We start from the raw sequence: 461,373 nt of genomic DNA on the forward strand, positions 1-461,373 counted from the left end.
CGCATCCTAGCATGGAAACTCAGTGGGATTTCATGACAGAAATGCAAAAACCCCGGAGGGGGCCGGGGTGCATCAACCTAGCGAGGCGGTGCCATCCGGTAGCCGCCCCAACGCCTCAAGTCGCGGAATGGGAATGGGTATAAAGCACGGGATAATCCGTGTACCCGTGTTCCCCGCCACCATAGAACGTACTGGAATCCGGCACGTTCCATGGCGCGTCCTGCTCGATACGGGCCACCAGATCCGGGTTGGCGATCATCGGCTTGCCGAACGCGACCGCATCGGCATGTCCCTCGGTGACGACCTTTTCTGCTGAAGACTGATCGTAGCCGTAATTGACCATCAGCTTGCCGGACCACAAGGGGCGCAGGCTATTGAGATCGAAGGCGGGGCCGGCCGCCCCGGGCTGATCGACGCCCATGCCGGCAATGTGCAGGTAGGCCAGCGGATAGGCATTCACCTGTTCCACGACATAGCTGAACGTGGCCTTCGGGTTGCTATCGCTCATGCCGTTCGCCGGCTGCAGTGGGGAAATTCGCAGTCCGGTGCGCTCAGCCCCCACTGCCGCCGTCACGGCGTCGACCACTTCCATCAGCAGACGCGCACGGTTCTCCAGGCTACCACCGTACTGATCGGTGCGCTTATTGCTGCCGTCGCGCAGAAACTGATCCAGCAGGTAGCCGTTCGCACCGTGGATTTCAACACCGTCGAAACCGGCCGCCATGGCGTTCTTCGCCCCTTGGACATAAGCGGCGACGATACCGGGAATTTCTGCAGTTTCGAGAGCACGTGGCGTCTCGTAGGGCTTTTTCGCCCCAGAGGGGGTATACCCCTCGCCCGGGATGGCCATGGCGGACGGCGCAACGGGCAGGGCCTGGTTGGGCTGGAACTCGGAATGGGACACGCGACCGACGTGCCAGAGCTGCAGCACCATCTTGCCGCCGGCCTGATGGACTGCGTCGGTGATCTTGCGCCAACCGGCAATCTGTTCGTCCGAATGGATGCCGGGCGTGCTGGGATACCCCTGCCCTTCCGGCATGATTTGCGAGGCCTCGCTGATGATCAGCCCGACCGAAGCCCGCTGACGGTAGTATTCGACCATAAGGTCGGTAGGCACGTTGCCCGCCCCGGCCCGGCATCGTGTGAGCGGCGCCATGACAACCCGGTTTGCCACCGGTATGGCGCCAAAGGAAGTCGGTTGCAGCAGAATGGAATCGGCACTCATGAGTTGCTCCTGATCTCGGTGAATCGACATAGGGAAGGATTTGGCCGAACGAATAAAGATTTGACCAAACCAGTTCGGCGAATAAATTAATAGCCTACTATTGGATCATTTGCCGCGACTGTCAATGTTCTTGCCGATAGCCTGCACCAATTGAGTAGCCTGGCAAGTCCCGGATCGGGGATCACTGGATCTGGCGCGCCTGAGCCAATACCCAGGGATGGACAACCACCGCCCAGATGGGGGTATGACCTTCCGCCCAGGTTCCGGCGGTCTTCGTGTCCAACAGGCCGAATTGTGCCTTTTGCATCCACGATTCGACGAGGGACTTGTTATCATCGGCAACCGCAACGGCCACATCGACGAGGTCGAGTGCCGGATCGACGAGCACGACCTGCCCCCGGGCAAACAGGGGCGCCAGTTCCCGCCACTCGATCCGGGCGGTCTGCCCGGCAAACAAGGACCAGCGCTCTTCGGGCGTCAGGTCATCGGGAGAAAGATCGTCGGGGAATAGTTCGTTTGTCATGGCTGATACTTACGAAATTGGCACGTGTCGGCGCAGTCGTCACGAAGGAACGTTCGCCGGGTTGTCCCGACGAATGAATGAAATTCACCTGGAAAATGCACCTGGAAAATGTACCAGGAAAATGCACCAGGAAAATCAACCAGGAACCGCACCACCCGTGGCTGAAAGAAAACGCACCAAGACTCGCTCGATGCCGGACCGGCAATCCTACCTCAATCATCGCATGGAAGCCGAGACAATCGATCATGGAAACGGAATCATCGAACGTTGTCTGATGGTTCCCGAACGACATGCCATCACGCATTGCCGATTGACCGAACTCGTCATCGAGCCGGACCGCATCGCGAACTGGCCGGAGGGGGCGACCGACAGCGAAAGAATCTGGCACGTGATCGATGGTGCAGGCCTGATGACTCGTGACACGGATCAGTTCGCGATTGTCCCCGGGGACGTCATTCACATCGCACGGGGCATCGCGCATCAAGTCCACAGTAGGGGGCAGCGGCCATTACAGCTATTATGTGTGACCTGCCCGACCGGCGATCAACCTGCCGCTCCATCTGCGTCATCCCCAAACTAACTTTCGGACTCCTATGCGCATACAACGATCCACCTACGAATTCCTGCTTGTCAGCGCCATTCTCGGCAGCATCGTGCTCTTCACGGCCTTTCTCGGCTATGGGGCCGGCGTGTTGGCAATCCTGTTCTGGATCACGTTCCTGCTGATCCGCCTGAAGCGCGGGAACCGGAACAAGCCCGCCGAGAGCCGCGTATCCGACTCAGAGACCTGACAGAACGTACTGCGTCAGATCGGTATAGGGCGTCCGCTTGTGCAGGTAATTGCCCAACCAGTCCTTGCCGGCCACACACTGATCCTTCCGTGGATACTTGGCCTCGACCTGATTGAGTTGATCGTAGATATCCGTCCATTCAGGAATCCGCTCACGCAGCGGCGCGCGGCGCACCGAACTGAATCCGTCGAGCATCTTGTCCGAGCCGTAATGAGGCGCGATATAGGCGATAACCCAATAATTATCCCCGTTTTTCGCCCGGTTGTTGACGTAGCCGTAGAATTCCCGCTCGGCCTTGATGGTTTCCCACATCACGTAGTAGATCGTCCGCGGTATCTGAGGATGACGCAACAGCGAATGCGGCGCACCGACCAGTTCCTCGCGACTGTAGCCTGAAACTTCGGTCAACGTGCGGTTGACGAAAGTAATCACGCCACGCAGGTCCGTCCGGGATTGAATCGTTTGCGTTGGACGCAACACGTATTCGTTGCCAGAAAGAAACCGATCCATCCTCATAGAGTTACCTCACAATCGCCATGGGTGTCGTCCATCAACCCGCAGCACGTACCAAAGGCACGATGGGCAGGGTATATCGAACAGGGGAAACAACAGGCATCGTCCGTCTGCCGGCACGGCTGACGGGCTCAGCGTCAGGGCGGGGCCGCTTCACCTGCGTGGGCCAGAATGGAACGCACGCGTTCCAGATCTGCCGGGGTGTCCACGCCCGCATGGGGAATCTGCTCGGCAACCGCAATGGCGATACGCTCCCCCATGGACAGGGCACGCAGTTGCTCCAGCTTTTCCAGCGACTCCAGACGGCTCATCGGGCAGCGTGTAAACCGGCGCAGGAACCCCGCCCGATAGGCATACAGGCCAAGATGCCGGTAACCCAGCACCGTCCCTGTTTCAATCTGTGCATCCCGATCATGGGGAATCGGTGCCCGGGAAAAGTACAGTGCCTCACCCGCATCGTTCGCCACCACCTTGACGGCAGAGGGATCGAGAAACTCCTCGCGCACAGTGATCGGAACCATCAGGGTCGAGAGCGCGGCATTCGGATGCTCCGCCAGCAGGCGAGCCACCTGACGCAGCAGCTCCGGCGCCATCAAGGGCTCGTCCCCCTGAAGATTCACGACGATGGTGTCATCCGGAATGCCCAACTGATCCACGACCTCCGCCAGACGGTCGGTTCCGGATTGATGATGATCGCCTGTCAATACCGCCCGAGCACCGAAGCCTTCGGCGGCGGTCCTCAACTGCTCGTCATCCGTGGCAATCACGATCTCATCCGAGCCGCAAGCCAGCGCACAATCGTGAACCCACGCCAACATCGGTCGACCATGGATATCTGCCAGGGGTTTTCCGGGCAGACGAGTCGAACTCATCCGGGCCGGGATGATGACGCAGAACGGCGGGTGACTCATGAGGTGGCGGTATCCGCCGGATGTGCAGCCCGCAAGGTTTCGTATTCGTCATTCGACAAGGTACGTGCATCGGATTCGAGCATGACCGGAATATCGTCGCGAATCGGGTAGGCCAGGCGGGCGGACAGGGAAATCAGTTCCTGCTTTTCCTTGTCGTAGATCAACGGCCCTTTGGTGACGGGGCAAACCAAGATTTCAAGCAAACGCTTGTCCATACCTAAACTCCAGTCTGATTGATCGGTGGCTGACAGCCAGAAGATACAGCATATCTGCCGGGCCGACGCGCCAATCAAAACCCTGTCACCATCAGGGTATATTAGCATTTGCTGAAGAATAGCAAATCGGCCTGAGCGGTTAAATCTTTTTTTCCCGGACAGCGCCCGGCGTAATCCGAACGGCTTCAAGACGCGACATAATTGCCTCGATCAACCCCTCACCGAGCAGCATGGATCCCGACACAGCAAACACCTGTCCCGGTTGGTTATGCCATGCGGGCTTGTTCTGTCGCCATTTCACAGCATCCTTATCCGTCATGACCACCGGCATTCCCGAACGACGCAGGTAGCTCAGTAATCCGGGCGGCGTTGGCTGGTGATCATCCAGTGGGAATCGCTTGATCCGCGCGCCATGGCTCTGCAAGGCTTCAAAAAAACGCTCGGGATGCCCGATACCCGCCAGGGCCTGCAATGTATCTCCCTGATGCGCATTCAGAAAATCCGCCAGGGGGTACTCCTGTCCGTCGTACAAATCCTGAACCGAGGTCAGCACGAATCGTACGGACCATTGACCCGGTTCGAAGGTCTCGCCGTTCACGACCACGAAGTCCATGTCGGACAGGGCCGAGAGTGGCTCACGCAACGGTCCGGCGGGCAGGCAGAAACCATTGCCGAAACGACGGTCGCCATCGATAACGGCCATCTGGATCGCCCTGCCCAACCGATGATGCTGAAGCCCATCGTCACTCAGGATCAACTCAACCTCGGGATATCGCGCCCGCAATTGCTGCGCGGCACGCACCCGATCGGGATGCACCATCACCGGCAAGCCCGTTCTTTCATGAATCAACCAGGGTTCGTCGCCCACATCGGCAGCACCCTGGGCTTCCGTCACGTCGCGGGGTTCCACGCCGATCTGGACGCCGTAACCGCGGCTAATCACCCCTACCCGGTAACCCCGTTCCGTCAGAAGACGCGCCAAGGCGATGAGAATCGGCGTTTTTCCGGTACCACCCACCGTCAGATTACCGATGACGAATACCGGTCGGTCAACGCAAAAGACACCCCGCCTGCGCCCGGCTCGGGCACGCCGCCGGCGGGCAATCCAGCAGACCAGCAGGGCGAACGGCAACAGGAAAAAGCTTCGAATCGCCTTTCGCTGCCAGAACTCGGGGTAGCGCATCTAGTGGACGACCTCGGTTTCCGAGGAGGCGCCGAATTGGAGTCGATGCAATGCCGCGTAGGGACCATTGGCGGCGAGCAGGGCCGCATGCTGTCCGGTCTCGACGATTCGCCCCTGATCGAGCACCACGATCAAATCCGCATGCTCGATCGTCGACAGACGATGCGCAATCACGAGTGTTGTCCGCCCGCGGCTCAGATTATCGAGAGCGGCCTGGATGTACCGTTCCGATTCGGTATCCAGCGCCGAAGTCGCTTCATCGAGAATGAGGATCGGCGCATTGCGATATAGGGCTCGGGCAATGGCCAAACGTTGACGCTGACCGCCGGAAAGCAGGACGCCGTTTTCGCCCACCGGCGTATCGAAACCCTGCGGCAGTTTCTCGATGAATTCGAGTGCGTAGGCTGCCTCCGCCGCTGCACGGATGCGCGTCATGTCGCCACGGCCGCCATCGCTGTAGGCGATGTTGTCGGCAACGGAGGCGTTGAACAGAACGGTGTCCTGACTGACATAGGCAAATTGACGTCGCAAATCCTTCCGCGTCATTTGAGCGATGGACCGGTCGTCGAGTCGTATCTCGCCCTGTTCGATCTCCACGAACCGGGGCAGACTGGCAATCAGACTCGACTTCCCCGCACCGCTGCGTCCCACGAGAGCGACCGTATGTCCGGCAGGGATATCGAGGCTGATATCTCGAAGTACCCAGGGCGCTGTTTCTTCGGGCTGATAGCGCAGACCGACTTGATCGAAGGCAATTCGGCCGCTGACCCGCGCAACGGGCTGAAGATCCGGGGCATCGGTCTCCCGCGGCTCATCAAGCAGACCAAACAGGCTCTCCCCGGCAGCAATCCCCCGTTGCAGCACGGCATTGACGCCAATGAGCCGCTTCATGGGCGAGAGCATCAGGCTCAGCGCCGTGATGAAGGAAACGAAGGTACCGACGCTAATTGTCTCCATACGCGAACCGGTCGTCGCAAACCAGACAATCCCCGCGATGCCCAGGGCCAGGATGAACTGGGTCACCGGTGCGGAGATGGAGGACATCGCCTGCATTTTCATGAACTCACGAAAGTTGCGGGCATTGATGCGCTCGAAACGGGCGGACTCGAACTCCTCGCCCCCATACAGTTTCACCACACGATGTCCGTTGATCACTTCCTCGGCGACATGGGTCACCTGCCCCATCGAATCCTGAATCCGGCGGGCGTAGCGACGAAATGCGCGGGAAATCCCCCCCACCAGCACGACCAGCACCGGCGCCAGCACGACGATGAACAGCGCCAGCTGCCAACTGAGAATCAGCAGCCAGATCAGCAGCCCCGCCACCGTAATGCTGTCGCGAATCAGGGTGGTCAATGCGCGGGATGCCGCCTCGGAAACCTGTTCGCTCTGATAGTTCAGGCGGGTGAGCACTTCACCGCCCGCCACCCGATCGAAGAACCGGACCGGCAGGTGCAGCACCTGATCGAAGACATCGCGCTTCAGATCGCGAATCACCGAACGACCCACCCAGGCCATACCGTAGCCGGACATGAACTCCGCCACGACGCGCAGGGCAAAAACGCCCAACAGCAGCAAGGGCATGGCATGGATGGTGGCCGGATCGCGATTGACGAAGCTGCCATCGAGCAAGGGCTTCATCAGGGCTGCGAAAGCAACTTCAGTGAACGCCGCCCCGATCATCCCGATAATGGCCAGACCCAGGAGACGGGCATACTGCTGCGTATAGCGTAGAAGTCGACGATAGGTCTGCCAGCCTGAAGCCGGCGTCGCAGCCGTTGCACCCGGCGAACCTTGGGATGGAGAAGAATGCATCGAACGCGTCACTTGACCGGAGTTGTCCCGAGGCCAACCTTGGTGATGCCCGCCTCGCGGGCAAGATCCAGCACACTGATGACCTTCTGATTCACCACGTCGGCATCGGCCCATACCACGACAGGACGTTGGTCGGCTGCAATGCTTCGGAGGACGGGGCGGATGGCGTCGCTGTCGTAGATCTTGCCATCGATGGCAATACGTCCGTCCCGGGCAATCTCGATCACATGATCTTTGACCGGTGCTCGTTTCTCGGTGCCCTGACTGGAGACGGGAAGCGTCACGTTGAGTGTCCGATCATGAACGAACGTCGTCGTCAGCATGAAGAAAATCAACAACATGAAAATGACATCGATCAGCGGAATCAGGTTCAGTTCCAGTTCTTCCCGCGGTCTTTGACGAAATTGCATGACGACACCCTCAGCGTTTGCGCGCATCGACCGGATGGATCAGATCCACCAGACGGATCGCCTCGCGTTCCATCTCGATGATGCGCTCATCCACCAGTCCCCGGAAATACCGGTGGAAGATGTAGGCGGGCACGGCCACGATGATACCGCCAGCCGTGGTAACCAATGCCTTGGCGATGCCCCCCGCCAGCAATTCCGGATTGATGGCCGAAGCGCCGCCGCTGGCCGTGATCGACTGAAACACATCGATGATCCCAACCACCGTACCGAGCAGGCCCAACAACGGGGAAATCACCGCGATCGTACCCAGGGTATTGAGATAGCGTTCCATCTGATGCGCGACATGGCGCCCGGCATCTTCGATACGACTGCGCATGCCTTCCGGCGAGTCGTGACTCTGGAGACCGGCGGCAAGCACCATGCCCAGGGGGGACATCCGGGCCAATTCGGACACCTTGAGGGACGAAATCTGACCGCTGGCCATCCAGCTTTCCACCGTACCCACCGGGTCCCCGCCCATCAGGCGGTTGTAGCGCAGGGACCATAACCGCTCGAGAATGATCGTGAGCGCAATCACCGAAGCCAGGATGATAGGGATCATCATCCCGCCGCCGGCCATCACCAAATCCATCATATGCAGTTGCTCCTTAATCGTCCTTGAAGTGAAACATCAGAAACCATAGAGACGCTTGTCCGCCGGCCAGCGCAGGCGGAAGCCAAAATTGATCGTGATCTTCTGCCCGGGCTTGATCTGATTCGACCAGGCCCATACGCCATCCTGACCGTCATACTGCTTGTTCCCCGGAGGGGTATTGTCCGCCAAAGGATCGACGGCCAGATTCGCATCTTCAGACACCGGCAGGTTCATGAGCACCGTCACCGGAACCGGTTGTTCGTGTTGACTCTGCACCGTGACCACCCGTCGGCGAACCAGTTGCTGCGCCTTACCGATCAAACCGTTCTCGTCGCGCTGATCCGCTGGGCTATCAACCGTAACCACGATGCGTTGGTCGACGCCGAAACCAAGCGACAGGGCTTTCTTCGGGGCCAATGCCGACTGATGCACACGACCGATCTGAGCCCCATTCAGGAACAGTTGCCATTCACCGGCCGGCAGGGGCGTCGCGTTATCCAGCGTGAATCGTGCCGTCAGTATCGCCAGGGGCGAGATCTCGGGCGTAATCAGATCCATCGCATCGGCCGGATAATTGCGGTGGAGGAGCGGGATGACCGTGGCGGCCGATCCGCTGGGAACGCTGACGGGCGAAGCACTGCGGAACTCCGCATTGAAACCGGTTTCGTCCACGGCCCCGAATGACGCAGCAGACTTACGGGCCATTTCAGCATCCTGTCGCAGCAGCGCCGCGCCGGCTATGGGCGACGGCTTGCTCGTTGGCGAAAAACCGATGGTCCAACGCTTGAGGGTCGGCACGGGATAATAGCGACGCGTGTCCAGCATCGACAAGGTCACGGGCACGCGCGACCAATCCTCGCCAGTGCTCTGGTGCACTTCTGCGACCAGAGACCAGTGGATCGTCGACGAGACTTTCGCTGTTTCTTCGGCCGCCGGTGCTGTCGGGGTCGTGGCGGACTTTTCCGACGGACGCGCCGCTATCGTATCGAGATCAGCGCGGTACACGGGTTGCCAGCGAGCGTCATGCACGCGGTAGCGGATGGTGATCATCCTGCCGGTTGCCGGTTTCTGGCTACCATCCACCATCAGGGGTAGGCTCAGGGCCAGACCCGGGCCCTTCTGACGCAACGCTGCCTGCGCGCGGTCGACCGCCTGCATCTGCTTCATCAGCTGATCCACCGCATCCTGGGCCTGTCGATGCTCCGCGAGAATGCCATCGAGCAGGCGATCGAATTGGGCCCGTGCCCTGGCATCCGAAAGAAAAGCGCCAATCGCGGCACCGTGTTTCTTGTCCGATGGCGCCTGCGCCATCTGCGCCTTGAAGATGGACATTCGCGTCTGTGCCGCCAACAGATCGTCGTTCGCCTTGGCCAGCCGCTTGTTCAAGGTTTCACGCTCTAGATCCAGCTTACGGTAGGCCTCGGTCTCCGCCACCGGCATTTCGCGCCATTGCATCGGAGCGCTCAACGTCAAGCCGGGACTATGAAGCTGGACACTATCCTGGTCGATCGAGCGCGGGAGATCGACCACCTGAACGGATCGTCTGCCCGAAGTCGGCCAGTCGATCGACAACTGACGGGTCACCCAGGCACCATCGGGCAACACCGTCACACCGATGATTTTCCCAGCCATTGAGACGATGTCGGCATCCTCGACAGACTTTGCTGCGAACGGACTCTTGACTGCGGCCGACTTGGTCGAAGGCGAATCGATGCCGGCTATCGCGACTTCTTGCGCAGAGGCGGCCGGCAGAACGGCAAAGAAAACGATTCCGAGCATCGCAGCGGGAACGACCGACAGAAAAGACCGCAGCAGGGCGCAAGACTGTGGCTCACGATGGCTGAAGAAATGATTCATGCGATCCGGTCCCCGATGGATTCATGTTTGATCAAGCGCCGATCACGCGTCCGTGTTTTCACAGTGGCTGGCGCCGCTCGACTCGGGCAGTACCCCGCCACCGGCGCGACGAACGCGCACGGCCTCGGCCAGACGCTCGATGAGCCCGACGCTGTCCTCCCAGCCGATGCAGGCATCGGTGATGCTCTGTCCATACACGAGTGGGCGATCGGGATGGACATCCTGGCGTCCACCCACCAGATGGCTCTCCACCATGGCGCCGACGATCCCCGCATTGCCGGCGGCAATCTGGGCGGCAACGTCATCGGCCACGACGATTTGCCGCGCGTGCTGCTTCTGGCTGTTCGCATGGGAGAAATCGATCATCAGTGCCTCGTTCAATTCGGCACCGCGCAACTGCTCCAGCGCATCATTGACGCTGTTGGCATCGTAATTCGGCTTCTTGCCGCCCCGCAGGATGATGTGGCAATCCGTATTGCCCGACGTGGAAAAAATGGCCGATTGCCCGGCCTTGGTGACCGACAGGAAATGATGCGGCCGCGCCGCGGCCCGGATTGCATCGATGGCCACCTGCAACCCGCCATCGGTGCCGTTCTTGAACCCAACCGGGCAGGAAAGCCCGGAGGCCAGCTCCCGGTGGACCTGCGATTCGGTCGTCCGGGCACCGATCGCGCCCCAGGAAACCGCATCGGAAACATACTGCGGGCTGATCAGGTCGAGATACTCGGTTGCCGAGGGGACGCCCATATCCGCCAGATCCACCAGCAGGTGCCGCGCAATGCCGAGACCCTTGTTGATTTCGTAACTGCCATCGAGATTGGGATCGTTGATCAACCCTTTCCAGCCCACGGTCGTCCGCGGTTTCTCGAAATAGACTCTCATCACGAGCAGAATCTCATCCGCCACGGTATCGGCAAGGGTTTTGAGACGCGTCGCATAATCGCGTGCCGCCTGGACGTCATGGATCGAACAGGGTCCCATCACCACGATCAACCGATCGTCATCCCGGTTCAGAATCGAACGTATCGCCCGACGTGTTTGCACCACAGTGGTCGCCCCGCGCTCGGTCAGGGGAAACTGGGCACGAATCTGCTCGGGCGAAAGAAGATTATGAATATCGAGAATACGTAAGTCGTCGGTTTGATGGGTCGTCATCATGGGGGCCTGTTGCTAAATCCCTAACTATTATACGGAAGACCACGCACTATCTCGCAGTTCGTCCGTCACAATCGGCCCATGTTACTTGGCTTGCCGTCCGACGTCATCCCGCAGCACGCCCCGAATGCCGCCTAGAGCACGCCCGACTTTACAATCGCCGAAGCTCGAGCACAGGAAACTGACTGCGCACATGGCGTTGCGTCTGGTGATCGATCTCCGCGGTAATCAGCGTATCGGCAACCGTATTGGCGTTAGCAAGAATTTGTCCCCAGGGATCGACGACCATGCTGTGTCCGTAGGTCTGACGTCCGCTGGCATGGCGACCAACCTGCGCCGAGGCCACCATGTAGATCTGGTTCTCGATGGCGCGCGCCCGGATCAGGGGTTCCCAGTGCGCACGCCCCGTTGCCTCGGTGAACGCGGCGGGTAAACATACCCAGGTCGCCCCCAGGTCGACCAGGCGACGGAACAGTTCGGGGAAGCGCAGATCGAAACAGATGGCCATGCCCAAAGGACCAACCGGGGTATCGACCACGACAGGTACATCGCCAGCCACAAACAGATCCGATTCCCGATAAGATTCCTGCCGGGATTCGCTCAGCGCCGGTACGGTGACATCGAAGAGATGAATCTTGTCGTAATGGGCACGAATCGCACCCGAATCATCGATCACGAAACTGCGCGCATGCAGTTTTCCCGAACCGAGGCCATCGGTTGCCGCAACCCGGATAGGCATCGTTCCGGCCACGAGCCAGACGCCATGACGGCGCGCGAGCTGTTGCAGCCAAGCCATCGGCTCGTCCCCGGCATCGAACCCCATCGACAGCAATGCACCCGGATCGGCTGGCATGGCGTACAAATTCTCCGGCATGACCACCACCTGAGCACCGAGCATCGCGGCATCCCGGACGAGCCGTTCGATCTGTGGCTTGTTGCGCGACCACTGGGCCTGCCCGTTGATCTGCAACGCGGCAATTTTGGAAAACGTACTCATGAATTATGGCTCGGGTTTGATGTTGACGGCCTTGATGTCCGGATGGGCAATCGTACCGGTAATTCGATAGATGAAGGCCGGATCCGGGTGCTTGTCCGCGGACTTGATCGCCTGCTGAATCGCCAACAGGGCACCGCCGACCAGCGGTCCACCGGCCACCGTACCGATGATCGGCAACAGCATGCCCACGTCGGCATACACCTTGACGGTGTAATCGAGGGTATTGTCCGTCAACTGGGTGCGCCCTTGCGCCACCGCGGTGATCGAGGCGTTCTTGAGCGTCAGCGGGTCGACGTGGAGATCGCCTTGGGTCAGTCGCCACTTGGCATTCAGGGTGTCGAATCCCAGCCCGTGATCGACCAGGTCGCTGAAGTCCAGGCGCAATCGGCGTGTGAGGGCACCGATGCTCAGAAGCCCGGCCAGACGGCCGGCTCCCGGGTCGACATCGTTCAACTGACCGTGCACGAGATTAAGCGAACCCTGGCCGTTCAACCGAGCCAAAGCGAATGAGGTGGGCGCACCAGGCCAATCCAGAACGAACGTGCCGGAGTCGATATCCCCCTGCTCAATGGGCGAGCTGCCCGTCACCGTGCGAATAGCCGATCCGAGATTCTTTCCGACTGCGGTGAAGTCGAGATGGGTCTTTTGCTGTGATCCCGTGCCCGTGACGCGGCCTGTGCCGATCAGGGAGACGGTTCGGCTCGGTCGCCAGTCGATGCTGGTCAGATCCATCGACGGCTGCGGTCCGGCGGTCGATGGCCGCATGTCCAGGAACAGGCGGCCCAATCGGTTATCGTCATATCGAAGATCGTCGACGCGCAGCGTCATGCTGGGCATTTTCGACAGATCCCAGGCTTCAGGCGGCGGGAGCACAATCTTCGCTGTGCTATCGCCTTCCCCTTTGAGATGCAGACGACTGAGCTGCACGGACAGTCTGCCCGCGCCGCCCTCTGGCCAGTCGAGACTCAATTGCCCGGCAAGCGCGGGGCCCTTGGCCTGCAATTCGTAGCGACCGGCGGCATAGTGCAGATCGAGACGCGTGTTCGGAAAGGATTGTCCGGCCGTCAGAACCTGATCCGCATCCAGATGGACATCGAACGTGGGAATTTCCGACTGATCGGATGATGGACCGGTGCTCGACAGCAAAATCGGACGCCAACGGTCCCAATCGAAGACCGGTGTATGCAGGGACAATTCGAGTACGGATGAAGTCGGCTGGAACGCCGCATCGTTCCGTACTCGTCCCCCGGACAGACCACCCGACTGATTGAAGGTCAGATTGGCATCCCAGGCGGGTTGCCCCTTCGATTCCAGTGCCAGCGAACGCAATACGCCATCCTTCAGACTGAGTGCGGCATTGATCGGCCAGGGCTTGTCCACGGGCTTCATCAACGGTTCGGGCAAGGTGCTCTGCACACCGACCAGATCGCTCGACGCCTGTACCGAAAACGTACTGCCGCGATGCGGAATGGTCAGTCGCACTTCGGTGGGCGCCTTCCCGGAAACCCGAGAGAGCAAGGCCTGAAAGAAACCATTGCTCTGCCCCCGAAGGGCGAACAGGGGATCCAGCGTCGTCTGAGCAATGATCGTACTGTCATCCCCGTTCTTTGGTGTTCGTACCTGAAGAGTGACGGGATTGTCGTCGAATCGAGCGCTGAGGCGGGTGGCGTTGAAATCGCTGTTGACGAATTTCAGCGGACCGCGAATGCTGTCCAGGGTCAGTAACCGCTTGCCGACAATCAGACGGTTGTTGTCGAACGTGACTGTGCCCTCCGCCACCGGCGGTCCACCCTTGGAGTACAGGCTGAAACGCACGCCCAAATCCAATGCGGCCGAACCGTTGACGTTAAAATTCTGGAGCGCATTGGCGGGCAACAGGGGCGTCTGTTGGATGAACCCCAGCATGTCGGCCAGGGGCGCGCGGGTCTGAACCGCCATGTCCAGCACAGGCTTGCCGATATCGAACAGACTGACCCGTGCACCGTTCAGCGGTAGCCCGCCGATGGTGCCGCCGGTAATCGCCGTGTGCATCTGTTGATCGACGAAGGCGAGATAGCCCTGAGCATCCCGGATCGCCGGCCAGTCCGGGCGATAATCGAGATCGAGGTGTTTGAAATCCAGCACCGCCGAAAACCACCCACCGCCGTGCCGGAAAGGGAATCGGGTCGGATCGCCATTGAAGACGAAATGGGCACCGTTGATCTCACCTGTCTGATCCTTGCTGCCCAGATGGGTATCCAGCCAGCTCAGCAGATCCCGTTCCAGAAGATTCCGTGGCAGATAGGCCGGTACCCGGGCAACCTTGAGTGCATCGACACGCATGTCGATTTGCAGGTCGGGGGGCGTATCGGTCGGGCCCTGTTGCGCTCCGGCCTGATAGCGGAAAACCGAAAAACTGGAAAAGTCCCCGTTGCTCAGCGTCAAGCCGTCACTGTAAATCAGGGGAGCGGCGGAATCATGCCAGTACAGATCTCCCTTGAGATTGTCGATGGTGATCGGTTCGCGGAGCAGCCCCGGCACGGCCAACACGAGATTCTGCTGATTGACGCTCGCCAACCAGCCGTCCGGCTGCTTGTAGAGCACGAGATTCAACCCCCCGGCTCCGCTCTCCTGACCAATGACGGGCCAGAGTCTCTGGCCATGCGAATTGCCGAAATTGTTGAGCTGAAGATACCCGGACTCCAGGTGATCCCCGACAAAATGCAGGCGAATATCGTGCGCCTGACCGCGCACCGTATTTCCCCCAAGAAATTTCAACAGCGAGCGTGGCAACGGTGCCGTCGAGAGCCAGACCGAGAGCTGGTTGAGATCGGCGAAATCCGAAGCGTAATCCGTCTCGCGCCCATGATGGATGATGTGCACCGACTGGGTGGGGAGCTGTTCATCCGCATCCGTGACGAAGGTGACTCGATCGACGTCCAGACGCCAGCCATCGGGGGTTTTCAACCATGCGAGCTGACCGCTGAGCCTGTTCAGACTGGCCTGAGACTGGAGCTCGGTGATCGCGCCGTACCCGGCGATTCGCGCCATGCGACTGACCCGAAGACGGTCGGAATCGAACTGTGCATGGACCGATTGCATCCCCTGTGGCGTGAACCGAAGCCACAACTCACCGCTCAGTACGCCCGAACCGACCAGCGGCATGCCCTCGGAACAATCCAGCCCGACAACCTGTTCACCGCAACCACCCAGCTGGGCCCGGACAGCCCCGTGGGTGAAATCGCGTATGGCCTGCTGGATCGCCGGCAAATCCCAGTGCCGCGTACTGATATAAACCTCGGTCAGGGGATCGCTGCCCAAACGCCCCTGCGCGCGCAACAGCACAGGTTGCGGACCGAAGTCCGGTGCCGACAGCTCCCCCGACATCGCCCAGCCATGCGCCGCCAGTCGTGCGCTGACGTCCAAACGGGTCGACAGGGTTCGCGCCGGCTGATGCGTCTCGGAATCCGCCGATCGCCGCCAGTCGATGCGTGCGTCCCGGATCGAGACATTCCCCAGATCCGGCAGCCGATCCAGCCATTGCGCCCAGGAAGTCTCCTGCCCCCTGCCCGTTCCGGACGGCGCCCCCTGAAGTCCCCAATGGCCCTGGTCATCCAGAACGAGCCGGAGACTGGGCTGTTCGATCACGATCTTCCCGGCGACCAGATGACCCTGCATCAAGCTTCGCGCCATGGCCAGGGAAATACTGAGACGCTTGATCTTCGGGCCGTCGGGCCCGAGATGAAGATCGGTCAGCACCAGTTGCGGCCGGTAGCCGACCAGGGTCACATCCATGGCATCGAAGGTGACCGGCGCCCCCCACTTGTCGGAAAGCAGCTTGCCGAGTGCCTGGTGGTACTGGGGGACTTGCGGCAGGACGAGCCGCAGCCCGGTGAACAGGAGGGCGACGATGACGAGCCCTGCCGAGATCAAAACCAACAGCCACCGCAGGAGACGACGCAGCGGTCGCGAGGAGATGTGGATGGCTACTGGTTGTTTGAACTCGTGCACAGCGTGACATTTACCTTGTCAAATCATACCCACTCGGCAACAGACCATGTCCCCTGGCCTGTCCGTAACTACGGCAACGGAACGCCCTGCCCCGGTGATGGCTACATCAGCACGATATCGTATTGCTCGGGGAGGTAATGCACATCCGCCTGGAGCTTCAACGGTACGCCAATGAATTCCTGCAGTTCGGCCAGCGAGGTTGAATCTTCCTCCCGCAGGCGATCCACAACCGCCGAGGCGGCAATCACGAGCATCTGCTTCGCATTGTACTGCCGTGCCTCGCGCGTGACCTCACGAAATATTTCGTAGCAGATGGTTTCCGCCGTTTTCACGGTGCCGCGACCGCCACAGGTCGGGCACACCTCGCAGAGAATGTGTTCCAGCGATTCTCGCGTCCGCTTGCGGGTCATCTCCACGAGCCCCAGACCGGATACCTCGCAGACCTTGGTCCGGGCGTGATCGTTCTCCAGTGCCCGTTTCAGGGTTTCATGCACGATCTGCCGGTGCTCCGGCTCGATCATATCGATGAAATCGATGATGATGATGCCGCCGAGATTGCGCAACCGCAGTTGACGGGCGATCGCGCTCGCCGCCTCCAGGTTGGTCTTGAAGATGGTTTCCTCAAGGTTCTTCGAACCCACGTAACCGCCCGTATTGATGTCGATGGTCGTCATCGCCTCGGTCTGATCGATGATGATGTAGCCACCGGACTTCAGGGGAACGCGTCGGTCGAGCGCGCTGGCGATTTCCTGTTCGATGCTGTGCAGGTCGAACAACGGTCGCTCGCCGGGGTAATGCTCGATCATCGGCAGAATGTCGGGCACCATTTCCTGCGCGAACTGCATCGCGCGGTGGTAAGTTTCCCGAGAGTCGATCCGGATCTTTTCCACGGAGCCGCCCAGCACGTCCCGGAGCGCGCGCAGCGCGATCGGCAGGTCTTCCAGAATCAATCCGACGCCGGATTCGTCCAGTTGGCGGTCCTGCACGCCACGCCACAGTCGCCGCAGGAAATCGAAGTCCTGGCGCAGGGATTTGGCATCGGCCCCTTCGGCTGCCGTCCGCAGAATGAATCCGCCGATTTCGGCATCGGACTCGTCACTGCGGGATTCGGCCATGAACTCGTTCATGATGCCCTTCAGACGTTCTCGCTCGGCGACATCCTCGATCCGGCTGGACACCCCGATATTCCGCCCGTTCGGCACATACACGAGATATCGCGAGGGGATCGTGATTTCCGTGGTGAGTCGCGCGCCCTTCGAACCCAGCGGATCCTTGATGACCTGGACCATCAGGTTCTGACCACTACGCAGCAGGTCGTAGATCATCCGCGGCCGGGACTCGACGCCGGTTTCCTTCTCCTCGGGCTTCAGCTCGATGTCCGAGACATGCAGGAACGCGGCACGTTCAAGGCCAATGTCGACGAAGGCCGCCTCCATCCCCGGCAGGACGCGGCTTACCCGGCCCTGATAGATATTGCCGACCATGCCGCGCGAACGGGCACGTTCGATGTTGATTTCCTGCAGCACCCCGTTTTCGATATAGGCGATTCGCGTCTCCTGGGGCGTGACGTTGATCAGAATCTCTTCACTCATACCGTTATCGGCTCCGCTCGATTGAAATTTGTTCCGTGCGCCATCGTGGCAGAAGCCCGAATTCACCGAGCATGGCAGCCGCCTCGTGTTGGGGCAGACCGACGACCGCCCCCCAGGAGCCCTCGATCCGTACGACGAACTGCGCGGCAAGGCCCTGCAGCGCATAGGCCCCGGCCTTGTCGAGCGGTTCGCCCGAGGCGACGTAATCGGCAATCGTTTCCGCGCTCAGGGGCATCAGTTCCACCGTTGTCCGAACCGTTTGGACGGCACAATGCGCTCGATCCGCCACGGCAATGGCGGTGAGCACGTGATGGGTAGTCCCACTCAGATCGACCAGCATTCGACAGGCATCCGTCGCGTCCCGCGGCTTGCCCAGGATGCGGCCCGCGTGGGTGACGACGGTGTCGCCGGAAAGTACGACCGCCTGGGGCGGACACATCGGCCAGCTCAAGGCGCGTTCGGCCTTTGCGCGGGCCAGCCGCGCCACATGGGCGCCGGGGGTCTCGTCCATGAACGGCGTTTCGTCGACGCTACTGGCGGAGGATGGAAGGACGGAAAAATCGAACCCCATCGCCTCGAGCAATTGTGCCCGACGCGGCGAACTGGACGCCAGAAACAGATTCGGCATGGCCGGGCTCATGTCTGCAGGACTCCTTGGCGCATCCCGGCGCAGCAGTGCGGATTCATTCGCGATGATAAGGATGATTGTTCAGCAGGGACCAGGCGCGATACAGCTGTTCGGCCAACAGAACACGCACCAGGGGATGAGGCAAGGTCAACTCGGAGAGTTGCCAGAGTCGATCCGCACTCCGCCGCAACTCGTCGGTCAAGCCATCCGCACCGCCCACCACGATCGCGACATCACGTCCCGACTGCATCCATTCGGCCAATTGCGACGACAGGGCTGCCGTCGACCACGACTTTCCCCGCTCGTCGCAAACGATACGCCAGGCATTCTTGGGAATCTGCGCCTCGATCCGAGCGCACTCCTCGGCCTTCGCCCGCTCCGTCGCCGTCGACTTGCTGCGCGGCACGGCGGCAACCTCGTGCAACTGAACCGGACAGGCCGGGGGCATCCGTTTCAGATACTCGTTGGTACCCGATTCGGCCCAGTTCGGCAGCCGTGTTCCGACGCTGACGAGGTGGATCTTCACGACCGGCGATCAGACGCGGTGGGGGGTGTCCGTATCCACGACGTCATCGCCGTCGTCATCGGCAAAATCCGAGTCTTCCCACGCATCATCGTCGATATCGGCATCCCAGTCGGTTTCGAGAAATTCGCGCGCACGCTCCGCATCCGTCTCGTCGGCCACCACGTCGCCGCCCCGGATTTTCTCCAGCGCACTGGCATAGGCAGACGAACCGGCAGCGGCAACCTTGGCACCCGAGCTGCTGTGGGCGGACCACAGTTTCTCCAGCTGATAGTGGTCCCGTGTTTCAGGCAGCATGATGTGCACCACCACGTCGACCAGATCGACCAGCACCCATTCGGTATTGGGCGTCTGATCTCCCTCGACCCCCATGGGCCGGACGCCTCGCGCCTTGACAGCCTCGACCACGTTGTTGGCCTGGGATTTCAGATGGCGATCGGATGTCCCCGAAGAAAAGACCATGAAGTCGGCAAAGTTGCACTGCCCACGCACATCCAGAAGACGAATGTCCACGCCCTTCATGTCTTCAAGTGCAGCAACCGCCACCTGGGCGAGGGCTTCTGCAGACAGGGGCTCAGAGGACGGGGAGTTGGCGTGTGCCGGGGCGTTTTGTTCGGAATTCATGCGATAACTTTTTTCGGTTGATCCAAGGGCGATTGGTACATTGGGCTTGAAGGGTCGACGCCCCTGCCTTCAGGACGTCATTTATCGGGGTTTCTTGTATTGGGATTTCTTGGGGGCAGAATAATGCCGATTCAGGGGATTTAGCAAACATTCAGGCACGAGATAGCGCACGGAGCGCCCGGCATCCAGAGCTGCGCGGATCGCCGTTGCGGATATATCCAGACGCGTGATTTCGATCCGGATGATCCCGCCCCCCCGCTGCCTGCGGAACTGTTCCAAGGGCAAGGCGTGGTCATCCAGGAGTTGCGCGGCCGCATCGGCCAGTGGGGCACCGGGCCGGGTCGCCACGGCAATGTGCGCCCATTCCAGCAATTCCGACCAGCGATGCCACTGCTTCAGGCCATTGAAGGCATCCATGCCCAGGATCAGTACCCGGTGATGGTCGGGATGCGTGGCATGAAAATCCTGGAGCGTATCGATGGTGTAGGAAGCACCCTGACGCCGCAGTTCTCGATCGTCCAGCACGAACTGCGGATTTTCCGCGACGGCGGCCCGCACGAGCTCAAGGCGCACTTCGGCGGACAGCGCGGGCTGGGGACGATGCGGCGGCACGGCAGCAGGCACGAAATGCACCCGATCGAGGGACAGGGCCTCCCGGACTTCTTCGGCCAAACGCAGATGCCCCAGATGAATCGGGTCGAAGGTCCCGCCCAGAATGCCGAGCAGCGGGCGCGGCGCCGTCCCTTCGTGGGACTCAGGCACGGATATGGCCGTCACCCAACACGATGAATTTCTGACTGGTCAGACCCAGCAACCCCACGGGACCGCGGGCGTGGATCTTGTCCGTGGAAATACCGATCTCGGCACCCAGACCATATTCGAAGCCATCGGCAAACCGGGTGGAGGCATTCACCATGACCGAGGCCGAATCGACTTCACGCAGGAAACGGCGCGCCGTGCCCAGATTCTCTGTAACGATGCTGTCCGTATGGTGCGAACCATGCGTCTCGATATGCTCGATGGCCGCGTCGAGATCGTCGACGACCCGCACGGCAAGAATCGGCGCGAGGAACTCGGCAAACCAGTCGGCTTCCGTCGCGGCCACAACCTGTCCGCCAAGAATCTGCTGCGTGCGTGCGCAACCGCGCAGTTCGACGCCGGCGGCCTGGTAGGCGGGCGCGGCGGCGGTCAGGAAGGCTTCCGCCACAGACGCATGAACGAGCAAGGTCTCCATGGCATTGCAGACGCCATACCGATGGGTCTTGGCATTCACGGCCACCGCCACGGCCTTGGTCAGATCCGCCTCGGCATCGACATAAACGTGGCAGACACCGTCCAGATGCTTGATCACCGGCATGCGTGCCTGCTCCGTGACCAGCGACACGAGGCCCTTGCCACCGCGTGGAATGATGACGTCGATGTATTGATGGAGTCCGAGCATGACGGAAACGGCGGCACGATCGGTCGTCGGCACGATCTGCACGGCATCCGCCGGCAACCCGCCCGTCTCAAGACCGCGGCGAATGCAGGTCGCCAATGCCTGATTCGTGGCGGCCACTTCCGATCCGCCCCGGAGAATCGTGGCATTGCCGGACTTGAGGCACAGGGCCGCGGCATCGATGGTCACGTTGGGACGGGATTCGTAAATGATCCCGATCACGCCGAGTGGCACGCGCATCTGGCCGACCTGAATACCACTGGGGCGGTAGACCATGTTGGTGATTTCGCCAACCGGATCCGGCAGGGCGACGATCTGCCGGACGCCTTCGGCCATCTGCGCGACACCTTTGGGCGTCAGGATCAGGCGGTCGATCATCGCCGCATCCAGGCCTCGCTCGCGGGCCTCGGCAACGTCACGGGCATTGGCGGCCAGCAGCTCGGGTTCAGCGGCGAGCAGTGCATCGGCAATCGCGCTCAACGCACGGTTCTTGTCGGCAGTCGTCACGCCGGAGAGACGACGGGCAGCACGACGCGCATCGCGCCCCATCTGCGTCATCAACGGTTCGATCTTGTCTTGCTCAATCATGGACAAATCCAGGGAAAATCAATTTGTTGAATTATATACTTAAAATCGGGAAATCATTAGCGAGCCGGCGAAGCCACACAGCCCGCCAGTACCACGCGATCCAGCATCTGCCAGGGGTCGCCCGGTCCCACGCCCTTGATGGACCGATCGATCTCCGCGCACCGACCCAGCAACCGCATCCAGAAATCGGGGCCCCGCCGACGGGCGGCTCGTGCGTAGGCCGGCTGACGATTGCGCGGGACGCGCAAGCGCTCGACGGCGGCGGGATCCTCGCTGCAGCTGATCAGCAGACGCAACTCCCGCGTCAGTACCCAGAGCACCAGAATGGCATCCACGCCTTCCGCGCGCAAACGTTGCAGCAGGTGGACCGCCCGCCCACGATCGCCGGCCAGCAGCGCATCGCCGAGATCGAAGGTGTTGAATCGCGACTGATCGGCCACGGTTTCCATCAGATAGTCCGGCGTGATGACGCCTTCAGGCTTCAACAGTGCCAACTTGTCGAGCTCCTGCCGCGCCGCCAGCAGATTCCCCTCGACGCGCTCCGCGATCAGTTGCGCGGCATCAGCATCGACCTGCAAGCCGAGTTTGCGGCCCCGTTGCGCAATCCAGCCCGGCAGGTCGCGCAGGCCGATCGGCCAGAAGGTAATTGTCGTCCCGGCGGCAGAGAGCCGTGAAAACCAGGCCGTCTTCTGGGTAGCAAGATCCAGCTTGGGCAGACTGATCATCCAGATATCGTCCGAACCTTCTGCCACCTGATCGGCGAGTTTGCGCAGGAACTCCCCACCCTCCTTGCCCGGCTTCCCCGTGGGCAGCCGAAGATCGATCAGCCGACGCTCGGCGAACAGGGAGCGGCTGGCTCCGAGATGCTGGAGGGCGTTCCAATCGTAACGGGCTTCCGCCTCGACACGGATTCGCTCATCGACGCCGGCACGACGGGTAGCCGCACGAATCGCATCACGTGCCTCGTCCACCTGCAGCCAATCGTCGCCCACCAGAACGTACAACGCGTCTAGACGCTTGTTCAAAGCGGATTCGAGCTGTTCAGGACGTACGTTCATCGACGGGGCTTGTCACCCGGTTCGATCAGGGAGGAAACAGGTACAGGCGCGTTCAGACGATAGAACAGCAAACGCGCCAGGGTGTTCGCCAACTCCTGACGAATCTGCGCCTCGTTGCTGGTGGAAGCCAGTACGCCGGTGGGATCGTAGTTGTAGTTGCGCGCCTGGCTGATATGCCGTTCCGGCGTTTCGCTGCCGTCGGCATAGACGATGTGGTAGTCGATTCGCTGGTAGAGTTCGTATTGCTGCACCGTCGCCTGTGGCGTCACGACAGCCACGCGTTGCTCCACATCATTGCCGTCGATCACCAAGGTCGCCGTGGCGCCGATCGGATTTTCGACCAGCGCGCTATGCGTATTCAGAAACAGTTGACGCAATTCCCGATAGACGGGATCGTCGGTGGACATGCCCTGCACGTACACCTTGGCGTAGGCCGGATCGAGTTCGGTCACACCCCGGAGGTGATAGCCGCAACCCGCCGATGCGCCGAGGAACGTAACAAGGATCGACAGAATGATCCCTTTCCGAAATACCGCCCGCAACCCAATGAAATAATTCACATCATTACCCAGCCACGATATTGACCAGTCGACCCGGCACGACGATGACCTTGCGCAGCGACTGCCCCTCCAGGAACCGCTGTACGTCCGGGTTCGCCAGTGCCGCCGCCTCGAGCGTGGCCTTGTCTGCGGAAGCCGGCACCGTGATTCGGCCGCGCAATTTACCGTTGACCTGCACCACGAGTTCGATTTCGTCACGGACCAGGGCCGCCTCGTCGACGGCTGGCCACGGCGCGTCGATCACGAGACCCGCACCGCCGACCTGCGGCCACAGAGCATGGCAGATATGCGGCACGATCGGCGACAACATGCGCACCATGCCCTGCAAAGACTCGGCCACGACCGCAGAATCCGCTGAAACAGCCGACTCGAACCGACTGACTTCATTGAACAATTCCATATTCGCCGCCACCACCGTATTGAAGGTCTGTCGCTTCTCGATATCGTCCGTTACCCGGGCGATCGTCTCGTGCAGCTTGCGGCGCAATGCCTTGCCCGCATCGCTCAGGGCCGCCGCATCGAGCGGAGCCCGGAAATCGAGGCCGGCTTCCTGGCGCTCATAGACCTGCTTCCACAAGCGCTTAAGGAAACGATGCGCGCCGTCGACACCGGCATCGGACCATTCCAGGCCCTGATCCGGCGGGGCGGCGAACATCATGAACAGGCGTACCGTATCGGCACCGTATTCCTCGATCAAGGGTTGCGGATCGACCGTGTTGCCCTTGGACTTGGACATCTTGCTGCCGTCCTTGTTGACCATGCCCTGGGTCAGCAAGCGGGTGAACGGCTCGGCCATGTCCTTGGGCAACAGGCCCTCGTCGCGCATCAACTTATGGAAGAAGCGCGCGTACAGCAGGTGGAGCACCGCGTGCTCGACCCCGCCCACGTATTGGTCGACCGGCAGCCAGTAGGCGGCGCGCTCGTCGAGCATCGCCTCGCCGGCATCGGCACTGGCGTAGCGCGCGTAATACCAGCTCGATTCGAAGAAGGTATCGAAGGTGTCGGTTTCCCGCTCGGCCGGCCCGCCGCACTCGGGGCAGGTCGTGTCGATGAATGCACGCATCTGCTTGATGGGCGACTGCGGCCCATTCATCACGACATCCGTCGGCAATTCGACCGGCAGTTGTTCGTCCGGCACGGGCACCGCGCCGCAATGCGGGCAGTTGATGATCGGAATCGGACAGCCCCAGTAACGCTGACGGGAAACGCCCCAGTCCCGCAGACGGTAGTTGATCTGCACCTGTCCCCTGCCCTGCGCGGCGAGATCCTCGGCCATGCGATCGAAGGCCGCCTCGCTGGAAAGGCCCGTATAGGCGCCGGAATCGACCAGCGTGCCCTTGGCGGTCATGGCCGATGCCGCATAGTCATGATCGGCCACATCCCCCTGAATGACCGGGTTGATCGGCAGGCCGTATTGCAGGGCGAAGGCGTGATCCCGTTCGTCATGTGCGGGTACGGCCATCACGGCGCCGGTACCGTATTCCATCAGCACGAAATTGGCCGACCAGACGGGAATCTGGGTACCGGTCAACGGATGCGTGACGGTGATGCCCAACGGCACGCCTTCCTTCTCCATGGTCGCCATTTCCGCCTCGGCCACCTTGTGATGGCGGCAGCGTTCGATATAGGCGGCGATCTCGGGATTGGATTCGGCAGCCTGCTTGGCCAGGGGATGCTCGGCCGCCACGGCAAGATACGACACGCCGAACAGCGTGTCCGGGCGCGTGGTGAATACGGTCAGGGCCGAACCGTCGGCCAGGGCGAAGTCCACCTGGAGCCCGCGCGAGCGGCCGATCCAATTGGTCTGCATGGTACGCACCTGCTCCGGCCAGCCTTCCAGCTGGGCCAGATCGTCAATCAACTGATCGGCATAGTCGGTGATGCGAATGAACCACTGGGGAATCTCCCGGCGTTCCACCAACGCGCCGGAGCGCCAGCCGCGGCCGTCGATGACCTGCTCGTTGGCCAGCACGGTCATGTCCACCGGATCCCAGTTCACGGTCGAGGTCTTCTTATAAGCAAGCCCTTTGCGCACCAGACGCGTGAACAGCCACTGCTCCCAGCGATAGTATTGGGGCGTGCAGGTCGCCAACTCGCGCTGCCAGTCGTAACCGAACCCGAGCCGCTGCAACTGGCCGCGCATGTAATCGATATTGTCGAAAGTCCAGCGGGCCGGTGCCTCGCCGTTCTTCAGCGCCGCATTTTCCGCCGGCAGACCGAACGCATCCCAGCCCATGGGTTGCAGCACGTTCTTGCCCCGCATCCGCTGGTAGCGGGCGATCACGTCACCGATCGTGTAATTGCGCACATGGCCCATGTGCAGACGGCCGGAGGGGTACGGAAACATCGACAGGCAATAGAACTTTTCCCGGGTCGGGTCTTCCACGGCGCGGAACACGCCCTCCGCTGCCCACAGGCTCTGGGCTTGGTCTTCGATCTGGGCCGGTTGATATTGCTCGTGCATGATGTCGCTTTCGGATTCGGGTTCTATAGTTCAAAGGGCCGTTAAGAATACCCGAAGCCGGCAATTAATGCGCCCCGCTCCCCACAAAAACCAGGCCACGGTGTATGCTGTCGGCCACTTGTTCACGTCGGAGAAAGCAGATCAATGAACACCGAACAGAAGACCACAGAGCACGGCAACCTGCGCGACGCCTACTACCAGTGGCTGGCCAAGATCTACAGCCATCTGCTGGACGACGACGCTCGGTCGACCGATGCGATCATCGACGAAACCCCCCACGAACTGGCGCCGCACGAATACCATCCGGATCTCGTCGACAATTTGCGCATCGACATTGCCGCCGCACGAACCACCCTGCGTCAGGATCGGGAGGAATTCACCCGAGAATGGCGCAAGATCGAACAGGATCTGGCCGTCAAGCTGCTTTCCATCGCCGACAAGACCGATGTCGAACTGGCCGCCATGCGCGAGGAAACCGCGGATCGACATCACAAGTAAGAATTCGCCCTGAGTCCATAACGAAAAAGCCCCGCAACTGCGGGGCTTTTTGATTGCACGAGTCGTGTCTGTTCGATGTCCCTTGTTTTGTTCGTGTGTGATGCAGGTCACCGAGAAACCTACGGAGGGCTGCACAATGACAACGAGTTACTTGAAGCCCCTGTGCATCAACGTCTCGTCAACCCAGGCGCGGTCATTAGTTGCGTTGGGGCCAAACAGTAACATCAGAGATTGTTCTGTTCAGCCCAGTCTTTGAGTTGTTCGAGCACCCTCAGGGTAGAACGTCCGAAGTCGGTTATCCCATAGGCAACGGCAATTGGCCGCGTACTCAGTACCTTGCGTTCTATCAAGCCGATATCCTCCATTTCTTTCAGCCGCTGGTTCACCATCTTCTTGCTCGCTCCGCCAAGCTGTCGTGCTAGATCGTTAAAACGCACCGGTCCCTCCTGCAAGTGCCAGAGGATGGAACCCTTCCACTTGCCACCGATGACTCGCATCCCACGTTCTATGGGGCATGGTTCTGTACAAGTATTGATGACGGTCTTGCGTCCACTGTCCTGCACAGTAATTTTGGGCTTTTCATGAATCATGGTTACTAAAAGTATACTGATTGACTATGGTTCCCTAGCCTAACACCATATCCAACGGTTTACCGTTACTAGGGGAGCACAACCATGTCCAATTTCTTGATCATCAATGCTCATGAGTATTACCCCTTCGCCGAAGGCCGCCTTAACCAAACGCTGGTAGAGCTTGCTATCGAGCATCTGATCTCGAAGGGACACAGCATCAAAACCACGACCATGAAGGATGGTTATGAGATTGAAGCCGAACTCGAAAAGCATCAGTGGGCAGATGTGATTATCTTGCAGTCACCGGTCAACTGGATGGGCGTCCCCTGGCCCTTCAAAAAATACATGGACGAGATCTACACCGCAGGAATGGCGGGGCAGTTATGCAACGGAGATGGCCGCACGAGTGAGGCACCAAAGAAAAACTACGGCGCTGGCGGCACGCTGCAGGGTAAGCGTTACATGTTGTCACTGACTTTCAATGCACCAGCCGAGGCTTTCAATGATCCAAACGAGTATTTGTTTCAGGGCAAGTCGGTGGATGATTTGTTTTTCCCAATGCATATGAATTTTCGGTTCTTCGGGATGGAGTCCCTAACCACTTTCGCCTGCTATGACGTGATGAAGAATCCGACCATCAAAGCGGACTTAGAACGCTTCCTTGAACATCTTCATCGCCACTTCTGATATAGGGGCTTACAATGACCAACAGCTATCAGGTTCACTGCGATTGTGGCGCGGTGAAAATGGAAATGACGGGCATGCCGAACGTCCAAGCCTATTGCCATTGTGAAGACTGTCGCATGTTGCTGGATGTTCCCTATCACTCCATTACGGCCTGGGACAGGGATCAAGTTGTGATCAAGGCGGGCGAAGACATGTTGGTGGAATATAAGCGTCCGGACCGCGAAATGACGCGTGTGTTTTGCCGCCTCTGTGGTGAGACGCTCTACAACACCAATGTGATGGGTTGGCGCTTGGTTTCGCAACTATTGATCCGCAAGTGCAACGAGTTTGTCGTTCCGGAGGAACTCCGCCCAACCGCGCACTTTTACTACAACGAACGCGTCATGAATATCGACGACGCCCTACCGAAGAAGTGAATAGCTCACTAGGCAGCATGAAACCTTTGGTAATGATGAGTTTATAAAATCACATAGGAAACTGATATAAAAGGATTTATTTAACAACACCGAATGTCCACGAATAGGAAAGCCCCGCTTACTAATTGCGGGGCTTTCGCATTCGTCACTTCCGTCCCGAGAACGGGACGAATGTCAGGATTACTTGGCGTCGGCGTAGCGCTGCGCGACGGCATCCCAGCTGATGACGTCCCAGATCGCCTTGAGGTAATCCGGACGGCGGTTCTGGTAACGCAGGTAGTAGGCGTGTTCCCACACGTCGATGCCCAGGATCGGAGTGCCCTTCACTTCCGCGATATCCATGACCGGGTTGTCCTGGTTCGGGGTGGAGCAGACGGCCAACTTGCCTTCCGGGGTCACGACGAGCCAGGCCCAACCGGAACCGAAGCGGGTAGCGCCGGCGGTATTCACCTGATCGCGGAATGCGGAGAAGGAACCGAAGGTGCTCGCGATGTCATCCGCCAGCGCGCCCGTCGGCTCGCCACCGCCGTTGGGCGACAGGATGGACCAGAACAGGGTGTGGTTGAAGTGACCGCCGCCGTTGTTGCGGACGGCAGGCGTCAGCTTGGAGACGTTGGCCATGATGTCCTCGATGGGCTTGTCGTCCCATTCGGTACCGGCAATGGCGTTGTTGCAGTTGGTCACATAAGCGCCATGGTGCTTCGAGTAGTGAATCTCCATGGTCTGCGCATCGATGGATTTATCCAGTGCGCCATAGTCGTAGCTCAGTTCCGGCAGTTGGAAAGCCATATCTCGTACTCCTTGAATTCGGGTTTTCGGGGGATCAAAACAACGTTTGAACACGTCGGCTGAATTTATAGCACATCCCTGCTTCCCTTTCAGAAGCGATACGAAGGGCAACACTGCACTTGCCCGCTTTACCGGGCAGGGTTTCGGTGTATATTCGCGGAGTTTCCCTTCTTGTCAAACGTTCAAGAAACCCGGGGGTTCCATATGGTTATCGACACCTTCCGCATCGCCCGCAAATCCGATGCCGACGTGCTGGCAAACCTCGTCAACGGGGCCTACCGGCCTCAAACCGGCGAAGCGGGCTGGACCCACGAAGCCCATCTGGTGACCGGAAAACGCACGCATATCGGCCATATCACGCAGTTGCTGAACCGCCCGGACGCCGTGATCCTCGTCGGTCTTGCCAGCTCGGAAATCGTAGCCTGTGCCCTGGTGGAGAAGACCGGAGCATCCAGTCACATCGGCATGCTGGCCGTCCATCCGAAGCGTCAGGGCTTGGGCTTGGGCAAACAGATGCTGGCTCACGCCGAAAAATACGCGCACACCTTCTTCGGCGCCGAAACGTACGTCTTGCAGGTGATTTCGGCTCGGCCCGAACTGATCGCCTTCTACCAGCGGCAGGGCTATGCCCCCACCGGGGAGACCCGGGCCTTTCCCCATTCGGCCGATGTGGGCGAACCGATCGCGCCGGATCTCGGCATCCTGATCATGGAAAAATCCGCCTCGACTCCCTCCAAATCATCAGGCGCCCAAACCACCGCCCACCAGGACATGAGCGCGATTACCTGACACAGACCAACCGCCCGATCTCACCCCACAGACCGAAAACCCAACCACGACCAAAGATATTTACTCATGCAAATCAATAGCATGAGAAATATATTCCCACACATAAATACTGGTATTGATCGGCCAACGATGTTAGAAAGTAGACGTCGGTCAGGAATTCGGACAACAAGATACTCAGGGATTTCCCGGTTGTTTACGCGTGTTGCAACCACCTGCCGCGCACTGTGCAGACAGACAAAAACAAGACAATAACGAAACAACATAGGAACCGATCCCACGGGCATAACCAGGCCCGAAACGAACAGGAGCAAGCAATGGGACTATTCGACAGCATCGCGAACCAAGCCGCCAACGCGCTTTCCGGACAGGGAAACGCCGGCACAACCACCATGTTCGACACGATCACCGCCCTGCTCGCCAATCCGGAGATCGGCGGTATTTCGGGACTGGTGGACGCGTTTCAGCAGCATGGACTCGGCAACATCATCGCATCCTGGGTTGGCGACGGGGAGAATCTTCCGATCTCCGGCTGCCAGCTGCTTTCCGTACTCGGCAACGCTCAAATGCAGCGTGTTGCCCGCAAGTTGGGCCTATCGGTCGACGAGGCATCCGACGCGGTTGCCGGTGCACTCCCCCAGGTGGTCGACAAGCTCAGTCCGAACGGTCAAATGCCCGATAGCGACATGCTCGCTCAGGGTCTTGCTCTGTTGGGTCGCCTAGGCCGCTAACCACGCCGCATGCCCTGTCGCGGGCCCGCGCAAGCGCAAGGAAGATATTCGCTGCACATCAAGGATCAGCCCATGAATACGCCGCCCCGTCACCTGCCCTTCCCGATCTGGGTCATCCTGCTCGATTTCCTTGGCACGGGATTATTCGCTCTGGGTGCCTACCTCCTCTACCACCCCGAAACGACAGTCGTTCCTGCAAATTTTCGGTTCGCGTTCGATGGGCCGGCCTGGATGGCCATCGGATTTCTTCTGACACTGCCCTTGATCCTGCAGATCGTCCGAATTGCCAAGACGGCCAATCAGCGTCAGGATGCCGACAAACACGAACGCTCAGAACCAACCGTTCAATGAAGCCCTTGAATGAAGCCCTTGAATGAATCCCTTGAATGAACCCCTTGGCGGCTGTCAGAGGCAACGGTGACCATGTCCATGACTGAACTGACCACCTTTCTGGGGTGGTGCACCTTGATCAACACGGTCTTGCTGTTCGTGGCGTTTCTCATGTTGTCGTTGGCCAGAAAAAGGATCATGACCATCCATGCCCGAATTTTCCAGGTTCCCGAGGAAGCACTACCGGGTATCTACCTCGGTTTTCTTGGCAAGTACAAGCTCTTGATCGTCGTATTCAATCTCGTCCCCTATCTTGCTTTGCGGCTGATGGGGCACTGATCAGATCCGTATGACCAACCAACCGATCTCTGGGAGGCCGTTCATGCTTACCGGCAAAACTCATCCGCCTGCGCGAATATTCGCCCTGGTCATGGCCGCACTTGCGGTACTGCTCATCAACCCGGCCCAGGCCGAACAGAAATTCCCCGATGTGGTATCCGTGCAGACCCACGAGCGCGGTAACGACCGCTTCGATTTCGATGTCACGATTTCCTCGCCGTACGACACCCCGGCACGTTATGCCGACGGCATCCGTGCACTCGACGAACACGGCACGGTACTTGGGACACGAAAACTCTGGCACGACCATGCCGACGAGCAACCCTTCACGCGGGACATGTTCGGCGTACACATTCCCCCGGACATACACCGGGTGATCATTCAGGCCCGTGATCAACGGTACGGCTATGGTGGCAGAACGGTGACCGTGACGCTGCCGCGCCGATGACTCCACAACCACTGCGCACTGATCACAGGTCGCCGCAATAACCTTTTTCAGCCTCCGGATTTGATGTCGCTTAATAGTGAATCGGAGCACTCGATTGGTGCGATTGCCCCCACGGTCGAATCGATTGAACCACCCGACGCAAACCTCTCTCCCTTCCCGATCAAGACATTGCACAAAACCACAATAGCTGGCGCGCTTTTTGCTGCATTACAGATGCATGTTTAATGCTTATTAATAAAGCACGTCATTAACGTCTGAAGAGGGAAAGTCCATGGCATATCTAGCGCCGTCAGAATTCGTCACCAAGATGGTGGACGCAGGGGAATCCAAAGTATTCATGTCGACCCGCGACACCTTGATCCGGGCCTACATGGCCGGCGCCATTCTCGCGCTGGCGGCCGCTTTCGCGGTTACGGTTGCCGTACAGACCGGTTCGGCGATCCTCGGGGCGGTCCTGTTCCCCGTTGGCTTCTCGATACTCTACCTGATGGGTTTCGACCTCCTGACCGGGGTATTCGTCCTCACGCCCCTGGCCCTGATCGACAAACGCCCCGGCGTGACCATCGGGGGGGTACTGCGTAACTGGGGGCTCGTGTTCGTCGGCAACTTCGCCGGCGCCCTCACGGTGGCGCTGATGATGGCCATCGTGTTCACCTACGGCTTCTCGACCCCGCCCAATGCCGTCGGGGCGAAACTTGCCGGCATCGGGGAAGCCCGGACACTGGGTTACGAGGCACACGGCGCCAATGGCTGGCTCACCATCTTCGTTCGGGGCATGCTCTGCAACTGGATGGTTTCCCTGGGCGTCGTCGGCGCCATGATCTCCACCTCCGTGAGCGGCAAGGTCATCGCCATGTGGATGCCGATCATGCTGTTCTTCGCGATGGGCTTCGAACACTCCGTGGTCAACATGTTCCTGTTCCCGACCGCGCTGATCATGGGCGGCCACTTCACCGTCATGGACTACCTGCTGTGGAACGAACTGCCGACCGCACTGGGCAACCTGATCGGCGGTCTCGCCCTGACCGGCCTGACCCTGTACTCCACCCACGTGCTGACCCTGCCCAAGCGCAACATCTGATTCCGACGCAGCTTTCCGCACCCTAGGATAACGCTAGGATACCCACGGCCTGACGCGCATCAGGCCGTGGCTTTTTCCGGAACCTCCGATTAATGTTGTCCCGAACGGATCGTTTCGACAGGGACAATATCAATCGAAGATCCCCGAATGGCCGCAAAAATAGACGAGGGATATGTCGAACACACTGAAAATATCGGCCGGACAGTACAGCGACAAGGGCCGCAAGGACATCAACCAGGACTTTCACGGTCTCGTTGTCCCCAAGGAACCGCTGCTCGGTGCCAAGGGCATCGCCCTGGCGCTGGCAGACGGCATCAGCAGCAGTCAGGTCAGCCAAATCGCCAGTCAGGCTGCTGTCCGCGGCTTTCTGGCCGATTACTACAGCACGTCCGAAGCCTGGTCGGTCAAAACCTCGGCCGAGCGCGTACTGATCGCCACCAACGCCTGGCTGCATGCTCAGACGCAACAAAGCCCGCACCGCTACGACAAGGACCGAGGCTATGTCTGCACGCTGAGCGCACTCATCCTCAAGTCCACGACAGCGCACCTCTTCCACATCGGCGATACGCGCATCTATCGCATCAACGGCGATAACCTCGAACAGCTCACGCAAGACCATCGCATCCAGATCTCTGCGGAGAAAAGCTATCTGAGTCAGGCCATGGGTGTCGATCCGCAGCTCAAATTCGACTATCTGTCGCTGCCGGCCGAGGTGGGTGACGTGTTCGTGCTGGCAACCGATGGCGTGTACGAGCATCTCGACGCCAGAACGATCGTCCAGACCATCCGGCAGGCGGTCGACTCATCGCACGAACAGAGGACCGGCGAGCCGGATGGGAACCTGGACACGGTCGCTCAGAACCTTGTCGAACAGGCGCTGGCCCATGGCAGCACGGACAACCTCACCCTGCAAATCGTGCGGATCGACGCCCTTCCCCCGCCGGAAGCAAACGAGTTCTTCCAGAAGCTGGTTCAGCTGCCGCTACCGCCGAAACTGGAGCCCCGGACCGTCTTCGACGGTTACCAGATCGTCCGGGCACTGCACAACAGTCATCGCAGCCATGTGTATCTCGCCGTGGATACCGAAACGGACGAACGGGTCGTGATCAAGACCCCGGCTGTGGATCTACGGGAAGACCAGGCCTATCTCGAAAGCTTCCTGATGGCCGAATGGGTGGCCCGACGCATCGACAATGCCCATGTACTCAAGCCGGCCGCGCACCATCGCCCGCGCAGCGCTCTGTACGTCGTCACCGAATACATCGAGGGCCAGACGCTGGCGCAGTGGCTGATCGACCACCCCAAACCAAATCTGGACAGCGTCCGCGACATCGTCGAACAAATCGCCAAAGGGCTTCAGGCTTTCCACCGGCTGGAAATGGTCCATCGCGATCTCAAGCCCGGGAACTTCATAATCGATGGCACCGGCACCGTGAAAATCATCGATTTCGGCACCACCAGCGTGGCCGGTCTTCAGGAGATCGCCTCCCCCATTGCCCATTCGCACCTACAGGGTGAGGTGCAATATGCCGCCCCGGAATACCTGCTGGGAGAACCCGGCACGGCCCGCTCGGATATCTTCTCCCTCGGCGTCATCGCCTACGAAATGCTTTCCGGCGGCAAGCTACCCTATGGCGCCCAAGCCGCACGTGCCAATACGCGCGGGGCACAGCGGCGACTCAAATATCGGTCGCTACGAATCGATACGCCGGCCGTACCGCTCTGGATCGACGAAGCCATCCGCAAGGCCGTGCACCCCAACCCGCTCGAACGCTATGAAGTGCTGTCCGAATTCATGCACGATCTACGCACCCCCAACCGCAATTTCCTGATCCGGACCCGCCCCCCACTCATGGAGCGGAATCCGGTCCTGTTCTGGAAAGGCGTCTCCTTGATCCTGGCCGCACTCGTGGCCATTCTGCTCATCAAATATGTCGTCTGACTAACCAATATCCCGTTAATCATAAACAGGCATTTAAAATGCATATATCCATAATTTCTCTTGGATAACAAAGAATTAATTTTATTGTCGACTCATGGACAGACGAATACCCCTGTGCCATGCTCAGTTTTCGTGCGGTGCCAGATCGCCCAGTGCTCTGCCGAAACGGCAACCTATCTTGAGCGATCCACCGATCGCTCAACACAGGTCATCCCGACCCCGCAGCATGAAAGGAGTCTTTTATGGAAACGAACAAAAAGTTCAACCGGATGTTAATCAGAATGGACAGCAACAACACGGTCATCGCCCATGTCGAAGGATCCCGTCAGGGCATCATTCTGCATGACCTGGAAGTCATCAAGGGCAAACGACCCAACTCCGAGTTGGTTGTGGGAAAGACCTTCAAGGACACCACGACATTGCGTCAGGCGGTCATCAATCAGATGGCGCGCCACACAATGAGCCGAACTTAGTCCAAGACACCAGGCAGCCATCCGGCCACTGCCACCGAGTCGCCCCCATGCCGAGGTCTGGGCGACCCGGTTCACCCACGGCACTGCGATCTCCGGATACCGAGCCCATAGCGCCATCCGGTGCCCGACATAACGCCAACACACGCAATCCCAGCATTTGGCAACGTCCGATCCCTCCCATATGCGATGACTTCCCCCGCATGTCCCTGGCGACAAGCCCGATGCACATCCATGGAACGGATCTATTTCACTATTTGCTGATATTCAAAAATAAGACGGCCTGATATGCGCCATGGAAATTCGAATTTCTCAGGTTGTGGTAATTAGCTAACTATGTGCGCCGCTATTTAGTCACCAAGGAGCATTTCATGAAACGTCGTACTTTCCTCGCCAGCCTGATCGGGTTGGGCACCATCGCTGCCACCACATCCGCACAGGCCACTATCAAGGGGCATCATCTGAAACACGTGGTCTATGAAATCGACGAGAAGGATCTCGATCGTGAAAAGGCGGTCTTGCGCAATGTGCGCAACAACCTCAACGCCAGTGGCCCCAAGAACATGCATCTGGAGGTCGTGATCCACGGCGGCGGCATTCATCTGCTGGAACGCGCGCGGACCGATCAGGATCTGCAGGCCACCATCGACACACTGAAACTGGACGGCGTCCTGTTCCGCGTCTGCCACAACACGCTGGTTTCCAACAAGCTCGACTACAAGAAGGATCTGTACGACGTGCATGCCAAGGACATCGTACCCTCCGGCGTCGCCTATCTCGTCGATCGGCAACTTCAGGGCTGGGCGTACATGCATCCCTGATCGACGGCAAAGCACCGCAGTTCAATCGAGCGACTTGGCTTTTACCAGCTACTCGGGTGACACTCATGGAACGAGACCGACTCGGCAGGATGCCCCGACGACAGTCTTGAAGACAGCAGGCCGAAAGGCCCGTCCAGACCAGGCTAGAACGCCAGATCTGCCTCGACGGCACTGAGGCCCGCCTTGGCACAGATGTCATCATTTTCACCACCCGGTGCGCCCGATACGCCGATCGCGCCGACCATCTGACCCGATGCGTCGATGGGCAGCCCCCCTCCGATCATGACGACACCCGGTATCGACAGGATGCCCTTCTCCGGCGCATCCGCTTTGGTGACGCGTGCGGCAACGGCACGGGTCGGTTGACGCCAGCTGGCGGCTGTACGTGCCTTGCCGGTCGCCTCGTCAACGGTATGCCACCCGGCATAACGACTCCGTAACAGCACGATTGGCAATCCGGAGAGATCCGTCGCCAAGACGCTCACCGGCCAACCGCGCTGCTCGCACTCGGTCTTGGCAGCTTCGGCAGCCTTGAGGGCGACCGCGTCACCGATCACCTTCTGGGACCAGGTTGCCGGTGCTTCCTCGGCACGCACGGCGGATACGCCGATAAATGCCGCGGCCAATACGGCCCTGTTCATCTTGATGTTCATCGGGTTTCTCCTCGACAGGCAGTTGCCCAACTACGCAGTTCAGATCAATCCGCCCCCCACGGTGCCATGAAGGCCGCCCGGCCCCTATACTGGGCGGACAAAATTCAGTCCTCTCCCTATCCGAGGGCTTCTCACCTAGGCTGTACCGATGAAATCCTGGAAAAGACTCGCCACCACCACCCTCGTCCACGACCGTTGGCTGCATCTGACTGCCGATCGCTGCGAACCGCCCTCGGGGCATGTCGTCGAACCGTTCTACGTGATGCACCAGCCGGATTTCGTACATATATTTGCGGAAAATGCGGCCGGTGAAATCCTCGTGGTGCGCCAGTACCGCTATGCCGTGGCCGACGTCTGCGTAGAGCTGCCCGGCGGCATCATCGATTCGGGCGAAGAACCGCTGGTGGCCGCCCGCCGCGAACTGCTCGAAGAAACCGGCCACGTCGCGGACGACTGGACCTATGTCGGCTGGATGTATGCGAGCCCACTTAGACAGACGAGCCGGATCCATCTATTCCGCGCCCGGGAACTCGCGGTACAGCAGGCGCAATCCCTGGACGAATCGGAGGACATCGAATTTCACTTCATGTCCCCAACGGAAATCGAACGGGCCATGCACAGCGGACAATTCACCCATGTGCACCACGTCGCCTCGTACTATCGGGCCCGGGCACATCGCGAGTCGCCATCGACCGCAGGCTGATCGGACGTGCATCATCCCCTAGCCGATCGCTTGAAACGCACTGCCCTGTCCCCATCAAGAAGTTAGATCGGTTCTCGGCCAACCGCCGTAGCGATCAGGGACCGGGATAACGGGACCGATGACTCCACCCACCACCATTCATACTGAAGCGCGCATTACCCAATTGATCAATGCCCGTAGCCAGGAGGAAGGAATATGCGTGAACGTTTCGGCCGGGAACCCAATATCAATCGTCAGGCGCTCGCCCTATGGATGCCGCTGAGCCTGGCCGTCGCGGCACTACTGCTCTGGCTCGGGATGCAGACCCCACCGCCCGATGGCGCTGCCAGCGTACAGTCCATCCCGACCTCCTCCGAGATCGGCGCCCTGGCCTACACCTACCTGCTGTCCTGGGCGGCCTTTGGCTATGCCGCATCGATCTCCACGCCCCACGACACCATGACGCGCAACCTCTTCGCGCTGACCCTGGTGCTTCCGGTTTCAGCCACGGCGGCACTGAATCACGACCTGCCAATCACCGCACTGCTGGCTGCCCTCGGTTGGCTGATCGTTCTGGCAGTCACCGCACTGCGGCTCGGGAAGCGGGAACCCCTGGCCGGCCTGATGCTTCTGCCCCTGATCGGCAGCGCCGGAGCCGGCATTCTGCTGCCGGTAATCTACTGGGCCATCCGCTGATCTCCGACCGATCGTCAGGCGCCAGCAATGCCCGCTCATGGCCCAGAAATCGGGGCAACCATTCGGCGAAGACGCCAGCAATTACCAAAAACAATCAGGCCGTTAGAGAGATTCAATTGGCTTGCACCCCGGTTGAGGGGCTATACCTGTATGGCCCGCGAAGAGGCACGCCCGGATAACCGTGAGGAGTAACGTCATGTCTGAAAGCAAATGCCCGTTCCATCACACCGCCGGCGGCGGCACGTCCAATCAGGACTGGTGGCCCAATCGGCTCAACCTGGACATCCTGCGCCAGCATTCGTCCAAATCCGACCCCATGGGAACGGACTTCGACTATGCAGCAGCATTCAAGAGCCTCGATCTCGCGGCGGTGAAGAAGGACCTGCGGGAACTGATGACCGATTCGCAGGACTGGTGGCCCGCCGATTACGGCCACTACGGTCCGTTCTTCATCCGCATGGCCTGGCACAGCGCGGGCACCTACCGCACCGGCGACGGTCGCGGCGGCGCCGGTCACGGCAACCAGCGATTCGCGCCGCTCAACAGCTGGCCGGACAACGTGAATCTCGACAAGGCACGGCGCCTGCTCTGGCCCATCAAGCAGAAATACGGCCGGAAGATCAGTTGGGCCGATCTGATCGTCCTCACCGGAAACGTCGCCCTCGAATCCATGGGCTTCAAGACCTTCGGTTTCGCCGGGGGACGCGAAGACATCTGGGAACCGGAGAAGGACGTCTACTGGGGCAACGAGGACGAATGGCTCGCAACCAGCGACACACCGAAAAGCCGGTACAGCGGCGAACGCGACCTCGAAGATCCCCTGGCCGCCGTGCAGATGGGCCTGATCTACGTGAACCCGGAAGGCCCGGACGGCAAGCCCGACCCGATCGCCTCCGGTCGCGACGTCCGCGAAACCTTCGCGCGGATGGCGATGAACGATTACGAAACGGTCGCCCTCACCGCCGGCGGCCACACCTTCGGCAAATGCCATGGCGCGGGCGACGCGGCGCTGGTCGGGCCGGAACCCGAAGCCGCCCCCATCGCGCAACAGGGTCTGGGCTGGTTGAGCAGCTACAAGAGCGGCAAGGGCGGCGACCAGATCGGCAGCGGGCTCGAAGGCGCCTGGACGCCCACGCCGACGCAGTGGGACATGACGTATCTGGAAATGCTGTTCGACAATGAGTGGGAACTGACGAAAAGCCCCGCCGGCGCCTGGCAGTGGACGCCGAAGGAAACCACCGACGGCAATCAGGCGCCCGCGGCGGAAGATCCGTCGCAGAAACGCCCCATCATCATGACCACGGCCGACATGTCGATGCGGATGGACCCGATCTACGGTCCGATCGCCCAGCATTTCCGAGAGAACCCCGAAGAATTCGCCGATGCCTTCGCCCGGGCATGGTTCAAGCTGACCCACCGCGACATGGGGCCGAAATCCCGTTATCTCGGCCCCGAAGTGCCGCAGGAGGATCTGCTCTGGCAGGATCCCATTCCGGCCGTCGATCACCCGCTCGTCAACGATGGCGACATCGCCGCTCTCAAGGCCAGGATCCTCGGAGCCGGACTGAGCGTCTCGGAACTCGTCGCCACGGCCTGGGCCTCGGCATCGACCTTCCGGGGCTCCGACAAGCGCGGCGGCGCCAACGGCGCACGCATTCGCCTCGCGCCGCAGAAGGATTGGCCGGCCAATCAACCGGAACGACTGGCCCGGGTACTCGCCACGCTCGAAGCCATCCAGCGCGACTTCAACGACGGCGGCCAGCGCGTATCGCTGGCCGACCTCATCGTGCTAGCCGGCTGCGCCGGCGTCGAGGAAGCCGCCCGCAAGGCCGGACACGCCATCCGAGTGCCCTTCGAACCGGGACGCATGGACGCCACGCAGGAACAGACCGACGTGGCGGCCTTCGACGTGCTGGAACCGATCGCCGACGGCTTCCGCAACTTCCAGAAAGCGAAATACAGCGTCTCCGCCGAGGAACTGCTGATCGACAAGGCACAGCTCCTGACCCTCACGCCGCCGGAAATGACGGTGCTCGTCGGCGGCCTGCGCGCCTTGAACGCCAACACCGGCCAAACCCGCCACGGCGTCTTCACCGATCGTCCCGAAGCACTGACCAACGACTTCTTCGTGAACCTGCTGGACATGCGCACGGTCTGGAACGCGACCTCATCCGACGAGGATCTTTTCGAGGGTCGCGACCGCGTCACGGGACAGGCGAAATGGACGGCCACGCGGGTCGATCTCGTGTTCGGCTCGAACAGCGAACTGCGCGCGCTGGCCGAGGTCTATGCGACGGCGGACGCCGAGACGAAATTCGTCCAGGACTTCGTCGCCGCCTGGACCAAGGTGATGAATCTGGACCGGTTCGATCTCAACTGATTGGTGGCGGCGTCTCACGCGTTCACGAACGCCACGAGATCGGTAAGGGTTTTCCCGCTTCCGTCGGGCAAAGCCCCAAGTTTCTCGGCAGGAAGGCCAAGACGGTTGACCCAATAGGTCGGGTACCCGAACGATTTGGCCCCTGCCGCATCCCATCCGGCAAAGGCAACGAACAGGATTGCCTCGCGCGGTAACTTGAAGGCGTCCATCGCCATCTGATAAGCACGCGGATCAGGCTTGAAGGAGCGAATGGCATCCGTGCTCAGCACCTTATCGAAAACCCCCATCAATCCCGCATTGTTGATCCCCGCATCGAGTATTTTGGGCGTGGCATTGGATAAGAGTGCCAGCTTAAATCCCATGCGTTTCAGTTCTCTCAAGGCCGGGGGTGCATCGGACCAGGCATTCAGTTCCAGATAGGCATTCATCAGCTTGCTGCGTTTCTCCGGCGTCAGGTCAAGATTCAGTAGTTCTGCCGCAAAAACCAAAGCGTCATCCGTGGCTTGCCAGAAATTTACATAACGCCCGTAGATGACACGCAACCACTGGTATTCGAATTGTCGAGTACGCCAGGCATTACTCAATGCAGCGCCCTTGCCCGGAAAAAGCTGTTCCGCCAGCGCAAACACGGGACGGGGATCAAAAACGGGGAAGGCATCGAAGGCTATAGCCTTGATTCTGGCGTTTGCTCCGGCCTGCGCCAGCGGCATGGCGGTTAAAACGCCCGACGCAATACCTGCAGCGGCCAGACTGAGAAACGCGCGACGATCGAATGGCAGCATGACTGACTCCTTATAGAAATAGTGAACCGGGCCGTGCAAAGAATCGACAGGCGCATGTCCGCACCTGTACGACAAAGACGACATATGGCATAAAAATATTCCTTCATTACATTAAGTTATCGACGGATAAGCGCGATCAAGCCGCTCCTCGAACCAAAGCCAAAACCGGCATGGGGAAATCGAGCCGCAAACACCCTTGACCCTAATGTCTACTTTAAGGTTTACACTCGACCCACGATGGGTAAACCCCGATCCGGTTCGATCCGGAATCACCGGGGCATGGGAGCGACGATGGACGTGCATATCGGAATCGGGGCACTGGCGCGCCGGGCAGGCGTGGCCACGGAAACCCTGCGTTATTACGAACGGCTGGGCCTGATCGCGCCCAAACGGCGCACGACGGCGAACTACCGCATCTACGATCCGGCCACGGTGAAGAAGGTCGGTTTCATCCGCCAAGCGCAATCACTCGGTTTCTCACTGACCGAAATCAGCGAACTACTCTCCCTGCATAACCGCCCCACGGCGGACATGGCCGACGTCAAGCAGTTGGCCGAAGGCAAGATCGCGGATATCGATGAAAAAATCGCCGGTTTGCAGCGGATGAAATCCGGCCTGCTGGCACTCAGCACGCTATGCCCGGGCCATGGCCCGACTGCAGAATGCCCGATTCTCAATGCACTGGGCCAGGGGGATGAACCCAATGACACTCATGCCGGCGAAGATGGGGCCGGCACGGAGGGATCATGAATAGCACGACACCCGTTTCTGAACTGGCTATCGGTATCGAGGGCATGACCTGCGCCTCGTGCAGCACACGGGTCGAGCAGGCGCTGAATCGATTGCCCGGCGCGATGAGCGCAACCGTGAACCTCGCCACAGAACGCGCCGAGATACGCTATGACCCGGCACAGCTGAATGCCGAACGCATCGCCGAAGCCATCCGGGAGACCGGTTACACCCCGATGGTCGACGAAGCCGATCTCGCCGTGGTAGGCATGACCTGCGCATCCTGCGTCGGACGCGTCGAACGCGCGCTGCAACAAGCGCCCGGCGTGCTCGCGGCCACCGTGAATCTAGCGACCGAGCAGGCACATGTCCGCTTCGTTCCGGGCATGGTGAAACCGGATGAATTGGCAGCGGCAGTCGGCGCAGCGGGCTATACCGCCCACCCGTTGGGAAACGCGCGAGGCGATGTCAGTGACGCATCGTCCGCTGAGACAGACAAACGGCAGGCGCAACATCGCGCGATGAGACGCGACGTAATGCTCGCCGCAGCCCTTGCGCTTGTCATCATGGCCTTGGCCATGGGGCCGGACCTGATTCCGGCTTGGCAGCACACGCTTGAGGCAATCAGTCCGTTCACGCGCTTCTGGGACTGGGTACAGCTGCTGCTGGCCTCGATCGTCCTGTTCGGTCCGGGTGTGCGCTTTTTTCGTCCAGGATGGATTGCCTACCGGCATCTGTCGCCGGACATGAACTCGTTGGTGGCAACCGGCACCGGGTCGGCCTGGGCCTATAGCGCACTCGTGTTACTGGCCCCCGCCCTGTTCCCGCCCGAAGCGCGTCATGTCTATTTCGACTCGGCAGCCGTGGTCATTGCAGCCGTACTGGGCGGCAAGTATCTCGAAGCGATCGCCAAGGGACGTACCTCATCGGCCATTCGCAAACTGGTCGGCCTGCAGGCGAAAACGGCCCATCGTCTGGATGAAGCGGGTGTCGAGCAGGATGCACCGGTCACGCAAATCCGCGTGGGCGACCATCTGGTGGTCCGGCCCGGGGAGCGATTGCCGGTCGATGGGCGTATCGTCGACGGACAGGGGCACATCGATCAATCCATGCTGACGGGCGAACCACTCCCGGTCAGCAAGACTGCAAATGACGATGTGGTAGGCGGCACGGTCAACCTGGATGGGAAACTGACGATCGAAGCGACCTCCGTCGGGCGCGACACGGTGCTTGGCCAGATCATCCGGCTGGTCGAAAGTGCCCAGACGGGAAAGCTGCCCATACAGCGTCTGGCCGACCGCGTGGTCCGCATTTTCACCCCGGCGGTGCTCGTCATTGCCGCCGTGACCTTCATTGCCTGGCTGTTCCTTTCCGGCAATGTCAGCCTCGCGCTCGTGGCGGCAGTCTCCGTGTTGGTGGTGGCCTGTCCCTGCGCCATGGGGCTGGCGACGCCGGCGGCCATCATGGTCGGCACCGGCCGGGCGGCCGAACTCGGTGTGCTTTTCCGCAAAGGCGAAGCATTGGAGACCCTGTCGCATGTGGATACGGTGCTATTCGACAAGACCGGTACCCTCACCGAAGGCCGCCCCGTCCTCGCCAACCTGGGCGGATCAAACCCCGATGAGGCGCTCCGACTGGCTGCGGCGCTCGAAAGCGCCTCCGAGCACCCGCTGGGACGTGCCATCCTGGCGGCGGCAACGGAACGCGGCAAAACGATCCCGACGGTCTCCGATTTCCGGGCCATCCCGGGTCATGGCATCGAAGGCCGGGTGGAAGGCCGACTGATCCGAGTCGGCTCACGCCGTTTCATGGAACAACAAGGCGTCATTAGGGACATCGACCGGGACAACGTCGAGCGGGCGATCGGACGCGAAGAAAGCGGTCACACCGTAGTGTTCGCGGCTGTCGAGGACACGCTGCTCGGTTGGCTGGCCATCGCCGATCGCATCAAGCCACAAGCCCGGTCCGTCATACACGCGCTGCATGAACGCGGTCTGCGCGTGGTGATGGTGACCGGAGACGCGCACGGCACGGCAACGGCCGTGGCCACAGAACTCGGAATCGATGCGGTTCATGCCGAGGTGTTGCCGCAGGAAAAAAGTCAGGTGGTCACCGCGCTCCAGGAAAAAGGACAGCACGTCGCATTTGTCGGCGACGGTATCAACGACGCACCGGCACTGGCGCAGGCCGACGTCGGCATCGCGCTTGCTTCGGGTACGGACATCGCCATCGAAGCGGCGGACGTTACGCTCACGCATGGCGAACTGACGGGCGTGATCACTGCCCTGGATGCCGCTCGACGGACGCTCGGAAACATTCGCGGCAACCTGTTCTGGGCCTTTTTTTACAACATTCTGCTCATCCCCGTTGCGGCCGGCGTGGCCATTCCGCTCGGTATCCATCTCAACCCGATGGTGGCCGGCGTGGCCATGGGCCTGTCGTCGGTGTTCGTACTCGGCAACAGTCTGCGACTCAAGCGACTCGAATCGTTCGTCGGCGCGTCGACGGCGAACAGCCATACCGAGACCGGAGATCGAATCACCGCCGCGCGCCACCGGGATGACGCGCAGCCTGAACCCGATCAAACGGAAACCGTGTCCCCAAAAACAATGGCGCCAAAAACAATCGCGCCTGCGGAGCCAGCGCCCTCGGACAAGCGGCACATGCCCCATATGCACACCCTGCAAATTTCGGGCATGACCTGCGGGCACTGCGTGCGTGCGGCCACCCAGGCCCTGGAAAAGGTCCCCGGCGTCGAAAAGGCCGAAGTCTCGCTGACGCCCGGTACAGCAGTTGTGCGGGGCGATGCCGATCCGCAGGCGCTCGTCAACGCCATACGGGCAGCAGGCTACGAGGCGCAAATCGAGGATGACGTGCCGGCCCAAAAATCAAACGAAACGCCCGAAGACCGCGATCCGGTCTTGTTGTACACGAGTCCCGGCTGTCCGGATTGCGCCGCCGTCCGTCGCTACCTCGACACCCGTCACATTCCCTACGAAACGAAGGACATCACATCGGCGGGCGTTGCCGATGAAGTGAAATCGCGCTACGGGGTGCGTGTCGCGCCCGTGACCGTTATCGACGGCAAGGCGATCTGGGGGACGTTCGCCGAACAAAAACCACAGCTGGACGCCAGAATCACTCGTGATTAGCCGTGTGCCCCGGGCCCGCCGCGCGGCGGGAGCAAAGCGGCCACGGCCAGGCCAGCATGTCGTTTATCGGTAAATAACAGTGACTTAATTAGAAAACAACAATCTATATCATCGAAAAAACGGTGTACGCTTCGCGGGACAAGTTTGGACTTTCGGACCACAGCCCTCAGCCCCTACAGGAGCAAGAAGATGACTGCAACCAAACCCATCCCAGACGGCCAACATACCATCACGCCCTATTTGAGCATTCGTGGGGCCGATGCGGCCATCCGATTTTATCAACGAATATTCGGCGCAACCGAGATCGGGCGCTTGCTGATGCCCGGTGGCGATATCGGGCATGCGGAATTGCAAATAGGGGACACCCGATTCATGTTGGCCGAAGAAAACCCCGATTGGGGTAACAAAAGCCCGACAACCCTGGGAGGAACCCCCGTCACTATCGCGATCTATGTGGACGATGTCGATACCACCTACCAACGCGCACTCGACGCCGGTGCCACGGGCATCATGCCCGTCAAGGATGAGTTTTACGGTTCGCGCGTAGGCGTATTTTCCGATCCCTTCGGTCACAAATGGCATGTCATGACGCCCCTTGAAGTCGTGTCATTTGACGAGATGCAACGGCGAATTGATGCGATGTTTACGTAAACCGTATAGCGAACGAGGAAGACGCCGATGAACGACCGTTTCTCAAAATTACCCCCCTCCTGGCGAACCAGCGGCAAACCGCATTGGCACCTGCAACATCCAAATGATCAAGACGTAGAATTAGCTCGATAAGCGTTCAGAGAGCGGATAATTCACGGCCGCTAACGCTCGACGGCCACACAACACGTACGGAATAGCCACGATCTGCCCGGATCGGTGCGCCACATCCTGCTAAAATCCCCAGACTCGGGACGCCGATCCCACCGCGTTCACCCCCTCGTAATCACTCAACTCATATTCAATTTAAGGATCGACACGCATGTGCGGAATCTGTGGCTGGCTGGCAGCACCGGGACAACGACCTGACCTCGGTGCGGTACGGCGCATGATGGATCGGCTGGAACGACGCGGCCCCGACCATGAAGGCAGCTTTTCCGACGGACCGATGGCGCTGGGGCATCGCCGCCTGTCCATTCTGGATCTGAGCTTCCACGGCCATCAGCCGATGATCGACCGCGAACACGGCCTGGCGCTGGCCTTCAACGGCACCATCTACAACCATCCGGAACTGCGTGCCGAACTGCGCGGCCTCGGCCACCGCTTCGATTCGACCGGCGACACCGAAGTCATCCTCAAGGCCTATGCCCAATGGGGCGCGGACTGCGTGCGTCATCTGCACGGCATGTTCGCTTTCGCCCTGTGGAACCTGAAGACCGGCAGCCTGATCCTGGCCCGCGACCGGCTGGGCATCAAGCCCTTGTACTACACCGAAGACCCAGCCAACCCGCAGGCGCCGCTGCGCTTTGCCTCGTCGATCCCGGCCCTGCTCGCGGGCGGGACGGTGAATACCGAATTCGATCCCGTCGCCCTGCACCATCAGTTCACCCTGCACGGCGTGGTGCCCGCCCCGCACACGATCTTCCGCGGCGTGCGCAAGCTCGCGCCGGGCCACACCCTGCAGATCGAGGCCGACGGCCAGCGCAAGCTCACCCGCTACTGGCAGGTCGACACCGCCGAAGGCCCCGCGCACAGTGAGGCCGAATGGCAGGAACGGATCCACGACGGTCTGCTGCGCGCCGTCAAACGCCGCCTGGACATCAGCGACGTCCCGGTCGGCGTGTTGCTCTCGGGCGGACTGGACTCCTCGCTGATCCTCGCCCTGGCCGCCGAAGCGGGCATCACGCCGCAAACCTTCACCATCGGTTTCGAGGATCAGCCCGAGGAAAAGGGCAGCGAATTCGAATTCTCCGATCCGGTCGCCGAACGCTACGGGACGAAACACCATCGCTTCCACATCCCCAACAGCCAGGTGCTCGAACGCCTGCCGGAAGCCGTGCAGCAGATGAGCGAACCGATGTTCGGCCAGGATGCCGTGGCGTTCTACCTGCTCTCGGAACAGGTCGCCCGCGAGGTCAAGGTGGTGTTGAGTGGCCAGGGCGCCGACGAAGTCTTCGGCGGGTATTTCTGGTATCCGCAGATGGCCGCCGCCGACCGCGCCCATCCCGGCGACGACGTGGGGAATTTCGCCCCCTACTACTTCGACCGGGACCACGAGGAATTCCTGCAGATGGTCACGGCACCCTTCCGCGGCCCGGACCATACCCGCGAGCGGATTCGCCGGGAATTCGCCGGTCTGGGCGGCCAGAGCTACCTCAACCGCGTGCTGGGTCTCGATACCAGCACGCTGATCGTCGACGATCCGGTCAAGCGGGTCGACAACATGACCATGGCCTGGGGGCTGGAGGCACGCGTGCCTTTCCTCGATCACGAACTGGTCGAACTCGCCATGAAGATGCCCGCCGAATACAAGCTGGATCACGACGGCAAGGGCATGCTGAAGCGCATCGCGCGCGGGCGCATCCCGGATGCCGTCATCGACCGGCCCAAGGGCTATTTCCCGGTACCGGCGCTCAAGTACGTGCGCGGCCCGTTCTTCGAATTCATGCGCGACATCCTGTCCACGTCGACGGCGCAGCAGCGCGGCCTGTTCGAACCGGCTTACGTGAACCGCCTGCTGGCCGAACCGGACAAGCACTTCACCCGCCTGCAGGGCGCCAAGCTCTGGCATCTGGCGGTGTTCGAACTCTGGTTGCAGCAGCAGGGTGTCTGACCCACGCCCCATCCTCGACAGCTCGGCTTCGGGGCAGCCCGAAGCCCCCTCGCGCACCGGGAGACGCCCCAGCCGGTTCGGCACCCTGGGTCTGATCGCCGTCCTCGGCGGCCTGCTGGGCGCACTCGCCATCCTGATCGACAGCGGCCCTCCCCGCCCCTACGACGAACAGCTCATCCATATCCAGGCCGAACGGACGCTCGCACCGATCGATCCCCGGGTGATGAACGAACCCACTGATCTCCAGGCCCTGCTGCTCGCCTACGGCAGCACGGGCGACCGGGTGCTGCAACTCAAGGCCTGGATCGCCCTCGACACCTACCCCGGCATGACGCCGGAAATCCTCGACCGCTATGGCACCGCGCCCGAATTCCAGGCCATCCTGCGCCGCTACGGCGAGGCGATCATCCCCGTGATCCACTACTTCAGAGTCAACGACGTATTCGCCATTCAGGCCCAACGGGCCATCGGCAACACGATCCAGAGCACGACGGAATCCGCCCGCAAGCTCTGGGATAGTTTGTCGGGCCAGCCACAAAATACGGCCCCGCCAGCGGCCGCAGCGGCCGACACACCGGACAACCGGGGCTGGTACGCCATCCGGCAGATCGCCGCCGACGGCCACGACCTGCTCGGCCAGTTCGTGATCGACCGCAACGGCCAGGTCAGCCGCATCCAGACCAAGCGCGTCGCCCAGGACATCGGCGATTTCCTCACCGGCGGGATCGCCAATCTGGAACGGAAATCCGACACCGGCGCCACGCTTACCGCCGGCGATTACGTGGATGCCGCCACCGATGCCGTGTTCTTTGCCGCCGCCTTCAAGCTCTTGCGGGCCGGGCGAACCGTCGCAACGGCGGAAAAGGAAACGGCCGCCGCCGGGAAAGGCGCCCAGGCAGTCAATCAGGCGACGCTTCGTACCTCGGCAGCAGGCGGTACCGCACGGATGAGCCTCCTGCAGCGCACCCGGATTTTCGGCGCGGCACTGCTGCCCCGCTCGTCCTTCCTCGCCCGCCTGGGCACCTGGGGCGCCGTGATCGCCACGGGCTACGTGATCCTGCGTCACCCCTCGCTCATCAACAGCCTGCTGGCCGGGCTCGCACACACCCTCGGCGTCGCACCCGGAATCGTCCAGTTCGTCGGCTGGTTTCTCATCCTCGCTCTGCTGCTGTTCCTGGTGAGTGGGCTGCTGAATTTCTTCTGGCGGCCCGTCCGGCTAGGGCTGCATCTTGCCCGGGGCACGCGCCGCGTGCTGGTCGCCGTTTTCGTCCGGCTGCGCCGCCGGGGCTCCGCCACCGAGACACCGACCGGCAACCGGCCCCAATAATCGACTCGAAACATCTACCCGAATTGTCGGATCAAGCGGATGACACAACCGCCCCATTGACAAGTGCCGCGCGCTGATTTTGAATAACGCACAATATTCAAAATACCGTGTGGAACTGCAATCATGGCGAAACGCCCGCCCCAGTCCGAACCAATTGACACCGAAGCTCGGGAAATACCCGCCAAATCCCATGGCGGCGCCCGTCGCGGCGCCGGCCGCCCCAAGGGTCAGGGGCGTTTCCGGGAGCCAACCCGCCCCATCCGCGTGCCGGAAAGCCTGCTCGATACCGTCACGGACTGGCTGGCGCAGCAAGCCCAAACACAGTTCCCAACACAGGGCCGGAGCACGGAATCCGCGATCGCATCGAACGACGCCGATCACGGCCTGCCACCCCACCTTGTTTCCGATAAGGTCCTCCCGTTCCGCCGCCCGAATCGCCTGGCCGAACTCGACGACTTCCGCCGCCCCGTCGCCGATCCACATCCCTTGCCGTTGCCCCTCTACGGCAGCCGGGTCTCGGCCGGCTTTCCCTCCCCGGCGGACGACTACCTCGAAGACACCCTCGATCTGAACGAACACCTGATCGCCCACCCGGCGGCCACCTTCATGGTGCGCGTCTCCGGCGACTCGATGCTGGGTGCCGGCATCCATCCCGGCGACGTGCTGGTGGTGGATCGCGCGCTGGAAGCCACGGACGGACGGATCGTGATCGCCGTGCTCGACGGCGAACTCACCGTGAAACGGCTGTCGCTCAAGGGCACGACCGTGCGCCTGTTGCCGGAGAATCCCGACTACGCGCCGATCGTCGTCCGCGAGGCCCAGGACTTCCAGATCTGGGGCGTCGTCACCAGCGTGATCCACAAGCTGTGAAACCCGTCTTTGCCTTGGCCGACTGCAACAACTTCTATGCCTCCTGCGAACGGGTCTTCAACCCGAAGCTGGTGGGGCGGCCGGTGGTCGTGCTGTCGAACAACGATGGCTGCGTGATCGCCCGCTCGAACGAGGCCAAGGCGCTGGGCATTCCCATGGGCGCGCCCTACTTCCAGGTGAAAGCGCAGCTGGCCCAGGCCGGGGCCGCCGTGTTTTCCTCCAACTACACCCTGTATGGCGACCTCTCGCGGCGGGTGATGCAGACCCTCGCGCAGTTCTCCCCGGACATCGAGGTCTATTCCATCGACGAATGCTTTCTGGGACTCACCGGCTTCGCCGACCGCGATCTCACCGATTACGCCCAAACCATCCGGCGTACCGTCGGCCAATGGACCGGCATCCCCATCTCCATCGGTATCGCCCACAGCAAGACCCTGAGCAAGCTGGCCAATCACTTCGCCAAGAAGAACCCGCACCTGACCGACGGCGTCTGCGATCTGCGCGCGCCGGATCGTCTGGAGCGGGTGCTGGGCGTCACCGAGGTCGGCGACGTCTGGGGCATCGGCCGACGGCTATCCCGCCGGCTTCAGGCCGAGGGTATCGCCACCGCCCGTCAGCTGCGCGATGCGCCGCCCGAACTGATCCGCCGACGCTACAGCCTCTCCGTCGAACGGGTGGTCCGCGAACTGCGCGGCGAGTCCTGTATCGCCGTGGAAGAATTAGCGCCGCCCCGCCAGCAGATCATCGCCTCGCGCTCCTTCGGCCGCCGACAGACCGCCTTCACGGCGATCCGCGAGGCCGTGAGCAGTCACGTCAGCCGGGCCGCCGAAACGCTCCGGCAGGAGGGTTCGATCACCGGTGCCATCACGGTATTCCTGAACACCAGCCCCTTCGAGGACACCGGCGCCACCCCCTACTACAACAGCTTCACCGTCAACCTCCATCAGGCCACGGACGACACCGCCCAACTGCTGCGCTGCGCCCATGCCGCCCTGAAGCAGATCTACCGCCCCGGCCTGCGCTACCAGAAATGCGGCGTCATCCTGTTCGACCTCGGCCCGCTGCAAGGCAGCCAGGGCAGCCTGTTCAGCACGCAGACCGCGGACGACCGCACCCGCCGTCAGGCGCTGATGACCGCCATCGACCGGATCAACCTCAAGATGGGCCGCCGTCAGGTCCGTTTCGCCGCCGAAGGCTTCGAACACCGCTGGCAGATGCAACAGAGCCGGCGCACCCCGTCCTACACCACCCGCTGGGACCAACTCCCCGTCGTGGGATAACATCCCACACATCTGGTAAGCTGCCTTCGAGGTTCACGCGAGCAAGCTGCCGACGAATACCTTTGAAGCACGGATGCCGGACAAATCCGACCATGTCATGGATGGGGCGACACCTGCGCCATTTTGATCGAAATCCGATAGACTTGGCTGATATCTAACGTGAACGGTTGTATGGCTGCTCACGCAATAAAACAACTTATTTTTGATACTCAGGTACTTGCATTGTCTAAACGCAGCTCGAAGCCATCACACACCGAAACACTGGCTATCGTGGGCATGGCGTTCCGCCTGCCGGGCGATCTCGCCACACCCGATTCGCTTTGGGCGGCACTCAAGGAAGGCCGAGACCTGATCACCGAAGTCCCCGCCGAACGCTGGGCCACGGACACCCTGCAGCACCCGCGCCGCAACGAACCGGGCAAGAGTGTCACTTTCTCCGCCGGCGTACTGAGCGACATGGGTCAATTCGACCCCGCTTTCTTCGGCATCTCGCCGCGCGAAGCGAACAAGCTCGACCCGCAGCAGCGGCTCCTGCTGGAACTGACCTGGCGAACCTTCGAGGACGCCGGTGTGCCCGCCGAACGCATGGCCGGGAGCGATTGCGCCGTCTTCGTCGGCATCTCCGGCCTCGACTATGGCATGCGCATCCTCGACGACCTGTCGGGCATGGATGCCTACACCATGACCGGCAACACGCTCAGCATCGCGGCCAACCGGATTTCCTACACCTTCGACCTGCACGGCCCGAGCATGGCCGTGGACACCGCCTGCTCATCCTCGCTGGTCGCCCTGCACATGGCCTGCGAAGCCCTGCGGCGCGGCGAAGCGGGGGCGGCACTGGTCGGTGGCGTGAACATGCTGATGCACCCCTACCCCTTCGTCGGCTTTTCCAAGGCCTCGATGCTCTCCGGCAAGGGCCGATGCCGCACCTTCGCCGCCGGCGGCGACGGCTACGTCCGTTCGGAAGGTGGCGCCGTGCTACTCATCAAGACCCTGGAGCAGGCACAACGCGATGGCGACCGCATCCATGCACTGATCCGCGGCACCGGCACCAACGCCGACGGCGCCCGCAAGACCGGCCTGACCATACCCAGTCCCGATGGCCAGATGGAACTGATTCGCAGCGTGCTCGAACGCACCGGGCTCACCCCTGAGGACATCGACTATATCGAAGCCCACGGCACGGGCACTTCGGTGGGGGACCCCATCGAGACCCGCGCGCTCGGTCAGGCGCTCGGCCAATTCCGCCCCAAGGATGCCCCGCTGCCGGTTGGCTCCATCAAGAGCAATCTCGGCCACATGGAACCCGCTTCCGGCATGGCCGGCATGGTCAAGGCCATCCTGACGCTCAAGAACCGCGAGGTTCCCCCGTCGATCCACGCAGCGACCCTCAATCCCGACATCGATTTCGCCGGCCTGAACCTGAAAGTCGCCACCGAATCGATTCCCCTCACCGGCCGGGATCGACCGCTGCGCGTCGGCATCAACTCCTTCGGTTTCGGCGGTGCGAACGCCCACACCATTCTCGAGGAAGCCCCTGCGCAAGCCGCAGCGCAAGCCGCAGCGCCACGCGATCGCATGCCGCCGCTGGTGTTCTCCGCCCGCGCGGAAGAAGCGCTCGCCGAATACGCCCGCCAATACGAGACGCTGTTGAGCGAGCCCGATGCCGATTTCCCCGCCATCGCCCATAACGCGGCGCTGCGACGCGACTGGCTGGATCAGCGCTGCGCCGTGTTCGGCGACAGCGTCGAGGAAATTCGCGACCGGCTGTCGGCCCTGGCAGCGGGAGAATCGCCGCGTGGTGTCGTCCGCGAATCGGCGCTCGACAAGGTAAAGAACGACGACGGTTCGATCGCAGAGAACAAGGTCGCCTTCGTCTATTCCGGCAACGGCGCCCAGTGGCTGGGCATGGCACTCACCCTACGCAAGCAATCGCCCCGCTTCGCGCGGACGCTCGACGCCCTCGACAAGCAAATCAAACCGCACGCCGGCTTCTCGATCATCGAGGAGCTGGAAGCCACGGCCGAGCACAGCCGAATGAGCGACACCGCCGTCGCCCAGCCCCTGCTCTTCGCCATCCAGGTTGGCATCACCGAACTCCTGCGCGACGACGGCATCGAGGCCGATGCGGCCATCGGCCATAGCGTTGGGGAAGTTGCCGCCGCCTGGGTCACCGGCATCTACACGCTCGAACAGGCGATCGACGTCGTCTGCAAGCGTAGCCATGCTCAGGCGAAAACCCACGGCAACGGCAAGATGATGGCTGTCGGACTTTCGGCCGACGCCATCCCCGAGCTGATCGCCGAAGCGGGACTGAAGGACGACTGGATCGAAATCGCCGCAATGAACGACCCGGCCTCCGTTACCCTGGCGGGCGATCCGGACGTGCTGGTCCGATTCAGCGACTGGCTGGACGACCGGGGCGTCTTCAATCGCGTGCTGGATCTCGAATACGCCTTCCACAGTCGCGCCATGGACCCGATCCAGGCCGAAATCCTGGAAACCATGGCGGATTTGAAACCGGCAGCGGGCAATGGCCGATTCGTGTCCACCGTCACCGGAGACTGGTGCCCCGGCACGCAACTGACCGCGCAATACTGGTGGCACAACGTTCGCGACGCCGTGCACTTCACCCAGGCCACGGAAAAACTCATCGACGCCGGTTGCCGCATCTTCGTCGAAATCGGCCCGAACGCGATTCTGCAACGCTACCTGACCCAATGCGCCGGCAAATCCAACACGTCGGTCCGCATTTTGCCGACCCAGCGCAAGGATGCCGACCAGTGGATCGACCTCAATGAAGCCATTCATCGAATCCACCTGCTGCGCGGCCCATCGTCGCTCCGGACCCGCCTGCCCGCAACGGCGCCGCTACTCGATCTGCCGAGCTATCCCTGGCAGCGTCAGCATTACTGGATCGAACAGACGCCCGAAGGCTACGATCTGATCCGGCGCAACCGCATCCACCCATTGCTCGGCTACCCGCTCAAGGAACTGGAGGCTGGCTGGGAAAACACCCTCGATCCCGAAACCCTGCCCTATCTGGCCGATCACGCCGTCGGCGGCGCCGTCGTCATGCCGGGCGCCGGCTATGCCGAAATGGCCCTCACGGCTGCCAAGCTGCACTTTGCGATCGATGCCATCGATATCGAAGAACTGGAAATCGTGCAGCCGCTGGTGTTCGAGGCTAATCAGGCCCGACTCGTCCGTCTGGTGCTGACCCCGCGCGACGGCAGCTTCCAGATTCTCAGCCGCCCCCGCGTGTCCTCGGACGACTGGAGTCTGCATGCCGCCGGTCGTGTACTCGGTGCGCCGCTCACGGAACTGACCGAAACCCTGCGCCCGCTCGATGCGAATACGGCACCGAACGCGGACGTCGTCAGCGGCACTGAACACTATGAAATCGCCGAACGCATCGGCCTGAACTACGGCCCGGCGTTCCAGGGGCTCTCCGAAGTCCGCGTCCTGGGCGACGCGCTCGAAGGCACCATCACCCTCCCGGAATCCCTGAGCCACGCGCCCGACCACCTGTTGCACCCGGCCGTACTCGATCTCTGCTTTCAGGCCCTGATCAGTCACCAGCGTGCGGAAATCCGCTCCGGGCATGGCGTCACCCTGCTGCCGGTCAAGATCGGCCGCCTGCAATGGCAGGACACCGGACGCCCGATTACCAGCCTGCGCGGAGCCCTGCGACGCCACAGCCCGCATTCCGCGCTGGCGGATTTCGAACTCTTCGACGACTGCGGCGCCCTGGTCGTCCGTGCTCACCAGTGCCGCTTCCGGGCCTCGACGATTCAGCAATCCGAAACCGCCGCACCGCCGCGCTGGCAGATCGACGCGATCCCCAAGCCCCATCAGGAAAATCGCACGTCGGCACTCATCCGCACGCCGGACGAATGGGCCGCGCTGGCCTCCCAGGTCCCCCTGTCTGCCGCAACTGCCACGGCGCGCCAGACCTATCACCAGGAAATCAGTCCCCTGCTGGACGCGCTGGTTTCCGCCTACGTCTATGAAACCTACGCCGATCTCGCCGCTAGCGGCTGGATTGCGTCCCATGCCGATCAGGGCCTCATCACCCCGGCCTCCCGAGCCATGCTGGACTGGATGCGCGACGTCCTCACCCGTCAGGGCTGGCTCCAGACGGACGATGCCGGCAACGAAACGCTGGACACAACCGAAGCGCCACCCGAATCGGCGCTGATCTGGACGACGCTCATGAGCGAATATCCGGCCTGCGCGCCGGAAATCACACTGATCGGGCGTGTTGGGCGGGCCCTGCCGGAACTGATCCGCGGCGAGCGCGATGCAGGAGTCTGGGCGGCGGAAATCACCTCGGGCGCCCAATATGACCAGGTCGGCGAATCGGGCATCAGCCTGGCGGGCACGCGAATCCTGCTGAACCAGACCTGGCGGGCCATCCTCGCCGACACGCCCCAGGAGGCACCGCTGCGCATCCTCGTGATCGGCTCGGCACAAACCGGCCTGATCGACGAACTCATACCGCAGACCACGCACCGGCCGATCGAACTCGTCATCACACATCCCGACGCGGAGCAACGCAACGATCTGCGCAGCCTGTACGATCGAACCGCCGCACTCGTCGTGGCGGACCTGGATGCACAGACCGGACAACTCAGCGCCACGCATGCCCTGCCGGCCCATTTCGATCTGATGCTGTTCCCGGAAGGCGTACACACGCTGGAGCACCATCCGGCGCTGCTGCGGCAACTGCGTCAGAAGCTCGCCCAGGGCGGCCTACTGCTGCTTGCCGAACAGGCCCCTTCCCTCTTCTCGGAATTCATTCATCTGACGGACGACCGCTGGTGGCAACAGCAGACGGCCACGCGCCGCAGTCCGCTTCGCCCGGCCAGCCATTGGCGAACCGCCCTGTCCGGATGGGGCTACGAAGGGCTGCACGTCCGTCACGAATCCGATGACGAACTGCAGAGCGGCGGTTATCTCGTTATCGCCGCACCGACAACCACCGCCCCGGCACCCATCGCCACGGAAACCCCGGAAACAGAGGTTTCCGGTTGGCTGCTGTTGAGCGGCAAGGACGATCAGGCCACGGCCTGGGGCCACCGGCTGGCGGCACTGCTCGATCAGAATGGGCAGCGCGTCGCCCTGTTCGCCGAACTCGATACCCTGACGGCCGAAGACATGTCGGCACTGCTGGAACAGACCGATCAGCAGATTGGCCCACTGAACCACGTTGTCGATCTCGCCGCACTGGCCGGCCCCGGCCCGATGCCGGGCGAGACCGGCCAGGCCCTCTGCCTGCGCGCCCTCGACCTGCTGCACACGCTGGAAGAATACAACGGCACCCCGCCCCGACTGTGGTGGTTCGCCCCGGGCGGCGCCCTCGTCGGATCGCCCCGGCCGGACGCCAATCCCGCATCGGCGGCACTCTGGGGCATGGCGCGCGTCGCGATGAACGAATATCCAGGGCTGGACATCACCCTGATCGACATTCCCGCAATCGGCACCGACCCCGCGACGACGGACGTGCCCCCCGCGGACGATCCGCTACTCGTCACCGTCCTGCGCGAATTGACCGGGACCGACCCGGAACGCGAAGTCATCCTCACGGATCAGGGTCGTTTCGTGCCGCGCATGCGTCCCGCGGACACCACCGATACCGCAACATCGGTTCCGGCCGATCGATACCACCTGCAGTTCGATACGCCGGGCCAGCTGCGCAACCTCAAGTGGCGCGCCTTCCCTGAGCGTGCCCTGTCTGCCAACGAGATCGAAGTCCAGGTCAAGGCGGTCGGTCTCAACTTCCGCGACGTGATGTACGCCATGGGCCTGCTGAGCGACGAAGCCGTCGAAAACGGTTTCTCCGGCCCGAGCCTGGGCCTGGAGTTTTCGGGCGTCGTCTCACGCATCGGCGCGGGCGTCACCCACGTCAAACCGGGCGACGACGTTCTCGGATTTGGCCCGCAATGCTTCGCCAGCCACGTCATCACTCATGCCGGTGCCGTCGCGCGCAAACCCGAGAACTGGAGTTTTGCCGAGGCGGCCACCGTGCCGACCGTGTTCTTCACTGTCTACTACGCGCTGGCGCATCTCGCACAACTCAGCGAAGGCGAGCGCGTACTGATCCATGGTGCTGCCGGCGGTGTCGGCATCGCTGCCATCGAAGTCGCCCGACATCTGAAGGCGGAAATTCACGCCACGGCCGGCAGCGACGAAAAGCGGGATTTCGTCGCCCTGATGGGTGTCGATCACCGGTACAGCTCGCGCGATCTGGCCTTCGCGGATCAGATCATGAGCGCCACCGGCGGCCAAGGCATCGACGTGGTCCTGAACTCCCTGGCCGGCGAAGCCATCAATCGCAACCTGCACATCCTCCGACCGTTCGGGCGCTTCCTGGAACTCGGCAAGCGCGACTTCTACGAAAATACCCACATCGGCCTGCGTCCGTTCAAGGACAACCTGAGCTACTTCGGCATCGATGCCGACCAACTCATGGCGGCACGTCCCGAATTGGCGGCCAAACTCTTCAGCGAAGTCATGGCCCTGTTCCACGACGGGGTACTGCACCCGCTCCCTCATCGCATCTTCCCGGCCGAGCAGGTCGTCGATGCCTTCCGCTACATGCAGCAGGCCAAGCAGATCGGCAAGGTCGTCGTCACCCTGGAAACACCGCCGCCGATCATTGAACCTGCCCGAGCATCACGGGGAACGTCCGAAACGAACGAACCGTTGCTCTGCCAGGCGGACGGCAGCTATCTCGTCAGCGGCGGCCTGACCGGCTTCGGCTTCGAAACCGCACGCTGGCTACTGCAACGCGGTGCCGGTCAGGTCGTTCTCCTGGGCCGGCGCGGCCTGGACACCCCGGGCATCGCCGACCGACTGGATGAACTCGGCGCGGACGGCAGCCGTGTGCGCGTCGTGGCCTGCGACGTCACGGACGCGGAATCGGTCACGAACGTCATTCAGGAAATTGCCCAGAATGGCCCCGCGCTTCGGGGTGTGATTCACGCCGCCATGGTGCTTGACGATGCATTGGTGCACAATCTTGATGCGGAGCGGTTCCAAAAAGCCTTTGCGCCCAAAGTACAGGGTGCCTGGAACCTGCACACCGCAACCCAAAACAGTTTGCTGGACTTTTTCGTTGTGTATTCATCCGCTACGACCTTCATCGGAAACCCTGGTCAGGCTAATTATGTGGCAGCAAATGGGTTCCTTGAGACACTGATGCACCAGCGTCGCGCGCAACATTTGCCAGGTACTGCACTCTGCTGGGGCCCGCTGGGTGATGTGGGTTACCTTGTGGACAACCAGAACGTTCAGGAAGGTTTGGAAGCCCGTATCGGCGGCAAGGCCGTAACAGCGAGCGAAGCCCTTGATGCACTTGAGGAATCGCTCACGCATGACTTGCCCACTCGCGCCGTGATGCGCCTGGACTGGCATGCCCTGGAACGCGCCCTGCCCGCTGCCTCCGCCATGACCTTCGAACCGCTCCGGCGCACGGCCGGCCGGGCCGCCCAGATCCAGACCGGCGATATTCGCGCCCTGCTGAAGGACTGTACGCCAGAGGAAGCGCTCAAGCAGATCGCGGAAATGCTCGCCGATGAAGTGGCTCAGGTGCTCGGTCTCTCGGTCGAACGCATCGATCGCAAGAAATCGCTGTTCGACATGGGGCTCGACTCACTCATGGGCGTGGAACTTGCATTGGGAATCGAGAAGCGATTCAGCGTGCACATGCCCGCAATGGTTCTGAACGAAGGACCGACCATCGACCGACTCGCCGAACGGGTGTACCACCACCTCTTCGAAAACCAGAGCACGAAGACGGAAACGCAGCGCATGGAAGACATCGTTCGACATATGGCGGTCATCCATTCCGCCGATGCCGACGAAACCGAAATCGCAGAAATGGCCGATATGGCCCGGAGCATGAAAGACACGGTGAAAACATCATGAAACCCCCGCTGAACACTGACTTGGAGCACCCCGAAGTCGCCACGCGCTCGACCGCCGATAGTCGGACGGCGGCGGGTATGCATCAAGACAAGTCAACCGACAAGCTCAGCGGTGACAGCAAGCAGAATCTGATTCGTCGTTTCTTCGGCGCATCGCGCAATGCCGGTGACACGGCTTCCACCTCCACCGACGCTGCCGCTGGCTGCAGCCATGTCGCCGAGGAACTCACCCGCTTCGACGCCTTTCCGGGTTATCAGCAGGTCTTGATTCCCCAGGCGGCCGCGCGCCGCATCGGCCTGGACAATCCGTTCTTCCGTGCTCATGAAGGCGTCGCCGGTGCCACCACGCGCATCGCCGACCGCGAGTGCATCAACTTCGCGAACTACAACTACCTAGGGCTTTCGGGCGATCCGCGCGTCAACGCTGCCGCACAAAAGGCAATCGAGCAATACGGCACCTCAGTCTCCGCCAGTCGGGTCGTCTCCGGCGAGCGTCCCATCCACCAGGCGCTGGAACAGGCCATCGCCAAAGCCTACGGGGTGGATGACACCCTCGCCTTCGTCAGCGGCCACGCCACCAATGTCTCTGCGATCGGCCATCTGTTCGGCCCGAAGGATCTCGTCCTGCACGATTCCCTGATCCACAACAGCGTGATGATGGGCATTCAGCTGGGCGGCGCCCAACGCCGGGCATTCCCGCACAACGACTGGGCCACCCTGGAACAAATCCTCGCCGACATGCGCGACCGCTATCAGCGCGTGCTCATCGTCATCGAGGGTCTTTACAGCATGGATGGGGATATCCCCGACCTGCCCCGCTTCATCGATATCAAGCGACGCTACCAATCCTTCCTGATGGTGGACGAGGCGCACTCCTTCGGCGTGCTCGGCGCCCGCGGCATGGGCATTGCCGAACACTTCGGGATTGCGGGCAAGGATGTGGACATCTGGATGGGCACATTCAGCAAGAGTCTGGCCGGCTGTGGCGGCTACATTGCCGGCGAGAAAGCACTGGTCGAGCACCTGCGCTATGCCGCGCCCGGGTTCGTCTACAGCGTCGGCATGGCCCCGCCGCTTGCCGCCGCCTCCCTGGAAGCCCTGCACATCATCCAGGCAGAACCGGAGCGGGTCGCCCGACTTCAGGAACGTGGCCATTATTTCCTGCAAAAGGCAGGCGAACTCGGCATGAACACAGGCCTGAGCCAAGGCTATTGTGTCGTACCCATTGTCATTGGTCAGTCACTGAAGGCCGTTAAGTTGTCAAACCAGCTTCTGACCCAAGGCATCAACGTACAGCCCATCATTCACCCAGCCGTCGAAGAAAAAGCCGCAAGACTCCGGTTTTTCATCTCCAGCGAACATACAAAAACACAAATCGATTACACATTGAATACGTTAAAGACCATCATCTAAGTACGGAATAAACATGACAAACGCTCTCTTCCCAGTAATTTTGTGTGGTGGCGCGGGTTCGCGCCTTTGGCCCCTATCTCGAGAGCTGCATCCCAAACCCTTCATTCGCCTACCGGATGGGCAGAGCCTGCTTCAGAAAGCCTTTTTGCGTGCAGCGGGTTTAACTGGCACCCGGCAGGTCATCACTGTGACCAATCGAGATCTGGTCTTCAAAATCGAAGACGAACTCAATGAGGTCAATCAGGACAATCTGGCCATCTCCTTGATTCTTGAGCCATCCGCTCGCAACACGGCTGCCGCCATCGCCTCTGCGGCACTGATGGTTGCCCGGAAGGATCCCCAGGCTTTGTTGCTCGTGCTGGCAGCAGACCACCTGATCGAAAACAAGGTAGCCTTCGAGGAAGCCGTCAATCAGGCCAAGCAGTTGGCCGAAAAAGGGCGCCTCGTCACCTTTGGTATCAAGCCGAACCAGCCGGAAACCGGTTATGGTTACATCGAATATCAGGAGAATCAGGTCATCCGCTTTGTCGAAAAACCGGACCTGCCTACGGCCATCGAGTTTGTCGCCAGCGAGCGCTTTCTGTGGAACTCCGGCATGTTCTGCTTCAAGGCCCAAACGGTACTCGACGAGCTGGACAAATATGCACCGGAAATCCTCGACGCTGTCCGTGAAACCATTAGTCATTCCAAAATCTCGCAGGGCGTGACCAACAACAACGACTTCTTCCACTGCGAGCTGAACGCCGACGATTTCACCCGCGTCCCGGAAGAGTCCTTCGACTACGCGGTCATGGAACGCACCGAGAATGCAGCCGTAGTCCCGAGCGACATCGGCTGGAGCGACATCGGTTCTTGGCAGGCGCTGGGTGCCATCGGCCAAACGGATGGATCCGGCAACCGTCTGGATGGCGAAGTCATCATGCACGACGTGCACGACTGTTACATTCGCAGCGACAACCGTCTGGTCGGCGCCGTGGGCGTGGAAAACCTCGTCATCATCGACACGCCCGATGCCCTGCTGGTGGCGCACAAGGAGCGTAGCCAGGAAGTCAAACACCTGTTCAAGCAACTGAAGACTGCCGGCCACGAAGCCCATCGCCTGCATCGCACGGTACACCGCCCCTGGGGCACCTACACCGTGCTCGAGGAACGGCCGGACTTCAAGATCAAGCGCATCGTCGTAAAACCGGGCGCAACCCTCTCCCTGCAAATGCACCATCACCGCAGCGAACACTGGGTGGTCGTGAGCGGTATGGCCAAGGTAGTGAACGGAAACAAGGAAATCCTGCTGGCAGCCAACGAGTCCACCTACATCCCGGCCGGTCAGAATCATCGGCTGGCCAACCCCGGCATGATTGACGTCGTCCTCATCGAAGTCCAGACCGGTCAATACCTGGGCGAAGACGATATCGTCCGCATCGAAGACGTATACGGTCGCGCACCAATAGAAACAACCAACAAATAACAAAATGAAAAAAAAATTAACAAATTTATTCATATTCAAAAACAAGCTATTCACAACAGTAGTAGCAGTACCAACATTGATATCGGTTTTATATTTCGGATTTATTGCATCAGATGTATATGTTTCAGTGTCAACACTTGTAATTAGGACCCCGGAACATTCAACACCATCAGTACTCGGTCAATTTTTACAAGGAGTAGGTTTTAACACATCACAAAACGACTCTTTTACAGTAAAGGATTACCTGACATCCAGAGACGCAATGAACTCATTAATCAGCAAAATGAATCTGCGTCAAGAATTCGAGAACAAAAACATAGACCCATTCAATAGATTTGGAGGTCTAATATACTGGGAAAACAATCTAGAAAACTTCTATAAATACTATGAAAAAAAAGTCAGCACCAAAATTGATCCATTATCAAGCATTCTTACATTAACGACACGCGCTTACACAGCAAAAGATGCATATCAAATGAATTCGCTGCTACTGAAACAAGCAGAAGGCCTGGTAAATAAATTGAATGATCGCGCCCAGCGCGACATGATAGGATTCGCAGAAGAAAATCTCACAAAGGCAGAAAACAAAGCAAAAGCCGCTTCATTAGCGATGGGGAAATATCGAAATCAATTCGGAGTAATTAACCCTGAAAAGCAGTCAGCAATACCATTGCAGCAGATCGCTAGGCTTCAAGACCAATTGCTAGCAACAAAAGTACAGATAATACAAATACAAACACTAACCAAAAACAACCCTCAACTACCAACACTCAAAGAACGTGCAGAATTACTAAAAAATGAAATAGCCCAAGAAACAGCCAAAGTAGCAGGATCAAGCGACAAATCACTCGCAAGCAAAGCAATAGAATATGAACGCTTATCACTCGATAACGAATATGCAGAGAGAGAGCTGATGAGCGCCATGGCATCTCTACAACAAGCAAGAACCCAAGCACAACGACAACACATATATATAGAAAGAATCAGCGAGCCAAATACGCCCGACTCACCAACTGAACCCAAGAGAGCACAAGGCATACTGGCAACATTACTACTATCGCTAATTGTATGGGGTATTTTAAGCATCCTTAATGCAGGCGTACGTGAGCATTATGACAGATAACACAGCCCCAAAATTCATAGACCAGTTAAGAATACAACTCAGAGTAATATGGGCACTTACTCTGCGCGAAATGATAACGAGATACGGCAGGGAAGGTATAGGGATTATTTGGATCATTGCAGAACCTGCGATGTTTATCGTAGGCGTAATGATTATTTTTTCAGCTGCAGGTCACTCAGAGTTCACTGGGACTACGGTAGCAGAGTATCTAGCAGTCAGTTACCCTACTCTGCTTTTATGGAGGAATGGAACGGGGCGAGTAGTAAAAGCAGTTGACATAAATCGAGCTCTACTCCATCACAGGCCAGTGCGCCCTACAGATATTATTTATTCAAGAATTCTTCTAGAGTTCTCAAGTGCCACCGCATCCTTTTTAATATTATATTTGATTTTTGTAGCAATAGGAATTTGCGAGTGGCCAGCAAATCTACTTACAATGATAACTGGATACATAATGGTGGTCTGGTTTTCATTTTCATTTGTACTATTCATGGCGGCACTATCCGAGCTTAGCGAGGCGATTGAAAGAGTATCTCACATTATTCTATACCTAAATCTACCATTTTCAGGTGTTTTCATAACAGCAGCAGCCGTTCCAGAACCATACAGAGATTATCTTTTACTATTCCCGCTAGTAAACTGTGTTGAGTGGTTCCACGATGGCTACTATGGGGATCGACTTCCAACATATTACAATCCTGAATACACGATAATCATGCTTTTATTAACAACACTCATTAGCTACGCTTTAACAAATATTGCGAACAGACGCGTACAAAGCACCTGAAAGAAAACCATGCTAACACTCGAAAATATAAGCAAAAGGTATCCAATCCATCACGGCAAGTCCGAAAGGACCGTTCTTGACGGGATAAGCATCAGAATCAAACCAGGGGAAAAATGGGGGATTTTAGGAAGAAATGGCGCAGGGAAATCGACGCTTATTAGAATAATAAGCGGTGCAGAAATCCCTACTTCGGGGTCAGTAAAAAGAGACATGTCAATATCCTGGCCATTAGCATTTGGCGGTGCTTTCCAAGGAAGTTTAACAGGAAGAGACAATGTCAAACTAATATCCAGAATCTACAATGTAGACTTTGAAAAAACAATAAAGCTAGTTGAGGACTTTGCAGAACTAGGGCCTTACCTAAACGAGCCAGTAAAAAACTACTCATCGGGGATGAGCTCACGACTGGCTTTCGCAATTTCAATGTCAATAGAATTTGACTGCTTCTTAATTGATGAAGGGATGTCAGTTGGGGACCATAGATTTCACCAAAAGTGCAACGTCGAACTCTTTGATAAAAGAGGAGATCGCGCGATGATTATCGTCGCCCACCAAACGGATCTAATTGCCAACCATTGCACAAACGCCGCGATTTTAGATGGCGGTAAATTAATCGAACACAGCTCTGTGAGTGAAGCCATAGAGCACTATCACTCTTTATAACCCAAATCAATAATAATTTTACGGACACAATAGAACCATGCACAGAACAAATAACACAACCGAAATTGATAATCTACTCCTAAGCCCACCCAACGAATTCATTGAAAAGGCTTACCTGGTCATTTTAGGCAGACACCCTGATAAGCAGGGATTAATTCACTACGCCTTCAAGCTGCAAAGTGGCTTCAACAGAATTCAAATAATTGGAGATATGCTTTGCTCCAAAGAGGCTAACAATGCTGAGCTAATTGGTAACGCTAAAACATTTATAAAAAAATATAAAATAATCAAGAAACTCCCAAAAGGAACGCTTAAATGGCGGCTAATCAGCAATTTTTCATTTTCAGATGACGAAAAATTTGATTGGAGCAACTGGCTGGGCAGCATATTAATTCAGAAAAAAACGATAGCAAGTTCTAGCGAGAAGGTTATACGAACCTTTTTTGGACATGAGGAACTAGAAACCCTAAACGAAATTAACTCTCACATTAATAGCGAAGACCTCAACGAGGTTCTCATTAGTTTCCTGCGAATTACTGAAAAAAAACTAAACAGCACCACCAAATCCCTAGCAACCCCTCTACCATCTGCGCCGCCAATTCATTTCCTTAATCACTCACAAGCACATCTAAAGCACGTCACAGACACACTTGAGTATCGCCCCAAAATATCGGCAGTAATTCCAAGTTATAATGACTACGAAGTATTAGAAAATTGCATTAATTCCATACTTAAATACAGCAATAATTTAATATCAGAAATAGTCATTAGCGATGACTGCAGCACAAACCAATTACACAAAGATTATTTAGAAACCATTGCCTCTAAAGACATGGGAATTCCAATAACAATTATCAGGTCGAAGATAAATAAGGGTTTTTCTGCAAACGTTAACAGAGGATTGCGTGCAGCTAAATCTGGATCTGACATCTTACTATTAAATAGCGATACAGAGCTTACAGAGTTTTCAATAAGTTCTCTGTGTGCTGTTGCCAGAATGAACGGCGGTGTAGCAGGCGCACGACTATTGTACCCGAACAACAAAATCCAGCACGCAGGTGGTTTTAGAAATTTTAATGCACCAGATTGGTTTGAACACAGAAATAGAATGCAAGATCGATATCACCCACCTGCCTTAATGAACTATAACGCATTATACTGCACAGCAGCGGCCTTATACATAACCAACGAAACATTGAAAGCAGTCGGCCATTTTGATGAAAATTTTGAAATGGGTTTCGAGGATGTTGACTATTGCCTCAGAGTATGGAATGAAAATCTACCTGTGACTTATGTAGGCGCCTCTGAAATATATCATCACGAATCAATTACCAGAGGCAAAAACCCTGGAAAAAGAGAAATAAACTCTCAAAATTTTTTTTGGGAGAAACAGGGGAAATTCTTCAAAAGAAAAGTAACTAACAGTCAAAAGAAAGTAAGCATTATATTTGTAACTAAAGATACCGGCGTAGGAGGCGGACATAGAGTAATTTTTAGATTTGCTGACTTTCTCGCCGGCCAATCAGACAGATACTCTGTACAAATCTGGTCACTCGCTTCGAAGCCGGATTGGTTTCAATTTAATAATGATGTGAAATTTTCTCAATTCAACAATTTCGCAGAGCTTCAACAAGAGCTATATCCGCTAAACTCTATAAAAATAGCAACTTGGTGGGAAACAGCGGAACATGTATGGCGCAGCTCTATACTGAGAGGGATTCCAGTATGGCTATCACTAGATATTGAAACATCTTATTACAAGGGCAGAGACACATTTAATGAATTAAGAGCCTGGTCTTCGTATGCACCAGATTTTACCTATATATCCTGCTATAAATGGCTTTCAGAAGCACTCGCAACAGATTTCTACTACCACTCGAAATATGTGGGACTTGGTGTTGATAAAGATATCTTCTATAGAACAAAATCCAAGAAAATAAACAATTCAGTCCTTGTTTGCGCCAGAGGCGAACCCTTAAAGGGCTACCCTCTATCTAAAAGCATTATTCAAAACTTAGCAGACCAAGGGTACAAAATTACAGCATACGGTGTGGACCCCACTCTAGTGCCCGAACACATAAATATCCATTTTAAACACAAACCGGGCAACGAGGAATTGCGAGAGCTTTACAATACTCATCAGTTTTTCCTACAGACTTCAATTCATGAGGGACTCAGTTTGCCTCCCCTTGAGGCTATGGCATGCGGATGTATTGCAGTAATTACAGATGCTTTTGGAAATCGAGAATACATCAAGGACAGAGAAAACTGTATACTCATCCAAAGATCAATTGAAGATGCTGTGAGCACTATACGGAGCATAGACTATGAGACAACATATTCAAAGCTTAAACCAGGCATCGAGAACACCTTGAGACATTACGACTGGGAAGCGTGTTATAAGCGACTTGATGATTTAATCCTAAACATCTCTGAAGAACCAACCTTCGGAATAACGAAATATTAAGTTTATTGCCTACCCATCAATACCGCCATGACAAAAAACACAAAATATTTATATGAGCAAACCACAGCCACATTCACAGCGTAACTCTTATGAAACAATTAAACCCGGACTCAACATCAAACAAAGCAACATCAAAAAATCAATTTTGTTTGATTTAAGGCCAGCATTAGGAGGATATTTTGGCATCCCTCAAGTAACCAGGTTATTATATCTCGCATTAACAAAACATTCAGGTTTTGATATATCCGGTCTAATTCAAGGCTCAACATCTGACATTGGGCCCGGCCTGCCTGTATCAACCGCGCAAAATCTTACTCAAGATAAGAAATTACATTTGCTATCCTCTACAGCCATTTCGATTACAGAAGATAAAAACAAGTGGCGCCGCAAGTCTGTACTATCCCTAACCAAATACTTATTTGCACAACTGCTCGCAAGAGTATATGGCTGGACTAAAATCCATTCAGTTCAGTTAAAGCGATTTGAAACCGAGTATTTCTCGGACTTCATCTGGAATGCACTTTTCTCCAAAACACTAAATCCATCGGACAAGCTGAAAGCATTAAAACCTGAGTGTTTCATTCTACCGTTATCACGATCAACAATGCACAGCATTGGACTTGACTCACTTATTTTATTCAAAACCCCCAGATATCCTTTAATAAATACCAGCGACTTTGATGTTTTAATTGCACAAATGCCATTTCCCGGCAAAGTTGCCAAGAATACAAAGCTAGTCATTCACTACCATGACTCCATACCTATGACTATGCCGCACACTATTTCAGACAAGAGGAGGCATGAGTCTACCCATTACAATGCATTAGCTGAAAACATAAAATCTGGTGCTTACTTCGTTTGCGGATCAGAGACTGTAAGACAAGAACTAATTCAGTTTTTTCCAGAAGTAGAAAAAAATGCAACAACAATTTACAGTTTCACCTCCTCAGAGTTTCACCCCGATATCACCAACACGCTAGACTTAAAGTCAATATTAAATAGATACTGCTACAACTACCCGGACCTTTTCGAAACTGTCAAGAGAAATAAAGCAATCGATAATTCATACAAATTATCTATAAATCCAACATACCAGGCACTAGACGAAGTATTTTCCACAAACAAACAACATAAATTTATTTTAATGGTCGCGACGTTGGAGCCTAGAAAAAATCATGAACTCTTAATTTCCGCTTGGGAAAAAGCCAGGAGCACATGCGATAGAGATTTACTTTTAGTTCTTGTTGGTAGCATAGGTTGGGATTATGATAATATATTAAGATCCGCCGCACCGGGCATTAATGATGGACGGCTATTTGTTCTCCACGATGTACCAATTGATGTATTGCGACAGCTATACAGCAATGCTGCAGCCACCGTTTGCCCCAGCAGAGGTGAAGGGTTTGACTTGACAGGACTAGAAGCCATGTGTTGCAGTGGAGCTGTAATCGCTTCGGATATTCCAGTCCATAAAGAAATATATGGTGATGGTGCTTTGTATTTTGACCCTTATGACCACAACTCCTTATATAATCAAATAAAATACATCATCTACAACAGTGATTTTGAAACTATACAATCCACTCTACGCACAAAAGGTCTGAACCAATCCAAAAAATACAACATAGATTCAATTGCCTCCCAATGGAACTCATTTATAACCACCATATGCTCAACATAGCGCTAGGATTTTTCCACACAGAGATTATTTGCCATTCCACAACACCAATTTTATTATTTTCTTAATGATCGCCCTCAGTAAAACATCTTAAAAATGCAAATAAAAGCCATCCCCGATCACGTTTATCAAAATTTCATATTGCGTAACGACACGTTATCAGCGGATGATGTCGAGAAAATTGACTCGCACATAACCGAGCTTAAATTCAAGCCACTTTTCTCTATCCTTTTATTCCCAGATGAATCCAATTTCTTTCTAATAGATGCTATCAACTCAGTTCTGGCGCAACGGTATCGGAACCTAGAACTGATAATAGCCGTCAATCCATTTACTAACGCCGACACACTTAATAAAATAAATGAATATGCGCATCTTGATTCACGCATCAAGCCACTTTATCACAAAGAGACTTTTTCATTTATCAGATCATTCAATAGCGCACTTAAAATAGTTAGCGGAGATTACATAATTCAATTAAGCGGCGATGATTTCATGGCTGCGCAAGCACTTTATCATTTTGCTGTCGAGGCAAACAGATTCGATAGCGCGCACATTATTTATTCAGATGAAGATCAAATTAAAAAAAACTATTTTCGTCTTAATCCACATTTCAAACCAGATTGGAATCTTGAGTATTTCCTCTCGCACAACTACATTGGAAAATCTTTCGCACTCAAATCTTTGTTTGTTCGAAGCTTAAAAGGTATAAAATATGAAAACCACAGCCTCGCCTTTTTTGATCTGATAATGAGAATGCTCAACCATATATCTGCGAAACAAATTAGACATATTCCTAGAGTTCTTTTGCATACGCGAAATTCCGATCAGGATTCATCTACATGCCCACACGACGTTCAATATTTAAGGAAGCGCGCACGTATAGCAAATAAGCATCTTGCACCCATGAATGGAAAAACTAAAATAAATTCATCAACCAACAGCCTTAATATCGAATTCCAATATGACCTACGCAAGCACTTCGTTTCAATAATTATTCCAACTCGAAACGAACTCCAAAAACTTTATGACTGCATCAGCAGCATCTCTACAAACACTAAAAAAATCAAATATGAAATAATTATTGTGAATAATCAGTCTTCACACCCAGAGAAGATTTTTGCAATAGCCAGTCAATTCCCTCATTTGGCAATAAACATTATCGATTTCGATTCACCATTCAACTTTTCCACCATAAACAATCTCGCAGCAAAGCATTCTAAAGGCGATATCATCTGCCTGCTCAATAATGACACTGTAATTCTTAAAAACAACTGGCTTATTGATTTGGTTAGTCATGCCGCACGCCCAGATATTGGTGCTGTCGGCCCTAAGCTTCTGTACCCAACCGGTCAAATTCAACATGCTGGAGTAATTTTAGGAATCGGTGGCGTGGCTGCTCATGCATATAGGCTTGAATCCAGCGATTCTTCAGGCTACTTGAATCGTCTAAACTGTCTACAAGAAGTATCTGCCGTCACTGGCGCCTGCTTAGCAGTAAAAAAGTCTATTTTTTTTCTAGTAGGAGGGCTAGATGAATCACTGTCCGTTGCATTTAATGATGTAGACTTCTGCCTTAAAGTTAACAATGCTGGATTTAGAAATCTTTTCATCCCTTATATTTCCCTCCAGCACTTTGAGTCACTAACCAGGAACGCACCCGACCAACAGCATCTCGCTTCTTTTTTCGAGCATGAAGTAGACTTCATGAAAAAAAAATGGGGAAAAGTCCTTACAAGTGACCCCTTTTACAATCCAAACTTAACATTATCAGCTTCTGATTTTTCACTTTCCACATCCCAGGTTGAATCCCCTCACCATGGCTACCCTCTTGTAATTTGATTCACAATGCGTATATTTTCAGATAACCACAATTTCATCCCATTTCAGCAGAAAAAAATCAACCTTGTTTTTTTTCCTTCACTGCCATGGTTTTTTGCAATACCAACATAGGAGATTTTTCATGAATACTGCAATCATTACCGGTATTACTGGCCAGGATGGCGCTTACCTAACCGAGCTACTTCTAAACAAAGGTTATACCGTCTACGGAACCTATCGCAGAACCAGTTCAGTCAATTTCTGGCGACTTGAGGAGTTGGGAGTCGACAAGCATCCCAACCTGCATCTCGTCGAATACGATCTCACAGACGTTACTTCGGCGATTCGTCTGCTTGAAACCAGTGATGCGACAGAGGTATACAACCTCGCGGCACAAAGTTTCGTAGGCGTTTCCTTTGACCAGCCGATTACCACGGCCGAGATCACCGGCGTCGGTCCGTTGAATCTGCTGGAAGCCATCCGGATCGTGAATCCCAAGATTCGCTTCTATCAGGCGTCCACGTCGGAAATGTTCGGCAAGGTACAGGCCATTCCGCAGAAGGAAGATACGCCCTTCTATCCGCGCAGTCCGTATGGCGTAGCCAAACTGTATGCGCACTGGATGACGATCAACTACCGTGAAAGCTACGACATTTTCGGTTCCAGCGGCATTTTGTTCAATCACGAATCCCCGCTTCGCGGCCGTGAGTTCGTGACGCGCAAGATCACCGACACGATCGCAAAAATCAAACTCGGCAAGCACGATGTACTCGAGCTGGGCAACATGGATGCCAAGCGCGACTGGGGTTTCGCCAAGGAATATGTGGAAGGCATGTACCTGATGCTACAGGCCGACAAGCCGGATACTTATGTACTCGCCACTAACCGGACGGAAACGGTTCGCGATTTCGTCACCATGGCCTGCAAGGCTGCGGACATCAACGTTGAGTGGACGGGTTCCAACGAGCAGGAACGCGGTATTGATGCGGCCACCGGAAAAACGATCGTCGCCGTCAATCCGAAATTCTATCGTCCGGCCGAAGTGGATCTGCTCATCGGCAATCCGGAGAAGGCTAAGCAGGATCTGGGCTGGGAACCGAAGACCTCTCTCGAAGATCTGTGCCGCATGATGGTGGAAGCCGATTTGCGTCGCAATCAGTCTGGTTTCTCGTTCTAATTCATCTGAAAACAGGTAATTTGCTTTGAAAGCACTGATTACAGGTGTTCAGGGGTTCACTGGTCGCTATCTGGCGGCCGAATTGAGTCAGGCCGGCTATGAAGTGCATGGCCTGGCACAATCCCCAAGCGGCCGGGCCATTCCGGGCGTACACGCCGTCCATGCAGGCGACCTTGCCGATCTTGCGGCTTTGACGCACATCATGGAAACGGTACGCCCGGACATCGTGGTTCACTTGGCAGCCATTGCCTTTGTCGCCCACGGTGATGTTTCGGCCATTTATTCAACAAATCTCATGGGCTCGCGAAACGTGCTCGACGCACTAGTTCGGGCCAAGGTTACGCCTCGTGCCGTACTGATAGCCAGTAGTGCGAATGTCTATGGGAATGCCACCGGCGGAATGCTAAGCGAGGCAACCTTGCCTGCACCCGCCAACGATTACGCAGTGAGCAAGCTGGCCATGGAGTTCATGGCCAACCTGTTCCAGGACAAGTTGCCGCTGATTGTCACCCGGCCGTTCAACTACACGGGTGTCGGTCAGACGGAAAACTTCCTTTTACCCAAGATCGTCGCCCACGTCCGCAAGAAGGCACCGGTTATCGAGTTGGGCAATCTGGATGTCGCCCGGGACTTCTCCGACGTCCGCACCGTCGTGCAATGCTACCGTCGGCTGCTCGAGAAGCCGGAGGCCATCGGCGGAACCTTCAATGTCTGCTCCGGCAAGGCATTCACCCTTCAGGAAGTACTGGACATGGTCCGCAGCATTTCCGGTCACGACTTCGAGGTAAGGGTAAACCCGGCCTTCGTTCGTGCCAATGAAGTGAAGATGCTGCTTGGCGATCGCGCCAAACTGGTATCCATGATTGGCCCTGTCGACGATATTCCGTTAGCGGACACGTTGCGCTGGATGATCGAGTCCCCCGAACAATGAAAGTTGTTCTCGCTGTCGATGCACTGACGCCACCTCTGTCTGGTATCGGTCGTTATACCTGGGAATTGGCAAGCCGTTTGGCTCTTGAGTCCAGCATTGATCAACTCCATTTTTATCGAAATGGTTACTGGATACGCAACCCAGCTGCACTCCTGGATCCCAGTCTTTCTGCCGCAGGTCCGCACGCATACAAAGACCTAGCTCCACGATGGAATTCAGTCAAGTCATTACGCTGGATCGGGGGTGTAATTCGATGCAAGGGGGCTATTTTCCATGGCCCGAACTATTTCCTGCCGCCTTGCACTGACCGAGGAGTGATCACCATCCATGATCTCTCAATCTTCAAGTTTCCAGAAACACACCCAGTTGAACGTATCCGCCAGTTTGAAAAGCATTTTTCACTTTCTATACAGCGCGCTGATCAGTTAATTACGGATACTCAGACAACAAGAGAAGAAGTCATTAAATTTCTCGGATGGCCGGAAGATCGCGTCACAGCTGTTCATTTAGGGGTATCTGAACGCTTCAGACCTCATAAATTTTGCCAGACGGAGCCTATCCTCGCTCGTTATGAACTCCAATATGATGGATACGCTCTGTGTGTTTCTACGCTCGAACCGCGCAAACGCATTGACAGGCTACTTGATGCTTATTCCCTGCTACCCGCACAAATACGTGATCGATACCCACTCATCCTGATTGGTCCAAGGGGCTGGCTGAACGAAGACCTTCACCTGAAAATTACGGCTGGCACCCGCGCTGGTTGGTTAAAATACCTGGGTTTCGTTCCTGAAGAGGATTTGCCAATCATTTTCGCAGGCGCCAGATTGTTTATATACCCCTCGATTTACGAAGGCTTTGGGTTACCCGTAGCGGAGGCCATGTCCTCGGGTGTGCCAGTGGTCACATCGAAGTTTTCTTGTCTTCCTGAAGTTACCCAGGGTGCGGCAATGCTGATCGACCCGGATGACATTGAAGATTTTAGTACGATCATCCACCGAGGTCTCGACGATGATGAATGGAGAGCAAAAGCCAACTCAGCAGGGTTAAACATTGCAGAAAGTTATCGATGGTCACGCTGCATTGAAGACACCGTGCTTGTTTATCGGAAAATCAGGCATGGGCAAGTAGGCCCAAAAAAAACCTTCAACACGAATGGCAAGTTATCGGAAGATTAAAAATGCTCAGCCACCGACACTCCTAAATCAACATAACCATATATTTTTATTTATTTTTTAAACCATTTTCATAGGTTCATATCATGATTCTCGTTACAGGCGCAGCAGGCTTTATCGGTTCTAACTTCGTACTCGACTGGCTTGCGATCAACGATGAGCCGGTCATTAACCTCGACAAGCTGACCTATGCGGGCAACCTGGACAATCTGTCCAGCCTCAAGGATGACTCTCGGCATATCTTTGTTCAGGGGGACATCGGGGATCGCGCCCTCGTGGATAAACTGCTTACGAACCACAAACCGCGCGCAGTCATCAATTTCGCGGCCGAGTCGCATGTGGATCGCTCGATCCACGGCCCTGAGGATTTTATCCAGACCAATATGCTGGGCACCTTCCATCTGCTCGAATCCGTACGCGGTTACTGGAGTAATCTGGCCGATGCGGAAAAGAGCCAATTCCGTTTTCTGCATGTTTCTACGGACGAAGTGTATGGTTCACTGAGCCCCAGCGACCCCGCCTTTACTGAAACCAAGCGCTACGAGCCAAACAGCCCCTACTCCGCCTCGAAGGCGGCATCCGATCATCTGGTACGCGCCTACCACCATACCTATGGCCTGCCGGTTCTCACCACCAACTGCTCGAACAACTACGGCCCTTATCATTTCCCGGAGAAGCTGATCCCACTGATGATCGTCAATGCACTGGCCGGCAAGCCCCTGCCCGTGTACGGCGACGGCATGCAGATCCGGGACTGGCTGTTCGTCAAGGATCATTGCAGCGCCATTCGTCGAGTGCTCGAAGCCGGCACGCTCGGCGAGGTGTACAACGTGGGCGGCTGGAACGAGATGCCGAACATCGAGATCGTGAAGATCGTCTGCGGCCTGCTGGACGAGATGCGTCCCCGTGCCGACGGCAAGCCGTATATCGAGCAGATGACCTTCGTGACCGACCGACCGGGCCATGACCGACGCTACGCCATCGATGCCACCAAGATCGAGCGCGAACTGGGCTGGCGCCCTGCGGAAACCTTCGAGACCGGTATCCGCAAAACGGTAGCCTGGTATCTCGAGAATGAGGAATGGGTGAAGACGGTCCAATCCGGTGCCTATCGCAACTGGCTGGAAACCAACTACAGTGGCCGGAGCTAAGCCATGAAAATCCTGTTGCTGGGAAAAAACGGACAGGTCGGCTGGGAGCTTCAGCGCAGCCTCGCGCCAGTGGGCGAGTTGATCGCGTTGGATTCACGCAGTACGGACTATTGCGGGGATCTGGCCAATCTATCCGGTCTTTTGGAAATGGTTGATCGGATTCGGCCGGACGTGATTGTCAATGCCGCTGCCTATACCGCCGTGGACAAGGCCGAAAGCGAGGTGGATCAGGCTCGTCTCGTGAATGCCACCGCCCCGGGCGTGCTCGCAGAAGCCGCCAAACGCCATGACGCACTCCTGGTGCATTACTCGACCGATTACGTGTTCGACGGCAGCGGCTCGGCACCGCGTCAGGAGACGGATCCGGTCGCTCCGCCAAACATGTATGGACAGACCAAGCTCGAAGGCGAACAGTTGATTGCCGCACAGGCAGGCAAACATCTCATCTTCCGAACCAGCTGGGTGTACGCCGCCAGGGGCAATAACTTCGCAAAGACCATGCTGCGCCTGGCCAAAGAAAGGGATTCCCTCAACATCATCAATGATCAGCATGGCGCCCCGACCGGGGCGGAACTGATCGCGGATGTGACGGCCCATGCCATTCGCCGCACCGTCATGAATCCGGAATTGTCCGGCTTGTATCATCTCGTGGCTACCGGCGAAACCACCTGGTTCGACTATGCGCGATTCGTGATCGAACACGCGCGGGCAGCTGGTATGCCCATCAAGGTCAATACGGACGATATCGCCCCTGTACCAACGAGCGCTTTCCCGACGCCCGCCAAGCGTCCTTTGAACTCTCGTCTGAGCACCATCCGACTACAGAACACTTTCGATCTGGTACTGCCGCCATGGGAGCGCGGAGTCGAACGTATGCTGACTGAAATTCTATAAGCCAACAATCCAAGAGTAGAGCCATCCATCATGACAAATCGCAAAGGAATCATTCTCGCTGGTGGTTCAGGTACACGACTGCACCCTGCAACCCTGGCCATCAGCAAGCAGCTCTTACCGGTATACGACAAGCCAATGATTTACTACCCGCTGAGCACGTTGATGCTGGCGGGCATCCGAGACATTCTGATCATTTCCACGCCGCAGGACACGCCTCGCTTCGAGCAGCTACTGGGCAGCGGGGCCCAATGGGGTCTGAACCTCAACTATGCCATTCAGGACTCGCCGGATGGTCTGGCCCAGGCCTTCCTGATCGGGGCACCCTTCATCGGCAACGACCCGAGCGCCCTGGTGCTGGGTGACAACCTGTTTTATGGTCACGATTTTCACAAATTGCTGGCCAATGCCCATCAGCGTACGCAGGGTGCCAGCGTCTTTGCCTATCACGTGCACGATCCCGAACGATATGGCGTGGCCGAATTCGATGAGTCAGGGAAGGTGCTATCCCTGGAGGAAAAACCGCCACAACCCAAATCGAACTACGCGGTCACCGGCCTGTACTTCTACGACGATCAGGTCGTGGATTTCGCCAAAGGTCTGAAACCCTCACCGCGCGGTGAGCTGGAGATCACGGATCTCAATCGGTTGTATCTCGATCAGGGCGAGCTGAATGTCGAGATCATGGGCCGGGGATTCGCCTGGCTGGATACCGGTACCCACGACTCACTGCTGGAAGCCGGCCAGTTCATCGCCACCATCGAGTCTCGTCAGGGTCTGAAAGTGGCCTGTCCCGAGGAAATTGCCTGGCGCCAGGACTGGATCAATGACGAACAACTGGAAAAACTCGCCAAACCGCTGCTTAAGAACGGATATGGCAAGTACCTGCACCGTATCCTGAAAGACGACATCCGCTAATCACTACCTGGTAGCCTGAACATGCAAGCAACACCTTTGGCCATACCTGACGTGATCCTGTTCGAACCCCGAGTATTCGGTGATGAAAGAGGCTTCTTCTTCGAAAGTTACAACCAGCGCCATTTTGAAGCCGCAATCGGTTACTCGGTCGATTTCGTCCAGGACAACCATTCGCGTTCGGCAAAGAATGTATTACGGGGTCTGCACTATCAGATCAAGCAGGCCCAGGGGAAGCTGGTGCGCGTAGTGCACGGTGAAGTGTTCGATGTTGCCGTCGACATACGGAAAGGCTCGCCGACCTTTGGTCAATGGGTGGGAGAAGTTCTCTCGGCGGAAAACAAGAAGCAACTCTGGATACCCGCAGGCTTCGCTCATGGCTTTGTCACCCTGTCAGACAATGCCGAGTTCCTGTATAAAACGACGGACTACTACGCGCCAACATTCGAGCGTTGCATTGCTTGGAATGATCCGTCAATCGGTATCAATTGGCACAGCGAAGGTCCCTTCAGTTTGTCCGCAAAGGATCAACAAGGTGTTCTGCTTTCAGAAGCTGAAGTTTTTGAATAACCCACCGATCTCATAACCTTTGCCCCTCCACGTCTTATTGGGCAAACTTTACTGGATACATTGAATTGAACCAGAAACTCTCAGCAATCATTCAGGAATCAGAAGTCGCATTCGGCACCTCCGGTGCCCGCGGCCTCGTGACCAGGATGACCGATCAGGTTTGCTTTGCCTACACGGCGGGCTTTCTCAATTACATGCGCTCAATCGGCCTGTTCGAGCCCGGTATGGCCGTGGCACTGGCGGGCGACCTCCGCCCAAGTTCACCCCGAATCCTGCGTGCTTGCGCTGCCGCCATCGAATCCGTGGGCGGCAAGCCGCTGTTCTGCGGTTATATCCCCTCCCCGGCGCTCGCGCTGCTGGGGCTGGAGCGAAAAATCCCGGCGCTGATGGTGACGGGTAGCCATATTCCCGATGATCGGAACGGCATCAAGTTCAACCGGCCCGATGGCGAACTGCTGAAGTCCGACGAGGCGGGCGTGCTCGGCCAACCGGTGACGATGCCGATGGACCTGTTCGACGAGGCAGGCATGCTGCGCGCAGCTGTGGATCTCGGTGCGCCCGTGGATGCCGTCACGACCTATATCCGACGTTACGTGGACTTCTACGGACCTGCGGCGCTGTCTGGCCTGAAGATTGGCGTATACCAGCATTCCGCGGTTGGTCGGGACATCATGGTGGACATCCTGCGTGAACTGGGCGCCGAAACTCTCTCATTGGGTCGCTCCGAGGTTTTCGTGCCCGTGGATACCGAGGCCATCCGCCCCGAGGACGTGCAGCTGGCCGCCGACTGGGCCCGGGAGCAGCACTTTGACGCAATCGTCTCGATGGATGGCGACTCGGATCGTCCGCTGCTGTCCGACGAACATGGCCAGTGGTTGCGGGGCGACATCCTCGGCATTCTGACCGCTCAATCTCTGGCTGCCGAGGCCGTGGTCACGCCGGTCAGCAGCAACACGTCCCTGGAAAAGTGCGGCAGTTTCCCTCAGGTGGTCCGCACGCGGATCGGTTCACCCTATGTGGTCGCAGCCATGACCGCTGCCATAGAGAGTGGCGCCACGCGCGTCTGCGGTTTCGAGGCCAATGGCGGATTCCTGCTGGCGACGGATTTCACGGACGGATCGAAAACATTGCCCGCACTGCCCACCCGCGATGCCGTACTGCCGATTCTGGCCGTTCTGGTGGCGAGCAAGCGCCAGAGCAAACCCGTTTCCGCCCTGGTCGCCGCTCTGCCGCAGCGTTTCACCTTCAGCGATCGGCTCAAGGAATTCCCGACCGCATTGACCTCGGCTCGAATTGCTGGCTTCATGCCGGACAGTGGCGATCCGCGGGGCGCCTTCGATGCGGCCTTCGGCTCGGCAACGGAATCCCCGGCGAGGGAGCTGGACTGGACGGACGGCGTGCGGGTCGTGCTGTCGAACGACGAGGTCGTGCATCTTCGTCCATCGGGAAATGCACCCGAGCTGCGCTGTTATACGGAAGCGGCAACCCGGGAGCGTGCGGTGGCATTGTGCGCGCGGGTAATGGCCGTTCTGGAGACCTGGCGGTCATGATCGCCGAAGGCCGATCCGCCAACCTGGTGTGACAAGCAGGATTCGCATCTGTGCCACCAACCGGATAGCCGCCTCTGTGGGAAAAATTGACACAGGCAGGCGGGAAAAAATTACACTGACGCCGGTGCCAGAAGGCCCGGTGCAATGACAATGAGGCTGACAACTTGAAAATTTCGAAGGTCTGCGCCATCGGACTCATCGTGGTCCCACTGCTTGGCGTACAGGGCTGTGCGACCACTTCCGCATGGCTGCCTGCCAGCGGCCCGAGTGCCGGCGATATCACCGACGCGGGCAAGCAGCCCAATTCGGCGATCAAGGTCGTGTACGTGGACGACACCGTGATCCAGACTCTGGCAGAGGAACGCAAGCACACCTACTTCTCCCAGCAGTTTCCCGCCAAGCTTGGCGCGACCTATCTGGTCGGACCGGGAGACGTACTGGCAATTTCCCTGTGGGAAGCGCCACCCAGTACGCTGTTCACGTCAGCCCCTCTGGACGGCATGGGCGGTGCGACGACCCGCATGGTCTCCTTCCCCGAACAGATGGTTTCCGCCAACGGCACCATCGACATTCCCTTTGCCGGCATGATCCATGTCGCCGGGCGCTCGCCGCAACAGATCCAGACCATGATCGAAAAAAAGCTGAGCGGCAAGGCGCATGACCCGCAGGTCCTGGTGCGCATGGCCCAGAACACGACGGCAACGGTCACCATCGTGGGCGACGTCGGCCGCAGTCTCCAGATGCCGCTGACCGCCAAGGGCGACCGGCTGCTGGATGCACTGGCTGCCGCAGGCGGTGTTCGCCAATCCGTGGGCAAGGAGACCATCCAGCTCGCGCGCGATGGCCATGTGGTATCCATGCCGCTGAAACACGTGATTCAGGATCCGAGCCAGAACGTGCCGCTGGCTCCCGGCGACGTGATCACCGTCACGCCCAAGCCGCTGAGCCTCATCGTGCTGGGCGCCACGGTCAAGAACGAAGAAATGTATTTCGAATCGCAGGGCATCTCGCTCGCCCAGGCGCTGGGCCGGGCCGGCGGTCTGCAGGACGCCCGGGCCGATGCGCGCGGCGTATTCGTGTTCCGGATGGCCGACGAAACCGACCTCGGCACGACAGCCGCCAAGCCCGAATCAAAGTCGGCCACGAAAGACGGGAAAGTACCCGTCGTCTACGTGCTGGACATGCGCAACCCCGGTTCCCTGCTCCTCGCCCAGGGGTTCAAGATGCACGACAACGATGTGCTGTACGTATCCAACGCGCCGGCAGCGGAACTGCAGAAGTTCCTGAACATCGTGACCTCGTCGGTGTACTCGATCACGTCGCTGAAAGCCATCGGGAACTAAGCTCTTGACGAACGTCATCATCGACATCACCCGACTCGTCGACCGGGCCATGCAAGGCCGGTTGCCGACCGGGGTCGATCGCGTGAGTCTGGCCTATGTTCGTCATGTGCGAAAACACGCCGATGCCCTCGTCCGTTATTCGGGACGCTGGATCATTCTGCAGGGCAAGGATGCGCGCACACTTTTTTCCATCCTGCTGCGCTCACCTTCGTCCTTTTCCGCCATCACACGGTGGATCGTGGGCAAGGGGCTGGTCTTCAACCACCAGGCCATTCAACGGGGCAGCATCCTCCTGAATACCGGACATTCAGGCCTCGACGACCCGGATTACACGCGGCGCATCGCCAAGGCCGGACTCAAGGCCGTCTACTTTCTGCACGATCTGATTCCCTTGACGCATCCGGAGTTCTGTCGCCCCGGCGAATCAATCCGCCACGCAGAGCGGCTTCGTACGATGCTCTCTTCCGGCGCGGGGCTGTTGATGAATTCCAAGGACACCCGCCTGAGACTGCTGGAATATGCCGCCAAGCAGGGCGTGACGCTGCCGCCGCACGCCGTTGCCATGCTCGGCCCGGCACGGATGCCGCCACCGGAGGCAGCACGTCCGCTGCTCGAACCCTATTTCGTGGTGCTCGGGACCATCGAACCGAGAAAGAACCACCTCCTGCTCCTGCATCTGTGGCGCGATCTCGTCGCGGAGTTCGGCGAGGATCGCGTACCGCGACTCGTGGTCATCGGCCAACGCGGCTGGGAATGCGAACAGGTCATCGACCTACTGGATCGTTCGCCGGCGTTGAAACGGGCCGTCATCGAATTGCCGCACTGCCTGGATGACGAACTGACCACCTGGCTGGCCCATGCCCAGGCCCTGCTGTTTCCCGCGTTCGTCGAGGGCTACGGCATGCCGCTGATCGAGGCCTTTACAGCCGGATGCCCGGTCATCGCCAGCAACTTGCGGGTATTCCGCGAATTGGCTGCCGACATACCCGATTACATCCATCCGCTGGATGGAAAAGCTTGGCGGGAAGCCATCCTGGACTATTCAGTGCGGCCGAACTCGGACCGTCGATCCAATCAGCTGAAACGAATTCGTACGTTCAAGACCCCGACCTGGAAGGATCATTTCATCGTCGTGGATCGACTGATCGAGTCTCTGACGCATCATGAGTAACCCCGCCCCTGCAACCTGGCATCCGGCGCAAGTCACCGGCGCGGTGTGGGCACATGGCTTTTCCCGGTGGAAACAGGCGGCGGTGCGCCTTTGCTTCGCCAATGCCCAGGTCCACTTCATCGACCGGTGGCCGGTGCTCCCCAAGGCAGCCACCGTCGTGGTCTGGGGTCTGGCGGAACTCCCGGCGAACGCGGGAACGGATCAATGGCAGGTCATTCGCATCGAGGATGGCTTCCTGCGCTCGGTCGGACTGGGTGCGGATCTGATCCGTCCCGTCTCCTGGGTCGTCGACCCGGTCGGTATCTACTACGATGCACGCACGCCCTCCCGCCTCGAAACCCTGCTCCAGTCGGGAATCGAGGACGAGGAAAGCCTGAGACGAGCGCGCCAGCTGCAGGAAACCGTACGATCATCAGGGTTGACCAAATATAATGTCGGTACGTCGGAATGGCGACCGCCGCAAGGGGTCCGTCGCATCGTACTGGCCGTGGGCCAGGTGGAATCCGATGCCTCACTGGCCGCCGGGGGCGGAGACATTCGCACCAACTGGTCCCTCTTGCAGGCGGTGCGTGCCGAATGCGCACCCGGCGATTATCTGATCTACAAGCCCCATCCCGATGTGGTGGCCCGTCTGCGGGCCGAAGGGGTCGAGGAACATCGGGCGGACACGCTGGCCGACGAGGTGATCGTCGATCTGGACATGTCCCGGTTGCTCGACCTGGTCGATGAGGTGCATGTCATGACATCGCTGGCCGGTTTTGAGGCATTATTGCGCGGCCGAAAGGTCGTGTGTCACGGCAAGCCGTTCTTCAGTGGCTGGGGACTGACGGAGGATCGCTGTGCCCTGCCGCGCCGCAGCCGCACCTTGTCGCTGGAGGCGCTGATCGCAGGGACATTGATTCTCTACCCGGTCTATTTCGACTGGACCAGGAACACATTGACGACGCCGGAAACGGCCACGGAACATCTACTGGCGGAAAAAAAACGAATGGGCGGCAAGCTGCCCTGGTGGCGACGGGGAATGCGGGTGATTTTGCGATTAGTGGTGGGCGTACGGTGACGCGACGACATTTTCTCTTTCTTCAGGGACCGGCGACGCCGTTCTTTCCGCGCCTAGCCGAACGCATCGAAACGCTGGGCCATCGCATCAGCAAGGTCAATTTCAACGGCGGCGACATGGCGTACTGGCGGCGCGGCGGCGCCCGACGCTTCCAGGGCAAGCTGGAGGAACTGCCGGCGTGGAGCGAAAAGCTGCTCGAAGACACGGCCGTCACCGACATCATCCTGTTCGGCGATCGGCGACCCGTGCATCGACCGTTCATCGAAGCCGCCGCACAGCGCGAGATCCGCGTCCATGTCTTCGAGGAGGGCTATTTCCGGCCCCACTGGATCACGCTGGAACGCGGCGGCGTCAACGGACACACCCAATTGCCCGCCGATCCCCAGTGGTATCTCGGCGCCGTCAAGCACGTTTCCGTGATTCCGGCCCGCCTGCCCTTCCGCGTCCCGTTTTCCCAGCGGGCGCTTCACGACGTGCTGTACCACCTGGCCGGTCTGCTGAATCCCTTCGTATTCCCGAACTACCGCACGCACGCGTTGTATACCGCGCCGGTCGAGTACATCGGTTACGGCTGGCGAATGATGCGTCTGCGCCGCCGCCAAGCCCAGGACCTGAAGCGCCTCTCGCGAATGCTGCAGACCGGGCAACCATTTTTCTTCCTGCCCCTGCAGCTCGATGGCGACGCCCAGATCCGCGACCATTCCTCATTCGATGGGGTCGGGGGCGTCATGCGCGCCGTGATGACCTCCTTCGCCGAACACGCGCCCGCGGACACGCTGCTGGTGATCAAGAACCATCCCCTGGATCCGGGCCTGGTTTCGCACGAGCGGGTGTGCAGCGATCTGGCGCGCGAGCTGGGTATCGCCCATCGCGTATGGTTCTTCGAGGGGGGCGATCTGGAGACGATGGTCCGCTGTGCGCAGGGCGTCGTCGTCGCCAACAGTACCGTCGGCACCCTGGCGCTCGAACGCGGCACGCCCGTTGCGGCCCTGGCCCCATCGATCTACGCCATGAAGGGACTGACCACCGATTGCCCGCTGGATCGGTTCTGGCACGAGCCCTGCCCGCCGGACAAGCGCCTGTTCATGGCCTTCCGATCCGTGGCACTCGCCACGACTCAGATCAATGGTGGCTTCTATTGCCCGACCGGGATGAAGATGGCCATCGATGGGGCACTCCCGAGGTTGCTGGCGGATCAATCCCCCCTGGAGGTGATGCTGAATGAGCCGTCCTGAACCGCGGACGATCCTGATCACCGGTGCCACCGGTGCCATCGGCGGCGCGTTGGCGCGAAACTACGCCGAACCCGGCGTCGTACTCGTCCTCCACGGACGCAATCCGCTCGAACTCGAACAGATCCGCCTCGCCTGCACGGATCGCGGCGCGGAAGTCATCACCCATCAGGGCGACCTGACGGAGGTCGCGGCGGCACGGACCTGGCTGGAACAGCTCTGCACCGAACGCCCGCTGGATCTCGTCGTGCTCAACGCCGGCATGAACATTCATACCGGCCCGAACGGGGAACCGGAAGATTGGTCGGACGCCCAGCGACTGATCACCCTGAACCTGATGAGCGTGATGGCGCTGGCCGACGTCGCCATCCGCCACATGCAGCCCCGCGGCACCGGCCAGATCGCACTCGTCAGCTCTCTTGCCGGCTATTTCGGCCTGCCTGTCACGCCCGCCTATTGCGCCAGCAAGGCGGGCCTCAAGGCGTATGGCGAAGCCTTGCGCGGTTGGCTGGGACCGATGGGCATTCAGGTAAATGTCATCATGCCGGGTTATGTTTCCTCCCCGATGTGCGCAGAAATGCCCGGACCCAAACCGTTCGAGATCGATCCCGATAGCGCCGCCCGGCGCATCCGGCAGGGTTTGCGTCACAATCGGGCCCGAATCAGCTTCCCCTTCCCGCTGAATCTCGGCACCTGGTTTCTGGCCGCACTGCCGGCCGGCCTTTCCGGCTGGATCGTTCAACGCATGGGTTATCGCTGAGTTCTAACATGACTTCCATCGTATTGGCGGCCCTGGCGGGTCTACTGGTTTCCTTTGCCCTCGAAGGGGTGCTCCAACCTCGTCCCGTCGCCCCGACCCGGCGAAAACCCAGCGATCTGGCGCTGCATGTGGGCATCTGGCTCGCGGCATACTGCCTCCTCACGCTGATTCTGGGACGCCCCTGGTTCGCCATGACCGTGGTCAGTGCCGGGCTGCTGACCCTGATCATGGTGAACAACGCGAAATATCTGGCCTTGCGCGAGCCGTTCGTGTTCCAGGACTACGATTACTTCATCGATGCGATCCGCCACCCGCGGCTGTACATCCCCTTTCTCGGCTGGGGTCGGGCCATAGCCGCCGCGCTGGGAATCGCGGCCGCGATCGGTCTGGGTTTCTGGGCGGAAGACCGGCTGCAGATCACCCCGCAGACCCTCGGGGCCTATTCCGGCATGGGGGCACTCGCAGCGGGGCTGATTCTGTTCGGGCACCGGTGGCGATCGATCATGACCTTCGAGCCGGTGACCGACCTGACGGCGCATGGCCTGCTCAGTGCCCTGTGGCACTACGGCCATGCGTATTTCAGTCCCGTGCCCAGCTGGCGATCTCCGTTGCTGGCCGCAGAAAAGAACCCGGACGATTCGGCAGAAACCCTGCCCCATATCGTGGCGGTCCAGAGCGAATCCTTCTTCGACCCGCGGACACTCTGGCCGGACATCGCGCCGTCGGTGACGGCGGGGCTCGATCGACTCGGTGCGGAAGCCGTGGCGGCAGGTACCTGCCGCGTACCGGCCTGGGGTGCGAACACGGTACGCAGCGAATTCGCCTTCCTGAGCGGTTTCGATGCCGATAACCTCGGCGTTCACCGGTTCAACCCCTACCGCGCCTTCAAGAGCGACGAACACGGCAGCCTCGCCCGCGCACTGAAAAATCTGGGCTATCGTACCCTGTGCATTCACCCCTACCCCATCAGCTTCTACGACCGTCAGCGGGTTTATCCGCTCCTGGGTTTCGACGAATTCATCGATCTCGCTGCTTTCACGCCGGCGGATAAATTCGGGCCATACACCGCGGATCAGGCCATCGCGGAACGGATTCGAACACTGCTTGCCGAGGCAGAGGTACCGACCTTCATCTTCGTGATCACGATGGAGAATCATGGCCCGTTGCATCTGGAAAAAGTAGCACCGGACGATATCGCGACGCTCTACACTGCCCCGCCACCGGCAGGAACGGATGACCTCACGATTTACCTCCGGCACCTGCGCAACGCCAGTCGCATGGCCGAACATATTGCCGAGACGCTGACGGATAACGTCCGACCCGGCTGGCTATGCTGGTATGGCGACCATGTCCCGATCATGAGCACGGTCTACGAAAAGTTGGGCATGCCGGATGGCCGGACACCCTATTTTATCTGGCATACGGATGTATCGGAGGCATCAGGCCCCGGCACCCACCGCAACGCGTCGGAACTGGCGCAGATCCTTCTGAAGCAGGCGGGATTCCTGCGTAACGCCCCGCCCTCACACTGACGACCACCCGCAGCACGCCCCGTTCCTCGTGGCGGGTGCGCCCTGACGCTACACCCTAAGATCACCGGAATGGCGACCAGCGCACCGTTGCCAGGCAACGCGGTCACCAGATCGCACCTGGATTTTTCCCGTCAATCGCACCGTATAAAATCGTCAAATAGCCGATGATTTTGCGTGGTCAACACTTAAAATGCATGCTAAATTATTAGCAGACTATCCATTTCATCCTTGCCGCGGAAAATCAAAACATCATGCCAGCCTCCCCTGCGTTTCCGGCCCCGACCTTCGGGAAGCGATTGACTGCAAGACACCTCATCGGGGTGTCTTTGTTGTGTGGACTCACCACGCTGGCCCTGCCGGCCCTGGCCAAGGAGGCGAAGGAGCAACCCGGCGGACACAAGATGCCGCCGCCCGTCGTTCCCGTGCTCACCGTTCAGCCGCAGCCCGTGACGGTATATGAAACCTTTACCGGCAGCACGGCGGCCAACCGCAGCGTGGACGTGCGCGCGCAGATCGGCGGGATCCTCGACTCCCGGGACTACACCGAAGGGCAGCTGATCAAGAAAGATGCCTCTCTGTTCAAGATCGACGACAAGCCTTACGTCGCCACGCTCCATGAGGCCCAGGCAGCCGTGAGCTCGGCACAGGCCGCCCTTAATGCAGCGCAACGCGACTGGAACCGGATCAGCACCCTGTTCGCCAAGGGCGTGGTCAGCGTCAAGGATCGGGACGATGCGCAATCCGCCCTGGAAATTGCCAAGGCCGGCCTGCAGGTTGCGAACGCCAAGGTCAGCGCTGCACAGATCAACGTGAACTACACCAAGGTGACCGCACCCATCACCGGTATCGCCGGTCTGCGCGCGGTCGCGGTGGGCAACCTGATCAAGCCGGGCGATGAACTCGTCCAGATCAACGATATCGATCCCATCCAGGTGCTGCTGACCTACTCGGCCGACAACCCGTATGCGTCCACCCGGGCTCTGAACCCGACGCCGGCCCATCCGACTACCGCACTGCTGATGAACGCCGGCAAGCCGATCAAGGGGAGCGTCAACTACCGCTCGATCAACGTCGACCCGCAAACCAACACGGTCAAGATGCGGGCCCTGTTCCCGAACCCGGCCGGCGACATCAAACCCAACGCCTTCGTGCGCGTGAAAATCCAGGTAGCCCAGTTCGACAATGCGCTGGTCATCCCGCAAACCGCGCTGACCAGCGGCATTCGACCCGGCAGCTATGCGGTCTATACCGTGTCGAAGGACAACGAGGTCCATCTGTCACCCGTGGAACTGGGGCCGGACAGCGACAAGGGGCAGATCATCGAATCCGGTCTCTCAGCGGGTGAACGGGTCGTGACCGATGGCCTGATCAAGCTGCGCCCGGGCATCCAGATCGAACCGCTCGCCGACAAGAAATGATCCCAGGAAATGATCCCAGGAAATGATCCGTGGCGATCGCGAGCACCCCTGATAACCAAGCTTCACAGGTTCGGCGACATTCTATGATTTCAAGCTATTTCATCCAGCGGCCCATCTTCGCCTCCGTGTTGGCGATCGTCATTACGCTTGCCGGGGCCGCCGCCTTTACCGGCCTGCCGGTCGAACAGTACCCGCAGATCGTGCCGCCCGACGTTCAGGTGAGCGCCGTCTATAACGGTGCGGACGCCGCCACCATCGCCGAATCCGTCGCGGCCCCTCTGGAGCAACGCATCAACGGCGTGGAGAACATGCTCTACATGACCTCCACCAGTTCCGACGACGGAACGATGACCCTCACGGCGACCTTCGCGAACGGCACCGATCCCGATCAGGCCACGATCGACGTCAACAACCGCGTGCAGCAGGCGCTTTCCCAGCTGCCGCAGGAAGTCCGAGACCAGGGCATCACGGTCCAGAAGAAGAGCAGCGACATCCTGATGGTCATCACACTGATGTCCAAGAACGGGGAATTCAGCACGCGCTACGTATCCAACTATGCCCTGCTCAACATCATCGACGAACTCAAGCGCATCCCCGGTGTCGGCGACACCAAACTCTTCGGCGCCCAGGACTACTCGATCCGCATCTGGCTGGACCCAGCCAAACTCGCGCATTTCGGTCTGACCCCGACGGACGTATCCAATGCCATCAAGGCGCAGAGCGCCCAATTTGCTGCCGGCAAGTTCAACGATGCGCCGAACGACAAATCCGAGAGCTTCACCTACACCATCAAGGCAGACGGCCGCTTCCGGGACGTGAAGCAGTTCAAGAACATCATCCTCAAGTCCAACAAGCTGGGCGGCACCCTGAAACTGGCGGACGTGGCGCGCATCGATCTCGGCTCAAAGACCTACGGGTTCAATGCGACCTATAACGGGAAGCCGACCGTACCGATCGGGATCTTCCTCTCGCCGGGCGCAAACGCGCTGAACGTGGTGGCCGCCATCCGGGCCAAGATGAAGGAGCTGAACAAGGCGTTTCCGGGCGATCTGACCTACACCATCCCGCTCGACACGACCGATTTCGTGCGGATTTCCATCCATGAGGTCCTGAAGACCCTGTTCGAAGCGATGATGCTGGTCGTCCTCGTGATCTTCGTCTTCCTGCAGAAAGCCCGCGCAACGGTCGTGCCCCTGCTGGCGATCCCGGTAGCGCTGATCGGCGCTTTGGCAGGACTCTATCTTGCCGGCATGTCCATCAACCTGCTGACCCTGTTCGGCTTCGTACTCGCCATCGGTATCGTGGTGGACGACGCCATCATCGTGATCGAGAACGTCGAGCGCCTGATGCACGAACAGCATCTGCATGCCAAGGAAGCCGCCATCAAGGCCATGCAGCAGGTGTCCGGGCCGATCATCGCCACTACCATGGTACTGCTCGCCGTGTTCGTCCCGGTCGCCTTCATGCCCGGACTGGCCGGTGTCATGTACCGCCAGTTCGCCGTGGCCATCTCGATCTCCGTGGTACTGTCGGCGATCGTTGCACTCACGCTGACGCCGGCCATGACGGCCCTGCTTCTGGGCAAGCATGAGAACGACGAACCCGCGCTGCCGTTCCGCATTTTCAACCGGGGTTTCGTCAAGATCACTCAGGCCTACATGGGGCTGGTCCGTCTGTTCATGAAGGCTTGGCCCATCGGCTTGCTGCTGTTTGCCGGCGTGATCGCAGCGGCCGTGATCCTGTTCAAGCACTCGCCGACCGGACTCGTCCCCGACGAGGATCAGGGCTACTTCATCTCCGTGATCAAGATGGCGCCGGGCGCCAGTCTCGATCGGACCGCACACCTGCGCGACGAATTCTCCGCGATCGCCCAGAAGAACCCCGAAGTGAACGCCTGCATTGCGTTTGCCGGCTTCGACCTGCTGTCCGGTACCTCGCGTTCCAATATGGGGGTCGCCTTTACCCGCCTGAAGAATTGGGATCAGCGGCCGCTGCCGTCGCAGAGCGTGAAGGCACTGGTCGGCAGGACCATGGGTGAGGCCCATCGCATTCCCGAAGGTGTCGTGTTCTCCTTCGTGCCCCCGCCGATCCGCGGCATCTCGACCACGGGCGGTTTCGAGTTCTACCTGCAGAACCGGGGTAACGGCGGCCTTGCCAGCCTGAACGCGGCCGTAAACACCCTGGTAGCCGCTGCGAACAAGCGCCCCGAACTGCAGGGCGTCCGCTCGACCTTCGTCTACGACATGCCGCAGTACCATCTCGAGGTCAACCGCGACAAGGCGTATGCCCTGGGCGTACCGGTCAAGGATATCTTCACGGCCATGCAATCCACCTTTGGCGCAGGCTATGTGAACGATTTCACCCTCTTCGGCCGCAATTTCCAGGTCAACATGGCGGCCGACAAGGATTACCGGGCTTCGGCGCAGGATCTGGAGCAGGTCTATGTGCGCAGCAATGCGGGAAAACTGATTCCGCTGAGTTCGCTGGTGACCCTGACCCGCGTCACCGGCCCCGATGTCGTGGATCGATTCAATATCTTCCCGGCTGCCAAGATCATGGGTAACCCGGCACCCGGGTATTCCTCCGGTCAGGCGTTGAAAGCCATGCAGGAAGTCGCTGCCAGCAATCTGTCCCATAGCTTCAGCCTCGGCTGGACGGGCGCGGCCTACCAGGAATTGGCCGCGGGCAGTTCCGGTGCAATTGCCTTCGGACTGGGCATCATCATGATCTTCCTGATTCTGTCTGCGCTCTATGAACGCTGGAGCCTGCCCCTTGCCGTCATTACCGCCGTGCCCTTTGCGGTACTCGGGGCCCTCCTGGCGAACTGGATGCGGGGGCTGGCCATCGACGTCTACTTCCAGGTAGGTCTGCTGGTGCTGATCGCCATGTCCGCCAAGAACGCGATTCTGATCGTCGAATTCGCTGCGAAACTCCGCGCGCAGGGTCATTCGATTCGCGACGCCGCCATCGAGGCCGCACGGATCCGCTTCCGTCCGGTGGTGATGACCTCGATGGCCTTCATTCTCGGCGTTATTCCGCTGGCCATGGCAACCGGTGCCGGCGAGGGCGCACGACATTCCCTGGGTACGGGCATCGTGGGCGGCATGATTCTCGCCACCTATGTCGCGATCCTGTTCGTACCGATGTTTTTCGTATTGCTGCAAACGCTGAGTGAGAAGCTCCGTCGCAAGCCGAAACCTGCACAGGATTGAGCGCCGGAACACGACCGATGCACGCTTCGTGGATCGGTCATTGTCGATACGGTAGTCCGTTGGCCGATGACACCTGGGAGGACACCTGGACGGTAGGGAAAATACGTGAAATCAGGAATACTATGACCAGCCAACGAGTTGTATTAGTATTTACTTATCATGTAATCAATATTTTCATGACCAGGGTACGCCACAAAAAGGAACCCGAATCAGTCAGAATCATCTAAAATAGATGATCGCCTCGTCAGACATTCAGGCGTTTGTATCCGTGAATTAAAACCAACCTAGGGGTAACCATGAAAAAGATCGTTTTGGCATCTGCCATTGCTGCACTGATGATCGGCACCGCGCACGCGGCTAACAAAGCTGAAGTCATCGTTGATTCCAACCAGCAATTTCTCGAGCATATGATTCCGGTAAACAACTCCGGCATTACCGGCACCATCACGGTTATCCCCGTCGCCGCCGACAAGACCAAGCTGGTCGCCACGATCAAGGGCAAGAACGTTGCCGGTCCGATGCCGTTCAGCATCAACCTGGGCCGTTGCGACAACTCCGCCGCCAAGGTCAAGTATCCGCTGACCGACGTGGTTCACGGCAAATCCGAGACCGTCATCAATGCAGCCACTGGCTCCCTGTTCCAGCCCGACTCACTATCTTTCAGCCTGGCAGAAAGCAAGAGCACCCCGAACAAAACGGTAGCCTGCGGCGATATCCAGTAATCACACAGACACTGTGTGATCAGAAAAGCCCCGCATTGCGGGGCTTTTTCTTTGTCGCGTCCGAATCGGCAGCCGAACGGGGGACAGACGGCGACGACAACGAAGCGCCACTTTGGGTGGATGCACACGCCTCGATGGTTAGGTGCAAGGTAGCCGGCTGGCCAACGAACCGATCAGTTCGTGCTGGCGATCACCAAAACCTGGCCGGGCTGCAAAGGTTCGGAGGACTTGAGTCCATTCACGGATAGCAACTCATGCACTGTCGTCGAAAACCGCTGGGCAACATTCCACAGCGTATCGCCCTTCTTCACGGTATAACGATGTTTCTGACGCACGGCGGATGTCGCCACCTTAGACACTTTCTCGTGGTCACGATGCGCTGCAGCCGCCGGGACATCCCGTTCGAAACCGACGATCAGCTTCTCCCCCGGACGGATAACGCTGTCCTTTTTCAAGCCGTTCATGTGCTGGATATCGGCCACGTCGACGTTGAATTTTCGAGAGAGGCCCCAAAGAGAATCCCCATCCCGCACCGTATAGAGTCGATCATGCACACCGGCAAGATGACTCTTGCGATCCAAGGGGACAATGATGGTTTCCCCGGGATGGGCATAGGTCGAACTCAGGCGATTCACCTTGATGAGCTCGTCGACATCGCAACCGAAGCGATAGGCAACCTTGTGGAAGCTGTCGCCCCGACGCAGCGTATAACGCCCCCAGTCTCGTGCCGATTTTTCGGCTTCTTCCAATGCTTTTGGCGTGAACTGATCGGCAATGCTCTTGGGCACGAGCAAATGCCCCGTCTGCGGTCCGGTGATCAACCGGTCGAAGCCCGGATTCAATCGGTACAACTCGTCGTGTGATATTCCAGTGATCTGGGCCAGTTTGCCCAGGTTGATGGACTTGTCGAGCTTGATTTCGGTCAGAACCGGCGCGTTGGGAATCGGGTATGGCGTGAATCCGTACTTCTTCGGATGGCTGAATATCTCGACCAAGGCATAGAGACGCGCCGGGTAGTCGGCCGTCTCACGGCTGATCTGCGTCAGGTCCCAGAAATCGGTCGGACGACCGCGCGCGGCATTGTAGGCGATCGCATTCTGCAGCGTGCCCTCACCGCCATTATAAGAAGCGATGATAACGGGCCAGTCATCGTTGAACATGGTACGCAGTCGGGTGAAGTAGCTCATGGCTGCATCCGTGGATGCCTTGATGTCGCGACGACCGTCGTACCACGTCGTTCGGGCGAGACCGAAATGGGTACCCGTACTGGGCACGAACTGCCAGATACCTGCAGCGTTGCTGCTGGATACGGCATCAGGACGATAGGCACTCTCGACGATCGGCAGCAGGGCCAGTTCAAGAGGCAAATTGTTCTTTTGCAGATCCGACACGATCATGTGCAGATAGGGTTGCGCCCGCTCCGTCACACGCTGGAGATAATCGATGTGACTGGCGTAGAAGTTCAATTGCGCCTGAACCCGGGGATTATCGGGGATGGGCAATGTAAATTGCGCTGCGATGTAATGCCAGAGATTGCCGTCATGCGCCCAGGAGGCCGGATGCCCATTGGCGGTGGTAACTCCGCCCATGGCCGGCAGAATGCTGTAGTCAACGGAGTTGCTCAGATCGGACGAGTCCCCGAGCGACATTGCCGAACTCGATGTCGAATGAGTATCGACCGCATTCGGTAACTGGGCACAGCCTGCGAGTATCGCCATGAAGGGCGCCCAAAGAAGTGCTTTCGGCAGGCGAGGCTTCACTGGCGTGGACACCCCCGGCGTTGCGCCGGCAGATAGATGGACTGGATACTTCATTACGGTACAAACATCCCTTTACAAAGGCTTCAAACCATCAAAATCATCTTTCCAGCGACGTACCGTGGCAAAAGCCGCCGCGTCGGTCATCGATGCCGCACCGGCATGACGACAAATCGCATCGCGCAAATCCTGCGCACGCACGCGCAGGAAGGGGTTCGTCCTTTTTTCGAGCGCCAGACTGGTTGGCACTGTCGGTTTGCCGGTACGACGAAGTTCTTCAACTTCTGCATCCCGCGCCTGGATGGCCGGATTGTCCGGTTCGGCATGTCGGGCAAAACGCAGATTGTCGGCCGTGTACTCATGGCCGCAGTAAATCAGGGTGTCATCGGGCAGCGCGGCAATTCGATCCAGGGAATGCTGCATCTGTTCGGGCGTTCCCTCAAACAGACGACCACAACCCACACTGAAAAGCGTATCGCCGGTAAACGCGGCCCCCTCGGTCGTGAATACGAGGTGACCGCGCGTATGACCCGGCGTCGCGATCACCTGGAATGTCCCGACTTCGGGAATCGAAAAGGTATCGCCATCATTCTGGGGCTCGGTCACCCAGGACTGGGCCTCGATGGTCGGGCCGTATACCGGCACTGCAAAACGTGACAGGAAATCTGCAAGACCCGCCGTATGATCCCAGTGATGGTGGGTCAGCAATACGGCTCGCGGTGTCAGGCCACGCGCCTCGACGGCCGCGATGACGGGCGCAGCAGCGCCCATATCCACGATCGCACACTGCCGATTGCACCCCTCGATGAGCCAGACGTAATTATCATCGAGAACGGGAATAGCATAAATCTGCATGACGCAGGTCACCTCTGTCCAGGCAAGCCGCCGACCGTCGAGTTCGGACCGAGCCCGGTTCATCCAGCCTTGCAAAATAAGGGAGACAGTGTACGAATATGTCGGCAGAGGTCAAACGGTTTGCGGCCCGCCCTCGGATGGATCATTCGCGACACATGATTGCGCACGCCATCCTCACCGCATACTGCCCGTTGACGCCGTTTTACGGCTGCCGCAACAACCGCTTACCTCAGGCGCACCAAGGGCGTGCGCCCGGGGCCGCACCAAGGGGAACTTGCACCGACGTCAAAGCGAGCCTACGATAGAGTCAGTCTTCTGAGGCGTGCGTCAGGTTCCTCTCAATCCCTTGAGCCTTAATCTGCGACTTTGGGGGGCGCACCAAGTCGGTCGTGTGCAGGTCCGTCGCGAACGGAAAGCCTTACACCCTCTGCGCGCCCCCCAGCTTGAACCTCTGGTTCAAGGTCGAAGAGCAACCAACGGCGTTTTGGAAGACACCCAACATCGGCTCGAACAATGACCCCTTCCGCGGACAAATCCTCACTGCGTCGCCAACTTAGAGCTCTTCGCCGTGGCGTCGGCGGCTATCAGCGTCGCCTGAATCAGCAGCGCATTGTTCGCGCCCTCAACACTCTCCCCGCCCTTCGTAATGCCCGTCGTATCGCTGGCTACATCGCATTTGACGGCGAGCCCGATATCCGGGATTTCCTGCGTCGCTGGCCGGGCACGGTCTGGCTCCCCCGGGTCAATCGGGATCTCAGCCTGCATTTTCGTCCCACCTTCGATCTGAATGCGCGTCACCCCAGACCCGCGGGCGCACGGCGAAATCAGTTCGGTATCCTCGAATCGCATCGCCATCCCCTGCTGCGGGCTGCAGACATGGATGCCCTGCTGATCCCGCTCGTGGGTTACGATGCGCTTGGCAACCGACTGGGCATGGGCGCCGGTTACTATGACCGGAGTCTGGCCAATCTACGGCATCCGAAACCCCTACTGATCGGTATCGCCTTCAGTTGTCAGTATGTGGCTCGGCTTCCAGCAGACCCGTGGGATATTCCGCTTGACTATATCGTCACGGAAAAAATGATCCTCAAACCCCCATTCAAACCAAGGAACAGAACATGAATTACTGGCTGATGAAGTGCGAGCCGGACGTTTTCTCGATTGACGATCTGGCTCGCCAGAAAGTCGAGGGCTGGTATGGCATTCGCAATTACCAGGCGCGCAACATGATGCGCGATGCCATGCGGATCGGCGATCAGGTATTTTTTTACCATTCGAACGTCAAGGTTCCGGGCATCGTTGGCCTCATGGAGGTCATCAGCAAGCCCTACCCGGACCCCACCCAGTTCGACCCCGACCACCGCTACTTCGACCCGAAGGCGACGCCGGAACAACCACGCTGGGTCCAGGTGGATGTCCAGTACATCCGCCACACCCGACGACTGATCTCATTGGAAGAATTGAAAAAGGACGATTCGCTCGGTGAGTTACCGCTTCTTCGTCGCGGCAACCGACTTTCAATCATGCCTGTTGGAAAAAGTGATTGGCAACGCATCCTGGAACTCGAGGCGGCGAACTGACATTTTTCGCCGCCCCAGCACAAGATTTGCAAACTTCCGCCTGAATTTATCCACAAACTGTACAGGTACAGTGCCGAGCAGACACATGCGCTACCAGATCACTCACGGGCCTGCAAGGATAGCGCAACAAAAAAACGTCAACCATTAGTTTCTATAGATTACAGTCACTTACAACAGATTAAAATGACCCCGCCGCTACCTGGCGTTTTTTTGATCAAATAAGCAAGCTCTTGATACGAAAACAGCCCCGCACGATCACCGGCGATTGCACACAATCTTATCCACAGGTTCTGGGGATAACCAAGTACGCAGATAAGGGGTAATGACGAGCGCGTGAACTGAAGTGGCGCGCACCGCCAGAATGCTCGATCGCCGGAATGAGTCTTTTGGGTGCATCCGTTCAGATGGCAAAGGAGAAGCACCCGATCCTGCATTCAAATCGTTCGGTTTCTCAACGCATCATGCACCATGGTGTCAGCGTGCAATTTCTCCCCTGCAGAATGGAACCGATACAAACCCAGAGATTACGCCGGAGGAGGACGAATTCATCATGAATTCGGGGACTTGACGCCCAATCATTAAATTCTGTTATCCACACTATCATTGAACCGTCATAGGGCATCACCAATCAGCTATCATGCTGCCGACCAATCTGCAACATTCCGTAACCCCCACCACCAGCATCTTGTTTATTCTTTTATATATCAAACTGTTAAATAACAGCACGCCATGACACCCAATGAGTTGGCTATTTTGTCACCATCGGTGCTAAGTCCTTGACACACTGCGCCGGGCAGGGGATTCCAGACAGTCATCCACGGGGTTATCCACAGGAATTGTGTGTAACTTTTTGCGAGAAGCTACGTGCATCAGGTTGGGGGCTTTGGATCGATCACGGTGCATTGCGCCCCCCGGGAACTAGGTCAGCTCAGGCCAAAAATAGCGAATAGACGGGATTGTCGCTCTCTGCCCAATAGGGGTATCCCAGACGGGTCAAATAGTCGGTCAGCGCCACAGTTTCGGCCTCTGGCACCTGGACACCGACGAGAACTCGACCGTAATCCGCACCATGATTCCGATAGTGGAACAAACTGATGTTCCAACGGGCGCCCAGATGGGTCAGAAATTTCAGCAGCGCCCCGGGACGCTCCGGAAACTCGAATCGAAACAGCCGCTCGTCCCGAATATTCCGAGCGTGCCCGCCGACCATGTGTCTGGCATGGAGTTTGGCAAGCTCGTTATCGGTGAGATCCAGGACCGGATACTCGGCCATTGCCAGCCTGTTGTAGACGGCCGCGCGATCGCCCGGCGCATCGAGACGAATCCCCACGAAGATGTGGGCACGATCGTCATCCGCATACCGGTAGTTGAATTCGGTGATCTGCCGCCGTCCCAACAGTTCGCAAAACGCTTTGAAGCTCCCTGGCCGTTCGGGGATCGTCACCGCATACAAGGCTTCGCGCTGCTCGCCGATGTCCGCGCGCTCGGCCACGAAGCGCAGCCGATCGAAATTCATGTTCGCCCCCGAGGCGATCGCGATCAGGGTTTTTCCCTGCAGGTCGTGCATCTTCACATAGCGCTTCAGACCGGCCAGGGCCAAGGCACCCGCCGCCTCGTTGATCTGGCGGGTGTCGTCGAACATGTCCTTGATCGCCGCCGTCATCGCATCGGTGTCCACCGTGATGACCTCATCCACGGCCTCGCGCGCGACGGCGAAGGGATACTCGCCCACCTGGCGTACGGCCACGCCTTCGGCGAACAGGCCAACATGATCCAGCATCACCCGTTCGCCGGCCTTCAGTGCGGCAGACAAACAGGCGGCATCCTCGGGCTCGACTCCGATGATCCGTATATCCGGGCGCAGCATCTTCACATAGGCCGCGACACCGGCAACCAGTCCGCCGCCACCCACTGGCACGAAGATCGCGTGAATCGGATCGGGGTGATGACGCAGAATCTCCGCGCCGATGGTGCCCTGCCCGGCGATGACATCCGGGTCATCGAAGGGCGGGATATATACGAGCCCCTCGGTCGCTTCGAGCTGTCTGGCATGTGCATAGGCCTCCTCGAAGGTATCCCCGAACAGGACGGCTTCGGCACCGCGCCGGCGTACGGCATCGACTTTGATCCCCGGCGTAGTCTGAGGCATCACGATGACGGCTCGCAGGCCCAGTTTCTGCGCCGCCATGGCGACGCCCTGCGCATGATTGCCAGCCGACGCGGTGATCACACCGGCCTCAAGCAGGCCGTCTTGCCAGAGTCGATGAATCTTGTTGTAGGCGCCGCGCAACTTGAAGGAGAAAACGGGCTGGGTATCCTCACGCTTCAGCAGGACCCGATTCTTCAACCGCTCGGAAATCAGCGTCGCCGGTTCCAGGGGGGTGTCCACCGCCACGTCGTAAACCCGGGCCGTCAGAATGCGGTGCAGATAATCTTGAAGTAGTGCGGACAAAACCGGCTCCTCAGCACATGAATATTTTCGAAAACGCGGCCCGCGAGAGGTGCATCAAATCACCTATCATGCCAGAATGTTGCCCGTTTAGCCGCCCGGCGATCGTCGTCGGCCGCTTCGTCGAACCTTGAAGGAACAATCCATGACCCCGCAAGATCAATTAAAGCAACAGGCCGCCCAGGCGGCTCTCGAATACGTTCCTGCCGGCAGCATCGTCGGCGTGGGTACCGGCTCGACCGTCAACTTCTTCATTGATGCACTTGCGGGAATCAAGAACCAGATCGAAGGCGCCGTTTCCAGTTCGGAAGCCAGTACCAAGCGCCTGCGCGCCCACGGAATCGAAGTGCTCGACCTGAATGCCGTCAGCGATGTGCCGGTCTACGTCGATGGCGCCGATGAAACCAACGCCCATCTACAGTTGATCAAGGGGGGCGGCGGTGCGCTGACCCGCGAGAAGATCATCGCCCAGCTGGCCAAGAAATTCGTCTGTGTGGCCGACGAATCCAAGATGGTCCAGCGGCTCGGCAAGTTCCCCCTGCCGATCGAGGTCATTCCGATGGCCCGCAGCATGATCGCCCGGGAACTCGTCAAGCTGGGCGGTCAACCCGTCTATCGCGATGGCTTCGTGACGGACAACGGCAACCAGATCCTCGACGTACACAACCTCGAGATCATGGAGCCAGCCAAGCTGGAAGCCGAACTCAACAACCTGCCGGGCATCGTGACCGTGGGCCTGTTCGCCATCCGTCCTGCCGACGTGCTGATCCTCGGTACCGCCAACGGAATACGCACCCTGACCATTTGATGGCCGTCAGTCCGAAGAAATATGGGGTCATCGGCAACCCCATCGGTCACAGCAAGTCCCCGTTGATCCACCAGGCATTCGCCCGGCAGACGGGGATCGAATTAAGTTATGCGGCAATTCTTGCCCCGCTGGACGAATTCGTCGCCACCGTGACGCAATTTCGACAGGAAGGGGGGCGTGGGTTGAACGTCACCGTTCCCTTCAAGCATGAAGCTTATGCCTACTGTGCCGAACTCAGTGATCGTGCCAGACAGGCCGGTGCCGTCAACACCCTGATTTTTCCCGATAACGACGAGGCGCCGGTTCGTGGCGACAACACCGATGGCGTGGGACTGATGCGGGACCTGTCCTACCACGACATCCCAGTCAAAGGTCGGCGGGTCCTGCTGATCGGTGCCGGAGGTGCCGCACGCGGGGTGTTGGGCCCCCTATGTGCCGCAGAACCGGCCGAAATACGGGTTGCCAATCGCCGGGGCGAGACGGCAGTACAACTGATTCGGGATTATGCCGAACACGAGCAAGTACAAACATCTGTCATGTTGCGTGCCTGCGCCCTGGACCAGTTCCCAGAAGACGAACTGTCGTTTGATCTGATCATCAACGCCACGTCAGCCAGTCTCGGCGGTCAACGCCCAGCAGTGCCGGATACGGTGTTCAGTCCTCACACGATTGCCTATGACATGGCCTACGGGTCGGAACCCACCGTGTTCATGACGTGGGCCGAATCGCTCGGCGCGCGGGCATTGGATGGCTTGGGGATGCTGGTGGAACAGGCCGCAGAAAGCTTTTACCAGTGGCACGGCGTACAGCCGAAGACCGACGAAGTGCGCGCCCTGCTTCGCCATACGTTGGTCAATCGCTGAGACTTCGGCGATTTGGGCACTCAACTGCGAAAGGCTCAACTGGGGTTGTTGATCCTCAGGAGCAACTGAGCTTCGCTTTCGGACAACCCGAAATCATCGACCAATTCCTGCATCGTCACACGGCCCTGGGCACTCAGACGAAGCGCATGGGCGAAGCTTCGATCGCCATCGTCCTGGGCGACCAAACTCGCAAAGCGGGTTTCCGTATGCTCGATCCGCTTCGAAAGCTGGACGAGCTTCTGATCAAAGCCGTCCATATGCCGCCCCAGCCCAGCCAATGCGGACTCGATGGAGCCCTGTTCGTTTTCGATACGCTCCAGTTGACCCTGGAGCCAACGCACATTGGCCTGACTCGACTTGAATTTAGCCGAGACACGCGCCGCGAATAGCAAGGATAGCAGCGCGACGATCATGGCGGCTCCGGAAAAGCCGATTAACCAGGAAGCGTTCATTTCGTGGAAAGATCGGACAATCCCTTCAGATCGACAAGAATAATCAGCTTGTCATTACCTTTGTCGCTACTCTGCGGGACGACGCCGAGAATATGCTCGGATCCCTCGTCGTTACTCGTGCGTTTGGCATCGTTCACATCGTCCTCGTCCAGCGTGATGACTTCAGCCACGCTATCGACGACGATCCCGGCCACTTCTCCGGTGCGCAACTCGACGACCATGATCCGACTGTCGTCGTCGAAGGGTTTTTCAGGTAGCGAGAAGAACACTCGGGCATCCAGGATGGTCACCACATTGCCGCGCAGATTGATGATGCCCCGAATCGCCGGATGGGCGCCGGGAATCGGCGTGATCTCGGCAGCCCGGAGCACTTCCTGAACATCGAGCACATTCAGGGCGTACACCTCGTCCGCTACCGTAAACGTTACCCAACGGGTCAGAACGACCGGCGTCTGCTCCATGCCCATGTCATCGAGCGCTTCTGGATTTCTAATGTTGTATTCGGTTTGGCTCATCAGAATGCTTCCTGTGTTATTCGACCTGCGAAATTGCTACCGGCTGGACTTCAAGGCGGCCCGCAATGCGGGTACTGTGAGGAACGCCACGCCGGCCGACCGGTTGACGCCGGCAAGCCAGGGCCGAGCCCCTGCCCGCTCGTCATCGGAACGCCATTGCGTCATCGACTCGTCCCACGGCAGATCCATCAATTCGTGACCGACCTCGACGCCCCACAGACCATCGGCTCCCAGCAGAATGACATGCGGCGTCGCGACAACCGCGCCGGGGAACCAACTGGCCAATGACAGCACCATGCGCCGACGCCCCTGATGCAACACGGTGCCGGCCACGTGCGCAGGTGCCCCTTTCAGCGGTTCGATCGACGGCGACGTCAATACATCGTAAATCTCACTGATCGGGAGACCGACTTTGACGCCGCCAATCGCAAAAATCCGCCAGGGTTTCGTCGCCGGAACGATTTCCGGACCGACCGGCTCGCTGGATCCAGGCGCGACCGAGACGGGTTCCTGAATCGATAAGACGGACTCATCCTCAGCAAACGCGATCGGCATCGTCGTCACAGGCTCACTATCCGCAACCACCGGCGCTTCGGCGTGCGGGGCATCCGACTGAAGCGCTTCCACCGAGGATTGGGGCTCGGCATTCAGCATCGGCAGATCCGTCGCCTCTTCGTCGGCGTCTTCGGGCAGATCCAGATTCAACGTATCTACCGGAGCGTCGAATCGATCAGTAGACCTTGGCTCTTGGTGCTCGGACAGGATGGCGGCACCGGTTCGCTCGACATCATCAACCGACGAACGGGTCACGATAGCAAGGCCGACCGGATTGGTTTTTCGAAGGAATGGATCCACCGCGGAGGGTGTGGCCGTCATTGCGGTATCGCCGAGATCATTCAGCAATCCGGCCAGGTAGTCGTCAATGGCCGCGTCCTGCTCTACCAGAAAGTGCAGGGACTCCTCTCCGGAAGCATGGTGAAAGGATTTCATCGCAGAATCTCCTCAACGACTCGGGAGCGGGTACTGCCGAGCACCTGGCTATCAGCATGGTCATCCAGTTCCTGACCGCCCGCAGCAGGCTTGGACATGTTTTCGCTCTGGCGCTGATGCGGAAGCAGCCAGTCCAGCAACGCGGCATAGGCGTGACTGCCCCGGCTTTCCGGCTGAAGGAACGACAGCGGCTTACCAAGGCGACTCGCTTCGCGAAACAAAGTGTCGATTGGGATGACATCGGTCCATACCGTGCCGAAATACTGATCTCTCAGCGTTTGCAGGGTATCGCGGGAGGCACGCGTCCGCTGATCGTACATGGTCGGCACAATCAGATACTCGAGGCGGAACTTCCGCGAGCGCTGCACCATGGTCAGGGTGCGCAACATCCGCTCCAGCCCCTTGAGGGCGAGGAATTCTGTCTGAACCGGAATCAACAGAAAGTGCGCCGCGGCGAGCGCATTGACCATGGTGACGCCCAGAATCGGCGGGCAGTCGATAATGACGGCATCGAACTGGTCGGTCAGGGTTGACAGGGCTCGCTTCAATACAAGCCCCATACCGTCCTGCTTGCCCAACTGCCGATCGAGCGTCGCCAGCGCCGTTGAGGCGGGCATCAGGCTGATGGATTCAAACGCCGTCGGATGAATGATCCGCATCGGGTTCAGAACCCGCCCCTCGGAGGCCGCCTTGAACAGGGAATACACGCTGGCCCCGGGCGCATCCGGTTCCATACCGAAATAGGTGGTCATGGAACCATGGGGATCGATGTCGATGAGCAGCACGCGCTGTCCACGCTGCGCGAGATGCCCCGCCAGGGTCACGCTGGTCGTGGTCTTCCCCACGCCCCCTTTCTGATTGGCTACTGCCCAAATGTTCATCGTACACACCTCGCAATCGCTGGACCGATATTCTGCAAGGGAAGGACCGCCTCGACGAGTCCTGCCTTTGCCACAGCCGCCGGCATTCCGTAAATCACACTCGTGGCTTGATCCTGAGCCCAGATATGACCGCCCGCACCGCGAACTTCCTGAGCACCGATCATGCCATCATCTCCCATGCCCGTCAGAATCACCCCAAGCATATCGCCACCCAGCGTTCGAACCAGCGACTGCAGCATGATGTTCACGCTTGGGCGAAAATGCTCGCTGGGCTGCGGCTCGCGCAGCACGAAGAACAACGCCGGACCCCGTTGGACAACCTCCCCGTGCTTTCCCCCAGGGATAATGTACGCGGTCCCCGGTTCAAGCTTGACCCCATCGCCCGCCTCCACGACGGTGATCGCCACATTCTCGTTCAATCGGCTCGCAAACGGTTGCGTAAAGGCTGCCGGCATGTGCTGAGCCACCATGATCGGCACCGGGAAGTCGGCGGGAATTCCCTGGAGCACGACCTGCAGGGCCGCCGGTCCCCCGGTGGAGGACCCGATGGCGACAATCCCCCGCCGACTGACGATACCGCGTTCCGCACCACCGGAAACCGGCACGAGACTGGCATCCGGAACAAACCGTGTCGCCGGGAGGGTCGTATGGACCCGGCACTTCGCACGCGCAGCCAACATGCGCAAACGCGCTGGCAACAGGAACCGCCCGCCTTCACCGAATGCCTCCTTCATATCCGCCGAACTCTTCGCAAAGAAGTCCATCGCCCCGGCATCAAGCGCTTCAAGCGTCGCTTCGGCACCGGCGCGGGTAAGCGAGGAAAGCATCATGATTGCCGTCGGGCAGCGCTTCATGATCTCCCGTACCGCCGAAATACCATCCATGACCGGCATCTCGACATCCATCGTGATCAGATCGGGTTTCAGCTGGCAGGCCTTGAGAATGGCATCACGCCCATTCACTGCCTCGCCAATAATTGAAAAACGATCGTCTTTTCCTATCAGATCCCTCAAAGCACGCCGAAAAAATACCGAGTCATCGACGATCAACACTCCAATCGTCATGATCTAGGCAACGACCTTTAGTTTGGGTTTATAACGTTGACTGATGTTGCGACGCATCAGTCCGGGCAAATCGAGAATCAGCGCGATATGGCCATCGCCGGTGATCGTGGCGCCGGCAAAGCCACCGACGTTGTGCAGCAACTCGCCCAGCGGCTTGATCACGACCTCTTCCTGACCGATGACCGAATCCACGACAAGCGCAATCAGTTGCGCGCCGACCTGAACCATGACGACCAGGTCGCTGGTTGCCCGGGACGTGACTGTTTCGCCCGGCAGAGCCAACCAGTGATTCAGGCGATACAACGGCAAGGCACGATCGCGCACGATGATCGTGGCCTGTCCGTCCACCACGTTGATCTCCTTGTCCGCCATTTCGAAGATCTCGCTGACGATACCCAGCGGAATCGCATACTTGCGGCCACTGACGACGACCATGAGCGTCGGCAAGATGGCCAGTGTCAATGGCACCTTGATATTGATGGTGGTACCGACACCGAGCACGGAGTCGATACTGATCAGACCGGATAGCCGAGTAATGGCCGTTTTCACCACATCCATTCCGACGCCGCGGCCGGAGATATCGGAAATCTGCTCCTTCGTCGAGAAGCCCGGCAAGAGAATGAGCTCGAAGCACTCCTGTTCGGTCAAACGAGATGCAGCATCTTCTGTCAGCAACCCCTTCTCGATTGATTTTCGACGCAGTACCTCCGCATCCATACCGGCACCGTCATCACTGATCGAGAGACGGATGTGATCCCCCTCCTGAGCGGCTGACAGGATCACCGTTCCCTGAGCAGGCTTACCGCTTGCAATGCGCACATCAGGCATTTCGATCCCGTGATCGACCGAGTTACGCACCAGGTGGATCAGCGGATCAGCCAATGCTTCCACCAGATTTTTGTCCAGATCGGTTTCCTCACCTTCCAGGACAAGCTCGACCTCCTTGCCCAACATCCGCGCCGTGTCGCGGACAACGCGCGGGAAACGACCGAATACTTTCTTGACCGGCTGCATGCGCGTTTTCATCACCGCACCCTGCAGGTCGGAAGTCACCATATCCAGGGTTGCGATGACCTGGGTGACCTCCTCGTTCTCGAAACTCAGCTTGAGCGTATTCATGCGGTTGCGCACCAGCACGAGCTCACCAACCAGATTCATGATGAAATCCAGTCGTTCGGTGTCGACCCGAACGGTAGTCTCGCCCTTGGCACTCTCGCCTGCAGCCACGGCTGCGGTCTTCGGCTTATCCATGGCTGGCGGCACGGCCTGATTGGTCTCAGCCGGTTTTGCGGCGGGCTTCTCTACTGTTTCAGCCGCCGGTTTGACCGGTTTCGCTACCGGTGTTGCCTCTGGCGGCGCAGACTGAGCTTTGGGCGGAGCCGCTGTCGGGCCCTGGCCCTTGCCATACAAGGCGTCAAGCACCCGCTCGAACTCTTCGTCGGTAATGTCTTCGCTGGCGCCTTGGGCAATATCGGCCGGGATCTGGGGCTCTGGGGCCGCCGTGGCAATTTGTGGCTTGAACGTTCCCTTGCCATGCAACTGGTCCAGCAGGCTCTCGAACTCCTCATCCGTGATGAGATCGCTGGTCTCTGATGAGGCATCGCTCGATGATGCAGCAGGCGCCTGCGCCTTCTCGGCCGCATCAAGGTCGCTCAGCATCTTTTCGAATTCATCATCGACCGAGTTTTCCGCGACGGGCGCGGCAGGTTCGGGTGCCGGAGCTTCCGGTGCGGCGGGGGCTGATGCAGGCGCTGCGGATTGGGATGTAGCGAGCAACTCGATTTCCTTGAGAAACTCGGGCCCGACGGACGGCGGAAGCTGGCCGGCACGCAATGAGTCGAACATGCCTTTGAGTGCATCCAGCACCCGCAACATGACATCCATCAATGCTGGCGTGACCGTCAATTCGCCATTGCGCAGCAGATTGAAGGTGTCCTCTGCCCGGTGGCAGACTTCGACGAGTGGCAACACCTCGAGAAAGCCCGCCCCGCCCTTGATGGTATGAAAGGCACGGAAAATGGCATTCAGCAGGTTCTTGTCCGAAGGCGCCTGCTCCAAACCGATCAGCTGGGTATCGAGCGCATCCAGCAGCTCACCGGCTTCAATCAAAAAATCCTGCAGCAATTCGTTATCGGGTTCAAATGCCATGTTGTTATCCTCTTTTTTCAACCGCGCAGATCAAAACCCCAAACTGGCCAGCAGATCGTCCACATCGTCTTGCGATTTGGCGACATCGGACCCACCGCCCGGCATCTGTGGTCCTACCCCCTGTTTAAGATCCTCTTGCGTGGTTGTATCTTTGGCGCGCGTCTCCGGTACACCTGTCACACGCAGCAATCCCACCAGTTTTTTCTCAAGCTGTTCCAACAGATCGATCACGCGCATCAGCATCTGACCGGACAGATCCTGGAACTCCTGAGCCATCATCACTTCATTCAGCTGGGTCTTCAGAATCTCGCCATTCTTGAGAATGGACTCCAGATACTCAGACACGGTGCTGACAACAGTAACCAGTCGTGTGTTATCGGCTTCATCGCCTGCAACTTGAGCCAGCTGTTTGCGAAGCCGCAGCGAACGCTCCGTCAGGCGATCCGCAATCGGCTGCGCCGCCTCGACCACTGTGAGGGTACGATTTGCTGCCTGCTCCGTCAGGGTGATCACGTAACGGAGCCGATCCCGCGCGTCGGGCATGTCTGCCTTGGTGAGATCGTTCAGACGCTCGTCTTCCGCAAAGGTCATGAGCGCCTCATGGACTTCGCGGGTCATTCGTCCGACTTCCTCGAACACGGTGCTTCGTTGATTCGCGGCCAACGCGGCAATGCAACGGCTGATTTCCGATTCGTCGTCAGCCTCCAGGGCAGCTACCAGCGCCTGGGCATTGGCTAGATTGGCGGCTCTTTGTGCGTTGTCCATTCAATTCGGTCCTGATTTCTTGATTGTTCTGGAGGTTACTGTGCCAATTATTTCTGGCTTTCGTTTGGCAGACGCTTTGCCCGAAATGAGGCAGACGGACAAGAGCGAGCAAATACGCCGCTAGGCGCTCGTCCGCTCGAAGATCTTGTCGATCTTTTCCTTGAGCGTCGGTCCGTTGAACGGCTTGACGACGTAGCCGTTCACGCCGGCCTGGGCCGCCATGATGATCTGCTCCCGCTTGGCTTCGGCAGTCACCATCAAAACCGGAAGGTGGGCTAACGCGGGATCGGCACGCACCGCCTTCAGCAGGTCGATACCAGTCATGCCGGGCATGTTCCAATCGGTCACGAGGAAATCGAAATTGCCCTGCTTGAGCATTGGCAATGCCGTTGCGCCATCATCGGCTTCCTCAATGTTTGTGAAGCCCAACTCCTTGAGGAGATTTTTGACGATCCGCCGCATGGTGGAGAAGTCGTCGACCACAAGGATTTTCATGTTCCGATCCATCTTTTTGCCTCTAATAATCGGTAATTAGCATGCTGCCCCGCAGCGGTTTAAAGTTGATTATCGGCCATCTGGGCCAATTGTTTAATTATATTGGTTAAGCCGTCGATCAACGCCAATCCTTCAATGAGGCTTTCAGACGAAGAATTGCCTTGTTCTGGATTTGGCAAACCCGTGATTCGGACACACCAATCACCGCACCGATCTCCTTCTGATTCATTTCTTCAACGTAATACAGCGACATGACGAGTCGCTCCCGTTCCGGCAAGGCCGCAATGTGCTCGGCCAGCGCCTCGTGAAAACGCTCATTGGTCAAATGGGTGTCGGGTTGATCCGAATGGTCCGGTACATCCAGCGTTTCATCCTGCTCGTCGCCCATGTGATCGAGGGGGGTCAGGCGTACCTGTATCGAATCGTTCAACGCGGAAAAATACTCGTCGAGGGTAATACCCAGAAGATCGCAGACCTCCTGGTCCTTGGCCTCTCGCCCTGTACTGGATTCGATTTCGTGAATGGCCGAAGCGATTTCCCGGTGGCGGCGATGTACCGAACGCGGTGCCCAGTCATTGCGTCGCACCTCATCGAGCATCGCCCCCCGAATCCGGATTCCGGCATAGGTTTCGAACGAGGCGCCCTGGCTTGCGTCGTAGAGACGGGCCGCCTCCAGCAAACCGATCATGCCTGCCTGGATCAGGTCCTCTGCCTGGATATGATCCGGCAGACGATTCATGAGGTGAAATGCGATGCGTTTGACCAGTTGCGCATGTTCCGCCACTACGGACTCGGCCCCGCCGGTGCGAACGTGGGTATACATGGCGCGAACGTTCATTTACAACACTTCCATATCGGGTTCGGATTGCTGGACCAGTCGCTCGATGAAGAACTGCAGATGCCCCGCTACGCCCTTGGGAGCAGGCCAGCGGCCGATCTGGTCGGCAATCTCGAAGAAGGCGCGGGACGAACGGGAACTGCTGAAGGTCTGAACGACGGTTTTCTGGCGCTGGATCGCGCGACGCAGATAGTCGTCGAACGGCACCGAGCCCAAATGGATCAAGGTGACGTCCAGGAACCGGCCGGCAGCCATATTCAGTTTTTCGAACAATCTTCGTCCTTCGCCCGCGTCCCGGACCATATTCGCCACCACCTGAAAACGCTGAACGCCATGATCGCGCGAAAGAACCTTGATCATGGCGTAGGCATCCGTGATGGAAGCTGGCTCATCGCAGACCACGACGATCACGTCGCTGGCGGCCTGCGAGAAACGAACCACAGAATCGGCAATGCCCGCCGCCGTGTCAACCACCATCACGTCCACCGGGCGCTGGAGGGCGCCGAAGGCGTGGATCAGGCCGGTGTTTTCGGCCGCGCTCAATTCCGCCATATGCTTGATGCCGCTCGCGGCAGGCAGGACACCAACGCCCTCGGGACCTTCAATCAGGATGTCGTCGAGACTGGCCTCGCCCGCCAGCACGTGGCTGAGGTTCTTGTGCGATTTCAGCCCCAGAAGGACATCGACGTTGCCAAGGCCAAGATCCGCATCCATCATGAGGACGCGCGCACCCCGCCGGGCGAGTGCGACGGACAGATTGACCGAAACATTGGTCTTGCCGACGCCGCCCTTGCCACTGGTTACCGCGATGACCCGGACTGGATTGTTCTGCATGACGCTAATTCTGCCTGAAGTTGACCATCTTTAACACGACGTGGCACCCGAGTTCGCGGCTGGCGATCCTGCAATCACGCCCTCATCTGCCGTACCGGGGCAAACTCAGGCTCTTCATCCTCGGCCTCGTTCTGCCCGAGCTCGATCGCCTGCGTAATCAGATCCGCGCCCGTGGGATACCAGAGGTCCTCTGGAACGCGCTGTCCGGTACCGGTGCAACATAAGGGCAATCCACTCTGAACCAACGCCGCCAGCGCACTGCCGAGAGAAAGCGTTTCATCGAGTTTAGTCAAAATCATGCCGGCCAGCGGTACCGCCTTGAACCGGGTGATCGCATCCTGCATGGCGCTATATTGCGCCTGGGCCGAAAGCACCAGCAGGAGCTTCAGTCGGCGATCGATGGCCGGCATCTTCTTGAGCAGGTCCATCATCTGGAAATCCCGAGGCGACATGCCTGCCGTATCGATCAGCACGAGATGTCGATCAGCGACCGCCGGAAGCAGTTCTGCCAGGTGCTGCTCGTCCCGCGCAACATGCAGCGGAATGTTCAGGATACGGGCATAGTTGCGCAATTGCTCCTGGGCCCCGATCCGAAAGCGATCCGTGGTGATCAGAGCAATCGAATCGCGGCCGTGAGCCAGTACCGCCTGGGCGGCCAACTTGGCCAGCGTCGTCGTCTTGCCGACGCCGGTCGGGCCGACGAACGCATAGATGCCGCCGCTCTGCACAAGATCGCTATTCGGAATGCTGATCTGCTCGCCGATCGCCCGTAGTGCGGCCGTGAGCGGACGATCCGGTTCGCTGCGCACGGCACTTTCGGCAAAAGCCCGCGCCAACTTCTGCGGCAAACCGAGGCTATGGAGGCGCTCCCGCGTTTCCAGCTCGAGTGGATGGGCCGCGCTATACCGATGCCACTCCATGACGGAAAGCTGGCGTTCGAATAACTCGCGAAGCTGACCGATCTCCTGATGCAACTCCCCCAGCGCATCCCCGTCGATCGAACGATCCATCCAGGACTGTGTCGTCGACGCCCGAGGCACTGCGACACGGGGCTTCGCTTCCGGCTTGATCGGACGACGTTGCTGAACCGGTTCCGCGTTCAGTTCGGCCAAAGCCTCGGCAAAAGCGGACCGATGACCTTGCGCCAGCCCGGGAACCTCCTGCGCCAGCCCGGAAATCTGGTGAGACCGGTTCTCGGTATTCTCGGCGACACCTGACATTGTGCTCGCGTTAGCCGGGATGCTGGCAGCGGCCCTCTGTTCATGGGTCAGGTGTTCACGCGCCGCCTGCTCGCGGGCAGCGAGCATCTCCGCTGTGGTCTGGAAGGGGGAATGGCCTGCGCCGCCCGTCTCATCCAAAGCCGTCTTGGGCACGGAGGCAGGCGCATCAGCCGGCGTCCGGCCTGGTTCCTGGTGTTTCGAATCGGACAGGCCGGCCACACGATGCGGCGACTGGCGACCGGCCGTCAGACGAACCGCCTGCTCGTCAAAATCGATGGCCGCCACCAATTCGACGCCCTCGGGACAGGCCCGGTTGGAGAGAATCACCGCCTCGTCGCCAAATAATTGGCGAACCTGGCTCATCGCTTCCCGCATATCGCTCGCAATAATTCGCTTGATCTTCATACCCTGCCCTCGTCATCCGAAGCACATGCTGTCTTTGTCTCTGACCGCGACACGGCTCACGCCATGCTGCGTTGATTGCCGACACTGGCAACCACCTTGATATCCTTGTTGTCCGGTACTTCGTTGTAGCTCAATACATGCAGCTGGCGAATCGAGTACCGAACCATCCGAGCCAACCAGCTGCGGATTTGCGGGGCTACCAGCAGGATGGCGGGCAGCCCGGCCTGCTCCTGCTTTTCGGCGGCGTCCCGCAAGGACTGATGCAACCGCTCGGCCAACCCCGGCTCGATGCCCGGTGTCGACTGGCCGGCTTCCGCCCCGCGCTGGGTAGAACCAAGCAAGAGTTGTTCCAACTGTGGATCCAGCGTAATGACCGGCAGGCTGGGGGTCAGCCCGTTGATGTGCTGAACGATCATTCGACCCAGGGCGATACGGACGACCTCGGTCAGCTGGTTCACATCCTGGGTATGCTGACCGTGCCGCGCGAGCGTCTCGGCAATCGTGCGGATATCCCGGATCGGGAGGCGCTCCTCAAGCAGATTGCGCAGAACCTGGACAATAACGCTCATGGCGAGCGTCTTGGGCACCAGATCCTCGACCAGTTTCGGCGCCCCTTCCTTCAGGGTATCGAGTAGCTGCTGCGCCTCTTCGTAACCGAACAGGTCCGCCGCGTTCTCCGTGAGAATCTGCGAGAGATGCGTGGCGATGACCGTGGCGGGATCCACCACGGTATACCCCAGGGCCTGCGCGTGTTCGCGGGTATTGCGCTCGATCCAGTATGCTTCGAGCCCGAAAGCGGGATCTTTCGTCTTGACGCCCTGCAACGGTCCGGAAACCTGGCCGGGGTTGATGGCCATGTCCCGGTCCGCAAAAATATCGGCCATCCCCATGGGGACGCCATTCAGGCTGATCCGGTACTCGCCCGGCTTGAGATCCAGGTTGTCCCGGATATGCACGGGAGAGACCAGAAACCCGAGATCCTGGGAAATTTTCTTGCGGACGCCCTTGATGCGCGGCATGAGTTGCCCCCCCTGGTTCCGATCCACCAAGGGAATCAGGCCATAACCGACCTCCAGCCCGATGACATCGACCGGCGGAACATCGTCCCAGGTCAGTTCCTTCAGTTCGGGTTTCTTGTCCGCCGGCGCCTGTTCGGCCTGCTCGGCGGCCTGGACCTGCTCCTGATTCTTGCGGGCGATGAGATAAGCACCGGCCCCCGCGAGTGCGGCAAGCGTCAAAAAGGCGACGTTCGGCATGCCGGGCACCACACCCAGACCCGCCATCAGACCGGCGGCGACCCCCAGTACGCGAGGATCGGAAAACATCTGGGTCTGGACCTGCTTGCCCATGTCCTGGGATGAGGCGACCCGAGTGACGATGATCGCTGTCGCCGTGGAGATCAGCAGGGAGGGAATGGTCGCGACCAGTCCGTCACCGATGGTCAGCAGTACGTAGGTCTGGGCCGCCTGACCGAACGGCAGACCGTGCTGCAGCACCCCGATCAACAGACCGCCCAGCACGTTGATCAGCACGATCAGAATGCCGGCAACCGCATCGCCGCGCACGAACTTGCTGGCACCGTCCATGGACCCGTAGAAGTCCGCTTCGGCGGCCACTTCCTCGCGCCGCAGCTTCGCCTGCTCCTGATTGATGATGCCGGCGTTCAAGTCGGCGTCGATGGCCATCTGTTTGCCGGGCAAGGCATCCAGGGTAAAACGGGCGGAGACTTCCGACACCCGGCCGGCACCCTTGGTGACCACCACGAAGTTGATCAGCATGAGGATCATGAACACCACGATACCGACCGCATAATTGCCGCCGATCACGAACTCGCCGAAGGAATTGATCACATGACCGGCAGCGCCCGGCCCCTCCTGACCGTGCAGCAGCACAACCCGGGTCGAGGCCACGTTCAAGGCCAGGCGCAGCAGGGTCGCCATCAGGATCACGGTGGGGAACACCGCGAAATCCAGCGGGCGCATCACGTAGATCGTCACCATGAGAATCACGAGCGACAGCGTGATGTTGAAGGTGAACAAGACATCGAGGGCCAGCGGCGGCAAGGGCACGATCACCATCGCGAGCAACATCACGATGATCAGCGGCGGCCCGATGCCCTGCCCCCGGTAGGCACGGACGCCTTTGCCGATGCCGCGCCAATCCAATGTATCGAGGAAAGCCTTCATATTTTAAGAGTCCTTGTTTTTCACGGGCCTGCCGTCGCTACCGACCTGCAGGTCTGCGGGCACGTCGGGCGAAGGACGCTCGACGCCACCGGGGTTGGCGCTCAGCTGGAAGATATAGGCCAGCACTTGAGCCACCGCCGTGTACAACCCCGTGGGGATCGGTTGTTCCAGCTCGGCATGTGCAAACAAGGATCGTGCCAATGGTGGTGCTTCGAACAGCGGGACACGATGGGCCTTGGCGATTTTGCGGATGGTCAGTGCCAGCTCGTCCGCCCCTTTGGCGACCACGATCGGCGCATCGCTGACGGCGGGATCGTATTTCAGCGCCACGGAGAAGTGGGTCGGGTTGGTGATGACCACATCGGCGGTCGGCACCGCTTCCATCATGCGCCGCCGGGCCATCTGATGCTGCATCTGACGGATCTTCTGCTTGACCTCGGGCTTGCCTTCCGTCTCCTTGAATTCATCACGAACTTCCTGACGCGTCATACGCAAGTTCTTGTTATGTTCGTAAATCTGGAAAGGTACATCGATCAGGGCCACGATCAGCAGCCCCATCGACAGGCCCAGAAAAGCCCAGGCCAGCAGACTGCCCGCCCGCGCGACGGCCGGATGAAGACTCATCATCCCGAGACCGACAAAATCATGCTCCAAGGCCAGGAAAAGACCGATTCCGATGGCCCCGATCAGAACGAACTTGGCCAGCGTCTTGAGCAGTTCGACCAGGGACTTGAGGGAAAACATGCGTTTGAACCCGGGTAAGGGATTCAGCCGATTGAATTGCGGCGCCAGCGCCTGTGTGGAGAAATTCCAACCGCCCACGGCCAAGGTGGCCAGCACGGCGAGTACGACCGTAGCCACGAACAACGGCAAAAAGGACAGAAAAGCCTGACTGAACGCCACCCCAAGATGCCGGAACATCGTTGCGGGATCCAGAATCTCGACACGCGTCATGACAAAGGATTGACGCATCATCCCCGCCATCCCCGAAAACATCTGCCCCCCCAGGACGAGAAAGATGATCGCCGACCCGGCCGTGAGGATTAGGGAGTTCAACTCGCGGGATCGCGCGACCTGGCCCTTCTCGCGGGATTCCCGGAGTCGTTTCTCGGAGGGTTCTTCGGTTTTTTCCTGTCCGTTCTCGTTCTCAGCCACGCCCGTGTCTCAACAGATCGCCAATGAATAGCAAGGTCTGTTGCAGGAAGTGTTCCAGATTGGGCAACCAGGTCGGACTGGTGACCAGCAGGAGAAAGAAACCGATCAGGAGCGTCGCGGGAAAACCGATGGAAAAAATGTTGAGCTGGGGCGCCGCGCGCGTGATGACACCCATGGCCATGTTCACCATCAGCAGGCTGGTGATGACCGGCAGGCCGATCAGCAGCGCATTCACGAACATGGCCTGCCCGAAACCGACGATACGCCAGAAATCCAGTGCCGTCAGGCCCACCGGGGCAACCGGCAACCAGGCGAACGAATCAGCCAACATTTTGACGATCATGGCGGGCCCATCCAGGGCAATGAACAGCAAGGTCGCCACGATCGTCAGGAATTGCGAGATCAGCGGAACACTGACACCGTTCTGCGGATCCACCGTCTGAGCGAACCCGAGTCCCATCCCCATGGCTATGGTCTCGCCTGCCATGACGAACGAACTGATCACCATGCCCAGCAGGAAGCCCATCGCCACGCCGATGAGAATCTGTTGCCCCACCAGCAGAACCCCCGGCACGGATAAAGGATCGACGGCGGGCATCGCAGGCAAGGTCGGCGCGATCACCAGACTGATGACCATGGCGGCGAGGGCACGCCAGCGTCGCGGCACGCCCCGGGCACCGAACAGCGGCGCCACCATCAGCATGGCCGCCACACGGATCAGCACCCAGAAATACGCGCCGACCCATCCCATGATTTGAGCGAGGGAGAGCGTCATGCGTCGCGATGTCAGCCGATCAGGCCGGGTATTCGATGAAAGAGACTCGTCGTGAAATCCACCAGGGTGTGCAGCATCCAGGGGCCCGCGATCAGGATGGCCACCACGACGGCAAACAGCTTCGGAATGAAGCTCAGCGTCATTTCGTTGATTTGGGTCGCCGCCTGGAACATGCCCACCAACAGACCCACCACCAGTGCCGTCAGCAGAATCGGCATCGCGAGAAGCAGGATGACGATCATCGCCTGGCGGGTCAGTTCAAGTACCGTATCTGCGGTCATGATCAACCTCCGCCCACCGGTGCGCCCATGTAGAAACTGGAGGCCAGTGTCCCCATCAACAGGGTCCAGCCGTCGACCAGCACGAACAGCATGATCTTGAACGGCAACGACACGATCATGGGCGACAGCATCATCATACCCATGGACATCAGGACGGAAGCGACCACGAGGTCGATGATGAGAAAGGGAATGAAGATCAGAAAACCGATCTGGAAGGCCGTTTTCAGTTCGGAGGTGACAAAGGCCGCCATCAATACCGGGTAGGGCACGTCGTCCGGCGAATTGAAGGCAGGGTAATGGCCGATGTTCTGGAACAGCGCAATATCGCTCTGCCGAGTCTGGTTCATCATGAAGGTCCGCAGCGGTGCTGCCGCCTTCTGGATCGCAACCTGAGCGGAAATCTGCTGGTCCATGTAAGGCTTGATGCCGTCGTCATACGATTTCTGGAATACGGGCGCCATGATGAACAGGGTCAGAAACAGTGCCAGACCGAGCATGATCTGGTTGGATGGCGTCTGCACGGTCCCCAGGGCCTGCCGGAGCAGCGCAAGCACGATGATGATCCGGGTGAACGAGGTCATCATCAACAGCAACGACGGCAGCAGAGTCAGCACCGTCATGAGCGCCAGGATCTGCAAGGTGAGGCTGTATTCGGTGCCCTGGTTGCCCGTGGTCACGGTCAACGCCGGAAGACCGGGCAATCCCGGCTGGGTGGCCGCCTCGACCAGATGGGCGGGAAACAGCACAGCGATCAGCAGGAGCAGGACCAACCGCCCCCAGCGATACGGCACGCATCCTTGGCGGAACGCGGGCGCGGTCAAGATCGCGGCTCCGAAGACGGGACCGGTTTTTCGTTCTGCGCGGCGGGCGTCGGATCGATCACCGGATCTGCCGGCTGTCGCCGGTTTCCGACCTGGTTCTGCAGCAGGCGGGCAAAGGGGTGGTCAGCCCCCCCCGAGGACGAGAATGATTGGCGCTCCTCCGGCGCGATCGGCGGATCGACCCAGCCAAGCGCTTCGATCTGACCATTGGTGACGCCCAGCAGCATCTGCCGATCCCCCACGGCCACGAGCAGCACGCGCTCGCGCGTTCCGACGCTCAGCTGCGTGAGTACCCGGAGCGGATAGTTTCCTGCGCGTCCGGCAAACCGGCCGGTCCGCTTCATGAGCCAGACCACCACGAACATCAGTACCAGCACCAGAAACAGGCTCAGCATCATCTTGAACAGATAGGAGGTACTGAGCGGATCGAACGCCACGGGGGCGGGCACGGCTTCCGGATGCCCCGGCGTGCCCGCAATCACCGGCGCACACGCCCAGATCCCGTATAGAAACAAGATTCGGCCAAGGATAGTTCGGCCCTGAAAAATCATGCGGCTTAATCCCTAGCGAAGTTTCTTGAGACGTTCGGCAGGACTGATCACGTCGGTCAAGCGGATGCCGAACTTCTCATTGACGACCACGACCTCGCCCCGAGCGATCAGGGTGCCATTCACCAGTACGTCAAGCGGCTCGCCCGCAAGCCGGTCCAATTCCACGATCGAGCCCTGATTCAATTGCAACAGGCTGCGGATATTGATGCTGGTTCGACCGATCTCCATCGAAATGGCGACCGGCACATCCATCAGGACTTCCAGGTTGATAGGATTTTCCTTGCCTTCCTGATTGGTCCGGGTATCGAACGTATCCATCTTGACGGCCTGAGCGGCGGATTCCGCATCGCCCTGCTCCGCCATGGCCTCTGCCCAGGCATCCATGCCATCCGTTTCATCTGTATTGCTATCTGCCATCGCTATGCCTTTTTACGATCAATGGTTCATCGACTCGTCCGTATCCTTCGCCTTGGCGCTCGCATTCGCACGAAGGATATCGTTCGGGTGTATCGCCCGCTCCAGACGCTCCTTAACCGGGGAATCGATCTGAATCGCCTTGTTGCCACGATGCACGCCCAGTTTGCCCTGGTACAGCGGCAGGCCCTCGGCACTCAAAGTAATCTTTTCCGGCATCTCGAAGGGGATGATCTGTCCGACTTCCATGTGCGCGATGTCGGAGAGCATCATGCGCGCCTCTCCAAGGGTCGCGGACAGTTCGATCTCGGCCAGCCCCAGTTCCCGCTTCAGCGCACTGGTCCATCGTTCATCCACTTCGAGCCGATCGCCGTGCATGCCGCCATCGAGCAGATCGCGGATCGGCTCAATCATTGCGTAAGGCAGGACGAGATCGAATTTGCCACCGCCCCCTTCTACCTCGATGTGGAAGCTATTGACGACGACCACTTCGGTACCGGACACGATATTCGCCAGCTGCGGGTTCATTTCGTGGCTGACGGTCTGGAAACTCACCGGGTACACCGGCGCCCAGGAGCGTTGGACTTCGTCTACCGCCTGCTCCAGAACCCGTGTAATGACACGCAGTTCGGTCGGCGTGAAGTCCCGCCCCTCGATCTTGGCATGCATGCCGAAGCCACCGAAGAAATTGTCCACCAGCTTGAAGACGAGCTGGGACTCCATCATGAACATGCCCACCCCCTTGAGCGGACGGACATGAACGAGGGTCAACGAGGTTGGTACATACAGGGCATGGGAGTACTCGGCGTACTTGACCATCCGAACGCCTTCGATGGAAATATCCACCGTTCGACGCAGCATGGAGACAAGTCGGATCCGCAGATTCCGCGCAAAGCGCTCGTTCAGCATCTCCAGCGTCGGCAGGCGACCACGAACGATGCGCTCCTGCGTCGTCAGATCGTAGGCCCGGGCCTGAGCTTTGTCGCCCACCCCCTGTTCGGTTGCGACATCCCCTTCCTCGACGCCATTCAGCAGGGCATCGATTTCATCCTGGGAGAGAATATCCGCAGTACTCACATCCGCACCCCTACTGCATCAGCAGCTTGGTGAAGTAGACATCGTCGAGGGCATTCTTCTTCCCGGTCCGCTTCTCGAGGATCTTGTTGATCTCGTCCTTGATCTGCTTCTGCAAGGCTTCCTTGCCTTCGCGTGTCCGAAGCTTGGCCGCGTTGACATCGCTGAGAATCAACATGATGTCGTTGATGATCTCGGCGCGGTTGGCCTTGACCTCCGGTTCCAGCTTCGCATCGTAGGTAATCAGATCCAACTGAACCTGAAGAAGCTTGGCGTCATTGGGTTCGGAAAGGTTGACAGTGATCGGTTGATCGAGCGTGATCGTGATCGGCGGCCCCTTGTGCTCGCCCGCGGACTTGTCGCCATGATCATCCTTGTTGTCGTGCCCTTCCGTCTGATGGGTCTCGGCAGCCCCCGCCGCGTGGGGATCCGCCGCCGGTTTTTTGAGAAGCAGGAAGGCACCGATGCCGACGACCGCCAGCAACAGGACGATGATAACGATCATCAGAATTATCAAGAGTTTGCCACCGCCCTTCTTTGCGGGCGACTCTGTCGCTTCAGCGGGTGCTTCTGCCTTTGCCATACCTACGCTCCATCAATGGTTCAGTAATATTGCCAATTCTGCGTACGGAAGTTTAATCGGGTGACCGCTCAACACAAACCCCAACGTGACGGGTCCGACGCTTCAAACGGCAAGCTTAACCGGTGGCCGCGCGATTCACCATGTCCAGCGCACCTGGCGTTCAAATAGGAAACACCAAAGCCGCCTGGCTTAAACCGCCAGCAGCTTTTTCCCCCTTTTGGCCTGGTAGAGGGCCTGATCGGCTCTGCGGAACCAGTCCTGCTCCTGTTCGTTGCTGCTGGTTTCCGCCATACCGCAAGAGGTACGAATGAGTACCTGTTCCCCGGAAGGAAGGACAAGCGGATGGGCAGCCAACCACTCGGTGAGTCGATTCGCCATTTTTTTGGCACCGTAGAGGTTCGTCGCCGGCAGAATGGCCGCAAATTCGTCACCGCCAAAACGATAGGCATGATCCGTTTCCCGCAGCATCTGTTGCAAGCCGGTGGCGAAGAGCGAGAGCAACCGATCCCCGATATCATGTCCCCAGGTATCGTTGATGGCCTTGAACCCATTAAGGTCGAAAATCACCAGACTCGACTTAATGCCGTAGCGAACGAACCGGGCTTGTTCCCGCGCCAGTTCGCTATCGAAAGCCCGCCGATTCTTGAGACAGGTCAATGGATCCTGCTGCGCCTCCAGCAAGGCCCGCTGATACAGACAGGTATTACGCAACGGATAGGCGATGGTCGATGCAAGGTGATTCAGCCAATCGAGTTCCGCCGACTCCATGGACCGACTGGCCGCAACGATCAGACGCCCCAGACGAACGTCGCCCTGGCACAGATCAATGACCTGGGGGGACGTACCCGCCGAACCGACCTCGGGAAACTCGGCCGTACGTATCTCCTCGTGATCCTGACGCCAGGCAAAACCGGAGACAGGCAGAAGATCACGAACGCGATCGAGCAACTCGTTGAGGAGGCTCAGGGGATCCATGCAACGCTGGGCGACCAGCATCAGTTCATGGGCCAATCCGGCATCCTCCGGCAGATGCGCCAATACCTGCGGCACTGTGGACAGCGGCAGTCGATATCCGTGCGGATCACTGAACAAATCGAGGACAGCGGTTCTGTAAGCAGCCATGGCTTAATCTCTCAACTACGTTGACGTGCAAGTGTCAAAGCAGGAGTCGTGCCAAAATGAAACAGAACTGCGCCGAAGCCCGGACAGACACAAGGAAAAATCCAGATAAATCCTGTAAAATCAACGATTAAGGCAATTAGGCATATTCGCACCCCCAGGTCCAGACAGGGGTGTTTTCTTGCCCAGGGACACAATTGGACACAAAGCGTCAAAAAAAAGGCGGAGATGGACACTCCGCCTTTACGGTCGTTTTGACGTTGATTCCGGGGGACGATCGAGCCGCCCGGCACGCAGCCGCCTAACCGGACAAAGACTCCACACGCAGACGAACCACCGGCGAACGCACCGATTCGAGCACCTCCAGGGCATCGATGGCCGCATTCATCGTCGCTTCCCGCAAGGGGTGCGTCAGCAACACAATAGGCAGATGCGCCGTCTCCGCACTCACCTCCTTCTGGATCATCGCTTCGATGTTGATGCCGTGATTCGCCAGAATGCGCGCGATATTCGCCAGCACGCCCGGTTGATCCTCGACGGTCAGGCGGAGGTAATACCCCGTTTCGACGGCTTCCATCGGCAGAATGGGCAGATCCGTCACCTGATCGGGCACGACGGCCAGATGCGGCACCCGGTGATTCGGATCGGCGGTCAGCGTGCGCACGACATCGACGAGATCGGCCACGACCGCTGAAGCTGTCGGCTCGGCGCCGGCACCGGCTCCGTAATAAAGGGTCGGGCCGACGGCATCGCCCCACACCAGTACCGCATTCTTGACGCCATCGACATTGGCCAGCAGGCGACGCTCCGGAATCAGGGTCGGATGCACGCGCAACTCGACGCCGGTCGCATGACGGCGCGCCACGCCGAGATGCTTGATCTGATACCCAAGCTCGCGCGCATAACGGACATCCTCGGTCTGCAACTGACTGATACCCTCGGTATACACCGCATCGAACTTGAGCGGCATGCCGAATGCGATCGAGGCCAGAATGGTCAATTTGTGGGCGGCATCGATCCCTTCGACGTCGAACGTCGGGTCAGACTCGGCATACCCCAGGATCTGCGCTTCGCTCAATACGTCTGCGAAAGTCCGTCCTTCATCCCGCATGGCGGTCAGAATGAAATTGCCGGTCCCGTTAATGATGCCGGCCAACCACTCGATCCGATTCCCAGCCAATCCTTCCCGAATCGCCTTGATGATCGGAATCCCACCCGCCACGGCCGCCTCGAAGGCAACCACGGTGCCCTGCGACTGGGCCAGCTCGAACAGCTCGTTGCCCTCGTGGGCAATCAGTGCCTTGTTGGCAGTGATCACCGGCTTGCCGAGTTCCAACGCCCGGCGGATGAGCTGACTGGCCGGCGACATGCCGCCCATCAGTTCAACGACCACGTCCACGTCGGGGTTTTCGACGACTTCCATCGGGTTCGTCGTCAGCAGCAGACCATCCAGGGAGCAGATGCGCGGCGCAGACAGATTGCGCGCCGAGGCATGGATCACCTCGATCCGACGCCCGGCACGACGGGCCAGATCCTCGGCATTTCTGGACAGCACGTTGACCACGCCACCGCCCACGGTACCGAGTCCCAACAAGCCCACGCGCACCGGCGGCAGGGCATTATCCACTACCTGAGTCATGCCTGCGCCTCCGGTCGTGCGTTGCCGCCCATGCGCTTCAGCTCCTCCTTGCGGAACATCGCCTTGATGCCGCGGATCGCCTGACGCGTCCGGTGTTCGTTCTCGATCAACGAGAAACGGACATAGTCATCGCCGTACTCGCCGAAGCCCACCCCGGGGGAGACGGCGACCTTGGCCTCGGCCAGCAGCAGCTTGGTGAACTCCAGGGACTTGAGGTGTGCAAACGGTTCGGGAATCTTGGCCCAGACGAACATGGTGGCCTTGGGCGGCTCGACCGGCCAACCGGCGGAATTCAAACCCTCGCAGAGCACGTCCCGACGCTTCTCGTACATGTCGCAGATTTCCTGCACGCAGGTCTGATCGCCCTCCAGGGCCAGAATCGCGGCGACCTGGATCGGCGTGAACGTACCGTAATCGAAATACGACTTGATACGCGCCAGGGCGTTGACCAGGGTGGGATTACCCACCATGAAACCAACGCGCCAGCCCGGCATGTTGTAGCTCTTGGACAGGGTGAAGAATTCGACGGCGATGTCCTTCGCACCCGGCACCTGCATGATCGACGGCGCCTTGTACCCATCGAACACGATGTCGGCGTACGCGAGATCATGAACGATCCAGATCCCGGCTTCCTTACAGATGGCCACGACTTTTTCGAAGAAATCCAGCTCCACACATTGCGTCGTCGGATTGGCCGGGAAATTGAGAATCAGCATCTTTGGCTTCGGCCAGGTCTCCTTGATGGCGCGATCCAGCTCCTCGAAAAAATCCACTTCCGGCGTCAGACGCACGTGGCGGATATCGGCGTCCGCAATCACACTGCCATAAGGATGGATCGGATAGGCCGGGTTCGGTACCAGCACGGTATCGCCCGCCGACATGGTGGCCATCGCCAGATGCCCGAGACCTTCCTTGGAGCCGATCGTCACGATCGCCTCCTTTTCCGGATCGATCGTCACGTCGTAGCGGGTCTTGTACCAATGCGCGATGGCCCGACGCAGGCGCGGAATCCCCTTGGATTGGGAATAACGGTGCGTATCGCCGCGCCGCGCCGCTTCGACGAGCTTTTCCACGATATGCGGCGGCGTCGGCTGATCGGGGTTACCCATGCCGAAATCGATGATGTCCTCACCGTCCGCTCGCGCCTTCGCCTTCAATTCACCAATGATGTTAAATACGTACGGCGGCAAGCGCTTGATGCGGGCAAATTGGTCGTTCACGATGTTCCTGCAAGTCTACTGAGGCTAAAAGAGCGTATGGGTGATTCGGGCCGCCGGACCGGCGCCCGATTGAACCGGATACAATAAATAGCCGCCCACCCAGTGTCAATTAACGCACGCTCAATCGGGGGGCGGACAACCAAAGACCGAGGAAAGATGGGGCGACGGATGATTTCAATTGGGTAAAAACCTGTCTCCGGGTAGGCATGGTATTCCGCTGTGTCGCCCATTTAGCGTTCGTGCAAGCTTTCTCATGAGTGCTGCAGTAGAGGGGCCAGGAAATACTCGATCACCCGGCGCTGACCGGTCTGAGAAATTGGGGACATAGGAAATAGGGAGACAGACCACGATTTAAATCCGATCTGGGATCATTGACCCCAATTATTCAGGATCTAAGAAAGGTTCCGTTCCTCTGACCGCCAAGGTGAATTCGCCTGTAACACCACCGGAGACATCTAGACGTTCAAATAGCGTCGCAGATAGACCAGTCAGTGTATTGGGCTGATGATCAACCACTCGCCATTGCGTGACAAATTCGGCGGCTTGGGTCGGGGAGAATCCTTTCGCAATTAGAGCAGCTCGCACCTTATCAAGATCGAAGGATCCATCTGCTTTCTTGGCAGCTTGTAAATTGGCATAACTGGTTTCAGATACTGAAGAACTCAAAAACAGGTCACTAACTTCCATTTCACTTACTCCCAAACTCTTTAATAGATCCAAGGTATCCGTTAAATTTAATTTGCTGAGACTGATCACTGCTTTCACATGAATCAATTTTCAACCAGAACTTATAATCCCTAAAATCTCTAATACCCGTTTCAATGCTGCCAATATCCGTATCGAAATTCACATATTTGACTAACACTTCGCCTGTTCTAATATCTACAATGCGATTTTCCGTCTCACGAATATGCAGCAGGCGGTACCTCGTTGTGATATCCCAGACAAAACGCTGATTCAACACATATCTCCGTGTATTTCCCTGCTCAATAGCCATTAGGCTTTTGTCTGGAACCAATGTTTTCAAAACACCAGGATTTTCAGCCTTCCATTCTTCCAACGTCTTGTACTGAGTAAAACCACCTTGCGTGGCGCAGTAGTAACACTGCAAAACCACAGTCGGGACAAAGTCCCAAAACACGGGCAAATACACCAGCAATCCAGCGATCAATCCCCAGAGTTTGGGATTGTGGCCAGATCTTCTCGCCAGATGCGCACCAAAGCGTGCGGCCAGTACAATCAGAAAGGTGTAGCCAGCAAGAAAACCGAGATAGAGTAAGCCGATCACGTCGTTAACCCATGCCTAGGTGAGTTTCGTGGCCCCGAGTAATCACACACATTTAGCGCCGTCTTGAAGTAGGCAGAATCAGGACAATTTCGGTCAGGACTATTGTGACAATTGACAATTGCGGTCAGAGTAAAATTAATCATAACTTCAACTCCCTGGGCTTCCGCCCTCGCTGTTTTGTTCAGTCCGTTGCCCTGTCAATCGGGCGACTTCTTCTTTGTAGCGGTAATTTCACTCTGACCCCAATTATTAAGCACACCGACCTCCTTGGGTTTCTGCCATGAAATTGGGGACCAGCCGCGGTTTAATTCGATCCCCCATGGACAATTGCGGTCAGAGTAAAATTAATCATAACTTCATCTCCCTGGGCTTCCGCCCTCGCTGTTTTGTTCAGTCCGTTGCCCTGTCAATCGTGCCACTTCTTCTTTGTAGCGGTAATTTTACTCTGACCCCAATTATTCATACTGCCCTTTATTGAAACCCGACACGGGGTCATCGGTTAAGCGCCGAAACAAGGTACCGGAATATCCGGTACCGGTATTTGGTAGATGACCGCCGGAAACCACTTCCCAATTCGTAGTAAATTCGGTGGCTTGGGATTCACTGAAACCAGTTTTCCCCAAAGCCTTAATTACATCATCCTTTCCAATTATAACTTGGGATTTATCTGCGTCCCATAGATTTGCATAACTCGCTTCAGCCAGTTCAGCCAATTCAAAAAACTTTGAGGTATTCATTCTTCCAAACTCCCCTTCAATGAGTTTTTAAAACCAAGCATCAAACTTTCATTCATATCCCCTCCCGCGCAATGCGGGCTATACAACCAAAACTTCCATCCCTGCCACGACCCAGTCGGCCGAATCTGCGAACTAGCGAAATCAACATATTTCGCCAGAACCTCACCGGTTTTTACATCGACAAACTTCTGCTCTTCTCGCCACAAATTAAGTGGATGAGGGCCAGAATTTTTCACCACCCACCGAAAACGGTCATTCGTAAAAAATACGAAGGTATAGTTACCGCTATCAGTACTCCCTTCAAAAGTGTGAGGAGCATTCTTTGGGGAAACCAAAGTCTCCAATACCCCGGGATTTTCCTTTTCCCACTGCTCTGGAGTTTTATAAACCCAGAAGCCCCCTTCGGTGTTGCAGGCGTACTGGTGCATGGCAACCGTGGGTATCCAGTCCCAGAATACGAGGTTGTACATCATCAATGCGGCGACCCAACCCCATACCCAGCCGCGACCACCGTATTTTTTGGCGGTTTTCCGCGCCAACTGCACCACAATCAGGCTGATGATCAGATAGCCGATCATGATCGCAAGTATGACTAGACCCGCCATTTAATGCGTGCTCCGGTTTGAAGAATAAAAAGAACAAGTGGATTCAGCGCAAAATGAAGCACTTTTCCCCTCCTTGGGTTACCGACATGCATTAGGGACAATTGGGGTCAGAGTAAAATTAATCATAACTTCATCTCACTGGCCTTCCGCCCTCGCCGTTTAGTCACCATCCGGAACTCGGACAATCTTGCTAATGCCGAAACTCCTCCCAAGAAAGGCTTGTAAAACTCAGAAGTCGGTAATTTTACTCTGACTCAAATTATTTCAGAAGTCGGTAATTTTACTCTGACCCAAATTATTTTTGGATCATTGACTCTGACCCCATCGATTTTTATCTGCGTCCCATAGATTTGCATAACTCGCTTCAGCCAGCTCAGCCAATTCAAAAAACTTTGAGGTATTCATTCTTCCAAACTCCCTTTCAATGAGTTTTTAAAACCACGCATCAAACTTTTATTCATATCCCCTCCCGCGCAATGCGGGCTATACAACCAAAACTTCCATCCCTGCCACGACCCAGTCGGCCGAATCTGCGAACTAGCGAAATCAACATATTTCGCCAGAACCTCACCGGTTTTTACATCGACAAACTTCTGCTCTTCTCGCCACAAATTAAGTGGATGAGGGCCAGATCGCTTGACAACCCATCTAAACCTTTGATTTGTTATATAAGTATCTGTATAATTGCCACTATCTGTACTCCCTTCAAAAGTATTGCGCGCACCTTTTGGGGAAACTAGCGTCTCAAATACCCCCGGGTTCTCCTTAATCCACTCTTCCCGCGATTTGTAAACCCAGAACCCCGCCTCGGTCGTACAGTAGTATTTATGCATGACGACCGTAGGGATCCAGTCCCAGAATACGAGGTTGTACATCACCAATGCGGCGACCCAACCCCATACCCAGCCGCGACCACCGTACTTTTTGGCGGTTTTCCGTGCCAGCTGAACCACAATCAGGCTGATGATCAGATAGACGATCATGATCGCAAGTATGACTAGACCCGCCATTTAATGCGTGCTCCGGTTTGAAGAATAAAAAGAACAATTGGATTCAGCGCAAAATGACGCACATTCCCCCTCCTTGGGTTACCGACATGCATTAGGGACAATTGGGGTCAGAGTAAAATAAAGCATAACTTCATCTCCCTGGCCTTCCGCCCTCGCCGTTTAGTCACCATCCGGAACTCGGACAATCTTGCTAATGCCGAAACTCCTCCCAAGAAAGGCTTGCAAAACTCAGAAGTCGGTAATTTTACTCTGACCCAAATTATTTTTGGATCATTGACTCTGACCCCATCGATTTCTCTGACCCCATCGATTTCCTTTACTGAAATCTGCATATGCCGCCTCAGAAAGCATTGCTGACTCAAGCAGTGTGAATGTACTCATTTTTCAAACTCCTTTTGATATTGGAATAGATATTTTTGTCGATAAAAAACTCTTTCTCCTCGAAAACCACAAGAACCGCACGAGCCAATATTCAACCAGAACTTGTAGTCTCGAAAATCTCTAATACCAGTTTCAACACTGCCGACATCCGTATCGAAATTCACATATTGGGCCATCAACTCGCCTGTTTTAATATCTATAATGCGATCTTCTCGCTCGCGAATATGCAGTAGGCGGTAAGATGTTGTGACATCCCAGACGAATCGTTGATTCAGCATGTAGCGTCGTATATTTGGTTTTAGTAAAGTTGCCGCACTCTGGCTAGGAACCAACGTTTCCGAAACACCAGGATTTTCCCGTTTCCATTTGTCCAACGTCTTGTACTGAGTAAAACCACCTTGCGTGGCGCAGTAGTAACACTGCAAAACCACAGTCGGGACAAAATCCCAAAAAACGGGCAAATACACCAGCAATCCAGCGATCAATCCCCAGAGTTTGGGATTGTGGCCAGATCTTCTCGCCAGATGCGCGCCAAAGCGTGCGGCCAGCACAATCAGAAAGATGTAGCCAGCAAGAAAACCGAGATAGAGTAAGCCGATCACATCGTTAACCCATGCCTAAGTGAGTTTCGTGGCCCCGAATAATCACGCACATTTAGCGCCGTCTTGAAGTAGGCAAAATAGGTTCGAGATAAGACAATTGCGGTCAGAGTAAAATTAATCATAACTTCATTTCCCTGGGCTTCCGCCCTCGCTGTTTTGTTCAGTCCGTTGCCCTGTCAATCGGGCGACTTCTTCCTTGAAGCGATCATCCCCCAAGGCCATGTCGGTTGATTGCCGAACGCATGACGTCTGTTTGGGATCAACGTGCGCCTGGAACAGGCTATGGTAAGCCCCCAATCTTTCTTTCCAAACTGGGGACAGAGCACGATTTATTTACCCCACCTTTCGACAGTCGCCCGTATCACAAGGAACCACTTCGTACGAACAACCCTGTCTCGTAAAATGATGGTCCACGCATAAATTATCCCCAGATAATTCCCTATTTCGGTTATACCCTAGCGAACCATTTTCGATGCCCCAAGTCTTTTCACGTTGCAACGCTAACAATACAGGTGCTATCAAATCAACAAGATAGAAACAAAAGCCCGAAATAACACGATAAAACATGGGTTTATTCTGGATACAAGGCGATTAACCCAGTTAACTACCAGGGCATTGCATCACCAATATGACAATTAGGTGACGGCACCAATGGGCGAATCAGGGGCGGTGAATACAGGATGCGTCACGGATGGGCGAGTGGCAGAAAGGGCAATTCTCCCTCAAACCACAATCATCGTGCTGCCCCGGCAGCGGATTCGATCTTTACACACCGCCAATTAGTCCTGGAGAAGCGGGCTAAATTTTTGAACGGCTGCACCGCCATGAATCAGCAGTGACTCGATATCGGCCAGCAGGCCGGCCCAGGAGTAATTGCCGATGCCGCTTTGCTTTTATCGTCAAAGCGCCTGCCTCCATCCAGATCCTGCGCCGCTGCAGTCGGAATCTGGATTTCCCGAATCTTCATTTTTCCCCGTTGGATTTCAGTTCGGCCAAAGAAATGAAGGCTGCCTGACCGGATGCAATTTTTTCCCGCCGAGCTTGCAGAATCTCATCGTGCCAAACCGGCGAGACAGGTTCATGTGCCGCGTGCGTGCATCCCACAGGGCTTCCATCGTCTGCAACTGCTCTTGCGCGGTCATCTTTTCAATATCGATCGTATTCGCGGTGACTCCTGATCGGGGTTGTCCACGCGTTCTGCTCGATCCCATGCCGCTTACTTCGCTCAATCCAATACCTGCCCCAAACGAGACCAGCGCACCCCGCCCTCTCCCCAGGAAAACCAGATTTGTCTTGCTTTGCCGACGACGTCGCGCAGGGGAACGGTGCCGAACGTACGGGAATCCGTGGCCGCGCTCCGGTTATCGCCCAGAACATAGACCTGCCCCGGCGGCACGGTGGTATCGATGTCGGTTGCCGGACTCGCATCTTGCCACTCGACCTGCCAGTGTCGCTGGCCTTCGGCTTCGGTCACCCGGGTCATCTGTTGTTCGGTTTGCGTGCGTACCGTCAACGGCTGCCCATTGACCGTAACGGCCTGGCCCTTGATCTGCACACGATCGCCCGGAAGCCCGATAATGCGCTTGATGTAATAGCGTGTCCGGTTGTTAGGATAGACGAAGACCGCAATGTCGCCGCGTTGTACGGCGGTGTGGCAGCCGGGGCAGTTATAGCGTTTGTCGGCGAAAATGAAATCGTGCGGTTCGATGGTCGGCATCATGCTGGCGCTGGGCACGGTGAATGCCTCGACCTGATGGGCGCGAACGTAGCCGGTGAGTAACGGCACCGCCAAAATGTCGCACAGAATGAAGACCAGGACATAGACGCTGCTCACCTGCCAGGGCGCCCGAACATAGGTCGAGCGCGCGCGGGCGCCCCGCCAGGCATCCCAAAGCCCGTACACCCAGACGCTCAGCGTCAGGATCAGGCCCAGGACAAGCATGGGCATCATCCACGCCGAAGGCAGGTACAGCGCAATCAACACCACGCCAGGAATGCTGAGCAATGAAAAGGCGAGAAACAGCCAGATGGCCTTGTTGACCTCGCCGTTGTAGAGCTGGCCGAAGCCGGGCAGGATCAGCGACATCAGAACCGCATATAAGGGTCGACGGGGTGCATTGTTCATCAAGGGGTACTCCTTAAATTCATCATTCATTCACGGAATTCGGCGAAAAAGCCGGCAAAGAATCCGGTCATCGCTGCCTATCAATTGGCGCTGGTCGCCATCCAGATGCCGAAGACGAACCCGAGCAATTGCAACAGGCCCACGGCCGCGCCACCGGCCAGGGCCAATCCGGCCAGCCAGTGCGTCGCTTTGGGCGATGGCCGCGCAGGAACCCGCGCGGCCGGGTCGGGCAGTTCGCGAATCCGGGCCATGACGGTGCGCTCGAAGTCATCCGGCACATTCAGAAGATCGCGTGCCAACAGCCGATCCAATTCATCATTCATCGTTGTTCTCCAGAAATTCCACGCCCAGTAATTCACGCAGTTTTTGTCGTGCCCGATGCAATCGGGTCTTGATGGCACCGGTAGAAACCCCTTCAATCCGGCCGATCGCGGACAAATCCAGGTCTTCGATATACGCCAGCGCCAGAACGCTCCGATCGGCCAAGGGCAATTGGCGTAGCGCCGCTTGGAGCAACTGGTGTTGCTCGTGTATCAACCATTGGTTCAGAGGGACGGGCTGAGTGCTTGGGTGATCGGGGAGATCATCCCCCATCAGGATTTCGTGACGCGCGGCGGGGCGATTCAGTTCGTTCAGCGCCCGATTTCGGGCCAGGGTGAATAACCAGGTGGAAAAGGCCGCCCGTTGCGGATCGTAATCACCGAGTTTTTGCCATGCCCGCAAGAAGGTTTCCTGCGCCAGATCTTCAGCCTGGGCTTGAGAAAAGCCCATCCGCCCCAGAAAACCGAACAGGGGTCGCTGGAAGTGGCGCAGCACGACGGCAAATGCGTCGTGATCACCGGAGATGCTTCGCTCGACCAGGCCGTTGATGTCCACAGATGCTTCCGATAGGTGGGTTCGTCTTTTATACAGGCCGAACGGGAAAAGGTTACCTATCGGATAGATCGGCAGGAGATACCGGGCGGCAAACCATCGCCGTGGCGGCAATCGGCCCGGCTATAAGCGCGGCCCGCCCCGACGATGTTTGATCCGTTTCAGCAAGGTCAGGCTATCCACGCTCAGAATATGCGCGCGCGTGAAAATCTGTTCGCGCACGAATTCATGCAGACGCTCGTAGGTATCGGTCAGCGCATGGACGTGCAGACTCTTCATGTCGCTCATGATGTAGAGACTGGCGATTTCCGGCTGATCCGCCAGCTCGTCGGCGATTTGCTCGATCCCCTGCGGCGCGACTTTGATGTCCAGGAAGGTCGACACGGTTTTGCCCATCTTTTCCGGATTGATGACTGCGGTGAACTGTTCGATCACGCCCTCGTCCTGAAGCGCCTGGACGCGATCGCGCACATGCGCGCGGGTGACGCCCAGCCGACGGGCGATTTCGGCAAAGGACATTCGCCCGTTCTTGATGAGCAGACTGACGATTTCGGTATCCAATCGATTCATGATGCCCTCCATTTTATGCGCCATAATGGTGCAAATGTTCGATCATGGCGCGTTTTCATACAAACAAGGTGATCGGACGCACCTCAAGCATGCTTTCGAACGAGTTTAGCAAGGCATGACTTTACAAACGAACGGAATTTCGAAATCCAGCTGACAAACGAACGTTAACCACTCTCGACCCGCCGAAAAAATGAATCGGATCGAGTGCACTCCTGTAAATAGCCCCCAGGAATACCTTCCTGTTTTATCATTTAGTTTCATGATGTTAGATAGCTTCATCCAAATTGGCACGACCATTGCTGTAGAAACATCACATCCGAACGGTTGTAAACCCAGATTAATTCTGTAGTGCACTTAACTCACGATGGAGTACCAAGATGAGCAACAAACGGCGTGATTTTCTGAAAACCAGCGGCGCTCTTGCCGGTGGCATGTTGATGGCCCCCGCCATTGCCAAGGCGGATTCCAGCAAGACCTTTACCCTGAAGATGACCAGCGCCTATCCGGCCGGTTCTCCGTTTTACAGCGTCGGCCCAGGCAGTGCGACCGACTTTTGCCAACGCGTCGAAGCCATGTCCGGCGGGCGCCTGAAGATCAAGTTCTATGCCGCTGGCGAACTGATCCCTGCCCTGGCCGGTTTCGATGCCGTTCGTGAAGGCACCGTGGACATGAACTGGGGCAACGCCTACTTCTGGGCAGGCAAATCCTTTGCGGCACAGTTCTTCACCAACGTGCCCTTCGGCATGGACCCGCTGGCCACCAATGCCTGGCTCTATGACGGCGACGGTCAGAAACTCTGGGACGAAGTCTACAAGCCGTTCGGCGTCAAGGCGTTCGCTGCAGGCAATACCGGCATGCAGATGACGGGCTGGTTCCGCAAGCCGATCGAATCCATCGAGGATTTCAAGGGACTGCGCATGCGTATCCCGGGCCTCGCCGGCAAGGTTTACGAACAGCTCGGCGTCAGCGTCAAACTGCTGCCCGGCGGGGAAATCTTCCCGGCACTGCAGCGGGGCGTCATCGATGCGGCCGAGTTCGTGGGGCCGTACCTGGATCGCAAGCTCGGCCTGATGAACGGCGCCAAGTACTACTACACCCCGGGTTGGCACGAGCCGAACAACGTGACCGAACTGCTGATCGGTCAGAAAGTCTGGGACTCACTGCCGAAGGATCTGCAGGCCGTTATCGAGAATGCTGCCGCTGCGTGCAATCAGATCAGCTTTGCCTGGTGTAACGCGAACAATGCCGAAGCGCTCAAGGATCTCGTGGACAACCACGGTGTTCAGGTCAAGACGCTCAAGCCCGAGATCATCAAGAAGCTGCGCGAGGTCACCTTCGATACGCTGGATACGCTGACGGCCAAGCAACCGGAAGCCAAGAAGGTGTACGAGAACTATTTCGCCTTCAAGAAGCGGGCAGACAGCTGGCTGAACATCAGCGAGCAGGTCGTGCTCACGGAAAATCTGTGAGTGCCCTACGGTAGATTGTCATGACGCATCCTGAAACTTCGCTGCCCCCGGCCCAGGCTCCGGGCAGCGCGACCTCGGATCCATCCGGCGCCCCGCGCTGGATCAATGGCGCGGCCCGCTGGGGCCGACGCCTGGACCGGGTCATCGAACTCATCGGCCAGACAACCGCCTGGCTGACCCTATTACTGGTTCTGCTGGTCGCCTTCGACGTCGGCGCACGCTATCTCTTTCACGTGAGTTGGGTGCCCGAACAGGAATTCGAATGGCACGTGCTGGCAGTCATCGCCCTGATCGCCGCTTCGTTCACCCTGCAACAGGGGGAGCATGTGCGCGTCGACGTGTTCTATCAGCACTACAGCGAACATGTAAAACGCTGGCTCGACGTCCTGTTACCCATCGTCATCGTGGTACCGGTCGGCCTCTTCATCGCCTACATGTCGCTGCATTTCGTTGAAATGTCCTACGCCATCAACGAAGGCTCCCCGGATCCCGGCGGTTTGCCGGACCGCTGGCTGCTCAAGGCGTTCGTACCCATTGGGTTTGCCCTGGTGGCCCTTCAAGGGGTTGCCATGTTCCTCCTGGCCCTGGTCAACCTGTACACACACCCACAACAGGAGCACTGATCATGGGTCTGGAAATTCTTGCCATCATCATGGTGGTCTCCTTGTTTGCGCTGATTCTGGCCGGCATACCCGTGCCGTTCGCCCTGGCGGTCAGCGGCATCCTGTTCGGACTGGTGGGCTTCGGCACGGATCTGTTCAACCTGATCCCGATGCGCATTTATGGCGTCGCCACCAACTACACGATGCTGGCGATTCCCCTGTTCATTTTCATGGGGGTGCTCCTCGAAAAATCCCGGCTGGCCGAACGGATGCTCGACGTCATCGGACACATGTCCGGCAAGCGCTCCGGCGGCATGGCGATCGCGATCATTCTGGTCGGCGTGCTCATGGGCGCCTCCACCGGCATCGTGGCCGCCACCGTCGTCACGGTCGGTCTCATCAGCCTGCCGACCCTGCTGCGTCGCAACTACGACAAGCGTTTGGCGTGCGGCACCATCTGCGCGGCCGGCACCCTCGGACAGATCATTCCGCCAAGCCTGGTGCTGATCATCCTGTCGGATATTTCCGGCACCTCGATCGGTTCGCTGTTCGCGGCGGCACTGATCCCGGGACTCATGCTGGCCGGACTCTATCTGCTGTACATCTGGGTCATGGCTCGGCTCCGGCCGCAAACCATGCCGCCCATTCCCCAGGATGAACGGGACGCCATGCCGACGAGCCAAGTCTGGCTCGATCTGCTGAAAGTCGTGCTTCCGCCGATCGCCCTCGTCTTCGCCGTACTCGGATCGATCATCGGCGGCATCGCGGCACCGACCGAGGCCGCATCGATGGGTGCTCTGGGCGCGCTGCTGCTCGTCGTACTCTCAGGCCGGTACAGCTTCTCCGTGCTTCGAGAAACGGTGATCTCCACGTTCAAGATCACCGGCATGACGCTCTTCGTGATGATGATGGCGCAGATCTTCAGCCTCAGTTTCCGAGGCCTTGGCGGCGACGATCTGATCGACTCGCTGTTCGCCTTCCTGCCGGGCGGCGTCTGGGGTGCCCTCATCTTCATGATGGTGCTGCTGTTCTTCCTCGGCTTCTTCCTGGACTGGATCGAGATCTCCTACATCGTCCTGCCCCTGATGCTGCCGTTCTTCCAGCATGCCGGCGTGGATATCGTCTGGCTCTCCATCCTGGTGGCGATGAACCTGCAGATGTCCTTCCTGACACCACCTTTCGGCTGGTCCCTGTTCTACCTCAAGGGTGTGGCGCCCAAGGAAGTGAAAACCCAGGACATCTACCTCGGCGTGCTGCCCTTCATCGGCATCCAGGCCCTGGCACTGACCCTGGTGATCGTGTTCCCGAAAATTGCCACCTGGCTCCCGGGCGTGGTGGGCTGGTAATGTCCGCCGCCACATTCGGAACAAGAAGGAAAACCTCATGTTGAAATCGACACTGGCCAATCGAGGCATGGTGGTCGCACCCCACCATCTCGCGGCACAGGCCGGACTTTCCGTTCTCCGCGACGGCGGCAACGCTCTGGAAGCCGCCGTCGCCACGGCCGCCGCATTGGCCGTGGTCTACCCGCACATGACCGGTATCGGCGGTGATGCCTTCTGGCTGTTCAAGTCGCCCGGCAGTGCACCGGTCAGCATCGATGGTGCCGGACGACTGGCGATGGAGCTCGATGCCTGCTTCTACAACGAACATGGCTACGATGCGATTCCGACGCGGGGCCCGCTGGCTGCCAACAGCGTGGCCGGCGCGGTCTCCGCCTGGGACAAGGCACTGGATTACAGTACCCGACTCTGGCAAGGACGGATGCCTCTGTCCCGAATTCTTGCCGATGCGATCACCTACGCCGAAACGGGCTACCCGGTCACCGAGTCCCAGGCACGGACAACAAGCGAGCGCACGCAGGAGCTCCGCGAGATACCGGGTTTCGCAGCCGTATTCCTCGATCAGGGCCTGTCACGACCGATCGGCGCGACCGAACGCAATCCGGCGCTGGCTGAAACCTTGAGACAGATCGCGCGTCACGGATCGGGCACGTTCTATCGCGGGGAACTGGCCACCATCATCAGCGACGAGCTCTGGCGCATCGGCAGCCCGGTACGCAAACGGGATCTCTACCCGCACCAGGCGGATTTCGTCACGCCACTGACCACCAATTTTGCCGGGGGTCAGATCTACAACACGGCCCCGCCGTCGCAAGGTCTGGCATCCCTGATGATCCTGGCGCTGTTCGAGCGGGCGGGCGGATTGGAGACAGAGCCGGACAGCCCCGAATACATCCACCTGCTGGTCGAGGCGACCAAGCTTACCTTCCAGACCCGGGATCGGTACGTGAGCGATCCGCAGGACATGTCGATTCCCGCCAGCGAGTTGCTCAGCGACGAGCGACTCGATGCCCTCGCGGCCAAGATTCGTCCGGACAGCACCCTGCCCTGGCGCGGCCCCGGCGACCCCGGAGATACCACCTGGTTCGGCGTGGTCGACAGCGAAGGGCGTGCCGTCTCGGCCATCCAGAGCCTCTATCACGAATACGGCAGCGGCGTGGTCCTCCAGGACACAGGTATCGTCTGGCAGAACCGGGGCATCAGTTTCTCCCTGCAACCGGATACGCCCCGCAGCATCGCACCGGCGCGCAAACCGTTTCACACCCTCAACCCGGCCCTGGCCGAACTGAAGGATGGTCGAACCCTGGTGTACGGCAGCATGGGCGGCGATGGCCAACCGCAAACCCAGGCCGCCCTGCTCAGCCGCATTGCCGGATTCGATGTCGGCCCGCAGGACGCGATCACGCGGCCGCGCTGGCTGCTGGGCAGAACCTGGGGCAACCCCTCCACCTCCCTGAAGCTGGAGAACCGGTTCCCGCAGGCCACCGTCGAGGCCCTGGCCCGACTGGGCCATGACGTCGAGCCCGTCGGCGCCTTCGATGAAATGGTCGGCCATGCAGGCGCCATCAGCCGGAGGACGGACGGACTGCTCGAAGGCGGATTCGATCCGCGCAGCGACGGTTGTGTCGCGGCCTATTGACCAACCTGAAACCCATCGATCAACCCAACCAAGCGCCAAGGTCCCTCAACGTGGATAGCAACCTGATCATTCTCATTCCACTTCTGCTCGTCGCCGGTGCCGTCGGCGGGCTGCTCGCCGGACTGCTGGGCGTCGGCGGCGGCATCGTGCTCGTGCCGATTCTCTATCACATCTACACCGGGCTCGGCATGAGCGCCGAACTGGCCATGCCGCTCTCCGTCGGCACGTCCCTCTCAACCATCATCTTCACGTCCCTGATGTCGGCGAGAAGTCATTATCGACGGGGCAACATCGATCTCGAACTCATCCGGCGCTGGGCACTCTGGATCATCGTCGGGGTCATGCTCGGCACCACCCTGGGCTCGATCGTCCCCGGTGCGACCCTGAAAACCCTGTTCGGCGGTCTGTTGACCATCGTCGCCCTGCACATGTTCTGGACCGTTCTACGCAAACCGCGACTGGCCGACCAACTACCCAGTCACCCGATCCAGTCGGCCATCGCCACCGGCGTCGGCAGTCTTGCCTCCATGTTGGGTATCGGCGGCGGAACCCTGGTGGTCCCCATCCTGAACCTGTTCGACTACCCGATCCATCGGGCTGTCGGGTCCGCCTCGCTCGTCGGTTTCATCATCAGCGTTCCTGCCACCCTGGGTTATATCTATTCGGGCTGGCACGTGCCGAACCTGCCGGTCGGATCAACGGGGTACGTGAACTGGCTGGCCTTTGCCCTGCTGGTACCGGCCACCATGAGTTTCGCGCCACTGGGCGCGCGGCTCTGCCATCGGCTGGATGTCCCGAGACTCAAGCAGGTCTTTTCCGTCTTCCTGCTGCTCATCGGCTTGAAGATGTTGGGTCTGCTTCCCGGCCTATCAGGATAAATCTGCCAACGCACCGTCATCAGCGAGGTTGCGACCAACAATAAATCACTTCGCAATAGGTAAACCGTGCAAAATCAATAATCTGCTTATTGTTAAGGCACCTAGACGATCTCTTCGTACGGTCACCAGAAATTGCGTATGATCGTTTTGCCTCACAATCAAACAGGAGAGATCGATGGCCACACCTATTCAAGAATTGCGTGGAATCACGGATGCGATGGTTGCAGGATTCAAGAAAGCGGGAATCAATAATTCGGATACTTTGATCGACGCGATTGCCCTGCCGGCCGGCCGCAAGCAATGGGCCGAAAAGCTGGGCGTCACGACTGCCGAAGTGCTGGAACTGGCCAACCGGGCCGACCTGGCACGCATCAAGGGCATTGGTGGCGTATTCGGTGATTTGCTCGAGATGTCCGGCGTGGATACGGTCAAGGAACTGGCTCACCGCCGTCCTGACAACCTCCAGGCGAAGATGGTCGAAATCAATACCGAGAAAAAGCTCTCCGGTCGCAACCCCTCCTTGAAGGATTGTGAATCCTGGGTCAGCCAAGCCAAGGAACTGGGCGGCAAGATCACCTATTGATCGTTGACCAGGCGATTCCGACGAGGGCGTCGCGAGAAACAAAAAAAGCACCGAAAGGTGCTTTTTTTTGGGTTCACGAATTCTGCTTACATGAAGCCGAGAATCGCACCACGCACGGAATCCAGATTGGCATCGATCGTCAGCATACGTGCCTTTTCGACGCCCTCGGCCTCGCCCTGACATTGGGCGATGGCCGTATCCGGATCCTTGAGGCCGTTGCCGGTCAGGGTCAGCACGACGGTCGCGCCCTCCTCGATCTTGCCCGCCTGGATATCCTTGATCAGGCCCGCCAGCGAAGCTGCCGATGCCGGTTCGCAGAAGATGCCTTCATATTGGGTCAACATGCGCTGCGCCGCGAGAATCTCCAGGTCGGTCACTTCGGCGAACCAGCCGCCCGACTCGGACATGACCTTCCAGGCACGATCCCAGCTCTGGGGATGACCGATGCGGATGGCCGTGGCCACGGTCTCGGGATGATCGACCATCGCCCCGCGGATGAACGGCGCCGAACCGGCCGCCTGATAACCAATCATCTTCGGCCGATGCTGGCAGAGCATACCCTGAGCATATTGGCAGGCACCCTCGCAGAAGGCGCAGCTATCGGTGACGTGGCCGCCCGGCGCCGTGCAGGATTCGCTGTAGCCAATCCAGTGTGCCGTGATGTTGCCGGCGTTGCCGACGGGCAGGCAGTGGTAGTCCGGGGCACGGCCCAGTTCGTCGATGATCTCGAAAGCCGCGGTTTTCTGGCCTTGCAGGCGGAAAGGGTTGATCGAGTTGACGATGGTGACCGGCGCATGATCGGCCACTTCCTTGACGAGGCGCATACCGTCGTCGAAGTTGCCACGGATCTGCAGGGTCGTGGCGCCGTACATCATGGCCTGGGCCAGCTTACCCATGGCGATCTTGCCGTCGGGGATCAGCACGAACGCGGTGATGCCGGCACGGGCCGCATAGGCCGCAGCGGCGGCGGACGTATTGCCCGTCGACGCACAGATCACGGCCTTGGAACCCGCTTCGACGGCCTTGGTCACCGCCATGGTCATCCCGCGGTCCTTGAACGAACCCGTCGGGTTCAGACCCTCGTACTTGACGTAGATGTCGACGGAGCGGCCCAGTTTGGCCGGAATGTTCTGCAATCGGATCAGCGGGGTATTGCCCTCGCCCAGACTGATGACAGGGGTCGTGTCGGTGACCGGGAGACGATCACGGTAACGGTCGATCAGACCGGTGTAACGGTTGGCTTGCGACATGGTGGCAACGGTTCCCAAAATGAAAAGACGGAGAGAAATTGAAGACGGAAATGCGGCACATTTTACGCATGTCGCCCGAGGATTGCAGCGAATTGTTCGGAACGGCGTGCCCGGATGGGTGCCGAGCGCAGCGACTCAGAGCCTGAGCGTCATCCCGGTCCGGTATCGCGACTAGATGTGATACTGCAGCATGCGAACGATCAAACGACGAACATCTTGCATGGCAATGCCCAGGGTACGATTGATCTCGTCCATGTCGACCCGGCCATCACCCTGAAGACCGGCAGCCCAGTTGGCCACCACGTTCAGGCTCGCGTACCGCAGATCGCTCTCCCGAGCCAGCACGGCCTCGGGCATGCCGGTCATCCCCACGACGTCGCATCCGTCCCGGGAAAGACGCCGGATTTCCGCAGCGGTTTCGAACCGCGGCCCCTGAGTCGCTGCATAGGTGCCACCGTCGATCATCGGAATGGACAGTGCTGCCCCCGCTTCGAGGAACGCTGCACGCAGCTCGGGATCGTAGGGATGGGTGAAATCCACATGGGTCACGGATTCGAGATCGCCCTCGAAAAAGGTGGACGGCCGCCCCCAGGTGTAATCGATCAGTTGGTCCGGCACGCAGAGACTGCCGGGTTTCATCGCCGCACTGATGCCCCCGACCGCCGACACAGCCAGAATCCGGGCCGCACCCATCTCACGTAGCGCCCAGATATTCGCCCGATAGTTGATTTCGTGCGGTGCGATCCGGTGGTTGTAGCCATGGCGGGGCAGAAACAGGATTTCGTGCCCCCCCATGCGCCCGATGGTCACGGGCCCCGAAGGTTCGCCGTAGGGCGTGGAAACCACCTGATGACGGATCTCCGTCATGCCTTCGAGCTGGCTCAAGCCCGTTCCGCCGATAATGGCCAGATTCATGTCGCGCCCCGCTCAGTGCGATTCCGGCAGGGCATAGATGCCCGCCACGTTCCGGAAAAAACCGTGATAATCCATGCCTTCGCCGAAGATGTACCGGTCGGGCACCGACAGGCCCACGAAGTCCGCCTTCATGTTGGGCACCTTGCGATCATGCAGCTTGTCCGTCGCCACGGCGATCCATACCTTGCGCGCACCAGCCGCCTCGCACCAGTCGCGAACCGCTTTCAGGGTATGACCCTCATCCAGGATATCGTCGAGGATGAGAACATCCCGCCCGGTAAGGAGCATGTCCGGCTGTGCCAGCCACTTCAATGCCCCACCGGAAGTCGAACCCCGATAGCGCGTGGCATGCAGGTAGCTCACCTCCAGGGGAAAACGCAACCGACTGAGCAACTGACCACTCACGATCAGCCCCCCATTCATCACGGCCAGCACGATGGGCAGACGCTCAGACAGGGATTGGGTGATTTCCTGAGCCATCCGGTCATAGATCGCCTGCATTTCCGCTTCCGTCACCAGCACATCGCAGCTGGCCAGCAGTGCATTCAACTCCGTGACACGCTCGATGGTGCGTCGATCCGCTTCGAGCTCGTTGCTCATAGATTCCTCCCACTCACTCTTCATTCAAAAACCAGCCCGTTTCGGTATTCGCATCATACAGACGTTCGACCCAGGTCCGCGCTTCGGCGAAGCGCGGGTCCTTCTCCAGTTGTTCCACCGTCGGCGGGTGCGCGTGACCATGGGCCAGCAGATGCGCCAGACGTGCCTCGCGGACCGGATCGGCCGGATATTCCCGACAGGCCAACACCCGATCCACCCAGTCCGGATGATTGCAGATCAACGCCATGTCGCATCCTGCGGCCAGAGCGGCATCGACCCGATCTTCGATTTCCCCGCCCGCCTCGGCGGCCGCCATGGTCAGATCGTCCGTGAACACGGCACCCTGATAGCGCCATTGCTCACGTAACATGCGCGAGATCCAGACCGATGAAAACCCGGCCGGCAGACTATCGACCGCCGGATAGATCACGTGGGCCGCCATCAGGGCAGGCACGTATCGCTCGATCAGTGCCAGGAAGGGTCGCAAATCCTCACGCTCGATGGTTTCGAGCGTACGGCGATCGACCGGATGGGCAATATGAGAGTCCTCCGCGATCGAGCCATGACCGGGGAAGTGCTTGCCCACCGCCGCCATGCCCGCGTCCTTCATGCCGCCGATCCAGGCGATCGCCAAGGCGGCGACCGCGGCGGGTTCGCGCGCGAACGCCCGATCGCCGATCACACCGCTGACGCCGCGATTGAGATCCAACACCGGCGCAAAGCTGAGATCCACACCGACCTGCCGTAATTGGACGGCCATCAACCAGCCCAGGGATCGCGCCGCCTCCAGACCGGCCTGTCGATCCTTGGCGAATACCTCGCCCAGGCGCCCCATCGGCGGCAGATGGATGAAGCCCTGGTCGCGAAAACGCTGCACCCGGCCACCCTCCTGATCGACGGCGATGAGCAGGTGCGGATGGCGCAGCGCCCGGATTTCGGCCGTCAGTGCCGCCAGTTGCTCGGGCGACTCATAATTACGGGCAAACAGGATCACGCCACCCACGGAAGGATGACGCAAACGACTCCGTTCGCCTTCCGTCAGGGCCAACCCGGCCACATCCACCATCAAGGGCCCCAAAGCCGTCATTTCCGCTCACCCTGCATCGCCAAACCGCGCTCCAAAACAAGAAAATCCAAGATAAAAATAACAAGAAAAAAAGGCACCCGAAACGGGTGCCCAACAATAACAGGAGGAGTCAGACGCTGCCATGCTGAAGCGGCCCAGCTGCACCGGGGTATTGATGCATCGTGACACGCTGGCGTGGCAAACAATGTATTGCGACAACCGTGCCAACACGGGAACAACAGCATCCACATGAATAGTTTTGTTATAAAACAGCACCTTGTGAAATTAGAAAAAGCGAGGAGCAGAAAACTGACCAAACACGTCATGCCTCGTTTTATGGCAAACGCCCGCCCTTGAGCACCATCACTGCGCAGAACGTACCGGAAAACCCTGCCAGGCCGAGCTTTCACCAGCCTTGCGATGAACATCGTCCGGCCGCAGACATCGCGCATTGTTGGCGTCACTCACGCGGCAAAAAGCCAGAACGTCGCCCCCCTTCAACCCTGGCAGGCTTTGGGCAATTCTGACGAGGATCCAGGGTCTTAGGTTCGACCACGGCGTATCCGCGGAATCTATGTACCGTATTTCAATAATTCGTCACAGGAAATGCTCAAAATTGGGGTTTGGCTGCGTTAGAATGCCCCTTCTTTTGGTGTACCCGTGGCGATTCGCCGCACCCGTTTTCACAGACACCAGCATAGGAAACCTCATATGTTGTTCCGTTTCCCCATCGTCATCATCGACGAAGATTTCCGTTCAGAAAATGCATCCGGCCTCGGCGTTCGCGCGCTGGCCGATGCCATCCGTGCCGAGGGTGAAGAAGTACTGGGGGTCACGAGCTATATCGACCTCGCCTCCTTCGCCCAGCAACAGAGCCGGGTTTCTGCGTTCATCGTGTCGATCGACGACGAGGAATTCCACACCATGGGGGAAAACGACGTCGATGAAGAGCTGCCGGTCATCGTGCAGCTCCAGAAGTTCATTCGGGAGATCCGTTTCCGCAACGCGGACATCCCGATCTTCCTGTACGGGGAAACGCGCACCAGTCGCCATCTGCCGAATTCCGTCCTCAAGGAACTGCACGGCTTCATCCACATGTTCGAGGACACGCCGGAATTCGTCGCGCGACATGTGATCCGCGAGGCGCGTGCCTACCTCAGTTCGCTGGCGCCGCCGTTCTTCAGCGCCCTCACCGGCTATGCGGCGGACGGCTCCTATTCCTGGCATTGCCCGGGCCACTCGGGCGGCGTGGCCTTCCTGAAAAGCCCGGTCGGCCAGATGTTCCACCAGTTCTTCGGGGAAAACCTGCTGCGCGCCGACGTCTGCAACGCCGTGGACGAACTGGGCCAGCTGCTCGACCACACCGGTCCCGTGGCCGCCTCCGAGCGCAATGCCGCCCGTATTTTCAACGCCGACCACCTGTTCTTCGTGACCAACGGCACCTCCACCTCCAACCGCATGGTGTGGAACTCGAACGTCGCACCGGGCGATATCGTGGTGGTCGACCGCAACTGCCACAAGTCGATCCTGCACTCGATCATCCTCACCGGGGCGATCCCGGTGTTCCTGATGCCCACCCGCAACCACTACGGCATCATCGGCCCGATTCCGCAAAGCGAGTTCAGCATCGAGAACATCCACGCGAAGATTGAGGCGCATCCTTTCGCATCGCAGGCCGAGAACAAGAACCCGCGCATCCTCACGATCACCCAATCCACCTATGACGGGGTCATCTACAACGTCGAGGAAATCAAGCACCAGCTCGACGGCCACGTGGATAACCTGCATTTCGACGAAGCCTGGCTGCCGCACGCGGCATTCCACGATTTCTACGGCGACTACCACGCCATCGGCGCCGACCGCCCGCGTTGCAGCCAGTCCGTGATCTATTCCACGCAATCGACCCACAAGATGCTGGCCGGTCTCTCCCAGGCCTCGCAGGTGCTCGTTCAGGACAGCAAGGCCAACCTGTTCGACCGCGACGTATTCAATGAAGCCTATCTGATGCACTCCTCCACCTCGCCGCAGTACGCGATCATCGCCTCCTGCGACGTGGCCGCCGCCATGATGGAGCCGCCGGGCGGCACCGCCTTGGTCGAGGAATCGATTTTCGAGGCGCTCGATTTCCGCCGCGCCATGCGCAAGGTCGACGAGGAATACGGCGACGACTGGTGGTTCAAGGTCTGGGGCCCGGACACCCTGGCCGAGGAAGGCATCGGTTCCCAGGAAGACTGGATGATCTGCGCCAAGGACACCTGGCACGGTTTCGACAACATGACCGATCGGTTCAACATGCTCGATCCGATCAAGGCCACGGTCATCACCCCCGGCCTGAACATCAACGGCGACTTCGACGAAACCGGCATCCCCGCCGCCATCGTCACCAAGTACCTGGCCGAGCATGGCGTCGTGGTCGAAAAGACCGGGCTCTACAGCTTCTTCATCATGTTCACCATCGGCATCACCAAGGGCCGCTGGAACACCCTGCTGGCCGCCCTGCAACAGTTCAAGGACGAATACACCAAGAACCAGCCGCTGTGGCGCATCCTGCCGGATTTCGTCGCCAAGCATCCGCGCTATGAGCGGATGGGCCTGCGCGATCTCTGCGACCAGCTGCACAACCTCTACAAGCAGAGCGACGTCGCCCGCCTGACCACCGAGATGTACCTCTCCACCATGGAACCGGCCATGCGCCCGGCGGACGCCTGGGCGAAAATGGCCCGCAAGCAGATCGACCGCGTGCCCATCGACGAACTGGAAGGCCGCATCACCGCCTCCCTGGTCACGCCCTACCCGCCCGGCATCCCTTTGCTGATTCCCGGCGAACGCTTCAACAAGGTCATCGTCAACTACCTGAAGTTCGCCCGGGATTTCAACCGGCAGCTGCCTGGCTTCGAGACCGATGTCCATGGCCTCATCGCCGAAGACACCGAATTCGGCAAGCGCTACTTCGTGGATTGCGTCCGGGACGACTAAGCGCCATCCCGCGCCCAAAACACCAAACCCCGGCATCGACCGGGGTTTGTTTTTCCTTGAGGGTGTCTCTGCATCACGACATGGCTGGGACGTACTCGCTCCCGATGATCATTGCGTACTCAGGCCACTCAGTAGCTGAGCCCCTCCCTACCGAAGCCCCGCAAACTTCGATACAATGCGCCGCCTGCCCGGATGGTGAAACTGGTAGACACAAGAGACTTAAAATCTCTCGATCGAAAGATCGTGCCGGTTCGATTCCGGCTCCGGGCACCAATTAATTCAACATGTTATCTAATCACTGGCGATCATTCGCAATCAGCAACAATCCCTTATCGCCACAAGAAACTGTGGGGGAATTGTGGCAAGTCCTTCCCATCTAAGCTTCCTATATACACAGGCATCGAAAGCCAATGACTCTTCCTAGACATGGAGGGTGATTAGGACTCAGGTCAGGCTGACTGGCATCACAGGTGCATTCCGGGGGTTGGCGGTACTTGCCGGGGGCGTCAGTATTGTTTTTCTGCCAACGGCTGGTGTAAACCGAGAAGAAATGAAGCAGTGGCTGAATCAGTTCCAATGGAACGATGAACAGGACAAGTCCAGCGAGTGTGGAATTAAGCCGGATACAGTATGGCAAAGCTTGATATCCAATGAACTACCTCCTTCAGTTTTATGGACACCCGCAAATAACCATGCCGAAAAAAATTGGCGAATAGTTATCGACTTCGCAGCGAATCATGGACTCACCCCAGATCAAGTGGTTGTAATGCTTAGAAACGCACTTATTCAAACCAAAAATTCAGGAACAGTTACAGAGCTTGGCGATACTGCAACTGATCCATCGGCGACCCTCTACGAATACTAAACGTGCTGCAAGCTTGCGGTAATCGGAACCTGAATAAAACCCGCTATTATCCACCGCACTATCACGACTTGAGCGCTTCCCATGGTCTATTTGTTGAATGCCCCGGTTCTCACCGCCTACGGCACCTACCAGTTTCTGGGACCCATTTCCTCCTTTGAAGCCCGTAAACGTCTGGATGGTCAAGTTGTGTCGTCAGCTATTGGTCATGAAGGAACCGCCAGTTTGCTGAGCAAAATTCTAGAGCGATCTGTTCAAATGAAACGCATCAGTGTTCAACTTCACCCGGGGGATAGCGCACTGGTATTTCGTCTGCTCGAACGACTGCCCGAGGGGGTCATATTAAGTACCGAGGAACTCGAAACCATCCCCTATGAGCTCGGATGGCTGCAACTGATCTCTCAGGGGAATCGGTCGCCCCATAATAATTTTGAAGATATGCCCAGGAGGGGTTTGAAATGAACGACATTCATATCAAGAAACGCATTCTGCTCTGCGTAACGGGCATGTCCCCCCAGGTAATGACGGAAACCCTGTATGCGCTGGCAGTAAACCCGGAGGCGGGTCAAGGAGCCTGGATACCCAACGAGGTACACATCATCACGACCGCGAGTGGCGCAGATCAGGCCCGCCTGAATCTGCTATCGCAGGACACGGGCTGGTTTAAGAAACTCTGCGATGATTACAGCCTACCGCCCATCGCTTTCGGTTCGTCGCACATCCACTGCATCACGGACGAGGCGGGCCAGGTCCTAGATGACATCCGCACACCCGCCGACAACGAGGCGGCGGCCAACAGCATTGCCGAACTCGTGCGGGATCTCACCCATGACCCGAACAGCGCACTACATGTCTCCCTCGCCGGTGGAAGAAAGACCATGGGCTATTACACCGGCTATGCCCTATCCCTGTACGGACGGCCGCAGGACCAGCTCTCGCACATTCTCGTGAGTGCTCCCTACGAGAGCCACCCGGAGTTCTACTACCCGACGCCCTACCCCCGGATCATCCAGAGCCGTGAACCCAAACCCCGTGCGTTCAACTGCGCCGACGCCACGATCCAACTGGCTCATATCCCCTTCGTCCGGTTGCGTGAAGGCATGCCGCATCGCCTGCTGGACGGGAAGGCCAACTTCACCGAAACGGTCAAGCTGGCCAATCTCGCCCATGAGCCAGCCACCCTCCGAATCAACCAGTCCCGGGAGGCCCGGGGCATACGCGTCAATGGCATTCCCGTCCCACTCACCGACACCCCCTTCGCCCTCCTGTACTGGCTGGCAAGGCGGGCGAACAGCGAGAACCCGGAAGTCGACTGGATAGAACATGCCGAGTTCCTGGAGCACGTCACCAAGCTGTACGGGAAGGACAGCCACATTTACGAGGAAGTCGAGCGTGCGCTCAGATCCTGCCGGGGCGACGAAGAACAGATCAAGAAATACTTCCAACCCATCAAGTCGCGCATGAACACCATTCTCAAGGAGGAACTCGGCGCCACGCTCGCGGCGCGATGCCAAAGTCCCAAATCCAGTCGAGGGGGTGGAAATCGGCTCCCGGAAGATCTGACGATCATTTTCGACAACAACTGACGGGAGCAATCCGAAGTGCCCACAACATTACTGACGCTGCTCGGCAAAGGTCGGGACAACCCCCAAACCGGCTACCGGGATGCCACCTATGATTTTCCGGATGGGCAGGCGCGCAAGACGCCCTACTTCGGGCTGGCCCTCGCGGACTATCTGGGCCCCGAGCACGTCGTCATCCTCGGCACCGCCGGCAGCATGTGGGGCGCCCTGCTTGAACACCACACCGCCCAGGATGCCGATGAGCACCTGCGCCTTGAACTCATGGAAGCCGAGGCAGAAGGCCGGGTCACCCAGACATTGCTGGATCAGGTTGCCCCATTGTTCCGAGCGGCACTGGGCCATCAGATAAACCCCCGCCTGGTACCTGCGGGCAGCAGCCCCGAAGAGCAGATCGAGATTCTCAGCACCATCGCCGAGCAACTGGGGAAACAGCAGCACAGCATCCATTTCGATCTCACCCACGGCTTTCGCCATCTCGGCATGATCGGCTTTCTTTCCGCCTTCATGATCGAGCGCCTGCGCCAACAGATACAGGTCGAAGGGCTCTGGTACGGCGCGCTGGACATGACCCGGAACGGCATCACGCCGGTGCTTCGCCTGGATGGACTCAACGCCGTGCAGCAGTGGGTGAGTGCGCTGGACAAATTTGACGTTAGCGGCGATTACGGCGTGTTTACCCCGTTGCTACAGGCCGATGGCCTCCCCGAAGGGGCGGCTCAGTGCCTGATCAAGGCAGCCCATTTTGAGCGCATCAGCAATATTTCCAATGCCGCGAGCCAACTTCGCACGGTCATCCAGGCCCTCAAGGAGCCCCTTGGCGGCGCTAGCTCGCTTTTTCAGGAAACCCTGCACAAGCGACTGTCCTGGGCAAGCAAGGATAACCTCGCCGAACAACAACGCCTGCTTGCCCAACGAGCGCTGGACCGGGGGGACGCCCTGCGCGCCGCCATCCTGGGACTAGAGGCACTAATCACCCACCTGTGCCTGGAACAAAACTACGATCCCCTGAATTATCAGGACCGCGAAAACATCGGTGCCGAGTTTCAGGGGCAAATCCGGGCCGGTGAGCATCCGCAATGGCTGAAAAAAGCCTACTGGACCCTGAATGATCTGCGTAACTCCATGGCACATGGCACCCGGCCGAAACATCCCGACAACCAGAAACTCATGCAGAATCCCGAACGCTTGATCAGTGGATTGCAAAGCATTCTCAGCACCCTGACCAACCACATGCGCTGAGAAGTCGGCCATGGGAAAATCGGTGGTTCATCCGGGGCCATCGCAGCGGCGCCTCCGGCGCACCCGGATCGGGGCAAGCGGAAACTCGCTTGCCCCGGTCGAGGGGCCGCACACTGCGACCGACCACAGCAGATCGAGGAAGGTACGGACGAATGAACCAACAATCCGGTCATATCACCCCAGCCGGCGGAAACATATTCGAGGATCTGGGCTTTGACACCGCCGCCGCCCTGCAGACCGAGTCGCGGCGCCTTGTGGCCCAACAGCAGGCCATTCGGGACAGCCTCATGGCCGCACTGCTCACAGGGATCGACGCGCAGGGGCTCACGCCTGGCGAAACGGCCTCCCTGCTGGGACTCGGCCGCACCCGGCTCACCGAGCTGAGGCAATGCAGAACTGACAGATTCACCATCGACGAGCTGGTCCGCCTCCTGCTGCGAACCGGGCTGAGGGTGCATTTCGAGGTCTCCCTCCCCACGGAAGCCGCAAAACATGAAACCGGGTGACGGGTACCGTTCATGCCGGTGTAACGATACTATCCGGGCCTCACCGATCAAGGGTATTCAAGCGGTGGGCATGGCCCTCGCCCGCCGGCAGAATGGTCGGTTCACCAAGACGAACGCTGCGCCATGAACCTCGCACCCAAGCCGAATGGCAGGGGCCGAGGGATACCGGGATCGCCAGAATGGTTAAGGCCGGCGCAGGTGCTTTACCGCCCACTGGCGCAGCGGTTTTCGATACCTGCTTGCGAAGTGCACGGCCATGGCCAGCCCCAGGCCGACCAGAGAGACGACGATCACCGCTTCGTGGTTAATGTGCATGGCACGGACTCCCGCCTGGATTGAGGATGCTCGGAATGGACACCCCTTCCACATTACCTGAAGTTCACGAGATGCCGAGAAAAAACCCGGGACCATGATTTGGCGGCATCCCGCCCGGAGCGGGTACGGAGCCTCCCCACCGGCCCCTGCTCAAAGGGATTTAGATGCCTCATGTCAGGCACTTGGCATCGAATAATCATGCATCTGCTGACTGCGCTCCTGCAGAAAATTGTGCACAGCGCTGACGCTGGAACAGGTCACAGGGAGTCGAAATACTCAATTGGCAGAGGAAGCGCAGCAGTTGCATGCCTTGAAACCAATCTTTTGCAAGAGCTCGTCTCCGAATTCCAGGTCCGGGTTGAATCTGACCATGAAATAGGTCTTGAGATCTGTTTTGAGCTGTTCCTTCAGGTTGTGCCATTGATCAACGATTCGCCGTGCCCCTTCATCATCGATGTGCACCGCTCCATCCTTGACCTTGTGAGTGCAGTTTCCATAAGCGCAAACAATCGCGATATTTTCCCGTCTGAAGTCCAGCATTTCCCGAATTTTGGTGTCGATGGCCTTCTTTATTTCGGAAATACGGGGGTTTTGCTCTACGGTTATACCCGAGTTCGATGCCGAGAGTTCCTCGGTTGGGCTGGCGTTCCGTAGGCGGAATCTAATCGACATCCGAACCACAAATTGATGAGGGTCTGATTGAAGCAGATCTATGTTGTCCCTGAACCATGCACGGAAATCATCCATAGCCTTCGGTCCCCTTGCAATAATCTCCACGGGAATCCTGTAATTCAGGTAGTTTGCCCGAAGTTTCGGGCATGCGTAATCCTGATGGTAGGCAGGATTTCTTCCCGGAAATACCAGAAAGCTATTGGTGCGCCGATTCGTGGCGACATGCTTGTAGAAGTAATCTATGAAGAACTCCGGGTTCTCGTAGAAAGAACGCGCGGCAGCTAGCCAGCGTTGTTCCTGTATGGACAGCATCCAGAGCGACATGTCGTAAAGATTCCCCAGATACAGTTTATGCAGCTTGGCTCGATCGATGCCCGGTACAAGCCTTTTAGCATTAAATTGTGTGATGTACACCAGCACGATGAAACCCCAATTAATAGGTTGAGGCTTATCGTAATCGCGTACAGGTCATGGGTAATGGGCCGCAAGCTTGCGGCGCGCAAGGGCGTGGATCTTGGAATGGATTGGGATGTTGTGGCGGTTGTCACAAGGACGGATGTATACATCGATGGCGCATCATTGGATCCCGGAGATTCCCCGCGTACGAAATACATCCCTGGCATGGCCGATCACGGGAAGGTTGGTCGGAAAAGACTCGCTTACCATACCCATCATTCTCACCTGAGGCGGAATCCGATCGACTTCGGCCTCACCCGACATGAATTTCTATAATCGTAAAGCCCCTTGAATGTCTTTCAGAAGATTCCTTAGTGACCCTGGGTACATCCAGACCATGCCCATCAGCAGGTAGAGGAAGGATGAGGCAAACGCGTTGGCCGGACGCATGAACAAGGCTTCGGGATTGACCATGGACCAGTACAGCCAGTAACAGCCAGTAACAGCCGTCAATGCTAAACCAGGCGAAGAACAGTGCCAATGGGATCATCTTCCAATTCAGCCGACGGATTACATGAATAAACCAAGGGGCCGTCAGGTAAGTCAAGATTGCCATGGTGAAGCTAACACCAACATCCCAATCGGGCGCAGGCATGACCACAGACCCAATCAGAAGAAGGGCGATCCCCACAGCCAGGGAGCCCAACTTCCATGGACGTAAAAATTCCCTTGACCAATGGATGCTCGTATTACCTTTGCCATATGAAGCAATCATGTAGCCCCCCATGGTGATCTGTTCCGCCCATCCAAGGTAAAAGAGTAAATCGATTCCTATAAGCCCAAGCCGCCAACTATAAGGAGCTTTTGCAAGTTATATCGAAGGCACGGTTTCGCATCAGATCACGGGATAATTGGCGTCACCCAATTTTCGTCCGGATAAGCCATCATCATGTGTCTTAATCCCTTTAAGCAGGGAGGGTCGGTTCGGACATTCGAATCAATGGCGAGTGGTACAATGCTTCTGGTCTTAATCCCTTTAAGCAGGGAGGGTCGGTTCGGACCCAATTCATCGGCGCCAAAGAGGCATGGGGATGTCTTAATCCCTTTAAGCAGGGAGGGTCGGTTCGGACGCGCAGCGCGCCGACGAGGGCCGATAGAATGACGTCTCAATCCCTTTAAGCAGGGAGGGTCGGTTCGGACCGATCGATGTTCGCGGAGCAAGCCTGACATGCCGTGTCTTAATCCCTTTAAGCAGGGAGGGTCGGTTCGGACTGTAGCGGTTCAACCGTCCCAACAGGACACAACCGTCTTAATCCCTTTAAGCAGGGAGGGTCGGTTCGGACAGAGACCATTCCGGTCAATGGTTCGGTTGAAAAGGTCTTAATCCCTTTAAGCAGGGAGGGTCGGTTCGGACGGATTCCTGTTTAACAACCGTCCATTTAGGACATGTCTTAATCCCTTTAAGCAGGGAGGGTCGGTTCGGACCGAGACAGGAGATACGAACATGAGCAGCGTCATGTGTCTTAATCCCTTTAAGCAGGGAGGGTCGGTTCGGACTGCTGTCATATTTCCAAATGATTTCGAATCAATGGCTTGGCGCGGATTTTTTCCGCACCAAAATGAGGCAAAAAAGTTAGCTTTTTTGAGCCGTCGTTCTTGCTGGATTTTGAAAGATTCCGAACCGGTTGCGCATCCGAACCGTCCCCTAACTCTACCCGCCGCCCTGCCCCTCGGCAAGCGGTTCGTTCCCGGCCCGATAGACCGATCGGGGTAACCCGCCCCTTGCTCGCCAGCGTCTCGCCAATCGCCGCCCCGCTTGCGGCCCAACGTCCCGCACGCTCCTGACGGTTCGCCCCAGCCGCAACGGGCACTCACGTCATCAATCACGTCATCAATCACGTCATCAATCACGTCATCAATCACGTCATCAATCACGTCATCAATCACGTCATCAATCACGTCATCAATCACGCCATCAATCACGCCATCAATCACGCCATCAATCACGCCATCAATCACGCCGGACCGGCTCGGTGGGCCAACCGGGCTTGCAAGCTTGCCCCACGGGATCCCCCGGGCGCATCCGGGAACAATGCCTTTCATCAGGAACGCGGCCGGCGCTTCCGCTTCGCCGGAACCATGCCGGCCAGGGCAATGGATCGGTCGATATTCACCCGCCCCGCCACGGACCCGCCAATACACGAAAGGTAGTACACCACCATGCACAGTTCACGAATTGACAGGCACACGACCAACCCGCTCCCACACGCCCCGGTGTTCCGTGCGCTGCCGGTCCTGCTGGTCACCCTGGCCCTGGGCGGCTGTGCCACGCCCGAGGGATACCGGCCCCACCCGGGATTCCGCTGGCAGCCGGTGGGCATCAACGCCGAGGGCTGCACCCTCTACACCAAGGTCGCCACCCGCCCCGGCACGGTGGTGGATGCCGCCTTGTGGGTCCGCACGCCCGACGGGGCCCATGTGCTCGACCCGACTGCCTGCCACGGGGCAACCGGGGAGCGCCCGAACAACGGCCGACACGACCAGTAACCACCGACACACCGACCAGGAGTCCCGACAATGAACGCGAAGAATCTGCTGACCCTTGCCCTCCTTGCCACGACCGCCGCCACCCTCGCCGGCTGCGGTGGTGGTTCCTCCACGCCGCCGGACACCGGGAGCTATGTCCCCAATCCGGCACCGACTCCGGCGCCGACCTACCCGACCAACAGCGGGCGGGTGACGGTCACAAGCGATTATGCCGGTGCGCCGGCTCAAAGCGTGACCGTGGCCGTTCTGGACTCCGGCATCAACAGCCAGCACCAGGAATTCACCGACAACGGCGGCAAGAACGGCGTCGGTGGCGCGATTGTCAGCGGCGGGATCAACACGGTCAACGCTTATGACAATGCCTATCCGACACTGCCCCAGACCAGCGGCAATCTGGACACGACCAACTACCAGTGGAATTCCAGCCAGTACAGCAACGAGTCCTACCACGGCAACTTCGTCGCCTCGATCATCGCCGGGGCACATACCGGCTATTCCGGGGATGCCAGCCTGTATATCGAGAAAATCACCGGCTACGGCACGGCAAGCGCCAATGTGATCGACTTTGGCTTCTCGGACGCCGCCAACAACGGGGCTCAGTTCGCAAACCTCTCGTTTGGGTACGACCCGATCAGCGAATATCAGCAGACAGCGAACTACGAAAATTCCGTCAACGGGTATCAAGGAACCGTCCGCAATGCGACCGATGCCGACTGGGTTTCGTGGCAGAACACGATCAGCCATGGCCTCGGCATGGTGGTGAGCGCGGGGAACAATTCCTTGAACTTTTCGACCTCTCACGCCACGGCGGCTGGCTGGAATGTCAACAATCCGCTGTACAAGCAAGTCCTGATCGTTGGCGCTTTGTCCTCGGACAACAGCACCCTGGCCTCCTACTCGAACTACGCCGGGGATGATCCGAACGTCCAGGCTCGCTTCATCACGGCAGTCGGCACCAACACCGGTGCCGACCCGAGCACCAACACAAAGTATGGGCAGTTCATGGGGACCTCCTCGGCGGCCCCCATCGTCACCGCCGCAGCCGCCACGCTGAAGTCCTACTGGTCGTTCATGACCCCGGCCCAGGTAGAACAGCGTTTGCTGGACACCGCCGACAAGAACTTCAACAGCCTGTGGAACCAGAACAACTGCGGCACCTCTGGCGCCCTGAACTGCGGCAGCTACTACTACGGTTCGGGGCGGCTTGATCTGAACGCGGCCATGCAGCCGGCTGGCGTGGTCGTGACCACGACCGCCGCCTCGGTGCCGACCAGCGCCTCCGCACAGTCTGCCCCGGCAGCCGCAACCGGTATATCCGTCCCGGCCTCTCTGGCCCCGGTTGCCGCCTCGGTCAAGGCCGCCTCGGTGGGTGTCCAGGGATTCGACGCCATCGGTCGCAACTACACCCTGAACCTCGCGCCCTCGGTGAGCACCTTTGCCGACCCGACGCAGACGGTGAGCTACAAGATGACCGGCTTCGCGGCGAAGTTCATGCAGTCGGGTCAACCGTTCAAGACGCTGGACCAGTAAGCGCCCAGCGCGCAGTAGCCCGGCTCTGCCGGGCAGGATGGGCGAAACAGAGGACAAGAGACATGGCAGCCATCATTCACCAGATGATCGACTACAACAGCGCAGGACAACCCGCGATGGCCTATGTCGAGGCCGTGGCCGCCCGCCCCGAAGTGGGCAGCAGCTTCGCCGCTTTCCACTTCACCAAGGGCCGCGCCCTGCCGGGCGAGCCGGGGACCGACCTGCCCGTGGCCCTGGTGACGTTCAACGGGGCCGGCCCACTGGCCGGGATCGTTCAGAACGCCGATGGGGTGTCCTCGACGATGCGCAGCGGCCCGGTGTTCGTCAAGAATACGGCCTGGTCCGGCAACGCCGGGCGCGCCGACCTGACCGGCAACGACACGGTGATGCAGTTCGGTTCGGCCATTGGCGTGGATTTCACCGACACCGTGCAAGTTCGGGCCGAGCAGGTCCGGGCCACGGAAAGCCGCGGCTTTCTCGGTGCCATCGGCACCGGGGGGTTCAGCACCTCTGGCGGGGCCACCCTGCAACTCACCGGGCTGTCTCTGCGCCTGCACGGCACCACCCGTTTCGGTCGTCTGGGGCTGTTCGCCACCTACCGGCAGGGCACGGCCCGGTCGGCTTACGCCAACTCGCTGCTCTCGCGGATCGACGCGAAGCTCACGCAGGCAGCCAGCGGGGTCTGGTGGCAGGACGGTCGCAACGCCGCCGCACTCGTCGTCAGCCAACCGCTGGGCATCACCGGGGGCGACATGAGCCTGAAGCTCGCCTCCGGCCGCACGGACGCCGGGGCGGTCACGTACAACACCCCGACCGTGAACCTGACCGGCATCCGTCAGGTGAACGTCGAAGCCGGGTTCACCCACTACATTAACAATCAGGTGAAAGTGGGCCTGAACCTGATCTACGTGCAGCACCCGAGCAACCAGCCTGGGTTGAATCACGACGCCGGGGCCATGCTGCTGATGGGGGCAAGACTGTGAATGACCTCTCCGCCATCTGCTACGCCAACCTCGTGGGGCTCATGCTGATCCCGCTGGCTTGGTGGCAATTCGCCCACGCCCGCGACAAGCGTGCGTTCCTGGCGCTCAATGTCGGCACCTGTCTGGTCGTGGCAGCTTCCTTCGCCCTGGTCGGGCAACAGACCGCGGCAGCGGTTTCCCTGGCCGCCGCCACCACCAGCCTGGGGCAGTATGTGTTGGCCGAACGCTCGCCCTTCCTTCGCGCAGGGGTGGCGCTGGCCTCCATTTCCGGTGCGCTGACACTTGCCTTCCCGCACGATCTGTTCGCCTGGCTGGCTGCCTTCGGCTATGCCTGGGTGCGGGTGGCGGAAGCCAGTCGAGAGTCCCTGATGCGCACCATGTACGTCCTCTCCCCGGCTCTCTGGGCGCTGCTCTCGCTGCATGCGCAAAGCTACACCCTGGCCACGGTAGATCTGGTCGGGCTCTTTCTGTCCATCCGCTGGGTGGTCACCCGCCTGGAGCGCCTGGAGCGCCGGTTAGACACACAGGCCGGCGAACCGCACGCCCCGCATCCGACCCGCACCAAGGCGGATGCCCCAGCCGTACCGCCAACCCGCCGGCAGACGGCATGACTCCGGAGACCCGCCCATGATCATCCCCAGGGACCGAACCTATTTCCACCACCAGTTGTTGATGGGCCGCCTGCGCCTGCTCAGAAATCAGCGACAATTCCTCTGGCTCGGGACCCTTACCCTGATCTGGCTTGCGGCCGTCGCCGTCTATTCCCGTTTCCAGTCTGCCCCGCCCCCCGGAACGCTCGAGTTCGTCAGCCTCGTTCTGTTTCTGACGCTCGTCGACATGTATCTCTATGGGCAATTGCACACACAGTGGCGTCGCCGCAGCGAACTCCGGCAACGGATTGACGAAATTCGGGCACTCGTTCACCCGGTGGGCGATGCCGATACACCGATCCGGGATAGGGGATCCTGGTGTCGGGCTGGTGATCGGACAAACCGTAGCGGGACGACCAAACCGTTCGGCTGGCCGCGGAAATCCACCGGGCACTCGGTGACGAAGGCGAAGCTGCTCGCCCTGCGCGCGCGACTCCCGGTATTCGGCCTGGCCAGCGCGCTCGCCCCGGACACCCTGAAACCGGTGCCGTCCACGTACCTGGATGCCGAAGGCCGAAACTGGACCCGCCTCGATCACGAACCGACCGGCCCGTTCGGCCCCCTGCTGGCCGCCCTGGAAATGCGCGACATGGCGCTGTACGCGGAAGACCGGCGCCGGGCAGGCCGGCACCTTGGCGCGGCGATACGGGGGGTGCCGCTGGCCGTGCTGCGCGCCCTGGGTCAGCCGGATCGTCTGGTGAACGCCCTGGTCGGTGCGCCGGGCATCGAGGGAAGCTGGACGTTCAGCACCGAGGCAGGCAAGACCTGCCGGATTCCCGTCGGGCGTATCGGCGGCGCGCACCTGGTGTTCGTCCGCCATGTACAGGAAACTGACACCCGGGGCGCCTCGCGCCTGATTATTGAACAGGTGATCACGGATCGTCGGCTGGTCATCCTGGATGTAGCGCGCTTCGAGGTGTTCACCCGCGCCACATCGCTGCCCCTGTATTTTCGCGATACCCGGGTGGCGATTCCGCCGGATGCCCCCGTCCTGATACCCCAGTCGCAACCCGATCGCCCCATCGTCGCACTGGGGGAGGCTGCCCTGGCGTACGAGATCGAATTCTGAACGGTTTCGCCGGGCCACGCCCCGCGCGGACGCCTGCGATCCGGCGACGGTTCTGATACCTTCACGCCTGGCGATGTCGTGGACAATGCGCCCCGCCTGCAAACCCGGAGACAACGATGGAACACAAGATCCCGACCTACCTCGTCATCACGATACTTTTGCTCCTCTTGGCTTGGTTGACCGCCTGGGCGATCCCGCGCATCCCCCGCTTGCCCCGGGCACGATGGCTACGAATGATGCAGGCCATGAGCAATCGGATCATCTTCGCCGGGTTGGCCGTCATGCTGGCCCCGTGGCTGTTCGGGGTGCTTCGGACGACCCCGTTCAATCTGCCCACGGCACTCGGCGGCATCGGTCTGATCGTGCTTGGCCTGCTGCTTTCCGCCTGGACATCACGGCAGACCTCCGGACATCAGCCCGAAGGAGCAGGAAAGGAATGCGACTGATGCACCGACTCTCATGCCACGGGTAGGCTGGCTGCCCAGGGTTGTTGCCCTGGCTGCTGCCCTGGCTGCTGCCCTGGCTTGCTGGCCCGTCGACGAGGACGAGAGGGTGGCAGAGACCCTGGAACGGAAAAAAGGCATAACGCGATGAGCGGATTGATCCTGGAAGTGCTGATTCTGCTTGTCCTGGTCGTCGCATCGGCCCTGGGGCTGAGTTACGTCGTGACGCTCAATGAAAAGCGGGTAAAGCAACAGCTCGATGAACAGCGCCGGGCGCGCATTCAGGCGGAGTCTGGCCCGGCCAATGACGCAGTCGCTCCGAACCCTCGGCCTCATGGTTCACGGCCTCATGGTTCACGGCTTCATGGCTCACGGCTTCATGACCGGGGGCCTCATGACCCGGGGCATCAAGGCTGAACATCGAATACCAGCGAGCAACGGACGGCGGATAAAATCCCCGGACTTCAGGAGCATGATCATGGGCCGGCAAAAGGCCCCGGTCAGTCACTTGCGGCCTGAACAGTCCGACCCATCAATCCGGACAGGTACTCGGCAACGACTAAATCCCTTTAAGCAGGGAGGGTCGGTTCGGACAGCTCCGGCTGCGCCAGCGTTTCACCTGTCCAGTCTTAATCCCTTTAAGCAGGGAGGGTCGGTTCGGACACACCTCACAAACCTCTTCGGTAACGTACAGTATGTCTTAATCCCTTTAAGCAGGGAGGGTCGGTTCGGACCGACTGCGAAGGGGGATCTGTGAGCCTGCCTTACGTCTTAATCCCTTTAAGCAGGGAGGGTCGGTTCGGACAAGTGCCGGGCGCGCATATCGAACAAACAGAGAAGTCTTAATCCCTTTAAGCAGGGAGGGTCGGTTCGGACCCGCAACGGCTGTCAAGTACAGCGCAAACGAACTGTCTTAATCCCTTTAAGCAGGGAGGGTCGGTTCGGACTGCTGTCATATTTCCAAACGATTTCGAATCAATGGCTTGGCGCGGATTTTTTCCGCACCAAAATGAGGCGAAAAAGTTAGCTTTTTTGAGCCGTCGTTCTTGCTGGATTTTGAAAGATTCCGAACCGGTTGCGCATCCGAACCGTCCCCTACTGTACCTGCCGCCCTGCCCTACCGCAAGCGGGTGGCCGCCGATACCGAGAACGGTATCGGGGCGTTATTCCTCCCCTCGAAGCACCCGGATGGCTTCCTGAATCTGCTGCTTGCGTTCCTTTTTCCCCGGCGTGCCCCATTGCCGGGTCAGGGTCTCGGCCAGCAGGTCGCCGGCCGCCCGGCGGCTGCGCGGATCCGTCCACGCCAGCACGCGCTCCATGAAGGCCAGCCGCTCGCGCTCGAAATTGCCGCCTGGCTGATAGGGACGCTGGCGTGCTTCCGCGAACCCTGCACGGAAGGCCTCGACCTCGGTCAGGTCCTGCTCATGCGCCTTGTCTTCCGGGGAAAGCGTCGCCTTGCGTGCCGTTTCGGCCCGTTCACTGGCCCTCCGGGTCCGCTCCGCCTCCAGACGCGCCTCGGACTCGACATCGCGGTACAGTGCGCCATACCCGGTGGCGGTCTTGCCGCCGGCGCCGGACTCCGTCAGGGCACGGGTCAGGGCATCGGCGACGTCTGCCAGATCGATGCCGGTCGCTGCCCCGGTCGCGCCCGGGCGCAAACAGAACCCGAACTGCAGTTCGATATCCCGGGCAGCCAGAAAGGGCACGGGCACGGGCTGGTGCCAGTCGGCCGGCACCGCATCGGGTCCGGGGACCTTGTCGCCCCGGGCATACCATTGCCCCATGTGGGGGGTCATGACATCGACACTGAGGGTGACGGGCCTGACAGGCAGCGCGTCGAAGAACACCAGCGCCCCGCGCTGGGTGGCTTCCTGCGCATCAGGGACCTTGTTGGGGTCCTTGTCGGCACTGCCGAACCACTGGCGCAACAGACCGCGAAGTTCCGCCCCTTCCGCATCCAGATGCGTTTCAATGTAGCTGCGCAGCAGGCCCTTGACCGCCGCGCCGCTGAGGTAAGGCACACCAAGCGTGGGATGCCAGGCAAAGCCGTTCTCCACCGGATGGGGATTGCCCATGCCGGTCACGAGATGCCCGCCCGAGTGGAAGCGCAGCACCTGCCCTCCCAGGCCACCGACCAGTTCCGCCAGGGCGGCATTGTGCCGCTCCAGCGCCGGGGCACTGCCGGCCTCCCTGCCATGGAACTCGCTCAGAAGCCAGTGGGTGTTACCCTGTTTGTCCTGATTGCCCCGAGGCTTGAGTACGGCCCAGGTGGCGGAATCGTACTGGTCGTAAAAGCGCTCGAACCAAAGACCTCGATGCGCCTCGTCCGGGCAGGACCCGGGCAGGTCGCCCTGACCGTAAATCGGCGCAGTCATGCACCACCTCCGGGTTGGGTCGTCTCCCCTTCATTCATGAAAGCCTTGGCGAATTTCTTGACCCAGTCCATCAGGGCCAGGGCCTCTGCCTGGGCCAGCCGGTAGGCATGCATGTCTCTGGAGATGACGCCATCGAGAAGATCCTTACAGCCGGCGTAAGGCTGGCCGGCCATACAGAGCCACTCTGAAAGCAGATCGTAAAGCTCACCATGCGGGTCGCCTTTGGCCCCTTTGGACTTGAAGAAGGCAGCCGCCTGCCCCAATCCATTCATGTGAATCATCGCAGGCAGACTGGCCGCGTAACTCTTGTATTCCTTCTGGCTGACCTTGCGCGACAGTGCCTGCTGTACCTGCGCCAGCGCGTACTTGGCGCGTTGCTGCTGAATGGTCTGCATCGCTTATTCACTCCCCTGGGTCTTGACGGCACACCAGCCCATGCCGACGGTCTCGTTGCCACCCATCTGGAGCCAGGGCTTTTCGTCGAACAGGCCGATGACGGCACCCAGAATATCCTGCGCACTCATGGCAGCCTCCCCGGCACGCGCCTTGTTCGCGCTCAGGCCCGCATAGAGCAAGGTTTCCGGCGGCAACGTCTCCTCGTACCACAGCGCTCCGCCCCGCACGGTGCCGGTGGCGGAATCAATCGCGATATGGGCATTGACCGGCGTGGCGTGTTGCGCCAGGTGGGCAAACATGTCGTTGCTCACGACCACCAGTTGCCGTTCCAGGTCCTCCCTGATCTGGTCGCGGCTCATCAGGCCAGCCAGGGTATCGATCAGGCCATCAAGGTCCCGGGCCGTGGCACTGAATCGATACTCTTCGAGAAACAGCGCGGTATCCGGGGTCTGCTGCGGCACAATCGCGGCATCCTGCTGGATATCGGGCAGATCGAAAGCGGGCACGGTGACGCCGAATCGGGCCGCATCGCTGCGATAACGCTGGAGAGCCGCCGGGCAGGTCACCCACTTGAACTGGGATGTCAGCGATCGGATGGGCAGGAGCAACAGGCGGGCATCGCTTACCAGCAAGGCCCCGGCATGATCGCTGGCGTGGTTGGTGTCGGGACCGAACACGAACCGGACGCTGTCGTTATCCTCACCGTATTGCGACTCGGCACGGGCGCGCAGCGCGCCCTTGAGGGAGGAACCGAAAACGCAGGGCCATCCGTTGTGGCCCTCCCGCTGGATCGGCAGATCAATGACGCCGGTGGTTGCGCCGATCCCGGCATGCAGGGAAGTTTGCGCGAACAGCCCGAAAATGACGTTTGCCTGTTGCATGAGGTTTTCCTTGAATCGTGAATGGGTTTTCGTGTTCGGGGTTACTGGTCCTGCCAAGGGCCAACCGCGAGGTGCCCGTAGCCGTATTCGGTTTGTACACCAATTTGTCGGTCGTGCAGGGCCTCACAGGCGGCCTGGACATCGCCTTCGACCGTGCAGAAAAACACGCTCCCCGCCGGGACAAAGCTCGTGACCGGGCGAGGAAGCTGATTGGTCATGTCCCAGCCTCCGCTTCTCAGGGCCTTGCCCGTGACGGCACCGTGGAGCGTCAGCGCGATGCCGTTCAGGGTGCCGGTCCAGACGGTAGGCGTGCCTGCTTCCCCCGATTCCTGCCGGGCAAAGCCCAGCCAGGCGCCCCCCGGCATGAGCAGCGGCGTGAGCAGGTACAGGGCGATCCCCTGGCCGGAGCCTGCCCCGGGCGCGGGGAGATCGACCGCTTTCTGCAGGACGCTCAGACGTGCGGCACGGCCCTCCCCGCCCAGACGGACCAGCGACTCGTTGGGCAGGCTGTCCGGCAACCCCGAAGCATCCACCTCGATACTCAGTGCCGGTTGGGGCCGGATATGGCGGGTCTGGTAGAGCATGCCTTCGATAACGGTACGCCTGCGGTTATCCCGGGCAATGCCGACGCGGGACTCTCGGAAAAAAAGTTGGTCGGCGGTCCGGAGCTGCGCCGGGTCCGGGAGGTGCCCCGCCAGCACCCGGGCCAGTCCCTCGCGGGTCAGCCAGGTGTCTTCCATCGGTCTGGCCCCTCGGGCGTGCCTGTCCTCGGGTAGTGCCGGCAGGCGAACCCGTCTGCCCAGGTCACACCAGACCGGCGACTTGTCCAGGTGCAACGGGTAGATGCGTGCCGCCTCACCGGGCAGGTGCAGGGGCGCCGGCTTCCTGAGCAGGTGCAGGGGCGCCGGATACAGGCGCTCGCCATTCAGGGCCAGCCAGACACCCCGGAAACTCAGGCTTCCGAGTTCCTCGTCGTAGCCGATGATCTGACGCAGGGAATGAGCGGGCTCCGCCCGATATGCCTGCCAATCCACCGCTGCCGATTCCCCGATCAGCGTCCGCACGGCCCCCGCAAGCGTGCGCATCGGTGGCGGAAAGACGCTCTGCAGTTCACCCATGGCTTCCATCGGGCGGGATTCCCGGAAGAACAGCGTGTCTGCGGCATCGAAGGCCAGCGTGGCCCGCCCCGCCTTCAGCCCTAACTGGACAGGCGATGGCGGCCTGACCGCTTCGCCCGATGCGGCGCGGGCCATCCCGGTCCGAGGTTCCGGATTCTGTACCGCATTGTGCGCACCGGTTCCCGCAGGCTTTTTTTTGTCGTAGCGGATCGGTTTGTGCTTTTTATGCCCGGCCATTACGCCACTCCCTTATGCGCCAAGAAACGAACGAGCAAGGCGGCATCCGCCTCGCGGACCATTCTGCCCCACCGTTCGGGTTTCGGTTCGTCCGGATCCCGGATGACCGGAGTACATTGTTCCAGCAGTGGTTGGATGAACTGGCGGGCCTCCCCACGGGTGGTGAGGCGGGATTTGCCCGAGTTCAGATACTCCATCGCCAGCACATCAGTGAGCACGGACCGGGCGTCGTCATCGCCGCCCTCGGTGGGCGCGAGGTCGGCAAGGCGCTCGACGATCTTGTAAATGAACTTGCCGGAAAACTGCGTGGATTCCTCACCCTCCAGGCGCAACTGCCCGGCAATTTCCTCGAGATACGTCTTGTTGCTCTCCGGATTGAGGGCAATGCTCCAGGGCTGGGCCCATTCGATTTTCGAGCCCCCCGGTTTCCAGACACGAATGGCGAGGGCATCGCGCCCCCGCCCATCCTTGGCGAGCTCGTCCAGCAGGGGGTGGGCATCGCCCAGCACCTTGCCCAGCGGCATCCGAATGTGGGCAAACTCGATACCCCCCGACAGCGTGGTCGGTATGCCGGTGTCCCTGAAACAACCCAGATAGTGCGAGCGCAGCTCGGTCGCACACGGAATGGCGTCTTCCAGCGGCAATACCGCCAGTACGTCATCGCCTCCGGCATAAATCAGAAAGCCATTCCAGCGGTCCACGATATCCGGTGCCTGCCGTGTGAATTTTCGCAATCCATCCGCAATAGCTCGCTGCTTGCCGATATCGCTCATGTGAGACCCGAGCGAATCGCCATCCATCAACAGGATGGCGTAGAACGGCGAAACGGGATCGAGGCCGGCGCTTACTTCAACCCGTTTCAGCGCCTTCTGGGCCTTCTCGGCCAGAGCCCGGTCGGGAAAGAGATTCCGGTTTTCGAGCTGGCTGCTGTAGAACACATTGCCATCCAGAGACAGCAGGTGCTTGAAGTCACCGGCCCGGGGCTGCGCCCGCAAGCAACGAATAGTGGTCAGCCATTCCCCGTACTCGCCGCCGGTCAGTTCAGCGGCCGCCGCATGGAATGCGCGCAGATCGTCGGCGTCGGCCTTTTCCAGAACATTTTTCAGCCAGGGCACGGCAGCCATGTACGCCACCGATGGGACACCGCTCGGCACCTCCCAGCCTTTCAGCTTCCAGCCCGACGGAAGCTGCGCGTCGAGGTGATGAAAATGCCGGCTGAAGCGGCGCTTCACGAAGGCAATTGCGCACAAGGCCTCGTTTTCCGCGAGATCACTGGTCATGCCGTTTTGGCCTTGCTCGCGCACGGCATCCCAGAACGCATTCATCTCCCGGCGATTGGGGGCAACCTGGCCGGAAAGCTCCTGCCAGCCTTCCATCATGGAACATTTGACGCCAGGTTCATCCGGCGGGGTGTGGGTACGCCAGTTCTTTCGTTTGTCGAGCGCCGCGCCATCCCCCTCATCGGGTGTAATGACCCAGCTCATATCCCAGAATCGCCCGATTTGACGATCCCATACCGCCCGCTGGACCGGACCGGCCACCTCGGACAGATCATGGGTCCATACGGTATCGGCCAACGCCTGCCAAGCCGCCTGCACCGCCCCGACGACCACGTCCGGATCAAAAGTCGCGGGATCGACAGCCGCCACGACCCCCTTGAACCGGTTGGGAATGCTGCCCTGCCGAGGCTGCCTGCCGGAACCCTTCCCCACCAGCCAGTTCATGTAATGGCCATCAGGCTCGGGGAAGGCCACATCGCCCCCCTGTCGACCGACCGCCTCGATGGCAACCGCCGACAACCAGGAAAGGATGAAGGAACCCGCCCAGAAATCACGGGTACGACGGGCCTGGGCCACAAAGCCCTGAACCGGCCCGAGGGTGAAGTGAAAGTAATGGGAAGTGCTCATGCAAAGACCGCCGCTGGCAACTGTTCGAGGAATGCTTCCGCGAGCGGGAACTCGACTGCGTTCAACTCGGGATCGAAATGGAATTCGGCGGGCAGGTACAGGACAGCGGCGGTGAACCGGTCCCCGATCGGATGTACATGAAACAGCAGGGGGCTTGCGCGTCGGTTGCTCCCTGCCTTTTCTTCCAGCGGTGACTTTTTTGCTCTCTTTGACTTTCTAAAGTCAATCGGGATACCGAAAACCCGCTTCCGGGCGCCACGAACCGGGCTATCCTTGGATCCACGATAGGTTTTGAATGCCTGGGCCAGCTCATTGTGAGCCTTGCGCGCCGATGAGGCAGGTTCACCGCTGATACCGAAGCGGGCCGCCGAGCTGAACGCCGTGAATGGCGGTAGCGCATGGGCCGATGTCGAACAATCCGGCCAAAGACGCCGCACCGCCTCCTGATAGGTGGCCACGTCATTGAAGCAGAGGGCGTGATGATCCAGCGACTCGATCGCCACGGCGCCAAAACCGCGCCGCGCGCGACTGCCCAATCCACCGAACAACCCCCATGCAGTAAGGCTATCCCGCAACTGCTGAAGAGCCGCCTCGCTAAGCCCCGGCAAAGCCAGCAACTCGACGGTAAACACCTGATTCTCCCTGATGTACTCACGAGGAGGCTGATAATTGCCTTTGTCCACCTGACCACTCCCCCAAAGCCCCAGGCCGACATAGCTACTGCAATACTCGCTGCAGGGATTCTTGAGGGATACCTTCGGCCAATCGGCCGCTCGACTCAGTTCGTGCGGGTCGGAATGGACCCGCAAAGTGAACCGGGCTGCCTGCCCATTTTCTGCCGCCGAGCCGAATAGCGCGGCTTCCTCAAGATGGAGTTGGTGGAGAGCAGCGGTATCTGAAGGTTCTGCGGATCGAAACCGGCTCCAGTTCAATGCCCGCCACCAGAAACGCAGCGCGCCCTTGACGGAAAGCGGGGAAATGGCCGATGCCTTCTGTTGGGCATCCCCGAGGAACATGGGCACCACGATGCGATAAGTCGCGGTAATCGAAGGGCAATCCTTGAACTTGAGCGGCATGCTTCGGGTTCCTCAATGTAAACAATGCTAGGGATTATGCAGGAAACCACCCAGGAACGGCGCCCCAGCAAGCTTGCGAGCCCGATCGGTCGATCAGGGTAAACTGGCCGAGACCCTGCGTGACGGATTTGCCCACCTGCGTCCACTGCCCGATATAGAGCCAGGGCCACAACTCCCGCAGGCCGGGGCCGGACAGGTTGAACGAACCGACCAGCCCATCGAGCGGAATGCGTTGCGCCTGCCGGGCCGAATACCGTGCCCCTGTCTGCCAGCGCAGTTGCTCGGCGGATGAGGTCACCTCGTCGATGGCAGGCAGGGGCACGGGTGGCAAGGCGGCAGTGCCGTAACTCCAGTGCAGCAGCGTGATGCGCCGCAGGAGTGCACGCAGGAATTCGGCGGCGGAAAAATCCTCCACAGACATCACTCGCCCCTTGACCTGCAACCGCAGAGGGCTGAGCAACCGCACCTCCACGGCGTGCCCCCCAAACGGCGGCAAATCCGGCAGGGCATCGGCGGATAACCCATCCGGCAGACATGAAGCTGCCGCCGGGAAAATTCGGGCATGCGCCGAACGCAAACGATAGGCATGGCGAACCTTGCCGATACCGTTTCCGGCCGCCTGTTCCAGCACCGAAAGCATCAAGGGGGAATCGGCCACGGCCGGGGCGCCGAACACGCTGAACTCAAGCACGCCTGCCTCGACGGATGGCGCGTAAAACGCGAAGGGCATCGGGGGCGAGTCCGAAACGCCCAGCGGGGCGGGCTCAACTGGCGCCGCTGGTTCGAACCAGCGCGGATAGGCACAGCGCGGCTGTAACAGGCATGACGCACAGCTTGGCTGACCGGTCACGCATACCCTGTCCCGCAGTGTTTTCCCGAACACCGAACGCCACAGTGCTGCAGGAATGGGCGGCGTCTCATTGCCCTCGAACTCAAGACGCCAGCGCACGAAGGGCAAGGACCCGGGCAATTCCCCGATAGTGAGCGACGATTGCCGGCCCGGCCCGGTCACACCCAATTCTCTATGCCCCATCATGTACCCACGTCAATGCCCGTCTCTGGCAAGAATATGAAAACCGGAGAACGAATAAACAGGTCGATGCTGACCATCATGACCGCACGACCGCCGGATTTGGCGCGCGGCCGATCCTGCAGCACGCCCCGCGTCTCGATCAGAATCCCCAGCACAAACTGCCATCCTCGCTTATCCATCGATCAATTCCATACACCCCGGACAATCCGACTCAACGGGCAGCATGTCCTTCCTCGATTCCGACCACGGCAAATCACCCGGCGTCGGGCAGTGCCCGGCGAAAATGAGCGACCAACAGCCGACATGCCGCAGCCAGTGATACGCCCGCAGCGGGATTATCGACGTCCTGAAGCCCCACATCGGCGTCTACTACGGGTTGCCCTTGCCCGAGCACAACATGGATCATGCCATAGGCCGAACCGGAAGCGACCTGCCAACGCCGGTAAAATTGACTTCGTGCCGCCTTGCTCAAACGGCACCCATCCTGATCGGACACGCTGAAGTCGCCCGGCGAGAAATCGGATAACAAGCCCAATACGAACACATCCACCAAGGCCCGCAATGGTTCAACAAGGTCCAGCGACAGAGCGGCCCGATTCGGCGCGGGCGCATGAAGAAACCCCAGGGCGGGATCCAGACCTTGGGCAATCACCTCATTGGCCATCGTTGCGGTCGCCAGGGTATAACCCAGGGACAGCAGCGCATTAACGGGATCCCTCGGTGGGCGGCGGTTGCGTCCGCTGAATCCCCAAATGGGGTCGATCGCCTTTCCTAGGGCGGAATACCAGGCGGCGGCTGCCGCACCCTCGATCCCGCGCATGGAATCAACCTCCCGAGCTTCCGCAAGCTGAATCAACGCCTGAGACTGTGCGGCATGCGCTCTTCCCGAGTGCTCGGCTGGCAGCATCGTGGCCGCTGCCGCACACACCGACAGCTTCATGTGCAATAACGCACGGACCATTTGCCTCTGCGCGTGCGCATCAAAGTACGCCGCATACTGCCGCAATCGCCAACCCACAAAATTCGTCAGGCCAGCACCGGCGAATGCGGGTGCCTGATGGCCTCTGCCAGCCAGCAGTACCGCCCCAATCCCTCGTTCCGCCAGAGCACGATACACATCGGACGCCACCGGTACAGTGCCTTGCACAACGACCTGGGAAAGCAGATTGAGGGGAACGCGCCGGAATCCGCCCTCGGCCAGCGTCACGCGAACGCTCTCCCCCTCTAGTGAAAGAGCGACGGCCTTGCGGTCAACGACAAGCAACATCGCTGATCGATCCTGCCAAGGTGAACCCGGTCCATTGGGGCAATCCACCAAGCAGATCGCCCCCCCGATCATCCAGTAGCATGGAGGCCAACTCATCCTGCCCGCTGCCCGCGGCTACCGGCAATTCACGGGACGATCGTATCTCAATCGGATCGGGAACCGGATAGCACCGTAGATCGTCCTCCCAGGCCAAACGTGAGCGGAGGCTAGCCAACAAGACGGAAAGTGATAGGTCATCCCCCCAAAAGAGATATACCGAACGCTGCACGGCCAGCGCCTGACGGGACACGACCCGATGGACCCGGTTCAGCCGCCGCGCATTCGAAATGTCGTAACACAAAAGATACCAGCGACGCGTGGTGGAATCGGACATATCAACTTCCCGGGAGAAACTCATGCGATCTCGATGACCTCGTCCGACAACAGGGTCGCCTGAGCCGATCCGACACAGTCCGGACGGGCTTTCGGACGAATCCAGGTCATCAGCACATGATCCGTTCGCGGATCGATCAGTGCACACAGCTCAGAAAAAAGCTGTTGTGCCTCCCGGTGCGTGAGCCGGCATTCATGCACGGATTTCTGCCCATCGACTCGCCACCCCAGCAGCAACCGCAATGCCCGTCGTCGGATGGCGGCATCCCGAATGTCGTAACAAATCAGAGCGGGTCTACGCTTCATTCGGACAACTCCTCATTCCTGCCACAAAGCAGCATCCTCCCACCTCGGAAGACAACACGCCCGGATGGCAAGCTTGCGGGAAATCGCGCTTGCAGAACCGGATGCGGTTGGTTAGATTTAGGGTTCGGAACTCGGACGGAGTACGATAAAGGTTCTTTGAAAATCGATGTTTGCGCTGGTTTTGCCACCGCACGATCGCTACCGGTTCGGTACTCGGGTGGCCTATCGAAAAGGCTAATTTTTTTGCCTCATTTTGGTGCGGAAAAATTCCTCGCCAATCCATTGATTCAAAAATAGTTTGAAATATGACAGCAGTCCGAACCGACCCTCCCTGCTTAAAGGGATTAAGACTAACTGTTCCATCATCGTTTCGATCCGACGTTCGTCCGAACCGACCCTCCCTGCTTAAAGGGATTAAGACGCGTGGTTGTGCTTCATTTGGGATTCGGTGGGGGTCCGAACCGACCCTCCCTGGTTAAAGGGATCAAGATATGTGCAGGATACGTAGCGAGTCATTGAGCCTTACCTTGCCTGCCGGACCATGGATCGGTGGATAGTTTGGAAAATTGGGCTGCCGGCCCCGCGCGATACCTGCCCTCGAAGCGATGGAGGCGATGATGTACCCCATTGAGCATGCACCCCTGATCGCCCTCGGCGGGTTGCTGGTTCTGGCCGTAATCGCCCATATCCTGCTCAGGGCGCTGAACCATCTGGCACGCCACCTGCGCAAGCCAGATTAAGTGGCCGCCAGGGGCCAGAACATGGGCGCGGCGCCATCACGAGTCCGGAGTAACCGATGATCGGGCATGCCATTGGCCGGATTGACCCCGCCGAACGAAACAGCCTCGAGGAGGTCATCATCAAAACTGTTTCTTGATGATCTCGCGCTCGTTTGAGAGCGTTTCTGTTTCTAGAACTTCTGGTTGTGTTGATGTACGGTCAATTCTTGGCCTCTCATCTTTCTCGCGACCTCGGTCATTAAAAAACTTCTTACGCCTGCTCTTTTTCCCGGGAATGCTCCTAAACATGTAGGGTCTCTATCCTCCTCGACATCATTGGTTGCGAAAGGGACCATTACCTGCGAATATTGAACTTAATGGTTTTAAATGGAATCACTAAACTAATGAGCATACGGCTTCCCCCTCCCCCTCCAGATCAGATGCCGACGCATTTCATGACCGATGAAGAAATTCTAAAAGCCATGGGCGAGCGGATCACTCGGCACAGGCTAGCGCAAAATATCACCCAAGAGGACTTAGCAGTCCACGCCGGGGTATCTCGGTCAAGCGTCCGGGCCATCGAGCGGGGTGATGCTGTGAACATGGCCATTATCGTAAAGGTTCTTCGCAGCCTTCGACTTCTGCACCACTTCTTTGCATCAATTCCTGAAATAGAGGTGGACATGCATTGGTTCATCAAGAACCAACCACCTGAACGCAAGCGTGCTAGAAAGGAAAAATCATAAATACGGTCATTTGCGTACAGCTATGGGCGCAAGAGGTCGGTACAATCGTTCGAACAGACAAATACACACCCCCAAAACGGATTCATGCAGTACTTGGGATTTCCTTGTATTTGACCCCATGGAGGTTGCTCATGTCTAGGCGTTATCGGAAGAACTGCTCAACCCCACCTTGGTGGGGTTTCTTGTTTAAAAGAAGCTAGAGACCAAACATGATTGAAGCAATATTGGGTGGATAAAGTTAAGGTGTTCTAGTCCGCTACCAACAAAAGGGATTAATCATGGCCGTTGTTGAAAATCGCGAGCGTTCCTTTCAATGCCCAGAAATAAAAAGGGAAGTTTTATGCTCTGAATATTTGGTCGAAATAGCAGAAAATCAAACAGGTCATGGGACAAAAACCCTGCGACTCTGGAGGGCAGATGATTGCTCAGGAAAATATTACTGTAACAAGTTCAATTCGGACAGTTGCCCACTTTCAAAACCCCGATCTTCATAAGATACGGCATTACCCAACCCACGCCTCACTCAACGCCTCCGCCTGCTTGAGCACCAGTGTCACCGCTTCTTCCTGCTTGTCTGGTGGGTACTTGTACTTACGCAGAATCCGCTTGACCATGAGCCTGAGACTGGCGCGAACGCTCTCGCGCACCGACCAGTCGATCGAAACATTTTTCCGCAGACTCTCGGTCAATTCGTGCGCGATCTTCTTCAGGGTTTCGTCATTAAGCTCCCGAACGGCTGATTCGTTATCCGCCAAGGCGTCGTAAAAGCGAATTTCATCCTCGGTCAGGCCAAGCACTTCACCCCGATTCGCCGCCTCCTTGAACTTGTGTGCCATCGCGATCAGCTCTTCGATCACCTGCGCGGTCTCGATAGCACGATTCTGGTAGCGCGCAATCACATTGGTGAGCATCTCGGAGAACTTGCGGTCTTGAACCACATTGCCGGCAAAACGGGATTTGATCTCGCCCTCCAGCAGCCGCTCCAGCAATTCGACCGCGAGGTTCTTTTCCGGGAGGTTTCGAACTTCTGCGAGGAATGCCTCGTCGAGAATCCCGATATTGGGTTTATCAAGCCCTACGGCCGCGAAGACGTCGACCACCTCCCCGGACACCACGGCTGAATCGATAATTTGGCGTATCGCCATATCGCGTTCCGCATCGCTGCGCTTCTTGTCGGTGATATCCCGCTTGGTCAGGATGACCCGCACGGCCTGCATGAAAGCCACCTCTTCACGCAGTGCCTGGGCCTCGTCGAGCGTCCCGCACAAGGAGAATGCCTTGGTCATGGCCAGAGACGTGTCGGCAAAACGCTTCTTGCCATCCTTGAGGCCGAGGACATGGTTGGCAGCTCCGGCCAGGCGCTTGTGGCTTGCGGTCAGGAAATCGCTGTAGTCGTAGCCGTGCAGCAGACTTCGGAGTACATCGAGCTTCTCTTCAAGCAGCGCATAGGCCTCATGAACATCGACTGTCGGCCGCCCCCGCCCGTGACTGGCGGTGTACTCCTTGAGCGCACTCTTCAGCTCGTTGCCGATCCCGATGTAATCGACCACGAGGCCGCCCTGCTTGTCCTTGAAGACTCGATTGACCCGGGCTATGGCCTGCATCAGGTTGTGGCCCTTCATCGGCTTGTCGACATACAGGGTGTGCACACAGGGAGCATCGAAACCGGTCAGCCACATATCCCGCACAATGACCATCCGCAAGGGGTCGTTTTCATCCTTGAATCGCTTTTCAAGCCGCTTTTTGTTCTGGTGGCTGTAGATGTGAGGACGGAGCAATGCCTTGTCGCTGGCCGAACCGGTCATGACGATCTTGATCGCCCCCTGTTCTGGGTCGTCACTGTGCCAGTCGGGGCGAAGCTTGATGATCTCGTTGTAGAGGTGAACACAGATTTCGCGGCTCATGGCCACCACCATGGCCTTTCCGCTTTGCGCCTGATTGCGTTCATCGAAGTGAATCGCCACCAGATTGCTAGCCACCTTTCAGCCATCCAGAATGGTTATCAGAGAGGTACTCATGAGCAGCAAGCGTTATCCCGAAGAATTCAAACGTGAAGCGGTCCGGCAGGTAACGGATCGTGGTCACAGCGTGGCCCAGGTTGCCGATCGATTGGGCGTCACGACCCACAGCCTGTATGCCTGGATCAAGAAGTACGGCCCACGGTCCGATGAGTATCAGGTCAAGGCCGATGACCAAGCTGAAATCCGCCGCCTGCAAAAGGAACTCAAGCGAGTCACGGAGGAGCGCGACATCCTAAAAAAGGCAGCGGCGTACTTCGCCAAGGAATCCGGGTGAGGTACGCCTTTATTGCGGAACATCGTAAGCAGTGGGCTGTGCGACGGCTATGCGCCTTACTGGATGTGCATCCGAGCGGGTTCTACGCCTGGATGCGCGCACCACGGTCTGCACGAAGTCGCGAGGATGACCGCTTATCGGGGCTGATCAAACAGTTCTGGCTAGAGTCGGGGGCCGTCTATGGCTATCGCAAGATTCACAGCGATCTACGTGAGGTTGGCGAGACATGCGGTCCCAACCGCGTGCATCGCCTCATGCGCGGAGCAGGTATACGGGCACAGGTGGGTTATCGAAAACCACGACACAGGGCCGGCACTGTCCACCAGGTCACCCCAAATCGTCTGCAGCGTCAGTTCAACCCGGAGGCACCGAACGAGGGCTGGGTGACTGACATCACGCATATCCGTACCCACGAGGGCTGGTTGTATCTGGCGGTGGTACTGGATTTGTTCTCGCGCCGGGTCATCGGTTGGTCCATGCAATCACGGATTACCCGAGATTTGGTGCTGGATGCGTTGTTGATGGCCGTATGGCGGCGCAAACCCACCGGCAAGGTGGTGGTGCATTCGGATCAAGGCAGCCAATACACCAGTCACGACTGGAGTGCGTTTCTGAGAGCCCACGGGCTGGAGGGCAGCATGAGCCGGCGCGGCAATTGCCACGACAATGCGGTCGCGGAAAGCTTCTTTCAGCTACTGAAACGTGAGCGGGTAAAACGGAAAATCTACAACACACGAGACGAAGCCCGGGCTGACATCTTCGATTACATCGAGATGTTCTATAACACCCGACGTCGTCATGGTTCTAACGAATTGATGTCGCCTGTAGACTACGAGCGGCGTCACCACGAACGGTTGGAATGTGTCTAGGGAATTGGTGGCGATTCAGTATGAAGCGATGGATGAGAATTGTTAACCGCATCCACTCGGGGAATGACGCCACGCAATGTGGATTCGTCACACCAGTATCGATGCGGCGACCGGTGCAATCCGCCATACTGGACCGATCATCCTCAGGAGCATTGCATGGAAAAACAGACCGAAGAGATCCTCGAACGCATCCGCGTCCTCCAGGAAGAACTCGAAACCGAATACCGAAAATCCATGGACGCCTTCGAGCAACGCCGCGCGGAACTGGCCGACGAGTTCCTCCTGCAGCAACGCCGATACAAGACCGGACTGCTGCGCTTTCTGAGCCGGGCGAATCCCCTGGTGGTTCTGACCGCCCCCATCATCTACCTGGGCTGGATTCCCTTCCTGCTGATGGATCTGTTCGTCACCCTCTATCAAGCCATCTGCTTCCCGGTGTACCGCATTCCCAAGGTACGCCGAGCCGATTACGTCGTATTTGGCCGGGAGCATCTGCCCTATCTGAACTTCATCGAGAAATTCAACTGCCTGTACTGCTCCTACGGCAACGGCGTAGCCGCCTATACGCGCGAGGTCGCCAGCCGCACGGAACAATACTGGTGCCCGATCAAGTACGACCGCCGGGTTCGTCTACCGCGCGATCGCTACCCGAATTACTTCGATTACGGCGATGCGGAGGCCTACCGGCAGGGACTGGCACGTTTACGTCGCCAGTACGGCAGTGACGACGACCTGCATCCCGATCACGCCCCCAGCCCCCGTACGCAGGCTGCGGACACGGACTCAGAGGACAAATCCTGAAAGGGATACCGCTGGTGTTTCGATGAACGGACCGACCGATACCGGGGAACTATCCCTGCCCGATCGCCCACCAAGCAGGCATGGCGCCATCTCGCCGCCCAAGTCATCCAAACCGCGTTAGAATTCGGACCCGTTCGCCAGGCACAGACAACCAGGCACAGACAACCAGGCATACCTGGCACGAGTCGACCAGACAAGAGGTACTTCATGATCGTTCACCGTCCCTTTCCGGCGCACCGCCCCCGCCGCATGCGCCACGATGCGTTCAGCCGTCGCCTGATGCAGGAGCACACCCTGTCCGTCAATGACCTGATCCTGCCGGTCTTCGTCCTTGAGGGGCAAGGCCAGAAGGAGGCGGTCGCTTCCCTGCCCGGCGTCTATCGGCAAAGCATCGATCATCTGTTGGAAACCGCCGACCGCGCCCGCAGCCTCGGCATTCCCGCGCTGGCCCTGTTTCCCGTCACCCCGGCCGAGGCAAAATCGCCGGCCGCGGAAGCCGCGTATGATCCGGACGGACTCGTTCAGCGCACGGTGCGCGAACTCAAGCACACCTTTCCGGACCTGGGGATCATGACGGACGTGGCGCTGGATCCGTACACCAGTCACGGACAGGATGGCCTGACCGATTCGAACGGTTATGTGCTGAACGACGAAACGGTCGAAGTGCTGGTCAAGCAAGCGCTGTCCCACGCCGAGGCCGGTGCCGACATCGTGGCGCCCTCCGACATGATGGATGGCCGCATCGGCGCCATTCGCGCGGCATTGGAGTCCAAGCGGCACATCCACACCCGCATCATGGCCTACAGCGCCAAGTACGCATCCAGCTTCTACGGACCGTTCCGCGACGCGGTCGGTTCCGCCGGCAACCTGGGCAAGGCCGACAAGACGACCTACCAGATGGACCCGGCCAATTCCGACGAGGCACTGCATGAAGTCGCCATGGATCTGCAGGAAGGCGCGGACATGGTGATGGTCAAGCCCGGCATGCCCTATCTCGACATCATTCACCGGGTCAAGACGGAGCTCAAGGTACCGACCTTCGCCTACCATGTGTCGGGCGAATACGCGATGCTGCGCGCGGCCGCGGACAACGGCTGGCTCGACTGGCGCAAGTGCCTGCTGGAAACCATGATGGGCTTCCGCCGTGCCGGCGCCGATGGGGTGCTGACCTACGCCGCGATGGACATTGCCGAGTATCTGGCCGTCGGCGACATCGGTTAACCGACTTCGATTCCGCAACCCAAAGCGAAAAAGAGCCCCGATTATTGTCGGGGCTCTTTCGTTTGCCGGGGAAACCCAGCGCCGACCCCGAATGGGGTCCGGACACTCGCGAATATCAGAGGCGGAACTGCCCGATCTTGCTCTGCAGACTTTCGGCCAGTCGCGCCAGCTCCTCGGAGGCGATCCGGGTCTGGCTCGCGCCTTGGGCGGACTGTTCGCTGATGGAGGAGATTTTCTGCACGTTGCGGTTCATCTCCTCGGTCACGGCGCTCTGTTCCTCGGCAGCGCTCGCGATCTGGAAGTTCAGATCGTTGATGGTCTGGACCGAGTCGGTGATCATCTGCAAGGACTGCTCGGTCTCGTGCATCGCCTCGATGCTGACGCCCACCTGGGTCTTGCCCTGCTCCATCGCCGTCACGGCGGCCACCGAACCGGTCTGAAGCCGTTCGATCATCTGGCGGATTTCCTCCGTCGAACCCTGGGTCCGCGATGCGAGCGAGCGCACCTCTTCCGCCACCACGGCGAAGCCGCGGCCATGCTCCCCGGCTCGCGCCGCCTCGATCGCCGCGTTCAATGCCAGCAGATTGGTCTGTTCGGCGATCGCCCGGATCACGTCCAGCACCTTGCCGATCTCGCGGGACTCGCCTTCCAGCTTGGTGATGGCCGCGGCGACGTCATCCACGTTGCGCGCGAGCTGATTGATCGTGGCCACGGAGCGGGTCACCACGGTCTGGCCGGTACCCGCCGCGTTGTTGGCCGCCGTGGCCGCACCGGAGGCATCCGCCGCGTTGCGGGCGATATCCTGCACGGTGGCGCTCATCTCGTTCATCGCCGTGGCGACCATCTCGATTTCCTGCTGTTGCTGACGAACGCCGGTATCGGTCTGCAGGGATACCGCCGAGGTTTCTTCCGCCGCCGCCGCCAGTTGGGTCGAGGCACCGCCGATGGATTTGAGCGTCTGCCGCAGGGCCTCCCGGGCGTTGTTCATGTGCACCAGGATATCGGCAATCTCGTCCTTGGTATTGATTGTGATCGGCCGATCCAGCTCACCCTTGGTAAAGGCGATCGCCATCTGATCGGCAGCACGGAGCCCCTTGCCGATCTCCCGGATGACCCAGCCGCCAATACCCGCCATCATGATAATCGCGAGAATCATGACGCCGATATAGATGATCTTGTCCCGTTCGACTTCATCATGGGTTCGCTTTGTTTCGTTGCGCAGATTGTTGGCCAAGCGATTCTGATAAGAAGTGGCTGTCTGGGAAAACTCGGGCATCTTCGCCACGACATTCTCTGCCAATGTATCGTTGGCATGATCGTAATCGCCGTTCTTCAGTTGCTCGATCAACGGTACGATCCCCGTTTCGATCAACGCCTTTTCGGCGTTCAACAAAGCCATGCGCTCGTCATTCGACTCTTTGGTTCGATGCTGGATCTCAGCAAGTTCCTTGTTGATCGCCTCCAGCTTCGCCAGATCGGCGTTCATGACCTCAACGTGGTAACTCACCGGATGGGTCAGGTGCGTATGAGCTGCCGCAGACTTGGGATCGTGCTGGAGTGCCAGCATAGACTGGATGATGATCCGGTTGACCAAACGTACCGAGTTCCCCGTCAGCAAGGCGGGCGTGACGCGCATCACATCATTCTTCTCGGCCCGGACCTGTGCCGCATGCTCGTTGTACATGCCGAAGGCACCGATCCCAAGCATCATCACAATCGCCACGACGGCCAGAAGCATCAACTTCAGTTTAATTGTCATCTTAACTCCCTAAGAAACAGCACTTTTATTATCCAACACGCCGAAAACCAGACGCTCTATCAGGGTTATCGACCACCGAGCAGGAAACTTGACCGCCGGTTCACAGGGCGTCGCCCCGTCAGACCGATGGTAACGCCTAGCACGAAAGATACCGCACATAATTTACCTACTATACCCAGGGGTAAGACGAGCAGCCACATCCGTGCTGTTTGGATCGTGGCGACAAGGTCTCCAGAAATCCCCCCCGATACATCACGATCTAAAGAAGGTGACATTTCTCGACGGACAAAAAAATCCCGATATAAATCGGGATTTTTTTGATCCAACCGGAACCCACGCATGCACTGCCAGGGTATATACGGCACGCTTACAATCGGAACTTTCCGATTTTGGCCTGAAGGCTTTCGGCCAGTCGTGCCAGTTCTTCGGAGGCAATCCGGGTCTGACTTGCACCTTCGGCGGACTGATGACTGATATTGGAAATCTTCTGCACATTGCGGTTGATTTCCTCCGTCACGGCGCTCTGTTCCTCGGCAGCGCTCGCGATCTGGAAGTTCAGATCGTTGATGGTCTGGACCGAAGTCGTGATCATCTGCAGGGACTGCTCGGTCTCGTGCATCGCCTCGATACTCACGCCCACCTGGGTCTTGCCCTGCTCCATCGCCGTCACCGCCGCCACCGAACCGGCCTGCAGCCGCTCGATCATCTGGCGGATTTCTTCCGTCGACCCCTGGGTCCGCGAAGCGAGCGAACGCACTTCTTCCGCCACCACGGCAAAGCCGCGACCATGCTCCCCGGCTCGCGCCGCCTCGATCGCCGCGTTCAATGCCAGCAGATTGGTCTGTTCGGCAATCGCCCGGATCACGTCCAGCACCTTGCCGATTTCGCGGGACTCGCCTTCCAGCTTGGTAATGGCGGTGGCCACGTCATCCACATTGCGCGCCAATTGGTTGATCGTGGCCACGGAGCGGGTCACCACGGTCTGGCCGGTACCCGCCGCGTTGTTGGCCGCCGTGGCCGCACCGGAGGCATCCGCCGCGTTGCGGGCGATATCCTGCACGGTGGCGCTCATCTCGTTCATCGCCGTGGCGACCATCTCGACTTCCTGCTGCTGCTGACGAACGCCGGTATCGGTCTGCAGGGACACCGCCGAGGTTTCCTCCGCCGCGGCCGCCAGCTGGGTCGAGGCACTGCCGATGGCCTTGAGCGTCTGCCGCAGGGCCTCCCGGGCGTTGTTCATGTGCGCCAGAATGTCCGCAATCTCGTCCTTGGTGTCCGTCATGACGGCACGGTCCAACTCCCCCTTGCTGAACGCGATCGCCACTTGGTCCGCGGCACGCAGGCCCAGCGCGATCTCGCGAATCACCCAGTACCCGAAGCCGACGAACAGAGCGACGGAAAAGATCATCAAACCGACGATGATGAAGATATCGGTCTTGACCGTTTCCTCCGTTGCAACGACTTCCTTGGAAAGATTCGTGGACAAGCGATCCTGATAGGCACTCGCCATCTTGGTGAACTCATCCATTCGCGCAAGCACCTGGGAATCCAACGTCGTCTTGGCCTGTTCGAAGTCCTTGTTTTTCAATTGTTCGAGCATCGGCTTGATCCCTTCCTCGATCATCGCCGATTCGACTTTCAACAATGTCTCGCGCTGAACGTTGGCGGACTCGGTACGATGATGCACCCTGGCCAGAGCCGCGTTTTTTTCCTCCAGAAGTTCCAGGAACTTTCCTAATTTATCAATGTGATAACTCAGTGGGTGAGGCAGATTCGGATAGGTGGCAGAAATGCGGGGATCGTGCTGCAGTGCCATCAGCGACTGGACGATAATCCGCGTCATGGCCCGGGTTGACTCCGCGGTCAGCAGCGCGGGCTTGACGCGTAGGGTGTCGTTCTTCTGGGCACGTGCCAATGCGGAGGTCTCGTTGTGGATGCCATAACCGCCCACAGCGAGCAACAGCACGATGGCCACTGCCGACAACAATATCAATTTGGTTTTGATTTTCATTTCTACCCCTTTACACGCAAGATGCCAACCATTTGGTTTTTAATTATTATTTCGCCATTATCGGCGTGCGATGAATTTACTTGAGCGATGCAAGAGGGCCCTCGAGGATCAACACTCGTGAAGCCGCAGCGACAAGCGACAAGCGACCAGCCCTCACCGATCTACGCTCAGCGATATGCACTTTCCGGTTCGGCATCAAAAAAACCCCGCTGAGCGGGGCCTTCATCCAATGCCGCGTTTTCACACGCGGCGCAACCATGGGTTCGAATCAGGAATTATTCGGACTTGGAACGGAAGCTGTCGTGACACTGCTTGCAGGAACCGGCCGTTTCCTTGAATTTCGGCCCGATGGCGCTCATATCGCCAGTCTTGGCTGCGACAACCAGTGCCTCGGATGCCTTCTGGAAGTCCGCAATATCCTTCTTGAATTCTTCTGGCTTGCTCCAGATCTCTGCCTTGGCGTGGGTAGGACCTGCCAATTCATCGGAACCTTTCGGGAAACCATCGGCGGTCAACGTGCTCATGTAATGGACGGTTTCGGCCATTTTCAGGAATTCCGCCTTGTCGAAAGGCATTTCCTTCTTGACCATCGCAGCCATCTTCTTGAAGTTGTATCCGGTCACTTCCATCATGGACTCGCGGTATTTGATGGCATCGGTCATAGCATCCGCATACGCCACGCTGCCGGCTGCCACGGACAAACCAATCACCGCCGCAATTACTGATTTCGTCAAACGCATCATGTCTCTCCTTCATTCCAAAAACCGGTTGAACGGAACAGAGCGGCGGATTGCCGCACCCGCCAAAAGTATAGGGAATCGGTTGGGAATGCAAAGCATCTTGAAGCGCCTGGGTCGACAACGCCCCATTCACCCCTCGCAACCGACTGAAACCCCGCTTTTCCAAACCGATTTTCCTACCTAGAATAGGCGGCAAATCAACCGCCCGAAGGGAAAATGCATGGCTTGCGAATGTGCCCAGGTTTCCGTACAAACTCAACAGGAGCGCCAGACATTACGTGTCGCGCTGGCACTCAACGCCATGATGTTCGTCGTGGGACTCGCTGCCGGCCTTTGGGCCGAATCGACCGGCCTGCTCGCCGATGCCCTGGACATGCTGGCCGATGCTTCCGCCTACACGCTGGCGCTCCTGGCCGTTTCCCGCGGCCTCGCCTTCAAGAAAAATGCCGCCCGCTGGAGCGGTGTGCTTCTGCTGATTCTCGGCGCGGGTATCGTGTTCGACGTATTCCGGCGCGGTGTCTTCGGCAGTGAGCCGGAAGGGATGATCATGATAGTGTTTTCAGCGATTTCCCTGGTCGTCAACGTCACCGTGCTCAAACTGCTGGGGAAGTTTCGCGACGGCGAGGTCCATCTGCGCGCCACCTGGGTCTTTACCCGAATGGACGTGCTCGCGAATCTCGGGGTGTTCGCCTCCGGGGTGATCGTCATGCTCACCCATCTGCGCTACGCCGACCTTGCGATCGGCCTGATCATCGGTCTGTATGTCATGAAGGAAGCACGCGATATCCTGCGCGACGCGTCCGCCACGGAAACGCCAACCTGTTCCAGCAATGGCTCAGTGCCCTCCTGAATCGAAGGCATACCCCAGGACCAGCGCGATCATCACCAGAGCGCCGAAGACGTTGTTTCGCTTGAAGGCCTGCACGCTATCGTTCAACGTTCGTGATCGGGCCCCCGCAAGAATCCAGATGGCGGCCAACGCAGCCAGGACAAGCCCCCCGGCATAAGCGAGCCCCAGGTTCAGCCAGATGCCCAGCGCCGCGAGCAGACCCAGGGTCAACACATAAAGGAAACCCACCGCCAGAAGATCGTATCGACCGAACAGGATGGCCGTCGACTTGACGCCGATCTGCTCGTCGTAGGGCCGGTCCGCGATCGCGTACAGGGTATCGTAGGCCACGGTCCAGGCCATGTTCGCCGCAAAGAGCAGCCAGGCCTCCGGTGGTAACGAGCCCGCCTGGGCGGCAAAGGCCATGGGAATGCTCCAGCCAAACGCCAGGCCGAGCTGCACCTGCGGCAGATGATGGAATCGCTTGCCCAGCGGATAGGTGGCCGCCAACACGACAGCGACGAGCGAGAGGGCAATCGTCATCCGGTTCAACTGCAGGACCAGCACCAGCGCCACCAGCAGCAGGACGAAAAACGCCGCGATCGCTTCGCGCGGCCGGAGCGCGCCGGTCGCCAGCGGACGGTTCTGCGTCCGGGCCACATGGCCATCGACATGACGGTCCGCATAATCGTTGATCGCACAACCGGCCGAACGCATCACGATCACGCCCAGGGTGAATATTCCCATCAGAAACAGACTCGGTGCCCCCTTCCCCGCCACCCACAGTGCCCAGTAGGTCGGCCAGAGCAACAGGAAGATGCCAATGGGGCGGTTCAGACGGGTCAGGGCCAGATAGGCGGATAGTTTCTGCTGCCAGGCTGCCAAAATTGCGCTCACTCGGGTTTATTTGGTCGTGCGGGGTTCCGATCGGCTAAACTTCGCTTTTTAGCGATCAGATCGTTGAGGAAGTGGATGATACGAAATTTCGCACAGAAATCCCCGATTCTCGGAGCCGACGTCTGGATCGACGACACGGCATTGGTCATCGGAGACGTGATTCTGGCCGAAGGCGTTTCAGTCTGGCCCATGAGCGTCCTGCGCGGCGACGTGAACCAGATACAGATCGGCCAGGATACGAACCTGCAGGATGGCGTGATCGTCCACGTAAACCAGCCCAGCGCGCGTCATCCCGACGGATCGCGCTGCGTCGTCGGCGACGCAGTCACCGTGGGCCATCGGGCCACCCTGCATGCCTGCACCATCGGCAACCTCGTCCTGGTCGGCATGGGTGCCATCGTGCTGGATGATGTCGTCGTCGAGGACGAAGTCATCATCGGTGCAGGCAGCGTGGTATCACCGGGAAAGACCCTGGAAAGCGGCTTTCTCTACCTCGGCACCCCCGCCCGAAAGGTGCGTCCCCTGACCGAAGAGGAACGGGCCTATCTGCCGGAATCGGCACGGATGTACCGACAACTGGCCCGGGCTCATGTCGATTCAAAGCCGATGGACGCAACGGCCCGATGACCCGGAACGGCACGCCGATAACCTGCGGCACCCGGGCCCCGAGTCCCATACCGGCAACCTTCACAGATGGCTGAACGCATCATGACCAGCACCGCCTACGAGGATTATCTGAAGGCCATCTTCAAACTGGCGGAACAGACGCCCGATCAGCCTGCGAGCACCTCGGCCATTGCCGAACGGCTGGGCATTGCCCAGGCTTCCGTCACGGCGATGCTCAAACGCCTCGGCAACGATGGCCTGATCGACTACGAGCGCTATCAGGGGGCCCGCCTGACGCCGGCGGGCCGCGCCATCGCGGTGGACATGATCCGCCGGCACCGTGTCATCGAGACCTTTCTGGTGAACAATCTCGACGTGCCGCTGGCCGAAGTCGATGCCGAGGCGGAAATTCTGGAGCATGCGTTCTCCAGCGCGCTGATCGACCGCCTATGGCGCCATCTCGGCAAGCCCGAGTTCGACCCGCACGGCGCCCCGATTCCGGCGGTGGCCGAAGCCCCGATCGAGCGTCGCGATCTCGTCGCGCTGAGCGATCTCGCCCCCGGGGAACCGGCGACGATCGTCCGCCTGTCCGCCCAAAATGCCGGGCAACTTCAGGTGCTGACCCACCTGGGCCTGGTACCGGGTCAACCGATCAAACGCACCCCCACCTCGCCCGGCTCCACCGATGTCCTGCTCCTCCTCGGACGCCAGCAATGCGCCGTGGGCCAGGAACTGGCGGAAACCGTCTGGGTGCTCAGAGCGAAAAAGACGACCTGATTCTGCTTGACAGACCTGCGCCTTAGCGGGACAGAACGATCTGGGCCCCCAATTCCACCACCATGTTGGGTGGAATATTGAAATAACTCACCACGCTACCCGCATTTCTGAACATACCGATGAACAGTTGCTGTCGCCAGCGGGACATAGGCGCATGTCGGCCTGGAATGAGCGTTTCCCGACCCACGAAATAGGAGGTCGTCATGGGAGAAGCCGGCAGGCCGTACTGCGCTGCCGCCTGAGCCAATGCCTGAGGGATATCCGGCGTATCCTTGAACCCGTAGCTGACGACCAGTCGGTGGAAGCCGTTCGGCAATTCCTGATACGCCAATCGCGCAGTCTCCGGGAGCGAAGGCACATCCAGAAAACGGACGCAAAGCACGACGACATGCTCATGGCAGATCTTGTTGTGTTTGAGGTTATGCAGCAGGGCGTGCGGAACCCCATCCGGATTGCTGGTCAAAAAGACCCCTGTTCCGGCCACGCGCGTAATCTGCTCATGGCCCAAAGCGGCTGCGAAATCGCACACACTCAATGCATCCTGCTGCAACTTCAGCCGCAGCCAGTCTCGTCCCTGCTTCCAGGTCGTCATCAATACGAACAGGGTGACTGCCGTCGACAGCGGTAACCACCCGCCTTCTTCGACCTTGACAAGATTGGCGGCAAAAAATGCCAGGTCGACCACAATGAACATCAGTACGAGCAATATGGCCTTGACCCAACCGAGATGCCACAAACGGCTGACCACGATCAACGCCAGTGCGGACGTAATGACCATCGTCCCCGTCACCGCGATGCCATAGGCCGTTGCCAGATTCGACGAACTTTGGAAACCCAGTACCAGAACGATGACAGCCAGCAGGAGAATCCAGTTGATGACCGGAATGAATATCTGTCCCTGCTGATCGTGCGATGTCTGCAGGATATTCAGTCTGGGAATATACCCGAGCTGCATTCCCTGTCGCGTGATGGAAAAGGCCCCGGAAATCACGGCCTGGGATGCGATCACGGTCGCAGCCGTCGACAGTCCGACCAGAGCGAACAGCGCCCAGGCAGGCGCCAACTGGAAAAACGGGTTCGTCATCTCACCCGCATGAGTCAGCATCAGGGCCCCCTGACCAAAATAATTGAGGACCAATGCAGGCAGTACCAGCACGAACCAGGCCAGCTGAATGGGGAACCGGCCGAAGTGCCCCATATCCGCATACAAGGCTTCGGCCCCGGTCACGGCGAGCACGACGCCCCCAAGGGACAGAAATCCCGCCCATGGGGATTCCTCGATGAATGCAGCAGCATAAATGGGATTCAATGCAGACAATATGCCGGGCGCGCGCGCGATTCCGATCACGCCCAGTGCGGCGAGTGTCAGAAACCAGAGCACCATGATCGGGCCGAACCAACGGCCGATACCCGCCGTTCCCCGACGCTGGAAAGCGAACAGGAACCAGAGAATGACCAAGGTAGCAGGCACGACGAAAGGTTTGAGATCCTGATGGACGACCTCCAGCCCTTCCACGGCCGAAAGCACCGAAATTGCCGGTGTAATCGCACTGTCCGCATAGAACAGAGCGGCACCGAGTATACCCAAGGTCAGCACACCGCCCCCAAGACGCGAGTGCGATTGCAGGGAGCGCTGTGCCAGCGCCATCAAGGCCATGATCCCACCCTCCCCCTGATTGTCTGCGCGCATGACGAACACCACGTACTTGATCGAAACGACGATCATCAGCGACCAGAAAATCAGGGAAAGAACGCCCAGGATATGGGCAGGATCGGTAGCGATCGGGTGACCACCCTCATTGAAAACCGCGTTCAGGGTATACAGGGGACTTGTTCCGATATCCCCATAAACGACACCCGTTGCAAGAACGGCCAAGCGTCCCCGGCCGGCAATCACAGAAACGACACGCATAGAACCTCACGCGCCAAGAAGGGATAGTGAAAACCGAACAGGAATTTTAAGCCAATATATCAGCTCTTTGCCTGACCGTCCCGCGCGGCGAGGAAGCTCTGGGTGGACAGATCCGTCCACGGCCGGACATCCGCCAGGAAGGCCATGACCGAGGCATAGACTTTCTGGGCGGTGGCATCCTTCGCGGCCAGTTCTTCCATGACTGTTTTCGTCGTGGATTTCAGCGCAGAAAGAATTTCCGGTGAGAAATAACGCAGCTGAACCCCATGGTCGTTGATCAGGGTCTTCAGGGATTCGTTGTTGCGCGCCGTCAACTCGGAAAGCATGTCGGCATTGGCCATGCGGCAAGCCGCTTTCACGATATGCTGCAGATCGGTCGGCAACGCCTCGTAAGCCTTCTTGTTGATGATCGCTTCCATGGTCGAACCGGGTTCCTGCCAGCCCGGGGCATAGTAGTACTTGGCGGCACGATAGAAGCCGAACGCGAGATCGTTGTACGGACCGACCCATTCGGCGGCATCGATCGTGCCGTCGTTCAGCGCCTGGAACAGTTCGCCGCCGGGCGTGTTGACCACGGTGACGCCCAGACGACGCAGCACCTCGCCGCCGATGCCCGGCATCCGCATTTTCAAGCCCTTGAAGTCCGCCAGCGTCTCGATGGGCTTGCGGAACCAGCCGCCCATCTGCACGCCGGTATTCCCGGCCGGCTGGGGAATCACGCCAAACGGCGCATAGGTCTCTTCCCAGAGCTTCAGGCCGTCGCCGTAATACAGCCAGCTGTTCATTTCATCGGCGGTCAGACCGAAGGGGATGGAGGTAAAAAACGGCGCAGCGGGAATCTTGCCCTGCCAGTAGTAGGCACCGCCGTGCCCCATCTGGGCCGTACCGGCGCGAACGGCATCGAACACCTCCAGCGCGGGCACGATCTCGCCGGCACCATAGACCTCGATCTTGAGCCGGCCGTTGGACAGTTCTTCCGCATAACGGGCGATGTTGTTCGCGCCGGTGCCCAGACCGGGAAAATTCTTCGGCCAGGTCGTGACCATCTTCCACTGGATGGTCTCTGCCGGCTTGGCCGCCGCAGCAGAGGCGGCAGGGGTCGAATCGCCGCTCTGCTTGTTCTGATTGCAACCGGTCAGAGTCATGCCGGCGGCCAGTGCGCCGGCACTGCCGATGGTAAGAAATTCGCGACGCTTCATGTGCTGAGTCCTTGTTATTGATGAATTTATGAATAATTGAACGAAAATGGGGTGACGGCGACGACGATCAGATCGCCGTCAGATTGGCATAGCTGAGAATCAGCCATTTGCTGCCTTCGATGCCGAAATTTACCAGCACGCGCGTGCTGGCTCCACTGCCCTCGTGGTCGATGATGGTTCCCTCGCCAAACTTGGCGTGACGCACGGCCTGACCGATCGACCAGCCGCCCTCCTCCGTCGTCGTCGGTCGGGGCGGCAGACCGGACGGTGCCTGACGGGTCTGAAAGCTCTGGCTGGCACGCGGACGGATTTCATGGATGAGATCCGGCGGCAGTTCGCCGAGAAATCGCGAGGGCACGGGAAACATCTGCCGGCCATGCAGGCGCCGGGACTCGGCCGAAGTCAACGTGAGGGTCTTCTGCGCGCGGGTGATGCCCACGTAACACAGCCGACGCTCCTCTTCGAGGCGTCCCGGCTCGTCGAGGGCCATCTGGTGGGGAAACAGCCCCTCCTCCATGCCGACGAGAAAGACATGGGGGAATTCCAGCCCCTTGGCCGCATGCAGCGTCATCAACTTCACGCAATCCTCCCACTCGGCGCCCTGGGCATCGCCGGCATCCAGGCTCGTCTGGCTCAGGAAGGCATCGAGCTCGCTCATGCCCGCCGCCGTCTCGGGATCGAAATCGAAACTCCGGGCGGCGCTGACCAGTTCGTCCAGGTTCTCAAGGCGGGCCTCGCCCCGTTCGCGATCCCGATCCTTCTGCTGCAGGTCACGCAACCCGCTCGCCTCGATGACCCGCGCCACCCGGTCCGCCAGAGTCTCGTTCGCCGTCTCGACCGACAGGCCCTCGATCAATTGCATGAACTTGGTCAGCGATCCGGATGCCCGGGGGGCGAGTTGACCTTGGGCCACGGCGTACTGCGCCGCCTGCCACAGCGGTTCCTGTCGCGCCCGGGCAAGTTCGCGCAACTGCATGATCGTCTTGTCGCCCAGGCCGCGGGCGGGCGTGTTGACCACCCGCTCGAAGGCGGCATCGTCCCCCCGGTTGGCCATCAGTCGCAGATACCCCAGAGCATCGCGGATCTCGGCCCGGTCGAAGAACCGCAGACCGCCATAGATACGGTACGGCAGTCCGGCACGGATCAGGGCCTCTTCGAATACCCGCGACAAGGCGTTGGCCCGATAGAGAATGGCGCAGTCGCTGCGTGCCAGACCATCGCGGACCAACTGCTCGATCTGGCGCGCGACGAAATCGGCCTCGTCCAGCTCGTTGAAGGCCAGGTAGTACTGGATCGGCGCCCCGCGCTCCCCCTCGGTCCAGAGGTTCTTGCCCAGCCGCCCCTGATTGCGCGCGATGATCGCATTGGCCGCATCGAGGATATGGCCTGTCGAGCGATAATTCTGCTCCAGCCGCACCAGATGCGTGTTGGAAAAATCCCGCGAAAAATTCTGGATGTGCTCGATCCGTGCGCCCCGCCAACCGTAAATGGACTGGTCGTCGTCGCCCACGGCGAAAATGCCGTTCTCCGGCCCGATCAACAAACGCGCCCAGGCGTATTGCAGGCCGTTGGTATCCTGGAATTCGTCGATCAGTACCTGCTTGAAGCGGCGCTGGTAGTGCGCACGCAAGACATCGTGATCGCGCAGCAACTCGGTGGCCCTCAGCAGCAGCTCGGTGAAATCGACAAGTCCGCCGCGCTGACAGACGTCCTCGTAGGACCGATACAACTGGATGACCTGATCCCGCAATGGATCGCCACTCGCCTCCAGATGCTGGGACCGCAGCCCCTCCTCCTTCCAGCCGTTGATCAGCCCCGCCACCATTTTCGGCGGCCAACGCGTATCGTCCAGATTCGCCTCGCGCAACAATCGCTTGATCAGCCGCAGTTGATCGTCCGAATCGATGATCTGGAAGGTCTGCGGTAGCTTTGCCTCCTGGAAGTGCTGGCGCAGCAGGCGGTGAGACAGTCCGTGGAAGGTCCCGACCCACAGGCCGTTGACGCGCACGCCCGAGGCCGGATCGCCGGTCGGATTCAACAACGTGGACAGGCGGCTGCGCATCTCGCCGGCGGCCTTGTTGGTAAAAGTCACCGCCAGCAGGCTGTGCGGCGACAGCCCCTGCTCCTCGCACAACCAGGCCATGCGATGGGTGAGCACGCGCGTCTTGCCGGAACCGGCACCGGCCAAAATCAAGGTCGCCAGGGATGGACTGGTGACTGCTTCCCGTTGGGCGACGTTCAGGGGATCGAGAATTCTGTTAGCCATCATGGCCGACATTGTACGGGCGAAACGTTCGATCGGCAGGCTCGGTTCATGAAAAATTCCCCACAGGCCCTAAAAATCCCGGCATGAAAAAACCCGCCACGAAGGCGGGTTTCGCAGATCGCCGTCGGCGAAGGATCAGGCGATGGCGCGATTCGGAATCAGCAACTCACGCGTGACTTCCTCCTGCTTCTCGGCCGTGATGGTGCGATACAGGTTGTACACCATCAGCACCGTACCGCTGAAGAAGAAAATGCCGCCCAGCAAACGCACGATATACGGGATATGCAGGAAGGCCACCGTTTCAACGAAGGTGTAGGCTAGGTTGCCGTACTGGTCGAAGGCACGCAGCATCAAACCCTGCCCGATACCGGACACCCACATCGCAACGATGTACAACACGATGCCGATCGTTGCCAGCCAGAAATGGACGAACACGAGCTTGGTCGAGTACAGCTTCGTGCCCCAGAGGCGCGGCACCATGTGGTAGAACGAGCCGAAGGTCACCATGGCCACCCAGCCCAGGGCCCCGGAATGCACGTGGCCGATGGTCCAGTCCGTGTAGTGGGACAGCGCATTCACGGATTCCAGTGCCAGCATCGGGCCTTCGAACGTGGCCATGCCATAGAAGGCCAGCGCCGTAATCAGGAACAGGATGACCGGATCGGTCCGCAGTTTGTCCCAGGCCCCGGAGAGCGTCATGATGCCGTTGATCATCCCGCCCCAGGATGGCAGCAGCAACAGGATCGAGAAGGTCACCGACAGCGAGTTCACCCAGTCGGGCAACGCGGTCCATTCCAGATGGTGACCGCCGACCCACATGTACAGGAACGACAGCGCCCAGAAGTGCACGATGGACAGACGGTACGAGTAGATCGGGCGCCCGGCCTGCTTGGGTACGAAGTAGTACATCATGCCGAGGAAGCCGACCGTCAGCACGAACCCGACGAGGTTGTGACCGTACCACCACTGGGTCATGGCATCCTGAACGCCGCTGAAGATCGAGTAGGACTGCCAAAAACTGTACGGAACCTGGATGTTGTTGAAGAAATGCAGGATCGCGGTAGCCAGAATGAATGCCGAGAAGAACCAGTTGGCCACGTAAATGTGCGGTTGCGTGCGCTTGCGCAAGGTCATGAAGAAGATGAGCGCATACATGACGAGTCCGATCATCATCAGGATGTTGTCCGCCAGCGGAAATTCCGCGTACTCGCGCGACTGGCTATGGCCCGCCATCACCGCCCAGGCGCCGATCAGCACCACAGCTTGCCAGGCCCAGAACACCGTGTTCGACAGCACCTTGCCGCCCCACAAGCGGGTCTGACAGGTCCGCTGCACGATGTAAAACGAGGTGGCAATCAGCGCATTGCCCCCGAAACCCCAGATCACGAGATTGGTATGCACAGGACGCAATCGACCAAAAGTGATTTCGGGAATATCCAAGTTCATCACCGGCCAGGCCAGTTCACTTGCAATATAGATCCCAGCGGCCATACCCGCGATTGCCCAGAGCATCGAGGCAATCGTGAACATCTTGATGATGTCGTAGTCGTAGATAGCACCGCTGGGCAGCGTCATGGATGATGATTGACTCATCGTAATAAACCTCCCAGATCAAAAGAACACGGTCGACAGGCGAGATGTCAACCGCCCAAATCCCTCGGCATGACGCGTGATGGGGGCTCCCACACCGAAGGCGGCTTCCTGATAGCATTCCTTGATCGCGCCTCGGCATGCCGGGCGCCTGTAGATTTATTTCTGGCTGCGATAAACAAGTGCATCGTGACGCCGACGGGCAAACCCGAGCGCAAACGATTAGCCTGAGCATTTATCAGCAAAGGATTATATTGAAGAGCGGACCGACCCAATAAAACATTTTTTTTATCCGCCGATCAGTTTTCGGCACATAAGAAAAAAGCCGCCCAACAGGCGGCCTTTCGGATATGCGACCTCGGGGACGAGCCCCGCGTACCCTCGATCAACCGAAGGTGATGACACTCAGGAACGACAGCCACGAAAAGATAATCAGGCCGACGATGAAGGTCAGGGGAAAATTTTCAAAACTGAACATGGACTTCATTATCTGGGTCACCTCTGCAAGTAAGTCTCGCCATCTTAATTCGGGGCAAAGGAAATGTCACGCACATGTCGTCCTGATGCGCCAAGCACAATCTGGCACGCGGGAATCTACATCTGTCTGAAATGAACAAGACCCCGTGAAGGCTTGGCAGTATACTTTCCTAAGGGATCTATCCGGGAAACGCCATGGCGCTCAGGGCCGGGCTTCGCCACGCCATCACGGGGATCCAACGGACAGAAACGCCCGGGCAGAAACGCCGGGAAAACGCCAAGATAAGGAAATACGACCGCATGAATGCACTTCCCCTCGACACCGACTATCCACGGCAGGAGACCATCGCTCAGCAGATCAACTGGCAACTGGCGGCCGCCTCGCTCGAAGCGGTGCTGGCCGATCATAGCGTCCGACGGTCGACACGACTTGCCGACCTGATCGAACAGACGACCACGCTGCTGGAGGCGGCACGCCGCAATCGACTGCCGCAACTGGCCAGCGTACTTGACCGGCTGATTCACGCCATCGAGCGGGAGCAAATCACCCCCTCGGAGGATTTCAGCCGCCTGATCCGCCTGATCCGGCACATCGAGCGCATCATCCAGAACAGCACCATCCTCGACATTAACGGCAACAATCCGCTTGCCCTGATTCTCAGCGATACTGAGCCCTCCGAAACATTACGCGATGCCTTGCACCGCGCCGGATACGCCACGCAAACAATTAACCCGAAAACGCAACCGGCCCTCCAAATCAGGACCCTCTGCGAAGAAGCGTCACTCATGATCTTCGTGACAACGCAAAGCGAGTCCGCTCAGGAAATCATGGCGCCCGTCGCGCCGTTCGAGACCCTGATCAAATCCCGGACCACCCTGATGATTGCCGCCAACGACTCCTTTGCCAGCCGTGCCGCCGCAGTGAAGACCGGCGTCACGCATTTTCTGACCGAACCGCTGGATGTATCGCGCCTGAACACCCTCCTGCAGTCGGCCCGCATGACGGATGAGGAAAACCGTCCGCTGCGCGTACTGATGGTGGATGACATGGCGACGGCAGGGGTCTATTGGGGCAAGCATTTCCAGCGCCACAACATCGTCTACCGCTTCGAAACCTCGCCGGAAAAGGCCTACCGCAGCGCGATCGAGATGGAGCCCGACATCATTCTGCTCGATCTCTACATGCCGGATATCGACGGGATCGATCTCGCACGCATTTTTCGGGAACATCCGCGCCTGCAGGACGTACCGATCCTGTTCATGTCCACCGAGGAAAACGACCGTCGTCGCATGGAAGCGAAAATCCAGGGCGGAGACGACTTCCTCAACAAGACGATTCCCATCGACGACCTGCTGAAGATGGTCCGCTACCGCGCCCTGAGATACCGCCAGTCCAATGCGGAAAAACGGAGCGATTCCCTGACGGGCCTGCTCAACCACAATGCAATCAAGGATCTGATCGAAAGCGAACTGGACCGAGCCAACCGGCAGAACCTGACCCTGACGGTCGCCCTGATCGACATCGATCATTTCAAGAAGGTGAACGACACCCACGGGCACCAGATCGGCGACAACGTAATTCGCAAGCTGTCGAATCTGCTGAATACCCGACTGCGCCGTTACGACGGTGTCGGTCGTTACGGTGGGGAGGAATTTCTGGTCGCACTGCCCAATACGGACGAAACGACGGCAGCCCACCTGATCAACCGGCTGCGCATCCAATTTGGCCAAACGCCCTTCCAGGTCGACGGAAACAACCAGATGTACTGCACGTTCAGTGCCGGCATCGCCAGTTTCCCGCAGAATCTGGATCTGACCAGTCTCATCGACGAAGCGGATCGAAACCTCTATCTGGCGAAGACCAACGGCCGCAATCGGGTAGTCTGCGACCAGTTTGCGCGAACTCAGCCCAGAACCGGCGAAACCGGCATTCTGGGTCGCTAGACCACCACCCTGATCCAGCGCAGCGGTTCGGACCAGCCGGCTCCATCAGCCCGAGGCTTGGCGCGTGACGGCTCATCTCGGCACGCGGCTGAAGGTTACTGAGGCAAGCAAACGGGAAACGGTCTACAATCGACCAACAATCCCGTTCCAACTTATGAGGTATCCGACTCATGGACGCACTTGAGCGCATCGACCAATTTGTCAAAACCAACCCGGTTCTGATTTTCATGAAAGGCACACCGCAATTTCCGAGCTGCGGCTTTTCCAGTCGTACTGCGGAAGCGCTCAAGGCGTGCAATGTGCCGTTTGGCTACGTGAACGTACTGGCCGATCCCGAGATTTTCGAGAATCTGCCCCGCTACCGCGATTGGCCGACTTTCCCGCAGGTCTACGTGGACGGTGAACTGATCGGTGGCTGCGACATCACCCTGGAGTTGCTTGAGCGCGGCGAACTGCAACCGATGGTTGAGCAGGCCGTCCAGAAAAAAGCCGAAAACTCCGGTACGGCTTCCTGAGCCAAAGGCCGCCCCGAATCCGCATAGCGGCGAGGGCGGCCTCCACGAAAACGCCCGAAACGCCCCGCCCCTTCCTACCCGCCACCAGCCTCAACGGTCAAATTGACGCACCCGGCGCGCCGGCAAGCACACGGATCGCTAGGCAGGCACCACCTGGACAAGCTCACGCAATACGGCCGTCGCATAACTGCCCGACGCCAGGGTAAAACTCAACCTTAGCGAAACCTCCCCTTCGGAGCCCTCTTCGAACGAGGCAACCGGCTCCATGAGCGGTGCCATCAACGCGCGTCGGTCATGATCAACCCGCCAGGCGGACAGATGATTCGACCAGATCGTCGTATCGCCCTCCGCGGAAAACTGACGAAGCACTTCGTCGGCAAGCGCCGTTTCCAGGGATCGAACCGCAGCTTCGGTTGGCACGGTACCCGCCCCCCACAGGGGACCCGTCAATCGGATATCCCGCTGGTGGATGCGAGCCTGGGCATGATCGACCTCATCCGCCGTCACCAGGAATCGGCTGTTCGAACCGGCAAGCTGGGCGAGATCGCCCTCCTGCGCGGCGGCGACGGTATCCGCCTGAATCCGCCGGGACAGCACTTCGTTGAATATGAGCGCCCGTAGGGTGGATATCCCCCAATTGCGATCGGAACGCCCCACCCGCCCCGATTCGATCGTGGCGCCGAGTCTTGCCAACAAGTCGAGGTTCCGAGCGTCCGTGCCAAACCGCTGTTCGGCGAAATAATTGGCGAAACCGGTCGTCGCCAACCGTTCTAGACGCGACGAAAAATCCGGGTCCTCGCCCGAAATCCCCCGAAGCGTGATCGTGAAGCGATTGCCCCGATGGATACCCCGTCGCAGTTTCTTGGGGTGTCGGGCCCAATCGAGCACGCGGACGCCTTCCGGCAATGCATCAAACCAATCCGGTTCGTTCGTCCCGAGGGGCAGACTGATCCATTGCCGTGTCACGGCATGCTTGTCCTTGAGCCCACAGAAGCCGATATCCCGTTCAGCGACCCGGGCAAGACGCGAAATCCTGCCGATCATCTGGGGCGTGGTCGTGCCGATCTTCTCGATCCAGAAAAGGCCGTGACTTCCGGAGCCCTCGGGCGAGAACCCCAGCACCTCCTCCACGCAGAAATCGTCAGGCGTGGATTTCAACACGCCGCTCAGACGCGGTTCGGGCAAGCATCGCGCCAGATGGGACAACGGAGCGGTCACAGACGGATCGCTTGCCAGTTCAGTACCTCCCCGGCCCGCAGGGGAATCAGTCGTTCCGCATCACCGACGTCGTAATACTCGGGTACCGGCTGCGCACGACGAATCAGGCGGATACGATGCTCATTGAGCGGCAACCGGTAGAAATTCGGGCCGTGGACGCTCGTGAATGCCTCGAGCCGATCCAACTTCCCGACCTGATCGAAGGCTTCGGCATACAGTTCCAATGCCGCGTAGGCGGTAAATGCCCCCGCGCAACCACAGGCGGATTCCTTGGCGTGCTGGGTATGCGGTGCGGAATCCGTCCCCATGAAGAATCGCGGATCGCCGGACGTCGCAGCGGCAACCAGTGCCTCGCGATGGCGCTCGCGCTTCAGAACCGGCAGGCAGTAGTAGTGCGGACGGATACCGCCCACCAGCATGGCATTGCGGTTGTACAGCAGATGATGGGCCGTGATGGTTGCGCCGACCTGACCGTCCTGCGCCTGCACGAAGGTCGCGGCATCCTCCGTCGTGATGTGCTCCATCACGATGCGCAACGTGGGGAACCGCTCACGAATCGGCGTCAGGACCCGTTCGATGAAACGTGCTTCCCGGTCGAAAATATCCACCTTCGGATCCACCACCTCGCCATGCACCAGCAGGGGCAGTCCGGACCGCGCCAGTTCGGCAAGGAGGTGATCGATGGCCAGGGGATCGCGCACGCCCCGGTCCGAATTCGTCGTCGCACCGGCAGGATAGAGCTTGACTGCGTGGATGAAGGGGTTCTCGGCCGCGCGAGCCAACTCGTCGACCGTCGTCTGTTCGGTCAGGTAGAGGGTCATCAGCGGTTCGAAACCGGTATCGGCCGGGACGGCCGCAAGAATTCGATCCCGGTAGGCCAGCGCCTCGTCGACCCGTGCCACCGGCGGCACGAGATTGGGCATGACGATGGCACGGGCGCACTGACGAGCCGTGAATGGCGCGGCGACCGCAAGCATGTCGCCGTCGCGCAAATGGACGTGCCAGTCATCGGGCTGGCGGATGATCAATTCATTCATAGACGTATTTGGCAAATCCAGAAAGAACCAGGCGGCAAACAGGACATCTGTGCCGCCTGGCGAGATAGGGCTCACGACGCACCGCAGCCCCTACATGAATCGGTGTGACGCCCAGCTTACCACGCAATGTACGCGTAGCCCTGCTCCTGATACTCCATCAGAGCCGCGGCGCCTACCTGCCGAATCTTGGCGAACGAGCGCATGTCCGAATCGCTGTAGCCAACGGTGCGCATCGTGTTGCCACAGGCATTCCATTTCACACCGTAATTTTCAGAGAAGCCCTGGACGCGTTCGTAAATCAACTTGTTGACGTTCCGCTTCGGCTCCTTTGCCAGCAGGTGAATGCCGCCCGCGAACGCCACGACGGCAATCTGCACGTCCCCGCCGAATTCGGTGATCATGGCACTCATGGAGTTGAGGATGTGCGTCTGATATTCCACATCGTCATGGTTCAACTGATACACCACATGATGCTTGGGCTTATCACCGGGGAACCGCAGATCATCCGCGGCCTCGGCCGTTTTGATTCCCAGCGCCGCACCGCCGGCGCCCGCCACGGCCGTCATGAAATTCCGGCGGTTTTTCAAAAAATCAGACATGATCAATCACTCCCCTGACAGAAATATTTGTTAAAACGAGTCTAGCGCATGCGCAACAGGACCACACCGCCCTGAGAAAACAGAACCTGGGCATCCAGCTCGTCTGCATACACCGCCCTAGTCAGCACCAGATCTCCGGATTCCGGCGCGTGCCTTGCCAGAATCTTGCCCGCATAGACACCGAAACTCGGCGTATTCATCCGGTACATGACGGCCGTCCCGGGCAAGTCGCGCGCCATCAGCCCCGCCGCCTTGATGGGCCCCTGCTGCAAAGCGTCCACGATCGGCAGCAATCGCCCATTCATCACGAGGGAAAAGGACAGCGCCACCGGCACCAGGATGACCGGCAGCGGCCAGGATCGCCGAAAAGCGGCGATGACCGACAATCCAAGAATGGTGCCCAGCAGCAGATACCAGCCTGGACCGAAATACAGGTTCCGATCCGCCAGCATCGCCTGCACATAGGCAGGCCGGATGCGATCGATAAACAGATCAAGCGCCCCGGGCAAGGCGAGCAGAATCAACAGCATGCCCCAGAAGGGCAACAGATACAGCCACCGGTTCCGGATCGCGGGAAAGTACGTCGCCATCACCAGAATCAATCCAACCAGACCATAGTTCAGGTAGTGCGGCAATTTGGTGCCCGAAAAGGAAAACAGCAGCAGCACGAAACCGAACCAGAGCCAGCCAAATCGTTTGAGTGCCGCTTCCGCCGACAGTTCCGTCGCGGGCCTCAGAGACCAAGCGCCGTGGCGAACATCCTGGACGAGGCCCCCGATCGCCCGAACGACCAGCCCCGTGAACGGCAACAGGGCGATAAAGGTCACGACCGGGTAGAACCAGAATCCTGCGGAATGCCCTTCCATGGGCGCGCTGAAGCGTCCGACATTGTTCTTGAGGAAAAACCCGTCGATGAATGCCTGTCCCTCGCGGACGTATTCCAGGACATACCAGGGCAGCGCCAAAGCGAGAAACAGCAGAATGCCCCGCCAATCCAGGACCGCACGCCACCACGAGCCAAAGCGGCCGGTCGACAGATAGAACAACAGGCTGACCACTGCCGGAATCACCACCGCGACCGGCCCCTTGGTAAGAAAACCGAGCGCCATGGCCACGAAGGCCCAGCGGATATAGGTGGCACGCCCCGTCTGCCAGTGGCGAAAAATGGCAAACATTGCCAGGGTCATGAAAAGCATCAATACGGCATCGGCAATAGCCGCCTTGCCGACGACGGTCGTCATCAGACTGGTGGCGGCGATCAGGGCCGCATAGAAGGCACGTTCGCGATCAAGTACCTGTTGTCCGAATCGGTATATCGACCAGACCCAGAACGTCGAGGCCAGGGCCGAAGGCAGGCGAAAAGCCCATTCATTAAAGCCGAATACCATGGCCGAGGCCGCTTGCAACCAGTAGATCAGAATGGGTTTGTCGAAACGCGGCACGGTATTGAGATACGGCGTCACGAAATCGTGTCGCAGGAACATCTCGCGGGTCGCCGAGGTAAAAGCGCCCTCATCCAGATCGAATAGCGGGATACTGCCGATTTGCCAGTAAAAGCCGATGAACACGGCGACAGCGAGGATGAAATAGTGGATTGATCGAGTATGAGACATATTGGCTAGGTGTCAGTGGGAAGCAACGAAATCCCGTGGGCCGGGCGCCCGGTGAACTGGCGCAGACTGGCGGCCGGAAAGGCGATTGGGAGAAACGCCCCTGTATGACCGGCAGACACTCAAATGGTTGCAGTCGGGGTGTCCTTTCCCAGTGCGCCGGCAAGATAGGCCTCGATCTTCGCACGCGTCTGCCCCTTGTCCATCGGGCTGAACTGCACGCCAATCCCTGCGGTTTTCCCGCCCTGGGCCCCCTCCGGAGTTTGCCAGACCACCTTGACGGCCAACGCAATCCGCTCGGGATTGCCCATCATGGTCAGCGTCAGGAAAAGCTCCTTGCCGATGTCATGATGCAGATGTCCGGGAATGAACAGACCGCCGTTCTTGATGAACGGCATGTACGAACGGTACAACGTTTCCTTGTCCGGAATGTTGTGATGAATCATGCCGCCGCCGAGTGCCATCCTGCTTCCCTCTTCCTGTTGGTGTTGCGTTTCGCGTTATTCTAGCAGCATGTCGACGCATCGCGTTTTTGCATTTCATGGACACACGAACACTTCGCGCATGATCTCCCAACTCATCCAAAACACCCTCCCGATGCCGATCCTGCAGCGGCGGAATCGATCGTCATCCTGCGATATAATGAAAATTGAACTATAACTAGGGCCAAGCTGTTGAAATCCATCATGGATCATGGAGCGATCATGACCACAAAGACGCATTCCACACCATGAGCAGTCGACTCGTGCAATGGCCCGGTGTTTTCTACCGGCTGTTGTTGACCTTGCCCCTGCTCATGCTGGTGGGCTGGGCCAGCTGGAATGAATCCACGCAATATCAACTCGCTGTCGAGCAAATCGATCGAGAAGCCGATCATGCGGGCCGGTTTTATGCCAACCGGATCGAAAATAGGCTGAACAGTGCCTACAAGGAACTGGAACTGATCGCGCCGTTGATCGCTGAAGCACCGAATCGGGACACGCCGACACCGCAAATCCAGCATATTCTCCAGCACCTCCAGCAACTGCATCCGGAAATCTATGCGATCGGCGTGGATGCGGGCAACGGGAAGACGCGCCTCTGGTCCACACCGGTCCAGCACCTGTTCCCCTACGAACCGGATGAACGCTTCACATCCCTGAAAGCCAACCCACAATGGCTGCTGGGCCCGGGACAGATCGTCAATCGCACGCCGTTGATCGCCCTGCGATACCGACCGTCCGCGCCGGACGGAGGTTCGGAGATCTCCGTCAACCTGATCTATCGCTTGGGATATCTACTCGATTACCCCCCGGAGGAAAAGGCCTGGCAGTTCACCGTCGTCGACACCCGCAACAATCGGATACTCGGCATATGTCGCAACGGCACGCTGGATTTTCAGAAATCCCAATCACCGGAAGGAAAGGACACGGTCCCGATCCACGGATACCCCATGATCGTGCGGACCACCGGCACGGAGGCACTGGCCAAGCAGATCTACCGCCAAAGCGCCAAGAAACGCCTGGATCTCTACATCGGCATGTTCGTGCTGCTGGGGATTGCGGCATGGGGTATCTATACCCTCCTTCGTCAGCGGGAACGCGATGCCGATCATCTGAAACGGCTCGCGGATATCAATGCGCTGCTGGCCCAGGTCAACCAGATCATCGCGGTGAGCCGTGACGAGACAGGGTTCATGGAGGAAATCTGCGCGCTTGCAGTCAAATATGGCGGGTTTCGCCTGGCTTTCATTGCGAAACCCGATAAAACCGGACAGTTCCAGATTCTGGCCGCCGCAGATTCAACCGGCTATACCCGGAACCTCCAGATCGTGACGGATCCGGAACTGCCGGAAGGTCAGGGTCCGGTCGGTACCGCCTGGCGAACGCAGCAACCGGTCTATGCCCAGGATCTGCGCAAGACGCCGGGATTCAATCCCTGGCTGCAGAAAGCCGAACAGTTCGGCATCCGGTCCAGCGCCACGATTCCCATTCGGAAAAACGGGGCAAGATGGGCGATTCTTGCCGCATACCATGCAGAAAATCAGGTATTCACGGGCGAACTGGAGCATCTGCTGGAGGATCTGGCCCAGGACATCACGCGGGGACTGAACTGGATCGAGACGCAACGGCGCGAAGCCGTGCTGCAAGCCACCCAACGCGCCCTGCTCGACAATACGCTGGCGGGTATCGCCATGGTGCGCGACCGCCACCTGATTCAGGTGACCGCCCGGCTCGTCATCATGCTGGGCTACGTCCACGCCGACGAATTGCTGGGACAGTCGACCCGCGTCATGTATGCCACCGACGCCGACTACGATCGGGTCGGCCAAGGGTACGAAAAGCTGCTCATCGACGGGAAGATCATGATCCCGGATGTCCGATTCGCCCGGAAGGACGGATCCACCATCATCTGCGATCTCTCGGCGAGCATGATCCAGGACGACGAACTCACCACGTCGGTCTGGACCATCCAGGACATTACGAAGCGCCACAATCTACAGAAAGAACTCGCCAAAACCCTGGCCTATCAGCGCACGCTGTTCGACAACAACGCCGCAGCCTTGCTGACAGTGGATACCGAAGGAAACATCACGGACGCCAACCCGGCACTCTGCCTGCTGACCGGGTATAGCCACGGGGAACTGGTGGGACACACCGCCGACATGCTGCAGGATGTCGCGGAGGCGCCGCAGTCCCTGACCATGCAGTTCAAGGCGCTCGCAGACGGCCCGGCTCACTCAGCACGCCAGGAGGGAACGATTCGTCACCGGGACGGGACCATCCTGAACGTGGAGACCCTCGGCGCCAGCCTGACCCTGCCCGATGGACGGTCCGGCGCCATCTGGAGCCTGATCGACGTCACGGCGTTGCATCAGGCGAAACAGGAGATTGCCTACCAGGCCCTCCACGATACGCTGACGGGACTGCCTAACCGGCGCGCCCTCGAACAGCACCTGCCCCGCGCCATCGCCCGCGCGCAACGTCATGGCACGGTCGTCGCCGTCGGCATGCTCGATCTGGACGATTTCAAACCCGTCAACGACAACTTCGGCCACGAAAGCGGAGACACGCTACTGCGGGAACTGGCACAGCGGTTGAAAGCGCGATTGCGCAAGCAGGATCTGCTGGCTCGATTGGGCGGCGACGAGTTCGTCATCGTGCTCGAGGATCTCGAACAGGACCAGCTGCTGGTACAACTCGAAACGGCCCTGGACCGCCTTCATCAGTCGGTCGAGACGCCCTTTGACGTTTCAAAGGGCAAGCAGGCGAAGATCGGCATGAGTCTGGGACTGGCCCTCTACCCGATCGACGGTGATCAGGGCGACAGCCTGTTGCGCCTCGCCGACGCCGCCCTCTATGCCTCCAAGACCAACAAATCGACGCGCACGCAGTGGTGGCGAATCATCCATGACACGCCGCCTGCCGACAGTACCCGGACAGAGGCCAGGGAATCGTATTTCGATGCCTATTCCCCGGAGAGCCAGGCATTGATGCATCAGTGCGCCGCCTATCTCGACGAACATGCCGAACGGTTCGTTCGCCAATTTTACGCAGCGCTCAGGAGTAACCCGGGCGCACAGAAAATCCTCGAGACAATCGCGCCGACGGGGCTTCCCAGACTGGTCACGATCCAGGTCGAGCATCTCCGCTTCCTCCTGAATCCCGAAACGACCCGCGCACAACTCGTTGCACGCGCCAAGCGCATCGGGACCGTCCATGCGCTGGTCGGCGTGGGTAGCCCGCTACTCATGCAGTCGATGAATCTGTATGGGAAACTGCTCAATGACTACCTGAATCAGGCGCCGTTGAACAGCCGCGAACGACACCAGATCATGATCGCCAGCGAGGCACGAATCCAGGACGATATCCTCGAGCAACTCCAGGCCGGCGGCGCCACCATTCAGGAACACTTCGATCTGTTGACGCACCCACTCCCTCCGGCGGAAAGCCTGTGGGTCGAGGTCAAGACGCAGGAAATCGAACGGCTTGGCCAACTGCCGGGCATCCAAGCCATCCTGCTGATGCGCCCGGATGCCGATGGCGTGTTCACGATCGAGGGTAGTGGCGGTCATCACGGAGCAACGCTGGCATCCCTGCTGAACGATCGCGAACGACGGGCCAATATCGATCCGGAATCCCCCCGGGGGAAAAGTCTCGCCGCCGAGGCATGGCGAACGCTGGATATCCAGAGCAGCCCCAACCTCCATCTGGACCCGCACTATGCCGAATGGCACGGCATCGCCACGCAACTCGAGGTCACTGCCGCAATATCCCTGCCGATCATGGACAGTAACAGACGGGTTATCGCCGTTCTGATGCTGTACGGCCGCTACCCGAATCAGTTCGAATCGGTGTGGATGCAGCAGTTCACCCGCAATCTGCAGTTGCGCCTCAGCCAGGTCTGGCTGCTGTGCAACAATCCCGGACCGGTCATCAGTCAGCAACTGGCTCAGCACTACCGACGGGAACTCTTTTCCGGCGGACTGCGCGTGCACATGCAACCGATCCTGGATCTGCGCGATGGCTCATTGATCAAGGTCGAAGCCCTTGCCCGACTGGCCCGTCCAGATGGCACGATCGTACCCCCAGGCGATTTTCTGCCCCTGCTGGGCGACAGCGAACTCGACCGTCTGTTCTGTCTGGTCATGGAGACTGCGCTGCCGTGGCTGCGACGCTGGGATCGGGACGGCATCACCGTCGATCTGTCGATCAATCTGTCACCAGGCACCCTGATCGATCCGGAATGCAGTCACTGGATCGAGGATGCGCTGAAACGGACGGGCATTCCTGCCCAGCGCCTGACCCTGGAAATCCTCGAAACCCAGGGGTTGGACGAGCCTGCCCAGGACGCGGCCATCCGGAAACTGGTCGATATGGGTATTCCGCTGGCCATGGACGACCTCGGTTCCGGCTACAGCAGTCTGTATCGGCTGGCTACCCTCCCCTTCAACATCATCAAGATCGATCAGAGTCTGGTCACGCAATTGCGGGCGAATCCCGTGCAGACGATGAGCCTGATCTCCGCAATCATCCAGATGGGCAACGATTTCGACCAGACGGTCATCGTCGAGGGACTCGAGGAACGCGGGTTCATCGAGGTCGTCACCATCCTTGGCGCACAGTACGGCCAGGGGTATGGCTTGGCGCGTCCCATGCCCCCGGAGGAAATTCTCCCCTGGCTCGACGGACTGCCGCCACACCAGCCGACGCCCGGCTTCGATACCTATCTCGGCGCACTGGCCTACCACTGGTGGCTGATGCATACCGGCCGACGAATTCACCCCGAGGACATGGTCAAATGCCCGCTCAACCGATTCCTGATCGACAAGGGGCATGGCGACAGCGAAGCCGCGACCTGGCACCGGGAAACCCACGCGGCTCAGGAAAACCGGACCGCGAGTCGGAACCTGCTTGTCTGGTTGGCCGAACACGTGCAAGCCGAGAGTCGTACCGAAAGCCCATTCGTCTGACCTCGACATCCCACGAAACGCACGACTTCCCCTGAACCTGACAGCCCATCAGGGATGGCCGACGAATCATCCCTGGCCCAGGAATCATCGGGCGATAAAACTTCTGCCCGCAAAATCGGTCACAACGTCAAAGGTTGATGGGGAAATTATTTATTTCACATACAATAGCGACTGCGCGAAAGACTGATTTCCCCCAGTCAACACCCGGTTCCACCAAAACGAAGACATCCGTCACACCATGACAACCCCCATCGCCTCTGGCAAGTTTCTCGCCGGCAACGATTTTGCCGTGCTGGTGTTTTCCGGTCTTCGAAGCACCCATCTCGAACTTCAACCGCTACTCAAAGTCTTGCACGACGCCGGCTTTACGGTGGATGCCCCCCAACTCGACGGTTACGGCTTCGCCACCGATCCTGCCGTCGGCAACTGGCGTCATTGGCTCGACCAGGCGCTCGAACGCTTCGACCAGCTCGCCGCACGCTATCCCCAGGTAGCCGTCTGCGGCCTGAGTATGGGGGCCACATTGGCATTGGCCGTCGCCGCCGAACGCGGCGAGCGGGTGTCGGCCGTCATTCCGCTCTCGACCACCCTGCATTACGACGGCTGGAACACGCCCTGGTACCGATTCCTGAGCCCGCTGGGGTATTTCACGCCACTGCGCCATCGCATGGTCATCCGCGAAACGCCGCCCTTCGGCCTGAAAAACGAGCGCCTGCGCGCCTGGATCGAACGTCAGGTAGCCGCCGAGCCCATCACGGCGGTCGGTGCGTCGGCGCTCTCGTTGCCGGCACTGCACGAAGCAGCACGACTGATGCGCTTTACCCGACGGAATCTGAAACGGATCGTGGCCCCCACGCTGATCGTTCATGCGCTGGAAGACGACATCGCCCATATCCGGAGTGCCTATGAAGTCCAGCGCAAGGTGGCCAGCCACCAGGTACAGCTCGTCAAGCTGGCGAACAGCTACCACATGGTCACGCTGGACTTCGAGCGGGATGCCGTCGCCCAACAAGTCACCCATTTCCTGCGGTTCTTCCAGAATCCGCCGGTCACCGCTTCTATTACCGCACCGATTCCGCTCGAAGGAGCACTGTCATGAACGATATCGAAGAACGACTCTATGCCCTGCTGATCCAGGAGATTCCCGTCTCGCGGGAAGGACTGACCCGGGACACCACCCTCGAGGAAATCGGCCTGGATTCCCTGGCGACCATCGAGTTCATGTTCCAGATCGAGGATCAGCTCGGCATCCGCTTCGATCAGACCGGCACGCCACCCAAGACCCTGGGCGACGTCTTCGACGAAGTGCACGCCAAGCTGGCTGAGGCCTGATCGTTCATGAGCGCCGCCCATCGCGTGGTGATCACCGGCATCGGGGTCGTTTCCGCGCTGGGCACCTGGCCCGGCCCATTCTTCGACCGGGTCTGCGCGGCAGAAAGCGGCGTCCGTCCGCTTCCCCCCATGGATACGACGCCGCCGATCAGCATCGCCGCGTGGGTCGACGAAGGCATCGACAACGATCCGAAAACCGCCGTGCACGACCGGGTCACCCAACTCGCCCTCAGTGCGGGACGGCGCGCCCTCGAAACCGCCAATCTGCTTGACCAACCAGACCTGCTGCGGGATACCGGCATCTACCTGGGGACGGGCGCGGGTCCGAGCCACACGATGGATCAGTCCTACCATCGGCTCTATGCGGAACAGAAAGATCGCGTTTCGCCCATGACTCTCCCCCGGGGGATCCACAATGCGCCGGCCTCGGAGCTGGCCATCCGCTTCGGCCTGGGCGGCACGAACAACACCTATGCCATCGCCTGCGCCTCGTCCGCCACCGCGATCGGCGAGGCAATGCGGGCGATTCGTCATGGTTACAGCGCGCGGCTACTCGCCGGTGGCAGCGAAGCGCTACTCACCTATGGCGTGCTGCACGCCTGGCATGCCCTGCGGGCCGTCGCGCCGCCGGCCGATCCCGTCGCTGCTTCCTGCCGACCCTTCTCGGCCGATCGCAACGGCCTCGTCATGGGCGAGGGCAGTGGGTTTCTGATGCTGGAAAGCCTTGAATCCGCCGTGGCGCGCGGCGCACCGATTCTGGCGGAACTCGTCGGCTACGGTGCCAGCTGCGATGCCGAACATATCACGCACCCCGCCACCCGGGGCCAGCAGGTCGCGGTGGCAGGGGCCCTTGCGGATGCCGGCCTGAACGCCGAAGCCATCGACTACATCAATGCCCATGGCACCGCCACCGTTGCCGGGGATGCGGTGGAAGCGGAAACCTTGCGTGCCGTGTTCGGCGATCGCATTCGCGCGATTCCCGTGAGCGCCACCAAGGCCGTGCATGGTCACCTGATGGGTGCCGGCGGCGCCGTGGAGCTGGCCATTGCCGTATTGGCCATCCAGCACAACCGCATCCCCCCCACCGCCAACTGCCGCGAACCGGACGCGTCGTTGTGCATCGACATGGTGCCCGAAGGCGCCCGTTCCCGACCGGTCGACACGGTGCTGTCCAGCTCGTTCGCCTTCGGCGGCAGCAATGCCGTGCTGATCGCCCGACGGTACTGACACGCGATCATGTCCCGCTGCACCCCCTTGTCCGGCTATGATCAGATGGAAGATCCCCAGCTCCCCATCGACTGGTATTTCGATCCGGTCATTCATCAACGCGAACTCGACCGGCTGTTCGCCCTGGGACCCGGTTATGTCGGACATGCGCTGATGACGCCCGCCCCGGGGGACTACCGGGTCCTGGAGCGTTTCGACGACGCCCGGATGCTGGTCAATGCGGACGGCCGGATCCATCTGCTCGGCAATGTCTGCCGGCATCGGCAGGCACTGATGCTCGAAGGCGCAGGAACGCTGCCCAGGAACCGGATCATCTGCCCCCTGCATCGCTGGACCTACGACAACCAGGGGCACCTGATCGCCGCCCCGAAATTCGCTGAAAAGCCTTGTCTCGACCTGGAACGGACGGGCCTTCAGAACTGGCAGGGCCTGCTCTTTGCCGGCCCGAGGGATGTCACGACAGATCTCGCGGGCATGGCCGCCGCCCGAGCGCTGGATTTTTCGGGCTACCGGCTGGATCGGATCGAGTCGACCGTCTACCCGATCAACTGGAAAACCTTCATCGAGGTGTATCTGGAGGATTACCACGTCGCGCCGGCTCATCCGGGCCTGCGCCAATTCGTGCGCTGCGAGGATCTGCACTGGGAGTACGGCGACTGGTGGTCGGTGCAGACCGTGAGCCTAAACCCGCTCGACCAGAACGCAAAGACCGGCTCTGCACCCTATCAGGCCTGGCAAAAAGCCCTGAATGCCCGGACACCCGATCAGGTCAGCTACCCTTACGGCGCCATCTGGTTCACCTATTACCCCGGTCTGATGATCGAGTGGTATCCGGAAGTGCTGGTGATCTCATCGCTCGAACCGCAGGGCATCGAGTCGACCCGGAACATCGTTGAGTTCTACTACCCGGCAGACATCGTCGCCCACCAACGCGGGCTCATCGAGGCGCAACAGGCCGCCTACCACGAGACAGCCGTCGAGGATGAGATCATCTGCGTGAAGATGCAGCAGGGACGGAAAGCGCTTTACGAAGCCGGCAAGGATGAGCACGGCCCCTACCAGCTTCCGCTGGAGGAAGGCATGCGCCACTTTCACCAGTTCCTGCGGCGCACCCTCTCGGATACGCCCCCGCCGGCCGCCTGACGGCTCAGTCCACCAGGACGGTCTGCGCCGCCACCCGTTCCGCCAGATAGGCCAGTGCCGCGTCGACCTGATCGATCAGGATCAGGCAGACATCCCCGGTTTGCAGTAGTGCCAACGCCCGATCGATGGCCGCGAACTCGCCGTAGATCTCCTCGACGTAACCGGTACGTTGCGCGCCGGAGAGTCCTTCACGCAATAAACCGATCACCTCGCCGTCCGCCCGGCCACGCTGGCAGGCATCCTGATAGAGCAGCACCTGATCGAAGACGTCCCCAAGAATCCGGGTCTGCTGACGAATATCCTCATCGCGCCGGTCGCCGGCACCGCTGATCACCACGAGACGCTGGCGCGCCGGCAGGCTCTGTACCGCCTGACACAGCGCCTGGATCGCATCGCTGTTGTGACCGTAATCCGCAATGACGGTCGCACCCCGATATTCGAACAGATTGAAGCGGCCCGGCGCCATGGTGGCGTCTGAAGAAAAGCCGGCCAGACCGCGCGCGATGATCGACCAATCCAGATTCAGCCCCCAGGCCGCACCGATGGCTGCCATGACGTTCTCCACCTGGAAATCGATCCGGCCACCGAAGGTCAGCGGGATATCCGCCATGGAAATGCGCCATTGGAATGCGCCCTGCTCCGCCACGATCTGCGCACCATCCACGTAGATCACCCGGTCCCCGCGCTCCCGCCGCGACACCAGCAGAGGCAGCAGCTTGTCCCGCGCGAAGAATGTCACGGCACTCGGGCAAGTATTCCCCATCCGGGCGACGATCGGATCGGCAGCGTTCAGAACCGCCATGCCCTGCGGCGACACGTTGTCGACCACAACCTGCTTGACCACTGCCAGATCCTCCACCGAATGGATATCCGCCATGCCCAGATGATCGCCCAGCCCGATATTCGTCACCACGGCCACGTCACAGCGATCGAAAGCCAGGCCCTGGCGCAGAATTCCCCCCCGAGCCGTTTCGAACACCGCCGCATCCACATGGGGATGGAGCAGAACGTTGCGGGCACTGATCGGCCCGGCGCAATCGTCCGCATCGATCCGTTCGCCGTCGATGTAGACCCCGTCGGTCGTGGTGATGCCGACCCGCTGCCCGGCCTTCGCCAACAGATGCCCGATCAACCGGGTCGTGGTCGTCTTGCCGTTGGTGCCCGTCACCGCCACGATGGGAATCCGGCCGTCCTCGCCCGCGGGATACAGTTCCGCGATGATCGCCTCGCCCACGGCACGGGGCTTGCCGTAGGACGGCTGCAGATGCATGCGCAATCCGGGGGCCGCATTCAATTCGACGATGCCGCCGTGCTGATCCTCAAGGGACTGATTCACGTTCTCGCAGACGAGATCCACGCCGCAGACGTCCAACCCGACCATGCGCGCCGCGTCCACGGCCCGCGCCGCCAGATCCGGGTGCAGATCATCCGTGACATCCGTCGCACTGCCGCCCGTCGAGAGATTGCCGTTATTGCGCAGAATGACCGGCATGCCCTTTTCCGGCACGAAATCCAAGTGATATCCCTGGGCTTCCAGGGTCACGATCGCGATATCGTCGAGGCGAATGCGCGTCAACGCATTGGCATGCCCATCCCCTCGGCGCGGGTCGGCATTCACTTGGTCCACCAGCTGGCGAACCGACTGAACCCCATCCCCGATCACCATCGGCGGATCGCGACGGGCCGCCGCCACCACCTGATTGCCGACGACCAGCACCCGGAAGTCGTACCCCGGCATGAAGCGTTCGACCATCACGTCCCGGCTTTCCTCGCGTGCGCTGGCATACGCCCGATACAGCTGATCCTCGGTGGTGATATTGACCGCGACGCCGCGGCCCTGATTGCCGTCGCGCGGCTTCACCACGACAGGCAGCCCGATATCCTGCGCCGCCGACCAGGCATCCGCCGCACTGGATACCACGCGGCCCGCCGGAACGGGAATGCCGGCTGCCCGAAGTAGCGCCTTGGTCAACTGCTTGTCCTGCGCGATCGACTCGCCGATGGCACTGGTCCGATCGATTTCCGCTGCCTGAATCCGGTGCTGCTTCCGCCCCCAGCCCAGCTGTACGAGACTGCCCCGGGTCAGTCGACGATAGGGAATTCCGCGCGCGATCGCCGCCTGCACGATGGCCCCGGTGCTCGGCCCCAGTCGCTCGTCCTCGTCCAGACTCTGCAGATCCGCCAGTGCCGACGAAAGATCGAAATCCGTATTGTGCAGGCTGGCGCTGATCAGCGATTCCGCCAACTCGAGTGCCAGGCGCCCCACGGCCTCCTCGGTGTATTCGACGACAACCTGAAATAACCCTTTTTCCCGACTCGGCACCGTGCGGCTGAATGTGACCGGACAGCCCGCCTGGGCCTGCAGGGCGAGGCAGCTGTGTTCCAGAACCTGTGCCAGGGAGATGGATTGCTGCTGGCCGATCGCCTGAAGATTGCCGACCTGCGGGAATCGCGCGCGCAGCCGCATTTCGAATTCGGGCAGCTCGTTGATATCGCACTCGCCCGGCAGGCAAGACACACTGGCCTGCAGCGAGGTGTGGCGCGACCAGAGATTGGGGCCGCGCAGCGCGCGTACACGCGTAATTTCCATGTTCGATTACCTAGGATTCATGATTCGGAACGACGAGACCGGGCATTCAGGCTCGGGGCGCGGGCAATGCGACATCGGACAGGGTGTCGAGCCCGGCACGCATCAGGTCGATGGTCAGATCGACGGCCCAACCCGTTGCCAGGGCCGCCAGCAATGCCGGAACCGGCCAGGCAGTGGCCGGCAGCGCCAATTGCCCGATCGTCGCATCGCCCTGGACGAACAGACACGTGTCGCCATCCAGAATGACCGCCCGTCCGCCCGTCGTCCGATGGGCGGCGACCACCGGGGACACCGGGTTCTGCGTGAAGTACAACACGGCCCCGTCGCAGAGTTCGGCCATGTCGACGATCATGGCCTCGTCGGCATTCAGCACGCCTACCCCCGTGGGCAAGACCACGTCGATCTGGGTGCGGAACACGCTGAACACCTTCTCGGGCGTATCGATATGGAAAGGACCGATGTGACGGGCCACGTCGATCGAGGTGACCACGCCCACCGAGCAGCGATCGTAGGCCAAGCCTTCGCTCAGGATGACGCGACTGTCGTTTTCGATGATGGCCACTTCGACGTTGTGATTGATCAGCAACCGGTTCGCCGCGACGCGGTTGGCCTGGTCGCCGGCAGCCACGCAACGATTCTTCACGAACATGCCCTGACTTGAGGCCATGCCCACCGTGCGCCCCACCAGGCGCAGGAAATGATTGAGCAGATGCGCGGTTGCCGTCTTGTGCACGCTACCCGTGATGCCCACGATGGGAATCCGCCCCGTCTCTTCCGGCCCGAACAGATGCTCAATGATCGCGTGACCCACGGGCGCCGGCTCGCCGCTGGCCGGTTTCAGATGCATGAGCAATCCCGGGCCGGCATTCACCTCGATCACCGCGCCGCCCACATCGCGCAGGGGCTGACCGATGTCCGGCGTGACGAGGTCGATACCGGCGATGTCCAGCCCCACCACACGTGCCGCCAACACGCAATGCGCCGCCACGGAAGGATGCACCAGCGCCGTACAGTCATGGGCCACGTTGCCGTGACGGGAAATCAGCACCCGCTGGCCTTCGGTCAGTACCGACTCGCCGGTCAGTCCCAGACGGGCCAGTTCCAGACGGGCGGCCGAATCGAGGCGGACCGGATTCAGCGGATGATTTTCCGTCGTTCCCCGACGCGGATCGCTGTTGAGTTGCGATTCGATCAACGCGAGGACCGAGGAACGTCCGTCGCCGACCACGAACGCCTCTTCGCCCCGGGCCGCCGCCGCCACCCGATCGCCCACGACGAGCACCCGGTGTTCCACGCCCGGGATGAACCGCTCGATGAGTACGCCGCTACCTTCGTCCACCGCGACGGCATAGGCATTCTCGATCTCGGCCTGTGTCGTGAGGTTGGTGAACACCCCACGGCCATGATTGCCGTCCTCGGGCTTGATCACCACCGGTACGCCCAGATCGCAGGCCGCTTCCCAGGCGTCGGCCGCACTGTCGACGGTTCGTCCTGTCGGCACGGGAATCCCGCAGGATTGGAGCAGGGTCTTGGTCAGATCCTTGTCGCGGGAAATGCCTTCGGCGATGGCGCTCGTCCGATCCGTTTCCGCCGTCCAGATCATGCGTCGCGCAGCACCGTAGCCCAATTGGACAAGGCTGCCGCTGCTCAGGCGAATCGACGGAATCTTGCGAATCATGGCGGCATCGACAATGCTCGCCGTGCTGGGGCCGAGATAACGCTCGTCCTTGATTTCATGCAGGGCGGCCAGTGCGGCATCCAGATCGAAGGGGCGATCCTCGATCGCAGCCAGCAGGAGATCGCGCGCCACATCCAGCGCCTGCCGGGTCACGTCCTCATCCCAGGCGCTCACCACCACCTTGTACACACCCCGAATCGGCGTTTCACGCGCCTTGCCGAATCCGCCCGGCAACCCGATCAGGGTCAGCAGCTCGAGAGTGATGTGCTCCATGATGTGGGCCGGCCAGGTGCCTTCCGCCAGTCGACGTAGAAAACCACCCCGCTCGCCATAGCTGCAACGGTGCTCCACCAGCCCCGGCAGCAGCGCGACCAGGCGGTCGTAGAGCCCGGGCACCGTGTTCGAGGGGCACTCTTCCAGATCGCCGATATCGACCCACACCTCCAGAACGGGGTAATAGGTCCAGATGCTTGGTCCGCGAAGGGACAGGAAATTCAGGAACTCGATCTTTTTCGCCACACATTCACCCAAACAAGCCGATTGTCCGAAATTCGCGTCGCCAAACATAAACAGGGTGGCCGCAAGACGAACTGCAACCACCCTGATCTATTTGATTCGGACCGGGGTCAACTGCCCCGAAATTTCAGTGTGACAAACGGCCAACACTGACGATGAATGCCCTGTAGCGAACGTTGCCGACTACATACAATCCACTCACCGACGTATAAGATATTCCTTTCTTCATTTACTCGTCAAAATAAGTCTGATGCGGCTCGACCAGGCAACACCCATGGCGCGCAAACCCGATGAAATGACTGGGATTTTTCAGGAACACGAAAATTGAGCGACGCGCCTGATACCGCCACCCCTGCGCCGATTCTGGCCAGCCTGCCACTGGACCTTTCGGCCGATCTGCATTTCCTGCCGCAGGAACTGCGTCTTACCCCGCACGCGCTGCTTCTGCACATCAGCGATCAAGCGCCGGAAACCGTCTGGCCCATCGATGACCCGGACCTCGAACTGCGCCTGACCGATCATGCCGGCATCGGCCACCTGCAACTCGTCGACCGAACGCGAACCCGTGCCCAGTGGCACTTCACTCTCTCGCGCATGCCAGCTGCACAGGCGCTGGTTACCCGGTTCGATGCCCTGCGGCATCCCCGCATCGACCATCCGGACACGAACATTGACGAAAAGCCCCTCGCCGCCGAATGGCCCGAGGAAGGCTCCGATGCCCTGACGCCCCCCTCGACCTGGACGCTCTTCCGACTCTGGCGTTTCGCCCGACCCTACCGCGCCCAATTGCTGCTCGGTTTCATCCTGACCCTGGCCGCGACCGCCGCCACGCTGGTACCCCCCTATCTCACCATGCCGCTGATGGACGACGTGCTCATTCCCTATCAGAACGGGGTGCCGATCCAGGCCACCACGGTCATGAAATATCTGGGGGGATTGCTGGGCGCAGCCCTCGTCGCCTGGAGCCTGGGCTGGGCGCGCACCTACATTCTCGCGCGCGTCAGCGAACGGATCGGCGCCGACATCCGCACGACCACCTACAACCACCTGCTGAGCCTGTCCCTCGACTACTTCGGCAGCAAACGGACCGGCGATCTCATGGCCCGCATCGGCTCGGAAACCGACCGCATCAACATCTTCCTGTCCCTGCACCTGCTCGATTTCGCCACGGATGTGCTGATGATCACCATGACCGTGATCATCCTGTTTTCCATCAATCCCTGGCTGGCCCTGGTCACCCTGCTGCCGCTGCCGCTGATCGCCTGGATGATTCACCTCGTGCGCGACCGACTGCGCACGGGCTTCGAGCGCGTGGATCGCATGTGGTCCCAGGTCACGAACATCCTCTCGGACACCATCCCCGGTATCCGCGTGGTCAAGGCCTTTTCCCAGGAGGGACGCGAGGCGGATCGCTTCCATCAGGCCAACCAGCAGAACCTGCGGATCAACGATCGCGTCAACCGCGTCTGGTCCCTGTTCGCACCCTCGGTCACCGCCCTGACGGAACTGGGGCTATTGATCGTCTGGGCCTTCGGCATCTGGCAGGTTTCTCAGGGGGCCATCACCGTCGGCGTGCTGACGGCGTTTCTGGCCTACATCGGCCGCTTCTACGCCCGCATGGACTCCATGAGCCGCATCGTTTCCGTCACGCAGAAGACGGCGGCCGGCGCCAAGCGCATCTTCGACATCCTCGATCACAGCGCCAGCGTCCCCGACCCGCAGCACCCCCAGCCCCTCGATGGTCGCCCCACGGCGATTCGCCTGCGTCAGGTCGGTTTCCGCCACGGCAATCGCGGGATCCTGCACGACATCGACCTGGACATCGAACCCGGATCGATGATCGGGCTGGTCGGGCACAGCGGCTCGGGCAAGACGACCCTCGTCAATCTCATCGCCCGTTTCTACGACGTCTCCAGCGGCAGCATCCAGCTGGACGGCACGGATATCCGCCAGTTCTCGGTTGCCGATTACCGCCGGCAGATCGGCCTCGTGCTGCAGGAGCCCTTCCTGTTCTTCGGCACCGTGGCCGAGAACATCGCCTACGGCAACCCGAACGCCGATCGCGCGGCTATCATCCAGGCCGCCCGTGCCGCCCATGCCCACGAATTCATCCTGAAACTGCCCCAGGGCTACGACTCCCTCGTCGGCGAACGGGGTCAGGCCCTATCCGGCGGCGAACGCCAACGGATATCCATCGCCCGTGCCCTGCTGATCGACCCGCGCATGCTGATCCTCGACGAAGCCACGGCCTCGGTGGATACGGAAACGGAACGGGAAATCCAGCAGGCACTGGACAATCTCGTACAGGGCCGAACCACCATCGCCATCGCCCACCGGCTGTCCACCCTGCGCCAGGCGGACAAGCTCGTGGTGCTCGATCAGGGGCGCATCGTCGAAACGGGCCGTCACGACGAACTGCTGGCCCGGCAGGGTCATTACTACCGCCTGTACCAGGCGCAACTCAAACTGAACGAAACATCCGGCCTGCCGGACACGTCGACGGAGGGCACTTCCCATGTCGCCGCATGAACCGATTCTCTCCATCGACCCGTTCGGCACACTCCAGCTCCATCGCGACGCTGGAAACGCCGTCATCGACGTGGTTCCGGTCCGTGCCTTCCCGCTGAGCGCGCCGACTCGGTTCATCGCGCTTGTCGATGGACAAGGCCACGAACACTGCTGGATCGACGACCTCGCCACCCTGCCCCCCGAAACGGCCAGCCGTATCGAGACCGTGCTGGTCCAACGGGAGCTCACGCCCCGGATTCAGCGAATTCGCAAGGTTTCCAGCTACGCCACCCCCAGCCGCTGGACACTGGATACGGACCGCGGTCCGGCCGAACTGTTGCTGAAAACCGAGGACGATATCCGCCACCTGCCGGACGGCGCCCTGCTCATCAGCGACAAATTCGGCCTAAACTACCTGATAACCCGGCAATCGGAACTGGATCAACACAGCCAGCGATTGCTGGCCCGCTTTCTCTGATCGGGTACCGGGCAGCCCGATCGACGCCCCGGAGCTCACTCCGGATCGCGTGATACTAAAAGCCTGACCAACGTTCGACCATACACAATCAAACAACATCGAGAACACGAGGAAATGCCATGAACCACCCGTACAAAAAACTCGCCCGCGCCCTGATCCTGACCGCGGCATGTGGTCTGGGCGCCACCACCGTCCAGGCCGCCGACGAGCCGCCGGTCATCAACATCAAGCGCCTGTCGATGGAAATGGCGCTCAAGGCCGCCGAAACCGCCATTCATACCTGCCGCGGTAAGGGCATCCAGATCGGCGTGACCGTCGTGGATCGGGGCGGGAACCCGCAGGTGGTATTGCGCGACGTATTGGCACCGGACCTGACGCTGACCATCTCGCGCCTGAAGGCCTACACGGCCGTATCGTTCACAGCGGCCACCTCCTCCCTGGAAAGCCGAGGTGAAGGCGCGCTGGGTCGCGTCCCCGGCCTCTTCTTCGGCGCGGGCGGCGTGCCGATCCAGGCAGGCGGTCAGACATACGGAGCCATCGGCGTTTCCGGCGCCCCCTCGGGCAAGACGGACGAGGAATGCGCCAGCGCCGGCGCCAAGGCCATCGAAGCCGATCTGGAACTGATGTAATCCCGCCAGATCGCAGCGTTGGCGTCCTGGCTGAGGCCCGAGGCAAAAATATCGAATTCAGCCTTGACGCCACCGATCTGGATCATTAATATGCCGCTCCACGTTGCAAGACGTATTCCCTGATAGCTCAGTTGGTAGAGCAAATGACTGTTAATCATTGGGTCGCAGGTTCGAGTCCTGCTCAGGGAGCCAAGCGCCCGTAGCTCAGTTGGATAGAGTATCTGGCTACGAACCAGAGGGTCGGAGGTTCGAATCCTTCCGGGCGCACCATGTCCCCATCGTCTAGAGGCCTAGGACATCGCCCTTTCACGGCGGTAACCGGGGTTCGAATCCCCGTGGGGACGCCAAACATCCGATTGACTGGATCAACGATCCGATTGATCACCGGACCAATTAGGTTCACCATAGAACGACGTCGAGTCGCAAGACTTGAAATGCCTCATTGTCCCCATCGTCTAGAGGCCTAGGACATCGCCCTTTCACGGCGGTAACCGGGGTTCGAATCCCCGTGGGGACGCCAAATCCTTTAAAATCAAGCACTTGAGCTGATTTTAACTGGTTTTTTCAGCAAGAAAAGCCTACAAAATCTAAGCCCTAGAGAGTATCTCCGGGGCTTTTTTACCATTGCCCTAAAACTTGTCTGTTATGAATCTAAGCTGAGGAAACCAAATGGTGACCTCTGACACGCCCATCTTGCGACGTACACTCTCAACGGTCGAGCAGGTTTGGACCAGCAAAGCGCGGATCATCTATGTTCTGCTTTCAACTTTGAGACGAGGCCGGAGGTCAAGTACTTTGGCGACAAGCCGCAAGGAACCGCCCAATTCTTCAACAATCCTCGCAGCCTCTTCTTCGAGCATCGCCTGTAGCCTAGGTATGTCCAATGTCTTCTTGGTGTCGGGATGTTTCCAGTTGCGGTTGCTGGTGACGGTCACGAGCAAGCAACCAGAGCGGCTGTTTTCTGCGGCCATATATTTCTTGACGAGTTGATCTTTGATTGTGTCGCGCAGGACACGGCCTGACCATTTTTCACCAATCTTGAGTTCGATGATTGCTTGTTGCCCCGATTCAGCGACTCGCAGCCGGATGTCTGTTTCTTTTTCGTCAGCCGTTACCGTCTCCTGCTCGACCGTATAGAGTCCTTTTGCAGCATTGCTCAGTGTGCGCGCAATTTCTCTGCGCATCGTTTTCTCTTCCCAAATCAAAGCCCAAGCGTCACGAGGCGAATCATCCCGAAGCAGCAGATCATCGAGATCATCTAAACGATCAACCAGCAGCATGAACATATCATCTCGGGTCGTCGGTGGTGCTTCACCATATCTATGGAATGCAGCTACTTCGGACTCCGTGAGGACAGCTTCATCCGCTTCTTCGGCCTCCTTCTCGCGGGCAACGAGGAAGAGTCTATCTTTGATATGCGTAAACAGTGGGTCGTCCATCATCTCAAGTTTGGTCGCCCATGCCTCTGCCCCCTTGGTATCAAGCAGTGCGCTAAGTAACGCATTCCGTCCCTCCTGCGCTACATTTCGGGGCCCAAGAAAAGTGCTGCTAGGATGGTCGTCAGAGGGACGTACATATCGATAAGTCAACCGGACGAGACGCAGAAGCAGCGTCGGGGAATATTCCGATCGCCTGAGTCCAATAGATAAATGGCCGTGATTACTACCGAACAGGTAGCCAATGGCATTGACGGCGGCGCCCGCCGCCTCAGGTTCGAGTGGGCCCAATAATTTTTCGAGTGCATCTATTCCCGCCGCCGGGTCGAGACGCATCAGTACTTTGATCCAAATTTGTATGACAGTGCTTTTTCCAGCGGCATTCAAATAACCCTCAGCCATGGCTTTGATGTGGTTCTGTGTTTCTGCATCCCCATGCTCGATCAGGATTAGCAACACACGTTCAAGTCGGCCCCGTGCTACCGAATCGAATTTTTCGGCATGGTAATGCTGTGTAAAAGCGTCAAGCCAGGTGCGCAAATACGGCAGAAACAACTTAATGATGGTATCTGATGCATAAAACAGACTCTGAAATAAAAAGCCGGGGGCACTTGTGGTATTAATCTCGTCCAGAGTTGCGGCCAATTCAGGTTCCAGGGTGCGTTCGACCGAAACCGGGTGCACATCCACGAGTGCATTGAGCCATTCCGGAAGTCCATTCATATCGATCAACGCATATCGAACTGCCAACTCAGCTTCAGCGGCGGATAGTTTGCGCGCCCAATCAGGATCCTCGGCCTCGGCTACGATTGCGGCCAATCCTAGGTACCAACGAGTAAAGGTCACTCCTCTCGCTTCTATGGGGCGCTCGTGGGGCAGTGTCGGCCGATCATTGCGCCATATCGGCATCATGCAGGCGCGCAGCCGGTCGGTGGTTTCTTTGCCGAAATACTGCTCCATAAAGGAGCGATTCCAACCCGAAGAGCGGCTTGCATTACCCGCATGCTGCATGGCATGCCAAAGACTCCAGACGGTTTTGTTTTCATTATCGGGATGAAAGGCTTCTTCAGGGCTCTCTGCCACTTGTCGCCAAAATGCAACCCAATCTGCACGGTGTTTATCTCGTTCTTGTTCGGCAGCTATTTGTTGCTGCTCTAGCTTGGCTCTGCGCTCGGCGGTTTCAGGATCAATTTCCCGTGGCGCAAGAAACCAATCAATTTGTCTGATCAACTCGGGGGCGTCGGAGACATATCGCTTGAGGCCATTAATGTAATCATGCGGATTACCCACACCATTCCAGAAGTCGTAGGTCATGACTTCGAGCATCATTCTCCGCTCCGGGAGCGGTCGGTTGGGATTTTCAAGAGTCCGGCGCACCCATTCCCCATCTTGCGCATTATTGAGGGTGAGCGGGCCATCGTTCCTTGCTTCGAACAATCTGCGGGATGGCTCTGGTTGGGGATGCAAGCTTTCGTTGAACGCATCGTAAAGCCAAAATATCTCCTCTCGCTGAGGCTGCGCGAACGCTGCAATTGCATTACGGAGCTTTATGCCGAATTGATCACCCCTATGGTTTTGAGATTGAAGACGCAGTGTCACTACCAATGATCGTAAAGTACTGGCATCAGTCTCCCCAGCGTGAATGAGTCTGAGGCAGATGGCAGCAATAATCGGAATAATTTGCGTGTAGTTGCTAACGAAATGAGGCCACTTATCCACCCAACGAAGATCATCAGCAATCAAATCAGTCAGACATGTGCTTACCGCACGCAGGTAACCTGGGGTAAATGGCAATTTAGCAATTTGAATCGGCAGCAAAGAGAACCGATCTGTTATCCGCTCAGAATTACTGACTCGCTTGACAGCTTCACAGAACCGTTCGGGAGATAGGTGATTCGGTAACAAGCCGTAGATTGCGTCCCGTATCAGTTGGTCCGGCCATGGATCCGATTCGCTCACCATGAACCTGGCGAGTTCATCAATTCGCGGATCATCCAGGCGAACCAATGCACTGATTGCATCAAGACGCTCTCCCACGGTAGCTGTCGCATCCAACGCAACTCCATAGGCAAGGTCGGCACAGGCGGGCATCGGCCCTGCGCCAATCAGTTCAAGTAAAAGCTCGCGTACTTCGGGGTTCTCAATACCCGCCTGCCACATACCCAATACGTGATCCGACAAGTCGGGTGAAGCGAAGCGGTGCACCTGTATTTGTTGAACGCGCATGCCGCACATCGCACCTTGTCCGAATGCCCGCACGTAGGCTTGCAAAGCATCAATACGCTGAGGCAGAGAAAGCTCTTGTGGGTCCGCATGATCTAGGAGCACGTTTGGCTCCCGGTCGCGCACTTCTGAAAAAATACTGAGTTGCCACGCTGCAAGCCAAGCTGCGACTGGCCGCATGGTCGGACGAACCACCTTGATCCCTTGAGGTGTCTCCGCAAACAACAGCCTCTTGACTGCCTTGATCCCTCCCGCTTGATTCAACCGCTCATTGAGCCGTTGCGCTGCGAGGAACTCAATCACAGATCGATGGTGAAACCGGACACGTCCGTAGCTTGCAAAGCCAAACAAGGCCCTCTGAAGCAAGGTCTCGCGTTCTTTTGGTGCCCAGTCATACAAGATGACCTCGGGGTCGAGGGCCGTTCCAGGTTCGCCCGCCCGATCCGCTTCCACACTATGCCGAATAGTCAGCTTACGGGTAAGCAGCGCGGCGAGTGCCAGTCGGCGTGCCCCGTCGAGTGCTCTTTCCGCTGATAACTGTGCAGGTTCATTTAGGTCGGCTCGCGGCTTGAGTTTGACGCGAATATCGTGAGCCACCTGCTCGGCGTGTGTGCGGATGCGGCGATGTTCGCGCCAGTCCGAGCATAGCTCAATCAGGTCCTGCGGACGCCGAGCGAAAATTTCTGCGTTGCGTGCGTGAATATCGGCCAGCAATGCCTCGGGGGTATCAATACCCCGGATGGCAGCCATCTGAAGTATCTGTTCATCGGACAAAGGCATTAAAGCGACATTGCGCCACGCCGGCGCAGCTTCATCCTCATTTTGTTGAGGTATCTGCCTCTGGCGACCTGTCACGATGTAGGCAAAATCCTCACCATTCGGTATCAATTCGTCAGGTTCAGGTACCGTGAACAACTCATGGATCAGTTGCTGATCAATCGGGGTCGGGCGGGTCGTAATGACTATTCGTACGCGGCTAAGATGGCCGTCCAAGCACTTGCTCAAGCTAGTGAGCGCTGCTCTAAACGAACCCAGTGTGAGCTTGAGTTCGTCAATCGAGTCGAGAAAAAAAGTGGCAATACCGGATTGAGCGGCCAGCCAATCATCAAATCTCTGCTCTTCCTTAGCGCTGAGTTGGTCCCGGAAATTTCTGGCTGCAAGTTGAGCCAATTCAAGGAAAAACGCAGCTTCGCCCTTTTCCCATAGAGCCTTTTGTTGCTCTCGACACTCATAGGTCTTGCCAGCCCCTGCTTCGGAGATGATCAGAACCCGCTTTGATTCGAGCAAGGTGTCCCAGCCAAAAGTACCCGACCACCCCATGCTAGCCAATAGAGACATGTGTTCAATGTCGTCGATCTGTTTTTGGGAAAGATCGATGAAGGAGCGTTGAACACAGCGTTTGGATTTATCCGATAAATTCATTGATTGGATTGGACTGGTTGCAGCCTGCTTTTATAAATGATTGTGAAGAGTCCCAGGGAATATGCAAGCAGCCGGAGGACGGCCACCTAATATGCGCCGAAAACCGTGTTCGAAGCGTTGAGATACCGATTCGTCGTTCCTGTTTCGCAAAGGCCAAATGGTACTTTTGCACCCTAAAATGGTCGATATACCTACCTATACGGAGATCAGTTAATGACCATCAAGCCCGATTACGCTTGCGTCGTAGGCTGGTCGCCCGCTTTGCTCGCTTGAATTCAAATTTGAACTGGGTCGTTGCCGTCAGCACAGGAACAGTGTCGAATCCCCGTGGGGACGCCAAATCACTGACAGCGTCATACACCGAGTCGGGCACAGGCCCCGCCATGATCCATGGCGGGGCTTTTTGTTTTCCAAATCCAAACGCCGACCCACACGCACGCACTGCCGTTACATTAACTCCGTTCAGCACCCTCTTCTCTTGCCCTGATAGCGTCTGGGAAGGAATCCCAAGCAATCGCCAGAAGGGCCCTGGATCGGAAATAGGAAGATTTCATCCTATATAATTAGGATACTAATTATTAGATTGAGCATAAAAATATTTTGCCCTATAACCGTGCATAAAATCCTGACCAATTGCGTAAGATGCCCGACACAAAAAAATAAACGGAGTCAGTCCCATGCTCATCATCAGTTTAATTCTCGTCGTTATCGCGCTCGTCTTCGCCACGGCGAAGCTCAAGCTGCACCCCTTCCTGGCCCTGTTGCTGGCCGCATTCGCCATGGCCATTGCCGGCGGTCTCGATCCGAAGCACGCGCTCGACGTGATCAACAAGGGCTTCGGCGGCACGCTGGGCTACATCGGTATCGTGATTGCCCTCGGCACCATCATCGGGGTCATCCTCGAACGGACGGGCGCCGCCATCGCCATGGCCGAAGCCATCATCCGCCTGCTTTCGGATCGCTTCCCCACTCTCACCGTCTCCTTGATCGGCTACATCGTGTCGATTCCGGTGTTCTGCGATTCCGGTTACGTGATTCTCAACTCGCTCAAGACGGCCATGGCGAAGAAGACCGGCACCTCCGTCGTGGCCATGAGCATCGCCCTGGCCACCGGCCTGTTCGCCACGCACAACTTCGTCCCGCCCACGCCCGGGCCGATCGCCGCAGCCAGCAACCTTGGCATCGCCGATAGTCTGGGCCTTGTCATTCTGGTCGGTCTGGTCGTCGCTGCGGTAGCCGCGCTGGTCGGCTGGCTATGGGCGAACCGTTTCCTGCGTGCCGATGACAGCCAGATGCTCGAACCGGATCCCATCACCGAGGCAACCGGCGTCGACGTCACCCACGAGGAACAGAACCCGCGCGCGCGTCCCGCCACCTGGGCCGCATTCGCACCAATCCTCATTCCGATCGCCCTTATCTGCATGGGCTCGATCGCCGCGCTGATGGTCAAGGGCACCGAACCGGGTCTCGTGGCCCGAGCCCTGATCTTCCTCGGCCAACCGGTCGCCGCGCTGGCCATCGGGCTGGTGTTCGCCCTGGCGCTCATCCCCGCCGGAAACAAGCGTGCGCAGTTCCATCGCTTCACCGTGGACGGCGTGCTCCTGAGCGCCCCGATCATCCTGATCACCGGCGCCGGCGGCGCATTCGGTGCGGTACTGCGCGCCACCCCCATCGGCGACCAGATCGGCGGCATGCTGGCCGGGCTTGGTATCGGATTGCTGGTTCCCTTCCTGGTGGCCGCCGCGCTCAAATCCGCCCAAGGTTCCTCCACCGTGGCACTGGTCGGCGCTTCCAGCCTGGTTGCGCCGCTGCTGGGCACGCTCGGGCTGGATTCCGAAATGGGCCGGGTTCTGGCGGTCATGGCCGTCGGCGCGGGTGCCATGACGGTTTCCCATGCCAACGACAGCTATTTCTGGGTCGTGACCGAATTCAGCCGGCTCCGCGTTGCGACGGCTTACAAGGCCCTGACCACCGCAACGTTGCTGCAGGGCATCGCCTCGATGATCGCCATCTACCTGCTGAGCCTGGTCCTGCTTTGAGGACGACCGCCTTGCGCCTGCTGCTTTGCCCCGACAGCTTCAAAGGCAGCCTGTCGAGCCTGGACGTCACCCGGGCGATGACGGACGGCATTCATCGGCAGTGGCCGGACGCGCTGATCGAATGCCGCCCCATGGCGGACGGCGGCGAGGGCATGGCGGCCATCGTCACCGCCGACCTGGGCGGTGACTGGCATCAGACGAGAGTCCATGGCCCCCATGGCCGTCCGGTGCTTGCCGGATGGGGCCATGACCGCGGCCGGAATCAGGCCGTCGTGGAAGTGGCCGCCGCCTGCGGTCTGGATCTGCTGACCACGGACGATCCCGACATCTGGCATCGCGACACACGGGGCGTTGGCGAACTGATTCTGGCCGCACTCGATGCGGGTGCTCAGCGCATTATCATCGGCCTGGGCGGCAGCGGCACCAACGATGCCGGGGTCGGGATGCTGGCGGCGCTGGGCGTACGGTTCCTGGATGCCAACAACCGTCCCCTGCCCCCCAATCCCGCCGCACTCGCCGCCCTGGATCGGGTCGATTTCAGCCAGCTCGACGCGCGCCTGGCCGCGACCGAACTCGTCGTGCTCACCGACGTGGACAATCCGCTGAATGGTGCGCAGGGCGCCAGCGCGATCTTCGGGCCACAGAAGGGCCTGGCCAAAGATCAGATCGAAGAGATGGACACCCGTATCCGGTGGATCGCCGAACGGATCCGCAGCCAGTCCCCGTCCTGCGGCTCCCTCGACCAGCCGGGGACCGGTGCGGCAGGCGGTCTGGGCTTTGCGCTCATCTCGGTACTGGGCGCAACCCGCCACGTAGGCAGCCAATACATCGCGGACCTGATCGGGCTCGATGCGGCCATCGGCGCGGCGGACCTCGTGATCACGGGAGAAGGCAATCTCGATGGTCAGACCAGTCGCGGAAAAGTCGTGTCGGAAGTGGTGCGTCGGGCCACGGCTCAGGGCAAGCCCGTGATCGCCATCGCCGGTGGCGTGCAGTGCACACCGGAAGAAATTCACGCGATGGGACTCTCGACCGCACTGAGCCTCACCAATGCCGAGATCTCGGTGCCCGAGGCCATGGCCAGAAGTGCCGAACTGATCGCCGAACGGACGAAACAGGCCATCGAGTCCTGGCGGCGGTCCAATCTGCGCTGATCGAGAACCACGCCTCGACGATGGGTGCATCTAGCCGACGCCTGCTGCACCCAGAACCGCACCAACCGCCGCCGTGAGGATCATGGCGACGGTCCCCCAGAAAGTCACCCGAAGCGTCCCCTTGCGGATATCGGCCCCGCCCGTCCAAGCACCTAAGGCCCCCAGCACGGCCAAACAGATCAGACTCACGATGAACACGCCTGCCACCAGATAAGTGTGCGGGAGCAGCCAGATCATGACCAATGGCGGCGCCACACCCAGCGTGAAGCTCAATGCCGATGAAAACGCCGCTTGAATCGGCTTGGCGCTCAAGGTCGTGGTAATGCCGATTTCATCTCTGGCATGTGCCCCCAGCGCATCATGGCGCATCAACTGCGTGGCGACCTTACTGGCCAATTCGGGATCCAGCCCCCTGCGTTCGTAGATTTCGGCCAGTTCCTTCCGCTCGGATTCCGGATGCTTCACCAACTCCTTTTTTTCCATCGCCAGATCGGCAGCCTCGACATCCGCCTGGGAACTGACAGAGACATACTCCCCCGCCGCCATCGACAAGGCACCGGCAATCCAAGCGGAAACCCCCGCGATGAGGATACCGCCATGACTTGCCTGGGAAGATGCCACGCCCAGCACCAAGGAGCCGACGGATACGAGTCCGTCGTTTGCGCCCAATACGGCAGCCCGTAACCAGCCGGACCGACCACTTCGATGATGTTCTTTCTTTGCTGCCTCAGTCATGAAATGCCCCGTGCTTTATTGTGGGTATGACTTAATCTAAGCACACCAAATATTTTCCTGCACTCATGAGGGCGGGTAATGAAATTGGCATCGGTACCATCGACATACCCAGAGGGACAGATCTTCACCGTCATCGCCCGGCAGGGTATCGAACGGGCGCGTACCAACCCGGGTGGCAATTCAGCGCCGGGAAAACCGGTGGTGTTCTCCAAGAGAACCCAGGCCGCGTGAATTCGACTATCTTTTATCGGGTCAGGAGCGCAGCGAAATGCCTCCGATTGACGTTGGCATTGACCATACAGGTGCAAGAAACCATGCGAATAGGCCGATGGTATATCGCAGAACGTTACGTTCATTGGGCATTCCAGATCAGTCTCTGGTTCAAGGCAATCTTCGCCCTGCTCGAACTCGCCGGCGGCATAGCCGCCCTCTTCGTGACGCACACCCTGCTTATTCGTCTGGCGAATCTCGTGACGCAGGGCGAACTCCAGGAAGATCCCCACGACCTGGTGGCGAATTACCTGCTGCACACGGTGCAGCATCTGTCGATCGGCACCCAGCACTTCACCGCCCTCTACCTGATCAGCCATGGCGCCATCAAGCTATGGCTCATCATCGGCCTGCTCCGCGAGCGGCTCTGGTACTACCCCACCGCACTCGTCGTGCTCAGCCTCTTCGTCGCCTACCAGCTCTACCGCTTCACCTTCACGCACTCGCCATGGCTACTGATGCTCACCGTGGTGGATTTCGTGGTTATCGCCCTGACCTGGCATGAATACCGGTTCCTGCGCGGGAAATTACAGGCTGACCAGGGTGCCTGAGCATCGGGTAACGGAAGGCATCACCGCCGCTGACGCCCGGCTGAACCTCCCCGGTCCTTGAACAGAAAGGAAAGAACCAGCATGACCAGGCCGGCAAACAGCATGTAACCGCCAATCGCCCCCTGTGCATCGGAAGAATCTTCCGTACGGACGTCCCAAAACGTCGTCGGCGACTCGGGCAGATAGCGCACGGTCATCACGGCCGGTACGGCCTTGCTGCGCAAATCCCGGCCGAACTCCTTCGGGATACTCGTTTCCTCATGCACGACCTGCCCATCCTCGGTCGTAAACCGGACCTTGGCGCTATAGGTCCGATCGTCATGGTTGGATTTCTTCTCGCGCCATTCGAGCCGCGTGATCTCGGCGACCGCCGTCTTGCCGTGATCGCGCATGGCACCAAACTCATGCCCGTTCTTGTGCCCCGCATAGACGAGCATGACACCAAAGCCGATCAGACACAGTGCAATCACCGGGTTGCGAAAAAGACCGAACATCCGAATTCTCCCCATCTCATGCCGTTCATGGGCAATAAACATACAAGACCGGTGCAGACACCCGCGACAAGGGCGACCTATTCATCCACGTCCGATGGCCCCACCCAGAAAAACGGGTTGTAGGCCACCTCCCATAAATGGCCGTCCGGATCCTTGAAGTAACCGCTGTAACCGCCCCAAAAGACCTTTTGCGGTTTCTTGACGAGGGTAGCCCCGGCGTCGACGGCCTGGGCCATGACGTCATCCACGTCCTGCTCGGAACCCACATTGTGGGCCAGTGCGAAGGATTCGAACCCGCTGCCCTCCGAGGAAACCCCCGCGTCCTCGGCCAATGCCGCTCGGCCGTACAAGCCAAGCCACGTACCATTGAGCGTGAAAAACGCGACCTCGGGCGGCGACTCCATCCGGGGAAAGCCGAGGCCCGCCTCGTAGAACCGGATGGCGACATCAAGATCACGCACGCCCAGGGTAATCATGCTGATTCTCGGCTTCATTGGGAGACTCCTTTCGTTTGCGCAAGCTGAAACAGGTTCAGCGTACAAGCAGCTAATGCCAACCCAACCTCGCTGTGAATACGGGTACGCCCCTACTTAGTCGAGACTGTGTCCTTATCAGTCATCTACCCGGAGCAGATCGTGCCCGTACGAATTATCGATGGCACAAACCCACCGATCGTTTGGATTTTTTTTGAACACATAGGTGGCCGCCCGCTCCGTGGCCGGGAGATTGTTCGCGGTAATCACCGTCCTCGCCAAAACCAGCGCCGTATCCCCGGTTTCCAGGATGGTCATCCCGGCCTGCTTCACAACCAGACTATGCGAGAAGTGCGCCGCGATCGCTTCGAACGCCTTCCTGATCTGTTCCTTGCCCACCGCGTTCATTCCGGGCTTGATCACGAGAACGGCGTCATCGGCATAGAAATCGAGCAAGGTGTCGAAATCTTCCTCGTTGATTGCGGTATCCGCTTTGCGGATCAAAGTCTCAATCGAGTGCATCTTCGTTCCTTTGGCTGTCTGACATCTAAACTACCCCACCATCGGAAAACGACGTGCGGAAAGAACCCAACGGCGCAGCCGGTGGGCGGTCGGGTTGAGCGTGTTGTTAGGCACGATGTAATGCAAAAACTGCGAACGCATGACGTGCGGTACCTTCCTGTGGGCCACGCCCTTCCATGCCACTATGCACCAAGCCCCGACGATGCGCGACCCGGCATTTGAATCGTGTGTTTGCGGCCAGATTGGGCTACCGAACTGCTGACAGAGAACACCAAGAATCGCCCAAGTGCCTAACGTCTACGTTCAGCGGCCCCGAACGCGGAGCGGCGTTTGCGCAATGATGCCGCAGGCATGCGCACATCGCCGCGTAGTGTTTGGGATGCGCCGGGACTACTTGTTAGGAGCAATCTGCTCTAAGCGCTCGGCGAGCCATATTTTGATCACTGACTGGCGAGTGACCCCCAAACGACCAGCTTCTCGATCAAGGGACTCGATCATCCAGGTGGGAAAATCCACGTTCACCCGGCGTTGTTCCTGGAGAGGCCGGCGAGCCTTGGACAGGTCGAGGACGTCGGTGACATCCTCTCCTTTGTCAAATTTCGCGTCGAAACTTTTAGCTTTCATAAATCGCTACCTCTTCTGCTCGGGAGCGACGGACCGAGATAATTCGGATATTGCCGTCGCGAGGCGTGACAACCGCTGACCAGTGCTTTTCTTGGATCTTTCCGATCACCAAGAAACGCGCCTCTTCCGTCGTTCTCGCTGCAATTTCAACAAGATACGGGTCATTCCAAAGCCCTTGAGCCTCGACGAAGTCGATCCCGTGCTTTTTCCGGTTGCTCTGACTTTTCCGTTCGTCGTACTCAAATGCAGCCATGGTATAGAAACTAAACCCTTATTGCTCGGCGCACAAGCGGTCTTCTGCTTCTAACGATCAAATTGAGCCGACGCCGTTTGCGGCGGTCGGCTCAAATGCAGGGTTGGGCATTATTGTGTCGGATCAAGTTTCATGAAAGTGCGGACCGCGAAACGAGACCTAACTCTTTCCCATTGATCTCCTTTTTTCTCTTGAACCGACCAACCTTTTCCATCTTTTTCATCTGCAAGGCAACCGGTTATATAGACCCCAAAATAGTCGTATTGCAGTACTTGATTTCCATAAATGGCCGCCATTTTTTCTGCATTTTTCTTTGAAGCTTCGTCCCGCTTCTTTGCAAACTGAATGCAATTATCTAGCTCAGCTTGCTGAGTGTGTGAAAGGCCCTGCGCATAAGCATTCTGCGGACTGTAACCAAACTGATGATAGATGTAAGGTGGTTCTTGGGCAAAAGCAGTTGCTGAAATAAGTAAAAACGGAAATATGAATGTTTTCATTTTAGGTCGATTAAGTAAGGGTTTATGGTTAGTGAATGGTGAGGGTATGCCCAACGCCTGAGTTAAGCCGCCGACCGCTGGCGTAGCCAGTGGGCGATTGGCTTGGACGAATTGTTAGGCACCAATGGTTTAGCCGAAGAAGCAGGCATGCTTGTCCTCCGCCACCAGCGCCAGGAATTTCTCGATGCTACCAACCTGCGGCGAGGGAGGGTAACTATGCCATTTCAGATCAGCACGCATCCAGAATATCCGCCAGAGTTCCTTGGTCTTGACGTAGGTAGCTTTTGCAATGGGATGCTCCATGAACTCACCAGGCTCACCCCTCCAACGGGGACGAATCTCAAAAATCTCTACGCTTTGCCCGTTGATGCGGTAGGAAAGATCAAGCTGTGGACGAATCTGTGGCGCCGGGCGGTGCTTCTCGATGAAGGAACCGACAACCTTCTCCAGGCGCTTTATCTCGAACTCAGTAAGTGCCATATCAGTTGCGAGTGTCCTTGGTTGGCGCCTAACGTTCAAATTGAAGGGCGCGCTTCAGCGTGTCCCTCTCGAACGCTATGTTAGGCAACGGCAACACAATCATTAGCCTAATTACCTGATGGGATGGCGACTGGGTTCATCCACATGGCCTCCCAGACATGACCGTCGGGATCCGCTAGATTGCGGTTGTACATGAAGCCAAGATCATGGACGGGATTGATATCGGCTGTCCCGCCGTTCGCACTTGCCGCCTTATTCATTTCGTCTACCGCCTCTCGACTTTCGCAGGACAGTGCAAGAAGCACTTCGCTCGACGTAGCGGGCGGGATGGGACGATTCGTAAATGTGCGCCACTTGGCATGCGTTAACAACATAACATTGATTGCCTCGCTCCAAACCATGCATGCTCCCATATCGTCAGTGAACTGAGGGTTGTTCTTAAAGCCGATCGACTTGTAGAACTCCGTTGACGCCTTGAGGTCGGTGACAGGTAGGTTAACAAATATCATCCGATTCATTTGATACTCCTTTCAGGGTGAAGTGACTTCGCGGAACGCCTAACGCTTCGCGTAACCGGCTGCCCAAAGCTGCATAACGAAGCGGCGCAGCTTTGGACAGTCCGGGTTGACGCGATTGTTAGGTTGCGGATTTAATGGCCTCAATGGTTGCCGACACAACGTATTCCGCAATATCCGTTTCCGGCGCCCAATCGCGGATGAACGATGTGCTCTCGTCTTTCGGGGCCACGCGAATTTCTGTAAATCCGCTCACCCGCAACATCGCCTCGACCTCTGACACCAAAGAAGCACCGGCCATGCAGCCTGTATAAAGCGCCATGTCTTGCCGGACTGCTTCCGGCAACGCGGCGAAGGCGACGACATCCGAAATTGCCAGCCGGCCACCCGATTTTAGGACGCGATACGCTTCGCTGAACACACGAAGCTTATCCGGCGACAGGTTGATGACGCAATTCGAAATGATGACATCTACAGTCCTGTCCGCCACCGGCAAATTCTCGATTTCACCCAAACGGAATTCGACGTTCCCATAGCCGCCCTTCTCCGCAATAACACGGGCCTTGGAAATCATTTCAGGGGTCATGTCCACACCGATGACCTGACCCGTATCGCCAACTTGCCGCGCGGCGAGGAAACAGTCAAAGCCGCCGCCACTGCCAAGGTCGAGCACAACCTCGCCCGATTTCAGCGCGGCGATAGCTTGCGGGTTTCCGCAACCCAACCCCATGTTCGCACCCTGAGGTACAGCACCGACGTCGTCAGCCGTGTAGCCGAGCCCTTGGGACAGGGTTTCCGCACTGGCCGTGGGTGTGCCGCAACATGTCGGTCCGCAACCGCAACTTGCACCGCCGCTCTCAGCCACACGGCCATATTGTTGGCGTACTGCCTGGCGTATCTCGTCATTCTTCAAAGAATCCATAAATTTCTCCTATCGTTCAAGGTTGCGACGCTCGTTGCGTCGTACCCCTATAGACGGAGATCCGGCGAAAAAGACGCAGGCTTTCCTGTCAGCCGCAACTACTTCCATCGCAGTTCTTGTCGCGTGGGTCGTAGCCGATGATGCCATTTCGTCCGGTTTCGATGTCGCAGCAATCGAGTAAGCGTCGGCGCAACTTCTCCCTGCCACGTTGTACTCTGGATTTTGCACCGGAGAGGGAAATACCCAGACGGTTGGCCACCTCTTTCTGGGGTAGGCCCTCTAGCTCCGATAGCACAAGGGCGGATTGGTAAGTCTCTGGCAGATCCGCGATCAATGGCTGAAGGCAACTCGCTAACTCGGCGACATAATCACGTTCTGGCTCGGGTGCCGCAAGCTCATCAGGAAGCACGTCCCACGGTTTCTGCGACCGGTAGTGGTCGGCTATGGCGTTCGCGGCAACACGGAACAACCAGGCCGCGATGCTGCCGTGCGATTTGACCGTATGCAGGCTCGTGTGCGCCCTGAGGAACACATCTTGGAGTATGTCGTCGACTTCATCGCGTTCTCGTACGCGTTTGGCAATGTAGCCGCGTAAGCGAGCCTTGTGTTCTTGCCAGAAATCAGGCATCGGTGCCATGGGTTTGAGCAACCTAACGCCTAAGCTAACCCGCCGCCGGAGCGCGACGCGCGGAGGGAACCCAGCGGCGCAGCCGGTGGGCGGTCGGGTTGAGCGTGTTGTTAGGCACGATGTAATGCAAAAACTGCGAACGCATGACGTGCGGAACCTCCCTGTGGGCGACGCCCTTGCTTGCCACTATGCACCAAGCCCAAATGATACGCGATGAATCGCCACCAATTCCCTAGACACATTCCAACCGTTCGTGGTGACGCCTCTCGTAGTCTACAGGCGACATCAATTCGTTAGAACCATGACGACGTCGGGTGTTATAGAACATCTCGATGTAATCGAAGATGTCAGCCCGGGCTTCGTCTCGTGTGTTGTAGATTTTCCGTTTTACCCGCTCACGTTTCAGTAGCTGAAAGAAGCTTTCCGCGACCGCATTGTCGTGGCAATTGCCGCGCCGGCTCATGCTGCCCTCCAGCCCGTGGGCTCTCAGAAACGCACTCCAGTCGTGACTGGTGTATTGGCTGCCTTGATCCGAATGCACCACCACCTTGCCGGTGGGTTTGCGCCGCCATACGGCCATCAACAACGCATCCAGCACCAAATCTCGGGTAATCCGTGATTGCATGGACCAACCGATGACCCGGCGCGAGAACAAATCCAGTACCACCGCCAGATACAACCAGCCCTCGTGGGTACGGATATGCGTGATGTCAGTCACCCAGCCCTCGTTCGGTGCCTCCGGGTTGAACTGACGCTGCAGACGATTTGGGGTGACCTGGTGGACAGTGCCGGCCCTGTGTCGTGGTTTTCGATAACCCACCTGTGCCCGTATACCTGCTCCGCGCATGAGGCGATGCACGCGGTTGGGACCGCATGTCTCGCCAACCTCACGTAGATCGCTGTGAATCTTGCGATAGCCATAGACGGCCCCCGACTCTAGCCAGAACTGTTTGATCAGCCCCGATAAGCGGTCATCCTCGCGACTTCGTGCAGACCGTGGTGCGCGCATCCAGGCGTAGAACCCGCTCGGATGCACATCCAGTAAGGCGCATAGCCGTCGCACAGCCCACTGCTTACGATGTTCCGCAATAAAGGCGTACCTCACCCGGATTCCTTGGCGAAGTACGCCGCTGCCTTTTTAGGATGTCGCGCTCCTCCGTGACTCGCTTGAGTTCCTTTTGCAGGCGGCGGATTTCAGCTTGGTCATCGGCCTTGACCTGATACTCATCGGACCGTGGGCCGTACTTCTTGATCCAGGCATACAGGCTGTGGGTCGTGACGCCCAATCGATCGGCAACCTGGGCCACGCTGTGACCACGATCCGTTACCTGCCGGACCGCTTCACGTTTGAATTCTTCGGGATAACGCTTGCTGCTCATGAGTACCTCTCTGATAACCATTCTGGATGGCTGAAAGGTGGCTAGCAATCTGGTGGCGATTCACGACCCGGAATTTGAAGGGCGTGTTTGCAGCCAGATTGGGCTACCGAACTGATGACAGAAAACACCAAGAACCTCCAGAGTGCCTAACGCCTAAGCTAACCCGCCGCCGGAGCGCGGCGCGCGGAGGGAACCCAACGGCGCAGCCGGTGGGCGGTCGGGTTGAGCGTGATGTTAGGCGCGGAATGATGTAAAGACTGCGAACGCATGACGTGCGGTACCTCCCTGTGGGCGACGCCCTGACTTACCACTATGCACCAAGCCCTGACGATACGCGACCCGGAATTTGAAGGGCGTGTTTGCGGCCAGATAGGGCTACCGAACTGCTGGCAGAAAACACCAAGTATCGCCCGAGTGCCTAACGTTTAAGCTGTGGGGCGGCGCAGCGAAGCAAGCCGTTCCACACGAGCGCCTTGTTAGCCGTGTTGTTCATGCCGGCAACCTTTGTTTTATTATTTGCAAGGTATTATACAAGCCATCCAAGTCATAGCTTTCACCATGAAATTTATAGGTGTGTGAGTCTAATGCTCGTAAAAAGGCTTTTTCGGGAAAGCCTTTTGTACCTGTGACGAGATTCATGTCAAATATTGGATAACCCTCATAATCGGACACCCATTTATCAAGACGCTCATCAAAATGCTCTAAATGGTTTCGCAACCTACGAAATGGCTTTAGATCGACATCTGACAAATCAATATGGCCTTTAAATTGTTTTTCTCGTTCGCTTCCATTCTTTGTGTCATGTAGCTTATCGACCATGGCGGCATGGCTGAGAAAATGCTGTAAGTGCAGAAATATATCAATAACCACCTCATCATTTTCCGAGCAAATAAATGACGCCCATGCTTTTTCAGCAAATTCTATTTGCGTAAGTGCTTCGCGAGAATAAAATTTCCACTTTTCCATATTACGGCTAACGTAAAGTTGAGGGACGCGCCGCTTTTGGCGCGTCCCTCTCGAACGCCATGTTATGGCTGAGGCCCCTCATACCTTGCCGATTCCCATGCATGGATTGCCTGTTTCCGGATTTCGCCCCAATGATAACCGCCCAACTTACCGCTTTGTTGAATGACGCGGTGGCAGGGTATCAGGAACGCGACTGGGTTCGCACCTACCGCCAGCCCAACGGCTCTCGCAGAATCCGGATGGCCGATTGCGGTTGCCACCTGGGAATAGCTCACCACCGCGGCCGGAGGTATCTGTAGCAACGCTTTCCACACACTGATCTGAAAGTTCGTTCCGGAAACATGCAAAGACACGGGGCGGTCCAGGTTTCTTTCTTCGCCGAACATGTTCTTAATAACCGCAAGCGTTCGCTGACGATTTTCATGCATCAGCGCATTCGGCCACTTTTTATGTAAAACAGCGAGGCGCTCATCAATTTCCGTTCCTTCGAGAAACGCAAAACTACAGATACCTCTGGGAGTGGTGGCAATAAATGCTTTTCCAAAAGGCGTGTCGTGTACGGCATATTCAATTGTTAAACCCGCGCCCCCCGTCTTGTATTCACCGGGCGTAACCGCTTCCAGATGAACGAAGTGGTCATACAAACGCGAGCCGCTACTCAATCCCAGGGCGTCCGACACTTCAAGCAGCGGCTTCGATTCTCTCAGCAATTGTTTTGCACGCTCCAACGTCAGCACTTGTAAGAATCTTTTGGGCGTGACACCGGCCCAGCGGCTGAACAGGCGTTGGAAGTGGAAGGGGCTCAGGTGTAAATGCCCCGCAATTTCCTGCAAGGTAGGCTGGCTATCCACCCGGCTGACAATAAAAGAAATTGCTTCGGCTATGCGGTCATAATCTGACATTCAGGTTTTCCATAAACATAGCGTCTGTGCATATTCATGTTCGATTGATGGAAAACCCGCCGTCGGCAAGCAGCGCCGAACCGGTGGTAAAGCTCGACGCATCGGATGCGAGGTAGAGGGCCGATTGCGCGATCTCGTCCGGCGACGCCATACGCTTCAGCGCGTGGAGGCCTTGCACGAACGCCAAAGTTTCCGGCGTATTGGCAAATATCCGGCCCATGGGGGTATCCGTGCCGCCCGGCAAGAGGGCATTCACCCGGACACCCCTGGCGCCAAACTCAGACGCAAGCGTCTGCGTGAGGCCAATGAGCCCGGCCTTGCTCGCGGCATAGGCTGCCGTTCCCGGAAAACCCACCGTGTAACCGACGAATGTCGACGTGAAGATCAGAGACCCGCCGCCCCGCTCTAACATCGCGGGAATTTGATACTTCGCTCCAAGGAAAGCGCTTGTCAGATTCGTTCGGATCGTGTCCTCCCACTCGGAAAGCGACACATCAGTTGTGGCCCCCATCTCACCCATCGTGCCAGCGTTGTTGAACGCCACGTCGAGACCGCCGAACTCAGTTTTAGCCAGACCAACCAGGTCTTTCGCGAAGCTCTCGTCCTTGACATCGCCGACAAGTGCAACGGCACGGCCACCCGTTTGGGTGATTTCCTCAACGAGTGCGTCAAGTTCCGCTCGTCGTCGCGCAGCGACGACGAGCTTGGCACCCTCTCGGGCGAATAGCTTTGCTGTTGCATAGCCGATTCCGGAACTTGCGCCGGTGATAATAGCGACCTTGTTAGATAGCGCAGACATTTGCAAGACCTCCACAGTTTATTTTCGTGCTGACAAGAATTTGTTCCAGTACGAACGAAGTATGGAGATTCAAGTAGTCATCTGCGACCCGGATCTTGCTATGTTTGAGCCATAACGCCTAAGCTAACCCGCCGCCGGAGCGCGACGCGCGGAGGGAACCCAGCGGCGCAGCCGGTGGGCGGTCGGGTTGAGCGATGTGTTAGGTTGCATTTGTACCCCGTTGCTCTTCAATTGAAGCAAGGTTTTCCTTATAAAACTCGGACACATCTTCAAAGCTGACCAGTTTCTTCCGTAGAACCGTGCCTCCACTCTCAAGAACCCTGAATGCTGCTGTATGGAGGGCTTGAAAAATTGACCAACCCATTGCTTCGTACTCGGTACCAAGCTTTATATAGTACTGCTGCGCTTTATCGTGTTCCTCAATGAGCGCGGGGATAGTTGTGCCTCCGCTCGCATAGACTGTACTTCCTAACAGTAAGATCTCATCAGAATATGAAGTCATCAGTTCACGAAATATCAATCTAGCTTCCATGTTACGACCTAACGCCTGAGCTCAGGTGCGTTTGAGGCGACGCCCGCTTTTGCGGCAGCAAAAATGTGTGGCGGGTCAAACGTCCGCAGCAACGATTTGTTAGCTTTCACGTCGCACCACGTATCGGGCTCTAAATTCTTCAACTTTATCAACAAACTCTGACCGATGAATCATGCGATGGCAGTTTGAGCAGAGGACAGAAAAATCAGTTTCCGGGTCCAAAGATACCTTTTGTCCTTTCAACGTATGGAGCGGCGTGAGGTGATGAGCTTCGATATATGTCCGGCCAATTTCGCCATATTGCCGTGAAAAATCGAAACCACAGGCCTGGCACGTGTATCCATGAATTTTTTTGGCCTTTTCAGAAAGCTTGCGATTTCGTTCAATTCGCTTGTGTTCGCGCAGCTTTGTTAGGTCTTCCTGTTCTAATCCAACCTCATCATCCTCCGCGGAGCTTGAAGATGTTGGAGTCAGATCTTTCGTCACGAGGCGGAAGTAAAGATCAACGAACTGATGAAGGTCATCAGCAAGATCGTCGTCGGCAGGAATGCTGCCCCGTTCGTAATATTTCGAACAGATAGCGCCTGCCTCGTAGAATGCCCCGAGGCTCGACGCTTTTTCCACGGCAAGATCAATGGCTCCGGTCACTGTAGTTGCGGGAACGCTTCCGAGTCTCGCTATGTAATCAGCCGCCCGTGCTGCAAGTGCAACTTTGGCATCTGCGCCATAAACTTTACGTACTGTTGTAACACCCTGGTTCAGCGACAGATACACTCCCTTGAAGTCTTCGCGAACCAAATAGACCAAATAGAAGCCGTCTTGGGCTGATTCGGTGATGAAGCGATCGTAAACCGCCACCCATGGGACTTTGGCCCAGTTGCCTTGTCCAGGGCTGCCATGAACTAAATAGCGATCGCTAACATCAAGCACATCTCGAACAGCTGCTGGCACATCGTTACGGATGAAATCGGCGACCGAGTGTCCCGAGAACCGCTGCTCTAGAGCTTGCGGATACTCTTCCAGAAAGATGTTAAGCGCTGCGTTTATGCTCATGCCGTTCCCAAGTGAAAGCTAACGCCCAGTTAAGCGGCGCTCGGTATGGAGCACCGTTTGCGCAACAATGGCGAAGCCATGCGCAATAAGGTGCGGAGTACCGAGCGTCCGAGCGAGCTTAGCGAGCGGCTTGAACGCCTTGTTAGCCCACCAGCGATTTGGAATAGCGCAACTCGTGCAGCGCCTTACCGGAATGCTGGCTATCTGTTTTACTCGTACCTGAATACTCAAAACCGGACCTCTCGTACAGCTCAATAGCTGGTGAGTTACCCTTTATGACCCACAAGTGTACCGATTCGTAGCATTCTTGCGAAACGCACTGGATTACCCTTTTCATAAGGCTAGCACCAAGCTTCTGGCGCCAAAATTCTGGATGGACGTTGAGCGCGACCAATTCGCTCGCTGTTTTATCAAGATCGCTATCACGAGCTGGACCAAACACAGCAAAGCCCTGAACTTTGTTTTCGACTTCAGCAACGAGATATTTCCCGGGACCTGGCTGTTGCAGGGCGTTGACCCATTGCTCTTTCTTTTGTTCAACCGACAGGGAGTTTAAGAAATCATTGCCCATGAACTCGACGTACGCCGCCTGCCACGCGGCCACATGGACTCTCGCAATTGATGCCGCATCTCCGAGTTCCGCTTTTCTGACGAAAACTTCCATGTGCTTTCTTCGGGCTAACGCCAAAAATCAGGCGACCGAAAACCGCGCAGCGGTTTTTGGGGCGCCCTGGATTTACTTGTTAGGTTCTTAATTTGCATTGTAGCCATGCTCTCTCGTTAGGAGGACTTCCTTCCAATGAGATTCGCGACGAAGAACCTCTTTCTCGCTTGAATGGATATCTGCTATTTCCAGCACAGCGAACCGAAAATTCTCGGCTGAAACTGCCCCGGTTTCCCGAAGCAAATCTCGAAGTTCCTTGTTGCCACCATGACCAGTAGCGGCATACTGGCTCCACCGTTGCCAGATACCACCTTCGCCAGTGGCACTACCGACATACAGTTTGCCGCTTGCGGTATCGGATATGACGTAGACACCTGCAACATTGGACAGAGCGGTACGCCAAGACTCAATTGATTGGCGCACGATTGCATCAAGCTCTCCCTTGGATAAATTGATGCTGCGATATCCTGGGAACTCGGCAATGGAGAGTTTTTCCGCTTTCAACTCTGCTACAGAAATTTCGGCAGCCCAGTTTTCGGCATTCAAGTACGACTGCCTTCCTGTGCGGGAAAAGGACACAACCAAGCGCCCTTCAAATTCCGCGCACGACACGTCTGGAACCATTTGGTAATAGTGCAAGTTGTGCTCTTTTTTCCACTCGGAACCATGAGCTGTGTAGAGCCCTGCGAATAGCCACTGATTTTGCGCAGGGAGCGCAATTAAAGCGATAACGTATTTCCGCTCGAAATTGCGCTTTGTTTGCCACCGTTGCCATTCATCGAAATTACCAGCCAGAAAAACATCGACTGGATTTTCTTCTCCGTTCCACGTGGCCAGATGGAGTTTGCATTCCTCGGGGTTGAGGCCAGGGTTTACGACTTGGAGAAGATCGAATAGAAGCACTTTGTGAACCTAACGTAAAGATAAGGGGCGCGCCGCTTTTGGCGCGTCCCGCTTGACCGCAATGTTAGGTTGCGTTTCGTGGCAACCGCATGTGAATAAGTGCAACCCGATTTCCTTTCTTGTCTTGCCGTTCCTCGACGGCATAAGGCTGAAACCCCAGTTTCGGATAAAGCAGCAGGCCAGCAACATTTTGATTGAAACACGATACTGTCACCTCGGCGGCCTGATGTTTTGAGAAAGCAAAGCCAATCATCTGTTCAATGAGATAACGTCCCACGCCGCGCCCACGAGCCACCGGGGAAACGATGACGTTGCCAATGGAGCAACAGCCGCCAGCCTCCCAGCGGTAGAAGTTGGCGAAAGCGGCAACTTCACCGTCAAGTTCCGCTACCGTTGAGTCTGAACGCAGTGCGATTGCTTCCTGCAACTGCGATGGGGTCAGCGGGAATGCCGCCTTTGGGAACAAGAAAAACAACTCATCTTCGCTTTGCGGAAAACCGCAAATGACTTGAATGTCTTTTTCGGCAACAGGGCGATGGGTCAGCGGCATGCTTCAAGCAACCTAACGTTAAGGGTTAGCCGACCGCAAAAGCGCCAGCTTTTGTGGGTCGGATAAACCCGCTTGTTAGGCGATGCGAAGTGGTCATATAGGTACGTGATCCGTTGGCAAACCATTGATCGACAAATTATCTAAGTCAACGCCAGATAAGAGCATTACGGCTTTGTATGCATCTAGTAGGGCCTCATGAATCTGCTCCAAATCCTCCAGCATGACTTGCCGGCCTTCTTCAGTGTTTCGGCGGAAGTTGTGTTGACGGTAGAAAGAATGGGCCAGACGATTCCTTTCGCTGAGTGCCTTGGACAGTAATTCCTCCAGGTGCTCCACCGAAATGGTGGACTTCTGAACGCCCTTAAGAAGTTGACCAAGGGTTTTCCTATTGATCTTGGTATATAGGTCGGCTGCCGCTTCTCTGTCTGGATTCTCAATTAGGTCCTTCTCTACCGCACCAACCAACAACAGGATGGTGCCAAGCTCAGTCTCAAGGAGTTGAGCTGCTTCCGATGCGAAGCCAAACTTTCGATATATGTCGTCTAAGGTTGGCATGGCTTAGTGACTTTTTCGCCTAACGCCTAAGCTAACCCGCCGCCGGAGCGCGGCGCGCGGAGGGAACCCAACGGCGCAGCCGGTGGGCGGTCGGGTTGAGCGTGATGTTAGGCGCGGAATAATGAAAAGACGATGAACCCATGACCTGCGGTACCTCCCTGTGGGCGACGCCCTTCCCTGCCACTATGCACCAAGCCACAACGATGCGCGACCCGGAATTTGAAGGGTATTTTTGCAGCCAGATTGGGCTACCAAACTGCTGACAGAAAACACCAAGAATCGCCCGAGTGCCTAACGCCCGTAATAAGGGGCGGCGGCGAAGCCGACGTCCCAGCCCGCTTGCGGGCGACTTGATTTACTTGTTAGCTGCGGATTCATGTGCGTTGCCGAGCAATAGTGTTCATGCGTTGAAAAACACGATTCCCTGAGTATGCAGTGGCAAGATACCCAGACAAAGCCAAGTATTCGGAATACCTTTGCATGTGGAAAAGGCGCTTTGCCTCGGAAAATAACTCGGCATCGCTTTTGGGATTCAGGTTTGACCAGAAATAGCCCCGGAACGACTTCAGCCGACTTAGCCAGACAATTTCACCACCTACAGTGCCTTCTTCGTTTTTTCGAACGATTTGACCAGCAAACCGCACGTGACGATTGCTGCCTTGATCTTTCCATTTTTCCTCAGGTTTAAGAGCAATGAGGTGTGTTTCTGCATCAACCACCTCGGCCAATTTCTGCGAGCAGGCTTCGGTAAACGCTCGGTAATGAGAGTTTCCGAAGAACCCAAAGGCACTACGAATTACCTGCGGTGGTAAATATTTTTCAATTGGCTGTTCCATGCTCTTTTTGCAGCTAACGCCTAAGCTAACCCGCCGCCGGAGCGCGGCGCGCGGAGGGAACCCAGCGGCGCAGCCGGTGGGCGGTCGGGTTGAGCGTGATGTTAGGCGCGGGATGATGAAATGACGATGAACGCATAACGCGCGGTACCTCCCTGTGGACGACGCCCTTGCTTGCAACTATGCACCAAGCACCGATGATGCGCGACCCAGAATTTGAAGGGCGTGTTTGCGGCCAATTTGGGCTACCGAACTGATGACAGAGAACACCAAGAATCGCCCGAGTGCCTAACGCCTAAGCTAACCCGCCGCCGGAGCGCGACGCGCGGAGGGAACCCAGCGGCGCAGCCGGTGGGCGGTCGGGTTGAGCGTGTTGTTAGGCACGATGTAATGCAAAAACTGTGAACGCATGACGTGCGGTACCTCCCTGTGGGCGACGGCCTTGTTTGCCACTATGCACCAAGCCCCAACGATGCGCGACCCGGAATTTGAAGGGCGTGTTTGCTGCCAGATTGGGCTACCGAACTGCTGATAGAAAACACCAAGTATCGCCCGCGTGCCTAACATGGAGCTAAGGGGCGGAGACACGCAGTGGCGGAGTCCCAGCGACCGAAGGGAGCGAACTTGAGCGTAGGGTTAGGCATTTTTGACGCTATTACCCTCGGCACTAAGCCTGACACTCTTTGTAGTGATTGGCTCAAATAACCTCATAGTGATTGAATGGAGTGGCACAAAGAAGCTAACAGGGGTAATGCACGTTGCTGAAGTCTGAAAACACTCTGGAAAAAACTGTCGGTTGTCAGGTATTTCGTTGAGCATGTCTTGGTAGGACAGCCATCTGACAGCCTTGCCAGATGACTTGGCAATCACATGTCCGACATAGAAACATAAGAGATACAAGAAGTTTTGATTGGCCCGGACGTTCAAGAATGCATTAAATTCAGGTTTGATTTTGGTACGAATCTGATCAAGCAAACTATCTACTCGGTCAAGGCTTTCCATTGTGCCGTCCAGATTACACTGATTTAAAGCGGCATTAAAGGAAAGCCCACCCGGAAATTCGCCCTGAGTAAAAAACGTATTCAGATACCACTGTGCTTGATCATTCATGTTCATATCTATCCCCCCAATCCCTCATGCATGCCTAACGCCTAAGCTAACCCGCCGCCGGAGCGCGACGCGCGGAGGGAACCCAGCGGCGCAGCCGGTGGGCGGTCGGGTTGAGCGTGATGTTAGGCGCGGGATGATGAAATAACGATGAAACCATGACGTGCGGTACCTCCCTGTGGGCGACGCCCTTGTTTGCCACTATGCACCAAGCCCCAATGATGCGCGACCCGGAATTTGGGGTTTGTTTGCAGCCTGATTTGGCTGCCAGGCTGCTGATAGAAAACACCTCAAATCACCGTAGTGCCTAACGCCTAAGCTAACCCGCCGCCGGAGCGCGCAGCGCGGAGGGAACCCAACGGCGCAGCCGGTGGGCGGTCGGGTTGGGCGTGATGTTAGGCGCGGGATGATGATAAGACTGCAAACGCATGATGTGCGGTACCTCCCTGTGGGCGACGCCCTTCCCTGCCACTATGCACCAAGCCCCAACTGATGCGCGACCCGGAATTTGAATCGTGTGTTTGCGGCCAGATTGGGCTACCGAACTGCTGACAGAAAACACCAAGAATCGCCCGAGTGCCTAACGCCTAAGCTAACCCGCCGCCGGAGCGCGCAGCGCGGAGGGAACCCAACGGCGCAGCCGGTGGGCGGTCGGGTTGGGCGTGATGTTAGGCGCGGGATGATGATAAGACTGCAAACGCATGATGTGCGGTACCTCCCTGTGGGCGACGCCCTAGCTTGCCACTATGCACCAAGCCAAAACGATGCGCGAGCCGGAATTTGGGATTTGTTTGCAGCCTGATGCGGCAGCCAGACTGCTGATAGAAGACGCCCCGAATTACCGTAGTGCATAACGACAAGGTAAGGGGCGCGGAGCCGCGTCGCGGCGGAGCGTCCCAGCGACCGTAGGGAGCGACTTGACCGGCTTGTTAGGGGCATTTACCATTTTTTACTTTGTTCCAATATTCTGAGCGCTTTTTCTTTTGCATTTGTAGATGCCTTTGTATGTGCGTACCGTTCTACCCTTTCGTGAATAGTTGGTATATCCAGGAAAAGAATAAGATGATGTAGCGCATTTAATTCTTGTTCAGTTCCAGGTTTTGAATTATATAACCTTTTTATATAGGCTTCTGAATATATTTCTGGCTTTTTCTCTAAATCTTGGCTAATTGCGTCATCAAAGCCTCCTGGTCCACACCAATAAATTCGTTCTCTTAAAGTAAGCTCGAAATTTCGTAGCGGAGTGGATATAAATCCAGGTGCGATATCGGAAAGCTTTCCTAGCAATATTACGAATATATACAATAGTGAATAAAGTGTAATCCTCACTTTAGATGCCCCTAACGCCTAAGCTAACCCGCCGCCGGAGCGCGGCGCGCGGAGGGAACCCAACGGCGCAGCCGGTGGGCGGTCGGGTTGAGCGTGATGTTAGGCGCGGGATGATGAAATAACGATGAAACCATGACGTGCGGTACCTCCCTGTGGGCGACGCCCTTGTTTGCCACTATGCACCAAGCCCCAATGATGCGCGACCCGGAATTTGGGGTTTGTTTGCAGCCTGATTTGGCTGCCAGGCTGCTGATAGAAAACACCTCAAATCACCGTAGTGCCTAACGTTCGAGCTAACCGGCGGGCAAAAGCAGAGCGAAGCGCCGCTTTTGCCCGTCCGTGTTGAGCGAATTGTTGGGCGTGCTCACGGTTGCACCATGAATGATTCATAACCCCACACGATGCAGAGCGCAGCCAACACCAACCAAATTATAACAATTACTGAGCCAGCAACTCGGCTTACTGGTTTTCCATTCTTAATGGTTTCCTGTGCCCGTGTTCGGGACTCGGCCAAAACGGAATGGGGGACCAATTTGATTGCCAATGCGATACCCAGAGGTATCAGAATGAGATCATCCAGGTAGCCAAGAACAGGCACGAAGTCTGGAATTAGATCAATGGGGCTGAAGGCATAAGCAACGATACCAGCAACAAGAAGCTTGGCGTACCAAGGCGTCCGCGGGTCACGCGCGGCAAGGTAAAGCGCAAAGGTTTCTGCCTTGAGATGACGCGCACGTTGTTTCAATTTTTCGAGCACTACCACCGCCTCGCTAAATAGACGCCCAACGTTTGAAGTAACCGGCGCCGGAGCGCGCCGCGCGGAGGGTACCCCAACAGCTACGCTGTTGGGGCGTCCGGTTGACTGATGGGTTAGCACGCATTGATAGCCCCCAGAACAAGTTGCTTTAGTTCCTCTGCAATTTCGAGATAGCCAAGAATGGCTTCTTCGGAGGGGCTAAAGTCGACCTCGTGTGCGGCCGTATTCCGGAGACGTCGCAGCGCCATGAACCCAGGAACATAGGCTCTTGGGAGAAGCTCTGCCCTCGCAAGCGCTCGGATTAGTGCCATGGAGTTGTATCTTGTTTGTGTAGTGAGGAGGCCATGCTTTTTAGCGAGCGATTTTAGGGCCACCTCAATCTCTATCCATGCACTAAGTAGTGTCTCGCGGGGGTTGGCCGTAGCCGACTGAACGGTTGCTGGCTCCAACAAAATGGCTTCACCTCCAGGAGCCTTTGTCACAATTTGTTCAGCTAGTTTCTCGACCTCATTCTCAAATTCAAACTCGGCAGAACCGACTTTCCCCTTCTTGATCCGGCTGAGGAGCCTACGTAACTCTCCGCGAAACATGACCGCTAGAGTGATCGTGGCTAGTGGCCATGCAGCAGCTTTCGTCAGTTCCACAATGAAGGTGAGTGCGTCCATAATTGTGCGTGCTAACGCCTAAGCTAACCCGCCGCCGGAGCGCGACGCGCGGAGGGAACCCAACGGCGCAGCCGGTGGGCGGTCGGGTTGAGCGTGATGTTAGGCGCGGGATGATGAAATAACGATGAAACCATGACGTGCGGTACCTCCCTGTGGGCGACGCCCTTGTTTGCCACTATGCACCAAGCCCCAACGATGCGCGACCCGGAATTTGAAGGGCGTGTTTGCTGCCAGATTGGGCTACCGAACTGCTGGCAGAAAACACCAAAAACCACCCAAGTGCCTAACGCCTAAGCTAACCCGCCGCCGGAGCGCGACGCGCGGAGGGAACCCAGCGGCGCAGCCGGTGGGCGGTCGGGTTGAGCGTGATGTTAGGCGCGGAATGATGAAAAGACGATGAACGCATGACGTGCGGTACCTCCCTGTGGGCGACGCCCTTCCCTGCCACTATGCACCAAGCCCCAACGATGCGCGACCCGGAATTTGAAGGGCGTGTTTGCGGCCAGATTGGGCTACCGAACTGCTGACAGAAAACACCAAGTATCGCCCGAGTGCCTAACGGTTAAGCTCAGCCGAGGCGGCGCGGTAGCGCCGACGTCGGCTGGAGTGAATTTTTATGAGTTTTCATTGATAAATTCTTTCCAATCAAGCATTACCTTTGCAGCTTCTATTGCTTTTTCTTTATCAAAAGACAATCCCATATTTTCAGATGCTGCCCATTTTAAATATTCAACAATATCTTCAAGATTTCCTGCTTGCACCCGACCGTAGATAGCAGTCATATAACTATGATATTCGTCACGAGCTTGAGGCATACCGCTGACCCCGATAGGGTCCCAAATATAATGAACTACTTCTTCTATGCGCTGATATAGATCAGCATCTTTCGGTAACATATTCTCGTTCATACAGACTCATAACGTTTGAATTCAGCGGACGGCAAAAGCGCAGCTTTTGACGGTCCGCTGGAATGATTTGTTATGCGTGATTTATAGGCCACTTGCGATTGCCTGCTTGATTATTGGGGCCACAGACTCTTTTGAGATTCCGCGTTCTCGGCAGTATTCCGACAGCAGCCATACAGAGAGTTGTTTTTGGCCTTTGCTGGAGTTGCACCCACGACAGCAAAGCGCGATGTTTTCTCTTGTGATGATTTTTTCATCATTGATGATGTGTTCCCAGCTTGCTGACGACTTTGTGGAAACTTTGGGAGTGGTAAATGGCGTGCCGCAATAGACGCACGCTTTATCGCGGGCGCGGACTTCCGTTTCTAACCAAGCAGGGATGTTCCAGTTATTTGCCACGGCTAAGAGCTTTACGCATAACGCCTAAGCTAACCCGCCGCCGGAGCGCGGCGCGCGGAGGGAACCCAGCGGCGTAGCCGGTGGGCGGTCGGGTTGAGCGTGATGTTAGGCGCGGGATGATGAAATGCCGGTGAACCCATGACCTGCGGTACCTCCCTGTGGGCGACACCCTTCCCTGCCACTATGCACCAAGCCCCGACGATACGCGACCCGGAATTTGAAGGGCGTGTTTGCTGCCAGATTGGGCTACCGAACTGCTGACAGAAAACACCAAGAATCGCCAGAGTGCCTAACGTTTAGCTTGAGGGGCGCGGAGACAGCGAGCGAAGCTTGCTGGCGGAGCGTCCCTCTCGAAGCGATTGTTAGGCATTTTTACCCTCGAATATCGGTTTTAAATGATATTGCGCTAACGCCTCAAGCAGGCCAAGCGCAAATGAATCGCCGTTGTCTTTGATAAGCAACTCAATGCGGGACATGTTGGCCTTGATCCAGTTCTGGATGTTCAGTTTTGAAAGCGAGTCGATTTCCAGATGCTTTTCTGGTGGGTATTGATTTTTGAGTTGTTCTTTGTGTTTCATTATTGATTTCGGCATTGTGCTTGGGGTGGTTTCGTCCAAGTTGTAATGATGGGAGTTCCATCTGGCTTTGCTTTTTGCGCCAGCCTTACCAACCTTGAAACAACACCTTTCATTCATGAAGACGTAAACGCCACACCATCCTGTTTGAAGGGTAGTTGGATTGTGGCTTTGACCATTCTGCATGAATGTTGCTGACACACTTATGCCGGTTAAGCGCTCAAATTCTGCTTTGATGGTGTCAGCGATTTCTTGGCTCATATTCGTGATGCCTAACGTTTCGCATCACCGGCGGTAAAAAGTGGTGCGACGAGGAACGAGGAGCGCCGCTTTTTACCGTCCGCGTGCATGCGATTGTTAGCCCTTTTTACTTTCAACGACACAATAGCCATTTTTTAAAACCAGCCCATATTGGCCGCCCGGCTTTTTGACTAACGGATTCCACTCAATGAAATCCGAAACATCTAAAAAGAATGATGCCCGTTCATCCCCTTCCTCTACTGAAGATAGATCAGTCGTTATCCCACCAGTCTCGAATAAACGAAAGATGTCCAAAAGAATCCATAGTGCTTCGTCGTCATCGGACAAAGATGTCGTACTTAGCAATTCGCGCCGAAAACTTATTGGATTAGGATAGTCACCGAGAACACGGAATGGAGCCTCCCATTGAAGTAATCGCGCAAGTTCGTAGGACGAAACATGGGCTATTTGCTCTATGTTAGGTAACTTGGGCGAAATAGCCTTTAGTTCACGATATTTTTCTTCGTCCAATAGGATTGAACCTTTCACCCGCGTGAAATAGGGCGGATCATATTCGCTCGCTTCCCAAGACCCTTGATCCATTTTTCCAAATGCTGGCAGCATAAAAATAAGTTTGCTGAGCTTTCTTATAGAGAGCCAGCCGCCAGAAGCGCAACCCGGGTACCCGCAGTGGTCGCATACTTGAAATTGAATGGGATCTTCATCAAAGTCCATCAATTCGATTGCGTTTGCTAGATTCTCGTCATCGGCGTAAATGGAAGTAACTTCCACAGTTCCTTGCCCGGAGGATGAAAAATCCATCCTTTTAGGTTTCGCCTTAAATTCGTTCGGAGTCCACATTTGTTTTAAAGGGCTAACGCCGTAGCTCAGGGGCGACCGGAGGCCGAAGGCCGGAGGGAACCGAGAAGCATAGCTTCTCGGGCGTCCCCTGGAGCGGCGGGTTAGCCATCATTTGGAAAGCTCGGCGCGAATAAAAGTTGCAAGCGACTCTCCGGCGTTCCATTTCTTTAGATCGATGACGGTGCCGCCGTGTTTTGTCTTGGCGCGTTTTAGCGCTCTTTTTCCATCGCAGGTCAGGACAACTGATACCGTCGATCTCGCGGCAAGCGAGACGTCAGCCTCATTTCTGTATAGGCCGGTGGGTCTCTTAGTTGGGCCAACCGAAGACCTCTCCGCGCGGAGGACCGCCAACTCTTCCTCGCTTGCAAAACGCCCGCAATCAAAGCCAGCTACCCGTTGTTGCTCCGGCGGTAGAGATTCGTCGTAGAACCCGAAATACGTATCGGTAGAAATCATTCTGTCGTTCAGAGCGGCCTCGACATACTTGCGTTTTTCAGAGGGCATGTGAGGGATTTCAAACTCCGCTTCCCTTGTTATCTGAATGGAAAATTGATCGCTAGGAAGCTCCAAGCGCAAATCGACTCCTCGATCGAAGAATGCATCCCAAGCGTTGCTGTCGACAAACAAAGAAATCGGCATGGCACTCATGATGGCTAACAAGCAATATACACCTTAACAGGTGTATATTTCGGTGGGTGTAGGTGTATAACACAATCACTCATGGTCTATCTCCTTGTTTTTGCTCGATGCCGTAAAAATAGCGGGCTCGTCTTCAAAAGCAAACACACCTTCATGAAAAATCCGCGTTAAACACATGGTCTGATAGGCACGAAGCATTGCAGCAACCGCAGGAAAACACAATAGCTTCATCGGGTTAACGGTACGCTCGTGAATTATCAATCGCGATAGTGCCTTCGTCGATTTCACCGCGGCACATCCCCAAGCGAGTCTGATCCCCAAAAACAAAGGCCATGCAGCAATGCATGGCCTTTGTCATGTTTCACGGACGCGCGTCTTACGCGTCGGGCGCCTTTTTCACATCACGCCAGTATTCCTTCTTCAGGAAGTACATCAGCACGGTGAACAGGAGGATGAACACGAGCACGTACGGGCCATAGGCCATGCGCTGCATCTTGGCCGGTTCGGACATGTACACCATGTAGGCGACGAGGTCCTTGACCATGCTGTCGAACTGGGCGGGTTGCATGCTGCCCGGCACAAGCGGGGCTTCGAGGTGATCCAAGCGCTTGTCGGTCGAGCCGTCCGGCAGTTTTACGTCCTTGTATACCGGCTGCAGAACGCCCTGCTCGGCCGCGAAGACGTCCGGCATGCCCACACCCGGGAAGACGGCGTTGTTCACGCCCCAACGCTTGCCCGGATCGGCATAGAACGAGGTGAGATAGGTGTAGAGCCAGTCGGCACCTTTGACGCGGGCGATCAGGCTCAGGTCCGGGGGAACGACACCGAAAACGACCTTCGCGTAGTCGGCCGGCATGAAGCCCATCATTTCGTTACCCGGCTTGGCGCCCGGCGGCAGCAGGGCCGCCAGTTGCTTGTCGTTCAGGCCCAGATCCTTCGCGACGCGGCCGTAGCGCATGTATTCGGCGTTGTGGCAGGTGGCGCAGCGGGCCAGGAAGGTTTCTGCGCCACGGTACAGTGCGGCCTTGTCGTTCAGGTTGATGTCGACGTGCTTGAGCGGCACGCCGCCCTCCCCGCCGCCGGCCAGGGCTGCGGACACCCCCAGCAGATTCGCAATGATGAAGACAAAGGTTCTGATCATGTCAACCGCTCCGGTACAGGTTTCGTCTTTTCAACTCGGCTGACCACGAAAAGCGCCACGAAAAAGCCAAAGTAAACGAATGAGAAAATCCGCGCGAACAGGGTGTGCCAGTAGCTCACGGGTTGGGTACCGAGGTAGCCCAGGCCGATGAAGGCCACGACGAAGGAGAACAGCAGCACCTTGAACGCCATCGAGCGGTAGCGGATGGACTTGGTGCGACCCCGATCGATCCACGGCAGCAGGAAGAAGATGAGGATCGCGGCGCCCATGGCCACCACGCCGAGGAACTTGTCCGGCACGGCGCGCAGGATCGCGTAGTGCGGTGCGAAGTACCAGACCGGCGCGATGTGTTCCGGGGTTTTCAGCGGATCGGCCGGAATGAAGTTCGGTGCTTCCAGGAATTTCCCGCCGCCGTCCGGCCAGTAGAAGATCACCAGGGCGAACAGGAACATGAAGAACCCTGCCATGAAGAGGTCTTTTACGGTGTAGTACGGGTGGAACGGAATCCCGTCGATGGGCTTGCCGTGCTCGTCCTTGTTGGACTTGATCTCTATGCCATCGGGGTTGTTGGAGCCGACTTCGTGCAGCGCCATGATGTGGCCACCGATCAGGAACAGAAGCACCAGCGGCAGCGCGATCACGTGCAGGGCGAAGAACCGGTTCAGGGTGACGTCGGAAACCACGTAGTCGCCGCGGATCCACAGCGCCAGATCGGGGCCGATGTACGGGATGGAACCGAACAGGGAGATGATGACCTGGGCACCCCAGAAGGACATCTGCCCCCACGGCAGCAGGTAGCCCATGAAGGCTTCGGCCATGAGCGCCAGCAGGATCAGCACGCCGAAGATCCAGATCAGTTCGCGCGGCTTCTTGTAGGAGCCGTACATCATGCCGCGGAACATGTGCAGGTAGACGGCGATGAAGAAGAACGACGCGCCCGTGGAGTGCATGTAGCGGATCAGCCAGCCCCAGTGCACGTCGCGCATGATGTATTCGACGGAGTTGAACGCTTCGGCGGCCGACGGCTTGTAGCTCATGGCCAGCCAGATGCCGGTGACGATCTGGATCACGAAGATCATCAGCAGGATCGAACCGAAGAAGTACCAGAAGTTGAAGTTTCTCGGCACGTAATACTGTGCGAGGTGCGCATTCCAGAAATGCGAGATGGGTAGACGGTCGTCCACCCATTTGCCGAGTTTTTGAATCATGCTTTTTTCTCCGCAACACCAATGCGGATCAGATCCTCACTGGCAAAAATGTAATCCGGCACCAGGAGATTCAGGGGTGCGGGCATCGATTTGTAGACGCGGCCGGCCAGATCGTACTTGGAACCGTGGCAGGGGCAGAAGAACCCGCCGATCCAGTCGGGGCCGAGATCCTTCGGCGCCACTTCGGGGCGGTAGGTCGGCGCACAGCCGAGGTGCGTACAAATACCGACGACGACCAGGAACGGCTCCTTGCGCGACCGGTAGAAATTGTCGGCGAATTTCGGCTGCTGACTCTGCACCTTGCTGTCCGGGTCCAGCAACTGGCTGTCGAGACTGGGCAGCGATTCGATCATTTTCGGGGTGCGGTGCACCACGTAGATGGGCTGGCCCCGCCAGGCGACGGTGACCATCTGTCCCGGGGACAACTTGGCCACATTGACATCGACCGGCGCGCCTGCGGCTTCCGCCTTGGCGCTCGGTTCAAAGGAAGACAGAAAAGGAACGGCTGCGAAGCCCATTCCGACTGCGCCCACCGCGGTGGCCGATCCCGTCAGAAATCGCCGGCGTGCAGAATTTACAGGAATATCAGCCATCAATAACTCGCTCCAAAAAAATCAAAAACAGACCGTTTTACCCGTCTGGTCACATCACGCTGTCGGTTGCGGACATTCGACCGTTCACCGGAATCCGAAAACTCCGGCGCAGTCTGTTCTTATTGAACTCGACAGCTCTGCAACGTGCCCGCGTCGCGGCACCTTTCATCGCTCAAACCTGACGATTCTTACGGTTCAGGCCGCGTACGTCAAACAAGTGTCATTAATCCATTTCATGACATCTTTATCGCATGGCCATGGGCACGGGCATGCACTTTCTTCACACGGGGTTGTCGATATCGACAAAGGTCACCCGTACGTCGAACTGGCTGGCAATCCGATCGCCCAACAAGCGAACGCCGTCTCGCTCGGTGGCATGATGCCCGGCCGCAAAATACACAATGCCCTCCTCCCTGGCAACATGCGTGGTCCGCTCGCTGATCTCGCCGGAGATGTAGGCATCCAGCCCCAGGGCCGCCGCATCGCCGATGTAGTCCTGCGCGCCGCCGGTACACAGGCCGATCTGTCGCAGAGGCCGATTCGTCGGCCCGACGACCAGCGGCGGGCGCCCGAGCACCTCGGTCAGGCGCGCCGTCAGATCATCGACCGTGCAGGAATCCGGCAAGGTGCCCGCCACCGCCAGTTCCTGCGCGCCGAACAGACGGCGCTCCGTCAGGCCCAATTGATCCGCGAGAGCTGCATTGTTGCCGAATTCGGGCTGACGATCGAGCGGCAAATGATAGGCAATCAAATTGATGTCATGCTTAATCAGCGCTGCGATCCGCCGGTATTTCATGCCGACGATGGGTGCCGGCTCGTTTTTCCAGAAGAAGCCATGATGCACCAGGATGGCGTCCGCACGCAGATCGATCGCCACGTCGATCAGCTCCTGACAGGCCGTAACGCCGGTCACGATATGGGCGATCCGCTCGCGTCCTTCCACCTGCAGGCCATTGGGCGCGTAATCTGGCGAGCCCGACGATGCCAGCACGTCGTCGCAGAAAGCTACAAGGTCTGATCGATGAATCATCTGGCGGTTCCTTTGTTCATTTGACGTCGTTGATGTCGGGACCGGCGGCCGAGAACCCGGTCGATGCCGGTCGCGGATGATCCTGCCCATGCCAGCGGCGCTTCAGCCCATGAATCACCAGAATCAGCACGAAAAACACGGATGAGGTAAGCCCCAGGACCAGGAGCAGTCGCCACTCGCCGGGATCGGTGGGCAACAGGATCAGTTTTCGGATAAGCACGACAAAACCGGTTTCCAGCAGCGTCACGGCGTAATCGAACGGGTTCCTCAGAAACAGCGATTTCACGATGGCGAGGATGATCAGCACGTAGAGGCCATCCGTCAGCAATTCGTTGATCGCCGTGAAATCCAGGGCGCCATGCGCCGCGGTGAGCACGCTCAATTTCACCGCGAAGCTGAAAATGCAGACCAGGGTATAGGCGATCATCAGCACCATGAATGTCTGTCGCAAAATCGCGAGGGCCTGGGCCAGCACGCGGTCGAGCCAGCGCGTCCAGCGTTTGGGGGTCACATGCTCCAGATGAATCGACATAACTGCTCCCGTATTCGTCGCTTGCGCCCTGTGCGGGCCGATATCCCGTGGAGGATCGCCGCCTGCTGCGACGCGCCCCAACGCGAAACAACCCGCCCATCGACGTCGGATCAGCCGGTCAGGTCATCCGGCGGCAACTGTACCACGGGCGCGGTCGGGACCGCCTCCACCCGCCAACCGGGGGCACCATGGGCGGGTCGGAACGCGAGATCCACCCCCAACGTCGCAAGGCAGGCCAGCTGCCCGTCGATTTCGATGACCACAGCCGACTCCCGTGACCACGGCGGCACGCCCTGCGCCTGAAACCAGTTCTTCAGGGTGCGCGATGGGCGCTTGGCCTGGGTACGGATCCGGTCCTGCGGTTGACGCGCGCGCAACAGCCAATCCCGTGTCAGCCAGCGGGCATCGATGGCCAGCGGGTCCGACGAGTTCGTGGGTACGAGCCGCCAGACACGGCTGTTCGTCCAGGCCACAGGCTGTCGCTTGTCCGCCCAGACGACCGGTGTCGCCGGCGTCGATTCGTCGCCCGTCCGCCAGTACAGACGATCCCGATAGCGCGTGATGCGCCAATCGCCCCAGGCTAGCGTGGGCATCCGCGCCGAGGCGGACTGCTGCAGTTGATCCACGAAGGACTGGAGGCGGGCCCGAGGCGGCATCAACGCCCCGCGACGCCGAATCCAGGCCCGAAGGACGTTTGTTTGCCGGGCGAGTGGCAGACCAATCAGACGCACGGTCGGCAGATCCGTTCCATCCAGAGTCCCCCCGGCATCCAGTTCGGCCAGGGCGGAGAGCAGCGTCAGATCCTCGCCTGCCTGCGCGGCGGTCTGATCCAGTCGGGCGACGGCCTGCGGCCACCGGACGTTCAAGCGCGGCAGAATCTCGGCGCGAAGGTAGTTGCGGTCATGGCGCAAGTCGGCGTTGCTGGGGTCGCTCACGAAACCGAGACCGCTCTGCTCGGCCGGTGCGCGCAATTCGGCCCGGGGCATGTCCAGGAAGGGACGCCAATGCCAGCCGTTGGCAAAACGCGACCAGACGGGCATGGCGGCAAGACCTGCGGCTCCACTGCCGCGCAGGGCAGCAAGCAGGACGGTTTCGGCCTGATCCTCGGCATGGTGCGCCGTCACGAGCACGCCCGATGGGGGCTGCGTTGTCATCCAATCGGCAAGGGCCTGGTAGCGCGCCGCGCGGGCGCGGGCCTCCAGTGAGCGGTGACCGTGCTCGGTCTGCGGCGGAACGTTCACCCGGAGCGTATGTGCCGATACCCCGAGGTGCTGCGCCTGGGCACAGGCCAGATCGCTCCAGGAAGCGGACTCCGGATGGATCTGATGATCCACGCTCACGACGCTCAGATGATGAATATCGCCCCGGGCGTGCAGTTCCTGCAGGCGAATGAGCGCGCCCAGGGAATCCGCCCCGCCCGAACTGGCGAGAACGACCCGAGCCTGCGCAGGAAATTCGGTATGATCCACCGCCATCGAGGTCTCCGGGATTCGATGCGCCAACCGGGGCGGTTCGGCTCGCCGCGGCGCGGGTTACTCTTCCAGGAACTGTCCGTAGCTCATGAGCCGCTCGTAGCGACGGGTCAACAGGGCACTTGTCGGTCGGTTCATCTGCTTGAGCAGGGCCCGCTTGATCGAGGCCTTGAGGGTCTGCGCCATGAGGGGGATATCCCGATGGGCGCCGCCGCAGGGCTCGGGCACCACTTCGTCGATCAAACCGAGTTCCAGCAGACGCGGGGCGGTGATGCCCAGTGCCTCAGCCGCCTCGGGCGCCTGCTCGGCACTCTTGTAGAGGATCGACGCGCAACCTTCGGGGGAAATCACCGAGTAGGTGCCGTACTGCAACTGCATCACATGATCGCCGACACCGATGGCCAGAGCGCCGCCCGAACCACCCTCGCCGATCACCGTCACGATGATCGGCGTCGGCAGGTCGGCCATCACGTACAGGTTGCGGGCAATGGCCTCGCTCTGTCCCCGCTCCTCGGCATCGATGCCCGGGTAGGCGCCCGGCGTGTCGATGAAGGTCAGTACCGGGAGCTTGAACTTGGCGGCCAGCTCCATGAGTCGCTTGGCCTTGCGGTAACCCTCGGGACGGGGCATCCCGAAGTTTCGCCGGATCTTTTCCTTGGTATCCCGGCCCTTCTGATGGCCGATGATCATGACCGGAATGCCGTCGAACCGGGCCATGCCGCCCACGATCGCCTGATCGTCCGCAAAGGCGCGATCGCCGTGCAGCTCGACGAAATCCGTACACAGGTGCTGGACGTAGTCGAAGGTATAGGGGCGCTGGGGATGGCGGGCGATCTGGTTGATCTGCCAGGCGGTGAGGTTGCTGAAAATCGACCGCGTCAATTCCGTGCTCTTGGCTTCAAGACGCGCAATTTCCTCGTTGATGTCCAAACCGGCGGTGTTGTCCATCAACCGCAGTTCGCGGATTTTTGCATCCAGTTCCGCGATAGGCTGTTCAAATTCAAGGTAATTGGGATTCATTGAACGCTTCCGAAAAAACAAACGTGATAGGGATTCTAACGTAAACCGTCGGCCGGGCTCGACTTGCCCGCGCTTTCCGCCTGATCGCGCGGAGCGAATCGACCCGGCGCACTAGCCGACGCGGCAATTGTCCAGCAACCGGACAGCACCCAGACGGGCGGCTGCCAACAGGATTCCCGACCCTTGTCCCTGGCCGTCATCCTGGCCGTCATCCAGGCCGTCATCTTGGCGGGGCAACAGGGTATCGACATCGCAATACGCGAAATAATCGATAACGAATCCTGCAGCGGTCAAGGCATCGATGCCTTCGGCGAGCACCTGGGCCACGGGGGCCGCACGCCCTTCGATGCGTTCCGCCGCGCGGCGAAGCTCGCCATTCAGCCGCGGTGCAATTGCCCGCTCGGCAGCGGTCAGGAAACGGTTGCGGGAGCTAAGCGCCAGGCCGTCGTCCGCCCGCGCGGTGGCCACGGGCTCGATTTCGATATCGAAATCCAGATCGCGCACCAGCCGCCGCACGATCTGCAACTGCTGAAAATCCTTCTCGCCGAACACGGCCACTGCGGGCCGCACCAGTTGAAACAGCTTGGCGACCACGGTGATCATGCCCGCAAAGTGCCCCGGCCGCGCCGCACCTTCCCAATGCTCGGCCAGCGGCCCCGGCATCACGCTGACCTGCAGGCCGGTACCGTCAGCCGTGGCATCGGGGTAGATGGTTTCCAGCGACGGCAGAAATACCGCATCGACGCCGCGTGCCGTCAGCAGCGCGCAATCCTCCGTTTCCGTCCGCGGGTAGCGGGCCAGATCGCCCGGATCGTTGAACTGGAGCGGGTTGACGAAGATGGAAACCAGTACGGCCCGCGGCGAAGACAGCCGGGTCATCTGACGGGCCTGATCGACCAGGCGCATATGGCCCGCATGCAGATTGCCCATGGTCGGTACGAAGGCGATCGCGGTTCCGGCCGCCTGCTGCTCGGCGCGCCACTGGGCGAGCTCCGCGCGTGTCCGCAAGATCCGCATGTCAGATGTAGCCCTCGTGCTCCGCCGGGAAGCTGCGGTCTCGGACGGCCGCCACATAGGCCGTCAGCGCCTGACCGATGGAACCGCGTCCACGCAGAAAATCGCGCACGAACCGCGGCGGATGATCGTTGAGCCCGAGCAGGTCATGCAGGACGAGCACCTGACCATCCACGCCGTTCCCGGCACCGATGCCGATCACCGGCGTTTCCAGGGCGGTCGCCAGACGGGTACCCAGCGGGCCGGGGACACATTCCACCAGTACCATCACGGCGCCCGCTTCGACCAGAACCTCGGCATCGTGCAGGATACGCGCGGCATCCTCGGCATCCCGACCCTGAACCCGATAGCCGCCCAACTGGCGCACATGCTGCGGCAGCAGCCCGACATGGGCGCAGACCGGGATACCCGCATCGGTCAGCGCGCGGATGATCGGAGCCTTGGCTTCCCCGCCCTCGATCTTGACGAGATCCGCCCCGCCCTCCTGCAGGAGCCGGCCGGCGCTCGCCAAAGCCTGGGCCACGGTGCTATCGGACAGGAAGGGCATGTCGGCCATGATCAGGCGGCCGGGCGCGCCCCGACGAACCAACTGGGTGTGGTAGACCATGTCATCCAGGGTGACGGACAGGGTATCGCGCTGTCCCTGGACCACCATGCCGAGCGAATCGCCGACCAGCAGGACGTCGATCCCGGCCTCATCGGCCGCACGGGCAAAACTGGCATCGTAAGCGGTCAACATGGTGATCGGCTGCTTCCGGCGTTTCGCCTGCCAGAGGGCGGGAATCGTTCGGGGCACAATCACGTCATCGGCCGTGTTCATCATTCGGATCACTCATTGGCTTGGGAATTCAGGGAAAAGGCGAAAACACCCGCAAGGTGTCTGGGCTAGCCGCCGTGGGCGTCGGGGATGACCCGCAACGCATGCACCGGCGCCGCCGCCAGCAGATCGACGATCCGGCGACCGTCCGGCAACGCGGCCTCCGGCGCAATTTCCGCCCAGGGCTCCAATACGAAGCGTCGCTCGGCAATCCCCGGATGCGGCACGGTCAGGTCGGGCTGATCGATCGTCTGGTCGCCATAGGTCAAAATATCCAGATCCAGCACACGCTCGCCCCAATATCGGGTGGCGTAGCGTCCGGCTGCCTGCTCCAGGGCCTTGAGCGCCCCCAGAAGCTCTCCCGGAGATAACCGGGTGACCAGCAACGCGACCGCATTCACGTAATCGGGTTGATCCTGCGGCCCCATCGGCGGGTTCGCATACAGTTTAGATCGCTTGAGCACCGACGTCTGCGGCAGGCAGTCCAGCGCCTGGAGCGCCCGGCCCAGTTGTTCGACCGGATGACCGAGATTGCTCCCGAGCGCAATCGTCGACACGACTTCGTCGGGCTTCATGCCTGCACGATCTGCCATCGGCCGTTCGTCGCGACTCAATGCGGGCGCGACTGGCGGGGTCGGCGCGAACGCCGACGGGGACGCCGCTTCGGATCGCCGTGCGTCACGAAATCTTCGGGCAGGACGGTCGGCACCGCCTCGCCGGAATCCTTGTCGCGCGCCGGCGCATAGTGCCGCCAGAACGCACAGATCGAATCGGACACCTCGCCCACTTCACTCCGCAGACAGAGGAAATCCAGTGCAGCACGGAACCAGGCATGGGCCAGCAGGGTTTTCTGTGCTTCGGTCAAGCCGTCCAGCGGCGCACCGGGCACCATGTTCTGCCCCTCCCGCTCCAGGGCCGGCTGCAAGGACCAGATGACCCGCATCAGATCCGTAAGCCGCCGGGGAATCGCAACCTGACGCACCGTGGCGGCGATCACTTCGTCGGCCGCCAGATCCAGAGCCGCATCGACGTCGACGCGCTGGTGCACCCAGTACTCGCGGCGGCGACTGAGATCGGCCCACAGCAGTCCGGCGAGCAGGAAGGCCGGATTGACGGGCAGACCGAGCTGAATGCGCTCATCGGTACCGGTGAGAATCTTTTCCACCAGGGCGGAAACGCGATCGTAGTCGCGGTCGAGCAGATCGTTCAGACCGGCGAAGAGATAACCCAGCAGATTGAGCTCGCGCAGCTGCAGGAAGCCCGCCCAGGCATGCCCGCCCTGGAACAGCTTGATGCTTTCGTCGAACAGCCGGGCCGGCGCGATGTCCTTCAAGAGATCGCGGCAGATGTGAATGGCCTCCGCCGTTTCCGGCAGGAGCGTGAATCCCAGCTTGGCCATGAAGCGCGCGGCGCGCAGCATCCGGACCGGGTCCTCGCGATAGCGGGTCGCCGGATCGCCGATGATGCGCAGATGGCCGCTCTGCACGTCCTGCCAGCCCTGGACATAGTCGACGAGCGTGTCGTCCGCATAGTTGTAGTACAAGGCATTGCAGGCGAAATCCCGTCGCCAGACGTCCTGGTCGATGGTGCCGAACACGTTGTCGCGCAGGATGCGGCCCTGGTCGGACCGCCGCACGCCCTCGTCATCGCCCCCACGGAAGGTGGTGACCTCGATCAGATCCCGACCGAAGACGACATGCACGATCTTGAACCGGCGCCCGATGATCCGGGCGTGACGGAACAGCGCCTTGACCTGCTCGGGACGGGCATCCGTCACCACGTCGAAATCCTTCGGCCGAACGCCGCGCAGCAGATCGCGCACGCAGCCGCCGACCAGATAGGCGGCATAGCCATGATCGTGCAGGCGCTGAAGAACGTTGAGCGCATGATCGCTGAGATGATCCCGAAGAATCTCGTGTTTTTCGGGCGCGATGTACTCTGGCGAGGGCTTATCGGGAAACAAGGTTTTGATTTCTCGTCTAAAAACTCAAAAATGAACGGTGGTTGCACAGGAATAGAGCGCTAAAGTCTAACATTCGGTCGCCTTGTCGCCATGATCTTATGCTTTCGACATGATAAATTTTCTGCAGATCCCATAAGGCATGTTAGATTTGAGCGAATGAGCCGTTACGCCACCGACTATCGCCGCGACACAAGCGCGATCCCTTCTTTCCTGCGGACATCCGCCCATGGGCAATCCATCAATGCGGTGACCGGCGGCGCGCGCGTTGCCGCCGCACCGTGTTCCCATCGCCACGGCACGAGGTCATGAAGGCCCTATGGCAACCCTGATCCTGATCGTCCTGCTGCCTTTTCTGAGTGCGCCGCTCATCGCTTTGAGCGTCGGCTGGGATCGGCGTGCCGCGCCCTGGGTGGCCGGCGCCACCACGATTACCGGTCTGGTGTTGCTGGGGCTGCTGGTCGGTCACGCCGATCTCGCCACCCCGCAGGTCATCCGCTTTGCCTGGCTGCCGCAGATCGGACTGGATTTCGCCTTCCGACTCGATGGGCTGAGCATCCTGTTCAGCGGCCTGATCCTGCTGATCGGCCTGCTGATCATCGTCTATGCCCGCTACTACCTTTCTTCCCAGGACCATCCGGGGCGCTTCTTCTCGGGCCTCATGCTCTTCATGGGCGCCATGCTCGGCATCGCGCTCTCGGAAAACCTGATCCAGCTGGTGGTCTTCTGGGAACTCACCTCCCTCTCCTCTTTCCTGTTGATCAGCTTCTGGCAACACCGCAAGGAAGCGCGCCAGGGCGCCCGAATGGCTCTGGCCGTGACAGGCATGGGCGGACTGGCCCTCCTCGGGGGGGTGCTGCTGCTCGGCCACGTGGTGGGCAGCTACAACCTGAGCACGGTACTCAATGCCGGCGACACGCTACGCGCCAGTCCGCTGTATCTGCCGATCCTGCTGCTGATCCTGCTCGGCGCCTTCACGAAATCGGCCCAGTTCCCCTTCCATTTCTGGCTGCCCAACGCCATGGCCGCACCGACGCCGGTCTCGGCCTACCTCCATTCGGCCACCATGGTCAAAGCGGGCATTTTCCTGCTGGCTCGCCTGTTTCCCGTGCTATCCGGCACGGAGGAATGGCTGGTGCTGGTCGGGGGCGCCGGCCTCGCCACCTTCCTGCTCGGTGCCTACACGGCCCTGTTCAAGCACGATCTCAAGGGTCTGCTCGCCTACTCCACCATCAGTCACCTGGGGCTGATCACCCTGCTGTTCGGCTTCGGCACACCGCTGGCGGCGGTAGCGGGGATCTTCCATCTCATCAACCACGCCACCTTCAAGGCCTCGCTGTTCATGGTTGCCGGCATCATCGACCACGAGACCGGTACCCGGGACATGCGCCGCCTGGGCGGTTTGGCGCGCAAGATGCCGCACACGGCCACCCTCGCCATCGTGGCTGCCGCGGCCATGGCAGGCGTTCCGCTGCTTAACGGTTTCCTGAGCAAGGAGATGTTCTTCAGCGAGGCGCTGGACGTGGCGCCGGAGTTTGGTCCCACGTGGTTCCTGCCGCTGCTGGTGACGCTCGGGGGCGTGATGTCGGTTGCCTACTCGATCCGCTTCGTCCATGACACGTTTTTCGGAACGCCCGACCCCGATCTACCCAAGGAAATTCACGAGCCACCGCGCATGATGCGCGTTCCGGTGGACATCCTGGTCGTGGTCTGTCTGGCCGTCGGTATCTTCCCGGCCGTCCTGATCGGCGGGCTGCTGAACTTCACCGCCGCTGCCGTCCTGAATGCCGCACCACCCCATTTCAGCCTGGCCATCTGGCACGGTTTCAAGCTCCCCCTACTGATGAGTGCCATTGCCCTGGGCGGCGGTCTGCTCGTTTACGCTCTGCGTCGGCCGCTCACACGGTTCCACGAACACGGCATCGGCCACCTCAATGCGAAGACCCTGTTCGACGCACTCATCGGATCCGTGCACCTGGGCGCTGCATCGGTCACCCGCTGGTTCGATCAGGGACGCTTGCAACCCATGGCCCTCTGGACCCTGATCGCCGCGATCCTGGCGGGGCTGGTCGGTTTCCTCAGCTTCCAGGCACCGCTGTTCGGCCCGGACGTTGATGCCCCGGCCTTTGACGGCATCACCACTGCCGGCATGCTGCTCATGATGGCCGCATCCGTCGTCGCCGCCGGGATTCATACGCAACGCCTGCGCGCCCTGCTGCCGATGAGCGTCGTCGGCCTGGGCGTCGCCCTGCTGTTCGTCCGTTATTCGGCCCCGGATCTCGCCCTCACGCAGCTTTCCGTGGAAGTCATCACCATCGTGCTGATGCTGCTGGCCCTGCGCTATCTGCCGGCCCGGGGCACAAGCGAACGAGGGCCTCGCCAATACCGCGATATCGGCATCGCGGCCCTGGCCGGGATTGGCGCCACGATCCTGACCTATGCCGTCATGTCGCGCGATTACGAGAACATCGCCGGCTACTTCCTGGCCAACAGCCTCACGGAAGGCGGCGGCCATAACGTCGTGAACGTCATCCTGGTGGATTTCCGGGGCTACGATACCTTCGGCGAGATCAGCGTCCTGGCGCTGGCCGCGCTTGGCGTGTTTGCCCTGCTGCAGAATCTCAGACTACCGCAGGACTCGGCCGGCCCGGGTTGCCTGTCCGCGGCCCAGCCGTTGCTATTCCAGACCCTGAGCCAGCTGCTGCTGCCGCTCACCCTCGTGTTCGGGCTGTACATCCTGCTGCGCGGTCACAATGCGCCTGGTGGCGGCTTCATCGCCGGGCTGATCGTCGCCAGCGCACTGATCACGCAGTACCTCGCGCAGGGTGTCCGGGCCACGGAGCGCAAGTTGCTGATCCCGACCCACGGCGCCATCGGGTTCGGCCTGTTGCTCGCTCTGGGCACCGGGCTCGCCGCCATCGCTGCGGGCTTCCCCTTCCTCACCTCCACCTTCGGCCACTGGGAAATCCCGCTGATCGGCAGCGTGGAACTGGCCTCGGCCATGATGTTCGACCTCGGCGTGTTCCTGGTCGTACTGGGCGCGAGCGTGCTGATGCTGGTTCACATGGCGCATCTGGAGCTGCGCCCCTCAGGCGAGAAAGCCGCCACAACGGGAGAGACCGCCTGATGTCCCTGCTTTTCGCCCTGCTGATCGGCATGCTGACGGCCTCCGGCGTGTATCTCACGCTGCGTGCCCAGACTTTCCCCGTCGTACTGGGTCTGACCCTGCTTTCCTACGCGGTCAACCTGTTCCTGTTCGGCATGGGCCGACTGGCCAGCAACGCCGCGGCGGTACTGGGCAACCAGAGCCACTACGCGGACCCGCTTCCGCAGGCCCTGGTGCTGACGGCCATCGTGATCGCCTTCGCCATGACCGCCTTCGTGATCGTGCTGGCACTGAAGACGCGTGCGGAGCTTGGCAATGACCATGTCGACGGTGCGCCGCTCCCCGGTTCAAAATTGTCGGGTCCGACAGCCGAAGACCAGAAGGACGACGCGACATCATGACCGGCCTGTTTTCCGCTCCCGTCTGGCCCCTGCACTGGCTCGCCCTGCCCGTCTTCCTGCCGGTTTTCAGCGCCGTCCTGCTGATCCTGATGCATCGGCGCAGCGTTCGACTGCAACGGATCGTCAGCGGGTCGAGCGTCGCCCTGCTCCTGCTCGGCGTCGCCGCCCTGCTGATCAGCGGCGCCGGCGACCAGCATCTCGTCTACCCCATGGGCGACTGGCCCGCGCCCTTCGGCATCGTCTGGGTCTACGATCGACTGGCCGGGCTCATGCTCCTGCTCACGGCCGGTCTCGCCGTCGTCAGTTTCCTCTATGCCGTCGCAACGGACGAGGATCGACGCGGCCCGCATTTCCACGCCCTGTTCCAGGCGCAGCTCTTCGGGCTGAACGGCGCCTTCCTCACCGGCGACGTCTTCAACCTGTTCGTGTTCTTCGAGGTCCTGCTGCTGGCATCCTACGGCCTGATGCTGCATGGCGGCGGAGCAAAGCGCAGTCGCGCGGGTCTTCACTACATGGTGATCAACCTCATCGGCTCGACCCTGTTCCTGTTCGCTGTGGGCGCGCTCTATGGCGTGCTGGGTACGCTGAACCTCGCCGATCTCGCCGTGAAACTCGGCCAGGCACCCGCACAGAACTACGCCATCATCGCCGCCGCCAGCCTGATGCTCTTCGTGGTGTTCGCGATCAAGGCCGCCGCGTTTCCGCTGTACCTCTGGCTGCCGGCCACCTATGCGGAAACCTCCGCGCCTGTTGCTGCCCTCTTTGCGATCATGACGAAGGTGGGGCTGTATGCCATGCTGCGCGTCCACGGCACCCTGTTCGACGCGGATACGGCACCCGCCGCATTCGTCGATCTCGTGGCACCCTGGCAAATCTGGCTCGGCATCGTGACGCTGGTCATGGGCACCCTGGGCGTGCTTGCGGCACAGAACCTGCGGCGGCAGGTGGCCTATCTGATCCTCGCCTCCGTGGGCACCTTGATGATCGCCCTCGGCATGCGGAGCGAAGCGGCGATCAGCAGCGCCCTGTACTACTGGATTCACACCACGGTGCTGAGCGCAGGCTTCTTCCTGCTGACCGACATGATCCGGCGGGGCCGCGCCCATGGCGACAGCTGGCAATCCGCACCGCCCATGGCCGGGATGGTCCTTATCGGATCTCTGTTCTTCGTCTATGCCCTCGCCATGGCGGGCCTGCCGCCGCTGACCGGGTTCTTCGGCAAGGTTCTCATCCTCTCCGCAGCCATGGACCATCCCTTGCGCACCCCGATTTTCGCAACGATCCTGATCACGAGCCTTCTGGCCGTCATCGCTCTGGCCCGTAGCGGAACCCGACTGTTCTACCGCGTGGAGCAACCGCGCACCGACGCACCGGCAAGTGTCAAGCCGAATACCTGGGCATGGATTGCGGTCGTCAGTCCCCTGCTGGTTGCCGCCTTGATGGTGATTGGTGCCCACCCGCTCAGCAGCTGGCTGGAAGGCACGAGCAGCCAGATCGCTCGGACGCCGGCCTACATCCAGGCCGTCCTGTCCACGGATGCGCGCGCTTCGACGCACCCGGCGTTTCCGGTTCATCCCATCCATGGCATGGACCCTGGCATGGACCCTGGCATGGACCCTGGCATGGACTTGGGCACCAACCCAGGCACAGACCCAGGCACAGACCCAGGCACGACAGCGGGAGGAACACACTGATGAACGCGTTTCTGAAGAAAATCCTGCCCAGACCGCTATTGAGCCTCAGTCTTGCGCTGCTTTGGCTCCTATTGAACAACAGTCTGTCGACGGGACAGATTCTGCTCGGTCTTCTCATTGGATTGGCGATTCCCCCGGCACTGGGGCCGCGGGACACCGCCCCCCTGCCCATCCGTCGGCCCGTGGCGCTGCTCGGCTATGTACTGCTGGTGATCCGCGATATCGTCGTAGCCAACTTCATCGTGGCGCGGCAGGTGCTGGGCCGGAATGCGGCCCTGAAGTCGCAGTTCCTGATCGTCCCGCTGTCCGTCCGACACCCGACGGCCATCAGTTTGTTCGCCAGTACCATCACCCTGACGCCCGGCACGGTTTCCTGCGAGATCGCAGCGGATCGCAGTCACCTGATCGTCCACGCCCTACATACCGATGATGCCGATGACGAGATCGCCGGCATGAAGGACCGATACGAACGGCGGATTCAGCGAATCTTCGGCGAGACCGAAGACACCTCGATGAAAGGAGCCCATTCATGATCGGCATCGCCGCTGTCGTCGGCCTGGCGCTCGTTGGCATCGCCTGCCTGCTGAGCTTCTACCGCGTGCTCCGTGGCCCCGCTCTGGCCGACCGCATCCTGGCGCTGGACACCCTCGCAGTAAACGCCATCGCGCTGATCGTGCTGTTCGGCCTGTGGACGGGCAGCGCCATCAACTTCGAGGCCGCATTGCTGCTCGCGGTGCTCGGCTTCGTGAGCACCGTGGCACTGGCCAAGTACGTCCTGCGAGGCCGAATCATCGAATCGGAGGAACAGTCATGACCATCGCCGAATTCGCGATCGCCGGGCTGATCATTCTGGGCAGCGCATTCGTCCTGCTCGGATCGATCGGTCTCGTCAAGTTTCCGGATTTCTTCATGCGCCTGCATGCGCCCACCAAGGCCTCCACATTGGGCGTCACGGCGCTGCTGCTGGCTTCCGCCCTCTTCTTCTCGTTGAAGTCGGGGCACGCATCCCTCCATGAAGCGCTGATCATCGTGTTCCTGTGGGTGACCGCGCCGATCAGCGCACTGATGCTGGCCTCGTCGGCGCGTTGCCGGCAAACGAAGGACGAGACATCAAGCAAGACGGGCGAACCCCAGACCGACAAGCCCGGGACCACAACCCCCGAATAAGATCCCGATCGACACCTACTCGCCCGTAGCGAGTTCCTCGGTGGCCACGGCGAGCAGCGCCATCAGCGCCGTACGAACCGGGGCCGTGAAACGCATGCCCTCGCCGGCGAAGACGATCCAGGCCCGCACGCAATCTCCATTACCCGTGGACACGGGAATCACCGCGAAAGCACCCACCGGGTGGGATTTGAGCTGATCGCACAATTCGGACTGCAGGGAAAGCCCCGGACTCGGGGCGGCGGATTTGACCTCGTCATCGACAAAGATCGGCGACTGGGCCACCAGAACGCGATCGATCAAGCCATTGGCCGCCAGCTGGTTGGCCAGATCCCGAATCGCCGCGCTACCGCCCGCACACTGAAACAGCTTCTGCTCCTGCTGCTCGATTTGAGGCCCCGTGAGATCCGGTGCCGTCGACCAGACCTCGGGCCAGTGGGTATAGAGACAGGCGGCCACGATCCCGGTCTCCGTAACGATCCGCTCGCTCAGCATGCTGAATCGGTCGGCGGGGAATGACGTTGCCGACGCATCCGGTTCTGGGACGACCGGCGTCTCGGCAGGCGGCTGGCGCCCGGATTGCACCAGGGCCCAGGCCAGGCGATAGAAATCCCGTTCCGCCTGCGTCTGGTGGGCGTTGTCGACGGTTTCACCCAAACTGTCCAGTGCGACGACCACGCCCAGAATCGACTGATCCGACGCCTTGAGGGCGCGCATGCTGACGCGCACCCATTCGCCGACAGGATCGCTCACCCGAATCCGTCGGGTCAGAACCACTTCTTCCCGGATACCCGCGCACAAATCCTGCAGGATCTGTTCATCGCCAGCGCGGACTTCCGCGGAATCGATCAGCGCAGACACCGGCTGAATCAACGCCAGCAACTCCCGACCCAGCATCGCTTCCCGACCGGAATGAAAAATTTGCGCCCAGCGACGATTCACGTTCAGGACCGCGCCCGAGGCCGGATCGACCAGAGCCAGACCGAGTGTCGGCATCTGCTCCCAAAACACGCCCAGCTGATCGCGCTCGCGCACCAATGCAAACAGGGCCTTCTGATGATGCAGACGCATGATCTGCCAGAAAAAGAACAGGGCCAGCAGCAAGGCCATGACGCCGGACAGCGCCGCGACCGCCAGCAATTGACGCGTTTTGCGGATGGGCTGGAGGATTGCGGACTCTGTGTTGGCCGCCCACAGCAGTGCATTGATTTCCGGCACGATCAGACGCGCATACAGCACGGATCTCGGTGAACAATCCAGCCGGCCGCTCATCATTTTAGGCGACGGGGACGGTGTCGCGGCATGCAGATCATCGGATTCCGGTCGAAGCAGCCCACTCAAGGGGCTGGCCTGATCGAGACAGGCAGCCTCTCGGGTGGACAGCGCCCGCACGGTAGCATTGCTGCCCGGATGCAGCGAGAAACTCAACCACTGGCGGGGGGACGACTCGTCCGGCGAGACGAGCATCAGGGTTCGTGCAGGATGATCCGGCTCCGTGGCATCGTGGCCAGCAAGTGCCTGCGCATCAAGCGCACTGTAGAAAACAAGATACCACGGGCCGCCACTCACCTCGCTATGGCCAAGAAAGACGGGCAGCACCCAATAACAATCGACGGAAGATCGTCCCGGACTGAAGCGACAGGAAAACTGCACCTTCGACGTCGCTGCCGCCTGTTCGAACAGGAGATCCGGTGCCTTGGCCGCACTTTTGAGTCCGAATTGCAATTTCTGCAGGTGATCGGCGTTGTACAGCGTGACCGTGACGAATCGCCCATCCGTCACCAATTGACTCAGCTCCCCCAAAGCTTCTGCCGGGTTCTGTGCGTGATTCTGCAATCGCTCGGAGAGGGTTCCTGCCTGCGTTGCCAACCGGGCGACCTGCTCCGCGCGCACGCTCAGCCAATCATGAATCGCCTTGGTTTGGAGCCGCGCCTGGGCGACCAGTTCGGCATGGGCCTGTTTCAGCAACACCGGGCGATACTCGCGCGTGGCGAACGAGACCATGAACAGTTGCGCCAGCAGCGTCACACCAATCAAGGCACCCAGCGCCGCCCACCACACCCGCGCACGGGCATCCGCCAGTGCATGGGTATCGATCACGGAAGACACCGCACCGGCATGACCGCGCTCCAGAAGCAGGAACAACAGCCAGGCCGTAATCAGCACGAAAATGCCACCGACGATCAGACCGCCGATGGAAATCGACCACTGGCTCCCGCCGATGCTTTGCAGGAGCCATTGCATCACCGCAATCCAGACGATGGCAACGATAACGTAAGCCAGAACCCAACGAAGCGATATCGGCATAATCAGTCCTTTGATCTGGCGGTTGACGCACCCTGGATTAACACGGGGGTTACGGATGCACGAGATGGGTTTTCAGCGCGCGAACCCGATCCACGGCCTGTGCCTGCCCCAGCAGGCTCAGGGTGACGCCCAGGCTCGGGGAACTGCTCTGCCCGACCAGGGCCAGGCGCAACAGCGGGCCCACCTTGCCCAGCTTGAACCCGAGCGCTTCGGCAACGCCCTTGGCCGTCTGATCGAGGGCGGCTTCCGACGCCCATGCGGCGTCATCGGACAGGGCTTCGGCCAGTGCATCGAGAATTTTCGGCGCGTCGTCGTCCAGCTTTGCCAATGCGCCCGGATCGTAGCCCGTGAGGGGTTCGTAATACGGCCGGGCCTGGGCCGCCAACTCGACGAGGGTATGAACCCGGTCGGCATAGGCCGTGACGAGTCGGGCCGGATCGAGCGACGAGGCAGCCGGATCGATACCGATCCGACCGAGATGCCAGCGCAATTCGACGGCCACCTGCTCCGGCGGCAGGTTCTTGATGTACTGCTGATTCAGCCAGCGCAGTTTCTCGGGGTTGATGCTGGATGCCGACTGGTTGATGTCCCCGATGTCGAACAGTTGCACCATCGTCGGTCGGTCGAAGATTTCGTCGTCGCCATGCGACCAGCCCAGACGAACCAGATAATTCAGCAGCGCATCGGGCAGGTAGCCGTCTTCGCGGTACTGCATCACCCCGACGGCACCATGACGCTTGGACAGCTTGGCACCGTCCGGGCCATGAATCATCGGCAGGTGGGCGAACTGCGGCGGCGTGACGCCCAGCGCGCGATACAGGTTGATCTGCCGCGGCGTGTTGTTGAGATGATCATCCCCCCGGATCACATGCGTGATCTGCATGTCCCAGTCGTCGACCACCACGGTCAGGTTGTAGGTCGGGGTGCCGTCCGATCGGGCAATGATCAGATCGTCGAGTTCGCTGTTCTGGAACACGACCCGGCCACGCACCGCATCCTCGACCACCACTTCCCCATCCAGGGGGTTGCGGAAACGGATGACCGGGGCGACGCCCTCGGGGGGCGTACCGGTGAAATCGCGATAGCGGCGATCGTAGCGCGGCTTCTCGCCCCGAGCCATTTGCGCTTCCCGCAGCGCATCGAGCTCCGCGCGGCTGGCATAGCAGTAGTAGGCATGGCCCGTCGCCATCAACTGGTCAATGACTTCCCGGTAGCGATCCATCCGTTGAGTCTGGTAGAACGGGCCTTCGTCATAATCCAGATTCAACCAGGTCATGCCCTCGAGAATGGCATTGACGGATTCCGGCGTGGAGCGCTCGAGATCCGTGTCCTCGACCCGCAGAACGAAATCGCCCCCGTGCCGACGGGCATACAGGTAGCTGAACAACGCCGTGCGAGCACCACCGATATGCAGATAACCGGTGGGTGATGGGGCGAAACGCGTGCGAACCGTCATGAAAACCTCGAAACAATGACAAACGAACTGTGAAAACGACAACCGCGCCGTAACTGCGCTATTGAACTGGAAGGATCATAGCGTAAAGTAGCCATCAGGCGCCTCTGAACAACCCGACACCGGATGGCACACCACATACCATGCGCGACTTGAACCGGCTTCTCCGTCACTCCTTGCCAATCTCTTTGGCACTCCTCACGACCGCCCTACCCATCCTGTCAAGTGCGGCCACCCAACGCTTGCCTGCGTTGCCGCTCGAACAGACCAGCGATGCGCCAACCGCGCCAGAGCCCACCCGGGAAGCGGGAACCTGCGCCAATCATCGCTTCGTCAAGACCGTGGCATTGAGCCGCGTCTGGATACCGAGTGCCCCCGCCGACATCCTGAATCTGGGCTCCGGTCTGAGTGAAGCCGTGGCGACGGATCTGAATCGAGAATTCGGTTTCCGAACCACACTCGTTCCCGCAACGCGCGCGCGTGACAACGCCCCTGCCATTGGCACCTTCACCCGAACCGGACAGATCTATTTCATCCGGATCAGCGGGCATGATTTCCTCGCTACCGGCCACGACAGCGCCTGGTCTTTCCTCGGCCCCAGTGCCGACCCGCGGAGCGGCACGATCGACATCAGCATCGACAATGGTGCCAAGGGGATCGAGGTCGCGCACACGGAAATCGCGGCTGAGTCCGTCCGCATCGCACCCTACCAGCCCCCCATCGATGCGCGCGGCCGTCCCTTCTGGTCCAGTACGTACGGCCAATCCCTACAGCAATTGGCCGAACATGCCGCGAGATTCATCGGTCAGTCGCTGGACTGTGAACCCCTGACTGGCCAGGTGATCCGCGTCGACGGCCGCGAGATCACCATCAATCGCGGGGCCGACGACGGTTTACGCCTCAGCGACCGCCCGCTACTCCTGCGCCGCTCCGATCCCGTCAGCCTTCTGGGACAGGAAACGCTCCCCGAACGACATACGCTGGAATCACTTGGTGCTGCGGACATCGTTCACCTGAGCCATCACACGGCCATGCTGCGCTATCCGGGCAACCACATCGTTCAAATCGGGGATCTCGTGCAGGCGGGCGAATAATCCGGCAACAATTCCGTCAGCGGGCCAGGCCGATGATGCAGGTAGCCTTGCACGTAGTGGATCCCGATTTCCGTCAGCCGCGCCTGCGTGGTTTCGTCCTCCACCCATTCGCCGATGGTCTCTGCGCCCATGACGAGGGCTACCTGGTGGATCGCGCCGACGATCACCTCGGCGACGGGATCCCGGTCGATATCCCGAATCAGCTTGCCATCGATCTTCACGAAATCGGGCTGTAGCCGTCGAAGGAATTCGAACGAGAGCAGACCGCCGCCAAAATCATCCAGTGCCAGACTGCAACCCAGTTCGCGCAAGGCGGTCATCAGATCCAGCACCAGATCGTAATTGGTGATGGCCGATGTTTCGGTGATCTCGAAGCAGATGAGCGACGGGTCCAGCTTGAACTCACGGAAGGCCGCGCGAATGAACGGGTTGATCTGCGGATCCTGAACCGTCGCGCCGGACAGGTTGATCGCCAGAACAGGCGGGTTTTCCTTGATCCGGGCGAGAAAGGCGAATGCCTTGCGAATGACCCAGCGATCGATTTCGGCCATGAAATGGTATTTTTCGGCGGCCTCGATGAATCGAGCCGGATTCTGCATGCCACCTGCCCCATCGCCGACCCGCAACAGTACCTCGTAGTGCGCCCGCACGGTGCCTGGACGATTGCGGGTCGGCTTGATCCGCTGAATGACCTGACAAAAGCCGTCGGTATCGAGTGCCTGTTTCAACTGCCCCAGTGTCGCCAGCTGGTCGCGGCGGTTGGCAATTTCCTGATCGTCCCGCGTGAACCAGTACACCCGGTTACCGCCCTCGCGGTAGGCCCGCCGACAGGCCGCTTCCGCGTCCTTCATCAGATCGACCCCCAGCCGGTAATCCGCCAGGCAGACGCCGATGCTCAGGGTGATCCGGATTCGGTCGTTACCCACGGTGAAACGCCACTCGCGCAGGGACGAGAGCAGATCTTCCGGCCATTGACGGTAGGAAATCGAATGAATATCCGGAATCCAGATACCGAATTCATCCGCCCCCAGACGAGCGATAAGGCCCGTGGCCGGCAATTCGAGCGAAAGGTGACTCGCCAGACGCGCAATGATCTGATCCCCCACTTCCCGGGAACTGGACTCGTTGATGAGCCGGAAATCGTCGACATCGACCCAGAGAATCAGACCCTCACAGCGCTTCTCGCTCAACGAGTGGCATTGGGTCTCCAGGAATTCTTCGAATGCTGCCCGGTTCATCAAACCGGTCAGCCGGTCGTGACTGGCCCGATAGGCCAGCAATGCCGTGGCCTCCCGATAATCGGTCATATCCCGCATCGAGAGGATGATTCGCGACGGGGCGGGGGTACGCGACTCCAGCCAACGCACCCTGAGATCGATTTCACGCAACTGATGGCCGATGAGAAACTGAATGTCATACTCCTGCTCCGGGTCCTCGGGCAGGCGCTCGATCGCCTCCGTCAGGCTGTCCACATCGCGCACCCCGTTCCATTGCATATGGAACAGTTCGGAGTAATGTCGGCCCTGCAAGCTTTCCTGCGCATGAGTCGGTGAACGCAGCAAAAGGTGCGTCGGCCGGTTCGCGAACTGGACATGCCCGGATGGAGACAATACGACCACCGCATCATGGAGCGCATCCAAGGTAGACCGCAGCCGATCCTCCTGCGCCCGAAGGAATTTCTGCGTCCGTCGTCCCTGAAGGAAGAAAAGGAAAATCAGGAGCCAGATCGGCAGCATCAGCCAAAAACCATAGACCTGGAACACGCGCATCAGGGAAGGTGTGGATGGAAGCCACTGATCGCGAATATGCTGGACCGTCGAATAATCCAGCGGCAAGGCCCAGTTTTCGATGCCGGCGCTCTTGGCCGCCGCACTGTCCGTGGGCAGCGCGAGCAGCTGGCGGGCGACTTCCCGGGCCAGATGACTGCTGACGCGCGTCGTGGCCGAGAACGGCCATTCCGGCACGAGCTCGGTGGACACGGCATAAGGAAACCCGATGTAGTTTCGCGCGTCAAGGACGCGTAACGCACCGGGCGCTACTCGCCCCTCCGCGATCAGGTGATCCAGATAACCGGTGCGAATAATGCCTGCGTCCGCCCGATCCTGAAGAACTGCCTCAACCACATGCTGCATGGGCAAGCCGGTGAAGAGTGGAAATATATCGGTATGCGGGTCCAGCCCTGCACGGGACATCGCGTCGAGTCCCAGCAACCAGGCGCCAAGTGCATTGTCGGCGGCGCCAGCAACCACCTTGTTTTTCAAATCGCGGAGATGACGAAGATCGGCACGCTCGGATCGGACAACGATGGCAGAACCGAATCGCTCAAGCGAGCCGGTTGGACCACGGAGGCTCATGGTCGCCAAGGGCCAGACGCGTGCCTCGCGTGACAACTCGACAAATTGCAGCGGCTGAGTCAGAACGAAATCCAGACGATTCTCGCGAACGGCCGCAGTCAGTTCCGATTGGAACATGGGTTCGATCAGAAAGCGATCACCGGGGTTCTGGGCGGTCAGATAGTCGGCCGTCGCTTGCCAGCGAGCTGCCGTGCGCGGCTTGCCGTCATAGGCAAGGACGCCGATTGTCACCACGTGTGGCTGTTCCAGCGCAGCCTGCGCAGCATGGCAGAGACCAAAACAGATCAACAGCGCCGCCAGGGGCGCCGACACGCTGAAAAACAGGATGGACCGGCCGCCGTTACGTCGGTTCACAACACGTTTTCCGGTCCATGAAATCTCCCGGGTTTCTACGCTGCCCGCGACGAAGAGCGAGCAGGCAATATCCCGATCACAACACGCGACCGGCCTTGGCAGCAATCCGCATGCGCAGCGCATTGAGCTTGATGAAGCCGGCGGCATCACGTTGATCGTAGGCGCCCGCATCGTCCTCGAAGGTCGCGATGGTCGGGTCGAACAGCGTGTCGTCCGAGCGACGGCCGATCACCTGGACATTCCCCTTGTACAGCCGCAGACGCACATCCCCATTGACGTAAGCCTGAGAGGCATCGATCGCCGTTTGCAACATGAGACGCTCCGGTGACCACCAGTAGCCGTTGTAGATCATCTCGGCATAACGCGGCATCAACTCATCCTTCAGGTGCGCGACGCCGCGATCCAGCGTGATGGATTCCAGAGCCCGATGCGCCTTGAGCACGATGGTACCGCCCGGCGTTTCGTAGCAGCCGCGGGACTTCATGCCGACATAACGGTTTTCGACAAGGTCCAGACGACCGACCCCATGTGCGCCACCCATCTGGTTCAGCTTGGCCCACAGCGTGGCCGGAGAGAGCATCTCGCCATTAATCGCGACCGGATCACCTTTCACAAAGGTGAGCGTGAACTCCTCACCCTGCTCCGGTGCCGCCTGCGGGGAAACGGACCAGCGCCACATGGATTCCTCGGGTTCCCACCAGGGATCCTCGAGATTACCGCCTTCATAGGAGATGTGGAGCAGGTTCGCATCCATGGAATAGGGCGACTTCTTGCCGGCAGCGGCGAAATCGACCGGAATGTCGTGTTTCTTGGCGTAGGCCATCAGGGTTTCACGGGACGTGAGATCCCACTCGCGCCAAGGGGCGATGACCTGGATACCCGGCTTGAGCGCGTAAGCGCCCAATTCGAAGCGCACCTGATCATTGCCCTTGCCGGTCGCACCGTGTGCGATCGCGTCTGCACCGGTTTCGTTGGCAATCTCGATCAACCGCTTGGCGATCAAGGGACGGGCAATCGAGGTGCCGAGCAGATACTCGCCCTCGTAAATCGCATTGGCACGAAACATCGGGAACACGTAGTCACGAATGAATTCTTCGCGCAAATCCTCGATGAAGATGTCACGCACACCCATCTTCTGCGCCTTGACGCGCGCTGGCTCCAGCTCGTCACCCTGGCCGAGATCCGCCGTGAACGTCACGACCTCGCACTGATAGGTTTCTTCCAGCCATTTGAGAATCACCGAGGTATCAAGGCCGCCTGAATAGGCCAATACCACCTTGTTTAAACCGGTTTTCGTGTTCATCGTGCCCCTGATTTCGTTTGCTATTGATTTGTAAAAGTTTGTGAGTGTACCGCAACGGATGCACAGAGAAAATGCCGCCGCGCATCGGACGGAACCACGTCAAATATCGGCATCAGAGATGCTGTTCAAGATCGTGCAGAATCGTTTCGAGAACGCGTCGCACATCCTCAAGCGTCTTCGGTGCCGAAGACAAGATCGGCTGCGCTGAGCCTGATGCGCTCTCAGACGACGGTGCCGCTTCATGCGATGCGGGAGCGGCCGTGGTCGGCGCCGCGATAGGTTCGGGATCGACCACCACGCGGGAGACATCCCATTCGCGGACCGTTTCTGTCGTCCCCGACTCGACCCGTGGCATCGGCTTTTGCCCTTGGGACAACTGCTGACGCGCACCGGCTATGGTAAAGCCCTGGTCGTACAGCAACGCACGGATCAGACGAATCAATTCGATATCGTGCCGCTGGTAATAACGCCGATTGCCACGACGTTTGGCTGGCTTGAGCTGAGTAAACTCCTGTTCCCAGTAACGCAGTACGTGCGACTTCACGTCGCACAGCGCCCCCACTTCGCCAATGGTGAAATAACGCTTGTTGGGGATCGGAGGGAGATCCGTCTCAGCTGGCGATCGTGCCGTCATAGGCCTCGACCATCGTCTTGAGCTTCTGCCCGGCCCGGAAGGTCACGACACGACGCGCCGATACGGGAATCATTTCCCCGGTACGCGGGTTGCGGCCGGGCCGCTCGTTCTTGTCCCGCAGTTGGAAGTTGCCGAAGCCGGAAAGCTTGATTTCTTCGCCCGCCTCCAGCGTTGCGCGGAGCTCTTCGAAGAAGATATCAACGAAATCCTTGGCTTCGCGCTTGTTGAGGCCAAGTTCGGTATGCAGTTTTTCAACCAGGTCTGCTTTGGTTAAAGCCATGAAATGAAATCCTTCAGGTGCGCAAATGAATATCGTGTTGCGCAAGTTTAGCGCGTATGTCGCTGATTATAGCGATAATTTCTTCGTCCGTCAGCGTACGTTCATCATTTTGAAAAATTAATTTGAGTGCAATGCTTTCCGTACCGGGTTCGATGCCCGCACCCACATAGCGATCGAACAATCCGACCGACCGCAGGGTATCCGGCGCATCCTCACGAATGAGCGCCAGCAGGGCATCGACGGGAAGTTCGGCGGGCTTGATCAGGGCCAGATCGCGCCGAACCTGCGGGAAGCGGGAACGCGGTCGATTGGCCGGCAGGCGACGTTGCGCCAGCGTCGCCAGGTCGATTGAGAACACGAAGACGGGTCCGACCAGGTCCAGTCGATCGACGAGCTCGGGATGAACCGCACCGATCCAGCCCGCCGCAACGCCGTCGACAAGAATCTCGGCCGTCTGCCCCGGATGGAGCGCCATGTGGCTGCCCGCTCGGAACGAAATCAACGGACGCTCCCCATCTCCGGCGGACAGGGAAAAGCCCAGCCCGAGCAGCACCGCCTCCAGATCCCCCTTGAGATCGAAGAAATCGACCGGCGTTTCCTTCTCCCCCCATTGCTCGGGCCACCGCGCACCGCAAACCACGGCTGCAAGCTGGTCGGTTTCCTGCACGGCCTCGACGGTCCCTGAAAAGATCCGACCGATCTCGAAGAGCCGCACCCGTCCCTGCTGACGATTCTGATTGAATCGAACCGCCTGAAGCAGCCCTGGCCACAGACTCTGACGCATGACGGCCATTTCGCTGGAAATGGGATTGGCAAGCGAAATCGGCGACTCGGCGGCAAAAAGCGTGGCCACCGCAGGATCGATGAAACTGTAGGTGATCGCCTCGAAGAAACCGCGGCCGATCATGGCATCCGCGACATCCACTGCCGTATTCCGGGTTTCCGGCACGGGCTGGATGGTCAACGGCGCCCGGCCCATGGGGGCACGGAACGCATCGAAGCCGATCAGTCGCGCCAACTCCTCCAGGAGATCCTCGGGAATCGCGATATCGAAGCGGTGCGTCGGCGGGACGACACGAAGCACATCCGCTTGTGTTTCATCGACGGAGCAACCCAGCGCGGTCAAGTAGCGCGTGGCCGTTTCTGCGGACACGGGCAGGCCCAGACGACGCGCTGCCCAGGAAAGATCCAACGGAATGTCGGCAGGTGTCGGCAGGGTTCGACCACCAGCGGCGGACGCCACCGGACCGGCTACCCCGCCCACCAGTGAGACCACGAGCTCAGCTGCCCGAGCGAGTGCCTCAGACGGTAGACGGGGATCAACACCGCGCTCGAAGCGGAACGCCGCATCCGTCACGAGCCCGAACGCACGGGCACGGCCGACAATGGCCTCCGGTACGAAATGCGCGGACTCGAGCACGATGGTATCGGTATCGTCACCGACCGCGCTGTCCAATCCCCCGATAATACCGGCCAGGGCCACCGGTCCCCGTGCATCGGCGATCACCAGACAGGTTTCATCGAGTGTCAGCGTCTGTTTGTTGAGCGCGGACAGCGACTCGCCCACCTTGGCACGACGAACGCACAGATCGCCCGCCAGCTTCTGACGATCGAAGGCATGCAGCGGCTGCCCGAGCTCCAGCATCACGTAGTTGCAGATATCGACGATCGGCTCGATCACCTTGATCCCCGCACGACGAAGTCGCTCCGCAAGCCAAAGCGGGGTTTGTCGCATCCGCGGAATATCACTGATCGTCTGCGTCAGATACTGTGGGCAATCTGCGTTCGCGTCGATCCTTGCCGCCACCGACTCGGCAGTTGCCACAACCGGTGCTTGCATCGTCGGCCTGTTATAGGGCTGATCGAACAGCGCGGAACACTCCCGCGCCAGACCCAGAATCGACAGGGCATCGCCCCGATTCGGCGTAATGCCCAACTCGATCACCGAGTCGTCCAGATCGAGCCAGGCACGAATATCGGCCCCGATCGGCGCATCATCCGGCAGTGCCCAAAGACCGTCAACCTCGCTCGGCAGCCCCAACTCCGTCGCCGAACACAACATTCCTGCCGACTCGACGCCGCGCAATTTCGCGTGCTTGATCGTCAATCCGCCGGACAGCACCGCACCGATTCGGGCAAACGGCACACGCATTCCGGCCTGCACGTTCGGTGCGCCACAGACCACCTGGTACTCGGCCTCGCCATCGCTGACCCGGGTGATGTTCAGCTTGTCCGCCTCGGGATGGCGCTCGACTGAGAGCACCGCACCCACCACAATCCCACTGAAGTCGGGGGCGGCAGGTTCGATGGCATCCACCTCGAGGCCGGCCATCGTCAGGCGGTGGGCCAGAGTGGCCGTATCCGCAGCCGGATCTATCCATTCACGCAGCCAGTGTTCAGAAAATCGCATGGAAATCTCGTCGTCGAATCATTGAATTTATCGTGATCGAATCCGGCGCCCCCACTTCGGAGCGCCTCACGATCACACGAACTGTTCGAGGAAACGCAGGTCGTTGTCGAAGAATGCGCGCAGGTCATCGACGCCATAACGCAGCATCGCGAGGCGCTCGACGCCCATGCCGATGGCGAAACCGCTCACCTTGGCGGGGTCGTGACCGACCGCGCGCAGGACGTTCGGATGCACCATGCCGCTGCCCAGCACCTCGATCCAGCCGGTCTTCTTGCAGACACGGCAGCCCTTGCCCGAGCAATGCACGCACTGGATATCGACCTCGGCCGAAGGCTCGGTAAACGGGAAGAAGGACGGGCGCAGACGAATCGGCAAGTCCTCCCGCTCGAACAGGGCACTCAGGAACTGCTCCAGCGTCGCGCGCAGATCCGTGAACCGGACGTCCTCATCCAGATAGAGCACTTCGATCTGGTGGAACATCGGGGAATGGGTCATGTCCGAATCGCACCGATAGACGCGACCGGGGGCGATCACTTTCAACGGCGGCGCCTTGGCCTGCATCGTACGGATCTGGACGGGCGAGGTATGCGTACGCAGGAGCCGCTGGGCATCGAAATAGAACGTATCGTGCATCGCACGCGCGGGATGCGTCAGCGGGATATTCAGGGCGGTGAAGTTGTGCCAGTCATCCTCGATCTCCGGCCCTTCGGCGACGGTATACCCCATCGAACCGAAAATGGCGGACACCCGGCGAATAATGCGGTTGACGGGATGAATGCCACCGGGCACAGAGCCCCTGCCCGGCAGGGTCACGTCAATCCGTTCAGCGGCCAGCCGGGCCTGCAGGGCTGAGGCGGCCAGGTCGTCCCGACGCGTATTGAGCGCCGCGATCAGGGCATCCTTCACCGCATTGATTTCCGCCCCGCGTTCACGACGCGCATCGGGATCGAGACCCCCAAGGGCCTTCATCAGGTGGGTGATCTGCCCTTTCTTTCCGGTGTATTGCACCCGGACGTCCTCGAGCGCCGCCACGGTATCGGCCTGCCCGATCAGACGCAACGCCTCATCCAGCATGCCCGACAATTGATCAGTCACAAATCCACTCCCAAACTATTCGGAAAAACCCAGAAGCCGAGTTGGCGCAAGCCCCGACAACGGAAACGACAAATCGAAGGATCAAGCGCGATCGACAGATGATGCGACACGCACGACGCTCCATGCGCGAATCCGCGCACCAACGAAAAGGCGCTCGAATGAGCGCCTGATTGTATCCAAATATCGCTTCGGTTGAAGCAGGATATTTTACAGACCCAGCGCGGCCTTGGCTTGCGCCGCGATCGCGGCAAACGCCGGCTTGTCGTGGACAGCCAGATCAGCCAGGACCTTGCGGTCGATTTCGATGTTGGCCTTGTGGATGCCTTCGATCAGACGGCTGTAGGACAGATCGTTGTTGCGCGCTTCGGCGTTGATCCGGGTGATCCACAGTGCGCGGAAGACCCGCTTCTTCACACGACGGTCGCGGTAGGCATATTGCCCCGCCTTGGTGACCGCCTGATGCGCGACGCGGTAGGTACGCGACCGGGCACCGTAATAGCCTTTGGCTTTATCGAGAACTTTTTTGTGTTTGGCGTGTGCAGTGACGCCGCGTTTTACTCTGGCCATGTCTCAATACTCCTTAGGCGTAGGGCAGCATGCGATGAATCGAAGGAACATCGCGCTCGTGAACGTAGGAAGGAGAGCCCAGTTGACGCTTACGCTTGGAGGACTTCTTGGTCAGAATGTGACGCATGTGCGACTGCTTGCGCTTGACGCCACCTGCGGTGATTTTGAACCGCTTGGCTGCGCCGCGATTCGATTTGATCTTCGGCATGATCGACTCCAGTTTTACCGTTGTTGTTTGATACCCAGCACGTCGGAGTTAGTTAACGTGCAAGAGGCTAATTGCCCTGTTCAGATGCTGGCCTTGCCGAACATCCGGCAACCGCGAAAGCTCAATCGAGAGCCTCACGCGGCGCGCAAACGATGGGCGCCGCCCGGAACGGATGGTCAAACCATCCACCCAAAGCGGCGCAAAATAATAATCCAGCAACTCAGGAAAAGCAAGGCGTGTCTATCGGGGACACGGCCATGCAGATCGGCGTTCAGTTGTTCTTCTTCGGCGCCATCACCATGGTGACCTGACGGCCTTCCATCTTGGGCCGCTGTTCGACCACCGCCAGCTCGGCCAGATCACGCTCGATGCGATCGAGCAGCTCGCTGGCGATATCCTTGTGTGCCATTTCGCGACCGCGAAAACGCAGGGTGATCTTCGCCTTGTCGCCATCCTCGAGGAATCGGACGATGTTGCGCATCTTGACCTGATAATCGTGATCTTCCGTGCCGGGCCGGAACTTGATTTCCTTGACCTCAATCTGCTTCTGCTTCTTGCGAGCCTCGGCCATCTTCTTGCTTTGCTGATACTTGAACTTGCCATAGTCCATGATCTTGCAGACGGGCGGACTGGCATTCGGCGCCACTTCGACCAGATCCAGAGCTACTTCGGCGGCACGCGTCAAGGCGTCGCGGGTACGCACGATACCGAGCTGTTCGCCGTTTTCATCGATCAGTCGAACTTCCCGGGCAGTGATTTCACCATTGATGCGCGCCTCATCGGAGTCACGCGCGGCGGGGGCATTTTGTCCACGGAGCTGAGCTATCTTCTTATCCTCTAAATTCCCAAAAAACGAACTCTGCGCCGGCTTTCCATTGGGGCTTCGGGCAGCGAACACGGATTATAGACCAGCAAAAACCGATCTTTCATCATGACATGGTAATACGCATCGACGCGCAATGAAACAACACGGCGCTCCTCAGATGCCCGCCCAACCCGGGTACGCCCGCGCATGCCTGGGCGGCAGCGAGGATACCGCGTCGCTCTCAATGCCGGATAATCGGGGATTCGGCGATCGATCAGGCGCCGCTGGCGTCTTGGATTTCCTGACGACAGCGCGCGATGAAATCCACCACGGAAATCACACCGAGATCCTCGCCCTCACGCGTCCGCAACGCGACGGAATCGGCCTCCATTTCGCGGTCGCCGGCCACCAGAAGATAAGGCACCCGGGCCAGGGTATGTTCGCGAATCTTGAAGCCGACCTTCTCGTTACGCACGTCGGCCTCGGCACGCAGGCCGGCTGCCTTGAGCCGATGGGTGACCTGCTCGACGAACGCGGCATGCTTGTCGGTAATCCCCATCACGACCATCTGCACCGGCGCCAGCCACAAGGGCAGATAGCCGGCGTGATGCTCGATCAGGATCCCGATGAACCGCTCCATGGAGCCGACGATCGCCCGGTGCAGCATCACCGGATGGCGACGTTCACTGTGCTCGTCCACGTAGGTTGCACCCAGGCGCTCGGGCATCATGAAATCGACCTGGATCGTGCCCAGCTGCCAGGTACGGCCAATGGCGTCCTTCAGATGGTACTCGATTTTCGGCCCGTAGAAGGCCCCTTCACCCGGCAACTCCGTCCAGGCGACGCCTGCTGCGCTCAATGCGCCACGGAGGGCCGCCTCGGCCTGATCCCAGACCGCATCGGTGCCCAGTCGCTTGTCCGGACGCAGGGCGATCTTCACCTGCACGTCCGCAAATCCGAAGGTGGCATACACTGCCAGCGCCTGTTCGTGGAACGCACGTACCTCCGACTCGATCTGCGCTTCGGTACAGAAGATATGACCATCGTCCTGGGTGAAGCCGCGGACCCGCAGAATGCCGTGCAGTGCGCCGGAAGGCTCGTTGCGGTGACAGGCGCCGAACTCGCCGTAGCGGATCGGCAGGTCGCGATAGCTATGCAGGCCGTGATTGAATACCTGGACATGGCCCGGGCAGTTCATGGGCTTCACCGCGAACGTCCGCTTCTCGGACTCGGTGAAGAACATGTTCTCCTGGTAGTTGTCCCAATGGCCGGAGCGCTGCCAGAGCGATACGTCCAGCACCTGCGGGCAACGGATCTCGGCATAACCGGAACGGCGGTACACCTGCCGCATGTGCTGCTCGATCACCTGCCAGATCGCCCAGCCCTTGGGATGCCAGAACACGAGGCCGGGGGCCTCTTCCTGGAAATGGAACAGGTTCTGCTGCTTGCCGATCCGTCGATGATCGCGCTTTTCCGCCTCGGCCAACTGATGCAGGTAGGCCTTCAGCTCCTTATCGTTGGCAAACGCCGTGCCGTAGATCCGGGTCAGCATCGGGTTCTTCGCATCGCCGCGCCAATAGGCCCCGGCCACCTTCATCAGCTTGAACACCTTGAGGGCGCGGGTATTCGGTACGTGCGGCCCCCGGCAGAAGTCCGTGAAGTCGCCCTGGGTGTAGAGCGTCAGCTCTTCTTCCTCGGGAATGCTCTGGATGATCTCGACCTTGAACTCTTCGCCAAGATCGTCGAAATAGCGGATCGCCTCGTCCCGCGCGACCACCTGACGCGTCAACTCGTCCCCTTTGGCCGCCAGCTCATGCATGCGCTGCTCGATCTGGGCGAGATCCTCGTCGTTGAACGGCCGATCGAAGTAAAAATCGTAGTAGAAACCCGAATCGATCACGGGGCCGATCGTCACCTGCGCCGACGGGAACAGCTGCTTAACGGCCTGAGCCATGAGATGCGCGGTGGAGTGACGGATCACCTCCAGACCCTCGGGATCCTTCGCCGTCACGATGGCAATCGACGCATCGTGCTCGACGGTACGGGACAGATCCACCAGCTTGCCGTCGATCTTGCCGGCGATGGCCGCCTTGGCCAGACCGGCGCCGATGTCGGCCGCGATTTCGGACAGGGTGACGGGATGATCGAAATGTCGTTGGGATGAATCAGGTAGGGTAATCGTCGGCATGACGCTCTCCTTTGGCAGTGGCGACTCCTACAAAAAGCCGCGTGTTTCAGGGGCGATACGGTATGGAATGACGGTAAACCGGCAGCATGTCCGAATCTGGGTAACGATCGGCAAGCGAATCGGGGTCATGAAGGGGAAGCCCCTTCCAGGAACGCAATTCGGCCAAGGCACGCGATCATAAAGCAAACGCCGAACACTGAAAAGACAACCCCCGGCCACACGGCGTGAAATGGCGCACGCATCGCGATTGCGGCGCGTTGGGATTCGGGGTATGGTTCGATCATAACTCTGGAAGAACCTATATAAATCATGATCGAATCCACCGCTGCCGCCCGTTTGTCCGACACCCCGTCCCCTGCTCCGGCAGCTGAACATGTGGTTGCCTTCCTGAACGCACATCCCGATTTCCTGTCTCGACATGTCGCCGGACAGTTGCGCGAAACCCTTGAGGGGGTACTGAACGACAATCCGGCACTGCTTGCCGACCTCGATCTCCCCCACCCGCCCTCCGGCATCGCCTCTCTGCCCCACGTGCAGCTGCGCCTCTGGCGGGAACGCCTCGCCCGACTGGAGCGCACGATCGGCGAGCTGCACGACACTGCAGAAAGCAATGCCCGCCTCGATTGCAATATGCATGAGTTTGCGCGGGCGCTCCTTGCCTCAGGCACCCGGACCCCCGAACAGCTGAAAAAGATCATTCACGATCATTTTGCCGTGGATGCGATTCGCCTGCAGCCCCTCGCCGAACTCTCTGCCGAACAGATTGCGCCCCTGCAAGGTTGGCTGGATAGCCACACACCGCTCTGCGGCCGCCTGAGTGACGCACAAAGACGCGTCCTGTTCGACGCCGACTTCCCCGAAACCGGTTCGGCCGCCCTGATCGCCCTGCAGCCGCACCCGAAAACGACACTGATCCTGGTGCTGGGTCGGCATGCGCCGGATGGATTCAACCCGGGCCAGGGCACGCTGTTCCTGGAACAGATCGGTCAACTGGCCGAAACCTTCCTCGGCGTTCCGGAAAACGCCTGACCCGAATGCCGCAAAATCCGCTGCAATCGCCCGCCAACGCGCTGGATGAGGCGTTCGTGACGGCGCGCAACCAGCTGACCGCTTCCCCCCGACTATCCGCCAAGACCCGGCAGGCCTACCTCGGCGATTGGGCCCATTTCGCCGATTACCTCCGGGACGAGCAATTGACCCATCCCCGGCAAATCGACGACCGGCGCCTGAGAGCCTATCTCGCCCACTGCCAACAGCGCACCCTGGATGCGCGCAGCATTGCCCGAAAGACCTCGGCACTGCGCTGGTTGCTGCGTAGCTGGCGTGATCGCGCACAGGGCAGTAGCGCCAACCCGGACAATCTCAAGCCACCGAAAGCCGCCAAAAAACTACCCGATGCGCCCACGATCGAGACGATCAACCAACTTCTCGACGCCACCCTTCCGCAGCTGTCGGGCGACCCGCGCCTGTTGGATCGGGATCGCGCCCTGTTCGAACTCGTCTACAGCAGTGGTCTGCGTGTTGCGGAGCTGGTGGCGATCGATCTGGTCGACCTGGATTTTTCCGAAGCGATCGTTCGGGTCACCGGCAAGCGCGACAAGACACGGCTGGTTCCCGTGGGCAGCCGTGCCATGACCCGCATCCAGGCCTGGCTTCCCATCCGACAGACCTTGCTGCGCGATCCGGCGCAAACGGCGCTGTTCGTCAATCGCCACGGGGGACGTTTGAGCACCCGTTCGGTACAGATGCGCCTCGATCAGTTAAGCCGGCAATTGGGCCTGGGACAATCCCTGCATCCTCACCAACTGCGCCACGCCTTCGCGACCCATGTGCTGGAGTCGTCCGGCGATCTGCGCGCGGTCCAGGAGATGCTCGGACACGAGAGCCTGTCGACGACCCAGATCTACACGCATCTCGATTTCCAGCATCTGGCCCGCGTCTACGAGGCCGCCCATCCGCGGGCGGGCCGCCGTCGGACGGACTCGCCCCCAGAAACAGAAACATTCACCGACCGGGATTGATATTTCCCGAATCCGACCCACATACCTCGGAGGCACTGGCGATCGCTCGATGCGACCGGCCGGTTTCTTGTGTCGGCGGACCGAGGTTCGTCCGGCTCAAACCTTGTTATTTTCAGGCGATATCGAATGGAAAACTTTCGCGGCACCACGATCCTGTGCGTACGTAAGAACGGCCAGACCGTCATCGGCGGCGATGGCCAGGTCACCCTGGGGAATACCGTCGTCAAGGGCAACGCGCGGAAAGTGCGTCGCCTCTATAACGAGCAGGTGCTTGCCGGCTTTGCCGGTGCGACGGCCGATGCCTTCACCCTGTTCGAGAAATTCGAGGGGAAACTGGAGAAATATGGCGGGAATCTGCTGCGCTCGGCGGTCGAGCTCGCCAAGGAGTGGCGCACCGACCGCGCCATGCGTCGACTGGAAGCCATGCTGGTCGTCGCCGACCGCAATCACATGCTGACCATCAGCGGCAACGGCGACGTGATCGAACCCGAAACGGATCTCATCGCCATCGGTTCCGGCGGCGCATTCGCCCAGGCCGCAGCAACGGCATTGCTCCAGCACGCCCCCCTGGACGCTCGGGCAATCGTGGAGTCGTCACTGAACATTGCCGGGGATATCTGCATCTACACCAATCACAACCTGACCATTGAGGTGCTCGACGCATGAACCTCACCCCACAACAGATCGTCGACGAACTCGACAAGCACATCGTCGGGCAGCAGGCCGCCAAGCGGGCCGTCGCCATCGCCCTGCGCAACCGGTGGCGCCGTCAGCAGATCGGCGAACCGCTGCGCAGCGAAATCACGCCCAAGAACATCCTGATGATCGGCCCGACGGGTGTGGGCAAGACGGAGATCGCCCGTCGCCTCGCCAAGCTGGCCGATGCGCCCTTCCTCAAGATCGAGGCAACCAAGTTCACCGAAGTCGGCTATGTCGGCCGCGATGTCGAGTCGATCATCCGCGATCTGGCCGATGTCGGCCTCAAGATGCAACGGCAACAGGCCATGGTCGTCGTGCGCGACAAGGCCGAACTGGCCGCGGAAAACCGGGTATTGGACGCCCTACTCCCCGCCCCGCGCGAGGATGGCTGGAGCGCTTCCGACTCCCATCGCGACGAGGCCTATCACAACACCCGGGAAAAATTCCGCCAGAAGCTGCGTGCCGGCGAGCTGGACGACCGGGAGATCGAAATCGAGGTTCACCAGCCCCAACCCCATGTCGACATCCTTTCGCCACCCGGCATGGAGGAGATGACGAGCCAGATTCGCGGCATGTTCCAGAATCTGGGACAGAACAAGGTCAAGACCCGTCGCCTGACGATTCCCGAGGCGCTGAAACTCGTCACCGAAGAGGAAGCCGCCAACCTCGTCAACGAGGAGGAAGTCCGACTGCAGGCGCTCGAACGCGTCGAACAGCACGGCATCGTGTTCATCGACGAAATCGATAAAGTCGCCAAGCGCGCCGAACAAGGCGGCGGCGAGGTGTCCCGCGAGGGCGTCCAGCGCGACCTGCTCCCCATCATTGAAGGTTCGACGGTCAATACCAAACTGGGCATGGTCAAAACCGACCACATTCTGTTCATCGCCTCCGGTGCCTTTCACCTCAGCAAGCCCTCGGATCTCATCCCGGAACTGCAGGGGCGCCTGCCCATCCGTGTCGAGCTCGAAGCGCTGAGTGCCGGCGACTTCGTGCGCATCCTGACCGAACCGGACGCCGCGCTGATCCGTCAGCACATGGCCTTGCTCGCCGCCGAGCGCTTCAGCATCCGCTTCACGGACGACGCCATCGCGCGCATCGCGCAGATTGCCTTCGAAGTGAACCGTCGCACCGAGAACATCGGCGCGCGCCGCCTGCATACGGTCATGGAGCACCTCCTCGAGCAACTGACCTTCAGCGCTGATGCCCGTGCCGGCGAAGAACTGGAAATCGACGCCGATTTCGTGGAGTCTCGCCTGGGTGCGCTCGCCAAGGATGAGGATTTGAGCCGCTACATTCTCTGACCGGGAGTCTGCCGACCATGCAACACAGTGCGACCGAACTGAAATTCAACAAGACCGAACAAACACTGTTTGTGCGGTTTGCCGATGACGTCCAAGGTACGCTCTCCAGTGAGTTCCTGCGGGTATTCAGCCCCTCGGCGGAGGTGCGGGGCCATGGCGGCGGAGAACCCATGCTGGTACTCGGCAAGGAGCAGGTGCGGATCGTCGCGCTGGAACCGGTCGGCCGTTATGCCGTCAAACTCGTATTCGACGATGGTCACGACAGCGGTCTGTACGATTGGGACACCCTGCACGAACTCTGCGTCACACACGACAGCCTGTGGCAGAATTACCTCGAACGACTGACCGCGGTGGGCCTCGAACATGGCGCCCCGCAAAAACCCGCCACGGTAAAGATCACGGACGTCTTGGCCGAAAGCGGTGCCAAACCCAACAATGCATCCAGGAGCGACTCATGAGTGGACAGACCCATTTCGGCTATCGGCAGGTGCCCGAAAGCGAAAAGGTCAAACTGGTCGGACAGGTCTTCGATTCGGTGGCCAACCGCTATGACCTGATGAACGACGCCATGTCGCTCGGCATCCACCGGTTATGGAAACACATCGCGCTCGAGCACACCGGACTGCGCCGCGGCATGAAGGCCCTGGACCTGGCATCCGGCACCGGCGATCTGGCGCTGAAGATGGCAGGCCTCGTCGGCAAGGAAGGCCGGGTCATCCTCTCCGACATCAATGCCCACATGCTGGGCGAAGGACGCGCCAAGCTCGACAACGCCGGCGTGATCCAGAACGTCGACTACTGTCTGGCCAACGCCCAGTACCTTCCCTTCCCCAGCAATCACTTCGATTGCGTCACCATCGGCTTCGGTCTGAGGAACGTGACAGACAAGGCCATGGCGCTTGCCGAAATGGCCCGTGTCATCAAACCGGGTGGACGGGTCGTCGTCCTGGAATTCTCCAAGCCCATATCACCGCTGATCAGCAAGGCTTACGACCTCTACTCCTTCACCGCGCTGCCGACACTGGGCAAGATCCTGGCGAAGGATGCCGACAGCTACCGCTATCTGGCCGAATCCATTCGGATGCACCCCGATCAGGAGTCCCTGCGACAGATGATGCTCGACGAGGGTTTCGATCATGTGGACGTGCATAATCTGACGCTGGGCGTCGTCGCGATCCACATCGGATACAAGTACTGATGCTCCGGAAAGACGACGCGCGACGAGACGCCCGAACGCCCGTCGTCGCCGGCGAAGCGGCATGAGCCCAACCCCACAAGACAGCACCTCGGTCACCGATTCCACCCAGCCGCGAACGGCGTGGTGGATCAGCGGGATTGGCATCGTATGCCTCGTTGGCATCCCGCTGGGCTGGTGGCTCAAGACCTACCCGCCTGCCGAACCGCGCCCCCCGGGCTCCGAGATCCTGATCAGCAGCATCTTCGAGCGCACGCCCCAGCTGACCCAGGTCCGCGAACGGGGATATCTTCGCGTGGCCACCCTGATCAACCCCACGATCTACGTACCGGACAAGAACCAGCCACAGGGCCTCGAATACGATCTGGCCACCCGTTTCGCCCAGCAACTCGGTCTCGGGGTCAAATTCATCATTGCGAACAACATCAACGAGGCCTATCAACTCGTCGACGAGAACAAGGCCGACTTTGCCGCTGCGGGCCTCGTCGTCAGTCTGGCGCGCGAACGCCTGTTCCGCTATGGGCCGAGCTATGTATCGGTACGCCGGCAGCTGGTCTACCGACAGGGTGTTCCGAAACCGCAATCCCTCGATGACATCGGCAGCGCGCCGCTGGCCGTGGAGAAAGGGTCAAGCAGCCTGAGCTGGCTGACGGAACAGGCCAAGAAGGGCCTGTTGACCCCGGATAACGCAAACGACAGCAACAATGCCCAGAACCAGGCTGCGGACACCCATGACTACACGATCCAGGTTCAGCTGGAAGATACCGGCATCAGCACGCTGAAGGCCCTCGAAACCGGGGCCGTGGATTACGCGGTCATGCTGTCGCACGAAACGATGCTCGGACAGAAAATTTCCAACAAGATCCACGTCGCTACCGACCTCGGCCCGCCCGTTTCCTTTGCCTGGGCCTTCTCGCGCCATGCGGACAAGTCCCTCTACAACGCGTCGGTCATGTTCTTTAACGAAATCCGCAGCAACCATGAACTGAAGAACCTGATCGACCGGCACTATGCGCAGTTCGAGCAGCTGGATCAGCGCCTGGCCCAGCAATTCCTCGACGACGTGGAAAGCCGGATCGCCCCCTACCTGTCCGCCTTCAAGAAGGCTGGGGAAAAGTACGACATCGACTGGCGTCTGCTGGCCGCCATGGGCTATCAGGAATCGAAATGGCAACCGGACGCCACCTCCCATCAGGGGGCCTACGGACTCATGCAGATCACGCTGCCGACCGCGCAGGAACTGGGGCTGCACGACCGCGGCGACCCCGTCAAGAGCATCATGAGCGCGGCAAAATACCTGTCCCAACTGCGGGCCCAGGTACCGGAACGTGCCAAGGAACCCGATCTGACCTACTTCGCGATCGCCGCCTACAACATCGGGATCGGACATTTGAGCGACGCCTTCAAGCTCACGTCGGAGCAAGGCGGTGACCCCAACCGCTGGCAGGACGTTCGCGATCGCCTCACTGAACTCTCCGACCCGAAGATCTACCGAAAACTCCGCTATGGCTACGCACGTGGTGAGGAAACCGTGCAGTACGTCGAAAACATTCGCGCCCTGCACGATCTGATGATCTGGGTTGGTTCCCGAAACGAACCCAACCTGGCGCAGACGCATGAATTGACCGCCGCACAAGCGGCCAAGCCCTGACAAGGCGGCGGCCAACCCGGATCACAGCGGGTTTGTGGCAGGGAAAGGATGGGAAAATACCAGGGCCTGCCCATGAGTGGGCAGGCATCAGTTGCTGACTTAAAAACAGAGGCCGTCAGCGAATGCTTCGAGCGATCTCATGCGCAACGGACGCAGGATCTTGTGCCCGTGTAATGGGGCGCCCGACGACGATCGACGTGGCGCCCGCCTGGATAGCCTCTTCGGGCGTCATGACACGGGATTGATCATCGAGGGCGCTGCCGGCGGGGCGAATGCCCGGAGTCACGATGACCGGATCCGGCTGGACAAATACCGATCGCATGGCAGTGGCCTCCCAGGCGGAACAGACCACCCCATCCAATCCCGCCTCGCAGCTCAGGCGCGCCAAGGCGCTGACCTGATCGGCCAGGGGGCGATTGACACCAATGTCGACCAGATCAGCTTCCGTCATGGAAGTCAGTACCGTGACGGCAATCAGCGCCGGGGCATCCGTCCCCGGGGGAATCGCCGCGCGAGCGGCCGCCAGCATGGCGCGCCCCCCCGAGGCGTGAACATTCACGAGACTGACACCGAGGTCGCTCGCAGCACGACAGGCCTGAGCCACGGTATGCGGGATATCGTGAAACTTCAGGTCCAGAAACACGGCAAACCCACGATCGACCAGGGAGCGAACCAGTTCCGGCCCCGCCCGGGTGAACAATTCCTTGCCCACCTTCAACCCGCAATCGGCGGGATCGAGCTGGGCGACCAGGTTTTCGGCAGCAGCACGGTCCGGAAAGTCCAGCGCCACGTACAGGCTGGGTTGCGCCCGGTGCATCCTCATTTCAACCGTTATCCCGCCAGACCCGCTTTTTCGTTCACGCGCTCGCGCAGTTCCTTGCCCGGCTTGAAATGCGGGACGTACTTGGACTCCAACGCCACGCTTTCGCCGGATTTCGGATTACGACCGATCCGCGGCTTGCGGTAATTGAGCGAGAAGCTGCCAAATCCCCGGATTTCAATCCGGTCGCCGCGCGACATGGCGGCAATCATCTCATCGAGCAGCAGCTTGACTGACGTATCAATGTCGCGAATCGACAGGTATTTCTGCCGGTCAGCCAAACGATCGATCAATTCAGATTTTGTCATTCTTGTAATCCCATTTCCGATATCAAGACAGCCGGCAAACAGCCGACATCCTGAACAAATAACCCAGAAAGCCTGCGGAAAACCGCGAGTGAGGCTTTCGGCGTTACTTGGGCTTAATACGCACCAGAACGCAGTAACAGGAACAAAAAACGCCATCAAAGAAGATGGCGTTTCTACAAACGCTGAGATCAGCGAATTATTCGGAACGGTTCATCTGTTCCTTCAGGAGATCGCCCAGGGTCGGGGCGCTCACGGTGACGCGGCTCATCTCTTCCATGGCCTCGGACTCTTCCTGAGAGTCCTTGGCACGGATGGACAGGCTCACCATGCGGTTCTTGCGATCCACACCCATGACCTTCGCTTCGACGGTCTCGCCTTCCTTCAGGACGGTACGAGCGTCGTCAACGCGATCGCGGGAGATGTCGGAGGCACGCAGATAGCCTTCGACGCCGTTACCCAGGTCGATGACCGCACCGCGGGCATCCACTTCACGGATGGTGCCGCTGACGATCTTGCCCTTCTGGTTGTCCGCGGCGTAATCGCCGATCGGATCGCTTTCCAGCTGCTTCAGGCCCAGGGAGATACGTTCACGCTCGGGATCGATAGCGATGACCACAGCCTCGATTTCCTCGCCTTTGCGGAACTGGCGGACGGCTTCTTCGCCGCTTTCGTTCCAGGAAAGATCGGACAGGTGGATCAGACCGTCAATGCCGCCATCCAGACCGATGAACACACCAAAGTCGGTGATGGACTTGATCTGACCGGAAACCTTGTCGCCCTTCTGGTGGGTCGCCGCGAAGGCATCCCACGGATTGGCCTGACACTGCTTCATGCCCAGGGAGATCCGGCGACGCTCTTCGTCGATGTCCAGGATCATGACTTCGACTTCGTCACCAACGGCAACGATCTTGCCCGGGTTGACGTTCTTGTTGGTCCAATCCATTTCGGAAACGTGAACCAGACCTTCGACGCCATTGTCGATCTCGACGAAGCAGCCGTAGTCGGTCAGGTTGGTGACCTTGCCGAACAGGCGTGCGCCGATCGGGAAGCGGCGAGCCAGATCGCTCCACGGGTCTTCGCCCATCTGCTTCATGCCCAGGGAAACGCGATTACGCTCGCGATCGAACTTCAGGACCTTGACATCCACTTCATCGCCGATGTTGACGACTTCGGACGGATGCTTGACGCGCTTCCACGCCATGTCGGTGATGTGCAGCAGACCATCGATGCCGCCGAGGTCCAGGAACGCACCGTAATCGGTGAGGTTCTTGACCACGCCGCGGAGGACCATGCCTTCCTGCAGCTGATCCAGCAGCGCATCGCGCTCGGCACTGTATTCCTGCTCGACCACGGCACGACGGGATACGACCACGTTGTTGCGCTTCTGGTCCAGCTTGATGATCTTGAATTCGACATCCTTACCTTCGAGGTAGGTGGTGTCGCGGATCGGACGGACGTCGACCAGGGAACCCGGCAGGAACGCGCGGATTTCGCCCATTTCGACGGTGAAACCGCCCTTGACCTTGCCGGTGATCCGGCCGGTAACGATTTCTTCGTTCTTGAAGGACTTCTCCAGCGCGGTCCAGGCACGCGCACGCAGCGCCTTCTCGCGGGAGAGCTTGGTTTCGCCGAATCCGTCTTCAACCGACTCGAGGGCAACATCAACCTTGTCACCGACCTGGATGGTCAGTTCGCCGTTTTCGTTCAGAAACTCGGCTGCGGGAATCACACCTTCGGACTTCAGGCCGGTATCGATGAGGACGAAGTCACCGGTGATGCCGACGACGGTGCCTTCGATAATGGCACCGGATTGCATCACGGAATTCTTTTGACTCTCTTCAAAGAGTTCGGCAAAACTTTCAATTACTTCTGACATGTATACAACGTTCCAAAAAGTACGACCAGACGTTCCTAATGACTGTCTGCCGTAGTGGTTAAAGGGCTGTCCATTCCGAATCCGTGGGTTGGCAGTCACATCGAGTTAAACACAAACAAATCAACAGATTCCCCGAGCGCGCAGGTATTCCAACATCTGCGCCTCGACAGCCTCGATGGCGATATCGCTGGAGTCGATGACCAGCGCATCGGTCGCCGGCCTGAGCGGCGCGACGGCCCGATTGCGATCCCGATCGTCCCGAATGCGAATCTCGTCAACGAGGGCCGATAAATTAGCACTTAAACCCCGCTCGATCAACTGCTTATACCGCCGATTTGCGCGAATCTCGGCACTGGCGTCCAAAAACAGCTTGGCCGGCGCATCCGGAAACACCACGGTGCCCATGTCTCGGCCGTCGGCAATCAAACCGGGCGCCACCGCGAAAGCCTTCTGACGCGCCAGCAGCGCCGTCCGTACATCCGGTCGCGCGGCGATCTGCGAGGCCATGGCGCCGGTCTGTTCCGTGCGCAGCACGTCATCCACGCAGACGTCATCCAGATAGGCTGCGCCATCGGCATCGAAGCGCACGTTCAGGGATTCGGCCAAGGCGGCGACTTCCGGCGCATCCAGCGCGATGCCGGCCTTTTGCGCTGCCAAGGCCGTCAGCCGATACAGGGCACCGGAATCCAGCAGATGGAAACCCAACCGATTGGCCAGACGACGGGCCAGCGTGCCCTTGCCGGAACCGCTGGGTCCGTCGATGGTGACGACCTTCACGTCGCTCATGATGCCGCCCCCGCTTCGACACTCAGACCACCGCCACAGCGGGTAAACAGATCGGCAAAACCCGGGAACGAGGTTTCGACGAACTGGCAGTCATGAATCCGGATCTGCCCGCGTGCGCGCAGGCCGGCGACGGAAAACGCCATGGCGATCCGATGATCGCCCTGACTCCAGATTTCCGCCTCGCCGAAGACGTCCCGTTCGGCGCCCCGACCCACGATCACCATGCCATCCGGCGTGGCCGTCGCTTCGACGCCCAGCTTCTGCAGACCATCGGCCATCACGGCGATCCGGTCGGATTCCTTGACGCGCAGTTCCTCCGCGCCCGTGAGTACGGTCTGCCCCTCGGCACAGGCCGCCGCCACGAACAGCACCGGAAACTCATCGATGGCCAGCGGTACCAGATCCTCGGGGATGGCAATACCGCGCAGACGGGCGTGGCGCACCTGGATGTCCGCCACCGGTTCGCCGCCGACTTCGCGCGGATTGTGCACGGTGATGTCTGCGCCCATGGCCTTGAGGATATCGATGACACCGGTGCGCGTCGGGTTCATGCCGACATGTTCCAGCATGATGTCGGCCTCATGGGCAATGCTGGCAGCCACCATGAAGAACGCCGCCGAGGAAATGTCGGCCGGCACGTCGATCGCCCGTCCCTGCAGCGCTCCGCCGCCGGTGACGCAGGCCGTGGCACCGTGGCGCTCGACCGGATAGCCGAACCCGTTCAGCATCCGCTCCGTGTGATCGCGCGTCGGCGCGGGTTCGGTCGCGCAGGTCCGCCCTTCGGCATAAAGCCCGGCAAGCAGGACGCAGGATTTGACCTGAGCGCTGGCCATCGGCAGCAGGTAATCGATGGCCTTGAGCTTCTGGCCGCCGCGAATGGTCAGCGGCGAACGACCGCCCTCCGCCGATTCGATCACTGCGCCCATCCGGGTCAGGGGATCGATGACCCGCTTCATGGGGCGACGGGACAACGAAGCATCCCCTTCCAGTACGGTATCGAAGGCCTGCCCCGCCAGAATCCCGGCCATCAGACGCATCGAAGTCCCCGAATTCCCGACGTACAGCGGTTTTTCCGGCGCCTTGAGACCGTGCAACCCGACACCCTTCACGCGTACGACGCCATCGGCCGGATCCGTGATCGCCACGCCCATGGCCCGGAAGCAGCGCAGGGTATTCAGACTGTCCTCGCCTTCCAGAAAGCCCGTGATATGGGTCTCGCCTTCCGCCAAGGCGCCCAGCATGATCGATCGATGGGAGATGGATTTGTCGCCAGGTACGCGCAACGCGCCTTTCAGGCGTGCCTCGGAGGGCTGGGTCAGATAGGTGAGTGACGGAGCGGAGTGACTCATGACGGATAACTCAACAATTAATGGACGCCGAAATTGGCTTTTCCGGCTGGGTTTCAAATCGGTACAAGGGACAATGACACGGACAACTCAGGGCGGCTGACGGACTCAGAGCTACTCCGAAGCAGGTTCTGCGGCCGACGTCTTGGGTTCGACCGGCCGATACAGCGCGTCCCGCACCGCCTTGGCGCCGGAGAACATCTGCTCGATACCCGCACCGTCCCGGTGGTCGATCAGACCGCGCATCTGCTGCAACTCGGCCAGATAATGATCGAGCATGGGCAACAGTTCGTCGCGATTGGTCAGGCAGATATCCCGCCACATGGCGGGGTCGGAACTGGCAATCCGGCTGAAATCCCGAAAACCGCCCGCCGCATAACGAAACACTTCATAGCGTTCCTCCAGCCGCGAGAGCGCCGACACAAGGCTGAATGCCGCCACATGCGGCAGATGACTCGTCGCCGCCAGGATATGATCATGATGCGCCACGTCCATGCACTCGACCTGGGCACCGACCGAACGCCACAGATCTTCGGCGCGCCGGACCTGATCGGCAGCGTTCTCCGGCATGGGCGTCAGAATGATCCGGTGATTTTCGAACAACTCGGCAAACGCGGCATCGGGACCACTGCGCTCCGTACCCGCAATCGGATGGCCCGGCACGAACTGGGCAAATTGCGCGGTCGACAGCGCCGCTTTCGCCGCAGCCACCACGGCACCCTTCACGCTGCCGCCATCGGTGATCAGCGCGTTTGGGGCCAATGCCTCTGCCATATCACGGAACACGCCGGCCATCGCCTGCACCGGCGTCGCGACGAACACGACATCGGCGCCGGCCACGGCTTCGGCCACCGAGTCCACCGGACGATCAATGATCCCCAGCTCGCGGGCACGCAACCGGGTCTGCAGTTGACGGCTATAGCCCACCACCTCGCCGACGAGCCCGCGCTGCTTCAGCGCGAGACTGAGCGAGCCACCGATCAGGCCGAGGCCAATAAGCGCCAGGCGCTGGATCATGAGGCCTCCGAAGCCGACTCGTTCAGCCGGAGCAACACGCGATCGAGCGCTGCAAGCACTCGTTCGTTCTGTGCCTGGGTGCCGATGGTGATGCGGATATGGCAGGAAATGCCGCCGGTGTCGCTCTTGCCGCCGAGGGGGCGGATGATCACCCCTTCCCGCAGTAGCGCATCGAACACGCGCCCCGCAGGGAGCCCCACATTGACGGTGATGAAATTGGCCAACGAAGGAATCGTCGGCAGCCCCCGCTCGGCGAAGGCCGCCGCCATGAAACGCAATCCTTCGGCATTGACCTGTCGGCTATGGGCGATAAAGTCCGTATCGCCCAGGGCCGCTTCGGCCGCAATCAGTGCCAGATGATTCACGTTGAACGGCTGACGTACTCGATCCAGCATCGCAGCCACGGCAGGCTGCGCCACGCCGAAACCGACGCGCAGGGCGGCAAGCCCATAGATCTTCGAGAAAGTCCGCGTCACCACCAGATTGCCAAACTGTCGAGACAGCGCCAGCCCATCTGGAAAATCATCGCGCTCGACGTATTCGCTGTAGGCTTCGTCCAGCACCACCAGCACCGTCGGTGGTACCGCCGCCAGAAAGGTCACCAGGTCTTCGCGATCCACCCAGGTACCGGTTGGGTTGTTCGGATTCGCCAGGAATACCACGCGGGTATCGGCATCGATGGCGCGGGCCATCGCCTCGAGATCCGCGCCATAGGGCATGGTCGGATGATCCGGCGGGAAAGCGGGAACGACCTTGGCGGTCGCCCCGGCTGCCTGAGTCGCCAAGGCGTACACAGCAAAGGCATAGGCCGAAAAGACCGCATTGCGACCCGGCGCCAGAAAGGCCCGAGCCACCATTTCCAACAGATCGTTCGACCCGTTGCCCAGCACGATCCCGTGCGGATCTAGCTCGAATTGAGCTGCCAGCGCCTGCTTGAGCGCATAGCCGCCCCCATCGGGGTAGATGTTCAGATCCCAGGCACGCTGACGCAGCGCCTCGCTGGCGCGCGGACTTGCGCCCAGGGGATTTTCGTTCGAGGCCAATTTCAGGATGTCGGTGAGCCCGTATTCCCGGGCCACCGCGTCCACGGGCTTGCCGGTGACATAGGGCGAAATGGCACGGACGTAGTCCAGTGCCTGTGCGGCGAGCGTTTCGCCCACCGAGGACGGATCGGGTCGATCGGAAGGATTCATCGTACGGATACTCAAGCTGTCGGGGCAGTCGGCGCGGCCGAAACGGCGCGCGGGTAGGAACCCAGAACACCGAGACGACCACAGAAGGGCAGCATTCGACTCAGTGCCGCCTGGATCTGGGGGTCGTCCTGATGACCTTCGATATCGATGAAGAACACATAATCCCACTTCCGATTCCAGGCCCGGTCGCGCGCGGGGCGCGATTCGATCCGGGTCACGTCGATACCCGCCTCGGCCAGGGGCGCAAGCAACTTGGCCAGCGTGCCGGGTTCGTTGTTGATGGACAGTACCAGCGAGGTCTTGTCCTGGCCCGACGGCGGCACGGCCTCGCGACCGATCACCACGAACCGTGTGGTGTTGAACACGCTGTCCTGGATATTCGCGGCCACCACCTGGAGCTCATGCCGCTCCGCCGCAAGCTGCGGTCCGATGGCATAAACGTCAGGGGATTCGGCAGCCATCCGCGCCGCCTCGCCATTGCTCTGAACGGCAATTCGCTCGACGCCCGGGTAGTGGACGTCCAGCCATTCTCGGCACTGTGCCAGGGACTGAGCATGGGAAACGATACGCTTGGGTGTGGTATCCAGCGCATCGCCTCGTGCCAGCAATTGCTGATCGATCTTCAGTGATACCTCACCACAAATCAGCACATCGCCCGCCGACCAGGTCGAACCCGCAGACCCGAACGCCAGGGCGTCCAGGGTCTGGGAAACGCTGCCTTCGGTGGAGTTCTCGACCGGCACCACGCCGAAATCCACGGCGCCGGCCGCCACCGCGCGAAACACCTCGGGAATACCCGGCTCCAGGGCCAATCGGGCACCGTGACCGAATGCACGCACCGCCGCCTGCTCGGAAAAGGTACCCACGGGCCCCAGACAAGACACGGTCAACGGCTGTTCATGGGCCAGGCACGCCGACATGATCTCCCGGAACAGCCAGGCGACGGTATCGTCGGCCAGCGGCCCGGGATTTTTCGCACGGATACCACTCAGGACCTGAGCCTCCCGTTCCGGCCGGTAAAAGCTACCGGTCGGCTCGGCGGAAGCCCGCTTGATTTCGGCAACGCGCTCGGCAAGCCGGGCGCGCTGGGAGATCAGTCGCAGCAGCTCCGAATCGAGGGCATCGATCCGGGCTCTGACGGCTGGCAAGGTGGCGGGCCAATCGCCCGGCACCTCGGGGTCGACGTGTTCAGTCACCAACGCACCTTACAGAACGCGGATGCGCAGCACCCCATTGATCTGACGCAGGGCGGTCAGAGCATCGGCGGGCACTTCGGAATCCACATCGATCAGGGTGTAGGCCAACTGCTTGCGTGACTCGTTCATCAGACGCTCGATGTTGATGTTGGACTGACCCAGGATATGGGAAATCTGACCAACCATGTCCGGCATGTTCTTGTTGGCGATCGCCAGGCGCTGCGCGCCGGAACGAGCCATGCGTACTTCGGGGAAGTTGACCGAGTTGCGGATGTTGCCGTTTTCCAGGTAATCGCGCACCTGATCGGACACCATGATGGCGCAGTTGTCTTCGGCTTCGCCGGTGGACGCCCCCAGGTGCGGGAAGGTCAGGCAACGCGGGTGGTTCTTGGTCAGGTTGCTCGGGAAGTCGGAGACATAGGCGTGCGCCTTGCCGGCATCCAGAGCCGCCACCATGGCCGCTTCGTCGACGATGCCTTCACGGGCGAAGTTCAGCACCACGACGTTTTCCTTCATGAAGGCCAGACGCTCGGCATTGATCAGGTTGCGGGTCGCATCGATCAGCGGCACGTGGAAGCTGACGAAATCGGCCTTGGCCAGGACTTCGTCGACGCTGCCGGCCTGATGGACTTCCGGCGACAGTTCCCAGGCGCGCTCGATGCTGATACCCGGATCGAAACCGATCACACGCATGCCCAGCGCCTTGGCGGCATTGGCCACCCGCACGCCGATGGCGCCCAGACCGATCACGCCCAGGGTACGACCCGGCAACTCGAAGCCCACGAAGTTCTTCTTGCCTGCTTCGACGGCCTTGTGGATTTCCTCATCGGTCCCGTTCAGGCCACGAGCGAAATCCCAGGCAGCGCCCAGGTTACGGATCGACATCAGCATGCCGGCCATGACCAGTTCCTTCACCGCATTGGCGTTCGCACCCGGGGCATTGAACACGACCACGCCCTGCTCGCTCATCTTGTCGACCGGAATGTTGTTCACACCGGCACCGGCACGGCCGATGGCCAGCACGGAGGCCGGCAGATCCATGTCATGCATCTTGGCAGAGCGGACGAGGATGGCATCCGCCTCGGCCAGCGGCGCATCGACGGTGTATTTATCGGCAGGCAGACGATCGGTGCCCTTGGCTGAAATGGCATTCAGGGTATGAATCTTGAACATGAGAACCTCGGAGATGAAAAATTAACCGTGACGTTGAGCGAAATCCTGCATGAAGCTGATCAGGGCATCGACCCCGGCTTCCGGCATGGCGTTGTAGATGCTGGCGCGCATACCACCGACCGAACGGTGTCCCGCCAGAGCGGCAAGGCCAGCCTTCTCGGATTCGGCCAGGAACGGCTTGTCCAGCGCATCATCCTTCAGGATAAAGGGCACGTTCATCCAGGAACGGGCGTTGACGTCGACGGGGTTGCGGTAGAAACCATCGCTGCCGTCGATTGCCGCATAGAGCTTCTTCGCCTTGCGCTCGTTGATTTCTGCCATCTTGCTCAGACCGCCGTTCGCCAGCAGGTGCTCGAACACGAGACCGGCGATGTACCAGGCATAGCTCGGCGGCGTGTTGTACATCGAACCGTTCTCGGCATGGGTCTTGTAGTTGAACATGGCCGGCACGGAAGCATCGGCGTGGCCGATCAGATCGTCGCGGATGATGACCAGGGTCAGGCCGGCCGGGCCGATGTTCTTCTGGGCGCCCGCGTAGATCATGCCGAACTTCGACACATCCACGGGACGGGACAAGATGGTAGAGGACATGTCCGCAACGAGCGGCACGGAGCCCGTTTCCGGAATGTAGCCGAATTCGACACCGGCGATGGTCTCGTTCGGGGTGTAGTGGACGTAGGAAGCATCCGGATTGAACTTGAGATCGCCTTGCGACGGCAGCGTGGTGTACTTGCTGGGCTTGGTATCGGCGACAAGGTTCAGGTCAACAAAACGCTTGCCCTCGGCAACGGCCTTTTCGGACCAGTGACCGGTGTTCAGGTAGTCGGCGGCACCGGAAGACGACAGCGCCTTCAGGTTCATCGGAATCATGGCGAACTGGGATGAGGCGCCGCCCTGCAGGAACAGGACCTTGTAATTGTCCGGCACGCCCATCAGGGTACGCAGGTCAGCCTCGGCCTTTTCGGCGATCGACACGAATTTCTTGCCGCGATGGCTCATTTCCATCACGGACATGCCGGTGCCGTCGCAATCCAGCATTTCCGCCTGTGCCCGCTCCAGAACCTCGACCGGCAGTACCGCAGGACCCGCTCCAAAATTAAATACACGCGCCATATTCTCTCCCCCAAAAAACCAGATTAGAAAAATTCAGAGATTGTCCTAGCATCCGCAATCACGGCAGCCGACCATGAGCGGCCCCGCGCACGAACACAGTACGATTTATTGATCCACTTCCGCCGCATCCTCGTCGGCATCACCCGGCTCGACCGACGATTCCATCGCATCGACCGGCTCAATCTGCACCAAACGTTCATCCTCACCCAGACGAATCAGGATCACACCCTGCGTGTTCCGGGATACGGAGGAAATCTGATTGACTTCGGTGCGGACGAGTGTACCGGCATCGGATATCAGAATCACTTCATCCGAATCCTCGACCAATGCCGCACCCACCAGAGCGCCGTTACGTTCACTGGTCTGGATGGCGATCACGCCCTGACCGCCCCGGCCCTGAATGGGGAAATCGTCGATCGGCGTGCGCTTGCCATAGCCATGTTCCGTCGCCGTCAGGACCTGACCCGCCGCGACGACGATCAGGGACACGACACGCTGTCCCTCGTCGAGTCGAATCCCGCGGACACCGCCTGCTGTCCGGCCCATCGAGCGCACGTCGCTTTCGGCAAAACGGATCGACTTGCCCGCATCGCTGAACAGCATCAATTCGCGGTCGCCATCCGTCAGTGCCGCGCCAACCAGTCGATCCTCGTCCCGCAGATCGATGGCGATGATGCCCGCCTGACGGGGTCGTGAGAAATCGACCAGCGGCGTTTTCTTGACCTGGCCGCTCGCCGTCGCAAAGAAGATGTAATGATCATCGACGAACTCGCGCACCGGAAGCAATGCGTTGATCCGCTCATTCTCCTGTAGCGGCAGAATGTTCACGATCGGCCGACCGCGTGCACCGCGCGCGCCCTGGGGCAACTGATAGACCTTGCGCCAGTATACGCGCCCCAGGTTGGTGAACATCAGCACCCAGGCATGCGTACTGGCAACCAGCAACTGCTCGATGACGTCCTCATCCTTCATGCGGGTCGAGGATTTTCCGCGTCCGCCACGACGCTGACTCTGGTAGTCGGCCAGCGACTGCGTCTTTATATAGCCTTCGCGGGACAGGGTGACAACCCGATCCTCCTCGGCAATCAGATCCTCGATCGACAGATCTTCGTAATCGAAGACGATCTCGGTACGCCGCGTGTCGCCGAATTCCTCGCGCATGGCCACCAGCTCGTCGCGAATGACCTGCATGAGCCGCGTCTCGGATCGCAGGATATCCAGGAGATCGAAAATCTTGTCCAGCAGCGCGCGATACTCGTCCAGGATCTTGTCCTGCTCGAGCGCCGTCAAGCGATTGAGGCGCATCTCGAGGATTGCCTGGGCCTGTTCCGTGGACAGGCGGTAATTCTGGTTCGGCTGTAAACCGAATTCGGCGGCCAGCGTCTCGGGGCGTGACGCCTGGCTGTCGGCGCGCTCCAGCATGGCACGAACGAGCCCGGAATCCCATTCCCGGGCCATCAGGGCTTCCCGCGCATCGTTCGACGTCTGCGCCGCCTTGATCAGAGCGATCATTTCGTCAATGTTGGCGAGCGCGACGGCCAGACCCTCGAGGATGTGCGCCCGCTCTCGCGCCTTGCGCAGATCGAAGATGGTCCGACGGGTCACCACCTCGCGACGATGGCGCAGGAACACCACCAGAATCTCGCGAAGACTGAGCGTTCTCGGCTGCCCATCGACCAGCGCCACCATGTTGATGCCAAACACACTCTGCATCTGCGTCTGCTGATACAGGTTGTTGAGCATCACATCCGGCAGCTCGCCACGACGCAGCTCGATGACGATCCGCATCCCGTCCTTGTCGGACTCGTCACGCAGCTCGGTGATTCCTTCGATTTTCTTTTCACGGACCAACTCGGCAATGCGTTCGATCAGACGCGCCTTGTTCACCTGATAAGGCAGCTCGGTCACGATGATCGACGCCTTGCTCGTGCGTTCGTCCTCTTCGAAATTGGTGCGTGCCCGCATGACCACGCGTCCACGCCCGGTCAGATAGGCCTCGCGAATACCGGCTGCGCCGTTGATGATCCCCGCGGTCGGGAAATCCGGACCAGGCACCATGGCCAGCAGGGCTTCGTCGTCGGTTTGCGGGTCGTCGATCAGACTGATCGTGGCGTTCAGAATCTCATTCAGATTGTGGGGCGGGATATTGGTCGCCATGCCCACTGCAATACCCGATGAACCATTGACCAGGAGGTTGGGGAAGCGGGCAGGAAATACGGAGGGCTCCCGCTCCGAACCGTCGTAGTTCTCGATGAAGTCGACGGTTTCCTTTTCAAGATCGGCCTGCAGCTCATGGGCGATTCGCGCCATGCGCACTTCGGTATATCGCATCGCCGCCGGCGAGTCCCCATCGACCGAACCGAAGTTCCCTTGACCGTCGATCAGGGGGTACCGCATGGAAAACGTTTGCGCCATGCGAACCAGGGCGTCGTAGACCGCGGTATCGCCGTGCGGGTGATACTTACCGATCACGTCACCTACCACACGGGCGGATTTCTTATAGGGCTTGTTCCAGTCGTTGCCCAACTCGCGCATGGCGTAGAGCACCCGGCGATGCACGGGCTTGAGGCCATCACGTGCATCCGGAAGCGCCCGACCCACGATGACACTCATTGCATAATCAAGATAAGAGCGGCGCATCTCGTCTTCGAGATTGACCTTGAATATCTCTTGCGCAAATTCAGACATTGTTCATCCTTACGATCGCCCGACGACATCCACAATCCGGGCAGCAAGGCCTCTCAGAGGCCCGACAAAAAAGAGCCGGAAGTTTACCATAAGATGACATGATCTCGCCTAGTCGCACGCCTTCACGGCAACTCTAACGAGCATTCGAAGAAACAACCGGCCCACGCGCCTCAATACGCCCGAATGGGCGCATCCTGGTGAACACAGTTCAAAGACTGACACCAATTCGCCCGCGACTCACCAAAGCGTATCGAATCTACGACGGATGTTGCGTTGTAGCAACACGGCAACCCGCCACGCCAATACTACGACGCCCCACAAGCAAATCGATACACAGAACCATATATATCAATCGGTTGCACAAGATTGCAGTGAGGACGATGGCGCAGAAACGCGCCAAAAAGGAACAAAAATCGAGAATCGACAGCTTCATTTCAGCAAGGTAATGCACCGAAATAGCGACCTGTGGCCCCTCAGGTTTGGCCCTTTCCGGTTCCAGCGACTACTATTTGCAACCAGATCGGTCATAATAGTTGCCGCATCATGCTTATCATTCTCAAGTGTCGATTTTATAGTAAGGAGACCTAACAGATGAATAAATTCACCGCCCTCACCACTGGTATCGTAGCGGCTTTCGCCCTGTCCGGTCAGGCCTTCGCTGACAGCACACACTCGCCCTACGTATTCAACAGTGCCGGCGAACCCGTCAAGAATTCCATTGGCGAGTGTGTTCACAACGGTCACGGCAAACTGACCCCCGAAACGGCAATCATGGCCTGCGATCCGGACATGCTGGCCAAGCCGAAAGCTGAACCGGCCGCTCCGCAAGCCCTGGTCGAACCGCCGCCGGCTCCGGAAATGAAGACCGTGACTCTGACCGCGGACACCTACTTCGATTTCGACAAGTACAACCTGAAGCCGGCTGGCAAGCAGGCTCTGGACAAGCTGATTTCTGAAATGGGCAGCATGAACTCCATCGCCAAGATCAAGGTTGTCGGTTACACCGACAGCATCGGTACCGAGAAGTACAACCTGGGTCTGTCCCAGCGTCGTGCCAAGACCGTTGCCACTTACCTGACCGCGCACAACATCCCGGCTGACAAGATCGAAACCGTCGGCATGGGCGAAGCGGATCCGGTTGCCAGCAACAAGACCAAGGCTGGCCGCGCGAAGAACCGCCGCGTTGTCGTCACCACCGAAGGTGTTGGTCAGTAATCTGACTGACGCGCGTCCCGCGCCCGTCGCGGGAACGCACGGTGACCCCAAAAAAACACCGCCCCGGCGGTGTTTTTTTTGTGTCCATCGATTTAACGATTCCGATTTACTGAATGGATGGGCTGCCCGGGATTCGCAATCAAAAATAGCAATCGAAACGAATCCGGCCGCTGATGATATTCATCGCGGGCTTGCCCCCATCGATATGCGGGGCCTGAGGTGGGCGCTTCACCACCCAGCGCGTGCCGGTTTGCAACCTGGACCAGGCAAACAGTGCATCGGCATCCTCGTCCTGCCCGACGAGGGCCTGAAAAATCCGCATGGGTTTCTTGACCAGCGCCGACTTGCGCCGCTCGGGAAACATCGGGTCCAGCAACCAGACACGTTCAGGGATGGAAGCACCGCCAACGATTTCGGACTGAATAAGTGGGATATCCACGGTTCGGGCATCCGCCGAAACCAGCCTGATTCGTCGTGCAATCGCGGCCGTTCCTTCGTTCGCCAGCGCCCGGCGCAAGGCATCTGCCAGCAGAAAGGCGACCAGCGGGTGCCGTTCGAACGCAATAACCTGACAGCCGGTACTGGCGAGCGCCCAGGCATCCCGACCCAGACCGGCCGTCAGGTCGAGGATCAAGGGACGGCGATTGGCGCGCAACCCAACGGCGCGCGCCAGCGGCTCGCGAAGCGGCATGGGTTGTTTGAACCGGGGATCCTCGACGAAATCGATCACGAGCGGCTGGCGACCGAACGCGTCGTCCACAGTGGGGGGCCAAAGCTGCCAGGAGCGATCCTGATAACGCAGGGAGAACTGCGCCCGACGCCCATCCAACGCAACACCGCAGTCTGCAATGGCCAGACCGAGCGTTTCTGCCGCCTGTCGCGTGAGCGCGGCAAGAGGGTCATCGGCGCCCGTTTGATTGGAATCGACCGAAACATAAACCCGCTGGCGCCAGTCCGGCCCATGCGCGAGATCCATGGACATCAATGCGACAGCCTGGCTGCCGTAAACGGCTCGCTGTCGATCGCGCTACCGATCAGAGCCATTTGCGGTAAATCCGCGAATTCCGCTTGAAGTTGTAGAGGGCCTGACGCTCGCTCGGCAATTCAGAGAGGTTTTCGTCGACAAACCCCTTTTCCTTGAAGAACGCCATGGTTTGCGTCGAGAGCAGGAAAACAGAACGCAACCCCAGGGAACGGGCGCGCGATTCGAGGAAGGTCAGCAATCGACCGGCACGCCCGCCGCGCTGGTAGGCCGGGTGCACGACAAGGGCAGCAAGCTCGGCCGTCGATGACTCCGGATAGGGATACAGGGCCGCGCAGCCGATGACGTCGCCATCGCGCTCGATGACCACGAACCGCCCGATTTCCAGTTCCAGCTGTTCACGGGAGCGTCGGACTAGCACGCCGGCCAGCTCCAGGGGTTCGATCAGCGCCACGATACCACCGATATCGTCCAGGGTGGCCGGCCGGATCTTCTCGAACGGCTCCGCCGAAATCAGCGTGCCGCTCCCATCCCGCGTGAACAGCTCGACCAGCAAGGCGCCATCCACATCCCGATCGATCAGGTGCACCCGATCGACACCGCGTGTACAGGCATGCATGGCACTTTCAAGATGCAGTCGGAATTCGTCGGAAAGATCGCCTTCCGTCCTGTCCAGCAGCATCCGCACATCCACGAGACTCATCACCGAAGGCAGATCATCTACCGGGTCGGTCAGGAAGATCAGCTTGTCCGCGCCCAGACTGACGGCAATGGCCTCCGCGACGTCTTCCGCGCGCAGGTTGAACAGCTCCCCGGTCGGAGAGAACCCGAGATTGCTCTGAACGACGATGGAGCCGTCGCCCAAAGCATCACGGATTCCCTCGACATCGATGCGACGCACCGCACCGGTAAAGCCCAGATCCACACCATCGATGACGCCCATGGGGCGCGCCGTCAGGAAATTCCCGGTCAATACGCGCTGCGCCAATCCCGAACCGGAGGACATGCTGAGCCGGGTCGACAACCAGGACAGGAGATCGAACTGGAGCGCACCCACCGCCTCGGAGACTGGATCGATCATCTCGAAGTCGGTGATGCGCAGCCCTTCATGAAATCGCGGCGCCAGTCCCGCCTGAGCCAGACGACGGTTGATCTGGGGCCGCGCGCCGGGCACGATCACGAGTCGGATACCCAGGTCGGCGATCAGAACGAGATCCCGAACGACACGCTGGAAGCTTTCGGGATGGTCGAGCGCCTCACCGCCGAAGGCAAGCACGAACACCTTGCCATCGTGCTCGCGAATGTACGGCACGGCATCACGTAGACCCTGCACGAGAATCTGCTGCGGGCTGAGCGTCATGACGGCCTCCTTGTCCATGTCATCGAGTCTCGGGAATCACACCGACAACGGCGTGCCGCCGACGTCTCCGAGAATCAGGAATTCGAGTAGCGCCTTCTGGGTATGCAGACGGGCCTCCGCCTCATCCCAGATCACACTCTGCGGCCCGTCGATCACGGATGCCGTGACCTCTTCGCCACGATGCGCGGGCAGACAATGCATGAACAACGCATCCGATTTCGCACGCACCATCACGGCATCATCGATGCCAAAGCCTGCAAAATCACGCAGACGGCGCTCCCGCTCGTCTTCCTGCCCCATGCTGGCCCAAACGTCGGTCACCACAAGATCGGCACCCTCGGCCGCCGCTTCGGCCGTCGAAACCAGCTGCACCCGGTCCCCAGCCTCGGCCACGGCAGCCGGATCCGGCGCATAACCGGGCGGTGTCGCGACGACGAGTTCGAAATCGAATACCTGAGCGGCATTGATGTAGGAGTAACACATGTTGAATCCGTCGCCGATCCAGGCCACCCGCTTGCCCTGAATCGAGCCACGATGCTGCTCGTAGGCAAAGATATCCGCCAACAGCTGGCAGGGATGATTCAGGTCGGTCAGGGCATTGATCACCGGGACACGGGAATAGGCGGCGAACTGCTCCACCATCGCATGATCCTTCGCGCGGATCATTACCGCATCCACCATCCGCGAAATCACGCGGGCGGAGTCCTCGATCGGTTCGCCCCGGCCCAACTGGGTATCGCGCGGCGACAGGAAAATCGCCGTACCGCCCAACTGCGCCATGCCCGCCTCGAAGGAGAGCCGGGTCCGGGTCGATGCCTTCTCGAAAATCATGCCGAGAACACGTTGCTGCAAGGTTGCCGGGCGAATCCCGGCCGTATAGTTCGCCTGCAATTCGCGTGCGCGATCCAGAATTCGGCGATAGTCCTCCAGGGAATAATCCAGCAGGCTCAGAAAATGACGAACAGCCATAACAAAAATCTCGAAATCACGTCAGCGCCCGGTTTGACCGCCGACGTCTTGGTAAATGATTAGTCCGCGATCCGTTCGGCGTTTTCCGCCAACCAGTCCCGAACGACACGAACGAGGCGCGCGACGATTTCGTCGGCGTCGGAATCGCTCAGAATGAGCGGCGGCAGAATCCGGATAACGGAAGTCGCCGTCACATTGATCAACAACCCGGCATCCAACGCGCGACGAACCAGCTCACCGCAAGGACGATCCAGTTCGATACCGATCAGGAGCCCCTGCCCCCGAATTTCGCGGACCGCCGTCTCGCCCGAAAACCCGGACGCGAGCCCCTCACGAATGCGTGCGCTCAGGGCCGCTGCACGATCCAGCAACTGATCACGCTCGATCACGGCGATCACGGTGTGCGCCACGCGACAGACCAACGGATTCCCGCCGAAGGTCGAGCCGTGATTTCCGGGCGCAAAGACCGAAGCCGCCTTCCCGGCAGCCAGGCAAGCACCGATCGGCACGCCATTGCCCAGGCCCTTGGCCAGACTCATCACATCCGGCAGCAAGCCCGGCACATGCTGGAAGGCAAACCAGCGACCGGTCCGCCCGATCCCGGTCTGTACCTCGTCGAGCATCATCAGCCAGTCATGACGGTCACACAAGGCACGGATGCCCTCGAGGTATCCCGCCGGGGCCGGACGCACGCCCCCTTCGCCCTGAACCGGCTCGACCAACACGGCCACGATATTGTCGTGCTGCGCAGCAAGTCCTTCGATGGCCGCCAAATCACCGTAGGGCACGCGCAGGAACCCGCTGACCAGGGGTTCGAATCCCTTCTGGATCGCGGCATTGCCGGTGGCGGTCAACGTTGCCAGCGTCCGGCCATGAAAACTCGTTTCCATGACGATGATCAGCGGGGCGTCGATCTGGCGCTGATGGCCGTACAACCGCGCCAGTTTGATGGCGGCTTCATTCGCCTCGGCGCCTGAATTGCCGAAGAAGATCCGATCCATGCCGGAAATGCGCGCCAGATCGTCCGCAAGCCGGGACTGCCAGTGCACGCCATACACATTCGAGGTATGGATCAGTGTCGACGCCTGCTCACAGATCGCATCGCTGATATCGGGATGAGAATGCCCCAAACCGGTGACGGCAATGCCACTCAACGCATCCAGGTATTCGCGCCCCTGCTCATCCCAGAGTCGTGCACCCGAACCCCGGACAAACGTGACGGGCTGCCGGTTGTAGGTGGACATCAAATGGCTGCTCATGGCGCACGGCTCTCCAAGCGGGTGATCGGTCATTCCGAAGGCATTAATTAATAGGCACTCGGACAACACTTTGCCGAATGCAACAAATAAAGGGGAATACCTCCCCCTTTTGCCCGATTCTACCACAAAAGGCCGCATATTCGAGTCGAAGGCTATTAATCTGACCACGGAACGCCGGTCGGAGCCCCGATTCGGTCTAGAATGGTCGGCACTCGGCCCGGCCCACCGAATACCGAGTTTTACGATCACCGAATTCCCGAAGGATCACGCCCATGTCAGGACATTCCGCCTCTTCCGCCAGTAGTGCCCGCGCCGACGAACTGGACAAGTTCAACCGGCTTGCCGATCAGTGGTGGGACGAAGAGGGTCCCTTTGGCGCGCTGCATGCCGTCAACCCCCTGCGCATGGAATTCATCGCCGAACACGCCGTGATCGAGGATGCCCGTGTTCTGGATGTCGGCTGTGGTGGCGGGATACTCAGCGAAGCACTCGCATTGGCAGGCGCGGAAGTGACGGCGCTGGACCTCGCCACCGACGGCCTGGACGCAGCCCGCCATCACGCTCAGGCGCAGGACCTCGCCATCGACTACCGCCTGGCCGACATCATCGACTTCGCGGCAGAAAACCCGGGGAAATTCGACTGCATCACCTGCATGGAAATGTTGGAACACGTGGATGAGCCGGCCCGGATCGTTCAGGCACTCGGCACGGCCGTCAAGCCTGGCGGCTGGGTATTTCTCTCGACCCTGAACCGGAACCCGAAATCCTGGCTGCTGGGCATCGCCGCTGCCGAATATCTGCTCAAGCTGGTGCCGCCCGGCACCCACGAACACAAACGCTTCATCAAGCCGAGCGAACTGACCCTCATGGCGCGTCGGGCCCGGCTGACGCCACGCGCGCTCTGCGGCATCACCTACAATCCTTTGACCCGACACTATGCGCTGAATCCGCACGATCTCGACGTCAACTATCTCCTGGCCTGCCAAAAAGATGAATAACGCCCAAGCACCTTCCCTGCCCGACGTTCGCGGAATCCTGTTCGACCTGGACGGCACCCTGATCGATACGGCCCCGGACATGGCCCTGGCCCTCAACCGCCTGCGGCTCGAATGCAACCTTGCGCCAATCCCCTTCGCTCAGATTCGCCCGCAGGTTTCCAATGGCGCACGCGGATTGCTGGAATTGAGCTTCGGACTGGGCCCGGATCAGCATGGCTTCAATCTGCTTCGTGACCGGTTCCTGCAGTTGTACAACCAGGACATCGCCAGCGCCTCATCACTGTTTGGCGGATTTCCTGCCGTTCTGGCAGAGCTCGATCGCCGCGCCATCCACTGGGGCATCGTGACCAACAAGCCCGGATTCCTGACCCGCAATCTGCTGAAAAACCTGAACATCGATGCACCGGTCGTGGTTGCCGGCGACGATCTCCCCCGGCGCAAACCCGCACCGGATCAGCTCATTTACGCCGCCGGCGGGCTCAAGCTCCGCCCGCAGGAGATTCTTTACGTCGGCGACCATGAACGGGATATTCAGGCGAGCCGAGCCGCCCACATGCCGGCCGCCGCCGCGCGCTGGGGCTATCTGGATGGCGAGCGTCCCATCGAGGATTGGCGTGCCGACGTGATCCTCGACCAGCCGGCGGACCTGTTGCGCTGGCTCGATGCTGCCCCGGGACGGGTCGCAGAACCTCGGGTCGTCCTCCAGAATGACTGAACCCATCACACGCTTCCTGCCTTGGCGCCAGACGAATCCTGGCCGCGCTCTGGCCGAACGGACACCGATGCAACCGCTCGATGAATTCGCGGATCTGATGGCATTTTATCGGGACCGGCTACCCGCCCTGCGCCCGCACGACCATGCCCAACGTCAGTCCAGTGATCCGGCCAGTGCGGCCCGAATCGACGGCCTGATCATGGCCTGCCTGGTGCTCGACGGCCTACTGTCAGCCCGGACCGATTGGTCGCTGGAACAGCCGATGCGACTCCCCGTTGCGGAGTTGACCGACGTCAAGGTCACGGACGAACATTTCCGCCGGGAAACGGTCGACTTCGCGTGGCGTCGTCTCTGCGAGCGATACGTCAAGCGCACCCGAGACCTGTTGCAGGCCTCGGCCCTGCTCGGCAAGCCCTGGCTCGGCGGCATGCGGTACCGCCTAGCCATTGCCCGGATCGAACAGATTCTGCGCGCCATCCAGGTCGACCCCGCCGTTGCCTATCGGGGAGGCATGTCTCATCAATGGAAGGATCGCCTGATGGCCGGCGTGCGGATTCTCTGGCGCACACTGACCGGCCGTCGCTGACGACTTAGACCGCCGTCGAGGTGGTCAGCGTCTTCAGTCGCGCATACCAGGCCGCAAACGTCGGGTTGTGCGCACAAGCCATGTTCACGGCCGCCAGCCCATCCGTGGAGCGGAACACGCCAAAGACGCTCAGATCGGCCAGATCCGGCCGCTCGCCGCCGTGAAAATCCCGACCGGACAGACCTTCGCTTACCCACCGATCCACGGCGGCCTTCAGACCGGCCGGTGCATCGTCGATCCCCCGCTCGCGCGCCTTCTTCTGTGCCACGCGCGACATGGCCATGGCCCCGGCAAAACGGACGAGAATCCGCTTGAAGCCCCCGTAACCGGAGGGCTTCAGCACCTGACCGAAGGTCTGCCAGGACGTGCCGAAGTCCTTGTGCACGATAGGCGGGAGAAAATGCACCAGAGTATCGTCCACCCAGGTGCGCCACGTGGACACCGACTCATCTCCGGCCGGCAGATGTGCATAGTGCTCGTTGACATAATCAACGATCACCGAAGACTCGGTCACGACCTTGTCGTCATCCGTGAGCACCGGCACCATTTTCAGATTCAGATGCGCCAGTTCCTGCTGGTTCATGGGATTGACCTCGATGGCCGTGTACGGAATCTTCGCATAATGCAGCAAGGCCTTGACCTTCCAGCAAAACGGACAGGATTCGAACTGATACAGGCTCAACATGGCACACACTCCCTCTAAATCTGAAATTGTTGGTGGCTAGGATTCACGGATGGAATCTTGAGGCCGATTCGCCGGAAAAAGTTCCACCCGTCCGTTCAATCGATCCGGACGGGCGACATTCGACCTCCGCGCGGACACGGCTTCTGATGTAAACTATGGCGCAATTTCCTTCTGAATGCTGTGCCATCATGACTCAACGCCCCGCCGATTCCGACAAATCCCCCCTGACCTACCGCGATGCCGGCGTCGACATCGACGCGGGCGACGCCCTGGTCGAACGCATCAAGCCCGCCGTCAAGCGCACCCAGCGCCCCGAAGTCATCGGCGGCCTCGGCGGTTTCGGTGGGCTGTTCGCGCTGGGCAACAAGTACCGCGACCCGATCCTCGTATCCGGCACCGACGGCGTCGGCACCAAGCTTCGGCTGGCGATCGACCTCGACCGTCATGACCACATCGGAATCGACCTCGTGGCCATGTGCGTCAACGACATCGTCGTCACCGGTGCCGAGCCCCTGTTCTTCCTCGACTACTACGCAACCGGCAAGCTGGACGTGGACGTCGCGGCGCGCGTCGTCACCGGCATTGCCGAGGGTTGCCGGCTCGCCGGATGTGCCCTGATCGGCGGTGAAACCGCCGAAATGCCGAGCATGTACCATGCGGGCGATTACGATCTGGCCGGCTTTGCCGTCGGTGTGGTCGAGCGGGACGACATGATCGACGGTAGCAAGGTCCAGGTCGGCGACGTCCTGATCGGCCTGGCCTCATCCGGGCCGCACTCCAACGGCTATTCGCTGATCCGCAAGATCATCGAGCGCGCCCAACCGGATCTGAATGCGCCCCTGGCCGATGGTCGTGCTATCGCCGAGCACGTGCTGGCACCAACCCGCATCTACACGGCCGCCGTCCTGGCGCTGGCCAAGACCGTCGATATTCATGCCCTGAGCCATATCACCGGCGGCGGGCTGACAGACAACCTCCCCCGTGTCTATGGCGACACGCTCGCGGCCGCCATCGATCGGGACAGCTGGCAGCGTCCGGAAATTTTCGACTGGCTGGCCGAGCACGGCAACGTCGTCGAATCCGAGATGATGCGCACCTTCAACAACGGCGTCGGCATGGTCGTCGTCGTCAATCCGGCAGATGCCTCCAAGGCCATGGCAGCGCTGAAGGCAGCGGGCGAGACGCCCTGGATGCTTGGGGAGATGATTCCGCGTGGCGACGGCGACGCCGTCGTCTACCGCTGAGCGGATCAGCCCCGCTCTGAACGGGTGACGCGGGCGCAGTCTGTCGGATTCACGCCGACGTTCCCTGCCTCACGCGCTCCGCACCGAACGAACCGACATGATCGATACAGACCGACAACTGTCCACCGAACCCCGCGCCCGCGTCTCCGTCCTCGTCTCCGGGAACGGTTCGAATCTTCAGGCGCTGATCAATGCGTGCCGCAATGGCACGACCCCGGCGGAAATCGTTCAGGTGATCAGCAACCGAGCCGATGCCTTCGGCCTGACCCGTGCCCGAGAAGCAGGCATCCCGACCGCGTTCATCGATCATCGGCTGTTTGACGACCGCGCGGCATTCGATGCCGCCCTGGCGGAAAAGCTGGGCGAAGTGGCTGCGGATTTCGTCGTCCTGGCCGGCTTCATGCGTATTCTGACGCCGGGTTTCGTCAACCGCTTCCTGGGCAAGCTGATCAACATCCATCCCTCGCTGCTGCCCAAGTATCCGGGCCTGGATACACACGCCCGGGCGCTGGCATCCGGGGACAAAACACACGGCGCCACGGTGCACTTCGTCACACCGACAGTCGATGCGGGCCCGGCCATCGTTCAGGGTGTTCTGGATATTCAACCCGACGAAACCCTGGACCACCTGAAAGCACGGGTGCATGCCCTGGAGCATCGCATCTATCCCCAGGCACTCACCTGGCTTGCCCGGGGGGCCTTACGCTATGTCGATGGTGCGGTCGTCTGGCAGATCGCCAACCCGCCGGAACGCAACCGCCCCAGGATCGTTCGCGAGTAAACGTAGAGCTCCCATGAGGATGGGCACGAACAATCAGGCGGCAGGGAATACCCCGGTCGACAGATAGCGATCGCCCCGATCGCAGATAATGGTGACAATCACGGCATTCTCGACGGTTTGAGCCAATTGCAGCGCCGCAGCCATGGCGCCGCCGGAGGATATTCCGGCCAGAATCCCCTCCTCCCGCGCCAGGCGACGCGTCGTTTCCTCGGCAGTGAACTGATCGATTTCCAGGGTGCGATCGACCAGTGTGGCGTCGAAGATCTTCGGCAGATATTCCGCCGGCCAGCGACGAATCCCCGGGATCTGCGCCCCCTCGGCCGGTTGCACGCCAACGATTTCAACCCCCGGATTCTGCTGCTTGAGGTACCGGGCCGTCCCCATGATCGTGCCGGTCGTCCCCATGGCAGAGACGAAGTGCGTCACCCGACCATCCGTATCGCGCCAGATTTCCGGACCGGTCGTCGCGAAGTGCGCCGCCGGGTTATCGGCATTGCTGAACTGATCCAGCACCACCCCCTCGCCCCGGGCCGCCATGGACTGAGCCAGATCGCGGGCGCCTTCCATGCCCTCGGCCCTCGGCACAAGAATCAGTTCGGCGCCGTAGGCCGCCATGGACTGCCGTCGCTCCAGAGACATGTTGTCCGGCATGATCAGGGTCATTTTCAGCCCCAGCGTCGCCGCCACCATGGCCAGCGCAATACCCGTGTTGCCGGAAGTCGCCTCGATCAGGCGATCACCGGGCGCCACATCGCCACGAGCGATGGCTTCACGGATCATCCACAACGCGGGCCGATCCTTGACCGAGCCAGCGGGATTATTCCCTTCCAGCTTGCCCAGAATGAGGTTGCCGCGCGCTGTCTGATCGGCCAACAGACGCTGTATCCGAACCAATGGCGTATTGCCGATCAACTGATCCAAACTGAAAATTTTCATCGAACACCCAGGTCCTCTATTCATGCCACGGACACGCCGGACGACAGGCGTCACGGGCGCAGGCGCCGACCGAACACATACCTCAGCCGATCGCCCCGCGAATTGTCGCATAATCTCTAGCCAGCTTCGTGTCGCCCGAGTAATCTTGTCGATCATGAACACCGAACCGTCCACCGCGCCCCAAGCGGCAAATCCCCCCATGTGGCGATCCTGGCCCTGGGTGGTGGGCACCCTGCTCGCGCCGGCACTCATCCTGACCCTCCAGCATCCGGACCTCCTGATCCGGCATGCGAACCTGCTGCCCGTAGGGCTTCAGCCACTGTTCGCCACCCCGGCGTCTCTGGCCGCGACCCTGAGCATCGTCTGGGTCGCCTTCTGGACACTCCTGTACGTTCTGGCCAACCTGCCCGCCGTCCGCCATGCCCTGTTCGGGAAAAGACAGACGGCACCGGGCAAAACCGCCGACGTCGAGAAAATCTCGGCGCAGCAAATCGCCCAGATCAATCAACACTGGATCACGCCCCTCGGTCATATTCGCGCAGCCACCGATGCGATCGCCGCCGCCAACGAAAGCGCCTTGCTGAACGAACGGCTCACGCCGGACCTGTCCGTCATCCGCAGTGCGAACGCCCAACTGAGACTGGCCATCGAAAACCTGCTGGACTATTACGAAATCTCCAACCATCGGCTAAAAGCCACGCCACGCAAGACGGATATCCGCCTGCAGATGGAAGATGCCGTCGCCGAATGGCAGGTTTCCGCCCAGCATAACGCCGGTATCATCCAGTACATCTGCTATCAGGACATTCCCAGTCTCGTCGCTGTCGACATCCGCCTCCTGCGCCGTCTGCTCGACAACCTGCTGGCCGTGCTGCTCGAGCAGACCCAGTTGCTGGACTGCTGCGTCACCCTGCTGGATGCCGATCAGGAGGAGACCGATCTGCGGATCGATACGGCGGAACAGGTCGAACCGCCGATGAACCAGTTCGAACTGGTGGTGGACGCGCAGACGCCGGAGCCCCTGGACCAACTTGCCGAAAATCTCCACGATCGACGCCAGCGGGTCGAGGCCCAGACCGTGGAGCCGCTGTTCAGCGGCGGCGAAATTTCCGCCTGGTTGATCGAGGCACTGGCAGAACAACTGAACGCCACGCTCCATATCGGCATTACCCGTCCGGGGCGTTACGGATTCCGGTTGCGTTTCAGCGCCCCCATTCTGGCGGAGCACCAGGCCTGGCAACCGCTGATGGAGGGCAAGCGCTGCGCCGTCCTCACCGAATCACCGACGCACGCCCAGGCCTGGCGTGGCCATCTTTCCGCTTATGGCGCCGATATCGTTCTGGACCCGGCGCACGATCGGAAACCCGTCGACTGCCTGTTCGTCGACCGCGCCACATGGCAGAAACTGAACGAGAAAGGGCCGGCATGGTTCACGACTCTCCCTGAAAGCACCTTGGTCATCGCACTCTGCAACCGCATCTCCCTGCGGGGTCGGCCCATGTCCCTGTTCGACTGGGCGCACATCAGCCTGCCGATCTTCGTCCGGCAACGCGTCCTGCAGACCCTGCTGCCCAGGATCCTGACAACGCAGAACCAGCCTGCACGGCCAGCCGTCGCACGCCCCTCGGTCGCCCCCATGCTGGACGTCGAACCGCCGGCGCAGAACAATCCGTCGTTCAAGGGACGTACGGCGCTGGTCATCGACGACGATCGAATCTATCAGACCCATCTCAAAAACCTGCTCACCCAACTCGGCATGAATACGCTGACCGCCGCCGACGGGAAGTCCGGCCTGTACAGCGCCGAACAATCCGACCTCGACCTGATCCTGACGGACATGCACCTGCCCGATATTCTCGGCACGGGCATCGTCCGCATGATGCGCAAGCAAAGCCGGCATGAACACACGCCGATCATCGCGATTACGGCGAACGTACAGACCGAGGTACATCAGGCATTGCTGGCCGCCGGTGCGGACATGGTGCTCACCAAACCCATTGCCCTGGGTGAGCTGATCAACGCAATCAGCCAGTTCATCCAGCCCGCCCACACGACGCCACCTCGAACGCCCAACGAAGCACGAGTGTCGGCGGACCCCGTGCTCAACAGTCTGCTCTGCGACGAGCTGCCGATCTACCGGCAAACCCTGGCGGAAAATCAGTACGATCTTCAATCCCTGCGCCACATCGCACACAAGCTTCGCGGCGCGGCTGCCTGCTGCCAGGCCAAGCAGCTTCAGACGCATGCCGGACGCCTTGAAGACAGTATCGTCGCAGCGGCTGGCTGGTCCCAGGTGGAGCAGCTCAAGCGGAACCTCGTGGCGGTCATCGACCAAACCATCGACGAACGGCACTGCCAGACGATCACCGCCAATACATCGGCACCCAGCCACTGAATCCGACAATGCGGATAAAGGCTCGATATTCATGGAGTTTTCTTGTTATGCTGGCGTCACGTTCGGGAACTGAACCTGTGGGATAGCTGCCTGTGATGGATACCACGGAGATTTTGTCAGCACTCTTGCACCCGGTAATCGTGACGGATGGCGACCTGATCATCCGCTTCGTGAACGAACGTGCACGCCAGATTCTCGGCATATCGACCGAGGATGCTCCCTCGCTGTCCAGCCTGTTCGCCAAGCTGTGCGAACGTAATGGCCGCCCACTCGCCATCGATCGCATCCCGCAGGGCCGCGCAACCGCCATTCATCTGAACTGCAACGAATTCCTGAAAGTCGATGCCATGCTCCATCGCCATGCCCTTGCCGACGGCGGGCACTGCTTCGAGATTCATCTCGACCAGAACGGCAGCCAGTCGACCCTGGACCCGCTCACCGGGCTCATGGAACGCAGCCAGATGTTTCACCTCATCAGTCGTCATCGCGAACTCGGAACGGGCGCCCTGATTCTGATCGATATCGACCGCCTCAAGATCATCAACGATTTTCTCGGCTATGCGACCGGGGATGAGGTCATCCATGCGCTCGGCCAAAGCTTCCGGGGGCATACCCCCGCTGAGGTATTGATTGCCCGGTGGAGCGGACACGAATTCATGGCGCTGGTCCCCCCCACCCACCTCGGCCGCACCCGAGAGCTCGCAGAACTGTTCAACCAGCTGGCCCACAAACTGCCGCTGGAGCACCTGCCGAAACTCCCCGGCGGCCGCCTCAGCCTCAGTATCGGCTTCACCCGGTTCGATGCACGCGACCGGACCCAGGATCCGCTCTCGCAGGTCAACAGCGCCGTATACGAAGCCAAACGGACGGGTCGGAACCGGGCCATCGACGCCCAGACCCTGACCCGCCCATCCATCTACCTGACCGGTGGTTCACTGGAGTCAGCGCTGGCGGAGAATCGCATCGTGGCGGCCGTGCAGCCAATTTTCGACCTGGCGACGGGCGAGATCGTGGCGGACGAGTCTCTGGCGCGCATGATCACCCCGGAAGGCAAGGTCATCGTCGCCGGGGAGTTCATCGAAGCGGCCTCCTCCCTGCAACTGGCCCATCAGATCGACCAGACCATCATCCGGCAGACCATCAACTACTGCGTGACCAGTCATTTCCGCGCCCCACGCGCCCATTTCGTCAACATTTCGGGGGATTTTCTGCGCCATCCCGAACTCATCGCGGAAACCATCGCGACCGCGATGGACGCCTGTGCCTGCACCCACCCGGATCAGATGGACGCGCGCCAGACCAAACCGCTCGTCATCGAGATCACGGAACGCGAGCTCGTCGACGACACCTCGGACGCGCTTCATGCCCTGCAACCCCTGCTCGATTTCGGGCTGCGACTCGCGCTGGATGATTTCGGCAGCGGGTACTCTTCCTACCGCTACCTGCTCGACCTCCCCTTCAGTTTCCTGAAAATCGAGGGCGAGCTGGTCCGACATATCGCCACCAACAGCAAAGCCCGGCGCATCGTGCAGCACCTGCAGGACATGGCCGAGGATCTTGGCCTGATCACCGTAGCCGAATACATTTCCGACCAGGCAATCGCCGACACCCTCGTCGAGATCGGCGTGAACTGGGGTCAGGGTTTTCATCTTGCCCGCCCCGAGCTGATGCATCCCGACCCGTTCAGCCGCATCAAACTCGGCACACCCATGAAGCACCCGCTTCAACACTGATCCTCAGCCCCGATCAACGCCCCCTCAGCAAATCCCCGGCATCGCGAGAACGGCGTCGCCACGGGCGAATCGCCAGGTGGGCCAATCCCGCGGAAGTCAGCCCGATCAGGGCGCCGCCCAGCACATCCACCGGGAAGTGTGCGCCCACGGCCATCCGCGACCAGATCACCCAGAACGCCAGAAACACCAATCCCCAGCGCAGAGGCCGCCCGGCCCCGGGCGCGAGACTGCCGAGCAACAGGAAGACGAACGCGGCATGGCCGGAGGGGAAACTGTGGGCGAATTCCGGCCGCCCCGCCACGTGGACCAGTGGCTCGCCCAACACCGCCAGCGGGCGCGGAAAATCGAAGAAGGGCTTGAGCGTCGCGATGACCGCCCAACTGATCAGATAGCCCCAGACCAACACCAGCACACGTTCCGGTGCCAGCCACTGCGGGCGGGCATAGGCCAGGGTCAGCGCCACGGCGATGTACACGGGATACCACTGATGCGCCCCGACGAACGTACCCGCCTGCGCCAGGGCATCCCGCCCCGGAAACGACAGATGATTGATCCAGAGGAACAAGGCCTGGTTCAACCCGCCCCAGTCGTACCAGAAGCCATGCCCCAGGCTTTGTCCAAGGGCATGAGCCGTCGGCTGAACCGTGGCAGACGCCACCGTCATGCCATCATCACCAGGGCGACGCCCCACAAACCGATGCCGATCGCCGCACTCACGAGACCCGCAACAAACAGCCAGCGGCGGCGTGTCAATGCCGTGATGGAAGCCAGCGAAATCGCGATCTGGAAGAAAATCATGGCGATTTCCAAATCATGGTGCGGCTTGTTGAGCAGCCGGGATTCCTCGTTCGCCTTTTCCGACTCCTTCTCAAGAAGATCAGCGCGCTGCTTGATCTCGACCTTCTGCGCCTTGTACTTGGCAATCTCGTCCTTGAAACCGGTCACCCGGTCCGTCGGCGCCAGCTCTACCGCCAGTTCCATCAGATGCATCTTGGTACTCACGGCCTGGTAGTAGTTCCACTCGTCGGTCGCCTTGGTCTTCTTGAGCACCGCCTCGTTCTTGTACAACAGCACCTCGTTCATCAGGTTGCTGCCCTGGTAACTCACCATGGCGCCGAGGGCCGCTATCAGGGCCGTAAAAATCGCGACCCACTGGTTCAGGCCGCGGGTCGGCTCATGCGCGCCGCCCTGGGCCGCCTCATGATGGGCCGCTTCATGGACCGCCTCATCATGCGGCGCATGGGTGTGTAAACCGTGACTCATCTGCAAAAACTCCTGAAACCAAGATTGAACAATCGAGAAAGCACAAACAGGAAGAACCACTTACAAAGCGATCACGACACACGCTCCTGAGAAACGATTCACAGTCAACCAAACCACCGGCAACCCTACCGAACGCAATCGACTGGCTTGGAAAATTCGGGAAAAAGCGCGCTATCGTCGAGCACACCCGAACTCCGGTCAAGGCGAAAATCTCAGGATTGCTGCAAGAAAACCACTTTCATCTTCGCCAGGATTCGGCTAAGATTCGCGCCTCGTTTTGGTTGGCAATCCCCCGCCAACAAGAACTTCGGGATGTAGCGCAGCCTGGTAGCGCACCTGCATGGGGTGTAGGTGGTCGGAGGTTCAAATCCTCTCATCCCGACCAACAGAATCAAAAATGCAAGAACCGCCGAGAGGCGGTTTTTTGCTGCCCATCTTGAACGGATGTCGGCTCAGGGCACCATCGGAAACAGCGCTGTCCCCCGCGCGGCCAGCAGAGCCGAGCCATAGGCCGCTTCCTGCATAGTGGCGTTCATGGTGGGCATACCCAGTCTCTGCGCGCGGATTCGGGTGTAGGTATCGTTGATCGCCCCGCCCCCGGATGAGAGCACCTGCCGCACAGGCGACGCGCCCAGTTCCTCCAGCTTTGCATAACCCCGCGCTTCGATATGGGCCAACCCGTCGAGCAAGCCGTGCAGAAAGGTCACGCGATCCTCGGGAACGGGTTCCAGTCGCGGCGGCAGATTCGGATCGTTGATCGGGAAACGCTCGCCCGGTCGCGGCAAGGGGTAGTAATCCAGCCCACTGGGTTGCTCGGGCTCAATGCGCGCCGACAATTCCGTCAGTTCCGTCGACGAGAAATACTGGCGCAGCACGCCGCCGCCCGCGTTGGACGCACCGCCAGCCAGCCAGTAGCGACCGTACCAATGGCTGTACACGCCGAAACGGGCATCGTCGACGCGCTGTTCGGAAATGAGCTTCAATGCCAACGTGGTGCCAAGGGAGGTGACGGCATCGCCCGGCTGACGGGCGCCGGCGGCGAGAAAGGCGGCGATACTGTCCGTCGTACCCGTACGAACGAGGCATTCCGTCGACAGGCTCAAGGCCCGGGCCTGCGCGCGCAAGATCGGCCCGATGGTCGCGCCGGGCAACAATACCGTAGGCAAGGTCGCACGTGGGATCACATCGGCCATCCACTGGGGCCACGCCAATGTGGCCGGATCAAACCCCATCTTCAGGGCATTGTGCACATCGGATACGCCCGACCCGCCCGTGAGCAGGCCCGCCAGCCAATCCGCCTGATGAAGCAATTTCAGATCGGGTTGTGCAGTGAGCCGCGAATGGAGCCAAATCGCCTTGGCGAGGCCCGAGGTGGCCGTCGCCACGGGATGGGTCTCACCCGCGATTTCGGCCAGCCGGGCCGACTCTTCCGTAGCCCGGGCATCGTTGTACAGCAACGGCGGGTGCAGCGGATTCAGTGCCCCATCGCAGGCCAGCACCGTGCCCGAGGTGCCGCTGATGGCAATGGCGGCCAGCCGTTTGCGCAACCCCAGCGGCAAATCGGCGATCAGATCGAACAAGACCTGCCGCCAACCGCCCGCAAGCTCGGATTCGGCCAATTCGCCAAACTCCAGACGGGCGAATTCCTCGATTTCCGTTCGTTCATCACCGAGATCCGCAATGACGCAGGCCCGTGCGCCGGAGGTACCGAAGTCCAGGCCCAGATAAAGGGGGGTGCTCATGCGGCTGTCCTTGCTGATGTCCTTGCTGATGTCCTTGCTGATGTCCTTGGGCTGCGACACCCAGTCGACCCGGGGCTGCTATCCGGTAAAACCATCGGCATCTTGCTCGGAACGACCGACCCAGGGATCACGCAGACCCGCTTCAGGCGCTGCCCAGACGCTTCAGAAACTCCGCACGCGACCCGGCATTGATCCAGCCGGTGACGATCGTCTTGCTGTGTTCGCTGTTCACCCGACCGCGGTGGATGTGGGAGGGTGCGGCCGGGAAAATCACCAGCTTGCCCCGCTCGGCCGCTTCATGATGCTGCTGCCAGTGGAACTCCGTACCGGCTTCCGCCACGGAATCGCAGTAGAGAATCCAAGCGAGCACGCGGTGCGATGGCTCCGTGGCATCGTCGTGGGTCGTCCAGTCGCAGTGCCATTGTCGGAAGCCTTCACCGGGCGCGTAATGCTGAATGTTGAAGATGGGCATCACGAACAGCTCCTGTTCCTGGCAGACCTGGCGGAACAGGGGCCGCTCCTGCAGGTAGCGCTCCAGACCTGCCGAAACGCCCCGCACGATCAGGTCGGCCAGAGCGGAGGCTTCAGGGTCGGAGCGGCCGAGCGCCACGAGGCTGATGTCCGTCGAGGTCTTGGCGGGCTCGGCTCCGCCGGAACCGAAGGCCACCCCCGGTCGTTGCAGATCCTGACGCCGCGCGAAGAAGTCCATGACGCCGTCGGCAACGGCCTCGAAACCGGCATTGTGGTAACGACCGATCAGATGCATGCCGGAGACTCCTTACAGTGAATTCAGAAGGGGCGATCTTAATACATTTCCCCGGTTCAGATGGGCGCGCGGTCTATTCGGTAGCCCGTGATTTCTCCCGATAGAACAGATTCCAGGTATCGAAGGGATAAATCTTGCCGTCCGGTTCCACGAAGTGGGTGCAGGAGCGTTTCACGGAACCGAGGTCGAAATCGTATTTGTCCATGAACGCCATGATCACGATGCGGAACACGTTGTCGTAGGTCAGCCCCGCGCTTTCAATGCGAGGCAGGCAGCACAGCATGGTCTGCAAATTGTCGGTGGTCCGTTCGCTGCAGGCATCCAGCGAGAAGAGCTTGAGGAAGGCATCCTTCAGGCCCGCGCTCTTTTCGAAGGTGATGGTGTTGTCCACGCCCTGGAGCAGTTCCTCGCGCGGCAGCAGTCCGGTAACGGGCACGACCTCATCGCCCAGCTTGATGCCGTAGCCGATGGAAATGTTTTCGGGATGGCAGGGCAACGGGATCATGTCCGCGTCGCCGAACGGGTTGTCGGCCTCGATGATCCGCGTACGGATCTCGCTCAGGGTAATCCGATGGGCTGGCGTATCACCCGCGTTGCGGCCTGCGTCCTGCACGGGTTGGAAGGTCACGCCCCGTACGCAGCGCCATTGTCGGGCGAAGCGGATGATCTCGCCGATCTCGTCGTCGTTCACACCCTTGCGGATCACGCAGACCAGCGTAGTGGAAATATTGTGCGCCTCCAGGTGTTCCAGCGCTTGCTGACGAATGCGGCGCATGTCCTGCCCGCGGATGTTCTGCAGGGCCTCGGCCTTCAGCGAGTCGAATTGCAGATAGACCTCGAACCCCGGTTTGAGGGTCGCCAGTTCCGCGACGAACGCGGAGTCGCGAGCGATGCGGATACCGTTGGTGTTGAGCATCAGGTGGCGGATCGGGCTGGCCTTGAGCCGACGCAGGATGTCCATCACCTGCGGGTGCAGGGTCGGCTCTCCGCCGGACACCTGGACGAGGTCGGGCTGCTGCTCGCTCTGCAGCAGGGTGTCCAGCATCTTCTCGATGTCGGCCATGCTGCGCGGGTTGCCCTTGCCCGGCGCGGAATTGGCGAAACAGACGGGGCAATGCATGTTGCACTCGTCGATGATCTCGAACAGCGCCAGGCAGGAATGCTGCTCGTGATCGGGACACAAGCCGCAATCGTGCGGACAGCCGCGATTGATCTCCGTCTGGAATCGGGATGGCATGTCGCCGGGCTTCAGGTAATCCTTGCATCGCTTGAAATACGGGATGTCCGTGGATACCAGGGTTTTCTGCACGCCGTGTTCGGCGCAGCGTTTCTGGTAGTACACGTTGTCGTTCTGGAACAGGATCTTGGCCGGCACGACCGCGAGGCATTCGTCGCACAGGGACTGGGTCTGGCCATAGAAGATATAGGGGCGCGCTTTATTCGACACGGGGCAGACTCCGTTTGAGCATGAAGACGGCGTACAGCAGCAAGGCGAGGCAGAGCCAGTGGAACAGGTTCAAGCCGACCAGCACGGGGGGATAGGGTTTGAGAAACTCCCAAAGAAAACGCTGCCCGGCATATACCATCACGAACACGTAAAACCCCTGCCGCTGCCAGAACGCGGCGCGGCGCGGATAGCTCAGCAGCAGCACGATCAGGAACGCCAGCATGGTGAGGCTCTCGTACAGTTGTACCGGATGCCGATGGATGCCATCGCCGAAATCCACACCCCAGGGCAGCGTGGTGGGCGTGCCGTAGGTAAAGTCCGGCAGACCGGCAAGAAAGCAGCCGATGCGCCCGACCACGATCAGCATGATCAGCCCCGGCACGAAATACAGCCCGGTGGATTGCCGGATGCCCGCGAACACCTTGAACGCTTCCGCCGCGACAATCGCCCCGAACACCCCGCCCAGCATGCTCTTGGCGATGCCGGGCCGCCCGGCCAGATGCAGATTGAGCGTGCCAAACAGCAGCCCACCCACCACCAGCCCCAGCAGCAGGGCAATCAGATAGGCGTGATATAGGGCAACGGGGCGATTGGCAAAACCCGTGGGGCGTCCGTCCGGATAGCGGCGCCGGAACCACCGACTGACCAGCACCGCACTGATCAGGGCAAGGACATCGAAGACGTTGTGGATGAGCATCCGACGACAAAGGTCACTGCGCGCTCATGACGCAGCCGCCAAACCCGATCAGCGGGATTACCAGTACCGTTACGAGCACCCACCCGAGCAGCTCGGTGGCCGATTTTGCCCCCCGAACAAACCACAGGGCACAGAGAAACAGACCGATCCCTTCGGCCATACTGATCAGCAAATTCCAAGGCCCCAGCAGCGAAGCTCTCCAGGCCTGTCCGCCATCCAGAATCATCACGGCAAAAGTCAGATACACCAGGCCTATCCCGGCGCCGAGCAGCCACAACAACCAGAACAACACACTGAAGGCGACCGAATAGCGATGCGTGTCTTGATCCGTCTCGGACATCTCATTTCCCTCCTGGCCAGATCCCTTCCGGGCAGACATACCGCAGCAACGAACTCGGCAAAACGATGTTGTTGACCCAATCGGATGACCCGACGCCAACGGTCTCATCCGCCTCCGAGCTTTTCATGAGTCTTTCCATGAGTCTTTCGCCAGCCCTTTCCCTGTTTCTCCGCAGGATCATAACCTGGAACCGCCTCCACCAGCCGGCCGAAGTGCACCGTGAGGGGCACTCATGCATCCACCGAACGGATCGACTACCCTTGGCAGCATGCCCCCTCGCCCGGCACAGCCCGGGCGCACGGGGAAAACACTGATTCACCCTGATACCAATCCGGAGCAGAACCGCATGCACATTGATCCCGCCCAACACACGAAAATGGACAACTACAAGCTGCTGACCAACCTCGTGATTCCCCGCCCCATCGCCTGGATCAGCACCCAGAATGCCGAGGGTGTCGTGAATCTTGCCCCCTACAGTTTCTTCAACGCGGTCGGCAGCGATCCGCTATATGTCGTGTTCAGCGCGGGCCTCAACGAAGCGGGACAGCCGAAGGACACCCTCCGGAATCTTCGCGCCAACGGTGAATTCGTGGTGAACCTCGTTACGCCCGAACTGTTCGATGCCATGAACGTTTCCGCGGCAGATTTCCCGGCGGATCTCAGCGAGGTGACGGCAACCGATCTGCACACCGCACCCTCCGTCCAGGTAAAGACGCCCCGCGTGGCCGAAGCCAAGGCCAGCCTGGAGTGCCGGGTGTTCAGCGAACAGCAGCTCGGCGCGAACACCCTCGTCATCGGAGAAGTGGTCGGGTTCTATGTGGACGATGCCCTGATCGGCGACCGGATGCATATCCACGATTTTGCCCCCATCGGCCGACTCGGCTCCCCCTCCGTATACTGCAACACGACGGATCGCTTCGACATCGCCCGCGTTTCCTACGCCGAGTGGCAGAAACAGCAGGTGTGATCACCCTGCGCAGGCCCGGTGCAGAGCGGGCGATCCCGACGGTCCGGGGCAGCCCATTGGGCCAATCGGACTAGGGGTTCGGATAGCGCTGACCGCGTTCGTCACGATCGGGACGTTGATCACGACTTTGATCACGACGTTGATCACTATGGCCCCGTTGCGATTCTCGGTCCTTGTCCCGCGGCGTACCGCGTTGGCCGGAATCCCGTTGTGGGGGACGATCGGCTGTGCCCTGGCCGGGCTGCTGATACTGCGGTCGGGGTTGTTACCCCCGAGGCGGCTCAGGACGACGATCCTCCGGGCGACGATCCTCCGGGCGCTGATATGGGTTCGGCGACTAAGCCACGGGGCGCGGCCGATCGTCGCGCCGATATGGATCGCCCCGATCCTGAGGCATTCGCGGCGGCGCCGGCACGAATCCCCGTTGTTCCGGACGATCACTCGGCTGCGGCATGCGGTATTGATTCGGATATCCGGGCTGATCTCGCTCCATAGGCGCCCGTTGCGGCGCCGGAATCACGCTTCGTGGCTGCGGTCGTTCCTCCGGCCTCGCCCGATTCGGATTCTGATAGAGCTGTCGCCCGACCGGGTCATGGGGCTGATAGCCATACAGTTCCCGACGGAGCTCCTGCTGCTGTTCGAACCGGGGATAGCGCGGCCCGGAATACTGCCGCTGATAAAGCGACAACGGCGCCGGACGCGGCGCGGCCGCGGGGTTCCAGCGATCCCATCCTTCCCGGTGTCGCTCCCACTGCGGCCCCCAATGCCCCCCCCAATGCGGCGGGGCATCCGGTCGCCAGCCCCGGAAATATAGGGGCGGATAGCGGTAGTAGCGTACCGGCACACGCAGGATGAACAGGGGCACCGACACTGGCGCAACGTAAACCCAGGGACCGTTGTACCAGGAAGCCGCATACCAATTGTCGTTCCAGAACACCCAATAAAAGCCGTCGTAGAAGAAGTAGTTGGCGCTCACGCCCGGTGCGTAGTAGACCGGATATCCCGGAATCGGATTGAAAAAACCACACTCAATATGGGGGGGGTGATTTGCGGCGGTACAAGTCTGGCAGTCGGCAAATCGTCAGATGCCTGACAATTGAGACCGCCTTCAGGCAAAGCTAGCAGCCACCGTCGATTTGCGCGGTCTGTGGCTGTCATCCGGGTTAGTGATGGCCGTTTTCCGCCACCCCGTCCCTGTGGTTCAATACCGCCCCATCCGATCATTTTCACATTACCTCTTGCGGAGCCGTTGCCACCGTGCGATTCCCGAAACTGCCCAAAGGCGAATACCCTGCCGAAATCGAATCCCTCACGCTCGAAGGCCGGGGCGTCAGCCATATCAACGGCAAGGCCACCTTCATCAGCCGCGCCCTGCCCGGCGAAACCGTGCGTTTCGTCTATACCAATCGCAAGAAACACTTCGACGAGGGCGATGCCGTCGCTGTCGATATTCCCTCGCCGGATCGGATCACGCCAGCCTGTCCGCACATCGACCAATGCGGCGGCTGTTCGATGCAGCATCTCACGGGCGACAAGCAACTCGCCGCGAAAGAGCAGGCGCTGCTCGACAACCTGGCGCGCATCGGCAAGGTCACCCCGGAAACGATCCTACCCGCGCTCTCCGGCGCCCTCTGGGGCTATCGACGCAAGGCCCGGCTCGGCGTCAAATACGTCGCCAAGAAGGAACGCGTGCTCGTGGGGTTCCGCGAACGGCACACCCATTTTCTCGCCAACCTGGACAGCTGTGTCGTTCTCGATCCGCGGGTGGGCGAACGACTGACCGACATCGGTCAGTTCATCCACACCCTGGATGCCCGCGACCGGATCGCACAGATCGAAGTCGCCTGCGGGGACGACCATGTCGCTCTGGTGTTCCGCCACCTCGATCCCCTGAGTCCCGGCGACAAGGAAAAACTCCGGACCTTCGGCGAAACGGAAGACTTCGACATCTACCTGCAACCCGGCGGTACCGACAGCGTGCACCCGCTCGACAAGGACCGGGTTCGGCCGCTGATCTATCGTCATCCGGCTTTCGACGTCGCCATCGAATTCCATCCGCTGGACTTCATCCAGGTCAACGGAGAAATCAATCGCGCCATGATCATCCAGGCCCTGCAATGGCTGGACGTGCAGCCCGAGGACCGAGTGCTCGACCTCTTCGCCGGGCTCGGCAACTTCACCCTGCCCCTCGCCCGTCAGGCCGCCCATGTCACCGCCGTGGAACTCGACGAACCCATGGCGCGACGCGGCGCGCAATCCGCTGCGAACAACGGCATCACCAACACGGAACACGTCGTCGGCAACCTGTTCGAACCGGACAGAAGCGATCCCTGGATGCAGCAAACCTACGACCGCGTCCTGCTCGATCCGCCCCGAGCCGGCGCCGAAGCGATGATGCCGGAAATCGCGCGGTTTGCGCCCAAACGGATCGTCTACGTTTCCTGCCATCCCGGCACCCTCGCCCGCGACGCCCATATCCTGGTTCACCAGCACGGCTACCGGTTGCGCGCCGTCGGCGTGATGGACATGTTCCCGCATACCGGTCACATCGAATCCATGGCGGTTTTCGAACATCCGAAGGCATAAGTTTGTTTGCCAAACGCGCCCCGGATTGCTAATATCCGCGCCTCGTTGAGACGTGGCCCCGGGTAACGCCGAAGTCCGCGACCTCAAAACTGGAACGGTGTCCGAGTGGTTGAAGGAGCACGCCTGGAAAGTGTGTATACGGTAACCCCGTATCGAGGGTTCGAATCCCTCTCGTTCCGCCAGATATCGTAAAAAAGCCCCTGTTTCCAGGGGCTTTTTTATTGGCGACGACATGCCTGCCGCGCCATGTTCGAATCAACTGAGCAGACGGATCACGCCACGCTCTGAAACTCCTCGTTCAGGCCGAGTTTCGCCAGACGATAGCGGAACTGGCGCGCGGTCATCCCCAGCAGGCGCGCGGCCTGTGCCTGGTTGCCCGATGTGCGGATGAGGGCCGCACGGATCTGTTCGCTATCGTGATCGCAAATTCGCATGTAGCTGCGCTTGGCGCTTTCTTCGCGGCCAGGGTCCTGCTCGGGATCCGCAAAGCCCGAATGACGGGCCTGGTAGAGATCAGATTCCCGAGCAGAAAGCACAGGCCGGGCATCATCACGCAGCGGGCTCTGCGACTGGCTGGCCTGATGCATGCTCCGCTCGATCTGCAGGATGCTGCCAATCTGCTCGGCACCGATCAGCTGGCCGCTCGCCTTCAGGACGGCACGCTCGATCACATTCTGCAACTGGCGGATATTGCCCGGCCACGCGTAGGTGCGCAGCTCCTCGTAGACGCCCTGGGTGAAACTCACGTTGCGGTCGTAGAGTTGTGCGTAATGATCGAGGAAATGCTGGGCCAGCAAGCCGATGTCTTCCGGTCGCTTGCGCAAGGCCGGCAGGTGGATCGGGATCACGTTGATCCGATAGTACAGATCAAGACGGAAACGTCCGTCGCGGATCGCTTCGGCCAGATTGACATGGGTGGCGGTGATCAGCCGGAAATTGACGTGCTGCGGCCGATCGCTGCCGATCGCCTGGATTTCCTTGTCCTGGAGCACCCGCAGAAGCTTGGCCTGGAGATCCAGCGGCATGTCGCCGATTTCGTCCAGAAACAGCGTGCCCTCGTGCGCCTGCTCGATCTTGCCCTTCTGCCGGCGATACGCGCCCGTGAAACTGCCCTTCTCGTGGCCGAACAGTTCGGACTCCAGGAGCGCTTCGGGAATCGAGGCGCAATTGATGCAGATGAAAGGCTTGTCCCGCCGCTGACTTTCCCGATGCGCCATGCGCGCGAACATTTCCTTGCCCGTGCCCGACTCCCCGAGCAGCATGATCGGCGCCTCGCTATCCTTGACCTGATCGATTTCCTTCACGGCAGACAAAAGACTGGGACTTGAACCGATGATGCTGTTGGATTCGCTCATGCGGACGAAACGATCCCCGTCGTGATCGAGCTGCGCGGGCAGGTAGCTGACGGGCTGCGCCTTGTGACGCATGTTCATCAGCACGGGGCCGATCATGCTGGCGATGATGCGCAGCAAATCGACATCTTCCGAGTAGGATCGGCGCGGGTTCGCCCGACGCTGGATCGACAGCACGCCGCATACCCGCCCGTCGATGTTGACCGGAATGCAGATGAAACCGATCTTGGCCATGCTGCCCTCGATCGGTTCGGCGATACGCTGGATGAAAATAGGCTCGTCCAGCACGTCCGTGATCAGCGCCACCTGCCCGGTACGCCAGGCAAATCCGGTCAGCCCCTGGTCGAACGGTACGGTGTATTTTCCGGCAGCGATCCGATCGGTCGGCAACCCGTAGCTATAGGCGACTTCCAGCGCCCGCTGACCGTAATTGGGCAACATGATCCGCCCGTAGTGCAGATTCGCCCATCGCGACAGAAGGCTCAGCACGCCCCTGATCTTGTGGCCAGACGACGCCTCCGACTTGCTCATGAGGCGCGACACCTCGAGCAGCAGCGCCGAATTCACTTCCCGCGTCCCCGTCAAATGTTTCATAGCGCCCCCGATAGATCCATTGAATTCGTATTCATCTTTCTTTTCTCACTCCTGACCCAATCAAAAAATCGGTCCGGAAACGAAGCGCCACCCACAGACGGGTTCAGGATGGAACACGGATACCCCTTCGTTTTCGGAAGTGCCGCGGCACGGGTTTCTGCACCCGTACCGCAGGCAGTTCATAACTACCGGATCAACCGCAACGCTCCGGCAACGCATTCAACGGCACGCCATTGGCCGCCACGGACTCCGTCTTGCAGACATCGTGGCAGGCCGAATCCAGCGAGCAGCACAAGGAGCAGATCGGCCCCTCATGGAACGGGCAGCAGGCCATGTCGGCCGGCTCGTACTCGAAACCGCAGACCGAGCAGTTCACGGCATCGTGATGCGTCCCGGCGTGGTAGTGCGGATCGCGGCTGATGTAGTACTTGCCCTGCGTCGCCAGCGCGATGATCGGCGACAGCACGAAGGCGACCCCCAGGGCGATGAACGCAGAGAACGCCTGGGCATAGGCGCCGAAGAAGCCGAAGAACGCCATGATCGAGATCGCGGAGGCGATCACCATGGCCCCGAAACCCACCGGGTTGAAGTTGTAGAGGTGTGCCCGCTTGAACTCGAGATAGGACGGACTCAGCTTCAGCAGCGGCTTGTTAATCACGAGATCCGCAACCACGGCACCGATCCAGGCCACGGCGACGTTGGAGTAGAAGCCCAGGATCTTGCCCAGCACCGAGAACATGTTCGCTTCCATCAGCGTGAGCGAGATGCCGACGTTGAAGAAGATCCAGACCACGCGACCGGGATGACTGTGCAGGGTCCGCGAGAAGAAGTTGGACCAGGACAGCGACCCGGAATAGGCGTTGGTGACGTTGATCTTGATCTGCGAGAGGATCACGAAAAAGGTCGCCACGGTCAGTGCGACGCCGGCATGGCCGAAGATGTAGTGGAAGCCGGAGATGTACATCTGGATCGGCTCGTTGGCCTTGTCCAGCGTGGTGCCGTTGGCGACGGCCACCGAGGCGAACAGGGAGCCCATCAACTGCTTGCTGGCGCCGAGGATGACCCAGCCCGGTCCAGCCAGCATCACGGCCAGCCACCACTTCCAGCTATGCCCCTTGCGCTGGGCCGGCATGAACCGCAGGTAGTCGGCCTGTTCGCCGATCTGCGCGATCAGGGAGAGCGCCACGCCGGCGGCGGCCCCGAACAGCAGCGGGTTGAAACTGGCACCGCTGGTGGACTTGCCGGCAAAGGACGTCCAGTCGGCCAGTGCCTGATGATCACCGATCAGCACCGCGATCAGCGGCGCGAACAGCAGGGTCAGCCAGATCGGCTGGGTCCAGACCTGCAGCTTGGAGAGCAGCGTCATGCCGAACACCACCAGGGGAATGATGATCAGCGATGCCAGGGCGTAGCCCACCGGCAAGGGTATGCCGAAATAGATCTCGAACGCCTGCGCCATGATCGACCCTTCCAGGGCGAAGAATATGAACGTGAACGAGGCGTAGATGATCGAGGTGATCGTCGACCCCAGATAGCCGAAACCGGCGCCTCGAGTGAGCAGATCGACGTCGACGTTGTACTTCGCCGAGTAGTAGGCGATGGGGATGCCGGTCAGAAAGATGATCAGCGCCGCCGCGAGAATCCCCCAGAAGGCATTGGCGAAACCGAACTGGACGGCCAGGGAGCCGCCGATGGCCTGGTCGGCCAGATAGGCGATCCCGCCCAGGGCTGTGGAGGCCACGGCGAATTCCGACCAGGTACGAAACGAGGATGGCGCATAACGAAGGGAGTAATCCTCAAGCACCGGATTACTGACGAGTTTGTTGAATTGACGCCCCTTGGGCAGTGCGGATGCGGGTGTACTCATGGATCAATGACCTCGATGAAGAAGTTTGACGAACGTGCTACACCTGGAAACCGATGCGCCCGAAACAGAACAGATCCGATGGGCAAGATCGCACCTGCGTCACGCGTCGAAATCCAGCCTTTCTCCGGCTCCCGAAAAGTCCCTGGTTCGCGTACGATCGGGGCGTCCGGCCCTGTCTACCCGCGTTGTCGTAATCCGCTGGACACGCTCCGATCCAACGTTGGAACACAGCTTACAAAGCCACCTTCCAGACAGACATACGTCATCTGACGAATAGGGATCGCATCAAGCGGGAATGGAAGAAAATCGGGTTATGGCTATGCGGCTTATGCACTTCACGCGACTACGTCAAATTACGTATAGTGGGATCGCGAGGTCCGTCGCATCATCGAGTTCGACTGAGTGCAGCCAGCGTGTTTCCTGCAAGCAAGGAGGCGTATCAGCAACAGGAATGACCGGGCAACGTCGATCGGCACACACCTGGCCGGAATGCCGCCGAATCTGCCTGAAGACATTCCTGCATGTACGTCGGCCCCTAGCGAGAACACCATGAAGAAACTGCGCCGACTTCCCCGCCTCGACACGAACCCGCCGCGGCAGGTCAAGAAGATCCGCCGCGACTACAAATCCTGGGTCGCCAATGAAACCCTGGAAGACTACGCCCTGCGCTACGCGGCACAGGACTTCAGGAAGTGGTCCGTCTTTCGCGTGGCAAATACCGCTTTCGGTGCCGTCTCTTTCCTGGCCCTTGAGGCGATCGGCGCCGCGCTCACCGTGCAGTACGGCTTCATCAACACGTTCTGGGCCTGCCTCGCCGCCTCGATTCTGGTGTTTCTGACCGGCCTGCCCATCGCGCACTATGGCGCCAAGTACAATCTCGACATGGATCTCCTCACCCGAGGCGCCGGTTTCGGTTATATCGGATCCACCATCACTTCCCTGATCTACGCCTCGTTCACCTTCATCTTCTTCGCCATCGAGGCGGCAATCATGGCGCAGGCGCTGAACCTGTATCTGGGGGTGCCGATGACGCCGTCCTATCTGTTCAGCGCCTTGATCGTCCTGCCGCTCGTCGGCTATGGCATCACGGTAATCAGCCGCCTGCAGATGTGGACCCAGCCGCTCTGGCTGCTGTTTCTGGTCCTCCCCTATCTCTGCATTCTCTGGAAGGATCCCGAGGCGTTTCACCGGCTCATGTCCTTCGGTGGCAATCTCGGCGTGTCCGAGTTCAACCTGCTCGCCTTCGGCGCGTCGACCAGCGTGGTGCTGGCCCTGATCGCCCAGATCGGCGAACAGGCCGACTATCTGCGTTTCATGCCCCAGAAAACCGAAGCGAACAAGCGGGCCTGGCATCTGGGCATCCTGATTTCCGGTCCAGGCTGGATCACGGTGGGCATGGTCAAGCTGCTCGCCGGCGGGCTCCTGGCCTACCTGGCCCTGAGTTCTGGGATCAGCTCCGCCCAGGCCGTCCAGCCGGCAGTGCTCTACGAACTGGGCTTCGGTTATGTCTTCGACTCCCCGGTGGCCGTGATACTGGCGGCCACGTTATTCGTGGTGATCTCGCAGATCAAGATCAACGTCACCAACGCCTATGCCGGCTCGCTCGCCTGGTCCAACTTCTTTGCCCGCCTGACGCACAGCCATCCCGGTCGCGTGATCTGGCTGATCTTCAACGTCCTGATTGCCCTGATGCTGATGGAGGTCGGCGTGTTCGAGGCGCTGGGCGACGTGCTCGGCATCTACTCGAACATCGCGATCGGCTGGGTCGGTGCGATCGTGGCGGATCTCATCATCAACAAACCGCTCGGACTGAGCCCCCCGGGCATCGAATTCAAGCGCGCCCATCTGTACGACATCAACCCGGTGGGCATCGGTGCCCTGTTGATCGCCTCGACGCTGTCCATCATCGCCTACACCGGCGTGTTCGGCCCTCTGGCGCAGGCCTTTTCGGCTTTCATCGCGCTCGGTACCGCCTTTGTCGTCGCCCCGCTGATCGCCTGGCTGACCAAGGGTCGCTACTACATCGCCCGAGAACCGGAACCCACGGGCAAGAAGCAGACGCAGCGCTGCGTGGTCTGCGAAAAGGATTATGAAACCAACGACATGGCGCTCTGCCCGGCCTACCGCGGCGCCATCTGCTCCCTGTGCTGCACGCTGGACGCCCGCTGCCACGACATGTGCCGCCCCGGCGCAGGCCTGCAGGAACAGTTCATCGCCCTGCTGAACTACCTGCTACCCCGCAATCTGGCAGCCCGCATCAATACCCGATTGGGGTACTACCTGCTCCTGATGCTGGTGGTCGCCGGCGTCCTGAGCACCGTGCTCTCCCTGATCTACTGGCAGCAGACCCATCATCTCTCGGCAACCGACGCCCTCTTGTTCGAGGGGCTGCTGGTCAAGCTGTTCGTGGCCCTCATGGTGCTGGCCGCCGTCGGGGGATGGTGGCTCGTGCTCACGGTGGAGAGTCGCTATGTGGCACAGGACGAGTCGAATCGCCAGACGCACCTGCTGATGAACGAAATCGAGGCCCACCGCAAGACCGACGCCCAGCTGCAGAAGGCGATCGAGGAAGCCGAACGGGCCAACCAGGCCAAGAGCCGCTATCTTGCCGGCATCAGCCACGAACTGCGCACCCCGCTCAACAGCATTCTCGGCTACGCGCAGATCGTCGAACACGATCCGGCCGTGCCGCGCCAGCGACGGGACGAAATGAAGGTCATCCGCCGCAGTGGCGAACACCTGGTGTCATTGATCAACGGTCTGCTGGACATCGCCAAGATCGAGGCAGGCAAGCTCACCATCGAACCGGAGGAAGTGGACTTTCCGCAGTTCGTGACCCAGTTGGCCGACATGTTCCGCCTGCAGGCCAGCGAAAAGCACATACGCTTCAATTTCGAAATCATGGACGAATTGCCGACGGTGGTCCGCGTCGACAAGAAGCGCCTGGGACAGGTGCTCATCAATATCCTCGGCAACGCCATCAAGTTCACGAACGAAGGCCATGTGACCTTCCGGATTTCCTACCGGAGCGAAACCGTGCGCTTCGAAATCGAGGACACGGGCATCGGAATCTCCGAAGCGGATCGAAAGCGGATTTTTCTGCCCTTCGAACGCGGCAGCAATGCGACGGGACAGGCCGCCAGCGCCGGCCTGGGCCTGACCATCGCGAGCATGCTGGCCACCCTGATGGGCGGGGAACTCACGGTGCATGCCCGTCCCGGCGGCGGCAGCCGATTCCAGTTGCGCCTGCTGCTCACGGCCGTGCGCAACCCGCGGCCCCTGCCGGCGGAAGCCCCTTCCGACATTCTCGGCTACCGGGAGCCCAAGCGCCGCATCCTGATCGTGGACGATCAGCAGATCGACCGCGAATTCCTGCACAGCGTGCTCGCGGCCATCGGCTTCGAGGTCCTGCAGGCCGATTCCGGGATCACGGCCTTGCGCATGGCCGCCGAACATCAGCCGGACATGATCATCCTCGACATCAACATGACTGGCATCGATGGCTGGGAAACCGCCCGACTGCTGCGCACCAACGGCATTTCCGAGGCGCCGATCCTGATCGTCTCCGCCGATGTGCTCGATCGCGGCAAGCCGAACACGGCGGGGATCGCCGCCGAGGACTTCATCGACAAACCGGTGGATATCGGGGTGCTCCTGCAGCGCATTCGCGACAAGCTGCAACTTGAATGGATCACGAACGGCCAGGAATCGGCCGATCCCGCCTCGCCCGCGACCGTGACGCAAACCGTGAATCAGAACATAGCGCCTGACGAGTCCCTCGCTCCGATCCAGACGATACGCCCCCCGTCGACCGACGAGTCGGACGCAATCCCGACGGCCGACGAAGAGTCTCTGGAGGACCTGCCGAGCGTACAGGTGATCCGCGCCCTGCATGAACTGGGCGCACTGGGGTACATTCGCGGCATTCTTGACAAACTCGACGAACTGGAACATGCCCGCCCCGATCTCGCGACGCTGGTACGCGATCTGCGCGTACCCGTCCAGCAGTTCCAGCTTGGCGAGTACCTGAGACAACTCAAGGAATTGGAAGCCAGACATGAACGCACCCAAACCTGAGCGCGGCATCGTCCTACTGGTTGACGATGCCCCGGACAACCTGCGCATGCTGCATGAAGCCCTGCAGAGCCAGGGGTACATGGTGCTGGTCGCCACGGATGGCCAAAGTGCGCTCGACAGCGTGCAACGGCTCCCGCCGGACGTGATCGTGCTGGACGCGCGCATGCCCGGCATGGATGGTTTCGAAACCTGCCGTCGGCTGAAGGAAGGCCTGACCACCCGGGACATTCCGGTCATCTTCATGACGGGCCTGAGCGATACGGAGTACATCATCCAGGGCTTTCAGGCGGGCGGCGTCGATTACGTCACCAAGCCCATCGTCATCGACGAACTCTTGGCCCGGATCACCACCCACATGCACCGGGCACGTCTGGTCACGCATACGCGCTCGGCCATCGACTCGGCCGGTCGAGCCATTCTGGCCTTCGATCCCGACTTCGCCATCACCTGGGCCACGCCGCTCGCCCAACGCCTGGTTCAACCGCTGGTCGACATCCCCGACCATCTGCCCTCGGCGATTCGTCAATGGCTCAAGGAGCGCGATGGGGAAAGCGCCTACCCGCTCTGGCACAACGGCGAGCGTCTGCTCTTCACCCTGCTCGAACCTCAGCTGCTCTGCATCCAGCGTCACGCCGCGCAGGCAGAACCGGACATGCTCGCCCGGATGTTCCAGCTCACCGCGCGCGAGGCCGAGGCGCTGTACTGGGTGACGCTCGGCAAGACCAATCGGGAAATCGGCGAAATCATGCAGATCAGTCCGCGCACGGTGAACAAGCATCTGGAACATGTCTTCGAGAAACTGGGCGTGGAAACGCGCACGGCGGCCGCCGCCCTGGTGCTCAGCCGGACGAGTGCCTGAGCCTGAGCCTGAACCTGAACCTGAACCTGAACCTGAGCCTGAACCGCACCCACCCTGCCCGCCCGGCGATCAGTTGCGCACGGACGCCAGACGCAGGAACAGCCGCGACAACCGCTCGGGCAGATGACGGAGGTTGTCCAGCACGAGGAAATGCCGTGGTCCGAAGATGCGCGCGACATAACGATCCGCACCCGGATCGAGACTGACGCAAAAGACGTGAATCCCGCGACGCTGTGCCTGGAGCACCGCATATCGGGCGTCCAGCAAGAGATGCTCGGGATCGAACACATCGATGTCCGAAGGTTCACCATCGGTGATCACGAGCAGGATGCGTTGCGGTGTGCGTTGGGCACCCAGGGATTCGGTGGCATGACGGATCGCGGCCCCCATGCGCGTGGAATATCGGCCTGACAACCCGCCAAGACGGCTCCTCGCCGCCGCATCGAAGGGCTCGTCAAATCCCTTGACCCGTTGGAAGTCCACCTCATGACGCCCGTGGGAATTGAAACCGGCCAGTGACAGTGCGCTCCCCAGATCCGTCGCGGTTTCCGCCAGCAGCAGGACCGCCTCGCGGGCCAGGGCCAGGATCGATCGACCGCCGGCTTCCGTCGACACATTCACCGACTCGGAAAGATCCAGCAGCAGGGAAAATGCCGGTGCTTCGCCCTCTTCGGGATGCATCCGCGTGAACACGCGCGGATCCGGCTCGATGCCATTGCGGAAATCCGCAAGAGACCGCAGGGCGGCGTCCAGATCCAGTTCGTCCCCCTGCTCCAGTTTGCGCTGTCGCACAAGTTGCCGACTGTGCAGCGCCCCGACGACGCGACGCAGATTCGCGAGTAAGGGCCGATGCCGCGCCAGCACCGACTCCGCCCATCCGACATCGCCTGATGGCGCCAGCCGTTCCTGTACCGTGCACCAGTCGTTTCGCTCGAGCCCCAGACGGGCAAACCACTCGGGATAACGGACAGAGGAAACGGCATCCTCCGCCTGGTTCGGGTGGTAGACCAGCGATGCCTCCAGCGACTCAGTCGCCTCGACCCGGAATCCCGAATCGAATTCGGCACCGCCGCCCGATTGCCCCGATTCGATAAATGCGAGCTGTCGACCTTCACCGGCCTCTTCCATCCGGGCGCCTGCCTGAACGGCCTCGGTGAGGTCGTCGGCCGGCTCTTCCGACAGGGACATCGGTTGTGACTCGACCCAGAGATGGCGATTGTCGTCGCGATAACACGGCAAGGGCGGCACCTGCCCCTCGTCCATGGACAGGCGCATCTGCCCGACATCATGGGCGATGCGCAGCCCCACTTCCCGTGACACAAGGGGATCATCCAGGCGATCGCGGCGCTCCAGAAACAGCGCGATGGCCTTCCGGACCAGAAAATCGTCATCGACGGAGGCTTCCATCAGCAGCAAACCACGACTGATGCGCCACATCAGGGCCGGAAACGGCGCCGGATCCGGCGGTTCGACCGGATGCAGCGCGAGCCACCAGCGCCTGAGACCCGGAAACTGTCGGGCGGCCAGATATTCGACCCGCGCATCCTCCAGAAGCTCGACCATAAACCGCTGTCGCGCGTTCAATTCTTTGGTATCGAACGTTCCGGGGAACTGCAGATGGGCCGCCGCATGGGCGGCCGTGGCGACGTAGACCGTATGTGCCGCGAGCGTCGGTGCGTCGGGCATGCTGGGCGGGAACTGGATTTCTCGGCGCGACAAGCTGGGTTTCACTGGGGCATCCGTCGCATCCGGCGCTGGCTTGACCGTCATGGAGAAGGTTTGCCCCCAGAGTGCGGTCAGATACAGCTGCAGCCGCTGCTGCATGTCGCCAAACGCCAGACGCGGCGGCGTAGCGATCTCGGCCGAACTGTCGTGTTCTAACGTTTCAGACATGACACCCAACCATTCTGGTCGTAGCGCGTTACCGGGCATTTCCCCGGAAATCGTCTGGCCGATTCGGCCGAAATGGAGATGGAAAACATCCCAGGAAATCGTTCGCAAACAGGACATCCTGGGATGCCGCCCACGAGGCGGCGCGGCGCCAAACGACCGGCATGCCGACGGACGGCGTTCCGATCGATCGACGCATCTGCCTGCTGGCTCAACTGGCCAGCAGTTCCTTGAGCGCATCGTCGATGAACTTCACGTCCACCTTATTCATGCCCGGCCCGCCCGCGAAGTGGCCCCAGATCGACGGAATCGGACGGTATTCGGCGTTCGGCATCTTGCTGGCCTCGTACTCGTTGTCTTCCGGCGGGAAGTACAGGTCGGTCTGGCCCGGCATGACGATGGCCTTGGCCTTGATCGCGCCCAATGCCTTCTCGAAATCGCCGTTGTAGATCGGGTTGTTGCTGATGTCGCCCTGCTGCCAGGTCCACAGCATCGCGAGCAGGTTGTTGGCATCCTTCACCAGGAAGAAGCCTTCCCAGAACGCCACCAGGAAGTCCTCGAGCGAGGAATAGCCGTACTGGAGGTACAGCTTCTCGCGGTAGAAGGCCTGGGAAAAACCCCAACCGGCATAGACGCGCGCCATGGCCCGCAAACCTTTCTTCGGCGGCGTGTCGTACCAGCCGTTGTTCCAGGCCGCGTCGGCGGTCAGGGCTGCCTTGACGCTCTCGAGGAACACGAAGTTGTGCACGGAGGTCTTGGCCGAGCCGCAGAACGGCATGATGCGCTCGACCATGTCCGGGAACGAGGCACCCCACTGGAACGTCTGCTGCGCGCCCATCGACCAGCCGGTGACCAGCTTGATCTTCTCGATGCCGAACAGCTCGGTCACCAGGCGATGCTGGAGGTTGACGTTGTCGAAGGACGTGACACCTGGGAAGCGCGCCTGGTTGTAGGGCTCCGGCGTGTTGCTGGGCGAGGAGGACAGGCCATTGCCGAGCATGTTCGGGATGATGATGAAGTACTTGTCCGGATCCAGCGCCATGCCCGGGCCGATCAGCCACTCGTTGTCGTAGTGCTGACCGGAGTACCAGGTGGGATAGACGATGACGTTGTCCTTGGCCGCATTCAGCGTACCGAAGGTCTTGTACGCCAACTTGGCGTCGCGAAGCGTGGCGCCGGATTGCAGCACCACGTCACCCAGTTCGAAAATCTTGTAATCCTGCATGATATCAATCACTCCCGATAATCAGCGTATGGCGGCTTTGCGTGCATAGACGGTCATCAACACCCAATAGGTGATGCCCCCGACCAGCGCGGAAGAAATGGCGGTGGACATGCCCGGCATCCCCTTCTCGACGATGAAGGCGACCACCGAGCCGGCTGCCCAGGCGATGAAGGCCAGCGGACGCCAGTCGGCATCGATGTCGGACCCCGGTCGCTTGAGATACTGGTCGACGATGATGATGGCGCCGATGGGCGGCACGATGATCCCCAGCAGGCTCAACCACTGGATGAAAAAGGCCCAGACGTTGGTCGCGGCGACGATGATGCCGATCACACCAAGGGCGATGGCCATCAGACGCATTTCGCTCCGCAGAATGCGTGACCAGCCGGTGGAGGCGTTATACAGGCAGTGCGAACAGACGGAACCCAGGTTCGCCAGCAGGAACACGAAGGCGATGACCACGAGGAAGCCGGAACCGGAAGACATCATGTAACCGAACATGTTGTCCTTGCCGAAGGGGTTGGCATCCGGCACGGCCAATGCCGCCGTCATGACGCCACCGAGGATCAGGGCAATCATGTTCGCGAACGGGAAGGCGCTGAAGGTCGCTACCAGCGAGCTTTTCTTGTCCTTCGCCCAGCGGTTGAAGTCCGGCGTCACGGTGCCCGCATCGATGAACAGCGCGATGACCATGGTCAGTCCGACGCCGAACGGCAGCAGCTTGTCCGGATGGTTGCCCGGGTAGGCCATGACGGCATCGAAGGTGGTCTTGCTGGAGGCGTCGATGGCTACCCACAATGCAAGCACGACGAACAGCGGCGCGGAAATGATGCCGATCCAGTGCAGACCGCGGACACCGATGAAGGTGATCCCGATGAACAGCGCTCCGGCAATGATCGTCATCACGACGTAGTTGATGTCGTAGGAACTGCTCAACAAGGCACCGGCAATACCCGTCTGTACGGCGTACCAGCCGAGCAGCAACGTCGACAGCAGACCGGACGCGAGCGCATAGCCCTTGCGGCCGAACACGATGCTGGCAAGCAGCGCGAAGTTGAAGCCCTTCTTGGTGCCGAGCAGCCCCAGCAGCCCCACATAACCGAACATGATCAGGTTTCCGATCAATATCGCCCACATGGCATCCTTGAAGCCCATGCCGAGAACCAGCAGCGAGCCCGTCATGGCACCGGTGATGATCATCGGAAAGCCCATCCACACCATGCTCACGGAGAACATGCTGCGGCGCGCCGACATGGGCACAGCGGTATGCTCGTACTCCTTGCCAAGGGCGTGTTCTACTTCTTCCTCGATGTGATGAATTTCGTCGACAAGGTGCTCACCATAGTGGTGGCCCTCCCCTTTTACAGCAGCGGCTTTGTTGTCTTGGGTCATGATTCCGTTTATCCGTAAATTGTTTAATTGATTTGGGCGTGTTGCGTCTGGCAGCACGCCACTGGCTCATGTCAGAGAAAACGGTGTCGAGGATCCGGGGTTACTTGTGCCCGCCGGTTTCCTCGTTCGGGATACCTGCGATCGGGCATTCGGCCGTCCCGGGAGTGGAACGGGTAATCTTCTCGACCTGCTCGCGCGCCTTGGCCGGATCGTTGACCCAAGTGGAATAGAACTCGTACGGGCATTCCTTGACGCCGTTGACGTCGTCGCCGGAATTGGTGAGGCCGGTGTAACCACGGTGCAGGAGCTTGTAGAGGTGGTTCTGGCTCTGCCAGTTCTTGCGCGCGTCGCGGATCTGGGAGACCGAAAGCTCGGCGTACTGGATGCCATATTCTTCTTCGGCACACTCGCCCAGCGTGCGGCCATCGAAACCGACGATCGCGGAGTGACCGAAGTAGGAATAGACGCCGTCGAAACCGGTGGCGTTAGCGACGGCCACGTAGGAGTTGTTCATCCAGGCCATGGCCTTGGCCACGATGACCTGCTGCTCCTTGGACGGATACATGTAGCCCTGGCAGCGGACGATCAGCTCGGCGCCCTTCATGGCGCAGTCACGCCAGATTTCCGGGTAGTTGCCGTCGTCGCAGATGATCAGGCTGACCATCAGGCCCTTCGGGCCTTCGGTGACGTAGGTCTTGCCGCCCGGGTACCAGCCTTCGATCGGACACCACGGCATGATCTTGCGGTATTTCTGGACGATCTCGCCCTGATCGTTGATCAGCACAAGCGTGTTGTACGGGGCCTTGTTCGGGTGCTCCTCGTGACGCTCGCCGGTCAGCGAGAACACGCCCCAGGTCTTCGCCTTGCGGCAGGCCTCGGAAAAGATGTCGGTCTCTTCGCCCGGGATGGTCGAAGCGGTTTCGTACATTTCCTTCGGGTCGTACATGATCCCGTGGGTGCTGTACTCGGGGAAGATCACCAGGTCCATGCCCGGCAGACCCTGTTTCATGCCGACGACCATGTCGGCAATCTTGCGTGCGTTGTCCAGGACCTCGGCCTTGGTATGCAGGCGCGGCATCTTGTAGTTGACGACCGCGACGCCAACGCTGTCGCTACTGGAAGAAATGTCACCATGTCTCATTTGCTGTTACCTCTGACATTGTGGGTTTCATGCGGGTGCAAGGGCCCAGTGGCCCGGTTCGTTCCGGTCCCTTGGTCGTCACTTGCTTGTTCCTTCGTGGCCGGCAAGATGCGCCCTTGCCTTCCCTGACAGGCGAACGAGGAACCCCGTCCACCCATCTGTTTCGAATTACACCGACAGGTATTTGCTGACCTGTTCGGTGTCGACGTTCTCGCGCAGGTCGTCGTGGATGAAATTGCCCTTGTCGATCACGATGATTCGGTCAGCCACCGCCATCGTGAAGCTGAGCACCTGCTCGGACACGATGATGGTGATCTCGCGCATCTTGCGGATCTCGTTGAGGACATTGGCGATGTCCTTGATGATCGATGGCTGGATACCCTCGGTCGGCTCGTCCAGGAGCAGCACCTTGGGGTTGCTGACCAACGCACGGGCAATCGCCAACTGCTGCTGCTGACCGCCGGAGAGGTTGCCGCCCTTGCGGTGACGCATCTCCAACAGCACTGGGAACAGCGAGAAGATCTCGTCGGGAATCTTCTTGCTCTTGGCGGTTTCCAGCCCGGTCTCGATGTTTTCCATCACGGTCATGTGGGAAAAGATCATCCGGCCCTGCGGCACATAGGCGATACCGTTTGCCACCCGTTGGTGCGAGGCCATCTTGGTCACGTCGACCCCGTCGACCTTGATCGAGGAGCCGCCACCAGCCGGGAGCGCACCGATCAACGACTTGAACAGCGTGGTCTTGCCCATGCCGTTGCGACCCATGACCGCAATGGTCTCGTTGGTGTTCGCATTCAGGTCGATGCCGTGGATCACTTCACTCTCGCCGTAGCTCACGGAGAGTCCTGATACTTCAAGCATTTCCAGTTCCTCCGATTAATGGCCGAGATAGACTTCGATCACGCGCGGGTCGTTCTGCACGTGGTCCATGGTGCCCTGCGACAGGATCTTGCCCTGGTGCAGAACGGTGACCTTGTGCGCGATGCGCTTGACGAATTCCATGTCGTGTTCGATCACGATCACCGAACGGTCCTGACAGATCCGGTTGAGCAGGTCGGCGGTCTGTTCGCGCTCGCGCACGCTCATGCCCGCTACCGGCTCGTCCAGCATCAGCAGTTCCGGGTCCTGGATCAGCAGCATGCCGATCTCAAGCCACTGCTTCTGCCCGTGGCTGAGCAGGCCCGCTTCCATGTCCAGCAGATCGGACAGGAAGATCATGTCCGCGACCTCCTTGATGCGGGCCTCGACGTCCGGGGTACGCTTGAACATCAAGGCACCGAAGACGCTACGACCGCGCGGGAAGGAGATCTCCAGGTTTTCGAACACCGAGAGGTTTTCGTAGATCGACGGGTTCTGGAACTTCCGTCCGACGCCGGCACGAACGATCTGGTGCTCGGCCATCTTGGTCAGTTCCTGGTTCTTGAACTTGATCGACCCACTGGTGGCCTTGGTCTTGCCGCAGATCAGGTCGAGCACCGTGGTCTTGCCGGCCCCGTTGGGACCGATCACGACCTGAAGCTCGTTCTTGTCGATGTAGAGGGTCAGTCCGTCGACGGCCTTGAAACCGTCGAAGGAAACCGTGAGGTCCTCGATCGCGAGGACGAAATCGGTATTGCTGCTCATTTCGCGGCCTCCTCTTTCTCAGCCACGGCCGGTGCCGTCACTTTGGCCACAGCAGCCTTTTTCTTGCCACCGATGCCCACCTTGTCGAGGAACCCATCGACGTGCGGCTTGACGTAGGTCTGATACAGACCGGCCAGCCCGTTCGGGAAGAACATCACGACGGCGATGAACAGACCGCCCATCAGGAACAGCCACAACTGCGGGAAGGACTCGGAGAATGCGGTCTTGCCGTAGTTGACCAGCAGCGCGCCGTAGACCGCACCGATCAGCGACATCCGACCACCGACAGCCGCCAGGATCACCATCTCGATCGAGGGCACGATGCCAACGAAGGACGGGGACATGAAGCCGACCTGCAGGGTGAACATCGCCCCACCGATCGCCGAGATCACCGCCGCGAGGGCAAAGATGAAGATCTTGTAGTTGGCAACGTCATAGCCGGAGAAACGCACACGGTCTTCCTTGTCGCGCATCGCCAGCAGCAGGCGCCCGAACTTGGACGTCATGACGAACTTGCTCAGCAGGATCACACCGATCAGCAGCAGGCCGTTGACGTAGTACAGGATGTACTTGGCCGAATTGGTGTTGATGTCCCAGCCATGCATCGTCTTCAGGTCGGTGATGCCGTTGATGCCACCGGTGAAGCCCTGCTGACCGACGATGAGGATGGTCAGAATCGCCGCGACCGCCTGGGTGATGATCGCGAAGTACACGCCACCTACCCGACGCTTGAACATCGCTGCCCCGATGATGTAGGCGAAGATCGCCGGCACCACGAAGATCGCGATGATCGCGAACGTGAGACTGTGGAAGGGCACCCAAAATAATGGCAGCTGCGTGACCTGGTTCCAGTCCATGAAGTCCGGAATGCCGGGCGTGGTCTGCTTGGCGGTACTGATCGGATCGGATGCCTCAAGCTTGAGAAACATCGCCATGCAGTAGCCACCGAGGCCGAAGAACACCCCTTGTCCCAGACTCAGGATGCCGCCATGGCCCCAGAGCAGGACCAGGCTCACCGCCGCGAAGGCGTAGGTCAGGTACTTGCCGACCAGGTTCAGTCGGAAGATATCCAGGAACAGCGGCAGAATCGCAAAGATCAGCAGCGAAAGGACCAACAATCCCAGCGCACCCTGTCTGCCGCCAAGCCATCTTTCGTAAAAGGTACTCATGGTTCTTTCTCCTACCCCTTACTTCCGGACCTTGCTGGCGAACAGACCTTCCGGGCGCAGCATGAGGATCACGATGATGGTCAGCAGAGTGACAACCTTGCCCATCGCGTTGGTCATGAAGAACGTCAGGATCGACTGTGCCTGCGAGATGCTGAACGCAGAGGCAACGGTACCCAGCAGGCTGGCAGCGCCACCGAACACGACCACCAGGAAGGTGTCGACGATGTAGAGCGAGCCACTGGTCGGGCCAGTTGAGGCAATGGTGGTGAACGCCGCACCGGCAACACCGGCCACACCGCAACCCACGGCAAAGGTCATGCGGTCGACCTTCTGGGTATTGATACCCACGGCACCAGCCATCATGCGGTTCTGAGTGGTCGCACGGACCTTGAGCCCCCAACGGGACTTGTACAGCGAGATGATCACGGCCGCAGTCACCAGGATGGTGATGGCCATCACGAACAGCCCGTTGATCGGGATGTCGATGCTCGGCGTCGGCGACCAGGAACCCATCAGCCAATCCGGCAGGGTCGGGCTGACTTCGCGACCACCAAAGGTTGAACGGAAGATCTGCTGCATGATGAGGCTCAGGCCCCAGGTTGCCAGCAGCGTGTCCAGAGGACGTTTGTACAGGTGTCGAATCAATATGAATTCGACGAAATACCCGACGATGAACGCAATCGCGAAGGCCGCGAAGATGGCCACCACAAAGTAGTAGGGCATGAAGGCAGGGAAGTACTGCTCCGTGACCTTCGAGATAACGTAAATCGTGTAGGCGCCGATGGTCATGAACTCGCCATGAGCCATGTTGATTACGCCCATCTGGCCGAAGATGATCGCCAACCCCAGGGCCATCAGCAGCAGAACGCTGAAGAGGCTGAGGCCTGCGAAGCCTTGCATGACCAGGATGGACCCCCAATCCGACCATGAATAACCAAGCAACATGGAAGATTCTCCTGTGCAAAATTGTCTACAGGGCGGGCAGTGCCCCGGTCAGGAAAATCCGACCGGAGGCGCTGCGCACACCCGACTACCTGCTTAGTAACCCTTGGGGAACGGATTCGGCATGATGTACGGCGAGGTGTAGACGATGTCGGCCTGACCGTCGGCACGCCACTCACCGATCCGCAGACGGGTCTTCAGGTGGTGGTTGGGCTCGAGGTAGACCATGCCTTCCGGTGCGTCGAAGGTGATCTTGCCGCTCTCTTCAGCCTTCACGACCTTGTCGGTATCGAAGCTGCCCGCCATCTCGACCGCCTTCTTCCAGAGCCACGGACCCTCGTAGGCCGCCTGGGTCACGTCGCCGATCGGCGCATTGGCGCCCCACATCTTCTTGAAGTCGGCGACGAAGGTTTTGTTCTCCGGCGTATCCAGGGACTGGAAGTACTTCATTGCGGAGTAGAAACCGAGCAGGTTCTCGCCGCCGATGCCCTGGGCTTCATCCTCGGTAACGGACAGGGTCAGAAGGGTCTGCTTCTTGCCGGTAATACCCGCAGCCTTGAGCTGCTTGAACCAGGCAACGTTGGAACCGCCAACCACAGCGGCATAGATCACATCCGGCTTCTTCAGGCGGATCTTGTTGATGGTGGAACCGAACTGGGTGCTGCCCAGCGCAGCGTATTCCTCACCGACGATCTTCCCGTGCAGGACGGTTTCGATGTACTTGCGGGCGAGCTTCATGACCGTACGCGGCCAGATGTAGTCGGAACCGATCAGGTAGAAGGTCTTGGCATGCTTGTTCTTGGCCACCCAGTCCAGACCGGCGAACACCTGCTGGGTCGCTTCCTGGCCGGTGTAGATCACGTTCTTGGATTGTTCCAGGCCCTCATAGAAGGTCGGGTAGTACAGCAGACCGTTATCCCGCTCGAGAACCGGCAATACCGCCTTGCGGGAAGCGGAGGTCCAGCAACCGAAGATCGCGGCGACATGGTTGTCCTCCAGCAGCTTCTTGGCCTTCTCGGCAAAGGTCGGCCAGTCGCTCGCACCATCTTCCTGAATGATCTTGATCTTGCGACCCAGCACACCGCCCTGGGCATTGATCTGCTCGATCGCCAGCTTCTCGGCCTGCTGGGCACCCGTTTCACTGATGGCCATGGTGCCGGTCAGCGAATGCAGGATGCCGACCGTGACCGTGTCGTCCGTGACGGCCATACCGGTGGTATTCACTTCGGCGGTGGGCGGCCCGGCATAGACCGAGGACACCAGCAATACCGAAGACAGTGTCAGGCCATAAGCGGCCACGCGCACACTGCGCCAAATTCCCGATTGATTTTTCTTAATCATATTGATAGCTCCTGATTTAACACCGGCTAGGCGTTTTTCTACGAATAAGACACAAAGGGAAAAAATCCCTTCGCCAAACAACAAAGCAGAAACCGTGCCACTGAAAATACGCACACCAACGGAGAGAAAATCAAAGACGAATACCGATAGGGATTAATACCCAAAGAAAAGTCATCGAATCGGGAACAACGGGATATCTCAATCACTTACGGACGCCCAACACCCGATCAGTCAGGCCTGAATCGCGGGCATGCAGGCATGATCCGTGGCAACCCTCAACATAAATAATTCTTTATATACAACATGTTACCCGTTTTAAATCAACATCTTGCGTATACAGAAACAAGCTCAACCGGTGGCGTGACGCGATTGGCGCAGATTGTCGCGTTACATTTCGTGACATTTTCAGAATGTCACGTGCCATTGACAGATCAACTTGGGAAATTCGGCGCAAATTAAGCAGCAAAGCGCTTAAAAACGATTGGCACGGTACCTGCTACTTAGATCTTCGACAGCGAATTCTATTGACCAAGAATACGCAAAAAAAGCGGTCGCAAATCGTTTACTCATAATCAATGGATAAACGAAACGCCACTAAATAGAAAATCGACCACCAACCAATGCGACGGAGATTGATCCCATGGCGGAAAAACTGATCAAGATTGATTTTTCACAACCCCCGGAAGCCCATGACTGCATCCACAATCGTTGGCATCCCGATATCCCGATGTATGCCTGGGTCAAGCCCGGCGACGATTTCATTCTTGAGTGCATGGACTGGACCGGTGGTCAGATCAACAACAACGACTCGGCCGATGACGTCCGGGATGTGGATCTGACCAAGGTCCACTACCTCAGCGGCCCGATCGGCGTCGAAGGCGTCGAACCGGGCGACCTGCTGGTCGTGGACATTCTCGACGTCGGAACCCTCGAGCAGTTCCAGTGGGGCTTCAACGGACTGTTTGCCAAGGAGAACGGGGGCGGTTTCCTGACCGAGCACTACCCGGACGCGCGGAAATCGATCTGGGATTTCAATGGCATCTACACCTCTTCACGGCATATTCCGGGCGTGAATTTCGCGGGCATCATGCACCCGGGCCTGATCGGTTGCCTGCCGTCGAAGGAATTGCTGGCCGAGTGGAACAAGCGCGAAGCCGCCCTGATCGCCACGGATCCCGAGCGGGTTCCGCCGCTTGCCGCCCCCCCCTGCGCCGAGACCGCCCATTTGGGCCAACTCAAGGGCGATGCCGCCAAGGTCGCGGCGCTGGAAGGTGCCCGGACCGTTCCGCCGCGCGAACATGGCGGCAACTGCGACATCAAGGATCTGACCAAGGGTTCCCGGGTCTTTTTCCCGGTCTACGTCAAGGGCGGTGGTCTATCCATGGGCGACCTGCACTTCTCGCAAGGTGATGGTGAGATCTCCTTCTGCGGCGCCATCGAAATGGCCGGCTGGATCCATATCCGCGTAGACGTGATCAAGGACGGCGTTGCCAAGTACGCCATCAAGAACCCGATCTTCAAACCGAGTCCGCTGCAACCGAACTATCAGAACCATCTGATTTTCGAGGGTATTTCCGTCGACGAATCCGGAAAGCAGCATTATCTGGACGCGCACGTCTCCTACCGCCAGGCCTGCCTCAACGCCATCGAGTACATGAAGAAATTCGGTTACACCGGCGCCCAGGCCTATTCGATTCTCGGCACCGCGCCAGTTCAGGGCCACATCAGCGGCATCGTCGACATCCCCAACGTCTGCGCCACCTTGTTCCTGCCGACGGACATCTTCGATTTCAACATCGATCCCTGCGCCGAAGGACCGACGAAGTCCGTCAAGGACAACAAGGACATCCCGGTTTCTTACTGGGCGGACAAATAGCGGTCGGCAGCGTCTGGCGGCGCCCTTCTCAGCGCCGGCAGACCAGTGACCCATCGAATACCGAACGGAGGCATCCATGCCCATCTACGAATACCAGTGCAAAAACTGCGAACGCCAGTTCGAGCAAATGCGCGCCATGGCGGAATACCGCGATCCCTGCGAATGCCCGTGGTGCGGCCATGAAGCCGGTCGAATCCTGCTGACGGCCCCGAGACTGAACGACATGAAGGCCAGCGTCCGCAAGGCGCACCAGATCAACGAACGCAGCGCACATGAACCCCGATCAACGGCCCGGCATCAATGCGGCCCGGGCTGCAACCACAACCACAAAGCCAGCGCCGCCAAGGCCGCGACAACAGAGCAAGGAGGTCCACACCTGAAGATGCAACCCGGCAAGCGCCCCTGGATGATCGGGCATTGAGGCAGCCCCGCGACACCCAACGCCAACCGCCGACTGTTTCCCAAAAATTTTGCAACCCTGAAACCTAAACGCCCCATGAGGAGCATTTGAACTATGAAAAAGAAAATCCTTTCCCTGCTTGTTGCGTCGGCCGTTGCGGCGCCCCTGATGAGCACCCTGGCACAGGCGGACTCGTTTACCGGCAACATCGGCGTCGCGTCGAAGTACATTCTGCGCGGCATCACCAACTCGCCGGAAAACGAGAATGCCGCGCTGCAAGGCGGTTTCGATTACGGATTCGACAGCGGCTTTTCCCTCGGTTACTGGGGTTCCTCGCTCGGTTACTCGGATCCGGGCAAGTCGAAGGGCTTCGAAAACGACTTCTATGGTGGGTACAACAACAGTATCGGCGATTTCAATTACGGCATCGGCGTCGTTCACTATGCCTACATCAACATTTCCCACTCGGACGGAACCGAGGTTTATGGATCATTGGGTTACGGCCCGCTGACCTTCGGCGCCAAGACGCTCGTGAAGGATGTGGCCTGGGGCAACAAGGGCGATACGTACTGGACGCTCGACTTCAACCACGCCCTGCCGAAGGGCTTCACCTTCGACACCATGCTGGGCTACTACACCTACAAGAATAGTGGCAAGTACATCGCCTCTACCCCCAAATCCAGTGCCTTCCGCTACGCCGATATCGGCCTGTCCCATCCGATCGGCAACACCGGTGCGGTCATGGGTGCGCACTACATCATCGGCGGCCAGGACCGCAATGGCGTCCATCAGAAAAATGCCGTGTGGTTCAACATCAGCTACAGCTTCGATGTGAAATAACACCAAACCATTCCTCTTGGCCTTTGGCAGATTGCAACAAGACGGTTTGTCCTTCTCACATCGATACCACAAGAAAGCCGCCCTGCGCGGCTTTCTTTCTGTCTGTCTGTCGATCGCCCGCCACAATCCGTCATCTTTTCAATCAGAGCGGCAAGCGCGTTCGATCAATTCACGCACACCCAGGCAGTGGCGTCACGCCCCTCCCCCCGATCTTTCCCGTACACTGGACACTCATAATGGATGCGCTGAATAGGGCGATGGCGTAGCACGGGTGAACAGGGAGTTTGCATGACTGCATTGATTGTCGTTTTCATCATTCTGCTGGTACTGACGCTGCTCGTTCGTCACGGCTGGAAAACCGGACAGCGCCGGTTCATCGAGAACTATGCCTTTCCGCCATCGCTGCGTGGCAAGGTCAAGCATCGATACCCCCACCTCTCCGAACACCAGCTGGATCTCGTTTTCGACGGCCTGCGCGATTATTTCCTGCTCTGCCAGAGGGCTCCGAAACAGATGGTGGCCATGCCCTCCCAGGTCGTGGACGTCGCCTGGCACGAGTTCATCCTGTTCACGCGGGCCTACAAGAATTTCTGTCAGCGCGCCCTGGGGCGATTCCTGCATCACACCCCTGCCGAGGCGATGAAATCCCCGACCGTGGCACAGGAAGGCATCAAGCGCGCCTGGCGCCTCGCCTGTGCGAAGGAAGGCATGAAACCCACGGCAGCCGCGTATCTGCCGCTGCTGTTCGCCATCGACGATCTGCTGCAGATCGAGGATGGCTTCCGCTATCGCCTCGATTGCATGGATCCGACATCCCCCCTGTACGGAACCGGCTATTGCGCCGGCCACATCGGTTGTACTTCGGGTTGCGCGGGCGGTGGGGATTCCGGCATGGGCGGGAGTGACGGGGGCAGTGGGTGTGGCGGTGGTGGCTGTGGTGGCGGGGGCGATTGAGCGTTCCGAACTCGCGTTTCCGTCATGACGACGGCCATAACCCGCAGAAAAATCAGGGTCATGCCGACACTCCGGACCCTTCGCGCTTTGTGGCTACATCTGCCAAAATCTACGAAAGGCATACCACCATGAGGCCAATGATGGCAGAAACGTCAAACAGAGAGTTATTGCGCACATATTCCGGAATCGCGGCATTCCTACTGGGCGCGATTGCGATACTGGGCTGGTTGACCGGTTATGCTCCGCTGATCCATATCCAGCCAGGCTGGAAACCCATGGTACCCGCCACGGCGCTGAGCTTCATGCTCAGTGGTTTGCTGATCGGGATACGGCGATCGTCCACGACCTACGACAACCGGAGTCGCTGGCTCGAAAATCTATTGGCCAGCGTCGTATTCCTACTGATTGGCATCCGCGGTCTCGCCCTGCTTGGCGGAATGGAAACGGACGCAACCCAAACGCCCCTCTGGACCTGGCTGTACGAGAATCAGGGGCAGATGTCCGCCCCGACTGTCTGGGGCTTCCTGATTTTCCTCGCCGGTTACCTCCTGGCCCGCCGGGCCAGATCAAAACACGCAGTACTGGCGGCGCAAATTTTGTCAGGGTTACTGATCGGCGGAGGTCTGGTTTTCGTCTTTGCCTACACCATCAATCTCCAACAGCTCTTCGAATCCGAATTCTTCACGTTTGGTCTGGTCTGGCTGAGCATGCCCACGGCCATCGGACTCTTGCTGCTGGGTCTGGGGGTTTGGGATATTGCCCGTCAACGCACGCAGCCGAAGGTGTCGATCACGAACGTCGAGGCACAGGCCGGCCAGATCTATCGCGCCACGGTCGTGGTGATCACCCTCACGGCCCTGGCAACCGGTACGCTCGGAATCGTCTTTCTCGAGGAAACGGCGCTTAACCAGTCCAAGACGGACATGGCCCAGACGCTCCAGACAAAACAATCACATCTGTCCAGCCTTATCCAGAATCATGTGGAACGCGCCCTGCTGGCCAGCACCGACCCGACCCTGATGACCTCGGTGCAGAGCCTCCTCCAGAACATCCGTCACCGGATTCCGGTCACGGTACAGTCTCAGATCACGGATCGCCTGATCTTGCACGGGTTCACCGGCGTGGCCTTGCAGGCCGGCGATCAGACCAAGATCATCGTCGGCAAACTGTTGCCGGAATCGGTTCGGGCATTTCCGCTCAAAAGCACACCGGACGGTTACCTGCTCTGGGACCGGAATTATTATTTACGGATGCGGATTCCCGTCGCCGACGAGAACCGCAGCACGCGGGTCGGTTATCTCATCATCGAGCAAGTCATGCCGCGCGTCGGCAAGCTGATCGACGATGCCAATCACTGGGGAGATACCGGCACGCTGCCGATGTGCGGCCGCCTGAACGCACACCAACTGATTTGCTACCCCCAGCGGGAACAATCGGATATCTACATCGTTCCGGACCATATCAACGGCACCCCGATTCCCATGAACTACGCGCTGGCCGGCAAACACGAAGTGGCCATTCGTACGGACTATCGCGGCCGCCACGTCCTTGCCGCCTACGGCCCCGTCGACCACTCCGGGCTGGGTCTCGTGCTCAAGATGGATCTCTCTGAGGTCTATGACCCGGTCAAACGAGAGTTGCTGTTGCTCCTGCCGCTCATCGTGATTCTCGCCCTGATCGGCCTGGGCCTCATCCAATTGCGGGCCCGCCCGCTGTTGGCAGACCTGGCCCGGAGCCATGCCGCCGAAAGCGAGGCCCGGTCACGCTTTGAAGCGGCCATGGACAGCAGCCCGGACATCTTCATCATCTACGACGCCATTCGGGATGAATCGGGTGAAGTGACCGACTTCCGCGCCTCGTTTACCAACAAGAATGCGGCAACCAACACCCGCCTCTCGGAACGGAACCTGACCGGACACTCCTGTATCGAACTTTTTCCGGAGCAGAAGGGGCTCCTCGAAAGCTACCGGACCGTTCTGAGAACGGGCAAGCCGCTCATCAACGAGTGCACCTGGACCGATGACCAGGGCCAGGCCCATTGGTATCAGCGGCAGGTCGTCGCCATGCCTTCGGGCGTCGCGGCCACCTTCCGAAACATCACCGAGGAAAAGCGCCTGTTCGAGGAGCTGGATTATGCCAACCGTCTGCGCACAGCCATCGTCGAAAGTGCCGCCTACTCCATCATCTCCACGGACGTGCACGGCACGATTCTTTCCTTCAACAAAGCCGCCGAACGGATGCTCTGGTATCGTGCCGAGGAAATGATCGGCAAATGCACGCCCGGCGTGTTTCATGATCCGGAAGAAGTCAAGGAACGGGCGGAGAGTCTCAGCCAGGAATTGGGTCATCCGATCGAGCCCGGCTTCGAAGTCTTCGTCGCCAAGCCGAAGATCCAGGCCGTCGAGGAGCGAGAGTGGACCTACGTCCGCAAGGATGGCTCCCGATTCCCGGTACAGCTATCGGTCACGGCCCTGCGCGGGCCCAAACACGAAATCCACGGTTTTCTCGGCATCGCCTACGACATCTCCGAACAGAAGCGCGCGGACGAATACATCCGCCACATCGCCCTGCACGATGCCCTGACCGGTCTGCCGAACCGCGTCCTGCTGGAGGATCGCGTGGCGATGGCCATCGAGCAGCAGCGCCGAAAAAACACGCCACTGGCCCTCGCGATGATGGACATCGATCGCTTCAAGCATATCAACGACTCCATGGGCCATCATATCGGCGACAAGGTACTCAAGGAATTCGTATCCCGGGTCCAGTCGTGCCTGCGGCAAACCGACACCCTCGCACGAATGGGCGGGGACGAGTTCGTCCTACTGTTGAACGATACAGACGAAACCGGCGCTGAACAGGTTGCCGATCGCATCAAAAAAGCGCTGATCGCGCCCGTCGACGTTGGGCTGCAGGAGATCCACATCACCTCGAGCATTGGCATCAGTCGATGCCCAAACGATGCCAGGGACATCAACGAACTGCTGCGTTGCGCCGACGTCGCGATGTACTGGGTAAAAGCCCATGGCCGTAACGGGCACAAGCTCTTCTCACGGGATATGGACCTCGGCGCCAGCGAACGCCTCAATCTGGAACGAGATCTGCATCGGGCCCTGGACCAAGGCGAGTTCGAGCTTTTCTACCAGCCTAAGGTGGCATTCGAGACGCAGACCATCATCGGCGTGGAAGCGCTGCTCCGTCTGCGCAAAACCGACAATCAGTTCATTTCACCCGCCAACTTCATTCCTCTGGCCGAAGAAACCGGCCTGATCGTACCCATCGGACAATGGGCCCTGGAAGCCGCCTGTCGTGATGCGGCCCTGCTGCATCGCAAGTTGGGCGTTCCGCTGACGATGGCCGTCAACATATCGCCCAGGCAATTCGTCAACGACAATCTCATCCTGCAGATCCAGGAAGCGCTCAAACACGCCGGGCTTTCCGCCAGACACCTGGAACTGGAAATCACCGAAGGCGTGCTGATGAACGATCGCAACGGGGTGGAGCACACCCTGAATGCGCTCCGTAACCTCGGCGTACGGATTTCCATCGACGATTTCGGCACGGGCTATTCCAGCCTGAGCTATCTGAAACGCTTTCCGATCAGCCAGATCAAGATCGATCAATCCTTCGTTCACGACATCACCAGCGACCCCGAAGACGCGGCATTGGTCGAGGCCATCGTCGCGATGGGGCACAGTCTGAGGATTCCGGTCATCGCCGAGGGCATCGAGACGTCGGAACAATTGGATCATCTCGCCCGTCTCGAGTGCGACGAGGGCCAGGGGTACTTCATCGCCCGACCGATGCCGCTCGACGCACTCTTGGCCTGGGTCAACAAGGAGAATACCTGGCGCCTGTCAAATGCGAGTCCTATTGGCTGAAAGCAAGCGTCCGAAAATTGTATGCCCCAAAAACAACGAGTCTTCGCTTGAACCCATAGATCACGCTCTAGCGAACTCTGCCCCCGGCTTCAGGGATATGCCATGCAGTTCGACTTGCTTCTAACCAATGTAATGTGCCCGGAGGCGACGACCAGACGCCCGTCACGCAATTCCTTCATAAATCACGCGATTACGCCCGGCGGCCTTTGCGGCATAGAGACGCTTGTCGGCCATCGTAATCAATTCTTCCGATGAGACAGTCCGACTTCCCGAAATGGCTGAAACGCCAATACTGGCTGTTACAGTCAAGGCATGATCCCCCACATCAACCGGGCTATGACTGATCGCGAAACGAATCCGCTCTGCAACCTCCCGCGCATCCTGGAGGCTGGCTCCGGGCAAAACGACAACAAACTCCTCTCCACCGTAGCGCAGCAAAATATCCCCCTCTCGCAACATCTCCCGCGTTACATTGGTCATTCGCACCAAAACCTTGTCCCCGCTGAGATGTCCAAACGTATCGTTGATTCGTTTAAAATGATCCAGATCGAGCATCATCAATGCCAGAGGCGTTTTATTCCGAGCGGCGCGCGACAATTCCTCATCGAGGCGCTTCATTCCGAATCGACGGTTGTATACATTGGTCAAGGGATCCAAAGCGGCAACCCGCTGCAGATCGTCATGCATCAATGCATTGTTTAAGGCGAGCCCCAAACCCTGCATCAACATGGGTAACAACCGGGGAACCCGATCTGGAAATGTGGTCGATGAAGCCAGGACCACCCATCCCAAGACCAAACCATGATGCATTATGGGCGCCAAAATCACATCCGCGGGTACAAAATGGGTCAGAACCGCGTCAACGGTGACGCCTGGCGGCAAAACGATACGGCGCACAATAGCCTCTCCCTGACGCACCTGGAATAATTCGCTATCCGCTACGCGATCCGGTTGGGCCAAACCATGGGAAACAAGCAATTTCCATTCGCCCTGTCGATCCATCACAATTGCCCCGCCTTGGGCCGTGGCGATTTCTTGAAGAAGCGTCAACGCTTGATCACCCAGTTCGTTCAATTCCAAGCTACTCGACAAGGTCTGAGTAAAATGCCTAATCTGACTCTCAATCTGGTGTGCATCGTGCAATGCATAAAGCAAAGCATTGTAACTACCGGCTACGGCCCCCAACTCACCCTCATCCTGTTCTGTCAAAAGGCAAACCGCTGGGTCGCATCCAGACCAATCGCCCGTAAACGCAGCCTGGTCCATGACCTCGCTTACCTCCTTCATGCCTTCAGACAGCCGCCTCAACCTGGGGCGAACAATCTTGCTGGCCAAAAAATAGTTCAGGATGCCCACGGCAAATCCGGCCACCAACGTTGCCATCATGAATAGCGTTGAGAACGCCGTCGCCTCCGCTACGCCGAACAACATCACAAACAATGGAAACACGGCCCCCATGATCACACCCATCGTGACCATGCCCCAGGCCAACGCTCTAAAAACATTCTTGGTTTTCAGCATCCTCGCCTCCCCAGCGCAATCTCAATCCTTACGGCCATCTCATCTTTCAACGTATGGGCATGCCCAAACAAACACAGTTTCGCTCCGGAAAAGCACCAAAACCGTTCGCCAAAGACCGGTTATTCCGACCCAACGCCATCGATAGCAAAGCGAACATAATGAGCCGATGCCACCCACGAGTCTAGAAAACCATGGCGCATCTAAATTTTGTAGGTTATGTGATGAGCGGCCGACCGAACCTGGTTTCCTTAGCAACGCTGATAATGACAATAACGCAGGAGAATCGACAAAAACCAGAATCTATGCGTAGGTTCCAACCCATGTTTGTGGCAAAATCTTTACAGAAATTATTCCATGGCGCCTCAAAACAGGAGTTGATTTGTGGCAAAAATTCTCGTTGTAACTTCAGGCAAGGGTGGCGTGGGTAAAACCACCACCAGCGCGGCCATTTCCAGCGGTCTGGCAATGGCAGGTAAAAAGACCGTCGTCATCGATTTCGACGTCGGCTTGCGGAATCTGGATCTGATCATGGGTGTGGAGCGCCGCGTCGTCTATGACCTGATCAATGTCATCCAGAAGGAAGCGGGCCTGAATCAGGCCATGATCAAGCACAAGGAAATCGACAACCTGTACATCCTTCCTGCCTCCCAGACGAAGGACAAGGATGCACTGACCGACGAGGGCGTCAAGCAGGTATTCGACGACCTCAAGGCCGACGGATTCGACTACATCATCTGCGACTCGCCCGCCGGCATCGAGCGGGGTGCGCAACTGGCCATGTACTACGCCGACGAGGCCATCGTGGTCTCCAACCCGGAGGTTTCCTCCGTGCGGGACTCCGACCGCATGCTCGGCATCCTCGCCAGCAAATCGCAGCGGGCGAAAAGCGGCGAATCGCCCATCCGCGAGCACCTGCTGATCACCCGCTACGCACCGAATCGCGTCGAAGCCGGGGAAATGCTGTCGATCGAGGACATGCTGGAAATTCTGGCCGTGCCGCTGCTGGGCGTCATTCCCGAGTCACCGGCCGTCCTGCAGGCATCCAACGCGGGCCGTCCCGTCATCCTGGACCAGACCGCCGATGCCGGTCAGGCCTATCAGGATGCCGTGGCGCGTCTCCTGGGCGAGGAGCGTCCGATGCGCTTCATCGAAGCGGAGAAACGCTCCTTCCTCAGCCGCCTGTTTGGCAAGGGGTGATCATGGGATTGCTTGACCTTTTTCGCGCCCGTCCGAAACCCACCGCCCATCTGGCCAAGGAACGACTGCAGATCCTCATTGCGCACGAACGCAGCCAGGGGCAGGCACGCGATCCGGATTATCTGCCCCGCCTCAAGAACGACCTGCTAGACGTCATCCGCAAGTATGTCTCCGTCGAGGAAGACGCCGTCCAGGTTCAGATCGGTCACAACGAGGGCATGGACATTCTCGAACTGAACATTGTCCTGCCGGAGACCAAGACCGACGACCAACCCTGACTACTCGCCGTTCATTATTTTATTTGATACCAAATAAAATGCATAGACGACATCAATAGGCCAATGAAAATGTTTAGCGCGCGCAACGGCAATTGACGCGCTAATGTTAGTGTCATCCTTGTTTCCTCATGCGAGAAGACACCATGACACATCCCATTCTATCCGTCTGGTCACAGCTGACGGATCTATTCACGGCCCCGCTCTGGCCGGCCTGGGTAGCCGGCGGCGCCATCGGCCTGCTGGCCTTCGCCCAACGCTGGATCACCGACCAGCCCTTGGGCTGCTCCGCCGCCTTCGGCAATGCCTGTGCCCGCATGGGCAGTCAATTGCCGCTCTTCCAGGGCCCCGCCCACGGACCCGCAACCGACTGGAAACTCTGGTTCCTGGTCGGCATATTTCTGGGCGGCCTGATCGCCGCACTCAGCAGCGGCCATTGGGCGGAACCCACGAACTTCGGCAATCTCTATCAGTCGCTGATGCCCGAATCGACAGCCGGACGCGTCCTGTGGTGGCTATTCGGCGGCGTATTGATCGGACTGGGCGCCCGCCTGGCCGGCGGCTGCACCTCGGGCCACACCATCAACGGCGTCGCCATGGGCACACCGGCCAGCATCGTGGCATCGGCCCTGTTCTTCGCCGCCGCGGTCGGCACGGCACAACTGACCCATCTCCTTCTGAAAACCGGCATGATCGGAGGTTGAGCATGAACAACGAAAGTCTGTTATTCCGTAACATCCTGTTTCTGTTGATCGGCCTCGTCTTCGGGTTCCTCCTGAGTCGAGCCGGCGCCACCGAACCCGCGCTGATTTCCGCACTCCTGCTGTTCCAGAACTTCCACCTCCTCTGGGTCATCGTCGCCGCGGTGGGCGTCGGGGCCGTACTGAACCTCCTGGCCAAGTATGGTCAGTGGCGCAGCCTGGCCAGCGGAAAACCCATCAGTTTCCCGCACAAGCAATTCATCCGAACCCTGATTCCCGGCGCATTGCTCTTCGGGGCCGGTTGGGGGTTGACCGGCGTCTGCCCGGGCACCGCACCGGCCATGCTCGGCGAGGGCAAGTGGTTTGCCGGCATCATTCTGATCGGCATTACGCTCGGCACCTGGCTGGTCGGCTGGATGGATCATCGCGCACAACAAAAGCGTGCCCATGCAGGAAACCACGCCTCGGCAACCCGCTAAGCCGCCGATCGCCCGATATGCCCAGAACGACCGAGTACTGATCAAGCCAGCCATGTCCAAGACGGAATCGACCCCGCTGGGGGAACAGCGTGTGGACAGCTGGCTGTGGGTAGCCCGATTCTTCAAGAGTCGCTCGCTTGCCGTGACCGCCATCGCCCAGGGCAAGATCCGGATCAACGACCAGGAATGCCGCAAGCCGGCCAAGGTCGTCCGGCCCGGCGATCGCCTGCAGGTCGAACGGGGCGGCGAGCACTGGACCATCGAGATTCTGGACCTGGCACGGCAGCGCGGCCCGGCCAGCGTGGCGCAGACGCTCTATGCGGAGACCCCGGACAGCGCGGACGCCCGACGCATCGCCGCCGAAGCGCGCCAGCAGGAACGCGCCCTCAATCCGACCCGCCACAAGCCCGATCCCCATACCCGCGCCCTGGTGCGGGCCCTACGGGGCAAGCCCGGCTGACCGCAGTTAATTTCGGCCATCTGTCGACATCATGTCGCCAAATGTCGCGATTCTGTCGACAGAAAACCCAGGCAAAACACACAAGCCCGCATGGACATTCCGCGGCGGTCACGGCACAATGCCTGCACCCAAATTTTCATTTGTGCATGACACCCGCGACAAGGAATAGCGACGCATGGCAACCATTTTGCTGTTGAACGGCCCAAACCTGAACCGTCTGGGAACGCGTGAACCCGAACGCTATGGCCGTACGACGCTGGATGACATCCTGTCCCGCCTTACCCAGCACTGTCAGAGCGTCTCGGCCACGCTGGAGCACCTGCAGACCAATGCAGAACACGAGATGATCGAACGCATCCATGCCGCCGCCGACGCCGGTGTCGCAGGGATCGTGATCAACCCCGCCGCCTGGACGCACACCAGCATCGCCCTGCGGGACGCCATGCTCGCCAGCGCGATCCCGTTCGTGGAAGTGCACATCAGCAACATTCACGCCCGCGAACCGTTCCGCCAGCATTCCTATTTCTCGGACATCGCCATCGGTTCGATCGTCGGCGTTGGCGCGCTCGGCTACGAGCTGGGCCTGTTCGCCCTGTTTCAACACCTCGGCATCCAACGGTTGCCCACCCTACCACACGCCTGAGCACACGGTCCGGAATCGACGAGACCCCTGTACGCCCAGGCCGACACCCAACGGAGCAGTCCATCCATGGATATTCGCAAGATCAAGAAACTGATCGAACTACTTGAGGAATCCGGTATTGCCGAAATCGAGATTCGCGAAGGCGAGGAATCGGTCCGCATTGCCCGCGGCTCATCGGTCGCCCAGGGCGTTGTCCAGCCCGTGATGAACTATGCGCAGCCTGCGGCCGCCCCCAGTGCGCCCAGTGCACCGAGCGAATCACCGGCGCCCGCCGCCAATGGCAAGACCATCCCCTCCCCCATGGTCGGCACCTTCTATCGGGCCCCTTCGCCAACCGCCAAGCCCTTCGTGGACGTCGGCAGCGTCGTCAAGACCGGCGATACCCTCTGCGTGATCGAGGCCATGAAGATGTTCAACCAGATCGAAGCGGAAACCAGCGGCACCATCACGGCGATCCTGGTTGAGAACGGCCAGCCGGTCGAATTCGATCAACCGCTGTTCATCATCGAATAACGACGGGGCCTGGCATGTTGAATAAAGTATTGATCGCCAACCGGGGCGAGATTGCGCTCCGCGTCCTGCGCGCCTGCCGGGAGCTTGGCATCCAGACGGTCGCGGTCCACTCCACGGCAGACCGCGACCTCAAGCATGTCCGTCTGGCCGACGAATCCGTCTGCATCGGCGGTGCGCGCTCGACCGAAAGCTACCTGAACGTGCCGGCCATCATTTCGGCCGCCGAAGTCACCGACGCCGTCGCCATCCACCCGGGCTACGGCTTTCTCTCCGAAAACGCGGATTTCGCCGAGCGCGTTGAACAATCCGGCTTCATCTTCATCGGCCCGACCGCGGAAAACATCCGCATGATGGGTGACAAGGTCACCGCCAAGGAAACCATGCGCGCGGCCAACGTGCCCTGCGTCCCCGGTTCCGACGGCGCCTTGGGCGATGATCCCGACGAAAACCTGCGCCTGGCGCGCGAAGTCGGTTATCCCGTCATCATCAAGGCGGCGGGCGGCGGCGGCGGGCGCGGCATGCGCGTCGTGCACACCGAAGCGGCCCTGCTCCACGCCATCGAGATGACGCGCAGCGAGGCGGCGGCCGCCTTCAACAACCCCCAGGTGTACATGGAGAAATTCCTGGAACACCCCCGCCACATCGAAATCCAGGTGCTGGCCGATGCCCATGGCAACGCGATCTATCTGGGCGAGCGGGACTGCTCGATGCAGCGCCGCCACCAGAAGATCATCGAGGAGGCCCCGGCACCCGGCATCACCCCGGAACAGCGGGCCGAAATCGGCGCGGTCTGCGTCGAAGCCTGCAAGCGCATGGGCTATCGCGGCGCCGGCACCTTCGAATTCCTGTACGAAAACGGGCACTTCTACTTCATCGAGATGAATACCCGCCTGCAGGTCGAACACACGATCACCGAGATGATTACCGGGATCGATCTCGTGAAACAGCAACTGCTGATCGCCGCCGGCGAACCCCTGGGTATCACCCAGGATCAGGTCCACCTGAACGGCCATGCCATCGAATGCCGCATCAATGCCGAAGATCCCGCGACCTTCGCCCCCAGCCCCGGCAAGATCACCAACCTGCATTTCCCCGGCGGCCCGGGCGTACGCATCGACACGCACATCTATAACGGCTACAGCGTACCGCCGTACTACGACTCGATGATCGGCAAGGTCATCACCCATGCCGACAATCGCGAGCAGGCGATCCGCCGCATGGCCGGTGCGCTGGACGAAATGGCCATCGATGGCATCAAGACCAATATCCCGCTGCATATCGACCTGATGAACGATCAGGCCTTCATCGACGGCGGCGTGGATATCCACTTCCTGCACAAGCGGCTGGGCCTGAACTGATGACGATGGACGACCCCGCGCCACGTCAATGGCAGCGCCTGAGTCTCGACGTGCCGCAAGCGGACGTCGAGTCCACCGAAGATGCTTTGCTGGCGGCCGGCGCCGTCTCCGTCTCGCTGGAAGAACTCGGCGACGAACCGATTCTCGAACCCGGCCCCGGCGAAACGCCGCTCTGGCAGAAGGTCCGGGTGGCGGGACTGTTCGAGGAAGGCGTCAGCCCCGCCGAGATCATGGCCATCCTGCACCAGCATCTGCGTCCGGCGCTGCTGGGCGACTTCGACTATCAGGTGATCGAGGACACGGACTGGGTACGCCAGACCCAGGCGGATTTCGCCGCCGCCTGCTACGGCGACGGACTCTGGGTGGTCCCCCATTGGGAAACGCCGCCGGCTGACGCCAAGGCGGTCGTGCGCATCGATCCGGGCCTGGCCTTCGGCACTGGCCAGCACGGGACCACGGCCCTCTGCCTGGGCTGGCTGGATCGGCAGGCACTACAGGGATTGAATATTCTGGACGTAGGCTGCGGTTCGGGCATCCTGGCGCTCGGCGCGCTCGTCAAGGGTGCCGAGATGGCCTGGGGCACGGACATCGACCCCCAGGCGCTCAAGGCCAGTGCCGACAATGCGCAGCTCAACGGGATCGGGACGGACCGGTTCAGCCTCGGCCAGCCGGAGGAATTGCCTGTCGAGGCACGCTTCGACATCCTGATCGCCAACATCCTGGCCCAGCCGCTGATCGACCTGGCGGGTGAACTCGCTCCCCATCTCAAGCCGGGTGGGCGGTTTGCGCTCTCCGGCATTCTCAATCATCAGGCCGAAGCCGTCGCGGCGCAGTGGATGGCGCAGGGACTCGTCATCGATGCCATCGACAGCCTCGGCGACTGGTCGCTCGTTCAGGGTCATCGGCCCCACTAGCCTCATGCGCCCGGTACGGGCGGATGGGCATTGATCCATCATCCCGTGGCAATGCCTAGCCGCCCGGCCCGTGCCCGGGGTTGAATACCCGCCCAGGCCCCACACAGACCGCGCCAGAAGCAATCTCAATTCCCGATGAGCCCAAGACCCATGTCGACGACCGTGACGCCCAAACAAATCTTGCAGGACGTGTTCGGCTATCCGGATTTTCGGGGCGATCAGGCGCGCGTGGTCGACCATGTCACCGGTGGCGGGGATGCGCTGGTGTTGATGCCGACCGGCGCCGGCAAATCCCTGTGCTATCAGATCCCCGCCCTGTGTCGACGCGGTGTCGGTATCGTCATTTCGCCCCTGATCGCGCTGATGCAGGATCAGGTGGCGGCGCTGCAACAGCTGGGCGTTGCCGTCGCCTTCCTGAACTCCAGCCTCGACGCCGAAGCGGCACGTGCGGTGATGCGCCAGTTGCAGCAGGGCGACCTGAAGCTCCTCTATGTCGCGCCCGAGCGGCTGATGACCGACGGCTTCCTCAATTTCCTGGATCGCCTGCAGGCCGATCAGGGGCTCGGCCTGTTCGCCATCGACGAGGCGCATTGCGTCTCGCAATGGGGCCACGACTTCCGTCCCGAATACCGGGCCCTGAAGGTACTGCACGAGCGATTCCCCGACGTGCCGCGCATGGCGCTCACGGCCACGGCGGATGCGCCGACGCGACGCGAAATCGTCGAGCAGCTGGGCCTCGAGCAGGCCCAGCAGTTCGTTTCCAGCTTCGATCGACCCAACCTCCATTTCCGTGTGACGCAAAAAACGAATGCGCGCGAACAGTTGCTGAATTTTCTCAACGCGGAACATCCGAACGACGCGGGCATCGTGTATTGCCTGTCCCGCAAGAAGGTCGAGGAGACGGCGGCCTGGCTCAAGGCACAAGGCTGGGACGCCCTGCCTTATCACGCCGGTCTGGATGCCGCCACGCGTCATGAGAACCAGCAACGCTTTCTCCGCGAGGAAGGAATCGTCATGGTCGCCACCGTCGCGTTCGGCATGGGAATCGACAAGCCCAACGTGCGCTTTGTCGCCCACCTCGATCTGCCCAAGAGTCTCGAAGGTTATTACCAGGAGATCGGCCGTGCGGGCAGGGACGGGCTACCGGCGAATGCCTGGATGACCTACGGTCTCGGCGACGTCGTGTCGATGCGCCGGATGCTGCTGTCCGGCGATGCCCCGGAAGAACGCAAGATCGTGGAGTTGCAGAAACTCGATGCCCTGCTGGGCTACTGCGAATCGACCGTGTGCCGCCATCAGACCGTGCTGCGTTATTTCGGCGAAGCGCATCCCGGCGACTGCGGCCAGTGCGACAACTGTCTGACGCCCGTGGATACCTGGGATGCGACCCAGCCGGCGCAGATGGCGCTGTCCTGCGTCTATCGCACGGGGCAACGCTTCGGCGTGGCCCATCTGATCGACGTGCTGCTGGGCAAGGAAACCCCCAAGGTCGCGCAACTCGGCCACACCCAACTGAGTACCTTCGGCATCGGCAAAGCCCTGGATCGGGCGCAATGGCGCAGCGTGTATCGCCAGCTTACCGCATCCGGCCTGCTGAACGTCGACATGGCGGCATTCGGCGGACTGAAATTGACCGAATTGGCGAAGCCGGTACTGCGGGGCGAACAATCGGTATGGCTGAGGCGCGACCCCGAGCCGGTCAAACGCAAGACCAGCACCGCCGAGCGGGCATCCCGCCTGCGCGAGGAATTCGCCGAGGTCAACGACGATCCCTTGTGGTTGGCGCTCAAGGCCAAGCGGCTTGAACTCGCCCGCGAACAAGGCGTGCCGCCCTACGTGATTTTCCACGACAGCACCCTGCTGGCGCTCTTCAGGCAGCGACCGGATTCCCTGGACGCGTTCAGCCAGATCAGCGGCGTCGGACAGGCAAAGCGCGACAAGTACGCGGCCCATTTCCTGGCCGTGCTGGATGCACATCGGTGATCACGAACGCCGGGCAATACCTGCCGGCCATGACGAGGGCAGACGGTCTGCGTCAGGCGGAAGCCCCACCACCTTCCGTCGTCCGTAAACACCAGAGGGGCTGACCGCTCGCCCGATACTTGCGCTCGAACAGGGTCAGCGGCGGCTCGGATTCCGGAACCGGGACGATTTCGGCCGGCCGACCATGGAATTCGAGTGCCAGCGCCAGCTCTTCCAAATAGATGCGCCAGTTGCTGCGGCTTTCGAAATGCCCGCCGAGCGCCACCAGATCGGGAAACACGGGATGCGCGTGAAACCGCCGCTTGAGGTGTTTGGGCTTCGGTTCGGGATTCGGGTACAGCAGGTAATGCCGCTCGGGACGCCAACCGGCCGCGCGGGCCAGCCGCCAGAAATCCACGAGATCGGCCCGCAGGAGCAGGCAGTTTTCCGGGCTGCCCCCCCGCTGCCGAGAGAGTCGATCGGCCGAACGATCGATACCGATCACCGAATGCGTCGGGTGGCGCGCCGCCAGCAACCGCGTGCTGTCCCCGGTGCCGCAACCCGAGTCGAGAATCAGCGGCTGCGGTCGACCGGCCAGCCAAGCTTCGGCCGCGGCAAAGGCCTGCCGGTTGTAGTCGGCGATGGGACGCGCCCATCGATGACGCGCATGCTTGGCCACCTCGGCAAACAGGTCCTCGTGCGGACCGGTCTGCCGGGAAACGACCTGACGGGAATTGCCGGGCACGGCAGTATGCATGCGTTCCATGGCCGATCAGGGGGAGGATGCGGGCGGCTCGGAATTCGGCAACCGGACCGCCGGTTGCCGCACCTGATCGCTGAGCAGAATGCCGGCCCAGCGCGTCTTGGGATTCGAGTCGAGCGCCAATTTGGCGATCATCGTCAGCGGCACGGCCAACAGCATCCCAACCGGGCCGAATACCCAACCCCACACCAGCAGCGAGATCAGGACAACGACGGGCGAGAGACCCAACGAGCGCCCAAGCAGACGTGGCTCCATGATGCTCCCGATGGAGACGTTCACCACGAGGTACAGTCCGATCACCATCAGGATATGCAAAATATCCGTGCTCACGATGGCCACCAGAAGCGCCGGAATGGCGGCGATGAACGAACCGATGGTCGGGATGAAATTCAGCAGACCGGCGACGATGCCCCACAGAATCGCGAAATCGATACCCATCAGGCTCAGTCCAATCCCCACCAGTAGGCCGGTGAGTGTGCTGGCACCGGTCTTGATCAACAGGTAGCGGTAGACCGAGCGCAGAAATCGTCGACTGCGCACCCGAGCACGCCGACGATTGGGAAACGCCGCCGTGAGCTTGTCCGATAGGGTCTGTTCCTCAAGGAGCAGGAACATGAATGCCAGCAGCACCAGCAAGGTCGTGGCGGTAAACTGCCCCAGGCCGGCGGCAATGGTCGTGGCCAGGTTGGTAACGGCACTGGCCTCCGGCAGGGGGATGTGCTGGGGAATCAGTTCCGTCGGCACGCCCCGGGCCGTCAGCATGGTCTGGATACTCTCCCACCAGCCGCTGAGCTTGGCCTGATACTGAGGCGCCTGGACGGCAAGACTTTCTGCCGCCCCCTGCAAGGCGAGGAACAGGAGGAAGAAAGCCACGCCGACCAGGACGAACAACAGCAGGATCGAAATGACACTCGGCACCCCGCGTTTCTGCATCGCAGTCATCAGCGGCGCACTGATAATAGCCAGGAATGCAGCCAGCAGGAACGGCGTGACAATGTGACTAACCGTCCTCAAACCGGCGAGCACAATGAAGGCCGCTGCCGTGCCGATAAGCCAATACAGCACATTCGGCTGCGGATTGCTGGGCTCGCTGTTCACTGTCGTGGGTCCAATCTGGAAGGGCCTGGGCTTCAGCCCATTGCGCGAATGCCATGCTGGCGCAGCAATGGCTCGATGCTCGGCTCGCGGCCCCGGAATGCCTTGAACAGCACCATCGGTTCCTCGCTGCCGCCGCGTTCGAGGATATGCACCAGGAAATCGGTGCCCGTCTGCTCGTTGAACACCCCCTCCTCCTCGAAGCGCGCATAGGCGTCGGCCGACAGCACTTCCGCCCACTTGTAGCTGTAGTAGCCGGCCGCATAGCCGCCCGCGAAGATGTGCGAGAAACCATGCTGGAAGCGGTTGTACTCGGGCGGGTGCAGCACCGCTACGCGCTGGCGTACGCGGTCGAGGGTTTCCTGGATGCGTGCCCCGGTCTCGGGATCGTAGTCCTGGTGCAGGATCAGATCGAACAGGGAGAACTCCAGCTGACGGACGATCTGCATGCCCGACTGGAACTGCCGCGCCGCCTGCATGTTCTCGAACAATGGCTCGGGCAACGGCGCCCCGGTTTCATGGTGCCGGGCGAACAGATCCAGCGCTTCGCGTTCCCAGCACCAGTTCTCCAGGAACTGGCTCGGCAGCTCGACGGCATCCCAGGCCACGCCATTGATGCCGGACACGCCGATGGTCTCGACCTTGGTCAGCATGTGATGCAGACCGTGGCCGAACTCGTGGAACAGGGTGGTGACCTCGTCGTGCGTCAACAAAGGCGGCGTGCCGCCCACCGGCGGTGTGAAGTTGCAGGTCAGGAAGGCGACCGGCGTCTGCAGGCTGCCGTCGGCACGACGACGACGCGTCACGCAATCGGCCATCCAGGCACCGCCGCGCTTGTGCTGACGGGCATAGAGATCGAGGTAGAACTGGCCGCGCAGTTCGCCGTCCCGGTCGTGGATATCGTAGAACCGGACGTCCGGATGCCAGGTGCTGACCCCGGCATGCTCGGTCACGCGAATGCCGAACAACCGGTTCACCACCTCGAACAGCCCGGCCACCACGCGATCCGCCGGGAAATAGGGCTTGAGCTGCTCCTGACTGATATCGAAATGCGCCTTGCGCAGCTTTTCGCCATAGAACGACAAATCCCAGGGCTTCAGTTGCCCGGCATGGCCAAATACGGGGCCGCCATGCTTGCGGGCAAAATCCGTCAGTTCGGCCAGTTCCTCCCGCGCGCGCGGCAGCGCCTGATCGGCGAGGGTGTTCAGGAAGTCCAGCACCTGAGCCGGGCTGTCGGCCATCTTGGTGGCCAGGGATCGCTCCGCGTAATTCGCAAAGCCCAGCAACTGCGCCAATTCGTGGCGGATGGCGAGGATGCGATCCATCAGCGGGCCGTTGTCCCACTGCCCGGCATGCGGCCCCACCTCGGAAGCACGGGTGACAAAGGCGTGGTAGACGGTCTCGCGCAGGTCACGGTCCTCGGCATAAGTCATCACGGCGATGAAGCTCGGGAAGTCCAGCGTGATGCGCCAGCCGGCCTCATCGGCCCGTTCGGCGCCCTGACGGAACATGGCCATGGCCGAATCGGGCACGCCGGCCAGCCGCGCTTCGTCGGTGATCGTCAGCGACCAGGCATTGGTCGCGTCGAGCACGTTGTTGGCGAATTGGGTCGTCAGTTTCGAGAGCTCGCTCTTGAGCGCCTTGTAGCGCGCCTTGTCCGCCTCCGGGAGGTCGACGCCGGACAACCGGAAGTCGCGCAGGGTGTTCTCGATCACCTTCTGCCGCTCGCCGGAGAGCGTCGCAAACTCCTCACTCTGGCGAATGGCCTCGTACGCGCGGAACAGCGCCGCGTTCTGGCCCAGCTCGGTGTGGTAGTCCGACAGCTTGGACTGGCAGGCTTCGTACACCGTGCGCAGTTCCGGCGTGTTCACCACCGCGTTGAGTTGGCTCACGGGCGACCAGGCGCGATCGAGTCGATCGGCCATCGCATCCATGGGCTCGACGAAATTGGCCCAGGTGAAGGGCGCGCCCTGTGACAGACGTTCGGCAATGGCGGCGCGGTTCTCGGCCAGAATTTTGTCGATGGCCGGCTCGATATGCCCGGGTTGGATTTGATCGAAGGCGGGAAGATCGGTGGTGTTCAGCAAGGGATTGTTCATGGTCTGAATTCTGTGTGGTCTCGATTCTGTGTGGTGTTGATTCTGAGTGGTCTCGATCTGTTTGGTTGGTGGATCACGCGCGGGTCGAAGCATTATCCGGCTCATCCCCGGCAAGGGCGGGCCAAAAAGCCAGAAAACAGCCTGGCAAATGCGTTGAGCCTAGCATCATTTGCCCGATACGAGACCGTATTTGCCCCCTGTGTACTCGACAGCCCCCTCGGCGCCTCCCGTCACGCCGGGATTTCGGGGGGTGCCGCCGTCTCGAGCAACCAACGACGGAAGGCCGCGACCTTGGGCAGCGTCAGGCGATTGGCCGGCGTCACCAGATAATAAGCCGAAGGGGTTTCGATATGCTGATTCAACAGGTGCACGAGCCGACCGGATTTCAGATCGTCCTCGACCAGACTGCGCCACGCGAGCGCCACACCCAGACCCGCCACCGCCGCCTGGATGGTGAGGTTGCTCTCGCCAAAGTGCTTCACGCGCAAAGGCGTATCGAGCGCGACGCCTTGGGCCGTCAGCCAACTCCGCCAATCCGGAAAAAGATGATGCGCGGTATGCCATTCGTCGTTCAGCAGCGGCTTGCGGGCAATATCCCCGATGGAACGGATGTCCGCCGCCACGGCCGGCGACGCCACGGGTATGAATGTTTCGGGGATCAGCAGATCCACCTGAAGCCCCGGATACTGCCCATCGCCGAAGCGGACCGCACAGTCCACATCCTCCAGATCGAAATCCACCATGCGCCGGGTGGCGGACAGACGCAACTCGATCTCGGGATGACGGTTCTGAAAATCCTCCAGGCGCGCCATCAGCCAACGGGCGGCAAACGCGGGCGGGCTCGACACCACCAACGGCCCGTTTTCCCGATCCGAGCCAAGGCGGGCGGCGGCCTGCTCCAACCGGTCGAAGGCATCGGACAGGAGCGGCAATGCCGCCTCGGCCGACTCGGTCAGGGTGATCTGCCGACCCCGTCGAAACAGCGGCTGCCCGAACAGCTCCTCCAGCTGACGGATCTGCTGACTCACCGCCGCCGGCGTCACATGGAGCTCCTCGGCCGCCCGCGCCATGGAACGATGGCGGGCGACGGCCTCGAAGGCACGCAGGGCGGTGAGGGGCGGAAGCTTTCTGGACATTAGAAATTCTTAACCAATCCGCAACGAAGTATCGTTTGTAACAGTTTCAGGCACTGGGTAGAGTGGCTACCAATTTAGCAAAACTAAGCCCATAGGTGCACCATGCCTGTCAATCTCGTCCTGCTTCTGCTCACGACCTCGGTGTTCTTCTGGGGCGTGAACTTCGCCCTCGCCGGCCCCGTACTGGCCGACCTGCCGCCGCTGTGGGCGGCGGCCCTGCGCTTCATCCTCGCGGCAGCCATCATGCTGGCGATCGCCGCCTACCGGGGCGATCAACTGCTCAAGCTGCTGCGCCAGCACGCACCGGTCCACCTGCTGCTCGGCGTCCTCGGTATCGTCGGCTTCAATTGGTTCTTCTTCCACGCCATGCAGCAGACCTCGGGGGACAACGGTGCCTTGATCATGGCCACCAACCCTCTGCTCACCACCCTGCTGGCCGCGCTGTTGCTGCGGGAACGTGCCTCGGTGCGTCAGCTCATCGCCATTCCCATTGCCTTGCTTGGCGTATCCGTCGTGATCACGGCAGGCGATCTGAGTCGGTTGGCACAACTGGATCTGAACCGGGGGGACGTACTGATGCTGTTCGCCAACCTCAACTGGGCGCTGTTCAACGTGGCCACCAAGCGCTTCATGCCCAAGGAAGCACCCATGGGCAACACGGCCTGGATGATGGTGATGGGGGCCCTGATCCTCACGGTCATGGCGCTGGCGAGCGGGGAGACCTTCACCCTGCCGGGCGCCCACGCCGGGTTTGCCCTGATCGTGATGACGCTCGGCGGCACCATACTGGCCTACCTGTTCTGGGGGATGGGCGTACGCAATCTCGGTGCCGGTCGCGCCGCATTGTTCCTGAATCTCGTACCGGTCTTCGCGATGCTGGTCAGTGGTGCCATGGGCATCGCACCCACCGTGGCGCAGATCACCGGCGGATTGATCGTCCTGGCGGGCGTCACCTTCGCCATGATGCCCATGCGGACCAGAGTTGCGGCCTGACTGCACGCCCAATGAATCGCTGAGTGTTGGGCTGCACTGCGTTTAGCCCAACCGACAAGGCGCCTCGCTCGGGAAACAGGGCCGCTTCTCGGTACTCCGTAGGTTCGGGTAAGCGCGCCCCCCAACAATCCCGACAAGACGTTTCAACAGGCGACCGAGCCTGCCCTACAGGACAACGCGACGAACGGCACCACTCACCCCGCACGCTTTCGGGCGATGGCGTCCCAATCGAGGTTGTTGCAGGCATGGCACGGCTCCTTGAGGACGCGCAGCCGCACCAGCAGGGAGTGGAGCTTGCAGCCCAGGCAGAAGCCCATCACCGCCTCCATCCAGATCATCGCGAGGCACACCCAGACCAGCGCTACGGGGATCTGGTAGGGAATGTAATTCACCGTGGTTGGCAGGATGTCGTGGGCGAACACCGTATTGATCCCTTGCGCGAACACGCTGGGGTTGAAGAACACCAGGCAGAACGTGGCGAGAAACAGGCCCAGCCCCCAGGCAAAACGCTTCGGCCCCAGGGGCTTCCACTCCGACGGCCGGTTCCGTGCCAGAAATGCCGAGAGCTGGATCGTCGGCGAAAACCGCGACGTCCAGACGGTCATTCCGGCCAGCAGATCGAATACGGCATAGATCAGCACCCAGGTCTGTGGGGTGTACTCGATGATGCGCCGCTCCATGTGCCCCGAGTAGATGATGTGGTAATCGGCCGACAGATCGAAAGTCTGCTTCACCGTGGCCGGATCCACGATCCACGGCGAGGTATAGAACACATAGAACAGCGTCAGCACCATGAACAGCGGGATGAACAGCAGGAGGCCGGCGCGGATGCGCACGGCGTTCTCGTTGATGAACAGATCGGGTTCGGTGGGGTCCCGAAACCAGGTGGTCTTGAATCTATGCACGGTGAACCTCGGTCGACGTGTGCCTGACGCAAAATCGCGCGGGCGGTACGTACAGGAAGACGCCAAGGCGGCCGAAGGGTTCCGTGCGGGCGGATAACCCGCCTGATCTATAGCGCCAAAACACGACAAAGCCGGTCTGAATGCAAGGCCGGACACTCAAACCAACAGCAAATGGTCCAACTTTCCAGACAAAACGATGGACAAGCAGACACCGATTCGCCCCTTTTTTTGTTCATCACGGAAAACGGCAAAACTGACCACAAAGGCCAATTTTCCTCCATCTACATGACTTTAGCCAGATGAAATCCTGACCAAAAGGAAGAAATATACGCTCCGCCAGGGTGCGGATGCATGAACGGGTTGCGTGGATTCGGTGCAGGAATCAGGGATGCCCGGTTAGAGGAACGAATCGATAATCCCCAAACCCATTTTTTTATTTCCCCACTATTTAGCAGACAAACCCAATTCTGACGCCATCGTCCGTATCGTATCGGCCTGAGTTGCCCAATGCTGCACCTGAAATGGCACAGTCCATGCCTGACCATCTGGACAGATTCACAACAACCGGTCAGGAAAAACAAGATCATGAGCACTCAACTCAAAGCCTCTTTGGGCCCCCTGCATCTCTGGGGTATCGCGGTCGGTCTCGTCATCTCCGGCGAGTATTTCGGATGGAGCTACGGCTGGGGCGTCGCCGGCACGCTCGGCTTCCTGATCACCACGCTGCTGGTCGCCGTGATGTACGTCAGCTTCATCTTCAGCTTTACCGAGCTGACCACCGCCATCCCCCATGCGGGCGGCCCCTTCGCCTACAGCCGTCGCGCCTTCGGTGAAAAAGGCGGCCTGATCGCCGGCATGGCTACCCTGATTGAATTCGTGTTCGCGCCCCCCGCCATCGCCATGGCGATTGGCGCCTACTTGAACGTCCAATTCCCGGAACTGAGCACGAATCTCGTCGCCGTCGGCGCGTACGTCATCTTCATGGGTCTGAACATTCTCGGCGTGACCCTGGCGGCCACCTTCGAACTGTTCGTCACGGTGCTGGCCGTACTCGAACTGCTGGTGTTCATGGGCGTGGTGGCACCGGGCTTCAGCTTCAGCAATTTCGTGCTGAACGGCTGGGCGGGTTCGGGCTCCTTCGGCATGCCGGCGGTCTCCGGCATTTTCGCCGCGATTCCCTTTGCGATCTGGTTCTTCCTGGCCATCGAGGGTGCTGCCATGGCAGCCGAGGAAGCCAAGGATCCCAAGCGCACCATTCCGAAAGCCTATGTGAGCGGAATCCTCACCCTGGTGTTCCTGGCCATGGGCGTGATGATCTTTGCCGGTGGCGCCGGCGACTGGACCAAGCTGTCCAACATCAACGACCCGCTGCCGCAGGCTATGAAGATGATCGTGGGCGCCAACTCCGGCTGGTTGCACATGCTCGTGTGGATCGGTCTGTTCGGCCTGATCGCCAGCTTCCACGGCATCATTCTGGGCTACTCCCGCCAGTTCTTCGCCCTCTCCCGAGCCGGCTACCTGCCTGCGGGTCTGTCCAAGCTCTCCCGCTTCCAGACGCCGCACCGCGCCATCATCGCCGGCGGCCTGATCGGTATCGCCTCCATCTACAGTGACGGCATCATCAACATCCAGGGCATGAGCCTGACCGCCGCCATGATCACCATGGCCGTGTTCGGCGCCATCGTGATGTACATCATGAGCATGCTGAGCCTGTTCAAGCTGCGCAAGACCGAGCCGGCGCTGGAGCGTCCGTTCATGGCCCCGGGCTTCCCGATCGTACCGGCCATGGCGCTCGTGATCGCCGTGATCTGCCTGATCGCCATGGCCTGGTTCAACCCGGTCATCGGTCTGATTTTCCTCGGGTTCATGGCCATGGGCTTCATCTACTTCCACTTCACACATGCTCAGCGGGCCAATGCCCCGGCAGACTCGCTGCTCTCCGGCGAGACGAGCGTATGAGGCATCGCCCGGATCGGGCGCGGCCGATAGGAACAGAAATCGGCCTATACTGACGAAACTGGCGCAGACCTTGTCTGCGCCTTCGTACTTCCGGATATCGGCAAGAGATCACGACAGGATTGCGATATGGCATATCAAACCACCGTCGGCGGGCGGCTCTACCGCTTCGACGATCTGAAAACCCTGATGGCCAAGGCGAGTCCGGCCCGATCCGGCGACATGCTCGCCGGACTGGCCGCCGCCACGAACGAGGAGCGCATCGCGGCGAAGATGACGCTCGCCGACGTGCCACTGCAACGCTTCCTCGACGAGGCGCTGATTCCCTACGAAACGGATGAGATCACCCGGCTGATCATGGATCGCCACGACCGGGCCGCCTTCACCCCTATCAGCCATCTGACGGTCGGTGATTTCCGCAACTGGCTGCTGAACGACACGACGGACAGTGCCCAGTTGAGCCGCGTGGCGCCGGGCATCACGCCGGAGATGGCGGCGGCGGTATCGAAGATCATGCGCAATCAGGATCTGATCCTGGTCGCGCGCAAATGCCGCGTGGTCACCCGTTTCCGCAACACCATCGGCCTGCCAGGGCATCTGTCGGTGCGCCTGCAGCCGAATCACCCGACCGACGACCTGCGCGGCATCGCCGCCAGCATTGTGGACGGCCTGCTGTACGGTGCGGGGGATGCGGTGGTCGGCATCAACCCGGCGAGCGATGCCCTGCCGACCCTGACCGCCCTGTGGCAGATGGTGGACGAAGTCCGCGACCAGTTCGCCATCCCCATGCAGAGCTGCATCCTGACCCACGTCACCACGCAGATCACGGCCATGGAAAAGAACGCGCCGATCGATCTCGTGTTCCAATCCATCGCCGGTACCGAGCAGGCCAACACGGCCTTCGGGATCAATCTGGGCATTCTCAAGGAGGCGCACGAAGCCGCGCTGGGTATGGGCCGCGGCACCGTGGGCGACAACGTCATGTACTTCGAGACCGGCCAGGGCAGCGCCCTGTCGGCCGATGCGCACCATGGCGTCGACCAGCAGACCTGCGAGGCGCGCGCCTATGCCGTGGCCCGGGAATTCCGCCCGCTGCTGGTCAACACGGTCGTCGGTTTCATCGGTCCCGAATACCTCTACGACGGCAAGCAGATCACCCGGGCAGGTCTGGAGGATCACTTCTGCGGCAAGCTGCTGGGCCTGCCGATGGGCTGCGACATCTGCTACACCAACCATGCCGAAGCCGATCAGGACGACATGGACGGGCTGCTGACCCTGCTGGGCGCGGCCGGCGTCACCTTCATCATGGGCGTGCCGGGCGCGGACGACATCATGCTCAACTATCAGAGCACCTCGTTCCACGACGCGCTGTACCTGCGCCGCGCGCTCAACCTGAAGCATGCGCCGGAGTTCGAAACCTGGCTGGAGCGCATGGGTATCACCGACCGTGGCGGCCAGCTGTACCCGACGGCATTGAACAATCCCCTCCTCCGCCAACTGCCCCATATCCAGGTGCCGGCATGAGCCAACTCGAACCCCGCACGCCATCCGATGAACTGGGGCAGGAAAGCCCACTGATTCAAGAGAATCCCTGGGCAGACCTGCGCCGCTTCACCCAGGCCCGTTTGGCTCTGGGCCGTGTCGGCGCCAGCCTGCCGACCGACGAGGTGCTGCGTTTCGGCCTTGCCCATGCCATGGCGCGCGATGCCGTGCACCTGCCGCTGGATACCGACACGCTGGCAACGGCACTCACGGGCGAAGGCTTTCGGGTATTGCATGCACACAGCGCGGCACCGGATCGGGCCGCCTACCTCCTGCGCCCGGATTGGGGGCGTCGCCTGGCGGACGAGAGCCGCCAAGCCCTCGAACGGGAAAAGACGGCATCGAGCGAACTCGTGGTGGTGATCGCCGACGGACTTTCCGCCATTGCCGTGGAACGTCACGCCGTCGCCGTCATGAAGCAATTGCGCGCGCAGATCGACACGGACTGGTGCCAAACGCCGGTGGTCCTTGCGACTCAGGCTCGGGTCGCCATCGGCGACGACATTGGCGAGGTCTTCGGCGCGCAACTCGTCATCGTACTGATCGGCGAGCGGCCGGGTCTCACCGCACCCGACAGCCTGGGCGCCTACCTCACCTACCAGCCCCGCCGCGGGCGCATGAACAGCGAACGCAACTGCGTGTCGAACATCCACGCGGCCGGCACCAGCTACGCGCTGGGCGCCCACAAGATCGGCTATCTCGCCCGGGAAGCCCTCCGACTGAAACTCACTGGCGTGGCCCTGAAGGACGACAGCGATACGGCGCTGATTACGGCCTGATACCCTGCCTGACCATCCTGACTTCCGCGCCGGAATGTACCCTCAACCCGGTTCGGCCAGCAAGGCGCGGATCCTCGCCACGGCACTCGGTTGATCCCAGTCGGCGCCGCCGAACAGGCCGTACCGAATCCGCCCGCTCTTGTCGATGAGGTAGGTACTGGGATAGGCGAACACCTGCCAGGTTTGCACGGCCGAACCGCTGGGGTCGAGCAGCACCGGGAAGTTGACCGGATGTTCGCGCAGGAACGCCTCGATGGCAGGCTTGTCCTCCGCCAGATTCACCGCGAGGATTTCAAACGGCTGCCCCTTGAGCAACGTCTTCAACCGCGCCATGGACGGCATCTCGTGCACGCAGGGTGGGCACCAGCTGGCCCAGAAATTCAGCAGCACAACCTTGCCGCGATAGGCGTGCAGGTTGACGGGGCGGCCCTCAAGATCCGTCAGGGCCAGGGGTTTGTTCTGCGCGCCCGCGTAGGGTTGCAGTTCGGTCGATTTCGTCTGTTCGACCGTCGCGGGGGTATCCGCCGCCAGCCGCCCGGCGATGCGGGGTTTGTCGAGATAAAACCGCAAGGCCGAAATCGCCAGCTTCAGCTGATCGGGGAATCCCGCGCCCAGCGCCTGCTCGCCGGCCATCGCATCGGGTCGGAAGTAGAACCGATCCCGAACCCCGGGCAAGCGCTTCACGAAGACGTCGCTTCCCGAGGTGGTCAATTGCTGCACCAGTTCCGCGACATGCCAATGCCAGGGAGAAAGCTCTGCCTGGAAGATGAATACCGGCGCATTGAATGCCCGTGTCTCCGGCCAGTAGCGCGCCGTTGCCCCCGGTTCCGGCGTATTCAGATACAGGTTGGGGTTGATGAATAGGAACCCCACACCCTGCCGGGGCGTTTTCTGCGCGGCAACCCAGCCGCGCACGGCCAACTGCGCGGCCTTGTTCGCCGCGATCACGATCAGTGGCCTGCCATCGGTTTGCGCGCGTTCGATCAGCCGTGAAATCCAGAGCGTGGGCACCTGATCGACGGCACTGGGCGTGGGCGGCAGGAACAACGGTTCGTAGAGATCGACGAACCAGCTCTCGAATCCCGAGCGGGCCAATACCTCCGCCCAATGTTTTTCCGCCGGCAGAATGCCGTATTCAGAGGGCAACCACAGCAGGCGAGCCTGAGCAGTGCCCTGGAATGCAGTATCAGATGCCACCACCTGAATGCTGAGCGGTCCGTCGGGAACGTTTAGGGTGACGGTGTCGGCATGTGCCAAGGCAAACGACAGCAGCCAACTTCCGACGATCAGAAGAAAATTCCATCTGGATATCGTGTTCATCGCTTTCCTCATTCATCCGTCCGTCCGGGACCAAGCGACGCCTGCACAGGGTCTCAGACGAAATCCTGACGCATCCAGTGCGGATCGGGTCGCCAATTCCGGACCCAGCCGGCAAATTCGCCCGCAGGCATGGGGCGAGCAATCCCGTAACCTTGGGCCAATTCGCAGCCCATCTGCAAAAGCACGGCGCCATGTACGCCCGATTCCACCCCTTCGGCGATCACGTCCCGGCCGAAGGCCCGGGCAAGACCAAGCACCCCCTGCAGGATCGCCATGTCGTCCGGATCGTCCAGCATGTCCCGCACGAAACTCTGGTCGATCTTCAGCATCGAGACGGGCAGCCGCTTGAGATACGTCAGGGAGGAATACCCGGTCCCGAAATCGTCGATGGCGCTCGAAATCCCGAGCGCCCGGCATTCGGCCAGCACGCGGGACACCTGCCCGATATCCTGGAGGGCGCTCGTCTCCAGAATTTCCAGTTCCAGTTGCGTCAACGGCAAATCCGGCGAGGCCGCATGGAGCGCCTTCAATCGCTCAATGAAATCCGGCTGCTGCAGTTGCCGCGCACCGATATTGACGCTGACGGACAGCGTCAGCCCCTCGGCCTGCCAGGCCTTCATCTGATGCAAGGCGGTGGCGATCACATATTCGCCCAGGGTGATGGCCAGCGGCGTTTCCTCGATGATCGGCAGGAAGGTACCCGGAAACAACAGACCCTGCTCGGGGTGCTGCCAACGCACCAGCGCCTCGGCACCCACCACCGCCCCCGTGCGCATGTTCACCTTGGGTTGATAGTGCAGCACGAACTCGCCGGCCGCCAGTGCCGCCCGGATGTGCGCCTGGCTCTCGTGGTGCTGGCGGATGGTCTTGTCCTGATCCGGATCGAAGACGTGATAGCGGTTTCTGCCGGACAATTTTGCCTGATACATGGCCTGATCGGCCTGACGCAACAACTGATCCGCATCCACGTCATTCTGCTTCGGCAGGAAATAGGTCACGCCGATACTGGCCGACACCTGAAACACGAGATTCTGCACATCGATCGGCTCATTGGCCGCATGCAGCAATCGATCGAGCAAAGGTTGGCAAGCATTCATGTCCTGCAAATCCTGCAACACGATCACGAATTCGTCCCCCCCCAGACGGGCGAGGGTATCGCTATCACGCAAGACGAGCTTCATTCGCGCCGAAACGGCCGTGAGCAGCGCGTCTCCCATTTCATGGCCATGACGATCATTGACGACCTTGAAGCCATCCAGATCGAGATAGGCAACCGCCAGCAGTCGATCGTCCCGCTGAGCGAGGGCAATGGCCTGATGGAGCCGATCGGCCAGCAACACACGGTTGGGCAGCCCTGTCAGGGCATCGTAATGGGCAATGTGCTCAAGTCGGACCTCGTGGGCCTTGAGCGTGCTGATGTCGGAAAGCAGTCCCACGTACTGACGGATATTACCGGCCTCGTCGCGCACCGCACTGATCGTCATCATTCCGGGGAAGATCTCCCCATCACGCCGACGATTCCAGATCTCCCCATGCCAATAGCCCAGCGCTTGAAGCCGCCGCCACATCTCTTCGAAGAATGCTGGGCTGTGACGATCCGATTTCAACAGGCTCGGATTCTGACCGATTACCTCATCGCGTGAATAGCCGTACATCTCACAGAAGGTGGTATTGACGTCGATGATCTTCCCGGCGGCATCGGTAATCAGGATACTTTCGCGCGCATGGCTGAACACATTGGCGGCAAGGCGGATCTGTTCATTCGAGCGGCGGCGTTCGGTGATGTCTTCGTACAAGCCGAGCACACCGATGATTTCATTCTCCTGATTGCGCAGGGGTACCTTGGAGGTGCGCAGCCACAGTGCCCGACCATCCCGGGTGGTCTGCGGCTCCTCGTAGAACAGACGCGCCACGCCGGAATCGATGACCGCCAGATCATCCGCACGATAGGTTTCGGCCTGTTCGACCCAGGCCAGATCGAAATCGGTCTTGCCGACCAGTTCTTCGGGGGATTGCCTGCCCGCGTCCTGGGCAAACACGATATTGCAGCCCAGATAACGGAGATCACGATCCTTCCAGAACACGCGCATCCGAGTCGTATTGATAATGGTGAGCAAGAGATTACGGGTTTCCGCAATCGCCATTTCCGAAGCATTGCGCTCGGTAACGTCCCGGCTGGCGCCCTGAAACCCAGTCACCGCTCCTGAAGCCTCGAATATCGGCGAAACGCCGGATTCGAGCACGCGGATCGCGCCCTGACGATTCCGACAACGCAACATCACACCCTGCCCGACCTGTGGTGACGACGCGACCTGGCGCAGTATCCCGCGATACCGTTCGCGATCCTCCGGAAGGAGGAAGGTCCCCAGATCTTCCCCGACAAGGGCTTCGCTCGGCAAACCCAGGATATCCTGCGCGCGATGATTGCTGTAGGTCAGGCGACCACCCAGATCGCTCATCCAGATCCAGTCAGAAGCGTTTTCCGCGAGATGCCGATAGCGCTCCTCGCTCCGCTCGAGTTCGGCCCGGCCCATCTTAAGGTGTCGCGTCTGTCGTACAACCTGACGTCGCAGAACCACGCCCCGAAGCAACGCCAGCAGCAGCAGAACCGCAAGCCCGCCGCCAACCCACCACACCCAGGCAGGCAGGATCAGCCGCGGGGCGACCTGTCCCGTCCATTTCTGCAGAATCCGTGCATAGGGGGAGTCGGATTGGTTGCGCCAGGTCTCAAGACGCCCATCGATGGCCGCGAGCAGGTCATCATTGCTGCCGTGGCGCGTCGCAAAAAAAATCTGGGCCGGTTGGAACATGATCGGCGTCGCGGTCAACCCCAGGCGTCGGGCTTCGTTATCGCCGTATAACTGATTCGACACCATGGCATCTGCCCGCCCAGCGGCCACCCATTCGAATCCCTGCTGAAAGGAAGCCACCGGCACCAGCTTTGCATCGACGCCGAAGCCGGCAAACAGGGTCCGAAGATAGTCTTCCTGAATCGAGCGGCCAAGCACGGCAATACGCTTGCCACGCAGATCGAGCACCGTGTTGATGCTGCCACCGGGACGCTCGTAGATTTGCGACCAGCTATGCAAAACCGCAATGCGGTTGAAATCGAACTGTCGTGCACGACTTTCGGTATAGGCTACGTCGGGCATGAGGTCGATGCGCCCATCCTGCAGATCGGCCAGACAATCTTCCCAGCGGCAGGACACCGGTTTGATCACCCATCCCGAATCATGGGCGATCGCGTCGAGCAGATCGCCCATGATTCCCGAAATACGGCCATTCGCATCGAGGAAAATCTTCGGCGCATTCGCGTAAACCCCAACCCGGACCACACGGTCGGATGCCAGGGAGGACAATGGAAACAGCAGACCTATCGCGAAGATCAAGCCGGCGGAACGGATGCCGCGAATGATAAAGGCGGCCCCAAGGAGTGACGCCCAGGTACCGTACGCAGAGCGGGGAGAGGCAATAATAGAACCGGCCAAACGATGCACCCCTGAGAACCACCGGCAAATCCGGACAACCCAGCCACTTGACCACTGGACAAACCAACTGGGATTCGACCAAAGCGTATCATTGCCACGCAGGGACGGCAGCGGGAATTTTCCCCTGGCTGGCGGCACGCAGAGCAGCCTCCGGTGATCGACCCTTGAGGCTTTGATCCAGCCGCAGGACTTACGCCCCGTTCTTTAAAGCCGCTCGATGCGCGTCCGCTGGGATTGGAGGTCACCGAGACTGGCGGTGAATTTTTCCAGACGCTCGCGCTCCTGAGCCACCACGGCCGGCGGCGCCCGGTCGGCGAAGCCGGGGTTGTCGAGCTTGGCCCGCGCCTTGGCGATCTCGGCCTCGAGCTTGCCGATCTCGCGATCCAGGCGCGCGAGTTCGGCATCCTTGTCGATCAGGCCAGCCAGCGGGATGTGGATCTGCATGCTGCCGACCAGGGCCATCGCCGCTTCCGGCACGGGCTCGCCCTCGGCCAGGGTTGTCACGTCACTGATCCGGCCGACGCCATTGAGCAATTCACCAAACCGGGCAAACCGCGCCTGTTCCTCGGTGGTCGCCTGGGTCACCAGGATCGACAGCGGCTTGCCGGGGGCGATGTCCATCTCCGCGCGAATACGGCGCACCCCGAGAATCACCTGCTTGAGCCACTCGACGGATTCGAGCGCCTCGGCACTGATCTTTCCTTCGTCGGCTTTGGGGTAGTGCCGCGCCATGATGCTGGATGTGGCCGCCGTCGTGTCGATACCGGCCAGGGGCGCGACCCGCTGCCAGATCGTTTCCGTGATGTACGGAATGATCGGATGCATCAGGCGCAGCAGGGTTTCCAGCACCCGGACCAGGGTACGGCGGGTACCGCGCTGGGTGGCCGCATCACCGTGCTTGAGTGCTGGCTTGGTGAATTCCAGGTACCAGTCGCAGTACTCGTTCCAGGTGAACTCGTACAGGGCGTGGGCGGCGAGATCGAAGCGGTACTCGGCGAAATGGCGGGACACCTCGGCCTCGCATTGCTGCAGACGACTGACGATCCAGCGGTCCACGTCACCGAGCGTCACCGGTTCGTCGCCCAGTCCGGTATCTTCACCCTCGCACTGCATCGCCACGAAGCGGCTGGCGTTCCACAACTTGTTGCAGAAATTGCGGTAGCCCTCGATCCGGCCCAGATCGAAGCGGATGTCGCGACCGGTCGTCGCCAGCGCCGCGAAGGTGAAACGCAGCGCATCCGTGCCGAAGGCCGGGATGCCGTCCGGGAACTCCTTGCGCGTGTCCTTCTCGATGCGCTTGGCCATGGCCGGCTGCATGAGGCCGGAGGTCCGCTTGGCCACCAGGGCCTCCAGATCGATACCGTCGATCAGGTCGATCGGGTCGAGCACGTTGCCCTTGGACTTGGACATCTTCTGGCCCTGCGCGTCGCGGATCAGGCCATGCACGTACACTTCGCGGAACGGCACGTCGCCGGCGAAGTACTTGCCCATCATCACCATCCGGGCAACCCAGAAGAAGATGATGTCGAAGCCCGTGACCAGCACGCTGGTGGGATAGAAGGCGGCCAGTTCCTCGGTGTTCGCTGGCCAGCCCAGGGTGGAAAACGGCCACAGTGCCGACGAGAACCAAGTATCGAGCACATCGTTGTCCTGGTTCAGCGCCACGTTGTCCGCCAGCTTGTGCGCCGCGCGTACCTCGGCCTCGCTCCGCCCGACGAAGACATTGCCTTCGGCGTCGTACCAGGCGGGAATGCGATGGCCCCACCAGATCTGGCGGCTGATGCACCAGTCCTGGATGTTTTCCAGCCACTGGAAGTAGGTGTTCGACCAGTTTTCCGGCACGAACTTGATCGCCCCGCCGCGCACGGCATCCAACGCCGGACGGGTGATGGCCGCGAGGCCGCCCGGACGACCGTCGTCGGTCGTTTCGCGGGTGAGATCGACGAACCACTGATCAGTCAGCATCGGCTCGATCACCGCCCCGCTGCGATCGCCGCGCGGCACCATCAGCTTGTGATCGTCGATCTTTTCCAGCAGATCGCGTTCCTTCAGATCGTGGACGATGCGATCGCGGGCTTCATAGCGATCCAGACCGGCATAGGCCTTGGGCAGATCCGCATCCACGGACTGGCTTTGTGCGCCGACCCGCTCGCAGGCCGCGCGGATGCGTGCATCCGGCGTCAGCACGTTCAGCAGGGGCAGGTTGTGCCGCTGACCGACCGCATAATCGTTGAAATCGTGGGCCGGCGTGATCTTGACGCAGCCGGAGCCGAATTCCGGATCGACGTAATCGTCGCCGATGATCGGGATTTCACGGCCGACCAGCGGCAGGGTCAGGGTCTTGCCGATCAGGTGCTTGTAGCGCTCGTCTTCCGGATGGACTGCCACGGCCGCATCGCCCAGCATGGTTTCCGGGCGGGTGGTGGCCACGATCAGATGACCACTGCCGTCGGTCAGCGGATAGCGCAGGTGCCACATATGGCCGGTTTCTTCCTCGCTCAGCACTTCCAGATCGGAGACGGCCGTCTGTAGCACCGGATCCCAGTTCACCAGTCGCTTGCCCCGGTAGATCAGGCCGTCCTCGTAGAGACGGACGAATACTTCGCGCACGGCCTCGGACAGGCCCTCGTCCATGGTGAAGCGCTCGCGGGACCAGTCGCAGGAGGCACCCAGGCGACGCATCTGCTCGGTGATGAATCCGCCGGACTGGCTCTTCCAGGCCCAGACCTTGTCGGTGAACGCCTCGCGCCCCAGATCGTGCCGGGTCTTGCCTTCGGCTTCGAGCTGCCGCTCCACCACCATCTGGGTGGCGATACCCGCGTGATCGGTACCCGGCTGCCACAGCGTGCGGTCCCCCTGCATGCGATGCAGGCGGGTCAGCATGTCCATCAGGGTGTCCTGGAAGGCGTGCCCCATGTGCAAACGACCGGTGACGTTCGGGGGCGGCAGCATGATGCAGTAGCTGGGCGCATCGGCCGGCAGATCGGCTCGGGGTTGGAAATAGCCGCCAGCCTGCCAGCGGGCATAACAGGGGGCTTCGATCTCGGCAGGGCTGTAGGTTTTTTCCATGGAATTCGTCAATCAGGTAATGCTAAAAAACAGGCTCAAAAAATGGCTAGAAATAATGGGCAAATAAAATCTGTCCGCGGTCAGTCGCCCTCGCGATCGACGCGCGGAATCGACCGATGCTGCGGCATGGCACCGGCCTGCTGGTAATCGCGCCAACGGGCGCGGGCCGCTTCCCGACTGGCTTCGCTGGCATCCACGATCTCATCGACGGTCTGGCGCTCGGCCACACGCTCGATCGCCTTGCCGGACAGGTTGATCACGTGATCGAAACCGCCTGCCGCCGGGTCCATGCCGATGAACAGAGGCGCATGCGCGGCATCCTCGGGATCGGCGGTGTGCGGCACGAAGGCATCGGGACGATAGCCCCACAGATACTCGTCGAAGCTCTCGACATGCTCGAGGTTGGCGCAGACCACATAGGTCATGCGCTCTTCGGCAGCCGCCTGGGCGCACAGATCCGCGGCATAGAACCAGAACGCATCCAGTTCCGCATCGTCGATCAAATGAAATATCACTGCACTCATGAATCGTGATTCCTGACCTTTTTATCTGGTTCGATTATCTGGCTCGACTATCTGGCTCGACTATCTGGCTCGACTATCTGGCTCGACTATCTGGCTCGTATTAGCAGCCCCGTTCGGAGGCATGCCTGGGGCGCACGCGGGTTTCTCCGCCCGGCTGTCGACGAAACGGCGGCCAACCTGCCGGACAATCAGCCTGTGACGCCATGGCGGGGAGTGCGTATTATGCCCAATCCGGACCGAGGACGCAGCGCCCCATGACCCCGCCCACAACGACATCCACCAGACCCCGTCGCAGACACGCCCTGATCCTGGCCTGGCTTGCTGTTCTCGCCGCTCTGACGGCGGTCGTTCTGTGGATCGGCCCTGAGAAGCTGATCGCGCCCTGGCAGGCCATTCCCCCCGGGAGCCTGCTCGTGGTGCTGACCCTGATGGTATTGAGCTACGTCCTGCGCGCCCTGCGCATCCAGCGGTATTTCCACGCGGAGCTTTCGGGTCAGTTCTGGGCGACAATGAAACTCGCCACCTGGCACATCCTGCTCAACAATCTGCTGCCGATGCGGGCTGGCGAAATCAGCTTTCCCGTCCTGATGCAACGGTACTTCAATCTCTCGGCCCGACGTACGGTACCCGTGCTGTTCTGGTTCCGACTGCTCGATCTGCAGGCCATCGTGCTGATCGGTCTGCTGGCCGCCCTCTGGGGCACCGGGTTTTCCGACCGATGGCTCTGGCCCGTGCTGATTCTGCTTCCTGCCCCGCTGCTGGCCTATCTGGCGCGTCATTGGGTCGCTCACTGGCTGATCGGACGACCCGCCGGAAAATGGCGCGACCGCCTGCTCGACAGCGTCGAGAGCCTGCCGGAAAACGCCCGCAGCTTTCTGTCCACCCTGGGCTGGACCTGGATCAACTGGCTGGTGAAGCTGCTGACCCTGGCCTGGGTACTGGCCGCGCTGGCGCCGGTTTCCCTGGTACAGGCCGTGGCCGGGGCGATCGGCGGGGACTTGACGACGGTACTGCCCATCCACGCCCCGGGTGGATTCGGCACCTTCGAGGCCGGCGTGATGCTGGCACTGCAGCCCTTTGCCGTGCCGGTTCAGACGGCGCTGGCCGCTGCCGTCAATCTGCATCTGTTCCTGCTGGGCTCCTCGATCCTGGCGGGCTTGGCCGTACTGATGATTCGCACGCCGGAACCCGTTCTGTCGACCGGCAACGCGTCACCCAAACACTGAGCCAGCCCCACTCGGTGCGATCGGCCAATGTCCCCCGGAGTGACGCCCGTTAAGGCAGCCACTCTTCAGACACCCACCGCTAAAATCCCCGGGGTGCCGCGTGGCGAAGGCTTGACTCAGGCCACCGGCTCGACAACAGGATGGTGACCGGCGCGGGCCGGCAAATCGCGCCACCACCGCACCGGTGGATCGCAGGGATTCATCGGGCGGATATAACGCTCGGCCTCTGCCTCTTTCCCTTCGTTGTCGTAATCCATCCCATGCTTGTTGAAGCTGTCGAGAATGCGCGCCCGGGAAACCGGTTCCTTTTCCGGGGTCAGGCTCGGGTGTGCCCGCAACACGAAATCGGGCTGGAAGAAGAAATAGGTGTGATCGAAACCGTAGGGATATCGGGGGTGATTTTCCGGGTAGCAGGTACCAAACGCCGTCAGGAACATCGGTTCGCCCGCCCAATCGAATTTCCAGCCCATCCCGCCGACTGGGCCTTCCAGGCAGGTGGAATGCGCGGGATCGATGCGGTTCAACGCGTCGAGAAAACGGGCCGTCGTGCGCGACAGGCTTTCCACACTGTCGCTCATTTCGGCGGGCAGGCGTACGGCAAACCCCTTGAACTTCTCCTGTTTGGCAACCGCCATGAAACGGAACAACCCCTCGCCGAAGCGCCGCACGTTCGCCTCGAAGGAATCCGCCGACCGCCAGTCGTCCGCGCCCCAGTACTTCCCTGAAGGTGCAAAGATGCAATGCGTCTTCTCGATCGAGGTCATGAATTCGATGTGCGTGGGGGAAAACACCGGCTCGTAGTCTTCGGGATCACGGGCAAACGGCTGCAATTGTTCGAGCACGTCGGGGTGATCCCAGTCCTGCGCGAGTTGCATCAGGTGCTCCGGCGTGTGCACGGCCAGGACCGCGAACAATTCGTTCGTCAGATCCTGAACGCTACGCACATCCGATTCGGGCAAAGCGGGGGTCACCTCGATACCGGCATAGAACCACAGGGTATCGATGAGTTCGTCGATCAGTTTCGGCAGCCGATCCAGGCCGTGTTCGTCCAGATATTCCAACTCGCGGCAGGTCTTCAGCAGCCGATCGGCCTGGACATTGTAGCGATGCGCCGTCAACAGGATCACGAAGGAAAGGACCGACAGCGAAACGCGCTCCAACGGACCGGAGGTGTTGAGAATCGGACGCAGCGCCGACAGGATCTTGAGTGTGCCGGCATCGTCCAGTGCACAGAGCCGCCGCTCGGCAAAGGCCGCACTCTCGCGCCGACCCAATACAAAAACCTTCATCATGTTCATAGTCGAAATCGCCAGTCAGGATCCTTCGCGGGGAGCGGGCACCTTCCATGAATACCCGTGATGCAGACAAGGCGCGCATCCCGCCCGGGCGTACCCGTACCGATAATGAGCGATCTCGTCATTTATCGGACCTGCACGCCGGAATCGGGATCGGAAAGCTTCAGGCAGGGTCGGGCACAATGCGCCCCGATCGTTTGAGGGATCGGAGCGCCTGCCGGACACCCGGTCGACTCAAGCGCGCGTGTTCATTTCAGATTACCGGACTTCTGTAACCAATTGATGTCGCTATGGACAGTCACAAGTCATGGCCGGGTTGCGAACCCTACAACAGGAGTCGATTCAGCGCAAACCGCATTCCGGCATGCCCGACTGATTGCCCGCTGCAGCCAGGACCATATATCCCTTTCATATCAGCTTCTTGCACGAAATCCTCGGCGCCAGACACCCTTCCGATCGTAACGAGCGCCGATCTAGGGCAGCGGACAGAGAAAAACGAACGCAGATTGTCACAATCAGGTAAGATGGGCGGTTCTATCCCCCAAATTCATCATGGCCTTTCGAAAACATGATCTTTCGAAGGGCCTGCTCACTATATTTTCATTCTGGAATGCCCATGTCATTTGCTGATCTCGGCCTGATGCCCGAGCTTCTGACCGCGCTCGACGCTGTCGGTTACACCACCCCCACCCCCATCCAACGCGAAGCCATTCCCGTGGTACTGACCGGTCGCGACCTCCTAGCCGCCGCCCAAACGGGTACCGGCAAGACCGCCGGCTTCACCCTGCCCCTGCTGCAACGGTTGAGCACGACACCCGTCCTGCACCCGGCACCGAAGCACCGGGTTCGGGCACTGGTCCTGACCCCGACGCGCGAACTGGCCGCCCAGGTCGGCGAAAGCGTGACGGAATACGGCCAACATCTGAACCTGAGTTCGCTGGTCATCTTCGGCGGGGTCAACATCAACCCGCAGCGCGACCGCCTGCGCAAACGGCTGGACATCCTGGTCGCCACGCCGGGCCGACTGCTCGACCACGTGAGCCAGGGCAACATCGATCTCGGCGGGATTGAAATCCTCGTGCTGGACGAAGCCGACCGCATGCTCGACATGGGCTTCATCCGCGACATCAAACGGGTTCTGGCCCTGCTGCCGAAAAAGCGGCAGAACCTCCTGTTCTCTGCGACGTTTGCGCCGGAGATCAAGACGTTCGCGCATAGCCTGCTCGACAACCCCGCCAAGGTCGAAGTCGCACCGCAGGTCACCACGGCCGAGCGCGTCAGTCAGCGCATATACCCCGTGAACCGGGATGCGAAAAAAGCCCTGCTGCAGAAGCTGATCGACGAGGGGCAATGGCATCAGGTGCTGGTGTTCACCCGCACCAAGCACGGCGCGAACCGCCTGGCCGAGCAGCTCGACAAGGACGGCATTCCCGCCATGGCGATCCACGGCAACAAGAGCCAGTCGGCGCGTGAAAAGGCGCTGGGCGCCTTCAAGGCGGGCAAGCTGCGCGTCCTGGTGGCAACCGACATCGCCGCGCGCGGCATCGATATCGACGCCCTGCCCCACGTCGTGAACTACGAGCTGCCAAATGTGCCGGAAGACTACGTGCATCGGATCGGACGGACCGGCCGGGCTGGGGCCGGTGGGGAGGCCATTTCGCTCGTCTGCGTGGACGAACACAAGCTACTGGCCGACATCGAACGCACGATCCGCCAGAAACTGGAACGAGTCATCGTACCGGGCTTCGAACCGGACCCGAACGCCAAACCCGAACCGCTGCGCAAGCCGCAGGGCCAGCGCCCGCCGCGTCGCCAAGGTGGCCAAGGCGCCCCTCGTCGTGAAGGGGCTTCAGCCAACGGGAATCAATCACGTGGCAACGCTTCCGGGAATCGCTCCGGCGACGTCAACGGCAACCGCGCACCACGGCCCAGTCGCCAAGAACACCGTCAAGATAACCGCCGGAACAATGCTTCGGGCAATCGCAGCGGCCAGTCCAGACGAAGCCAGGGACAGTGATCTCCGACTGAATCGGCGGTTGAGCGGGCATGCAACTGGCCTGCCCTGCCCTGCCCCGCGGGTACCATACGTCCCTGTTGAGCGAAAATGAATCCGGATGAGGTTCATCCAAGAGAAAGCCCCCAAACGTTAAACGCTTGGGGCTTTTATCATGTCAGAAGGCAAACCGGGCAGCGCCAGTCGATCCACAAGGAATCGGCAAGCCGGACGACTACTTCTTCAGAATGGCATCGACGAGATCGGCCATGCCCTTGCTGATCTTCGCGGCAGCGGGACACTTCGGTACCCGGTGTCGCCGGGCGATCCATTCCGGATCGTTGTACCCCAGCCAGACCTGACCCGCGGCGTCCTGCCAGACCAGAATCTTCAGCGGCAGATCGATCCCGACGGTCTGAGCGCATTGCATGAAGGGGGTCCCGCCCTTGGGATTCCCGAAGATCAGCAGTTGCGTCGGACGCAGCTCATCGCCGACGCTGGCACCGCCCTTCGCGTGATCGACCATCGCAAAGATCGTAAATCCCCGTTCCTTGACTATCTGCTCGGCACGACTCATGGTTTCTTCCACGCTCCAGGCACTCTTATGACGGATCAATCCGACATCCGCCATGGCATTCCCGGCAACGAATGCAAGGACCACCAGCAAAATACGACGCAACCAGTTCATATACCCCTCCTTGAATGCCTTGAATGGTCCAAAGAACCAAACAGTACTCCGCTGAGACGATTTTGAAGACAGAGCCACATTAACACATGGATCCCGCGGGGCTACCCGGAAATTCTATGAAAAATCCATCCCTTGAGATCCTTGTGATCGCCTACGGGGCGGACAGAACGCACCCGACGGACGTTCGGCTCTGTTGCCGAGCGCGACGAAAAAAGCAAACCCACTGATAAGAAACAGGATAGCTCAGCTAATCGTTATTTAATTATATTAGTAGCCTGAATTTCACGAATTATGCAGGCAATTTCATATAGGACTCATAACCCAGAACAATAAACCAGACAACAAAATAAAAACCATAAATCCCTGTATATTCAGCATCTTGACCAGGCATTTATCAATACTGACTTACCATCAAAAAAATAGGCCATTTCTTGTTAATTCTCCGAGTACAATCCGCACTCGTTTGTTAAATAAAAAAAGCAGGAAGTCAGATGAATAAAGAACTTGCAGAGCAAATCCAGAGCGATCCGGATTTCCAGGCTCTGGTTCGCCACCGCACGCGAACCAACTGGATCATGGCCATCACGGTGATCGTGGTCTACTTCGCCTTCATATTAATGATCGCCTATTTCCCCAAAATGCTGGGCACGAAGATCGCCGCAGGGTCCGAAATTTCCGTGGGCATCGTGGCCGGGTTTCTGATCATCGTCTTCTCCTTCCTCATGACCGGATTGTACGTACGCAAGGCCAATGCGACCTACGATGCGTTGACCGCCCGCATCAAGGAGACAGCACAATGAAAAACCCAATGCTGATCCTTGCCGGCCTGGCCGCACTGTTGACCACATTCCTCTTCTCCACGGGCGCTCTGGCCGCCGACGCCGCCCAGAAATCCATCAATGCGCCGGCGGTCACGATGTTCGTGATCTTCGTCGCACTGACTCTGGTCGTGACCTACTGGGCCGCCAAGAAAACCCGTACGGCCAAGGACTTCTACGCTGCCGGCGGTAACATTACCGGCTTCCAGAACGGCCTCGCGCTGGCCGGTGACTACATGTCCGCCGCCTCGTTCCTCGGCATCGCCGCCCTCGTCTACGCCAATGGCTTCGACGGCCTGATCTACTCGATCGGCTTCCTGGTCGGCTGGCCCATCATGCTGTTCCTGCTGGCCGAAAAGCTGCGCAACCTCGGTAAGTACACCTTCGCCGACGTCGCTTCCTACCGGCTCTCGCAGGCCCCGATCCGTACGGTCGCCGCCATTTCCTCGCTGATCGTGGTCGCCATGTACCTGATCGCTCAGATGGTCGGCGCCGGCAAGCTGATCCAGGTCCTGTTCGGCCTGCCCTACAGCTACGCGGTCGTGATCGTCGGCGTATTGATGATGGTCTACGTCACACTCGGCGGCATGCTCGCCACCACCTGGGTACAGATCATCAAGGCCGTACTGCTGCTCTCCGGCGCCACCTTCATGGCGCTGGCCGTTTTGTATGCATTCGGCTTCGACTTCAACGCCATGTTCAGCAAGGCGGTGGAAATCAGTCCGAAACATGAAGCGATCATGGCACCGGGCAGCCTGATCCACGACCCGATTTCCGCGATCTCCCTGGGCCTTGCACTGATGTTCGGCGTGGCGGGCCTGCCGCACATCCTGATGCGTTTCTTCACCGTCAGCGATGCCAAGGAAGCGCGGAAATCCGTCTTCGTGGCCACCGGCTTCATCGGCTACTTCTACATCCTGACCTTCATCATCGGCTTCGGTGCGATCATCATGGTCTCCACCAACCCGGCCTATCTGGATGCGGCGCACAAGCTGATCGGCGGCAACAACATGGCCGCGATCCACCTGTCCCACGCCATCGGCGGTGACGTGTTCCTCGGCTTCATCTCGGCCGTCGCCTTCGCCACCATCCTCGCGGTGGTTTCCGGTCTGACGCTGGCCGGCGCCTCTGCGGTATCCCACGACCTCTATGCGAACGTGTTCCGTCACGGCCGCGTGGACGAGAAGACCGAAATGCGTGCCTCCCGCCTCGCCACGCTGGCGCTGGGCATCCTGGCCATCTTCCTGGGCATTGCCTTCGAAAAGCAGAACATCGCCTTCATGGTGGGTCTGGCCTTCGCGGTTGCCGCGTCCGCCAACTTCCCTGTGCTGTTCCTGGCGCTGTACTGGAAAAAGCTCACCACGCGTGGCGCGGTGATGGGTGGCCTGGGTGGTCTACTGACCGCGATGGTTCTGGTAATCCTGTCCCAGAGCGTCTGGGTCGATGTCCTGGGCAACGCCTCCGCCATCATGCCGTACAAGTACCCGGCCATCTTCTCCATGCCGGTGGCCTTCGTTCTGGCCTGGCTGTTCTCTGTCACCGACAACAGCCAGCGTGCCCAGGAAGAACGCGCGCGCTTCCACGCCCAGTACGTCCGTTCCGAGACCGGTATCGGCGCGGAAGGCGCCACCCGCCACTAACGGGAACCGCTGCCGAGGTGTACCTCGGCATCATGACCCGATCGACCAATGCCCGCGCCTGCGGGCATTTTTTATGTCCGTCATGCCACCAACTACCGCTTTTAATCGCCAGCCCCCGTAGCCAAACCACCCTAACGGCATACCTCGGACCGCACGGGAATACGCTTTTAGATTCCCCAACGCCCTACCTAGGTCGTACAATCGAGCGAACTGCGCGCTGGACGTCGCGTATCCGGTCAGCAGCACAGACCGTCACCCCCCAATTCAGGACGAATGCCCCGCATGAAGTTGCCCCGATACGCCAACACACTGGTCGCCCGCCTGATCGGCTTCGGGATATTCCTGGTACTCCTTGGCACGGTCGGTCGGTATTTCATTCTGGTCGGTTACATTCGTGACAACCTGATCGAGATTTCATCCGCCCAACAAACAACCCTGGCGCACGCGGCAGCCCAGGACATCAACGAACGACTCACCGAGCGGCTCAGTTACCTGAACAGACTGGCGGCCGCACTTCCCCGTGATCGGCTGAAAAATCCCGAACAATTACACGCCTGGCTTCAGGATCACGCAAAACTCCAGTCGCTGTTTTCCCTAGGCATCATGATAGCCGACCCACAAGGAACGGTACTGACGGATTACCCCGCGATTCCCGGGCGAACGGGCCGCTCCCTCGCCAGAAACCCCGATTTTGCCCACCTGCTTGCCGGGAACGCCGGCGTGGGCGCGCCCATGATCGGTCAGTTGACGCGGGAGCCGCTGATCCCCATGGGCGTTACCGTCCACAATGCCCAGGGACAAGTTCAGGCCGTCCTGATCGGCATCAGCGCATTGGCCGCACCGCATTTCCTGAGTTTTCTGGAAGAAGGGCGACAGGCGTCATCAAGCACATTTCTGCTGGTTTCGCCCAAGGACAAGCTCATGATGGATTTCAGTGGGCCCGTACCCACGCTTCAACCCTTGCCTTCGCCCGGTATCGCCAACACCTTGCTGGAACGTGCTGTAACGGGCTTTCGCGGCAGTGGCATCACCCGAAATCCCCGAGGCATCGAAGAGATCGCAGCAGTTGCCGACATCCCCAGCATGGGCTGGTTCGTGATGGCTTCCGTGCCCGCCTCGGTAGCATTGGCCGCGGTCGAGGAAACAAAATCCTACCTGCTCTGGCATCTGTTGCTTTTGCTCGCCATCGGCCTGCCCGCCATCGGCCTGTTCGTCACCTGGGTACTGCGCCCCCTGTTTCTTGCGGCGGAAAAGGCCGAAAAAATGGCCCGCGGCGAGATTCCGCTCGAGCCCCTGCCCGTCGTCCGCGCGGACGAAGTCGGCCACCTGACCGGTGCGTTCAATCGATTGCTGAACAAATTGGCCCAGAGTCAGGCCGAATTGCAGCACATGGCCTATCACGACACACTGACAGGCTTGGCGAATCGCAGCCTGCTCGTGGACCGCCTGGGGTTGGCGCTGGCGGGGGCCAATCGTCATGACACGCGACTGGCCGTACTGTTCATGGATCTGGACGGATTCAAGATCATCAACGACACAATGGGGCACGAGGCGGGCGATGCCGTCCTCCGGACGGTAGCCCAGCGCCTGTCGTCGGTGGTTCGCCAGGTCGATACGCTGGCGCGCATCGGCGGCGACGAGTTCGTGTTACTGGCCGTGGATCTGCCGCACGAACCGGACGATTGCGCGGAGCGCATCGCGCGCAAATGCATCAACGCCGTCACGACCCCCTTGCGCATTCGTGAAATCGAATGCCGACTGGGAATATCGATCGGCATCGCACTCTGTTGCGGCGACTGCCAACCTGAGCGCATTCTTGCCGAAGCGGACAAGGCCATGTACCAGGCGAAGCAGCAGGGGAACGGCAGTTATCGGATCATCTCGTCCTGCACCGAACACCACATGTTGGCATTGGAACACTGAAGCAGCCCTTCGGAATGACGGCTAGCCGTGTTTCCTGCCTGGACGTGGCCTTCTCAGGGTTTCGCCCGATAAAACGTGATCGGCACAGCCTGAACCTCGCTTTGCATCGTCTGTTCAAGGGCCTTCGCGCGCGCCTGCGCCACCCCGCGCTTGAGCTTGCCGACCACATGCATCTCGCAGGGTTTGCAGTCGAACACCAGCTTCAACCGTTCGCTGCCATTGACGAGTTCGAGGGGTTCGGCCTTGATCGTCCCGTGCACGCCGGTCACGCCCCGCGTCTGCTTGGGACAGAGGCTCAACGAGAAGCGCACGCAGTGCTTGGTGATCATCAGACTCACCTCGCCCGCTTCCTCATGAGCCTCGAAGGCCGCATCGATCAGCTTCACGCCGTGTTTCGCGTAAAAATCGCGCGCCTTGTGGTTGAAGACGTTGGCAAGGTAGCTGAGGGTTTCCTCGGGGTACGGCACCGGTGGTTCGACCGGCACCGCGCGCGGCAGGCGTTGCAGGGCTTCTGCCCGGGCGGTTTCAAGGGCCTCGATGCCGGCACGGCGCAGGTTGTTGACGACCGAAGCCGGGACGAACCAGGGCTGGGACAGGTTCAGGTCGATGTCGACGGGCGTAAAGATCGTCGTACCGAGCTTGCCCAGGTTCTCCCGCAGGCTGGCTTCGGCGCGCGCGGCGTCCTTGGCCGGTTCCTTGGCCATGGCGAGCGGTACCGTCGCCGTGCAGCCGTCCTCGTCGGTCAGGGTCAGCGCCAGGCCATCAGGGGTGTCTGCCAGTCGCAACCGAACGTCGATGCGGCGCTCGGCGGATTTCTTGTCCATGAGCCGTTGCCAATTCATGTCGCGGTTGCGGTTGAGTTCGGTACCGACTTTCAGGTGACGCAGTTCGGCAATCGGATCCTTCGGCACGACGCGCCAGCGGCCCGCGCCATTCACGGGGCTCAGCTTTTCGGCGGTATTGATCGCCATGCCGACGAGTTCCTTGTGCAGGTCGAAGTAGCACAGGCCATCGCCGTTGTTGAGCGACGTATCGGCATCGGTTTCGATTTCGACCGAGTCCTTGTTGATCTTGGTCACCCAGCCAATATGGCGACCGGGGTTCTTGGGCGAGTCGAAGGCGCCGATGTCGATCTGGCGCCCCTGCACGAAGTAATCGGTGGCGTCGCGGTTGAAGTTCTGCGCCGGATCGGGCGTGAAGTTGAACGTACTGTGCCCGCTGGACGTGCGACTCAACTCGGGGCGCTGCTCGAGAATGCCATCCAGCAACTGACGGTAATGGGCGGTGATGTTCTTCACGTAGCCCATGTCCTTGTATCGGCCTTCGATCTTGAAGCTCTGGATGCCGGCCTCGATCAGTGCAGCCAGATTGGCGCTCTGATCGTTGTCCTTCATCGATAGCACGTGCTTGTCGTGGGCGATGATCCGGCCCTGAGCATCCCGGACCTCGTACGGCAGGCGGCAGGCCTGGTTGCACTCGCCCCGGTTGGCGCTGCGCCCGGTGTGCGCCTCGGAAATGAAGCACTGCCCCGAATAGGCGACGCAAAGTGCGCCATGGATGAAGAATTCCAGCGGGACGGTGGTCGCCGCCCGCACGGCCCGGATCTGTTCCAGGGTCAGCTCCCGGGCCAGAACGAGTTGCGACAACCCCGCATCCTGGAGAAAGCGCGCCTTGACCGGCGTGCGGATGTCGCACTGGGTGCTGGCATGCAGTTGGATCGGCGGCAGGTCGAGTTCCAGCAACCCCATGTCCTGGATGATCAGCGAATCGACGCCGACCTCGTAGAGCTGGTAGGCGAGCTTGCGTGCCGGTTCCAGCTCGTCGTCGCGCAGGATGGTGTTGAGCGTGACATGGATCCGCGCATGGAAACGGTGCGCATAATCGACCAGCCGGGCGATATCTGCCACGTCGTTGTCGGCACTCTTGCGTGCGCCGAAACCGGGACCGCCGATATACACCGCATCGGCGCCGTGATTGATGGCCTCGATCCCGATATCGGCATCGCGGGCCGGGGCAAGTAGTTCCAGTTGGTTCGGCCCCATGATCCTACCCGCGCATCCCGATGCCGCGATGGAACAGCCGCAGCGTGAACGCGAACAGCAGCACGATGCTGACGATCAGGATCAGGTAAGTCGTGTAGATCGGCACGTCGGAAATGCCGAGCATGGCGTAACGGAAGCCGTTGATGATGTAGAGCACCGGATTGAACATCGACACGCTCTGCCAGAACGGCGGCAGCATGTGGATCGAGTAGAACACCCCGCCGAGATAAGTCAGCGGCGTCAGCACGAAGGTGGGCACGATCGAGATATGGTCGAAGCTGTTGGCGTAGATGGCGTTGATCAACCCGCCCAGCGCGAAGAGCATGGAGGTCAGCATCGCCACCCCAAGCAGTGCCAGCAGGCTATGCACGTTCAACTCGGCGAAGAACACGGCCACCACCGTCACGGCGGCGCCAACCGCCAATCCACGTGCCATGCCGCCCGCCAGATAGCCGACGATGATCAGCCAATGGGGCATGGGCGACACCAGCAGTTCCTCGATATGGCGGGCGAACTTAGCACCGTAGAACGACGATACGACGTTCGCGTAGCTCTGGGTGATCACCGACATCAGGATCAGGCCCGGCACCAGATAGTTGATGTAGGGCACGCCGTCGATTTCCCCGACGCGCGGGCCGATCAGGTGGCCGAACACGATGAAATACAGGGAAGTCATGATCATCGGCGGCAGGATGGTCTGCACCCAGATCCTTCCGAAGCGCAGCACTTCCCGAACCAGCAGGGTGTAGAAGGCATTGAAGGTCTGCCGCAGGCTCAGGCCGTTCTGGGCGTCGCTGGGCGTGGTGTGTTCGATATGAGTACTCATTGCTCGGCCTCGTTGCTGCTTTGCACCAGTTTCAGGAAGAGCTCTTCCAGCCGGTTGGTCTTGTTCTTCATCCGCGCCACGTTGATGCCATGGCCCCGCAGCACGTCGAAGACCTCCGACAGCGATTGCTCCTTGGCCAGATCCACCTCGATCACGTCCGCCTCCGTCAGGCGGGCGCTGATGGCCGGCAGGGCCGGCAACGATTCGACGGTCTGGTCGCAGTACAGCACGAAGGTTTCCTGGGAAAGGTTATCCAGCAGATCCCGCATGTTGGTGTTTTCGATGATCCGCCCCTCGTTGATGATGGCGATGTTGCGGCAGAGCTGCTCCGCCTCCTCGAGATAATGGGTCGTCAGGATGATCGTGGTACCGGCCTTGTTGATCTCGGTCAGGAACTGCCACATGCCGCGGCGCAATTCGATGTCCACACCCGCCGTCGGTTCGTCGAGAATCAGCAGACGCGGCTCGTGCACCAGGGCCCGCGCAATCATCAGGCGGCGCTTCATGCCGCCGGACAACTGCCGAGACATGGATTTGCGCTTTTCCCACAGACCGAGTTCCTTCAGCAGATGGTCGCTGCGCGACCGGGCCGCCTTGCGCGTCATGCCGTAAAACCCGCCCTGGTTGATCACCACTTCCTCAACGGGTTCGAACTGGTTGAAGTTGAATTCCTGCGGCACGATGCCGATCTGCGACTTGACCCAGGCACGATCCGTATCGAGATCGCGACCAAAGACGCGCACCACGCCCCGGGACTTGTTCACGAGGGACGACAGCACGCCGATCGTTGTCGATTTCCCGGCCCCGTTGGGGCCCAGCAGGGCGAAGAAATCGCCGGGCTGGATGACAAGATCGATGCCCTTCAATGCTTCGGCACCACTATCGTAGGTTTTGAACAGGTTATGAATTTCAACGGCAGGCGTCATGAATATTCGGCTCTTGTTTGAATGGAACGACCCGGCTCAGGAAGCACGGGCGGCAGGCAGGTGCCAATGGTAGACGATCCCCAACCCACGGATGATCAGTGCGGCGACGAATCCGACGATCAGGGCCCAGATCGGCTGATGCAGCACGACGGCCAACAAAACATAGACCACGCCGCCGATCAGCGCCGCGCTGGCATAGATTTCCCGGTGCAGCAGCAGCGGCGGCTCGCCCGCCAGTACATCGCGGATTAACCCGCCGAACGCGGCCGTCATCATGCCCATGATGATCGCGATGAACGGGCTCGTCCCGCTCGTCAGGGCGATCTGAACCCCAAGCACGCTGAAGGCAGCCAGTCCCACGGCATCGGCCCAGAGCAGCCAGCTCAGCCGGCGATGCACGTGACGCAGCAGATAGAACGTCGCCAGCGCCGTGACTACGCAGATGACGATGTACTCCCAGTGCACGATCCAGAACACCGGTCGGCCCAGCAGCAGATCGCGCAGGGTGCCGCCGCCGATGCCCGTCACCGTCGCCAGGATGGAAAACCCCATCCAGTCCATGGACTTGCGCGCCGCAACAAGCGCACCACTGATGGCGAACACCACCGTGCCGAAAAAATCGAGGCCGCGCAGCATATCCGCGATGATCAAGGCTCGGATCCTTATGAGAAATGGGCAAATCCGAGTAAAAAACTCGGGCGAAGGAAAAAAGTGAGTCTGCTATTGTATGCGAATGTACGACCGAACATGGAGCCGGCGTTCGCCCCGGACGATGTTTTTACGAGAATGCCCATGAGCACCGCCGATACCCCGACGCCAACCCGCCCCGCCGATGCCAGGCTGTTCGATCCCGACCTGATCCGCCGCTACGACAAGTCCGGCCCGCGCTATACCTCCTACCCGACGGCAGTCCAGTTCCACGACGAATTCGGCGAAGCGCAGTATCGGGCCGCCGCCCGGCGCTCCAACGCCGTCGGGGGGCCGCTGTCGCTCTATCTGCACGTCCCCTTCTGCGACACGGTCTGCTACTACTGCGCCTGCAACAAGGTCGTGACCAAGGATCGCAGCCGTGCTCAGCCCTATGTCGACGACGTCATTCGCGAACTCGCGCTGCAGGCGCCCCTGTTCGATGCCGGTCGTCCTGTCGACCAACTGCACTGGGGCGGCGGCACGCCCACCTTCCTGTCCGAAGAACAGATGCGGGCGATCATGCAGGCCACCGGCCGGCATTTCGAACTGAAGACCGACGACACGGGCGAATACTCCATCGAGATCGATCCCCGGGAAGCCGATGCCCACACGATCGCCGTCCTGCGCGAACTGGGCTTCAACCGCATCAGTCTCGGCGTTCAGGATTTCGATCCGACGGTACAAAAGGCCGTCAATCGCATCCAGAGTCTGGCCGAAACGCGTGCCGTGGTGGATGCGGCACGTGCCGAAGCCTTCCACGGCGTCAGTCTCGACCTGATCTACGGCCTGCCCTTCCAGAGCCGCGATTCCTTCCTGCGGACCCTGGACACGGTGATCGACATGGCCCCGGACCGCCTGTCGATTTTCAACTATGCCCACCTGCCGACCCGCTTCAAGCCGCAGCGCCGGATCAATACCGAGGATCTGCCCTCCGCCGCAGAAAAGCTCGCCATCCTCGGCGGCAGCATCGAACGCCTGCAAGAGGCGGGGTACGTCCTGATCGGGATGGACCATTTCGCCCGCCCCGACGATCCCCTGGCAATCGCCCAGCGCAACGGCACCCTGCATCGCAATTTCCAGGGCTACTCCACCCATGCCGAGTGCGACATGGTTGCCGTGGGCGTTTCCGCCATCAGCCAGGTCGGCGACGCCTTCAGCCAGAACACCAAGGATCTCGAGGTCTACCACGAGGCCGTCAGCGCCGGGCGGCTGCCCATCGAGCGCGGCTATGTGCTGACGCCCGAAGATCATATCCGCCGTTTCGTCATCGTCTCGCTGATCAGTCATTTCCAACTGGATTTCGACGCCGTGACCCAACGCTTCGGCATTGACGTACCCAGCCATTTCGCCACGGCACTGGCGCAGTTGCTGCCGATGGCGGACGACGGTCTGGTGCGGCTGAGCCCGAACCGCATCGAGGTTCTGCCCCGGGGTCGGCTGCTGATCCGCAACATCTGCATGGCCTTCGACGAATACCTGAACCCCGAAGGCCTGCAGCGCTTCTCGCGCGTCATCTGAGATGACCGCGGCACGCATCCCCGTCACCCTGCTGACGGGGTTTCTGGGTAGCGGCAAGACCACCCTGTTGAATGCTTGGGTCAAGCAGCCGGCGTTCGCCCGCAGCCTCATCATCGTCAACGAATTCGGCGACGTCGCCCTCGATCACCTGCTGGTGGCACACAGCGCGGATCAAACCGTCGTCGAATTGCCCGGCGGCTGCCTGTGCTGCACGGTACGTGGCGACCTGCAGAAAACCCTGCTGGATGCGCGCTGGCGTTTCGCCCGCGGCGGGCAACGGCAGTTCGATCGCGTGCTGATCGAAACCACCGGACTGGCCGATCCCGCCCCGATCATCAACACCCTGGCCGCCAATGACCCACTGGCGCGCCATTATCAATGGCAGGGCGTCGTCACGACGGTGGATGCCGGTCAGGGCGAAGCCACCCTCAAGCGCTTTGCCGAAGCGCGGCGGCAAGTCGCGTTTGCCGATCTCGTCCTGATCACCAAGGCGGACGAAACCGGCACCGCGGCCATAGACAGCTTGATAGGGGAAATCCGAACCAGGAATCCGTCGGCCGCCATGCTGCCGATCAGCCTGCCGCCGATTGACGAGGTCGCACGCAATCGACTGTTTTCCGCGCTAACGGCTGTCACAATGGGCGACGCCCAACCTTTGAATCAGGTGGACGACACGACGGGACTACGCATCCGGAAAATCCATCCCGTGAGAATCCCGGAAGCGGGGGAAACGCCGCACGCGGACGCGGATGCGATGACGAGTTTCAGCTGGGTGTCAGACCAACCGGTTGCTTCGGAAAAATTGGCGGCATGGTGGGCCTTCGTACAGACCCATGCCAACGAGCGCCTGTTACGACTGAAAGCCTTGGTCCGGACGACGGAGAAGCCAGAACCCCAGTTGATGCAGATCGTGCAGCATCGGGTGCATCCCACGATCACGCTCGCCGACTGGCCAACCCCGGATCACCGCAGCAGGATCATCGCCATCGGGGAGTCGTCCGTGGTGGATAAACTCGCCAATGCGACCAAAGCCTTGGAGTCTGCGCCGGCGGTTTGATCGGCTCAGTTGACGCCCATGCGCCGGAAATAGCCCATGACGCGATCGGACAATCCCGTCAGCAGGGGCTTGGCCGACTTGGCCACCGCATGTCGCTTCTGCGTTTCCGGCTTGAGTTGCAGTACCTGGTGGTAATCCAGCGCCGACTGCATGTTCTTGGTGAAGGTGCCGATATGGCCCGGTTTCGGATGGAACCGGAACACTTGGCCCTGATTGATCAGCTCGACCAGCAGTTCGTAGTCGCGTAATTGCGTCAACACGATGGTAACAAGTCCTGGATGCGTCTGCTTGAGTGCCTTGATCGCGCCGACATGGCTGGCCTGACCGTCCATCACGTCGGCCACCATGACCCCGATGTCCTGCTGCGCCAACAATTCCGTCGCCTCGTCGAGATTGCGCGCCCAATAGAGGGCATTACCCGGCGGCGTGGCCCGCCGAACGAGTTCATGAGCGGCGGGATCGCGATCCAGCAGGAGAATGCCCGGCCGCGATTTCTCGGGATCCGGCGCAGGCTGTGACTGCTGGTGGCGTGCCGCCGCAAAACTGATCTCCGCCGCCTGGGCCGCAGCCCGTACGTCGGCGCGAATCTGTTCGACATCCCAGGGTTTCTGCAGAAAACGGAAAATTTCGCCTTCGTTGACCGAACCGATCACCGCAGCCAGATCGGCATACCCGGTCAGCAGGAGGCGCATGGTGTTCGGTGACACGTCACGGATGCCGCGCAACACATCCACACCGCTCATGATCGGCATCCGCTGGTCGGAAATCACCACCGAGATGGTCTGTTGTCGCGCCATCTCGATGGCTTCGTGCCCGTTGTCGGTCGTCAGGACCTCGAACTCGCCCCGGAACAACATCTTCAGGGAGCGGGTGATGCGTGCCTCATCGTCGACCAGCAGCAAAGTAGGTTTGGTGAACAGTTCGCTCATGATGTACTCCTCGACAACAGCGCCTAGATGGAACCGACCATGATGGTGTTCTCGGGCAAATCGTCATGATGGGTTGAGCGCATCCCTGCGGTGGCTGACGGCTCGGCATCCTGGGCATCGTCCCTCGCCGTATTCGTTGCTGAAGGCCCTTCGATCGGCAGACAGATCTCGAACCGGGTCCCGACACCGACCTTGGTGGCCAGGCGGATATCGCCACCATGATCCTTGATGATCCGGTAGCTGATCGACAGGCCCAGGCCTGTCCCCTCGCCGACTTTCTTCGTGGTGTAGAAAGGCTCGAAAATCCGTGCCACGTGCTCATCGGAAATCCCACTGCCGTTATCCTCGATGCTGATGCAGGCGAAGGGGCCGCGCACGTAGGTGCGGATCAGTAGCCGACCACGATCGTGATTGATGGCATGGGCCGCGTTCGTGAGGATGTTCAGCAGCACCTGATTGATCTGGGAAGGCGCGCACGGCACATCCGGAATCGGTTCGAATCGCTTTTCGATGGTCACCTTGTTCTTCAGGTGGTGTTGACCAACCGTCAGGGCCGTTTCGATGTTCTCGATCAGATTCACCCGATCGGTGGATGCTCGATCCACCCGGGCGAAATTCTTGAGACTCTGGACGATCTCGCCGATCTGCTTCAATCCGAACCGGGTGTCCTGGAATAATTCGTTCAGATCGGCAAGATCCGAGACCACGTCGAAATCTTCCCGCATCGATGCGATCGACTGGATCCGCGCCTCAATTTCCTGCGGCTCGGCCGTTTGATTGACCAGGCCATCGAACAGATGTTCGTATTCCTGCATCAGATCCTGGATCTGGACGAGCATCTCCTGGGCCATCTGCACGTTATTGCCGACGTAACCGAGGGGCGTGTTGATCTCATGGGCAACGCCGGCCACCATCTGCCCCAAGGCGGCCATTTTCTCGGACTGGATCAGATGCGCCTGCGATGCCTTGATCTCCTGGTTGGCCTTTGCCAGCGCCTGATTACGCTGACCGAGCCGCTGCTCCACCATTTTCAGCACGTCGGCCACCGAGCCCAATCCCGCATAGGTCCCATCGGACTCGGTAAAGATGAAATCCTCGACGATCGGAATGCGAATCTGGCTCGTGACCGTGGAAATGACCTCGGTCACCGCATCCGACAGCGACACGACCACCGGCGTAGCATTCATGAAGAAGCGGATCGGCCGTTTGCCGAACAGATCCCGCGAATACTTGTTCAGCAGGAGTTCCATCAGTGCATGGCGACTGATCAGTCCGATCGGCTGATTCTTCTCGTCGACGACCGCCAGGGAAAGCATGCGCTCGAACCCGCCCTGCTGGAATCGATCCGTCACTTCATTGAGCGGCAGATCGGCTGACAGCGGGGGTACGGATTCGAGCAGGGCTCGTAGAGGCGACGACATCGTGGATCACTCACAGGACTTAGCGATCTTCTAATGTAGAGTCCCAATATGACAGCTTAATGATCGGTCCCCGACCCCGCCAAAGCCATATCGCGCCGCCAGACGTAGGGCCAGACTTGCGACCGATAGCCGCCGATCGTGCCCGCTACAAGGTGAATTTCGCCCGCATGGGCCGTATTGAGCACAGGTATCCCCGCCTGCCGATAGCGCGTCATCACCGAGCGATTAGGATGGTGAAACGGATTGAACAACCCGGCGCTGACCACGGCCGCCCGCGGGTGCACGGCAGCCAGAAACTCCGGCGACGACGAGGTTTTCGACCCATGGTGCGGCACGTACAGCCAATCGGCAGACAGATCATGGCGCATCAACAGATCCGTCTCCGCCCGCTTTTCGATATCCCCGGTCAGCAACAGACTGCCCGAGCGATCCGTCACCCGAAGCACACAGGATCGATCATTGTCGCTGGACATGCCCCGGGCGTGAAACAGCTCGAAACGCACGCCGTCCCAGACCCAACCCGAACCATCCCGACAAGGCTCCGAGGAAACGCTGGTCAGCGGCTCGCCGGAAATAACGGGCGTCTCCGGATACCGGGCGAGCACACTGCCCAGCCCACCGGCATGATCACGCGCATGGTGGCTGATCACGATCCGGTCCAGTCGGTCCACGCCCAGGGCACGTAATGCGGGGATCACGGTACGGGCACCCGCATCGCTCGACAGGTAGGCGGGGCCGGTATCGTACAGCATGGCATGGTCAGCGGTTCGCAGAATGACGGAAAGTCCCTGCCCCACATCGAGCACATGAACGTCGACGATGCCGATCGGTACGCCCGGCGGCCGATAGACCACGGCGGGCAGACACAACAGAACCCCCAGATAACGCCTGGGCCAACCCCGAGGCATCAGCAACCAGGCCATGCCAAGGAAAGCGAGCAGGATTGTCCAGACGGGCGGTGCTGCCAGTTGACTGTCCGGCGCCCACCGGGCCAGAACGTGCAACACATCGAACAACCCCTGGGCCAGCCAATCGAGCACGATGAACAGAGCATGGGCAACGGGCGTCGCCCACAGGGACAGCAGTCCGATCAACAGGGCCAGCGGCGTGATGACCAGTGTCACCAGGGGCACGGCCAGGAGATTGGCCGGCAGGGAGGACCAGGCAATCCGATCGAACATCAGCCAGACCGCCGGCAGGAGCGCCAGGGTCAGCACGACCTGCAAACGCATCGCATCGCGCCAGAACGTGAGCACCGCATGGTACTGCAACCAAAGCACCATGACGAGCACAGCACCGAACGAAAGCCAGAATCCAGCCGTCAAAGGCGCGAACGGGTCCAGCAGGAGCACCGCCAGCAGCGCGACCAACCACAGATCCAGCAATCGCCAGGAACGGCCCAACAAGACACCGGCCAGCAGAATGGTCATCATCAATGCCGCCCGCTCGGTCGGCACCGACATCCCCGCCAACAAGGCATAGCCCCAGGCAGCAATCACCGCGCCATAGGCTGCTATACGGCGCGCCGGCAGAGCCTCGCACCAACGGGTCCGAGACCAAAGCCCTCCCAGAAACCAGGCAAAAAGGCCCGCGACCATACCGACGTGCAGACCGGAAATCGCCAATAGATGATTCGTTCCCGTCGCGAGCAGGGCATCCCAATCACTCGGAGGCAAGTAATCGCCGTCGCCGATCGTCAACCCCAGCAACAGACCTCGGCCCGGTCCACCCTCGCCGACCTCCGGATCCGCCGCCGAAACCCGCAACATGCTGGCTCTGAGCTCTGCACGCAGGGCGGCCAGGCGCAACAACAAACCATTGCCAACAGGATCGATGAGGACGGGGGTTCCGCGAACACTGGCCGTTGCCACGATATGGTGGGCAAACAGCCATCGTTCGTAATCGAAGCCCCCCGGATTCAAACCCCCATGAGGCGGCTTCAGGCGCAGCTCAAAGGTCCAGACCTGCCCTGCGACATAGTCTGGCGGGTGACGCGCATAATCCCGGATGAGCAGTTGCTGACCGACATGAAACACGGAACAGCTCGGTTCGTCGGCGCGGTCGGAAACGGCCTGAATACGCCCCCGCAATCGCTGAACCCGAGCGCCGGGCTTCGGCAGGTCAGTAAGCCCCACCGACAACCGACACGTCAGTGGTGCTGCGAATTCAGCAGGCTGGGCGCGCAAGAACGTACTGATACTGGCCAGCGTCCACCAGACGCCAGATATCACGGCAAACAGCACGATCAGTACGCGGAAACGGGGGAAAGCCCGGGGACGGCGATTGACCCGAACGACGAGCACACCGACCCCGACCAAACCGATCCACGACAGCCAAGGCTCGGTCATCCAGGGTATTCGAGACAGCGCATCGACCGCATCCGCCACGCAATTGAGCAGCCAGCGACTCGGCTGGGGCCAGGTACCAGCCACCCTGCCCCAAGGCAGCACCCAGGCCATGAGGGCGCCGACCACCCAGGCCAGCAGCCAAACCACGCCCAAGGTACGACCGGAAAAGGTACGATCGGAAGATGAGATCATCGTTGTGTTGGTACGGGCGTCCATTCGACCCTCACAACCTGAGAAGCGCCCTGCCGACACCGCCGGCGGAACGCAAAAGAAGCGTCAGCGTTTCAGACGAAACACCATGCCACCACCCGTGAGACGCTCGACATCGAACCGATCACTCAACTGCTGGACGGACTCGGAAGCCCCGAGAATCAGACAGCCATTCGGCACGAGGGCATCCGCAAGGCGATTGATGATTTTCGATTTGGTCTCGCGAGAAAAATAGATCAGGACATTTCGGCAAAAGATGATGTCGAAACGTCCGAGGCCACTGACGGAATCCAGAAGATTGGCCACCTGAAAACGAACCCTGCGCCGGAGTTCCGGCTTCACCTGCCACCCCTTGTCCACCGGATCGAAGAATTGGCGCCGCCGAGATTCGGACAGACCGCGCCCCAGGGAGAGTTCGTCATAGATCCCCGATTTGGCCTGCTCCAGCACGCGCGATGACAGATCGGTACCGACGATTTCCACGGAAAACGGCGGATTGACCTCACTGACGATCATGCTGATCGAATACGGTTCCTGCCCCGAGGAACAGGCGGCGGACCAGATACGCACGGTCCGCTTGTGTGCGGGAATTTCGGGGAACAGGACGTTTTTCAATGCCTGGAAGGGATACTCGTCACGGAACCAGAGGGTTTCATTGGTGGTCATGGCTTCGATGACAGACTTCAGCAAGGCTGGATCGTGTCGCTTGAACAGCCGGTCTACCAGCTCATCCATGGTCGCCAACTGCTGTTCCCGCAACACCCGCCCCAGGCGCGTCTCCACGAGATAGCGCTTATCCGCGCCCAGCAAAATTCCACTCTGACGTTCAAGCAGCTCACAGAACTGCTGATATTGCTCCGGCCGCATCCTTACACCGATTCAGCCAGATGCATCGGTCTGTTTTTCAGGGCTTCGGCGATGACGTGCGCTAGCTCGTCGGGGTGAAACTTCGCAATGAACTGGTCGGCCCCCACCCGTTTGATCATCGACTCATTGAACCCGCCGCTCAATGAGGAGTGAAGAATCACGTACAAACCTTTCAATCGCGTATCGCGGCGAATCTGGGTTGTCAACGCATACCCATCCATGATGGGCATTTCGATATCCGAAATGATCATGGCCAAGCGATTCAACTGTTCCGGCGAGCTATCGGCCCAGCGACGCAAAAGGCTATATGCCTCCTTACCATTCGAGGCCAGTACCGACTCGATACCCATTTGTCGCAAGGTGTTGCGTACTTGATTACGCGCGACAAGGGAATCGTCGACCACGAGCGCAATACTCCCCGGCTGGGCCATGCCCTGCACCTCATGAAGCACATCGGCGGAGATATCTTCCTTGACGCCCACCACCTTGGAGAAGATCTGCTCGACGTCGATGATTTCCACGAGAGCGCCATCAACGCGTGCCACGGCCGTCAGGAAATTCGAGGTATTGGTGCCCGTCGGCGGCGGCATGATCTCTTTCCAGGAAAGGTTCACGATCCGATCGACCGAGTTCACCAAGAACCCCTGCACGGCCCGGTTGTACTCGGTGATGATGACGAAGGCGTCGGAAATGGCCTCAAGGGACATGCGCGTCGCACCGATGGCATCGGCGAGGTCGATGATCGTAATGGTATGGCCGCGCACATCCGCGATGCCGCGAACCGCCGACGTGGCCTTGGGCACATCGGTCAGCTTCGGGCAGCGGATCACTTCTCGCACCTTGAATACGTTGATCCCGAACAGTTGGTCATCGCCCAAGCCGAACACCAACAGCTCGAGGCGATTGTGTCCGGCCAGACGCGTACGGGAATCCACCGAAGAGATGACATCTTTTTTCACGACGGTACTCAACCTTGATAGTGTGACTCTTGCGAACAGATCCGTTTATCGGCGCGATTTCGGCAATCTTTAGAACCGCCGAGTACGCATCATGTCTAAACGCCTCATCCGCACCCCAAAGGCGCATGTCGCACCCACGCTCAGCACTAGCAATAGCACTTGCATTTTTGCAAGTCAATCAGATAGATGCGCGCCTCGGCAACAAATGCATATGAAAATCATAACGGATATTGACACAAAATGCGCCCACGGGTTGTGCACTGCAGGCGTTTGTACACAAACCGCAACAAGGCAACTGTCAGAATAATGTAACAAAGGCCCCGCATCATGACCGGCATCATACGGATTGATGAGTCGCCCTTTCACCGCCAGACGAACGAGTCCTTCTGACATGCTCAAAGAAATCCGCTTTGCCGGTGATTTGTTGATCGAAGCCAGTGCCATCACACCCGACTACAAGAACGAAGAAGTTCTCGGGCTATTCGCCCAGAAATCCAGCCTGCAAAATCTCCCGGTTATCCTGGATGACGGACGGCCCATGGGGCTGATCAACCGCAACCTCTTCCACAGCAACATGACCAAACCGTTCTACCCGGAGCTGTACAGTCAGAAAAGCTGCATCGCCTTCATGGATAAGAACCCGCTGGTCGTGGAGGCCGCCGTCAGCATCGAGCAGTTGACCGCCCTGGCCGTCGAGGCCGGCAACAAGGTCTTCACCGACGGATTCATCATCGTCGATCAGGGCAAATACCTCGGTATCGGGCAGGTGCTCGACCTCATGCAGGCGATGACGGCACTTCAGGCCAGACAGCATCGTCAGCTACTGGAGAGCATCGAATACGCCAGCGTCATCCAGCAATCCCTGCTCAAACCGTCCCGACTCGCACTACAGAAACATCTTCCGGACGATCATTGGCTGATCTGGGAACCGCGCGATGTCGTGGGCGGCGACATGTTTCACTTCGTGCCGCTCGAGGACGGTTTTCTCGCGGTGCTGTTCGACTGCACGGGGCATGGCGTTCCCGGCGCCTTCATGACCCTGATCGCCGAATCGGCCCTCGAACAGGCATTGATTTCCGAAGGCGCGCGCGACCCTGCCGCCCTGCTCGGCGCCATCAATCGCCACATCAAGCGCGCCCTGAACCAGCACGGCGGAGACGCCAACGGCCAGGAAAACTCCGATGACGGCCTGGACGGCATCGTCGTCCGATTCGACCAATCCAGCTGCTCGCTCACTTATGCGGGCGCGCACCAATCCCTGTTCGTCCTTCCCCGCCATGGCGATGCGCCCGTACGGATCCTTTCGGGCGATCGGCAAGGCGTCGGTTATGCCGGCACAGCCATGACGGCCGCCTGGAACAACCGGACCGAAATCATCGATGAACCCAGCCGCATTTTTCTCCTGAGCGACGGCGTCATCGACCAAGTGGGCGGCCCAAAGCGAATCGCATTCGGCAAACGTCGCCTGAACAACCTGCTGATGCAAACGCGCAATGAGCCCATGCCGGTTCAGCAGGCTGCGTTTCTCGCGCAATTTGCGGATTATCAAGGACAACAGATCCGTCGGGATGACGTGACCCTGGTAGCACTGAACATTACTCCTACAACCCACTCAACAGGGACCACCACCCATGACGAATGACATGTCGCTACAAGACATCAACCCCTGCTTCCCCGGACTGGACGAGCACCTGATCTTTTTCTACGCAGGCTATTTTTCTCAGAACATCATCAACGCAATCGGTGATGCAGTTCGTTTGCGCATCGGTCAATCCGACGCCAGTGGCAGCGTTCGTCGCAAGATCTTCTCGACCTTCATCGAGATGGCTCAGAACATCGTCCATTACTCCAGCGACAGCCTGACCCCGCCCGAGCAGACCACGCTGGAAATGCGTGCCGGGTCGGTACTGGTCACGCATGTCGACAACGCTTTTCTCATTCTGTGCGCCAATCCCGTCAGCCAGGAATTCGCGGAGCAGCTCACGCCACAACTGGAACCGCTGCGCGCCATGACGAACGAGCAGATCAAGGACGCCTACCGCAAGGCCCTGCGCTCGGAAACCAACGAAAACAGCAAGGGGGCCGGACTCGGGCTCCTGACCATCGCCAAGGACAGCAGCGCGCCCATCGAGTACGGATTCAATCCGATAGGCAACGGAATGCTGATGTTCACGCTGAAGGCGACAATCTGAAAAGACCAATTAAAATTAATAGGATATCATCATGAACAAACTATATCTGGCGCCCACCAGCAACACACCCGAAGTCGATTTCGATTTTGCATCACGTCGACTGTCCCTCAAGGGGGAATCCTACCCGGAGAGCGCGGCCGCCTTCTATGGTGACATCCTGAACCAGACTTCCGATTTTCTCGGCACGCTGAGTAATGAAGATGTCCATGTCGTCGTCCAGCTGAACTACTTCAACAGCTCCAGCACCAAGATGCTGTTCAGCTTCTTCGATCGCCTGAATCAGGCCGCCGAGGACGGCAATCAGATCACGCTGGACTGGCATCACGATGTCGATGACGAGACCATTCTCGAATTCGGACTGGAAGTTGCCGAAGACTTCCCAGCCATCGAATTCAACGCCCACGCGCTCGAATCGTAATGGACCCGCACACCCTCGGCCATCCGGATCTTTTCGAGCGGGAAAAGGCCGTTCTCGACCGCGCTGTCGCTGCGCACAATCAAGGGCCTGACACCCCGCATCGCGAAGCATTGGGCGAATTGATCGGCGAATTCGAACGTGTGATTCGCGAAATGCGCCGCGTCATCGGCCACTCCGATCGTACGGAATTGGAACTCAATATCGCCAACGTGCGCCTGCGCGAACTGACCGAAGCGTTGACCTATCAGAACCGGCATGACGGGCTCACCCGTCTGCTGAATCGGAACACCCTGATTCACGAAGCCGAACGGCTCCTGATGCAAGGGCCAGTCGCGCTCATTCTTCTGGATATCGACCATTTCAAGCAGATCAACGACCGCTACGGCCATCCTGTCGGTGACAAGGTGCTCACCGGGCTGGCCACGGAAATCGCCAAACTCGTGACCTACCCGGGATTTGCCGGGCGACTGGGTGGCGAGGAATTCGCCATGGTGATCCCCACTGCAGACATTCGACAGGCCATCATCCTGGCCGAAGAGGCCAGTCACGGCATCCGCAACCTGCGGTCGAGCACGGAGGAAGGACTGCGGATCACGGCGTCGTTGAGCGTCACCATTGCGCCCAAGGGATTTCCTTTCGAAAAGCTCTATCTGTGCGGGGATGACGCCCTCTATCGAGCCAAGCACAACGGCCGGGATCGAATCGAAATCGTCTGGTCGCCACTGGCCCCGATGGACGCACCGAAAGCCAGTGACCCGGTAAGCGCGCCCCAGCCACAATAAAAGTTTTCACCGCCAGGCATTGCCGCTCATAATCCGGCTTACTCAAATTCCCCGGACACAGCCCGATGAGCAAAACGTTCGACGTATCCGCCAGGACGTGTCTGGCAACCTGTCTCTTTCTCCCCATGGGCGCTCAAGGGGCTTCGCAGCCCGCATCGGGGGACCCACTAACCCGATGTAGCGTCATCACGAACGACCAGTCGCGACTTGCCTGTTATGACGCGTTGGCCAGGCGTTCGCTGCCCGCCTCGGAGACTGTCGTGCACGCCGCCCCCCTTCATCCGGAGCGCTTGTCCGAAGCGATGCCACCCGCATCGGCCGAACCCATCGGGTCGCCATCATCGGTCGAATCCGAGGAGGATGCGCTTGGGAAGCGTCTCGCCGATGAAGAACAGAAGAACGACAACCCCTTCCTCATCCGCGCGTTCAAACCGAACTACATGCTGGTAGCAAGCTATACGCCAACCCGTCTGGATCGCCCGGTATATGATTTCTCGCCACAGCAGGTCGAAGCAAAGTTCCAGTTATCTTTCCAGTTCGACTGGTGGGATCAGCCATTCGGCAAGGACACCGCCTTCTACTTCGGTTACACGCAGTTGTCCTTCTGGCAGCTCTACAATAGTGAACTGCTCGGCTCCCATGCTTCCGCCCCCTTCCGTGAAACCAACTACGAGCCCGAGATCGGCCTCGACATGACCACGCACCATCGTCTCGGCGACATGGATTTTCGGAAACTGCGTTTCAGCTTCATCCATCAGTCCAACGGACAGGGCGGCGAACGTTCCCGCAGCTGGAACCGGCTGGCGGTACAAAGCGTGTTCGGTGCCGGCAATCTGGCGGGTGCCATTCGTGCCTGGTACCGGCTCCCCGAGTCCCGCGCCACCGACGACAATCCGGACATTACCGACTATCTGGGCTACGGGGATCTGACGTTGGCCTACAAGATCAAGGACGCCACGCTTTCGGCGACGCTACGGAACAACCTCAGAAGAAACAATCGCGGATCGATCGAAATCAACTACAGCCAGCCACTGAACAAGCACATCCGAGGCTATGTCCAGTATTTCAACGGGTACGGCGAAAGTTTGATCGACTACAATCGTTCCATCAGCCGCTTCGGTATAGGCGTGGCGCTCACCGACTGGCTGTAATCGACCCTCTAGGCGGGTTGGTCGAGCAGTGCACCCCAGGCGCCATCACGCACCGATCATTTGTGCCCGATCCATCGCCTTGGCCTCGAGAGCCTGTGCTACGGTTTCCGAAATCTCGTCGATCGGATCGAAAGCAGCCCCACCTACCGCAGCGGGAATGCCTTCCGCTTCCAGCGCCGCCTTCAGCTTGTCGCCCAGCCGCTCGGAACCCATGGCCCCGCATTCCAGCGCCAGGACAGCGAACTCGCTCCCATCGATGCGCGCCAGCAGATCGCTTTCCCGCACGCAGATCCGCATGCACGATGCGGCACGACTGACCAGCGCGTCGTCCACCTCGGCACCCGGCGCGATTTCGACCACGAGGACACAGACAGCCACGCCATATCGCCGTACGCGTGCTGCCTCCAGAGCAATCCCCGCCTCCCAACCCCGACGGTTGAGCAGCCCCGTCAGATCGTCGGTCTGTGCCGCCTCAAGCGTGCGCTCGAGCAATCGCTGCTGCGCCACCGCCTTCAACTCGTTATCCAGCACAATGCCCAGCAGACGTGCCAGCAATTCCATGAGCGGGACCAGACGGGCCACATCCACGTCCTGCGGATCGGGGTCCATCGCGCACAGCGTCCCCAGAAAAGAACCATCACCCCGCATCATCGGCACACCGACATACGCGCCAATCGGCAGGGACTGGCAGAGCGGCGCCTCTGCATAAACGGCGACATCTTTCACGGAAGGTGCCGCGCGAGGTCCCTCGTCGTACAGCATGCGGGCGCAGAGGGTTTCACTCCAGGGATAGACGCGTCCCTCGTGAAGGTCGTACCCGTGGTTTTCCGCCTGGAGCACGATCCAGTCGTCCCCTTCGGTCCGGGTCGTCATCCAGAGCTTGAAGCCGAACTCCTGATGCAGATAATTCAGAATGGCCCGACTGGCTGACTCGAACCCTTCAGCGACAATCAGAGCCGACAGATCGGGGATAATCTTGGTATCGACCGCCGATGACAACGATGGTGCGTTTTGATCCTGTGACAAGTGACGACTCCCTATGACTGGCGCCCATGCGGCCCCGCAATCCCAGCCAAACGACATGGCCGGGCACGCGAAGCAGACGGCACTGGGGCGCTTTTCGGTTGCAGAACCTAAAATAATTCCGGGCCTTACCCCCGCTTCCTACTCCCGGTAATATACCGAAAAAGCGCGAATACGCTACCTGGTAATAATCTCCCAGGTGCACGCGGTGACGCGAAAGGCTCATTCCGCAACCTGAGTCAGGACAACCTCATGCCATTGACTGAATATTGGACCTGGGACATATCCATGACCCCATAAGTAAACAACGAAACGGAACAACCGTCTCAAAAACGGGATGCCAATCGCCAAGAGCCCGCCACCATGCGTTGATCGGGTGATATCGGCGGCGGTAGCAGACAGAGCCCCATTCCGTGACGAAATGCAATAATTAGTATGCTATCTTTAGTCGTCCATACCGTTGCGTAAACCGACTTCAGGACACGACCCTTTCGCCATCGGGCAACAGAGGCGCTTTGCCGAACGACTTCCATGATCGAGGAGTGGCTTTGAACATGCATGACTGCCCTGCCCCAGCCCACTCTGCGTGGCGGCCGCTCCGCGCGAGCCTCCCCGTGGGGTTCGTGCTGATTGCCCTGACCGGCTGCACGGCAGTCGGCCCGGATTTTCACAGCCCGGCCGCGCCTGATGTCGCGCAGTACACTCAAACGACGTTACCGAAGCAGAATCAGGCAACGAACAGCACCGCGCAGGGCACTGCGCAAAGTTACACCCCTGCGCAAACAGTCCCCCGCGACTGGTGGAAGCAGTTCCACAATCCGGCGCTGAACGCACTCATTGCAAGAGGATTGACGACCAGCCCTACACTCACGGCCGCCGAAGCCAAGTTCCGGCAGGCCCAACAGACATTCGCGGCACAGGCGGGCTCTACCCAATTGCCTCAGGTGAACGGCAAACTCGCGGCACAGAGTCAGGGCATCAACAACTCGGCCTTCGGCCAGAACGGCGGGAAACGCTCCTTCGAACTGTACAACGCCGGGCTTTCCGTCACCTACAACCTTGACCTCTTCGGCGCCAACCGACGCGCGCTCGAGGCACTTGCCGCACAGGCCGACTATCAGCAGTACGAATTGGAAGCGGCTCGACTCTCACTGGCCGGAAACATCGCGATCCAGGCCATCGCCCAGGCCATGCTGAACGAGCAGATCGCCACGACAGAGGCCATCATTCGGTCCCAACAAGATCAACTCGATCTCGTTGAAAAACGGATCAAACTCGGGGCAGCCACCCGCAGCGACGCGCTCAGCCTACAGACTCAGATCCAGCAGACGCGGGCGACACTGCCCCCCTTGCGGACCAAGCGAGCGCAGGCCAACCACCTGCTCGCCACCCTGACGGGCCAGTTGCCCGGTGCGGCCTCGATTCCCCAATTCACCCTGGCGGACTTCGTTCTGCCCGATACCCTGCCAGTCATCGTACCGTCCGAATGGGTCCGTGCCCGTCCCGACATTCAGGCATCCGAAGCGCTTCTGCATGCCGCCAGTGCCCAATACGGGGTGGCCGTGTCAAATCTCTACCCGCAAATCAACCTGACGGGAACCCTCGGCAGCCAAAGCATTGCCCCCGAGAAACTCTTCCGGCCGGACTCGCTGATCTGGAGCCTGATTGCGGGCCTCACGCAACCCATCTTCAACGGTGGTCTCAAGGCGGGTGCCGATGCAGCACACGAGGCCTTGTCTGCTGCAGCGGCGAACTACCAGCAAACCGTCCTCGATGGATTACGCAACGTCGCCGATGTCCTGCGCGCCAGCACCAACGATGCAGACACGCTGGCGGCACAGACGGCGGCGGAACAGTCCGCACAGGCATCCCTGACCCTGATCGAACAGCAGTTGAAACTGGGCAGTGCCAATTATCTGCAACTATTGATCGCGCAACAGCAGGTCGCGCAAACCCGATTGCTGACCCTGACCGCACGCGCCCAGCGCCTGAACGACACCGTCGCCCTGTATCAGGCCATGGGCGGCGGCATGACGAGCCCGGCGCCCCCCATGGCCAAGAACACGACAACACACGATACCCCCACCCCCTGAGCACCGGAGAGAGAGAAAATGTCGAAAGGAACCCCTCTGCGCATGTTTGTCATGCTGTTGCTGGTCGCTCTGGTGTTTGGCGGGATCTACGGTTTTCAGCAGTTCCGAAACACGATGATCGCCAAGGCCATCCGCGGTCATGGCATCCCGCCGCAAACCGTATCGACGACCATTGCCGAAAAATCCCGCTGGCAACCCACCATCCAGGCCGTGGGCACGCTGCGCGCTTCCCAGTCCACGCAGCTGTCGGCCGAAGTCGGCGGTCTGATCACCGCCATTCATTTCGAATCCGGCAAGCAGGTCAAGGCGGGCCAGACACTGCTTGAACTCAATGCCGACCCGCTCAAGGCGCAATTGGCCCAATTCAAGGCCAATGCCGAGCTTGCGCGCCAGAATCTGACGCGGGATCGCGCCCAACTGAAGATCCAGGCGGTCAGCCAGGCCGTGGTGGATAGCGACGCCGCGACCCTGAAGAGTGCCCAAGCGCAAATCGCCGCCCAACAGGCGCTGATCGATCAGAAGATCATCCGTGCGCCCTTCTCCGGCGTCTTGGGCATCCGTCAGGTCGATCTGGGCCAATATCTGGCACCCGGCACGGACATCGTGAGTCTGCAGAAGCTTGACCCGATGTACATCGATTTCACCGTGCCACAAACGCAGGTCGACCTGATTCATCTGGGTGAACCTGTGGCGGTTTCGACCGACGCGCGCCCCGACCAGTCCTACGAAGGCAAGATCACGGCCATCGAACCGCAGATCAATACGGCCACGCGCAATCTCACCGTGCGCGCCGCGATCGACAACCCCAAGGGCGAACTGCTGCCCGGCATGTTCGCCACGCTGACAATCAACCAGGGGCCGCCGCAGGACTATCTGACCCTGCCCAGCACGGCAATCGCGTTCAACCCCTACGGCAGCACCGTCTTCGTCGTAAATCACGGTAAGTCCAAGGACGGCAAGGAATCCCTGACCGTTTCCCAGCACTTCGTGACGACCGGTGCCACCCGGGGCGATCAGATCGCCGTACTGAGCGGCATCAAACCGGGCGACACGGTCGTGACGGCTGGCCAGATCAAACTGCGCAACGGTGCGCCCGTCCTGATCAACAATAGCGTGAAGCCGACCGACAATCCGCACCCCGAGGTGAAAGACGAATGAGTACGGTTTCGGACAACATGCGCAAATTCACCGACATCTTCGTCGCCCGGCCGGTGCTGTCCATCGTCATCAGCCTGGTGTTGCTGGTGCTCGGTATCCGCTCGTTCGGTCTTTTGCCCATCCTGCAGTTTCCCTATACGCAAAACGCGGTGGTGACCGTCACCACCGCCTACCCGGGGGCGGATGCAAACCTCGTTGCCAGTTTCATCACAACGCCACTGGAGAACGCCATCGCCCAGGCGGATGGGATCGACTACATGACGTCGAACAGCACGCAAGGGCTGAGCAACATCACCGTCAACCTCCGGCTCAACTACGACCCGGACAAGGCGCTCACCGAGATCAACACCAAGGTCAACTCGGTACTCAACCAGCTGCCGCCGCAGTCGCAGAAACCCACCCTATCCGTCAGCATCGGACAGACCATCGATGCCATGTACATCGGCTTTTACAGCGATGTACTCAAGCCGAATCAGGTCACCGACTACCTGATTCGTGCCGTACAACCCAAGCTGCAAGCCGTCGAGGGCGTCCAAAACGCCGAACTTCTCGGCGCCAAGAATTTCGCCCTGCGCGCTTGGCTGAACCCGCAGAAACTGGCCGCCGTCGGCCTGACCGCCGCCGATGTCTACAGCGCTCTGGCCGCCAACAACTATCTATCGTCCAGCGGGCAGACCAAAGGCCAGATGGTGCAAATCAACCTCAATGCGTCCACGGCCCTGCATTCCCTCGAACAGTTCAAGCAACTGATCCTCAAGGAAAACAAGGGATCGATCGTACGACTGAAGGACGTCGCCAAAGTCACGCTGGGCTCGGACGACTATGACTCCAGCGTTTCCTTCGATGGGCGCAAGGCCGTGTATATCGGCATCCAGGTTGCACCGGGCGCCAACCTGCTGGACGTGATCAAGCGCGTGCATGCAGTCATGCCGGACATCGAATCCCAGCTACCCCAGGGGCTGAAGGCGAACATCGTCTACGATTCCACCAAATTCGTGAATTCGTCGATTCATGAAGTGCTGAAAACCCTGATCGAGGCGATCCTCATCGTCACCGTGGTGGTTTTTGTCTTCCTGGGCTCGTTCCGCTCCGTATTGATTCCCGTCATCGCCATTCCCCTGTCGCTGATCGGCACTTTCACGGTGATGCTGGCACTGGGCTACTCGATCAACCTGCTCACGCTACTCGCCTTCGTACTGGCGATCGGCCTCGTGGTCGACGACGCCATCATCGTCGTGGAAAACGTCAGCCGTCACCTCGAGGAAGGTGCGAGCCCGCTCCAGGCAGCCACTCAGGCGGCACGCGAACTGGCCAGCCCCATTCTCGCCATGACCGTGGTACTGGTTGCGGTCTACATCCCGATCGGCTTCATGCGGGGTCTTACCGGCGCCCTGTTCACCGAATTCGCCTTCACCCTGGTCGGCGCCGTGACGATGTCCGCCATCATCGCGCTCACCCTCTCGCCCATGATGTGCTCCCGGCTGCTGCGCCCCCCCAGGCGCGATGGCGGCGGCTGGCAGGATCGACTCGTCGTCTGGCTGGACCGACGCTTCGATGCCGTACATGCCAGTTATTCCCGCAAGCTGGGCGGCGTCCTCAACCATCTTTCGGTCGTGGCCGTTTTCGTCCTCCTGATGCTCGGCGGCATCTATTTCCTCTACACCACCTCGATGACGGAACTGGCGCCCCAGGAGGATCAGGGCGTCCTGCTGTCGATCGCCTTCAACTCGCCGACCGCCACCCTGGAGCAACGCGACCTTTACGGCGAGCAAGTCATCAAGACCTTCCAGAAGTTCCCCGAAACAAACCATATCTTCCAGCTGAATACACCCACCCAGGTCATCAGCGGCATGGTGCTCAAACCCTGGGACGAGCGCAGCAGGACCGCCGGCCAGTTGCAGCCCATCATCCAGCAGGATCTCAGCCATATCGCCGGCACGCAGAACGCGGTGTTCCAACCCCCGCCGCTACCGGGCTCGCGTGGCCTGCCGATCCAGTTCGCCATCACGACGACCGAACCCTTCGATCAACTGTTCAAAGTGGCAAACGACTTCCTGCAGACGGCACTCAAAACCGGGGACTTCATCTTCCTGCAGTCCGATCTGCGCATCGACCTGCCGCAGACCACCGTGGTCATCAATCGCGACATGGCGGCCCAGCTCGGCATCAACATGCAGGATATCGGCTCGGCGCTATCGGCCATGCTCGGCGGCGGCTACGTCAACTACTTCGAACTGGGCGGGCGATCCTACAAGGTCATCCCCCAGGTCCAGCAACGCTTCCGACTGAATGCCGATCAACTGAAGCACTACTATCTCAAGACGGCGAGCGGCCAGATGGTCCCGCTCTCGACTGTCGCCAAGCTGGAAACCCACGTGGAACCCGAGTCTATCAACCACTTCCAGCAGCAGAACACCGCGACGATCCAGGGCGTGAACTATCCGACGATTCCGCAAGGCGAAGCACTCGACAAGCTGACCCAACTGGCAAAAACCACCTTGCCGGTCGGCTACGGCTACGGCTACACCGGCCCCTCGCGCCAGTTCATCCAGGAATCCGGCGGCATGGTAGTGACCTTCTTCTTCGCCATCGTCATCATCTTCCTGGTGCTGGCCGCCCTGTTCGAAAGCTTCCGTGACCCGGTCATCATTCTCGTGTCGGTGCCGCTGTCGATCGCCGGCGCCTTGATCTTCATCAACCTCGGCGTCGGCCGGGCCACGCTCAACATCTACACCGAAGTGGGCCTCGTCACACTGATCGGCCTGATCTCCAAGCACGGCATCCTCATCGTGGAATTCGCCAACAAGCTGCAGGAACAGGGCAAGAGCAAGCGTGACGCGATCATCGAAGCTGCCGGCATGCGCCTGCGCCCGATCCTGATGACCACCTTCGCGATGGTGCTGGGTGTGGTTCCGCTGATCACCGCCACGGGCGCCGGCGCGGTCAGCCGCTTCGACCTGGGCCTCGTCATCGCCAGCGGCCTGGGCATCGGTACCTTCTTTACCCTGTTCATCGTGCCCGGTGTCTACATGCTGCTGGCCCACGACCTCGGCAAGCGCAACACCCCACCAGCCGAGCCTGCGACACCCACCCCATCGGCATGATCGATGGAGATAGACGATAGAGATAGACTATGGGCAACCGCACCCACTCAGCACACCTCGCCAAGGAGCCACGCGAGGCCGATTGAACAGAGCGATCCAGCGGCCCCACGGTGGACAGCACACCCCCGAACGGCTATGATTCGCGCTCAAATTTTGCGCCCGTAGCTCAGATGGATAGAGTACAGCCCTCCGAAGGCTGGGGTCACTGGTTCGAATCCAGTCGGGCGCACCAAAACCTTGCAGCAAGTGCATGTAAACAAAAGCATTTGCCGCATAGAGAGGTATCACACTGGGGACACATTGCTCTCCAAGAGGTGGTACCGTGCTCTCTGTCCTGCTCAATTCCAACATCTTCAAAGTGTCCATCAAGCATATCTGGCAAAAGCGTACTGATGGCGTCTTCTACTACCGCAGAAGATATCCAGAACAGTTCCGCGAAGCGATGCGCCAGCAAGGCATTGACTTGCCCACTTTCAAGGTGGTCTCCCTCAAGACAAAGAACAAAGTTGAAGCCGCCCGAAAAATCGTCCAACTAGCCCAGGCTGACGACCGGGAGTGGAGTTCAGCACTCAACGGGACTCCAACCTCCGCAGTGAAGGCTGATGCGCTCAAGCTCATCAAGGCTCAAGGGCTGCTCGCTCTCCCATTGAACAAACAACCGAATCCTGAGCAAGCCGCACTTGCGTGGGACATCTTCACCGATGACCTAGAACGAAGAGTGTTGAGGGAGTCTCAATACAGGCCGCATATCGACCTCGAAGAGCACTTCGATGACTTCATATCCCCTGTTGAGCGTACAGCCATCGAAATCGTCTCAGGCCGCTACAAGTTTCACTTGAGCGACGCCAAAGACCACTACATCAAAACCCGCTCACTCGACCGGAAAGGTATACACGCCACAGAAGCCTCCTTCAGACTGATTACGGATGTCCTTGGGGATAGGCCGATTGAAGACTACAGGCGGGCTGAGGTTTCCACTGCGATTGATGCAGCATTGGCATCAGGCTTGAAGACTGGCAGTGTTAGCAAGCGCGTGGGCACTGTTCGGGCCGCTGTATCCGAACTCATCAGAGATGAAGAGCTAGAAATCAAGAACCCCTTTGAAAAGCATAAGATTCGCGGGAATGGCGAGGATGTTGAGGAAAGGAGTTCCCTAAACCAAACACAGATGGACAAGCTCAGAGGCTACATACGCGCGAGAAGCACGCCCACCGCCAACATGCTGGGCATGCTGATTGATACCGGAGCGCGTGTCAGTGAAGTTGCAGGCTTACTGCGCGAAGACGTGAAGATTGACGATGAAATCCCGCATCTCATCATCCATGCAAACCCATTGAGAAGGTTGAAGACAAAGGATTCAAGGCGGAGAGTCCCGCTCGTAGGAGATGCACTCCTAGCCGCACAAAGAGCCCTCAGGGAGTCTCAGAGTCCATTCCTGTTCCCTCGGTACATGTCAGAGCATGGGCTCAAGAACGACAGTGCATCAGCAGCAATGCGGAAGGCAACTCAGGCGCTTGATTGCCATACGCCCCACTGGCTTCGGCACACTATGAGAACCCGCCTGAAGAACGTGAACGCCCCAGAAACTCTCATCAATGAGATTGGCGGATGGGCCAGGGTTTCAGTAGCCCAGAGCTACGGCCAACAGACAGCACTCATGCTGATGCAAGAGGTTCTGGAGAAGTCTCTCACAGCAACTCTGGAGTAGGACTAGCTGACTTGGTAGTCCCTGAGACAGCGTCTCTTTACCTTCACCACAGTCATGTTCCCAAAAAAACTATTAGCCTTACCACCAAAATGAAAAAGACAGCCCTCACCCCTTGAGCCCTTCCAATTGGAGAGAGTCATGGGGCCTAGGGCCACTTGTCTAACGCGCTTAGGCAATGTCGAACGCTGAGGAAGTCGGGACTGCATCCATAGACACTGGATGACCACTCTCTACCACCGGCCTCCCCCACCACATCGATCAGGGACGAAAGCCAAGCAGACGACATCAGGCTACCTGTGGTCTTCCCTCAATGATTGCTTTCAGGGAGGAGAGAGAAAGAGATTGTCCATGGAGAACACTTAGGACAACTAAAGACATCTTCAGTAGCTACTGTAGTTGTTACTATAGCTATGCTTTACAGAGCCACCTTAGATTTCCCCCATCCGCAATCACCACTGAGTTTTTCAGTGTTGCCTGGTTTCAATGAGGTTCCATCACCTCCTCACTAACCACGTCAGATGTTAGCCAAGTACGTAGGCGGTGCGAAACCGAGGCTCGTACAAGACTTCTGAAGCATAAAGATTGCGTCTAGGGGAACAGTTGCGTGAAGCTTTACGTCGCGCACCTTGAGTTTCCCAGAGGTTTCCCCTCCTATAGTGCTACCTAATTCCGTTGAGGGGTCATATCTGCGCTTCCTGACGCGCTCCTGATAGCTCTCGTGGCGGCTTTGGTGCTTGGCAGGCCCTCTTGACCGAGGCGGTGGATATGCCCCAATGCGTCGCGGTTTGCTTGATGCTGGCGGCGTTGTCCTGCCTCCACTTCGCCACGGCGGCATCATCAATGACCTTCTCCCGGCCTAGAGCCTTGCCCTCAGCCTTGGCCCGCTCAATCCCTGCCATCTGCCTTGCCTTGATGTTCTCCCGCTCCAGTTCGGCCAGTACCGCCAGCATACCCATCATGGCCTTGCCAACAGGAGTGGATAGGTCGAAACCCTCACGCAGAGACACCACGGAAACACCTTTGGTCTTCAAGGTGTCCACGGTGGACAGCACATCAATCGTATTCCGTCCCAAACGGTCTATGGCACTCACTATGACCGTATCTCCCTCCCGGACATAGGCGAGCAAGGCCGAGAGTCCGGGGCGCTGTGCGGCAGGTATAGAGCCGGATACGCCATCATCTCGAAACCACTTGTCTACCTTGTGGCGGGTCTCAATCTGCCTGCGTTGGTTCTCGGTGGTTTGGTCGTCGGTACTGACACGGACGTAGGCGATGACTGATGACATGCGAGGCTCCCTGAGTGGCTCATTGACTATGGCTCATATCATGGATGATGGCTCACAGAATATCAACAGTAATGAGCTATGGCTGGCGCTGTGGGCCGAGGGTGGCTCTCAGGGTGTACCTTCTGGACCATGACCTATGACGCACCCAGTATAGAAGTTGCTTGGAAGGGGAGAATGGTTTGGTGGCATGCCACGGGGGGGAAGTGATTCTTCCCATCATAATGATGCCTCTTCGGAAATTTCAGTTAAATCCATTGGGTGTCTTCAAGCACGGTGAAGCCGCACCTCAAAATCAAAGACACCCCCAGGTACAACTCTGCATAGGGGGGCTTCGCTAACTGACGAGCCCCAACCTCAGGTTTGGGTACTTTTTAATACGTCTATTTCCGGGGACTAGACAGCCGCTCTTCTTGTTCGGCCAATTCAGCCGCCAGTCGCAAGGCCTCGGGGAAAGAGTGCGACATCTTCAAAGCAGATGACTCGACAGGCTTGAGAATGGTCAGCTCAGCCTTCCCCGTGAGGATATCGTCAATCACCATGCTGCAAAACAGCTCAAACTTTGTGTCTAGCCACTGAGCAAAAAAGACTGCCAACTTTGGGTGTCCCCAGGTTCCTACAGTCGGCAGGTTGCCATTGCCTCGCTTGGCTTTAATAGGTTGGATTCCGGGGAATAGGTCTTGTAATACTTCAATGTAAGCAGCGGTGCTGGCATTCTCGAAGAAGTGGTCCAAGCGCTTGCCGTAGGCCTTTGCGGCCTTGGTCATGTTGAAGTAGCCGTCATCACGGAAGTGGTACCGATGGCCTTCGTAGGTATGGGTGATGAGATTGTTCATGTGTGTGCTCCTTGTTGTGGTTTATCCGTAAGTGCAACCTAATTGGCACCAACATGAACTCCCACGGACGCAACACGATGATTTTTCCCCTAAACCCAATTCATGCACATGGAATCAAAATGAGTGCAGCATTTATACCGCAATGACCTCGTCTGTCTTAGTGACGGTCAATTCAGGCCAAAAATACTTTCAAGTGACTTCGTAACCATATAATGTGGCAGCATATTTGAAATCAATAGCCACAATAGGGATTAGGATACGAAATGACGCGCATCAAATTGGCCACCCTTGCTGTAGTCCTAGCATTACCCGGTTGCGCTACGATGGGTCCACCGAAGTTCTTGGTCAATGTTGACTCGCTAGCCTCACCGAGTGCGGCTATGAAAAAATCGTATATTTTGCTTCCAGGTAACAAAGGGGTCACAAAGGACGACCTCCAGTTCCAAGAGTACGCTCACTATGTCACTCGTGGCCTTGCCGCACACGGATTTACACCTGCCGAAACCGTAGCAAATGCCAACGTAGCTATCGTTCTCTCATATGGCATTGGCGACCCACAGTCCCATCAGTATTCATACTCACTTCCAGTTTATGGACAAACTGGCATTGCCTCATCCAACACCTATGGGACGCTTTCGTCTTACGGCAACTCTTCATCGTACTCGGGCACAACAACCTACACTCCCTCGTATGGTGTAACTGGGTACACCTCTGAAACTGGTTCTTACACCACCTACTACAGGTACGCCCAAATTACGGCATATGACTTCCAGAGGTACCTCAGGACCAAAGAACAGCGGGAATTATGGAAAACAACTGTATCGAGCACCGGGAGCAGCGGTGATTTGCGACTGGTATTCCCTATCCTCATAGCTGCCGCCGCACCTTACATCGCAACAGATACGGGCCGGAAAATTCAAGTCGTGTTAGAGGAGTCGGACCCTAGCGTTGCAGCAATCGAACTCTCATCGACCGCCCAAAAGTGACTCCCTACACCACACTAGATGTATTTCTATCAGTGACTGAAGGTGTGGGCCATTTCGAATGACAGCCCTCCCCGCGAACCGAAGTCATGACCTTAACTGAGGGAAACCCCATACAAGGCTAGAACCCAACGTTGAGGGAAGCCTCAGAGCTCTGACGTTCTTCCCAAACACCTTAGCGACCTTGGTCATGTTGAAGTTGCCGTCCTCACGAAAGGTGAAGATGTTGCGGGAGGGGGCACGGGGGTATGTTGCCGATTTCCTTAGTAATCCTGCCCCTTCAGAAATTAGTGGTGAAATTGGTTACCGTCACCTGTCCCAACATAAGTGGAGGGTCAAGCCCCGCCTTCCTTAAGGCTCGTGCTAGTAGCTTGGCTATCAGATTCGGTTATGATTCACCTTGAAGCTTTCCGACTAGCGAGCCGAAGGACATGAACGAGTTAGCCATCACCGTTGGCATCATCTTATTCCCAGGTCTGATTGCTGCGGTGATAGCAGACAAAATCTCCCCTCACACTAAGAGTTGGGGAACATTCAAGTACAGCATCTACTCGTTCATCTTCGGGGTCTCATGCTACGTACTTCTACAAGGCGTGCTATATGGGTTCTGGATACCAGCACACTACCTATGCCCAGATAGACTAACGCTTTCATCTGTCACACTTGATGTCTGGTCCTTAGTAAGTACCCAAACTTTTTCCATCCGTATCTCGGATGTGTTCTGGGCTACAAGCCTATCCCCGGCGGTCGCAGCCATCACTGCGTATATCTACAACAAAAAAATCATCAACAAACTCGCATCCAAGCTAGGAATCTCAAGCAAGTATGGTGATGAGAATCTTTTCTCGTTCTACCTCAACTCCCCAGACATTGACTGGGTGTATGTTCGAGACATCCCCAACGAACTAACGTACCAAGGGCGTGTACTCTCATACTCGGAAGCTGATGATATACAAGAGCTTGTGCTCCGTGATGTAACTGTGTTTGACTATGCTACGTCCGATGAACTCTACTCGCTGCCGAAGATATACCTTTCAAAGCCGAAGGGCTCGTTCATTATCGAAGCGGTACCCCCCAACACACTGATAGAGGTGCAAGATGGAGAAGAAACCAACACTAGCCAATGATGGATCTGTAGTCCTTCAGAAAGGACAAACCCTTGACGTTGCCGCACTTGGCGGAGAGAAGGCAGGCAACAACAAGCCTGGGCCTACAACGAACATGCGCCCATCAGGCCCGCCACCGGCCCCAAAGAAGAACAAGTAGCCCCACCCTCATCAGATGCCGCCAACGGAACCCCCTGCAGGATACTACTCAGAGGTATCACAATGGGGGACACATCCCGGCAATCTGGCAAAGAAACCCTTCCATTCGTTCATATGAATCAATATGATGCAATCACAGTCACCCCAGTAAGTCGCCAGTCGGGCGCACCAAATAAATCACAACGACCAAAGCCACCGCCCGGTGGCTTTTGGTTTTGGTGTGTTTTCGACGCCGGACATTCGGAACAATCACCGCGACAAGCCTGCACCCAGCCTGCACGATGAGCCGTTCTTTGTCGCAATGACGACGGACATCCCCCGGCTGCACAATGACAATACTAATGACAATGAGGCTCAGGACTGCATCGGCCTCCTCTACTATCCTAATGAGTAGTCATGGATGAAAGGCAGGTTATGACGCGCTTTCAGGACAACCCGGCATCAATGCTTCATTGCGCAAATCGAAGAAAATGTCGAAAACATGATCAAACTGCCCGTATAGGCCCAGATATTGCTTAATCATTGCGCGCATAAATGTAATGGCGCCAGTGGATTAAACGAATTCCTGACCAGATTTGGCCCTAAGAAAATCGTAAAATTAACCGGATAAAAATCAGCCCCTCTCCCTGAAATCGCTATTAATCGGATTGAAAAGCATGGAAAACATAATCGCTTGGTATGCCAAGGCGAGGAGTAACAGACGCAATATCCTGACAAAAACACTGAGAAATACCAGATTTTCCAACCACCTAGCCAAAAAGTAACAATTTGTTGCAAATAGTGCGAAATTAGACGATTCCACAAAAAATAAAGGTAGACTGGGTAACGATGAACGATTCAGGAATGAATTGGAAAATAAGCGTTCACTGATTCTGCCACCAGATCAGTTGCACCATATTCAAACATTTGAGCCCCTGTCTGAAGGTTTCCATCCCACTCATGAACATTTTTGCAAGATTGGTCGGACGACTTTCCGTATCGCGCAAATTGTTGTTGATCTATTTGCTCGATCTGACCGCCGTCATTTTCATCACCTCGATTCTGATCAACGAAAGCTTCATCGCCATCGATTTCGCCCGAAAGGAAATCGTCGGGAATGCTTACATCGATACGGTACGCAAGGCCCTGTTCACGATCGTCGATGTCCACGACGGCAAGAACGCATCAAATATTGCCGAAGTCCGTGAGGCCCTGCAAAACGCCGAGAAGGCCTATGGCGCAAACATGAACACCGCCCAGCTTGCCCATGGGCTGGATGAGGCCCTGGCGGGTCTGACGACGACGAAATCGAGAAATACCGCCAGCAACCACGCGCTCCTCGCCGGTAACAAGCTGCTGGCACATATCGGGGATCAGTCGAACCTCATTCTCGATCCGGATCTGGACAGTTATTACACGATGTCCCTCACGGTACTGCGCTTCCCGGAACTGCTCGAGCAGCTGCTCAATTACGACAGCCCGACCATCGGCGGCGACAAGGCGCAATACCTCATCGCCCAGGGCCGCCTCAGTGCACTGCTGGACGGGATCGACTCCGATTACCACGCTGCCTATGCCGGCAACCCAACCCACATGCTGCCCGGCAAGCTGGATGCCACGCGCATACCATTGCTCACCGACTTGCACAGCCTCCTGCGCGTCGAAGTCAATCAACCTGCCAAGCTCGCCGCCGCACGCAACGCTGCCCTGAAGAGCACGCGGGCTGCCTGGCAGGCTACGGCGGAAAATCTCGACATCCTGCTGCATGCCCGTGTCGAAATGCTTTTCAAACGCATGTGGGAACATCTGAGCATGGCGGCCGCCCTGTTGTTGCTGATCTTGTCTCTCGTGTTCTACGTCGCGCGGCAAATTGCCCTGCCCCTACGGCGGCTCGCGCTGGTTGCCGACCAGGTGCAGGCGACGAATGACTATACGTTGCGGGCCGACTGGCGGAGCGGCGACGAAATCGGTCAACTCGTCACGGGCTTCAACAGGATGCTCGCACAGCTCGATCATGAGCGACTCGTCCAGCAGGAACTCGCCGCCCAAGCTCGCGCCAGCGAAGCGCAACGCGAATTGATCGAGGCGATTCCGATCCCGTTGCTGGTGACTTCGGTCCCGGAACATCAGGTACTCCACATCAACGCCCAAGCCACCACCTGGGTGAAAATAGACCGGGAGGATCCCTGGGCAGATGGACTCGATCGGGTGACCCGGGCAAGGTTCTTTCAACGCTTGGCAGACGAGGCGGCCGTTCACGAGTTCGAGGCACGCTGGAATGGCCCAACCGGTCCGTCCTGGGCCTTGCTGTCCGCCGCACAGTTACGCTACCAGGGCCAGGATGCCGTATTAACGACCTTTGCACCGATCAACACCATCAAACTGCTTGAAGCGCGGCTGCGTTTGTGGGCAACCATTTTCGAAGCCACATCGGAGGGCATCCTGGTACTGGGCCCGGACAACACCATCCTGCTGGCCAATGCCGCGCTGGCACGGGCCACCGGCTATCGTATCGACGAAATGGTCGGACGAGACACGGAGTTCCTGCGGGGTACGCATGGTACAACAGGACCACAGCCCAGCTTTGTCGAACTGATTCGCCAGCAAGGTGCCTGGCAGGGCGAAACCCGACTCAGAAAGAAAAGCGGCGAGGAATCCCCCCAATGGCTGGCGCTGAACACGGTTCGTGACGAACAAGGCGCGCTGAGTCATATCATCGCCCTCTTCGTCGATATCACGGAGCGGATCGAGCAGGAGGAGAAAATTCGCCATCTGGCCCATCACGACATTCTCACTGGACTGCCCAATCGCCTCCTGTTCGAAGATCGGCTGCGCTTGGCCCTGGAACAGGCCAAACGTCATAAGGAGCGCGTCGCCCTGCTCTTCATCGATCTGGACCGCTTCAAGAACATCAACGATTCATTGGGCCACCATGTAGGCGACGCACTGCTGAAATCCGTGGCAGAGCGACTCGGCGAAGTGATCCGTGCCGGCGACACGGTCTGCCGACAGGGGGGCGACGAATTCGTCATGATTCTCAATGCGGTCGACGATGCCCAGGAAGTCGCACACATTGTCGAGCGCAGACTCATCCCCCTCATCCTGAAGACGCACCTGGTCTGCGATATCGCACTGCATATTTCCTGCAGCGTCGGTATCGCGATCTACCCCGAGGATGCAGACAACATGGAGGGACTGATGCGGAATGCCGATGCCGCGATGTACGTGGCAAAGGCGCAAGGCCGCAACAATTTCCAGTTCTTCAGTGCCGAGATGAACCGCAATGCTCTCGACCGGCTCAACACGGAAAATCATCTGCAGTCGGCACTCCAGAACAACGAGTTCGAGTTGCATGTCCAGCCGGTCGTCGACTGCGTCAGTGGCGAGGTCGTGTCTGTCGAGGCCCTGCTGCGGTGGCGCCAGCCGGATCTGGGGCTGATTCCGCCGTCGCAATTCATTCCCATCGCCGAGGAAAATGGCCTGATCCATGACATCGGTCGATGGGTACTGGCGGAGGCCTGCCGCCTTCATCAATACTGGGTGGACGCAGGCATGGCGCCTCTGCCCATCGCGGTCAACGTGTCTGCCGTCCAATTCAGGCGCGGCGACTTCGCAGACATGGTCGCGGCCGTCCTTGCGGATAGCGGGATGCCCGCTGCCTGCCTTCAGTTGGAACTGACCGAAACGGTAATGCTGACCGCAAGCGAGCGTAACCTGGCGGAAATTCACCGTCTCAAGGCAATGGGCATCGGCCTGTCCCTCGACGACTTCGGCACGGGCTACTCGAGTCTGAGCTATCTCAATCGCCTGCCTCTCGACAAGCTCAAGATCGACCGCAGTTTCGTCTCCGACATGATTGCCGATCCCGCCGACATGGCCATTACCCGTGCCATTGTCAGCCTGGGGGGCACGCTGGGGTTGCAGGTCATCGCCGAGGGGGTCGAACACGAGGAAGAACTCAAGGCCCTGCAGGAAATCGGTTGTGCGGAAGCCCAGGGCTATCTGATTTCCCGCCCCTTGCAGGCGCACGAATTTTCCAACTGGTTCCGGGAGTTTCAAGCCACACCCTGGAGCCAAGGGTGAAGAGCCCTCGAAACGGGCTGGCCGCAGATCGCGCAATCCGTGCTTGAGGCCCGTCCATCAGCTGTGATACATACTCAGGTGGCGCATGGTCGCAACCCGACATGCTTCCGCTTTTCTTTCCAACACGCACCCCTCGGTGGGCGATACCCCCCGACCGGCGCTGCTGTTTTTTCATGCTGTTTTAATGGAGTGTCATTATGGCTGTACTCGTTTGCAAACCCGCCCCGGATTTCACCGCCAACGCGGTCATGGGCAACAACGAAATCAAGCAGATCACCTTTTCCGAACTCACCAAGGGCAAGTACGCGGTCCTGTTCTTCTATCCGCTGGACTTCACCTTCGTCTGCCCGTCCGAGCTGATCGCCTTCGATCACCGTCTGGCCGAATTCACCAGCCGCAACGTCGAAGTGATCGGCGTCTCCATCGACTCCGAATTCACGCACCTCGCCTGGAAAAACACGCCGGTCGATAAAGGCGGCATCGGTCCGGTCAAGTACACCCTGGTGGCGGACATCAGCCATGAAATCGCGAAGGCCTACGACACCGAACTCGATGGCGGCGTTGCCCTGCGCGGTTCCTTCCTGATCGATCGCGACGGCATCGTTCGCCATCAGGTCGTCAACGATCTGCCGCTGGGCCGCAACATCGATGAAATGCTGCGTCTGATCGACGCCCTGCAATTCACCGAAGAGCATGGTGAAGTTTGTCCGGCCGGCTGGCAGAAAGGCGACGCGGGCATGGATGCATCCACCGAAGGCGTCGCGAAGTATCTGGCTGAGAACGCCGACAAGCTGTAAGCAGCTCCGCTCCGGGACGCCATCAGGTGCGCCCGTGCACGATCAGCGGGGCCGGCCACACGCCCGGCCCCGTCAATCCATTCCGATTTCTTGCCCGCCCCCCCCGGAAACGGTCGGCGCAAACCTTCAGCCGCCCCCCGAACGCATGTCATTCCCCCTATGGCATCTCCCTACCTTATTTGCGACAACCATGTACCCTGGGCTTACCGCTCACTTCGATGACGCATCCCGAGCAGATTTGCCCCTCAATCAGGCTTGAACCAGCTCAACCAAATCATATTGGCACGGCACATGCTTGAAATCACATCATGAGTGTTAACGCCACACCGACTCGACGTTTGATTGACGCATACCGGAAAATCCGATCCGGGCTCATGAACCCAATCCATCGTGTACTTCAATGCTGCTCAGGTGAATTGCCCTACATGTCGCATAAACGAACCCATCCGCTGGATCCACTTGCCACAGTCCGCCCATGGACACGCGCCCTACTCTTTGGTGCCGGCCTCTGTATGTGCGCTAGTCTCGTGTCGGTTCGGGCTGAAACGAAACAACCCCAATTCCAGAGCCACGAATCGATCAAGGAGGCAGTCGAGAAGTTCATGGCTACGCGTTATGACGCGGGCGGATCGGCCACCAGCTTCCAGGTCAGCCGCCTTGATCCCCGCCTCAAGCTCAAGTACTGCGATCAACCACTGCACGTTCATTCCGGCAGTCAACCCAATCCGCGCGGCGGGCGGGTGACGGTTCAGGTCGCCTGCGAAGGAACCAGTCCGTGGCGGATCTATGTCCCGGCAGAAATCCGAAACATGGTTCAGGTTCTGAGCCTTTCAAGACCCATGTCTGCGGGCGAGCGTGTTACCGAGGCGGACCTTGCGCCGCTTACGGTAAATGCCAATCAGCAGACCCAGGCCTACCTCACCGATCCGGCTCAGGCAATCGGCCAGGTGGTCGCACGACCGATGCAGGCGGGCCAGATACTGACCCAGACGGATTTGAATATTGCGCAGATCGTTCATCGAGGCGATCATGTCACCATGATGGCAGGCACTGGCGGAATCACGGTTTCCGCAGAGGGCATTGCGCAGGCGGCTGCGGGCCAGGGGCAACGTGTCATGGTCAAGAACAGCCGATCCGGACAGCTTGTCGAGGGGATCGTTCGTGATGCCCATACGGTCGTGATTCCCTGATGCACGATGGCGCTAAAGTTTTTGGAATTGCTGCCGACATAACGTGCAAGTATCGAGCGGATCACGGCATGACCGCTGTAAGAAGCAAACCGTGATTTGCCTGCCCAACGAATTCGTAGAGGACATTTACCATGGATATCATTGACGGCGTCAGCGGCAAGAACGGCTATGGCAACTCGGCCATCAACAACCGCAACACCAGCAAGGCCGACTCCACGCAGAACAGCCAGGCCACGAACGGGGCACCGACCGAAGGCTCGTCCGTCAGTCTCTCCGAAGGGGCCGCGAACATGAAGTCGCTCACGCAATCCCTCGCAGCGGAACCGAGTTTCGATCAGGCCAAGGTCGACCGGATCAAGGATCTCATTGCCCAGGGTCAGTACACCATCGACCCGGCCAAGATCGCCGCAAAATTTGCCTCGATGGAAGGCCAGTCGAGTTAAGTCGTCGGTTCCACTTTCGTGAGCACGCCTGACATCACTGCCGATAGCCAACGGATGATCGAGGATCTGCGGGGTGCCGTGGATAACCTCACCACCTGCCACCGCCATCTCGCCGACCTGATCGCCTCACCGGCAGAGGCGGAACAGGCAAACCGGCAACTGGACGATATCGTCCTCGCCATCAAGACAGGGAACGAGCGACTCGAGACCGCCGAACGCCAGCGTCAGCAATGGGCCGCCACCCACGCGCCCGGAATGGACATGGTGGTTGCGCTCAAGCGGATCGACCAGATGAATCAGGGACATCTGCTTGAGGACTGGCTGCAACTGCAGCCCGGTATCGAAGTGCTCCACACCCTGATGCAGCGTCATCAGGAAGTCGTGAATCGACTGGCTTTCTACATCCATGAACGCGTCAATGTTCTGACCCAGGCCTTATCGCCCGCCGATACCAGCCTGTACGCATCCAGTGGAAAAACTGCCCCGGGCTCGGGGCGTCAGCGCTCCCTGGGAGATGCCTGAACGCGCGCCGAGCCCGTAACCATCCTGGCCACATATCTGACGCCAATTAGTTGACGGCCATATCCCCTCAACCGCACCTGCAGTCCACTTACCCTGGGGGCGATACATCGGCACCATCCGCCCGACGCGCCCACAACATGAACAGGCTTTCCCCGGCCTGGCCCTGTCGTGTCCTTTCCCAGCCCGGCAGTTCGATGGGCGCCATGGCGGCACTGTGCTCCACATAAAGGATCGCATCCGGTGCCAGCCAACGCACTGCATTCAAACCGGCCAGCACCGTCTCAAGCAATGCTGGCTCCGCAAACGGCGGATCGAGAAAGACCAGATCGATAGGCGCCGTACCTTCCAGCCACTGCTCGGACTGCCGGATCCAGGCGGTCGCATCCGTACGCCAGATCCGGACCTGTTCGTCGGGCACGGCCAGCGTCATCATGTTCTGCCGGATCGCTTCGGCCACCCGTGCCGATTGCTCGACGACACCCAGCCAGGCCGCACCGCGCGACAACGCCTCCATGCCCAGCACCCCGCTCCCGGCGAATAGATCAAGCACCCGCCAACCGGTCAAATCCTGTCCCAACCAGTTGAACAGCGTTTCCCGTACGCGATCGGGCGTGGGGCGCAATCCTCGCGCGGCGGGAAACGTCACCTGACGGGAACGCATGACGCCCCCCGTGATCCGAACTTTTTGCCGACCATGCATCGTGGCCGCGTTACCGGGGCGACGCGGTGCGCCATCCTCGCCGGACTGATCCCGCGTTCTCGATCGGATTCCCGCCAAGGGGGGCTTCATACGCGCACGACTCACGAAAGGCTCCTGATATTCAACTCCATCACAACGCAATTATGACCTGCCTGATCCGTGTAATCGAAGCGTTTTGCCCATGGTAAGATGCGTCATCACTCGGGAGCGGACAAACTCGCACCCCGACCCGTTCATTCCGTATTTGCCCCTGCCAAAGGCCACCTGATGTTTGGATTCTTGCGTCGAAAAAAAAATACCGAGCCCGTTGCAGAGCCCGTCCGACAGGAACAAGCCCCTGAAGAACACACCCTGGCAACGCCAGAGTCGTCGACACCCACCGAGGAAACTGCCGCAACCACGGTTTCACCGCCATCCGAACCGGCGGAGATTGCCCCTGTCGAGGCCATGGCCGACAAACCCAAATCACGCTTCTGGCAACAACTCACGCGATCCCGTTCCAGCTTCACCGAAGGTTTGGCCGATCTGGTGTTGGGCAAGAAACAGATCGACGACGAACTGATCGAAGAACTGGAAATGCGCCTCGTTCTGGCCGACGTCGGGCAAACAACCACCCAGGCCCTGATCGACGAACTCCAGCAGGCCGTCTCACGCAAGATCGTCAACGACCCCGAAGCGCTGTTCGAAAAGCTCAGCCAACTGATGGTCGACCGGCTTCAGCGCGTCCATCAACCCCGTCCGCCATTGAACGAGCACCCCCATGTCATCGTGGTCTGCGGAATCAACGGCGCCGGCAAGACCACCACCATCGGCAAGCTTGCCTTTCACTTCAAGCAGTCCGGACGGAAGGTCATGCTGGCCGCAGGCGATACCTTCCGCGCGGCAGCCGTGGAACAGCTCATCACCTGGGGCGAACGCAACCAGATCCCCGTGATCGGCGAACCGGGCCGACAGGATGCCGCTTCGGTCCTGTTCGATGCTGTCCAGTCCGCTCGCGCACGCGGCACGGACGTGCTGATCGCCGACACCGCCGGGCGGCTGCACACTCAAGGCGGACTGATGGACGAACTGAAAAAGCTGGTCCGGGTATTGGGCAAGGCCCAACCGGACGCTCCGCACGAAATCCTGCTCGTGCTCGATGCGAGCATCGGCCAGAATGCACTGAGTCAGGCGCGACTGTTCCACCAGGCCGTCGGCGTCACGGGCCTGATCGTCACCAAACTCGACGGTACGGCCAAGGGCGGCATCCTGTTCGCAATCGCCGACGAACTGGGGCTGCCGATCCATTTCGTCGGCGTGGGTGAACAATTGGCCGATCTGCGTCCCTTCGAGCCGCAGCAATTCGTGGATGCACTACTGGACCGAGAGGCCATATGATCGAATTCGACGGGGTCAGCCGCCGCTTCAGCAACGGCCACTTCGGCCTGCAGGATGTGAGCTTCCACATTCCGGAAGGACGCATGGTTTTTCTCACCGGGCACTCGGGTTCGGGCAAGTCCACCCTGTTGCGCATGATCCCCGCCCTCGATCACCCGACCAGCGGTCAGGTGCGTATCGGCGGCCATGACCTGCAGAAGATGCGCCATCATCAATACCCCAAGCTGCGCCGCCAGATCGGCGTAGTGTTTCAGGATCATCACCTACTGCCCGATCGGCGCGTCTACGACAACGTCGCCCTCCCCCTTCAGGTGTCCGGCTATGGCGGCAAGGACATTCGGCGCCGCGTCGAGGCCGCCCTCGACAAGGTCGGTCTGCTCATGCGCCAGCGGGCACTGATCGAGGAACTCTCCGGCGGCGAACAGCAGCGGGTCAACATTGCTCGGGCCCTGGTCAATCGACCCAAGATCCTCCTCGCCGACGAGCCGACCGGCAACCTCGATCCGGAACTGTCGCGGGACATCTTCAACCAGTTTTCCGATTTCCACGCCGTCGGCGTGACGGTCCTGATCGCCAGTCACGACCTGCACCTGCTCAAAACCTACGCCGTCCCGCGCATCGTGCTCAATCAGGGTCGGCTGTCCCACATCGAAGAGGCCTTCTGATGAGCCGCGCCCAACCGAAGGACCTTTCTGCCGCCCGAGTCAACAGCAAGAGCACAGCGCGCGGCGAGCACGCGCTGTCGGCCTGGGCCCAACACCATCGACGCTGTTTCAAGGATGCGCTCTGGCGCCTGCTCAGACGGCCCATCAGCGCCTGGGCGACCATCGTTACCATCGCCATCGTCCTGGCATTGCCCGGCTTCATCATGACCCTGGCCAGCCAGATCAAGGAAATCGGCGGCATGTGGGCCAGCGAGAATGGTCAGATGAACGTCTATCTGGTGGCCAATGCGCACAACGACCAGATCGAATCCTTTCAAGCCTGGCTCAAGCAACAGCAAGTCGTGAGAGACAGCCGGTTGATCACCCCGGAGCAAGGACTCGACGAACTCGCCAAGCGACTGAACATCAATAGCCTGGGCGACATACAACCCAACCCGTTGCCGGCCGTCATCCTGGTACATCTGAACCAACTGACCGGGGAAACGGTCGAATCCCTGAAACGGCAGATTCGCGCGAACCCGCTGGTCGCCAGCATTTCGGAGGGCGGCGCCTGGATCAAGCGCCTTCAGGAAATCAGCGGCTTTTTCGATCAGTTGAGCTGGTGGCTGCTGGGTCTGTTCGGCATCACGGTGATTTTCGTGATCGGCAACACCCTGCGACTCGAACTGCAGGAACGCCGCGAAGAACTCGCCCTGATGGCGCTGATCGGCAGCACCAGTCGGTACATGCTGAGGCCCCTGCTCTACGATGGCGCCATCACCGGACTGCTCGGCGGCATGCTTGCCAGCGGGATCATCTACGGCCTGTTGACGGCGCTGGCAACGCCGATCAACAACCTGGCGACCAATTACGGGGCACACATTACGGTCATCGCGCCCCTGCTGATGACCGGACTTCTCGGCAGCATCGGGCTCTTCCTCGGCTGGCTCAGCGCTCAAATGATCGGTCGAAACTTCATCAAGAAATCCGTTCGGCTGTGATTCCCCCACAGAATACAAGGGAACCAAATCCGCGCCCCGCACTCTAACAAAGAATGCTAAAATTGAACGATCCATACGAACGCCCGACGATTGGCTATACATTTGAGAGGTCTCAATCCATGAACACCCCGAATCAAATCGCCGTCGCCCGCACCATGCCGGTGATCGGTGATTCGTTGCAGCAATATCTCGCCGAAGTTCGTCGCATCCCCCTGCTCACGCCGGAAGAGGAACAAAACCTCGCCGAGCGCTTGAAGGATACGGGCGACATCAAGGCCGCTCAGGCGCTGATCATGGCGCATCTGCGTTTTGTCGTGCACATTGCGCGAGGCTATCGCGGTTACGGCCTGCCCTTGGCCGACCTCATCCAGGAAGGCAACATCGGCCTGATGAAGGCCGTCAAGCGCTTCGAACCCGAGCAGAAAGTCCGGCTGGTGACCTTTGCCGTGCACTGGATCCGTGCCGAAATCCACGAATACATCCTGAAGAATTGGCGGATCGTGAAGATCGCGACCACCAAGGCCCAGCGCAAGCTCTTCTTCAAGATGCGTCAGATGAAGGGTTCGCTGGGTTGGCTTACCGCCGAGGAAACCCGTGCGATCGCCGCCGAACTCAACGTGCCCGAGCGTGAAGTGGTCACGATGGAATCACGGCTGTACACCCACGACGTCGCGCTGGACGCACCGGTTCACGACTATGACGACGAGGGCAACGGCCCCTCCTACGAACAGACCCTGATCGACCACAACCAGATCTCCGTGGAAGATCTGACGGCACAACGGGATGAAGACGTTCGCGTCAACGCCATGTCGCAGGCCCTGAGCAGCCTCGACCCGCGGAGCCGGGACATCCTCGAGCGGCGCTGGCTGAGCGAACCCAAGGCGACGCTGCAGGCCCTGGCAGACGAGTATCAGGTTTCTGCCGAGCGCGTACGGCAAATTGAAAACGCGGCGCTCAAGAAGCTGAAAATGGCGCTCCCGGCACCCGAGTAACCGCTCTCGGCCAGAAGCGATCATCACGGCATCTGCCATTGAAAAGCCCCCGACACCGGGGGCTTTTTCTCATTCCGGACGCCAGGAAGCACCAGCGCGGCCGACCGGGTCAAACCGTCGAGTCAGCCTACGCCAACCCTAGCCCAACACACCGGAAGATTTGACGCCCTCCAGGAACATCTGCACACCGATGACGGCCAGGATCAGCCCCATCAGCCGAGTGACCACCGCAATGCCGTCGCGCCCGATTCGGGCCAATATCCGTTCCGCGAAGATGAAGGAGAAAAAGGTGATGGCACAGATCACCACAAACACCGCGAGGGTTGCCCCGATATAGAGCCAGTGCCCACTCGGCGAATAGCTCATGGCCGTCGCGATCGTCCCCGGCCCCGCCAGAACCGGAATGGCCAGCGGCGTGATCGCGACATCGGTCTGATCCTCGGTATCGACCTCCTCACCCGCCTGTGCGGCAATCGGCTTCGGATGCGAAATCCGCGAATGCTCCCCGTGCAGCATCCGGAAACCGACCAGGGTGATCAGGATGCCACCGGCAATCCTCAGGGCCGACAGGGTGATGCCGAACAGGGAGAAGACCAAGGGTCCGAACAGGATGAAGACCAGCACGATCAGAAAGGCGACACGAACCGAACGCCAGGCGACCTGACGAGTCGTCCGAACACCCATCTGCGCCGTCAAGCCGAGAAAGATCACGGCATTGGCCACAGGATTCATCATGGCGAGAAATGCGATGAACACCGCTAGCACATGATGCGTCAATTCGGGCAAGACAACCTCCTGTACGACTTATCGGATGTCACTCGCCACGGCGGTGACCGTTTTACCAACTTAGGCCATCATCTGGATGAAGCTTTGCCGATGGAATTGGTAGAGCCAGGTTTCGCTGACGACCTCCCCACCAATCGACAGCACGCCATTGAGTTCGACTGGGGCATCCGTGTCGACAAACAGATCGAATTCCGTACGCCAACGGGGGGTGCCCGCCACCCAGTCGACATTCACGTTACTGATCTTGCCCGCAGAAGCCGTCACGGTAAACGTACCTTCCGACGTCTGGTGTCCCTGGAACAGCTGACTTTCCCACTCGATGACGAGCTTGACCGTATTGGCTGGGCGGGAACGTCCGAAATCCCCCCCGGGGCCGGCCCGCAATGCCACGGCACGCGCCAGATGCCCATGCGGGAAGAAGGGTTCATGCTCCGTCCAGTACAGTCGATACTTGAAGTTCAGCGATGAACCCGCCAACGCCGGCCCTTTGGGTTGCCAGAAGGCCACGATGTTGTCGAACGTTTCGTCATCGGTCGGAATCTCGATGAGCGTCACCGACCCCTTGCCCCAGTCATCGTATTCCTTGCTGTCGACGATCGGTTCGACCCAGACCGAGGGCCGTTTCTCGTAGCCGACGCCATCCAGGTAGTGGGAAGGATCGCGATCCCGTTGCAACAGGCCGAAACCGCGCGGGTGCTCGTCGATGAAGGCGGAATACGCCAGTGCCGGCGGGTTGGTCAGAGGGCGAACCGCCCGTTCGTTATCGCTGCGCCAGATGGCCAGGGTATCGGAATCGTGCACCTCCGGTCGCCAGCCCCGCAGATGCTTGTTCGGGGTTTCGTCGTACCAGAACATCGAAGTCAGGGGCGCGATACCCAGCTGATCGATGGTCTTGCGAATGAACAGATGATTTTCGATCACCATCTCGGTATCGCCATCGAATCGCAGTTCGAACCGATAGGCACCGGTAATCGATGGGCCGTCCAGCAGGGCATAAACCACGACCGGATCGCCCTCGTTCAGAGCCGGTTCGAACCAGAACGACCGGAAGTCGGGAAACTCCTCGCCCTGGGGCAAGCCGGTATTCACGGCAATGCCGCGGGCGGACATACCCACCTGACCCTGCCGGGAAATGGCGCGGAAATAGCTCGCCCCCTGGAACGTCGCCCACGGCTCGGACTTCGTCCAGTCGCCGATCCGCCGGGATCGCTGCACCCAGAAACCGGAGATGGCCGATTGACCCGCAGGAACCTGATGCAGCGGACTATCGGCCGGCATCGTGAAATAGTCGGGGCGATACTCGACTTCACGCGCCCGCCCCCCCTCGACCACGTGCATGTTGACCGACTTCAGGAAATATTCGCCGAGGGGACGGAAGGTAATGGGATAAACGGAGGGCCCATCGCGCCAAAGCGCGTCCTTGGCATTGAACTGAATTTTTCCGGCCGCATCGTAGTTGATGGCCTTGATCGCCTCGGGGACGGGGGATGGGGGCGCCTGATAGGGCGCCTTGGCCATTTCCTCGGCACGACTGATGAGACTCTTGAAGGAGAACGGCTTGGGTGCGCCCAGACTGAGACCCTCAGGCGTTGCGGGGGGCACGGGCGCCTTGACTGCCGTGGTCCCGGCCGGTGCCGCAGTTGCGGGGGTGGCGGGCACCTCGGCGGCCTGCGCTTCCGGAAAGCCCAATGCCGCCAACGCACCGGCATTGGCCAATGTGAACAGGAATGCGCGACGGGTGTATTCGGATGGCGTCAGTTCGGAATGTGAAGACTCTTTCGACATGGCCGGCAAAACTCCCAGAGGGTAAAAGATCACGGAGGAATGAGTGTAAAACGATTCGATTCGATACGGTGTACGGCGGAGATCTAACGGACGCAGATCGATCGGGTCAATTGATCGATTGCGCGCCCCCAGACATCGTCCGGCGCCGCCATCCAGGCATGACGATGAATCCGCATGACAGCATCGGCATCGTCAAGCACACGGGCCGCCTGCCGACGCGGTATCGACCCCAGGCCCTCGAGCAATATACGCTCGCCCAGATCGCTGCTGGCGCGCTTGGCCGCACCAGTACGATGCGCAGCCAAGGCTGCGGCGATCCGGGCCTGGTTGGGATGTAGCAAGGTCCACCGAAGCCAATCGGGCGCATTGACCGGCTTCAACGGTGGCAAATCGATCTCGGAAAAACGGACCAGCACCGGGCAGCCCACGCCCTGTTCCGGCGGCGTGACCCAAATCCCTTTTTCACGCCAGGAATCACCCAGCGAGAACCGGGACAACCACACCGTGATCGGCGCCGCCAGCAGGAGCGACACGCTGATCGGTATGGTCCAGTAGAAAAAGTTCGCATCCATCGCCAAGGCGATTCCCGACCAGGTCAATGCCAGGATCATCCCGGGCATATGCCGGAAAAATGCCTGACCCCAGCCGACTTCCGAACTGCGGTTCTGGCCGGCCCAAGCGACACTGACGTTGATCACGGCTTGAACGACATAAGCCGAATGAGCCAGCATCCGAATCGGCGCGAGCAGAATCGAGAACAGATTTTCCAGGAAGAATCCTTGCAGCAGACGCCCGGTAGAACCGAAGCCGGGCAAGCGTTTTCGGTCAAAGATGAGTAGTTCGAACAGCGCCAGCAGTTTCGGCAGGAAGAGCGTGATCAAGGTACTCGTCACAAGGATGATGGCCCACTGCGGATGCCATTGCGGCCAGTTCGGATACAGACTGCGCGCATCGGGGAAGTAATTGATGTCCCCCGCGGCGAACTGTGCCACCTCGATCGTGCTGAACAGCAGGAACAGGAACCAGACCGGCGAGGCCAGATAGGCGAAAATGCCGTTCAGAAATGCCATGCGATGCGCCGTCGCGATTCCCCGCTCGAAACCCAGAAACCGCAAATGCTGCAGGTTGCCTTTCGACCAGCGCTTGTCGCGGATCAGTTCGTCATCCAGCGACGGTGGGGATTCCTCGTAACTGCCCTCGATTCCCGTCTCCAGCCAGACTTCATAACCTGCGCGACGAATGAACGCGGCCTCGACGAAATCGTGGCTGAGCACCGTCCCGCGCCACAACCCGAATCCTTTCATGCTCTTCAGGCCGCAATGGGTCATGAAGGCTTCCGTACGGATGATCGCGTTATGGCCCCAGAACACCGCCTCGTTCAGTTGCAGAGCCGCCAGTCCCTCGCTGAACAAGGGGCCATACAGGTGCGTGACGAACTGCTGCATCCGGGCGAAGGCCGAGCGCGCGTTGAACAGGCGCGGCACCGTCTGAATCATGCCGGCTCTGGGTTCGCACTCCATGAGCCGGGCCAGCGTGAGCATGGCCGGACCGGACATCACACTGTCGGCATCAAGCACGATGAAATACTTGAATCTGCTGCCCCACCGACGGAGGAAATCGGACACGTTTCCGGTCTTGGCCTTCAGGTTCACGCGGCGCCGACGGTAATGGAGCCGACCATGCAAATTCAGGGTTTCGCACAAGCGCAGCCAGGCGGCGCGCTCTTCCAGCCAGACCTCGGGATCCCGACTGTCGGACAGCACGAAGAACTCGAACGCCGCACCCTGCCCGGTCTCCAGTACCGACTCGATGGTGGCCTGCAATCCCCGGAAAACCCGCTCGACATCCTCGTGATAGATCGGCAGAAGAACCGCGGTCGGCGCCGGATCAACCGTGGACAGTCTGCTGCCGAACCGCGCCAGCAGACCGTTGGCATCGCCTCGCCCCCGGTAACGCCGACGAATGTAGAATCCGAACAGGGCCATCCACGAACCCGCCGCCACGAAGGCGTACAAGGGAATGAAGGTTGCCAGGATGGCCTTCTCGATCCAGGGGCTGCCGTGGTAGGGCAGGACCCAGATCATCCCCCAGACACCCAGCCCCGTCTGGGTCATGACCAGAAACATGAACGCCCAGCGGCGGATCAGCGCCGTCCGCAAGAACGGATCGCGAGAGGCAGCGAGGTTCATTCCGAAACTTCCGTACGCATGGACTTCTTGTGCGCGTGCTGAACGCTGCCCCGCTGGATCTGAGGCATCGTCTGTAGCACGGGGACGGCAACCGCGAGTCGATCGGCCAGATCGGTACGGTTACGCTGGATCGAGAGGTCCGCCTCGAGATCGATGGTCGGGCACCCCGTCTGCATGAATTGATAGAACACGCGACGCTGCAACCAGCGCAACTGATCGCAGATCGCCTCCGGATAGCGACAGGTCGTTCCCGCCCCCGTAATGCGGACGATATCGTCCGGCGACGGGCGATCGACCGAGGTGACCTCGCTATGCGTGTCGGACATGGTCATCCCTACCTGATCAATCCGAATCGACTGGTGTCGGAAGGCAACTCATAACGCCAGGTTTCCGACAGCACCTTCTTGCCGATGGCCAGGGTGGCATCAACATGAATCTCGCCACGCCCCGTCGGCGCCAACATCATGGACAAACGCCAGTGGCCCGGCTCGGGAAGCGGCACCACCGCCTGTTCGAGCACGTTGGCCGTCCCACCCGTGTCGATTTGCGCGATCACCGGGGAATTCGGTGCGAGCCCGCCCAGTTTTCCGCCCGCGAAATCCAGGTTGATGCGATAGGCCTTGTCCGTCTTGTCGTCCACATTGACCTTGGCGGTCCCGATCATGGGCCGACGAACCTCCGCCAGCGGTTCGTCCGCGACGGAACTGTCTCCGACGGTCAACGTATAGGCAAACGACACGGGGTGATCGGCGTCGACCGTGTCACTGGGCTGGAAGAAGACGATCTGGTTTTCATGCAGATCGCTGTTGGTCGGAATCTGCACCAGGACGATCTTCCCCTTGCCGAAACCGGCCTCGGTGGTAATCCAAAGCGAGGGCCGTTTCTCGTAACGCGCAAGCACATCCTCGAAATAGCAGAATCGCTTCTGGCGTTGCATGAAGCCAAAACCCCGAATTCCGTCGGCATCGAACTGGTTGATGCGCAATTCCGACGGATTGCGTAATGAGCGATAGACCCAGTTCCCTTCCCCCAGGTGCATCAGCAGGCCATCCGACTCGAACACACCGGGCCGCCACTGCCCGGCGGGCCGCTGGCCGATCTGTCCATAGAAATACATGGTCGACAAGGGAGCAAGTCCCACCCGCGCGATGCGCGTACGCGGAAAGAGGCTGGCGGTCACGTGCACCGACACCCGTTCACCATCCGGTCGGATCACGAACTCGTAGGCACCGGTCAGCGACTGGCCATCGAGCAGGGCATAAATGGTCATGTGGTGGTCGGCCGGATCGGGACGGACGAGCCAGAACTTGGTGAACATCGGGAACTGTTCGCCCTGGGGCAGACCAGTGTCGATGGCGACGCCGCGGGCATGGGCACCCTCCACCTGATTGGCGGCTACCACACTGAGCTGCGTACCGCCCAGAAACGTCAGCAGAAGATCCTTCGCGTCCTGGCCGGACAGGGGGTAATCCACCGAAAAACCGGCAAAGCCGAGGTTCGCCGGAACGCTCTGGGCAAAACTGGGACTGGGCCAATCGAACTGGCCCTTGTCGAAGACGATCGGTGCGACCGACTGGGGCGTCACCTCATACAGTTCGACCGGTCGCTGGTAGATATAGCCGGCTGCGATCGGCAAAACGCTGAACCGACTCGACGACCATAGCTGTGCGCTCGGCTTGAACGCGATTCGGCCATAGGTGGATTTGTCGATCTGGGTCAACGTCTCAGGAATCTTCGGTACCGGCTGATAGCCCGAGGAAGCCAGTTGCTTGGCCTGAATCACCACATCGTTCAGTCCGAATGCGTTGGCGGTGGAACTCATACCTCCCAAAGCCAGAAATAGAGCCCCCACCGCAGCCAGCGTAATTCTCGAAGACCGAACCCACCGCGCGGAACTTACTCTCAAACAACGCATAAAAGTCCAATTTTGTATAGTGATCATCGATAACTTGACGCTGTGTCAGAAACCGCCTGCAATCCACATCTGCCAAAACCCAAGTTAAGCTTTAGCAGCATCCTTCATAAGTTTCACTCCGAACTGCCTACAATAAATTAAATCATCATGCATTCATACTGCACAGGCACGGGGAGACGTGTCCCCTGACCAGCCAACCGGGCTCGACCGTGGCGGCTCTACAACGACCCACACCTTTGTGCCCAATCTATCGTTCAGAGCCACATATCCCAGCCTTGAAATCGCCTGCGGACGAATGTCGCCGCTAAAGACGTAAAGGTCTGGGCAACCGCGACAATACCGATTGAACACGCTCGCCTGGAACCAGTTTGGACGACAGGAACGAACATCAGATCGGCAAGAAACAATATCTTCGGGACCGGGCCGCCCCCAGTGTGCCGAAGATCGTGCGGGAAGAGCTTTCCGGTCAGCCGAACGGATCAACCGCGCTGGGAAAGCACCATCTGACCGAGGTTCTCGTAGCCTTTACGTTGGACGAATTTGCAGAGCAAATCCTTTGCGGGGCCATACCGACGCTCATCTCGGAAGCCAGATGCCTGTTCCGCCTCGCGCAATCGGCGGAATAAATCTTCCCAGATCGGGATCAGGTCCGCCCGCGGAAGAAAGCGGGCCGAGGTATACCCGATCGGTCGGTTGTCCTGCCTCAAGATCGCAACCCGAGTCATCACCCAATAGTGATCGCCGTTCTTGCAGCGATTCTTCACGATGCCGTAAAACTCCTCACCAGCCTGAATCCGTTGCCACATCAGGTAGTAGACGGTATCGGGCATATCGGGATGCCGCAAAATGTTGTGTGGTTGACCGATCAGTTCCTCGACCGAGTACCCGGAAGTGTCCGCGAGCGACTGACTGGCGTGGGTGATGATGCCTTGCAGGTCGGTTTTGGACTGCAAGGCGCGATGCGAGCCCAAACCGATCACGCGATTCGTGACCTGACGGATGTCGACCGGCGGGTGATAGCCCATGGATAGCATGATGGGAGATACCTCATTGCTTGATTGCACGGATTGGTCGCGGCATCGGAAACAGGGTGAAAAATAGATGCCGCGTCATGAAAGTGACATGATCCAGGAGGCGATCATGAGAGCTCTCCCAATAATTTCAACCCAGTAGATTTGTCTGAAATAATCGCACCAAGTCGCATGGCGCACCTCTTCGAGGCAGTTTCGAACCGAGACTATATGCTGTTGCCCCTGGCAACCGGACTACCCGGCAAATTCTTTCATCAATGCCTCCTGTCATGCCCCCCAAAATGTCAGAATACGCTCCCTATGGGTCGACCCGACCGCCACCTTCTGACCTAGCCCCACGAAGGAACCCCGAGCCGAATGAGTTTTGTCCATCTCCATACCCACAGCGAATTTTCCCTGGTCGACAGCACCCTGCGCATCAAGCCCATGCTGGCCGCCGCCCGCGATCGCGGCATGCCGGCCCTGGCGCTCACCGATCAGGGCAATCTCTTCGCGATGGTGAAGTTCTACCAGGGGGCGATCAAGGCAGGGATCAAACCGATTCTGGGCGCGGATTGCTGGTTGGCCGACGACAAACAGCAGGTATCGAGCCGGGTCGTCCTCCTCGCACAGAACAACGACGGATTCCGGCATCTCACTGAACTCCTTTCCCAGGGTTACTGCGAGGGACAGATCGACGGGCGCCCCACCCTCAAGCGCGAATGGCTGACGGTGGCCCAGTGCGAGGGCCTGATCGCCCTGAGCTGCAGCATGGGCGGCGGCGTGGGCGGCCCCATTGGACAACGCCTGCTCCAGGGCAAACCCGCCGATCTCGAGGCCGAACTGGCTTTCTGGCTGGAACGGTTTCCGAATCGCTTCTATCTGGAATTGACCCGAACCGGTCGGCAGGACGAGGAAACCTACCTGCATGCCGCCGTCGAACTGGCACAGGCGCGAAATCTGCCCGTTGTGGCCACCAACGACGTCCGTTTCATGGATGCCGACGATTTCGAGGCCCATGAACTGCGGGTGTGCATCCACGACGGACGGACGCTGGACGATCCGCGTCGGCCGCGCCTGTATTCCCCGCAGCAATACCTGCGCTCCGCCGAGGAGATGCAGTCCCTGTTCGCCGACATTCCCGAGGCCCTCGCCAACAGCGTGGCCATCGCCGAACGCTGCAACGTTACCCTGCGGCTGGGCAAGAACTTCCTGCCGAACTTCCCCACGCCCAACGGCGAGAGCGAAGCCGAATATCTGCGGACACTGAGCGAGCAGGGTCTGGCCTACCGTTTCGAGCGGGTACCCGAAGAGCAGCATGCCGAATACCGGGCGCGACTGAACATCGAGCTGGACGTGATCATTCAGATGGGCTTCCCCGGCTACTTCCTGATCGTCGCAGACTTCATCCAGTGGGCGAAGCGCCAGTCGATTCCGGTCGGCCCGGGCCGGGGCTCCGGTGCGGGTTCGCTGGTCGCCTGGGCACTCCTGATCACGGACATCGATCCGATCCCCTACGACCTGCTGTTCGAACGCTTCCTGAATCCCGAGCGGGTCTCGATGCCCGACTTCGACATCGACTTCTGCATGGAAGGCCGCGACCGGGTCATCGAATACGTGGCCGAACGCTATGGCCGCGCGGCGGTTTCGCAGATCGCCACCCACGGAACCATGGCGGCCAAGGCTGTCGTGCGCGATGTGGGCCGGGTCATGGGCTATCCCTACGGCTTCGTCGACCGCATCGCCAAGCTGATTCCGATGAAACCGGGGCTGGACGTCACCCTGGAGGACGCCCTCGGTCGGACGGAGCGCTCGCAGAAGGAAGCCGAACGCTTCTCGGCCGAATTCCGTGATCTGTACGAACGCGACGAGGAAGTCCAGGCCATCGTGGACATGGGCATGGCGCTCGAGGGCCTGCCGCGGAACGTCGGCAAGCACGCAGGCGGCGTGGTGATCGCGCCCAGCAAGCTGACCGACTTCACGCCGATGTACTGCGAAGCCAACGGCGCCTCGGCGGCCTCCCAGCTCGACAAGGACGACGTCGAGGCCGTGGGTCTCGTCAAGTTCGACTTCCTGGGTCTGCGCAATCTCACGATCATCGACTGGGCACTGACCGCCATCAATGCGGAACAGAAAGCACGCGGCGCCCCCCCCGTCGACATCTCCGCCATTCCCCTGGACGATCCGGCCAGCTTCCAGCTGCTCAAGCGCTGCGAAACCACCGCCGTCTTCCAGCTCGAATCCCGCGGCATGAAGGATCTGATCCGTCGCCTGCAGCCGGATACCTTCGAAGACATCATCGCCCTCGTCGCCCTGTTCCGTCCCGGCCCGTTGCAGTCGGGCATGGTGGACGACTTCATCCTGCGCAAGAAAGGCGAGCAGCGGATTGAATACCTCCATCCCTGGCTGACCGAGGTCCTGACACCTACCTATGGGGTCATCGTCTACCAGGAACAGGTGATGCAGATCGCCCAGATCCTGGCGGGCTACACGCTGGGTGGCGCCGACCTGCTGCGGCGTGCCATGGGCAAGAAGAAGCCGGAGGAAATGGCCAAGCAACGGGCCATTTTCCTCGAGGGCGCGAAGAGCAAGGAAGTCGACCCGGATCAGGCCGGCCACATCTTCGACCTGATGGAGAAATTCGCCGGCTACGGCTTCAACAAGTCGCACTCTGCCGCCTATGCGCTCGTCGCCTACCAGACCGCCTGGCTCAAGGCGCACTACCCGGCCCATTTCATGGCCGCCGTGCTCTCCGCCGATATGGACAACACGGACAAGATCGTCGGCCTGATCGGCGAGTGCCAACGCATGAATCTTCAAGTCGTACCGCCGGACGTAAACCGCTGCGCCTACAAGTTCCAGGCCGCCGACGCCGGCACGATCATCTATGGTCTTGGCGCCATCAAGGGCGTGGGTGAAGGCGTGATCCAGCAGATCGTCCACGAACGGCAACGCGGCGGCCCGTTCCGGGACATGAACGATTTCTGCCAGCGCGTGGGCACCCAGGCGCTCAACAAGCGCGTACTGGAAGCCATGGTGCTCGCCGGAGCGCTGGATCAGCTCGGCCCGAACCGAGCCAGCCTGTTCGCGCATATCCCCGAGGCCATGAAGGCGACCAACCAGCTGCAAAGCGCGCAGGAAGCGGGCATGGGCGACCTGTTCGGCGGGCTCGACACCCCGGAAACGGCCATCGCCGTTCCCATTCGGACCCTCGACCCCTGGCCCGATACCGAACAGCTGAAACAGGAAAAGAATACGCTGGGGCTTTATCTGACCGGCCACCCCATCAACGCCTTCAAGGCCGAACTGGCCAAGATCGTCTCCGATTCGCTGGCCGACCTCGGCGAACGGCTGGATGCCCCCGCCCCCGGCACCTTCAGTCGCGGCGAACCCGTCACCGTAGCCGGCCTGTGCGTTGCCGAGCGCGTCGTCCGCCAGCAGAACGGCGACCGTCAGCTCTTCATCACGCTGGACGACGGTGGCGGGCGCTGCGAGGTACGCATTACCGGCGACGACATCGACGCGCTGGCACCCTGGATCGGCATGGATCAGCTCGTGATCGTGGAGGGCGATGCGACTTTCGACAATTTCAGCGGCGGCGTCCGCGTACGTTGCAAGCGTCTGATGCCGCTGGAGCAGGCCCGATGCGAGCGGGCGCGCAGCCTGATGATCCGACTGGCGCCCGACGCCGGGGAAACGGAGATCGACAGTCTGCTCGACGTGCTCCAGAAGCACCGGGCGGAAGCTGACGGCGTGCCGGTGCATTGCCTCGTGCAATCACCGCTGGCACGCGCCGTGGTCCGGCTCGGTCCCTCTTGGCAGGTCCCGCCGACGGACCCGATACTGAACGACCTGGGCGAGAGACCCGGCGTCGATGAAGTACAGGTTCTGTACCGGCGCTGACCGGAAGCCCGAAAAATTAACGTCAATTATTGTAGGGATTATCGCTATACTGCCGCCGCCTTTCAATCTTCAGCCTGGAGAACAGCGACCATGCAGATCGAACACCACGACCTCGTGCACGAATTTCCGGAATTCAAGGAAAAAATCCATCAGCTCAAGATGGATAACCACCACTTCGCCCGTCTGTTCGAGGCCTACCACAACCTCAACAACGAAATCGAACAGGCCGAGAAAAACGACCTGCCGATCAGCGATGAGCATGCGGAAACCCTGAAGAAGCAACGGCTGGAACTCAAGGATCAGCTCTATCAGATGCTGACTTCCGCCTGATTGCCCTGCGACGCCCGTGCGTCGCCAACGATCACTCGGTCCCGGTCTTTTCAAACAATGCCAGGGCCTTCTTCACCTCGGCGATATGCGTCAATGCCGGGCCGCCGCCCATCAGGATGGCCACCTCGCAGACCTCGATGATCTCTGCGTGCGTCACCCCGGCCTTCAGGGCCCGATTCGGCGTGACGCCCATTCGATACCTGCCGAAACAACGGGTTAACAGGCAGCACTTGGAACGCAGGGAACCACGTCGTTCATGACAGCAACATGAAGCTGTCATCTGTATCGCCTATAGATACCTGTCATCTGCTGAGCGACTGGAACTCGATCATGCGCGAACAAGCCATCCACCCGGCCCATGAACTGCTGGAAGAGATCGACGCACTGCGCCAGGCAGGCCTCCGCCTGGAGGCTCGCTATGCCGAAATGCTGGACGAGATCGATCCGAACTATCGGGCCAGTGCAAAGAATCTCCTGCACTATCTCGGGGTTCGGCAACACGACATTCGACAGCTGCAATGGGAACTGTCCCAACTGGGTCTTTCCTCCTTCGGGATATTGGAAACCCACGTCATGGCCTCGCTGAATGCCGTATCGGAACGGCTGAACGATTCCACCGATGGCCCAACGACGGAACCACCGTCCGAACCGGTCGATTTCCGATCGGGTATCGAACACCTGAAAGCCCACACCCGCGACCTGCTGGGCGACGGACGAAGCGACCGGGAAGTCCGCTTGATGGTCACCCTGCCCAACGAGGCCGTCACCGACTCAACCCTGATTCCCAGCCTCATCGAGGCCGGCATGGAAATCGCCCGCATCAACTGCGCCCATGACGATGTCTCCGCCTGGCGGCAGATGATCGCGCAGGTGCGCAACGCCGCGCTGACGCAAGGCCGCTCCTGCCGAATCCAGGCTGATCTTGCGGGACCAAAATCACGCACAGGCAGCATCCAGGCACAGGGGCGCCTGCTGAAAATCCGACCGAAACGGGATTTCCGCGGCCGCGTCGTCCAACCGGCACGACTCTGGGTCAGCGGCCCGGACGCACCCACTGCCCCCCCAACCCCGGACATCCCCCAACTCATGCTGCACAGTGAGCACACGGGGCGCCCGTGGGGTAGCCTGGAATCCGGCACCCGCTTCACGTTGACCGACGCGCGCAGCCACCACTGTCTCGGCTGGCTGATCGAACAGACGACGGACGGTCTTCTGATCGGTTTCGCGCAAACCGTCTATATCGAGGAGGAAACGCCACTGAGCGCCCTTGATCCCCACGTTCTGAGCGGCCGACTGATTGGCACGCCGGTGGTGCCTGAGGAAATCCGTCTGAACGTCGGCGACACGCTGATTCTGACACGTGCCGACGAGCCGGGAACGGCGGCCCGAACCATCGAGGACCGCGTCGTACCCGCCCGCTTGCATTGCACCCTGGAAGCCGCATTCACGGAGGCCCGTCGGGACCAGTCGGTATGGCTCGACGACGGTCGGATCGGTGCGCTGATCACGGCCAACGATGGCGACGAAATCACCTTGACCATCACGCACGCCGCCCCCGGCGGGAGTCGGATCAAGGAAGAAAAAGGCATAAATTTTCCCGATACGGATTTCCATGCGACCGCCCTGACGGACAAGGATCTCGCCGACCTTGCCGATCTCGCCCACGAGATCGACATCGTCGCGCTCTCGTTTCTGCGCCGCCCCTCCGACGTGGCACTTCTGCAGGATCATCTCAACCGTCTGGATGCGTGCCAGCTGGGCATCGTGCTCAAGATCGAGAACCGTCAGGCTTTCCGGCATCTGCCGCGCATCCTGCTGACGGGCATGCGCAGCCCCCGCCTCGGGGTCATGATCGCCCGGGGCGACCTTGCCGTGGAACTGGGCTTCGAGCGCCTGTCGGAAGTGCAGGAGGAAATTCTCTGGCTCTGCGAGGCGGCCCACATTCCGGTGATCTGGGCCACCCAGATCCTGGAGAACATGGCCAAGAGCGGCGCCCCTTCCCGCCCGGAGGTGACCGATGCCGCCATGAGCATCCGGGCGGAGTGCGTGATGCTGAACAAGGGGCCGCACATCGTCGAAACCCTCCGTTTCCTCGGGGCGGTGCTGGGCCGCATGGAGGGCCACTACAACAAGCGGATGGCCATGCGCCGCAAGCTGACGATCGCAGATTTCGACTGACCGCGATAGACGGGTACCGAGTCTAGCGGTACGGCCAGCGCCACTGGGTGATTTCCGGCATGTCCGCGCCATGGGTACGGATATAGGCCTTATGGTCCAGGAGTCGATCCTCGAGCATCTGCTTCACATAGGCGGCATGGGCGCCGATCGACGGCACCCGGTCGATCACGTCCATCACCAGATGGAACCGATCCAGATCGTTCAGAACCACCATGTCGAAGGGCGTGGTGGTGGTCCCCTCCTCCTTGTACCCGCGCACGTGCAGATGCGGATGACAACGCCGCCGATAGGTCAGGCGATGGATCAGCCAGGGGTATCCGTGATACGCGAAGATCACCGGCTTATCCGTCGTGAACATCTGATCGAATGCCCGATCGCTCAGACCGTGCGGATGCTCGCTCTCCGGCTGCAGCTTCATCAGGTCGACCACGTTGATCACCCGGACGCGCAACTCGGGCAGGTATTGGCGAATGAGATCGACGGCAGCCAGCGTTTCCAGCGTCGGTACATCGCCCGCGCAAGCCATCACCACATCCGGTTCGGAATCCTGATCGTTGCTTGCCCAACCCCAGATGCCGAGTCCGTGGGTACAGTGCTTCACCGCGGCATCCTGATCCAAAAACTGCAGGGCGGGCTGCTTCCCCGCCACGATCACGTTCACATAGTTGCGCGAACGCAGGCAATGATCGGCGACCGACAGCAGCGTGTTGGCGTCCGGCGGCAGATAGACCCGGATCACGTCGGATTTCTTGTTGACGACGTGGTCGATGAACCCCGGATCCTGGTGGGAAAACCCGTTGTGGTCCTGGCGCCAGACATGACTCGTCAGCAGATAGGTCAGCGACGCGATGGGCGCGCGCCAGGGAATGTGCCGGGTCGTCTTCAGCCATTTCGCATGCTGGTTGAACATGGAATCGACGATATGGATGAAGGCCTCGTAGCAGGAGAAGAAGCCATGTCGCCCGGTCAGCAGGTAGCCTTCCAGCCAGCCCTGGCAGGTATGCTCGGACAGAATCTCCATGACGCGTCCCTCCACGGAAAGATCCGTGTCGAATTCGCAATGGGTAGCGTCCCAGGCCTTCGGGCTGACTTCATACACCGCATCCAGCCGGTTGGAGGCCGTTTCGTCCGGGCCGAACAGGCGGAAATTCCGGGCGTCCAGGTTCGCTTGCATCACGTCGCGCAGGAACTGACCCAGGATGCGGGTCGCCTCCGCCCGATGCGTGCCCGGCTGATCCAGTCGCACGGCATACTGGCGAAAATCGGGCATCGTCAACGGCTTGAGCAACGTGCCGCCATTGGCATGACGATTGGCCGACATGCGTCGCTCGCCCAGCGGCGCAATCTGGTTGATCAGATCCACGGGACGACCCGACGCATCGAAAAGATCCTCCGGCCGGTAGCTGCGGAGCCATTCTTCCAGCAAGGCGAGATGCTCCGGATTCTCCCGGACCTCGCCGAACGGTACCTGATGCGCCCGCCAGAATCCCTCGGTCTTCTTGCCATCGACGGTTTTCGGACCGGTCCAGCCCTTCGGGGTACGCAGGACGATCATCGGCCAGCGCGGACGGGTCACATCGCCTTCCACCCGGGCCCGGAATTGAATCGCCTCGATCTCGTCGAACACGATTTCCAGCGTTTCGGCCATCTTCTGGTGCATCTCCTGCGGGTCGCTGCCTTCGACCACATAGGGCCGGTAGCCATAACCGCGCAGCAGCTCGTCCAGTTCCTCGGGATCGATACGCGCCAGCACCGTCGGATTGGCGATCTTGTAGCCGTTGAGATGCAGGACGGGCAAGACCGCGCCATCCCGCGCCGGATTCAGGAACTTGTTGGAATGCCAGGAGGTGGCCAACGGACCGGTCTCCGCCTCGCCATCGCCGACCACGGCAAAGACGACCAGATCCGGATTGTCGAACGCCGCCCCAAACGCATGGGACAGCGAATAGCCCAACTCCCCACCCTCATGGATCGATCCGGGTGTTTCCGGCGCCACATGAGAGGGGATGCCACCCGGAAAGGAGAACTGAGTGAATAGTCGCTTCATCCCCACCGCATCCCGGGATACTTCGGGATACACCTCGCTGTAGGTGCGCTCCAGCCAGGTATTGGCCACCAACCCCGGACCGCCATGTCCCGGACCGGCGATATAGATGGCATTCACGTCCCGCTCGCGGATCAGGCGGTTCATGTGCACATACAGAAAGTTCAGCCCCGGTGTGGTGCCCCAGTGCCCCAACAGACGCGGCTTGACGTGCTCCGGCTGCAATGGTTCGCGCAGGAGCGGATTGTCCATCAGATAAATCTGCCCGACCGAAAGATAATTGGCGGCACGCCACCAGGCATCGATCTGGGCCAGTTCGTAATCGCTGAGCGCCGCGCCCGGCACCTCATTCGTCGCGACCTGCGTCGCCCGCTGATCTTCCATCGCCGTACCTCCCCGCTCGGTAACCACCCGATTCAAGTAGCCAGTAAGGGTGCCGCCAAACGAACCATCTGCTCGGCCTCCCGGCTCGGCACCACGTAAATGCCCGGGAAACTGCCTTCGGCATGGAGCGGCGTCACCTCAGCCGGACCGAGGGTGGCCACGTTGCGCGCCGGATCCAGATGCCAACCGAACAGGCCCATGCCCGACAAAGCCTGTGACCGGACGATCGCATCGTGCTCCCCCACGCCCCCGGTGAAAATCACACCATCCACCCGCCCCAACAACGCCATGAACGCCCCCAGATACTTGCGGATCCGGTAGGTGTAGACGGCCAAGGCCAGTGCAGCCAGTTCGGCGGCATCATTACCCGCCGTCATGGCCTCATGAATCGCCCGGAGATCGGCGTGGCCACACAGACCGAGCAGCCCGCTCTCCCGGTTGAGCAATCGGGCCACATCGGCGCCGCTCAACCCGGTATGGTTTTCCAAGAAGGCCGGTATCGCCGGATCAAGATCCCCTGCCCGTGTCCCCATCACCAATCCTTCCAGCGGGGTAAACCCCATCGTGGTGTCCACGCTGCGCCCTCCACGGATGGCCGTCAGGCTGGCACCGTTCCCCAGATGTGCCACGATCAGGTTCAGGGACGCTCGTGGCTCTCCCAGGCTTTCGGCCAGCTGTCTGCTGACCGAGTCGACAGAAATCCCGTGGAAGCCATAACGGCGAATGCCGAACTCGCGATAGAAACGGAGTGGCAGGGCATAGTGAAATGCCTCGGGGGGCAGATCATGGTGAAAGGCGGTATCAAAGACCGCGAACTGAGGCGTTCGTGCATCCAGCGCCAGTGCCGCATCGATGCACTGCAGCGCCAGGGGATTATGCAATGGCGCCAGAGGTATGAGTGCCTCGATGCCCGCACGGACGTCCGGCGTCAATTGGATCGGGGCCGTGAATCGCTCTCCACCATGGACGACTCGGTGCACGATCCCCATCAAATTTTCGGGAGAGACGAGGACCGATTGCTGACGCCAGTAGCGCAAGCCCTGATCAAACGCGCGGCGATGGTCGGCGGCGGCAATCGTCATCACCGGCAGATCGCCAGCCAGTAGGTGGGCATCGGGGGTACCGATACGCTCGATCTGCACGACGGCAAAAGGTTTTAGTGAGTCGGCTTCGAACAGGACGAGCTTGAGCGAGGATGAACCCGCATTGACTGTCAACCACAACTGACGGTTATTGGCTGCCATCCGATCCTCACCTACCGGTTCACCCAGGTACCACCCATGCTAATTCAGCCGCATGTCAGCACCAAGACAAAGCGGGACGATGCCCCGCTGCCAATATCATCAGGTGCCGGCACAACCCGCTTATTGCCTAGTTCTTGAAGCCGAAACCCAGTGCAACGTGGCCATGAGACGCTACCGTAAAAGTACGATGCAGCGTTTGACCATCATGAGTCGCCTGTATCTCATAGCTACCTGCCGGCAACTCCGCCAACAACTTGGGGCCATTCGTCGTCGTCTTCAGCACGGTCTTGCCCTGCCCGGCCGTAATCAATACCTGGACATCGGAGACAAAAGCCCCGCCAGGCTCCACCGCAAAGGTCAATCGCGTATTGAACTGGGACTCATGTGCAGCCAGCCAGGCGCGTTCCTCGACGCCAACGCCGCCGGACACATAGCGAACGCCCTCGTGACCCTGTTCGATGGTCAGGGCACCGGACTGAACCTCCGCTGGCGTCAGGGAATGGATGCTGGGCTCTTCGGGCGTACCCGCCAGGGCCACGCCAGCAGGCATTGCGGACGACACCAGCACGGCGCCCGCAAACAGAACCAGGGAACGCGATTTGATCAAGGACGAAGCAATCATCATCAACACCTCCGGTATTTGCTTGAGAGAAAGAACACGATCTTAGGCAAAAAAAACCGACGAAAAGTTTCGCACGGTACCATCAGGGAATCGGAAGGCGGCGTCCACCGAATAAAGGACATTTGGGCTCACCCGGAACTATTGCCGTCCAACAGCAACCTTACTCACGTCATTCTTTAAATACTTCAGGAGTCAATTCATGTATGTCGTTGCAAACCGCGTACCCATCGCCGAAGGATGGCAAGAGGCTTTCGAGGCGCGATTTCGCGCCCGGGCCGGACAGGTGGACAAGCAACCCGGGTTCGTCCGAATGGAAATCCTCCGTCCCGATCCGGAGTCCGGCGCCGGTGTGTATATCGTACTCACGCACTGGCAGGACAAGCAGGCCTTCGAGAACTGGGTCGGCAGCCCCGACTTCCGTGCCGCACACCAGAATCCGCTCCCGAAGGAAGCCTTCAGCGGCGAAGGCAAGCTGGAGCGTCATGACGTGATCATCCATAGCGAAGTGGGTCACTGATCACAGATCGCACGCTGGCGATCGCTTTAGGGTCCACGGCGTTGTTGGCCCATAATTAAAAAGCCCCCGCAGCCAGGCGGCGCGGGGGCTTATTTCCGGGGCGGATCCGAAGATCGGCTTATTCTTCGCCGACCACGATCACCTTGACGCTCGCATCGACGTCGGTGTGCAGGTGGATCGCCACATCGAACTCGCCGATCGAACGCAACGGACCTTCCGGCATACGCACGTGACGCTTCTCGAGTGCCACGCCATAGGCGTTGGCAACCGCTTCGGCAATTTCCGTCGTGCCGACGGAACCGAACAGCTTGCCTTCGCTACCAGCCTTGACGGGGATGGTGACTGTGGCTTCGCTCAGCTTCTCGGCTTCGGCACGCGCAACGGCCAATTCCTCGGCGGCAATACGCTCCAGTTCGGCACGACGGGCTTCGAACTCGGCCAGATTGACTTTGGTGGCGGCCTTGGCCTTGCCATAGGGGATCAGAAAGTTGCGCGCATAGCCTGCACGGACGTTCACGACATCACCCAGGGCGCCCAGATTTTCTACTTTGTTCAACAAAATGACTTGCATGATTTAACTCCTGAACGTTGTAACCGAGGCGATCAGTGACGATCGGTGTACGGCAGCAACGCGAGAAAACGGGCGCGCTTGATGGCGGTCTGCAGCTGACGCTGATAGCGAGCAGCGGTACCGGTAACACGGCTGGGTACGATCTTGCCGGTTTCGGTGAGGTACTGCTTCAAGGTGTCGATATCCTTGTAATCGATCTGCTTGACGTTCTCAGCGGTAAAACGGCAGAAACGCTTGCGGCGGAAAAAACGTGACATGATGAGTTCCCCTGACTGTTATTCGTTGACTTCGGCGCTTTCGTCTTTTTCGACCGACTCGTCCTCGTCGCGATCGAAACGGCTACCTTCCTGATCGTCGTCACGACGACGCGGACGACGCTCGTTGTCCCGTTCGCGCATGATGACGGACGGTTCGGTCTCGGCCGCATCCATCCGGGAAGTCAGGTGACGCAGAACGGCGTCGTTGAAGCGGAAGGCTTCTTCGAGCTCTGCCAGAGCAGCCTGGTCGGATTCGACGTTCATCATGACGTAATGCGCCTTGACGAGCTTGTTGATCGGATAGGCCAGCTGACGACGGCCCCAGTCTTCCAGACGGTGAACCTTGCCGCCGGAATTCTCGATAATGCCGCGGTAACGCTCGATCATGGCGGGAACTTGTTCACTCTGGTCCGGATGGACCATGAACACGATTTCGTAATGTCGCATAGTGTGCTCCTGTGGATTGATAAAGCAGCCTGCCGTATGCGCCACGGTCAGGCAGGAGAAATGAGGCGCGGATTCTACGCGATTTTCCCTTTGGGAACAAGAGTGGCTGGCGTCGTCAGCAGCGCTCGATCACCACGAACGCCAGAGCGTACTGCCGCTCGTCGCTCAGGCTGAGATGAACCCGCGTGGCGCCCAGGGCATTAAGCCGCTGAAGCGCTCTCCCGCTGAACTGAAGACTCGGTGCGCCGAGGGGGTCGTGCACGGTCTGGATATCCTGCAGGCAGATGCCATCACGAAACCCGGTACCCAATGCCTTGACGGCGGCCTCCTTGGCGGCGAACCGCTTGGCGACCCAGGCAGCAAAGCGCGCCGAATCCGGCAGCGGACAGTTCACCAGCTCCACATCACCCAGCACCCGGCCGAGGAATTTATCTCCGTATCGGCCATGACCCTGCGCAATCCGCGCAATCTCGACAAGATCGGTACCGATACCCACGATCACGCGATGACACCCAAGATCATTCAATGAACGCCAGAATCAGCGCTGACGTGCCGACAGCATCAGCTGCTTCATTTCCTGCACGGCCTGGGGCAATCCGCAGAATACGGCCCGGGCGATGATGGCATGGCCGATGTTGAGCTCCTCGATCTGTGGGATGGCGGCGACGGCTTGCACGTTGTGATAGTGCAGCCCGTGCCCGGCGTTGACCTGCAGGCCCACGTCCGCTGCATCGCGCGCCACGCGGATGATTTCGTTCAGAATCTGTTTTTGCTGCGCATCTTCCTGGGCATCGGCATAGTGCCCGGTATGCAGTTCGATGACGGGTGCCTCGCAGGCCACCGCCGCATCGATCTGGCGTGGGTCGGGCGCGATGAACAGCGACACGCGAATGCCGGCGTCCGCCAGCCGCTCACAGGCCGCGTGTACCCGATCGATCTGGCTGGCGACATCCAGCCCCCCTTCTGTCGTCAATTCCTCGCGCCGCTCCGGAACGAGGCAGCAATCGTGCGGTTTCACGCGACAGGCGAAATCGATCATCTCGTCCGTCACCGCCATCTCCAGATTCATCCGGGTCTGCAGCATGTCGCGCAGACGCAGCACGTCGCGATCCTGGATATGCCGTCTGTCCTCACGCAGGTGCAAGGTAATACTGTCGGCCCCGGCCTGCTCAGCCATCAGGGCGGCAAGCACGGGATCGGGGTACAGCGTGCCCCGCGCCTGGCGCAAGGTGGCCACATGGTCAATGTTCAGGCCCAGCAACGGTGCATGGGCGGTGACGCGATTCGTCATGATGTCTATTCCTGTCTTATGAATCAGCGATAGCACGATCGGGGCTGGGCACGGACTGCCACAGTTCCCGGCTACGAAACGGGGCCGAGCCCACGTGCGGACGCAACAAATATTGCATCAGATCCCGCGCCAGGCGCTGATCCGAATTCGAGTCGGGCAGTTTATCTCCTGCTATTGCCTGGAGCACGCGTCCCGGCAACGAAAGCCCGCCCGGGGCCGGTCGCGAGAGAATACCGACCTCGGCATCGACCCAGTAGGTCGCGTCGGCCTCAAGGGTCTCAGCCAAGTCTGCCGTATGGGTCCAGTCGATGCCGAATCCGAGTTCATCGAGCAGGTCACGTTCGAACCCCCGGATAACGATACCCAGTTGAAGAGCCTGGCACGACAACTGAGCCAGCGCCTCGCCATAACGACAAAACAGCCCAGGCATCGGCTCCTGTCGCTCCAGGGTGCGCATCAACAATTCGTTGAAATAAAAGCCTACGGCCAAGGACTGCCCGGACAGGATACGCGGCGGTTCCGTCAGGTCGATCTGAGTCGCGGTCTTCATGTCGCCCCGACCGGCGAGCACCATCTGTACCCCCTGAAAAGGCAATGGCCGCCCCGTGGACTTTCGTCCCGACTGACGCGCGCCGCGCTGCCGGGTCATCAATCGCCCATGATCTTCCGTGAACCAGTCAACCAGCAGGCTCGTTTCGCGCCAGGGCCGCGTGTGGAGCACATAAGCGCGGGTCACGACGGCTCCGGCGGTTATTCGGGCAACTGATAGCCAAGCGACTGCACGGCGCGCTCGTCATCGGCCCAGTCTTCGCGGACGCGCACCCAGAGCTGCAGCATGACGCGGGTTTCCAGCATCTGCTCAAGATCGTGCCGGGCCTGGCTGCCCACTTCCTTGAGCTTGCTGCCGCCCTTGCCGATCACGATCCCCTTCTGACTTTCCCGAGCAACGTAGATGACGGCATCGATTTCCGTGACCGTCGGCGCACTGGCAAATCGCTCGATCATCACCGTAGTCTTGTAGGGCAACTCGTCATGCAACAGACGGGCAAGCTTTTCGCGGATGATTTCTGCAGCCATGAACCGGGTGGTGATCGTCGTCACCTCATCCGGATCGTACATGGGTTCACCCACGGGCAGATGCGTGAACAACAGATCGATGAGACCTTCAAAACCCCGGTCACGGCGGGCGGATATCGGGTACAGCGCGGTGAAGTCGAAGCGCCCCTGCATCTCCATCAGAAAGGGCAGCAGCGCCGCCTTGTCCTTGACGAGATCGATCTTGTTGACGAGCAGAATCGTCGGCAGATTTGCCTGACGAACCAGCGCCAGCACGGCGGCATCCTCCTCGGTAAAACGACCGGCCTGAACCACGAACAGGATCATATCCACATCGTCAAAACCGCTCCGCGCCGTCCGGTTGAGTTGACGATTCAGGGCATCGCTGCCGCCCTGGTGAATGCCGGGCGTATCGACAAAGACGATCTGACCCCTATCCTCGCTCAAGATCCCGGTGATCCGGTGACGGGTCGTCTGCGGCTTAGGCGCGGTGATGCTGATCTTCTGACCGACCAGGCGATTGAGCAGGCTGGACTTGCCGACGTTCGGACGGCCGACGATCGCGATCTGCCCGAAACGCAGGGTTGTCCCCGCCTCACCGGGCGCAGCGGCATCAACCGGCCTCATGACCACCCTGCCGGGGCGATGACCCCGTTGCCGCCGTCAGTTGCACCAGCATCCGCTCTGCCGCCGCCTGCTCCGCCTTGCGGCGCGAACTCCCCCGCCCCACGCTGGTCAGTTGGTTGTGCGTCAAGCGGCAGGTCACCTCGAACACCTGCTTGTGCGCCTGTCCACGCACGTCGGTGACTTCGTAGGTCGGCAGATCGAGCTTGCCGCTCTGAAGAAATTCTTGAAGACGCGTCTTGGGATCCTTCAGGCTGGCCGCATCAGGCAGATTTTCCAGCAACGCGGCAAAAAGGCGCTCGACCATGGCCTTGGCCACGGCAAAACCCTGATCGAGATATACGGCGCCGATGGTGGCTTCCAGCGCATCGGCCAGGATGGAGTCGCGACGAAACCCTCCGCTTTTCAGCTCACCGGAACCCAGGACCAGATAATCCCCCAGGTTCAGACCCCGCGCGACCGTGGCCAGCGTCTCCTCGCGCACGACACTGGCCCGCCAGCGGGACAGAGCGCCCTCTGCAGCATCGGGATGCAGCGCGTAGAGTCGGTCGGCAATCACGAGGTTCAGGATGGCATCGCCCAGAAACTCGAGCCGCTCGTTGTTGAGGTTGCCGGCGGATCGATGTCGCAGGGCCATGACCAGAAGGTCGGACTCGGCGAATTCGATGCCCAGCAACTGAGCCAGACGCTCCGGTTCGCCCACCAGGGGGCTGGTTGACTTCAAACTGGACTTAGGGACTGACATTCACTTGATGTTCGAAAGACGCCACGATGGCCAGATTGCCGACGATGTCCGCGCGCCCCTCGTAGTTGTATTGCACCTTGAAGCCATTGCCAAAGGGCGTGATCTTGAAATCCTTCGCCGTAATGTTGTCGACCTCGTTCACATCCAGCTGCTTATCGATCGTCGAACGGATTTCCTGCGGCCCGCCATGAAAGTTCTTCAATTGCGTGAAGATACTGGTGATCTTCTGGTCGGTGAGGTAGAGCGGCACGATCTTCATCAGCAAAATCGCGACAAAGAACGCGATGAACGCGTACAGGATCAATCCGATCAGCGTCATGCCGGCCTGGCGCTTGGGTCCCTGCGTGAACGACAGGGTTGAATGATGGGGCATCATGCTCGTTTCCTCTTCCTTAAACTGACGGTGATCAAACAATTAGTGGACGCTCTTGCCGATGCGACTGGCATCAAATTTGCCGTCTTTCCAGTCCCAATGCAACCAAATAATAAAGGCCTTGCCCACCAGATTGGCTTCGGGGACAAACCCCCAATAGCGACTGTCGTTGCTGTTGTCGCGATTGTCGCCCATGGCGAAATAATGATGGGGCGGCACGACCCATTCGCCGTCGCGGCGATAGCCATCTTTCTCGAACAGAACCTTGTGCTGGATTCCGGTGAGATTTTCCTCATAGACGTCCGTGCCGGCCATACGCATCGCGTCATCCCCGGGATAGACGCCCACGAGTTTTTCCGGTTGCAGCACATCGTTGACCCACAGTTTGTTGCCGACCACGCGAATATGGTCGCCTGGCAACCCGATGATCCGCTTGATGTAATCCACCTTGGGATCCTTGGGGTAACGGAACACGACCACATCCCCGCGCTTCGGTTCGCCGATCGGCAGGATCTTGGTATCGAGCACCGGCAGGCGCAGGCCATAGCTGAACTTGTTCACCAAAATGAAATCACCCACCAGCAGGGTCGGCATCATCGAACCGGAGGGGATGCGGAAGGGCTCGGCGATGAACGACCGAACCACCAGGACGATCAGCAGGACCGGAAAGAACGACCGGGCATAATCGACCAACAGCGGCTCGTGGATCTCGACAGGCTTGTCCGAGACCTCGCCAGTCCCCGCCCTGCGCGTGCGGGCCGGTTTGAACAGCAGGGAATCGGTCAGCCAGATCAGCCCCGTCAACAACGTGCCCAGCACGAGAATCAGCGTAAAGTCCAAAGTCGTTTTCTCCGTCAGTCAATGCGCGATCAGCACGATCACTTGTTCGAATCCATTTGCAGCACGGCCAGGAATGCCTCCTGCGGCACTTCCACCTGCCCCACCTGTTTCATGCGTTTCTTGCCCTTTTTCTGCTTTTCGAGCAGCTTTTTCTTGCGGGAAACATCGCCGCCGTAACATTTGGCCAACACGTTCTTGCGCATGGCCTTGACCGTCGTCCGGGCAATGATCTTCGCCCCGATAGCCGCCTGCACAGCCACTTCGAACATCTGGGAGGGAATGAGTTCCTTCAATTTTTCGGCCAGACTGCGCCCGCGGGACTGGGCGACGCTGCGATGCACGATCAGGGAGAGTGCATCGACCACCTCGCCGTTGATCAGCATGTCCATCTTCACGAGATCCGCCGCCTGGAAGCGGACGAACTTGTAGTCGAACGAGGCATATCCGCGACTCACCGATTTGAGCCGGTCGAAGAAATCCAGCACGACCTCGCCCAACGGCAGTTCGAAAATCAGGGTGACCTGCTTGCCGGCATAACTCATGTTCTTCTGCACGCCGCGCTTCTCGATGCAGAGACCGATCACGGCACCCACGTACTCGTCAGGGCAGAAAATGCTCGCCTCGATGATGGGCTCGCGCATTTCCTTGATATTGCTGACATTGGGCAACT

General features: G+C 59.6%; 403 protein-coding genes, 8 tRNA genes, 1 other RNA gene, 1 pseudogene and 2 CRISPR repeat arrays (1 of these 415 only partly in view). Of the genes and pseudogenes, 180 read left to right on the forward strand and 233 right to left on the reverse strand.

Annotated elements, in window-relative coordinates; genetic code table 11:
* Positions 1–115: 115 nt before the first annotated feature.
* Entirely contained in the window at positions 116–1,225 is a 1,110-nt protein-coding gene (locus tag A9404_RS03370) for an alkene reductase (protein WP_066098662.1), read from the reverse strand.
* A 181-nt stretch (positions 1,226–1,406) separates the two neighbouring features.
* A complete protein-coding gene (locus A9404_RS03375; protein ID WP_066098664.1) occupies positions 1,407–1,748 on the reverse strand; it encodes a DUF2288 family protein in 342 nt (113 codons plus the stop codon).
* 73 nt (positions 1,749–1,821) lie between these two features.
* Here A9404_RS03375 and A9404_RS03380 point away from each other — a divergent pair, with 73 nt between their 5' ends.
* On the forward strand, positions 1,822–2,328 hold the full coding sequence (locus A9404_RS03380) for a cupin domain-containing protein (protein ID WP_197490418.1): 507 nt from the start codon (positions 1,822–1,824) through the stop codon (positions 2,326–2,328).
* Positions 2,329–2,341: 13 nt separating this feature from the next.
* Positions 2,342–2,539 (forward strand): hypothetical protein, encoded by a 198-nt coding sequence (locus A9404_RS03385; protein WP_066098668.1) that lies wholly within the window; start codon positions 2,342–2,344, stop codon positions 2,537–2,539.
* Here A9404_RS03385 and A9404_RS03390 read toward each other — a convergent pair.
* The 20 genes from A9404_RS03390 to leuS all read right to left on the reverse strand — a co-directional run bounded on the left by A9404_RS03390 (position 2,528) and on the right by leuS (position 25,694).
* The gene (locus tag A9404_RS03390) at positions 2,528–3,049 is read right to left on the reverse strand and encodes a PAS domain-containing protein (protein ID WP_066098670.1); all 522 of its coding nucleotides are present in this window, start codon (positions 3,047–3,049) and stop codon (positions 2,528–2,530) included. The genes A9404_RS03385 and A9404_RS03390 overlap by 12 nt on opposite strands.
* Positions 3,050–3,189: 140 nt before the next feature.
* The gene (gene kdsB / locus A9404_RS03395) at positions 3,190–3,963 is read right to left on the reverse strand and encodes a 3-deoxy-manno-octulosonate cytidylyltransferase (RefSeq protein WP_066098672.1); all 774 of its coding nucleotides are present in this window, start codon (positions 3,961–3,963) and stop codon (positions 3,190–3,192) included.
* Positions 3,960–4,178, reverse strand: coding sequence for a Trm112 family protein (locus A9404_RS03400; RefSeq protein ID WP_066098674.1), 219 nt, complete (start codon positions 4,176–4,178; stop codon positions 3,960–3,962). The genes kdsB and A9404_RS03400 overlap by 4 nt, the downstream gene beginning before the upstream one ends.
* Positions 4,179–4,317: 139 nt before the next feature.
* Positions 4,318–5,361 carry a tetraacyldisaccharide 4'-kinase gene (gene lpxK / locus A9404_RS03405; protein ID WP_066098676.1) on the reverse strand — a complete coding sequence of 348 codons (1,044 nt, stop codon included), beginning with the start codon at positions 5,359–5,361 and terminating at the stop codon, positions 4,318–4,320.
* Positions 5,362–7,176, reverse strand: a complete 1,815-nt coding sequence (gene msbA, locus A9404_RS03410) for a lipid A export permease/ATP-binding protein MsbA (protein WP_066098678.1) — start codon at positions 7,174–7,176, stop codon at positions 5,362–5,364. It abuts the gene before it with no gap.
* Positions 7,177–7,184: 8 nt separating this feature from the next.
* On the reverse strand, positions 7,185–7,586 hold the full coding sequence (locus A9404_RS03415) for an ExbD/TolR family protein (protein WP_066098680.1): 402 nt from the start codon (positions 7,584–7,586) through the stop codon (positions 7,185–7,187).
* 10 nt (positions 7,587–7,596) lie between these two features.
* Positions 7,597–8,220: a MotA/TolQ/ExbB proton channel family protein gene (locus A9404_RS03420; protein WP_066098682.1), complete on the reverse strand. Its 624-nt coding sequence runs from the start codon at positions 8,218–8,220 to the stop codon at positions 7,597–7,599.
* Positions 8,221–8,256: 36 nt separating this feature from the next.
* Complete coding sequence (locus tag A9404_RS03425; protein WP_066098685.1) at positions 8,257–10,077, reverse strand: DUF4139 domain-containing protein; 1,821 nt, start codon at positions 10,075–10,077, stop codon at positions 8,257–8,259.
* Between the two features lie 42 nt (positions 10,078–10,119).
* Positions 10,120–11,235 carry a 3-deoxy-7-phosphoheptulonate synthase gene (locus A9404_RS03430; protein WP_269465747.1) on the reverse strand — a complete coding sequence of 372 codons (1,116 nt, stop codon included), beginning with the start codon at positions 11,233–11,235 and terminating at the stop codon, positions 10,120–10,122.
* Between the two features lie 148 nt (positions 11,236–11,383).
* Positions 11,384–12,229 (reverse strand): carbon-nitrogen hydrolase family protein, encoded by an 846-nt coding sequence (locus tag A9404_RS03435; RefSeq protein ID WP_066098687.1) that lies wholly within the window; start codon positions 12,227–12,229, stop codon positions 11,384–11,386.
* Between the two features lie 3 nt (positions 12,230–12,232).
* Positions 12,233–16,219 carry a YhdP family protein gene (locus A9404_RS03440; RefSeq protein WP_066098689.1) on the reverse strand — a complete coding sequence of 1,329 codons (3,987 nt, stop codon included), beginning with the start codon at positions 16,217–16,219 and terminating at the stop codon, positions 12,233–12,235.
* A gap of 101 nt (positions 16,220–16,320) precedes the next feature.
* The gene (rng, locus tag A9404_RS03445; protein WP_066098691.1) at positions 16,321–17,811 is read right to left on the reverse strand and encodes a ribonuclease G; all 1,491 of its coding nucleotides are present in this window, start codon (positions 17,809–17,811) and stop codon (positions 16,321–16,323) included.
* Positions 17,812–17,815: 4 nt separating this feature from the next.
* A complete protein-coding gene (locus A9404_RS03450; RefSeq protein ID WP_197490419.1) occupies positions 17,816–18,451 on the reverse strand; it encodes a Maf family protein in 636 nt (211 codons plus the stop codon).
* 43 nt (positions 18,452–18,494) lie between these two features.
* On the reverse strand, positions 18,495–18,965 hold the full coding sequence (gene rlmH / locus A9404_RS03455) for a 23S rRNA (pseudouridine(1915)-N(3))-methyltransferase RlmH (protein ID WP_066098693.1): 471 nt from the start codon (positions 18,963–18,965) through the stop codon (positions 18,495–18,497).
* Positions 18,966–18,974: 9 nt separating this feature from the next.
* Entirely contained in the window at positions 18,975–19,586 is a 612-nt protein-coding gene (gene rsfS, locus A9404_RS03460; protein WP_066098695.1) for a ribosome silencing factor, read from the reverse strand.
* An 81-nt stretch (positions 19,587–19,667) separates the two neighbouring features.
* Positions 19,668–20,348, reverse strand: a complete 681-nt coding sequence (gene nadD, locus A9404_RS03465; protein ID WP_231880940.1) for a nicotinate-nucleotide adenylyltransferase — start codon at positions 20,346–20,348, stop codon at positions 19,668–19,670.
* Entirely contained in the window at positions 20,341–21,612 is a 1,272-nt protein-coding gene (locus A9404_RS03470; RefSeq protein ID WP_066098697.1) for a glutamate-5-semialdehyde dehydrogenase, read from the reverse strand. The genes nadD and A9404_RS03470 overlap by 8 nt, the downstream gene beginning before the upstream one ends.
* A gap of 56 nt (positions 21,613–21,668) precedes the next feature.
* Positions 21,669–22,670, reverse strand: a complete 1,002-nt coding sequence (gene holA / locus A9404_RS03475) for a DNA polymerase III subunit delta (protein ID WP_066098699.1) — start codon at positions 22,668–22,670, stop codon at positions 21,669–21,671.
* Positions 22,667–23,230, reverse strand: a complete 564-nt coding sequence (locus tag A9404_RS03480) for an LPS-assembly lipoprotein LptE (RefSeq protein ID WP_066098701.1) — start codon at positions 23,228–23,230, stop codon at positions 22,667–22,669. Before A9404_RS03480 ends, holA begins: the two co-directional genes overlap by 4 nt.
* Before the next feature lie 4 nt (positions 23,231–23,234).
* Positions 23,235–25,694 (reverse strand): leucine--tRNA ligase, encoded by a 2,460-nt coding sequence (gene leuS / locus A9404_RS03485; protein WP_066098703.1) that lies wholly within the window; start codon positions 25,692–25,694, stop codon positions 23,235–23,237.
* A gap of 144 nt (positions 25,695–25,838) precedes the next feature.
* Between leuS and A9404_RS03490 the strand changes: the two genes are divergently transcribed.
* Complete coding sequence (locus tag A9404_RS03490; RefSeq protein ID WP_066098706.1) at positions 25,839–26,192, forward strand: hypothetical protein; 354 nt, start codon at positions 25,839–25,841, stop codon at positions 26,190–26,192.
* A 224-nt stretch (positions 26,193–26,416) separates the two neighbouring features.
* Here the strand turns inward: A9404_RS03490 and A9404_RS03495 are convergent, their stop codons facing one another.
* On the reverse strand, positions 26,417–26,782 hold the full coding sequence (locus A9404_RS03495; protein ID WP_066098708.1) for a winged helix-turn-helix transcriptional regulator: 366 nt from the start codon (positions 26,780–26,782) through the stop codon (positions 26,417–26,419).
* 84 nt (positions 26,783–26,866) lie between these two features.
* Here A9404_RS03495 and A9404_RS03500 point away from each other — a divergent pair, with 84 nt between their 5' ends.
* A complete protein-coding gene (locus A9404_RS03500) occupies positions 26,867–27,451 on the forward strand; it encodes an NAD(P)H-dependent oxidoreductase (protein WP_066098711.1) in 585 nt (194 codons plus the stop codon).
* A 14-nt stretch (positions 27,452–27,465) separates the two neighbouring features.
* Entirely contained in the window at positions 27,466–27,867 is a 402-nt protein-coding gene (locus A9404_RS03505) for a GFA family protein (protein ID WP_066098713.1), read from the forward strand.
* Positions 27,868–28,047: 180 nt separating this feature from the next.
* On the opposite strand, the gene A9404_RS03510 is transcribed toward A9404_RS03505, so the two are convergent.
* On the reverse strand, positions 28,048–28,656 hold the full coding sequence (locus A9404_RS03510; RefSeq protein WP_066098715.1) for a superoxide dismutase: 609 nt from the start codon (positions 28,654–28,656) through the stop codon (positions 28,048–28,050).
* A gap of 171 nt (positions 28,657–28,827) precedes the next feature.
* On the opposite strand from A9404_RS03510, the gene A9404_RS03515 reads away from it, so the two are divergent.
* From A9404_RS03515 to A9404_RS03555, 9 genes are all read left to right on the forward strand, one after another.
* Positions 28,828–29,445, forward strand: coding sequence for a GNAT family N-acetyltransferase (locus A9404_RS03515; RefSeq protein ID WP_156521219.1), 618 nt, complete (start codon positions 28,828–28,830; stop codon positions 29,443–29,445).
* A gap of 314 nt (positions 29,446–29,759) precedes the next feature.
* Positions 29,760–30,173: a YidB family protein gene (locus tag A9404_RS03520; RefSeq protein ID WP_066098720.1), complete on the forward strand. Its 414-nt coding sequence runs from the start codon at positions 29,760–29,762 to the stop codon at positions 30,171–30,173.
* A gap of 72 nt (positions 30,174–30,245) precedes the next feature.
* A complete protein-coding gene (locus A9404_RS03525; RefSeq protein WP_066098723.1) occupies positions 30,246–30,524 on the forward strand; it encodes a hypothetical protein in 279 nt (92 codons plus the stop codon).
* A 78-nt stretch (positions 30,525–30,602) separates the two neighbouring features.
* Complete coding sequence (locus A9404_RS03530) at positions 30,603–30,842, forward strand: DUF6868 family protein (protein ID WP_156521220.1); 240 nt, start codon at positions 30,603–30,605, stop codon at positions 30,840–30,842.
* Positions 30,843–30,885: 43 nt separating this feature from the next.
* Positions 30,886–31,290, forward strand: coding sequence for a hypothetical protein (locus tag A9404_RS03535; protein WP_066098727.1), 405 nt, complete (start codon positions 30,886–30,888; stop codon positions 31,288–31,290).
* Positions 31,291–31,561: 271 nt separating this feature from the next.
* On the forward strand, positions 31,562–32,371 hold the full coding sequence (locus A9404_RS03540; RefSeq protein WP_066098729.1) for a formate/nitrite transporter family protein: 810 nt from the start codon (positions 31,562–31,564) through the stop codon (positions 32,369–32,371).
* A gap of 172 nt (positions 32,372–32,543) precedes the next feature.
* A complete protein-coding gene (locus A9404_RS03545; RefSeq protein WP_066098732.1) occupies positions 32,544–34,313 on the forward strand; it encodes a bifunctional protein-serine/threonine kinase/phosphatase in 1,770 nt (589 codons plus the stop codon).
* Between the two features lie 242 nt (positions 34,314–34,555).
* Entirely contained in the window at positions 34,556–34,786 is a 231-nt protein-coding gene (locus tag A9404_RS03550; RefSeq protein WP_066098733.1) for a hypothetical protein, read from the forward strand.
* A gap of 368 nt (positions 34,787–35,154) precedes the next feature.
* Positions 35,155–35,604 (forward strand): DsrE family protein, encoded by a 450-nt coding sequence (locus A9404_RS03555; protein ID WP_066098735.1) that lies wholly within the window; start codon positions 35,155–35,157, stop codon positions 35,602–35,604.
* Positions 35,605–35,747: 143 nt separating this feature from the next.
* Here A9404_RS03555 and A9404_RS03560 read toward each other — a convergent pair whose 3' ends face one another.
* Positions 35,748–36,257: a GlcG/HbpS family heme-binding protein gene (locus A9404_RS03560; RefSeq protein ID WP_197490420.1), complete on the reverse strand. Its 510-nt coding sequence runs from the start codon at positions 36,255–36,257 to the stop codon at positions 35,748–35,750.
* A gap of 148 nt (positions 36,258–36,405) precedes the next feature.
* Here A9404_RS03560 and A9404_RS03565 point away from each other — a divergent pair, with 148 nt between their 5' ends.
* From A9404_RS03565 to katG, 3 genes are all read left to right on the forward strand, one after another.
* Positions 36,406–36,960 (forward strand): NUDIX hydrolase, encoded by a 555-nt coding sequence (locus A9404_RS03565; RefSeq protein WP_066098737.1) that lies wholly within the window; start codon positions 36,406–36,408, stop codon positions 36,958–36,960.
* Between the two features lie 195 nt (positions 36,961–37,155).
* The gene (locus tag A9404_RS03570; RefSeq protein WP_066098739.1) at positions 37,156–37,635 is read left to right on the forward strand and encodes a hypothetical protein; all 480 of its coding nucleotides are present in this window, start codon (positions 37,156–37,158) and stop codon (positions 37,633–37,635) included.
* A 196-nt stretch (positions 37,636–37,831) separates the two neighbouring features.
* Positions 37,832–40,015 carry a catalase/peroxidase HPI gene (katG, locus tag A9404_RS03575; protein WP_066098741.1) on the forward strand — a complete coding sequence of 728 codons (2,184 nt, stop codon included), beginning with the start codon at positions 37,832–37,834 and terminating at the stop codon, positions 40,013–40,015.
* A 14-nt stretch (positions 40,016–40,029) separates the two neighbouring features.
* On the opposite strand, the gene A9404_RS03580 is transcribed toward katG, so the two are convergent.
* Positions 40,030–40,881: a haloacid dehalogenase type II gene (locus tag A9404_RS03580; RefSeq protein WP_197490421.1), complete on the reverse strand. Its 852-nt coding sequence runs from the start codon at positions 40,879–40,881 to the stop codon at positions 40,030–40,032.
* A gap of 195 nt (positions 40,882–41,076) precedes the next feature.
* On the opposite strand from A9404_RS03580, the gene A9404_RS03585 reads away from it, so the two are divergent.
* From A9404_RS03585 to A9404_RS03720, 33 genes are all read left to right on the forward strand, one after another.
* The gene (locus A9404_RS03585; protein ID WP_066098745.1) at positions 41,077–41,547 is read left to right on the forward strand and encodes a heavy metal-responsive transcriptional regulator; all 471 of its coding nucleotides are present in this window, start codon (positions 41,077–41,079) and stop codon (positions 41,545–41,547) included.
* On the forward strand, positions 41,544–44,678 hold the full coding sequence (locus tag A9404_RS03590; RefSeq protein ID WP_197490422.1) for a CopZ family metallochaperone: 3,135 nt from the start codon (positions 41,544–41,546) through the stop codon (positions 44,676–44,678). Before A9404_RS03585 ends, A9404_RS03590 begins: the two co-directional genes overlap by 4 nt.
* 189 nt (positions 44,679–44,867) lie before the next feature.
* The gene (locus tag A9404_RS03595; protein WP_066098747.1) at positions 44,868–45,329 is read left to right on the forward strand and encodes a VOC family protein; all 462 of its coding nucleotides are present in this window, start codon (positions 44,868–44,870) and stop codon (positions 45,327–45,329) included.
* A 319-nt stretch (positions 45,330–45,648) separates the two neighbouring features.
* Positions 45,649–47,439: an N-acetylglutaminylglutamine amidotransferase gene (locus A9404_RS03600; RefSeq protein ID WP_066098749.1), complete on the forward strand. Its 1,791-nt coding sequence runs from the start codon at positions 45,649–45,651 to the stop codon at positions 47,437–47,439.
* On the forward strand, positions 47,432–48,766 hold the full coding sequence (locus tag A9404_RS03605; protein ID WP_066098751.1) for a hypothetical protein: 1,335 nt from the start codon (positions 47,432–47,434) through the stop codon (positions 48,764–48,766). Before A9404_RS03600 ends, A9404_RS03605 begins: the two co-directional genes overlap by 8 nt.
* Before the next feature lie 123 nt (positions 48,767–48,889).
* Positions 48,890–49,636, forward strand: a complete 747-nt coding sequence (locus tag A9404_RS13750; RefSeq protein WP_082922707.1) for a translesion error-prone DNA polymerase V autoproteolytic subunit — start codon at positions 48,890–48,892, stop codon at positions 49,634–49,636.
* The gene (locus A9404_RS03615) at positions 49,633–50,916 is read left to right on the forward strand and encodes a Y-family DNA polymerase (RefSeq protein WP_066098753.1); all 1,284 of its coding nucleotides are present in this window, start codon (positions 49,633–49,635) and stop codon (positions 50,914–50,916) included. Before A9404_RS13750 ends, A9404_RS03615 begins: the two co-directional genes overlap by 4 nt.
* 222 nt (positions 50,917–51,138) lie before the next feature.
* On the forward strand, positions 51,139–58,848 hold the full coding sequence (locus A9404_RS03620) for a type I polyketide synthase (protein ID WP_197490423.1): 7,710 nt from the start codon (positions 51,139–51,141) through the stop codon (positions 58,846–58,848).
* Positions 58,845–60,260, forward strand: coding sequence for an aminotransferase class I/II-fold pyridoxal phosphate-dependent enzyme (locus tag A9404_RS03625; RefSeq protein ID WP_231880941.1), 1,416 nt, complete (start codon positions 58,845–58,847; stop codon positions 60,258–60,260). The genes A9404_RS03620 and A9404_RS03625 overlap by 4 nt, the downstream gene beginning before the upstream one ends.
* A gap of 13 nt (positions 60,261–60,273) precedes the next feature.
* Complete coding sequence (locus tag A9404_RS03630; protein ID WP_066098755.1) at positions 60,274–61,725, forward strand: mannose-1-phosphate guanylyltransferase/mannose-6-phosphate isomerase; 1,452 nt, start codon at positions 60,274–60,276, stop codon at positions 61,723–61,725.
* A gap of 4 nt (positions 61,726–61,729) precedes the next feature.
* Positions 61,730–62,848, forward strand: coding sequence for a hypothetical protein (locus A9404_RS13090; protein ID WP_082922709.1), 1,119 nt, complete (start codon positions 61,730–61,732; stop codon positions 62,846–62,848).
* Positions 62,838–63,635: an ABC transporter permease gene (locus tag A9404_RS13095; protein ID WP_082923007.1), complete on the forward strand. Its 798-nt coding sequence runs from the start codon at positions 62,838–62,840 to the stop codon at positions 63,633–63,635. The genes A9404_RS13090 and A9404_RS13095 overlap by 11 nt, the downstream gene beginning before the upstream one ends.
* A 9-nt stretch (positions 63,636–63,644) precedes the next feature.
* Positions 63,645–64,298 (forward strand): ABC transporter ATP-binding protein, encoded by a 654-nt coding sequence (locus A9404_RS03635; RefSeq protein WP_066098757.1) that lies wholly within the window; start codon positions 63,645–63,647, stop codon positions 64,296–64,298.
* A 37-nt stretch (positions 64,299–64,335) separates the two neighbouring features.
* Positions 64,336–66,765, forward strand: a complete 2,430-nt coding sequence (locus A9404_RS13100; RefSeq protein ID WP_082922710.1) for a glycosyltransferase — start codon at positions 64,336–64,338, stop codon at positions 66,763–66,765.
* 52 nt (positions 66,766–66,817) lie between these two features.
* Entirely contained in the window at positions 66,818–68,446 is a 1,629-nt protein-coding gene (locus A9404_RS13105; protein WP_082922711.1) for a glycosyltransferase family 4 protein, read from the forward strand.
* Between the two features lie 93 nt (positions 68,447–68,539).
* Positions 68,540–70,285: a glycosyltransferase family 2 protein gene (locus A9404_RS13110; protein WP_082922712.1), complete on the forward strand. Its 1,746-nt coding sequence runs from the start codon at positions 68,540–68,542 to the stop codon at positions 70,283–70,285.
* 121 nt (positions 70,286–70,406) lie between these two features.
* Entirely contained in the window at positions 70,407–71,441 is a 1,035-nt protein-coding gene (gene gmd, locus A9404_RS03645) for a GDP-mannose 4,6-dehydratase (protein ID WP_066098761.1), read from the forward strand.
* Between the two features lie 25 nt (positions 71,442–71,466).
* The gene (locus A9404_RS03650) at positions 71,467–72,372 is read left to right on the forward strand and encodes a GDP-mannose 4,6-dehydratase (protein WP_066098762.1); all 906 of its coding nucleotides are present in this window, start codon (positions 71,467–71,469) and stop codon (positions 72,370–72,372) included.
* Entirely contained in the window at positions 72,369–73,550 is a 1,182-nt protein-coding gene (locus A9404_RS13115; RefSeq protein ID WP_082922713.1) for a glycosyltransferase family 4 protein, read from the forward strand. Before A9404_RS03650 ends, A9404_RS13115 begins: the two co-directional genes overlap by 4 nt.
* 83 nt (positions 73,551–73,633) lie before the next feature.
* Positions 73,634–74,698, forward strand: a complete 1,065-nt coding sequence (gene rfbB / locus A9404_RS03655; RefSeq protein WP_066098764.1) for a dTDP-glucose 4,6-dehydratase — start codon at positions 73,634–73,636, stop codon at positions 74,696–74,698.
* 3 nt (positions 74,699–74,701) lie between these two features.
* Positions 74,702–75,592 carry a dTDP-4-dehydrorhamnose reductase gene (gene rfbD, locus A9404_RS03660; protein ID WP_066098766.1) on the forward strand — a complete coding sequence of 297 codons (891 nt, stop codon included), beginning with the start codon at positions 74,702–74,704 and terminating at the stop codon, positions 75,590–75,592.
* Between the two features lie 30 nt (positions 75,593–75,622).
* Positions 75,623–76,507 carry a glucose-1-phosphate thymidylyltransferase RfbA gene (gene rfbA / locus A9404_RS03665; protein WP_066098768.1) on the forward strand — a complete coding sequence of 295 codons (885 nt, stop codon included), beginning with the start codon at positions 75,623–75,625 and terminating at the stop codon, positions 76,505–76,507.
* Between the two features lie 21 nt (positions 76,508–76,528).
* Positions 76,529–77,074, forward strand: a complete 546-nt coding sequence (gene rfbC / locus A9404_RS03670) for a dTDP-4-dehydrorhamnose 3,5-epimerase (protein WP_066098770.1) — start codon at positions 76,529–76,531, stop codon at positions 77,072–77,074.
* A gap of 65 nt (positions 77,075–77,139) precedes the next feature.
* Positions 77,140–78,624 carry a phosphomannomutase gene (locus A9404_RS03675; RefSeq protein ID WP_231880942.1) on the forward strand — a complete coding sequence of 495 codons (1,485 nt, stop codon included), beginning with the start codon at positions 77,140–77,142 and terminating at the stop codon, positions 78,622–78,624.
* Between the two features lie 164 nt (positions 78,625–78,788).
* Entirely contained in the window at positions 78,789–79,967 is a 1,179-nt protein-coding gene (locus A9404_RS03680; RefSeq protein ID WP_082922714.1) for a polysaccharide biosynthesis/export family protein, read from the forward strand.
* 4 nt (positions 79,968–79,971) lie between these two features.
* A complete protein-coding gene (locus A9404_RS03685) occupies positions 79,972–81,138 on the forward strand; it encodes a glycosyltransferase family 4 protein (protein WP_066098773.1) in 1,167 nt (388 codons plus the stop codon).
* Positions 81,131–82,198 (forward strand): capsular polysaccharide export protein, LipB/KpsS family, encoded by a 1,068-nt coding sequence (locus A9404_RS03690; RefSeq protein WP_066098775.1) that lies wholly within the window; start codon positions 81,131–81,133, stop codon positions 82,196–82,198. The genes A9404_RS03685 and A9404_RS03690 overlap by 8 nt, the downstream gene beginning before the upstream one ends.
* Positions 82,195–83,433, forward strand: coding sequence for a capsule biosynthesis protein (locus tag A9404_RS03695; RefSeq protein WP_066098776.1), 1,239 nt, complete (start codon positions 82,195–82,197; stop codon positions 83,431–83,433). Before A9404_RS03690 ends, A9404_RS03695 begins: the two co-directional genes overlap by 4 nt.
* Entirely contained in the window at positions 83,420–84,190 is a 771-nt protein-coding gene (locus tag A9404_RS03700; RefSeq protein WP_066098778.1) for an SDR family NAD(P)-dependent oxidoreductase, read from the forward strand. The genes A9404_RS03695 and A9404_RS03700 overlap by 14 nt, the downstream gene beginning before the upstream one ends.
* 8 nt (positions 84,191–84,198) lie before the next feature.
* A complete protein-coding gene (locus A9404_RS03705) occupies positions 84,199–85,722 on the forward strand; it encodes an LTA synthase family protein (RefSeq protein WP_066098780.1) in 1,524 nt (507 codons plus the stop codon).
* Between the two features lie 251 nt (positions 85,723–85,973).
* Complete coding sequence (locus A9404_RS03710; RefSeq protein ID WP_082922715.1) at positions 85,974–87,140, forward strand: efflux RND transporter periplasmic adaptor subunit; 1,167 nt, start codon at positions 85,974–85,976, stop codon at positions 87,138–87,140.
* 86 nt (positions 87,141–87,226) lie between these two features.
* Positions 87,227–90,352: an efflux RND transporter permease subunit gene (locus A9404_RS03715; protein ID WP_197490472.1), complete on the forward strand. Its 3,126-nt coding sequence runs from the start codon at positions 87,227–87,229 to the stop codon at positions 90,350–90,352.
* Positions 90,353–90,648: 296 nt separating this feature from the next.
* The gene (locus A9404_RS03720; protein WP_066098786.1) at positions 90,649–91,074 is read left to right on the forward strand and encodes a hypothetical protein; all 426 of its coding nucleotides are present in this window, start codon (positions 90,649–90,651) and stop codon (positions 91,072–91,074) included.
* A 173-nt stretch (positions 91,075–91,247) separates the two neighbouring features.
* Here the strand turns inward: A9404_RS03720 and A9404_RS03725 are convergent, their stop codons facing one another.
* Together A9404_RS03725 and gloB are read right to left on the reverse strand one after the other, a co-directional pair.
* The gene (locus A9404_RS03725; protein WP_197490424.1) at positions 91,248–92,792 is read right to left on the reverse strand and encodes a LysM peptidoglycan-binding domain-containing protein; all 1,545 of its coding nucleotides are present in this window, start codon (positions 92,790–92,792) and stop codon (positions 91,248–91,250) included.
* 114 nt (positions 92,793–92,906) lie between these two features.
* On the reverse strand, positions 92,907–93,686 hold the full coding sequence (gene gloB, locus A9404_RS03730) for a hydroxyacylglutathione hydrolase (protein WP_066102744.1): 780 nt from the start codon (positions 93,684–93,686) through the stop codon (positions 92,907–92,909).
* Between the two features lie 309 nt (positions 93,687–93,995).
* Here gloB and ssrS point away from each other — a divergent pair.
* From ssrS to A9404_RS03745, 3 genes are all read left to right on the forward strand, one after another.
* A non-coding RNA gene (gene ssrS / locus A9404_RS03735) (6S RNA) lies at positions 93,996–94,181 on the forward strand.
* Positions 94,182–94,199: 18 nt separating this feature from the next.
* Positions 94,200–94,808, forward strand: coding sequence for a 5-formyltetrahydrofolate cyclo-ligase (locus A9404_RS03740; protein ID WP_066098793.1), 609 nt, complete (start codon positions 94,200–94,202; stop codon positions 94,806–94,808).
* Positions 94,805–95,266 (forward strand): EVE domain-containing protein, encoded by a 462-nt coding sequence (locus tag A9404_RS03745; protein ID WP_066098795.1) that lies wholly within the window; start codon positions 94,805–94,807, stop codon positions 95,264–95,266. Before A9404_RS03740 ends, A9404_RS03745 begins: the two co-directional genes overlap by 4 nt.
* 928 nt (positions 95,267–96,194) lie before the next feature.
* Here A9404_RS03745 and ilvA read toward each other — a convergent pair.
* The gene (gene ilvA, locus A9404_RS03750) at positions 96,195–97,718 is read right to left on the reverse strand and encodes a threonine ammonia-lyase, biosynthetic (RefSeq protein WP_066098798.1); all 1,524 of its coding nucleotides are present in this window, start codon (positions 97,716–97,718) and stop codon (positions 96,195–96,197) included.
* Between the two features lie 142 nt (positions 97,719–97,860).
* Here ilvA and rpiA point away from each other — a divergent pair, with 142 nt between their 5' ends.
* On the forward strand, positions 97,861–98,523 hold the full coding sequence (gene rpiA / locus A9404_RS03755; protein ID WP_066098801.1) for a ribose-5-phosphate isomerase RpiA: 663 nt from the start codon (positions 97,861–97,863) through the stop codon (positions 98,521–98,523).
* The gene (gene aroE, locus A9404_RS03760) at positions 98,523–99,386 is read left to right on the forward strand and encodes a shikimate dehydrogenase (protein ID WP_066098803.1); all 864 of its coding nucleotides are present in this window, start codon (positions 98,523–98,525) and stop codon (positions 99,384–99,386) included. Before rpiA ends, aroE begins: the two co-directional genes overlap by 1 nt.
* Positions 99,387–99,421: 35 nt before the next feature.
* Here aroE and A9404_RS03765 read toward each other — a convergent pair whose 3' ends face one another.
* The 34 genes from A9404_RS03765 to A9404_RS03910 form a co-directional block, all read right to left on the reverse strand.
* The gene (locus tag A9404_RS03765; RefSeq protein WP_066098805.1) at positions 99,422–99,799 is read right to left on the reverse strand and encodes a DUF2802 domain-containing protein; all 378 of its coding nucleotides are present in this window, start codon (positions 99,797–99,799) and stop codon (positions 99,422–99,424) included.
* A gap of 35 nt (positions 99,800–99,834) precedes the next feature.
* On the reverse strand, positions 99,835–100,353 hold the full coding sequence (locus A9404_RS03770) for a chemotaxis protein CheW (protein ID WP_231880943.1): 519 nt from the start codon (positions 100,351–100,353) through the stop codon (positions 99,835–99,837).
* 36 nt (positions 100,354–100,389) lie between these two features.
* On the reverse strand, positions 100,390–101,343 hold the full coding sequence (locus A9404_RS03775; RefSeq protein ID WP_066098807.1) for a chemotaxis protein CheW: 954 nt from the start codon (positions 101,341–101,343) through the stop codon (positions 100,390–100,392).
* On the reverse strand, positions 101,340–102,224 hold the full coding sequence (locus A9404_RS03780) for a ParA family protein (RefSeq protein WP_082922719.1): 885 nt from the start codon (positions 102,222–102,224) through the stop codon (positions 101,340–101,342). Before A9404_RS03780 ends, A9404_RS03775 begins: the two co-directional genes overlap by 4 nt.
* Positions 102,221–103,288: a protein-glutamate methylesterase/protein-glutamine glutaminase gene (locus tag A9404_RS03785; protein ID WP_066098809.1), complete on the reverse strand. Its 1,068-nt coding sequence runs from the start codon at positions 103,286–103,288 to the stop codon at positions 102,221–102,223. Before A9404_RS03785 ends, A9404_RS03780 begins: the two co-directional genes overlap by 4 nt.
* A gap of 3 nt (positions 103,289–103,291) precedes the next feature.
* Positions 103,292–105,436: a chemotaxis protein CheA gene (locus tag A9404_RS03790; RefSeq protein WP_066098811.1), complete on the reverse strand. Its 2,145-nt coding sequence runs from the start codon at positions 105,434–105,436 to the stop codon at positions 103,292–103,294.
* A 30-nt stretch (positions 105,437–105,466) separates the two neighbouring features.
* Entirely contained in the window at positions 105,467–106,201 is a 735-nt protein-coding gene (locus A9404_RS03795) for a protein phosphatase CheZ (protein WP_066098814.1), read from the reverse strand.
* Between the two features lie 120 nt (positions 106,202–106,321).
* Positions 106,322–106,708, reverse strand: coding sequence for a chemotaxis response regulator CheY (gene cheY / locus A9404_RS03800; RefSeq protein ID WP_066098817.1), 387 nt, complete (start codon positions 106,706–106,708; stop codon positions 106,322–106,324).
* A 106-nt stretch (positions 106,709–106,814) separates the two neighbouring features.
* On the reverse strand, positions 106,815–107,534 hold the full coding sequence (locus A9404_RS03805) for an RNA polymerase sigma factor FliA (protein ID WP_066098820.1): 720 nt from the start codon (positions 107,532–107,534) through the stop codon (positions 106,815–106,817).
* Complete coding sequence (locus A9404_RS03810; RefSeq protein ID WP_066098822.1) at positions 107,535–108,368, reverse strand: MinD/ParA family protein; 834 nt, start codon at positions 108,366–108,368, stop codon at positions 107,535–107,537.
* 74 nt (positions 108,369–108,442) lie between these two features.
* Positions 108,443–109,993: a flagellar biosynthesis protein FlhF gene (gene flhF / locus A9404_RS03815; RefSeq protein WP_066098824.1), complete on the reverse strand. Its 1,551-nt coding sequence runs from the start codon at positions 109,991–109,993 to the stop codon at positions 108,443–108,445.
* A gap of 56 nt (positions 109,994–110,049) precedes the next feature.
* On the reverse strand, positions 110,050–112,179 hold the full coding sequence (gene flhA / locus A9404_RS03820) for a flagellar biosynthesis protein FlhA (RefSeq protein ID WP_066098826.1): 2,130 nt from the start codon (positions 112,177–112,179) through the stop codon (positions 110,050–110,052).
* Positions 112,180–112,182: 3 nt separating this feature from the next.
* Complete coding sequence (gene flhB / locus A9404_RS03825; protein ID WP_066098828.1) at positions 112,183–113,334, reverse strand: flagellar biosynthesis protein FlhB; 1,152 nt, start codon at positions 113,332–113,334, stop codon at positions 112,183–112,185.
* Entirely contained in the window at positions 113,327–114,109 is a 783-nt protein-coding gene (gene fliR, locus A9404_RS03830; RefSeq protein WP_066098831.1) for a flagellar biosynthetic protein FliR, read from the reverse strand. The genes flhB and fliR overlap by 8 nt, the downstream gene beginning before the upstream one ends.
* A gap of 11 nt (positions 114,110–114,120) precedes the next feature.
* Entirely contained in the window at positions 114,121–114,390 is a 270-nt protein-coding gene (gene fliQ, locus A9404_RS03835; protein WP_066098833.1) for a flagellar biosynthesis protein FliQ, read from the reverse strand.
* Between the two features lie 2 nt (positions 114,391–114,392).
* Entirely contained in the window at positions 114,393–115,211 is an 819-nt protein-coding gene (gene fliP, locus A9404_RS03840; RefSeq protein WP_407645328.1) for a flagellar type III secretion system pore protein FliP, read from the reverse strand.
* Complete coding sequence (gene fliO, locus A9404_RS03845) at positions 115,208–115,693, reverse strand: flagellar biosynthetic protein FliO (RefSeq protein WP_231880944.1); 486 nt, start codon at positions 115,691–115,693, stop codon at positions 115,208–115,210. The genes fliP and fliO overlap by 4 nt, the downstream gene beginning before the upstream one ends.
* Before the next feature lie 81 nt (positions 115,694–115,774).
* The gene (fliN, locus tag A9404_RS03850) at positions 115,775–116,179 is read right to left on the reverse strand and encodes a flagellar motor switch protein FliN (RefSeq protein WP_066098836.1); all 405 of its coding nucleotides are present in this window, start codon (positions 116,177–116,179) and stop codon (positions 115,775–115,777) included.
* Between the two features lie 18 nt (positions 116,180–116,197).
* On the reverse strand, positions 116,198–117,253 hold the full coding sequence (fliM, locus tag A9404_RS03855) for a flagellar motor switch protein FliM (protein WP_066098838.1): 1,056 nt from the start codon (positions 117,251–117,253) through the stop codon (positions 116,198–116,200).
* Positions 117,254–117,263: 10 nt separating this feature from the next.
* On the reverse strand, positions 117,264–117,833 hold the full coding sequence (locus A9404_RS03860) for a flagellar basal body-associated FliL family protein (protein ID WP_066098840.1): 570 nt from the start codon (positions 117,831–117,833) through the stop codon (positions 117,264–117,266).
* 189 nt (positions 117,834–118,022) lie between these two features.
* On the reverse strand, positions 118,023–118,955 hold the full coding sequence (locus A9404_RS03865; protein ID WP_066098842.1) for a GGDEF domain-containing protein: 933 nt from the start codon (positions 118,953–118,955) through the stop codon (positions 118,023–118,025).
* Between the two features lie 298 nt (positions 118,956–119,253).
* Entirely contained in the window at positions 119,254–120,567 is a 1,314-nt protein-coding gene (locus A9404_RS03870) for a homoserine dehydrogenase (RefSeq protein WP_066102751.1), read from the reverse strand.
* Positions 120,568–120,587: 20 nt separating this feature from the next.
* A complete protein-coding gene (gene alaC, locus A9404_RS03875) occupies positions 120,588–121,811 on the reverse strand; it encodes an alanine transaminase (RefSeq protein ID WP_066098844.1) in 1,224 nt (407 codons plus the stop codon).
* A gap of 381 nt (positions 121,812–122,192) precedes the next feature.
* Complete coding sequence (locus tag A9404_RS13305) at positions 122,193–122,498, reverse strand: hypothetical protein (RefSeq protein WP_156521221.1); 306 nt, start codon at positions 122,496–122,498, stop codon at positions 122,193–122,195.
* A gap of 1 nt (position 122,499) precedes the next feature.
* A complete protein-coding gene (locus A9404_RS03880) occupies positions 122,500–123,099 on the reverse strand; it encodes a hypothetical protein (RefSeq protein WP_066098846.1) in 600 nt (199 codons plus the stop codon).
* 455 nt (positions 123,100–123,554) lie between these two features.
* On the reverse strand, positions 123,555–123,836 hold the full coding sequence (locus A9404_RS13310) for a hypothetical protein (RefSeq protein WP_156521222.1): 282 nt from the start codon (positions 123,834–123,836) through the stop codon (positions 123,555–123,557).
* Entirely contained in the window at positions 123,833–124,441 is a 609-nt protein-coding gene (locus A9404_RS03885) for a hypothetical protein (RefSeq protein ID WP_066098848.1), read from the reverse strand. Before A9404_RS03885 ends, A9404_RS13310 begins: the two co-directional genes overlap by 4 nt.
* A 401-nt stretch (positions 124,442–124,842) precedes the next feature.
* Complete coding sequence (locus tag A9404_RS03890) at positions 124,843–125,451, reverse strand: hypothetical protein (RefSeq protein ID WP_066098850.1); 609 nt, start codon at positions 125,449–125,451, stop codon at positions 124,843–124,845.
* Between the two features lie 377 nt (positions 125,452–125,828).
* On the reverse strand, positions 125,829–126,434 hold the full coding sequence (locus A9404_RS13315) for a hypothetical protein (RefSeq protein WP_156521223.1): 606 nt from the start codon (positions 126,432–126,434) through the stop codon (positions 125,829–125,831).
* A 983-nt stretch (positions 126,435–127,417) separates the two neighbouring features.
* Entirely contained in the window at positions 127,418–127,663 is a 246-nt protein-coding gene (locus tag A9404_RS13320; RefSeq protein WP_156521224.1) for a hypothetical protein, read from the reverse strand.
* Positions 127,660–128,559 carry a signal peptidase I gene (gene lepB, locus A9404_RS03895; RefSeq protein ID WP_066098852.1) on the reverse strand — a complete coding sequence of 300 codons (900 nt, stop codon included), beginning with the start codon at positions 128,557–128,559 and terminating at the stop codon, positions 127,660–127,662. Before lepB (A9404_RS03895) ends, A9404_RS13320 begins: the two co-directional genes overlap by 4 nt.
* Before the next feature lie 80 nt (positions 128,560–128,639).
* Complete coding sequence (locus tag A9404_RS03900; RefSeq protein ID WP_066098854.1) at positions 128,640–128,882, reverse strand: hypothetical protein; 243 nt, start codon at positions 128,880–128,882, stop codon at positions 128,640–128,642.
* A complete protein-coding gene (locus tag A9404_RS03905; RefSeq protein WP_066098856.1) occupies positions 128,875–129,435 on the reverse strand; it encodes an RNA polymerase sigma factor in 561 nt (186 codons plus the stop codon). Before A9404_RS03905 ends, A9404_RS03900 begins: the two co-directional genes overlap by 8 nt.
* 120 nt (positions 129,436–129,555) lie before the next feature.
* Complete coding sequence (locus A9404_RS03910; protein WP_066102754.1) at positions 129,556–130,002, reverse strand: Lrp/AsnC family transcriptional regulator; 447 nt, start codon at positions 130,000–130,002, stop codon at positions 129,556–129,558.
* A 377-nt stretch (positions 130,003–130,379) separates the two neighbouring features.
* On the opposite strand from A9404_RS03910, the gene A9404_RS03915 reads away from it, so the two are divergent.
* The 6 genes from A9404_RS03915 to A9404_RS03940 all read left to right on the forward strand — a co-directional run bounded on the left by A9404_RS03915 (position 130,380) and on the right by A9404_RS03940 (position 136,516).
* Positions 130,380–131,471 carry a TRAP transporter substrate-binding protein gene (locus A9404_RS03915; RefSeq protein ID WP_066098857.1) on the forward strand — a complete coding sequence of 364 codons (1,092 nt, stop codon included), beginning with the start codon at positions 130,380–130,382 and terminating at the stop codon, positions 131,469–131,471.
* A gap of 20 nt (positions 131,472–131,491) precedes the next feature.
* A complete protein-coding gene (locus A9404_RS03920) occupies positions 131,492–132,094 on the forward strand; it encodes a TRAP transporter small permease subunit (protein WP_082922722.1) in 603 nt (200 codons plus the stop codon).
* 2 nt (positions 132,095–132,096) lie between these two features.
* A complete protein-coding gene (locus tag A9404_RS03925; protein ID WP_066098859.1) occupies positions 132,097–133,419 on the forward strand; it encodes a TRAP transporter large permease in 1,323 nt (440 codons plus the stop codon).
* Positions 133,420–133,456: 37 nt separating this feature from the next.
* Positions 133,457–135,055, forward strand: coding sequence for a gamma-glutamyltransferase family protein (locus tag A9404_RS03930; protein WP_066098861.1), 1,599 nt, complete (start codon positions 133,457–133,459; stop codon positions 135,053–135,055).
* 50 nt (positions 135,056–135,105) lie between these two features.
* Positions 135,106–135,933 (forward strand): sulfite exporter TauE/SafE family protein, encoded by an 828-nt coding sequence (locus A9404_RS03935; protein ID WP_066102760.1) that lies wholly within the window; start codon positions 135,106–135,108, stop codon positions 135,931–135,933.
* Between the two features lie 175 nt (positions 135,934–136,108).
* Positions 136,109–136,516 (forward strand): DUF4332 domain-containing protein, encoded by a 408-nt coding sequence (locus A9404_RS03940; RefSeq protein WP_066098863.1) that lies wholly within the window; start codon positions 136,109–136,111, stop codon positions 136,514–136,516.
* An 86-nt stretch (positions 136,517–136,602) separates the two neighbouring features.
* Here the strand turns inward: A9404_RS03940 and thrC are convergent, their stop codons facing one another.
* The 4 genes from thrC to nagZ all read right to left on the reverse strand — a co-directional run bounded on the left by thrC (position 136,603) and on the right by nagZ (position 140,368).
* Positions 136,603–137,766 carry a threonine synthase gene (gene thrC, locus A9404_RS03945; RefSeq protein ID WP_066098864.1) on the reverse strand — a complete coding sequence of 388 codons (1,164 nt, stop codon included), beginning with the start codon at positions 137,764–137,766 and terminating at the stop codon, positions 136,603–136,605.
* A 171-nt stretch (positions 137,767–137,937) separates the two neighbouring features.
* A complete protein-coding gene (locus A9404_RS03950) occupies positions 137,938–138,681 on the reverse strand; it encodes an S-methyl-5'-thioinosine phosphorylase (protein WP_066098866.1) in 744 nt (247 codons plus the stop codon).
* Positions 138,682–138,693: 12 nt separating this feature from the next.
* On the reverse strand, positions 138,694–139,281 hold the full coding sequence (locus A9404_RS03955) for a hypoxanthine-guanine phosphoribosyltransferase (RefSeq protein ID WP_066098868.1): 588 nt from the start codon (positions 139,279–139,281) through the stop codon (positions 138,694–138,696).
* Between the two features lie 13 nt (positions 139,282–139,294).
* A complete protein-coding gene (gene nagZ, locus A9404_RS03960) occupies positions 139,295–140,368 on the reverse strand; it encodes a beta-N-acetylhexosaminidase (protein ID WP_066098870.1) in 1,074 nt (357 codons plus the stop codon).
* Positions 140,369–141,058: 690 nt separating this feature from the next.
* On the opposite strand from nagZ, the gene A9404_RS03965 reads away from it, so the two are divergent.
* The 7 genes from A9404_RS03965 (at position 141,059) to A9404_RS03990 (ending at position 147,513) form a co-directional block, all read left to right on the forward strand.
* Positions 141,059–143,323 carry an arginine/lysine/ornithine decarboxylase gene (locus A9404_RS03965; protein WP_066098872.1) on the forward strand — a complete coding sequence of 755 codons (2,265 nt, stop codon included), beginning with the start codon at positions 141,059–141,061 and terminating at the stop codon, positions 143,321–143,323.
* Between the two features lie 186 nt (positions 143,324–143,509).
* A tRNA-Leu gene (locus A9404_RS03970) sits at positions 143,510–143,596 on the forward strand.
* A 211-nt stretch (positions 143,597–143,807) separates the two neighbouring features.
* A complete protein-coding gene (locus tag A9404_RS13325) occupies positions 143,808–144,188 on the forward strand; it encodes a hypothetical protein (RefSeq protein WP_156521225.1) in 381 nt (126 codons plus the stop codon).
* Positions 144,189–144,269: 81 nt separating this feature from the next.
* Positions 144,270–144,647 (forward strand): STIV orfB116 family protein, encoded by a 378-nt coding sequence (locus A9404_RS03975; protein ID WP_066098874.1) that lies wholly within the window; start codon positions 144,270–144,272, stop codon positions 144,645–144,647.
* Positions 144,644–145,771, forward strand: a complete 1,128-nt coding sequence (csm6, locus tag A9404_RS03980; protein ID WP_066098876.1) for a CRISPR-associated ring nuclease Csm6 — start codon at positions 144,644–144,646, stop codon at positions 145,769–145,771. Before A9404_RS03975 ends, csm6 begins: the two co-directional genes overlap by 4 nt.
* Before the next feature lie 15 nt (positions 145,772–145,786).
* A complete protein-coding gene (gene csx2 / locus A9404_RS03985) occupies positions 145,787–147,007 on the forward strand; it encodes a TIGR02221 family CRISPR-associated protein (RefSeq protein WP_066098878.1) in 1,221 nt (406 codons plus the stop codon).
* A 152-nt stretch (positions 147,008–147,159) separates the two neighbouring features.
* Positions 147,160–147,513 carry a helix-turn-helix domain-containing protein gene (locus A9404_RS03990; protein WP_066098880.1) on the forward strand — a complete coding sequence of 118 codons (354 nt, stop codon included), beginning with the start codon at positions 147,160–147,162 and terminating at the stop codon, positions 147,511–147,513.
* A gap of 183 nt (positions 147,514–147,696) precedes the next feature.
* Here A9404_RS03990 and A9404_RS13675 read toward each other — a convergent pair whose 3' ends face one another.
* The 3 genes from A9404_RS13675 to A9404_RS04005 form a co-directional block, all read right to left on the reverse strand.
* On the reverse strand, positions 147,697–147,828 hold the full coding sequence (locus tag A9404_RS13675) for a hypothetical protein (RefSeq protein ID WP_257736842.1): 132 nt from the start codon (positions 147,826–147,828) through the stop codon (positions 147,697–147,699).
* A 276-nt stretch (positions 147,829–148,104) separates the two neighbouring features.
* Positions 148,105–148,920 (reverse strand): hypothetical protein, encoded by an 816-nt coding sequence (locus A9404_RS03995; RefSeq protein ID WP_156521226.1) that lies wholly within the window; start codon positions 148,918–148,920, stop codon positions 148,105–148,107.
* A gap of 289 nt (positions 148,921–149,209) precedes the next feature.
* The gene (locus A9404_RS04005) at positions 149,210–149,671 is read right to left on the reverse strand and encodes a hypothetical protein (RefSeq protein ID WP_231880945.1); all 462 of its coding nucleotides are present in this window, start codon (positions 149,669–149,671) and stop codon (positions 149,210–149,212) included.
* Positions 149,672–149,849: 178 nt separating this feature from the next.
* Positions 149,850–150,453: direct repeats of the CRISPR family, unit length 37 nt; unit sequence GTCTTAATCCCTTTAAGCAGGGAGGGTCGGTTCGGAC.
* Positions 150,454–151,116: 663 nt separating this feature from the next.
* On the opposite strand from A9404_RS04005, the gene A9404_RS04010 reads away from it, so the two are divergent.
* The 7 genes from A9404_RS04010 to A9404_RS04040 all read left to right on the forward strand — a co-directional run bounded on the left by A9404_RS04010 (position 151,117) and on the right by A9404_RS04040 (position 156,535).
* Entirely contained in the window at positions 151,117–151,443 is a 327-nt protein-coding gene (locus A9404_RS04010) for a hypothetical protein (protein ID WP_066098886.1), read from the forward strand.
* A gap of 30 nt (positions 151,444–151,473) precedes the next feature.
* On the forward strand, positions 151,474–152,973 hold the full coding sequence (locus A9404_RS04015; RefSeq protein WP_066098888.1) for a S8 family serine peptidase: 1,500 nt from the start codon (positions 151,474–151,476) through the stop codon (positions 152,971–152,973).
* 62 nt (positions 152,974–153,035) lie between these two features.
* The gene (locus A9404_RS04020) at positions 153,036–153,956 is read left to right on the forward strand and encodes a hypothetical protein (RefSeq protein ID WP_066098890.1); all 921 of its coding nucleotides are present in this window, start codon (positions 153,036–153,038) and stop codon (positions 153,954–153,956) included.
* A complete protein-coding gene (locus A9404_RS04025) occupies positions 153,953–154,567 on the forward strand; it encodes a YgjV family protein (protein ID WP_066098893.1) in 615 nt (204 codons plus the stop codon). Before A9404_RS04020 ends, A9404_RS04025 begins: the two co-directional genes overlap by 4 nt.
* Positions 154,568–154,583: 16 nt before the next feature.
* Positions 154,584–155,675, forward strand: a complete 1,092-nt coding sequence (locus A9404_RS04030; protein ID WP_066098894.1) for a hypothetical protein — start codon at positions 154,584–154,586, stop codon at positions 155,673–155,675.
* Between the two features lie 116 nt (positions 155,676–155,791).
* Positions 155,792–156,121, forward strand: a complete 330-nt coding sequence (locus tag A9404_RS04035) for a hypothetical protein (protein ID WP_066098896.1) — start codon at positions 155,792–155,794, stop codon at positions 156,119–156,121.
* A 144-nt stretch (positions 156,122–156,265) separates the two neighbouring features.
* A complete protein-coding gene (locus tag A9404_RS04040; RefSeq protein ID WP_066098898.1) occupies positions 156,266–156,535 on the forward strand; it encodes a hypothetical protein in 270 nt (89 codons plus the stop codon).
* Positions 156,536–156,675: 140 nt separating this feature from the next.
* Positions 156,676–157,065: direct repeats of the CRISPR family, unit length 37 nt; unit sequence GTCTTAATCCCTTTAAGCAGGGAGGGTCGGTTCGGAC.
* 216 nt (positions 157,066–157,281) lie between these two features.
* On the opposite strand, the gene cmr6 is transcribed toward A9404_RS04040, so the two are convergent.
* The 11 genes from cmr6 to A9404_RS04095 form a co-directional block, all read right to left on the reverse strand.
* A complete protein-coding gene (gene cmr6 / locus A9404_RS04045; protein WP_066098900.1) occupies positions 157,282–158,493 on the reverse strand; it encodes a type III-B CRISPR module RAMP protein Cmr6 in 1,212 nt (403 codons plus the stop codon).
* Positions 158,490–158,888: a type III-B CRISPR module-associated protein Cmr5 gene (cmr5, locus tag A9404_RS04050; RefSeq protein WP_066098902.1), complete on the reverse strand. Its 399-nt coding sequence runs from the start codon at positions 158,886–158,888 to the stop codon at positions 158,490–158,492. The genes cmr6 and cmr5 overlap by 4 nt, the downstream gene beginning before the upstream one ends.
* Before the next feature lie 3 nt (positions 158,889–158,891).
* A complete protein-coding gene (gene cmr4 / locus A9404_RS04055) occupies positions 158,892–159,770 on the reverse strand; it encodes a type III-B CRISPR module RAMP protein Cmr4 (RefSeq protein WP_066098904.1) in 879 nt (292 codons plus the stop codon).
* A gap of 41 nt (positions 159,771–159,811) precedes the next feature.
* Positions 159,812–161,125 carry a type III-B CRISPR module-associated protein Cmr3 gene (gene cmr3 / locus A9404_RS04060; protein WP_066098906.1) on the reverse strand — a complete coding sequence of 438 codons (1,314 nt, stop codon included), beginning with the start codon at positions 161,123–161,125 and terminating at the stop codon, positions 159,812–159,814.
* On the reverse strand, positions 161,125–163,032 hold the full coding sequence (gene cas10, locus A9404_RS04065) for a type III-B CRISPR-associated protein Cas10/Cmr2 (protein ID WP_066098907.1): 1,908 nt from the start codon (positions 163,030–163,032) through the stop codon (positions 161,125–161,127). Before cas10 ends, cmr3 begins: the two co-directional genes overlap by 1 nt.
* Positions 163,029–164,108 (reverse strand): type III-B CRISPR module RAMP protein Cmr1, encoded by a 1,080-nt coding sequence (gene cmr1, locus A9404_RS04070; protein ID WP_066098910.1) that lies wholly within the window; start codon positions 164,106–164,108, stop codon positions 163,029–163,031. The genes cas10 and cmr1 overlap by 4 nt, the downstream gene beginning before the upstream one ends.
* Positions 164,109–164,142: 34 nt before the next feature.
* On the reverse strand, positions 164,143–164,838 hold the full coding sequence (cas6, locus tag A9404_RS04075; RefSeq protein WP_066098913.1) for a CRISPR system precrRNA processing endoribonuclease RAMP protein Cas6: 696 nt from the start codon (positions 164,836–164,838) through the stop codon (positions 164,143–164,145).
* Positions 164,839–165,140: 302 nt separating this feature from the next.
* Complete coding sequence (locus A9404_RS04080; protein WP_066098916.1) at positions 165,141–165,320, reverse strand: hypothetical protein; 180 nt, start codon at positions 165,318–165,320, stop codon at positions 165,141–165,143.
* 74 nt (positions 165,321–165,394) lie between these two features.
* A complete protein-coding gene (gene cas1 / locus A9404_RS04085) occupies positions 165,395–166,408 on the reverse strand; it encodes a CRISPR-associated endonuclease Cas1 (RefSeq protein ID WP_066098919.1) in 1,014 nt (337 codons plus the stop codon).
* Positions 166,392–166,781 (reverse strand): CRISPR-associated endonuclease Cas2, encoded by a 390-nt coding sequence (locus A9404_RS04090; RefSeq protein ID WP_066098922.1) that lies wholly within the window; start codon positions 166,779–166,781, stop codon positions 166,392–166,394. The genes cas1 and A9404_RS04090 overlap by 17 nt, the downstream gene beginning before the upstream one ends.
* Positions 166,782–166,801: 20 nt before the next feature.
* The gene (locus tag A9404_RS04095; RefSeq protein ID WP_066098924.1) at positions 166,802–167,086 is read right to left on the reverse strand and encodes a CRISPR-associated endonuclease Cas2; all 285 of its coding nucleotides are present in this window, start codon (positions 167,084–167,086) and stop codon (positions 166,802–166,804) included.
* Between the two features lie 614 nt (positions 167,087–167,700).
* On the opposite strand from A9404_RS04095, the gene A9404_RS13680 reads away from it, so the two are divergent.
* Positions 167,701–167,826: a hypothetical protein gene (locus tag A9404_RS13680; RefSeq protein ID WP_257736846.1), complete on the forward strand. Its 126-nt coding sequence runs from the start codon at positions 167,701–167,703 to the stop codon at positions 167,824–167,826.
* 434 nt (positions 167,827–168,260) lie between these two features.
* The gene (locus tag A9404_RS04100) at positions 168,261–168,551 is read left to right on the forward strand and encodes a helix-turn-helix domain-containing protein (protein WP_197490427.1); all 291 of its coding nucleotides are present in this window, start codon (positions 168,261–168,263) and stop codon (positions 168,549–168,551) included.
* 503 nt (positions 168,552–169,054) lie between these two features.
* Here A9404_RS04100 and A9404_RS04105 read toward each other — a convergent pair.
* Positions 169,055–170,530, reverse strand: coding sequence for a type I restriction enzyme endonuclease domain-containing protein (locus A9404_RS04105; RefSeq protein WP_082922727.1), 1,476 nt, complete (start codon positions 170,528–170,530; stop codon positions 169,055–169,057).
* Positions 170,531–170,567: 37 nt separating this feature from the next.
* Here A9404_RS04105 and A9404_RS04115 point away from each other — a divergent pair.
* The 3 genes from A9404_RS04115 (at position 170,568) to hemB (ending at position 173,737) form a co-directional block, all read left to right on the forward strand.
* A protein-coding gene (locus tag A9404_RS04115; protein ID WP_156521227.1) for an IS3 family transposase occupies positions 170,568–171,715 on the forward strand; the annotation gives its coding sequence in 2 pieces (ribosomal slippage) (positions 170,568–170,817 and positions 170,817–171,715; 1,149 coding nt in all).
* Between the two features lie 156 nt (positions 171,716–171,871).
* A complete protein-coding gene (locus A9404_RS04120) occupies positions 171,872–172,516 on the forward strand; it encodes a hypothetical protein (RefSeq protein WP_066098935.1) in 645 nt (214 codons plus the stop codon).
* 207 nt (positions 172,517–172,723) lie between these two features.
* Positions 172,724–173,737 (forward strand): porphobilinogen synthase, encoded by a 1,014-nt coding sequence (gene hemB / locus A9404_RS04125; RefSeq protein ID WP_066098939.1) that lies wholly within the window; start codon positions 172,724–172,726, stop codon positions 173,735–173,737.
* A 115-nt stretch (positions 173,738–173,852) separates the two neighbouring features.
* On the opposite strand, the gene A9404_RS04130 is transcribed toward hemB, so the two are convergent.
* The 3 genes from A9404_RS04130 to A9404_RS04140 all read right to left on the reverse strand — a co-directional run bounded on the left by A9404_RS04130 (position 173,853) and on the right by A9404_RS04140 (position 178,250).
* Positions 173,853–175,496, reverse strand: coding sequence for a methyl-accepting chemotaxis protein (locus tag A9404_RS04130; protein WP_066098942.1), 1,644 nt, complete (start codon positions 175,494–175,496; stop codon positions 173,853–173,855).
* A gap of 367 nt (positions 175,497–175,863) precedes the next feature.
* Positions 175,864–177,507, reverse strand: a complete 1,644-nt coding sequence (locus tag A9404_RS04135; protein WP_066098945.1) for a methyl-accepting chemotaxis protein — start codon at positions 177,505–177,507, stop codon at positions 175,864–175,866.
* A gap of 275 nt (positions 177,508–177,782) precedes the next feature.
* Entirely contained in the window at positions 177,783–178,250 is a 468-nt protein-coding gene (locus A9404_RS04140) for a c-type cytochrome (protein ID WP_082922728.1), read from the reverse strand.
* Positions 178,251–178,467: 217 nt separating this feature from the next.
* Here A9404_RS04140 and A9404_RS04145 point away from each other — a divergent pair, with 217 nt between their 5' ends.
* Positions 178,468–179,097 (forward strand): cation transporter, encoded by a 630-nt coding sequence (locus tag A9404_RS04145; RefSeq protein ID WP_066098948.1) that lies wholly within the window; start codon positions 178,468–178,470, stop codon positions 179,095–179,097.
* Here the strand turns inward: A9404_RS04145 and ubiA are convergent.
* On the reverse strand, positions 179,083–179,973 hold the full coding sequence (ubiA, locus tag A9404_RS04150) for a 4-hydroxybenzoate octaprenyltransferase (RefSeq protein WP_231880946.1): 891 nt from the start codon (positions 179,971–179,973) through the stop codon (positions 179,083–179,085). The genes A9404_RS04145 and ubiA overlap by 15 nt on opposite strands.
* A 75-nt stretch (positions 179,974–180,048) precedes the next feature.
* On the opposite strand from ubiA, the gene A9404_RS04155 reads away from it, so the two are divergent.
* Positions 180,049–180,600, forward strand: coding sequence for a gamma carbonic anhydrase family protein (locus A9404_RS04155; RefSeq protein ID WP_066098952.1), 552 nt, complete (start codon positions 180,049–180,051; stop codon positions 180,598–180,600).
* A 66-nt stretch (positions 180,601–180,666) separates the two neighbouring features.
* On the forward strand, positions 180,667–181,356 hold the full coding sequence (locus A9404_RS04160) for a metal-dependent transcriptional regulator (protein ID WP_082922729.1): 690 nt from the start codon (positions 180,667–180,669) through the stop codon (positions 181,354–181,356).
* Between the two features lie 22 nt (positions 181,357–181,378).
* Here the strand turns inward: A9404_RS04160 and A9404_RS04165 are convergent, their stop codons facing one another.
* The 4 genes from A9404_RS04165 to ccoN all read right to left on the reverse strand — a co-directional run bounded on the left by A9404_RS04165 (position 181,379) and on the right by ccoN (position 188,326).
* Positions 181,379–183,268 carry a potassium transporter Kup gene (locus A9404_RS04165; protein WP_066098955.1) on the reverse strand — a complete coding sequence of 630 codons (1,890 nt, stop codon included), beginning with the start codon at positions 183,266–183,268 and terminating at the stop codon, positions 181,379–181,381.
* 59 nt (positions 183,269–183,327) lie between these two features.
* Positions 183,328–184,467, reverse strand: a complete 1,140-nt coding sequence (locus A9404_RS04170) for a TRAP transporter substrate-binding protein (protein WP_066098958.1) — start codon at positions 184,465–184,467, stop codon at positions 183,328–183,330.
* 67 nt (positions 184,468–184,534) lie between these two features.
* The gene (gene uvrD, locus A9404_RS04175) at positions 184,535–186,736 is read right to left on the reverse strand and encodes a DNA helicase II (protein WP_066102769.1); all 2,202 of its coding nucleotides are present in this window, start codon (positions 186,734–186,736) and stop codon (positions 184,535–184,537) included.
* A 132-nt stretch (positions 186,737–186,868) separates the two neighbouring features.
* Positions 186,869–188,326, reverse strand: coding sequence for a cytochrome-c oxidase, cbb3-type subunit I (gene ccoN / locus A9404_RS04180; protein WP_066098960.1), 1,458 nt, complete (start codon positions 188,324–188,326; stop codon positions 186,869–186,871).
* A 774-nt stretch (positions 188,327–189,100) separates the two neighbouring features.
* Between ccoN and A9404_RS04185 the strand changes: the two genes are divergently transcribed.
* Together A9404_RS04185 and grxD are read left to right on the forward strand one after the other, a co-directional pair.
* Positions 189,101–190,744 carry a GGDEF domain-containing response regulator gene (locus A9404_RS04185; protein ID WP_066098961.1) on the forward strand — a complete coding sequence of 548 codons (1,644 nt, stop codon included), beginning with the start codon at positions 189,101–189,103 and terminating at the stop codon, positions 190,742–190,744.
* Between the two features lie 170 nt (positions 190,745–190,914).
* Positions 190,915–191,259, forward strand: a complete 345-nt coding sequence (gene grxD / locus A9404_RS04190; protein WP_066098964.1) for a Grx4 family monothiol glutaredoxin — start codon at positions 190,915–190,917, stop codon at positions 191,257–191,259.
* A gap of 138 nt (positions 191,260–191,397) precedes the next feature.
* On the opposite strand, the gene truD is transcribed toward grxD, so the two are convergent.
* From truD to A9404_RS04215, 5 genes are all read right to left on the reverse strand, one after another.
* The gene (gene truD, locus A9404_RS04195) at positions 191,398–192,444 is read right to left on the reverse strand and encodes a tRNA pseudouridine(13) synthase TruD (protein ID WP_156521228.1); all 1,047 of its coding nucleotides are present in this window, start codon (positions 192,442–192,444) and stop codon (positions 191,398–191,400) included.
* 29 nt (positions 192,445–192,473) lie between these two features.
* Complete coding sequence (pyrC, locus tag A9404_RS04200; RefSeq protein WP_066098969.1) at positions 192,474–193,514, reverse strand: dihydroorotase; 1,041 nt, start codon at positions 193,512–193,514, stop codon at positions 192,474–192,476.
* A gap of 116 nt (positions 193,515–193,630) precedes the next feature.
* On the reverse strand, positions 193,631–194,113 hold the full coding sequence (locus A9404_RS04205; protein WP_066098972.1) for a DsrE family protein: 483 nt from the start codon (positions 194,111–194,113) through the stop codon (positions 193,631–193,633).
* A gap of 41 nt (positions 194,114–194,154) precedes the next feature.
* Positions 194,155–195,726 (reverse strand): ArnT family glycosyltransferase, encoded by a 1,572-nt coding sequence (locus A9404_RS04210; RefSeq protein WP_066098976.1) that lies wholly within the window; start codon positions 195,724–195,726, stop codon positions 194,155–194,157.
* Positions 195,727–195,845: 119 nt separating this feature from the next.
* Complete coding sequence (locus tag A9404_RS04215; protein WP_066098979.1) at positions 195,846–196,187, reverse strand: PilZ domain-containing protein; 342 nt, start codon at positions 196,185–196,187, stop codon at positions 195,846–195,848.
* 266 nt (positions 196,188–196,453) lie between these two features.
* On the opposite strand from A9404_RS04215, the gene A9404_RS04220 reads away from it, so the two are divergent.
* The 5 genes from A9404_RS04220 to A9404_RS04240 all read left to right on the forward strand — a co-directional run bounded on the left by A9404_RS04220 (position 196,454) and on the right by A9404_RS04240 (position 204,877).
* Positions 196,454–201,175: an EAL domain-containing protein gene (locus A9404_RS04220; RefSeq protein ID WP_066098982.1), complete on the forward strand. Its 4,722-nt coding sequence runs from the start codon at positions 196,454–196,456 to the stop codon at positions 201,173–201,175.
* Positions 201,176–201,413: 238 nt separating this feature from the next.
* The gene (locus A9404_RS04225; protein WP_066098986.1) at positions 201,414–202,274 is read left to right on the forward strand and encodes an alpha/beta hydrolase; all 861 of its coding nucleotides are present in this window, start codon (positions 201,414–201,416) and stop codon (positions 202,272–202,274) included.
* A complete protein-coding gene (locus A9404_RS04230) occupies positions 202,271–202,507 on the forward strand; it encodes an acyl carrier protein (protein ID WP_066098989.1) in 237 nt (78 codons plus the stop codon). Before A9404_RS04225 ends, A9404_RS04230 begins: the two co-directional genes overlap by 4 nt.
* A gap of 6 nt (positions 202,508–202,513) precedes the next feature.
* Positions 202,514–203,734: a beta-ketoacyl-[acyl-carrier-protein] synthase family protein gene (locus A9404_RS04235; RefSeq protein WP_066098991.1), complete on the forward strand. Its 1,221-nt coding sequence runs from the start codon at positions 202,514–202,516 to the stop codon at positions 203,732–203,734.
* Positions 203,735–203,743: 9 nt separating this feature from the next.
* Positions 203,744–204,877, forward strand: a complete 1,134-nt coding sequence (locus tag A9404_RS04240; RefSeq protein ID WP_197490428.1) for an aromatic ring-hydroxylating oxygenase subunit alpha — start codon at positions 203,744–203,746, stop codon at positions 204,875–204,877.
* A 4-nt stretch (positions 204,878–204,881) separates the two neighbouring features.
* On the opposite strand, the gene cphA is transcribed toward A9404_RS04240, so the two are convergent.
* Together cphA and A9404_RS04250 are read right to left on the reverse strand one after the other, a co-directional pair.
* Positions 204,882–207,467, reverse strand: coding sequence for a cyanophycin synthetase (gene cphA / locus A9404_RS04245; protein ID WP_066098993.1), 2,586 nt, complete (start codon positions 207,465–207,467; stop codon positions 204,882–204,884).
* A 46-nt stretch (positions 207,468–207,513) separates the two neighbouring features.
* Positions 207,514–209,664 (reverse strand): cyanophycin synthetase, encoded by a 2,151-nt coding sequence (locus A9404_RS04250; RefSeq protein WP_066098995.1) that lies wholly within the window; start codon positions 209,662–209,664, stop codon positions 207,514–207,516.
* Positions 209,665–209,985: 321 nt separating this feature from the next.
* On the opposite strand from A9404_RS04250, the gene A9404_RS04255 reads away from it, so the two are divergent.
* From A9404_RS04255 to A9404_RS04285, 7 genes are all read left to right on the forward strand, one after another.
* Positions 209,986–212,190 (forward strand): cyanophycin metabolism-associated ABC transporter, encoded by a 2,205-nt coding sequence (locus tag A9404_RS04255; protein WP_066098998.1) that lies wholly within the window; start codon positions 209,986–209,988, stop codon positions 212,188–212,190.
* Positions 212,177–212,647 carry a cyanophycin metabolism-associated DUF1854 family protein gene (locus A9404_RS04260; protein ID WP_066099001.1) on the forward strand — a complete coding sequence of 157 codons (471 nt, stop codon included), beginning with the start codon at positions 212,177–212,179 and terminating at the stop codon, positions 212,645–212,647. Before A9404_RS04255 ends, A9404_RS04260 begins: the two co-directional genes overlap by 14 nt.
* Positions 212,648–212,766: 119 nt before the next feature.
* A complete protein-coding gene (locus A9404_RS04265; protein ID WP_066099003.1) occupies positions 212,767–213,276 on the forward strand; it encodes a GlcG/HbpS family heme-binding protein in 510 nt (169 codons plus the stop codon).
* A gap of 116 nt (positions 213,277–213,392) precedes the next feature.
* Positions 213,393–213,468 (forward strand) — tRNA-Asn (locus tag A9404_RS04270).
* 1 nt (position 213,469) lies between these two features.
* Positions 213,470–213,546, forward strand: a tRNA-Arg gene (locus tag A9404_RS04275).
* Between the two features lies 1 nt (position 213,547).
* Positions 213,548–213,623, forward strand: a tRNA-Glu gene (locus tag A9404_RS04280).
* Positions 213,624–213,720: 97 nt separating this feature from the next.
* Positions 213,721–213,796, forward strand: a tRNA-Glu gene (locus tag A9404_RS04285).
* 229 nt (positions 213,797–214,025) lie between these two features.
* Here the strand turns inward: A9404_RS04285 and A9404_RS04290 are convergent.
* A complete protein-coding gene (locus A9404_RS04290) occupies positions 214,026–218,357 on the reverse strand; it encodes an NACHT domain-containing protein (RefSeq protein ID WP_066099007.1) in 4,332 nt (1,443 codons plus the stop codon).
* Positions 218,358–219,034: 677 nt separating this feature from the next.
* Between A9404_RS04290 and A9404_RS04295 the strand changes: the two genes are divergently transcribed.
* Both A9404_RS04295 and A9404_RS04300 read left to right on the forward strand, forming a co-directional pair.
* Positions 219,035–220,396, forward strand: coding sequence for a GntP family permease (locus A9404_RS04295; RefSeq protein WP_066099009.1), 1,362 nt, complete (start codon positions 219,035–219,037; stop codon positions 220,394–220,396).
* 17 nt (positions 220,397–220,413) lie between these two features.
* Positions 220,414–221,550: a glycerate kinase gene (locus tag A9404_RS04300; protein ID WP_066102776.1), complete on the forward strand. Its 1,137-nt coding sequence runs from the start codon at positions 220,414–220,416 to the stop codon at positions 221,548–221,550.
* Positions 221,551–221,580: 30 nt separating this feature from the next.
* Here the strand turns inward: A9404_RS04300 and A9404_RS04305 are convergent, their stop codons facing one another.
* Positions 221,581–222,285, reverse strand: coding sequence for a VIT1/CCC1 transporter family protein (locus tag A9404_RS04305; protein ID WP_066099011.1), 705 nt, complete (start codon positions 222,283–222,285; stop codon positions 221,581–221,583).
* Positions 222,286–222,363: 78 nt separating this feature from the next.
* Here A9404_RS04305 and A9404_RS13330 point away from each other — a divergent pair, with 78 nt between their 5' ends.
* Both A9404_RS13330 and A9404_RS04310 read left to right on the forward strand, forming a co-directional pair.
* Positions 222,364–222,516, forward strand: a complete 153-nt coding sequence (locus A9404_RS13330) for a hypothetical protein (RefSeq protein ID WP_156521229.1) — start codon at positions 222,364–222,366, stop codon at positions 222,514–222,516.
* An 83-nt stretch (positions 222,517–222,599) separates the two neighbouring features.
* Positions 222,600–223,106: a DUF2127 domain-containing protein gene (locus A9404_RS04310; protein ID WP_066102779.1), complete on the forward strand. Its 507-nt coding sequence runs from the start codon at positions 222,600–222,602 to the stop codon at positions 223,104–223,106.
* Between the two features lie 20 nt (positions 223,107–223,126).
* Here the strand turns inward: A9404_RS04310 and A9404_RS04315 are convergent, their stop codons facing one another.
* The 40 genes from A9404_RS04315 to pcnB all read right to left on the reverse strand — a co-directional run bounded on the left by A9404_RS04315 (position 223,127) and on the right by pcnB (position 255,917).
* Positions 223,127–223,600, reverse strand: a complete 474-nt coding sequence (locus A9404_RS04315) for a DUF3592 domain-containing protein (RefSeq protein ID WP_066099013.1) — start codon at positions 223,598–223,600, stop codon at positions 223,127–223,129.
* Positions 223,601–223,677: 77 nt separating this feature from the next.
* Positions 223,678–224,094: a VOC family protein gene (locus A9404_RS04320; RefSeq protein WP_066099016.1), complete on the reverse strand. Its 417-nt coding sequence runs from the start codon at positions 224,092–224,094 to the stop codon at positions 223,678–223,680.
* A 117-nt stretch (positions 224,095–224,211) separates the two neighbouring features.
* Positions 224,212–224,595: a YybH family protein gene (locus tag A9404_RS04325; protein ID WP_066099018.1), complete on the reverse strand. Its 384-nt coding sequence runs from the start codon at positions 224,593–224,595 to the stop codon at positions 224,212–224,214.
* 390 nt (positions 224,596–224,985) lie between these two features.
* Positions 224,986–225,219: a type II toxin-antitoxin system BrnA family antitoxin gene (gene brnA / locus A9404_RS04330; RefSeq protein WP_066099020.1), complete on the reverse strand. Its 234-nt coding sequence runs from the start codon at positions 225,217–225,219 to the stop codon at positions 224,986–224,988.
* Entirely contained in the window at positions 225,209–225,472 is a 264-nt protein-coding gene (locus tag A9404_RS04335) for a BrnT family toxin (protein ID WP_066099021.1), read from the reverse strand. Before A9404_RS04335 ends, brnA begins: the two co-directional genes overlap by 11 nt.
* Before the next feature lie 110 nt (positions 225,473–225,582).
* A complete protein-coding gene (locus A9404_RS13335) occupies positions 225,583–225,969 on the reverse strand; it encodes a hypothetical protein (RefSeq protein WP_156521230.1) in 387 nt (128 codons plus the stop codon).
* Between the two features lie 129 nt (positions 225,970–226,098).
* The gene (locus A9404_RS04340; RefSeq protein WP_066099023.1) at positions 226,099–226,449 is read right to left on the reverse strand and encodes a DUF3024 domain-containing protein; all 351 of its coding nucleotides are present in this window, start codon (positions 226,447–226,449) and stop codon (positions 226,099–226,101) included.
* A gap of 107 nt (positions 226,450–226,556) precedes the next feature.
* Positions 226,557–226,967 (reverse strand): VOC family protein, encoded by a 411-nt coding sequence (locus A9404_RS04345; protein WP_066099024.1) that lies wholly within the window; start codon positions 226,965–226,967, stop codon positions 226,557–226,559.
* Between the two features lie 118 nt (positions 226,968–227,085).
* Complete coding sequence (locus A9404_RS04350) at positions 227,086–227,886, reverse strand: arsenite methyltransferase (protein WP_066099026.1); 801 nt, start codon at positions 227,884–227,886, stop codon at positions 227,086–227,088.
* A gap of 88 nt (positions 227,887–227,974) precedes the next feature.
* The gene (gene sigZ, locus A9404_RS04355) at positions 227,975–228,523 is read right to left on the reverse strand and encodes an RNA polymerase sigma factor SigZ (protein ID WP_197490429.1); all 549 of its coding nucleotides are present in this window, start codon (positions 228,521–228,523) and stop codon (positions 227,975–227,977) included.
* A gap of 223 nt (positions 228,524–228,746) precedes the next feature.
* A protein-coding gene (locus tag A9404_RS04360) for an IS3 family transposase (RefSeq protein ID WP_156521231.1) occupies positions 228,747–229,893 on the reverse strand; the annotation gives its coding sequence in 2 pieces (ribosomal slippage) (positions 228,747–229,644 and positions 229,643–229,893; 1,149 coding nt in all).
* Between the two features lie 489 nt (positions 229,894–230,382).
* Positions 230,383–230,859, reverse strand: a complete 477-nt coding sequence (locus tag A9404_RS13340) for a hypothetical protein (RefSeq protein ID WP_156521232.1) — start codon at positions 230,857–230,859, stop codon at positions 230,383–230,385.
* Positions 230,860–230,921: 62 nt separating this feature from the next.
* The gene (locus A9404_RS04370) at positions 230,922–231,761 is read right to left on the reverse strand and encodes a bifunctional transcriptional activator/DNA repair enzyme AdaA (RefSeq protein ID WP_066099031.1); all 840 of its coding nucleotides are present in this window, start codon (positions 231,759–231,761) and stop codon (positions 230,922–230,924) included.
* Between the two features lie 34 nt (positions 231,762–231,795).
* The gene (locus tag A9404_RS04375) at positions 231,796–232,560 is read right to left on the reverse strand and encodes an SDR family oxidoreductase (protein ID WP_066102782.1); all 765 of its coding nucleotides are present in this window, start codon (positions 232,558–232,560) and stop codon (positions 231,796–231,798) included.
* Between the two features lie 199 nt (positions 232,561–232,759).
* Positions 232,760–233,092, reverse strand: coding sequence for a hypothetical protein (locus A9404_RS04380; RefSeq protein WP_156521233.1), 333 nt, complete (start codon positions 233,090–233,092; stop codon positions 232,760–232,762).
* 99 nt (positions 233,093–233,191) lie between these two features.
* Positions 233,192–234,145, reverse strand: a complete 954-nt coding sequence (locus A9404_RS04385) for an MrcB family domain-containing protein (RefSeq protein ID WP_066099035.1) — start codon at positions 234,143–234,145, stop codon at positions 233,192–233,194.
* A 142-nt stretch (positions 234,146–234,287) separates the two neighbouring features.
* Positions 234,288–234,809 (reverse strand): GNAT family N-acetyltransferase, encoded by a 522-nt coding sequence (locus A9404_RS04390; RefSeq protein ID WP_066099037.1) that lies wholly within the window; start codon positions 234,807–234,809, stop codon positions 234,288–234,290.
* 87 nt (positions 234,810–234,896) lie between these two features.
* The gene (locus tag A9404_RS04395; protein ID WP_066099039.1) at positions 234,897–235,712 is read right to left on the reverse strand and encodes a GIY-YIG nuclease family protein; all 816 of its coding nucleotides are present in this window, start codon (positions 235,710–235,712) and stop codon (positions 234,897–234,899) included.
* A gap of 64 nt (positions 235,713–235,776) precedes the next feature.
* Positions 235,777–236,262, reverse strand: a complete 486-nt coding sequence (locus A9404_RS04400) for a GNAT family N-acetyltransferase (RefSeq protein WP_066099041.1) — start codon at positions 236,260–236,262, stop codon at positions 235,777–235,779.
* A gap of 93 nt (positions 236,263–236,355) precedes the next feature.
* Positions 236,356–236,817 (reverse strand): hypothetical protein, encoded by a 462-nt coding sequence (locus A9404_RS04405; protein ID WP_066099043.1) that lies wholly within the window; start codon positions 236,815–236,817, stop codon positions 236,356–236,358.
* Between the two features lie 374 nt (positions 236,818–237,191).
* On the reverse strand, positions 237,192–237,653 hold the full coding sequence (locus tag A9404_RS13345) for a hypothetical protein (protein ID WP_156521234.1): 462 nt from the start codon (positions 237,651–237,653) through the stop codon (positions 237,192–237,194).
* Between the two features lie 633 nt (positions 237,654–238,286).
* A complete protein-coding gene (locus A9404_RS04410; RefSeq protein WP_156521235.1) occupies positions 238,287–238,760 on the reverse strand; it encodes a hypothetical protein in 474 nt (157 codons plus the stop codon).
* Between the two features lie 936 nt (positions 238,761–239,696).
* A complete protein-coding gene (locus tag A9404_RS13350) occupies positions 239,697–240,086 on the reverse strand; it encodes a hypothetical protein (protein ID WP_156521236.1) in 390 nt (129 codons plus the stop codon).
* Between the two features lie 364 nt (positions 240,087–240,450).
* The gene (locus tag A9404_RS04415; protein WP_066099048.1) at positions 240,451–240,843 is read right to left on the reverse strand and encodes a YkvA family protein; all 393 of its coding nucleotides are present in this window, start codon (positions 240,841–240,843) and stop codon (positions 240,451–240,453) included.
* 113 nt (positions 240,844–240,956) lie between these two features.
* The gene (locus A9404_RS04420) at positions 240,957–241,508 is read right to left on the reverse strand and encodes a hypothetical protein (RefSeq protein WP_066099050.1); all 552 of its coding nucleotides are present in this window, start codon (positions 241,506–241,508) and stop codon (positions 240,957–240,959) included.
* A gap of 614 nt (positions 241,509–242,122) precedes the next feature.
* Entirely contained in the window at positions 242,123–242,416 is a 294-nt protein-coding gene (locus A9404_RS13355; RefSeq protein WP_156521237.1) for a hypothetical protein, read from the reverse strand.
* 758 nt (positions 242,417–243,174) lie between these two features.
* Positions 243,175–243,648 (reverse strand): hypothetical protein, encoded by a 474-nt coding sequence (locus A9404_RS04425; protein ID WP_066099052.1) that lies wholly within the window; start codon positions 243,646–243,648, stop codon positions 243,175–243,177.
* 96 nt (positions 243,649–243,744) lie between these two features.
* Entirely contained in the window at positions 243,745–244,449 is a 705-nt protein-coding gene (locus A9404_RS04430; RefSeq protein ID WP_066099054.1) for a hypothetical protein, read from the reverse strand.
* Between the two features lie 147 nt (positions 244,450–244,596).
* On the reverse strand, positions 244,597–245,148 hold the full coding sequence (locus A9404_RS04435; RefSeq protein WP_156521238.1) for a hypothetical protein: 552 nt from the start codon (positions 245,146–245,148) through the stop codon (positions 244,597–244,599).
* A gap of 355 nt (positions 245,149–245,503) precedes the next feature.
* Positions 245,504–246,268 carry a cytochrome c1 gene (locus A9404_RS04440; RefSeq protein WP_066099057.1) on the reverse strand — a complete coding sequence of 255 codons (765 nt, stop codon included), beginning with the start codon at positions 246,266–246,268 and terminating at the stop codon, positions 245,504–245,506.
* The gene (locus A9404_RS04445) at positions 246,265–247,476 is read right to left on the reverse strand and encodes a cytochrome b (RefSeq protein WP_066099059.1); all 1,212 of its coding nucleotides are present in this window, start codon (positions 247,474–247,476) and stop codon (positions 246,265–246,267) included. The genes A9404_RS04440 and A9404_RS04445 overlap by 4 nt, the downstream gene beginning before the upstream one ends.
* A complete protein-coding gene (gene petA / locus A9404_RS04450; RefSeq protein ID WP_066099060.1) occupies positions 247,473–248,069 on the reverse strand; it encodes a ubiquinol-cytochrome c reductase iron-sulfur subunit in 597 nt (198 codons plus the stop codon). The genes A9404_RS04445 and petA overlap by 4 nt, the downstream gene beginning before the upstream one ends.
* Before the next feature lie 280 nt (positions 248,070–248,349).
* Positions 248,350–249,099 carry a Nif3-like dinuclear metal center hexameric protein gene (locus A9404_RS04455; RefSeq protein ID WP_156521239.1) on the reverse strand — a complete coding sequence of 250 codons (750 nt, stop codon included), beginning with the start codon at positions 249,097–249,099 and terminating at the stop codon, positions 248,350–248,352.
* Between the two features lie 16 nt (positions 249,100–249,115).
* Positions 249,116–249,631 (reverse strand): hypothetical protein, encoded by a 516-nt coding sequence (locus tag A9404_RS04460; RefSeq protein ID WP_066099061.1) that lies wholly within the window; start codon positions 249,629–249,631, stop codon positions 249,116–249,118.
* A 110-nt stretch (positions 249,632–249,741) separates the two neighbouring features.
* Positions 249,742–251,106, reverse strand: a complete 1,365-nt coding sequence (tilS, locus tag A9404_RS04465) for a tRNA lysidine(34) synthetase TilS (protein WP_066099063.1) — start codon at positions 251,104–251,106, stop codon at positions 249,742–249,744.
* Positions 251,107–251,163: 57 nt separating this feature from the next.
* On the reverse strand, positions 251,164–252,123 hold the full coding sequence (locus A9404_RS04470; protein ID WP_066099065.1) for an acetyl-CoA carboxylase carboxyltransferase subunit alpha: 960 nt from the start codon (positions 252,121–252,123) through the stop codon (positions 251,164–251,166).
* A gap of 111 nt (positions 252,124–252,234) precedes the next feature.
* Positions 252,235–253,140, reverse strand: a complete 906-nt coding sequence (gene panC / locus A9404_RS04475) for a pantoate--beta-alanine ligase (RefSeq protein WP_066099067.1) — start codon at positions 253,138–253,140, stop codon at positions 252,235–252,237.
* A gap of 1 nt (position 253,141) precedes the next feature.
* Positions 253,142–253,960: a 3-methyl-2-oxobutanoate hydroxymethyltransferase gene (gene panB, locus A9404_RS04480; protein WP_066099068.1), complete on the reverse strand. Its 819-nt coding sequence runs from the start codon at positions 253,958–253,960 to the stop codon at positions 253,142–253,144.
* Between the two features lie 62 nt (positions 253,961–254,022).
* Positions 254,023–254,547, reverse strand: a complete 525-nt coding sequence (gene folK, locus A9404_RS04485) for a 2-amino-4-hydroxy-6-hydroxymethyldihydropteridine diphosphokinase (RefSeq protein WP_197490431.1) — start codon at positions 254,545–254,547, stop codon at positions 254,023–254,025.
* 17 nt (positions 254,548–254,564) lie between these two features.
* Complete coding sequence (pcnB, locus tag A9404_RS04490) at positions 254,565–255,917, reverse strand: polynucleotide adenylyltransferase PcnB (protein WP_197490432.1); 1,353 nt, start codon at positions 255,915–255,917, stop codon at positions 254,565–254,567.
* A gap of 316 nt (positions 255,918–256,233) precedes the next feature.
* Between pcnB and A9404_RS04495 the strand changes: the two genes are divergently transcribed.
* The 6 genes from A9404_RS04495 to A9404_RS04520 are packed head-to-tail and all read left to right on the forward strand — an operon-like array spanning position 256,234 to position 262,282.
* Positions 256,234–259,041 carry a monovalent cation/H+ antiporter subunit A gene (locus tag A9404_RS04495; protein ID WP_066099070.1) on the forward strand — a complete coding sequence of 936 codons (2,808 nt, stop codon included), beginning with the start codon at positions 256,234–256,236 and terminating at the stop codon, positions 259,039–259,041.
* Positions 259,041–259,421, forward strand: a complete 381-nt coding sequence (locus A9404_RS04500; protein WP_066099072.1) for a Na+/H+ antiporter subunit C — start codon at positions 259,041–259,043, stop codon at positions 259,419–259,421. Before A9404_RS04495 ends, A9404_RS04500 begins: the two co-directional genes overlap by 1 nt.
* Positions 259,418–261,115 carry a monovalent cation/H+ antiporter subunit D gene (locus A9404_RS04505; protein WP_082922734.1) on the forward strand — a complete coding sequence of 566 codons (1,698 nt, stop codon included), beginning with the start codon at positions 259,418–259,420 and terminating at the stop codon, positions 261,113–261,115. Before A9404_RS04500 ends, A9404_RS04505 begins: the two co-directional genes overlap by 4 nt.
* The gene (locus A9404_RS04510; protein ID WP_066099074.1) at positions 261,115–261,648 is read left to right on the forward strand and encodes a Na+/H+ antiporter subunit E; all 534 of its coding nucleotides are present in this window, start codon (positions 261,115–261,117) and stop codon (positions 261,646–261,648) included. The genes A9404_RS04505 and A9404_RS04510 overlap by 1 nt, the downstream gene beginning before the upstream one ends.
* Positions 261,645–261,929 (forward strand): K+/H+ antiporter subunit F, encoded by a 285-nt coding sequence (locus tag A9404_RS04515; RefSeq protein ID WP_066099076.1) that lies wholly within the window; start codon positions 261,645–261,647, stop codon positions 261,927–261,929. The genes A9404_RS04510 and A9404_RS04515 overlap by 4 nt, the downstream gene beginning before the upstream one ends.
* Positions 261,926–262,282 (forward strand): Na+/H+ antiporter subunit G, encoded by a 357-nt coding sequence (locus A9404_RS04520; protein WP_066099078.1) that lies wholly within the window; start codon positions 261,926–261,928, stop codon positions 262,280–262,282. Before A9404_RS04515 ends, A9404_RS04520 begins: the two co-directional genes overlap by 4 nt.
* A 15-nt stretch (positions 262,283–262,297) precedes the next feature.
* Here the strand turns inward: A9404_RS04520 and A9404_RS04525 are convergent, their stop codons facing one another.
* Positions 262,298–264,586 (reverse strand): PAS domain-containing protein, encoded by a 2,289-nt coding sequence (locus A9404_RS04525; RefSeq protein ID WP_066099079.1) that lies wholly within the window; start codon positions 264,584–264,586, stop codon positions 262,298–262,300.
* A gap of 49 nt (positions 264,587–264,635) precedes the next feature.
* On the reverse strand, positions 264,636–266,042 hold the full coding sequence (gltX, locus tag A9404_RS04530) for a glutamate--tRNA ligase (protein WP_066099082.1): 1,407 nt from the start codon (positions 266,040–266,042) through the stop codon (positions 264,636–264,638).
* Positions 266,043–266,182: 140 nt separating this feature from the next.
* Between gltX and A9404_RS04535 the strand changes: the two genes are divergently transcribed.
* Positions 266,183–267,133: a hypothetical protein gene (locus tag A9404_RS04535; RefSeq protein WP_156521240.1), complete on the forward strand. Its 951-nt coding sequence runs from the start codon at positions 266,183–266,185 to the stop codon at positions 267,131–267,133.
* Here the strand turns inward: A9404_RS04535 and A9404_RS04540 are convergent.
* The 10 genes and pseudogenes from A9404_RS04540 to thrS all read right to left on the reverse strand — a co-directional run bounded on the left by A9404_RS04540 (position 267,100) and on the right by thrS (position 279,331).
* A complete protein-coding gene (locus A9404_RS04540; RefSeq protein ID WP_066099085.1) occupies positions 267,100–269,841 on the reverse strand; it encodes an EAL domain-containing protein in 2,742 nt (913 codons plus the stop codon). The two genes, A9404_RS04535 and A9404_RS04540, sit on opposite strands and share 34 nt — an antisense overlap.
* A 76-nt stretch (positions 269,842–269,917) precedes the next feature.
* Positions 269,918–271,144: an argininosuccinate synthase gene (locus A9404_RS04545; protein ID WP_066099087.1), complete on the reverse strand. Its 1,227-nt coding sequence runs from the start codon at positions 271,142–271,144 to the stop codon at positions 269,918–269,920.
* A gap of 370 nt (positions 271,145–271,514) precedes the next feature.
* A pseudogene (locus A9404_RS13515) lies at positions 271,515–271,778 on the reverse strand (MerR family transcriptional regulator); the annotation flags it as partial.
* The gene (locus tag A9404_RS04555) at positions 271,756–272,058 is read right to left on the reverse strand and encodes an integration host factor subunit alpha (RefSeq protein WP_066099090.1); all 303 of its coding nucleotides are present in this window, start codon (positions 272,056–272,058) and stop codon (positions 271,756–271,758) included. The gene A9404_RS04555 and the pseudogene A9404_RS13515, both read right to left, overlap by 23 nt.
* A 13-nt stretch (positions 272,059–272,071) precedes the next feature.
* On the reverse strand, positions 272,072–274,468 hold the full coding sequence (gene pheT, locus A9404_RS04560; protein WP_066099092.1) for a phenylalanine--tRNA ligase subunit beta: 2,397 nt from the start codon (positions 274,466–274,468) through the stop codon (positions 272,072–272,074).
* Between the two features lie 72 nt (positions 274,469–274,540).
* Positions 274,541–275,542, reverse strand: a complete 1,002-nt coding sequence (gene pheS / locus A9404_RS04565) for a phenylalanine--tRNA ligase subunit alpha (RefSeq protein WP_066099094.1) — start codon at positions 275,540–275,542, stop codon at positions 274,541–274,543.
* 228 nt (positions 275,543–275,770) lie between these two features.
* On the reverse strand, positions 275,771–276,130 hold the full coding sequence (gene rplT, locus A9404_RS04570; protein WP_066099095.1) for a 50S ribosomal protein L20: 360 nt from the start codon (positions 276,128–276,130) through the stop codon (positions 275,771–275,773).
* Between the two features lie 13 nt (positions 276,131–276,143).
* On the reverse strand, positions 276,144–276,338 hold the full coding sequence (rpmI, locus tag A9404_RS04575) for a 50S ribosomal protein L35 (protein WP_066099098.1): 195 nt from the start codon (positions 276,336–276,338) through the stop codon (positions 276,144–276,146).
* 271 nt (positions 276,339–276,609) lie between these two features.
* Positions 276,610–277,236 (reverse strand): translation initiation factor IF-3, encoded by a 627-nt coding sequence (infC, locus tag A9404_RS04580; protein WP_456064523.1) that lies wholly within the window; start codon positions 277,234–277,236, stop codon positions 276,610–276,612.
* A gap of 181 nt (positions 277,237–277,417) precedes the next feature.
* Positions 277,418–279,331, reverse strand: a complete 1,914-nt coding sequence (gene thrS, locus A9404_RS04585; protein ID WP_066099101.1) for a threonine--tRNA ligase — start codon at positions 279,329–279,331, stop codon at positions 277,418–277,420.
* A gap of 309 nt (positions 279,332–279,640) precedes the next feature.
* Between thrS and A9404_RS04590 the strand changes: the two genes are divergently transcribed.
* From A9404_RS04590 to mltF, 7 genes are all read left to right on the forward strand, one after another.
* On the forward strand, positions 279,641–280,360 hold the full coding sequence (locus tag A9404_RS04590; protein WP_066099102.1) for a DUF484 family protein: 720 nt from the start codon (positions 279,641–279,643) through the stop codon (positions 280,358–280,360).
* A gap of 5 nt (positions 280,361–280,365) precedes the next feature.
* Complete coding sequence (locus A9404_RS04595; RefSeq protein ID WP_082922737.1) at positions 280,366–281,352, forward strand: tyrosine-type recombinase/integrase; 987 nt, start codon at positions 280,366–280,368, stop codon at positions 281,350–281,352.
* A 126-nt stretch (positions 281,353–281,478) separates the two neighbouring features.
* On the forward strand, positions 281,479–282,018 hold the full coding sequence (hslV, locus tag A9404_RS04600) for an ATP-dependent protease subunit HslV (protein ID WP_066099104.1): 540 nt from the start codon (positions 281,479–281,481) through the stop codon (positions 282,016–282,018).
* Positions 282,015–283,352 carry an ATP-dependent protease ATPase subunit HslU gene (gene hslU, locus A9404_RS04605; protein ID WP_066099106.1) on the forward strand — a complete coding sequence of 446 codons (1,338 nt, stop codon included), beginning with the start codon at positions 282,015–282,017 and terminating at the stop codon, positions 283,350–283,352. The genes hslV and hslU overlap by 4 nt, the downstream gene beginning before the upstream one ends.
* Positions 283,353–283,369: 17 nt before the next feature.
* Entirely contained in the window at positions 283,370–283,810 is a 441-nt protein-coding gene (locus tag A9404_RS04610; RefSeq protein ID WP_066099108.1) for a gamma-butyrobetaine hydroxylase-like domain-containing protein, read from the forward strand.
* Positions 283,807–284,550, forward strand: coding sequence for a bifunctional demethylmenaquinone methyltransferase/2-methoxy-6-polyprenyl-1,4-benzoquinol methylase UbiE (ubiE, locus tag A9404_RS04615; protein ID WP_066099111.1), 744 nt, complete (start codon positions 283,807–283,809; stop codon positions 284,548–284,550). The genes A9404_RS04610 and ubiE overlap by 4 nt, the downstream gene beginning before the upstream one ends.
* 61 nt (positions 284,551–284,611) lie before the next feature.
* Positions 284,612–286,198: a membrane-bound lytic murein transglycosylase MltF gene (mltF, locus tag A9404_RS04620; protein WP_066099112.1), complete on the forward strand. Its 1,587-nt coding sequence runs from the start codon at positions 284,612–284,614 to the stop codon at positions 286,196–286,198.
* 115 nt (positions 286,199–286,313) lie between these two features.
* Here mltF and pyrF read toward each other — a convergent pair whose 3' ends face one another.
* The 11 genes from pyrF to gyrA form a co-directional block, all read right to left on the reverse strand.
* Positions 286,314–287,015 carry an orotidine-5'-phosphate decarboxylase gene (gene pyrF, locus A9404_RS04625; protein ID WP_197490433.1) on the reverse strand — a complete coding sequence of 234 codons (702 nt, stop codon included), beginning with the start codon at positions 287,013–287,015 and terminating at the stop codon, positions 286,314–286,316.
* Between the two features lie 14 nt (positions 287,016–287,029).
* Positions 287,030–287,326, reverse strand: a complete 297-nt coding sequence (locus tag A9404_RS04630; RefSeq protein WP_066099116.1) for an integration host factor subunit beta — start codon at positions 287,324–287,326, stop codon at positions 287,030–287,032.
* Positions 287,327–287,522: 196 nt separating this feature from the next.
* Positions 287,523–289,202, reverse strand: coding sequence for a 30S ribosomal protein S1 (rpsA, locus tag A9404_RS04635; RefSeq protein WP_066099118.1), 1,680 nt, complete (start codon positions 289,200–289,202; stop codon positions 287,523–287,525).
* Positions 289,203–289,322: 120 nt separating this feature from the next.
* Positions 289,323–289,991 carry a (d)CMP kinase gene (gene cmk, locus A9404_RS04640; RefSeq protein WP_066099120.1) on the reverse strand — a complete coding sequence of 223 codons (669 nt, stop codon included), beginning with the start codon at positions 289,989–289,991 and terminating at the stop codon, positions 289,323–289,325.
* The gene (gene aroA / locus A9404_RS04645) at positions 289,985–291,337 is read right to left on the reverse strand and encodes a 3-phosphoshikimate 1-carboxyvinyltransferase (RefSeq protein ID WP_066099121.1); all 1,353 of its coding nucleotides are present in this window, start codon (positions 291,335–291,337) and stop codon (positions 289,985–289,987) included. Before aroA ends, cmk begins: the two co-directional genes overlap by 7 nt.
* Before the next feature lie 111 nt (positions 291,338–291,448).
* Entirely contained in the window at positions 291,449–292,351 is a 903-nt protein-coding gene (locus tag A9404_RS04650; protein ID WP_066099122.1) for a prephenate dehydrogenase, read from the reverse strand.
* Complete coding sequence (hisC, locus tag A9404_RS04655; protein ID WP_066102804.1) at positions 292,348–293,553, reverse strand: histidinol-phosphate transaminase; 1,206 nt, start codon at positions 293,551–293,553, stop codon at positions 292,348–292,350. Before hisC ends, A9404_RS04650 begins: the two co-directional genes overlap by 4 nt.
* A 2-nt stretch (positions 293,554–293,555) precedes the next feature.
* Positions 293,556–294,740 (reverse strand): prephenate dehydratase, encoded by a 1,185-nt coding sequence (gene pheA / locus A9404_RS04660; protein WP_082923010.1) that lies wholly within the window; start codon positions 294,738–294,740, stop codon positions 293,556–293,558.
* A 9-nt stretch (positions 294,741–294,749) separates the two neighbouring features.
* Entirely contained in the window at positions 294,750–295,913 is a 1,164-nt protein-coding gene (locus A9404_RS04665) for a phosphoglycerate dehydrogenase (protein ID WP_066099124.1), read from the reverse strand.
* Positions 295,914–295,934: 21 nt separating this feature from the next.
* Entirely contained in the window at positions 295,935–297,026 is a 1,092-nt protein-coding gene (gene serC / locus A9404_RS04670; RefSeq protein WP_066099125.1) for a 3-phosphoserine/phosphohydroxythreonine transaminase, read from the reverse strand.
* Between the two features lie 105 nt (positions 297,027–297,131).
* The gene (gene gyrA, locus A9404_RS04675; protein WP_066099126.1) at positions 297,132–299,714 is read right to left on the reverse strand and encodes a DNA gyrase subunit A; all 2,583 of its coding nucleotides are present in this window, start codon (positions 299,712–299,714) and stop codon (positions 297,132–297,134) included.
* Positions 299,715–300,305: 591 nt separating this feature from the next.
* Between gyrA and A9404_RS04680 the strand changes: the two genes are divergently transcribed.
* Positions 300,306–300,929 carry an OmpA family protein gene (locus tag A9404_RS04680; protein WP_066099127.1) on the forward strand — a complete coding sequence of 208 codons (624 nt, stop codon included), beginning with the start codon at positions 300,306–300,308 and terminating at the stop codon, positions 300,927–300,929.
* A gap of 139 nt (positions 300,930–301,068) precedes the next feature.
* Here the strand turns inward: A9404_RS04680 and A9404_RS04685 are convergent, their stop codons facing one another.
* Genes A9404_RS04685 through A9404_RS04700 form a run of 4 tightly spaced genes read right to left on the reverse strand, consistent with a single transcriptional unit; the run spans position 301,069 to position 305,499 of the window.
* The gene (locus A9404_RS04685; RefSeq protein WP_082922739.1) at positions 301,069–301,911 is read right to left on the reverse strand and encodes a class I SAM-dependent methyltransferase; all 843 of its coding nucleotides are present in this window, start codon (positions 301,909–301,911) and stop codon (positions 301,069–301,071) included.
* Positions 301,912–301,963: 52 nt separating this feature from the next.
* Positions 301,964–303,271, reverse strand: coding sequence for an amino-acid N-acetyltransferase (gene argA / locus A9404_RS04690; protein WP_066102806.1), 1,308 nt, complete (start codon positions 303,269–303,271; stop codon positions 301,964–301,966).
* Positions 303,272–303,307: 36 nt separating this feature from the next.
* Entirely contained in the window at positions 303,308–304,240 is a 933-nt protein-coding gene (argF, locus tag A9404_RS04695) for an ornithine carbamoyltransferase (protein ID WP_066099128.1), read from the reverse strand.
* A gap of 59 nt (positions 304,241–304,299) precedes the next feature.
* Positions 304,300–305,499 (reverse strand): acetylornithine transaminase, encoded by a 1,200-nt coding sequence (locus A9404_RS04700; protein ID WP_066099129.1) that lies wholly within the window; start codon positions 305,497–305,499, stop codon positions 304,300–304,302.
* A 272-nt stretch (positions 305,500–305,771) separates the two neighbouring features.
* Here A9404_RS04700 and ubiG point away from each other — a divergent pair, with 272 nt between their 5' ends.
* From ubiG to A9404_RS04715, 3 genes are read left to right on the forward strand one after another with little or no spacing between them, the layout of a single operon-like run.
* Positions 305,772–306,497 (forward strand): bifunctional 2-polyprenyl-6-hydroxyphenol methylase/3-demethylubiquinol 3-O-methyltransferase UbiG, encoded by a 726-nt coding sequence (gene ubiG, locus A9404_RS04705; RefSeq protein ID WP_066099130.1) that lies wholly within the window; start codon positions 305,772–305,774, stop codon positions 306,495–306,497.
* Complete coding sequence (locus tag A9404_RS04710; RefSeq protein ID WP_066099131.1) at positions 306,490–307,212, forward strand: HAD-IA family hydrolase; 723 nt, start codon at positions 306,490–306,492, stop codon at positions 307,210–307,212. Before ubiG ends, A9404_RS04710 begins: the two co-directional genes overlap by 8 nt.
* The gene (locus A9404_RS04715) at positions 307,205–307,798 is read left to right on the forward strand and encodes a hypothetical protein (RefSeq protein ID WP_156521242.1); all 594 of its coding nucleotides are present in this window, start codon (positions 307,205–307,207) and stop codon (positions 307,796–307,798) included. The genes A9404_RS04710 and A9404_RS04715 overlap by 8 nt, the downstream gene beginning before the upstream one ends.
* 4 nt (positions 307,799–307,802) lie before the next feature.
* Here A9404_RS04715 and A9404_RS04720 read toward each other — a convergent pair whose 3' ends face one another.
* A complete protein-coding gene (locus tag A9404_RS04720; RefSeq protein ID WP_066099133.1) occupies positions 307,803–308,483 on the reverse strand; it encodes a prostaglandin E synthase 2 in 681 nt (226 codons plus the stop codon).
* Positions 308,484–308,668: 185 nt separating this feature from the next.
* Here A9404_RS04720 and purM point away from each other — a divergent pair, with 185 nt between their 5' ends.
* Positions 308,669–309,727: a phosphoribosylformylglycinamidine cyclo-ligase gene (gene purM / locus A9404_RS04725; RefSeq protein ID WP_407645331.1), complete on the forward strand. Its 1,059-nt coding sequence runs from the start codon at positions 308,669–308,671 to the stop codon at positions 309,725–309,727.
* A gap of 97 nt (positions 309,728–309,824) precedes the next feature.
* Entirely contained in the window at positions 309,825–310,508 is a 684-nt protein-coding gene (purN, locus tag A9404_RS04730) for a phosphoribosylglycinamide formyltransferase (protein WP_066099134.1), read from the forward strand.
* A gap of 33 nt (positions 310,509–310,541) precedes the next feature.
* Here purN and cysM read toward each other — a convergent pair whose 3' ends face one another.
* Entirely contained in the window at positions 310,542–311,444 is a 903-nt protein-coding gene (cysM, locus tag A9404_RS04735) for a cysteine synthase CysM (protein ID WP_066099135.1), read from the reverse strand.
* 154 nt (positions 311,445–311,598) lie between these two features.
* On the opposite strand from cysM, the gene A9404_RS04740 reads away from it, so the two are divergent.
* Both A9404_RS04740 and A9404_RS04745 read left to right on the forward strand, forming a co-directional pair.
* Positions 311,599–313,839, forward strand: coding sequence for a response regulator (locus A9404_RS04740; RefSeq protein ID WP_197490434.1), 2,241 nt, complete (start codon positions 311,599–311,601; stop codon positions 313,837–313,839).
* 95 nt (positions 313,840–313,934) lie between these two features.
* Positions 313,935–315,572: a GGDEF domain-containing phosphodiesterase gene (locus A9404_RS04745; RefSeq protein ID WP_066099137.1), complete on the forward strand. Its 1,638-nt coding sequence runs from the start codon at positions 313,935–313,937 to the stop codon at positions 315,570–315,572.
* Between the two features lie 13 nt (positions 315,573–315,585).
* On the opposite strand, the gene A9404_RS04750 is transcribed toward A9404_RS04745, so the two are convergent.
* On the reverse strand, positions 315,586–316,236 hold the full coding sequence (locus A9404_RS04750) for a phosphatase PAP2 family protein (RefSeq protein WP_082922741.1): 651 nt from the start codon (positions 316,234–316,236) through the stop codon (positions 315,586–315,588).
* The gene (locus tag A9404_RS04755; protein ID WP_066099138.1) at positions 316,233–316,835 is read right to left on the reverse strand and encodes a DUF4337 domain-containing protein; all 603 of its coding nucleotides are present in this window, start codon (positions 316,833–316,835) and stop codon (positions 316,233–316,235) included. Before A9404_RS04755 ends, A9404_RS04750 begins: the two co-directional genes overlap by 4 nt.
* A gap of 308 nt (positions 316,836–317,143) precedes the next feature.
* Here A9404_RS04755 and A9404_RS04760 point away from each other — a divergent pair.
* Positions 317,144–317,220: transfer RNA gene (locus A9404_RS04760), tRNA-Pro, on the forward strand.
* 67 nt (positions 317,221–317,287) lie between these two features.
* Here A9404_RS04760 and A9404_RS04765 read toward each other — a convergent pair.
* The 5 genes from A9404_RS04765 to A9404_RS04785 form a co-directional block, all read right to left on the reverse strand.
* The gene (locus A9404_RS04765) at positions 317,288–318,637 is read right to left on the reverse strand and encodes an FGGY-family carbohydrate kinase (RefSeq protein ID WP_231880947.1); all 1,350 of its coding nucleotides are present in this window, start codon (positions 318,635–318,637) and stop codon (positions 317,288–317,290) included.
* A gap of 82 nt (positions 318,638–318,719) precedes the next feature.
* Positions 318,720–319,343 carry a 2OG-Fe(II) oxygenase gene (locus tag A9404_RS04770; RefSeq protein ID WP_066099139.1) on the reverse strand — a complete coding sequence of 208 codons (624 nt, stop codon included), beginning with the start codon at positions 319,341–319,343 and terminating at the stop codon, positions 318,720–318,722.
* Between the two features lie 73 nt (positions 319,344–319,416).
* Positions 319,417–320,790, reverse strand: a complete 1,374-nt coding sequence (locus A9404_RS04775; RefSeq protein ID WP_066099140.1) for a radical SAM protein — start codon at positions 320,788–320,790, stop codon at positions 319,417–319,419.
* The gene (locus A9404_RS04780) at positions 320,780–321,487 is read right to left on the reverse strand and encodes a prolipoprotein diacylglyceryl transferase (RefSeq protein WP_066099141.1); all 708 of its coding nucleotides are present in this window, start codon (positions 321,485–321,487) and stop codon (positions 320,780–320,782) included. Before A9404_RS04780 ends, A9404_RS04775 begins: the two co-directional genes overlap by 11 nt.
* Positions 321,488–321,500: 13 nt before the next feature.
* On the reverse strand, positions 321,501–321,827 hold the full coding sequence (locus tag A9404_RS04785) for a hypothetical protein (protein ID WP_066099142.1): 327 nt from the start codon (positions 321,825–321,827) through the stop codon (positions 321,501–321,503).
* 346 nt (positions 321,828–322,173) lie between these two features.
* Between A9404_RS04785 and A9404_RS04790 the strand changes: the two genes are divergently transcribed.
* On the forward strand, positions 322,174–322,794 hold the full coding sequence (locus A9404_RS04790) for a flavin reductase family protein (protein ID WP_066099143.1): 621 nt from the start codon (positions 322,174–322,176) through the stop codon (positions 322,792–322,794).
* 337 nt (positions 322,795–323,131) lie between these two features.
* Here the strand turns inward: A9404_RS04790 and A9404_RS04795 are convergent, their stop codons facing one another.
* The gene (locus A9404_RS04795) at positions 323,132–323,770 is read right to left on the reverse strand and encodes a hypothetical protein (protein WP_066099144.1); all 639 of its coding nucleotides are present in this window, start codon (positions 323,768–323,770) and stop codon (positions 323,132–323,134) included.
* Between the two features lie 281 nt (positions 323,771–324,051).
* On the opposite strand from A9404_RS04795, the gene rlmD reads away from it, so the two are divergent.
* A complete protein-coding gene (rlmD, locus tag A9404_RS04800; RefSeq protein WP_066099145.1) occupies positions 324,052–325,380 on the forward strand; it encodes a 23S rRNA (uracil(1939)-C(5))-methyltransferase RlmD in 1,329 nt (442 codons plus the stop codon).
* Positions 325,381–325,471: 91 nt separating this feature from the next.
* Positions 325,472–325,562, forward strand: a tRNA-Ser gene (locus A9404_RS04805).
* A 90-nt stretch (positions 325,563–325,652) separates the two neighbouring features.
* Here the strand turns inward: A9404_RS04805 and A9404_RS04810 are convergent.
* On the reverse strand, positions 325,653–327,326 hold the full coding sequence (locus A9404_RS04810) for a sigma-54-dependent Fis family transcriptional regulator (protein ID WP_066099146.1): 1,674 nt from the start codon (positions 327,324–327,326) through the stop codon (positions 325,653–325,655).
* A gap of 193 nt (positions 327,327–327,519) precedes the next feature.
* Positions 327,520–329,193: a purine-cytosine permease family protein gene (locus tag A9404_RS04815; protein WP_066099147.1), complete on the reverse strand. Its 1,674-nt coding sequence runs from the start codon at positions 329,191–329,193 to the stop codon at positions 327,520–327,522.
* A 549-nt stretch (positions 329,194–329,742) separates the two neighbouring features.
* Between A9404_RS04815 and A9404_RS04820 the strand changes: the two genes are divergently transcribed.
* Both A9404_RS04820 and A9404_RS04825 read left to right on the forward strand, forming a co-directional pair.
* Positions 329,743–333,270 (forward strand): ATP-binding protein, encoded by a 3,528-nt coding sequence (locus A9404_RS04820; RefSeq protein ID WP_066099148.1) that lies wholly within the window; start codon positions 329,743–329,745, stop codon positions 333,268–333,270.
* On the forward strand, positions 333,251–334,129 hold the full coding sequence (locus tag A9404_RS04825; protein WP_066099149.1) for a response regulator transcription factor: 879 nt from the start codon (positions 333,251–333,253) through the stop codon (positions 334,127–334,129). Before A9404_RS04820 ends, A9404_RS04825 begins: the two co-directional genes overlap by 20 nt.
* Before the next feature lie 69 nt (positions 334,130–334,198).
* On the opposite strand, the gene A9404_RS04830 is transcribed toward A9404_RS04825, so the two are convergent.
* The 9 genes from A9404_RS04830 to urtA all read right to left on the reverse strand — a co-directional run bounded on the left by A9404_RS04830 (position 334,199) and on the right by urtA (position 344,852).
* Entirely contained in the window at positions 334,199–336,022 is a 1,824-nt protein-coding gene (locus A9404_RS04830; protein ID WP_197490435.1) for a nitric oxide reductase activation protein NorD, read from the reverse strand.
* Positions 336,023–336,230: 208 nt separating this feature from the next.
* The gene (locus tag A9404_RS04835) at positions 336,231–337,244 is read right to left on the reverse strand and encodes an alpha/beta fold hydrolase (RefSeq protein WP_066099151.1); all 1,014 of its coding nucleotides are present in this window, start codon (positions 337,242–337,244) and stop codon (positions 336,231–336,233) included.
* 21 nt (positions 337,245–337,265) lie between these two features.
* Positions 337,266–338,636, reverse strand: coding sequence for a purine-cytosine permease family protein (locus A9404_RS04840; protein WP_082922743.1), 1,371 nt, complete (start codon positions 338,634–338,636; stop codon positions 337,266–337,268).
* Between the two features lie 100 nt (positions 338,637–338,736).
* On the reverse strand, positions 338,737–339,777 hold the full coding sequence (locus tag A9404_RS04845) for an aliphatic amidase (RefSeq protein WP_066099152.1): 1,041 nt from the start codon (positions 339,775–339,777) through the stop codon (positions 338,737–338,739).
* 168 nt (positions 339,778–339,945) lie between these two features.
* On the reverse strand, positions 339,946–340,638 hold the full coding sequence (gene urtE / locus A9404_RS04850) for an urea ABC transporter ATP-binding subunit UrtE (RefSeq protein WP_066099153.1): 693 nt from the start codon (positions 340,636–340,638) through the stop codon (positions 339,946–339,948).
* 15 nt (positions 340,639–340,653) lie between these two features.
* Positions 340,654–341,400 carry an urea ABC transporter ATP-binding protein UrtD gene (gene urtD / locus A9404_RS04855; protein WP_066099154.1) on the reverse strand — a complete coding sequence of 249 codons (747 nt, stop codon included), beginning with the start codon at positions 341,398–341,400 and terminating at the stop codon, positions 340,654–340,656.
* On the reverse strand, positions 341,397–342,569 hold the full coding sequence (gene urtC, locus A9404_RS04860; protein WP_066099155.1) for an urea ABC transporter permease subunit UrtC: 1,173 nt from the start codon (positions 342,567–342,569) through the stop codon (positions 341,397–341,399). Before urtC ends, urtD begins: the two co-directional genes overlap by 4 nt.
* A gap of 18 nt (positions 342,570–342,587) precedes the next feature.
* Positions 342,588–343,514, reverse strand: a complete 927-nt coding sequence (urtB, locus tag A9404_RS04865; protein WP_197490436.1) for an urea ABC transporter permease subunit UrtB — start codon at positions 343,512–343,514, stop codon at positions 342,588–342,590.
* A 93-nt stretch (positions 343,515–343,607) separates the two neighbouring features.
* Positions 343,608–344,852 carry an urea ABC transporter substrate-binding protein gene (gene urtA, locus A9404_RS04870; RefSeq protein WP_066099156.1) on the reverse strand — a complete coding sequence of 415 codons (1,245 nt, stop codon included), beginning with the start codon at positions 344,850–344,852 and terminating at the stop codon, positions 343,608–343,610.
* Positions 344,853–345,492: 640 nt separating this feature from the next.
* Between urtA and fmdA the strand changes: the two genes are divergently transcribed.
* From fmdA to A9404_RS04895, 5 genes are all read left to right on the forward strand, one after another.
* Complete coding sequence (gene fmdA / locus A9404_RS04875) at positions 345,493–346,728, forward strand: formamidase (protein ID WP_066099157.1); 1,236 nt, start codon at positions 345,493–345,495, stop codon at positions 346,726–346,728.
* Positions 346,729–346,804: 76 nt separating this feature from the next.
* Positions 346,805–347,149: an FmdB family zinc ribbon protein gene (locus tag A9404_RS04880; protein ID WP_066099158.1), complete on the forward strand. Its 345-nt coding sequence runs from the start codon at positions 346,805–346,807 to the stop codon at positions 347,147–347,149.
* A gap of 93 nt (positions 347,150–347,242) precedes the next feature.
* On the forward strand, positions 347,243–347,968 hold the full coding sequence (locus A9404_RS04885; RefSeq protein ID WP_066099159.1) for a TorF family putative porin: 726 nt from the start codon (positions 347,243–347,245) through the stop codon (positions 347,966–347,968).
* Positions 347,969–348,256: 288 nt separating this feature from the next.
* Positions 348,257–348,922: a glycine-rich domain-containing protein gene (locus tag A9404_RS04890; RefSeq protein WP_066099160.1), complete on the forward strand. Its 666-nt coding sequence runs from the start codon at positions 348,257–348,259 to the stop codon at positions 348,920–348,922.
* A 167-nt stretch (positions 348,923–349,089) separates the two neighbouring features.
* Complete coding sequence (locus A9404_RS04895; protein ID WP_066099161.1) at positions 349,090–352,800, forward strand: sensor domain-containing protein; 3,711 nt, start codon at positions 349,090–349,092, stop codon at positions 352,798–352,800.
* A 162-nt stretch (positions 352,801–352,962) separates the two neighbouring features.
* Here A9404_RS04895 and A9404_RS04900 read toward each other — a convergent pair whose 3' ends face one another.
* Entirely contained in the window at positions 352,963–354,321 is a 1,359-nt protein-coding gene (locus A9404_RS04900) for a sensor domain-containing diguanylate cyclase (protein ID WP_066099162.1), read from the reverse strand.
* Between the two features lie 381 nt (positions 354,322–354,702).
* On the opposite strand from A9404_RS04900, the gene minD reads away from it, so the two are divergent.
* The 10 genes from minD to recQ all read left to right on the forward strand — a co-directional run bounded on the left by minD (position 354,703) and on the right by recQ (position 362,844).
* Positions 354,703–355,518: a septum site-determining protein MinD gene (gene minD / locus A9404_RS04905; protein WP_066099163.1), complete on the forward strand. Its 816-nt coding sequence runs from the start codon at positions 354,703–354,705 to the stop codon at positions 355,516–355,518.
* Between the two features lie 2 nt (positions 355,519–355,520).
* Complete coding sequence (gene minE, locus A9404_RS04910) at positions 355,521–355,796, forward strand: cell division topological specificity factor MinE (RefSeq protein ID WP_066099164.1); 276 nt, start codon at positions 355,521–355,523, stop codon at positions 355,794–355,796.
* A gap of 143 nt (positions 355,797–355,939) precedes the next feature.
* A complete protein-coding gene (locus tag A9404_RS04915; protein ID WP_066099165.1) occupies positions 355,940–356,497 on the forward strand; it encodes a YeeE/YedE family protein in 558 nt (185 codons plus the stop codon).
* A gap of 2 nt (positions 356,498–356,499) precedes the next feature.
* Positions 356,500–356,973 carry a DUF6691 family protein gene (locus A9404_RS04920; RefSeq protein ID WP_066099166.1) on the forward strand — a complete coding sequence of 158 codons (474 nt, stop codon included), beginning with the start codon at positions 356,500–356,502 and terminating at the stop codon, positions 356,971–356,973.
* Positions 356,942–357,433 (forward strand): RNA-binding S4 domain-containing protein, encoded by a 492-nt coding sequence (locus A9404_RS04925; RefSeq protein WP_082922746.1) that lies wholly within the window; start codon positions 356,942–356,944, stop codon positions 357,431–357,433. Before A9404_RS04920 ends, A9404_RS04925 begins: the two co-directional genes overlap by 32 nt.
* A 175-nt stretch (positions 357,434–357,608) precedes the next feature.
* Entirely contained in the window at positions 357,609–358,076 is a 468-nt protein-coding gene (aroQ, locus tag A9404_RS04930) for a type II 3-dehydroquinate dehydratase (RefSeq protein ID WP_066099167.1), read from the forward strand.
* Between the two features lie 66 nt (positions 358,077–358,142).
* Positions 358,143–358,589, forward strand: coding sequence for an acetyl-CoA carboxylase biotin carboxyl carrier protein (gene accB, locus A9404_RS04935; protein ID WP_066099168.1), 447 nt, complete (start codon positions 358,143–358,145; stop codon positions 358,587–358,589).
* A gap of 14 nt (positions 358,590–358,603) precedes the next feature.
* The gene (accC, locus tag A9404_RS04940; protein ID WP_066099169.1) at positions 358,604–359,947 is read left to right on the forward strand and encodes an acetyl-CoA carboxylase biotin carboxylase subunit; all 1,344 of its coding nucleotides are present in this window, start codon (positions 358,604–358,606) and stop codon (positions 359,945–359,947) included.
* 5 nt (positions 359,948–359,952) lie between these two features.
* A complete protein-coding gene (gene prmA, locus A9404_RS04945; protein WP_082923011.1) occupies positions 359,953–360,861 on the forward strand; it encodes a 50S ribosomal protein L11 methyltransferase in 909 nt (302 codons plus the stop codon).
* A 150-nt stretch (positions 360,862–361,011) separates the two neighbouring features.
* Positions 361,012–362,844 carry a DNA helicase RecQ gene (gene recQ, locus A9404_RS04950; protein WP_066099170.1) on the forward strand — a complete coding sequence of 611 codons (1,833 nt, stop codon included), beginning with the start codon at positions 361,012–361,014 and terminating at the stop codon, positions 362,842–362,844.
* Positions 362,845–362,896: 52 nt separating this feature from the next.
* Here the strand turns inward: recQ and trmB are convergent, their stop codons facing one another.
* The 4 genes from trmB to gcvA all read right to left on the reverse strand — a co-directional run bounded on the left by trmB (position 362,897) and on the right by gcvA (position 367,916).
* Positions 362,897–363,589 carry a tRNA (guanine(46)-N(7))-methyltransferase TrmB gene (gene trmB / locus A9404_RS04955; RefSeq protein WP_066099171.1) on the reverse strand — a complete coding sequence of 231 codons (693 nt, stop codon included), beginning with the start codon at positions 363,587–363,589 and terminating at the stop codon, positions 362,897–362,899.
* A 6-nt stretch (positions 363,590–363,595) separates the two neighbouring features.
* Positions 363,596–364,684 carry an AI-2E family transporter gene (locus tag A9404_RS04960; RefSeq protein WP_066099172.1) on the reverse strand — a complete coding sequence of 363 codons (1,089 nt, stop codon included), beginning with the start codon at positions 364,682–364,684 and terminating at the stop codon, positions 363,596–363,598.
* 32 nt (positions 364,685–364,716) lie between these two features.
* On the reverse strand, positions 364,717–366,780 hold the full coding sequence (gene prlC, locus A9404_RS04965; RefSeq protein WP_066099173.1) for an oligopeptidase A: 2,064 nt from the start codon (positions 366,778–366,780) through the stop codon (positions 364,717–364,719).
* A gap of 230 nt (positions 366,781–367,010) precedes the next feature.
* Positions 367,011–367,916, reverse strand: a complete 906-nt coding sequence (gene gcvA, locus A9404_RS04970; RefSeq protein ID WP_066099174.1) for a transcriptional regulator GcvA — start codon at positions 367,914–367,916, stop codon at positions 367,011–367,013.
* Positions 367,917–368,018: 102 nt separating this feature from the next.
* On the opposite strand from gcvA, the gene A9404_RS04975 reads away from it, so the two are divergent.
* Positions 368,019–368,909, forward strand: coding sequence for a DMT family transporter (locus tag A9404_RS04975; protein ID WP_066099175.1), 891 nt, complete (start codon positions 368,019–368,021; stop codon positions 368,907–368,909).
* A gap of 194 nt (positions 368,910–369,103) precedes the next feature.
* On the opposite strand, the gene A9404_RS04980 is transcribed toward A9404_RS04975, so the two are convergent.
* Positions 369,104–369,814: a DUF4395 domain-containing protein gene (locus A9404_RS04980; protein WP_066099176.1), complete on the reverse strand. Its 711-nt coding sequence runs from the start codon at positions 369,812–369,814 to the stop codon at positions 369,104–369,106.
* Between the two features lie 585 nt (positions 369,815–370,399).
* On the opposite strand from A9404_RS04980, the gene eat reads away from it, so the two are divergent.
* The 3 genes from eat (at position 370,400) to eutC (ending at position 374,091) form a co-directional block, all read left to right on the forward strand.
* Positions 370,400–371,773, forward strand: a complete 1,374-nt coding sequence (gene eat, locus A9404_RS04985) for an ethanolamine permease (RefSeq protein ID WP_066099177.1) — start codon at positions 370,400–370,402, stop codon at positions 371,771–371,773.
* A gap of 126 nt (positions 371,774–371,899) precedes the next feature.
* Entirely contained in the window at positions 371,900–373,294 is a 1,395-nt protein-coding gene (locus A9404_RS04990; protein WP_066099178.1) for an ethanolamine ammonia-lyase subunit EutB, read from the forward strand.
* Positions 373,291–374,091, forward strand: coding sequence for an ethanolamine ammonia-lyase subunit EutC (eutC, locus tag A9404_RS04995; RefSeq protein WP_066099179.1), 801 nt, complete (start codon positions 373,291–373,293; stop codon positions 374,089–374,091). The genes A9404_RS04990 and eutC overlap by 4 nt, the downstream gene beginning before the upstream one ends.
* A gap of 42 nt (positions 374,092–374,133) precedes the next feature.
* On the opposite strand, the gene A9404_RS05000 is transcribed toward eutC, so the two are convergent.
* The 4 genes from A9404_RS05000 to A9404_RS05015 form a co-directional block, all read right to left on the reverse strand.
* Complete coding sequence (locus A9404_RS05000; RefSeq protein ID WP_066099180.1) at positions 374,134–375,411, reverse strand: TlpA disulfide reductase family protein; 1,278 nt, start codon at positions 375,409–375,411, stop codon at positions 374,134–374,136.
* Between the two features lie 53 nt (positions 375,412–375,464).
* On the reverse strand, positions 375,465–379,037 hold the full coding sequence (locus A9404_RS05005; protein WP_082922748.1) for an EAL domain-containing protein: 3,573 nt from the start codon (positions 379,035–379,037) through the stop codon (positions 375,465–375,467).
* 66 nt (positions 379,038–379,103) lie between these two features.
* Positions 379,104–381,968: a valine--tRNA ligase gene (locus tag A9404_RS05010; RefSeq protein ID WP_066099182.1), complete on the reverse strand. Its 2,865-nt coding sequence runs from the start codon at positions 381,966–381,968 to the stop codon at positions 379,104–379,106.
* A gap of 80 nt (positions 381,969–382,048) precedes the next feature.
* Positions 382,049–382,492 (reverse strand): DNA polymerase III subunit chi, encoded by a 444-nt coding sequence (locus A9404_RS05015; protein WP_066099183.1) that lies wholly within the window; start codon positions 382,490–382,492, stop codon positions 382,049–382,051.
* 254 nt (positions 382,493–382,746) lie between these two features.
* Here A9404_RS05015 and A9404_RS05020 point away from each other — a divergent pair, with 254 nt between their 5' ends.
* The gene (locus A9404_RS05020) at positions 382,747–383,718 is read left to right on the forward strand and encodes a lysylphosphatidylglycerol synthase transmembrane domain-containing protein (protein ID WP_066099184.1); all 972 of its coding nucleotides are present in this window, start codon (positions 382,747–382,749) and stop codon (positions 383,716–383,718) included.
* A 116-nt stretch (positions 383,719–383,834) separates the two neighbouring features.
* Here A9404_RS05020 and A9404_RS05025 read toward each other — a convergent pair whose 3' ends face one another.
* On the reverse strand, positions 383,835–385,010 hold the full coding sequence (locus tag A9404_RS05025; RefSeq protein ID WP_156521246.1) for a hypothetical protein: 1,176 nt from the start codon (positions 385,008–385,010) through the stop codon (positions 383,835–383,837).
* A gap of 619 nt (positions 385,011–385,629) precedes the next feature.
* Between A9404_RS05025 and A9404_RS05030 the strand changes: the two genes are divergently transcribed.
* Entirely contained in the window at positions 385,630–387,030 is a 1,401-nt protein-coding gene (locus A9404_RS05030; protein ID WP_066099186.1) for a DEAD/DEAH box helicase, read from the forward strand.
* A gap of 211 nt (positions 387,031–387,241) precedes the next feature.
* On the opposite strand, the gene A9404_RS05035 is transcribed toward A9404_RS05030, so the two are convergent.
* On the reverse strand, positions 387,242–387,694 hold the full coding sequence (locus tag A9404_RS05035; RefSeq protein ID WP_066099187.1) for a DUF302 domain-containing protein: 453 nt from the start codon (positions 387,692–387,694) through the stop codon (positions 387,242–387,244).
* 491 nt (positions 387,695–388,185) lie between these two features.
* On the opposite strand from A9404_RS05035, the gene A9404_RS05040 reads away from it, so the two are divergent.
* The 3 genes from A9404_RS05040 to A9404_RS05050 all read left to right on the forward strand — a co-directional run bounded on the left by A9404_RS05040 (position 388,186) and on the right by A9404_RS05050 (position 392,075).
* Positions 388,186–388,494, forward strand: coding sequence for a DUF485 domain-containing protein (locus A9404_RS05040; protein ID WP_066099188.1), 309 nt, complete (start codon positions 388,186–388,188; stop codon positions 388,492–388,494).
* Entirely contained in the window at positions 388,491–390,152 is a 1,662-nt protein-coding gene (locus A9404_RS05045; RefSeq protein ID WP_066099189.1) for a cation acetate symporter, read from the forward strand. The genes A9404_RS05040 and A9404_RS05045 overlap by 4 nt, the downstream gene beginning before the upstream one ends.
* Before the next feature lie 282 nt (positions 390,153–390,434).
* Entirely contained in the window at positions 390,435–392,075 is a 1,641-nt protein-coding gene (locus tag A9404_RS05050) for a diguanylate cyclase domain-containing protein (RefSeq protein WP_066099190.1), read from the forward strand.
* Positions 392,076–392,128: 53 nt separating this feature from the next.
* On the opposite strand, the gene A9404_RS05055 is transcribed toward A9404_RS05050, so the two are convergent.
* The 4 genes from A9404_RS05055 to A9404_RS05070 are packed head-to-tail and all read right to left on the reverse strand — an operon-like array spanning position 392,129 to position 396,520.
* Entirely contained in the window at positions 392,129–394,117 is a 1,989-nt protein-coding gene (locus A9404_RS05055) for a peptidase U32 family protein (protein WP_066099191.1), read from the reverse strand.
* 4 nt (positions 394,118–394,121) lie between these two features.
* On the reverse strand, positions 394,122–394,943 hold the full coding sequence (locus A9404_RS05060; protein ID WP_197490439.1) for an ABC transporter permease: 822 nt from the start codon (positions 394,941–394,943) through the stop codon (positions 394,122–394,124).
* Positions 394,940–395,869: an ABC transporter ATP-binding protein gene (locus tag A9404_RS05065; protein ID WP_066099192.1), complete on the reverse strand. Its 930-nt coding sequence runs from the start codon at positions 395,867–395,869 to the stop codon at positions 394,940–394,942. The genes A9404_RS05060 and A9404_RS05065 overlap by 4 nt, the downstream gene beginning before the upstream one ends.
* Before the next feature lie 36 nt (positions 395,870–395,905).
* On the reverse strand, positions 395,906–396,520 hold the full coding sequence (locus A9404_RS05070; protein ID WP_082922750.1) for a trimeric intracellular cation channel family protein: 615 nt from the start codon (positions 396,518–396,520) through the stop codon (positions 395,906–395,908).
* 141 nt (positions 396,521–396,661) lie between these two features.
* Between A9404_RS05070 and hemN the strand changes: the two genes are divergently transcribed.
* Both hemN and A9404_RS05080 read left to right on the forward strand, forming a co-directional pair.
* Positions 396,662–398,077, forward strand: coding sequence for an oxygen-independent coproporphyrinogen III oxidase (gene hemN, locus A9404_RS05075; RefSeq protein ID WP_066099193.1), 1,416 nt, complete (start codon positions 396,662–396,664; stop codon positions 398,075–398,077).
* A gap of 1 nt (position 398,078) precedes the next feature.
* Complete coding sequence (locus A9404_RS05080; RefSeq protein ID WP_066099194.1) at positions 398,079–399,134, forward strand: CobW family GTP-binding protein; 1,056 nt, start codon at positions 398,079–398,081, stop codon at positions 399,132–399,134.
* A 5-nt stretch (positions 399,135–399,139) separates the two neighbouring features.
* Here A9404_RS05080 and A9404_RS05085 read toward each other — a convergent pair whose 3' ends face one another.
* From A9404_RS05085 to A9404_RS05105, 5 genes are read right to left on the reverse strand one after another with little or no spacing between them, the layout of a single operon-like run.
* Positions 399,140–400,063 (reverse strand): response regulator, encoded by a 924-nt coding sequence (locus A9404_RS05085; RefSeq protein ID WP_066099195.1) that lies wholly within the window; start codon positions 400,061–400,063, stop codon positions 399,140–399,142.
* Between the two features lie 23 nt (positions 400,064–400,086).
* Positions 400,087–401,484 carry a sensor histidine kinase gene (locus A9404_RS05090; protein ID WP_066099196.1) on the reverse strand — a complete coding sequence of 466 codons (1,398 nt, stop codon included), beginning with the start codon at positions 401,482–401,484 and terminating at the stop codon, positions 400,087–400,089.
* A gap of 56 nt (positions 401,485–401,540) precedes the next feature.
* A complete protein-coding gene (locus A9404_RS05095; protein WP_066099197.1) occupies positions 401,541–404,048 on the reverse strand; it encodes a DNA internalization-related competence protein ComEC/Rec2 in 2,508 nt (835 codons plus the stop codon).
* 60 nt (positions 404,049–404,108) lie between these two features.
* The gene (locus tag A9404_RS05100; protein WP_066099198.1) at positions 404,109–404,909 is read right to left on the reverse strand and encodes a CheR family methyltransferase; all 801 of its coding nucleotides are present in this window, start codon (positions 404,907–404,909) and stop codon (positions 404,109–404,111) included.
* Between the two features lie 2 nt (positions 404,910–404,911).
* Positions 404,912–405,868 carry a chemotaxis protein gene (locus A9404_RS05105; RefSeq protein WP_066102835.1) on the reverse strand — a complete coding sequence of 319 codons (957 nt, stop codon included), beginning with the start codon at positions 405,866–405,868 and terminating at the stop codon, positions 404,912–404,914.
* Positions 405,869–406,259: 391 nt separating this feature from the next.
* On the opposite strand from A9404_RS05105, the gene A9404_RS05110 reads away from it, so the two are divergent.
* The 5 genes from A9404_RS05110 (at position 406,260) to A9404_RS05130 (ending at position 410,411) form a co-directional block, all read left to right on the forward strand.
* Positions 406,260–407,510 (forward strand): SpoIIE family protein phosphatase, encoded by a 1,251-nt coding sequence (locus A9404_RS05110; protein ID WP_066099199.1) that lies wholly within the window; start codon positions 406,260–406,262, stop codon positions 407,508–407,510.
* 1 nt (position 407,511) lies between these two features.
* Positions 407,512–408,060 (forward strand): SiaB family protein kinase, encoded by a 549-nt coding sequence (locus A9404_RS05115; RefSeq protein ID WP_082922751.1) that lies wholly within the window; start codon positions 407,512–407,514, stop codon positions 408,058–408,060.
* A 31-nt stretch (positions 408,061–408,091) separates the two neighbouring features.
* Positions 408,092–408,478: a DUF1987 domain-containing protein gene (locus A9404_RS05120; protein WP_066099201.1), complete on the forward strand. Its 387-nt coding sequence runs from the start codon at positions 408,092–408,094 to the stop codon at positions 408,476–408,478.
* Positions 408,478–409,260: a GGDEF domain-containing protein gene (locus tag A9404_RS05125; RefSeq protein ID WP_066099202.1), complete on the forward strand. Its 783-nt coding sequence runs from the start codon at positions 408,478–408,480 to the stop codon at positions 409,258–409,260. The genes A9404_RS05120 and A9404_RS05125 overlap by 1 nt, the downstream gene beginning before the upstream one ends.
* A gap of 260 nt (positions 409,261–409,520) precedes the next feature.
* A complete protein-coding gene (locus A9404_RS05130; protein WP_197490440.1) occupies positions 409,521–410,411 on the forward strand; it encodes a phospholipase A in 891 nt (296 codons plus the stop codon).
* Between the two features lie 45 nt (positions 410,412–410,456).
* Here A9404_RS05130 and A9404_RS05135 read toward each other — a convergent pair whose 3' ends face one another.
* The gene (locus tag A9404_RS05135) at positions 410,457–411,437 is read right to left on the reverse strand and encodes a sensor domain-containing diguanylate cyclase (RefSeq protein WP_197490441.1); all 981 of its coding nucleotides are present in this window, start codon (positions 411,435–411,437) and stop codon (positions 410,457–410,459) included.
* A gap of 551 nt (positions 411,438–411,988) precedes the next feature.
* On the opposite strand from A9404_RS05135, the gene A9404_RS05140 reads away from it, so the two are divergent.
* From A9404_RS05140 to A9404_RS05160, 5 genes are all read left to right on the forward strand, one after another.
* On the forward strand, positions 411,989–413,527 hold the full coding sequence (locus A9404_RS05140; protein WP_082923014.1) for an efflux transporter outer membrane subunit: 1,539 nt from the start codon (positions 411,989–411,991) through the stop codon (positions 413,525–413,527).
* 18 nt (positions 413,528–413,545) lie between these two features.
* Entirely contained in the window at positions 413,546–414,685 is a 1,140-nt protein-coding gene (locus A9404_RS05145; protein WP_066099205.1) for an efflux RND transporter periplasmic adaptor subunit, read from the forward strand.
* Positions 414,682–417,789 (forward strand): efflux RND transporter permease subunit, encoded by a 3,108-nt coding sequence (locus tag A9404_RS05150; RefSeq protein ID WP_231880948.1) that lies wholly within the window; start codon positions 414,682–414,684, stop codon positions 417,787–417,789. Before A9404_RS05145 ends, A9404_RS05150 begins: the two co-directional genes overlap by 4 nt.
* Positions 417,790–417,944: 155 nt before the next feature.
* Positions 417,945–418,021 (forward strand) — tRNA-Arg (locus A9404_RS05155).
* Between the two features lie 90 nt (positions 418,022–418,111).
* Positions 418,112–419,497: a site-specific integrase gene (locus tag A9404_RS05160; protein WP_066099206.1), complete on the forward strand. Its 1,386-nt coding sequence runs from the start codon at positions 418,112–418,114 to the stop codon at positions 419,495–419,497.
* A 680-nt stretch (positions 419,498–420,177) separates the two neighbouring features.
* Here the strand turns inward: A9404_RS05160 and A9404_RS05165 are convergent.
* Entirely contained in the window at positions 420,178–420,783 is a 606-nt protein-coding gene (locus tag A9404_RS05165; protein WP_066099207.1) for a recombinase family protein, read from the reverse strand.
* A gap of 380 nt (positions 420,784–421,163) precedes the next feature.
* Entirely contained in the window at positions 421,164–421,616 is a 453-nt protein-coding gene (locus A9404_RS05170; protein WP_066099208.1) for a KilA-N domain-containing protein, read from the reverse strand.
* Between the two features lie 380 nt (positions 421,617–421,996).
* On the opposite strand from A9404_RS05170, the gene A9404_RS13130 reads away from it, so the two are divergent.
* From A9404_RS13130 to A9404_RS05200, 7 genes are all read left to right on the forward strand, one after another.
* Positions 421,997–422,602 (forward strand): hypothetical protein, encoded by a 606-nt coding sequence (locus A9404_RS13130; RefSeq protein WP_197490442.1) that lies wholly within the window; start codon positions 421,997–421,999, stop codon positions 422,600–422,602.
* A gap of 428 nt (positions 422,603–423,030) precedes the next feature.
* Positions 423,031–423,726: an MFS transporter gene (locus A9404_RS05175; RefSeq protein ID WP_066099209.1), complete on the forward strand. Its 696-nt coding sequence runs from the start codon at positions 423,031–423,033 to the stop codon at positions 423,724–423,726.
* Between the two features lie 1,077 nt (positions 423,727–424,803).
* Positions 424,804–427,926, forward strand: a complete 3,123-nt coding sequence (locus tag A9404_RS05180; protein WP_066099210.1) for a bifunctional diguanylate cyclase/phosphodiesterase — start codon at positions 424,804–424,806, stop codon at positions 427,924–427,926.
* 197 nt (positions 427,927–428,123) lie between these two features.
* Positions 428,124–428,723: a peroxiredoxin gene (locus A9404_RS05185; protein WP_066099211.1), complete on the forward strand. Its 600-nt coding sequence runs from the start codon at positions 428,124–428,126 to the stop codon at positions 428,721–428,723.
* Positions 428,724–429,235: 512 nt separating this feature from the next.
* Positions 429,236–429,913, forward strand: a complete 678-nt coding sequence (gene flgA, locus A9404_RS05190) for a flagellar basal body P-ring formation chaperone FlgA (protein ID WP_197490443.1) — start codon at positions 429,236–429,238, stop codon at positions 429,911–429,913.
* 131 nt (positions 429,914–430,044) lie between these two features.
* Positions 430,045–430,356: a flagellar biosynthesis anti-sigma factor FlgM gene (gene flgM / locus A9404_RS05195; RefSeq protein ID WP_066099212.1), complete on the forward strand. Its 312-nt coding sequence runs from the start codon at positions 430,045–430,047 to the stop codon at positions 430,354–430,356.
* An 18-nt stretch (positions 430,357–430,374) separates the two neighbouring features.
* Positions 430,375–430,878, forward strand: a complete 504-nt coding sequence (locus tag A9404_RS05200; RefSeq protein WP_156521247.1) for a hypothetical protein — start codon at positions 430,375–430,377, stop codon at positions 430,876–430,878.
* An 88-nt stretch (positions 430,879–430,966) separates the two neighbouring features.
* Here the strand turns inward: A9404_RS05200 and rsmD are convergent, their stop codons facing one another.
* On the reverse strand, positions 430,967–431,683 hold the full coding sequence (rsmD, locus tag A9404_RS05205) for a 16S rRNA (guanine(966)-N(2))-methyltransferase RsmD (RefSeq protein ID WP_231880949.1): 717 nt from the start codon (positions 431,681–431,683) through the stop codon (positions 430,967–430,969).
* A gap of 174 nt (positions 431,684–431,857) precedes the next feature.
* Here rsmD and ftsY point away from each other — a divergent pair, with 174 nt between their 5' ends.
* The 4 genes from ftsY to rpoH all read left to right on the forward strand — a co-directional run bounded on the left by ftsY (position 431,858) and on the right by rpoH (position 435,592).
* The gene (gene ftsY, locus A9404_RS05210; protein ID WP_231880950.1) at positions 431,858–432,955 is read left to right on the forward strand and encodes a signal recognition particle-docking protein FtsY; all 1,098 of its coding nucleotides are present in this window, start codon (positions 431,858–431,860) and stop codon (positions 432,953–432,955) included.
* Positions 432,952–433,620, forward strand: coding sequence for a cell division ATP-binding protein FtsE (gene ftsE, locus A9404_RS05215; RefSeq protein WP_066099214.1), 669 nt, complete (start codon positions 432,952–432,954; stop codon positions 433,618–433,620). The genes ftsY and ftsE overlap by 4 nt, the downstream gene beginning before the upstream one ends.
* Positions 433,620–434,600: a cell division protein FtsX gene (locus A9404_RS05220; protein WP_066099215.1), complete on the forward strand. Its 981-nt coding sequence runs from the start codon at positions 433,620–433,622 to the stop codon at positions 434,598–434,600. The genes ftsE and A9404_RS05220 overlap by 1 nt, the downstream gene beginning before the upstream one ends.
* 119 nt (positions 434,601–434,719) lie before the next feature.
* A complete protein-coding gene (rpoH, locus tag A9404_RS05225) occupies positions 434,720–435,592 on the forward strand; it encodes an RNA polymerase sigma factor RpoH (protein WP_066099216.1) in 873 nt (290 codons plus the stop codon).
* 138 nt (positions 435,593–435,730) lie between these two features.
* On the opposite strand, the gene A9404_RS05230 is transcribed toward rpoH, so the two are convergent.
* The 6 genes from A9404_RS05230 to A9404_RS05255 form a co-directional block, all read right to left on the reverse strand.
* Entirely contained in the window at positions 435,731–436,378 is a 648-nt protein-coding gene (locus tag A9404_RS05230) for a MarC family protein (RefSeq protein ID WP_066099217.1), read from the reverse strand.
* A 60-nt stretch (positions 436,379–436,438) separates the two neighbouring features.
* Positions 436,439–438,163: a glucan biosynthesis protein gene (locus A9404_RS05235; RefSeq protein ID WP_066099218.1), complete on the reverse strand. Its 1,725-nt coding sequence runs from the start codon at positions 438,161–438,163 to the stop codon at positions 436,439–436,441.
* Positions 438,164–438,246: 83 nt separating this feature from the next.
* Positions 438,247–440,352, reverse strand: a complete 2,106-nt coding sequence (gene mdoH, locus A9404_RS05240) for a glucans biosynthesis glucosyltransferase MdoH (protein WP_066099219.1) — start codon at positions 440,350–440,352, stop codon at positions 438,247–438,249.
* Positions 440,349–440,678, reverse strand: a complete 330-nt coding sequence (locus A9404_RS05245; RefSeq protein WP_156521248.1) for a hypothetical protein — start codon at positions 440,676–440,678, stop codon at positions 440,349–440,351. Before A9404_RS05245 ends, mdoH begins: the two co-directional genes overlap by 4 nt.
* Before the next feature lie 8 nt (positions 440,679–440,686).
* Positions 440,687–442,174: a glucan biosynthesis protein G gene (locus A9404_RS05250; protein ID WP_066099221.1), complete on the reverse strand. Its 1,488-nt coding sequence runs from the start codon at positions 442,172–442,174 to the stop codon at positions 440,687–440,689.
* A gap of 572 nt (positions 442,175–442,746) precedes the next feature.
* Complete coding sequence (locus tag A9404_RS05255) at positions 442,747–443,301, reverse strand: PAS domain-containing protein (protein ID WP_082922757.1); 555 nt, start codon at positions 443,299–443,301, stop codon at positions 442,747–442,749.
* Positions 443,302–443,655: 354 nt separating this feature from the next.
* Between A9404_RS05255 and dnaE the strand changes: the two genes are divergently transcribed.
* Positions 443,656–447,180 (forward strand): DNA polymerase III subunit alpha, encoded by a 3,525-nt coding sequence (gene dnaE / locus A9404_RS05260; RefSeq protein WP_066099223.1) that lies wholly within the window; start codon positions 443,656–443,658, stop codon positions 447,178–447,180.
* Between the two features lie 90 nt (positions 447,181–447,270).
* On the forward strand, positions 447,271–447,510 hold the full coding sequence (locus tag A9404_RS05265; RefSeq protein ID WP_066099224.1) for a YdcH family protein: 240 nt from the start codon (positions 447,271–447,273) through the stop codon (positions 447,508–447,510).
* A gap of 31 nt (positions 447,511–447,541) precedes the next feature.
* Here the strand turns inward: A9404_RS05265 and A9404_RS13365 are convergent, their stop codons facing one another.
* Positions 447,542–447,703: a carboxymuconolactone decarboxylase family protein gene (locus tag A9404_RS13365; RefSeq protein WP_197490444.1), complete on the reverse strand. Its 162-nt coding sequence runs from the start codon at positions 447,701–447,703 to the stop codon at positions 447,542–447,544.
* Positions 447,704–447,777: 74 nt separating this feature from the next.
* Between A9404_RS13365 and A9404_RS05270 the strand changes: the two genes are divergently transcribed.
* Positions 447,778–449,688, forward strand: a complete 1,911-nt coding sequence (locus tag A9404_RS05270; RefSeq protein WP_231880951.1) for a pyruvate kinase — start codon at positions 447,778–447,780, stop codon at positions 449,686–449,688.
* A 22-nt stretch (positions 449,689–449,710) separates the two neighbouring features.
* On the opposite strand, the gene A9404_RS05275 is transcribed toward A9404_RS05270, so the two are convergent.
* From A9404_RS05275 to A9404_RS05285, 3 genes are all read right to left on the reverse strand, one after another.
* Positions 449,711–452,116 carry a phosphoketolase family protein gene (locus tag A9404_RS05275; protein WP_066099226.1) on the reverse strand — a complete coding sequence of 802 codons (2,406 nt, stop codon included), beginning with the start codon at positions 452,114–452,116 and terminating at the stop codon, positions 449,711–449,713.
* Between the two features lie 32 nt (positions 452,117–452,148).
* Entirely contained in the window at positions 452,149–453,360 is a 1,212-nt protein-coding gene (locus A9404_RS05280; RefSeq protein ID WP_066099227.1) for an acetate/propionate family kinase, read from the reverse strand.
* A gap of 127 nt (positions 453,361–453,487) precedes the next feature.
* The gene (locus A9404_RS05285; protein WP_066099228.1) at positions 453,488–453,985 is read right to left on the reverse strand and encodes a hypothetical protein; all 498 of its coding nucleotides are present in this window, start codon (positions 453,983–453,985) and stop codon (positions 453,488–453,490) included.
* 196 nt (positions 453,986–454,181) lie between these two features.
* On the opposite strand from A9404_RS05285, the gene A9404_RS05290 reads away from it, so the two are divergent.
* Positions 454,182–454,499: an antibiotic biosynthesis monooxygenase family protein gene (locus tag A9404_RS05290; protein WP_066099229.1), complete on the forward strand. Its 318-nt coding sequence runs from the start codon at positions 454,182–454,184 to the stop codon at positions 454,497–454,499.
* 118 nt (positions 454,500–454,617) lie between these two features.
* Here A9404_RS05290 and rplI read toward each other — a convergent pair whose 3' ends face one another.
* From rplI to lepA, 11 genes are all read right to left on the reverse strand, one after another.
* Entirely contained in the window at positions 454,618–455,070 is a 453-nt protein-coding gene (gene rplI, locus A9404_RS05295) for a 50S ribosomal protein L9 (RefSeq protein ID WP_066099230.1), read from the reverse strand.
* 32 nt (positions 455,071–455,102) lie between these two features.
* Positions 455,103–455,327, reverse strand: a complete 225-nt coding sequence (gene rpsR / locus A9404_RS05300) for a 30S ribosomal protein S18 (RefSeq protein ID WP_066099231.1) — start codon at positions 455,325–455,327, stop codon at positions 455,103–455,105.
* Between the two features lie 18 nt (positions 455,328–455,345).
* Entirely contained in the window at positions 455,346–455,774 is a 429-nt protein-coding gene (gene rpsF, locus A9404_RS05305; RefSeq protein ID WP_066099232.1) for a 30S ribosomal protein S6, read from the reverse strand.
* A gap of 115 nt (positions 455,775–455,889) precedes the next feature.
* Positions 455,890–456,276, reverse strand: coding sequence for a holo-ACP synthase (acpS, locus tag A9404_RS05310; RefSeq protein WP_066099233.1), 387 nt, complete (start codon positions 456,274–456,276; stop codon positions 455,890–455,892).
* A gap of 36 nt (positions 456,277–456,312) precedes the next feature.
* A complete protein-coding gene (gene pdxJ, locus A9404_RS05315) occupies positions 456,313–457,065 on the reverse strand; it encodes a pyridoxine 5'-phosphate synthase (RefSeq protein ID WP_066099234.1) in 753 nt (250 codons plus the stop codon).
* Between the two features lie 16 nt (positions 457,066–457,081).
* Positions 457,082–457,801 carry a DNA repair protein RecO gene (recO, locus tag A9404_RS05320; protein WP_066099235.1) on the reverse strand — a complete coding sequence of 240 codons (720 nt, stop codon included), beginning with the start codon at positions 457,799–457,801 and terminating at the stop codon, positions 457,082–457,084.
* Positions 457,802–457,815: 14 nt separating this feature from the next.
* Positions 457,816–458,748, reverse strand: coding sequence for a GTPase Era (gene era / locus A9404_RS05325; RefSeq protein ID WP_066099236.1), 933 nt, complete (start codon positions 458,746–458,748; stop codon positions 457,816–457,818).
* Positions 458,735–459,490 carry a ribonuclease III gene (gene rnc, locus A9404_RS05330; protein ID WP_066099237.1) on the reverse strand — a complete coding sequence of 252 codons (756 nt, stop codon included), beginning with the start codon at positions 459,488–459,490 and terminating at the stop codon, positions 458,735–458,737. The genes era and rnc overlap by 14 nt, the downstream gene beginning before the upstream one ends.
* Positions 459,477–459,866, reverse strand: coding sequence for a DUF4845 domain-containing protein (locus tag A9404_RS05335; RefSeq protein WP_066099238.1), 390 nt, complete (start codon positions 459,864–459,866; stop codon positions 459,477–459,479). The genes rnc and A9404_RS05335 overlap by 14 nt, the downstream gene beginning before the upstream one ends.
* 39 nt (positions 459,867–459,905) lie before the next feature.
* Positions 459,906–460,703, reverse strand: coding sequence for a signal peptidase I (gene lepB, locus A9404_RS05340; RefSeq protein ID WP_066099239.1), 798 nt, complete (start codon positions 460,701–460,703; stop codon positions 459,906–459,908).
* 38 nt (positions 460,704–460,741) lie between these two features.
* A protein-coding gene (gene lepA / locus A9404_RS05345) for a translation elongation factor 4 (protein ID WP_066099240.1) crosses the window boundary here: on the reverse strand, positions 460,742–461,373 show its final stretch. It continues 1,177 nt past the right edge of the window; 632 of the gene's 1,809 nt are visible here — the last part of the coding sequence; its start codon lies beyond the right edge, outside the window; it ends in the stop codon at positions 460,742–460,744.

It is taken from the genome of Halothiobacillus diazotrophicus, assembly GCF_001663815.1.
Lineage (GTDB): Bacteria > Pseudomonadota > Gammaproteobacteria > Halothiobacillales > Halothiobacillaceae > Halothiobacillus > Halothiobacillus diazotrophicus.

Coding starts and splice junctions, on each gene's coding strand:
- A9404_RS05265 (WP_066099224.1), top strand. CDS start 447,271: ATGCAGATCGAACACCACGACCTCGTGCACGAATTTCCGGAATTCAAG.
- nagZ (WP_066098870.1), bottom strand. CDS start 140,368: ATGACGGCTTTGGGGCCCTTGATGGTGGATGTGGCCGGGTTGGCCCTG.
- A9404_RS03425 (WP_066098685.1), bottom strand. CDS start 10,077: ATGAATCATTTCTTCAGCCATCGTGAGCCACAGTCTTGCGCCCTGCTG.
- A9404_RS04650 (WP_066099122.1), bottom strand. CDS start 292,351: ATGATCCAGCGCCTGGCGCTTATTGGCCTCGGCCTGATCGGTGGCTCG.
- A9404_RS04780 (WP_066099141.1), bottom strand. CDS start 321,487: ATGCTCATCCACAACGTCTTCGATGTCCTTGCCCTGATCAGTGCGGTG.
- A9404_RS03430 (WP_269465747.1), bottom strand. CDS start 11,235: ATGATGACGACCCATCAAACCGACGACTTACGTATTCTCGATATTCAT.
- A9404_RS04370 (WP_066099031.1), bottom strand. CDS start 231,761: ATGTCAGATTATGACCGCATAGCCGAAGCAATTTCTTTTATTGTCAGC.
- A9404_RS04665 (WP_066099124.1), bottom strand. CDS start 295,913: ATGTTCAAGATTCATACCCTGAATGCCATTTCAGCCAAGGGCACCGAT.
- A9404_RS03805 (WP_066098820.1), bottom strand. CDS start 107,534: ATGAACGTTCGCGCCATGTATACCCACGTTCGCACCGGCGGGGCCGAG.
- A9404_RS05165 (WP_066099207.1), bottom strand. CDS start 420,783: ATGTCATCAGTCATCGCCTACGTCCGTGTCAGTACCGACGACCAAACC.
- A9404_RS04240 (WP_197490428.1), top strand. CDS start 203,744: ATGTCCCGCTGCACCCCCTTGTCCGGCTATGATCAGATGGAAGATCCC.
- A9404_RS04095 (WP_066098924.1), bottom strand. CDS start 167,086: ATGAAGCGTAGACCCGCTCTGATTTGTTACGACATTCGGGATGCCGCC.
- pheS (WP_066099094.1), bottom strand. CDS start 275,542: ATGCTGGATGAGGCGTTGCGTCTGATCGGGCAGGCCGATACCGTGGCG.
- cas1 (WP_066098919.1), bottom strand. CDS start 166,408: ATGTTGCTTGTCGTTGACCGCAAGGCCGTCGCTCTTTCACTAGAGGGG.
- A9404_RS03775 (WP_066098807.1), bottom strand. CDS start 101,343: ATGAAATCCTTTCACCATGCTTCCGGAGAGGAGTCCCTGCACTTTCTG.
- A9404_RS04185 (WP_066098961.1), top strand. CDS start 189,101: ATGAATGCACTTCCCCTCGACACCGACTATCCACGGCAGGAGACCATC.
- flgM (WP_066099212.1), top strand. CDS start 430,045: ATGGATATCATTGACGGCGTCAGCGGCAAGAACGGCTATGGCAACTCG.
- cas10 (WP_066098907.1), bottom strand. CDS start 163,032: ATGAGCACTTCCCATTACTTTCACTTCACCCTCGGGCCGGTTCAGGGC.
- rng (WP_066098691.1), bottom strand. CDS start 17,811: ATGAGTGAAGAGATTCTGATCAACGTCACGCCCCAGGAGACGCGAATC.
- cysM (WP_066099135.1), bottom strand. CDS start 311,444: ATGAAAATTTTCAGTTTGGATCAGTTGATCGGCAATACGCCATTGGTT.
- A9404_RS04425 (WP_066099052.1), bottom strand. CDS start 243,648: ATGAGCCAAGAAATCGCTGACACCATCAAAGCAGAATTTGAGCGCTTA.
- pdxJ (WP_066099234.1), bottom strand. CDS start 457,065: ATGACGAATCGCGTCACCGCCCATGCACCGTTGCTGGGCCTGAACATT.
- A9404_RS04230 (WP_066098989.1), top strand. CDS start 202,271: ATGAACGATATCGAAGAACGACTCTATGCCCTGCTGATCCAGGAGATT.
- A9404_RS04015 (WP_066098888.1), top strand. CDS start 151,474: ATGAACGCGAAGAATCTGCTGACCCTTGCCCTCCTTGCCACGACCGCC.
- A9404_RS04815 (WP_066099147.1), bottom strand. CDS start 329,193: ATGAGTACACCCGCATCCGCACTGCCCAAGGGGCGTCAATTCAACAAA.
- gloB (WP_066102744.1), bottom strand. CDS start 93,686: ATGCAGATTTATGCTATTCCCGTTCTCGATGATAATTACGTCTGGCTC.
- A9404_RS05085 (WP_066099195.1), bottom strand. CDS start 400,063: ATGAGCGAACTGTTCACCAAACCTACTTTGCTGCTGGTCGACGATGAG.
- A9404_RS03625 (WP_231880941.1), top strand. CDS start 58,845: ATGAAACCCCCGCTGAACACTGACTTGGAGCACCCCGAAGTCGCCACG.
- A9404_RS03795 (WP_066098814.1), bottom strand. CDS start 106,201: ATGGACAACGCACAAAGAGCCGCCAATCTAGCCAATGCCCAGGCGCTG.
- A9404_RS04160 (WP_082922729.1), top strand. CDS start 180,667: ATGGCTGAACGCATCATGACCAGCACCGCCTACGAGGATTATCTGAAG.
- A9404_RS03865 (WP_066098842.1), bottom strand. CDS start 118,955: ATGGCTGCTTACAGAACCGCTGTCCTCGATTTGTTCAGTGATCCGCAC.
- A9404_RS05255 (WP_082922757.1), bottom strand. CDS start 443,301: ATGCTATCCATGGGCTATCACCCGCCGGTCGACATCCGTCAGGTCACG.
- A9404_RS04715 (WP_156521242.1), top strand. CDS start 307,205: ATGACTGAACCCATCACACGCTTCCTGCCTTGGCGCCAGACGAATCCT.
- A9404_RS05090 (WP_066099196.1), bottom strand. CDS start 401,484: ATGTCGTCGCCTCTACGAGCCCTGCTCGAATCCGTACCCCCGCTGTCA.
- A9404_RS13095 (WP_082923007.1), top strand. CDS start 62,838: ATGACAGATAACACAGCCCCAAAATTCATAGACCAGTTAAGAATACAA.
- A9404_RS03955 (WP_066098868.1), bottom strand. CDS start 139,281: ATGAGCAACGAGCTCGAAGCGGATCGACGCACCATCGAGCGTGTCACG.
- A9404_RS05280 (WP_066099227.1), bottom strand. CDS start 453,360: ATGGCAGCCAATAACCGTCAGTTGTGGTTGACAGTCAATGCGGGTTCA.
- dnaE (WP_066099223.1), top strand. CDS start 443,656: ATGAGTTTTGTCCATCTCCATACCCACAGCGAATTTTCCCTGGTCGAC.
- A9404_RS13130 (WP_197490442.1), top strand. CDS start 421,997: ATGAAAAAATCGTATATTTTGCTTCCAGGTAACAAAGGGGTCACAAAG.
- A9404_RS04445 (WP_066099059.1), bottom strand. CDS start 247,476: ATGATTCAAAAACTCGGCAAATGGGTGGACGACCGTCTACCCATCTCG.
- A9404_RS03540 (WP_066098729.1), top strand. CDS start 31,562: ATGGCATATCTAGCGCCGTCAGAATTCGTCACCAAGATGGTGGACGCA.
- A9404_RS04140 (WP_082922728.1), bottom strand. CDS start 178,250: ATGATGCGTTTGACGAAATCAGTAATTGCGGCGGTGATTGGTTTGTCC.
- urtB (WP_197490436.1), bottom strand. CDS start 343,514: ATGTTGCTTGGTTATTCATGGTCGGATTGGGGGTCCATCCTGGTCATG.
- holA (WP_066098699.1), bottom strand. CDS start 22,670: ATGAACGTACGTCCTGAACAGCTCGAATCCGCTTTGAACAAGCGTCTA.
- A9404_RS03385 (WP_066098668.1), top strand. CDS start 2,342: ATGCGCATACAACGATCCACCTACGAATTCCTGCTTGTCAGCGCCATT.
- A9404_RS04005 (WP_231880945.1), bottom strand. CDS start 149,671: ATGATTGCTTCATATGGCAAAGGTAATACGAGCATCCATTGGTCAAGG.
- accB (WP_066099168.1), top strand. CDS start 358,143: ATGGATATTCGCAAGATCAAGAAACTGATCGAACTACTTGAGGAATCC.
- A9404_RS05055 (WP_066099191.1), bottom strand. CDS start 394,117: ATGGGGCCGAACCAACTGGAACTACTTGCCCCGGCCCGCGATGCCGAT.
- thrS (WP_066099101.1), bottom strand. CDS start 279,331: ATGCCGACGATTACCCTACCTGATTCATCCCAACGACATTTCGATCAT.
- A9404_RS03900 (WP_066098854.1), bottom strand. CDS start 128,882: ATGAATGATGAATTGGATCGGCTGTTGGCACGCGATCTTCTGAATGTG.
- A9404_RS13115 (WP_082922713.1), top strand. CDS start 72,369: ATGAAAGTTGTTCTCGCTGTCGATGCACTGACGCCACCTCTGTCTGGT.
- A9404_RS03420 (WP_066098682.1), bottom strand. CDS start 8,220: ATGATGGATTTGGTGATGGCCGGCGGCGGGATGATGATCCCTATCATC.
- A9404_RS13750 (WP_082922707.1), top strand. CDS start 48,890: ATGGCGAAACGCCCGCCCCAGTCCGAACCAATTGACACCGAAGCTCGG.
- accC (WP_066099169.1), top strand. CDS start 358,604: ATGTTGAATAAAGTATTGATCGCCAACCGGGGCGAGATTGCGCTCCGC.
- A9404_RS04740 (WP_197490434.1), top strand. CDS start 311,599: ATGAACACCGAACCGTCCACCGCGCCCCAAGCGGCAAATCCCCCCATG.
- A9404_RS03565 (WP_066098737.1), top strand. CDS start 36,406: ATGAAATCCTGGAAAAGACTCGCCACCACCACCCTCGTCCACGACCGT.
- lepB (WP_066098852.1), bottom strand. CDS start 128,559: ATGAACAATGCACCCCGTCGACCCTTATATGCGGTTCTGATGTCGCTG.
- rsfS (WP_066098695.1), bottom strand. CDS start 19,586: ATGAATTCCGAACAAAACGCCCCGGCACACGCCAACTCCCCGTCCTCT.
- A9404_RS03920 (WP_082922722.1), top strand. CDS start 131,492: ATGACGCATCCTGAAACTTCGCTGCCCCCGGCCCAGGCTCCGGGCAGC.
- A9404_RS04630 (WP_066099116.1), bottom strand. CDS start 287,326: ATGACAAAATCTGAATTGATCGATCGTTTGGCTGACCGGCAGAAATAC.
- A9404_RS04990 (WP_066099178.1), top strand. CDS start 371,900: ATGGCATATCAAACCACCGTCGGCGGGCGGCTCTACCGCTTCGACGAT.
- A9404_RS03380 (WP_197490418.1), top strand. CDS start 1,822: ATGAATGAAATTCACCTGGAAAATGCACCTGGAAAATGTACCAGGAAA.
- A9404_RS04430 (WP_066099054.1), bottom strand. CDS start 244,449: ATGGATTTTTCATCCTCCGGGCAAGGAACTGTGGAAGTTACTTCCATT.
- A9404_RS04470 (WP_066099065.1), bottom strand. CDS start 252,123: ATGAATCCCAATTACCTTGAATTTGAACAGCCTATCGCGGAACTGGAT.
- A9404_RS13100 (WP_082922710.1), top strand. CDS start 64,336: ATGCACAGAACAAATAACACAACCGAAATTGATAATCTACTCCTAAGC.
- A9404_RS13675 (WP_257736842.1), bottom strand. CDS start 147,828: ATGCACATTAACCACGAAGCGGTGATCGTCGTCTCTCTGGTCGGCCTG.
- A9404_RS04380 (WP_156521233.1), bottom strand. CDS start 233,092: ATGGAAGCTAGATTGATATTTCGTGAACTGATGACTTCATATTCTGAT.
- A9404_RS04880 (WP_066099158.1), top strand. CDS start 346,805: ATGCCCATCTACGAATACCAGTGCAAAAACTGCGAACGCCAGTTCGAG.
- A9404_RS03940 (WP_066098863.1), top strand. CDS start 136,109: ATGGCCACACCTATTCAAGAATTGCGTGGAATCACGGATGCGATGGTT.
- hslV (WP_066099104.1), top strand. CDS start 281,479: ATGGAAAACTTTCGCGGCACCACGATCCTGTGCGTACGTAAGAACGGC.
- A9404_RS03915 (WP_066098857.1), top strand. CDS start 130,380: ATGAGCAACAAACGGCGTGATTTTCTGAAAACCAGCGGCGCTCTTGCC.
- rfbB (WP_066098764.1), top strand. CDS start 73,634: ATGATTCTCGTTACAGGCGCAGCAGGCTTTATCGGTTCTAACTTCGTA.
- A9404_RS04020 (WP_066098890.1), top strand. CDS start 153,036: ATGGCAGCCATCATTCACCAGATGATCGACTACAACAGCGCAGGACAA.
- hemB (WP_066098939.1), top strand. CDS start 172,724: ATGATCGTTCACCGTCCCTTTCCGGCGCACCGCCCCCGCCGCATGCGC.
- A9404_RS03375 (WP_066098664.1), bottom strand. CDS start 1,748: ATGACAAACGAACTATTCCCCGACGATCTTTCTCCCGATGACCTGACG.
- argF (WP_066099128.1), bottom strand. CDS start 304,240: ATGGCTGTTCGTCATTTTCTGAGCCTGCTGGATTATTCCCTGGAGGAC.
- flhA (WP_066098826.1), bottom strand. CDS start 112,179: ATGAAGGCTTTCCTCGATACATTGGATTGGCGCGGCATCGGCAAAGGC.
- A9404_RS03495 (WP_066098708.1), bottom strand. CDS start 26,782: ATGATTCATGAAAAGCCCAAAATTACTGTGCAGGACAGTGGACGCAAG.
- A9404_RS05335 (WP_066099238.1), bottom strand. CDS start 459,866: ATGATGCCCCATCATTCAACCCTGTCGTTCACGCAGGGACCCAAGCGC.
- gltX (WP_066099082.1), bottom strand. CDS start 266,042: ATGACGGTTCGCACGCGTTTCGCCCCATCACCCACCGGTTATCTGCAT.
- A9404_RS05235 (WP_066099218.1), bottom strand. CDS start 438,163: ATGTCGAAAGAGTCTTCACATTCCGAACTGACGCCATCCGAATACACC.
- hslU (WP_066099106.1), top strand. CDS start 282,015: ATGAACCTCACCCCACAACAGATCGTCGACGAACTCGACAAGCACATC.
- cmr4 (WP_066098904.1), bottom strand. CDS start 159,770: ATGCAACAGGCAAACGTCATTTTCGGGCTGTTCGCGCAAACTTCCCTG.
- rpsR (WP_066099231.1), bottom strand. CDS start 455,327: ATGTCACGTTTTTTCCGCCGCAAGCGTTTCTGCCGTTTTACCGCTGAG.
- urtC (WP_066099155.1), bottom strand. CDS start 342,569: ATGAGTACCTTTTACGAAAGATGGCTTGGCGGCAGACAGGGTGCGCTG.
- A9404_RS05110 (WP_066099199.1), top strand. CDS start 406,260: ATGCTCAAAGAAATCCGCTTTGCCGGTGATTTGTTGATCGAAGCCAGT.
- A9404_RS13340 (WP_156521232.1), bottom strand. CDS start 230,859: ATGGAAAAGTGGAAATTTTATTCTCGCGAAGCACTTACGCAAATAGAA.
- petA (WP_066099060.1), bottom strand. CDS start 248,069: ATGGCTGATATTCCTGTAAATTCTGCACGCCGGCGATTTCTGACGGGA.
- aroA (WP_066099121.1), bottom strand. CDS start 291,337: ATGAGTCACTCCGCTCCGTCACTCACCTATCTGACCCAGCCCTCCGAG.
- pyrC (WP_066098969.1), bottom strand. CDS start 193,514: ATGAATGAATTGATCATCCGCCAGCCCGATGACTGGCACGTCCATTTG.
- A9404_RS04495 (WP_066099070.1), top strand. CDS start 256,234: ATGGCAACCCTGATCCTGATCGTCCTGCTGCCTTTTCTGAGTGCGCCG.
- A9404_RS05060 (WP_197490439.1), bottom strand. CDS start 394,943: ATGAGTACTCATATCGAACACACCACGCCCAGCGACGCCCAGAACGGC.
- ubiE (WP_066099111.1), top strand. CDS start 283,807: ATGAGTGGACAGACCCATTTCGGCTATCGGCAGGTGCCCGAAAGCGAA.
- kdsB (WP_066098672.1), bottom strand. CDS start 3,963: ATGAGTCACCCGCCGTTCTGCGTCATCATCCCGGCCCGGATGAGTTCG.
- aroQ (WP_066099167.1), top strand. CDS start 357,609: ATGGCAACCATTTTGCTGTTGAACGGCCCAAACCTGAACCGTCTGGGA.
- A9404_RS03535 (WP_066098727.1), top strand. CDS start 30,886: ATGCTTACCGGCAAAACTCATCCGCCTGCGCGAATATTCGCCCTGGTC.
- prmA (WP_082923011.1), top strand. CDS start 359,953: ATGGACGACCCCGCGCCACGTCAATGGCAGCGCCTGAGTCTCGACGTG.
- A9404_RS05285 (WP_066099228.1), bottom strand. CDS start 453,985: ATGATGATTGCTTCGTCCTTGATCAAATCGCGTTCCCTGGTTCTGTTT.
- A9404_RS03530 (WP_156521220.1), top strand. CDS start 30,603: ATGACTGAACTGACCACCTTTCTGGGGTGGTGCACCTTGATCAACACG.
- A9404_RS03520 (WP_066098720.1), top strand. CDS start 29,760: ATGGGACTATTCGACAGCATCGCGAACCAAGCCGCCAACGCGCTTTCC.
- A9404_RS04520 (WP_066099078.1), top strand. CDS start 261,926: ATGACCATCGCCGAATTCGCGATCGCCGGGCTGATCATTCTGGGCAGC.
- A9404_RS04680 (WP_066099127.1), top strand. CDS start 300,306: ATGAATAAATTCACCGCCCTCACCACTGGTATCGTAGCGGCTTTCGCC.
- A9404_RS04835 (WP_066099151.1), bottom strand. CDS start 337,244: ATGCAGGATTACAAGATTTTCGAACTGGGTGACGTGGTGCTGCAATCC.
- A9404_RS04320 (WP_066099016.1), bottom strand. CDS start 224,094: ATGAAGCCGAGAATCAGCATGATTACCCTGGGCGTGCGTGATCTTGAT.
- A9404_RS03550 (WP_066098733.1), top strand. CDS start 34,556: ATGGAAACGAACAAAAAGTTCAACCGGATGTTAATCAGAATGGACAGC.
- A9404_RS03710 (WP_082922715.1), top strand. CDS start 85,974: ATGCCAGCCTCCCCTGCGTTTCCGGCCCCGACCTTCGGGAAGCGATTG.
- pheT (WP_066099092.1), bottom strand. CDS start 274,468: ATGCGATTTTCTGAACACTGGCTGCGTGAATGGATAGATCCGGCTGCG.
- A9404_RS04400 (WP_066099041.1), bottom strand. CDS start 236,262: ATGCCGCTGACCCATCGCCCTGTTGCCGAAAAAGACATTCAAGTCATT.
- A9404_RS04350 (WP_066099026.1), bottom strand. CDS start 227,886: ATGGATTCTTTGAAGAATGACGAGATACGCCAGGCAGTACGCCAACAA.
- A9404_RS04170 (WP_066098958.1), bottom strand. CDS start 184,467: ATGAAGCGTCGCGAATTTCTTACCATCGGCAGTGCCGGCGCACTGGCC.
- A9404_RS05150 (WP_231880948.1), top strand. CDS start 414,682: ATGAGTACGGTTTCGGACAACATGCGCAAATTCACCGACATCTTCGTC.
- A9404_RS05020 (WP_066099184.1), top strand. CDS start 382,747: ATGACCCCGCCCACAACGACATCCACCAGACCCCGTCGCAGACACGCC.
- A9404_RS13090 (WP_082922709.1), top strand. CDS start 61,730: ATGAAAAAAAAATTAACAAATTTATTCATATTCAAAAACAAGCTATTC.
- A9404_RS04135 (WP_066098945.1), bottom strand. CDS start 177,507: ATGAAAATCAAAACCAAATTGATATTGTTGTCGGCAGTGGCCATCGTG.
- A9404_RS03510 (WP_066098715.1), bottom strand. CDS start 28,656: ATGGCTTTCCAACTGCCGGAACTGAGCTACGACTATGGCGCACTGGAT.
- A9404_RS04590 (WP_066099102.1), top strand. CDS start 279,641: ATGATCGAATCCACCGCTGCCGCCCGTTTGTCCGACACCCCGTCCCCT.
- urtE (WP_066099153.1), bottom strand. CDS start 340,638: ATGCTTGAAGTATCAGGACTCTCCGTGAGCTACGGCGAGAGTGAAGTG.
- A9404_RS04405 (WP_066099043.1), bottom strand. CDS start 236,817: ATGCCAACCTTAGACGACATATATCGAAAGTTTGGCTTCGCATCGGAA.
- A9404_RS05030 (WP_066099186.1), top strand. CDS start 385,630: ATGTCATTTGCTGATCTCGGCCTGATGCCCGAGCTTCTGACCGCGCTC.
- hemN (WP_066099193.1), top strand. CDS start 396,662: ATGAGCACCGCCGATACCCCGACGCCAACCCGCCCCGCCGATGCCAGG.
- A9404_RS13365 (WP_197490444.1), bottom strand. CDS start 447,703: ATGGGCGTCACGCCGAATCGGGCCCTGAAGGCCGGGGTGACGCACGCA.
- A9404_RS03925 (WP_066098859.1), top strand. CDS start 132,097: ATGGGTCTGGAAATTCTTGCCATCATCATGGTGGTCTCCTTGTTTGCG.
- A9404_RS03770 (WP_231880943.1), bottom strand. CDS start 100,353: ATGAGCCAAACCGAATACAACATTAGAAATCCAGAAGCGCTCGATGAC.
- brnA (WP_066099020.1), bottom strand. CDS start 225,219: ATGAAAGCTAAAAGTTTCGACGCGAAATTTGACAAAGGAGAGGATGTC.
- A9404_RS05290 (WP_066099229.1), top strand. CDS start 454,182: ATGTATGTCGTTGCAAACCGCGTACCCATCGCCGAAGGATGGCAAGAG.
- A9404_RS04375 (WP_066102782.1), bottom strand. CDS start 232,560: ATGTCTGCGCTATCTAACAAGGTCGCTATTATCACCGGCGCAAGTTCC.
- A9404_RS05275 (WP_066099226.1), bottom strand. CDS start 452,116: ATGGAAGATCAGCGGGCGACGCAGGTCGCGACGAATGAGGTGCCGGGC.
- A9404_RS04345 (WP_066099024.1), bottom strand. CDS start 226,967: ATGAATCGGATGATATTTGTTAACCTACCTGTCACCGACCTCAAGGCG.
- A9404_RS04215 (WP_066098979.1), bottom strand. CDS start 196,187: ATGGCACTCGGCGGCGGCATGATTCATCACAACATTCCGGACAAGGAA.
- folK (WP_197490431.1), bottom strand. CDS start 254,547: ATGGCAGATCGTGCAGGCATGAAGCCCGACGAAGTCGTGTCGACGATT.
- A9404_RS04335 (WP_066099021.1), bottom strand. CDS start 225,472: ATGGCTGCATTTGAGTACGACGAACGGAAAAGTCAGAGCAACCGGAAA.
- prlC (WP_066099173.1), bottom strand. CDS start 366,780: ATGAACAATCCCTTGCTGAACACCACCGATCTTCCCGCCTTCGATCAA.
- A9404_RS13330 (WP_156521229.1), top strand. CDS start 222,364: ATGAAATTGGCATCGGTACCATCGACATACCCAGAGGGACAGATCTTC.
- A9404_RS04460 (WP_066099061.1), bottom strand. CDS start 249,631: ATGTCGATTCATCTGGAGCATGTGACCCCCAAACGCTGGACGCGCTGG.
- A9404_RS04305 (WP_066099011.1), bottom strand. CDS start 222,285: ATGACTGAGGCAGCAAAGAAAGAACATCATCGAAGTGGTCGGTCCGGC.
- A9404_RS05120 (WP_066099201.1), top strand. CDS start 408,092: ATGAACAAACTATATCTGGCGCCCACCAGCAACACACCCGAAGTCGAT.
- ccoN (WP_066098960.1), bottom strand. CDS start 188,326: ATGAGTCAATCATCATCCATGACGCTGCCCAGCGGTGCTATCTACGAC.
- mdoH (WP_066099219.1), bottom strand. CDS start 440,352: ATGAACCTCGCTGCCTCTCGCGATCCGTTCTTGCGGACGGCGCTGATC.
- A9404_RS04080 (WP_066098916.1), bottom strand. CDS start 165,320: ATGGATAAGCGAGGATGGCAGTTTGTGCTGGGGATTCTGATCGAGACG.
- sigZ (WP_197490429.1), bottom strand. CDS start 228,523: ATGGCACCGATGCCTGATTTCTGGCAAGAACACAAGGCTCGCTTACGC.
- A9404_RS04685 (WP_082922739.1), bottom strand. CDS start 301,911: ATGTCCATGGATCTCGCGCATGGGCCGGACTGGCGCCAGCGGGTTTAT.
- A9404_RS05140 (WP_082923014.1), top strand. CDS start 411,989: ATGCATGACTGCCCTGCCCCAGCCCACTCTGCGTGGCGGCCGCTCCGC.
- A9404_RS03630 (WP_066098755.1), top strand. CDS start 60,274: ATGACAAACGCTCTCTTCCCAGTAATTTTGTGTGGTGGCGCGGGTTCG.
- leuS (WP_066098703.1), bottom strand. CDS start 25,694: ATGCACGAGCAATATCAACCGGCCCAGATCGAAGACCAAGCCCAGAGC.
- A9404_RS04010 (WP_066098886.1), top strand. CDS start 151,117: ATGCACAGTTCACGAATTGACAGGCACACGACCAACCCGCTCCCACAC.
- A9404_RS04610 (WP_066099108.1), top strand. CDS start 283,370: ATGCAACACAGTGCGACCGAACTGAAATTCAACAAGACCGAACAAACA.
- A9404_RS04040 (WP_066098898.1), top strand. CDS start 156,266: ATGAGCGGATTGATCCTGGAAGTGCTGATTCTGCTTGTCCTGGTCGTC.
- A9404_RS03745 (WP_066098795.1), top strand. CDS start 94,805: ATGAATTACTGGCTGATGAAGTGCGAGCCGGACGTTTTCTCGATTGAC.
- A9404_RS04825 (WP_066099149.1), top strand. CDS start 333,251: ATGAACGCACCCAAACCTGAGCGCGGCATCGTCCTACTGGTTGACGAT.
- A9404_RS03725 (WP_197490424.1), bottom strand. CDS start 92,792: ATGGCGATACTCGCAGGCTGTGCCCAGTTACCGAATGCGGTCGATACT.
- A9404_RS13305 (WP_156521221.1), bottom strand. CDS start 122,498: ATGGAAGTTAGTGACCTGTTTTTGAGTTCTTCAGTATCTGAAACCAGT.
- A9404_RS04315 (WP_066099013.1), bottom strand. CDS start 223,600: ATGTTCGGTCTTTTTCGCAACCCGGTGATTGCACTGTGTCTGATCGGC.
- A9404_RS04235 (WP_066098991.1), top strand. CDS start 202,514: ATGAGCGCCGCCCATCGCGTGGTGATCACCGGCATCGGGGTCGTTTCC.
- A9404_RS04535 (WP_156521240.1), top strand. CDS start 266,183: ATGCGCGACTTGAACCGGCTTCTCCGTCACTCCTTGCCAATCTCTTTG.
- A9404_RS04820 (WP_066099148.1), top strand. CDS start 329,743: ATGAAGAAACTGCGCCGACTTCCCCGCCTCGACACGAACCCGCCGCGG.
- A9404_RS03525 (WP_066098723.1), top strand. CDS start 30,246: ATGAATACGCCGCCCCGTCACCTGCCCTTCCCGATCTGGGTCATCCTG.
- A9404_RS04260 (WP_066099001.1), top strand. CDS start 212,177: ATGTCGCCGCATGAACCGATTCTCTCCATCGACCCGTTCGGCACACTC.
- A9404_RS05095 (WP_066099197.1), bottom strand. CDS start 404,048: ATGGACGCCCGTACCAACACAACGATGATCTCATCTTCCGATCGTACC.
- A9404_RS04155 (WP_066098952.1), top strand. CDS start 180,049: ATGATACGAAATTTCGCACAGAAATCCCCGATTCTCGGAGCCGACGTC.
- A9404_RS04220 (WP_066098982.1), top strand. CDS start 196,454: ATGAGCAGTCGACTCGTGCAATGGCCCGGTGTTTTCTACCGGCTGTTG.
- cmr3 (WP_066098906.1), bottom strand. CDS start 161,125: ATGGCCGGGCATAAAAAGCACAAACCGATCCGCTACGACAAAAAAAAG.
- rpiA (WP_066098801.1), top strand. CDS start 97,861: ATGACCCCGCAAGATCAATTAAAGCAACAGGCCGCCCAGGCGGCTCTC.
- flhF (WP_066098824.1), bottom strand. CDS start 109,993: ATGAAGATCAAGCGAATTATTGCGAGCGATATGCGGGAAGCGATGAGC.
- A9404_RS04920 (WP_066099166.1), top strand. CDS start 356,500: ATGAACAACGAAAGTCTGTTATTCCGTAACATCCTGTTTCTGTTGATC.
- A9404_RS04100 (WP_197490427.1), top strand. CDS start 168,261: ATGACCGATGAAGAAATTCTAAAAGCCATGGGCGAGCGGATCACTCGG.
- A9404_RS03975 (WP_066098874.1), top strand. CDS start 144,270: ATGGTCTATTTGTTGAATGCCCCGGTTCTCACCGCCTACGGCACCTAC.
- fliN (WP_066098836.1), bottom strand. CDS start 116,179: ATGGCAGATAGCAATACAGATGAAACGGATGGCATGGATGCCTGGGCA.
- mltF (WP_066099112.1), top strand. CDS start 284,612: ATGAGCCCAACCCCACAAGACAGCACCTCGGTCACCGATTCCACCCAG.
- A9404_RS04790 (WP_066099143.1), top strand. CDS start 322,174: ATGCACATTGATCCCGCCCAACACACGAAAATGGACAACTACAAGCTG.
- A9404_RS05065 (WP_066099192.1), bottom strand. CDS start 395,869: ATGACGCCTGCCGTTGAAATTCATAACCTGTTCAAAACCTACGATAGT.
- cheY (WP_066098817.1), bottom strand. CDS start 106,708: ATGGATCGGAACATGAAAATCCTTGTGGTCGACGACTTCTCCACCATG.
- A9404_RS05250 (WP_066099221.1), bottom strand. CDS start 442,174: ATGAGTTCCACCGCCAACGCATTCGGACTGAACGATGTGGTGATTCAG.
- A9404_RS05040 (WP_066099188.1), top strand. CDS start 388,186: ATGAATAAAGAACTTGCAGAGCAAATCCAGAGCGATCCGGATTTCCAG.
- A9404_RS03785 (WP_066098809.1), bottom strand. CDS start 103,288: ATGACGATTGGAGTGTTGATCGTCGATGACTCGGTATTTTTTCGGCGT.
- grxD (WP_066098964.1), top strand. CDS start 190,915: ATGGACGCACTTGAGCGCATCGACCAATTTGTCAAAACCAACCCGGTT.
- eat (WP_066099177.1), top strand. CDS start 370,400: ATGAGCACTCAACTCAAAGCCTCTTTGGGCCCCCTGCATCTCTGGGGT.
- trmB (WP_066099171.1), bottom strand. CDS start 363,589: ATGGAACGCATGCATACTGCCGTGCCCGGCAATTCCCGTCAGGTCGTT.
- msbA (WP_066098678.1), bottom strand. CDS start 7,176: ATGCATTCTTCTCCATCCCAAGGTTCGCCGGGTGCAACGGCTGCGACG.
- gcvA (WP_066099174.1), bottom strand. CDS start 367,916: ATGTCCAGAAAGCTTCCGCCCCTCACCGCCCTGCGTGCCTTCGAGGCC.
- A9404_RS04410 (WP_156521235.1), bottom strand. CDS start 238,760: ATGAATGATCAAGCACAGTGGTATCTGAATACGTTTTTTACTCAGGGC.
- A9404_RS05115 (WP_082922751.1), top strand. CDS start 407,512: ATGTCGCTACAAGACATCAACCCCTGCTTCCCCGGACTGGACGAGCAC.
- A9404_RS04900 (WP_066099162.1), bottom strand. CDS start 354,321: ATGCTGAAAACCAAGAATGTTTTTAGAGCGTTGGCCTGGGGCATGGTC.
- A9404_RS03690 (WP_066098775.1), top strand. CDS start 81,131: ATGAGTAACCCCGCCCCTGCAACCTGGCATCCGGCGCAAGTCACCGGC.
- A9404_RS13310 (WP_156521222.1), bottom strand. CDS start 123,836: ATGAATACCTCAAAGTTTTTTGAATTGGCTGAACTGGCTGAAGCGAGT.
- A9404_RS04885 (WP_066099159.1), top strand. CDS start 347,243: ATGAAAAAGAAAATCCTTTCCCTGCTTGTTGCGTCGGCCGTTGCGGCG.
- A9404_RS05035 (WP_066099187.1), bottom strand. CDS start 387,694: ATGAACTGGTTGCGTCGTATTTTGCTGGTGGTCCTTGCATTCGTTGCC.
- rfbA (WP_066098768.1), top strand. CDS start 75,623: ATGACAAATCGCAAAGGAATCATTCTCGCTGGTGGTTCAGGTACACGA.
- purN (WP_066099134.1), top strand. CDS start 309,825: ATGATCGATACAGACCGACAACTGTCCACCGAACCCCGCGCCCGCGTC.
- A9404_RS03965 (WP_066098872.1), top strand. CDS start 141,059: ATGTTGTTCCGTTTCCCCATCGTCATCATCGACGAAGATTTCCGTTCA.
- A9404_RS04770 (WP_066099139.1), bottom strand. CDS start 319,343: ATGCATCTGATCGGTCGTTACCACAATGCCGGTTTCGAGGCCGTTGCC.
- fliR (WP_066098831.1), bottom strand. CDS start 114,109: ATGACGCTCTCCCTCGCTCAAATCATGGGATGGGTCGGCGCGTATTTC.
- A9404_RS04745 (WP_066099137.1), top strand. CDS start 313,935: ATGGATACCACGGAGATTTTGTCAGCACTCTTGCACCCGGTAATCGTG.
- A9404_RS05080 (WP_066099194.1), top strand. CDS start 398,079: ATGACCGCGGCACGCATCCCCGTCACCCTGCTGACGGGGTTTCTGGGT.
- A9404_RS05175 (WP_066099209.1), top strand. CDS start 423,031: ATGAACGAGTTAGCCATCACCGTTGGCATCATCTTATTCCCAGGTCTG.
- A9404_RS04265 (WP_066099003.1), top strand. CDS start 212,767: ATGAACCACCCGTACAAAAAACTCGCCCGCGCCCTGATCCTGACCGCG.
- A9404_RS04830 (WP_197490435.1), bottom strand. CDS start 336,022: ATGTCTGAAACGTTAGAACACGACAGTTCGGCCGAGATCGCTACGCCG.
- urtD (WP_066099154.1), bottom strand. CDS start 341,400: ATGAGCAGCAATACCGATTTCGTCCTCGCGATCGAGGACCTCACGGTT.
- A9404_RS03705 (WP_066098780.1), top strand. CDS start 84,199: ATGACTTCCATCGTATTGGCGGCCCTGGCGGGTCTACTGGTTTCCTTT.
- aroE (WP_066098803.1), top strand. CDS start 98,523: ATGGCCGTCAGTCCGAAGAAATATGGGGTCATCGGCAACCCCATCGGT.
- minE (WP_066099164.1), top strand. CDS start 355,521: ATGGGATTGCTTGACCTTTTTCGCGCCCGTCCGAAACCCACCGCCCAT.
- A9404_RS03590 (WP_197490422.1), top strand. CDS start 41,544: ATGAATAGCACGACACCCGTTTCTGAACTGGCTATCGGTATCGAGGGC.
- A9404_RS03765 (WP_066098805.1), bottom strand. CDS start 99,799: ATGATCGTCGCGCTGCTATCCTTGCTATTCGCGGCGCGTGTCTCGGCT.
- A9404_RS04385 (WP_066099035.1), bottom strand. CDS start 234,145: ATGAGCATAAACGCAGCGCTTAACATCTTTCTGGAAGAGTATCCGCAA.
- A9404_RS04290 (WP_066099007.1), bottom strand. CDS start 218,357: ATGAATTTATCGGATAAATCCAAACGCTGTGTTCAACGCTCCTTCATC.
- A9404_RS04390 (WP_066099037.1), bottom strand. CDS start 234,809: ATGGAAGTTTTCGTCAGAAAAGCGGAACTCGGAGATGCGGCATCAATT.
- rpsA (WP_066099118.1), bottom strand. CDS start 289,202: ATGTCAGAAGTAATTGAAAGTTTTGCCGAACTCTTTGAAGAGAGTCAA.
- A9404_RS04310 (WP_066102779.1), top strand. CDS start 222,600: ATGCGAATAGGCCGATGGTATATCGCAGAACGTTACGTTCATTGGGCA.
- A9404_RS04755 (WP_066099138.1), bottom strand. CDS start 316,835: ATGAGTCACGGTTTACACACCCATGCGCCGCATGATGAGGCGGTCCAT.
- A9404_RS03400 (WP_066098674.1), bottom strand. CDS start 4,178: ATGGACAAGCGTTTGCTTGAAATCTTGGTTTGCCCCGTCACCAAAGGG.
- panC (WP_066099067.1), bottom strand. CDS start 253,140: ATGCGGATCTTGCGGACACGCGCGGAGCTCGCCCAGTGGCGCGCCGAG.
- A9404_RS13105 (WP_082922711.1), top strand. CDS start 66,818: ATGAGCAAACCACAGCCACATTCACAGCGTAACTCTTATGAAACAATT.
- rpmI (WP_066099098.1), bottom strand. CDS start 276,338: ATGCCGAAGATCAAATCGAATCGCGGCGCAGCCAAGCGGTTCAAAATC.
- A9404_RS05015 (WP_066099183.1), bottom strand. CDS start 382,492: ATGAGTGCAGTGATATTTCATTTGATCGACGATGCGGAACTGGATGCG.
- A9404_RS03600 (WP_066098749.1), top strand. CDS start 45,649: ATGTGCGGAATCTGTGGCTGGCTGGCAGCACCGGGACAACGACCTGAC.
- A9404_RS04810 (WP_066099146.1), bottom strand. CDS start 327,326: ATGAAACATTTGACGGGGACGCGGGAAGTGAATTCGGCGCTGCTGCTC.
- A9404_RS03950 (WP_066098866.1), bottom strand. CDS start 138,681: ATGAATCTGGCCATTATCGGCGGAACGGGCTTGAGCCAGCTCGAAGGC.
- A9404_RS04030 (WP_066098894.1), top strand. CDS start 154,584: ATGATCATCCCCAGGGACCGAACCTATTTCCACCACCAGTTGTTGATG.
- A9404_RS03585 (WP_066098745.1), top strand. CDS start 41,077: ATGGGAGCGACGATGGACGTGCATATCGGAATCGGGGCACTGGCGCGC.
- A9404_RS05270 (WP_231880951.1), top strand. CDS start 447,778: ATGAAGCTGTCATCTGTATCGCCTATAGATACCTGTCATCTGCTGAGC.
- A9404_RS03490 (WP_066098706.1), top strand. CDS start 25,839: ATGAACACCGAACAGAAGACCACAGAGCACGGCAACCTGCGCGACGCC.
- A9404_RS04720 (WP_066099133.1), bottom strand. CDS start 308,483: ATGTTGAGCCTGTATCAGTTCGAATCCTGTCCGTTTTGCTGGAAGGTC.
- A9404_RS05170 (WP_066099208.1), bottom strand. CDS start 421,616: ATGAACAATCTCATCACCCATACCTACGAAGGCCATCGGTACCACTTC.
- panB (WP_066099068.1), bottom strand. CDS start 253,960: ATGATGAACACGGCCGATGACGTGATTGTGCCCCGAACGATTCCCGCC.
- lpxK (WP_066098676.1), bottom strand. CDS start 5,361: ATGCGCTACCCCGAGTTCTGGCAGCGAAAGGCGATTCGAAGCTTTTTC.
- rpoH (WP_066099216.1), top strand. CDS start 434,720: ATGAACACCCCGAATCAAATCGCCGTCGCCCGCACCATGCCGGTGATC.
- A9404_RS04890 (WP_066099160.1), top strand. CDS start 348,257: ATGACTGCATTGATTGTCGTTTTCATCATTCTGCTGGTACTGACGCTG.
- A9404_RS04420 (WP_066099050.1), bottom strand. CDS start 241,508: ATGGACGCACTCACCTTCATTGTGGAACTGACGAAAGCTGCTGCATGG.
- ubiG (WP_066099130.1), top strand. CDS start 305,772: ATGTCAGGACATTCCGCCTCTTCCGCCAGTAGTGCCCGCGCCGACGAA.
- A9404_RS04225 (WP_066098986.1), top strand. CDS start 201,414: ATGACAACCCCCATCGCCTCTGGCAAGTTTCTCGCCGGCAACGATTTT.
- A9404_RS03570 (WP_066098739.1), top strand. CDS start 37,156: ATGCGTGAACGTTTCGGCCGGGAACCCAATATCAATCGTCAGGCGCTC.
- A9404_RS05125 (WP_066099202.1), top strand. CDS start 408,478: ATGGACCCGCACACCCTCGGCCATCCGGATCTTTTCGAGCGGGAAAAG.
- cas6 (WP_066098913.1), bottom strand. CDS start 164,838: ATGCCCTTCGCGTTTTACGCGCCATCCGTCGAGGCAGGCGTGCTTGAG.
- A9404_RS03720 (WP_066098786.1), top strand. CDS start 90,649: ATGAAAAAGATCGTTTTGGCATCTGCCATTGCTGCACTGATGATCGGC.
- A9404_RS13110 (WP_082922712.1), top strand. CDS start 68,540: ATGCAAATAAAAGCCATCCCCGATCACGTTTATCAAAATTTCATATTG.
- A9404_RS04035 (WP_066098896.1), top strand. CDS start 155,792: ATGGAACACAAGATCCCGACCTACCTCGTCATCACGATACTTTTGCTC.
- thrC (WP_066098864.1), bottom strand. CDS start 137,766: ATGTCGCAAGCCAACCGTTACACCGGTCTGATCGACCGTTACCGTGAT.
- A9404_RS04975 (WP_066099175.1), top strand. CDS start 368,019: ATGCCTGTCAATCTCGTCCTGCTTCTGCTCACGACCTCGGTGTTCTTC.
- A9404_RS05185 (WP_066099211.1), top strand. CDS start 428,124: ATGGCTGTACTCGTTTGCAAACCCGCCCCGGATTTCACCGCCAACGCG.
- A9404_RS04295 (WP_066099009.1), top strand. CDS start 219,035: ATGCTCATCATCAGTTTAATTCTCGTCGTTATCGCGCTCGTCTTCGCC.
- rfbD (WP_066098766.1), top strand. CDS start 74,702: ATGAAAATCCTGTTGCTGGGAAAAAACGGACAGGTCGGCTGGGAGCTT.
- rnc (WP_066099237.1), bottom strand. CDS start 459,490: ATGTCAGTCCCTAAGTCCAGTTTGAAGTCAACCAGCCCCCTGGTGGGC.
- serC (WP_066099125.1), bottom strand. CDS start 297,026: ATGGCGCGTGTATTTAATTTTGGAGCGGGTCCTGCGGTACTGCCGGTC.
- A9404_RS03500 (WP_066098711.1), top strand. CDS start 26,867: ATGTCCAATTTCTTGATCATCAATGCTCATGAGTATTACCCCTTCGCC.
- A9404_RS04505 (WP_082922734.1), top strand. CDS start 259,418: ATGACCGGCCTGTTTTCCGCTCCCGTCTGGCCCCTGCACTGGCTCGCC.
- A9404_RS05000 (WP_066099180.1), bottom strand. CDS start 375,411: ATGAACACGATATCCAGATGGAATTTTCTTCTGATCGTCGGAAGTTGG.
- A9404_RS03740 (WP_066098793.1), top strand. CDS start 94,200: ATGACCCCTTCCGCGGACAAATCCTCACTGCGTCGCCAACTTAGAGCT.
- A9404_RS04840 (WP_082922743.1), bottom strand. CDS start 338,636: ATGACCCAAGACAACAAAGCCGCTGCTGTAAAAGGGGAGGGCCACCAC.
- A9404_RS03790 (WP_066098811.1), bottom strand. CDS start 105,436: ATGGCATTTGAACCCGATAACGAATTGCTGCAGGATTTTTTGATTGAA.
- katG (WP_066098741.1), top strand. CDS start 37,832: ATGTCTGAAAGCAAATGCCCGTTCCATCACACCGCCGGCGGCGGCACG.
- A9404_RS03545 (WP_066098732.1), top strand. CDS start 32,544: ATGTCGAACACACTGAAAATATCGGCCGGACAGTACAGCGACAAGGGC.
- A9404_RS03910 (WP_066102754.1), bottom strand. CDS start 130,002: ATGAATCGATTGGATACCGAAATCGTCAGTCTGCTCATCAAGAACGGG.
- A9404_RS04440 (WP_066099057.1), bottom strand. CDS start 246,268: ATGATCAGAACCTTTGTCTTCATCATTGCGAATCTGCTGGGGGTGTCC.
- A9404_RS04205 (WP_066098972.1), bottom strand. CDS start 194,113: ATGTCTGATTTTTTGAAAAACCGCCGGAATTTCATGACGGCCGTGGCG.
- A9404_RS05180 (WP_066099210.1), top strand. CDS start 424,804: ATGAACATTTTTGCAAGATTGGTCGGACGACTTTCCGTATCGCGCAAA.
- rfbC (WP_066098770.1), top strand. CDS start 76,529: ATGCAAGCAACACCTTTGGCCATACCTGACGTGATCCTGTTCGAACCC.
- flgA (WP_197490443.1), top strand. CDS start 429,236: ATGTGCGCTAGTCTCGTGTCGGTTCGGGCTGAAACGAAACAACCCCAA.
- A9404_RS13345 (WP_156521234.1), bottom strand. CDS start 237,653: ATGGAACAGCCAATTGAAAAATATTTACCACCGCAGGTAATTCGTAGT.
- A9404_RS03810 (WP_066098822.1), bottom strand. CDS start 108,368: ATGCAGAACAATCCAGTCCGGGTCATCGCGGTAACCAGTGGCAAGGGC.
- A9404_RS03890 (WP_066098850.1), bottom strand. CDS start 125,451: ATGGCGGGTCTAGTCATACTTGCGATCATGATCGTCTATCTGATCATC.
- A9404_RS05245 (WP_156521248.1), bottom strand. CDS start 440,678: ATGTCCGACACGCATAGCGAGGTCACCTCGGTCGATCGCCCGTCGCCG.
- A9404_RS04510 (WP_066099074.1), top strand. CDS start 261,115: ATGAACGCGTTTCTGAAGAAAATCCTGCCCAGACCGCTATTGAGCCTC.
- A9404_RS03595 (WP_066098747.1), top strand. CDS start 44,868: ATGACTGCAACCAAACCCATCCCAGACGGCCAACATACCATCACGCCC.
- A9404_RS03450 (WP_197490419.1), bottom strand. CDS start 18,451: ATGAGCCCGGCCATGCCGAATCTGTTTCTGGCGTCCAGTTCGCCGCGT.
- A9404_RS05100 (WP_066099198.1), bottom strand. CDS start 404,909: ATGCGGCCGGAGCAATATCAGCAGTTCTGTGAGCTGCTTGAACGTCAG.
- A9404_RS03435 (WP_066098687.1), bottom strand. CDS start 12,229: ATGAGTACGTTTTCCAAAATTGCCGCGTTGCAGATCAACGGGCAGGCC.
- A9404_RS04595 (WP_082922737.1), top strand. CDS start 280,366: ATGCCGCAAAATCCGCTGCAATCGCCCGCCAACGCGCTGGATGAGGCG.
- gyrA (WP_066099126.1), bottom strand. CDS start 299,714: ATGTCTGAATTTGCGCAAGAGATATTCAAGGTCAATCTCGAAGACGAG.
- era (WP_066099236.1), bottom strand. CDS start 458,748: ATGAGGCCGGTTGATGCCGCTGCGCCCGGTGAGGCGGGGACAACCCTG.
- A9404_RS04340 (WP_066099023.1), bottom strand. CDS start 226,449: ATGGCACTTACTGAGTTCGAGATAAAGCGCCTGGAGAAGGTTGTCGGT.
- A9404_RS04500 (WP_066099072.1), top strand. CDS start 259,041: ATGTCCCTGCTTTTCGCCCTGCTGATCGGCATGCTGACGGCCTCCGGC.
- A9404_RS04915 (WP_066099165.1), top strand. CDS start 355,940: ATGACACATCCCATTCTATCCGTCTGGTCACAGCTGACGGATCTATTC.
- A9404_RS03370 (WP_066098662.1), bottom strand. CDS start 1,225: ATGAGTGCCGATTCCATTCTGCTGCAACCGACTTCCTTTGGCGCCATA.
- A9404_RS03390 (WP_066098670.1), bottom strand. CDS start 3,049: ATGGATCGGTTTCTTTCTGGCAACGAATACGTGTTGCGTCCAACGCAA.
- cmr1 (WP_066098910.1), bottom strand. CDS start 164,108: ATGCCGCTCAAGTTCAAGGATTGCCCTTCGATTACCGCGACTTATCGC.
- A9404_RS03990 (WP_066098880.1), top strand. CDS start 147,160: ATGAACCAACAATCCGGTCATATCACCCCAGCCGGCGGAAACATATTC.
- A9404_RS04845 (WP_066099152.1), bottom strand. CDS start 339,777: ATGAGACATGGTGACATTTCTTCCAGTAGCGACAGCGTTGGCGTCGCG.
- A9404_RS04145 (WP_066098948.1), top strand. CDS start 178,468: ATGGCTTGCGAATGTGCCCAGGTTTCCGTACAAACTCAACAGGAGCGC.
- A9404_RS03780 (WP_082922719.1), bottom strand. CDS start 102,224: ATGAACATTTGGGCAGTAGCCAATCAGAAAGGGGGCGTGGGGAAGACC.
- fliQ (WP_066098833.1), bottom strand. CDS start 114,390: ATGACCGCAGATACGGTACTTGAACTGACCCGCCAGGCGATGATCGTC.
- A9404_RS03470 (WP_066098697.1), bottom strand. CDS start 21,612: ATGATTGAGCAAGACAAGATCGAACCGTTGATGACGCAGATGGGGCGC.
- A9404_RS04555 (WP_066099090.1), bottom strand. CDS start 272,058: ATGGCTTTAACCAAAGCAGACCTGGTTGAAAAACTGCATACCGAACTT.
- A9404_RS04090 (WP_066098922.1), bottom strand. CDS start 166,781: ATGTCCGATTCCACCACGCGTCGCTGGTATCTTTTGTGTTACGACATT.
- A9404_RS03700 (WP_066098778.1), top strand. CDS start 83,420: ATGAGCCGTCCTGAACCGCGGACGATCCTGATCACCGGTGCCACCGGT.
- rplI (WP_066099230.1), bottom strand. CDS start 455,070: ATGCAAGTCATTTTGTTGAACAAAGTAGAAAATCTGGGCGCCCTGGGT.
- A9404_RS04325 (WP_066099018.1), bottom strand. CDS start 224,595: ATGCACTCGATTGAGACTTTGATCCGCAAAGCGGATACCGCAATCAAC.
- rplT (WP_066099095.1), bottom strand. CDS start 276,130: ATGGCCAGAGTAAAACGCGGCGTCACTGCACACGCCAAACACAAAAAA.
- A9404_RS04210 (WP_066098976.1), bottom strand. CDS start 195,726: ATGTCTCATACTCGATCAATCCACTATTTCATCCTCGCTGTCGCCGTG.
- csm6 (WP_066098876.1), top strand. CDS start 144,644: ATGAACGACATTCATATCAAGAAACGCATTCTGCTCTGCGTAACGGGC.
- A9404_RS03860 (WP_066098840.1), bottom strand. CDS start 117,833: ATGGCAAAGGCAGAAGCACCCGCTGAAGCGACAGAGTCGCCCGCAAAG.
- A9404_RS04710 (WP_066099131.1), top strand. CDS start 306,490: ATGAATAACGCCCAAGCACCTTCCCTGCCCGACGTTCGCGGAATCCTG.
- rpsF (WP_066099232.1), bottom strand. CDS start 455,774: ATGCGACATTACGAAATCGTGTTCATGGTCCATCCGGACCAGAGTGAA.
- A9404_RS05045 (WP_066099189.1), top strand. CDS start 388,491: ATGAAAAACCCAATGCTGATCCTTGCCGGCCTGGCCGCACTGTTGACC.
- A9404_RS04925 (WP_082922746.1), top strand. CDS start 356,942: ATGCAGGAAACCACGCCTCGGCAACCCGCTAAGCCGCCGATCGCCCGA.
- recQ (WP_066099170.1), top strand. CDS start 361,012: ATGTCGACGACCGTGACGCCCAAACAAATCTTGCAGGACGTGTTCGGC.
- A9404_RS05145 (WP_066099205.1), top strand. CDS start 413,546: ATGTCGAAAGGAACCCCTCTGCGCATGTTTGTCATGCTGTTGCTGGTC.
- pyrF (WP_197490433.1), bottom strand. CDS start 287,015: ATGCACCGGGCGCAACCCAGCCTGTACGTGGCGCTGGACTTTCCGGAC.
- A9404_RS13335 (WP_156521230.1), bottom strand. CDS start 225,969: ATGAAAACATTCATATTTCCGTTTTTACTTATTTCAGCAACTGCTTTT.
- A9404_RS05025 (WP_156521246.1), bottom strand. CDS start 385,010: ATGATGAAGGTTTTTGTATTGGGTCGGCGCGAGAGTGCGGCCTTTGCC.
- A9404_RS04545 (WP_066099087.1), bottom strand. CDS start 271,144: ATGAACACGAAAACCGGTTTAAACAAGGTGGTATTGGCCTATTCAGGC.
- A9404_RS05220 (WP_066099215.1), top strand. CDS start 433,620: ATGAGCCGCGCCCAACCGAAGGACCTTTCTGCCGCCCGAGTCAACAGC.
- A9404_RS04515 (WP_066099076.1), top strand. CDS start 261,645: ATGATCGGCATCGCCGCTGTCGTCGGCCTGGCGCTCGTTGGCATCGCC.
- A9404_RS03885 (WP_066098848.1), bottom strand. CDS start 124,441: ATGGCGGGTCTAGTCATACTTGCGATCATGATCGGCTATCTGATCATC.
- cmr5 (WP_066098902.1), bottom strand. CDS start 158,888: ATGCAGACCATTCAGCAGCAACGCGCCAAGTACGCGCTGGCGCAGGTA.
- A9404_RS03580 (WP_197490421.1), bottom strand. CDS start 40,881: ATGTCGTCTTTGTCGTACAGGTGCGGACATGCGCCTGTCGATTCTTTG.
- A9404_RS04785 (WP_066099142.1), bottom strand. CDS start 321,827: ATGTCCGAGACGGATCAAGACACGCATCGCTATTCGGTCGCCTTCAGT.
- urtA (WP_066099156.1), bottom strand. CDS start 344,852: ATGATTAAGAAAAATCAATCGGGAATTTGGCGCAGTGTGCGCGTGGCC.
- A9404_RS04455 (WP_156521239.1), bottom strand. CDS start 249,099: ATGATTCATCGATCAGACCTTGTAGCTTTCTGCGACGACGTGCTGGCA.
- cmr6 (WP_066098900.1), bottom strand. CDS start 158,493: ATGACTGCGCCGATTTACGGTCAGGGCGACCTGCCCGGGTCCTGCCCG.
- cphA (WP_066098993.1), bottom strand. CDS start 207,467: ATGGAAATTACGCGTGTACGCGCGCTGCGCGGCCCCAATCTCTGGTCG.
- A9404_RS04120 (WP_066098935.1), top strand. CDS start 171,872: ATGGAAAAACAGACCGAAGAGATCCTCGAACGCATCCGCGTCCTCCAG.
- A9404_RS04525 (WP_066099079.1), bottom strand. CDS start 264,586: ATGCCGATATCGCTTCGTTGGGTTCTGGCTTACGTTATCGTTGCCATC.
- A9404_RS05050 (WP_066099190.1), top strand. CDS start 390,435: ATGAAGTTGCCCCGATACGCCAACACACTGGTCGCCCGCCTGATCGGC.
- A9404_RS04130 (WP_066098942.1), bottom strand. CDS start 175,496: ATGACAATTAAACTGAAGTTGATGCTTCTGGCCGTCGTGGCGATTGTG.
- tilS (WP_066099063.1), bottom strand. CDS start 251,106: ATGGCGGTGGATCATACCGAATTTCCTGCGCAGGCTCGGGTCGTTCTC.
- fmdA (WP_066099157.1), top strand. CDS start 345,493: ATGGCGGAAAAACTGATCAAGATTGATTTTTCACAACCCCCGGAAGCC.
- A9404_RS03930 (WP_066098861.1), top strand. CDS start 133,457: ATGTTGAAATCGACACTGGCCAATCGAGGCATGGTGGTCGCACCCCAC.
- A9404_RS05010 (WP_066099182.1), bottom strand. CDS start 381,968: ATGGAAAAAACCTACAGCCCTGCCGAGATCGAAGCCCCCTGTTATGCC.
- A9404_RS04750 (WP_082922741.1), bottom strand. CDS start 316,236: ATGACGGTGGCGTCTGCCACGGTTCAGCCGACGGCTCATGCCCTTGGA.
- ftsE (WP_066099214.1), top strand. CDS start 432,952: ATGATCGAATTCGACGGGGTCAGCCGCCGCTTCAGCAACGGCCACTTC.
- A9404_RS03505 (WP_066098713.1), top strand. CDS start 27,466: ATGACCAACAGCTATCAGGTTCACTGCGATTGTGGCGCGGTGAAAATG.
- A9404_RS03415 (WP_066098680.1), bottom strand. CDS start 7,586: ATGCAATTTCGTCAAAGACCGCGGGAAGAACTGGAACTGAACCTGATT.
- eutC (WP_066099179.1), top strand. CDS start 373,291: ATGAGCCAACTCGAACCCCGCACGCCATCCGATGAACTGGGGCAGGAA.
- A9404_RS03560 (WP_197490420.1), bottom strand. CDS start 36,257: ATGAACATCAAGATGAACAGGGCCGTATTGGCCGCGGCATTTATCGGC.
- A9404_RS04700 (WP_066099129.1), bottom strand. CDS start 305,499: ATGAGCAGCCATTTGATGTCCACCTACAACCGGCAGCCCGTCACGTTT.
- A9404_RS13680 (WP_257736846.1), top strand. CDS start 167,701: ATGATGTACCCCATTGAGCATGCACCCCTGATCGCCCTCGGCGGGTTG.
- A9404_RS03555 (WP_066098735.1), top strand. CDS start 35,155: ATGAAACGTCGTACTTTCCTCGCCAGCCTGATCGGGTTGGGCACCATC.
- argA (WP_066102806.1), bottom strand. CDS start 303,271: ATGACGCTCAGCCCGCAGCAGATTCTCGTGCAGGGTCTACGTGATGCC.
- A9404_RS04165 (WP_066098955.1), bottom strand. CDS start 183,268: ATGCGTGTCGTTTCTGTGATTGCCGGCCGGGGACGCTTGGCCGTTCTT.
- A9404_RS13355 (WP_156521237.1), bottom strand. CDS start 242,416: ATGAACGAGAATATGTTACCGAAAGATGCTGATCTATATCAGCGCATA.
- gmd (WP_066098761.1), top strand. CDS start 70,407: ATGAATACTGCAATCATTACCGGTATTACTGGCCAGGATGGCGCTTAC.
- A9404_RS03635 (WP_066098757.1), top strand. CDS start 63,645: ATGCTAACACTCGAAAATATAAGCAAAAGGTATCCAATCCATCACGGC.
- uvrD (WP_066102769.1), bottom strand. CDS start 186,736: ATGATGGCTAACAGAATTCTCGATCCCCTGAACGTCGCCCAACGGGAA.